The sequence below is a fragment of the Kitasatospora sp. MAP12-44 genome, from assembly GCF_029892095.1.
Taxonomy (GTDB): domain Bacteria; phylum Actinomycetota; class Actinomycetes; order Streptomycetales; family Streptomycetaceae; genus Kitasatospora.
This window is the reverse complement of record NZ_JARZAE010000004.1, coordinates 5,256,527-5,713,692: the sequence shown is the minus strand read 5'-3', so window position 1 is coordinate 5,713,692 and position 457,166 is coordinate 5,256,527. Positions and strand designations below refer to the sequence as shown.

Annotated in this window: 398 protein-coding genes, 8 tRNA genes, 5 pseudogenes and 2 riboswitches (2 of these 413 running past the window's edge); of the genes and pseudogenes, 153 read left to right on the top strand and 258 right to left on the bottom strand. The window is 71.6% G+C overall.

Annotated elements, in window-relative coordinates:
• The 18 genes from P3T34_RS26400 to proS all read right to left on the bottom strand — a co-directional run.
• Positions 1–78 carry the beginning of a helix-turn-helix domain-containing protein gene (locus P3T34_RS26400; RefSeq protein ID WP_280672404.1) on the bottom strand. The gene continues 495 nt to the left of window position 1, outside the view, so the window shows 78 of its 573 coding nt (coding positions 1–78); the start codon lies at positions 76–78; its stop codon lies beyond the left edge, outside the window.
• 155 nt (positions 79–233) lie between these two features.
• Positions 234–1,103, bottom strand: a complete 870-nt coding sequence (gene whiG, locus P3T34_RS26395; protein WP_280668523.1) for an RNA polymerase sigma factor WhiG — start codon at positions 1,101–1,103, stop codon at positions 234–236.
• Positions 1,104–1,877: 774 nt separating this feature from the next.
• A complete protein-coding gene (gene dprA, locus P3T34_RS26390) occupies positions 1,878–3,125 on the bottom strand; it encodes a DNA-processing protein DprA (RefSeq protein WP_280668522.1) in 1,248 nt (415 codons plus the stop codon).
• Between the two features lie 20 nt (positions 3,126–3,145).
• The gene (locus tag P3T34_RS26385) at positions 3,146–4,768 is read right to left on the bottom strand and encodes a YifB family Mg chelatase-like AAA ATPase (protein WP_280668521.1); all 1,623 of its coding nucleotides are present in this window, start codon (positions 4,766–4,768) and stop codon (positions 3,146–3,148) included.
• 1 nt (position 4,769) lies between these two features.
• Entirely contained in the window at positions 4,770–5,213 is a 444-nt protein-coding gene (locus tag P3T34_RS26380) for a YraN family protein (RefSeq protein ID WP_280668520.1), read from the bottom strand.
• Between the two features lie 146 nt (positions 5,214–5,359).
• Positions 5,360–5,686, bottom strand: coding sequence for a DUF2469 domain-containing protein (locus tag P3T34_RS26375; protein WP_035797726.1), 327 nt, complete (start codon positions 5,684–5,686; stop codon positions 5,360–5,362).
• Between the two features lie 57 nt (positions 5,687–5,743).
• Complete coding sequence (locus P3T34_RS26370) at positions 5,744–6,229, bottom strand: NUDIX domain-containing protein (protein ID WP_280668519.1); 486 nt, start codon at positions 6,227–6,229, stop codon at positions 5,744–5,746.
• Positions 6,230–6,331: 102 nt separating this feature from the next.
• Complete coding sequence (lepB, locus tag P3T34_RS26365; protein WP_280668518.1) at positions 6,332–7,117, bottom strand: signal peptidase I; 786 nt, start codon at positions 7,115–7,117, stop codon at positions 6,332–6,334.
• A 158-nt stretch (positions 7,118–7,275) separates the two neighbouring features.
• Positions 7,276–8,223, bottom strand: coding sequence for a signal peptidase I (gene lepB, locus P3T34_RS26360; protein ID WP_280668517.1), 948 nt, complete (start codon positions 8,221–8,223; stop codon positions 7,276–7,278).
• Between the two features lie 232 nt (positions 8,224–8,455).
• Positions 8,456–9,445, bottom strand: a complete 990-nt coding sequence (gene lepB / locus P3T34_RS26355) for a signal peptidase I (RefSeq protein WP_280668516.1) — start codon at positions 9,443–9,445, stop codon at positions 8,456–8,458.
• Positions 9,429–10,226 carry a signal peptidase I gene (gene lepB / locus P3T34_RS26350; RefSeq protein ID WP_280668515.1) on the bottom strand — a complete coding sequence of 266 codons (798 nt, stop codon included), beginning with the start codon at positions 10,224–10,226 and terminating at the stop codon, positions 9,429–9,431. Before lepB (P3T34_RS26350) ends, lepB (P3T34_RS26355) begins: the two co-directional genes overlap by 17 nt.
• Before the next feature lie 64 nt (positions 10,227–10,290).
• Positions 10,291–10,641 (bottom strand): 50S ribosomal protein L19, encoded by a 351-nt coding sequence (rplS, locus tag P3T34_RS26345; RefSeq protein ID WP_035797732.1) that lies wholly within the window; start codon positions 10,639–10,641, stop codon positions 10,291–10,293.
• A gap of 152 nt (positions 10,642–10,793) precedes the next feature.
• A complete protein-coding gene (gene trmD, locus P3T34_RS26340; RefSeq protein WP_280672402.1) occupies positions 10,794–11,612 on the bottom strand; it encodes a tRNA (guanosine(37)-N1)-methyltransferase TrmD in 819 nt (272 codons plus the stop codon).
• A 14-nt stretch (positions 11,613–11,626) separates the two neighbouring features.
• The gene (rimM, locus tag P3T34_RS26335) at positions 11,627–12,175 is read right to left on the bottom strand and encodes a ribosome maturation factor RimM (protein ID WP_280668514.1); all 549 of its coding nucleotides are present in this window, start codon (positions 12,173–12,175) and stop codon (positions 11,627–11,629) included.
• Between the two features lie 130 nt (positions 12,176–12,305).
• Positions 12,306–12,545: an RNA-binding protein gene (locus P3T34_RS26330; protein ID WP_280668513.1), complete on the bottom strand. Its 240-nt coding sequence runs from the start codon at positions 12,543–12,545 to the stop codon at positions 12,306–12,308.
• Positions 12,546–12,547: 2 nt separating this feature from the next.
• On the bottom strand, positions 12,548–12,973 hold the full coding sequence (gene rpsP, locus P3T34_RS26325; RefSeq protein ID WP_280668512.1) for a 30S ribosomal protein S16: 426 nt from the start codon (positions 12,971–12,973) through the stop codon (positions 12,548–12,550).
• 195 nt (positions 12,974–13,168) lie between these two features.
• Entirely contained in the window at positions 13,169–13,750 is a 582-nt protein-coding gene (locus tag P3T34_RS26320; protein ID WP_280668511.1) for a hypothetical protein, read from the bottom strand.
• A 322-nt stretch (positions 13,751–14,072) separates the two neighbouring features.
• Positions 14,073–15,485 carry a proline--tRNA ligase gene (proS, locus tag P3T34_RS26315; RefSeq protein WP_280668510.1) on the bottom strand — a complete coding sequence of 471 codons (1,413 nt, stop codon included), beginning with the start codon at positions 15,483–15,485 and terminating at the stop codon, positions 14,073–14,075.
• A 203-nt stretch (positions 15,486–15,688) separates the two neighbouring features.
• Here proS and P3T34_RS26310 point away from each other — a divergent pair, with 203 nt between their 5' ends.
• Positions 15,689–16,489: a methyltransferase domain-containing protein gene (locus P3T34_RS26310; protein WP_280668509.1), complete on the top strand. Its 801-nt coding sequence runs from the start codon at positions 15,689–15,691 to the stop codon at positions 16,487–16,489.
• Between the two features lie 3 nt (positions 16,490–16,492).
• Here P3T34_RS26310 and P3T34_RS26305 read toward each other — a convergent pair whose 3' ends face one another.
• The 6 genes from P3T34_RS26305 to P3T34_RS26280 form a co-directional block, all read right to left on the bottom strand.
• Positions 16,493–17,020, bottom strand: a complete 528-nt coding sequence (locus P3T34_RS26305) for a GNAT family protein (RefSeq protein WP_280672400.1) — start codon at positions 17,018–17,020, stop codon at positions 16,493–16,495.
• A gap of 71 nt (positions 17,021–17,091) precedes the next feature.
• Positions 17,092–18,651: a signal recognition particle protein gene (gene ffh / locus P3T34_RS26300; RefSeq protein WP_280668508.1), complete on the bottom strand. Its 1,560-nt coding sequence runs from the start codon at positions 18,649–18,651 to the stop codon at positions 17,092–17,094.
• 100 nt (positions 18,652–18,751) lie between these two features.
• Complete coding sequence (locus P3T34_RS26295) at positions 18,752–21,148, bottom strand: [protein-PII] uridylyltransferase (protein ID WP_280672398.1); 2,397 nt, start codon at positions 21,146–21,148, stop codon at positions 18,752–18,754.
• Positions 21,149–21,280: 132 nt separating this feature from the next.
• Positions 21,281–21,619, bottom strand: coding sequence for a P-II family nitrogen regulator (locus P3T34_RS26290; protein ID WP_280668507.1), 339 nt, complete (start codon positions 21,617–21,619; stop codon positions 21,281–21,283).
• Complete coding sequence (locus tag P3T34_RS26285; RefSeq protein WP_280668506.1) at positions 21,619–22,941, bottom strand: ammonium transporter; 1,323 nt, start codon at positions 22,939–22,941, stop codon at positions 21,619–21,621. Before P3T34_RS26285 ends, P3T34_RS26290 begins: the two co-directional genes overlap by 1 nt.
• Before the next feature lie 227 nt (positions 22,942–23,168).
• The gene (locus P3T34_RS26280; protein ID WP_280668505.1) at positions 23,169–24,626 is read right to left on the bottom strand and encodes a hypothetical protein; all 1,458 of its coding nucleotides are present in this window, start codon (positions 24,624–24,626) and stop codon (positions 23,169–23,171) included.
• Between the two features lie 358 nt (positions 24,627–24,984).
• Between P3T34_RS26280 and P3T34_RS26275 the strand changes: the two genes are divergently transcribed.
• Positions 24,985–25,665: a bifunctional DNA primase/polymerase gene (locus tag P3T34_RS26275; protein ID WP_280668504.1), complete on the top strand. Its 681-nt coding sequence runs from the start codon at positions 24,985–24,987 to the stop codon at positions 25,663–25,665.
• A 79-nt stretch (positions 25,666–25,744) separates the two neighbouring features.
• Here the strand turns inward: P3T34_RS26275 and ftsY are convergent, their stop codons facing one another.
• From ftsY to P3T34_RS26255, 4 genes are all read right to left on the bottom strand, one after another.
• Positions 25,745–26,956: a signal recognition particle-docking protein FtsY gene (gene ftsY / locus P3T34_RS26270; protein ID WP_280668503.1), complete on the bottom strand. Its 1,212-nt coding sequence runs from the start codon at positions 26,954–26,956 to the stop codon at positions 25,745–25,747.
• 239 nt (positions 26,957–27,195) lie between these two features.
• On the bottom strand, positions 27,196–30,795 hold the full coding sequence (gene smc, locus P3T34_RS26265; RefSeq protein WP_280668502.1) for a chromosome segregation protein SMC: 3,600 nt from the start codon (positions 30,793–30,795) through the stop codon (positions 27,196–27,198).
• Positions 30,796–31,019: 224 nt separating this feature from the next.
• Positions 31,020–31,223, bottom strand: a complete 204-nt coding sequence (locus P3T34_RS26260; RefSeq protein WP_280668501.1) for a hypothetical protein — start codon at positions 31,221–31,223, stop codon at positions 31,020–31,022.
• Between the two features lie 397 nt (positions 31,224–31,620).
• Positions 31,621–31,899, bottom strand: a complete 279-nt coding sequence (locus P3T34_RS26255) for an acylphosphatase (RefSeq protein WP_280668500.1) — start codon at positions 31,897–31,899, stop codon at positions 31,621–31,623.
• A 106-nt stretch (positions 31,900–32,005) separates the two neighbouring features.
• Between P3T34_RS26255 and P3T34_RS26250 the strand changes: the two genes are divergently transcribed.
• Positions 32,006–32,497 (top strand): CAP domain-containing protein, encoded by a 492-nt coding sequence (locus P3T34_RS26250; RefSeq protein ID WP_348534687.1) that lies wholly within the window; start codon positions 32,006–32,008, stop codon positions 32,495–32,497.
• A 13-nt stretch (positions 32,498–32,510) separates the two neighbouring features.
• On the opposite strand, the gene P3T34_RS26245 is transcribed toward P3T34_RS26250, so the two are convergent.
• On the bottom strand, positions 32,511–32,993 hold the full coding sequence (locus P3T34_RS26245) for a helix-turn-helix domain-containing protein (protein WP_280668499.1): 483 nt from the start codon (positions 32,991–32,993) through the stop codon (positions 32,511–32,513).
• Positions 32,994–33,083: 90 nt separating this feature from the next.
• Positions 33,084–34,472 (bottom strand): hypothetical protein, encoded by a 1,389-nt coding sequence (locus tag P3T34_RS26240; protein WP_280668498.1) that lies wholly within the window; start codon positions 34,470–34,472, stop codon positions 33,084–33,086.
• A 283-nt stretch (positions 34,473–34,755) separates the two neighbouring features.
• On the opposite strand from P3T34_RS26240, the gene P3T34_RS26235 reads away from it, so the two are divergent.
• From P3T34_RS26235 to P3T34_RS26225, 3 genes are all read left to right on the top strand, one after another.
• Positions 34,756–35,379 carry a DUF6542 domain-containing protein gene (locus tag P3T34_RS26235; protein ID WP_280668497.1) on the top strand — a complete coding sequence of 208 codons (624 nt, stop codon included), beginning with the start codon at positions 34,756–34,758 and terminating at the stop codon, positions 35,377–35,379.
• Positions 35,372–36,979 carry an LCP family protein gene (locus P3T34_RS26230; protein ID WP_280668496.1) on the top strand — a complete coding sequence of 536 codons (1,608 nt, stop codon included), beginning with the start codon at positions 35,372–35,374 and terminating at the stop codon, positions 36,977–36,979. The genes P3T34_RS26235 and P3T34_RS26230 overlap by 8 nt, the downstream gene beginning before the upstream one ends.
• Positions 36,980–37,083: 104 nt before the next feature.
• Positions 37,084–38,028: a hypothetical protein gene (locus P3T34_RS26225; protein ID WP_280668495.1), complete on the top strand. Its 945-nt coding sequence runs from the start codon at positions 37,084–37,086 to the stop codon at positions 38,026–38,028.
• Positions 38,029–38,030: 2 nt separating this feature from the next.
• Here the strand turns inward: P3T34_RS26225 and mutM are convergent, their stop codons facing one another.
• The 10 genes from mutM to P3T34_RS26175 form a co-directional block, all read right to left on the bottom strand.
• Positions 38,031–38,900, bottom strand: a complete 870-nt coding sequence (mutM, locus tag P3T34_RS26220) for a bifunctional DNA-formamidopyrimidine glycosylase/DNA-(apurinic or apyrimidinic site) lyase (RefSeq protein ID WP_280668494.1) — start codon at positions 38,898–38,900, stop codon at positions 38,031–38,033.
• Between the two features lie 13 nt (positions 38,901–38,913).
• Positions 38,914–39,690 carry a ribonuclease III gene (rnc, locus tag P3T34_RS26215; RefSeq protein ID WP_348534686.1) on the bottom strand — a complete coding sequence of 259 codons (777 nt, stop codon included), beginning with the start codon at positions 39,688–39,690 and terminating at the stop codon, positions 38,914–38,916.
• Positions 39,691–39,707: 17 nt separating this feature from the next.
• Positions 39,708–39,881: a 50S ribosomal protein L32 gene (gene rpmF / locus P3T34_RS26210; RefSeq protein WP_030056747.1), complete on the bottom strand. Its 174-nt coding sequence runs from the start codon at positions 39,879–39,881 to the stop codon at positions 39,708–39,710.
• Between the two features lie 2 nt (positions 39,882–39,883).
• Positions 39,884–40,534, bottom strand: a complete 651-nt coding sequence (locus P3T34_RS26205; protein WP_280668493.1) for a DUF177 domain-containing protein — start codon at positions 40,532–40,534, stop codon at positions 39,884–39,886.
• 171 nt (positions 40,535–40,705) lie between these two features.
• Positions 40,706–41,887: a cell division initiation protein gene (locus P3T34_RS26200; RefSeq protein WP_280668492.1), complete on the bottom strand. Its 1,182-nt coding sequence runs from the start codon at positions 41,885–41,887 to the stop codon at positions 40,706–40,708.
• A gap of 217 nt (positions 41,888–42,104) precedes the next feature.
• Positions 42,105–42,593, bottom strand: coding sequence for a pantetheine-phosphate adenylyltransferase (gene coaD, locus P3T34_RS26195; protein ID WP_280668491.1), 489 nt, complete (start codon positions 42,591–42,593; stop codon positions 42,105–42,107).
• A 32-nt stretch (positions 42,594–42,625) separates the two neighbouring features.
• The gene (rsmD, locus tag P3T34_RS26190; protein WP_280668490.1) at positions 42,626–43,222 is read right to left on the bottom strand and encodes a 16S rRNA (guanine(966)-N(2))-methyltransferase RsmD; all 597 of its coding nucleotides are present in this window, start codon (positions 43,220–43,222) and stop codon (positions 42,626–42,628) included.
• Positions 43,223–43,307: 85 nt separating this feature from the next.
• The gene (locus P3T34_RS26185; RefSeq protein WP_280668489.1) at positions 43,308–43,817 is read right to left on the bottom strand and encodes a hypothetical protein; all 510 of its coding nucleotides are present in this window, start codon (positions 43,815–43,817) and stop codon (positions 43,308–43,310) included.
• Between the two features lie 106 nt (positions 43,818–43,923).
• Positions 43,924–46,137, bottom strand: coding sequence for an ATP-dependent DNA helicase RecG (recG, locus tag P3T34_RS26180; RefSeq protein WP_280668488.1), 2,214 nt, complete (start codon positions 46,135–46,137; stop codon positions 43,924–43,926).
• Positions 46,138–46,173: 36 nt separating this feature from the next.
• Complete coding sequence (locus tag P3T34_RS26175; RefSeq protein WP_280668487.1) at positions 46,174–47,811, bottom strand: DAK2 domain-containing protein; 1,638 nt, start codon at positions 47,809–47,811, stop codon at positions 46,174–46,176.
• A gap of 291 nt (positions 47,812–48,102) precedes the next feature.
• Here P3T34_RS26175 and rpmB point away from each other — a divergent pair, with 291 nt between their 5' ends.
• Positions 48,103–48,288, top strand: a complete 186-nt coding sequence (rpmB, locus tag P3T34_RS26170) for a 50S ribosomal protein L28 (protein ID WP_014138233.1) — start codon at positions 48,103–48,105, stop codon at positions 48,286–48,288.
• A 123-nt stretch (positions 48,289–48,411) separates the two neighbouring features.
• Here rpmB and thiD read toward each other — a convergent pair whose 3' ends face one another.
• The 3 genes from thiD to P3T34_RS26155 are packed head-to-tail and all read right to left on the bottom strand — an operon-like array spanning position 48,412 to position 51,267.
• Positions 48,412–49,209: a bifunctional hydroxymethylpyrimidine kinase/phosphomethylpyrimidine kinase gene (gene thiD / locus P3T34_RS26165; RefSeq protein WP_280668486.1), complete on the bottom strand. Its 798-nt coding sequence runs from the start codon at positions 49,207–49,209 to the stop codon at positions 48,412–48,414.
• Between the two features lie 24 nt (positions 49,210–49,233).
• On the bottom strand, positions 49,234–50,259 hold the full coding sequence (locus tag P3T34_RS26160; protein ID WP_280668485.1) for a 6-phosphofructokinase: 1,026 nt from the start codon (positions 50,257–50,259) through the stop codon (positions 49,234–49,236).
• A gap of 42 nt (positions 50,260–50,301) precedes the next feature.
• On the bottom strand, positions 50,302–51,267 hold the full coding sequence (locus P3T34_RS26155; protein WP_280668484.1) for a thiamine-phosphate kinase: 966 nt from the start codon (positions 51,265–51,267) through the stop codon (positions 50,302–50,304).
• Between the two features lie 224 nt (positions 51,268–51,491).
• Between P3T34_RS26155 and P3T34_RS26150 the strand changes: the two genes are divergently transcribed.
• A complete protein-coding gene (locus tag P3T34_RS26150) occupies positions 51,492–51,725 on the top strand; it encodes an Lrp/AsnC ligand binding domain-containing protein (RefSeq protein ID WP_280668483.1) in 234 nt (77 codons plus the stop codon).
• 62 nt (positions 51,726–51,787) lie between these two features.
• On the opposite strand, the gene P3T34_RS26145 is transcribed toward P3T34_RS26150, so the two are convergent.
• From P3T34_RS26145 to P3T34_RS26135, 3 genes are all read right to left on the bottom strand, one after another.
• Positions 51,788–52,945 (bottom strand): D-alanine--D-alanine ligase family protein, encoded by a 1,158-nt coding sequence (locus tag P3T34_RS26145; protein ID WP_280668482.1) that lies wholly within the window; start codon positions 52,943–52,945, stop codon positions 51,788–51,790.
• Positions 52,946–53,012: 67 nt separating this feature from the next.
• The gene (locus P3T34_RS26140; RefSeq protein ID WP_280668481.1) at positions 53,013–54,014 is read right to left on the bottom strand and encodes an NAD(P)H-dependent glycerol-3-phosphate dehydrogenase; all 1,002 of its coding nucleotides are present in this window, start codon (positions 54,012–54,014) and stop codon (positions 53,013–53,015) included.
• Complete coding sequence (locus tag P3T34_RS26135; protein WP_280668480.1) at positions 54,011–54,835, bottom strand: lysophospholipid acyltransferase family protein; 825 nt, start codon at positions 54,833–54,835, stop codon at positions 54,011–54,013. The genes P3T34_RS26140 and P3T34_RS26135 overlap by 4 nt, the downstream gene beginning before the upstream one ends.
• A gap of 222 nt (positions 54,836–55,057) precedes the next feature.
• Here P3T34_RS26135 and cofC point away from each other — a divergent pair, with 222 nt between their 5' ends.
• Positions 55,058–55,732, top strand: a complete 675-nt coding sequence (gene cofC / locus P3T34_RS26130; protein WP_280668479.1) for a 2-phospho-L-lactate guanylyltransferase — start codon at positions 55,058–55,060, stop codon at positions 55,730–55,732.
• Between the two features lie 47 nt (positions 55,733–55,779).
• The gene (locus P3T34_RS26125) at positions 55,780–55,998 is read left to right on the top strand and encodes a hypothetical protein (RefSeq protein ID WP_280668478.1); all 219 of its coding nucleotides are present in this window, start codon (positions 55,780–55,782) and stop codon (positions 55,996–55,998) included.
• 141 nt (positions 55,999–56,139) lie between these two features.
• On the opposite strand, the gene P3T34_RS26120 is transcribed toward P3T34_RS26125, so the two are convergent.
• The 4 genes from P3T34_RS26120 to leuC form a co-directional block, all read right to left on the bottom strand.
• Entirely contained in the window at positions 56,140–56,823 is a 684-nt protein-coding gene (locus P3T34_RS26120) for an HU family DNA-binding protein (RefSeq protein ID WP_280668477.1), read from the bottom strand.
• Positions 56,824–56,956: 133 nt separating this feature from the next.
• Positions 56,957–57,145 (bottom strand): hypothetical protein, encoded by a 189-nt coding sequence (locus P3T34_RS26115; RefSeq protein WP_280672396.1) that lies wholly within the window; start codon positions 57,143–57,145, stop codon positions 56,957–56,959.
• Positions 57,146–57,451: 306 nt separating this feature from the next.
• Positions 57,452–58,048: a 3-isopropylmalate dehydratase small subunit gene (gene leuD, locus P3T34_RS26110; protein WP_280668476.1), complete on the bottom strand. Its 597-nt coding sequence runs from the start codon at positions 58,046–58,048 to the stop codon at positions 57,452–57,454.
• Between the two features lie 6 nt (positions 58,049–58,054).
• Positions 58,055–59,476: a 3-isopropylmalate dehydratase large subunit gene (gene leuC / locus P3T34_RS26105; protein WP_280668475.1), complete on the bottom strand. Its 1,422-nt coding sequence runs from the start codon at positions 59,474–59,476 to the stop codon at positions 58,055–58,057.
• Between the two features lie 245 nt (positions 59,477–59,721).
• On the opposite strand from leuC, the gene ndgR reads away from it, so the two are divergent.
• A complete protein-coding gene (gene ndgR, locus P3T34_RS26100; protein ID WP_266320902.1) occupies positions 59,722–60,435 on the top strand; it encodes an IclR family transcriptional regulator NdgR in 714 nt (237 codons plus the stop codon).
• 114 nt (positions 60,436–60,549) lie between these two features.
• Here ndgR and P3T34_RS26095 read toward each other — a convergent pair.
• From P3T34_RS26095 to P3T34_RS26060, 8 genes are all read right to left on the bottom strand, one after another.
• A tRNA-Gln gene (locus P3T34_RS26095) sits at positions 60,550–60,624 on the bottom strand.
• 48 nt (positions 60,625–60,672) lie between these two features.
• A tRNA-Glu gene (locus tag P3T34_RS26090) sits at positions 60,673–60,745 on the bottom strand.
• A 66-nt stretch (positions 60,746–60,811) separates the two neighbouring features.
• Positions 60,812–60,887 (bottom strand) — tRNA-Glu (locus P3T34_RS26085).
• Positions 60,888–60,914: 27 nt separating this feature from the next.
• Positions 60,915–60,987, bottom strand: a tRNA-Glu gene (locus P3T34_RS26080).
• A 22-nt stretch (positions 60,988–61,009) separates the two neighbouring features.
• Positions 61,010–61,081 (bottom strand) — tRNA-Gln (locus tag P3T34_RS26075).
• 205 nt (positions 61,082–61,286) lie between these two features.
• On the bottom strand, positions 61,287–62,792 hold the full coding sequence (gene gltX, locus P3T34_RS26070; RefSeq protein WP_280668474.1) for a glutamate--tRNA ligase: 1,506 nt from the start codon (positions 62,790–62,792) through the stop codon (positions 61,287–61,289).
• Entirely contained in the window at positions 62,785–63,585 is an 801-nt protein-coding gene (locus P3T34_RS26065) for a fumarylacetoacetate hydrolase family protein (RefSeq protein ID WP_280668473.1), read from the bottom strand. Before P3T34_RS26065 ends, gltX begins: the two co-directional genes overlap by 8 nt.
• Before the next feature lie 118 nt (positions 63,586–63,703).
• Positions 63,704–63,922, bottom strand: coding sequence for a hypothetical protein (locus tag P3T34_RS26060; RefSeq protein WP_280668472.1), 219 nt, complete (start codon positions 63,920–63,922; stop codon positions 63,704–63,706).
• A 582-nt stretch (positions 63,923–64,504) separates the two neighbouring features.
• Between P3T34_RS26060 and P3T34_RS26055 the strand changes: the two genes are divergently transcribed.
• The 8 genes from P3T34_RS26055 (at position 64,505) to P3T34_RS26020 (ending at position 75,770) form a co-directional block, all read left to right on the top strand.
• Positions 64,505–68,581: a nitrate- and nitrite sensing domain-containing protein gene (locus tag P3T34_RS26055; RefSeq protein WP_280668471.1), complete on the top strand. Its 4,077-nt coding sequence runs from the start codon at positions 64,505–64,507 to the stop codon at positions 68,579–68,581.
• Positions 68,582–68,591: 10 nt separating this feature from the next.
• Positions 68,592–69,005, top strand: coding sequence for a roadblock/LC7 domain-containing protein (locus P3T34_RS26050; protein WP_280672394.1), 414 nt, complete (start codon positions 68,592–68,594; stop codon positions 69,003–69,005).
• Positions 69,006–69,107: 102 nt separating this feature from the next.
• Entirely contained in the window at positions 69,108–69,533 is a 426-nt protein-coding gene (locus tag P3T34_RS26045; RefSeq protein ID WP_280668470.1) for a DUF742 domain-containing protein, read from the top strand.
• Positions 69,514–70,098, top strand: coding sequence for an ATP/GTP-binding protein (locus tag P3T34_RS26040; protein ID WP_035797808.1), 585 nt, complete (start codon positions 69,514–69,516; stop codon positions 70,096–70,098). The genes P3T34_RS26045 and P3T34_RS26040 overlap by 20 nt, the downstream gene beginning before the upstream one ends.
• Positions 70,099–70,436: 338 nt before the next feature.
• Positions 70,437–73,952, top strand: coding sequence for a nitrate- and nitrite sensing domain-containing protein (locus tag P3T34_RS26035; protein WP_280668469.1), 3,516 nt, complete (start codon positions 70,437–70,439; stop codon positions 73,950–73,952).
• A gap of 10 nt (positions 73,953–73,962) precedes the next feature.
• Positions 73,963–74,376: a roadblock/LC7 domain-containing protein gene (locus tag P3T34_RS26030; protein ID WP_035797811.1), complete on the top strand. Its 414-nt coding sequence runs from the start codon at positions 73,963–73,965 to the stop codon at positions 74,374–74,376.
• A gap of 244 nt (positions 74,377–74,620) precedes the next feature.
• Entirely contained in the window at positions 74,621–75,205 is a 585-nt protein-coding gene (locus P3T34_RS26025; RefSeq protein ID WP_280668468.1) for a DUF742 domain-containing protein, read from the top strand.
• The gene (locus P3T34_RS26020; RefSeq protein ID WP_035797808.1) at positions 75,186–75,770 is read left to right on the top strand and encodes an ATP/GTP-binding protein; all 585 of its coding nucleotides are present in this window, start codon (positions 75,186–75,188) and stop codon (positions 75,768–75,770) included. The genes P3T34_RS26025 and P3T34_RS26020 overlap by 20 nt, the downstream gene beginning before the upstream one ends.
• Positions 75,771–75,865: 95 nt before the next feature.
• On the opposite strand, the gene cimA is transcribed toward P3T34_RS26020, so the two are convergent.
• From cimA to P3T34_RS25995, 5 genes are all read right to left on the bottom strand, one after another.
• Positions 75,866–77,476 carry a citramalate synthase gene (cimA, locus tag P3T34_RS26015; protein WP_280668467.1) on the bottom strand — a complete coding sequence of 537 codons (1,611 nt, stop codon included), beginning with the start codon at positions 77,474–77,476 and terminating at the stop codon, positions 75,866–75,868.
• Between the two features lie 359 nt (positions 77,477–77,835).
• Positions 77,836–78,402 (bottom strand): Uma2 family endonuclease, encoded by a 567-nt coding sequence (locus P3T34_RS26010; protein WP_280668466.1) that lies wholly within the window; start codon positions 78,400–78,402, stop codon positions 77,836–77,838.
• A 96-nt stretch (positions 78,403–78,498) separates the two neighbouring features.
• A complete protein-coding gene (locus P3T34_RS26005; RefSeq protein ID WP_280668465.1) occupies positions 78,499–79,611 on the bottom strand; it encodes a branched-chain amino acid aminotransferase in 1,113 nt (370 codons plus the stop codon).
• 141 nt (positions 79,612–79,752) lie between these two features.
• Positions 79,753–80,790 (bottom strand): 3-isopropylmalate dehydrogenase, encoded by a 1,038-nt coding sequence (locus P3T34_RS26000; protein WP_280668464.1) that lies wholly within the window; start codon positions 80,788–80,790, stop codon positions 79,753–79,755.
• Positions 80,791–80,852: 62 nt separating this feature from the next.
• Positions 80,853–81,422: a Uma2 family endonuclease gene (locus P3T34_RS25995; RefSeq protein WP_280668463.1), complete on the bottom strand. Its 570-nt coding sequence runs from the start codon at positions 81,420–81,422 to the stop codon at positions 80,853–80,855.
• Between the two features lie 125 nt (positions 81,423–81,547).
• Between P3T34_RS25995 and P3T34_RS25990 the strand changes: the two genes are divergently transcribed.
• Entirely contained in the window at positions 81,548–83,980 is a 2,433-nt protein-coding gene (locus tag P3T34_RS25990; protein ID WP_280668462.1) for a YfhO family protein, read from the top strand.
• On the opposite strand, the gene P3T34_RS25985 is transcribed toward P3T34_RS25990, so the two are convergent.
• The 20 genes from P3T34_RS25985 to P3T34_RS25890 form a co-directional block, all read right to left on the bottom strand.
• The gene (locus P3T34_RS25985) at positions 83,961–84,131 is read right to left on the bottom strand and encodes a hypothetical protein (RefSeq protein ID WP_280668461.1); all 171 of its coding nucleotides are present in this window, start codon (positions 84,129–84,131) and stop codon (positions 83,961–83,963) included. The two genes, P3T34_RS25990 and P3T34_RS25985, sit on opposite strands and share 20 nt — an antisense overlap.
• A gap of 306 nt (positions 84,132–84,437) precedes the next feature.
• A complete protein-coding gene (serA, locus tag P3T34_RS25980; protein ID WP_280672392.1) occupies positions 84,438–86,030 on the bottom strand; it encodes a phosphoglycerate dehydrogenase in 1,593 nt (530 codons plus the stop codon).
• A 299-nt stretch (positions 86,031–86,329) separates the two neighbouring features.
• On the bottom strand, positions 86,330–87,364 hold the full coding sequence (gene ilvC / locus P3T34_RS25975) for a ketol-acid reductoisomerase (RefSeq protein WP_280672390.1): 1,035 nt from the start codon (positions 87,362–87,364) through the stop codon (positions 86,330–86,332).
• A gap of 72 nt (positions 87,365–87,436) precedes the next feature.
• On the bottom strand, positions 87,437–87,961 hold the full coding sequence (gene ilvN, locus P3T34_RS25970; RefSeq protein WP_280668460.1) for an acetolactate synthase small subunit: 525 nt from the start codon (positions 87,959–87,961) through the stop codon (positions 87,437–87,439).
• Between the two features lie 42 nt (positions 87,962–88,003).
• Positions 88,004–89,857 (bottom strand): acetolactate synthase large subunit, encoded by a 1,854-nt coding sequence (locus P3T34_RS25965; protein ID WP_280668459.1) that lies wholly within the window; start codon positions 89,855–89,857, stop codon positions 88,004–88,006.
• A 309-nt stretch (positions 89,858–90,166) separates the two neighbouring features.
• A complete protein-coding gene (locus tag P3T34_RS25960) occupies positions 90,167–93,193 on the bottom strand; it encodes an EAL domain-containing protein (protein ID WP_280672388.1) in 3,027 nt (1,008 codons plus the stop codon).
• A gap of 440 nt (positions 93,194–93,633) precedes the next feature.
• Positions 93,634–96,741, bottom strand: a complete 3,108-nt coding sequence (locus tag P3T34_RS25955; RefSeq protein WP_280672386.1) for a helix-turn-helix transcriptional regulator — start codon at positions 96,739–96,741, stop codon at positions 93,634–93,636.
• Positions 96,742–96,914: 173 nt separating this feature from the next.
• Entirely contained in the window at positions 96,915–97,142 is a 228-nt protein-coding gene (locus tag P3T34_RS25950; protein ID WP_280668458.1) for a hypothetical protein, read from the bottom strand.
• A gap of 217 nt (positions 97,143–97,359) precedes the next feature.
• A complete protein-coding gene (gatB, locus tag P3T34_RS25945) occupies positions 97,360–98,865 on the bottom strand; it encodes an Asp-tRNA(Asn)/Glu-tRNA(Gln) amidotransferase subunit GatB (protein WP_280668457.1) in 1,506 nt (501 codons plus the stop codon).
• Complete coding sequence (locus P3T34_RS25940) at positions 98,862–99,452, bottom strand: DUF4276 family protein (protein WP_280668456.1); 591 nt, start codon at positions 99,450–99,452, stop codon at positions 98,862–98,864. Before P3T34_RS25940 ends, gatB begins: the two co-directional genes overlap by 4 nt.
• On the bottom strand, positions 99,449–100,630 hold the full coding sequence (locus P3T34_RS25935; RefSeq protein ID WP_280668455.1) for an ATP-binding protein: 1,182 nt from the start codon (positions 100,628–100,630) through the stop codon (positions 99,449–99,451). Before P3T34_RS25935 ends, P3T34_RS25940 begins: the two co-directional genes overlap by 4 nt.
• Before the next feature lie 78 nt (positions 100,631–100,708).
• Positions 100,709–100,966, bottom strand: a complete 258-nt coding sequence (locus P3T34_RS25930) for a hypothetical protein (RefSeq protein WP_280668454.1) — start codon at positions 100,964–100,966, stop codon at positions 100,709–100,711.
• Positions 100,963–102,456, bottom strand: a complete 1,494-nt coding sequence (gatA, locus tag P3T34_RS25925) for an Asp-tRNA(Asn)/Glu-tRNA(Gln) amidotransferase subunit GatA (protein ID WP_280668453.1) — start codon at positions 102,454–102,456, stop codon at positions 100,963–100,965. The genes P3T34_RS25930 and gatA overlap by 4 nt, the downstream gene beginning before the upstream one ends.
• Positions 102,457–102,461: 5 nt before the next feature.
• A complete protein-coding gene (gene gatC, locus P3T34_RS25920) occupies positions 102,462–102,758 on the bottom strand; it encodes an Asp-tRNA(Asn)/Glu-tRNA(Gln) amidotransferase subunit GatC (RefSeq protein ID WP_045302923.1) in 297 nt (98 codons plus the stop codon).
• Between the two features lie 156 nt (positions 102,759–102,914).
• The gene (locus tag P3T34_RS25915; RefSeq protein ID WP_280668452.1) at positions 102,915–104,786 is read right to left on the bottom strand and encodes an EAL domain-containing protein; all 1,872 of its coding nucleotides are present in this window, start codon (positions 104,784–104,786) and stop codon (positions 102,915–102,917) included.
• A 326-nt stretch (positions 104,787–105,112) separates the two neighbouring features.
• Positions 105,113–107,416 (bottom strand): NAD-dependent DNA ligase LigA, encoded by a 2,304-nt coding sequence (gene ligA, locus P3T34_RS25910; protein WP_280668451.1) that lies wholly within the window; start codon positions 107,414–107,416, stop codon positions 105,113–105,115.
• An 18-nt stretch (positions 107,417–107,434) separates the two neighbouring features.
• Entirely contained in the window at positions 107,435–108,445 is a 1,011-nt protein-coding gene (locus P3T34_RS25905; protein ID WP_280668450.1) for a methionine synthase, read from the bottom strand.
• A 10-nt stretch (positions 108,446–108,455) separates the two neighbouring features.
• Positions 108,456–110,567, bottom strand: coding sequence for a transglycosylase domain-containing protein (locus P3T34_RS25900; RefSeq protein WP_280668449.1), 2,112 nt, complete (start codon positions 110,565–110,567; stop codon positions 108,456–108,458).
• A 214-nt stretch (positions 110,568–110,781) separates the two neighbouring features.
• The gene (locus tag P3T34_RS25895) at positions 110,782–111,255 is read right to left on the bottom strand and encodes a hypothetical protein (protein WP_280668448.1); all 474 of its coding nucleotides are present in this window, start codon (positions 111,253–111,255) and stop codon (positions 110,782–110,784) included.
• 9 nt (positions 111,256–111,264) lie between these two features.
• Positions 111,265–112,476 carry a helix-turn-helix transcriptional regulator gene (locus P3T34_RS25890; RefSeq protein WP_280668447.1) on the bottom strand — a complete coding sequence of 404 codons (1,212 nt, stop codon included), beginning with the start codon at positions 112,474–112,476 and terminating at the stop codon, positions 111,265–111,267.
• A gap of 133 nt (positions 112,477–112,609) precedes the next feature.
• Here P3T34_RS25890 and P3T34_RS25885 point away from each other — a divergent pair, with 133 nt between their 5' ends.
• On the top strand, positions 112,610–113,041 hold the full coding sequence (locus tag P3T34_RS25885; protein WP_280668446.1) for an ATP-binding protein: 432 nt from the start codon (positions 112,610–112,612) through the stop codon (positions 113,039–113,041).
• 211 nt (positions 113,042–113,252) lie between these two features.
• Positions 113,253–113,723 (top strand): NUDIX domain-containing protein, encoded by a 471-nt coding sequence (locus P3T34_RS25880; RefSeq protein ID WP_280668445.1) that lies wholly within the window; start codon positions 113,253–113,255, stop codon positions 113,721–113,723.
• Here P3T34_RS25880 and P3T34_RS25875 read toward each other — a convergent pair.
• Positions 113,711–114,298 carry a TetR/AcrR family transcriptional regulator gene (locus tag P3T34_RS25875; RefSeq protein WP_280668444.1) on the bottom strand — a complete coding sequence of 196 codons (588 nt, stop codon included), beginning with the start codon at positions 114,296–114,298 and terminating at the stop codon, positions 113,711–113,713. The two genes, P3T34_RS25880 and P3T34_RS25875, sit on opposite strands and share 13 nt — an antisense overlap.
• Before the next feature lie 118 nt (positions 114,299–114,416).
• On the opposite strand from P3T34_RS25875, the gene P3T34_RS25870 reads away from it, so the two are divergent.
• Complete coding sequence (locus tag P3T34_RS25870) at positions 114,417–115,463, top strand: medium chain dehydrogenase/reductase family protein (protein ID WP_280668443.1); 1,047 nt, start codon at positions 114,417–114,419, stop codon at positions 115,461–115,463.
• On the opposite strand, the gene P3T34_RS25865 is transcribed toward P3T34_RS25870, so the two are convergent.
• The 4 genes from P3T34_RS25865 to P3T34_RS25850 form a co-directional block, all read right to left on the bottom strand.
• The gene (locus P3T34_RS25865) at positions 115,441–116,130 is read right to left on the bottom strand and encodes an SDR family oxidoreductase (protein WP_280668442.1); all 690 of its coding nucleotides are present in this window, start codon (positions 116,128–116,130) and stop codon (positions 115,441–115,443) included. The two genes, P3T34_RS25870 and P3T34_RS25865, sit on opposite strands and share 23 nt — an antisense overlap.
• 11 nt (positions 116,131–116,141) lie before the next feature.
• Complete coding sequence (locus tag P3T34_RS25860) at positions 116,142–116,675, bottom strand: TIGR00730 family Rossman fold protein (RefSeq protein ID WP_280668441.1); 534 nt, start codon at positions 116,673–116,675, stop codon at positions 116,142–116,144.
• Between the two features lie 36 nt (positions 116,676–116,711).
• On the bottom strand, positions 116,712–117,824 hold the full coding sequence (mnmA, locus tag P3T34_RS25855; protein WP_348534759.1) for a tRNA 2-thiouridine(34) synthase MnmA: 1,113 nt from the start codon (positions 117,822–117,824) through the stop codon (positions 116,712–116,714).
• 100 nt (positions 117,825–117,924) lie between these two features.
• A complete protein-coding gene (locus tag P3T34_RS25850; protein WP_280668439.1) occupies positions 117,925–119,094 on the bottom strand; it encodes a cysteine desulfurase family protein in 1,170 nt (389 codons plus the stop codon).
• A gap of 123 nt (positions 119,095–119,217) precedes the next feature.
• On the opposite strand from P3T34_RS25850, the gene P3T34_RS25845 reads away from it, so the two are divergent.
• Positions 119,218–120,009 (top strand): IclR family transcriptional regulator, encoded by a 792-nt coding sequence (locus tag P3T34_RS25845; RefSeq protein ID WP_280668438.1) that lies wholly within the window; start codon positions 119,218–119,220, stop codon positions 120,007–120,009.
• Here P3T34_RS25845 and P3T34_RS25840 read toward each other — a convergent pair.
• The 8 genes from P3T34_RS25840 to P3T34_RS25805 form a co-directional block, all read right to left on the bottom strand.
• Positions 119,945–120,604 carry a trimeric intracellular cation channel family protein gene (locus P3T34_RS25840; RefSeq protein WP_280668437.1) on the bottom strand — a complete coding sequence of 220 codons (660 nt, stop codon included), beginning with the start codon at positions 120,602–120,604 and terminating at the stop codon, positions 119,945–119,947. The two genes, P3T34_RS25845 and P3T34_RS25840, sit on opposite strands and share 65 nt — an antisense overlap.
• 70 nt (positions 120,605–120,674) lie before the next feature.
• Positions 120,675–121,709, bottom strand: a complete 1,035-nt coding sequence (locus tag P3T34_RS25835) for a dipeptide ABC transporter ATP-binding protein (protein ID WP_280668436.1) — start codon at positions 121,707–121,709, stop codon at positions 120,675–120,677.
• Between the two features lie 17 nt (positions 121,710–121,726).
• Positions 121,727–122,800 carry an ABC transporter ATP-binding protein gene (locus P3T34_RS25830; protein ID WP_280668435.1) on the bottom strand — a complete coding sequence of 358 codons (1,074 nt, stop codon included), beginning with the start codon at positions 122,798–122,800 and terminating at the stop codon, positions 121,727–121,729.
• Positions 122,797–123,807 carry an ABC transporter permease gene (locus P3T34_RS25825; protein WP_280668434.1) on the bottom strand — a complete coding sequence of 337 codons (1,011 nt, stop codon included), beginning with the start codon at positions 123,805–123,807 and terminating at the stop codon, positions 122,797–122,799. Before P3T34_RS25825 ends, P3T34_RS25830 begins: the two co-directional genes overlap by 4 nt.
• A 112-nt stretch (positions 123,808–123,919) precedes the next feature.
• Positions 123,920–125,674 (bottom strand): ABC transporter substrate-binding protein, encoded by a 1,755-nt coding sequence (locus P3T34_RS25820; RefSeq protein ID WP_280668433.1) that lies wholly within the window; start codon positions 125,672–125,674, stop codon positions 123,920–123,922.
• 84 nt (positions 125,675–125,758) lie between these two features.
• Positions 125,759–126,757 carry an ABC transporter permease gene (locus P3T34_RS25815; RefSeq protein WP_280668432.1) on the bottom strand — a complete coding sequence of 333 codons (999 nt, stop codon included), beginning with the start codon at positions 126,755–126,757 and terminating at the stop codon, positions 125,759–125,761.
• A 286-nt stretch (positions 126,758–127,043) separates the two neighbouring features.
• Positions 127,044–127,889, bottom strand: a complete 846-nt coding sequence (locus tag P3T34_RS25810) for an enhanced serine sensitivity protein SseB C-terminal domain-containing protein (RefSeq protein WP_280672384.1) — start codon at positions 127,887–127,889, stop codon at positions 127,044–127,046.
• 214 nt (positions 127,890–128,103) lie between these two features.
• Positions 128,104–128,934, bottom strand: coding sequence for an enhanced serine sensitivity protein SseB (locus P3T34_RS25805; protein WP_280668431.1), 831 nt, complete (start codon positions 128,932–128,934; stop codon positions 128,104–128,106).
• Positions 128,935–129,090: 156 nt separating this feature from the next.
• Positions 129,091–129,192, top strand: a riboswitch (glycine riboswitch).
• A 195-nt stretch (positions 129,193–129,387) separates the two neighbouring features.
• Between P3T34_RS25805 and gcvT the strand changes: the two genes are divergently transcribed.
• From gcvT to P3T34_RS25770, 7 genes are all read left to right on the top strand, one after another.
• Positions 129,388–130,509, top strand: coding sequence for a glycine cleavage system aminomethyltransferase GcvT (gene gcvT / locus P3T34_RS25800; protein ID WP_280668430.1), 1,122 nt, complete (start codon positions 129,388–129,390; stop codon positions 130,507–130,509).
• A gap of 92 nt (positions 130,510–130,601) precedes the next feature.
• Positions 130,602–130,976, top strand: coding sequence for a glycine cleavage system protein GcvH (gene gcvH / locus P3T34_RS25795; RefSeq protein WP_280668429.1), 375 nt, complete (start codon positions 130,602–130,604; stop codon positions 130,974–130,976).
• Between the two features lie 80 nt (positions 130,977–131,056).
• The gene (gene glyA, locus P3T34_RS25790; RefSeq protein WP_280668428.1) at positions 131,057–132,325 is read left to right on the top strand and encodes a serine hydroxymethyltransferase; all 1,269 of its coding nucleotides are present in this window, start codon (positions 131,057–131,059) and stop codon (positions 132,323–132,325) included.
• A 160-nt stretch (positions 132,326–132,485) separates the two neighbouring features.
• Positions 132,486–133,853 carry an L-serine ammonia-lyase gene (locus tag P3T34_RS25785; protein WP_280668427.1) on the top strand — a complete coding sequence of 456 codons (1,368 nt, stop codon included), beginning with the start codon at positions 132,486–132,488 and terminating at the stop codon, positions 133,851–133,853.
• Between the two features lie 142 nt (positions 133,854–133,995).
• Entirely contained in the window at positions 133,996–134,238 is a 243-nt protein-coding gene (locus P3T34_RS25780; RefSeq protein WP_280668426.1) for a type II toxin-antitoxin system VapB family antitoxin, read from the top strand.
• Positions 134,238–134,657, top strand: coding sequence for a PIN domain nuclease (locus P3T34_RS25775; RefSeq protein ID WP_280668425.1), 420 nt, complete (start codon positions 134,238–134,240; stop codon positions 134,655–134,657). The genes P3T34_RS25780 and P3T34_RS25775 overlap by 1 nt, the downstream gene beginning before the upstream one ends.
• A gap of 168 nt (positions 134,658–134,825) precedes the next feature.
• Positions 134,826–136,070, top strand: coding sequence for an MFS transporter (locus tag P3T34_RS25770; RefSeq protein ID WP_280668424.1), 1,245 nt, complete (start codon positions 134,826–134,828; stop codon positions 136,068–136,070).
• Positions 136,071–136,076: 6 nt separating this feature from the next.
• Here P3T34_RS25770 and P3T34_RS25765 read toward each other — a convergent pair whose 3' ends face one another.
• The 6 genes from P3T34_RS25765 to P3T34_RS25740 form a co-directional block, all read right to left on the bottom strand.
• Positions 136,077–136,406 carry a hypothetical protein gene (locus P3T34_RS25765; RefSeq protein ID WP_280668423.1) on the bottom strand — a complete coding sequence of 110 codons (330 nt, stop codon included), beginning with the start codon at positions 136,404–136,406 and terminating at the stop codon, positions 136,077–136,079.
• The gene (locus tag P3T34_RS25760; RefSeq protein WP_280668422.1) at positions 136,403–136,672 is read right to left on the bottom strand and encodes a hypothetical protein; all 270 of its coding nucleotides are present in this window, start codon (positions 136,670–136,672) and stop codon (positions 136,403–136,405) included. Before P3T34_RS25760 ends, P3T34_RS25765 begins: the two co-directional genes overlap by 4 nt.
• Before the next feature lie 164 nt (positions 136,673–136,836).
• Complete coding sequence (locus P3T34_RS25755; protein WP_280668421.1) at positions 136,837–138,006, bottom strand: epoxide hydrolase; 1,170 nt, start codon at positions 138,004–138,006, stop codon at positions 136,837–136,839.
• Between the two features lie 36 nt (positions 138,007–138,042).
• A complete protein-coding gene (locus P3T34_RS25750; protein ID WP_280668420.1) occupies positions 138,043–138,735 on the bottom strand; it encodes an alpha/beta fold hydrolase in 693 nt (230 codons plus the stop codon).
• Positions 138,736–138,814: 79 nt separating this feature from the next.
• Positions 138,815–139,138 carry a ferredoxin gene (fdxA, locus tag P3T34_RS25745; protein WP_280668419.1) on the bottom strand — a complete coding sequence of 108 codons (324 nt, stop codon included), beginning with the start codon at positions 139,136–139,138 and terminating at the stop codon, positions 138,815–138,817.
• Positions 139,139–139,205: 67 nt separating this feature from the next.
• The gene (locus P3T34_RS25740; protein ID WP_280668418.1) at positions 139,206–139,688 is read right to left on the bottom strand and encodes a hypothetical protein; all 483 of its coding nucleotides are present in this window, start codon (positions 139,686–139,688) and stop codon (positions 139,206–139,208) included.
• 556 nt (positions 139,689–140,244) lie between these two features.
• On the opposite strand from P3T34_RS25740, the gene P3T34_RS25735 reads away from it, so the two are divergent.
• From P3T34_RS25735 to P3T34_RS25690, 10 genes are all read left to right on the top strand, one after another.
• Complete coding sequence (locus P3T34_RS25735) at positions 140,245–141,444, top strand: cytochrome P450 (protein ID WP_280668417.1); 1,200 nt, start codon at positions 140,245–140,247, stop codon at positions 141,442–141,444.
• 95 nt (positions 141,445–141,539) lie between these two features.
• The gene (locus P3T34_RS25730; protein ID WP_280668416.1) at positions 141,540–143,162 is read left to right on the top strand and encodes a condensation domain-containing protein; all 1,623 of its coding nucleotides are present in this window, start codon (positions 141,540–141,542) and stop codon (positions 143,160–143,162) included.
• Between the two features lie 51 nt (positions 143,163–143,213).
• Positions 143,214–146,645 carry an amino acid adenylation domain-containing protein gene (locus tag P3T34_RS25725; protein WP_280668415.1) on the top strand — a complete coding sequence of 1,144 codons (3,432 nt, stop codon included), beginning with the start codon at positions 143,214–143,216 and terminating at the stop codon, positions 146,643–146,645.
• Positions 146,642–150,271 (top strand): beta-ketoacyl synthase N-terminal-like domain-containing protein, encoded by a 3,630-nt coding sequence (locus P3T34_RS25720; RefSeq protein WP_280668414.1) that lies wholly within the window; start codon positions 146,642–146,644, stop codon positions 150,269–150,271. Before P3T34_RS25725 ends, P3T34_RS25720 begins: the two co-directional genes overlap by 4 nt.
• Positions 150,258–151,529, top strand: coding sequence for an MFS transporter (locus tag P3T34_RS25715; RefSeq protein ID WP_280668413.1), 1,272 nt, complete (start codon positions 150,258–150,260; stop codon positions 151,527–151,529). The genes P3T34_RS25720 and P3T34_RS25715 overlap by 14 nt, the downstream gene beginning before the upstream one ends.
• Before the next feature lie 19 nt (positions 151,530–151,548).
• Positions 151,549–152,829, top strand: a complete 1,281-nt coding sequence (locus P3T34_RS25710) for a cytochrome P450 (RefSeq protein WP_280668412.1) — start codon at positions 151,549–151,551, stop codon at positions 152,827–152,829.
• Positions 152,830–152,833: 4 nt separating this feature from the next.
• Positions 152,834–153,847: an NAD-dependent epimerase/dehydratase family protein gene (locus tag P3T34_RS25705; protein WP_280668411.1), complete on the top strand. Its 1,014-nt coding sequence runs from the start codon at positions 152,834–152,836 to the stop codon at positions 153,845–153,847.
• The gene (locus tag P3T34_RS25700; protein WP_280668410.1) at positions 153,844–154,641 is read left to right on the top strand and encodes a hypothetical protein; all 798 of its coding nucleotides are present in this window, start codon (positions 153,844–153,846) and stop codon (positions 154,639–154,641) included. Before P3T34_RS25705 ends, P3T34_RS25700 begins: the two co-directional genes overlap by 4 nt.
• Positions 154,638–156,959 carry an amino acid adenylation domain-containing protein gene (locus P3T34_RS25695; protein WP_280668409.1) on the top strand — a complete coding sequence of 774 codons (2,322 nt, stop codon included), beginning with the start codon at positions 154,638–154,640 and terminating at the stop codon, positions 156,957–156,959. The genes P3T34_RS25700 and P3T34_RS25695 overlap by 4 nt, the downstream gene beginning before the upstream one ends.
• 57 nt (positions 156,960–157,016) lie before the next feature.
• Positions 157,017–158,300: a homoserine dehydrogenase gene (locus P3T34_RS25690; RefSeq protein ID WP_280668408.1), complete on the top strand. Its 1,284-nt coding sequence runs from the start codon at positions 157,017–157,019 to the stop codon at positions 158,298–158,300.
• Between the two features lie 41 nt (positions 158,301–158,341).
• On the opposite strand, the gene P3T34_RS25685 is transcribed toward P3T34_RS25690, so the two are convergent.
• Positions 158,342–158,980 carry a hypothetical protein gene (locus tag P3T34_RS25685; protein WP_280668407.1) on the bottom strand — a complete coding sequence of 213 codons (639 nt, stop codon included), beginning with the start codon at positions 158,978–158,980 and terminating at the stop codon, positions 158,342–158,344.
• 666 nt (positions 158,981–159,646) lie between these two features.
• Here P3T34_RS25685 and P3T34_RS25680 point away from each other — a divergent pair.
• The 3 genes from P3T34_RS25680 to P3T34_RS25670 all read left to right on the top strand — a co-directional run bounded on the left by P3T34_RS25680 (position 159,647) and on the right by P3T34_RS25670 (position 162,619).
• Positions 159,647–160,726 carry a transcriptional regulator gene (locus P3T34_RS25680; protein ID WP_280668406.1) on the top strand — a complete coding sequence of 360 codons (1,080 nt, stop codon included), beginning with the start codon at positions 159,647–159,649 and terminating at the stop codon, positions 160,724–160,726.
• A gap of 133 nt (positions 160,727–160,859) precedes the next feature.
• Positions 160,860–162,041, top strand: a complete 1,182-nt coding sequence (locus P3T34_RS25675; protein WP_280668405.1) for a glycoside hydrolase family 3 N-terminal domain-containing protein — start codon at positions 160,860–160,862, stop codon at positions 162,039–162,041.
• 38 nt (positions 162,042–162,079) lie between these two features.
• Positions 162,080–162,619, top strand: coding sequence for a GNAT family N-acetyltransferase (locus tag P3T34_RS25670; RefSeq protein WP_280668404.1), 540 nt, complete (start codon positions 162,080–162,082; stop codon positions 162,617–162,619).
• On the opposite strand, the gene P3T34_RS39955 is transcribed toward P3T34_RS25670, so the two are convergent.
• From P3T34_RS39955 to P3T34_RS25660, 3 genes are read right to left on the bottom strand one after another with little or no spacing between them, the layout of a single operon-like run.
• Positions 162,507–163,004, bottom strand: coding sequence for a PIN domain-containing protein (locus tag P3T34_RS39955; protein ID WP_348534685.1), 498 nt, complete (start codon positions 163,002–163,004; stop codon positions 162,507–162,509). The two genes, P3T34_RS25670 and P3T34_RS39955, sit on opposite strands and share 113 nt — an antisense overlap.
• Positions 162,989–163,231 carry a type II toxin-antitoxin system prevent-host-death family antitoxin gene (locus P3T34_RS25665; RefSeq protein WP_280668403.1) on the bottom strand — a complete coding sequence of 81 codons (243 nt, stop codon included), beginning with the start codon at positions 163,229–163,231 and terminating at the stop codon, positions 162,989–162,991. Before P3T34_RS25665 ends, P3T34_RS39955 begins: the two co-directional genes overlap by 16 nt.
• Before the next feature lie 55 nt (positions 163,232–163,286).
• Positions 163,287–163,487, bottom strand: a complete 201-nt coding sequence (locus tag P3T34_RS25660) for a hypothetical protein (RefSeq protein WP_280668402.1) — start codon at positions 163,485–163,487, stop codon at positions 163,287–163,289.
• A gap of 216 nt (positions 163,488–163,703) precedes the next feature.
• Here P3T34_RS25660 and P3T34_RS25655 point away from each other — a divergent pair.
• Together P3T34_RS25655 and P3T34_RS25650 are read left to right on the top strand one after the other, a co-directional pair.
• A pseudogene (locus tag P3T34_RS25655) lies at positions 163,704–163,865 on the top strand (GNAT family N-acetyltransferase); the annotation flags it as partial.
• A 128-nt stretch (positions 163,866–163,993) separates the two neighbouring features.
• The gene (locus P3T34_RS25650; RefSeq protein ID WP_280668400.1) at positions 163,994–164,509 is read left to right on the top strand and encodes an NUDIX hydrolase; all 516 of its coding nucleotides are present in this window, start codon (positions 163,994–163,996) and stop codon (positions 164,507–164,509) included.
• Between the two features lie 66 nt (positions 164,510–164,575).
• Here P3T34_RS25650 and P3T34_RS25645 read toward each other — a convergent pair whose 3' ends face one another.
• A complete protein-coding gene (locus P3T34_RS25645; RefSeq protein WP_280668399.1) occupies positions 164,576–166,261 on the bottom strand; it encodes an acyl-CoA dehydrogenase family protein in 1,686 nt (561 codons plus the stop codon).
• Positions 166,262–166,492: 231 nt separating this feature from the next.
• Here P3T34_RS25645 and P3T34_RS25640 point away from each other — a divergent pair, with 231 nt between their 5' ends.
• Complete coding sequence (locus tag P3T34_RS25640; protein WP_280668398.1) at positions 166,493–167,254, top strand: GntR family transcriptional regulator; 762 nt, start codon at positions 166,493–166,495, stop codon at positions 167,252–167,254.
• A 137-nt stretch (positions 167,255–167,391) separates the two neighbouring features.
• On the opposite strand, the gene P3T34_RS25635 is transcribed toward P3T34_RS25640, so the two are convergent.
• Complete coding sequence (locus tag P3T34_RS25635; protein ID WP_280668397.1) at positions 167,392–167,706, bottom strand: hypothetical protein; 315 nt, start codon at positions 167,704–167,706, stop codon at positions 167,392–167,394.
• Complete coding sequence (locus tag P3T34_RS25630; protein ID WP_280668396.1) at positions 167,690–168,148, bottom strand: ATP-binding protein; 459 nt, start codon at positions 168,146–168,148, stop codon at positions 167,690–167,692. Before P3T34_RS25630 ends, P3T34_RS25635 begins: the two co-directional genes overlap by 17 nt.
• A 171-nt stretch (positions 168,149–168,319) precedes the next feature.
• On the opposite strand from P3T34_RS25630, the gene P3T34_RS25625 reads away from it, so the two are divergent.
• Positions 168,320–169,135 carry a helix-turn-helix transcriptional regulator gene (locus P3T34_RS25625; protein WP_280668395.1) on the top strand — a complete coding sequence of 272 codons (816 nt, stop codon included), beginning with the start codon at positions 168,320–168,322 and terminating at the stop codon, positions 169,133–169,135.
• Positions 169,132–169,326, top strand: a complete 195-nt coding sequence (locus tag P3T34_RS25620) for a DUF397 domain-containing protein (protein WP_280668394.1) — start codon at positions 169,132–169,134, stop codon at positions 169,324–169,326. Before P3T34_RS25625 ends, P3T34_RS25620 begins: the two co-directional genes overlap by 4 nt.
• Here P3T34_RS25620 and P3T34_RS25615 read toward each other — a convergent pair.
• On the bottom strand, positions 169,301–169,966 hold the full coding sequence (locus P3T34_RS25615) for a class I SAM-dependent methyltransferase (RefSeq protein WP_280668393.1): 666 nt from the start codon (positions 169,964–169,966) through the stop codon (positions 169,301–169,303). The genes P3T34_RS25620 and P3T34_RS25615 overlap by 26 nt on opposite strands.
• On the bottom strand, positions 169,963–170,937 hold the full coding sequence (locus tag P3T34_RS25610) for a hypothetical protein (RefSeq protein ID WP_280668392.1): 975 nt from the start codon (positions 170,935–170,937) through the stop codon (positions 169,963–169,965). The genes P3T34_RS25615 and P3T34_RS25610 overlap by 4 nt, the downstream gene beginning before the upstream one ends.
• Positions 170,938–171,013: 76 nt before the next feature.
• Here P3T34_RS25610 and P3T34_RS25605 point away from each other — a divergent pair, with 76 nt between their 5' ends.
• Both P3T34_RS25605 and P3T34_RS25600 read left to right on the top strand, forming a co-directional pair.
• Positions 171,014–171,640, top strand: coding sequence for a TetR family transcriptional regulator (locus P3T34_RS25605; protein ID WP_280668391.1), 627 nt, complete (start codon positions 171,014–171,016; stop codon positions 171,638–171,640).
• A 261-nt stretch (positions 171,641–171,901) separates the two neighbouring features.
• Positions 171,902–172,921, top strand: a complete 1,020-nt coding sequence (locus P3T34_RS25600) for a MarR family transcriptional regulator (protein WP_280668390.1) — start codon at positions 171,902–171,904, stop codon at positions 172,919–172,921.
• 12 nt (positions 172,922–172,933) lie between these two features.
• Here the strand turns inward: P3T34_RS25600 and P3T34_RS25595 are convergent, their stop codons facing one another.
• The 3 genes from P3T34_RS25595 to P3T34_RS25585 all read right to left on the bottom strand — a co-directional run bounded on the left by P3T34_RS25595 (position 172,934) and on the right by P3T34_RS25585 (position 176,286).
• Positions 172,934–173,344 (bottom strand): ATP-binding protein, encoded by a 411-nt coding sequence (locus tag P3T34_RS25595; RefSeq protein ID WP_280668389.1) that lies wholly within the window; start codon positions 173,342–173,344, stop codon positions 172,934–172,936.
• 223 nt (positions 173,345–173,567) lie between these two features.
• A complete protein-coding gene (locus P3T34_RS25590) occupies positions 173,568–174,818 on the bottom strand; it encodes an Ig-like domain-containing protein (RefSeq protein ID WP_280668388.1) in 1,251 nt (416 codons plus the stop codon).
• A gap of 229 nt (positions 174,819–175,047) precedes the next feature.
• Positions 175,048–176,286 carry an Ig-like domain-containing protein gene (locus P3T34_RS25585; RefSeq protein ID WP_280668387.1) on the bottom strand — a complete coding sequence of 413 codons (1,239 nt, stop codon included), beginning with the start codon at positions 176,284–176,286 and terminating at the stop codon, positions 175,048–175,050.
• Positions 176,287–177,094: 808 nt separating this feature from the next.
• On the opposite strand from P3T34_RS25585, the gene glgX reads away from it, so the two are divergent.
• The 7 genes and pseudogenes from glgX (at position 177,095) to P3T34_RS25550 (ending at position 185,109) form a co-directional block, all read left to right on the top strand.
• A complete protein-coding gene (glgX, locus tag P3T34_RS25580) occupies positions 177,095–179,275 on the top strand; it encodes a glycogen debranching protein GlgX (protein ID WP_280668386.1) in 2,181 nt (726 codons plus the stop codon).
• Positions 179,276–179,366: 91 nt separating this feature from the next.
• Positions 179,367–181,187 (top strand): ABC transporter ATP-binding protein, encoded by a 1,821-nt coding sequence (locus tag P3T34_RS25575; RefSeq protein ID WP_280668385.1) that lies wholly within the window; start codon positions 179,367–179,369, stop codon positions 181,185–181,187.
• Positions 181,184–182,995: an ABC transporter ATP-binding protein gene (locus P3T34_RS25570; protein WP_280668384.1), complete on the top strand. Its 1,812-nt coding sequence runs from the start codon at positions 181,184–181,186 to the stop codon at positions 182,993–182,995. Before P3T34_RS25575 ends, P3T34_RS25570 begins: the two co-directional genes overlap by 4 nt.
• Before the next feature lie 62 nt (positions 182,996–183,057).
• Positions 183,058–183,420, top strand: a pseudogene (locus P3T34_RS25565) (type II toxin-antitoxin system RelE/ParE family toxin).
• On the top strand, positions 183,417–183,770 hold the full coding sequence (locus tag P3T34_RS25560) for an XRE family transcriptional regulator (RefSeq protein ID WP_280668383.1): 354 nt from the start codon (positions 183,417–183,419) through the stop codon (positions 183,768–183,770). Before P3T34_RS25565 ends, P3T34_RS25560 begins: the two are co-directional and overlap by 4 nt.
• A gap of 321 nt (positions 183,771–184,091) precedes the next feature.
• Positions 184,092–184,295, top strand: a complete 204-nt coding sequence (locus P3T34_RS25555; protein ID WP_280668382.1) for a hypothetical protein — start codon at positions 184,092–184,094, stop codon at positions 184,293–184,295.
• A gap of 187 nt (positions 184,296–184,482) precedes the next feature.
• Positions 184,483–185,109 (top strand): hypothetical protein, encoded by a 627-nt coding sequence (locus tag P3T34_RS25550; protein WP_280668381.1) that lies wholly within the window; start codon positions 184,483–184,485, stop codon positions 185,107–185,109.
• A 65-nt stretch (positions 185,110–185,174) separates the two neighbouring features.
• On the opposite strand, the gene P3T34_RS25545 is transcribed toward P3T34_RS25550, so the two are convergent.
• From P3T34_RS25545 to glgP, 3 genes are all read right to left on the bottom strand, one after another.
• The gene (locus P3T34_RS25545) at positions 185,175–185,828 is read right to left on the bottom strand and encodes a hypothetical protein (protein ID WP_280668380.1); all 654 of its coding nucleotides are present in this window, start codon (positions 185,826–185,828) and stop codon (positions 185,175–185,177) included.
• Between the two features lie 3 nt (positions 185,829–185,831).
• On the bottom strand, positions 185,832–187,505 hold the full coding sequence (locus tag P3T34_RS25540; RefSeq protein ID WP_280668379.1) for a DUF6571 family protein: 1,674 nt from the start codon (positions 187,503–187,505) through the stop codon (positions 185,832–185,834).
• A gap of 223 nt (positions 187,506–187,728) precedes the next feature.
• On the bottom strand, positions 187,729–190,371 hold the full coding sequence (gene glgP / locus P3T34_RS25535; protein ID WP_280668378.1) for an alpha-glucan family phosphorylase: 2,643 nt from the start codon (positions 190,369–190,371) through the stop codon (positions 187,729–187,731).
• A 930-nt stretch (positions 190,372–191,301) separates the two neighbouring features.
• Here glgP and P3T34_RS25530 point away from each other — a divergent pair.
• From P3T34_RS25530 to pyk, 7 genes are all read left to right on the top strand, one after another.
• Positions 191,302–193,227, top strand: coding sequence for an alpha-1,4-glucan--maltose-1-phosphate maltosyltransferase (locus tag P3T34_RS25530; RefSeq protein WP_280672382.1), 1,926 nt, complete (start codon positions 191,302–191,304; stop codon positions 193,225–193,227).
• Entirely contained in the window at positions 193,224–194,927 is a 1,704-nt protein-coding gene (gene treS / locus P3T34_RS25525; RefSeq protein ID WP_280668377.1) for a maltose alpha-D-glucosyltransferase, read from the top strand. The genes P3T34_RS25530 and treS overlap by 4 nt, the downstream gene beginning before the upstream one ends.
• Positions 194,928–195,156: 229 nt before the next feature.
• A complete protein-coding gene (locus P3T34_RS25520) occupies positions 195,157–196,680 on the top strand; it encodes a maltokinase (protein WP_280668376.1) in 1,524 nt (507 codons plus the stop codon).
• Positions 196,629–199,100: a 1,4-alpha-glucan branching enzyme gene (glgB, locus tag P3T34_RS25515; protein WP_280668375.1), complete on the top strand. Its 2,472-nt coding sequence runs from the start codon at positions 196,629–196,631 to the stop codon at positions 199,098–199,100. The genes P3T34_RS25520 and glgB overlap by 52 nt, the downstream gene beginning before the upstream one ends.
• A gap of 86 nt (positions 199,101–199,186) precedes the next feature.
• A complete protein-coding gene (gene pta / locus P3T34_RS25510; protein ID WP_280668374.1) occupies positions 199,187–201,313 on the top strand; it encodes a phosphate acetyltransferase in 2,127 nt (708 codons plus the stop codon).
• Positions 201,310–202,515, top strand: coding sequence for an acetate kinase (locus P3T34_RS25505; protein ID WP_280668373.1), 1,206 nt, complete (start codon positions 201,310–201,312; stop codon positions 202,513–202,515). Before pta ends, P3T34_RS25505 begins: the two co-directional genes overlap by 4 nt.
• A gap of 63 nt (positions 202,516–202,578) precedes the next feature.
• Positions 202,579–204,009: a pyruvate kinase gene (gene pyk / locus P3T34_RS25500; RefSeq protein WP_280668372.1), complete on the top strand. Its 1,431-nt coding sequence runs from the start codon at positions 202,579–202,581 to the stop codon at positions 204,007–204,009.
• Positions 204,010–204,071: 62 nt separating this feature from the next.
• Here pyk and P3T34_RS25495 read toward each other — a convergent pair whose 3' ends face one another.
• The 4 genes from P3T34_RS25495 to trxA form a co-directional block, all read right to left on the bottom strand.
• Positions 204,072–205,466 (bottom strand): hypothetical protein, encoded by a 1,395-nt coding sequence (locus tag P3T34_RS25495; protein ID WP_280668371.1) that lies wholly within the window; start codon positions 205,464–205,466, stop codon positions 204,072–204,074.
• Positions 205,463–206,116 carry a DUF6114 domain-containing protein gene (locus P3T34_RS25490; protein ID WP_280668370.1) on the bottom strand — a complete coding sequence of 218 codons (654 nt, stop codon included), beginning with the start codon at positions 206,114–206,116 and terminating at the stop codon, positions 205,463–205,465. Before P3T34_RS25490 ends, P3T34_RS25495 begins: the two co-directional genes overlap by 4 nt.
• Positions 206,117–206,281: 165 nt before the next feature.
• Positions 206,282–206,926, bottom strand: a complete 645-nt coding sequence (locus P3T34_RS25485) for a DUF6230 family protein (protein ID WP_280668369.1) — start codon at positions 206,924–206,926, stop codon at positions 206,282–206,284.
• A gap of 609 nt (positions 206,927–207,535) precedes the next feature.
• Positions 207,536–208,525, bottom strand: a complete 990-nt coding sequence (gene trxA / locus P3T34_RS25480; RefSeq protein WP_280668368.1) for a thioredoxin — start codon at positions 208,523–208,525, stop codon at positions 207,536–207,538.
• A gap of 371 nt (positions 208,526–208,896) precedes the next feature.
• Here trxA and P3T34_RS25475 point away from each other — a divergent pair, with 371 nt between their 5' ends.
• Positions 208,897–209,532 carry a TetR/AcrR family transcriptional regulator gene (locus P3T34_RS25475; RefSeq protein WP_280668367.1) on the top strand — a complete coding sequence of 212 codons (636 nt, stop codon included), beginning with the start codon at positions 208,897–208,899 and terminating at the stop codon, positions 209,530–209,532.
• Positions 209,533–209,587: 55 nt separating this feature from the next.
• On the opposite strand, the gene P3T34_RS25470 is transcribed toward P3T34_RS25475, so the two are convergent.
• From P3T34_RS25470 to P3T34_RS25455, 4 genes are all read right to left on the bottom strand, one after another.
• Positions 209,588–211,291: a methylmalonyl-CoA mutase family protein gene (locus P3T34_RS25470; protein WP_280668366.1), complete on the bottom strand. Its 1,704-nt coding sequence runs from the start codon at positions 211,289–211,291 to the stop codon at positions 209,588–209,590.
• Between the two features lie 132 nt (positions 211,292–211,423).
• On the bottom strand, positions 211,424–211,759 hold the full coding sequence (locus P3T34_RS25465; protein WP_280668365.1) for a DUF3817 domain-containing protein: 336 nt from the start codon (positions 211,757–211,759) through the stop codon (positions 211,424–211,426).
• Positions 211,760–211,825: 66 nt separating this feature from the next.
• A complete protein-coding gene (locus P3T34_RS25460; protein ID WP_280668364.1) occupies positions 211,826–212,344 on the bottom strand; it encodes a MarR family transcriptional regulator in 519 nt (172 codons plus the stop codon).
• A gap of 61 nt (positions 212,345–212,405) precedes the next feature.
• Positions 212,406–212,732 carry a DUF3817 domain-containing protein gene (locus P3T34_RS25455; protein ID WP_280668363.1) on the bottom strand — a complete coding sequence of 109 codons (327 nt, stop codon included), beginning with the start codon at positions 212,730–212,732 and terminating at the stop codon, positions 212,406–212,408.
• A 253-nt stretch (positions 212,733–212,985) separates the two neighbouring features.
• Here P3T34_RS25455 and P3T34_RS25450 point away from each other — a divergent pair, with 253 nt between their 5' ends.
• A complete protein-coding gene (locus tag P3T34_RS25450; RefSeq protein ID WP_280668362.1) occupies positions 212,986–213,750 on the top strand; it encodes a DUF2127 domain-containing protein in 765 nt (254 codons plus the stop codon).
• A gap of 110 nt (positions 213,751–213,860) precedes the next feature.
• Positions 213,861–214,385, top strand: a complete 525-nt coding sequence (locus P3T34_RS25445) for a MarR family transcriptional regulator (protein WP_280668361.1) — start codon at positions 213,861–213,863, stop codon at positions 214,383–214,385.
• Between the two features lie 23 nt (positions 214,386–214,408).
• Here P3T34_RS25445 and meaB read toward each other — a convergent pair whose 3' ends face one another.
• Both meaB and P3T34_RS25435 read right to left on the bottom strand, forming a co-directional pair.
• Positions 214,409–215,365 carry a methylmalonyl Co-A mutase-associated GTPase MeaB gene (meaB, locus tag P3T34_RS25440; protein ID WP_280668360.1) on the bottom strand — a complete coding sequence of 319 codons (957 nt, stop codon included), beginning with the start codon at positions 215,363–215,365 and terminating at the stop codon, positions 214,409–214,411.
• Positions 215,366–215,442: 77 nt separating this feature from the next.
• Positions 215,443–216,648, bottom strand: coding sequence for an acetyl-CoA C-acetyltransferase (locus P3T34_RS25435; protein WP_280668359.1), 1,206 nt, complete (start codon positions 216,646–216,648; stop codon positions 215,443–215,445).
• A 207-nt stretch (positions 216,649–216,855) separates the two neighbouring features.
• Here P3T34_RS25435 and mce point away from each other — a divergent pair, with 207 nt between their 5' ends.
• The 3 genes from mce (at position 216,856) to P3T34_RS25420 (ending at position 223,655) form a co-directional block, all read left to right on the top strand.
• On the top strand, positions 216,856–217,293 hold the full coding sequence (gene mce / locus P3T34_RS25430; RefSeq protein WP_280668358.1) for a methylmalonyl-CoA epimerase: 438 nt from the start codon (positions 216,856–216,858) through the stop codon (positions 217,291–217,293).
• A 447-nt stretch (positions 217,294–217,740) separates the two neighbouring features.
• Complete coding sequence (locus P3T34_RS25425; protein WP_280668357.1) at positions 217,741–222,618, top strand: hypothetical protein; 4,878 nt, start codon at positions 217,741–217,743, stop codon at positions 222,616–222,618.
• Positions 222,619–222,725: 107 nt separating this feature from the next.
• Positions 222,726–223,655 (top strand): cellulose-binding protein, encoded by a 930-nt coding sequence (locus tag P3T34_RS25420; protein ID WP_280668356.1) that lies wholly within the window; start codon positions 222,726–222,728, stop codon positions 223,653–223,655.
• 58 nt (positions 223,656–223,713) lie between these two features.
• Here P3T34_RS25420 and P3T34_RS25415 read toward each other — a convergent pair whose 3' ends face one another.
• Positions 223,714–224,496, bottom strand: coding sequence for an alpha/beta fold hydrolase (locus P3T34_RS25415; RefSeq protein ID WP_280668355.1), 783 nt, complete (start codon positions 224,494–224,496; stop codon positions 223,714–223,716).
• Positions 224,497–224,595: 99 nt separating this feature from the next.
• Between P3T34_RS25415 and P3T34_RS25410 the strand changes: the two genes are divergently transcribed.
• Both P3T34_RS25410 and P3T34_RS25405 read left to right on the top strand, forming a co-directional pair.
• Positions 224,596–225,597, top strand: coding sequence for an ATP-binding cassette domain-containing protein (locus P3T34_RS25410; protein ID WP_280668354.1), 1,002 nt, complete (start codon positions 224,596–224,598; stop codon positions 225,595–225,597).
• Between the two features lies 1 nt (position 225,598).
• Entirely contained in the window at positions 225,599–226,366 is a 768-nt protein-coding gene (locus P3T34_RS25405; RefSeq protein ID WP_280672380.1) for an ABC transporter permease, read from the top strand.
• Positions 226,367–226,399: 33 nt separating this feature from the next.
• On the opposite strand, the gene P3T34_RS25400 is transcribed toward P3T34_RS25405, so the two are convergent.
• Entirely contained in the window at positions 226,400–226,729 is a 330-nt protein-coding gene (locus P3T34_RS25400) for an ATP/GTP-binding protein (protein WP_280668353.1), read from the bottom strand.
• 415 nt (positions 226,730–227,144) lie between these two features.
• Between P3T34_RS25400 and P3T34_RS25395 the strand changes: the two genes are divergently transcribed.
• The gene (locus P3T34_RS25395) at positions 227,145–228,290 is read left to right on the top strand and encodes an LLM class flavin-dependent oxidoreductase (protein WP_280672378.1); all 1,146 of its coding nucleotides are present in this window, start codon (positions 227,145–227,147) and stop codon (positions 228,288–228,290) included.
• A 68-nt stretch (positions 228,291–228,358) separates the two neighbouring features.
• On the opposite strand, the gene P3T34_RS25390 is transcribed toward P3T34_RS25395, so the two are convergent.
• Positions 228,359–228,751 (bottom strand): SCO5389 family protein, encoded by a 393-nt coding sequence (locus tag P3T34_RS25390; protein WP_280668352.1) that lies wholly within the window; start codon positions 228,749–228,751, stop codon positions 228,359–228,361.
• A gap of 587 nt (positions 228,752–229,338) precedes the next feature.
• Between P3T34_RS25390 and nucS the strand changes: the two genes are divergently transcribed.
• The gene (nucS, locus tag P3T34_RS25385; RefSeq protein WP_280668351.1) at positions 229,339–229,998 is read left to right on the top strand and encodes an endonuclease NucS; all 660 of its coding nucleotides are present in this window, start codon (positions 229,339–229,341) and stop codon (positions 229,996–229,998) included.
• On the opposite strand, the gene P3T34_RS25380 is transcribed toward nucS, so the two are convergent.
• The 3 genes from P3T34_RS25380 to P3T34_RS25370 all read right to left on the bottom strand — a co-directional run bounded on the left by P3T34_RS25380 (position 229,995) and on the right by P3T34_RS25370 (position 234,031).
• Positions 229,995–232,286: an ATP-binding protein gene (locus P3T34_RS25380; RefSeq protein WP_280668350.1), complete on the bottom strand. Its 2,292-nt coding sequence runs from the start codon at positions 232,284–232,286 to the stop codon at positions 229,995–229,997. The two genes, nucS and P3T34_RS25380, sit on opposite strands and share 4 nt — an antisense overlap.
• 176 nt (positions 232,287–232,462) lie before the next feature.
• Positions 232,463–232,861 carry an STAS domain-containing protein gene (locus tag P3T34_RS25375; RefSeq protein WP_280672377.1) on the bottom strand — a complete coding sequence of 133 codons (399 nt, stop codon included), beginning with the start codon at positions 232,859–232,861 and terminating at the stop codon, positions 232,463–232,465.
• A 300-nt stretch (positions 232,862–233,161) separates the two neighbouring features.
• Entirely contained in the window at positions 233,162–234,031 is an 870-nt protein-coding gene (locus P3T34_RS25370) for a 3-hydroxyacyl-CoA dehydrogenase family protein (RefSeq protein WP_280668349.1), read from the bottom strand.
• Positions 234,032–234,183: 152 nt separating this feature from the next.
• On the opposite strand from P3T34_RS25370, the gene P3T34_RS25365 reads away from it, so the two are divergent.
• On the top strand, positions 234,184–234,702 hold the full coding sequence (locus tag P3T34_RS25365; protein ID WP_280668348.1) for a DUF6328 family protein: 519 nt from the start codon (positions 234,184–234,186) through the stop codon (positions 234,700–234,702).
• 16 nt (positions 234,703–234,718) lie between these two features.
• On the opposite strand, the gene P3T34_RS25360 is transcribed toward P3T34_RS25365, so the two are convergent.
• The 27 genes from P3T34_RS25360 to P3T34_RS25230 all read right to left on the bottom strand — a co-directional run bounded on the left by P3T34_RS25360 (position 234,719) and on the right by P3T34_RS25230 (position 263,075).
• Positions 234,719–235,291: a cob(I)yrinic acid a,c-diamide adenosyltransferase gene (locus P3T34_RS25360; RefSeq protein WP_280668347.1), complete on the bottom strand. Its 573-nt coding sequence runs from the start codon at positions 235,289–235,291 to the stop codon at positions 234,719–234,721.
• Between the two features lie 14 nt (positions 235,292–235,305).
• Positions 235,306–235,941, bottom strand: coding sequence for a Uma2 family endonuclease (locus P3T34_RS25355; RefSeq protein WP_280668346.1), 636 nt, complete (start codon positions 235,939–235,941; stop codon positions 235,306–235,308).
• 130 nt (positions 235,942–236,071) lie between these two features.
• On the bottom strand, positions 236,072–236,572 hold the full coding sequence (locus P3T34_RS25350) for a DUF2550 domain-containing protein (RefSeq protein WP_280668345.1): 501 nt from the start codon (positions 236,570–236,572) through the stop codon (positions 236,072–236,074).
• 153 nt (positions 236,573–236,725) lie between these two features.
• Positions 236,726–237,103, bottom strand: coding sequence for a F0F1 ATP synthase subunit epsilon (locus tag P3T34_RS25345; RefSeq protein WP_280668344.1), 378 nt, complete (start codon positions 237,101–237,103; stop codon positions 236,726–236,728).
• Positions 237,104–237,289: 186 nt separating this feature from the next.
• Positions 237,290–238,729: a F0F1 ATP synthase subunit beta gene (gene atpD, locus P3T34_RS25340; protein ID WP_280668343.1), complete on the bottom strand. Its 1,440-nt coding sequence runs from the start codon at positions 238,727–238,729 to the stop codon at positions 237,290–237,292.
• 3 nt (positions 238,730–238,732) lie between these two features.
• The gene (locus P3T34_RS25335) at positions 238,733–239,653 is read right to left on the bottom strand and encodes a F0F1 ATP synthase subunit gamma (RefSeq protein WP_280668342.1); all 921 of its coding nucleotides are present in this window, start codon (positions 239,651–239,653) and stop codon (positions 238,733–238,735) included.
• 32 nt (positions 239,654–239,685) lie between these two features.
• Entirely contained in the window at positions 239,686–241,260 is a 1,575-nt protein-coding gene (gene atpA, locus P3T34_RS25330; RefSeq protein ID WP_280668341.1) for a F0F1 ATP synthase subunit alpha, read from the bottom strand.
• A 196-nt stretch (positions 241,261–241,456) separates the two neighbouring features.
• On the bottom strand, positions 241,457–242,272 hold the full coding sequence (locus P3T34_RS25325) for a F0F1 ATP synthase subunit delta (protein WP_280668340.1): 816 nt from the start codon (positions 242,270–242,272) through the stop codon (positions 241,457–241,459).
• A complete protein-coding gene (locus tag P3T34_RS25320; protein ID WP_280668339.1) occupies positions 242,269–242,826 on the bottom strand; it encodes a F0F1 ATP synthase subunit B in 558 nt (185 codons plus the stop codon). Before P3T34_RS25320 ends, P3T34_RS25325 begins: the two co-directional genes overlap by 4 nt.
• 35 nt (positions 242,827–242,861) lie before the next feature.
• Positions 242,862–243,098, bottom strand: coding sequence for an ATP synthase F0 subunit C (gene atpE, locus P3T34_RS25315; protein ID WP_280668338.1), 237 nt, complete (start codon positions 243,096–243,098; stop codon positions 242,862–242,864).
• A gap of 99 nt (positions 243,099–243,197) precedes the next feature.
• Positions 243,198–244,016, bottom strand: a complete 819-nt coding sequence (atpB, locus tag P3T34_RS25310; protein ID WP_280668337.1) for a F0F1 ATP synthase subunit A — start codon at positions 244,014–244,016, stop codon at positions 243,198–243,200.
• 300 nt (positions 244,017–244,316) lie between these two features.
• Positions 244,317–244,748, bottom strand: a complete 432-nt coding sequence (locus P3T34_RS25305) for a hypothetical protein (protein ID WP_280668336.1) — start codon at positions 244,746–244,748, stop codon at positions 244,317–244,319.
• 326 nt (positions 244,749–245,074) lie between these two features.
• Positions 245,075–246,385, bottom strand: coding sequence for an MraY family glycosyltransferase (locus P3T34_RS25300; protein WP_280668335.1), 1,311 nt, complete (start codon positions 246,383–246,385; stop codon positions 245,075–245,077).
• Positions 246,386–246,517: 132 nt separating this feature from the next.
• Positions 246,518–247,807 carry a serine hydroxymethyltransferase gene (locus P3T34_RS25295; RefSeq protein WP_280668334.1) on the bottom strand — a complete coding sequence of 430 codons (1,290 nt, stop codon included), beginning with the start codon at positions 247,805–247,807 and terminating at the stop codon, positions 246,518–246,520.
• Positions 247,808–247,842: 35 nt separating this feature from the next.
• Positions 247,843–248,493 (bottom strand): protein-tyrosine-phosphatase, encoded by a 651-nt coding sequence (locus P3T34_RS25290; RefSeq protein WP_280672375.1) that lies wholly within the window; start codon positions 248,491–248,493, stop codon positions 247,843–247,845.
• 74 nt (positions 248,494–248,567) lie between these two features.
• Positions 248,568–249,215 (bottom strand): L-threonylcarbamoyladenylate synthase, encoded by a 648-nt coding sequence (locus P3T34_RS25285; RefSeq protein WP_280668333.1) that lies wholly within the window; start codon positions 249,213–249,215, stop codon positions 248,568–248,570.
• 34 nt (positions 249,216–249,249) lie between these two features.
• A complete protein-coding gene (prmC, locus tag P3T34_RS25280) occupies positions 249,250–250,116 on the bottom strand; it encodes a peptide chain release factor N(5)-glutamine methyltransferase (protein WP_280668332.1) in 867 nt (288 codons plus the stop codon).
• 22 nt (positions 250,117–250,138) lie between these two features.
• Positions 250,139–251,215, bottom strand: a complete 1,077-nt coding sequence (gene prfA / locus P3T34_RS25275; RefSeq protein ID WP_280668331.1) for a peptide chain release factor 1 — start codon at positions 251,213–251,215, stop codon at positions 250,139–250,141.
• Between the two features lie 118 nt (positions 251,216–251,333).
• Positions 251,334–251,567, bottom strand: coding sequence for a 50S ribosomal protein L31 (rpmE, locus tag P3T34_RS25270; RefSeq protein ID WP_280668330.1), 234 nt, complete (start codon positions 251,565–251,567; stop codon positions 251,334–251,336).
• Between the two features lie 134 nt (positions 251,568–251,701).
• Positions 251,702–252,820 carry an LCP family protein gene (locus P3T34_RS25265; protein ID WP_280668329.1) on the bottom strand — a complete coding sequence of 373 codons (1,119 nt, stop codon included), beginning with the start codon at positions 252,818–252,820 and terminating at the stop codon, positions 251,702–251,704.
• A 198-nt stretch (positions 252,821–253,018) separates the two neighbouring features.
• Complete coding sequence (gene rho, locus P3T34_RS25260; protein ID WP_280668328.1) at positions 253,019–255,157, bottom strand: transcription termination factor Rho; 2,139 nt, start codon at positions 255,155–255,157, stop codon at positions 253,019–253,021.
• Between the two features lie 536 nt (positions 255,158–255,693).
• Positions 255,694–256,611, bottom strand: a complete 918-nt coding sequence (gene thrB / locus P3T34_RS25255; RefSeq protein ID WP_280668327.1) for a homoserine kinase — start codon at positions 256,609–256,611, stop codon at positions 255,694–255,696.
• Between the two features lie 319 nt (positions 256,612–256,930).
• Positions 256,931–258,019 (bottom strand): threonine synthase, encoded by a 1,089-nt coding sequence (thrC, locus tag P3T34_RS25250; protein ID WP_280668326.1) that lies wholly within the window; start codon positions 258,017–258,019, stop codon positions 256,931–256,933.
• 8 nt (positions 258,020–258,027) lie between these two features.
• On the bottom strand, positions 258,028–259,320 hold the full coding sequence (locus P3T34_RS25245) for a homoserine dehydrogenase (RefSeq protein ID WP_280668325.1): 1,293 nt from the start codon (positions 259,318–259,320) through the stop codon (positions 258,028–258,030).
• Between the two features lie 108 nt (positions 259,321–259,428).
• Positions 259,429–260,820: a diaminopimelate decarboxylase gene (gene lysA, locus P3T34_RS25240; protein ID WP_280668324.1), complete on the bottom strand. Its 1,392-nt coding sequence runs from the start codon at positions 260,818–260,820 to the stop codon at positions 259,429–259,431.
• Positions 260,821–260,903: 83 nt separating this feature from the next.
• Entirely contained in the window at positions 260,904–262,565 is a 1,662-nt protein-coding gene (gene argS / locus P3T34_RS25235; protein ID WP_280668323.1) for an arginine--tRNA ligase, read from the bottom strand.
• Between the two features lie 81 nt (positions 262,566–262,646).
• Positions 262,647–263,075, bottom strand: coding sequence for a response regulator (locus tag P3T34_RS25230; RefSeq protein ID WP_348534684.1), 429 nt, complete (start codon positions 263,073–263,075; stop codon positions 262,647–262,649).
• A 160-nt stretch (positions 263,076–263,235) separates the two neighbouring features.
• Between P3T34_RS25230 and P3T34_RS25225 the strand changes: the two genes are divergently transcribed.
• Together P3T34_RS25225 and P3T34_RS25220 are read left to right on the top strand one after the other, a co-directional pair.
• Positions 263,236–263,307, top strand: a tRNA-Arg gene (locus P3T34_RS25225).
• Between the two features lie 88 nt (positions 263,308–263,395).
• The gene (locus P3T34_RS25220; protein WP_280668321.1) at positions 263,396–263,887 is read left to right on the top strand and encodes a hypothetical protein; all 492 of its coding nucleotides are present in this window, start codon (positions 263,396–263,398) and stop codon (positions 263,885–263,887) included.
• Here P3T34_RS25220 and P3T34_RS25215 read toward each other — a convergent pair.
• Positions 263,877–264,551, bottom strand: coding sequence for a hypothetical protein (locus tag P3T34_RS25215; protein WP_280668320.1), 675 nt, complete (start codon positions 264,549–264,551; stop codon positions 263,877–263,879). The two genes, P3T34_RS25220 and P3T34_RS25215, sit on opposite strands and share 11 nt — an antisense overlap.
• A gap of 109 nt (positions 264,552–264,660) precedes the next feature.
• Here P3T34_RS25215 and P3T34_RS25210 point away from each other — a divergent pair, with 109 nt between their 5' ends.
• On the top strand, positions 264,661–265,416 hold the full coding sequence (locus P3T34_RS25210) for a GntR family transcriptional regulator (protein WP_280668319.1): 756 nt from the start codon (positions 264,661–264,663) through the stop codon (positions 265,414–265,416).
• A 476-nt stretch (positions 265,417–265,892) separates the two neighbouring features.
• On the opposite strand, the gene P3T34_RS25205 is transcribed toward P3T34_RS25210, so the two are convergent.
• Together P3T34_RS25205 and P3T34_RS25200 are read right to left on the bottom strand one after the other, a co-directional pair.
• Positions 265,893–267,677 carry a DUF262 domain-containing protein gene (locus tag P3T34_RS25205; RefSeq protein ID WP_280668318.1) on the bottom strand — a complete coding sequence of 595 codons (1,785 nt, stop codon included), beginning with the start codon at positions 267,675–267,677 and terminating at the stop codon, positions 265,893–265,895.
• 685 nt (positions 267,678–268,362) lie between these two features.
• A complete protein-coding gene (locus P3T34_RS25200; protein WP_280668317.1) occupies positions 268,363–268,524 on the bottom strand; it encodes a hypothetical protein in 162 nt (53 codons plus the stop codon).
• Positions 268,525–268,589: 65 nt separating this feature from the next.
• On the opposite strand from P3T34_RS25200, the gene P3T34_RS25195 reads away from it, so the two are divergent.
• Together P3T34_RS25195 and P3T34_RS25190 are read left to right on the top strand one after the other, a co-directional pair.
• Positions 268,590–268,829 (top strand): hypothetical protein, encoded by a 240-nt coding sequence (locus P3T34_RS25195; RefSeq protein WP_280668316.1) that lies wholly within the window; start codon positions 268,590–268,592, stop codon positions 268,827–268,829.
• A 33-nt stretch (positions 268,830–268,862) separates the two neighbouring features.
• Entirely contained in the window at positions 268,863–269,207 is a 345-nt protein-coding gene (locus P3T34_RS25190) for a CPCC family cysteine-rich protein (RefSeq protein ID WP_348534683.1), read from the top strand.
• Between the two features lie 114 nt (positions 269,208–269,321).
• Here the strand turns inward: P3T34_RS25190 and P3T34_RS25185 are convergent, their stop codons facing one another.
• From P3T34_RS25185 to P3T34_RS25170, 4 genes are all read right to left on the bottom strand, one after another.
• Positions 269,322–270,353 (bottom strand): trypsin-like peptidase domain-containing protein, encoded by a 1,032-nt coding sequence (locus tag P3T34_RS25185; RefSeq protein ID WP_280668314.1) that lies wholly within the window; start codon positions 270,351–270,353, stop codon positions 269,322–269,324.
• A 302-nt stretch (positions 270,354–270,655) separates the two neighbouring features.
• Positions 270,656–272,158, bottom strand: coding sequence for an MFS transporter (locus tag P3T34_RS25180; protein WP_280668313.1), 1,503 nt, complete (start codon positions 272,156–272,158; stop codon positions 270,656–270,658).
• A 155-nt stretch (positions 272,159–272,313) separates the two neighbouring features.
• Complete coding sequence (locus P3T34_RS25175) at positions 272,314–274,059, bottom strand: DUF885 domain-containing protein (RefSeq protein WP_280668312.1); 1,746 nt, start codon at positions 274,057–274,059, stop codon at positions 272,314–272,316.
• An 84-nt stretch (positions 274,060–274,143) separates the two neighbouring features.
• Positions 274,144–274,794: a rhomboid-like protein gene (locus P3T34_RS25170; protein WP_280668311.1), complete on the bottom strand. Its 651-nt coding sequence runs from the start codon at positions 274,792–274,794 to the stop codon at positions 274,144–274,146.
• 139 nt (positions 274,795–274,933) lie between these two features.
• On the opposite strand from P3T34_RS25170, the gene P3T34_RS25165 reads away from it, so the two are divergent.
• A complete protein-coding gene (locus P3T34_RS25165; RefSeq protein WP_280668310.1) occupies positions 274,934–275,698 on the top strand; it encodes a TetR/AcrR family transcriptional regulator in 765 nt (254 codons plus the stop codon).
• 94 nt (positions 275,699–275,792) lie between these two features.
• Here the strand turns inward: P3T34_RS25165 and P3T34_RS25160 are convergent, their stop codons facing one another.
• The 3 genes from P3T34_RS25160 to P3T34_RS25150 form a co-directional block, all read right to left on the bottom strand.
• Positions 275,793–276,644 (bottom strand): fumarylacetoacetate hydrolase family protein, encoded by an 852-nt coding sequence (locus P3T34_RS25160; protein ID WP_280668309.1) that lies wholly within the window; start codon positions 276,642–276,644, stop codon positions 275,793–275,795.
• A 195-nt stretch (positions 276,645–276,839) separates the two neighbouring features.
• Positions 276,840–278,012: a serine/threonine-protein kinase gene (locus tag P3T34_RS25155; protein ID WP_280668308.1), complete on the bottom strand. Its 1,173-nt coding sequence runs from the start codon at positions 278,010–278,012 to the stop codon at positions 276,840–276,842.
• A 15-nt stretch (positions 278,013–278,027) separates the two neighbouring features.
• The gene (locus P3T34_RS25150; protein WP_280668307.1) at positions 278,028–279,362 is read right to left on the bottom strand and encodes a serine/threonine-protein kinase; all 1,335 of its coding nucleotides are present in this window, start codon (positions 279,360–279,362) and stop codon (positions 278,028–278,030) included.
• 174 nt (positions 279,363–279,536) lie between these two features.
• Between P3T34_RS25150 and P3T34_RS25145 the strand changes: the two genes are divergently transcribed.
• Complete coding sequence (locus tag P3T34_RS25145) at positions 279,537–281,837, top strand: FdhF/YdeP family oxidoreductase (protein WP_280668306.1); 2,301 nt, start codon at positions 279,537–279,539, stop codon at positions 281,835–281,837.
• Between the two features lie 13 nt (positions 281,838–281,850).
• On the opposite strand, the gene P3T34_RS25140 is transcribed toward P3T34_RS25145, so the two are convergent.
• Complete coding sequence (locus P3T34_RS25140) at positions 281,851–283,368, bottom strand: C40 family peptidase (RefSeq protein ID WP_280668305.1); 1,518 nt, start codon at positions 283,366–283,368, stop codon at positions 281,851–281,853.
• A gap of 396 nt (positions 283,369–283,764) precedes the next feature.
• Between P3T34_RS25140 and P3T34_RS25135 the strand changes: the two genes are divergently transcribed.
• Together P3T34_RS25135 and P3T34_RS25130 are read left to right on the top strand one after the other, a co-directional pair.
• Entirely contained in the window at positions 283,765–284,946 is a 1,182-nt protein-coding gene (locus P3T34_RS25135; protein WP_280668304.1) for an inorganic phosphate transporter, read from the top strand.
• Between the two features lie 13 nt (positions 284,947–284,959).
• Positions 284,960–285,199, top strand: coding sequence for a hypothetical protein (locus tag P3T34_RS25130; protein ID WP_280668303.1), 240 nt, complete (start codon positions 284,960–284,962; stop codon positions 285,197–285,199).
• A gap of 77 nt (positions 285,200–285,276) precedes the next feature.
• Here P3T34_RS25130 and P3T34_RS25125 read toward each other — a convergent pair whose 3' ends face one another.
• Positions 285,277–286,842 (bottom strand): MDR family MFS transporter, encoded by a 1,566-nt coding sequence (locus tag P3T34_RS25125; protein WP_280668302.1) that lies wholly within the window; start codon positions 286,840–286,842, stop codon positions 285,277–285,279.
• A 99-nt stretch (positions 286,843–286,941) separates the two neighbouring features.
• Positions 286,942–287,439, bottom strand: a complete 498-nt coding sequence (locus P3T34_RS25120) for a MarR family transcriptional regulator (RefSeq protein ID WP_280668301.1) — start codon at positions 287,437–287,439, stop codon at positions 286,942–286,944.
• Between the two features lie 156 nt (positions 287,440–287,595).
• Between P3T34_RS25120 and P3T34_RS25115 the strand changes: the two genes are divergently transcribed.
• Positions 287,596–288,630: a DUF3533 domain-containing protein gene (locus P3T34_RS25115; RefSeq protein ID WP_280668300.1), complete on the top strand. Its 1,035-nt coding sequence runs from the start codon at positions 287,596–287,598 to the stop codon at positions 288,628–288,630.
• On the opposite strand, the gene P3T34_RS25110 is transcribed toward P3T34_RS25115, so the two are convergent.
• The 5 genes from P3T34_RS25110 to P3T34_RS25090 all read right to left on the bottom strand — a co-directional run bounded on the left by P3T34_RS25110 (position 288,631) and on the right by P3T34_RS25090 (position 293,470).
• Positions 288,631–289,161, bottom strand: a complete 531-nt coding sequence (locus P3T34_RS25110) for a GtrA family protein (protein ID WP_280668299.1) — start codon at positions 289,159–289,161, stop codon at positions 288,631–288,633.
• A 164-nt stretch (positions 289,162–289,325) separates the two neighbouring features.
• The gene (locus P3T34_RS25105; protein WP_280668298.1) at positions 289,326–289,742 is read right to left on the bottom strand and encodes a PIN domain nuclease; all 417 of its coding nucleotides are present in this window, start codon (positions 289,740–289,742) and stop codon (positions 289,326–289,328) included.
• On the bottom strand, positions 289,739–289,948 hold the full coding sequence (locus tag P3T34_RS25100; RefSeq protein ID WP_280668297.1) for a type II toxin-antitoxin system VapB family antitoxin: 210 nt from the start codon (positions 289,946–289,948) through the stop codon (positions 289,739–289,741). The genes P3T34_RS25105 and P3T34_RS25100 overlap by 4 nt, the downstream gene beginning before the upstream one ends.
• Positions 289,949–290,054: 106 nt before the next feature.
• Complete coding sequence (lon, locus tag P3T34_RS25095) at positions 290,055–292,511, bottom strand: endopeptidase La (protein WP_280668296.1); 2,457 nt, start codon at positions 292,509–292,511, stop codon at positions 290,055–290,057.
• 131 nt (positions 292,512–292,642) lie between these two features.
• Complete coding sequence (locus tag P3T34_RS25090) at positions 292,643–293,470, bottom strand: rhomboid-like protein (protein ID WP_280668295.1); 828 nt, start codon at positions 293,468–293,470, stop codon at positions 292,643–292,645.
• Positions 293,471–294,000: 530 nt separating this feature from the next.
• Here P3T34_RS25090 and P3T34_RS25085 point away from each other — a divergent pair.
• The 6 genes and pseudogenes from P3T34_RS25085 (at position 294,001) to P3T34_RS25060 (ending at position 302,515) form a co-directional block, all read left to right on the top strand.
• Positions 294,001–294,732 (top strand): response regulator transcription factor, encoded by a 732-nt coding sequence (locus P3T34_RS25085; RefSeq protein WP_280668294.1) that lies wholly within the window; start codon positions 294,001–294,003, stop codon positions 294,730–294,732.
• A 123-nt stretch (positions 294,733–294,855) separates the two neighbouring features.
• Positions 294,856–295,950: an ATP-binding protein gene (locus P3T34_RS25080; protein WP_280672373.1), complete on the top strand. Its 1,095-nt coding sequence runs from the start codon at positions 294,856–294,858 to the stop codon at positions 295,948–295,950.
• A gap of 388 nt (positions 295,951–296,338) precedes the next feature.
• Positions 296,339–300,107 (top strand): annotated as a pseudogene (locus tag P3T34_RS25075) (multifunctional oxoglutarate decarboxylase/oxoglutarate dehydrogenase thiamine pyrophosphate-binding subunit/dihydrolipoyllysine-residue succinyltransferase subunit).
• Positions 300,108–300,209: 102 nt separating this feature from the next.
• A complete protein-coding gene (locus tag P3T34_RS25070; RefSeq protein ID WP_280668293.1) occupies positions 300,210–300,389 on the top strand; it encodes a DUF6104 family protein in 180 nt (59 codons plus the stop codon).
• Between the two features lie 204 nt (positions 300,390–300,593).
• Positions 300,594–301,505, top strand: coding sequence for a DUF4097 family beta strand repeat-containing protein (locus P3T34_RS25065; protein ID WP_280668292.1), 912 nt, complete (start codon positions 300,594–300,596; stop codon positions 301,503–301,505).
• Entirely contained in the window at positions 301,502–302,515 is a 1,014-nt protein-coding gene (locus P3T34_RS25060; protein ID WP_280668291.1) for a PadR family transcriptional regulator, read from the top strand. Before P3T34_RS25065 ends, P3T34_RS25060 begins: the two co-directional genes overlap by 4 nt.
• Positions 302,516–302,567: 52 nt before the next feature.
• On the opposite strand, the gene P3T34_RS25055 is transcribed toward P3T34_RS25060, so the two are convergent.
• Together P3T34_RS25055 and P3T34_RS25050 are read right to left on the bottom strand one after the other, a co-directional pair.
• The gene (locus P3T34_RS25055) at positions 302,568–303,530 is read right to left on the bottom strand and encodes a zinc-binding dehydrogenase (RefSeq protein WP_280668290.1); all 963 of its coding nucleotides are present in this window, start codon (positions 303,528–303,530) and stop codon (positions 302,568–302,570) included.
• A 100-nt stretch (positions 303,531–303,630) separates the two neighbouring features.
• Positions 303,631–304,827: an NADP-dependent malic enzyme gene (locus P3T34_RS25050; protein WP_280668289.1), complete on the bottom strand. Its 1,197-nt coding sequence runs from the start codon at positions 304,825–304,827 to the stop codon at positions 303,631–303,633.
• A gap of 692 nt (positions 304,828–305,519) precedes the next feature.
• Here P3T34_RS25050 and P3T34_RS25045 point away from each other — a divergent pair.
• The 5 genes from P3T34_RS25045 to P3T34_RS25025 all read left to right on the top strand — a co-directional run bounded on the left by P3T34_RS25045 (position 305,520) and on the right by P3T34_RS25025 (position 310,141).
• Positions 305,520–306,416 (top strand): ABC transporter substrate-binding protein, encoded by an 897-nt coding sequence (locus P3T34_RS25045; protein WP_280668288.1) that lies wholly within the window; start codon positions 305,520–305,522, stop codon positions 306,414–306,416.
• 270 nt (positions 306,417–306,686) lie between these two features.
• Positions 306,687–307,619 (top strand): ABC transporter substrate-binding protein, encoded by a 933-nt coding sequence (locus P3T34_RS25040; RefSeq protein WP_280668287.1) that lies wholly within the window; start codon positions 306,687–306,689, stop codon positions 307,617–307,619.
• A 38-nt stretch (positions 307,620–307,657) separates the two neighbouring features.
• Positions 307,658–308,632 carry an amino acid ABC transporter permease gene (locus P3T34_RS25035; protein WP_280668286.1) on the top strand — a complete coding sequence of 325 codons (975 nt, stop codon included), beginning with the start codon at positions 307,658–307,660 and terminating at the stop codon, positions 308,630–308,632.
• Positions 308,633–308,685: 53 nt separating this feature from the next.
• The gene (locus P3T34_RS25030; protein WP_280672371.1) at positions 308,686–309,438 is read left to right on the top strand and encodes an amino acid ABC transporter ATP-binding protein; all 753 of its coding nucleotides are present in this window, start codon (positions 308,686–308,688) and stop codon (positions 309,436–309,438) included.
• A gap of 109 nt (positions 309,439–309,547) precedes the next feature.
• Positions 309,548–310,141 carry a CGNR zinc finger domain-containing protein gene (locus P3T34_RS25025; protein WP_280668285.1) on the top strand — a complete coding sequence of 198 codons (594 nt, stop codon included), beginning with the start codon at positions 309,548–309,550 and terminating at the stop codon, positions 310,139–310,141.
• Here the strand turns inward: P3T34_RS25025 and sodX are convergent.
• Positions 310,125–310,517 (bottom strand): nickel-type superoxide dismutase maturation protease, encoded by a 393-nt coding sequence (gene sodX, locus P3T34_RS25020; RefSeq protein WP_280672369.1) that lies wholly within the window; start codon positions 310,515–310,517, stop codon positions 310,125–310,127. The two genes, P3T34_RS25025 and sodX, sit on opposite strands and share 17 nt — an antisense overlap.
• A gap of 306 nt (positions 310,518–310,823) precedes the next feature.
• Here sodX and sodN point away from each other — a divergent pair, with 306 nt between their 5' ends.
• The 4 genes from sodN to P3T34_RS25000 all read left to right on the top strand — a co-directional run bounded on the left by sodN (position 310,824) and on the right by P3T34_RS25000 (position 313,818).
• Positions 310,824–311,219: a superoxide dismutase, Ni gene (gene sodN / locus P3T34_RS25015; protein ID WP_280668284.1), complete on the top strand. Its 396-nt coding sequence runs from the start codon at positions 310,824–310,826 to the stop codon at positions 311,217–311,219.
• A 124-nt stretch (positions 311,220–311,343) separates the two neighbouring features.
• Entirely contained in the window at positions 311,344–311,820 is a 477-nt protein-coding gene (locus P3T34_RS25010) for a GNAT family N-acetyltransferase (protein WP_280668283.1), read from the top strand.
• A 272-nt stretch (positions 311,821–312,092) separates the two neighbouring features.
• Entirely contained in the window at positions 312,093–312,515 is a 423-nt protein-coding gene (locus P3T34_RS25005; RefSeq protein ID WP_280668282.1) for an anti-sigma regulatory factor, read from the top strand.
• A gap of 208 nt (positions 312,516–312,723) precedes the next feature.
• Positions 312,724–313,818: a SigB/SigF/SigG family RNA polymerase sigma factor gene (locus tag P3T34_RS25000; RefSeq protein WP_280668281.1), complete on the top strand. Its 1,095-nt coding sequence runs from the start codon at positions 312,724–312,726 to the stop codon at positions 313,816–313,818.
• A 66-nt stretch (positions 313,819–313,884) separates the two neighbouring features.
• On the opposite strand, the gene P3T34_RS24995 is transcribed toward P3T34_RS25000, so the two are convergent.
• From P3T34_RS24995 to P3T34_RS24985, 3 genes are all read right to left on the bottom strand, one after another.
• The gene (locus P3T34_RS24995; RefSeq protein ID WP_280668280.1) at positions 313,885–314,637 is read right to left on the bottom strand and encodes a hypothetical protein; all 753 of its coding nucleotides are present in this window, start codon (positions 314,635–314,637) and stop codon (positions 313,885–313,887) included.
• 92 nt (positions 314,638–314,729) lie between these two features.
• Entirely contained in the window at positions 314,730–315,041 is a 312-nt protein-coding gene (locus P3T34_RS24990) for a hypothetical protein (RefSeq protein WP_280668279.1), read from the bottom strand.
• Positions 315,042–315,125: 84 nt separating this feature from the next.
• Entirely contained in the window at positions 315,126–315,536 is a 411-nt protein-coding gene (locus P3T34_RS24985; protein WP_280668278.1) for a hypothetical protein, read from the bottom strand.
• A gap of 51 nt (positions 315,537–315,587) precedes the next feature.
• On the opposite strand from P3T34_RS24985, the gene P3T34_RS24980 reads away from it, so the two are divergent.
• Positions 315,588–316,559 carry a diacylglycerol kinase family protein gene (locus tag P3T34_RS24980; protein WP_280668277.1) on the top strand — a complete coding sequence of 324 codons (972 nt, stop codon included), beginning with the start codon at positions 315,588–315,590 and terminating at the stop codon, positions 316,557–316,559.
• A 373-nt stretch (positions 316,560–316,932) separates the two neighbouring features.
• On the top strand, positions 316,933–317,184 hold the full coding sequence (locus P3T34_RS24975) for a WhiB family transcriptional regulator (protein WP_014138019.1): 252 nt from the start codon (positions 316,933–316,935) through the stop codon (positions 317,182–317,184).
• 395 nt (positions 317,185–317,579) lie between these two features.
• On the opposite strand, the gene P3T34_RS24970 is transcribed toward P3T34_RS24975, so the two are convergent.
• The 6 genes from P3T34_RS24970 to P3T34_RS24945 all read right to left on the bottom strand — a co-directional run bounded on the left by P3T34_RS24970 (position 317,580) and on the right by P3T34_RS24945 (position 325,511).
• Positions 317,580–319,088, bottom strand: coding sequence for a PAS domain-containing sensor histidine kinase (locus P3T34_RS24970; protein WP_280672367.1), 1,509 nt, complete (start codon positions 319,086–319,088; stop codon positions 317,580–317,582).
• 487 nt (positions 319,089–319,575) lie between these two features.
• Positions 319,576–320,637 carry an SIS domain-containing protein gene (locus P3T34_RS24965; protein WP_280668276.1) on the bottom strand — a complete coding sequence of 354 codons (1,062 nt, stop codon included), beginning with the start codon at positions 320,635–320,637 and terminating at the stop codon, positions 319,576–319,578.
• Between the two features lie 107 nt (positions 320,638–320,744).
• Positions 320,745–322,298 (bottom strand): glycoside hydrolase family 3 N-terminal domain-containing protein, encoded by a 1,554-nt coding sequence (locus P3T34_RS24960; RefSeq protein ID WP_280668275.1) that lies wholly within the window; start codon positions 322,296–322,298, stop codon positions 320,745–320,747.
• Between the two features lie 9 nt (positions 322,299–322,307).
• Positions 322,308–323,147, bottom strand: a complete 840-nt coding sequence (locus tag P3T34_RS24955) for a carbohydrate ABC transporter permease (RefSeq protein WP_280668274.1) — start codon at positions 323,145–323,147, stop codon at positions 322,308–322,310.
• Positions 323,144–324,145 carry a sugar ABC transporter permease gene (locus P3T34_RS24950; RefSeq protein WP_280668273.1) on the bottom strand — a complete coding sequence of 334 codons (1,002 nt, stop codon included), beginning with the start codon at positions 324,143–324,145 and terminating at the stop codon, positions 323,144–323,146. Before P3T34_RS24950 ends, P3T34_RS24955 begins: the two co-directional genes overlap by 4 nt.
• A 103-nt stretch (positions 324,146–324,248) precedes the next feature.
• A complete protein-coding gene (locus tag P3T34_RS24945; protein ID WP_280668272.1) occupies positions 324,249–325,511 on the bottom strand; it encodes an extracellular solute-binding protein in 1,263 nt (420 codons plus the stop codon).
• 333 nt (positions 325,512–325,844) lie between these two features.
• Here P3T34_RS24945 and P3T34_RS24940 point away from each other — a divergent pair, with 333 nt between their 5' ends.
• Positions 325,845–326,657, top strand: coding sequence for a GntR family transcriptional regulator (locus P3T34_RS24940; RefSeq protein WP_280668271.1), 813 nt, complete (start codon positions 325,845–325,847; stop codon positions 326,655–326,657).
• A gap of 6 nt (positions 326,658–326,663) precedes the next feature.
• Here the strand turns inward: P3T34_RS24940 and P3T34_RS24935 are convergent, their stop codons facing one another.
• Positions 326,664–327,392 (bottom strand): 4'-phosphopantetheinyl transferase superfamily protein, encoded by a 729-nt coding sequence (locus P3T34_RS24935; RefSeq protein WP_280668270.1) that lies wholly within the window; start codon positions 327,390–327,392, stop codon positions 326,664–326,666.
• Between the two features lie 192 nt (positions 327,393–327,584).
• On the opposite strand from P3T34_RS24935, the gene P3T34_RS24930 reads away from it, so the two are divergent.
• From P3T34_RS24930 to P3T34_RS24915, 4 genes are all read left to right on the top strand, one after another.
• On the top strand, positions 327,585–327,872 hold the full coding sequence (locus P3T34_RS24930) for a DUF3311 domain-containing protein (RefSeq protein ID WP_280668269.1): 288 nt from the start codon (positions 327,585–327,587) through the stop codon (positions 327,870–327,872).
• Positions 327,869–329,497 carry a sodium:solute symporter gene (locus P3T34_RS24925; protein WP_280668268.1) on the top strand — a complete coding sequence of 543 codons (1,629 nt, stop codon included), beginning with the start codon at positions 327,869–327,871 and terminating at the stop codon, positions 329,495–329,497. The genes P3T34_RS24930 and P3T34_RS24925 overlap by 4 nt, the downstream gene beginning before the upstream one ends.
• Before the next feature lie 144 nt (positions 329,498–329,641).
• The gene (locus tag P3T34_RS24920; protein WP_280668267.1) at positions 329,642–330,388 is read left to right on the top strand and encodes a histidine phosphatase family protein; all 747 of its coding nucleotides are present in this window, start codon (positions 329,642–329,644) and stop codon (positions 330,386–330,388) included.
• Positions 330,389–330,666: 278 nt separating this feature from the next.
• The gene (locus P3T34_RS24915; RefSeq protein WP_280668266.1) at positions 330,667–332,412 is read left to right on the top strand and encodes a ricin-type beta-trefoil lectin domain protein; all 1,746 of its coding nucleotides are present in this window, start codon (positions 330,667–330,669) and stop codon (positions 332,410–332,412) included.
• Between the two features lie 137 nt (positions 332,413–332,549).
• On the opposite strand, the gene P3T34_RS24910 is transcribed toward P3T34_RS24915, so the two are convergent.
• Positions 332,550–333,299, bottom strand: coding sequence for a TetR/AcrR family transcriptional regulator (locus P3T34_RS24910; RefSeq protein ID WP_280668265.1), 750 nt, complete (start codon positions 333,297–333,299; stop codon positions 332,550–332,552).
• Positions 333,300–333,561: 262 nt separating this feature from the next.
• Here P3T34_RS24910 and P3T34_RS24905 point away from each other — a divergent pair, with 262 nt between their 5' ends.
• The 4 genes from P3T34_RS24905 (at position 333,562) to P3T34_RS24890 (ending at position 338,575) form a co-directional block, all read left to right on the top strand.
• A complete protein-coding gene (locus P3T34_RS24905; protein WP_280672365.1) occupies positions 333,562–333,951 on the top strand; it encodes a nitroreductase family deazaflavin-dependent oxidoreductase in 390 nt (129 codons plus the stop codon).
• A 130-nt stretch (positions 333,952–334,081) separates the two neighbouring features.
• Positions 334,082–334,594, top strand: a complete 513-nt coding sequence (locus P3T34_RS24900; RefSeq protein WP_280668264.1) for a GNAT family N-acetyltransferase — start codon at positions 334,082–334,084, stop codon at positions 334,592–334,594.
• 156 nt (positions 334,595–334,750) lie between these two features.
• Positions 334,751–334,906, top strand: a riboswitch (cobalamin riboswitch).
• A gap of 235 nt (positions 334,907–335,141) precedes the next feature.
• Entirely contained in the window at positions 335,142–337,547 is a 2,406-nt protein-coding gene (locus P3T34_RS24895) for a ribonucleoside-diphosphate reductase subunit alpha (RefSeq protein WP_280672363.1), read from the top strand.
• A gap of 32 nt (positions 337,548–337,579) precedes the next feature.
• Complete coding sequence (locus P3T34_RS24890; protein ID WP_280672361.1) at positions 337,580–338,575, top strand: ribonucleotide-diphosphate reductase subunit beta; 996 nt, start codon at positions 337,580–337,582, stop codon at positions 338,573–338,575.
• Positions 338,576–338,632: 57 nt separating this feature from the next.
• Here the strand turns inward: P3T34_RS24890 and P3T34_RS24885 are convergent, their stop codons facing one another.
• From P3T34_RS24885 to P3T34_RS24845, 9 genes are all read right to left on the bottom strand, one after another.
• Complete coding sequence (locus P3T34_RS24885; RefSeq protein ID WP_280668263.1) at positions 338,633–340,213, bottom strand: glycoside hydrolase domain-containing protein; 1,581 nt, start codon at positions 340,211–340,213, stop codon at positions 338,633–338,635.
• A 147-nt stretch (positions 340,214–340,360) separates the two neighbouring features.
• Positions 340,361–341,005 (bottom strand): peptide deformylase, encoded by a 645-nt coding sequence (gene def, locus P3T34_RS24880; RefSeq protein WP_280668262.1) that lies wholly within the window; start codon positions 341,003–341,005, stop codon positions 340,361–340,363.
• 90 nt (positions 341,006–341,095) lie between these two features.
• Positions 341,096–342,085 carry a hypothetical protein gene (locus P3T34_RS24875; protein ID WP_280668261.1) on the bottom strand — a complete coding sequence of 330 codons (990 nt, stop codon included), beginning with the start codon at positions 342,083–342,085 and terminating at the stop codon, positions 341,096–341,098.
• Positions 342,086–342,332: 247 nt separating this feature from the next.
• The gene (locus P3T34_RS24870; protein WP_280668260.1) at positions 342,333–343,820 is read right to left on the bottom strand and encodes an HD domain-containing phosphohydrolase; all 1,488 of its coding nucleotides are present in this window, start codon (positions 343,818–343,820) and stop codon (positions 342,333–342,335) included.
• 23 nt (positions 343,821–343,843) lie between these two features.
• The gene (locus P3T34_RS24865) at positions 343,844–345,187 is read right to left on the bottom strand and encodes an HD-GYP domain-containing protein (RefSeq protein ID WP_280668259.1); all 1,344 of its coding nucleotides are present in this window, start codon (positions 345,185–345,187) and stop codon (positions 343,844–343,846) included.
• 417 nt (positions 345,188–345,604) lie between these two features.
• Positions 345,605–345,967, bottom strand: coding sequence for a mycothiol system anti-sigma-R factor (gene rsrA / locus P3T34_RS24860; protein WP_280668258.1), 363 nt, complete (start codon positions 345,965–345,967; stop codon positions 345,605–345,607).
• Positions 345,964–346,602, bottom strand: coding sequence for a sigma-70 family RNA polymerase sigma factor (locus tag P3T34_RS24855; RefSeq protein WP_348534758.1), 639 nt, complete (start codon positions 346,600–346,602; stop codon positions 345,964–345,966). The genes rsrA and P3T34_RS24855 overlap by 4 nt, the downstream gene beginning before the upstream one ends.
• A gap of 355 nt (positions 346,603–346,957) precedes the next feature.
• Positions 346,958–347,617 (bottom strand): alpha/beta family hydrolase, encoded by a 660-nt coding sequence (locus P3T34_RS24850; RefSeq protein ID WP_280668256.1) that lies wholly within the window; start codon positions 347,615–347,617, stop codon positions 346,958–346,960.
• A complete protein-coding gene (locus P3T34_RS24845) occupies positions 347,617–348,363 on the bottom strand; it encodes an SOS response-associated peptidase (RefSeq protein WP_280668255.1) in 747 nt (248 codons plus the stop codon). Before P3T34_RS24845 ends, P3T34_RS24850 begins: the two co-directional genes overlap by 1 nt.
• Before the next feature lie 135 nt (positions 348,364–348,498).
• Between P3T34_RS24845 and P3T34_RS24840 the strand changes: the two genes are divergently transcribed.
• The 5 genes from P3T34_RS24840 to hisN all read left to right on the top strand — a co-directional run bounded on the left by P3T34_RS24840 (position 348,499) and on the right by hisN (position 353,006).
• Positions 348,499–349,209: a M50 family metallopeptidase gene (locus tag P3T34_RS24840; protein ID WP_280668254.1), complete on the top strand. Its 711-nt coding sequence runs from the start codon at positions 348,499–348,501 to the stop codon at positions 349,207–349,209.
• Between the two features lie 60 nt (positions 349,210–349,269).
• A complete protein-coding gene (aroA, locus tag P3T34_RS24835; RefSeq protein ID WP_280668253.1) occupies positions 349,270–350,619 on the top strand; it encodes a 3-phosphoshikimate 1-carboxyvinyltransferase in 1,350 nt (449 codons plus the stop codon).
• A gap of 16 nt (positions 350,620–350,635) precedes the next feature.
• Complete coding sequence (gene rsgA / locus P3T34_RS24830) at positions 350,636–351,721, top strand: ribosome small subunit-dependent GTPase A (protein ID WP_280668252.1); 1,086 nt, start codon at positions 350,636–350,638, stop codon at positions 351,719–351,721.
• A gap of 94 nt (positions 351,722–351,815) precedes the next feature.
• Positions 351,816–352,139 carry a multidrug efflux SMR transporter gene (locus P3T34_RS24825; protein WP_280668251.1) on the top strand — a complete coding sequence of 108 codons (324 nt, stop codon included), beginning with the start codon at positions 351,816–351,818 and terminating at the stop codon, positions 352,137–352,139.
• Positions 352,140–352,208: 69 nt separating this feature from the next.
• Complete coding sequence (gene hisN / locus P3T34_RS24820; RefSeq protein ID WP_280668250.1) at positions 352,209–353,006, top strand: histidinol-phosphatase; 798 nt, start codon at positions 352,209–352,211, stop codon at positions 353,004–353,006.
• Between the two features lie 78 nt (positions 353,007–353,084).
• Here the strand turns inward: hisN and P3T34_RS24815 are convergent, their stop codons facing one another.
• Positions 353,085–354,563: a catalase gene (locus P3T34_RS24815; RefSeq protein WP_280668249.1), complete on the bottom strand. Its 1,479-nt coding sequence runs from the start codon at positions 354,561–354,563 to the stop codon at positions 353,085–353,087.
• 107 nt (positions 354,564–354,670) lie between these two features.
• On the opposite strand from P3T34_RS24815, the gene P3T34_RS24810 reads away from it, so the two are divergent.
• Positions 354,671–355,081: a Fur family transcriptional regulator gene (locus P3T34_RS24810; RefSeq protein WP_280668248.1), complete on the top strand. Its 411-nt coding sequence runs from the start codon at positions 354,671–354,673 to the stop codon at positions 355,079–355,081.
• A 57-nt stretch (positions 355,082–355,138) separates the two neighbouring features.
• Here the strand turns inward: P3T34_RS24810 and P3T34_RS24805 are convergent, their stop codons facing one another.
• From P3T34_RS24805 to P3T34_RS24775, 7 genes are all read right to left on the bottom strand, one after another.
• The gene (locus P3T34_RS24805) at positions 355,139–357,094 is read right to left on the bottom strand and encodes a tetratricopeptide repeat protein (protein WP_280668247.1); all 1,956 of its coding nucleotides are present in this window, start codon (positions 357,092–357,094) and stop codon (positions 355,139–355,141) included.
• 324 nt (positions 357,095–357,418) lie between these two features.
• On the bottom strand, positions 357,419–359,425 hold the full coding sequence (locus P3T34_RS24800; RefSeq protein ID WP_280668246.1) for a glycosyl hydrolase family 18 protein: 2,007 nt from the start codon (positions 359,423–359,425) through the stop codon (positions 357,419–357,421).
• 44 nt (positions 359,426–359,469) lie between these two features.
• On the bottom strand, positions 359,470–360,927 hold the full coding sequence (locus P3T34_RS24795) for a glycosyl hydrolase family 18 protein (RefSeq protein WP_280672359.1): 1,458 nt from the start codon (positions 360,925–360,927) through the stop codon (positions 359,470–359,472).
• A gap of 358 nt (positions 360,928–361,285) precedes the next feature.
• A complete protein-coding gene (locus P3T34_RS24790; protein WP_280668245.1) occupies positions 361,286–363,229 on the bottom strand; it encodes an AfsR/SARP family transcriptional regulator in 1,944 nt (647 codons plus the stop codon).
• 158 nt (positions 363,230–363,387) lie between these two features.
• Positions 363,388–363,461: transfer RNA gene (locus P3T34_RS24785), tRNA-Met, on the bottom strand.
• Between the two features lie 177 nt (positions 363,462–363,638).
• Positions 363,639–363,712, bottom strand: a tRNA-Met gene (locus tag P3T34_RS24780).
• Between the two features lie 89 nt (positions 363,713–363,801).
• Entirely contained in the window at positions 363,802–366,777 is a 2,976-nt protein-coding gene (locus P3T34_RS24775) for a UPF0182 family protein (RefSeq protein ID WP_280668244.1), read from the bottom strand.
• Between the two features lie 201 nt (positions 366,778–366,978).
• Between P3T34_RS24775 and P3T34_RS24770 the strand changes: the two genes are divergently transcribed.
• Positions 366,979–367,542: a PPA1309 family protein gene (locus P3T34_RS24770; RefSeq protein ID WP_280668243.1), complete on the top strand. Its 564-nt coding sequence runs from the start codon at positions 366,979–366,981 to the stop codon at positions 367,540–367,542.
• A gap of 8 nt (positions 367,543–367,550) precedes the next feature.
• Here the strand turns inward: P3T34_RS24770 and P3T34_RS24765 are convergent, their stop codons facing one another.
• The 4 genes from P3T34_RS24765 to P3T34_RS24750 all read right to left on the bottom strand — a co-directional run bounded on the left by P3T34_RS24765 (position 367,551) and on the right by P3T34_RS24750 (position 370,668).
• Entirely contained in the window at positions 367,551–368,636 is a 1,086-nt protein-coding gene (locus P3T34_RS24765; protein WP_280668242.1) for a PDZ domain-containing protein, read from the bottom strand.
• A gap of 43 nt (positions 368,637–368,679) precedes the next feature.
• On the bottom strand, positions 368,680–368,868 hold the full coding sequence (locus tag P3T34_RS24760; protein ID WP_280668241.1) for a hypothetical protein: 189 nt from the start codon (positions 368,866–368,868) through the stop codon (positions 368,680–368,682).
• A gap of 131 nt (positions 368,869–368,999) precedes the next feature.
• Positions 369,000–369,440 (bottom strand): molybdenum cofactor biosynthesis protein MoaE, encoded by a 441-nt coding sequence (locus P3T34_RS24755; protein ID WP_280668240.1) that lies wholly within the window; start codon positions 369,438–369,440, stop codon positions 369,000–369,002.
• Positions 369,441–369,519: 79 nt separating this feature from the next.
• Positions 369,520–370,668 carry an NAD-dependent epimerase/dehydratase family protein gene (locus P3T34_RS24750; protein WP_280668239.1) on the bottom strand — a complete coding sequence of 383 codons (1,149 nt, stop codon included), beginning with the start codon at positions 370,666–370,668 and terminating at the stop codon, positions 369,520–369,522.
• Positions 370,669–370,860: 192 nt separating this feature from the next.
• On the opposite strand from P3T34_RS24750, the gene P3T34_RS24745 reads away from it, so the two are divergent.
• Both P3T34_RS24745 and P3T34_RS24740 read left to right on the top strand, forming a co-directional pair.
• Positions 370,861–372,366, top strand: a complete 1,506-nt coding sequence (locus P3T34_RS24745; RefSeq protein WP_280672357.1) for a zinc-dependent metalloprotease — start codon at positions 370,861–370,863, stop codon at positions 372,364–372,366.
• Positions 372,363–372,923 (top strand): NUDIX hydrolase, encoded by a 561-nt coding sequence (locus P3T34_RS24740; RefSeq protein ID WP_280668238.1) that lies wholly within the window; start codon positions 372,363–372,365, stop codon positions 372,921–372,923. The genes P3T34_RS24745 and P3T34_RS24740 overlap by 4 nt, the downstream gene beginning before the upstream one ends.
• Before the next feature lie 15 nt (positions 372,924–372,938).
• Here P3T34_RS24740 and P3T34_RS24735 read toward each other — a convergent pair whose 3' ends face one another.
• On the bottom strand, positions 372,939–373,661 hold the full coding sequence (locus P3T34_RS24735; protein ID WP_280668237.1) for a M48 family metallopeptidase: 723 nt from the start codon (positions 373,659–373,661) through the stop codon (positions 372,939–372,941).
• Between the two features lie 220 nt (positions 373,662–373,881).
• Here P3T34_RS24735 and P3T34_RS24730 point away from each other — a divergent pair, with 220 nt between their 5' ends.
• Both P3T34_RS24730 and P3T34_RS24725 read left to right on the top strand, forming a co-directional pair.
• A complete protein-coding gene (locus tag P3T34_RS24730) occupies positions 373,882–374,967 on the top strand; it encodes a ThiF family adenylyltransferase (protein WP_280668236.1) in 1,086 nt (361 codons plus the stop codon).
• A gap of 188 nt (positions 374,968–375,155) precedes the next feature.
• The gene (locus P3T34_RS24725; protein WP_280668235.1) at positions 375,156–376,499 is read left to right on the top strand and encodes an AarF/ABC1/UbiB kinase family protein; all 1,344 of its coding nucleotides are present in this window, start codon (positions 375,156–375,158) and stop codon (positions 376,497–376,499) included.
• Between the two features lie 114 nt (positions 376,500–376,613).
• Here P3T34_RS24725 and P3T34_RS24720 read toward each other — a convergent pair.
• The 4 genes and pseudogenes from P3T34_RS24720 to P3T34_RS24705 form a co-directional block, all read right to left on the bottom strand.
• Positions 376,614–376,805, bottom strand: a pseudogene (locus tag P3T34_RS24720) (hypothetical protein); the annotation flags it as partial.
• A gap of 197 nt (positions 376,806–377,002) precedes the next feature.
• Positions 377,003–377,374 carry a WhiB family transcriptional regulator gene (locus P3T34_RS24715; RefSeq protein ID WP_280668234.1) on the bottom strand — a complete coding sequence of 124 codons (372 nt, stop codon included), beginning with the start codon at positions 377,372–377,374 and terminating at the stop codon, positions 377,003–377,005.
• Between the two features lie 167 nt (positions 377,375–377,541).
• A complete protein-coding gene (locus P3T34_RS24710) occupies positions 377,542–378,003 on the bottom strand; it encodes a hypothetical protein (RefSeq protein ID WP_280668233.1) in 462 nt (153 codons plus the stop codon).
• Between the two features lie 217 nt (positions 378,004–378,220).
• Positions 378,221–380,557, bottom strand: coding sequence for an ATP-dependent DNA helicase UvrD2 (locus P3T34_RS24705; protein WP_280668232.1), 2,337 nt, complete (start codon positions 380,555–380,557; stop codon positions 378,221–378,223).
• Positions 380,558–380,729: 172 nt separating this feature from the next.
• On the opposite strand from P3T34_RS24705, the gene P3T34_RS24700 reads away from it, so the two are divergent.
• Positions 380,730–380,987: a mycoredoxin gene (locus tag P3T34_RS24700; protein ID WP_280668231.1), complete on the top strand. Its 258-nt coding sequence runs from the start codon at positions 380,730–380,732 to the stop codon at positions 380,985–380,987.
• A 65-nt stretch (positions 380,988–381,052) separates the two neighbouring features.
• On the opposite strand, the gene P3T34_RS24695 is transcribed toward P3T34_RS24700, so the two are convergent.
• From P3T34_RS24695 to P3T34_RS24675, 5 genes are all read right to left on the bottom strand, one after another.
• On the bottom strand, positions 381,053–381,868 hold the full coding sequence (locus P3T34_RS24695; protein WP_280668230.1) for a GntR family transcriptional regulator: 816 nt from the start codon (positions 381,866–381,868) through the stop codon (positions 381,053–381,055).
• Positions 381,869–382,268: 400 nt separating this feature from the next.
• Positions 382,269–383,201, bottom strand: a complete 933-nt coding sequence (gene nudC / locus P3T34_RS24690) for an NAD(+) diphosphatase (protein ID WP_280672355.1) — start codon at positions 383,199–383,201, stop codon at positions 382,269–382,271.
• 58 nt (positions 383,202–383,259) lie between these two features.
• Positions 383,260–384,696: a dipeptidase gene (locus P3T34_RS24685; RefSeq protein WP_280668229.1), complete on the bottom strand. Its 1,437-nt coding sequence runs from the start codon at positions 384,694–384,696 to the stop codon at positions 383,260–383,262.
• A 101-nt stretch (positions 384,697–384,797) separates the two neighbouring features.
• A complete protein-coding gene (locus P3T34_RS24680) occupies positions 384,798–385,550 on the bottom strand; it encodes an ABC transporter ATP-binding protein (RefSeq protein ID WP_280668228.1) in 753 nt (250 codons plus the stop codon).
• A 43-nt stretch (positions 385,551–385,593) separates the two neighbouring features.
• Entirely contained in the window at positions 385,594–386,241 is a 648-nt protein-coding gene (locus P3T34_RS24675; protein WP_280668227.1) for a PadR family transcriptional regulator, read from the bottom strand.
• 81 nt (positions 386,242–386,322) lie between these two features.
• Here P3T34_RS24675 and P3T34_RS24670 point away from each other — a divergent pair, with 81 nt between their 5' ends.
• The gene (locus P3T34_RS24670) at positions 386,323–387,297 is read left to right on the top strand and encodes an endonuclease/exonuclease/phosphatase family protein (RefSeq protein ID WP_280668226.1); all 975 of its coding nucleotides are present in this window, start codon (positions 386,323–386,325) and stop codon (positions 387,295–387,297) included.
• 3 nt (positions 387,298–387,300) lie between these two features.
• Here the strand turns inward: P3T34_RS24670 and P3T34_RS24665 are convergent, their stop codons facing one another.
• From P3T34_RS24665 to P3T34_RS24650, 4 genes are all read right to left on the bottom strand, one after another.
• The gene (locus P3T34_RS24665; protein ID WP_280668225.1) at positions 387,301–388,398 is read right to left on the bottom strand and encodes a PP2C family protein-serine/threonine phosphatase; all 1,098 of its coding nucleotides are present in this window, start codon (positions 388,396–388,398) and stop codon (positions 387,301–387,303) included.
• A 285-nt stretch (positions 388,399–388,683) separates the two neighbouring features.
• Positions 388,684–391,896: an ATP-dependent DNA helicase gene (locus P3T34_RS24660; RefSeq protein WP_280668224.1), complete on the bottom strand. Its 3,213-nt coding sequence runs from the start codon at positions 391,894–391,896 to the stop codon at positions 388,684–388,686.
• A 34-nt stretch (positions 391,897–391,930) separates the two neighbouring features.
• Positions 391,931–395,227, bottom strand: a complete 3,297-nt coding sequence (locus P3T34_RS24655) for an ATP-dependent DNA helicase (RefSeq protein ID WP_280668223.1) — start codon at positions 395,225–395,227, stop codon at positions 391,931–391,933.
• A gap of 137 nt (positions 395,228–395,364) precedes the next feature.
• Positions 395,365–395,718 carry an MGMT family protein gene (locus tag P3T34_RS24650; RefSeq protein WP_280672353.1) on the bottom strand — a complete coding sequence of 118 codons (354 nt, stop codon included), beginning with the start codon at positions 395,716–395,718 and terminating at the stop codon, positions 395,365–395,367.
• A gap of 159 nt (positions 395,719–395,877) precedes the next feature.
• Between P3T34_RS24650 and P3T34_RS24645 the strand changes: the two genes are divergently transcribed.
• Positions 395,878–398,532 (top strand): lysylphosphatidylglycerol synthase transmembrane domain-containing protein, encoded by a 2,655-nt coding sequence (locus tag P3T34_RS24645; protein ID WP_280668222.1) that lies wholly within the window; start codon positions 395,878–395,880, stop codon positions 398,530–398,532.
• A 74-nt stretch (positions 398,533–398,606) separates the two neighbouring features.
• Here the strand turns inward: P3T34_RS24645 and moeZ are convergent, their stop codons facing one another.
• From moeZ to P3T34_RS24620, 5 genes are all read right to left on the bottom strand, one after another.
• On the bottom strand, positions 398,607–399,785 hold the full coding sequence (moeZ, locus tag P3T34_RS24640; protein ID WP_280668221.1) for an adenylyltransferase/sulfurtransferase MoeZ: 1,179 nt from the start codon (positions 399,783–399,785) through the stop codon (positions 398,607–398,609).
• 144 nt (positions 399,786–399,929) lie between these two features.
• Positions 399,930–400,883 (bottom strand): NAD(P)-dependent oxidoreductase, encoded by a 954-nt coding sequence (locus tag P3T34_RS24635; RefSeq protein ID WP_280668220.1) that lies wholly within the window; start codon positions 400,881–400,883, stop codon positions 399,930–399,932.
• Positions 400,884–400,945: 62 nt separating this feature from the next.
• Complete coding sequence (locus tag P3T34_RS24630) at positions 400,946–401,803, bottom strand: hypothetical protein (protein WP_280668219.1); 858 nt, start codon at positions 401,801–401,803, stop codon at positions 400,946–400,948.
• Positions 401,803–403,398, bottom strand: a complete 1,596-nt coding sequence (locus P3T34_RS24625) for a DUF3492 domain-containing protein (protein WP_280668218.1) — start codon at positions 403,396–403,398, stop codon at positions 401,803–401,805. The genes P3T34_RS24630 and P3T34_RS24625 overlap by 1 nt, the downstream gene beginning before the upstream one ends.
• Before the next feature lie 302 nt (positions 403,399–403,700).
• Complete coding sequence (locus P3T34_RS24620) at positions 403,701–404,705, bottom strand: alpha/beta hydrolase (RefSeq protein WP_280668217.1); 1,005 nt, start codon at positions 404,703–404,705, stop codon at positions 403,701–403,703.
• Between the two features lie 224 nt (positions 404,706–404,929).
• Here P3T34_RS24620 and P3T34_RS24615 point away from each other — a divergent pair, with 224 nt between their 5' ends.
• The 3 genes from P3T34_RS24615 to P3T34_RS24605 all read left to right on the top strand — a co-directional run bounded on the left by P3T34_RS24615 (position 404,930) and on the right by P3T34_RS24605 (position 406,404).
• Complete coding sequence (locus P3T34_RS24615) at positions 404,930–405,622, top strand: TetR/AcrR family transcriptional regulator (protein ID WP_280668216.1); 693 nt, start codon at positions 404,930–404,932, stop codon at positions 405,620–405,622.
• A gap of 120 nt (positions 405,623–405,742) precedes the next feature.
• A complete protein-coding gene (locus P3T34_RS24610; protein WP_280668215.1) occupies positions 405,743–405,970 on the top strand; it encodes a DUF3107 domain-containing protein in 228 nt (75 codons plus the stop codon).
• Positions 405,971–406,098: 128 nt separating this feature from the next.
• Positions 406,099–406,404, top strand: a complete 306-nt coding sequence (locus tag P3T34_RS24605; RefSeq protein WP_280668214.1) for a hypothetical protein — start codon at positions 406,099–406,101, stop codon at positions 406,402–406,404.
• 35 nt (positions 406,405–406,439) lie between these two features.
• Here the strand turns inward: P3T34_RS24605 and P3T34_RS24600 are convergent, their stop codons facing one another.
• The gene (locus P3T34_RS24600) at positions 406,440–407,171 is read right to left on the bottom strand and encodes a ferritin-like fold-containing protein (RefSeq protein WP_280668213.1); all 732 of its coding nucleotides are present in this window, start codon (positions 407,169–407,171) and stop codon (positions 406,440–406,442) included.
• A gap of 614 nt (positions 407,172–407,785) precedes the next feature.
• On the opposite strand from P3T34_RS24600, the gene P3T34_RS24595 reads away from it, so the two are divergent.
• The 5 genes from P3T34_RS24595 to P3T34_RS24575 all read left to right on the top strand — a co-directional run bounded on the left by P3T34_RS24595 (position 407,786) and on the right by P3T34_RS24575 (position 413,434).
• Positions 407,786–410,152 carry a DEAD/DEAH box helicase gene (locus tag P3T34_RS24595; protein ID WP_280672350.1) on the top strand — a complete coding sequence of 789 codons (2,367 nt, stop codon included), beginning with the start codon at positions 407,786–407,788 and terminating at the stop codon, positions 410,150–410,152.
• A gap of 116 nt (positions 410,153–410,268) precedes the next feature.
• The gene (locus tag P3T34_RS24590) at positions 410,269–411,150 is read left to right on the top strand and encodes an alpha/beta hydrolase (RefSeq protein ID WP_280668212.1); all 882 of its coding nucleotides are present in this window, start codon (positions 410,269–410,271) and stop codon (positions 411,148–411,150) included.
• Between the two features lie 324 nt (positions 411,151–411,474).
• Positions 411,475–411,621: a hypothetical protein gene (locus P3T34_RS24585; RefSeq protein WP_280668211.1), complete on the top strand. Its 147-nt coding sequence runs from the start codon at positions 411,475–411,477 to the stop codon at positions 411,619–411,621.
• 240 nt (positions 411,622–411,861) lie between these two features.
• A complete protein-coding gene (locus P3T34_RS24580; RefSeq protein WP_280668210.1) occupies positions 411,862–412,500 on the top strand; it encodes a DUF6758 family protein in 639 nt (212 codons plus the stop codon).
• Positions 412,501–412,552: 52 nt separating this feature from the next.
• Entirely contained in the window at positions 412,553–413,434 is an 882-nt protein-coding gene (locus P3T34_RS24575; RefSeq protein WP_280668209.1) for a PHP domain-containing protein, read from the top strand.
• A 10-nt stretch (positions 413,435–413,444) separates the two neighbouring features.
• Here the strand turns inward: P3T34_RS24575 and P3T34_RS24570 are convergent, their stop codons facing one another.
• From P3T34_RS24570 to P3T34_RS24560, 3 genes are all read right to left on the bottom strand, one after another.
• The gene (locus P3T34_RS24570) at positions 413,445–414,089 is read right to left on the bottom strand and encodes a suppressor of fused domain protein (RefSeq protein ID WP_280668208.1); all 645 of its coding nucleotides are present in this window, start codon (positions 414,087–414,089) and stop codon (positions 413,445–413,447) included.
• Between the two features lie 32 nt (positions 414,090–414,121).
• Entirely contained in the window at positions 414,122–414,994 is an 873-nt protein-coding gene (locus P3T34_RS24565) for a DMT family transporter (RefSeq protein WP_280672348.1), read from the bottom strand.
• Between the two features lie 167 nt (positions 414,995–415,161).
• Positions 415,162–415,707 carry a hypothetical protein gene (locus P3T34_RS24560; RefSeq protein WP_280668207.1) on the bottom strand — a complete coding sequence of 182 codons (546 nt, stop codon included), beginning with the start codon at positions 415,705–415,707 and terminating at the stop codon, positions 415,162–415,164.
• 105 nt (positions 415,708–415,812) lie between these two features.
• Between P3T34_RS24560 and P3T34_RS24555 the strand changes: the two genes are divergently transcribed.
• The 3 genes from P3T34_RS24555 (at position 415,813) to P3T34_RS24545 (ending at position 419,014) form a co-directional block, all read left to right on the top strand.
• Positions 415,813–417,129, top strand: coding sequence for a CBS domain-containing protein (locus P3T34_RS24555; RefSeq protein ID WP_280668206.1), 1,317 nt, complete (start codon positions 415,813–415,815; stop codon positions 417,127–417,129).
• A gap of 127 nt (positions 417,130–417,256) precedes the next feature.
• Entirely contained in the window at positions 417,257–417,796 is a 540-nt protein-coding gene (locus P3T34_RS24550; RefSeq protein ID WP_280672346.1) for a DUF1003 domain-containing protein, read from the top strand.
• Between the two features lie 57 nt (positions 417,797–417,853).
• On the top strand, positions 417,854–419,014 hold the full coding sequence (locus tag P3T34_RS24545) for an Mrp/NBP35 family ATP-binding protein (protein WP_280668205.1): 1,161 nt from the start codon (positions 417,854–417,856) through the stop codon (positions 419,012–419,014).
• A gap of 18 nt (positions 419,015–419,032) precedes the next feature.
• Here the strand turns inward: P3T34_RS24545 and P3T34_RS24540 are convergent, their stop codons facing one another.
• From P3T34_RS24540 to sigE, 4 genes are all read right to left on the bottom strand, one after another.
• Complete coding sequence (locus tag P3T34_RS24540; protein ID WP_280668204.1) at positions 419,033–419,728, bottom strand: hypothetical protein; 696 nt, start codon at positions 419,726–419,728, stop codon at positions 419,033–419,035.
• Between the two features lie 144 nt (positions 419,729–419,872).
• On the bottom strand, positions 419,873–420,331 hold the full coding sequence (locus P3T34_RS24535) for a sec-independent translocase (RefSeq protein WP_280668203.1): 459 nt from the start codon (positions 420,329–420,331) through the stop codon (positions 419,873–419,875).
• A 154-nt stretch (positions 420,332–420,485) separates the two neighbouring features.
• On the bottom strand, positions 420,486–421,346 hold the full coding sequence (locus P3T34_RS24530; RefSeq protein WP_280668202.1) for a zf-HC2 domain-containing protein: 861 nt from the start codon (positions 421,344–421,346) through the stop codon (positions 420,486–420,488).
• A 95-nt stretch (positions 421,347–421,441) separates the two neighbouring features.
• On the bottom strand, positions 421,442–422,179 hold the full coding sequence (gene sigE / locus P3T34_RS24525) for an RNA polymerase sigma factor SigE (RefSeq protein WP_280672344.1): 738 nt from the start codon (positions 422,177–422,179) through the stop codon (positions 421,442–421,444).
• A 343-nt stretch (positions 422,180–422,522) separates the two neighbouring features.
• Here sigE and P3T34_RS24520 point away from each other — a divergent pair, with 343 nt between their 5' ends.
• Positions 422,523–423,167, top strand: a complete 645-nt coding sequence (locus P3T34_RS24520; RefSeq protein WP_280672342.1) for a class I SAM-dependent methyltransferase — start codon at positions 422,523–422,525, stop codon at positions 423,165–423,167.
• Between the two features lie 147 nt (positions 423,168–423,314).
• On the opposite strand, the gene P3T34_RS24515 is transcribed toward P3T34_RS24520, so the two are convergent.
• Positions 423,315–423,482, bottom strand: a complete 168-nt coding sequence (locus tag P3T34_RS24515; RefSeq protein ID WP_280668201.1) for a DUF3117 domain-containing protein — start codon at positions 423,480–423,482, stop codon at positions 423,315–423,317.
• A 371-nt stretch (positions 423,483–423,853) separates the two neighbouring features.
• Here P3T34_RS24515 and P3T34_RS24510 point away from each other — a divergent pair, with 371 nt between their 5' ends.
• A complete protein-coding gene (locus P3T34_RS24510; RefSeq protein ID WP_280668200.1) occupies positions 423,854–424,654 on the top strand; it encodes an enoyl-CoA hydratase-related protein in 801 nt (266 codons plus the stop codon).
• Positions 424,655–424,815: 161 nt separating this feature from the next.
• On the opposite strand, the gene P3T34_RS24505 is transcribed toward P3T34_RS24510, so the two are convergent.
• Positions 424,816–425,400 (bottom strand): DNA-3-methyladenine glycosylase I, encoded by a 585-nt coding sequence (locus P3T34_RS24505; RefSeq protein WP_280668199.1) that lies wholly within the window; start codon positions 425,398–425,400, stop codon positions 424,816–424,818.
• Positions 425,397–425,837: a DivIVA domain-containing protein gene (locus tag P3T34_RS24500; RefSeq protein ID WP_280668198.1), complete on the bottom strand. Its 441-nt coding sequence runs from the start codon at positions 425,835–425,837 to the stop codon at positions 425,397–425,399. Before P3T34_RS24500 ends, P3T34_RS24505 begins: the two co-directional genes overlap by 4 nt.
• A gap of 171 nt (positions 425,838–426,008) precedes the next feature.
• Here P3T34_RS24500 and folP point away from each other — a divergent pair, with 171 nt between their 5' ends.
• A complete protein-coding gene (gene folP / locus P3T34_RS24495; RefSeq protein WP_280672340.1) occupies positions 426,009–426,821 on the top strand; it encodes a dihydropteroate synthase in 813 nt (270 codons plus the stop codon).
• Positions 426,822–426,846: 25 nt separating this feature from the next.
• Here the strand turns inward: folP and P3T34_RS24490 are convergent, their stop codons facing one another.
• Positions 426,847–427,686 carry a TIGR00730 family Rossman fold protein gene (locus tag P3T34_RS24490; protein WP_280668197.1) on the bottom strand — a complete coding sequence of 280 codons (840 nt, stop codon included), beginning with the start codon at positions 427,684–427,686 and terminating at the stop codon, positions 426,847–426,849.
• 93 nt (positions 427,687–427,779) lie between these two features.
• The gene (gene dapE / locus P3T34_RS24485; protein ID WP_280668196.1) at positions 427,780–428,862 is read right to left on the bottom strand and encodes a succinyl-diaminopimelate desuccinylase; all 1,083 of its coding nucleotides are present in this window, start codon (positions 428,860–428,862) and stop codon (positions 427,780–427,782) included.
• A gap of 139 nt (positions 428,863–429,001) precedes the next feature.
• On the opposite strand from dapE, the gene P3T34_RS24480 reads away from it, so the two are divergent.
• Positions 429,002–430,057 carry a hypothetical protein gene (locus P3T34_RS24480; RefSeq protein WP_280668195.1) on the top strand — a complete coding sequence of 352 codons (1,056 nt, stop codon included), beginning with the start codon at positions 429,002–429,004 and terminating at the stop codon, positions 430,055–430,057.
• A gap of 332 nt (positions 430,058–430,389) precedes the next feature.
• Positions 430,390–431,292, top strand: a complete 903-nt coding sequence (locus P3T34_RS24475; RefSeq protein ID WP_280668194.1) for a hypothetical protein — start codon at positions 430,390–430,392, stop codon at positions 431,290–431,292.
• A 66-nt stretch (positions 431,293–431,358) separates the two neighbouring features.
• Here the strand turns inward: P3T34_RS24475 and dapC are convergent, their stop codons facing one another.
• Both dapC and fdxA (P3T34_RS24465) read right to left on the bottom strand, forming a co-directional pair.
• Positions 431,359–432,504 (bottom strand): succinyldiaminopimelate transaminase, encoded by a 1,146-nt coding sequence (gene dapC / locus P3T34_RS24470; protein WP_280668193.1) that lies wholly within the window; start codon positions 432,502–432,504, stop codon positions 431,359–431,361.
• Between the two features lie 20 nt (positions 432,505–432,524).
• Positions 432,525–432,854, bottom strand: a complete 330-nt coding sequence (fdxA, locus tag P3T34_RS24465; RefSeq protein ID WP_280668192.1) for a ferredoxin — start codon at positions 432,852–432,854, stop codon at positions 432,525–432,527.
• 199 nt (positions 432,855–433,053) lie between these two features.
• Here fdxA (P3T34_RS24465) and P3T34_RS24460 point away from each other — a divergent pair, with 199 nt between their 5' ends.
• Together P3T34_RS24460 and P3T34_RS24455 are read left to right on the top strand one after the other, a co-directional pair.
• Positions 433,054–434,010 (top strand): GNAT family N-acetyltransferase, encoded by a 957-nt coding sequence (locus tag P3T34_RS24460; protein WP_280668191.1) that lies wholly within the window; start codon positions 433,054–433,056, stop codon positions 434,008–434,010.
• A gap of 125 nt (positions 434,011–434,135) precedes the next feature.
• Positions 434,136–435,020, top strand: a complete 885-nt coding sequence (locus tag P3T34_RS24455; RefSeq protein ID WP_280668190.1) for a transglutaminase-like domain-containing protein — start codon at positions 434,136–434,138, stop codon at positions 435,018–435,020.
• 22 nt (positions 435,021–435,042) lie between these two features.
• On the opposite strand, the gene P3T34_RS24450 is transcribed toward P3T34_RS24455, so the two are convergent.
• The 5 genes from P3T34_RS24450 to P3T34_RS24430 form a co-directional block, all read right to left on the bottom strand.
• Positions 435,043–435,672 carry a response regulator transcription factor gene (locus P3T34_RS24450; protein ID WP_280668189.1) on the bottom strand — a complete coding sequence of 210 codons (630 nt, stop codon included), beginning with the start codon at positions 435,670–435,672 and terminating at the stop codon, positions 435,043–435,045.
• On the bottom strand, positions 435,669–436,931 hold the full coding sequence (locus tag P3T34_RS24445; RefSeq protein WP_280668188.1) for a sensor histidine kinase: 1,263 nt from the start codon (positions 436,929–436,931) through the stop codon (positions 435,669–435,671). Before P3T34_RS24445 ends, P3T34_RS24450 begins: the two co-directional genes overlap by 4 nt.
• Positions 436,932–436,939: 8 nt before the next feature.
• Positions 436,940–437,662, bottom strand: coding sequence for an ABC transporter permease (locus tag P3T34_RS24440; protein WP_280668187.1), 723 nt, complete (start codon positions 437,660–437,662; stop codon positions 436,940–436,942).
• Entirely contained in the window at positions 437,659–438,627 is a 969-nt protein-coding gene (locus tag P3T34_RS24435) for an ABC transporter ATP-binding protein (RefSeq protein ID WP_280668186.1), read from the bottom strand. The genes P3T34_RS24440 and P3T34_RS24435 overlap by 4 nt, the downstream gene beginning before the upstream one ends.
• Positions 438,628–438,778: 151 nt before the next feature.
• The gene (locus tag P3T34_RS24430) at positions 438,779–440,914 is read right to left on the bottom strand and encodes an alpha/beta fold hydrolase (protein WP_280668185.1); all 2,136 of its coding nucleotides are present in this window, start codon (positions 440,912–440,914) and stop codon (positions 438,779–438,781) included.
• Positions 440,915–441,194: 280 nt separating this feature from the next.
• On the opposite strand from P3T34_RS24430, the gene P3T34_RS24425 reads away from it, so the two are divergent.
• Genes P3T34_RS24425 through P3T34_RS24415 form a run of 3 tightly spaced genes read left to right on the top strand, consistent with a single transcriptional unit; the run spans position 441,195 to position 442,764 of the window.
• Entirely contained in the window at positions 441,195–441,389 is a 195-nt protein-coding gene (locus P3T34_RS24425; RefSeq protein WP_280668184.1) for a DUF2304 family protein, read from the top strand.
• 29 nt (positions 441,390–441,418) lie between these two features.
• Positions 441,419–442,312 carry an N-acetyl-1-D-myo-inositol-2-amino-2-deoxy-alpha-D-glucopyranoside deacetylase gene (mshB, locus tag P3T34_RS24420; protein ID WP_280668183.1) on the top strand — a complete coding sequence of 298 codons (894 nt, stop codon included), beginning with the start codon at positions 441,419–441,421 and terminating at the stop codon, positions 442,310–442,312.
• Positions 442,309–442,764, top strand: a complete 456-nt coding sequence (locus P3T34_RS24415; protein WP_280668182.1) for a DUF6113 family protein — start codon at positions 442,309–442,311, stop codon at positions 442,762–442,764. The genes mshB and P3T34_RS24415 overlap by 4 nt, the downstream gene beginning before the upstream one ends.
• Positions 442,765–443,101: 337 nt before the next feature.
• On the opposite strand, the gene P3T34_RS24410 is transcribed toward P3T34_RS24415, so the two are convergent.
• Positions 443,102–443,293, bottom strand: coding sequence for a hypothetical protein (locus P3T34_RS24410; RefSeq protein WP_280668181.1), 192 nt, complete (start codon positions 443,291–443,293; stop codon positions 443,102–443,104).
• A gap of 104 nt (positions 443,294–443,397) precedes the next feature.
• On the opposite strand from P3T34_RS24410, the gene P3T34_RS24405 reads away from it, so the two are divergent.
• From P3T34_RS24405 to P3T34_RS24380, 6 genes are all read left to right on the top strand, one after another.
• A complete protein-coding gene (locus P3T34_RS24405) occupies positions 443,398–445,527 on the top strand; it encodes a hypothetical protein (protein ID WP_280668180.1) in 2,130 nt (709 codons plus the stop codon).
• 551 nt (positions 445,528–446,078) lie between these two features.
• Positions 446,079–447,104 carry an ABC transporter permease gene (locus P3T34_RS24400; RefSeq protein ID WP_280668179.1) on the top strand — a complete coding sequence of 342 codons (1,026 nt, stop codon included), beginning with the start codon at positions 446,079–446,081 and terminating at the stop codon, positions 447,102–447,104.
• Positions 447,105–447,250: 146 nt separating this feature from the next.
• The gene (locus tag P3T34_RS24395; RefSeq protein ID WP_280668178.1) at positions 447,251–448,990 is read left to right on the top strand and encodes an ABC transporter substrate-binding protein; all 1,740 of its coding nucleotides are present in this window, start codon (positions 447,251–447,253) and stop codon (positions 448,988–448,990) included.
• Positions 448,991–449,146: 156 nt separating this feature from the next.
• Positions 449,147–450,127 carry an ABC transporter permease gene (locus P3T34_RS24390; protein WP_280668177.1) on the top strand — a complete coding sequence of 327 codons (981 nt, stop codon included), beginning with the start codon at positions 449,147–449,149 and terminating at the stop codon, positions 450,125–450,127.
• Positions 450,128–450,182: 55 nt separating this feature from the next.
• Complete coding sequence (locus P3T34_RS24385) at positions 450,183–451,253, top strand: ABC transporter ATP-binding protein (protein WP_280668176.1); 1,071 nt, start codon at positions 450,183–450,185, stop codon at positions 451,251–451,253.
• Positions 451,254–451,281: 28 nt separating this feature from the next.
• Entirely contained in the window at positions 451,282–452,373 is a 1,092-nt protein-coding gene (locus P3T34_RS24380; RefSeq protein WP_280668175.1) for a dipeptide ABC transporter ATP-binding protein, read from the top strand.
• Positions 452,374–452,433: 60 nt separating this feature from the next.
• Here P3T34_RS24380 and P3T34_RS24375 read toward each other — a convergent pair whose 3' ends face one another.
• From P3T34_RS24375 to P3T34_RS24355, 5 genes and pseudogenes are all read right to left on the bottom strand, one after another.
• On the bottom strand, positions 452,434–453,615 hold the full coding sequence (locus P3T34_RS24375) for a dipeptide ABC transporter ATP-binding protein (RefSeq protein ID WP_280668174.1): 1,182 nt from the start codon (positions 453,613–453,615) through the stop codon (positions 452,434–452,436).
• Positions 453,608–454,604, bottom strand: a pseudogene (locus P3T34_RS24370) (ABC transporter ATP-binding protein); the annotation flags it as partial. The pseudogene P3T34_RS24370 and the gene P3T34_RS24375, both read right to left, overlap by 8 nt.
• Positions 454,605–454,706: 102 nt before the next feature.
• Complete coding sequence (locus tag P3T34_RS24365; RefSeq protein ID WP_280668173.1) at positions 454,707–455,738, bottom strand: ABC transporter permease; 1,032 nt, start codon at positions 455,736–455,738, stop codon at positions 454,707–454,709.
• Positions 455,731–456,654: an ABC transporter permease gene (locus tag P3T34_RS24360; protein WP_280668172.1), complete on the bottom strand. Its 924-nt coding sequence runs from the start codon at positions 456,652–456,654 to the stop codon at positions 455,731–455,733. Before P3T34_RS24360 ends, P3T34_RS24365 begins: the two co-directional genes overlap by 8 nt.
• A gap of 81 nt (positions 456,655–456,735) precedes the next feature.
• On the bottom strand, positions 456,736–457,166 hold the final stretch of the coding sequence (locus tag P3T34_RS24355) for an ABC transporter substrate-binding protein (RefSeq protein ID WP_280668171.1). The gene runs 1,216 nt beyond the window's last position; the window shows 431 of its 1,647 coding nt (coding positions 1,217–1,647); its start codon lies beyond the right edge, outside the window; it ends in the stop codon at positions 456,736–456,738.

Genomic DNA, 457,166 nt, shown 5'->3' with positions numbered 1-457,166 from the left:
TTCCATCCCGCCTTCGGTCAGCAACGAGCGCGCAGCATCAAGGAGGGCTGCTCGCTGCAGCTGACGATGCTCGGCCAGAGTGGCTGCTCGGATCTTCGGCACCCTCCCACTGTACGGAGCCCTCACATCCGTCGGGACGCAGGCACGCAAACCTCCCCGGAACCCGCCCGGCTCGGATCCATCCCCATCGACTCAGCACCCGCCGGCGCAAGATCAGCGCAGGTCAGAGCAGGTCAGCGCAGGTCGGAGAGTTTCGCACGAAGCTGGAGGACGGACTTGGTGTGGATCTGGCTCACCCTGCTCTCCGTCACCCCCAGCACCTGACCGATCTCCGCCAGTGTGAGTCCCTCGTAGTAGTAGAGGGTGACCACCGTCTTCTCCCGGTCCGGCAGCGTGTTGATGGCCCGCGCGAGCAGGCGGCGCAGCTCACGGTCCTCGGCGACCTCGACCGGATTGTCGGCGCCGCTGTCCACCAGGGTGTCCATCAGGCTCAGCCGGTCGCCGCCGTCCCCCGCCGGGTGCAGCAACTCGTCCAGCGCCACGACGTTGGCGAGCGAGAGCTGACTGAAGATCGCATGCAGATCCTCGATCGCGATGCCCATCTCCGCCGCGACCTCCGGTTCGTGCGGAGTGCGACGCAGCCGCGCCTCCAGGGCCGCGTAGGTACGCTCGACCGCCTTGGCCTTCTGCCGGACCGAGCGCGGGATCCAGTCGAGCGCCCGGAGTTCGTCGATGATCGCGCCGCGGATGCGGCTGATCGCGTAGGTCTCGAACTTGATGGCCCGGTCAAGGTCGAACTTCTCGATCGCATCGATCAGGCCGAACACACCCGAGGAGACGAAGTCCGCCTGCTCGACGTTGGCGGGCAGACCGACACCCACCCGGCCGGCCACGTACTTCACGAGTGGGGAGTAGTGGAGGATCAGCTGCTCGCGCAGCTTGGGGTCGGCGGTCTCCTTGTAGGAGCGCCAGAGCGATTCGAGTGCGCTGCGCTGACCGGCGTCGCGCGGCTCGGCTGCCCTGCCCGCTGGTTTGGTCGACTTTCTGGTCGCACTCGCTCCGGCGACGGGCGCCTGGCTACCTTCAGCGGCGGGAGCGCTCAAAGCCGGGGGCGGTACGGATGTCGCCCCCGTGGTTCTCCCGGGCTTGGGTACCGGCGCCCGGGCCGAAGCACCGCCCGGCTCGTCAGCACTCCCCCCGGACGACGACAGCGGCAACGGCGACGGCGACGCCAATGACGACGGCGGGAGCGACGGGAGCGGCGGCTGAGGTGCAGCCGAGCGTGTCAGGGCCTGCGGCACCGACGGCGCGGCCGACCCGTCCCGCCCGTCCTGCCCGTCCCGCCCGGCGCGCTGCGGCGTCACCGCGGAGCGGTTGCCCACGGATCTCCCGCCCGGAGCGAGATCGCCCTGCTGGCGGCGGACCTCACCGTCCGCGGCTGCCTGTGCCCTGGGCGGCTGCGAACCCGGGGAGTTCCGTGCCTTCGGCTGGGCATCGATGCCGGAACGGGGCTCCTTGCCAGAGCCCCCCAAGGGCCGGCCGGCACCGGTCGCCCTGCGTCCGGGAATGTGTGTGGGCATACGTGGGTCTGCGCCGTTCTGCCGAGTCATGTGCTGATAAGGAAGCCATAGCGAGCGTAGCGTGACCGAGTCAGTGCACTGTGCTACCACCACCTGGCCGTCGCCCGTTCCGGTGGTGTTCACTCCGTCGCAGGAACGTGCGCGCTGCTGGGGGCGCCCGCGCGCCGTAGTCGACGTCCGCCGCACGGTCGACGGCCGCGCCGGCCTGCTCCTCATTCACCTCCCGTGTCGAGGTATCCCGTTGACCGCCGGCCGATGGACCGCGCGGCCCCGGCCGTCCCGCCGGCCCGCCCGCCATCACCGGATCACCCGCCAGTGCGACCCCTCGCGCTGGACGAACCCCAGCGAGCAGAGCTCGTACAGCTGCTTGAGCACCTGCTCGGCCGGGAACCCCGAGCGGCGGGCGAGGTACTCCACGGGTGCGCCGCCACGGCCCGCCGGGATGGCCTCCAGCACCTGGGCCGCGATCGGACCCAGCACGTCCCTGGGCCGCAACTGGCCGGTGCGCAAGGGCGCCAAGTCCTCGCCGATCGCCCCGATCTGCTCGATGACCTCCGCCGCGTCCGTGACCAGCGTGGCCGCACCGGTTCTGATCAGCGCGTGCACTCCGGCGGAGAGTTCGGAGGTGACTGGTCCGCAGACGCCCATGGTGTGGCGGTTGAGCTCGTGGGCCCGGCGTGCCGTGCTCAGGGCTCCGCTGCGCAGCGCGGCCTCGACCACCACCGTGCCGCGCGTCAGTGCCGCCAGCACGCGGTTGCGCAGAACGAAGCGGAAGCGGTTCGGGTGCTCGCCCGGGGGGAGTTCGCTGACCAGCTGCCCTTGACCGGAGATCCGACGGATCAACTCACTGTTGCCCCGCGGGTAAGCCACATCCGCCCCACAGGCGAGCACGGCCACGGTCATGCCCCCGACCGCGAGGGCGCCCCGATGGGCGGCCGCATCGATCCCGTAGGCAGCCCCTGAGACCACGACCCAGCCCCGCTCGGCCAGTTGGGCCGCGAGCTCCCCCGCGACATGCGCGCCGTAGGCCGTGCAGGCCCGGGCGCCGACGACGGCGACGGATCTCAGCGCGAGGAGCCGGAGCGAACCCGTGCCCACCACCCAGAGCCCCACCGGCATGGCCTCCCCGAGATCGTTGAGCTGGCTGGGCCACTCCGGTTGCGTCGGGGTGACGAAGCGTCCGCCGCAGGCCTGGATGCGCTCCAGGTCGGCGGCCGGGTCGCAGCCGGGCAGTCTGGCGTTCAGGGCGGCGAGCCGGTCGGCGCCGAGTCGCAGGGCCGGGTGTCCGGCCTTGCTGCTGATCAGCTGGAGGAGTTCGGCCGCCGGACGCTCCAGCAGCCAGCGGCCGACGGCCGTGTCGCCTGGCTCGGCGAGCCTGGTGAGAGCGGCTCGGGCGAGGCGGTCCTCGCAGGCGCCCGCCTCGACGGCGCCGGCGCTGGGTACATCGGCGCTGGGTACATTGGCGCTGGGTACGTCGGCGCTGGGTACGTCGGCGCTGGGTTCGCCGGGTTCACCGAGGTCGAGAGTGGTCTGAATGCCGGGCATCGATGCCTCCTCGGGTGGGTTCAGCAGCGGGGTTCGCGGGACGGGCCCTGCAGGGGCAGGCCGGTCGGGAAGCCCCGGCGCAGGACCAGTGCGGTGCGCAGTTCGCTGCGCCCCGGGGCGTCGCGGCCGGCGAGATCGGCCACCGTCCAGGCGACCCGGAGCACCCGGTCCAGGCCGCGCGCGGTGAGCATGCCGCGCTCCAACTCCCGCTCGGCATCGCCCAGCGCATCGGCGTCGGGTCGCCAGCGCGAGCGCAGCTCGCGGCCGGGGACCTCGCAGTTGGTCCGCCACGGCGTCCCCTCGAAGCGCGCGGCTGCCCGCTCCCTGGCGGCGCGCACCCGCTCGGCGACCACCGCCGTGCTCTCGGCGGAGCTGCCCCGGTCCAGCAGCTCGGCCCTGGTCACCGGGTCCACCTGCACCCGCAGATCCACTCGGTCCAACAGCGGCCCCGAGAGCCGCCCCTGATATCGGCTCACCATCGCCGGCGTGCAGTCGCACCCCTCGCCGCGCCGCGAATAGCGCCCGCAGGGACAGGGGTTGGCTGCAAGGCAGAGCAGAAAACTGGCGGGCAGTCGGAGCGAGCCGGCCGATCGGGCGATCACCACCTCGCCGGACTCCAGCGGCTGGCGCAGGGCGTCGAGCACCCGGACCGGGAACTCCGGTGCCTCGTCCAGGAAGAGCACCCCTCGGTGGGCCAGCGAGACGGCGCCCGGCCTGGGCAGACCGCTGCCGCCGCCGATGATCGCGGGCATGGTGGTCGAGTGGTGGGGCGCGCAGTAGGGCGGGGTGTCGACCAGCGGGCGGCCGGGCGGCAGCAGCCCGGCGACCGAGTGGACGGCCGTCACCTCCAGCGCCTCGCGCTGGGTCAGCGCGGGCAGCAGCCCGGGCAGCCGCTCCGCCAGCATCGTCTTGCCCGCGCCCGGCGGCCCCTTCAGGTAGAGGTGATGGCCACCCGCCGCCGCGATCTCCAGGGCCTGGCGGGCCTCGTACTGGCCGGCGACATCCGCCAGGTCGGGCCCGAACTCCGCCTCCACGACGCCCCGACGAACAGCGGCGCCCGGCAGCAGCAGCCCGGACAGCAGCGGGTCGGGTCGGCCGACGAACACGTCCGGCGGCTCGTCCGGGACCGGCTGGTCGGTGAGCAGGGCGATCAGTTGGCGCAGGCTGCGGATGCCAAGCACGGAGACCCCCGGCACCAGCGCCGCCTCGGCTGCGGTCTGCTCGGCGACCACCACATGGCGGTACCCGGCCTCGGCGGCGGCGAGCACCGAAGGCAGCACTCCGCGCACCGGTCTGACCCTGCCGTCCAGCCCCAACTCGCCGATGATCAGCAGATCGGCGATGGCGGACGGTGGGAGCCGCTCGGCGGCCGCGAGCACGGCGCAGGCGACCGCGAGATCGAATCCGCTCCCGCTCTTGGGCACCGAGGCCGGACTGAGCCCGACCGTCAGCTTGCGCTGCGGCCAACTCTCGCCGCTGTTGGCGATCGCGGCGCGCACCCGGTCGCGGGCCTCGCTGAGTGATTTGTCGGGCAGACCGACCAGGGTGAAGGCGGCGACACCCGGCTCGAGGTCCGCCTGGACCTCGACCACCACGCCGTCGACACCGATCAGGGCCACCGAGCAGGTACGGGCGAAGGCCATCTCAGATCACCCCCCGCAGGTGCTCGACCGACGCGGCGCCCTTGACCCGGCTGACCACGCAGACCAGGTCGATCCGGACCCCGCCCGGTGGCAGCGGCGCGGTGCACCCCGGCGGGGAGTCCGGGCACGGCCCGGCGACACCCTGCGCCAGCAGCGCGAAGTGCACCGGCCAGCGCTCGCTCAGCCAGCGCTCGGCCAGCCGTCTCAGCCGCTCGGCCTTGGCCGGGCCGATCGCCTCCGCCGGCTCCTGGAACCCGCGCTCGGATCTGGTCTTGACCTCGCACACAGCCACCGTGTCGCCGTCCAGCACCACGATGTCGAGCTCACCGGCCGAGCAGCGCCAGTTGCGCTCCAGAACCCGAAAGCCACCCGAACCGAGCCAGCGTGCCGCCACCTCCTCGCCGTAGCGGCCGAGGGCAGTCTGTGCGTTCTGCACGGCGATCACCTCCCTGCCGGGAGGCTCTCAGCGCGGTGCGAGGCCGGGTAGACCCCTCGTGATTCCTGTGGACAACCCCGGGGGTGTGGACAACCGGACTCACCCGTTCGGCTGCGACAACACCATCGGAGAACCTGCGTCAGTTGCCAAAGCCGTCAGTTGCCAAAGCCCGCCTCGTCCGACGGGAGCTCCAGGTCGCTCTTGGCGAGCTCCTCGACATTGACGTCCTTGAAGGTCAGCACCCTGACCTTGCGCACAAATCTGGCCGGCCGGTACATGTCCCACACCCAGGCGTCAGCCATCGAGACCTCGAAGAACACCTCACCCTGGACCGAGTGCACCTGCAGCTCGTAGTCGTTGGTGAGGTAGAACCGCCGTTCGGTCTCGATCACGTACTTGAACAGGCCGACGACATCCTTGTACTCCCGGTAGAGCTTGAGCTCCATCTCGGTCTCGTACTTTTCGAGATCTTCGGCACTCATGCACGCGTCCCCTCAGTTCGTCAGGTCCCAGACCATTGTGGACCACGACACCGTCGCTCAGAGCCGTACCGGAACGACTGGCGGCCCCTGGGCCACCAGCTGCTCGACCAGCTCCGCGAGCCGTACCGGGTAGATCGTCTCGGTGCTGGCCCGCAGCTCCGCCGCCGTCCACCAGCGCGCCTCGCGCAGCTGCGGCTGCTCGTCCGCCGGACTGCCCGAGCAGTCCAGGCCGTCCTGGGTGCCGTCCGTGGGGGTGCGTGCGAGCAGGAACGACTGCTCCTGCTCGTACTGCTCGCCGTCGTAGGAGAAGCAGGCCCGGTCGAGCGCGACCACCGGCCCCAGCCGCACCGTGGTCAGCCCGGTCTCCTCCGCGAGCTCGCGCAGCGCCGCCTCGCGCGGCCCCTCCCCCGGTTCCAGCCCGCCGCCCGGAGTGAACCACCAGGTCAGGGCGGGCTCGGCGGGGTCGAAGCCGTGGAACAGCAGCACCCGGTCCGCCTCGTCCAGCAGAATCACCCGCGCCGCCCTGCGCCGCCGCACTGTCATCGCTCCTCGCTCCCCCGCCTGAGCTCCCCCGCCTGAGCTCCCCCGTCTGAGCTCGCCCGTCTGAGCTCCCCCGTCTGAGCTCCCCCGTCTCAGCAGCTGGGGTCAGCGCCGCAGCCGCCGGGCCCGTCCGACCACCCAGTCGGCCAGGCAGAGCAGCACGATCAGCGCCGCCCCGACCAGCATCGCGTAGCCGGCCGGTTCGAGGGGGCCGTTCCGGTCACCGCCCGCCCCGCCGAGCGGGTCGAACGCCGAGGTCCCCGCGAGCAGGCCGGCGTGCGGCAGCGGCCACACGGTGGCCTCGACCCGCCCGAGCACGTCCGAGGTCGCCACCGTCCCGGAGAGCTCGTCCAGGTGCACCCGGGAGTCCAGCGACCCGACCCGGTTGTCACCCAGCACGAAGAGCCGCCCGGGCGGCACCGTGACCGAGAAGGGGGTGGCGGCCGTGGTGGTGGAGGAGGCGAGGGCGGCACCGATGCCCGGCAGCACGGTGTGCTGGAGATAGGGCTCGTCGATCGACGTGCCGTTGACCGTCAGCTGCCCCTGGGCGTCGCAGCAGACCACCTTGTCGCCGCCCACCCCGACCACCCGCTTGACCAGCTTGTCGCTGCCCCAGGTCTGATCGTGGAAGACCACCACGTCGCCACGCCGCACCCCTGACCCGCCCCCCGCACGCGCGAGCACGGTGTCGCCGGCGCCGATGGTCGGCTCCATCGAGCCGGTCGGCACGCTGTACGGCCGGTAGTCCAGCGCGATGGTGGCGAATCCGCCCACCAGCAGCACCAGGCCCAGCGCCAGCGCCACGCCCTGCAGCACCGCGGCGCCGCCCGAGCGCGAGCGCTTCGGCGAGCCGGCGGCCGGTCCGGTGGTTGCTTCGGCGAGCCTGCTCATCGGGACCGTCCTAGGGATGAAGGGGCCGGACACGGCGGCGGGCCGTGGCACGTCCGAGCAGATTACTCGTCGGTACCACGGCCCGCGCAAGAGCCGAAGCGAAGCCGCAACCAAGCCCGCGGCGAACGTCCCGGCCCAGACCGACCGGCCGGTCGGTCTCAGTCCCGCCGCTTGCGCCGCACCCACCAGGCGATCGGCAGCGAACCCGCCGCCACCGCGACCGGCGGAACCAGGCCCTGCGCCTGGGTCGAGATGCCGGGCTGGCTGAAGGTGGACGGAATCGGCAGCGTGCTCCAGCGGTTCAGCGGCCAGGCCACCACGAAGGCGCGCCCGACGACGTCCTTGTCCGGCACGCTGCCGCCACCCGGCTGGTCCATGTGGAAGCGCGAGTCCAGCGAGTCGTCCCGGTGGTCGCCCATCACCCAGAGGCTGTTCGGCGGCACCTTGATCGGCCCGAACGGCTTGGTCCCGCACGCCGTCGCACCCGGGTAGACGTACGGCTCGTTGAGCGCCACGCCGTTCACCTTGAGCGGCCCGGTGCCGTCGCACTCCACCGTGTCGCCGCCCACCCCGACCACCCGCTTGATCAGGTCCTTCTCGTTGGCCGCGGGCATCAGGCCGATGAAGCTGAGGACGTCCTGGACGCCCCGGATCACCGTGTTGCTGCTCTGCGAGCTGGGCTCGTCGGCCAGCCAGCCGCCCGGGTCGTGGAAGACGACGACCTCGCCGCGGTCCGGCGTCGAGCCGAACCACGGAGTCAGCTTGTCCACCAGCACCCGGTCGCCCACCTGCAGGGTGTTCTGCATCGACTCGGAGGGAATCGAGAACGCCTGGACGAAGAAGGTCTTGATGACCAGCGCGAGGACCAGCGCGATGCCGACCAGGATCGGAAGTTCCTTCCAGAACGACCGCTGCTTGGTGCGCTCGCCCGGTGGCTTCTCCCGCTCCACGGGCTCCTCGGGTACCTCCGCCTGACCGCCCCGGCCGCCGGCCGACTCGTCTGCGGGCTCCGAAGGCTCTGCGGATTCGGTGGACTGGGCCGCATGGTTGCCGGAGCCCTCGGGCTCACCTGCTCCTGCGCGGGCGCCGATCACCAGATCCCCCACGACATCTCCTCCCTGCTGTGCGGGCGTCTGCGACGCCCGCGCTCACCAGTGCCGCACAGCGGGCACCACGCTCTGTGACGACCATGAACCCGCCTCAGGCCCGCCCTTGGGAGAGCAGCCTGACACCAGCACAGCCTTGGGGAACGGTCCGCGTCCAACGGCGGGCGTTCCTGCACTTCTCTATCACTCCGGGCGGCCCACCAGGGCCTCTCCCACACGGTGGGCCGGAAGTTCAACCCGCGGGGGGACGGGCCCGAAAGACCCGCGCGGTCCGCCGCCGGGCAGCCCGGGGGCTGCCGGCACGCTTCCCGCGCCGCCGTCGGGCGATGGCCGGAGGAACGCCCAACATCCCCATAACGAGCGAGGGTTCCAACAGATCCGGCCTGGACGCCGCGAATTGCGGATCGCCTCCGGGACCGTCCCGCGGCGCGGCGGAGGCGGCGGCCGAGGCGACCGGCCTGGCCGCCGGACCGGCCGGGATCTGCTGAACTCGCCCGAGCGGCCAGCCGATCAGGAAGGCCCGCCCGACCACGTCCTTCACCGGCACGCTGCCGCCGCCCGGATTGCCCATGTGGTAGCGGGAGTCGGCCGAGACGTCCCGGTGATCGCCCATCACCCAGAGGCTGTTGGGCGGCACCTTCACCTGGAACGGGATGCGCGAGGGCGGGTTGCCCGCCGCGAGGTACGGCTCGTCGATCGCCGTGCCGTTGACGGTGATCCGGCCCTGCCGGTCGCAGCAGGCCACCGAGTCGCCGGCCACCCCGATCACCCGCTTGATCAGGTCCTGTTCACCATTGGAGGGCAGCAACCCGACGTAGCTGAAGGCCTGTTGGATGCCCCGGCCGAGGGGCCCGCCGCTGCTCGGCACGGGCTCGTTCGCCAGCCAGCCGCCCGGGTCCTTGAACACCACCACGTCGCCGCGCTGGGGTCGGCTGCCGAACCAGGGCGTCAGCTTGTCCACCAGCACCCGGTCACCGATCTGGATGGTCTGCTCCATCGAGCCGGACGGGATCACGAAGACCTGCACGAAGAAGGTCTTCAGCGCCAGCGCGATCAGCAGGGCGACCACGCCGACCAGCGGGAGCTCGCGGACCAGGGAGCGCTTGACCCGGCGCGAGGCGCGGCGCGCCGTTCTGCGCCGCTGGGCGCGCCCGCGCTCGCGCCCGCGCTCACCGGCGGGCTTCTCCAGCAGCTCCTCGGAGCCCCTACCCCGGGTTCCCATGGCCACCGTTCCCCCCTGCGGAGACGGCGGCGAAGCCGGCCGGACGCTTCAGGTGGGTCCAGCGGCCGACCGGGAAGACCACCCAGTCCGCCCGCCCGATCACCTTGTCCTCGGGTACGAACCCGCCACCCGGGTCTCCCAGGTGGTCGCGGGAGTCGCTGGAGTCGCTGCGGTGGTCGCCCATCATCCAGAGCTCACCGGGCGGCACCACGATGTCGAAGCCCACGGCGGAGGGCGCGTCGCCGGGGAAGAGGTAGTCCGACTCGGCGAGCGGCACTCCGTTGACGGTGAGCCGCTGGTCGCCCACGTGGTACGTCACCCGGTCCCCGCCGACGGCGATCACCCGCTTCACGAAGATCGAGCCGTCCGAGGGCGCCAGGCCCAGTGCGGCGCCGAACTTGTGCAGGTCGGGCCAGGTTCCGGTGGGCTCGCCGTCCTCCGGTACGAAGGAGCCGGTGCCGTCGAAGACCACGACGTCGCCGCGCTGGACCCGGCCGCCGAAGTCATAGGCCAGCTTGTTCACCACCAGCCGGTCACCCGGCCGCAGGACGTTCTCCATCGAGGCCGAGGGGACGACGAAGGGCTGAGCCACGAACGCGTTGACCAGCAGCAGGATCAGCAGGCAGGCGCCGCCGATGGCGAGCAGGTCCCGCACCCGCCAGCCGCGCTCCTGCGCGGACTCGGCTTCCTCCGCAGAAACAGCCGCGGACCGCGACGGCGTCCCCGCACCCTCGGGTGCTGGACTGCCGTCGCGGTCCGCGATCGGTTCATGCGTGCTCATCGGGGTGAGCTTAGCCGCCCCTGCTGAGCGTCCCGTACCCCCTGCCGAAGCCGGGGGCGAAGGATCAGCGGTCGCGCTTCTCCTTGATCTTCGCGGCCTTGCCGCGCAGGTCACGCAGGTAGTAGAGCTTGGCGCGACGCACGTCACCGCGGGTGACGACCTCGATCTTCTCAACGATCGGGGTGTGCACCGGGAAGGTACGCTCCACGCCGACGTTGAAGCTGACCTTGCGGACGGTGAAGGTCTCACCGATGCCGGAGCCGTGGCGGCGGATCACAACGCCCTGGAAGACCTGGACACGGGAGCGGCTGCCCTCGATGACCCGGACGTGAACCTTCAGGGTGTCACCGGCGCGGAAGGCCGGGATGTCGGAACGCAGCGAGGCCGCGTCGACAGCAGCGAGCTTGTTGCTCATGATGCTCTCCATCGCAGGCGCCACGGGCCGCCTGCGGACATTGGTGTCAATGGGGTGAGCTGCGGGTCGCATCGGCTGGCGGTGGACCCCCCGTGGCGGGGGCACCGGACCACTGGATCCCCTGCGGGAGCCCAGCGACAGACAGCAGCGGCCTATTCTTCCACAGCATCGACCGCAGGCCGAAATCGGCCCAGGTCCGCATCCCACAGCAGGCCGAGGATGCTGAGCGCCTCGCGGTCCTTCTTGTCGAAGTCGCCGTTGCTCCAGCGCGCCACCAGGTCGGGGCGGTTGGCCAGGGTGCGGGCGAAGGCCTGCTCGCGGCGCCAGCGGGCGATCTTCCCGTGGTTGCCGCTGAGCAGCACCTCGGGCACCTCCCGGCCGCGCCACTCGGCGGGCTTGGTGTAGACCGGGCCCTCCAGCAGATCGGCCATCGCGCCGGGGGCGAACGAGTCGTCCCGGTGCGACTCGGCGTTGCCGAGGACGCCGGGCAGCAGCCGGGCGATCGCCTCGACCATCACCAGCACCGCGACCTCGCCGCCGGCCAGTACGTAGTCGCCGATCGAGGTCTCGACCACCGGCATCCGGGTGGCGGCCTCCTCGATCACCCGCCGGTCGATGCCCTCGTAGCGGGCCGGCGCGAAGGCCAGCCAGGGGCGGCCGGCCAGCTCCTGGGCCAGCTCCTGGGTGAACGGCACACCGCTGGGGGTGGGCACCACCAGGGTCGGGACGAGCCCGGCCGGTCCGTCGGCCAGCACGGCGTCCAGCGCGGCGCCCCACGGCTCCGGCTTCATCACCATGCCGGGCCCGCCGCCGTACGGGGTGTCGTCCACCGTGCGGTGCACGTCGGTGGTCCAGCCGCGCAGGTCGTGCAGGCGCACGTCGAGCTGGCCGCGGGCGCGCGCCTTGCCGACCAGCGAGACGTTCAGCGGTTCCAGGTACTCGGGGAAGATGCTGACGACGTCGATCCGCATGCCGTGCTGCTCGGTCACTCCGAGCTCCCGGCGTCCCCGGCATCCTCGGCGTTCTCGGGGTCGATCAGGCCGCCGGGCGGGTCGATGAGGACCCGCTGGTTCTCCAGGTCGACGGTCGGCACGATCCGCGAGACGAACGGGATCAGCACCTCGGTGCCGTCCGGCCGCTCCACCGTGAGCAGGTCCTGGTAGGGCAGGTGGACGACCTCGGTCAGCTCGCCGATCGGCGTGCCGTCCAGCAGCAGGACGTCCAGGCCGATCAGCTGGTGGTCGTAGTACTCCTCCGGGTCCTCCGGCATCTCCTCCGGGTCGACCTCGGCGATCAGCATCGTGTTGCGCAGCGCCTCGGCGGCGTTGCGGTCCGCGACCCCGACGAAGCGCAGCAGCAGCCGTCCGCTGTGCACCTTGCCCGACTCGACGGTCAGCGGGCCGGCGGAGGCGGGGTCGGTGAGCAGCACCGCACCCGGGCCGAGCCGGAGCTCCGGCTCGTCCGTCCGGACCTCGACGCTGACGTCCCCCTTGATCCCGTGGGCACGGCCGATCCGGCCGACGACGAGCTGCACGGTGAGCACTCCTGAACTTCTAGGACTTCTAGGACTTCTAGTGGAACTTCGAGGCGTTAAGCGGGAAAAAAGGACCGGCCGGGACGCGGTGAACGCGTCCCGGCCGGTCCTGAGCAGACGATGGCGATCGTCAGCGGATGCTGTCCGCATCGACCAGGTCGACGCGGACGTTGCGTCCGCCGAGGGCACCGACCACAGTGCGCAGAGCGCGCGCGGTCCGGCCGCCCCGACCGATCACCTTGCCGAGGTCATCGGGGTGGACCCGAACCTCGATCGTGTTACCCCGGCGCAGGTTGCGCGAGCGCACCTGCACCTCGTCGGGGTGCTCGACGATGCCCTTCACCAGATGGTCCAGGGCGTCCTCGATCACGATCAGGCCTCGGTGGTCTCGGCGTCAGCCTCGACCTTGTCCGACTTCTTGGCCTTCGGGGTGATGGCAACACCGGTGGTGCTGTCCTCGAAGCCCGCAACGGCCTTCGCGAAGAGGTGCGAGAAGTCCTCGACCTTGGGCTCGGCGACGAGCAGCGGCGCCGGGGCGGGCAGGCCCTTGAACTTCTGCCAGTCACCGGTCAGCTTGAGGATCGCGAGCACGGGCTCGGTCGGCTGGGCGCCGACGGACAGCCAGTACTGGGCGCGGTCGGTGTCGACCTCGATCTTCGAGGGGTTGTACGTCGGCTGGTAGATGCCGATCTCCTCGATCGCACGGCCGTCGCGCTTGGTGCGCGAGTCGGCGATGACGATGCGGTAGTGAGGAGCGCGGATCTTACCGAGACGCTTGAGCTTGATCTTGACTGCCACGGGAGTGGGTTCTCCTGGAGTTGACGTGGGTGAGCGGCCGCGCTCCCGCGTGGGGTTGCGGGGTCAGCCGTTCGAATGACACGCCAGCCGTAGGAGAGAGGGGTCCTGCTCGGCTGCCGGGTATCAGCTATCGATTGTGCCACACGACGCGCGTCTTCCCCGACCGGGGCAGTGCCCCGGCCAGGGAGTGCGCCATCAGGTGATCTTGAACGGCTGCATGCAGGCGCCGCACACGATCGAGGCCTGTGCGAGCACCGACGGCACGACCCGGACGTTGCGGCCGCAGCCGCAGACGGCCTTGACCCGGACGCCGCCGCCCGAGGAACCGTGCCGGCCGGCCGGTCCGCGGAAGGCGCGCAGCACGCCGCCATCCCCGGTCACGGCCTGCTGGTGGGCTCCCAGGGCGAGCTCCAGGCGCTCGATGGTCGCGGCGTAGCGCTCCTGGGTCTCGGCGAGCATGGTCACCTGCGAGAAGCCGCTGCTGGCGTGCGGTTCCACCGGGTGCGCCAGGCCGAGCTCGGAGGCCAGCAGTAGGAATCGGCGGTTGTGGTAGCGCCCGGCCCGGGAGGTGTCCCGGATGTCGCGGGCGGCGGCCAGACCGTGGGCGGCCTCGTGCAGCAGCCGCTCGAAGCCGAGCTGGGTGCCGCAGGCCGAGGACGACTCGCCGATCAGCGCCTCGGGCGAGGCGAGGTCGGGCAGGTCGTGGTGGTAGGCCTGGATGTCACTCCAGGCGGCGGCCAGTTCGGCCGCGAGGACGAGGGGCTGTGTCGTGCTCACGCTATGCCAACGAGGGAGAGAGTGCGGGTGTTCCATCCTTGGGCACTTACTGGGAATTCCCAGCGAGCGCTCAGTTCTTTGTGACAGTGCCGTTCTTGAACGCGTGGAATCTGACGCAAGGCCAACCCCCTCAATGTCGTCTGAACCCGTCGATCCTCGCCGGGGACCGCCGTTCCCGGGGCACGGCGAATTGACCGCTCCAAGGCGTACGGCCCGGGACCCGGTCAACTTGACAGGGCCACGGGCCGTTTACCGTACCGCTAGTTCACGCCGACCGGGAGTTGACTGGTCAGTAGACGAGACAGCGTCACCCAGTGGTTACTCAGTATGCGCGGGCAACGATCGCGATATTTCCCGGCTGGTCATCCGCGAGCGGAACCGAACCATCGGCGGCAATGATGCAGCGCACCGAAACACCCTGTTCGGCAAGCTTGGCCTCGCCGTGCGGACCGAGCGCGTCCCAGGAGATCCGGCCCCAGCCGTTGGCGGCGGCCTCGACGGCCTCCGAAATGTCGGCGACGTCCACCGTACGGGCCTCGCGGCGCTCGCGGGACTGCCGCAGCAGCAGCGCCTGGTCCTCCTCCAGGATGCCGGGCAGCAGGGCGGCCAGGCCGTCCACCGCCACCGGCTCCTTGCCGCCGGGGATCCGCCGGGCCAGCATCGCGGTGCCGGCCTCCAGGTCGCGCGGGCCGACCTCGATCCGCAGCGGGACGCCCTTGAGCTCCCAGTCCACCGCGCGCCGCCCGAACGGGGTGTCGGTGCGGTCGTCGACCACCACCCGGATGCCGACGGCCTCCAGCTGGGCGCCGATCTCGCGCACCTTGGCCAGCACCGCCTCGTCGCCCTTGATGGCCAGCACGACGGCCTGCACGGCTGCCAGCCGCGGCGGGACCCGCAGTCCGTTGTCGTCGCCGTGCGACATGATCAGGCCGCCGACCATCCGGGTGGTGACACCCCAGGAGGTCTGCCAGACGTACTCACGCTCGGCGCCCTGCAGCTGGTACGTGGTGTTGAAGGCCTTGGCGAAGTTCTGGCCCAGCTCGTGGGCGGTGCCCAGCTGCAGGGCCTTGCCGTCGCCCATCATGCCCTCGAGGGTGAGGGTGTTGATGGCCCCGGCGAAGCGCTCCTTGGCCGTCTTGCGGCCGAGCACCACGTCGATGCCCAGTACGTTGATCATGAAGTCGGCGTAGACGTCGGTGTGGATCCGCGAGGCGTAGGCGCGCGCCTCCTCGTAGCTGGCGTGCGCGGTGTGGCCCTCCTGCCAGAGGAACTCGGTGGTGCGCAGGAAGGTCCGCGGGCGCAGCTCCCAGCGGACCACGTTGGCCCACTGGTTGATCAGCAGCGGCAGGTCGCGGTGGCTCTGCACCCACTTGGAGAAGTACTCGTTGATGATCGTCTCGGAGGTGGGGCGGACGACGATCGGCTCCTCGAGCTCCTTGCCGCCGCCGTGGGTGACCACCGCGAGCTCGGGGGCGAAGCCCTCGACGTGCTCCGCCTCCTTGGTCAGGTAGGACTGCGGGATGAACATCGGGAAGTAGGCGTTCTGCGCGCCGGCCTTCTTGATCCGCGCGTCCAGATCCTGCTGCATCCGCTCCCAGAGCGCGTACGCGTACGGTCGGATGACCATGGTGCCGCGAACCGGACCGTTGTCGGCCAGTTCGGCCTTGTTGATCAGGTCCTGGTACCAGCGCGGGAAGTCTTCGGCCTGGGGGGTGAGCACGGGAGCCTTTGCCATGGTGCGAAGGGTACGGTGCGCGGCCGACCGACCGTGAATCGGCAGCGCTCGAGGAGAGCGCGAGGGGCGCACGACTGGCGTATCCGGATACCTCCGTGCACCCCTCTGGACGCCGCGCCCGGGCCGCTGTTCGCTGGATGCGGGGCGGGACAGTTGGGGGGAGCATTCGCAGCACGTCCACGGACCGGATGGGAGGCCGCAGCATGGCTTCAGCGCAAGGCACGGCGACAAGGTCGGAGCAGGCCGGCAGGGGCACGCGGGCGCGTGACTGGGCCGAGATCCAGGAGCGCATGCTCGTGCCGCTCTACGAGGCGGTCTACCAGCGGTTGGAGGTCGGGCCGGCCAGCAGCGTGCTGGGTCTCGGCTGCCGCTCCGGGCTGGCGCTGCTGCTGGCCGCCGCCCACGGCGCCCAGGTGACCGGCCTGGAGCCGGCCGCCGAGCTGCGCGAGCTGGCCCGCGGTCGCCGACTACGGGTGCTGGCGGACGCCGCCCGCGAGCTCAGCGATCCGGATCTGCCCCGGACGGCCCACTCGCTGGTCACCGTCTTCGAGCAGTTGCACCGGTCCGCGGACCCGCAGCGGCTGGTCGAGGTCGCGGCCGGGCTGACGCTGCCCGGCGGGCACGTGGTGCTGGCCGGCTGGGGCCCCGCCGAGCGCTGCGAGAGCGCGGCCGTGCTGGACGTGGCGCACCGCCGCAGCGCGCCGCTGCCGCACCGGGACCCGTTCGCGCTCAGCGCCCCGGGCGCGCTGGAGGCGCTGCTGGCCGCGGCCGGGCTGCGGCCGGCCGGCAGCGGCCGGGTGAGCTGCCCGTTCGCCTACCCGGACCTGGACAGCGCGGTGCGCGGCCTGCTCTCCACCGGCCTGTTCGACGCGGCGGTGGAGTACTCCGGTGAGCCGCTGGTGACCAAGGAACTGGTCGAGGCGCTCCACCCGTTCGGCCGCACGGACGGCTCGGTGCGGATGGCCAACGTCTTCCGCTACGTGGTGGCGGAGAAGCCGCGCTAGGCCCTAGGGCGTGTCCAGCGGGGTCCACTCCTCGCTGGTGAGCGCGAAGCGCTCGTGGTCGCGCCAGGCACCGGCCAGGTAGAGCATCCGCGGGGTGAAGCCCTCGTGGCGGAAGCCCAGCCGGCGGGCCAGCGCGATCGAGCGCTCGTTGTCCGGCTGCACGTTGATCTCCAGGCGGTGCAGCCCGAGCCCGCCGGCCGTCTGGTCGGCGAAGCAGCGGTCCACCACAAGACGCATGCCCTCGGTCATCCGGCCCGTCCCGTTGAACGGCACGTAACTGTCGTAGCCGAGCGCGCCGTTGCAGAAGCGGCCCATCACGATGTTGGCCACGTTGCACTTGCCGGCCAGTCCCCCGCTCGCCCGGTCGATCACCAGGAAGCTGCGCAGTGCGGGCCCCTGATGCTGCAGCAGCTCGACCAGTCCGTCCGGCTCCACCGGGTTCCACCGGCCGATGTGCTCCGCGGAGCGTCGTACGGCCTCGGCGTACGGGCCGATGTCGGAGGACCGCGGGGCTCGGATCGTCACTCGCATCATCCGGACATCATCGGGCATGCCGACGGCCCGCCATCGCGGGGGATGACGGGCCGTCGGGGTGAACAGGATCAGAGCAGGTCCTTGAACTCCTTGGGCAGCTCGAAGTCGGCGGGGCCCTTGCCGGCGCCGAGGCCGAACGCCCCGCCGTCGGGGGCCTGCGCGCCGGCCGGGCCCAGTGCGCGCCGCTCGGCGGCGGCCTGCTCCTCCTGCGCCCGCTTCAGCGGGTTGCCGGACTTCTTGCGGCCCTTGGCGGGCTGCGCCTTCTTGCCCGCCTTCTTGCCGCCGGCCATGCCCGGCATCCCCGGCATGCCCGGGATCCCCTTGCCGGAAGCCATCGCGGACATCATCTTGCGGGCGTCGAAGAACCGCTCGACCAGGTTGTTGACCTCGCCGACACCGACGCCCGAGCCCTTGGCGATCCGCAGCCGGCGCGAGCCGTTGATGATCTTCGGGTCGGTCCGCTCAGCCGGGGTCATCGACTTGATGATCGCGCCGACCCGGTTGACGTCCTTGTCGTCGATGTTGTTGATCTGGTCGCGGATCTGGCCCATGCCCGGCAGCATCCCGAGCAGCTTGGAGATCGAGCCCATCTTCTGGACCTGCTCCAGCTGCGACAGGAAGTCGTCGAGCGTGAAGTCCTTGCCGCCGCCCTGCAGCTTGGAGGCCATCTTCTCGGCCTCGGCCTGCGAGAAGGTCTGCTCGGCCTTCTCGATCAGCGAGAGCATGTCGCCCATGCCCAGGATGCGCGAGGCCATCCGGTCCGGGTGGAAGGCGTCGAAGTCGTCGACCTTCTCGCCGTTGGAGGCGAACATGATCTGACGGCCCGTGACGTGCGCCACCGACAGGGCCGCGCCGCCGCGGGCGTCGCCGTCCAGCTTGGAGAGCACCACACCGGTGAAGTCGACGCCGTCGAGGAAGGCCTGCGCGGTGGTGACCGCGTCCTGGCCGATCATCGCGTCGACGACGAACAGCACCTCGTCCGGCTCGACCGCGGCCCGGATGTCGGCGGCCTGCTGCATCAGCTCGGCGTCGATGCCCAGGCGGCCCGCGGTGTCGACGATGACGACGTCGTACTGCTTCTGCTTGGCGTACTCGATCGCCTCGCGGGCGACCTTGACCGGGTCGCCGACGCCGTTGCCCGGCTCCGGGCCGAAGAACGCCACGCCGGCCCGGTCGGCCACCACGTTCAGCTGGGTCACCGCGTTGGGGCGCTGGAGGTCGCAGGCGACCAGCAGCGGGGTGTGCTTCTGGCTCTTCAGCCAGTGGCCGAGCTTGCCCGCCAGGGTGGTCTTGCCGGCACCCTGCAGACCCGCCAGCATGATGACGGTCGGGCCGGTCTTGGCATAGCGCAGTCGGCGGGTCTCGCCACCGAGGATGTTGATGAGCTCCTCGTTGACGATCTTGATGATCTGCTGGGCGGGGTTCAGCGCGCCCGAGACCTCGGAGCCCATCGCGCGGTCCTTGACCTGCTTGATGAAGGCCCGCACCACGGGGAGCGCGACATCGGCCTCCAGCAGGGCGATCCGGATCTCGCGGGCGGTGGCGTCGATGTCCGCCTCACTGAGGCGGCCCTTGCCCCGGAGGTTCTTGAACGTCGCTGCGAGGCGGTCGGAAAGAGTGTCGAACACGTCGGTCGCGGGTCCCTTGCGGCATCGGTATGAGTACGGTCGTCGCCCCCAGGGTATCCGGCCGCCCCAGGTACGGTCTCCACTCCGGTCGGCCCAGTGCTCAGGCCAGTGCCCGCTGCACCGTCGCGGCCACTTCGCGGGCGTGCTCGGCGGCCAGCGGGCGGCCGCCCGGGTCGGTCAGGTAGAAGGCGTCGACGGCGTCCGCGCCCAGGGTGGAGACGTGCGCGGTACGGACCCGGACGCCGGCCTCGTCCAGCGCGCGGCCGATCCGGTGCAGCAGGCCGGGGGCGTCGTGGGCGCGGACCTCCAGGACGGTCGCCGAGGCCGAGGCGCCGCCCGGGGCGACCGCGACCACCGGGGGCGGGGTGGAGATGCCGCGCCGGCGCGGGGCGGCGGCGTCGCGCTCGGCGAGCCGGCGGGTCACGTCCAGCGAGCCGTCCAGCGCGCGGCGCAGGTCGGTCCGCAGCCGGGCGGCCTCGGGGAGCTCGCCGTACTCGGCGGCGACCGTCCAGGACAGCAGCAGCACAGGACCGGCGCCGATCGGGTCGAGCTCGCGCAGGTGCAGCGAGCGCACGGTCAGCCGGTGCAGGGCGAGCACCCCCGCCATCGTGCCGAGCAGCCCGGGGCGGTCCGGGATGGCGAGGTCCAGGTGCACGCCCATCGGCTCGGCGGGCAGCGCGGGAAAGTCGTGCGAGGCGCGCAGCGACAGCGCCGGGCCCGCGGTCCTGGCCGCCTCGATGGCGAGCCGCTCGTCGTCGACGCTCGGGGCGGTGACGGACGGCAGCACCGGGTCGCCGGCCAGCACCGCGGCCACCCGCTGGACCAGGCCGGCGACCAGCGAGGCCCGCCAACTGCTCCAGGCGGCCGGGCCGGTCGCGGTGGCGTCGGCCTCGGTGAGGGCGTGCAGCAGCTCCAGGTGCTGGACCGTCCCGACCGTCTTGGCGATCAGGTCGACGGTCGCCGGATCGTCCGGATCGCGCCGGGTGGCCGTCTCCACCAGCGTCAGGTGGTGGCGGACCAGCAGCGCCAGGCTCTCGGTGTCGTCCTGGTCGAAGCCCATCCGGGCGGCCACATCGCGCACGATCACCTCGCCCGCCTCGCTGTGGTCACCGGGCCAGCCCTTGCCCAGGTCGTGCAGCAGGGCGGCGACCAGCAGCAGGTCCGGGCGGGCCACCCGGCGGGTCATCGCGGCCGCCCGGGCCGCCGTCTCCACCAGGTGCCGGTCCACCGTCCAGGTGTGCACGGCGTTGCGCTGCGGCCGGCAGCGCACCCGCTCCCAGTCCGGCAGCAGTCGGGTGATCAGCCCCTCGGCCTCCAGCGCCTCCCAGACCGGCAGCCCGGACTCGCCCGCCCCCAGCAGGGTGATCAGCTGCTCGCGTGCCTCGTCCGGCCAGGGCACCGGCAGCGGCCTGCTCTCGGCGGCCAGCCGGCGGACCGTGGCATGGCCGATGACCAGGCCCTCCTGCGCGGCCGCCGCGGCCACCCGCAGCACGAGCACCGGGTCGGCTTGCGGCCGCGCGCTCTGCGCGAGCACCGCCTCGCCGTCCTGCTCGACCACGCCGTCGGCCAGCGGCCGGCGCGGGACGGCGCCGCGGGCCGCCGCGCCGGCCGCCCGCCCGGAGCCGCCGAACGCGAAGGCGAACGGTCGCCGGCCCTTGGCCGAGCGCGCCGCCAGCACCCGTTCGACGGACCGCCAGGTCACGTCGCCCGCATAGGAGATGGTCCGCGCGGCCTCGTAGATCTGGCGCAGCAGGGTGTCCGCGTCCAGCACCCCGAGCGCGGCGGCCACCTGGTCCTGGTCCTGCAGCGAGAGCCGCTCGGTGGCCCGACCAGTGGCCAGGTGCAGCGCGTCGCGCACGTCGCTGAGCCGCTCGACGGCGGCGGCCAGGCCATCGCGCGGTGCGTCGGCCAGCCAGGAGGCGGCGATCGCGTCCAGCGCCACCGCGTCCCGCAGGCCGCCGCGGGCCTCCTTGAGGTCGGGCTCGAGCAGGAACGCCAGTTCGCCGTGCCGCTCGGTCCGGCCGCGCCCCAGCTCACGCAGCTCGGGCAGCCTGCGGGCGGCGCCGGAGCGCCAGTCGGCCAGTATCGCGGAGCGCAGCGAGGCGGTGAGTTCGGCGTCCCCGGCGACATGCCGGACGTTCAGCAGGCCGAGCTGGGTCTTGAGGTCGGCGGCGGCCACCGCGCGGGCCTCGGCGAGGCTGCGGACCGCGTGGTCGAGCGCCACGCCGCTGTCCCAGACCGGGTACCAGAGCCGCTCGGCGAGCGCGCCGACCTCGGCGCCGTCGTGCAGCAGCAGGAGGTCGAGGTCGCTGCGTGGGGAGAGCTCGCCGCGCCCGTACCCGCCGACGGCGACCAGGGCGACGCCCGGCGGCGGGTCGGCCGCGGCCAGCAGCGAGCCGAGCCACTGGTCCGTCAGCTCCGCCAGCGCGGCTCGGCGGGCGGCGCCGACCAGGCCGGGCCGGGCGAGCAGTTCGGCGCGGGCCGCGGCGTGGTCCACGGGTTCCGGGGTGTCGGTGGGGGTCACTGCGGGCTCTCCGTCCGTCGTACGGGCGGCACGGCCGGCCGCCGGAGAATGCCGTCGGCGGGCCTGCCGCTCCACAGGGAAGCCGCAGGCCCGCACAGGGTGGGACTACAGGGCGTCGGGGCCGCGCTCGCCGGTCCGGACTCGGACGGCGGTGTCGACCGGGACGCTCCAGACCTTGCCGTCGCCGATCTTGCCGGTCCGGGCGGCCTTCACCAGGACCTCGATCAGCTGCTCGGCGTCGGCGTCCTCGACCAGGACCTCTATCCGGGCCTTGGGGACCAGGTCGACGGTGTACTCGGCGCCCCGGTAGACCTCGGTGTGCCCGCGCTGGCGGCCGTAGCCGCTGGCCTCGGTGACGGTCAGTCCGTCCACCCCGAAGGCCTGCAGGGCCTCCTTCACCGCGTCCAGTCGGTGGGGCTTGATCACGGCGGTGATGAGCTTCATCAGGCGTCGACCTCGGTCTTGGGTGCGATGGTGGCGGTGGAGTGGCTCGACAGGGCGCGGCTCAGGCTGGCACCGACCGTGCTGAAGTCGTACGCCGACTCGGCGTGTTCGACCTGGTCGATGCCGGCCACCTCGACGTCCTCGGCGACCCGGAACCCGATGGTCTTGTGGATCGCCTGGCCGAGCAACCAGGAGATCACGAAGGAGTAGACCGCGACCACGGCCACGCCCATCGCCTGCTTGCCGAGCTGGCCGAGCCCGCCGCCGTAGAAGAGACCCCGGGCGGTCTGGCCGACGTGGCCGGTGGCGAAGAAGCCGATCAGCAGCGAGCCGATCGCGCCGCCGATCGCGTGCACGCCCACCACGTCGAGCGAGTCGTCGAAGCCGAGGCGGTACTTGAGGCTGATCGCCGCGGCGCAGATCGCGCCGGCGATCAGGCCGATGGCGAGCGCGCCCAGCATGCTGACCGAGCCGCAGGCGGGGGTGATGGCGACCAGGCCGGCCACCGCGCCGGAGGCGGCGCCCAGCGAGGTGAAGGCGCCGTGCTTGATCCGCTCGAAGGCCAGCCAGCCGAGCATCGCGGCGCCGGTGGCGATCTGGGTGTTCATGAAGGCCATCCCGGCCAGGCCGTTGGCGGCCAGCGCCGAGCCGGCGTTGAAGCCGAACCAGCCGAACCAGAGCAGCCCGGAGCCGAGCATCACCAGCGGGAGGCTGTGCGGGCGCATCGGGTCCTTCTTGAAGCCGACCCGCTTGCCGAGCACCAGGCAGAGCGCGAGGCCCGCCATGCCGGCGTTGATGTGCACGGCCGTGCCGCCGGCGAAGTCGATCACGCCGTTGCGGTCGCCGAGCCAGCCGCCGTGGCCGTTGTCGAAGAAGAACACCCAGTGCGCGACCGGGAAGTAGACGATGGTCACCCAGAGCGCCACGAACAGGCCCCAGGCGGCGAAGCGGGCGCGGTCCGCGATGGCACCGCTGATCAGCGCCGGGGTGATCACCGCGAACATCAGCTGGAAGGCGGAGAAGGCGGTCACCGGGATGGAGCCGACCAGGTCGTTCATCCCGATCCCGCGCATCCCGACGTGGTCGAGGTTGCCGATCAGGCCGTGGAAGGCGTCGGTGCCGAAGCTGAGGCTGTAGCCGTAGAGCACCCAGAGCACCGTCACGATGCCGAGCGCGATAAAGCTCATGACCAGCATGTTGAGGACGCTCTTGACCCTGACCATGCCGCCGTAGAAGAAGGCCAGGCCCGGGGTCATCAACATGACCAGGGCCGCACTGATGAGCACAAAGGCGGTATCGCCTGCGCTGAAGCCGTCCGGCATCGGCGTCTCCTCGTGGATGAAAGCCGCTCCACACCCGGGATCCCTGTCCCGTGCCACCCGGGGTGTCGGCGATGAAGAGGAGAGTGTCGAAGGCGGGTTTCGGCCAGTGCGGCTCGGTGTTTCGCGGCCGTGACGCCGACCAAGAACACGTTACGAGTACGTGAACTTCAGCCGTGCCATGACAGCCGGTGAGGTACCGTGCCGCTCCGCCAACCGGAGGGGCGCGTTCAGACCACCTCGAACTCGGGGATCTGCTCCACCACCAGCTCCGCCAACCGGTTGACCGCCGGGACGTCGCGGTAGCCGGTGGTGGCCGCCGCCGAGGTCTTGCGGACCCGGGTGTTCAGCCGCTCGGAGCGCACCTTGCCGGCGATCTCCACCGCCTCCTCCGCTATCACCGCGGCCTGCTCGGGCTCCCCCTGCAGCAGGTGGACGCTCGCCATCCCGACCAGGTTGAAGGCGTAGGAGCGGGTGTGGTTCTCCATGTCGTCGCGGAACAGGTCGACGGCGGTGGCCATCACCGGCGCGGCCATCGAGGCGTACCGCGGGCTGAGGGTGTGGTGGTAGGCGAGGTCGCGGAAGGAGTGCGCGTTCTCCGCGTAGAGCTCGGCCTTGGAGAAGAACCGCAGCCAGTCCGGGTCGTTCTCGACCGGTCCGCAGTCGGTGAAGGTGTCCTCGGCCAGCCGGACGGCCCGGGCGCAGCGGTTGACCTCGCCGGTGTTGGAGTACGCGCGCGCCTCCATCGCGTAGAGCAGCGCCTGCTGGCGGGGCGTGGCGGTGTCCCGACTGCCGTACTGGGCCAGGTGGATGAGCTCCAACGCGTCTTCGCCGCGGTTGAGGTGGATCATCTGGCGGCTCATGTCGGTCAGGATGAGCGCGCCGAACGGGCGGTCACCGGCCTCCTTGGCCGCGTGCAGGGCCAGCACGTAGTACTTCTGCGCGCTGGGGTGCATGCCGACGTCGTAGGACATCCAGCCCGCGAGATGGGCGAGTTCGGCGGTGAGCCGGAACAGCCGCTGGGTGATGTGCGGCGGGTAGGTCTCCTGCAACAGGTCGGTGATCTCGTGGAGTTGGCCGACCACCGCCTTGCGGCGCAGCCCTCCGCCGTTCTGCGCGTCCCACTGGCGGAACATCACCGTGGTCTGCTCGAGGAGTTGGAGCTCCGGCTCGGAGAGCCGGCCGGTGTACGGCTCCCCGCCGTTGGCGGCGGCCAGGATCGGGGTGGGGCTGCCGCCCGGGCCCGGGGTGAGCCAGCGCTGCATCGGCTCGATCAGCGCGGCGCCGGCCGTCAGCGCGAGCGAAGTGCCAAGAAACCCGCGCCGGTTGAGCATCAGGTCGCTGCGCGAGTACTCGCTGATCAGCTGGACGGTCTGCGGCCCGCTCCACGGCAGGTCGACCCCGCTGCCGGCCACCGTGGAGACCGGGACGGCGGTACGCAGGCCCAGGTCCTCGACCGCCACCACCGAACCGAAGCGCTCGGAGAAGAGATCGGACATGATCTTCGGGATCGGCTCGCGCGGCTGCTCGCCGTCCAGCCAGCGGCGCACCCGCGAGGTGTCGGTGCTGACGTGGTGCGCGCCGATCTGGCGGGCCTTGCGGTTGACCTGTCTGGCCAGTTCACCCTTGGACCAGCCGCTGCGGGCGAACCATGCCGTCAACTTCTCGTTGGGCTGCTTCTCTGCCATCTGGGTCCACCCCGTCCCGGCCGACCCCCGCTGCCGGGGGCCCTCCTCGTTCCGCCGCGCACCCACCGCCGTGGTCCGCTTGCCGAACGTAACGCTCTTTCCGCTGTCCGGGGGATGGTTCACGGGGAAACGCCACCATTCGCCACCCCCGCGAGTGAACCGCTCGGCGCGCCTCCACGCTTCACTGGAAAGGGTCCGGACCAGCGATGGGTCCAGCTCGGGCGGATTCGGCCGACAAAACACTGACGGCGCGTTCCATCCACCGCGCGCCGCCTGCGGACTTCGCACTCCGGGCGCGAGTATTGACGGAACGTCACAGTCCCGTAACCGCCGGCAATCGAAACCTGTTGGGGGAGGCATGGACAACCTGTTCGGCGATCTGCGGTTCGGCTCACGCCGCCGTACCCGCGCCACCGCGTGCCAGGCGGCAGCGGAGTATGCCGGGCACTGGGGCTGGACGGTGGCCCTGGGCACCGCCCCCCGCGGCGCCGGCACCACCCGCTGCACCTGCGCCCGCCCGCACTGCGCGGCGCCCGGACTCCACCAGGGCCGCGGTGCGACACCCCGCGAACTGCCCCCCGGCGCCGCCGCACACGAGGTGCGGGCGCTGTGGGGCGCCGGCGCCGAGGCCACCGTGCTGCTCCCGGCCGGCCGCGCCTTCGACGTCCTGGACGTCCCGGAGCCGGCGGGCCTGCGGGCGCTGGTCCGGCTGGAGCGGATGGGCACCCAGGTCGGGCCGGTGCTGGCCGTACCGACCGGCCGGCTGCTCTTCTTCGTCACCCGCGGCACCGCCCCGCTGCTGCCCGACCTGCTCTACCGGATGGGCTGGGACGACGCCGCGCTCGACCTGGTCTGCCACGGCGAGGGCAGCTACGTGGCCGCGCCGCCCACCGTGCTCGGCACCCTCGGCCCGGTCCGCTGGCTGCGCCGGCCGTGCCGGGAGAGCGCCACCCGGCCACCCGAGGCCCGGCTGCTGCTCGGCACCCTTGCCTACGCCTGCCACCGCGGGCGCGAGCGGGTGGCGGCCGAGCCCGCTTAGGGCTGTCCGGAGCGTACGAAGGGCCGCCTCCCGGGTGGGAGGCGGCCCTTTCGGCAGGTCGGAATGAGACCGGTCGGAATCAGTCCCCGATCAGCGCGTCCACGAACGCCGCCGGCTCGAACGGCGCCAGGTCGTCGGCGCCCTCGCCGAGCCCGATCAGCTTGACCGGGACACCCAGCTCGCGCTGGACCGCGACCACGATGCCGCCCTTGGCCGTGCCGTCCAGCTTGGTCAGCACGATGCCGGTGATGTCCACCACCTCGGCGAACACCCGGGCCTGCACCAGGCCGTTCTGACCGGTGGTGGCGTCCAGCACCAGCAGCACCTCGTCCACCGGGCCGTGCTTCTCGACGACCCGCTTGACCTTGCCCAGCTCGTCCATCAGGCCGGTCTTGGTGTGCAGCCGGCCCGCGGTGTCGATCAGGACGGTGTCGGCGCCCTCCGCGATGCCCTCCTTGACCGCGTCGAACGCGACCGAGGCCGGGTCGCCGCCCTCGGGCCCACGCACGGTGCGCGCACCGACCCGCTCGCCCCAGGTCTGCAGCTGGTCGGCGGCGGCGGCCCGGAAGGTGTCGGCCGCGCCGAGCACCACCGAGCGGCCGTCGGCCACCAGGACCCGGCCGAGCTTGCCCGAGGTGGTGGTCTTGCCGACGCCGTTGACGCCGACCACCAGCAGCACGGCCGGGCGGCCGTCCTCGTGCTTGGCGGTCTTCAGCGAGCGGTCGGCGTCGGCGCCGATGAGGGCCACCAGCTCCTCGTGCAGCAGGGCGCGCAGCTCGGCCGGGGTGCGGGTGCCGAGCACCTTGACCCGGGTGCGCAGCCGCTCGACCAGCTCCTGGGTGGGCTTCACGCCGACGTCGGCGACCAGCAGGGTCTCCTCGATCTCCTCCCAGGTGTCCTCGTCGAGGCGCTCGCGGGAGAGCAGCGTGAGCAGCCCCTTGCCCAGCGAGTTCTGCGAGCGCGAGAGCCGCGAGCGCAGCCGGACCAGCCGGCCGGCGGTGGGCTCGGGGATTTCGAGGGCGGGAGGCTGGGCAGCCTCCTCGACCGTCGCCTCGGCCACCTCGGGGGCCACCTCGGCGGGGAGCTGCACCTCCTCGACGGTCTGGATCGGCTCCTGGCGCGGCGGCGCTGCCTCGTCACCGACCTGGGGCTCGCTCGGGGTCGGCGGCGCGAGGGTCGCGGCCGCCGACTTCGGGGGAAGTTCCTTACGTCGTCTGCCGCTGACGACGAGGCCTGCGACCGCACCAATGGCGACCACGGCGATGACTACGGCAAGGATCACGTATTCCAAAATCAAGCTCCTTCGCTGGGCGCCCCTGGACCTGGATCCGGGGCCAACAGTGATCCTCGCGCCAAGAACGCTCCGCTACTCACCTGCTACGCTCTGCCATGCGCCGCACGGCGCCGGTCAGGGCTTGGCCGTCATGAGGTCGTCAGTCGGCCGAGTGAGAAGCCCTCTCGGCAACGAGAGGGAGGAGTCACATCCAGACCAGTATCCGCGACGCGGCCCCGGAGCAGGGGAAGGCGGCCCTATCCGGGTGCCTGCTGCCGCGCCGGGCGCCTGCGCTCGCGGTGCTCCTCGCGCAGGCGCTGGCTGATCACCTGGGAGATGCCGTCGCCCTTCATGGTCACGCCGTACAGCGCGTCGGCACACTCCATGGTGAGCTTCTGGTGGGTGATCACGATGAGTTGGGAGCTGTCCCGCAGCTCCTCCATGATCGCGATCAGCCGGCGCAGGTTGGTCTCGTCGAGCGCCGCCTCCACCTCGTCCATCACATAGAACGGGCTGGGCCGGGCCTTGAAGATGGCCACCAGCAGCGCGACCGCGGTCAGCGAGCGCTCACCGCCGGAGAGCAGCGACAGCCGCTTGACCTTCTTGCCCGGTGGGCGGGCCTCCACCTCGACGCCGGTGGTGAGCATGTTGTCCGGGTCGGTCAGCACCAGCCGCCCCTCGCCACCGGGGAAGAGCCGTGAGAAGACGCCCTCGAACTGGGCCGCGGTGTCGTGGTAGGCGGCGGTGAAGAGCTGCTCGACCCGCTGGTCCACATCGCGGATGATCTCCATCAGGTCGCGCCGGCTGCGCTTGAGGTCGTCCAGCTGCTCGCCGAGGAACTGGTGGCGTTCCTCCAGCGCGGTGAACTCCTCCAGTGCCAGCGGGTTGACCTTGCCGAGCTGCTGGTAGGCCCGCTCGGCCGCGCGCAGCCGCTTCTCCTGCTCGGCGCGGTCGTACGGGAGCGCCGGGCCCGGCTCCCGGCCCTCCTCCGGCGTGGACGGCGGCACCGGCTGGTCGGGGCCGTAGGCGGCGAGCAGCTCGCCGCCCTCGATGCCGAACTCCTCCAGCGCCTTGGCCTCCAACTGCTCGATCCGCAGCCGCTTCTCGGCTCTCAGCACCTCGTCGCGATGGCCCGCGTCGACCAACTTGTCCAGCTCGGCCTTGAGTTCGCGGCCGCGCTCGCGCTCGGTCCGCAGCTCGCCCTCCCGGCCGGCCCTGGTCTCCTCGACCGCCGCCCGCTCGGCGTCGGCGGTGGCCAGCGAGACCTCAAGGCGGGCCAGCAGCTGCCGGGCGCCGTCGACGACGGCCGCGGCGACCGCCTCGTCCCGTTCGGCACGCCGACGGCGCACCGCCGCACGGGCCCTGGCCTCGCGCTCGGTCCGGGCGGCACGGTCCAGCGCGTCCGCCCGGCCGGCCAGGGCGCGGACCCGCTCCTCGTGCGTACGGACCGCCAGTCGGGACTCCATCTCGACCTGCCGGGCGTGCCCGGAGGCCTCGGCCAGCCGGTCCTGCTCGGTGCTGTCCGGCTCGTCGTCGGCGTGGTCGGCCAGCTCCTCGGCCGCCTCCAACCGGGCGGCCAGCTCCTCGGCGGCGGCGCGGGCGGCGCTCAGGCCCTGCTCGGCGCGCTCGACGGCGGCGGCGCTGCGCTCGGCCTCGCCGTCCGCCGCGCGGGCCTGGCCGCCGAGCCGGCCCAGCGAACCGGCCACCTCGGCGCGCCCGCGCTCGGCCCGGCGGCGGGCGGCGGCCAGTTGCTCGACCTCGCCGACCGACTCCGCGCGGGCCGCCTTGGCCTGCTCCAGCTGCCGCGCCGACTCGGTGCAGCGGAGGGTGAGTTCCTCGATGGCGCGGGCGGTCTCGTCCACCGCCGCCTGGGTCTCCAGCAGGCTGGGCGGGGCAGCCGAGCCACCCTGGGCGAAGCCGGCCGCCAGCAGCTCGCCGTCGGCGGTGACCGCGCTCAGTTCCGGGTGGGCGCAGAGCAGTTGCTGCGCCGCGTCCAGGTCGGCGACGACGGCGGTGCGGGCGAGCAGCGCGCGCACCGTGGCGAGCAGCGCCGGTGGGCCGTCCACCAGGTCGGCGGCCGGGACAGCTCCGGCGGGCAGCAGCGGCGCGGCGGCGGGCGCCGCGGGCGGACGCTCGGGGTCGGCGATCAGCAGCGCCGCGCGGCCGGCGTCCTCCTTGCGGAGCAGCCGCAGCGACTGCGCCGCGGTGTCCAGGCCGTCCGCCACCACCGCGTCCGCCGCCGCGCCGAGCGCCGCGGCGATCGCCACCTGGTGGCCGGGGGCGACCCGCAGCAGCTGGGCAGCCGGGCCGAGCAGCCCGGCGGGCCGGTCGGCGGCGGACAGCAGGGCGCCGGTGCCGTCCTTGCGCCTCAGGCCCAGCGAGAGTGCCTCATGTCGGGCCGTCAGCGCGGCGCGCTCCCGTTCGGCGCAGCTCGCGGCCTCCCGGGCGGCGCTCAACTGCCGTTCCGCGCCTGCCAGTCGCTCGCGCGCCGCCTCGTGCTGCGCGTCCAACTCCTCGTCACCCGTCTCCAGGGCGGCCACCTGCTCCTGGAGCAGCTCGAACTCCTGCCGGGCGGACCGCGCGCGCTGGGCCGCCTCGTCCCGGGCGGTGGCCAGCCGGCCGATCTCGGCTTCGGCGCCGGCCGCCTTGGAGCGGGCTGCGGCGGCCTGCCCCTGCAGCCGGGCCAGGCTCTCGCGGCGGTCGGCGCCGGCCCGGGCGGCCGCCTTCAGCCGGCGCTCCTCGACGGCGAGCGCGCGCTCCAACTCCCCGCGCGCGTCGACGGCTTCGGCGAGCGCGTCCTGCGCCTGCTCCAGCGCCTCGGTGAGGGCGGCCTCCTCTGTGCGGATCCGCTCGGCCTCGCGCTCCAGCTCCTGCGGGTCGCGCCCAGGCCGCTCCTCGACCGCGCCGCCGGCCACGGCGTGGCGCACCCGCGCCTCGGCCAGGCCGATCGTCCCCCTGGTCCGTTCGCCCAGCGCGGAGAGCTGGTACCAGGCCTGCCGGGAGCTCTCCAGCTGCGGTCCGAGCTGCTCGACCTGCGCCTCCAGGACGGCCTCGCGCTGCTGCGCGGCCGCCAGCTGCTGTTCGACGGTGGAGCGGCGCAGTCGCAGCGCCAGTTCGTCCGCCACCTCGGCCTCGACGGCCCGGCGCAGCGTGAGCAGGTCGTCGGCGAGCAGCCGCAGCCGGGCGTCGCGCAGGTCGGCCTGGATGCCCGCGGCCCGCCGGGCGATCCTGGCCTGCCGGCCGAGCGGGCCGAGTTGGCGGCGCAGTTCGGCCACCAGGTCCTGCACCCGGTTGAGGTTGGCGGCCATCGCGTCCAGCTTGCGCAGCGCCTTCTCCTTGCGCTTGCGGTGCTTGAGCACGCCGGCCGCCTCCTCGATGAAGGCGCGCCGGCCCATCGGGTCGGCGTGCAGCACCGAGTCCAACTGGCCCTGGCCGACGATCACATGCATCTCGCGGCCGATGCCGGAGTCGGAGAGCAGCTCCTGGATGTCCAGCAGGCGGCAGGTCTCGCCGTTCAGCGCGTACTCGCTGCCGCCGTTGCGGAACATCGTGCGGGTGATCGTCACCTCGGCGTAGTCGATCGGCAGGGCGCCGTCGCTGTTGTCGATGGTGAGACTGACCTCGGCCCGGCCCAGCGGCGCGCGGCCGGTGGTCCCGGCGAAGATGACGTCCTCCATCTTGCCGCCGCGCAGTGACTTGGCGCCCTGTTCGCCCATCACCCAGGAGAGCGCGTCGACCACATTGGACTTGCCGGAGCCGTTCGGGCCGACCACGCAGGTGATGCCCGGCTCGAAGCGCAGCGTGGTCGCCGAGGCGAAGGACTTGAAGCCACGCAGCGTCAGGCTCTTCAGGTGCACGGATCGACTGTATCCGCAGGAACTGACCGGACCCGGTCTGACCGGGCTCGACGGTTTCATGGCGGCAGGCGTTGGGCAGCCTCTGGAAAACGGGTGACATGGCCGACGAAACGACGAAGGGACGCCGGTAAGGGCGTCCCTGATGATCGCGTCCCGTGCGGATGCGGAATGCGTCAACATGCGGCGATGTCGGCCGGTTCGGGGCCGGTCGACGTCGATCGGGGTTAGGTGAGCGCGGGCTCCCGCTGTCCCAGATCGATGCTGCTGAGCAGAGAGTGCTCGTCAGCGACAGCGACGAGTGCGTCGTTCTCCGCCTGCATCCGATTCAACTCGGATTCCAGGTCCTGGACGCGCTGCTGAAGCCGCCGCATCTCGGAAAGCATTCGCGGGTCGGGGCCGCCGACGTACCCGAGAAGCGCCTTTGCCATGATGAATGGTCCTCCACGCTGAGTGACCGAACCGGTACGGTATAGGTCGAGGGGAAGGGTGACGCACGCGCTGCGGACGACGGGCAGTGCTGGCTGGGCACTACAGGTCAAACACTGTGGATGTACGGCCACAGGGCATGGCCCTGCCCGAAAATCGCGGTCGTGTGCCGGGTTTCCAGCGTCTCACCAAAGACCGTACGGGTCAACACGATCACCGCGCGCTACGACGGCGCCGTCACCTGCATGGCGGGATTGGCACGCCATGGGGTCGCGGAGGTGTCCACCAGATGGAGGTGGATCACTGCCCGATGCGGAGTCAACCACGAGTACGCGTCAACCGCAACCGCCGGGCACCGTAGGTTGACTCCGGCATCACCTGATCCGGTGATTGTGGCGCTCAGCGGATGGCGAAGCCGTCGTAGCCCTCGCCGGTGGCGCTCCAGATCTCGGTGACGCCCGCCACCCGGCCCGGGGTGCCAGGGCCGCGGAGCCTGGCCAGCAGCAGCTCGCAGTCGATGTGCGGGCCCTCGGCGACCACCTGCACCCGGCCGTCGCCCAGATTGCTGGTGTAGCCGGTCAGGCCGATCTCCAGAGCGCGGGCCCTGGTCCACCAACGGAAGCCGACCTGCTGGACGCTACCCCGCACCCAGGCGGTGACTCGGACGTTTTCTTGCATCCCACGACCTTAGTCGGGCAATACCGCACACCTCCTGCCATGCCCGGGGGCCCTCACGTACAGTCCTTGACGGACACCCACGGTGACGAATCGAGGACCCGGCGCCATGCCCCGACACACTCGCCACCTGCCGAAACGGCTCGCCCTCGGGCTCGCGATCGCCCTCTGCGCCCTCGCGGCCGCCGGCCCGGCCACCGCCGAGGAGGCCACTGCGGGCGACGCCGCCAAGGCCGTGCTCGGCCTGGTCAACCAGCACCGGCGGCAGGCCGGCTGCGAGCCGCTGGCGGCCGACCTGCGGCTCGACTCGCTCGCCCAGGCGTACAGCGACGAGATGGCCGAACGCGGCTTCTTCGACCACACCGACCCCGACGGCCGCACCCCCTGGGACCGCGCCCGGGCCGCCTCCATCAGCTACCTGGGCGGCGAGAACATCGCCCGCGGCCAACCGTCCCCGCAGGCCGTGGTGGCCGCCTGGATGGACAGCCCGGGCCATCGCGCCAACCTACTGGACTGTCACTTCAGCACCCTGGGCACCGGGTTGCGGCAGGGCCCGGGCGGCCCGTGGTGGACCCAGGACTTCGGCTATCAGCCCAGGTGACGCGCAGTCTCCGTCACTCGGTCGGCCCCGCGTGGTCCCAGCCGGGCGAGTGAATGTCGAAGGCGACCTCCCGACCGGCCTCCTCCCCGCAGACCCGGCAGAGCCAGGCGGCGTCCAGCGGGTGCGGCGGGTGCCCGGCCACCTGGTGCAGCAGGGTGACCGGGGGCTCGTCCACCGCCCAGCGGTCGCCCCAGGCGAGCAGCGCCTGGGTGACCGGCGCGAGGTCCCGGCCGGCCTCGGTGAGGTGGTACTCGTAGCGCGGCGGGCGGTCCTGGTAGCGCCTGCGCTCCACCACCCCGGCCTCCTCCAGCGCGCGCAGCCGGGCCGTCAGCCGGTCGCGCGGGGCCCCGGTGTTGCGCACGATCCGGTCGAAGCGGTGGTTGCCGTAGAAGAGCTCGCGAACGGCCAGCAGCGCCCACTTCTCGCCCAGTACCTGCAGGGCGGAGGCAATCGAGCAGGGGCGGCCCGGCGGACGGGGAGCGGGGTTGGCGGTCACCCCGAACAGCCTGCCACAGCGGGTTTCATTCTCAAACGGAAAGGGCGGACCGGCCGCCGAAGCGACCGGTCCGCCCTTGGTACGGCAGGCTCAGAAGTCCCCGCCGCCGAAGTCTCCGCCACCGAAGTCCCCGCCGCCCCCGAAGTCGCCGCCGCCGCTGTCGAAGCCGCCGAAGTCCTGCGGGTTGAAGTCGCCGCCGGAGAAGTCCCCGCCGTCGAAGAAGCCCTGCCCGCCGCCGCCGTCGTCGTAGCCGGCCCGGCCGGAGTCCGCCCAGCCGTCGCCGCCGGAGAAGACCGAGCCGAGCATGGTGCCGACCAGCAGGCCGGGCAGCAGCCCCGAACCGTAGCCGCCGAAGTAGCCGCCCGCCCACGGACCGTAGGCCGGGCCCGCGTTCCAGTACGGCTGCGGCCCCTGGTCGGTCTGGACGGTGCGGATCGCCGGGTCCAGGCCGGTGGCCAGCCGCTGGGCGTCGGCCGCGCAGACCGGGACGGTCCGGGCCGCGCCACCGTACGGCGCCCACTCGGCATCCTGGATGGACGGCCCGTGCCGCGGGTCGAAGAAGCACGGCGGGCGGCGGTCCGGCAGCGGGCGGCCGGCGCGGCGGGCGGCCAGCGTGGCCAGCGCGAAGCGGCCGTCCTCCAGCGCCTCGGTGACGGCGGTGACCTCGGCGGGCCGCTTGGCCGCGTCCATGGTCCGCTTGGCGGTCTCGTAGGCGTCCAGGGCGTGCGTGTAGTCGGCGCGCTGGACGTCGTCCGCGTCGGCGGCCGAGGGGCTGAAGTCCAGTCGCTCCAGCTCCTCACCGAAGGCGGTGATGTCCTCGTCGACCACGGTGCGCAGCTGGTTCAGCTCGGCGGCCTGCTGCTCGGCCTTGCGCTTGGCGGCGCGGCGGAAGAGCAGGAAGACACCGGTGCCGGCCAGGGCCAGCAGCGCCAGCGGGACGACGATCGCCGCGACGCCGAGGCCGGACGAGCCCGAGGAACCCGGCGCGTGGCCCTTGACCTGCGGAGCGGCGGTGTCGACGAAGCTGTTCAGGGTGCCGCCGATGTCGCCCTGGTGGGCGTCGAAGGCGGCCTGGCCGAGGTTGAGCGAGGCCTGCCGGGAGAGCGCGGACGCGTCGCTGTCGACCTTGAACGCGGTGCCGCGCCAGACGGCGTAGACGCCGGTGATCCCGGTGCTGGTGCGCAGGTCCTTGATCACCGTCTTGGCCGGGTACTGGTCGGTGGCGGGCACCACCGCGACGAAGATCGGCTTGTCGGCGGCCTTGATCCTGGCCGTCAGCGCATCGGCCTGGGCCTGGCTGAACTGGCCCGTCATCGCCGGGTCCACGTAGACCCTGCTCTGCTTGAGCGCGGACGAGGCGGCGTCGAGGCCGCCCGCGGCGGACGCGGCGCCGGGGGCGAGCAGGAGCAGCACCCCGAGCAGTGCCAGCAGGGCAGCGCCCGGAGCGGTGGCCCGGATACGGCGAGCAACGAATCTCATATCCCAGACGCTACCGGGCCGCCAAACCATTCCCCGGAGCCCAGTGATCACCAGGGATTCCCAGGTGGGCTCTTGACGGTATCTCAACTTTGGCCAGCCGCAGTCGAGTTGATCGATTATGGCAATAATTGATCAATAATAGGTCAACAGTATTTCTCTTGCGCAAGTGTTACGTTCGGCACACTCCTGGGAACCCGATAGCCTTCCGGATCTCCGGAACCCGGAGACCCACTCTCCGACAGCAGAACATGTGCTTCATTTTGCAACTATCGAGGGTAGGAACATGGCAGGCCAAAGGGCGGGCGTGCCCGCCGACGAGGCAGAGGGGCATGCCGACGTACCGGGACCGCGCCGGGCACCGGCCGAGCGGATCGCCGACCGGAGACCGGGCGACGGACGGCAGCGCGAGAGCCGACGGGCCCCGCAGGCCGCCGCCCCCGGCCGCGCGCGCGAGCGGCGCGCCGCGAGCCGTCCGCCGAGCCGCCGCTCCCCCGGTGCCGCCAGAGCGCGCAAGGCCTTCGGCGCCGACCACCGCTCCGGCCCCGCGGCCGCGACGCTGGCACTGGGCCTGCCGCTGGTCGGCGCGCTCTTCGACGAGCTGCTCGGCTCGGGGCCGGGCTGGCTGCTCGCCGTGCTGACCGTGCTCGGCACCGCCGGGGCCGCGTTTCTCAGCACCCCGGCCGGCTGGTGGTGGGTGGTTCCCGCCCCTCCTCCGGTGGTACTCGTCACCACGGCCGCATCCCAACTACTGGCCGACTCGTCTAAGTACCAGGACGGCGGAGCGCTGGCCACCGAGGCCGTGCGCTGGGCCATCCACGGATTCCCGGTGATGGCGTGGGCCATCGCGGCCGCCCTCGCCGTCGTGCTGGCGCGGGTCACCCTGGAGAGCGGAGGTCGTCGTGGCTGAACACAACGGAGCCGGTCGGCGCGCCCCCCGCCGCCGACCGGGCGCCGGATCGACCGCACCGCGGCGCCGCACCTCCCCGCTGATCGTCGCCGGCCGGACGGTCGCCTGCGCGACCTCGCTGGCCATCCTCGGCACCTGCGGCTTCACCTGGTACGCGTACACCTCGCTGACCACCGGCCTGACCACCTCCAGCGCGCTGAACGGCCTGCGCAACGGCGCGCCGCCGCGCCTGGACAACTCCGTCAACCTGCTGCTGATCGGACTGGACAGCCGCAAGGACATGAACGGCGACGACCTGCCCGGCCAGTTCGTCCAGGACGAGCTGCACGCCGGATCCAGCAGCGAGGTCGGCGGCTACAACACCAACACCCTGATGGTGATGCACATCCCGGCCAACGGCGGGCAGGTCATCGCGCTCTCCATCCCGCGCGACGACTATGTGCAGACGGTCGGCGCCGACGGGAAGATGCACAAGATCAAGGAGGCCTACGGCATCGCCAAGTCGATCGCCGAGGCCAAGTTGGGCAGCAAGGGCCTCTCCAAGCCCGAGCTGGAGCGGCAGACCCGGGAGGCCGGCCGACGGGCCACCCTGGCGACCGTCCAGTCCTTCCTCGGCATCCCGATCGACCACTTCGCCGAGGTCAACCTGCTCGGCTTCTACGACATCGCCAAGGCCGTCGAGCCCATCCAGGTCTGCCTCAACCACGCCACCAGGGACCCGGCGATGGAAGGCCAGGGCTCCGGCGCCGACTTCACCGCCGGCCTCAACAGCGTGAACGCCTCGCAGGCGCTCTCCTTCGTCCGCCAGCGGCACAACCTCGCCAATGGCGACCTGGACCGGACCCACCGCCAACAGGCCTTCATCGCCTCGGTGGTGGCCAAGCTGAAGAGCAACGGCGTGCTCGGCGACCTCGGGAAGATGCAGCAGCTCTTCGACGTGGTCAAGAAGGACGTGGTGATGGACGACCAGTGGAACATCCTGGACTTCGCCCAGCAGGCGCCGAACCTCTCCGGCGGCCACGTCGAGGCCAGCACCCTGCCGATCGCCGGCTTCGCGACCATCAACGGCCAGGACGTCAACAAGGTGGACCCGGCGCAGATCAAGCGGATCGTCCAGCAGCTGACCGGGCACGACCCCGCCCCGGCGCCGGCCGCACCGGCAGCACCGGCCACCTCCGCGCCCGCCGACAGCCCGAGCCCCTCGGAGGCCACCGCCAGGGCCCCCGGCACGGTCGACGTGGTCAACACCTCCGCCGTCGCCGGCGCGGCGGCCACCGAGTCCAAGGCGCTGGCCGCCCTCGGCTTCACGGCCGGCCGGGTCGGCCAGGGGCCGCGGCAGAGCCGGACCACGGTGGTCTACGGCCCCGGCGCCAAGGAGGCGGCCGACCAGATCGCGGCCCGCTACGGCGTCACCGCGACCCCCGGAGCGGCGATCCGCGCCGGGCACGTCGAACTGACCCTGGGCAGCTCCTACACCCCGCCGGGCGGCGGCTCCCCGCCGCAGGCCGCGGCGGCCTCCCTCGACCCGCAGGACCCGGTGGCCGGCCTGCCCATGCAGGGGCCGCCGGTGAAGATGGGCGGCATCCCATGCGTCGACTGACCTGGTCCGACCGTGATCACTTCGGGATTCTTCGCGGCGGGTCGTAGCAGGCATAGTGGGAGCATCCACACCTTGCTGGCGAATTACCCCGATCGGAGTACTTGGTGATCATCGGCCTCGTGACCGCTGTGGCGGCCTCCGCCTGCTACGGCACCGGTTCGGTGCTGCAGGCGGTCGGCTCACGCCGCTCGGCCCGCGAGGAGGGGGCGGCCGCAGCCGCCGCAGCCGCAGCAGGCTCCCCAGGCGCCCCCGACGCGATGGTCACCGAGCACGGCGGCCCGAGCCTCACCTCGACCGCCAAGGCCGTGGTGACCTGGGAGTTCATCCTCGGCACCGCGCTCGACCTGATCGGCTTCCTGCTCGGCGCGCTGTCCGCCCGACTGCTGCCGCTCTTCCTCTCGCAGACCGTGATCAGCGCCAATCTGGTGGTCACCGCGGTGCTCAGCATCAAGCTGCTCGGCATGCGGCTCAAGCGGCCGGAGTGGGCCTCGATCACGGTGGTCTGCGCCGCGCTGGTGCTGCTGGCCGTGGCGGCCGGCGCCGAGGGCACCGGGACGACCCCGATCGCCACCCACTGGTGGCTGCTGCTGATCTCGGTGGTGGTGATCGCGGGCGGCTCGCTGGCGGTCCGGCGGCTGGGCACCGGCGGGGCGATCGTGGCCGGCCTGCTCTCCGGCCTGGGCTTCGGCGCGCTCGGCATCGGGGTGCGGGTGCTGAACGGCGTCGACCCGTTCGACGTGGGCCAACTGCTCAGCGACCCGGCCCTGTACGCGATCCTGGTCGGCGGCCTGGGCGGGATGTACCTGCACACCGTCGCGCTGCAGATCGGCTCGGTCAACGGCGCCACCGCCGCCCTGGTGGTCGGCGAGACGGTGGTCCCCGGCGTGATCGGCGTGGTCTGGCTCGGCGACGCCACCCGGCACGGCTTCGGCTGGCTCGGCATCATCGGCTTCGTGCTGGCCGTCGCCGGCGCGGTGGCCGTGGCGCACTTCGGCGAGGGCGAGGGGGCGATGTCCGCCGACACCCGCCAGCCGGAGCTGACGCACTAGGGCTAGGACAAGCGGGGGCGGGGGACGCGCTGGCAGCGCGGGCAGTAGTAGCTGGAGCGGTTCATCCAGGCGGCCCGGCGGATCGGCGTGCCGCAGCGGTAGCAGGGCTCGCCCTCGCGGCCGTAGGCGTCCAGCGAGCGGGAGAAGTAGCCGCTCTCGCCGTTCACGTTGACGTAGAGGCTGTCGAAGCTGGTGCCGCCGACCGCGAGCGCGGCGTTCATCACCTCGCGGGCGTTGCCGAGCAGGGTGGCGGCCAGCGGGCGGGTGAGGCTCTCGGTGGGGCGGTCGTAGTGCAGCTTGGAGCGCCAGAGCGCCTCGTCCGCGTAGATGTTGCCGACCCCGCTGATCAGCGTCTGGTCGAGCAGCGCGCGCTTGACGGTGGTGCGGCGGGCGCGCAGCGCGGTGGCGAAGGCCGCGTCGTCGAAGCGCGGGTCGAGCGGGTCGCGGGCGATGTGCGCCAGCGAGATGGGGGTGCCCTCCGGGTCGTCGGCCTCGGCCGGCTCGACGGCCAGGCCGCCGAAGGTCCGCTGGTCGACGAAGCGCAGCTCGCGGCCGCCGTCGGTGAAGCGCAGCCGGACCCGCAGATGCGTCTCGTCCGGGGTGGTCGGGTCCTGGACGAGCAGTTGCCCGCTCATCCCGAGGTGGCCGAGCAGCGACTCGCCGCTGTCGGCCAGCGGGACCCAGAGGTACTTGCCGCGCCGCCGGGCGGTGCCGAGCGTCAGACCGGCCAGCCGGGCGGCGAAGTCCGCCGCGCCGCCGGGCTGGCGCCGCACCGCGCGCGGGTGCAGGACCTGCACCTCGGCCACGGTGCGGCCGGTCACCCAGCGCTCGAGTCCGCGCCGGACGACCTCGACCTCGGGCAACTCGGGCACGGTCGGCCGCCGCCTAGGCCGCGGAGGGGTTCGGGTCGCCGCCGTGCTTGGCCTTGATCGCGCGCCAGGCGCTCTCAGCGGCCTTCTGCTCGGCTTCCTTCTTCGACCGTCCGGTGCCACTGCCGTAGTCCTCGCCGGCCACCCGGGCGGCGGCGTTGAAGGTCTTCTCGTGGTCCGGGCCGGACTCCTCGACGACGTACTCGGGCACGCCAATGCCCACCGAGGCGGTCAGCTCCTGCAGGCTGGTCTTCCAGTCGAGACCGGCGCCCAGCTGGGAGGACTCCGCGATCAGCGGGTCGAAGAGCCGGTGCACGAACTCGGTCGCGGCCGGCAGGCCCTGGTCCAGGTAGATGGCACCGATCACGGCCTCGACGGTGTCGGCGAGGATCGACGACTTGTCACGGCCACCGGTCCCCTCCTCGCCCTTGCCGAGGCGGATGAAGGTGCCGAGCTCCAGGCCGCGGCCGACCTCGGCCAGCGCGCGGGAGTTCACCACCGCGGCGCGCAGCTTGGCGAGCGTGCCCTCCGGGACGTCCGGGTGGATCCGGTAGAGGGTGTCCGTCACCACCAGGCCGAGCACCGAGTCCCCGAGGAACTCCAGACGCTCGTTGGTGGGCAGTCCACCGTTCTCGTAGGCGTACGAACGGTGAGTGAGCGAACGCACCAGAAGGGCGCGCTCGAGTACGTACCCGAGGCGCCCTTCCAGGACGTCGTAGTCGCTCGACGCCGGCCCGCCGCCCTTCCCCCCATTGCTGGGAGACGACTTGCGGGAGGAAATGTCATCCGACATCGATCGTTGCCCGCCGATCAGACCGAGAGGACCTGGCGACGGTTGTACGTGCCGCAGCTCGGGCACGCGATGTGACCAAGCTTCGGCTCGTGGCAGCGGTCGCACGCGACGAGGGCCGGGACGACGGCCTTCCAGTTGGAACGTCGGTGGCGCGTGTTGCTGCGCGACATCTTCCGCTTCGGAACAGCCACGGCTACTTCTCCTGATCTTCGGCAGAACCCTCACGGGTGCTGCTGGTCTTGATTCCGTCACCCTCGTCGCCAGGGGCGGCGGAGAGTCCCTGCAATGCCGCCCACCGGGGGTCGGCGACATCATGGTGGTGGGCCGGGTCGTCGCTCAGGCGTGCTCCACACTCGGAGCACAGGCCCAGGCAGTCTTCCTGGCACACCGGCTGCAGCGGCAGTGCGAGCACCACCGCGTCACGCAGCACCGGCTGAAGGTCGAAGTAATCGCCCTCCAACCGGTAGATCTCATCCTCGTCCTCGTCGGACTCCTCCTCGGAGGAGGTTCCGCCGGTCCGGGTGCGCCCGCGCTCGTCGGCTTCCGGGTAGTAGTACAGCTCCTGGAAGTCCACATCGAGGCTGTCCTCGACCGGCTCCAGGCAGCGCACACACTCTCCGGTGACGTCGGCCTCGGCGGTGCCCGTAACGAGCACCCCTTCGACCACCGACTCCAGGCGCAGCTCCAGGACGATCTCGCTGTCCGTCGGAACGCCGATCACATCGACGATCCCCAGGCCCTCGGGGGCCTTCAGGGTGCGGGACACCTTGCGCAGCGATCCGGGGCGACGGCCGAGCTCATGCGTGTCGAACACGAGCGGGTCGCGGTGGTCGAGGCGGTTCAAGGTGTCCTGACTTCCTACGGCGGGCGCATTCCTACGCCACGCGAGTGGTTCTTGGGGGTGGTCCGGGTGCTGCGCAGTGGTGCGCGGGCAGCCGAACGGTCCGGTGTTGGAAAGACCGGAGTGGTCAGACTACCCGAGAGCGGCGCCAGCCCCAACTTGGGGCGAATTCGCTCAGCGGCCGCCGAGCTCCCGCAACCTGGTCATGTCGATCATGCTGGTGTCGAAGAAGCTGGTCTCGTCCAGACCCGCCTGCTGCTGCTGCGGCAGCTGGCCCGGCTGCACGGCCTGCTGCTGGTAACCGTACGGGTCGTAGCCCTGCTGGGCGGCCGGGTAGGGCTGCTCCTGCTGGTAGCCGTAGGGCGTCGCGTACGGGTCGGCCTGCTGCTGGTGGCCCTGGTAGCCGTACTGGCCGGCGTACGGATCGACCTGGCCGGCCGGGTCGTAGCTGCCGCCGTAGACCTCGGCGTAGTCGCCGGCCGGGTGCTGCGGGTGCTGCGGGGCGTAGGCCGGGTCCTGGCCGCCCTGGTACTGGGCGACAGCGGCGTACGGGGCGTCGCCGGGCGCGGCCTGCCAGCCGGCCTCGACGGGGGTCTGCTCGGGCCAGTTCTGCTGCTCCGGGACCTCCCGGTACCAGGGCTGCTCCTCGTCCCCGTCGGCGAAGCCGGCCGCCACCGCCTCGGCGCGGTCCTTCTGCTGCTGGGCCTGGTCGGCGGCGGCCAGGTAGGCGCCGAGCTCGTCGATCGGGGCCTTGCCGAGCAGCTTGTCGCGGCCGCGACCGACCGCCTCCAGGGTGCCACTGAGCACTGCCTGCAGGGTGGCGAGCTTCACATCGACGTACTCGTCGACCTCCGGGCTCGGGGTGTCCCGCGGCTGGAACTCCTCGCCGTCCGCCTCGGTCTCGTACGCGCTCTGCTCGCCGCGCAGCTTGTCGCGGCCGCGGCCGACCGCGCCCAGCGTCTTGGTCAGCACGACCTCGAAGTTGGCCAGCTTGCTGTCGACGTAGTCGTCGGCCTCCTGGCGCTTGACGGCGATCTCCTCGCGAGCCTCGGCCAGGATCCGGTCGGCCTCGGCCTGCGAGCGGCGGACCACCTCGGTGTCCGAGATCAGCGAGCCGCGCTCGGCGTGCGCCCCCTGGATGATCAGCTCCGCCTCGCCGCGGGCATCCGCCACCAGCTGCTCGTGGTCGGCCATCACCGACTGGGCCTGGGCGAGTTCGGTGGGCAGCGCGGCGCGCAGCTCCTGCAGCATGGCGACCAGCTCGGCCCGGTTCACCACACAGGACGACGACATGGGCATCGAGCGGGCGTTCTCGACCGCTGCGACGATCTCATCGACTTTGTTCTGCACGTCCACGGGTCTTCGTGTCTTTCCGTGTGCCGCCGGGATACGGGCGGAGGCAGCGGAGCCGGGCGGCGCCAGGGAGTTGGCCCTGGAGTGCCGCGAGGCGGGAGTACAGACTGTACGTCCACCCCGGGGCGGGATGACAACGCCGTGCAGCGCGGTGCCACCCGGGAGGCGGACAGTCCATGACGATCCGCCAGGCTCAGCCCGGGTCGTGCGTGGACGTCCGTCAGCTGGCCGCGCGCTCGGCGATCCTCGCGGTGAGCTTGCGGTTGACCACCTCGGGGATCAGGTGCGAGACGTCGCCGCCGTAGTGGGCCACCTCCTTGACCAGGGTCGAGGAGAGGAAGCTGTAGGTCGGCGAGGTCGGCACGAAGAGTGTCTCGACGCCGGACAGGCCGCGGTTCATCTGCGCCATCTGCAGCTCGTAGTCGAAGTCGCTGACCGCCCGCAGGCCCTTGACGATGGCCGGGATGTTGCGGTCGCGGCAGAAGTCGACCAGCAGGCCGTGGTGCGACTCGACCTCGACGTTGCCGTAGACGGCGGTGGTCTCCTCGATCAGCGCGATGCGCTCCTCGATGCTGAACAGGCCCGACTTGTTCTTGTTGATCGCCACTGCGACGTGCACCACGTCGTAGAGCTTGGAGGCCCGCTCGATGATGTCGAGGTGCCCGTTGGTGATCGGGTCGAAGGAGCCCGGGCAGACGGCGCGGCGCATGAGGTGTGGTGTCCCTTCGGTTGGTCGCCCGGTCAGTTCGCCCGGTCGGCGTCGTCGGCCGCGGCCTCGGTGGCCTGGCCATACCAGAGCGTGCCCTCGCCGTAACGGCGCGAGCGGAGCGCTTCGAAGCCCTCGGGCCAGCCGAACTCGCCGCCTCTGGTGCTGCGTTCCACGGTGACGAGTGCGTCCTCGGTGAGCCAGCCCCCAGCCCGGAGTGTGATCAGCATCTCGCGCAGTTCCTGGTCCGTGACGGCGTAGGGCGGGTCGAGGAAGACCGTGTCGTACGGGTCCTCGGGCGGCCGGCCGGCCACCACCCGCTCGGCGCGGTCGGCGCGGACCTCGGCGCCGGGCAGCGCGATCACCCTGACGTTCTCCCGGATGACCCGGGCCGCCGAGGCGTCCGCCTCGACCAGCAGCACATGCGCGGCGCCGCGCGAGAGCGCCTCCAGGCCCACCGCGCCGGAGCCGCCGAAGAGGTCGAGCAGCCGGATCCCGGTCAGGGTGCCGCGCAGCGCCTCCAATGTGGAGAACATCGCCTCGCGGGCCTTGTCGGAGGTCGGACGGGTGCTGCGGCCTGGCGGTACGGCCAGCCGCCGGCCACCGGCGACCCCGGCGATCACGCGGGTCATGACGATCCTGAACTGTCGGAGCTGTCTCTGCCGTGACCACGCTATACGCCCTCCTGTCCGGTACCGGACAGGAGGGCGCCCGGGGCTACTCCTGCGGCGCGGCGCCCAGCAGGGTCGGCGAGGCATAGCGGGACCAGGAGAGGCACCCGTCGGGCGGGCAGTGCTCGGGGCGGCGCGGGTCGTGGCCCAGCTCGCGCAGCTTGGTGCGTACGGAGTCCGGCGTGCGGCCGAACCGGGCGGCTATCCGGGCGATGGTCTCGTTCTCGTGGAAGCGCCGGACCAGCTCCTCCTCGTGCTGCGGCACCCAGGGGGCGCCGTGGCCGGGGTAGAGCTCGCGCAGCACGTCGCGGTCGGGGATCGGCTCGGAGACGTCGGCGACGATCGCCAGGGCGCGCAGCGCGCGGTTGAGCGCGATCCGCAGGCTGGCGACGTCCTCCACCGGGAGGCGCAGCTTGCCGGAGGCCAGCGGGGTGGCGGCGGCCCCCTCGCGCCAGCCGGTCAGGGTGAGGGTGACCTCTCGGTCGTCGTCGCTGGCGAGTTCGATCCGGAAGACCTTGTCGCCGAGCGGGAGCTCGTTGAGATGACGGAATGCCATGGCAGGACCCCCAAGTGTCGTGCCAGGAACGCACCTTGAGGTGCGCCCTGAACACCTTCATTCTCTCCTGGGGCACTGACAATTCCGGGGCGTGCGCCGGTCGGGCTCAGCCCTTCTCCAGGTACTCCGCGCGGTCCTCGTCGAGCAGGCTCTCCAGCGCCGTCTTGAGGTCCGGATGGTCCTTCAACTCCGGGTCGACGGCGACCAGCCGGGCCGCCGCCTCGCGGGCGGTGGCGATCACGTCCTCGTCCTCCAGCACCGAGAGCACCTTGAGCGAGGACTTCACGCCGGACTGCGCCTGGCCCAGCACATCGCCCTCGCGGCGCTGCTCCAGGTCGATCCGGGAGAGCTCGAAACCGTCCAGCGTGCCGGCCACCGCGTCCAGCCGGGCGCGCGCCGAACTGCCCGCCGGCATCTCGCTGACCAGCAGGCACAGGCCCGCCGCGCTGCCGCGCCCGACACGGCCGCGCAGCTGGTGCAGCTGGGAGACACCGAAGCGGTCGGCGTCCATGATCACCATGGCGGTGGCGTTGGGCACGTTCACCCCGACCTCGATCACCGTGGTCGCCACCAGGACGTCCACCTGACCGGCCCCGAAGCGCTTCATCACGTCGTCCTTGGCCTCCGGGGCGAGCCGGCCGTGCAGGATCTCCACCCGCAGCCCGGCCAGCGGGCCCTTGGCCAGCATCTCGGCGGTGGCCACCACGGCCAGCGGCGGGCGGCGCTCGTCGCTGCCGGCGCCGAGATCCTCCGGGTCGTCCGCGGCGGCCTTGCGCTTCTTCTTCGGATCCTCCGGCTCATCGCCGATCCGCGGGCAGACCACATACGCCTGGTGGCCCTTGCCGACCTCCTCGCGGACCCGCTCCCAGGCCCTGGCGAGGAAGTTGGGCTTCTCCAGCGAGGGCACCACATGGCTGGAGATCGGCGAGCGGCCGGCCGGCAGCTGGTCCAGGACGGAAGTCTCCAGGTCGCCGAAGACCGTCATCGCCACCGTGCGCGGGATCGGCGTGGCGGTCATCACCAGCAGGTGCGGGGGCTGCTCGCCCTTGGCGCGCAGCGCGTCGCGCTGCTCGACGCCGAAGCGGTGCTGCTCGTCGACGACGACCAGGCCGAGATCCTGGAACTGCACCTTGTCCTGGATCAGCGCGTGGGTGCCGATCGCGATCCCGGCGTCCCCGCAGGCCATGTCGAGCAGCACCTGGCGGCGGGCCGGCACCCCCATCGACCCGGTCAGCAGCACGACTTTGGTGCCGTGTTCGGAGCCGCCGAGCATCCCTCCCTCGGCCAACTCCCCCATCATCTCGACGATCGAGCGGTGGTGCTGCTGGGCGAGCACCTCGGTCGGCGCCAGCAGCACCGCCTGGCCGCCGGCGTCCACCACGGTGAGCATCGCGCGCAGCGCCACCAGGGTCTTGCCGGAGCCGACCTCGCCCTGCAGCAGCCGGTGCATCGGGTGCTCGGTCGCCAGGTCGGTGAAGATCTCCGCGCAGACCGACTGCTGGCCCTCGGTCAGGGTGAACGGGAGCTTGGCGTCGAAGGCGTCAAGGAGGCCGCCGGAGCGCACCGCGCGGGCCACCGCGGGCAGCGCGGAGTCGGCGGCCCGGCGCTGCGCGAGGGCGACCTGCAGGACGAAGGCCTCGTCCCAGCGCAGCCGGTTCTGCGCGCGCTCGCGGTCGGCGTGGGTGCGCGGGCGGTGGATCGACTCCAGTGCCTCGGGCAGCGGGATCAGCGCGTGCTCGGCACGCAACTCGGCCGGCAGCGGCTCGCCGACGCCCTCCCAGCCGGTGGCGGCCAGACTGTCCAGCGCCAACTCGACGCACTGCGCCAACTTCCAGCTGGGGAACTGGGCGCTGGCCGGGTAGACCGGGATCAGCCGGCCGGCGAACTTCTCGGCGACGCCTGCCTCGGCGTCGGCGTCCAGCAGCTGGTAGTCGGGCGCGGCCAGCTGGCGGGTCCGGTTGAAGACGCCGACCTTGCCCGCGAAGAGCCCCTGTGCGCCGGGCCGCAACTCCTTCTGCCGCCAGCCCTGGTTGAAGAAGACCAGGGTCAGCTTGCCGCGCCCGTCGGTGACCACCACCTCCAGGCGGTCGCCGCGGCGCTGCTTGAACGGGATCAGGGTGACCTTCTCGATCCGGGCGACCACGGTGACGTGCTCGTCCACCTCGAGGTCGTCCAGGCTGGTCAACTCCCCGCGCTCGGCGTACCGGCGCGGGTAGTGGTGCAGCAGGTCACCGACCGTGCGCAGCTTGAGGCTGTCGGCCAGCACCTTCGCGGTGCGGTCGCCGACGAGCTTGATCAGGGGTTCGTCCAATGCGGCCATCAGGCCCTATTGGACACCACAGGTACGACATGAGGCTCACTCCACCCCGATGAGCAGCGGCGCGCTCTGCCGACCGCCCGCGAAGACCACGGTGTCCACCTCGGGCCGCTGCTTGCGGGCGTGCGCCACCAGCTGCTCGGCGAGCCCGTCCGGGGCGTCCTCGCCGAGCACCAGGGTGACCAGCTCGCCGCCGGCCGCCAGCATCCGGGAGAGCAGCTCGGCGCCGGTCGCGGCGATCCCGCGGCCGATCACGGCGACGTCCCCGTCGATCAGGCCGAGCACGTCACCGGCCTGGCAGACCCCGGCCATCGTCCAGGACTCCCCCTCGGCGACGGCCAGTTCGGCATACCGGGTGGCGCCGGCGGCGGAGGTCATGGCGACCACGTCCTCGTCGAACCGGCGGGCGGCCTCGTGGACGGCCAGCGCGGCCAGCCCCTGCACCGGCGAGCGGGTGGGCAGCACCGCGATCCGCACACCCTCCTCGCGCAGCTGGTCGGCGGCGGCGCCCGCGGTGGCCCGCAGCTCGGGGTCGTTGAGCAGCACGATCACCTCGCTGGCCGCGCAGCGGCGGACCGCCTGCGCCAGTTCGGCGCTGGACGGCGGCGCGTCCGGGTCGGCCCGCAGCACGGCCGCGCCCGCGCGGGTGCAGAGCTCGGCCAGGCCCTCGCCGGTGACCACGCTCAGCACTGCCCGGGCGACCGGCTCGGCGGGGCTGCCGGTGCCGGCGCGGGCGGCGGCCTCGGCGAAGTGCGTGATCCGGATCCGGTACGGCCGGCCGGCCCGCACGCCGGCCTCCACGGCCGCGCCCGCGTCGTCCACGTGCACATGGACGTTCCACAGCCCGTCGCCGCCGCCGACCACCAGCGAGTCGCCGAGCTCGGCCAGGCGGCGTCGCAGTGCGGGCAGCGCCTGGTCCGGGGCGTCCAGCAGGTAGATCACCTCGAAGGCCGGGTGGCCGGGGCCCGGCGGGCGCTGGTGGCCCTCGCAGCCCGCCGCGAGGCCCGCGTCCTGTCCCAGGTCCTCGCCGAACGCGACCGGACCCATCGGCTGCTGCCCGGTCACCGCGTCCGCCAGCGCGCCGAGCACCGCCACCAGGCCCCGCCCGCCGGCGTCCACCACACCCGCCCTGGCCAGCACGGCGAGCTGCGAGGGGGTGCGCAGCAGCGCCCGGCGGGCCTCCTGGTGGGCGGCGCCGGCGACCTCGGCCAGCGTCCCGGCCGCCTGTTCGGCCCGCTCGGCGCTCTCGGCGGCGCAGGCCGCCACCGTCAGCAGCGTGCCCTCCACCGGCTCGGCCACCGCCTGGTAGGCCGCCTCGCAGCCCCGGCGCAGCGCCGCGCCCAGCGCCTGCGGCCCGCCGCCCCGGGCGGCCAGGATCTCGGCGGCGCCGCGCAGCAGTTGGGCCAGGATCACCCCGGAGTTGCCGCGCGCGCCGAGCAGCGCGCCCTTGGCCATCGCCTTGACCGCGGTGTCCAGGCCGGGCTCCTGCTCCGCCTCGAAGCAAAGCTCGACGGCGGCGGTGGCCGACTCCACGGTCAGGTAGAGGTTGGTCCCGGTGTCACCGTCCGGTACGGGGTACACGTTGAGCGCGTCGATCTCCTCGCGGGCCTGGCCGAGCGCGGAGAGTGCGAGCCGGCACCAGGTGCGGACCGCGAGGGCGTCAAGCGTGTCCAGCACCGGGGTCTCCTCCAGGTGAACGCAACGGGAACGGGGGGCGAGGCGGGTGACGCGCTCCTCGGCAGGTTATCCGGGCGGTGGCGGGATCACCGCTGGCAGGAGGCCTGGCGGGGCGGGGTACCGGCCGGACATGGTAATTTCCTTGAACCGGAGTGGGCGAGGTATGCTGCTTCGGTTGCCTGGAACAGTCCAGGCTCACCCCTTGAGTCGAGTCGGTCCACGCGAGTGGTCCGGGGCGGATCAGCCGGGGTTTTCGAACGTAAATGATTCTGAAGTCTTGGAGTGACTCCTGTGGCTGCCAACTGCGACGTCTGCGGCAAGGGGCCGGGCTTCGGCAACAGCATCTCCCACTCACACCGCCGTACCCCTCGTCGTTGGAACCCCAACATCCAGACGGTGCGCGCTGTGATCGGGCGGACGCCGAAGCGGCTCAACGTCTGCACCTCGTGCATCAAGGCCGGTAAGGTCTCGCGCTGACGCGCAGACCGGTAAGCCGGTCCTCCAGTAAGCCGGTCCATCCTCGGATGGGTCGGCTTTCTGTTTGGTCTTGTGAAGCACCAGTAGGGCCCGGCACTCCAGTGCCGGGCCCTACTTGGCGTCTCAGCGGGTGCGCCAGCCGTGGTCGACCGGCCCGATGCCCGCGCCGAGCGCGAAGCCGGCCCGGATCGCCCCGGTGACGTACTCCTTGGCGGCTCCGACGGCTGCCGGCACGTCCCGCCCCTTGGCCAGCTCGGAGGCGATCGCGCTGGCCAGCGTGCAGCCGGTGCCGTGGGTGTGCCGGTTGTCATAGCGCGCCGAGCGGAACCAGTGCTCGGAGCCGTCCGCGCCGACCAGCAGGTCGGCGGCCTCGCCGGCCAGGTGGCCGCCCTTGACCAGCACCCAGCGCGGGCCGAGCGCCAGCAGCGCCTCGGCGGCCGGGCGCATCTCGTGCTCCTCGGTGACGGTGATGCCGGTGAGCTGCGCCACCTCGTGCAGATTGGGCGTGGCCAGCGTGGCGACCGGCAGCAGCCGGGTCCGGACGGTGGCGACGGCCTCGGCGGCGAGCAGCGCGTCCCCGTGCTTGGAGACCCCGACCGGGTCGACCACCACCGGCACGTCCACGCCCGCGAGCAGCTCGGAGACCGTCTCGACCAGCTCGATCGAGGCCAGCATGCCGGTCTTCACGGCCTGCACGCCGATGTCGTCCACCACACTGCGGAACTGGTCCCGGACGGCCTGGGCGGGCAGCTCCCAGTAGCCCTGGACGCCTAGCGAGTTCTGCGCGGTGACGGCGGTGATCACGCTCATCCCGTGCACCCCGAGGGCGAGCATCGTCTTGAGGTCGGCCTGGATGCCGGCTCCGCCTCCGGAGTCGGACCCGGCGATGGTGAGGACCCGCGCGGGGGCTGTTGCTGACATGCGCCCCAACCTACCGAATACGCCCTACAGGACGGCTTCGGATTCCGCCCAGCGGTCCTGCGGGACGGTCTTCAGCCCGGCGATCGCGTCGGCGACCGGGACCAGCTCGATCTCGGTGCCGCGCAGCGCGGTGAAGTGGCCGAACGCGCCCTTGTGGACGGCCTCCACCGCGTGCCAGCCGAACCGGGTGGCGAGCACCCGGTCGCGGGCGGTGGGGGTGCCGCCGCGCTGGGTGTGACCGAGGATCACCGTCTTGGACTCCTTGCCGAGCAGGTCCTCCAACTCGTGGGCGAGCCGGGTGCCGATCCCGCCGAAGGTCTGGTGGCCGTACTGGTCGACCATGCCGTGGTCGAAGGGGAACGTGCCGGGCGCCGGCTTGGCGCCCTCGGCGACCGCGACGATGGCGAACTTCTTGCCGCGCTCGAAGCGCTCCTCGATCATCCGGGCGACCGCCTCGATGTCGAACGGCTTCTCCGGGATCAGGATGCCGTGCGCGCCACCCGCCATACCGGCGGTGAGCGTGATCCAGCCGGTGTGCCGGCCCATCAGCTCGACCACCATCACGCGCTGGTGGGACTCGGCGGTGGTCTTCAGCCGGTCGATGGCCTCGGTGGCGACGTGCACGGCGGTGTCGAAGCCGAAGGTGACGTCGGTGGCCTCGATGTCGTTGTCGATCGTCTTGGGCACGCCGACCACCGGCAGCCCGGCGTCGCTGAACAGCTGGGCGGCGGTCAGCGTGCCCTCGCCGCCGATCGCGATCAGCGCGTCGATGCCGAGGTTGCCGGCCAGCGTCCGCGCGTTCTCGACGGCCCACATGATCCGCTCGCGCTGCACCCGGGCCGAGCCGAGGATGGTGCCGCCCATGGTGAGCAGCCCGGTGACGTCGTCGTGGCCGATGATCCGGGCCCGGCCCTCGATCAGGCCGCGGAAGCCGTCCTCGATGCCGAGGATCTCGTCCCCGTGCACGTCCAGGCCCCGGTGCACCACCGAGCGGATCACCGCGTTGAGCCCGGGGCAGTCGCCTCCGCTGGTCAGGACACCGATGCGCATGCGTTCAAGACTACGCGGTCGCTTCGCTGAGTTGATCCACCGTCACTCTGCGAAGTGGTCCCAACCCGCCGTCCGCTCCCAGGGAGCGCCGTCCACGGTGACCCGGCCCTGGTGCCCGGTCCGGGCCCGGCCGGCCACCTCGCCCACCACCCGCCAGCGGGCCGGCAGCTGGACGCTCGGCGGGAAGGTCGCCACGATCGCGTGGTCCTCGCCGCCGGAGAGCACCCAGACCAGCGGGTCCACGCCGACCGCCTGCCCGATGTCGGCCATCTGGGCCGGTACGTCGAAGTCGGCCGCCCGCAGGTCGATGTCCACCGCGCTGGCGGCGGCCACATGTCCGAGGTCGGCGACCAGGCCGTCGCTGACGTCGACCATCGAGGTCGCGCCGAGCTCGGCCGCCGCCGGACCCGCGTGGTACGGCGGCTCCGGCCGGCGGTGCGCCTCCACGAACGCGCGCGGCGAGCGGAACCCGCGGGAGAGCACCGTCAGGCCCGCCGCCGACCAGCCCAACCAGCCGGTCACCGCGACCACATCACCCACTTGGGCGCCCGCGCGGGTCACCGGGGCCCGGCCCTGCAGGTCGCCCAGCGCGGTGATCGCCAGGGTGATGGTGTCGCCGCGCACCACGTCGCCGCCGACCACCGCGGCGCCGGCCACCTGGCACTCGTCGCGCAGGCCGTCCATCATCTCGGTGGCCCAGGTGGTGGGCAGGTCGGCGGGGGCGACCAGGCCGAGCAGTATCGCGGTCGGCACGGCGCCCATCGCGGCGATGTCGGCGAGGTTCTGCGCGGCGGACTTGCGGCCCACGTCGTAGGCGGTGGACCAGTCGCGGCGGAAGTGCCGGCCCTCGATCAGCACATCGGTGGTGGCGACCACCCGGCCGTCGGGCGCCTTGACCACGGCGGCGTCGTCACCCGGGCCGAGCTCGACCGACGGGGTGAGCGGCAACCGCGCCGTGAGTTCCCTGATGAGTCCGAACTCGCCGAGCTCGCCCACGGTCCCCTGCATGTGCCGTCCTCTCCTGCATCCTGGCGCGGCCGTACGGAGGCACGGCGCGCTCCCCGCGCGAAGCGTACGCCCCCGGGCCGGGCCGGGGTCTCCCCTCCCGGGCCTGCCGCGCGGTAGCGTGGTGATCCAGCTCCCTGTGGCGTGCCGCCCCCACCCATCCCACCTGTGCGGAACGCCGGCGGAGCCTGTCGTGAACCCCATCCCCAGCCGCCGGGAGGTTCTCCGTGGTACAGGCATACATCCTGATCCAGACCGAAGTGGGCAAGGCCAGCGCCGTGGCCGCGTCCATCGCCAAGATCGACGGCGTCCTGCAGGCCGAGGACGTCACCGGACCCTACGACGTGATCGTGCGCGCCGAGGCCGAAACCGTGGACGATCTCGGCCGTCTGGTCGTCGCCCAGATCCAGCAGGTCGAGGGCATCACCCGGACCCTGACCTGCCCGGTGGTGCATCTCTGACGAGTGCACGGCGGTGACGTGCATCGCGGCCCCGGCGCACTCGCGCCGGGGCCGCGATGGTGTCAGCGCAGGCCGGTGGAGCGGCGCAGCGCCGCCTGCAGCAGCCGGTCGATCAGCTCGGCGTAGGGCACTCCGGTGGCCTCCCACATCTTCGGGTAGGCCGAGATCGGGGTGAAGCCGGGCATCGTGTTGATCTCGTTGACGACCCAGCGGCCGTCGGTGAGCAGGAAGAAGTCCACCCGGGCCAGGCCCTCGCAGCCCAGCGCCTCGAAGGCGGCCACCGCCTGGCGGCGGATCTCGGCGGTCTCACCCTCCGTCAGCTGCGCGGGGATCCGCACCTCGGAGGAGTCGATGTACTTCGCCTCGAAGCTGTAGAAGTCGAACTCGCCGCCGACCAGCACCTCGGCCGGCAGGCTGGCCCGCGGGCCGTCCTCGAACTCCAGGACGGCGCACTCCAGCTCGCGTCCCTCCAGGCCCGCCTCGACGATCACCCGGGGGTCGTGCCGACGGGCCTCCTCGATCGCGGCGTCCAGGTCGGCGACGTCCTTGACCTTGGTGATGCCGATGCTGGAGCCGGCCCGGCAGGGCTTGACGAAGACCGGCAGGCCGAGCTCGGCGATCCGCATCCGGGCCGCGGCCCGGCCCTGCTCGCTCTCCCAGTCGCGCGGGCGCAGCACGGTGTACGGGCCGACGCCGATACCGAAGGACTGCAGCACCCGCTTGGTGTACTCCTTGTCCATGCCGACCGCGCTGGCCAGCACGCCGGAGCCGACGTACGGCACCCCGGAGAGCTCCAACAGGCCCTGCAGCGTGCCGTCCTCGCCCCACGGGCCGTGCAGCAGCGGCAGCACCACGTCGACCTCGCCGAGGACCTTGGGCGCGGCGCCGGGCTCGCTCCAGAGCACCTCGCGGGAGGCCGGGCTGGCCGGCAGGACGACCGCGCCGTCCGTCTGTTCGGCGATCTGCGCGACGTCCGGCAGCTTGCCGTCGGTGATCGCGAACCGGGACAGCTCGTCGCTCACCAGGGCCCAGCGGCCCTCATGGGTGATGCCGATCGGCAGCACGTCGTACTTCGTGCGGTCGATGGACTTCAGGACGCTGCCGGCCGTGGACACCGAGATCGCGTGCTCGGAGCTGCGGCCGCCGAAGACGACGGCGACCCGGGGCTTGCGCCCGTCGCCGGTGGCCTGCGGGTTCGGGGAGGTCGATTCGATGCTCATATCGGATCTGAGACTACCGTGCGACTGTTTGGTTCCCTCGTTACCCGCGTCACTCGCGCTCCGGCGTCTAACGGCGCTCGGACTTGGCCGAGCGGGCCATCAGCTGGGTCAGCGCCTGCTGGGTGGGCCGGCCGTTGTGCACCACGTCCACCACGGCCTCGACGATCGGCATGTCGACGCCGTTGCGCCGGGCCAGGTCGAGCACCGACTCGCAGGACTTGACGCCCTCGGCGGTCTGCCGGGTCGCCGCGATGGTCTCCGCCAGCGACATCCCACGGCCCAGGTTGGTGCCGAAGGTGTGGTTGCGGGAGAGCGGCGAGGAGCAGGTGGCGATCAGGTCGCCCATCCCGGCCAGACCCGCGAAGGTCAGCGGATCGGCGCCCAGCACCACGCCGAGACGGGTGATCTCGGCGAGCCCGCGGGTCATCAGGGTGGCCTTGGTGTTGTCGCCCAGGCCCATCCCGTCGGCCATCCCGACCGCCAGGCCGATCACGTTCTTGACCGCGCCGCCGAGCTCGCAGCCGATCACGTCGGTGTTGGTGTACGGGCGGAAGTACGGGGTGTGGCAAGCGGTCTGGAAGCGCTGGGCGACCGCCTCGTCGGTGCAGGCGACCACCGTGGCGGCCGGCTGCCGGTTGGCGATCTCCGGGGCCAGGTTGGGCCCGCTGACCACCGCGACCCGCTCGGGGCCGACGCCGGCCACCTCGCCGATCACCTCGCTCATCCGCTTGGCGGTGCCGAGTTCAATGCCCTTCATCAGGCTGACAAGGACGGTCTGCGGGCCCAGCGCCGGCGACCAGGCGGCGAGGTTCTGCCGCAGCGTCTGGGAGGGCACCACGAGCACCGCGAAGTCGGCGCCGTCCAGCGCGGCGAACGCGTCGGTGGTCGCGCCGATGCCCGCCGGGAGCTTGAGGTCGGGCAGGTAGTCGGGGTTGACCCGGCGGGTGTTGATCGCCTCCACCAGCTCCGGGCGGCGGCCCCAGAGGGTGACCTCGCAGCCCGCGTCGGCCAGGATCATCGCGAACGCGGTACCCCAGGAACCGGTTCCGAACACTGCACAGCGGGTCACTTGGTGGGCTCCTCGTCGGTGGTGACGGCGCGGTCGCGCCGGTCCTCGGCCTGCCGGCCGCGCTGCTCGGCAGCCCGGCGCATGTCGAAGCGGGTGGCGGGCGGCTGCTCGCCGCGAATGCCGGCCAGCACCTCGGTGATCGCCGCCATGATGTCCTCGGTCGCCTCGCGCAGCACCTGGGCGGTGAGTTCGCGCCCCTGGTACCTGCTCAGGTCCACCGGCGGACCCGCCACCACCTGCACCCGGTGCCGGGGGAACAGGCTGAGCCGGGCCTTGCCCTTGTCGCGACCGCCGTAGCCGTACGGCGGGACGATCTCGTGCGCGCCCCAGTGCGCCACCGGGATGACCGGAGCGCCGGTCATCAGGGCGACCCGGGCCGCGCCGCTCTTGCCGGTCATCGGCCACAGGTCAGGGTCCCGGGTGAGCGTGCCCTCGGGGTAGAACTGCACGACCTGGCCGTTGTTGACCGCGTCGATGGCGGCCCGGAAGGCCTTCGCCGCGTCGGTGGAATCGCGGTAGACCGGGATCTGACCGGTCTTGCGCAGCATGAAACCGATGAAAGGAACCGAGAACACCGCCGACTTGCCGAGCATCCGCGGCGGGCGGCCGCTGTTGTACTGGAAGTGTGCGTAGATCAGCGGATCGATCACCGAGTTGTGGTTCACCACCGTCAGGAAGCCACCCTCCTTCGGGAGGTGCTCCCAACCGCGCCAGTCCGGCTTCACCAGTGCGGTCGTCACCGGTTTCACCAGAACCGCGGCGAAGCGGTACCAGATTCCGTAGTCCGCGTTGCCGAAACGGGCGTACGAGCGGCGGGCCACCCCAGGTCCTCCTCGTGTGGTGCGGCACGTGGGGTGCCGCAGGCGTCGGTTCGCGTCGGTTGACTTCGCGTCGGTTGACAAGGAAACCCTGGTCATCCTCGCCACGGCAAATAGCCCTGTCGAGCGGCCTTTCCCGTAGGTCCGGTCCGAGTGACCAATCGCACGTCACACCCCACGGGGCTGTCTGGCGCAGACTCCCGGCCCGGCACCAGAATGGCGCGGATGACCCAGCACACCGTACGCCCAACCTCCCCGGCCGCGCGGGGCCGGTCGGCCGGCTGGTCCCTGGTCCTGCCGGTGAAGGCGCTCGCTCAGGCCAAGTCCCGGTTGGGCGAATACGCCGGTGAGCGCCGCGAGGAGCTCGCGCTCGCCTTCGCGGTGGACACCGTCACGGCCGCGTTGAACTGCCCGGCGGTCGGGCGGGTCCTGGTGGTCTCGCGGGACCCGCTGGCGGGGCCTCTGCTGGCCCGGCTCGGCGCCGTCCTGGTGACCGACGAGCCGGGCGGCGGGCTCAATCCCGCGCTGGCGCACGGCGCCGCCCGCGCGCGGGCACTGGCTCCCGACGCGCCCCTGGCCGCGCTCTCCGCCGACCTGCCCGCGCTGCGACCGGAGGAACTGGACAGGGTGCTGACCGCGGTCCCCGCGAGCGGACGGGCCTTTCTGGCCGACTCCCCCGGCATTGGCACGACCCTGCTGGCCTGTTCGCCCGACCACCGGCTGCGGCCCGCCTTCGGCGGCGCCTCGCGCGAGCGGCACGCGGCGGGCGGTGCGCTCGAACTCGCGCTCCTGGACGTCCCGTCGGTCCGCCGGGACGTGGACACCGCGGCCGACCTCGCCGAGGCGCTGCGGCTGGGCGTCGGGCGCTGCACCGCGGCGGTCGCGGCCGCGCTGGTCTGATCCGGTCCGACCGGCCCGCTGTCGGTGGGGCGGTTTAAGCTGGCGGCATGCAGGCCACCGCGTTCACGTTCGACTCCGAGACCCGCGCCGGCTCCGTGCTGCTCGACGACGGCACCCCGGTGCCCTTCGACGCCGCCGCGTTCGACGCCGGCGGGCTGCGGCTGCTGCGTCCCGGCCAGCGGGTGCGGATCCGCACCGAGGGTGCGGGCGAGGCCCGCCGGGTGGTCTTCGTGACGCTGCAGACCTTCGCCGACCCCGGGGCCTGAGCTCCCCTGCCGACCTCCCCGTCGACTCGACTGCCGCTGCGGCCAGTTGCGACACAGCCGCGGCGGCCCGCTCTCCGAACCGGAGAGCGGGCCGCCGCGGCTGTGCAGGGTCCTGGCGGACCGCTGAAATGCAGACTGCTGTTACTTCGCGGCGGTCTTGCGCGCCGTGGTCTTGCGCGTGGTGGTCTTCTTGGCCGGCGCGGTCTTCTTCACCGCGGCGGCCTTCTTGGCGACCGTGGCCGTGGCCTTCTTGGCGGTGGCGGTGGTCTTCTTGGCCGCCGCGGCCTTGGTGGCGGGGGTGGCCTTCTTGGCCGCCGTGGCGGTCTTCTTGACCGGGGTCGCCTTCTTGGCGACGGCGGCCTTCTTCGCCGCGGTCGCGGTGGTCTTCTTGGCCGCGGTCTTCTTGACCGGAGCGGCCGCCTCGGCGGCAGCGGCGGACGCGACGCGCTTGGTGGCGGCGCGCTTCACGGCGGCGGTGGTGCCGCTCTTGCCGGGGGTCAGCGAGCCCTTGGGGGCCTTCTTGACCGAGGGACCCTCCTTCGGCAGCTTCTTGCTGCCGCTGACCAGGTCCTTGAAGCCCTGGCCGGGGCGGAAGCGCGGCACCGAGGTCTTCTTGACCTTGACCTTCTCGCCGGTCTGCGGGTTACGGGCGAAGCGCGCGGAGCGCTCCACCTTCTCGAAAGTGCCGAAACCCGTGACCGACACCCGGTCACCGGCCACAACGGCACGCACCATGGTGTCGAGCACTGCGTCGACGGCCTCTGCGGCAGCCTTGCGACCACCCAGCTGCTCGGCCACCGCTTCGACAAGCTGAGCCTTGTTCACGTCTTCCCCTTCAGAAACGGGCGCCGGATGATTCCATCCGTTCAATTCGCACGTTAGGCATCTATTTGCGGACTTTCAATTACCAAACGCGCGAATCACCCTAGTGTCGCAATGGATTTGCGCGTCTGCGACCTCAGTGGACGGGCGGACGCCCCTCGTCGAGGTCCTGCACAAAGCGACTCAACCGCCGCGCCGCCTCCGGGAGATCGCGCTTGGCGAGCTCGGTGACGATCAACAGTTGACGGGTGAGAGCGGTCTTTGCGTCAGCAGACGCATGCAGCGAGTACACGCGGGCATGAGCCTGCTTCAACCGCTCTGCCACTAGCGCGTAGAGCGCTGCGACTTCCGGGTCGTCCGGTCCCTCATCAGGTGAGGTGTCGACGTCCGGCCGATCGTCAATTCGACTCCCGGCCTCCGGGGTCACGAACTCCGATGACGCGGGATCGCTACCCGCGTACGGAGGTTCATGGTGCCGGTGCATGCTCTGATTGTGCCATCCGTCCGGACTTGCGACGCGCCGGGGTTTATCCGACGCCAACCCGAGGCCCATCCGGGACCCCTCAACACGGATGGCCCGCCCCCCCGACGGGGAGACGGGCCATCCGGCACGGCGTCAGAAAGCGAGTGCTCAGAGCACCGGCAGCGTACGCGGCTTGAAGGTGGGACGGGTCTGTTCGAAGGCCGTGATGTCATCAGCGTTCTGGAGCGTGATGCTGATGTCGTCCAGGCCGTTGAGCAACCGCCAACGGACGTTCTCATCCAGCTCGAAGGAAGCCGCAATACCCTCGGCGCGCACCTCGCGGGACTCCAGGTCGACGGTCACCTCCGCGGTCGGATCGGCCTCGGTCAGCGCCCAGATCCGCTCCACCGTCTCCTGCGGCAGAACCACCGTGAGCAGGCCGTTCTTCAGCGAGTTACCCCGGAAGATGTCAGCGAAACGCGAGGAGATGACCGCCTGGAAACCGTAGTTCTGCAACGCCCAGACGGCATGCTCGCGGGAGGAGCCGGTACCGAACTCGGGACCCGCGACCAGCACCGTGGCGCCGCTTCGCTCGGGCTGGTTGAGGATGAACTCCGGGTCCTTGCGCCAGGCCTCGAACAGCCCGCCCTCGAATCCGGAACGGGTCACCTTCTTCAACCAGTGGGCCGGGATGATCTGGTCGGTGTCGACATTGCTGCGGCGCAGCGGAACGGCCCGGCCGGTGTGGGTGGTGAACTTCTCCATGACGCGTCAGACCTCCACAGCGACGTTGGACGACAGATCGACGGGAGCGGCCAGACGGCCCAGCACCGCGGTGGCCGCGGCGACCTGAGGCGAGACCAGGTGGGTGCGGCCGCCCTTGCCCTGGCGTCCCTCGAAGTTGCGGTTCGAGGTGGACGCGCAGCGCTCGCCGGGGGCGAGTTGGTCGGGGTTCATGCCCAGGCACATCGAGCAACCCGCGTGCCGCCATTCGGCGCCGGCCGCGGTGAACACCTTGTCCAGGCCCTCCTCGACGGCCTGCAGCGCCACCCGGACCGAACCGGGCACCACCAGCATCCGGACGCCGTCAGCGACCTTGCGGCCGTCCAGGACGGCCGCGGCGGCCCGCAGGTCCTCGATCCGGCCGTTGGTGCAGGAGCCGACGAAGACCGCGTCGACCGTGACCTCGCGCAGCGGCGTACCGGCCTGCAGGCCCATGTACTTCAGCGCGTTCTCGGCGGCGACCCGCTCCGACGGGTCCGCGAAGGAGGCCGGGTCCGGCACGCTGGCGCCCAGCGGGGCGCCCTGGCCCGGGTTGGTGCCCCAGGTGACGAACGGGGTCAGCTCGGTCGCGTCGATGACGACCTCGGCGTCGAAGACCGCGTCGTCGTCGCTGACCAGGGTCTCCCAGTACGCCACCGCGGCGTCCCAGTCGGCGCCCTGGGGGGCGTGCGGGCGGCCCTGCAGGTAGTCGAAGGTCGTCTGGTCCGGGGCGATCATGCCGGCCCGGGCGCCCGCCTCGATGGACATGTTGCAGATGGTCATCCGGGCCTCCATGGACAGGCCACGGATCGCCGAACCGCGGTACTCCAGAACGTAGCCCTGGCCGCCGCCGGTACCGATCCTGGTGATGATCGCCAGGATCAGGTCCTTGGCGGTGACGCCGTCGGGCAGCTCGCCCTCGACGGTGATCGCCATGGTCCTGAACGGGGCCAGCGGCAGCGTCTGGGTGGCCAGCACATGCTCGACCTGGCTGGTGCCGATGCCGAACGCCAGTGCGCCGAAAGCACCGTGGGTCGAGGTGTGGGAGTCGCCGCAGACCACGGTGGTGCCGGGCTGGGTCAGTCCCAGCTGGGGGCCCACCACGTGGACGACGCCCTGCTCGACGTCGCCCAGCGAGTGGATGCGGACGCCGAATTCGGCCGCGTTGCGGCGCAGCGTCTCCAACTGCACCTTGGAGACCGGGTCCGCGATGGGCTTGTCGATGTCGAGGGTAGGAGTGTTGTGGTCCTCGGTGGCGATCGTCAGATCGGTCCGGCGAACCGTGCGCCCGGCCAGCCGGAGGCCGTCGAAGGCCTGCGGGCTGGTCACCTCGTGCAGCAGGTGCAGATCGATGTAGAGCAGGTCGGGCTCGCCCTCGGCGCGCCGGACGACGTGATCGTCCCAGACCTTCTCTGCGAGTGTCCGTCCCATCGCATTCCCTCCAGCCGGCCGCTCTGCCGGCCTTCTCGTGTAGTCGAGATCACTTCCCGCGGCACCCTGCGTGGGGCAGGCCGCGGGCGACCCGCACACCGGATCGATAGCCTCGCGCGGGCCGCGGGACGGGTGTCATCGCGCGGCCTGTTGCGGGGGTGTCTCCCGGGCTGCTTCATCCAGAGTGGCGCTTTTCCTCGAAGATTGAGCTTGCGTCTCGCGGATTGAGACTGCAGTATCGGGGTATGGACAACTCTAGCGGCGTCGGCGTTCTCGACAAGGCCGCTCTGGTGCTCAGCGCACTGGAGTCGGGCCCCGCCACGTTGGCGGGGCTGGTCGCCGCCACCGGACTGGCGCGGCCCACCGCCCACCGTCTCGCCGTCGCACTCGAACACCACCGCCTGGTCACCAGGGACATGCAGGGCCGTTTCATCCTCGGCCCCCGACTCTCCGAACTCTCCGCCGCGGCGGGCGAGGACCGGCTGCTCGCCACCGCGGGCCCGGTCCTGACCCACCTGCGAGACGTCACCGGCGAGAGCGCACAGCTCTACCGCCGGCAGGGCGAGATGCGGATCTGCGTCGCCGCCGCCGAGCGGCTCTCCGGCCTGCGGGACACCGTCCCGGTCGGCAGCACCCTGCCGATGAAGGCCGGCTCGGCCGCCCAGGTCCTGCTGGCCTGGGAGGAGCCCGAACGGCTCCACCGCGGCCTCCAGGGCGCCCGCTTCACCGCCACCGCGCTGAGCGGCGTCCGACGGCGCGGCTGGGCCCAGTCGATCGGCGAGCGGGAGCCGGGCGTCGCGTCCGTCTCCGCGCCCGTCCGCGGCCCCTCCAACCGCGTGGTGGCCGCCGTCTCGGTCTCCGGCCCCATCGAGCGGCTGACCCGCCACCCGGGCCGCATGCACGCCCAGGCCATCATCGAAGCCGCCAACCGCCTCACCGAGGCGCTGCGGCGCAGCTGAACCGACGCAGGAAACACATCGGGCCCGCCCCTTTTCCAGGGGCGGGCCCGATGTGTTGCGTCCGCAGTGCGGCGGAAAAACAAAAAACCCCCGGATGAACCGGGGGGACTTCACTGGCTGGGGTACCAGGACTCGAACCTAGACTAAATGAACCAGAATCACTCGTGCTGCCAATTACACCATACCCCAACAAAAGCACTCGGCCGATGGGACAGAGCCCACCGGCCTACCTGCTCGTACCCCCGACCGGATTCGAACCGGCGCTACTGCCGTGAGAGGGCAGCGTGCTAGGCCGCTACACAACGGGGGCAAACCTGGTGATCCAGCTTCGTCGCCTCCGGGGGTAAAGCGTCCGGATGGTGACTGATGAAGGATCTGGTACCCCCGACCGGATTCGAACCGGCGCTACTGCCGTGAGAGGGCAGCGTGCTAGGCCGCTACACAACGGGGGCTTGAACCATATGCAATTGAGAACTGCGTACCCCCGACCGGATTCGAACCGGCGCTACTGCCGTGAGAGGGCAGCGTGCTAGGCCGCTACACAACGGGGGCTTGCCATACCACTGTTACTGCGCTGGGGTACCAGGACTCGAACCTAGACTAAATGAACCAGAATCACTCGTGCTGCCAATTACACCATACCCCATCAAAACACAACCCCCTGCGGGGCCTTGCTTGATGCTTGCGCCGTTCTGTCGATCTTGGAGAAGCTTCTGGTCCTTCTCCCCTGCCCTTCCGGGCGGCGCAGAAAGAACATTACCCGACGCCCTGCCCTGCTCCAAAATCGATAACCGCAGGCAGGCCGCCGGCCTGGTCACGACAGGTACGCCGCGACCAGGCCGGACACCGGATCAGGCGGCGCCGAGCACGTCCAGGGCCAGCTCCAGACGGCGCAACGTCTCGTCGCGGCCGAGCAGTTCCATCGACTCGAAGAGCGGCGGGGAGATCCGTCGGCCCGTGACGGCCACCCGCAGCGGTGTGAAGGCGAACTTCGGCTTGATGCCGAGCCCGTCCACCAGCGCCTCGCGCAGCGCGGCCTGGATCGGCTCCGGCGTGAAGTCCGCCAGCTCGCGCAGCGCCTTGATGCTGGCCTCCAGGACCGGCTTGGCGTCCTGGGTGAGCGCCTTGGCCGCGTCGTCCGGGTCGACCGCGAAGGCGGCCGGGTCGACGAAGAGGAAGCCCGCCATGTCGACGATCTCGCTCAGCACCACCATCCGCTCCTGGGTCAGCGGCGCGGCCTTGGTGAGCAGCTCCAGCTGCTCGGCGGTCGGCTCGGCCGGCAGCAGGCCAGGGGCCTGGAGGTACGGGATCAGCCGGCGGACGAACTCCTCGGGCGCCAGCTCGCGCAGGTGGCGGGCGTTGATCGCCTCGCACTTCTTCAGGTCGAAGCGCGCCGGGTTGGCGTTCACCTTCGAGATGTCGAAGGCGGCGACCAGCTCGTCCATGGTGAAGTGGTCGTTGTCCTCGGAGAGCGACCAGCCCAGCAGCGCAAGGTAGTTGAGCAGGCCCTCGGGCAGGAAGCCGCGCTCGCGGTAGAGGTTGAGGCTGGCCTGCGGGTCGCGCTTGGAGAGCTTCTTGTTGCCCTCGCCCATCACATACGGCAGGTGGCCGAAGCGCGGGGTGGCGCCGCTGCCCACGCCGATCTCGGCCAGCGCGGCGTAGAGCGCGATCTGCCGGGGCGTCGAGGAGAGCAGGTCCTCGCCGCGCAGCACGTGGGTGATGCCCATCAGGGCGTCGTCCACCGGGTTGACCAGGGTGTAGAGCGGGGCGCCGTTGGCCCGGACGATGCCGTAGTCCGGCACGTCCTTGGGCTCGAAGCTGAGCGTGCCGCGGACCAGGTCGTCGAAGACGATGGTCGAGTCGGGCATCTTGAAGCGCAGGATCGGCTCGCGCCCCTCGGCCCGGTAGGCGGCCTTCTGCTCCTCGGTCAGCGTGCGGCACTGGCCGTCGTAGCCGGAGGGGCGGCCGGCCGCGCGGGCGGCGTCGCGCCGGGCGTCCAGCTCCTCGGTGCTGCAGAAGCACTCATAGGCGTGGCCGGCCTCGTGCAGGCGGCGGGCGACGTCGGCGTAGATGTCCATCCGCTGCGACTGCCGGTAGGGCGCATGCGGGCCTCCGACCTCGGGGCCCTCGTCCCAGTCGAAGCCGAGCCAGCGCATCGCGCCGAGCAGCTGGTGGTACGACTCCTCGGAGTCGCGGGCCGCGTCGGTGTCCTCGATCCGGAAGACCAGCTTGCCGCCGTGGTGGCGGGCGAAGGCCCAGTTGAAGAGGGCGGTGCGGACCAGGCCCACGTGCGGGTTGCCGGTCGGGGAGGGACAGAAGCGGACCCGGACAGTGGGGTCCAGCTCAGTGTTAGCCACGCTTGATCACCTTATTGGCGAGAGTGCCGATGCCTTCGATGGAGACGGCGACCTCGTCGCCGACGTTGAGCGGTCCGACACCCGCCGGGGTGCCGGTGAGGATGACGTCGCCCGGGAGCAGCGTCATCGCCTCCGAGATGTGCACGATCAGCTCGGCGATGTCGCGGATCATCAGCGACGTGCGGCCGGCCTGGCGGAGTTCGCCGTTCACCGTGCAGGTGATGGCCAGGTCGGAGGGGTCGAGCTCGGTCTCGATCCACGGTCCGAGCGGGCAGGAGGTGTCGAAGCCCTTGGCCCGCGCCCACTGGCCCTCGCGCTGCTGCACGTCGCGGGCGGTCACGTCGTTGGCGCAGGTGTAGCCGAAGATCACCTCGGGCACCCGGGCCAGCGGGACCTCGCGGCACATCCGGCCGATCACCACGGCCAGTTCCGCCTCGTGCTGGACGTCCGAGGAGAACGGCGGGTAGGCGATGGACTCGGTGGGGCCGATCACCGCCGTGGAAGGCTTGAAGAACGTCAGCGGGACGTCCGGCACGTCGTGGCCCAGTTCGGCGGCGTGCGCCGCGTAGTTGCGGCCGACCGCGACGATCTTGTTGGGCAGCATCGGGGTCAGCAGCCGGATGTCCTGCATCCGGTAGCTCTCACCGCTCAACTGGGGCGGCCCGAACGGGTGGCCGGTCAGCGCGTGCACCACCAGCGACTCCGGTTGCGAGCTGTCGCCCTCGACCACGCCGAAGGAGACGCTGCCGGCGGCAGGGCTCCCTTCCCGGACAGAAAACCTGGCAATACGCACGGCTGGGCAACCTCTCGGTGCTGTGGAGAACTCAGCCCCAGGCTATCGCCAGGCAACGCCGGAGGGCGCCGCCATTCCTGCTGGCGGCGCCCTCCGGCGGATGTTTGTCAGCCTGGCGTCAGGCCCGCTGCCCCGGGACCGTCATCAGGATGGTGCGGCGCGGGTTGGCCGTGCTGGTCGGCAGCTCGGTGGCGTACTCGACCGGCTCCTGCGAGGCGCGCGCGCCGGGCAGCTTGCTGAAGTCCTCCACCGAGGCCAGGGTCGTCCGGCGCGGGTTCGCCGTGGGACGGGAGCCGAGCGTCGACTTGGGAGCCGACTTGGGCGACTTCTGGGACATCGCTTCACACCTCAGGTTGGGGCCGCCCCAGTCTGGGGCGAACTGCGGAACTACACCGAGCCAGGGTAGAGATCTCTTTCCACAGTCACCGTGACCAAAGCTACACATTAGGCTGTGATTTTGCTCACAAATCGGCGAACAAGGCCCGCATACTGGATATTTCACCCAAGAAGGAAATTCCGACAATCGTGCAGTTTCCGGCATATCGGGAACCCGGCGAGGCGGCGAGTCTCGGGCATCCGAGCACCAACTGTCCCAAATGGCCGCTATACCCCGGTTTGGACGCACCGTCCGTGAGGCCCCGCGCGCACTCGGTAGCTCCCGACCGCGGCCACCCCGCCCCTTGTTGGAGTTCCCCCGCTGTGCTGGAATGCCACGAACCGCCGGAGGTGAACCCTCCTTGGCACTGCGACCGCTGCGAACCGCGATCCATCGACCGCACGCCGGACACCCGCAGTGCGGAGGACCTACCCACGGCGGCTCGAATGCATTCCCGGATCAGCCGGGATGCGGATATCGAAACTCGACACCGCCCGTCCTCGGCAACGCGGAGGGGCGCCCGGTCCAGAGGTTGCGACGCCAGTGCAGGGACGTTTCAAGAGGGGTAGCGGCGCCGCAGGCCACCCGGAGTCGCGCGAGCCCCTATCCAGCCCCGACCAGCAGTCGCCGGACGCCTTGCCGGGCGACCAGCTGACCGGCGGGGCCCCCGAAGCCGAGCACGACTCCGACGACGGCACTGCGGACGGCCGGCTCAGCCGTGCCAAGCTCCGCGGTTCGCTCAACCGCCGCCGCGCCACCGGTGTGGGCCGGATACGGCTGCGCAACTGGCGTATCCGGACCCGGCTGATCGCGCTGCTGCTGCTCCCCGTGATGGTCGCCCTGGTGCTGGGAGGCCTGCGCATCCAGGCCTCGGTGCAGAACTCCAGCCAGCTGGCCCAGATGGCCAACCTGAGCGACCTGGCAGCCCGCGCCACCGCCCTGGCCGACGCGTTGGAGACCGAGCGCGACATCAGCGCCGGCCCGATGACCGCCAACGGCAAGACCGACCCCGAGGTCGACGCGGCGCGCACGCAGACCGACAACCTCAACAAGGCCTACAACGCCCGTGCCGACTCCTTCGACGGCATGGACCTCTCGGGCGGCAACTCGCTGCTGATGCAGGTCCGCAAGGACATGAACCTGCTGGCGCAGATCCGCAGCAGCGCCTACTCGCAGCCCGACAACATCGAGTCGACGGTCACCAGCTACGACACGATCATCAAGGACCTGCTGTCCATCAGCCAGGACATCGCCCTCACCTCGGCCAACGCCGACCTGGTCAAGTCCACCCGCGCGCTCCAGCAGTTCTCCCTGGAGAAGGAGAGCAGCTCGATGCAGCGGGCGCTGATCAGCGCCGCGCTCGCCCACCCGGGCGGGGCCAACATGAGCCTCTCGGACCAGAGCTTCGGCGTCCGCCTGCAGACCGCGTACCAGAACTCGGTCACCAACTTCAACGACATCTACGGCAACACCGCGGCCCAGAAGCTGCGCACCCGGCTGAGCTACAACCAGGACATCGCCGCCGCCAACCGCTACGCCACCCAGGTGCTGCAGGCCAACGGCATCCAGTCCGCCGAGCCGCGCACCTACCGCGACTGGTACGAGCAGTCCAGCACGCTGATCGACAACGAGCGGGCGATCGAGAACCAGCTCCTCGAGGACCTCAAGGGCAAGGCCCAGTCGCTGCAGTCGGCCGCCGACACCCAGACCATCCTCAACGGCGGGCTGATCGCCCTGGTGCTGCTGGTCGCGGTGGGCGGCGCGGCACTTGTGGCCCGCTCGATGGTGCGCTCGCTGACCAAGCTGCAGACCGCCGCCGAGGACGTCGCCGAGCGGCGACTGCCCGAGCTGGTCAAGACGCTCTCCGAGAGCGACCCGCACGACGTGGACGTCACGGTCGCGCCGGTCGGTGTCGACTCGGCCGACGAGATCGGCCATGTGGCGCACGCCTTCGACATGGTGCACCGCGAGGCCGTCCGACTGGCCGCCGAGCAGGCGCTGCTGCGAGGCAACATCAACGCGATGTTCACCAACCTCTCGCGCCGCAGCCAGGGCCTGATCCAGCGCCAGCTCTCGCTGATCTCCGAGCTGGAGAGCCGCGAGGCCGACCCCGACCAGCTCGCCAGCCTGTTCAAGCTCGACCACCTCGCGACCCGCATGCGCCGCAACGGCGAGAACCTCCTCGTCCTGGCGGGCGAGGACCCGGGCCGCCGCTGGACCCGCCCGGTCCCGCTGGTGGACGTGCTGCGCGCGGCCGCCTCCGAGGTGGAGCAGTACGAGCGCATCGAACTCGCCGCCGTCCCCTCGGCGGAGGTCGCCGGCCGGGTCGTCAACGACCTCGTCCACCTGCTCGCCGAGCTGCTGGAGAACGCCACCTCCTTCTCCAGCCCGCAGACCCGCGTCCGGGTCACCGGCCACGCGCTGCCCGACGGCCGGGTGCTGGTCGAGATCCACGACACCGGCATCGGCCTCAGCCCCGACGACCTCGCCGACATCAACGAGCGACTCGCCAGCCCGCCGACCGTGGACGTCTCGGTCTCGCGCCGGATGGGCCTCTTCGTGGTCGGCCGGCTGTCGCTGCGGCACGGCATCCGGATCCAGCTGCGCCCGAGCGACTCCGGCGGCACCACCGCGCTGGTCATGCTCCCGATCGACGTCACCAACTCCGCCGACCGCCGCGGGGCGCGCCCCAGCGGCGGCCCGGCGGCCGGCAAGCCGCAGCGCGGAGCCGGTCCGGTCCCGCGTCAGCAGCGGCCGCTCGCGCCCGGTGCCGGCGGCGACCTGCCCGGCGGGCGTCCCGCGCCCGCGCTCGGGCAGGGACCCGGCGGGGCCGGCCAGCAGGGCGGACGCCCGCAGCTCGGCCAGGGTCCGCAGGGTCCGCAGGGTCCGCAGGGACCCGGCGCACCCGGTCAGGGCATGCCGCCGCAGGGTGCTCCCAGCGCTCCTGGTGCTCCCGGCGCTCCCGGCGCTCCGGCTCAGGGTTCGCCGGCCGCCGGCCTGCCGACCCGCGCGGTCGGCCAGTCGCTGCGCGAGGCGCCAGCCGGCCAGCCGCCCCGCCGCGGGGCCGAGCGCCCCGGTGCGCCGCCCGTCGGGGCCGGTCTGCCGCGCCGCGGTCCGCAGGAGCAGGGCCAGCGCCCCGCCCCGCAGGGCCAGCGTCCGGGCCAGGGCCCGGGTCAGCCGCAGGGACCGGGCCAGGAGCGCCCGCGTCCGGACGCCCGCGGCGAGCAGCCGCAGCACGGCCGGCCCGAGCAGGACGGCCGTCCGCAGGGCCCTGGTGCCCAGCAGGGAGCCCGGTCCGAGGGTCTGCCGCAGCGCCAGCAGCGCGGTCCGCAGGAGCAGGGCCGGCGCCCCGCCCCGCAGGGCCAGCGTCCGGGCCAGGGCCCCGGCCAGCCGCAGGGTCCCGGCCAGCCGCAGGGACCGGGTCAGCCGCAGGGCCAGGGCCGTCCGCAGGGCCGTCCCGGCCAGGGCGCTCCGATGCCCCGTCCGCAGCAGGCTCAGGCTCCCACCCAGGGACCGGACACGCTGCAGCAGCCGGCCGTCGGCCAGGGTGCCCCGCAGGCCGCGCCCCAGGCGGCCCCGCCGGTCGCCCCGGTGGAGAGCACCATGCAGTTCGCCCGGCCGCGCTTCGAGGCCAGCGAGATCGACCCGCGCGACCCGCTGGGCCTCGGCCTGGTGGAGCCGGTGCTGCCGAGCGTGGCCGGCCCGGCCGCCCGGCCGCAGGCTCCGCAGCCGCAGCAGCAGGGCCCCGGCCCGTACCAGGGCGGCCAGCAGCAGCCCGGTGGCCAGCAGGGCATGCAGCAGGCGCCCCAGCAGTACGCGCCCCAGCCGCAGGCACCGCAGCAGCAGGCGGGCCAGCAGCAGGCACCGCAGCGGCAGCAGCAGGCAGTTCAGCAGCAGAGCCAGCCGATGGCACTGCCGCCGCGCCAGCAGGCCGAGCGCGGCCCGGCCCAGGGCAACGGTCCGCTGGACGACTTCCGCAACGGCGGCGCCAACCGGATGGCCTCGGTGCAGGTCAACGCACCGCAGCCGGACGGCATGCAGCAGCAGGGTCAGCAGCGGGGCTACCAGCCGCAGCGGCCCGGCACCAGCGCCCCCGGGTTCACCCCCGAGCAGGCGCAGGAGCAGGCCCGCCGGCAGCAGGCCCAGCAGCACGCACCGCGGCCGCAGGGCCAGCAGCCCGGTCAGCCCGGCGACCCCGGCCAGCCGGACGCCCCGTGGCGTCCGTCGGCCAACGACGAGCGCTGGCGCCGCGCCGAGCAGATGCGCGAGCCCACCTCCGACGGGGTCACCATGTCGGGCTTGCCCCGGCGCACCCCGCAGGCCAACCTGGTCTCCGGCGCGGCCGAGGCCGCTCCGCTGACGGGTCCGCAGGTCTCGCGCGCACCCGAGGAGGTCCGGGGCCGGCTCACCAACCTGCGCCGCGGCATCCAGCAGGGTCGCCGGGCCGGCGCCGAGGCGACGCAGGGAATCCCGCTCCCCACCCAGCAGTTCGACGGTTCCGGGACCCCCAACAGTGCGTTCGGCGACCGAGGCGACTACCGTGCCCAGTCACCGGACGGTGGCTTCGGCAACGGCGGCCCCGGCGGTAACGGCTTCGGCACAGACAACCAGGAGCGTTGAGTTGAGTCAGATGAGTCAGGCAGCCAGCAACCTGAACTGGCTGATCACCAATTTCGTGGACAACACCCCTGGGGTGTCGCACACGGTGGTGGTCTCCGCCGACGGTCTCCTGCTCGCCATGTCCGAAGGCTTCCCCCGCGACCGCGCCGACCAGCTCGCCGCCGTCGCCTCCGGCCTCACCTCCCTCACCTCCGGGGCCTCCCGGATCTTCGAGGGCGGCGACGTCAACCAGACCGTCGTCGAAATGGAACGGGGCTTCCTCTTCCTGATGGCGGTGTCCGACGGCTCCTCCCTCGCCGTCCTCGCCTCCCCCGACTCCGACATCGGCCTGGTCGGCTACGAGATGGCCCTCCTCGTCGACCGCGCCGGAGCCGTCCTCACCCCCGCCCTGCGCGCCGAACTCCAAGGCAGCCTCCTGCACTGACAGGGACCAGCATCACCCGCCGGGCCTGATCCCGTGCCAGGCCCGGCGCAGACCTACCCCCAGAGCTGACGCAGCCTCAGCCGCAGTGCTAGGAGGACCTAGATGACCCCGCCCCCGACACCGGCCGGTTCCTACGGCAATGGGTACGGCTCCGGCTACGGCGACCAGGACAACGGCGGCTACGAGCAGCAGCCGCTGGTCCGCCCGTACGCGATGACCGGTGGCCGCACCCGCCCGCGCTACCAGCTCGCCATCGAGGCGCTGATCTCGACCACGGCGAACGCGGAGCGGTCCGGCGGCCTGCTGCCCGAGCACCAGCGGATCGTCCAGCTGTGCCGCGAGGTCAAGTCGGTCGCCGAGATCTCGGCGCTGGCCGGGGTGCCGCTGGGGGTGGCACGGATCCTCGTCGCCGACCTGGCCGAAGCCGGCCTGGTCGCCATCCACCAGCCCGCCGCCGCCGGCGAGTCGGGCGGAACGCCGGACGTCACGCTGCTCGAAAGGGTCCTCAGTGGACTTCGCAAGCTCTAGCCCCGCGGCCGCCACGCGTGCCACCACCTCCGCGAAGATCGTCGTGGCAGGCGGCTTCGGCGTCGGCAAAACCACCCTCGTCGGCGCCGTCTCCGAGATCAACCCCCTGCGCACCGAAGCCGTCATGACCAGCGCCAGCGCCGGCATCGACGACCTCACCCACACCGCAGGCAAAACGACCACCACGGTCGCCATGGACTTCGGCCGCATCACCCTCGACGAAGACCTCATCCTCTACCTCTTCGGCACCCCCGGCCAAGACCGCTTCTGGTTCATGTGGGACGACCTCGTCCGCGGCGCCATCGGCGCCGTCGTCCTCGTCGACACCCGCCGCCTCGCCGACTGCTTCCCCGCCCTCGACTACTTCGAGAACAGCGGACTCCCCTTCGTCGTCGCCCTCAACGGCTTCGACGGCCACCAACCCCACACCAGCGACGAAGTCCGCGAAGCACTCCAACTCGGACCCGACACCCCCATCGTCACCCTCGACGCCCGCCGACGAGACAGCGCCAAAAGCGCCCTCATCACCCTCGTCGAGCATGCTCTGCTCGCCCGCCTCCGCTAGCCCGGCAGACACGCACGTGGGGGCTCCGGACTCCGGAGTCCCCCGCTGTGTATCGCATAACGGTTCGGTAGGCATTTCGGACGTTTTCGTCACACTTCGTAGTCGTCCTGATTCGCTCGGCTCAAAGCGCCCGTCAGTTTGGATGCTCCTGTACGGGAATGTCCGAATTGCGCCTCAACGGCCGACGGACCAGGGCTGTTTGTCCCGTATCCCTGCACGTGCTGAAATTCCAGCTACCCCGAAGTCCAGCTCAGGCAGTTCCACCCAGCGGCGCGCTGCGCCAGGGGAAGCCGCTGGATTGATCCATGGCCGCCAGTCGGCCGAGAGGTTGTTGTCGAGTGAGGCGTAAGCAGCCAGTCACCCCGCAGCGGCGCTCCGAGCCCCGCGAGACCGACGGTAACGGCCAGGGCAGTGCCGGATTCTCCGCCTTCACGGCGAGCTCCGAGCGCCCCACGCCCGGAATCACCGGAGCACGCAAGAGCTCGGGCCCCGATGCCCCGCAGGGCTCCGGCGACCGGCCAACGGCCGAGAGTCGCTACGAGTTCCTGGCCTTCCGCAACTGGCGTGTGCCGACGCGGCTGATCGCCATTCTGCTGATCCCGGTCATCATCGGCCTGGTCTTCGGTGGTCTGCGCGTCAACACCTCGTTCGACAGCTACACCAAGGCCACGCACTCGGAGAAGGCCGCCGAGCTCGCGCGGGCCGCCACCGAGCTGGCGGACGCGCTGGAGACCGAGCGCGACCTCTCGGCCATCCCGCTCATGACCGGTCAGGACCCGCAGGGCCTGGTGGCCAAGTACCGCGCCGCCACCGACAAGGCGCTGACCGTGTACAAGAACGCCTACGCCGCGATCGCCCCCGACGGCGACACCGACCTGGCCGGCCGTGACACCGCCTTCGAAGGCGCCCTCACCAACCTGGCGCACCTGCGCGCCAACGCTTACAAGCCCGAGCTGTTCGCCACCGCCACCGCGGCGGCGTACGAGGCGCTGATCGACCCGCTGCTGTCCTTCGACAACTCGGTCGGTAACGGCTCCGCGGCCGGCGTCAGCCGTGGCCGCAGCATCTACGCGATCTCGCTGGCCAAGGCCTCCGCCTCCAACCAGCGCGCCCTGATGCTGACCCTGCTGGTCGGTGTCAGCACCCAGCAGGTCACCCGCTGGGAGAACGGCGAGATGATCCAGCAGCTGCTGGTCTCCGCGAAGCTGGAGCAGGTGGCCACCACCCAGTTCCAGGACGGCACCAACCCGCAGGACGCCAAGACCTACGCGGACGCTCAGGTCGCCCAGGCCGCCCTCGACGCGCACTCCCCGGTGAAGATGCCGGACGGCACCACCACGCCGACCATGGAAGGGCTGATGAACATCGGCCTGGCCTACACCCAGGCGGCCTCCGCCGGTCTGAGCAACGGCGCCGCCGCGGCCGCCCAGGCCTCCGCCGCCGCCCTGGCCGACGGCCTGACCCCGACGAACTGGCTGTACGCCACCGACAGCCACATCAACCCGCTGCGGGCCACCGAGGCCAAGCTGCTCGACAGCGTGGTGGCGGACGCGGTCGCCGACAAGGACAACGCCCAGCGCGACGCCATCGTCAACTCGGCGATCGTGATCATCTCCCTGGCGCTGGCCGGTCTGCTCACCGGGTTCATCGCCCGCTCGATGATCCTCGGCATGCGCACCCTGAACACCGCCGCGCTGGAGATCGCCAACCACCGCCTGCCCGACCTGGTCGAGAAGCTCTCCAAGACCGACCCGGACCGGGTGGACACCAACGTCGAGAAGATCCCGCTCTGGGGCAAGGACGAGATCGGCGAGGTCGCCCGCGCGTTCGACCAGGTCCACAGCCAGGCCGTCTCGCTGGCCGCCGAACAGGCGCTGCTGCGAGGCAACCTGAACGCGATCTTCTCCAACCTCTCGCGCCGCAGCCAGAGCCTGATCCAGCGCCAGCTGGCGCTGATCACCGACCTGGAGAACAACGAGGCCGACCCGGACCAGCTGGAGAACCTCTTCAAGCTGGACCACCTCGCGACCCGTATGCGCCGCAACGGTGAGAACCTCCTGGTCCTCGCGGGCGAGGAGCCCGGCCGTCGCTGGAACACCCCCGTGCCGCTGGTCGACGTGCTGCGTGCCGCCGCCTCCGAGGTGGAGCAGTACGAGCGCATCGAGCTATCCGGCATCCCGGAGACCGAGGTCATCGGCGCGGCCGTGACCGACCTCGTCCACCTGCTCGCCGAGCTGCTGGAGAACGCCACCTCGTTCTCCAGCCCGCAGACCCGGGTCACGGTCACCGCGACCGGCCTGCCGGACGGCCGGGTGCTGGTGGAGATCCACGACAAGGGCATCGGCCTCACCGCCGAGGACTTCGCCGAGATCAACGAGAAGCTGGCCGAGCCGCCGACCGTCGACGCCGCGATCTCCCGCCGGATGGGCCTGTTCGTGGTCGGCCGGCTGTCCGACCGCCACGACATCCGGGTCCAGCTGCGCCCCTCGGGCGAGTCGGCCGGCACCACCTCGCTGGTCATGCTCCCGGCGCCGCTCACCAAGATGCGGGCGATGGCGCAGCCGGAGGAGGAGTTCACGGTCTCCCGGATCTTCGGCGAGCAGGACCAGCCGCAGGCCGGTTGGCAGCACGAGGAGTTCGGCGCGCCGCGCAGTGCGGCCGAGCTCGGCTTCGACGACAACCTCGCCGTCACCGGCAGCGACCGCGGCTTCAGCCCGGCGCTCGACTCGATGCAGCGCTCGAACCGGCTCGACCAGCGCCGTCGCACGGCGCTGGAGCCCGGCCAGAGCGAGCTGCCCGAGCAGGGCGGCGAGCCGGACTTCGTGGAAGCGGAGTTCGTCGAGACCGAGGTCGAGGCCGACGCGTACGGCGACCCGCAGCACGGCCAGCAGCCGTACGGCGGCGAGCAGTACAGCGAGCAGGGCTACCAGCAGCAGGGCTACGAGGGCGGCTACTACGCCGAGCAGCAGCCCTACGGCGGCGAGCCGTACGCCGAGCAGGGCTACCAGCAGCAGGGCTACCAGGGCGGCTACTACGCCGACCAGCAGCCCTACGGCGGCGAGCAGCAGGGCTACCAGCAGAACTACGCCGGCCCGTTCGGCGAGGGACGCCAGGACCAGTACGCGGACCAGGCCTACGGCAACAACCCGTTCGCGCCCGCCCCGCAGCACCAGCCGGACCGGTTCGACGGCTTCCAGCCGTCCTCCCCGCAGACCCGCGGTCGCCAGCCGGAGGTGGCCGCCGGCCACCCGTACCAGCAGGAGACCCCGGCGCTGCCCGCCGCCGACAACGGCGCCGGCCTGCCGCAGCGCCGGCCCGGCCAGCAGCTCAGCGCCGGCGGTGCCATCGGCGGCCGGGCGATCGGCGGACCGGACAGCGGCGAGCAGCCCAACTGGTTCACCGGCGCCAAGGACGCCGCCTCCTCGGCGGCCGAACCGGTAATCCGCGGACACCAGGTGTCCGGGCTCGGCGGCTCCGGCCCGACCGGCCCGAGCAGCTGGCAGTCCAGCAACGACGAGGACTGGCAGCGCGCCGAGCAGACGCGCGAGCCGGCCGCCGGCGGGGTGACGCCCTCCGGGCTGCCGCGCCGGGTCCCCAAGCAGAACCTGGTGGCCGGCAACGCCAAGTCGGCTTCCCAGGACGGCCCCCAGGTCTCCCGCAACCCGGAAGAGGTCCGGGGCCGGCTCACCAACCTGCGCCGCGGCGTCGAACAGGGCCGTAACGCGGGCGGCGACTTGGGCGCCACCGGGAGCTTCCGGATCGATCCCCAGCACCAGCAGGGGAACAGGTCCGGGCAGGGTCAGCAGAACAGCAGCACCGATCTCTTCGGCGGCTCGAATCACCAGGAGCGTTGAGTTGAGTCAGATGAGCCAGGCCGCACAGAACCTGAACTGGCTGATCACCAATTTCGTGGACAACACCCCTGGGGTGTCGCACACGGTGGTGGTCTCCGCCGACGGTCTCCTGCTCGCCATGTCCGAAGGCTTCCCCCGCGACCGCGCCGACCAGCTCGCCGCCGTCGCCTCCGGCCTCACCTCCCTCACCTCCGGGGCCTCCCGGATCTTCGAGGGCGGCGACGTCAACCAGACCGTCGTCGAAATGGAACGGGGCTTCCTCTTCCTGATGGCGGTGTCCGACGGCTCCTCCCTCGCCGTCCTCGCCTCCCCCGACTCCGACATCGGCCTGGTCGGCTACGAGATGGCCCTCCTCGTCGACCGCGCCGGAGCCGTCCTCACCCCCGCCCTGCGCGCCGAACTCCAAGGCAGCCTGCTGCACTGACGGAGCGTCTGACGACGTCGAATGGCCTTGGATGGCACCCCGGTGACGGTGCGTCATCCACCTCGTAGTAGTTGTAGTACACACGCAGTACGCAGAGCAGTACCCGACCGCCCTTTCCGGGTCCGCCTTCGGCGGGCTCGGAAATCGGGCGTTGTACGGCCCCTCGCACCACCAGCTTCGGCTCAACCTGAGGCTGCGCCAGCACCCTTGCACCGCAACGCCGCACCTTGTGAGGAGAGGAACCGTGACACCGCCCGACGACCACATAGGCCAGTACGGTGTTCCGTACCCTGGCACCGGCCATGACGCCTTCGGATCGCCCGGCGCCGGCCACGGTCAGAGTTACGGCCAGCCCCACCAGGGCCAGCCCCAGCAGCCTCAGCAGCCCGGCCAGCCGCAGTACGGCCGGCCGGACCAGCAGTACGGGCAGCCCGTTCCGCAGCGGCCGCAGCCGGCCGTCCACGACGATCTGGAGGAGCAGGACAGCGGACCGCTGATCCGCCCCTTCGCGATGACCGGTGGCCGCACCCGCCCGCGCTACGAACTGGCACTGGAGGCCCTGGTCTCCGCCAGCGTCGAGCCCGCGCGGCTGGCCACCCTGCTGCCCGAGCACCAGCGCATCTGCATGCTCTGCGCCACCGAGGTGAAGTCGGTGGCCGAGGTGTCGGCGCTGCTCAGCCTTCCCCTGGGGGTGGCGCGCATTCTCGTTGCCGACCTGGCCGAAGCCGGCCTGGTCGCCATCCACCAGCCCGCCGCCGGGGGCGAATCCGGCAACCAGCCCGACGTCACGCTGCTCGAAAGGGTCCTCAGTGGACTTCGCAAGCTCTAGCCCCGCGGCCGCCACGCGTGCCACCACCTCCGCGAAGATCGTCGTGGCAGGCGGCTTCGGCGTCGGCAAAACCACCCTCGTCGGCGCCGTCTCCGAGATCAACCCCCTGCGCACCGAAGCCGTCATGACCAGCGCCAGCGCCGGCATCGACGACCTCACCCACACCGCAGGCAAAACGACCACCACGGTCGCCATGGACTTCGGCCGCATCACCCTCGACGAAGACCTCATCCTCTACCTCTTCGGCACCCCCGGCCAAGACCGCTTCTGGTTCATGTGGGACGACCTCGTCCGCGGCGCCATCGGCGCCGTCGTCCTCGTCGACACCCGCCGCCTCGCCGACTGCTTCCCCGCCCTCGACTACTTCGAGAACAGCGGACTCCCCTTCGTCGTCGCCCTCAACGGCTTCGACGGCCACCAACCCCACACCAGCGACGAAGTCCGCGAAGCACTCCAACTCGGACCCGACACCCCCATCGTCACCCTCGACGCCCGCCGACGAGACAGCGCCAAAAGCGCCCTCATCACCCTCGTCGAACACGCCCTCCTCGCCCGCCTCCGATGAGGAGGGGCCCGCTCCTCGCCCGCCTCCGCTAAAGCTGCGACGTGGGGGCTCCGGGCCGGCCTCTCCCAAGGCCGACCCGGAGCCCCCACGAACCGTCACTCCTGCGGTTCCAGGCCCGACTTGATCAACCCGTAGGTGTACGCGTCGTCCAACGCGAGCCAGGAGGCGGCGACCACGTTGTCGGCCACGCCGACGGTCGACCAGCTGCCGACGCCGTCGGTGCTCTCGATCAGCACCCGGGTCTTGGACCCGGTGCCGTGCTGGCCCTCCAGGATCCGGACCTTGTAGTCCACCAACTCCAGCTTCGCCAGCTGCGGGTAGATCTTCTCCAGCGCGGCGCGCAGCGCCTTGTCGAGCGCGTCCACCGGCCCGTTGCCCTCGCCGGTGGCGATCTTGCGCTCGCCCTTGGCCCACAGCTTCACGGTGGCCTCGTTGGCCTCCTTCCCATCCGGCTGCTGCTCGCTGATGGTCCGCCAGGACTCCAGCGTGAAGAACCGCCGGCGCCGGCCCTGCGCCTCGTCGCGCAGCAGCAGTTCGAACGAGGCGTCGGCGGCCTCGTAGGTGTAGCCGAGGTTCTCCTGCTGCTTCACCCGGGCGACCACCCGGCCCACCAGGTCGCGGTCCGCGGAGAGGTCGTAGCCGAGCTCCTTGCCCTTGAGCTCGATCGAGGCCCGGCCGGCCATGTCCGAGACCAGCATCCGCATGGTGTTGCCGACCCGCTCGGGGTCGATGTGCTGGTAGAGGTCCGGGTCGACCTTGATCGCGGAGGCGTGCAGGCCGGCCTTGTGCGCGAAGGCCGAGACCCCCACGTACGGCTGGTGGGTGGAGGGGGTCAGATTGACCACCTCGGCGATGGCGTGCGAGATCCGGGTCATCTCGGCCAGCCGGCCGGCCGGCAGCACCCGGCGGTCGTACTTGATCTCCAGCGCGCCGACCACCGGGAACAGGTTGGCGTTGCCGACCCGCTCGCCGTAGCCGTTGGCGGTGCACTGCACGTGGGTGGCGCCGGCGTCCACCGCGGCCAGCGTGTTGGCGACCGCGCAGCCGGTGTCGTCCTGGGCGTGGATGCCGATCCGGGCGCCGGTGCGGGCGATCACCTCGGCGACGATCTCGTGGACGCCGGCGGGCAGCATCCCGCCGTTGGTGTCGCAGAGCACCACCACGTCGGCGCCGGCCTGGTGGGCGGCCAGGACCACCGCGAGGGCGTACTCCTGGTTCGCCCGGTAGCCGTCGAAGAAGTGCTCGCAGTCGATGAAGACCCGGCGGCCCTGCGCGCGGAGGTGGGCCACGCTGTCCCGGACCATCTCCAGGTTCTCCTCCAGCGTGGTGCGCAGCGCCAGTTCGACATGGCGGTCGTGCGACTTGGCGACCAGGGTGATCACCGGAGCGCCGGAGGCCACCAGCGCGGCGAGTTGGGGATCGGTGGCGGCGCTGCCGCCCGCCCGGCGGGTCGCGCCGAAGGCCACCAGCTGGGCGGTCTTCAACTCCAACTCGGCGGCGGCGCGGGCGAAGAACTCGGTGTCCCGGGGGTTGGCGCCGGGCCAGCCGCCCTCGATGAAGCCGACCCCGAAGTCGTCCAGGTGGCGGGCGATGGTCAGCTTGTCGGCCACCGTGAGGTTGATGCCCTCGCGCTGCGCGCCGTCGCGCAGGGTGGTGTCGAAGACGTGGAAGCTGTCGTCGGGGTGACTCGTGCTGCCGTCGGTCATGGCCCTGGATTCTCCGTTCGGGAGTACTGCTCTTGCCGGATGCCCGGCTCCACTGTCCACCATTCCCGCGCGCCACCCGGCATCCGGCACCGCCTCGTGGGCGGAGCCGCAGGACCGGATCCTGCCCGGTCGGCGGGGATGGGCACGACCGGGGGAAAACAAAAGACCCCTCGCGGGTGCGAGAGGTCTGCGCGCGGGTCTGAGACACGGTGGTCACTCCGCGGGGGGGTTTGCTGCGGAGCGGTCACTGCGGACCGGCGCGCCTGCTGCTAATAATGAGCGCGAGCGAGGACACACTCGGAGTCTGGCACATCGTCCCGGGGAACGGTCGGCGCATCTCGCGATGCGGGACGGTCGGGTCAGTGCAGCCGGTCGGTCTGCAGGGCGAAGCCGAACGGGGCGGGGAGGTCGAGCGGCTCGCCGACGGGGACCCAGGTCGTGCTGTGGTAGTCGCCATCCACCGGATCGCTGTGCAGGAAAACCCGGTTCTGCTGGCGGTCCACCAGGAGATAGAGCGGGATATCAGCGGCGGCGTAGCCCTTGCGCTTCCCCTCGCGGTCTTTCTCGGGGCGGGATGAGGTGACCTCGACCACCATGATCACGCCGTCGGACTTCATCCACGACGGCTTCCCGTCGAAGACGCCGTCCTGTCCGAACGTCCCATCGGGAATGAACCGCCCGCCCGGAACGATCAGCCCCTTGTTCGCCGCAAAGTCCACATCCACGACGCGATTCCAGTAGACCTGCTTGACGATTCGGCCGATCGCCGCCTCGTGGTCACCGTCCGGCGGTGGGGTCACGATGATCTCCCCCTCGATGAGTTCGGCCTTGAAGCCCTCAGGCGTCTCCAACGCCAGGAAGGCATCCAGAAGGCCGCCCTCGTCAGCGCCCGCGATCTCCGAGTAGTCGTGCGTCAATGCGGTCACAGCCCCTCCTCCCGGTTCACCGAGTTCAACGAGCGAGTCATATCGAGGTTACCCAGCCGGGCGTCCCGCGGGGGCGGGACGCCCGGGGGTGGCGGATCAGACGATCGGGTGCATCCAGCCGTGCGGGTCGGCCGCGTGGCCGCCCTGGAGGTCGAGCAGGGCCTTGCGGAACTTGAGGGTGATCGGGCCGGGCTCGCCGGTGCCCACGGTCCAGTCCGCGCCCTCGGACTTGACCGAGCCGACCGGGGTGATCACGGCGGCGGTGCCACAGGCGAAGACCTCGGTGAGGGTGCCGTCGGCGTTGCCCTGCTTCCACTCGTCGGTGGAGATCCGGCGCTCCTCGGTCTGGTGGCCGAGGTCCTTGGCGATGGTGAGCAGCGAGGCGCGGGTGATGCCCGGGAGCAGCGCGCCGGAGAGCGCGGGGGTGACGATGCGGGCGTCGTCGCCCTCCCCGTACACGAAGTACAGGTTCATCCCGCCCATCTCCTCGACCCACTTGTGCTCGGCCGCGTCCAGCCAGACCACCTGGTCGCAGCCCTTCGCGGCGGCCTGGGCCTGGGCGACCAGCGAGGCGGCGTAGTTGCCGGCGCACTTGGCCGCGCCGGTGCCGCCGGGGGCGGCGCGCACGTAGTCCTCGGAGAGCCAGACCGAGACCGGCTTGACCCCGCCGGAGAAGTAGGCGCCGGCCGGGGAGGCGATGATCATGAAGAGGAACTCGTTGGCCGGGCGCACGCCCAGGCCGACCTCGGTGGCGAACATGAACGGCCGCAGGTAGAGGCTCTGCTCGGGCTCGCTGGGCACCCAGTCGCGCTCCTGCTGGACCAGCAGCTCGACGGCCTTGACGAAGGTCTCGGTCGGCAGCTCCGGCATGGCCAACCGGCGGGCGGAGCTCTGGAAGCGCTCGGCGTTCGCCTCGGGGCGGAAGGTCGCGATGGAACCGTCGGGCTGGCGGTACGCCTTGAGGCCCTCGAAGATCGACTGCCCGTAGTGCAGCGTCATGTTCGCCGGGTCCATCTCCAGCGGCGCGTAGGGGGTCAGCTGGGCGTCGTGCCAGCCGCGGCCCTCGGTCCAGCGGATGGTGACCATATGGTCGGTGAAGATCCGACCGAAGCCGGGGTTCGCCAGCCGGGCTGCGCGTTCGGCCGCGGGCAGCGGGTGCGCGGAGGGCTTGAGCTCGAACGTGATTGGCGCCTGGTTGGGCGTGGTCATGTCTTCAGTCCTTCACCGTGGGGTTGGTCAGGGCCCTGACCGCCACCCGGTTTCAGGTGTAGAAGCGCATGACGGCACGGCCCACTGTTGATAGTCGCATCTCAAGGGCCGTGCCGAACAGCTGTTGGAGCTCCGGCCCTCTCAGCCGGATACTCGGGCGGCGAGCGCGTCGCCGACCTGCGAGGTGGTGCGGGTGCCGGTGCGCTCGGCGAGGTCGGCCGCGACAGCCGCCTCGACGGCCGCCGCCTCGGTGGTGAAGCCGAGGTGGTCGAGCAGCATCGCGACGGAGAGCACGGTCGCGGTCGGGTCGGCCTTGCCCTGGCCGGCGATGTCGGGGGCCGAGCCGTGCACCGGCTCGAACATCGACGGGAACGCGCCCGACGGATTGATGTTGCCGCTCGCCGCCAGGCCGATGCCACCGGTGACGGCGGCGGCCAGGTCGGTGAGGATGTCGCCGAACAGGTTGTCGGTGACGATCACGTCGAACCGCTCGGGCTGCGTGACGAAGAAGATCGTCGCCGCGTCCACGTGCAGGTAGTCGGTGCTGACCTCGGGGAACTCCTGGCCGACCTGCTGGAAGATCCGGGTCCACAGGTGGCCGGCGTGCACCAGCACGTTGTTCTTGTGGACCAGGGTGAGCTTCTTGCGCGGGCGGGCGGCGGCGCGGCGGTAGGCGTCGCGGACGACCCGCTCGATGCCGAAGGCCGTGTTGAGGCTGACCTCGGTGGCCACCTCGTGCTCGGTCCCGGTGCGCAGCGAGCCGCCGTTGCCGACGTACGGGCCCTCGGTGCCCTCGCGGACCACCACGAAGTCGATGGCCGGGCTGCCGGCCAGCGGGGAGGCCACGCCGGGGAAGAGCTTGCCCGGGCGCAGGTTGATGTGGTGGTCGAAGGCGAACCGCAGCTTCAGCAGCAGCCCGCGCTCCAGCACTCCGGACGGCACGGACGGGTCGCCGATCGCGCCGAGCAGGATCGCGTCCTGGGTCTTGAGCTCGGCCAGCACGCTGTCCGGGAGGGTCTCGCCGGTCGCGTGGTAGCGCCGGGCGCCGAGGTCGTACTCGGTCGTCTCGACCTTGACATCGGCGGGAAGGGCCGCGGCAAGGACCTTGAGGCCCTCGGCCACCACTTCCTGGCCGATGCCGTCACCGGGGATCACTGCAAGACGAAGGCTGCGAGACATGGCCGGAACCCTACTCCGCGTCCCAGAGACTGACACCTCATGTCCATGATGCGGACGGGTGATCAGCTCAGGTCGAGCGAGACCTCGACGGGGAACGGGTGAGCGGCTTTGAGGGCGCCCCGGTGGACGCCGGTCGGCGCGTAGACCTTCGTGGCCGGATCGACCTCGTAGGTGTAGATCACGGGCTTGCCCTCGTCGTTCTCGACCCGCCAGTAGTACTGGATACCCGCAGCCGCGTACTTGCGGGGCTTGACCTCCCGGTCGCGCTCGACGGAGTCGGGAGAGACCACCTCGACGGCCAGCAGGACGTCCTCGGGAGCGACCGAGGTCTGCGTCAGGCCCGCGAGCGCCGACTGCCGGACCACCATCAGATCGGGCTCGGGACGATTGCGCTTGCCCAGGACGATGGTGATCTCCCGAAGCACGTCCCACCCGGCCGGGACGGCCGCGAGCAGACCGAATTCCAGCAGACGCATCATGCGCATGTGAAAAATCATCTGCGGACTCACGAAAACCAGACTCCCGTCGATCAGCTCCGTGTGCGGAGGCAGATTCGGGAGCCGGTCCAGGTCCTCGGCCGTCCAGCCGCCCACCGGGGGCTGAGGCCACTCTGGCTGCGGTGCGACGCTCATGATTACTCCCACGAGGAGATTCTGGCGATCCAGTTCAGGTTACCCAGCGCGATCCGGTTCAGATCACCCGAACGGGTGCGGTTGGCGCCAGGGCGCTGACGGGGCGGGGCGGCAGGATGAGCGGCATGCGGGAATCTCGGGCTGCCGCGGGGGCGGCCGGGCTGGCGATGGGGGCGTACGCGCTGGCGCTCGCGCTGCGGGGGACTTACCCGTTCGGGGGGCGGGCCGGGCCGGCGGAGCGGTTCGTGCCGCTGTACGCGCACCTGTGGGACCTGCTGCACGGGAACACCTCCGGCGATCTGCTCTTCAGCTGGGGCAGCGGCTACGGGGTGCCGTTCCTGCCCGACCTGTTCACCTCCCTCCTCAACCCGTTCAGCTGGCTGGTCGCGCTGCTGCCACGCAGCGGGGCCGCGGTGGCGGTGTTCCTGACGACCCTGCTGAGCATCGGCCTGGGCACCGCCCTGATGACCGTCTTCCTCGGCCGGCTGCAGCCCGGTCCGCCGTGGCTGCGGGCGCTGCTCGCCGTCGGGTACGGGCTGTGCGCCTGGGCGCTGGTCGACGGCGCGGGCACGCCGGCCTGGCTGTGGGGGCTGGTCTCGCTGCCGCTGATCTGCCTGGCCTTCGACTGGTGCCTGCGCCGCGAGCGGTGGGTGCTGGGCACGCTCTGCGTCGCGGCGGCCTGGGCCGGTGACTTCTACACCGCCCTGGCGGCGAGCCTGGGCGCCGGCCTGCTGCTGCTCCTGCGGCTGGCGCTGGCGGGGCCCGCGCCGCGGGCCCGGCTGCGCTCGCTGGGCCGGGCGGTGGCCATGACGGCGGTGGGGGTGGGGCTGACCGCGCCCGTGCTGCTGGTGACCTTCCGGGCCGGGCAGGCGGCCCAGCCGGTGACGGTGTTCCGGCCCGCCACCCCGGGGTTCACCGACTACCTGGCCCAGGCGCTGCCGGGCGGCCGGTCCGGCCGGGCGCTGCCGAACGTCTTCGTCGGCGTGCCGGGCCTGCTGCTGGTGGCGGCGCTGCCGTTCCACCGCGCGGTGCCGGTGCGCGAGCGGATCGGCTGGTGCCTGCTGCTGGTGCTGGTCGCGCTCGCCTTCGTCTGGCGGCCGATGGTGCTGCTCTGGCACGTGGCGACCGCGCCCGAGGGCAACCCGTACCGGTCGACCTTCGTGCTCGGCGGGCTGCTGACCATGGTGGCCTGGAGCTGCCTGTCCCGGCGGCCGGACCTGCTGGCGCTGGCCGGCGGGGTGGCGGGGGTGGCGGCGCTGGCCGTGCTGGCGCACGGGCGCGGCTCGGCGCGGCCGATCACCTGGGTGCTGCTGGGCGTCGGGGTGCCGGTGCTGGTGGGCGCGCTATGGCTGCTCTCGCGCGGCACCCGGCGGGAGACCGCGGTGGCGGCGGTGGCACTGACCTGTGTGGTGGCGGCCGGATCGAGCTGGACGGCCTGCTGCGTGACGGCGCGGCCGGCGCACCCGCGGCCGCCGGACGGCGCACAGGTGCGCGCCGCGTACCGGCTGATCCGCGACGCGGACCACTGGCCGGCCGGGCGCACCGATCCCGGGCCGCACGAGTTCACCGGCAACGACCCGCTGCTGATCGGTGGTCAGGGCGGCGGATACGAGAGCGGCTACCTGCCCGCCCTCACCGCGCAGACCCTGCACGCGCTGGGCGCCGGGTGGTACCGGCAGGGGCAGCAGACGCTCAGCCTGGCGGACCCGGTCGGCCAGGCGCTGTTCGCGGTGACCGGCTCGCTGGACCAGCAGCTCGTGCTGCGGCGGCTGACCGCCCCGCCGCTGGTGACCGTGCACGGGGCGACGGCGCTGGACACCTCGTCGGTCTGGTCGCGCCAGCAGGCGCTGCTCGGCTCGACGGTCTACCAGATCCCGGCGCCGCAGCCGTTCGGCGCCCCGGCGCCGAGCGATCACGGCAGCAGCGGCTGGTCGATCCCGGCCACCGCGTCGGGCGCCGCCGCGACCGGCTTCACCGCGAGCTGCACCCCGGGCAGCGCCGCGTACTTCTACGGCCCGTGGTTCGCGGGGACGGTGACCGGTCCGGGCGGCTCGTTCGCCGGCGCCGGGCAGCAGAACGCGACGGCGATGCCGATCCACCCGCTGGGCGCCGTCCCCGCCGACGGGCGGATCCGGTTGGAGCTGCGCAGCGGTATCGCCAGCCAGGTCCCGGCGCTGCCGGTGGCCTGCCTGGACGCCGGCGCGCTGGCCGCCGCGGTGGGCCGGCTGACGGCCGGTGGAGCGGTGGCGGTCCGCGCGGGCGGCCACACGATCAGCGCGGTGCTGCCGCCCGGGAGCACCGGGACGGCCCTGTTCGCACTGCCGGTGGTCACCGGCTGGAGCTGCGCGGTGGACGGCGGCCGGCAGCGGACGCCGCTGTCGGCCGAGGGGTTGCTGGCCGTGCCGCTGGGCGCGGGCGCCTCGCGGGTGGCCTGTCGCTACCGTCAGCCCGGCCTGGCGGACGGGCTGACGGTGAGCGCGGGGGCGGCCGCGGTGCTGCTCGCAGTGGCGGTCGCCAGCCGGCTACGCGGCAGGAGGCTCAGCCGAGGTGGCCGGTGACGCCGCCGTTGTCGCGGCGGTCGAGGGCGCGCTGCAGGGCGGCGGCGGCGAAGACGTTCGGCTCGCTGCGGCGGCGCCTGCGGCGGGCGGGCTCCGCGGCGGAGGCGGGGGTGCGGTCGCGGTGGGTGATCAGGTCTGCGGTGGGGGGCATACCGGACTCCTGGGTTCATGGGCACGCACGGGTGCCATGTGAAAGGTGAGGAGGGGGATACGCCTGGCGGGGGTCGCCCGCCACAGTGCGTAGGCGCGCACGGGCCGCGGGCTCCGGGCGGATGGTGGGGCCGGGAGGACGGGCTGACCGTGTGGCATGTTTTACGTTACGCCGGAGGTCAGCGGCTGTCTGCACAACTACTCGGATTTCCTACTATCTGAGACGCGGGCCTCCGGATCCGGAACGCGGGAGGCCCGGACCCCCTGGCAGCAGGGGGTCCGGGCCTCGGGCATGGGCCTGGCGGGGTCAGCCGAGGTCGACACCGCGGGCGAACTTGGCGCCGATCTCGGTGGCGATCTCGGCGAGCACCTCCTGGGAGATCTCGCTGTCCACCGTGATCGAGGCCAGCGCGTCCTTGGTCTCGCCGTCGCGGGCCACCTGCATGCCGGCGATGTTGATGCCCGCGTCGCCGAGGATCCGGCCGAGCGTGCCGACCACGCCGGGGCGGTCCTCGTACTTGAAGAAGGCCATGTGGTCGGTCAGCGCCACATCCACGTCGAAGGCGTCCACGCCGACGATCTTCTGCTGCTGCTTCGGGCCGGAGAGCGTGCCGGAGATGGCGACCTCGCCGCCGTCCGCGAGCGTGCCGCGCACGGTGATCACATTGCGGTGCTCGGGGCTCTCGCTGCTGGTGGTCAGCCGCACCTCGACGCCGCGCTCCTGGGCGAACAGCGGCGCGTTCACATAGGACACCGTCTCGGCCACGACATCCTCGAACACGCCCTTGAGCGCCGAGAGTTCGAGCACCTTGACGTCGTGCTGGGTGATCTCGCCGCGGACCTCGACATCGAGCCGGACGGCGACCTCGCCGGCCAGCGCGGTGAAGATCCGGCCGAGCTTCTCGGCCAGCGGCAGGCCGGGACGGACGTCCTCGGCGATCACGCCGCCCTGCACGTTGACCGCGTCCGGCACCAACTCACCGGCCAGCGCCAGGCGTACGGACTTGGCGACCGCGATACCGGCCTTCTCCTGCGCCTCGTCGGTGGAGGCGCCCAGGTGCGGGGTGGCCACCACGTTGTCGAAGCTGAAGAGCGGGGAGTCGGTGCACGGCTCCTTGGCGTAGACGTCCAGGCCCGCGCCGGCCACCCGGCCCTCCTTGAGGGCGCTGGCGAGCGCGGCCTCGTCCACGATGCCGCCGCGCGCGGCGTTGACGATCCGCACGGTCGGCTTGACCTTGTGCAGCGCCTCGTCGCCGATCAGGCCGATCGTCTCGGGGGTCTTGGGCAGGTGCACGGTGATGAAGTCCGAGACCTCGAGCAGCTCGTCGAGCGAGAGCAGCTTGACGCCCATCTGGGCCGCGCGGGCGGCCTGGATGTAGGGGTCGTAGGCGACGATCTTCATGCCGAAGGCGGACATCCGCTGGGCGACCAGCACGCCGATCCGGCCCAGGCCCACCACGCCGAGGGTCTTCTCGGAGAGTTCGACGCCGGTGTACTTGTTGCGCTTCCACTCGCCCTGCTTGAGCGCGGAGTTGGCGGGCGCGATGTTGCGGGCGACCGAGATCAGCAGGCCGCAGGCGAGCTCGGCGGCCGTCACGATGTTGGAGGTCGGCGCGTTGACGACCATCACGCCGGCCTTGGTGGCGGCGGCGACGTCGACGTTGTCCAGGCCGACGCCGGCCCGCGCGACCACCCTGAGCTTCTTCGCCACGGCCAGCGCCTCGGCGTCGACCTTGGTGGCGGAGCGGATCAGGATCGCGTCGGCGTCCGCGATGGCGGTCAGCAGCTCGGTGCGGTTCGCACCGTCGCAGTGCCGGATGTCGAAGTCCGGGCCCAGTGCGTCGACCGTGGCAGGCGACAGCTCTTCGGCGATCAGCACAACAGCGTTCTTGGATGTCACAGTGCTCACGACAGTTTGTCCTTACTGTCCGGTGCTCCCCCGGTCCACGGGCACGTGGGTGGCGTGCCGACGTGATGCCGGCCGGCATTTGGGGGAAGGTGGCATGCCGCGTAGGTAGACGCACGACGCTGTGGGCCTGACGCGCACTCGGGAGTCTATCGACGTACCGGGTTTCCGCCTGTGCCCGTACGGCGAAATCACCCGCACGAGACCAGACGCCGTGTACAGCCCGGGGGTTGGGTCCGGGCCCGGACCCAACCCCCGCGCAGGAGCCTGGAGGTTCAGGCTCGTGGGACGCTTCAGGCGTCCTTGACCCAGCTCATGAGCTTGCGCAGCTCCTTGCCGGTGGTCTCCAGCAGGTGCTCGGAGTCCGCGGTCTTGTACTCGTTGTACTTCGGCAGGCCGGCCTTGTACTCGGCGATCCAGGTGTTGGCGAAGGTGCCGTCCTGGATCTCGGTGAGGACCTTCTTCATCTCGGCCTTGGTGTCGGCGGTGATGATGCGGGGGCCGGTCACGTAGTCGCCCCACTCGGCGGTCTCGGAGACCGACCAGCGCATCTTCTCCAGGCCGCCCTCGTACATCAGGTCGACGATGAGCTTCAGCTCGTGCAGGCACTCGAAGTAGGCGATCTCCGGCTGGTAGCCGGCCTCGACCAGGGTCTCGAAGCCGGCCTTGACCAGGGCGGCGGTGCCACCGCAGAGGACGGCCTGCTCACCGAACAGGTCGGTCTCGGTCTCCTCGGTGAAGGTCGTCTTGATGACGCCGGCCTTGGTGCCGCCGATGCCCTTGGCGTACGAGAGCGCCAGGGCGAAGGCGCCGCCGGTGGCGTCCTGCTCGACGGCCACGATGCACGGAACGCCGCGGCCCTCTTCGTACTGACGGCGCACCAGGTGGCCCGGGCCCTTGGGGGCGACCATGCAGACGTCGACGTCGGCCGGGGGCTTGATGAAGCCGAAGCGGATGTTCAGGCCGTGGCCGAAGAAGAGCGCGTCGCCCGCCTTCAGGTTCGGCTTGATGTCCGCCTCGTAGACGTCGGCCTGGATCGGGTCCGGCACCAGGATCATGATGACGTCGGCCTCGGCCGCCGCCTCCGCGGCGCTGACCACGCGCAGGCCGGCCTCCTCGGCCGCCGCACGGGACTTGGAGCCCTCCTTGAGGCCGACCCGGACGTCCACGCCCGAGTCGCGCAGCGACAGCGCGTGGGCGTGGCCCTGGCTGCCGTAGCCGATGACCGCGACCTTGCGGCCCTGGATGATGGACAGGTCTGCATCGTCTTCGTAGAACAGCTCGGCCACGGTGGAACTTCTCCTTGCGTGATGTCGCGTACGTGCAATGGCTACCGTACGCGCGGTGATGGGGATGTGGCGGGATCCGCCAGGGTGTGAGACGACCGCTGTCAGGCGCGGTCAGGCGCTGCGGTCGAGCGCGCGCAGTGAGCGGTCGGTGATCGAACGGGCGCCTCGCCCGATGGCCACCAGACCGGACTGCACGAGTTCCTTGATGCCGAACGGCTCCAGCATCCGCAGCATCGCCTCCAACTTGTCCGAGCTGCCGGTCGCTTCGATGGTCACGGCGTCCGGCGACACGTCCACGGTCTTGGCGCGGAAGAGCTGCACGATCTCGACGACCTGGGACCGGGTCTCGTTGTCCGCCCGGACCTTCACCAGGACCAGTTCCCGCTGGATCGCAGCGGACTGGTCGAGCTCGACGATCTTTATCACGTTGACCAGCTTGTTGAGCTGCTTGGTGACCTGCTCCAGCGGGAGATCCTCGACGTTGACCACGATGGTCATCCGGGAGATGTCCGGGTGCTCGGTCGGACCGACCGCCAGGGAGTCGATGTTGAAGCCCCGACGGGAGAACAGGGCGGCGATGCGGGCGAGCACGCCGGGCTTGTTCTCGACCAGGACGGAGAGGGTGTGCTTGGACATGATGCTCATTCCGTAAGCCTTAGTCGCAGTCGTAGGGGCGGGTCAGTCGAGGTCGTCGCCGAAGTCGGGGCGGATGCCCCGGGCGAAGAGGATCTCGTCGTTGCTGGTGCCGGCCGCGACCATCGGCCAGACCATGGCGTCCTGGTGGACGATGAAGTCGATGACCACCGGGCGGTCGTTGATCTCCATCGCCTGCTTGATCACCGTATCCAGGTCCTCCGGACGCTCGCAGCGCAGACCCACGCAGCCCATCGCCTCGGCCAGCAGCACGAAGTCCGGGATCCGGGTGCCCTGGGCCGGCGCCGCGATCCCGTCGTGCTCGGGACCGGCGTGCAGCACGGTGTTGGAGTAGCGCTGGTTGTAGAAGAGGGTCTGCCACTGGCGGACCATGCCCAGCGAGCCGTTGTTGATGACGGCGACCTTGATCGGCAGGTTGTTCAGCGCGCAGGTGACCAGTTCCTGATTGGTCATCTGGAAGCAGCCGTCGCCGTCGATCGCCCAGACCGCGAGGTCGGGCCGGCCGGCCTTGGCGCCCATCGCGGCGGGGACGGCGTAGCCCATGGTGCCCGCGCCACCGGAGTTGAGCCAGGTGGCGGGCTTCTCGTAGCTGATGAACTGCGAGGCCCACATCTGGTGCTGGCCGACGCCCGCCGCGTAGACGGCGTCCGAGCCGACCAGCTGCCCGATCCGCTCGATCACCTGCTGCGGCGACAACTCGCCCTCAGGGGCGGGCTCGTAGCCCAGCGGGTAGGTCTTCTTCCAGTCGTTGAGCTTGACCCACCAGTCGGTGTAGTCGCCGCGGTGGCCCGCCTCGTGCTCGGCCTGGACCGCGACGATCAGGTCGGCCAGCACCTCGCGGGCGTCGCCGACGATCGGCACGTCGGCCGGGCGGTTCTTGCCGATCTCGGCCGGGTCGATGTCCGCGTGGACGACCTTGGCCAGCGGGGCGAAGCTGTCCAGCTTGCCGGTGACCCGGTCGTCGAAGCGGGCGCCGAGGGTGAACAGCAGGTCCGACTTCTGCAGCGCGGTGACGGCCGGGACGCTGCCGTGCATGCCGGGCATGCCCAGGTGCTGCGGGTGGCTGTCGGGGAAGGCGCCGAGCGCCATCAGGGTGGTGACCACCGGCGCGCCGGTCAGCTCCGCCAGGATCCGCAGCTCGGCGGTGGCATTCGCCTTGAGCACCCCGCCGCCGACGTACAGCACCGGGCGCTTGGCACTGACCAGCAGCTTGGCGGCCTCGCGGATCTGCTTGGCGTGCGGCTTGGTGACCGGGCGGTAACCGGGCAGCGTGGTCTCCACGGGCCAGCGGAAGACCGTGGTCGCCTGCAGGGCGTCCTTGGCGATGTCGACCAGCACCGGGCCCGGCCGGCCGGTGGCGGCGATGTGGAAGGCCTCGGCGATCACCCGGGGGATCTCGGCCGGGTCGGTGACCAGGTAGTTGTGCTTGGTGATCGGCATCGTGATGCCGCAGATGTCCGCCTCCTGGAAGGCGTCGGTGCCGATCGCCTTGGAGGCCACCTGGCCGGTGATCGCGACGATCGGGACGGAGTCCATGTAGGCGTCGGCGATCGGGGTGACCAGGTTGGTCGCGCCCGGGCCGGAGGTCGCCATGCAGACGCCCACCTTGCCGGTGGCCTGCGCGTAGCCGGTGGCCGCGTGGCCGGCGCCCTGCTCGTGCCGGACCAGGATGTGCCGGACCTTGACGGAGTCCATCAGCGGGTCGTAGGCCGGGAGGATCGCCCCGCCCGGGATACCGAAGACGGTCTCCGCGCCGACGGCCTCAAGCGAGCGGATCAGCGACTGCGCCCCGGTCATCGTCTCGACCACCACCGGGGCGCCGTGGGACGGGGCGGCCGGGTGGTCCCCGCGGCGGGGGGATGCCGTGTGCTCAGTCATCTGCCTGTCTCTTCTCGGATTCTGTCGGCCCTGGCTTGAGGCCCTCGGTCTGCCGGGGGCTGCGCCGGGTCGGGCCGGTCGCCGGGCGCCTGTCCGCTTTCTCCCATTTTCGGGGGAAAAGGACCGGCGGTACAACGGTGTGCCAACGGAATGAGTGCAACAAAAAACCCCTCGTGCCCAGGGCATGCGAGGGGTGGCGCGTCGGTCTGTCTCAAGTCGGACCTGCTGGCCGACTCAGCCGACGCGCCCGCCAAGTACGAGAATTCGGGTGCGCATGGCACCGACCTTCCTCCCGAGCCACCGTCAGTGTCAAGCGGGCGGGATCACCGTCTCGCCATGCGGACCCACGGTGGGACCGGTCCCCTGGCCGCCGGACGGGCCCGCCGCGGCCCGGTGGTCCGGTGTCCTGGGACCGCCGTGGTGGTGCGGCGGGCAGCCAGAGCCGGCCTCCGGACGTACACCCGAACGGGTGTCCGCGGCGGCGAGGTAGGCCCGCCGGGCGGAGACCGCGCCGATCGGCCGGGGCAGCGGGTAGAGCCGGCGGGCCAGTGCGCGGCGCAGCCGGTACTCGTCCAGCGGCTGGGCGAAGGCCAGCCCCTGCCCCTGCCGGCAGCCGAGCTCCTGAAGCATCGTCACCTGGCGCGGCTGGTCCACCCCCTCGGCCACCGTGACCAGGCCGAGGTCCCGGCCCAGCCGCAGCGCGTGCCCGGCCAGTGCCCGGCTGCGCGGCGAGACGGGCAGCTCCTGGACCAGCGAGCGGTCCAGTTTGAGCGCGTCGAAGGGCAGCCGGGCCAGCGCACCGAGCGAGCCGTTGCCGGTGCCGAAGCCCGCCACCGCGGCGCCCACACCGAGCCGGCGCAGCGCGGCCAGCCGGCGGCCCAGCTCGTCCGCCATGCCGTCCGGGCCAGCAGTGGCCAGCTCGACGATCAGCTGCCCGGGCGGCAGGCCGGTGTCCCGCAGCGCGCCGGCGATGGTCTCGTAGACGCCGGGCGCGCAGAGCCGCTCGGCGGAGAGCCGCACCGAGACCGGGACAGCGCCCGACCCCAGGCGGCCGCCCAGCGCGGCCCCGGCAGCGGCCCGCAGAGCCGCCTCGGACACCGTCTGCTGGAGCAGCCAGCGGGCGAAGCGGTTGGCGGTGTCGCCGTGGTCGGAGCTGCGCAGGAACTCCACCGGGGTCAGCAGCAGCCCCTGCGCCGAGCGCCAGCGGGCCAGCGCCTCGACCCCGGTGACGGCGCCGCTGCGCAGGTCCACCACCGGCTGGTGCAGCAGCGCGAAGCTGCCCTCGCGAACGGCGACCCGCAGCCGGTCGTCCAGCTCCTTGCGGCGGTCCAGGTCGGCCCGCATCGCCGGGCTGTAGAGCACCACCCGGCCCTTGCCCTGCGACTTGGCCCGGTACATCGCCAGGTCGGCGTTGCGCATCAGCTCGTCCGCCAGCTGCTCGGGCGACTCGGCCTGCTCGGCCGGGCCGTCCGCCGCCGGGCCGAAGGCGATGCCGATGCTGGCGGCCACCCCGAGCTCGGCGCCGCCGATCCAGTACGGCTCGGAGAGCGCGCGGCGCAGCCGCTCGGCCAGCTCCTGGACCTGCGCGCGGCCGCGCGGGCCGCAGACCAGCGCGGCGAACTCGTCGCCGCCGAAGCGCGCCACGGTGTCCCCCGCGCGGACCACGCCCTGCAGCCGCCGGGCGGCCTGCACCAGCAGCTCGTCGCCGACCTGGTGGCCGGCGCTGTCGTTGACCGCCTTGAAGCCGTCCAGATCCAGGAAGAGCACGGCCGGCGGCCCGGCCTCCTCCGGCGGGTGCTCACGCGAGTGCTCGCGCGGGCCGTCGGCGCCCAGCGCGGCGCGCAGCCGCTGCGCGAACAGCGCCCGGTTGGGCAGGTCGGTGAGCGGGTCGTGGAACGCGTTGTGCTGCAACTGGGCCTGCAGGCGCACCCGTTCGGTGACGTCGCGGCTGTTGAGGATCAGCCCGTCGCGGTACCGGTTGACGGTGGACTCGACGTGCAGCCACTCGCCGCTGCCGGAGCGGATCCGGCACTCCACCCGGGCGCTCGGCTCGCCGCTGCGGGCCGGGTGGTGGGTGAGGTGGCGGGCCGGGCGGCTGCTGCGGGCCAGGAACCGGCGGACCTCGCCGACCACCCGGTCGGTGTCCTCCGGGTGCACCAGGTCGAGCAGCCGCCCGCCCACCAGCTCCTCCGGATCCCGGCTGTAGACCCCGAGGGCGGCCGGACTGACGTACGAGAGCACGCCGTTGGCCCCGGCGATCATGATCACGTCGCTGGAACCCTGCACCAGCGAGCGGAAGTGCGACTCCTTCTGCGACAACTCCTGGGCCAGCGACAGGTTGTCCAGCAGCATGATGCCCTGGCGGACGATCAGCGCCAGGCCCACGGTGCAGGCCACCACGATCACCACCCGGTCCATCGGGTGCCCTCCGAGGGCGTTGTAGAGGATGCCCGCGGTGCAGACCGAGGCGGCGGCGTACGGGGTCAGCGCGCTGAAGGTGGAGGCGACCCGGCGGCGCGGCGCACCGCCCGCCGAGGGGTGCTCGCGGCTGGGGTGGCGCCGCTGCCGGCGGGTCGACCAGGGCGCCGAGGCGAGCAGCAGGCTGCCGGCGAACCAGCCGGCGTCCAGGATCCCGCCGGAGCGGTAGGTGCTGTGCACGGAGGTGAAGAGCGCGTCGCAGGCCACCGTCACGGCCAGCCCGAGCATCGCGGTGTGCACGGCGGCCCGGTTGCAGTCCCGGCCGCGGAACCGCAGGCCGACCACCAGCGAGACCATCAGGATGTCCAGCACCGGATAGGCCAGGTTGAGCGCCAGGCTCAGCGGATCGCCGGTCTGGCCCTCGGCGGTGCGGCCGAGCGCCAGGCTCCAGCTCAGCGTGAAGAGCGAGCCGGCCACCAGCCAGCCGTCCAGCAGCAGGCAGAACCAGCCGGCCGCGCCGCGCGGGCGCTGGGCGAGCACCAGCAGGCCGACGATGGCCAGCGGGGCGAACGGCAGGAAGGCGTAGACGGCCAGCGAGTCGGGGGGCAGGTCGGTGCGCAGCACCACCTCGTACCAGCCCCAGGTGCCGTTGCCCAGGGCGACCGTGCAGGAGGAGAGCCCGAAGAGCAGCCAGGCCGGGCGGGCCGGCCCCGGCACCGTGCAGCCGTGCACCAGACAGGAGAGCGCGGCCGCCAGCGCGGCCCCCGCCAGGCCGAAATCGCCCATGAACAGTGCCACTTCGCGCGAACCCCAGCCGCTGGCGGCGCCCAGCGCGTAGGCCAGCCAGAGGAACGCCAGCAGCACGCCGGGCAGGCGCTGGTCGAACGTGAGCCCGCGCGGGGGGTCGGACGGGCTCATCGGTTCACCCTCGCACCCGGGCGCGAGCCCGACCCCGATCGGCAGCGCGACCCCGGACGGGAGCGCGACTTTGGGCGCGAGCGCGGCAGGCGGCGGCGCGGCAACGGTCGACGGCATGGCATCGGCGGGGTTCACCCGGCACCTCCCCCTCCGGCCCGGGGCCGCGTGCCCCCCGGACTGCGGCTTCGCCGGCCGCAGACGGACCGCCGGCCTGCGTCCAGCGGGCGGGCCGACATCCGACGACCGTCGCGCCGCACCAGTACTCCCAGTCGGGACACTACACCACTGTGGTCACTCAATGACACGCACACTCAACTTAGAGTAATGGTCCGAGAGTAGGGATATGCACCCGCTTCCACCAGATCGGCCCGGTTGGCCGTAGCGCACACGCTGAAGCGCGCGCGCCGGGGCGTGTGCGTCCGTGCGCCGGGCCCTGTGCGTCAATGCGCCGGGGCGTGAGACCGGCCGAAAGCCCCGGCCGGCACGGCCTCCTGGGCACCTTCCCGGGCAAGTTCGGGGGCAGCTTCGGGGAACAGCCGCAGGCGGTGCGCGAGCGCGGCCGCCTCGCCTCGCCCCGAGACCTCCAACTTCGCCAGGATGTTGGAGACATGCACGCTGGCCGTCTTGGGCGAGATGAAGAGCTCCTGGGCGATCTGGCGGTTGGTCCATCCCTGGGTCAGCAACCGCAGCACATCCGTCTCGCGCGGGGTCAGGGCGAACGCGGCGGTCGGCGCCGGCGCCCCCTTCGGCTCCTCGGCCGCCGGGCGGGCCACCCCGGCCCGGTCCACCAGCCGGGCGATCTCCTGGCCGAGCGCGGCGTCCCCGCGCAGCGCCGCCAGCGCGGCCGCCTCGTGCAGCAGCGGGCCGGCCTCCTCCCGCCGGCCCGCCCCGGCGGCCGCCCGGCCCGCCCCGAGCAGCGCCAGGACCAGCGGATAGGGCAGCCCGGTGGCGCGCAGCGGGGTGATCGCGGCGGCCCAGTGCGCCGGGGTGTCGGCGCCGGTGGCCCGGGCCAACTCGGCCTCGGCCAACCGCGCCCAGCCCACGTGCAGCGGGACCACCGGCCGCTGGCTCGCCAGCAACCGGGCGATCCGGTCGAGCACCGGCGCCCGGCCGAGGTCGGCGGCGGGCAGGCCGACCGAGTCGGCCTCCACCCCGGCGGCCCGGGCCAGCACCGGCAGCAGCCCGCAGTCGCCCTTCGCGGGCAGCCCGCGGTCCAGCACCGCCAGCAGCTCGGCCCGTGCCTGCAACGGCCGGCCGGTCCGTGCGGCGAGGTCGATCGCCAACCGGACGGTGGGCAGCACGTGCTGGGCCGGCTCGTCCTTGCCGTCCCCGCGCACGGACTTCGCCAGCTGCTCGGCGGCCAGCGCCAGATCGCCGCGCAGCAGGGCGAGTTCACCGCGGATCCGGTGCAGGTACTCGTCGTGGTTCTCGGCTCGGCCGTTGCCCTCCCAGCCGGCCAGCAGCTCGGCGGCCTCGTTCGGGCGACCGGTCATGATCAGGCACTCGGCCAGGTTGCCGGCCAGGATCGCCCCGGTGTTGCGCAGCAGGCCGAGCCGCCCGGCCACCTCCAGGCCCTCCCGCGCCAGCGTGGTGGCCTCCTCGGCGTGGCCGTAGTGGGCCAGCATGCTGGCCAGGTTGTTCAGGCCGCGGGTGAGCAGATCCGGCACACCCAGCTCGCGGGCGGCCGCGACGGCGGCGCGCAGCTCGGCCATCGCCCGCTCCGGTCCGCCGAAGTCGTTGTAGAGGGTGCCGAGCGTCATCCGGGCGTGCAGCTCCACGCCCGGCGCGCCGACCTCCCGGGCTATCGCGACGGCCCGCTCGGCCAGCTCGACGTGCTCCTCGGTGGGGGCCAGCAGCATGCCCTGGGAGGCGCTCATCGCGAACACCTCCGCCTGCACGGCGGACGGCCTACGGCCCTCCACCAACCGCTGGGCGTGCGCCAGCTCCTCGTCCCCGCCGACCCGGTTGAGGTGGCCCAGCAGGCGGGCCCGGTTCATCCGGAACCAGGCGCTGCGCAGCGGGTTCTCCCGCTCGTCCACCTGCTTGAGGGCGCGCTTGGCCAGGCTCAGCCCGCGCTCGCGGTCGCCGGCCCGGCGGGCCGCGACGACGGCCTCGGCCAGCACGTCGACCAGCCGCAGCCGGTCGCACTGCGCGTCGCAGCCGCCCGGGTCGCAGCAGCACGGCGGGTAGGTCTCGGCCCAGTCGTGCGGCCGCAGGGTCTCCCCCAGGACCTCCTCGCCGACCTCGTCCCAGAGTTCGATGGCCCGCTCCAGCAGGCTCAGCTGCTCGGCGAAGGCGTTGCGGCGGCGGGCCGCGCGGGCGGCGTCCAGCGCGGTCGGCAGGGCGCGGGCCGGATCGTGCGCGTGGTACCAGTAGTTGGCCAGCCGCGCCGGGCGCTCGTCGCGCTGCACCAGGCCGGGATCGGCCTCCAGCGCGGTGGCGAAGTGGCGGTTGATCCGGTTGCGCTCCCCCGGCAGCAGGTCGTCCGAGACCGCCTCGCGGACCAGCGCGTGACGGAACCGGTAGCCCTCGCCGTCCTTGTCCAGTTGCAGGATGTTGGCCCCGACGGCGGTGCGCAGCGCGCCGATCAGCTCGTCCTCGCAGCCGTCCAGCACGGCGGCCAGCAGCTCGTGTTCGACCCGTGAGCCGCCCTCGGCGGCGATTCTGACCACCTGCTGGGTCTCTTCGTCCAGCGCCTCGACGCGGACCAGCAGGATGTCCCGCAGGGAGTCGCTCAGTCCGGCCGAACAGCCGCCCTGGTAGGAGTTGGCCAGCTCCTCGACGAAGAACGGATTGCCCTCCGAGCGCCGGTGGATCAGCTCGACCAGTCGGCGGTCCGGCACCTCGGTGCCCAGGATGCCGGCCAGCTGGGCGGCCACCTCGTGGTGACCGAAGCGGTCCAACTCCAGGCGCTGCACGGTGCGCTGGCGCTCCAGCTCGGCCAGGAAGGGGCGCAGCGGGTGACGGCGGTGCAGGTCGTCGGTGCGGTAGGTGGCCAGGATCAGCACCCGGGAGCGGTGCAGTGTGCTGATCAGATAGGCCAGCAGCTCGCGGGTGGAGCGGTCGGACCAGTGCAGGTCCTCGATCGCCAGCACCAGCGTGCGCTCGGCGCTGAGCCGCTCGAAGAGCCGGGTGATGTGCTCGAACAGCCGGGCGCGGCCGTACTCGTCGTTCGGCTCGGTGTCGGCGTCGCCGAACTCCGGGAGCAGCCGGGAGAGATGGTTCTCCATCCCCTCGGCGGCGCGGGCCAGTTCGGGGCCGAGACGGCGGTGCAGGCGGCGCATCGCGGTCACCAGCGGCGCGTACGGCAGGCCCTCGGCGCCGACCTCCAGGCAGCCGCCGAGCATGGTGACGGTGCCCTCGGCGCCCTCGTCCGGGCTCCCGCTGTCCGCCGCGCAGAGGAACTCCTCCAGCAGGCGGGTCTTGCCGACCCCGGCCTCCCCGCCGATCAGCAGGGCCTGCGGCTGCCCCGCCGAGGCGCGGCGCAGCGCAGCCGTGAGGGTGGCGGTCTCGCTGCCACGACCGACGAACACAGGACTGACCGACATCTGATCCACGGCGCCGAGCATGCCACAGGGACCCGACAGCGGCCGAGTGATTACCCGCAGCGCTGAACCGGGCTCCGCGCGCGGCCCCGCAATGCCCGAGGGGAGGGCGCCGGCGGCGTCCCTCCCCTCGTTCCCCGGCGCTCCCCACGTGCCGCCGGGGTGGTCCTGTTCTGTCAGCATTCGGTGCAAGCGGCGGCGGTGGTGCGGGGCGCCGTGGTGCGGGTCGCCGTGGCGCGGGTGGCCAGCCGGCGCAGCGCCCCGCTGCGGCCGCTGACGCCCTGCGGCCGCTCGGCCTGCCGCGCGCTGCGGCGGATGGCGCGGGCCTCGGTGACCAGCCGCTGGTGGGCGGCGATCTCGCGCATCTCGGCGTTGAGCTGACGGTAGAGGTCGTACTCGTTCATCGTCGGTCCCCTGTTCCGGGACGCTTCCCGGTCTCTTTCGACCGGTCCGTCGTCCTGGTAAGAGCCTCCTCCCCCAGCGGGGTGCCGGGCATCGGCAGCATGCCGCATCTTCCGGGGCGTCAGAGCCTTAGACGGGCCGGCAAACGGCTGTGGCCACCCCTAAGGAGGGGTGGCCACAGGCCCTGGGATCTAAGGCGATCTAAGGCGGTGACTAAGGCTAGGCAGCGCCGAGCTTCTCCAGGATCAGATCCTTGACGCGGGCCGCGTCGGCCTGGCCGCGGGTGGTCTTCATGACCGCGCCGACCAGCGCGCCCACCGCGGCGACCTTGCCGTCGCGGATCTTGTCCGCGATGGCGGCGTTCTCCGCGATGGCCTGGTCGACCGCCGCGCCGAGCGCGGAGTCGTCCGAGACGACCGCCAGGCCACGGCTCGCCACGACCTCGTCCGGCTCGCCCTCGCCCGCCAGCACGCCCTCGATGACCTGACGGGCCAGCTTGTCGTTCAGCTTGCCCTCGGCGACCAGCGCGCACACCCGGGCCACCTGGGTCGGGGTGATCGGCTGCTCGGCGAGGTCGGTGGCGGTCTCGTTGGCCCGGCGGGCCAGCTCGCCCATCCACCACTTGCGGGCCTGGTCGGCCGGCGCACCGGCCGCGATGGTCTCCAGGATCGGCTCCACCGCACCGGCGTTGAGCACCGACTGCATGTCCTTGTCCGACAGGCCCCACTCGCCCTGCAGCCGGGCGCGGCGCACCCGCGGCAGCTCGGGCAGCGCGGCGCGCAGCTCCTCCACCCAGGCACGGGCGGGGGCGATCGGCACCAGGTCGGGCTCGGGGAAGTAGCGGTAGTCCTCGGCGTTGTCCTTGATCCGGCCGGCCGTGGTGCTGCCGTCCTCCTCGTGGAAGTGCCGGGTCTCCTGGACGATCGTGCCGCCCTCGTCCAGCACGGCGGCGTGCCGCATGATCTCGAAGCGGGCCGCCCGCTCCACGCTGCGCAGCGAGTTGACGTTCTTGGTCTCGCTGCGCGTGCCGAACTCCGCCCGGCCGTGCGGGCGCAGCGACAGGTTGACGTCGCAGCGCATCTGGCCCTTGTCCATCCGGGCCTCGGAGACGCCGAGCGCCTTGATCAGCTCACGCAGCTCGGCGACGTACGCCTTCGCCACCTCGGGAGCCCGGACGCCCGCGCCCTCGATCGGCTTGGTGACGATCTCGATCAGCGGGATGCCGGCCCGGTTGTAGTCGAGCAGCGAGTGCGAGGCGCCGTGGATCCGGCCGGTCGCGCCACCGATGTGCGAGGACTTGCCGGTGTCCTCCTCCATGTGGGCGCGCTCGATCTCGACCCGGAAGATCTCGCCGTCCTCCAGCTGCACGTCGAGGTAGCCGTTGAAGGCGATCGGCTCGTCGTACTGCGAGGTCTGGAAGTTCTTGGGCATGTCCGGGTAGAAGTAGTTCTTCCGCGCGAAGCGGCACCACTCGGCGATCTCGCAGTTCAGCGCCAGGCCGATCTTGACCGCGGACTCCACCCCGATCGCGTTGACCACCGGCAGCGAGCCGGGCAGGCCGAGGCAGGTCGGGCAGGTCTGGCTGTTCGGCTCGGCCCCCAGGGTGGTCGAGCAACCGCAGAACATCTTCGTCTTGGTGCCCAGCTCGACATGGACCTCCAGGCCCATCACCGGGTCGTACGACGCAAGAGCGTCGTCGTAGGAGACGAGGTTCATGCCGCTCACAGGAAATGCAACTCCTTCAGTACAGTCGTGAGCTCCTCGCACCATTCACGGTAGGCGGGGAGAGCCTTGAGACGGACGAGGTCGATCTCATTGCTAAGTTTCTCAGAGAGGTTTCTGGAGTCGTATCCAGGAAGAATACGGCTGAGCAGATCCTTCGGGTCCGACACCCTCTCGGCCTGAGCCGCGGAGGTCGGAATCAGCTCCGTGACCGCGCCGGGCACCGAGCGAAGCAGTTCCGCATCTGCCAGGAGCCAAGCCTCGGTCTCCCGGACCGGGACGACGCCGACCATACGCCGTCCGACCGGAATCGCCGTCAGCGCCGCCACCTTCGCGATCTTGTCCCGTTCTCTGTGGTCATTGTGCAGAAACACGATATGGCAGTCGGCGGCGAGGTCCGCCACAGCGGCCGCGACCTGCGCCGCCCCCTTTGTCGACGGGCAGTCGCCCGGCAGGACGAACTCCTGTACGTCGAAGGGCTCACCAGCCGCTGATCCCAGGGCCAGCAGCTGACGAACGATGACCCGACCGAGGAACAGCTGGTCCTCAGGTCCCTCGGCGATCAGACCGGGCACCAGGTACCGGCTCATCCCGGGCCCGCCACAGCGCTTTCAAGAAACCTGCGGGCCTCCCGAGCCGGGACGAAGGTGCCCGGCTCGCCCGACATCCCGAGCCGCCGCGCGCGGGTGTGCCGTACCGGGCCCCGGTCGCCGCCCACCCGCGTCACCGTGTCGATGAAGACGGCATCGCCCTGGTGGTCGGGAAGCAGCGCGGAGAGCACTACCGGCGAATGGGTCGTCAACAGGATCTGGCGCCTGGTCGCAGGATTCGTCGTGGCCCGCAGGCGACGGACGAGCTCACGAACCTGTCCGGGGTGCAGGCCGTTCTCAGGCTCCTCGACCATCAGGGTGCCCGGGTTGTCCGGGTCGTGAGCGGCGGTGAGGAGCGCGAGGATCCGTAGGGTCCCGTCCGAGGCCAGCCTGACCGGCACCTTCGCGGCCGCCTCGTAGACGAGGTCCAGGTCCCAGACCCCCCGGTTCGGATCCGGGGTCGGGACGACTCCGGTCAGCCCTCGGAGCACCGCGGCCGCATCGGCCAGGAGCCGGAACGACTCCGGGGTGCCGACTGTGCCGGACTCGCCCAGCAGCCGGCCCAGCACCCCGGGAAGGTTGCGTCCGGAAGGCGAGAGGGCATCCGAGTCGTAGAGGTCGCTGGGCATGCGAATCGACTCCGGATCGGGCGCCAACATCGTCCAACCGAAGAGCTCGCGGTGGAACATCTCCAGCCACCCGCCATGGCTGGCGGCCATTACCACGGCGAATGCCCCGGCCTGGAGCACCGGACGGCCGACCGCTGCGGCCTCCTGGTCGGTCAGCGTCCAGCCCTCGGGCAGTTCCGCAAGAGCGCGCAGTCGCACCGTGGTTTCCGGCATCCCGGGCGCCTCGCGCAGCTCGGCCTCGATGACCGCCTCGACGTGCTGGAGCCCGTGGCCCGGCAGGTCGACGAGGAAGCGTACGAGCAACCGCATCTGCGGGACGGTGACACCGTCGGGTCCGGTGTGGAACTGATCGATCAACTGGCCTCTGCGCATGCCTCGCAGCCAGCTGCGCCCGTCGGTGTCTGTGATCAGCCTGCGCGCCAGATCGATCGCCTCGAACAGGTTCGACTTGCCGGTGCCGTTCGGACCTGCCAGGACCGTGAATGGGGTCAGATCGAGCGAGAAGCCGAGAAAGGACTTGAAGCCGTCGATCTCGATGCGGGTGATCATCCCGTTTCCTCCCTTCTCCGGTCCGGCAAGACGTAGTCGGCCTGTACGCCGGGTACAGGCCGACTCACCCGTGCTGTCTCAGCCCAGCAGCACGTCGTCGTCGCCCAGGTGCTTGAGCTCGCGCAGCAGCAGGGCGGTGCCGGTGACCAGGGCGAGGGCGCCGACCACGGCGTTGGCCAGCAGCAGGTTGTCCTGCTCGCTGCGGGCCTTCTTGACGTCCTTGACGATGCTCAGGACACCGAAAGCGCTGGTGCCGATGCTGAGCCACAGTCCGGGCTTGGAATGCTTCCAGCCCTTGATTGAACCACTGGCCTTAGCCTTCTCGATCTTGCTCACAGTGCCGGTGCCTCCTCGAGCAGGGGGTGCCCCCACTTGTCGTTGAGTGCGGCCTCGACGGCGCCGCCCACGCGGTACAGGCGGTCGTCCGCCATCGCGGGAGCGATGATCTGCAGGCCGACCGGGAGATTGTCCTCCGGGGCCAGCCCGCAGGGCAGCGACATGGCCGCGTTGCCCGCGAGGTTGGACGGAATCGTGCAGAGGTCGGCCAGGTACATCGCCAGCGGGTCGTCGGCTCGCTCGCCGATCGGGAAGGCGGTGGTGGGGGTGGTCGGCGAGATCAGCACGTCGACGCCGGCGAAGGCGGCGTCGAAGTCGCGCGAGATCAGGGTGCGGACCTTCTGGGCCGAGCCGTAGTAGGCGTCGTAGTAGCCCGAGGAGAGCGCGTACGTGCCCAGGATGATGCGGCGCTTGACCTCGGGGCCGAAGCCGGCCTCGCGGGTGAGCGCGGTGACGTCCTCGGCGGAGCGGGTGCCGTCGTCGCCGACCCGCAGGCCGTAGCGCATCGCGTCGAAGCGGGCCAGGTTGGAGGAGGCCTCGCTGGGCGCGATCAGGTAGTAGGCGGGCAGCGCGAGGGTGAAGGACGGGCAGGAGACCTCGACGACCTCCGCGCCCAGCTCGCGCAGCAGCTCCACGCTCTCGTTGAAGCGCTGCATCACGCCGGCCTGGTAGCCCTCGCCGGCGAACTCCTTGACCACGCCGATCCGCATGCCGCGCACGTCGCGCAGCTTGGCGGCGGCGACCACGGCCGGGACGGGCGCGTCGATGGAGGTGGAGTCCAGCGGGTCGTGGCCGGCGATCGCCTCGTGCAGCAGGGCCGCGTCCAGGACCGTACGGGCGCAGGGGCCGCCCTGGTCGAGGGAGGAGGAGAAGGCGACCAGGCCGTAGCGGGAGACCGAGCCGTAGGTGGGCTTGACGCCGACCGTGCCGGTGACGGCGCCGGGCTGGCGGATCGAGCCGCCGGTGTCGGTGCCGATCGCCAGCGGGGCCTCGTACGCGGCCAGCGCGGCGGCCGAACCGCCGCCGGAGCCGCCGGGGATCCGGGAGAGGTCCCACGGGTTGCCGGTGATGCCGTAGGCGCTGTTCTCGGTGGAGGACCCCATGGCGAACTCGTCCATGTTGGTCTTGCCGAGGATCACCACGCCCGCGTCCTTCAGACGGGACGTCAGGGTCGCGTCGTAGGGCGGGATCCAGCCTTCGAGGATCTTCGATCCGCAGGTGGTGGGGACGCCCTTGGTGGTGAAGACGTCCTTGAGCGCGAGCGGGACGCCGGCCAGCGGGCCGAGCTCCTCGCCCTTGGCGCGCTTGTCGTCCACCGCGCGGGCCGCGGCCAGCGCGCCCTCGGTGTCCACGTGCAGGAAGGCGTTGACCTTCTTGTCGACGGCGTCGATCCGGTCGAGGTGGGCCTGAGCCACCTCGACGGCGCTGACCTGGCCGCTCGCGATGGCGGCGGCGGTGTCGGCGGCGGTGAACTTGATGAGGTCGGTCATGGGTGTTAGTCCTCCCCCAGGATCTGCGGCACGCGGAAACGCTGCTCCTCGGCGGCCGGAGCACCGGACAGCGCCTGGTCCGGGGTGAGCGAGGGCCGGACCTCGTCCGCGCGCATGACGTTGGTCAGCGGCAGCGGGTGGGAGGTCGGGGGGACGTCCTGTCCGGCGACCTCGGAAACGCGGGCGACCGCGCCGATGATCACGTCGAGCTGCTCGGCGAAGTGGTCCAGCTCCTCCGCCTGCAACTCCAGACGCGACAGCCGGGCGAGGTGGGCGACCTCCTCGCGCGTGATGCCAGGCATGCAGCGATCCTCAAGGTGAGTTCTGGTGAGGTCGGGCACCCAGGGTGACCCGACCCGGACGGCGACCCGGCGGCACTGCCGCCCCGGCCTCGCGTCCTCTTGGTCTGTGCAGCCCATCCTAGGGGGCGTGGCCGCACGACCGGGCACGTCAGCCCTCTACTGCGGGGCAGTGGGCGCCTGCAGGCCGGTTTCGGAGGACTGCGGACGCGGTGCGACCAGCGGTGGGACCGGCTGGCTCAGGGGCTGGCCCAGGGGCTGGCTCAGCGGCGGGCCCAGCGGTTGGCCCATCGGCTGGCTCAGCGACTGGCTGATCGACTGGACGGCCTGGGTCGGGATCACCGGGCGCGGCAGCACCGGACAGGTCAGCTCGGCCTTCCCGGTCCAGCGGTCCAGCGTGGTCAGCCGCTCGGCGGGCGGCGGGCCGGTGCGGTGCACCCGCAGCCAGGCGGTGGCCTGGTCGGCGGGCAGGGCCGCGGAGACCAGCCAGCCCTGCACCGCGTCCACGCCCAGACCGTGCAGCCGCTCCCAGGTCTCGTCGTCCTCGACGCCCTCGGCGACCACGGTCAGGCCGAGCGAGTGCGCCAGCTCCACCGAGCAGCGCACCACGGCGGCGTCATGGTCGTCGGCGACCATCCGCGAGACGAACGAGCGGTCGATCTTCAGCTCGCCGACCGGCAGGCTGCGCAGCCGCACCAGCGAGGAGTGGCCGGTGCCGAAGTCGTCAAGCGACATCCCCACGCCCTGCCGGCGCAGTTCGGCCAGGGTGTCGGCGGCCCGCCGCGAGTCGTCCAGCAGTAGCCGCTCGGTGATCTCCAACTGGAGCGCCTGAGCGGGTACTTGATGGCGCGCCAAGTGGCCGGCGACACGTTGGGCGAAGCCCGGGTTGAGCACGTCGCGCGGCGAGACGTTGACCGCGACCTGCACCTGCAGGCCCTGGCCGCGCCAGGTGGCCAGCTGGCCGATCGCCGCCTCCAGCACGTAGTCGGTCAGCCGCGGCATCAGGCCGCTGGACTCGGCGAGGCCGACGAACTCGTCCGGGCTGACCTTGCCGCGCCCGGGCCGCTCCCAGCGCAGCAGCGCCTCCAGGCCGACCACCCGGCCGTCGAAGGCCACCTTGGGCTGGTAGTGCAGCTGGACCTCGCCCATCTCCAGGGCCCGGCGCAGATCGCCGAGCAGCCCGATCCGGTACGGCGTGTCGGCGTCCTGCGAGTGGTCGTACTGCTCGACGCCGGTGCGGCCCTGCTGGGCGTGGCCCATCGCGACGTCCGCGCGGCGCAGCAACGATTCTGCGTCGCCCGCGTGCTGCGGATAGACGCAGACTCCGGCGGACGCCTCCAGGACCAGTAGCAGCCCGTCGAGGCGGATCGGCGCGGCGAGTTCGGCGATCAGCGCCTTCGCCAGGCGCTCCAGGGTGTCGGGGCAGCCGACGCCGGGGAGCAGCACCGCGAACTCGTCGCCGCCCATCCGGGCCACCACCGCGCGGCGTCCGCGTTCGGCGATCGGCGGCAGTTCGGCGAGCAGTTCCTCGGTGTCGCGGCGGCGGTCGGCGGCGCCGGACGGGCCGTCCAGCGCATTGGACGAGGTGTCGGGCAGGCCGCCGCGCAGCACCCGGTGCAGGCGGCGGGCGATGTGCACGAGCAGCCGGTCGCCGGCCGCGTGACCGAGCGTGTCGTTGAGCGATCGGAACCGATCGAGGTCGAACAGGATGAGACCGACGCAGTAGCCCTCCTCGTCCTGGTGCTCGGCGATCGCCTCCTGGGCCGCCAGCAGCAGCGCGTGCCGGTTGGGCAGGTCGGTGAGCGGGTCGGTGAGCTGGTCCCTGGCCCGATCGCGGGCGATCCGCCAGGCCGCCACCAGGACGGCCAGGGGGACCGCGAAGAGCGGCAGCAGTTCGGGCTCGTAGCGGCTGACCAGGACAGCCAGTGGGATGAGCGGTGCGGCCCCGGCCAGCAGCACACCGAGCAGCAGGACCGCGCCTGCCACCCCCTGCGGCGGACGCGTCAACGCCCCGCCGGTCGTACCATCCATACGCCCTGTCCTCCGTCAGGCCCGCCCCGCCAGGCCGCGTCGCGGCTGGGACCGACCGGAAGAACGGTCGGCCCTGGCACCCCTGATGGTGTGCCAGTCGGTCTCAGCCGGGAAGCCCCCCAGACGGCGCCGGACGAACCCGGTGCCCCACTCCTGCTGACACGCTGTTGCATTCCAGGGTAAGTCCGCCTCCTGTATGGAGGCTGACTTTCAGTCATCCTTGGATCGCCTCAGGCGTGAGCCGGCGCCGCACGGGAACACGATGCCCTGTTTGCGGCCCCGGCATCCCGCTGACGGTCAATCAGTACGATAACAAGACGGACACGTCAGCCCTGGTCAGGGCCTGCGGGGGTTACCGACTCCGCTTCGGTGGGTGCGGCAGGTTCGGGCTCCGGGAGGCCGAGGTGCGCGCGGGCGGCGGACGGGCCCTGCTCCAGCAGGACGGTGAACCCCTCGTCGTCCAGCACGGCCAGGCCCAGCTGCACGGCCTTGTCGAACTTGGACCCGGGGTTGTCGCCGACCACCACGAAATCGGTCTTCTTCGACACCGAACCGGTCACCTTCGCGCCCCGCGAGACCAGCGCCTCCTTGGCGCCGTCCCGGGTGTGGCCGGCCAGCGTGCCGGTGACGACGACGGTCAGGCCCTCCAGCGGGCGCGGGCCCGCCTCCTCGGCCGCCTCCTCGGTGAACCGCACCCCCGCGGCCCGCCACTTCTCGACGATCTCGCGGTGCCAGTCCTCCTGGTACCACTCCTTGATCGCCCGGGCGATGATCGGACCGACGCCCTCGGTGGCCGCCAACTCCTCCTCGGTGGCCGCGAAGATCCGGTCCAGGTCGCGGAACTCGCGGGCCAGCGCCTGGGCGGACACCGGGCCGACGTGCCGGATCGACAGGCCGTTGAGGTAGCGCCAGAGCGGCCGCTCGCGGGCCGCCGCCAGGTTGTCGAGCAGCAGGCTCGCGCTCTTCTTCGGCTCGCCCCTGAGGTTGGCGAAGAAGTCGACCTGCTTCTCCTCGCCGGTCTCGTCGTCCAGCTTGGGCATGCCGCTCTTCTGGTCGCGCACCAGCACCTTGATCGGCAGCAGCTGCTCCATGGTCAGGCCGAAGATGTCGCCCTCGTTCTTGACCGGCGGATCCTTGGGCTCCAGCGGCTGGGTGAGCGCGGTGGCCGCGACATAGCCGAGGCCGTCGATGTCCAGCGAGGCGCGGCCGCCCAGGTAGGCGATCCGCTCGCGGACCTGGGCCGGGCAGAACTGCGCGTTGGGACAGCGCAGATCGATGTCGCCCTCCGACATCGGGCGCAGCTCGGAGCCGCACTCGTGGCAGTGGCTCGGCATCACGAACTCCTGCTCGGTGCCGTCCCGCAAGTCCTCCACCGGGCCGAGGATCTCGGGGATCACGTCACCGGCCTTGCGCAGCACCACGGTGTCACCGAGCAGCACGCCCTTGGCCTTGACCACCTGCTGGTTGTGCAGCGTCGCGTACTGCACCATCGAGCCGGCCACCTTCACCGGCTCGGCCAGCACGGCGAACGGGGTGGCCCGGCCGGTGCGCCCGATGCCGACCTGGATCCGGGCCAGCTTGGCGTTGACCTCCTCCGGCGGGTACTTCCAGGCGATCGCCCAGCGCGGCGACTTGGAGGTGGCGCCGAGCCGGCCCTGGAGCGGGATCTCGTCCACCTTGACGACCACGCCGTCGATCTCGTGCTCGACCGAGTGCCGCTGCTCGCCGTAGAGCCTGATGAAGGCGCGCACCTCCTCCAGCGTGCCCACCACGCGGTTGTGCCGGGCGGTCGGCAGGCCCCAGTCGTGCAGCAGCTGGTAGGCATGCGACTGGCAGTCGATGTCGAAGCCCTCGCGGGCGCCGATGCCGTGCACCACCATGTGCAGCGGGCGCGAGGCGGTGACCAGCGGATCCTTCTGGCGCAGCGAACCTGCGGCCGCGTTGCGCGGGTTGGCGAACAGCTTGACCAGGGCGTGCGGGCGCTTGCCCTCCTTGGCGCGCTCCTCGTTGTCCGCCCGGCGGCGCTCGTTCTCCGCGGCGAGCGAGGCGTTCAGCTCGGCGAAGGCCTCGGTGGGCAGGTAGACCTCGCCGCGGATCTCGACCAGGGCGGGGATGTTGTCACCCTTGAGCTGGTGCGGGATCTCCTTGATGGTGCGGACGTTGGTGGTGATGTCCTCGCCGACCCGGCCGGTGCCGCGGGTGGCGGCCAGCACCAACCGGCCGTGCTCGTAGGTGAGGTTGACGGCCAGGCCGTCCACCTTGAGCTCGCAGAGGTAGTGGTACTCGATGCCGTCCAGCTCGCGGGCGACGCGGTCGGCCCAGTCGGACAGCTCCTCGTCGTCCATCGCGTTGTCCAGGCTGAGCAGCCGCTCGCGGTGCTCGACCTTGGTGAAGACGTCGCCCGCCGTGCCGCCGACCTTCTGGGTGGGCGAGTCCGGGGTGACCAGGACCGGGTGCTCGGCCTCGATCGCCTCCAGCTCGCGCATCAGCCGGTCGAACTCGGCGTCGCTGACGACCGGCGCGTCCTGGTCGTAGTACCGGATGCGGTGGCCCTCGATCTCGGCCGCCAGCTCCACATGCCGCCTGCGCACCTCCGCCGGGACCTCTGCCCAGCCCTCGACAGCCGCCACCGTAAGCCTCCTACCGTCTCACTCCGGGTTGTCCACCAGACTGCGGGCACCCTTCACGCTGAGTGACAACGCCTCGCGCGCGTAGGCGGGGCTCGCCCCCGCCAACCCGCAGGTCGGTGTCACCAGCACGCGGCGTCCCAGCAGTTCCGGATCGAGCCCGAGCCTGCGCCACAACGTCCTGACACCCGCGACATTACCGGCCGGGTCTGACAATCCTTCGTCGGTGGAGGGCACCACTCCGGCGAGGAACACCGTGCCGGCCTCGACCGCCTCGCCGATCACGTCGTCCTCACGCTCCGTCAGCAGCGCGAAGTCGAGCGAGACGCCGGCCGCACCGGCCCGGCGCAGCAAGGGGATTGGCACACCGGGCGCGCAGCAGTGCACGACGGTGGGAGTCTGCAGCGCGGTGATCACCGACCGCAGCACCTCCTCGGCCACCTGCCGGTCCACCGAACGCAGCCGCTGGAACCCGCTGGCGGTCTTCACCCCACCGGTCAGCACCGCGGGCAGCGAGGGCTCGTCCAACTGGAGGACGAGCTGCGCGCCCGGCACCCGCTTGCGGACGTCCGCGAGGTGGCGGCGCAGGCCCTCGGTGAGCGAACCGGCGATGTCCCGGCAGGCGCCGTGGTCGCGGAGCGCCTTCTCGCCGTACTTCAGCTCGATCGACGCCGCCAGCGTCCACGGCCCGACCGCCTGCACCTTCAGCGCGCCCTGGTAGCCCTGGGTGAACTCCTCCAGCGCGTCCAGGTCCTCGCCCAGCCACGCGCGCGCCCGCTTGCTGTCCCGCCCCGGCCGGTCCGCGAACCGCCACCCACTCGGCTCCACCTGTGCGAACAGCTCCACCAGCAGGCCGGCCGACCGCCCGATCATGTCCGCCCCCGGCCCACGCGCGGGCAACTCGGGCAGGAACGGCAACTGTTCCAGCGCGCCGGTGGAGGTCCTGGCGGCCTCCCGCGCGTCGGTGCCGGGCATGGAGCCGACACCGGTCGCGGCGCCGTACAGGTCGGGGAAGGGCTGCTCAGTGGTCACGCAGTGCAGGCTACGGGGTGGGCGGCGTGCTCGGGCCGGTGGACGGCGTGCTCTGCGCGGGCGAGGCGGGCAGCGCGATGTCGGGGAAGTCGGTGGCCGGGGTCCCAGCGACCTCGCCCTTCATCGCGGCCTCCCAGATCGGACCGGCGACCTGGGCGCCGAAGGCCTGCTCAATCCGGCTGCCGCCGAACATCTGGCCCTCCAGCGGCTGCTGCTTGCCGGTGTCGCTGACCACGGTGGCACCGACCACGTCGGGGGTGTAGCCGACGAACCAGACCTGCGTGCCACCGTCGGTGGTACCGGTCTTGCCCGCGATGGGCCGGCCCAGTGAGACGTTCGAGGCGGTACCGCGGTCCTGGACCACGCCCTTGAGCATCGCGGTGATGGTGTCCGCGGTGTTGGGGGAGATGACCTGCGAGCAGCTCTGCGCCGGGACGGGCAGGTTCTTGCCGTCCGGGCCGGTCACCGAGCCGATGGCCAGCGGCGCGCAGTAGACGCCGTGCGAGGCGAAGGTGGCGTAGGCACTGGCCATCGTCAGCGGGGTGAGGTCGTTGACACCCAGGGTCATCGACGGGACCACCTTGAGCGGGGTGCCGTCGGCCTGCTTCTCGATGCCCAGCCTGTTGGCCATCTGGGCCACCGCGCACAGGCCGACGTCGCCCTCCAGGGTGGCGAAGTAGGTGTTGATCGACTGCGCGAGCGCGTCGGCCATGTCGAAGGTGACGGGCGAGGCCGAGCTGTCGTTGTGCACCGAGGGCGCCGACCTGTAGAGGCCGCCGTTGCAGTCGGTCATCCTGGGCCAGTTGATGGTGGAGGCCGTGGTGTAGGTCTGCGAGGGGGTCTTCCCGCTCTCCAGCGCCGCGGCGGCCACGATCGGCTTGAAGGTCGAGCCGGTCGGGAACCCGAGGCCGCCACCCATCGACTGGGGGGCGTTCAGGTTGATCTGGGTCTCGTCCGACCCGAGGCCGTACGGCCGGCTCTGGCCCATCGCCAGGATCTTGCCGGTGTTCGGCTGCACCATGCTCATCACGGCGGCGGGCTTGTCGGAGGCGTTCGCGTTGTCCGCCAGGCCCTTGTCCAGCGCGACCTGTGCCTTCGGGTCCAGCGTGGTGTGGATCTGCAGGCCGCCGCGGTTCCACAGCGCCTTGCGGTCGGCGGCGGTGGCGCCGAACACCGGGTCACTGAGGAGCACGGCCTTCACGTAGTCGCAGAAGAAGCCCTCGCCCTGCTTGGCCGTGATGCAGCCCTGCTGCGGGCGGCTGACCTGGAGCTTGATCGGGGTCGCGATCGCCTGGTCGGCCTGGGCCTGGGTGATGGCGCCGTACTCGGCCATCTTCTTGAGGACGACGTTGCGCTTGTCCGTGGCGGCCGCCAGGTGCGCGATCGGGTCGAAGGTGCTCGGCGACTGCACCAGGCCGGCCAGCATGGCCGCCTGGGGCAGGGTCAGGTCCTTGGCGTGGACGCTGAAGTACCGCTCGGAGGCTGCCTCGATGCCGTACGCCTGCTCGCCGAAGAAGGTGATGTTGAGGTAGTTGGTGAGGATCTGGTCCTTGGTCAGCGTCTGCTCGACGTCGATCGCGTACCGCATCTCCTGCAGCTTGCGGCCGATCGTCTGCCGCTGCGCCTCCAGGACGGCGGCGGTGTCGTTGCCGGCCTCGTCCACGAAGACGTTCTTCACGTACTGCTGGGTCAGCGTCGAGGCGCCCTGGGCGGTGCCGCCGGCGGCGGAGTTCTTGCTGAGCGCGCGGATGATGCCCTTGGGGTCGATCGCGCCGTGCTGGTAGAAGCGGTTGTCCTCGATGTCCACCAGCGCCTGGCGCATCACCGGGGCGATCTGGTCGCCCGGGACGACGGTGCGGTCCCGGTCGTATGCGGTGGCTATCAGGTTGCCGGACGCGTCGTAGATCGAGGAGGCCTGGGAGAGCGCCGGGGCCTTGAAGTCGTCCGGGAGGCTGTCGAAGCTGTCCGCCGCCGCCTTCGCCCCGAGGCCGAGGCCCCCGACGAACGGCAGGGCCATGCCGGCCAGCAGGGCACCGGCTACCGCACTGACAGTCAGAAAGCGGACAGCCAAGGCGGACTTGGCCACCAGGCCGGAGGTCGTGGAGGAGTTCGTCGACGGCATACCTCCGACTTTAGAAGCCCAACCTTGAGGAATGGTATGAATATTTCTACCGTCATGTATCGACCTGGCTACAGAATTCCGACGCCTTGGCCCCAACACCCGGACAGGGCACGCTGATCGGCTCCGCACACCCCGTTCGTGCCGCTACCACCCGATTTCGGGCGACTGCCCTCTCGGGCAGACGGCGGCGGAGACGTACGAGACCACGACGGCCCTACCGCTCGGCGCCCGCCGGCCACAGCACCCGCACCGGCACCCCGGAGCGCTCGGCGAAGCCGACGACATCGGCGGTGCCGCCGTATCCCCACGCGGGCTTGCCGTCCCAGACGGCGAGCAGCAGGTCCGCGAGCCCGACGAGGATCTCGCTGCCCGCCATGTGCGCCGCCGAGTCGGACACGGTCAGGCCGGTGCGGTGCACCTGGGCAGCCTGGTCGAGCAGCCGGTCGTAGAGCGCGTGGTGCTCGAACGGCAGCGCGTCGCGGTACCCGTCGGCGGGGATGACCACCTCCAGCCGCCCACCGAGCGCCAGGACGGCCTCGGCGAACCACGCGTCGGGGCCGTCCGCGATGCACGACACCCCGATCAGTCGCCCGCTGTCCCACTCCGTCAGCGCCTCCTCCAGCAGCCCCCGCACCTGGCACTCCACCCCTGCGCCGAGCCCCCGATGCCCGGTGATCCCCACCCTCATGTGCCCCTCCTAGAGGTAGACGCCGCGCAGCCGCTCATCGAAGTCCCGCACGACCTTCGGCGCCGCCGCGCTGCCGAGCGTACGACGCAACCCTCTGGCCCGCTCCACGATTCGGCCCGATCGGTAGCGCACCCCGGCATCGAGCGCCTGCCCCGCAAAGGCGAACGCCGCCTCCAGGCGCCCCGCAGCCAGGTGCCCGGTCGCAATATCCAGGACCAGCAGGGCCCGCTGCTTGACGTGCCCGGTTGCCAGCGCGGCAACGTCCTCGCCGAGCACCCACCCGGGCTCACCAAGGCGGGCGCCACAGGTCACCCGGCAGGCTGCCACCTTGCCCTCGTCAAAGGCGAACACCCAGGGCCACGGTGGGGATTCCTCCCGCCGTGCCGCCATCGCGCGACTGTGCACCAGGGCTCTGTCCGCCGAGCGGGCATCACCACCCACGGCATGCGCCAGAGCCTCTACCGAGGCCAGCCAGGCATCGGCGATCGTCGGCATGCCCGCTCCGAGAGCCTTCCTTGCGCTGCCTGCCAGGCTCAGAGCCTGCGCGGCATTCCCGGCGTGGGCTTCGAACTGTGCGAGCGTGCCCGTCTGGTAGGCCACCAGCAGCGGATCCCTTGCTACTCGTGCGGCCTTGATCGCCTGGCCGTACCAGGAGCGCGCCGAGCCGTGGTCCCCCATGTCCCAGGCCAACCAGCCCGCCAGCCCAGCCGCTTCGCTGCCGACAGCCGCCAACTTCAGTCGCTGCGGAGAGTTGGCGGTCAACCGCTGGATCAACTGGATATGACCGCGAACCGCATCTGCGAGATCGCGCGAGGGCGTCGACCCGTCGAGGCGGCGGTACGCCATGGTGCCGAGCCGAAGGGCGGCTGCCTGGCCGGTCTCGGCGGGGCCGCAGACCGCCGCCAGTACGGGGGCGGCCACCACTGCGGCTGCTCCGCCCAGGAATTCGCGTCGTTCCACTGGATCTGTCCCTGTGGTGCGATCCGCCAGACCGAGTAGTCCGGCGGAGATCTGCAGATGGGCCGCCGCCCGGCCGAGCAACGCCATGTCGTAGACGCCAGCCGGACCGCGCTTCTCGATCCGGGACACCGCCGACTGCGACAGGCCCAGGGCCTCACCGAGTTGGAGCTGAGTCAGGCGCTGCTGACGACGGCTCAACTCGATCACGCGGCCGTAGTCGCCGGCCTGTGCGGCGTCCCGGACTTCCCGCTGCCAGTGCACCAGTGCAACCCCTGCCGTCCGGCATCCGCATGCGTCGGACGCATACCCGCATTCCCGTCCTGCCTACGCAATGGTCCCACGAACGTGACGACCCGTTGACTCTCCGTAGGAAATTCAGTGAAGGAGTGCACCCATGGCAACCGTCACAGGCCGACCAGCCACCGCTGTGATGCCGGCGTCGGCTTTCCTGCCCTACCGGCCCGAGGCCGCGTCGGCGGCCCGTCGGCTGGTACGGGACAAACTGGCCGAGTGGCGACTGGAGCACCTGGCGGACGATGCCCAACTGATCGTCAGCGAACTGGCCGCCAATGCCGCCAAGACCGGCTGCCACCGCCGGATGTACGTGACGATCCGCCGTCCAGCACCGCTCACCGTCCGGATCGCGGTCCGGGACGGCTCCCGCACACTGCCCGTGCTGATGCAGGCCGGGGACTGCGACGCCGAGTGTGGACGCGGCTTGGGCCTGGTCGACCGCCTGACCCACGGGCGCTGGGGCGTGGTGCCCGAAACACTCGGCAAGACCACCTGGGCCGACCTCGCGGTGGCAGTCAACCCGGCCGGATAGCGTTGCTGGGTCAGCCCGGAGCTCTCCGGGTACCGGCGACAACCCTGACCGATGTCTCCCCGCCCCCGGCGCTCGCTTCGAAAGTCGGCCCGGCCGACTTCCTGTCCGAAGATTTCGAGCTGTGGACGCGGGGAACCAGGCGAAGCGTGGACGGTACCGCGGACCGGTTCGCCGCGTGAGGAGCTGAGGAGCTGAGGAGCAGAGGAGCAGCATGGCCAGGACTGAGTTCTACGACGACCCCGCAGCCCCCAGGCCCAATCGGCTGGTTGTCGCCGCGTCCGCCGTCCTGACCGACTCCCACGGGCGGATTCTCCTCCAACGGCGGGCTGACAGTGGGTTGTACGCGTTGCCTGGCGGGGTCATGGAGCTGGGTGAGTCGTTGCCGGACGCGGCTGTGCGGGAGACGTACGAGGAGAGCGGGCTCAGGATCGAAGTCACCGGCATCGTCGGGACGTACACCGATCCGCGGCACATCATCGCGTATGCGGACGGCGAGGTGCGGCAGCAGTTCAACGTCTGCTTCACCGCTCGCGTGGTCGGCGGGGAGCTGCGGATCTCCGACGAGTCCACCGATCTGCGGTTCGTGGCGCCCGAGGAGTTGCCCGGGCTGGCGATCCACCCCACCCAGCGGTTGCGGATCGGGCACTTCCTGGAGCGGCGGGCGACGCCCTACCTCGGGTAGGACTGGGTGGTGAGGGAGTGGGCCTCGGCGGTGTAGAGGGCGGCGGGGTCGACATCCATGCCGGTGAAGTGGCCCGCGAGTTCGAGGGACAGGACGCCGTGGAGGCGGGTCCAGAAGGCGAGGGCCTGGCGTAGGGCCGAGGACTGGGCGGCGGTGCAGGTGGCGAGGAGGACGGTCAGGATCTCGGAGGCGATCCGGGTGGTGTCCTCGGGGGCCTGGTAGCCGGGCACAGGGGTGCCGTAGAGGAGGAAGTACCGCTGGGGATCCTCCAGGGCCCACTGGCGAAGGGCCTGCGCGAGTCCGGTGAGGTCGGCGCCGGCTGCGGCGCGGGCGTGGAAGGTGTCGGCGAGGCTGCGGTAGGCGTCGCGGATGAGCTCGGTGATCAGCTCGTCGCGGTTGGCGAAGTAGCGGTAGAGGGCGGGGCCGCTCATGCCGATCTGCTTGGCGATGGCGTTGAGGGACAGGGCGGAGGCCCCGGCGACGGCGATCTGCTCCCAGGCGTGCTTCTTGATCTCCTCCTGCACCTGGGCGCGGTAGCGCTCCCGGGGGGTCTTCGCGTCCGACGACTCGGCCATGCCCGTCTGTCTCCTATCACCGTCTAGTTAGAGGCTATCACTCTTCTTCTTGACTCTCACTGAGAGATGGAGTTATACCTTGTAACGAAGCAAACGGCATCTACGGATGGGGAGAACCATGAACATCGAGGTCATCCTGCCGGGCATCGTCGCCCCGGAGGGCCTGGAGATCCGCCACAGCGCCGTGCCGCAGGCCGGCCGCGGTCAGCTCGTGATCGCCATGGAGGCCAGCGGCGTCTCGTTCGCCGAGCAGCAGATGCGCCGCGGGCGGTACTACGACCAGCCGCCCTTCCCGTTCGTCCCCGGCTACGACCTGGTGGGCCGGGTGCTGATCACGGGCGAGGGCGTCGGCCCGGGCCTGGTCGGGCAGCGGGTGGCCGCGCTGGTGAAGGTCGGCGGGTGGGCCAGCCATGTGGTCGTCGACGCCGACGACGTCGTTCCGGTCCCGGAGGGCCTGGGTGCGGCGGAGGCGGAGACCGTGGTGGTCAACGGCATCACGGCCTGGCAGCTGCTGCACCGCCGGGCGCGGGTGCGCGCCGGGCAGACCGTCCTGGTGCACGGGGCGAGCGGCGGGGTGGGCTCGGTCCTGGTCCAACTGGCCCGGGCGGCCGGGGTGAAGGTGATCGGCACGGCGTCCGTCCGGCACCACGACGCGCTGCGCGAACTCGACGTCACCCCGGTCGACTACCGCGCCGGCGATGTGGCGAGCCGGGTGCGGGAGCTGGCGCCCGGCGGGGTGGACGCGGTCTTCGACCACGTCGGCGGGCGCAGTGTGATCGACTCCTGGCACCTGCTCGCCCCCGGCGGGACGCTCGTCGCGTACGGCAGCGCCTCCACCCGCGACGACACCGGGTCCAAGCAGTGGCCCGTACTGAAGATCTTGGCCCGCACCTGGCTCTGGAACGCCCTGCCCAACGGGCGCCGGGCCTACTTCTACAACATCTGGGCCGGCCGCGCGTTCGGCAGGGACCGGTTCCGGTCCCGCATCCGGACCGACCTGACGCAGGTGTTCGCCGCCCTCCAGCGTGGCGAGATCACCGCCCGCATCGCCGCCCGGCTCCCGCTCGCGCAGGCCGCCGAGGCGCTGCGCCTGGCGGAGTCCGGCACCGTCAGCGGCAAGATCGTCCTGATCCCCGGCGCGTTCAGTGACCCGGGCGGACGGTGAGGTCGGTGATCTCGGCGTCGCGCGGGAGGTCGAGGGCGGTGAGGATCGCGGTGGCCACGGACTCCGGGGCGATCCAGCGGGCGGGGTCGTACTCGGCGCCCTCCTGCTGGTGGACCTTGAGCTGCATCGGGGTGGCGGTGCGGCCGGGGTAGACGGTGGTGACGCGGACGCCGCCCGGGTGCTCCTCGGCACGCAGGGAGTCGGCGAGGGCGCGCAGGCCGAACTTGCTGGCGGCGTACGAGCCCCACTCGGCATGCGCGGCGAGGCCCGCGCCGGAGTTGACGAAGACCACGTGGCCGCGGGAGAGCCGCAGTTGGGGCAGGAAGAGCCGGGTCAGCTCGGCAGGGCCGATCAGGTTGATCGCCAGCGTCTCGTTCCAGACCTTGACCGGGGTGTCGCCGACCGGGCCCAGCTCGACCGTGCCGGCCACGTGCAGCAGCGAGTCCAGCTCCACCGGCTGGGTCTGCTGGCCCAGCGCCCAGGAGAGCCGGGCCGGCTCGGCCAGGTCGCCGATCAGGGTCTGCGCGGCGGGGAGGGAGTGCCGCAACTCGGCGGCGCGCTTGGCGTTGCGGGCCAGCAGCCAGACCTCGTCGCCGCGTTCGATGAGCCGCTGGGCGACGACGGCGCCGATGCCCGAGCCGGCGCCGGTGATCAGGTGGGTGGCCATGGAGGCTCCAGTCAGGAAGAAGCGGGGGTGAGGAGGGTGAGAACCTCGGCCGGGGTGTCGGCGAAGGTGATCAACTCGGCCAGCGGGCGGGGCAGGAAGCCCTCGGCGTCCATCCGCTCCAGCTGGGTGCGCAGGCCGTCGTAGAAGCCGGAACTGTCCAGCACCACCACCGGCTTGTCGTGCAGGGCGTGCTTCTTGAGCTCCAGCACCTCGGTGACCTCGTCCAGCGTGCCGAGGCCGCCGACCAGGACGACCACGGCGTCGGCGCGCATCAGCAGCTGCGCCTTGCGCTCGGCCAGGTCGCGGGTCATCACCAGTTCGTCGGCGCCCTGGTAGCCCTTGTGGGCGAGCAGTTCGACCAGCACCCCGACCAGCTTGCCGCCGGCCGCCTTGACGCCGTCGGCGAGCACGCCCATCAGGCCGGCGTCGGAGCCGCCCCAGACCAGGGTGTGGCCGCCCTCGCCCAGCAGCCGGGCGAACTCGGTGGCGGGGGCGGTGTAGCGGTCGTCGAGCGAGTACGCGGAGCAGAAGACGCAGATGTTCATGATGATGAAAGGTCTATCACGAGGGAAGGGCAGCGATCAGCTGAGTTCCGCGGCCACCGGCTCCGCCACCGGGCGGCGCTCGGTGCTCGCGATGGTGGCCGAGCCGACCACCCGGGTCCCGTCGTAGAGCACGACGGCCTGCCCGGGCGCGATGCCGCGCACCGGCTTGGCGAGCCGGACGCGCAGCTCCTCGCCGACCAGTTCGGCGCTGACCGGCACCTCCTCGCCGTGCGCGCGCAGCTGGGCGGTGTACTCCCCCGCCGTGACGGTCTCGGCGCCGCACCAGCGCGGGCGGATCGCGGTGAGCGCCAGCACGTCCAGGCCCTCGACCGGGCCGACCGTGACGGTGTTGTTCACCGGCGAGATGTCCAGCACGTAGCGCGGCTTGCCGTCGGCGGCCGGGTGGCCGATCCGCAGGCCCTTGCGCTGGCCGATGGTGAAGCCGTACGCGCCGTCGTGCTCGCCGACCTTGGTGCCGTCGGCGTCCACGATGTCGCCGGTCGCGGTGCCCAGGTGCTTGGCCAGGAAGCCCTGGGTGTCGCCGTCCGCGATGAAGCAGATGTCGTGGCTGTCCGGCTTCTTGGCCACGGCCAGGCCCCGGCGCTCGGCCTCGACCCGGATGTCGTCCTTGGCGGTGTCGCCGAGCGGGAAGAGCGAGTGGGCCAGCTGCTCGGCGTCCAGCACGCCCAGCACGTACGACTGGTCCTTGGCCTGGTCCACGGCGCGGTGCAACTCGCGGGCGCCGCCGGGCAGATCGACGATCCGGGCGTAGTGGCCGGTGCAGACGGCGTCGAAGCCCAGCGCGATCGCCTTGTCGAGGAGCGCGGCGAACTTGATCTTCTCGTTGCAGCGCAGGCAGGGGTTGGGGGTGCGGCCGGCCGCGTACTCGGCGACGAAGTCGTCGATCACGTCCTCGCGGAAGCGCTCGGCGAGGTCCCAGACGTAGAACGGGATGCCGATCACGTCCGCCGCCCGGCGGGCGTCCCTGGCGTCCTCCAGGGTGCAGCAGCCGCGCGCGCCGGTGCGGAAGGACTGCGGGTTGGACGACAGCGCCAGGTGCACACCGGTCACCTCGTGCCCGGCCTCGGCGGCGCGGGCGGCGGCCACGGCGGAGTCGACGCCGCCGGACATCGCGGCGAGAACGCGCATCCGCCCTTCGGGCTGTCGCAGGCCGGTGGACGGGCCGGTCGGGGCACCAGGAAAGTCAGTCATAGTGCCCTCCAGAGTACGGGGTGCCCGGAGACCGGTCTCAGCGCTGCCCGGCGTTACGGGCCCGGGCGACGACCGGGCCGATCGCCTCGGCCAGCGCGTCCACGTCCGCCTTGCTGGAGGTGTGGCCCAGCGAGAAGCGCAGCGAGGAGCGGGCCACCCGCGCATCCGCGCCGATCGCCAGCAGCACATGGCTGGGCTGCGGCACCCCGGCCGAGCAGGCCGAGCCGGTCGAGCACTCGATCCCGGCGGCGTCCAGCAGCATCAGCAGCGCGTCGCCCTCGCAGCCGGGGAAGGAGAAGTGCGCGTTGGCGGGAAGCCGCCCCTCGCCGGACGGGTCGCCGTTGAGCAGCACTTCGGGGACGCTCGCGCGGACCCGGGCGATCAGGTCGTCGCGCAGCGCGGCGACCGCGACGGCGTGCTCGGGCTGGCGCTCGACGGCGAGCACGGCGGCCGTCGCGAAGCCGGCCGCGGCGGGCACGTCCAGCGTCCCGGAGCGGACGTCGCGCTCCTGGCCGCCGCCGTGCAGCAGCGGGATCGGCGAGGCCGCCCGGGACAGCAGCAGCGCGCCGACCCCGTACGGGCCGCCGATCTTGTGCCCGGTGACGGTCAGCGCGTCCAGCCCGGAGGCGGCGAAGGAGACCGGCACCTGACCCAGCGCCTGCACCGCGTCGGCGTGCATCGGGATGCCGAACTCCTTGGCCACGGCCGTGAGTTCGATGATCGGCTGGAGGGTGCCCAGCTCGTTGTTGGCCCACATCACGGTGATCAGCGCGACCGAGCCCGGGTCGCTCTCGATCGCCGCGCGCAGCGCCTCGGGGTGCACCCGCCCATAGGAGTCGACCGGCAGGTACTCGACCCGGGCGCCCTCGTGCTCGGCCAGCCAGTGCACGGCGTCCAGCACCGCGTGGTGCTCGACCGGGCTGCACAGCACCCTGGTGCGGGCCGGGTCGGCGTCGCGGCGGGCCCAGTACAGGCCCTTGACCGCGAGGTTGTCCGATTCCGTACCGCCGCCGGTGAAGACGATCTCGCTCGGCCGGGCGCCCAGCGCCTCGGCCAGCGACTCGCGGGACTCCTCGATCACCCGGCGGGCTCGGCGGCCGGCCGCGTGCAGGGAGGAGGCGTTGCCCGTGACGCCGAGGTGCGCCGTCATCGCGGCGATCGCCTCGGGGAGCATCGGGGTGGTGGCCGCATGGTCGAGGTATGGCATGGCTCAACCAGTGTAAGTGCCAAGCGGGTCACGATTTGGCCATTGCAGTGGGTGCAACGGCCCGGTTAGCCTCCTGCATCACTGACGGGTCGGGACCTGGTTCCCGAAGGGGGTGGGGGCGACATGTCGCAGACCGTCGACCGGGCGCTGACGATCCTGGCCTCGCTGGGCGAGGGCCCGGCCTCGCTGGAGCAGGCCGCGGGCCGGATCGGCGTGCACAAGTCGACGGCGCTGCGCCTGCTGCGCACGCTGGAGGAGCACGGTTTCGTGCACCGCCAGTCCGACCACCGCTACCGGCTGGGCGGCCGGCTCTTCTCGCTCGCCCAGCAGGCGCTGGAGGGCATCGACGTCCGCCAGGTCTCCGCGCCCTACCTGGCCTCGCTCAACGAGCGCTACGGCCACACCGTGCACCTGGCGATCCTGGAGGGCGCCGAGGTGCTCTACCTGGACAAGGTGGAGGCCCGCTACCCGTCCGGCGGCGACTGCCGGCCCGGCTCGGCGGCGCGGATCGGCAAGCGGGCCCCGGCGGTCGCCACGGCGGTCGGCAAGGTGCTGCTGGCCGACCTGTCGCAGGATCAGCTGACGGCCGCTCTGGACGGCCAGGAGCTGCCCGCCGAGCTGCTCGCCGAGCTCGCCGCCGTGCGCCGCCAGGGCTGGGCGCTGGACCAGGGCGAGTACGAGGAGGCGGTGAACTGCGTGGCCGCCCCGATCAAGGGCATCGACGGCACCGCCATCGCGGCCTGCGCGATCTCCGCTCCGGCCCGGATCGCGCCGGTCGGCGAGCTGAGCCGGCTGCTGCCCGAGCTGCTCTGCACGGTCGAGGCGGTCTCCCTGGCATACGGCGGCTCGCCTACTCCTCGCTGGTGCGAGAACCGTTGCGGTGCCAAGCACGCGGTGCGCGCCAGCCATACCTGAGCGCCAGCATCCGCAGGACGAACGCGGTCATCGCCGCCGAGGCCGCGGTCAGCGTGGTGAGGTGGTTCGCGGCGATCAGGAAGGCCACCACGATGGAGCCGACCAGCGCCGGGACGGCGTAGATCTCCCGGTCCCAGCGCAGCAGCGACGGCGTCTCGTCCGCCAGCACGTCGCGGATCACGCCGCCGCCGACCGCCGTCAGCATCCCGAGCGCGACCGAGGCCACCGAGCCGAGGCCGTAGTCGTGCGCCTTGGCGGTGCCGGTGACGCAGAACAGGCCCAGGCCCAGCGCGTCCAGGGTCTGCACGGCGCGGTTGATCCGCTCGACCTCGGGGTGCAGGAAGAAGACCACCAGGCCGGCGACGAGCGGCGTCAGGAAGTACCCGAGATTGGCGAAGGCGACCGGCGGAGTGGCGCCGATCAGCAGGTCGCGCATCACCCCGCCGCCCAGCGCGGTGACCTCGGCGAGCACGCAGATGCCGAAGATGTCCATGTTCTTGCGCACCGCGAGCAGGCCCCCGGAGAGGGCGAAGACGAAGATGCCGATCAGGTCGAGGGGCTGCTGCACATCGGGCGAGAAAATCTGCGAGGTCACCGGGCCAGTGTCCATGCCCGGCCCGCCCCGACCGAATCCGGCGTTCGAACCGGTCGGGGCGCGCCGCAGGTCAGACCGCTGCGGGTGCGGCGGACTCGGTGTTCCCGGCCGGCTCGGTGTTCTCCGGGAAGTGGCAGGCGCTCTGGTGGCCCGGGCGCAGCTCGACCAGCTGCGGTTCCTCGCTGGCGCAGATGTCCTGGGCCTTCCAGCAGCGGGTGCGGAAGCGGCAGCCGCTCGGCGGGTTGATCGGCGAGGGGACGTCGCCGGTGAGCAGGATCCTCTGCCGCTGCTCCTTGCGGCGCGGGTCGGGCACCGGGACGGCGGACATCAGCGCGACCGTGTACGGGTGGGTGGGCGCCGCGTAGAGGGAGTCCCGGGAGGCGATCTCGACGATCTTGCCCAGGTACATCACCGCCACCCGGTCCGAGACGTGCCGGACCACCGAGAGGTCGTGCGCGATGATCAGATAGGTGAGGCCGAGCTCCTTCTGCAGGTCGTCGAGCAGGTTGACCACCTGGGCCTGGATCGAGACGTCCAGCGCGGAGACCGGCTCGTCCGCCACGATCATCTTCGGCCGCAGGGCCAGCGCCCGGGCGATGCCGATGCGCTGGCGCTGGCCGCCGGAGAACTCGTGCGGGTAGCGGTTGTAGTGCTCGGGGCTGAGCCCGCACAGCTCCAGCAGCTCCTGGACGGCCTTCTTGACGCCGCCCTCGGTGGCGACCTTCTGCAGCCGGAACGGCGCTCCGACGATGGTGCCCACGGTGTGCCGGGGGTTCAGCGAGGAGTACGGGTCCTGGAAGATGATCTGGATGTCCTTGCGCAGCGGCCGCATCCGGCCGGTGCTCAGGTGCGTGATGTCGGTGCCCTCGAACTCGACCTTGCCGCCGGTGGGTTCGTCCAGCCGGGTGACGAGGCGGCCCATCGTGGACTTGCCGCAGCCGGACTCGCCGACCACGCCGAGCGTCTCGCCGGGCAGCACCGAGAAGGAGATCCCGTCGACCGCGCGCACGGCGCCGCTCTTGCGGCGCAGCACGCCCTTGGTGATCGGGAAGTGCCGCTGCAGGTCGGTGACCCGGAGCAGGGGTTGGGTGTCCGTGTGGGGCACGCGAGTCTCCGTGGTGTTCACAGGCGGGGCGCGATCTCGTCGGCGAAGATCCGGTGGCGGTCGGCGGCCGGCAGGTGGCAGGCGGCGAAGTGCCCGGACGTGGTCTCGGCCAGCTTCGGCACGTCGGTCTGGGAGCGTCCACCGGTCAGCTCGGCGTACGGGCAGCGCGGGTGGAAGGCGCAGCCGCCGGGCACGTTGATCAGGCTGGGCGGGGTGCCGCGCACCGGGATCAGGCGCTCCTGGAGGTCCCGGTCCAGGCGCGGCATCGAGCCCAGCAGGCCCCAGGTGTAGGGGTGCTCGGGGGCGTCGAAGAGCGTGGTGGCGGGCCCGCGCTCGATGCACTTGCCGCCGTACATGACCAGGATGTCGTCGGCCAACTCGGCCACCACGCCCAGGTCGTGGGTGATGATGATGACGGCCGAGCCGAACTCCTGCTGGAGGTCGCGGATCAGGTCCAGGATCTGCGCCTGCACGGTGACGTCCAGCGCGGTGGTCGGCTCGTCGGCGATCAGCAGCGAGGGGTCGTTGACCAGGGCCATCGCGATCATCGCGCGCTGGCGCATGCCGCCGCTGAACTGGTGCGGGTAGTCGTCCACCCGGCGGTCCGGCTGCGGGATGCCGACCCGGTCGAGCATCTCGACCGCGCGCTTGCGGGCGTCCCGCTTGGACGCCTCGGGGTGGTGCACCCGGTAGGCCTCGACGATCTGCTGGCCGACGCTGTAGTACGGGTGCATCGCGGTCAGCGGGTCCTGGAAGATCATCGCCATCTTGCGGCCGCGCAGCTGGCGCACCCGGTCGGGCTCGGCGGAGACCAACTCCTCGCCCTCCAGCCAGATCTCGCCGCTGATCCTGGCCCGCTTGGAGCGGTGCAGGCCCATGATGCCCAGCGAGGTGACCGACTTGCCCGAGCCGGACTCCCCCACGATGCCCAGGGTGCGACCGGGCGCCAGGTCGAAGCTGACCCCGTCCACCGAGCGGACCAGGCCGTCGTCGGTGTCGAAGTGGATCCGCAGGTCCCGCACCGACAGGAAGGCGCCGTCGGTCACCCGAGGCTTCCCGGCTTGCTCGGGGATCAGGTTCTGGTCGGTCACGACAGCCTCACGCGGGGGTCGACAGCGGCGTACAGAAGGTCAACCAGGAGGTTGCAGATGACGATGAAGAAGGCAGCCACCAGGGTCACGCCGAGGATCTTCGGCAGGTCGTTGTCGGAGATCGCGGAGACCGCGAAGAAGCCGATGCCCTGGAAGGAGAAGACCTGCTCGGTGATGACCGCCCCGCCGAGCAGCAGCCCGAGGTCCATGCCGAAGATGGTCAGGATCGGGGTGAGCGCGGAGCGCAGGCCGTGCCGGACCACCACGTCGCGCTCGCGCAGGCCCTTGGCCCGGGCGGTGCGGATGTAGTCCTCGTTCATCGTCTCCATCATCCCGGCGCGGGTGAGCCGGGCGTAGAGCGCGGAGTAGAGGAAGGCCAGCGAGATCCACGGCAGGATCAGATTGCGCGCCCACATCAGCGGATTGTCGGTGAAGTTGACGTAGTGCACGTTGTCGAGAATCGGCCACTGGTAGCTGAAGAGGCTCAGCAGCAGCGCGCCGGTGAAGAAGATCGGCAGCGAGACGCCGGCCAGCGCGACGCCCATCGCGGTCCGGTCGAAGAACGACTTGGGCCGCAGCGCGGAGACCACACCGGTGGCGACGCCGGACAGCAGCCAGAGCACCGCAGCGCCGATCGCCAGCGAGAAGGTCACCGGGATCCGCGAGCGGATCTCGGGCCAGACCTCCAGGTGGTTCTTGAACGAGTAGCCGAAGCACGGCACATGGCAGGTCACGGGGTCAGGGCCGAACTTGTAGTTCGCGCCGGCGACCAGGGTCTTCAGGAACCGCCCGTACTGGATGAACAGCGGCTGGTCGAAGCCCAGGTTGCGCTTGACCGCGATGATCGCGTCGGGGGTCGGGTTCTTCCCGATGTACTGCGCCGCGAGCTGGTCGGTGGTCTCGCCGGCCAGGCGTGGCAGCAGGAAGAAGATGCCGAAGGTGACCGCACTGACGACCAGTAGCAGCACCAGGGCGGCGAACGTCCTGCGGATGATGTAGGCCAACACAGTTGTTCGGCTTCCGGTTTCCCGCCCCGCCCGGGGGTGTCTTGTGGACACCCCCGGGCGGGGCGGACCCCGCTGCCTTCACCTGCCTTCAGTGGAGTGGAGCCAGGCTCTCTTAGCTGGTGGTCCCGATGTTGAGGTAGTCGTACTCACCGGAGAACGCCGCCGTGGACTGCAGGTTGGTGGCGTTCTTCGGGCGGTACAGGAAGACCTTGAAGTCGGTGAGCGGCACGTAGGCCGCGTCCGCCATGGTCTGCTTGTCGATCGCCGCGTAGTCCGTGTTGCGGGCCGCGATGCTGGTGTTGCTGCCCGCGTCGTCGATCAGCTTGTTGATCGCCGGGTCGTTCAGCTGCGCCAGGTTGCTGTTGCCGGAGTCCTTGATGGACCGGCCGTCGACGATCTGCTGCAGGAAGCCGTAGCCGGTCGGCCAGTCGGCGCCCCACTGCATCATGATCATTCCGACGTTGTTGCTGTCGTCGAACTTCGGCACACCGGCGTAGTCCGAGAAGTACTTGCCCTGCGGGTACTGCTGGATGGTCAGGGTGATGCCGACCTTGGCCAGCGCCGCCTGGATCGAGGTCGCCGCGGCCACCTCGGTGTCGCGCTCGCTACGGGCGATGATGGTGGTCTTGAAGCCGTTCGGCTGACCGCACTTGGCCAGCTCGGCCTTGGCCTGGGCCACGTCACCGTTGTTGTTGGTCGACGGGTAGAGGTTGAACGCCTGCTGGCCCGTGATGTCCGGCGGCATCACGGTGTTGGCGATCTCACCGCGGATCGGGCCGCCCTCGGCGGTCTGCACCGAGGTCTTGTCGACCGCGTACTCGACGGCCTTGCGGCAGTCGATGTTGTCCAGCGGCGCGACCTTGGTGTTCAGCGCCATGTAGACCAGGCGACCGCCGTAGGAGTTGTCGGTCTGCGCCTTCAACGACGGGTCCAGCAGCAGCTTGGCCTGGGTCTGCGGGTCGACGCCGCCGCCCACCAGGTCGACCTGGGCGTTGCCGGCCAGCAGGTCGTTGTCCACGGTGGCCTGGTCGATGTTCATCTTGACCACGATCTTGTCCGCGAGCTGCTTGCGGATCGGGTCGGTGGCCGGGTTCCAGTTCGGGTTCGGCACCAGGGTCAGCTGCTTGCCGTCCTGGTACGACTGGAACATGTAGGAACCGGTCGACATCACGTGGTTGACGTACGTGGCGCCGGTGTCCTTGGCCTGCGGCACCGGGACCGTCTGCGGGGCGCTGACCAGGTAGTCGAAGTCCGCGAACGGCTGCTTCAGGTGGAAGCTGATCGTCAGGTCGTCCGGGGTCTGGATGGAGTTCAGGCCACCGGTCTTGTCCTTGTAGGGACCCTGGTACGGCGAGGCGTTGTCGACCAGCAGCTCGTTGAAGTACGTCGGGCCGTTGGAGTTCACGTCCGGCGCGTAGTTGCTGCGCTCGACCGCGTACTTGACGTCCTTGGAGGTGACCGGCGTGCCGTCCTCGTACTTCAGCCCGGCGCGCAGGTGGTACGTCCAGGTCAGGCCGTCGGCGCTGACCTGGCCGGGCGCCGAGGCGAGGTCCGGGACCAGCTTGTTGCCCGCCTGGCCGGAGCCGGGCGCGAAGGTCATCAGCGGACGCCCGTACAGCCGCGAGAAGTTGTAGATGTAGGCGTAGTACGTGTTGCCCGGGTCGAAGGAGTCCGGCGTCCCCTTCATCTCATAGGTGACCGTGCCCCCCTTGTGGTCCGAGGCGTTCACGATGCCCGTGGTGGCCGCGTTGGCGCCCGAGGCGCCGGAGCCGGTGGGCCCCGCGGTCTTGGAGCTGGAGCAGCCGCTCACCACCAGGACGGCGGTGGTGGCCACCGCGGCCAGGGCGAGGGTACGAGATCTGCGCATTGCTTGGATCAACCCCTTGAGGGTGTGGTGGGCAAGACGGTGGAGGGCTGAGCTGGTCGTGACCGAACCGCTCCTGGGAGCTGGTCAGTTGCTGCGCGGGTCGAGCGCGTCGCGCAGTCCGTCGCCAAGCAGGTTGAAGGCCAGCACGGTGACGAAGATCGCCAGACCGGGGACCACCATGTACTCGGGGTCCACCTGGTAGTACTTGATCGCGTCGTTGATCATCCCGCCCCAGGAGGCCTGCGGCGGCTGGATGCCGACACCAAGGAAGCTGAGGCCGGCCTCGAAGAGGATGTTGGTCGGGATCAGCAGCGTCGAGTAGACGACGATCGGACCGACCAGGTTCGGCAGCAGTTCCTTGAACAGGATGAACGGGCCGCGGGCGCCCAGGCTGCGGGCCGCGTCGACGAACTCCCGCTCGCGCAGCGAGAGTGTCTGGCCACGCACGATCCGGCCCATGTAGGGCCAGTTGAAGAATCCGATCACGAAGATCAGCACGCCCAGGTGCAGCGGCAGGCCGTGCAGGCCGAACGCGCCGGCCTGCAGCGAGGCCGAGATCGAGATCGCGAAGAGCAGCAGCGGGAAGGCCAGGAAGGTGTCCATGATCCGGCTGATCACCGCGTCCACCCAGCCGCCGTAGTAGCCGGCGACGACACCGAGCACGGTGCCGATGGTGTTGGACAGCACGGTCGCGCTGAAGGCCACCAGCAGCGAGACCCAGGAGCCTTCGAGGATCCGGGAGAGCAGGTCGCGGCCGAGCACCGGGTCGACGCCCAGCGGGTGGCTCAGGCTCATGCCGCCGAACGATCCGGTCGGCAGGCCGCCGAGGTCGGCGTCCAGCAGATCCTGGTGCAGCACATCGGGGTTGAGGCCGAACCAGGACTCGAGCGGCTTGGCCAGCACGGCGATCAGGATGAGCAGGATCACCACGATGCCGCCGGCCACGGCGGCCTTGTCGCGCTTGAAGCGGGTCCAGGCGATGCGGCCGAGCGAGCGGCCCTCGATCCGGGCGGCGGGAGCGGCCGGCGCCGGGGCGGCGGGCTCGTCCGGCACGGCTGCGGTGGTGTCGGTGGGTGTGGTCATGGGCAGTACGGTCCCCTCGCCGACGGTCGTCGGCCCATGGCGTCCCGGGGCGCGCACGCTGGTACAGATCCTGGTCAGATCCTGGTCAGGTCCTGAGCTGCGCGCCGTTCGGGTTGCTCGGCTGGTGCGGTGCGCAGAACTCTTCACGTTGCGTGCAGCGTTGCGCCAGACCTGCAGGTCGAAGGATGCCCAACTGTGATCTGCCGTTGTTCATGATCGGTAAACCTGCATGTCACTGTTCAGGCAGTGCCGAGGAGGGTGACCAAGCGTCAGATATTGACGGCTTTCAACGCCCGGGGTAGCCCTGCCACGGCTGCTGTGGCCAGCCCTGACCGGTCGCCGGCGGGGTGCCCTGCGCGGGCATCGGGTAGCCGTAGGAGGGCTGTTGGGGCGGGTAGCCACCCGGGTAGGGCGCGGCGGCCGGGTACGGCGCGGGGGTGGCCTCGCGGTGGTAGAACGGCCGGGCGTGGGCACGCATCCAGAGCCCCACCGGGTCGTATTCGTCACTCATCGCGACGGTCGACACGGCCAGCCCCTCGGGTGCCTGCGCGATCGCCCGCTGCATCAGCGCGCGGACCGCCTCGACGGCCGGCGGCGAGGTGTCGTAGAGCTCCAGGCCGATCGCCAAGTACGGTTCGTCGACGACCGGTTGCACCCAGGCGCGGCGCAGCGAGCGGACCGGCCGCACCGACGGGGCCTGCTGTTCGAGTACGGAGTAGAACTGCGCCGCGGCGACCTGTGGTTCACTCAGCCGCAGCGGCCCGGCCGGCAGCCGGTCCAGGCCGGAGGCGACCCGGCGCAGGTCGGCCCACGGGATGCCGACGCCGCCGCCGGGAGCGTGCGGGTTCAGCCACAGGCCCCAGCGGGTGCGGTAGAGCGCGGCGGCGATCTCCCGGCCGGTGATCAGCTCGTGGGCGCGGGACCAGCCGCTGGCGGCCAGCTGCTCGGGCGAGGTGACGGCGGGGGCGTAGCCGAGCCCGCCGATGTCCATGTTGCCGTACTGCGCGTCCGGGCTGCCGGGCTGGCCGTGCCAGAGCAGCATCCAGACCTGGCCGGCGGCGAGCGCGCCGAGCAGCGTCTCGTACGCGTCGTAGCGCTCGGGCGCGACCTCGCGCAGGGCGCGCTCCAGCACCCCCGGGTCCGCGCCGGGGCGCGGGCCGGGTGCCGGGCCCCACGGCCCCGGGGCGCCGCCTGCGTTCACGTCGAGCCCTCCGTCGTCGTCCTGCTGCCGGTCGGTCCGCCGGTCGCTCCGGGTTTGCCTGGCTCGCGGCCAAGATGTCGGCAGCACCCTACGGGGCTTCGCCGACAACCGTCATGCCGACATCCCCCGGGTGCGCGATTCCGTCTCAGATCCGTGCGTAGAACGGCTGGACCCGGTGCAGCAGCCAGTCCACCACCGGGTCCGCCACCAGGTCCAGCAGCACCATGTGCACGCCCCACGGCAGCGGCGCGACGCCCAGCGCGCGGCCGATCGCCGCATTGGCGTCGGCCGGCTCGGCCGGACGCTCGGGATCCAGCTGGACGCCCACGAACAGCACCGGCGGCTCGCCCTCCACCGAGGCCAGCGCGCGCCGGGCGGTCAGCACGCCCGGCAGCGCGCCGAGTTCGGCGTGGACCGCGGTCAGGAACGCCACCGGCTCCTCGTGCGGCTCCAGCAAACGGAGTGCGACCCGGGCGCCGAGCCCGGGCCCCGCGCCCCCGTCCGGGCTCCCCGGCGCGCCCGCCCAGCGGTCCTGCAGCGGGCCGCGGCGCACCTCGCCGACACCCTCGGGCGGCACCGGGATGCCCACCGGCCCACCGGGGTTGACCGCGATGCCGACGCCCAGCGGCAGCCCGCGGGCGAACTCCCAGGCCGGCGCGACGGCGCAGGCCAGCCCGCCGCCGTGCTGCAGGAACTGCTCCTGGGAGGAGAACACCGGGACGTACGGCGCGCCGGCCAGTTCGATCGTCGGCAGGTCGAGCATCTGCCCGCGCGGGTCGCCGCCGGCCGGCAGCGGGATCCAGACCTGGCTGCGCGCCAGCACCTCGACCACCCGCGGGGTCGCCCCTGGGTCGCCGATCGCGGCCGTCAGCACCTGCTCCAGCTCATTGCCCGGCCAGCCACCGCCGACCGGCGCCGTACCCGGCTCGGCCCACCCCTGTGCCGTCGGTGCAAGGCCCTCTGCGGGGATTCCCATCCGTGCTGCCCACCCGTCTCGCGCCGCGCGAGGCGTGTCCCGTTCGCGCGCGAGGCACAGCCTACCGAGCCCGGATCGCCCCCCTCTCCCGTCCTGCTGTCGGGCATGCCATGATGAGCGCGTCCGCTCGGACATCCGAACTTCATACTGGCCGCTCGAACCCGCGCGGGAGAGCCCGGAATGCCGTCACGGCACGACCGGCGCCGAAGGAGCAAGTCCTCCCCGGAATCTCTCAGGCACCCCTACCGCGTGGGCGAGGCACATCTGGAAAGTGGACACGGCCGCGCCGTGCGCCCACCCACGGTGCAAGCCACGTCATCCTGGACCTCGGACAGGTGTGTGGTGAAGCTCTCAGGTTTGACGACAGATGGGGAGATCGCGCCCCCGCATGTCCGCGTACAGGCCCCATGCCCGTGCGTCGTCCCTGAGTGCCAGCCCTAGGAGTCAACCGCCGTGACGTCCCCCCGCCTGACCGCGCTCGACGCCCTGCACCGCGCCCTCGGCGCGACCATGACCGACTTCGCCGGCTGGGACATGCCGCTGCGCTACGGCAGCGAGCGCGAGGAGCACCTCGCCGTCCGCACCAAGGCCGGTCTCTTCGACCTCTCCCACATGGGCGAGATCACCGTCAGCGGCCCGCAGGCCGGCGAGATGCTGGACCACGCGCTGGTCGGCTTCGTCTCGGCGCTCGGCGTGCTGCGCGCCCGCTACACCATGATCTGCCGCGAGGACGGCGGCATCCTGGACGACCTGATCGTCTACCGGCTCGCCGAGCACGAGTTCATGGTCGTCGCCAACGCCTCCAACGCCCAGCTGGTGCTGGACGAGCTGACCGCCCGCGCGGACGGCTTCGACGCCGTCGTCCGCGACGACCGGGACGCCTACGCGCTGATCGCCGTCCAGGGCCCCGAGGCCAACGGCATCCTGGCCTCGCTCACCGACGCCGACCTGCCCGGCCTGAAGTACTACGCGATCCTGCCCGCCCAGGTGGCCGGCAAGGACGTGCTGCTCGCCCGCACCGGCTACACCGGCGAGGACGGCTTCGAGATCTTCTCCGCCCCCGCCGACGCCGAGCACCTGTGGCAGGCGCTGACCGAGGCCGGCCGGGAGAGCGGTCTGGTGCCGTGCGGCCTGTCCTGCCGCGACACGCTGCGCCTGGAGGCCGGCATGCCGCTCTACGGGCACGAGCTGAGCACCGACCTGACCCCCTTCGACGCGGGCCTGGGTCGGGTGGTGCGCTTCGACAAGACCACCAACGACGGCGCGTTCATCGGCCGCAAGGCGCTGGAGGCGGCCGCCGCCAACGCCGAGACCAACCCGCCGCGCAAGCTGGTCGGCCTGGTCTCCGAGGGCAAGCGCGTGCCGCGCGCCGAGTACGCGGTGGTCGCCGCCGACGGCACCCCGATCGGCCGGATCACCTCCGGCGCCCCCTCCCCGACGCTGGGCAAGCCGATCGCCATCGCGTACGTGGACGCCGCGTACGCCGCCCCCGGCACCACCGTCGCGGTGGACGTCCGCGGCAAGCAGGAGCCGGTCGAGGTCGTCGCACTGCCGTTCTACAAGCGCGCCCGCTAAGACCGGTCGGGCTTAGGCCCTCCTCCCATTCGGCTGTCCGCCCGGCGGACCGCTTTGGCCATCCCCGCTTCCCATCCTGGAGAATGAGCACCATGAGCAACCCGCAGCAGCTGCAGTACAGCAAGGACCACGAGTGGCTGAGCGCCGCCGAGGAGGGTGTGTCCACCATCGGCATCACCGCCCACGCGGCCGACGCCCTCGGTGACATCGTCTACGTCCAGCTGCCCGCCGTCGGTGACACCGTCACCGCCGGGGAGACCTGCGGCGAGCTCGAGTCCACCAAGTCGGTCAGCGACCTGTACTCGCCGGTCACCGGCGAGGTCGTCGAGGCGAACGAGGACGTCGTCAGCGACCCGGCGCTCGTCAACTCCGCGCCATTCGAAGGCGGCTGGCTCTTCAAGGTCAAGGTCACCGAGGCCGCCGACGACCTGCTGAGCGCCGACGAGTACACCGCGTTCGCCTCCTGATCGACCCTGAGGGGCGGCCGCAGCGCAGCGGCCGCCCCGGCCTCCCCAACGCTCGAACCGCCCCAAGGGAAGACGCCACCATGACGGTTCTCAACCAGTCCCTCCACGCGCTCGACCCGGAGATCGCCGCCGCGGTCGACGCCGAGCTGCACCGCCAGCAGTCCACCCTCGAAATGATCGCCTCCGAGAACTTCGCTCCGGTGGCCGTCATGGAGGCGCAGGGCTCGGTCCTGACCAACAAGTACGCCGAGGGCTACCCCGGCCGTCGCTACTACGGTGGCTGCGAGCACGTCGACGTGGTCGAGCAGATCGCCATCGACCGGATCAAGGCGCTGTTCGGCGCCGAGGCCGCCAACGTGCAGCCGCACTCCGGCGCGCAGGCCAACGCCGCCGCGATGTTCGCGCTGATCCAGCCGGGCGACACCATCCTGGGCCTGAACCTGGCGCACGGCGGTCACCTGACCCACGGCATGAAGATCAACTTCTCGGGCAAGCTCTACAACGTGGTGGCCTACCACGTCGACGAGAAGACCAACCTGGTCGACATGGAGGAGGTCGAGCGCCTCGCCAAGGAGCACCAGCCCAAGCTGATCATCGCCGGCTGGTCCGCCTACCCGCGCCAGCTGGACTTCGCCGCCTTCCGCCGCGTCGCGGACGAGGTCGGCGCGCTGCTGATGGTCGACATGGCGCACTTCGCCGGCCTGGTGGCCGCGGGCCTGCACCCGAACCCCGTGCCGTACGCGGACGTCGTCACCACCACCACCCACAAGACCCTGGGCGGCCCGCGCGGCGGTGTGATCCTCTCCAAGGCCGCGCTGGCCAAGAAGATCAACTCGGCGGTCTTCCCCGGCCAGCAGGGTGGTCCGCTGGAGCACGTGATCGCGGCCAAGGCCGTCTCGTTCAAGGTCGCGGCCTCCCCGGAGTTCAAGGAGCGCCAGGAGCGCACCCTGGAGGGCGCCAAGATCCTGGCCGCCCGCCTGCTCCAGGACGACGCCACCGCGGCCGGCGTCTCGGTGCTCTCCGGTGGCACCGACGTGCACCTGGTCCTGGTCGACCTGCGCAACAGCCAGCTCGACGGCCAGCAGGCCGAGGACCGGCTGCACGAGGTCGGCATCACGGTCAACCGCAACGCCGTCCCGAACGACCCGCGCCCCCCGATGGTCACCTCCGGCCTGCGCATCGGCACCCCCGCGCTGGCCACCCGCGGCTTCCAGGCCGAGGACTTCCGCGAGGTCGCCGACGTCATCGCCGAGGCGCTGCTGCCCTCCTTCGACGAGGCCAAGGCCGTCGCGCTGAAGGCCCGGGTCACCGCGCTCGCCGAGAAGTACCCGCTCTACCCGGAGCTGTAGTCCCCGGAACGTGGTCGGCATCACCCCTGCCGACCTGGTCCGATCCGACGGGGCACCGCGCACACTGGAACGTGAGCCGGTGCCCCGCGCCATGCACAGACGCGCCCCGCCACACCTGGGGGCGCGCTTCTTCCACGAGCCAGACAAGGACGTCACTCCCGTGGCCCTCAGCGTCTTCGACCTCTTCTCCATCGGTATCGGCCCCTCCAGCTCGCACACGGTCGGCCCGATGCGCGCGGCCCGGATGTTCGCCCGCCGCCTGCGCTCCGAGGGGCTGCTGGAGCAGGTCGTCGCCGTCAAGGCCGAGCTGTTCGGCTCGCTCGGCGCCACCGGCCACGGCCACGGCACCCCGAAGGCCGTCCTGCTCGGCCTGGAGGGCAACTCGCCGCGGACGGTGGACGTCGGCAAGGCCGACCTGGACGTCGAGCGGATCAAGGAGACCAAGCGGCTCTCGCTGCTCGGCACCCACCAGATCGCCTTCGACACCGACACCCAGCTGGTGCTGCACCGCCGCCGCTCGCTGCCGTACCACGCCAACGGCATGACCCTGGTCGCGCACGGCGAGGCCGGCGCGGTGCTGCTGGAGAAGACCTACTACTCGGTCGGCGGCGGCTTCGTGGTCGACGAGGACGCGATCGGCGCCGACCGCGTGGTGCCCGACGACACCGCGCTGCGCTACCCGTTCCGCACCGGCGAGGAGCTGCTGCGGCTCACCCGGGAGACCGGGCTCTCCATCTCCGGCCTGATGCTGGAGAACGAGAAGGCCTGGCGCACCGAGGCCGAGATCCACAGCGGCCTGCTGGAGATCTGGGCCGTGATGAAGGAGTGCGTCAACGCCGGCATGTCCCGCGAGGGCATCCTCCCCGGCGGCCTCAAGGTCCGCCGCCGCGCCGCCGCCGGCGCCCGCGCGATGCGCGCCGAGGGCATCGGCCCGGCCAACGCGATGGAGTGGGTGACCCTCTACGCGATGGCCGTCAACGAGGAGAACGCCTCCGGCCAGCGCGTCGTCACCGCCCCCACCAACGGCGCCGCCGGCATCATCCCGGCCGTGCTGCACTACTTCCAGAACTTCATCCCCGGCGCCGACGACGAGGGCATCGTCCGCTTCCTCCTCGCGGCCGGCGCGATCGGGATGCTCTTCAAGGAGAACGCCTCCATCTCCGGCGCCGAGGTCGGCTGCCAGGGCGAGGTGGGCTCCGCCTGCTCGATGGCCGCCGGCGGCCTCGCCGAGGTCCTCGGCGGCTCCCCCGAGCAGGTCGAGAACGCCGCCGAGATCGGCATCGAGCACAACCTGGGACTCACCTGCGACCCGGTCGGCGGCCTGGTCCAGATCCCCTGCATCGAGCGCAACGGCATGGCCTCCGTCAAGGCCATCACCGCCGCCCGAATGGCCCTGCGCGGCGACGGCCGCCACCACGTCTCGCTGGACAAGGCGATCAAGACGATGAAGGAGACGGGCGCGGACATGAAGGTCAAGTACAAGGAGACCTCGCGCGGCGGCCTCGCGGTCAACGTCATCGAGTGCTGATGAACCACATCCGTTGCGGCCAGGGCCCTCGGCGCACTCCGCCACCGACCACTCCGAGCTTCCTGCGAGACACGCCAAACGATATCGTCTTCAATGAATGACTGATATCATTTGATGCGTCTGAGACCCCCAGGAGGCCCGCATGGCCAGGACAGTGATCGACCTCGACGAGTCCATGGTGGCCGAGGCCATGCGCATCTTCGGAACCAAGACGAAGGCCCAGGCTGTGCGGCTCGCCATGGAGGACGCCGTCAAGCGGCACCTGCGGCAGGAAGGCTTCGACGCCATGGACGCCGGCGAGCTCGACTTCAGCGAAATCGTCGAGACCACCGGCCCCCGCAACGCTGACGGAACCCTCAAGCGCGACGGCGGCCGGGCCGCCTGATGCAGGACCGCTACCTGATCGACAAGTCCGCTCTCGCGCGCTGGACGAAACCCAGCGTCAGAGAGGTACTGAAACCGCTCCACGAGCGCTACCTGCTCGCGGTCTGCCAACCTACCGAGTACGAGATGATCCACTCGGCCCGGGACAGCGCTGAGGCGACGCGCATCAGCACCTGGCTCCACGCCTTCGACTACCTGCGCAGCAACGACGACACCTTCACCCGCGCGCTGGAGGTCCAGCGCCACGCGCTCAACGCAGGCTTCCACCGCGCCCTGTCACTCCCCGACCTTCTCATCGCCGCCACGGCAGAACTGAACCGCCTGACGGTCCTGCACTACGACGGCGACTTCGACATGATCGCCTCCCTCACCGGCCAACCCACCGAATGGGTCGTCCCACCCGGCAGTGCAGACCGGTGAGAAGGCCGGCTTCTTGAGTCGCTGAGAATTCCCGCGGGACCCCTGGTCGGTATGCCTGCATGTGCCTGCGACCAGGGGTCCCGTTGTCAGTGCTGCGTGCTTTGCTGCCGACGGTCAGTGTGCGGTTGTTCAGGTGCGGGTCGGCGGTCGGCGAGAGGTGCGTTGGGGATGGCGGGTAGGCGGGCGCTGGGGCGGCAGTTCGGGTGGTTGTGGGGGGCGTACGCGGTCAGCTCGTACGGCTCGGGGCTCGGGTTCGGCGCGTTTCCCCTGATCGCGGTCCTCGTGCTGCACTCCGGCCCGGCGCAGGTGGCGGCGCTGGCCGCCACCGGGCGGGCGGTGGGCGCCCTGCTGGCGGTGCCGCTCGGTCCGTGGATGGAGTTCCGCCGTAAGCGGCCGGTCATGATCGCGATGGACCTGACCCGGTTCGCGGCGCTGCTGAGCGTCCCCGCCGCGTTCGCGCTCGGCTGGCTCACCTTCGCCCAACTCCTCGTCGTCTCCGTCGCCACCGCCGCGGCCGACATCGCCTTCAAGGCGGCCAGCGGCGCGCACCTCAAGTCGCTCGTGGCACCGGAGGACCTGCTGATCGCCAACGCCCGGTTCGAGTCCACCTCGTGGAGCGCGATCACGGTCGGACCACCGCTCGGCGGGGCTGCCGTCGGCCTGTTCGGCCCGGTGACGACCGTGGTGGCCGACGCGGTCAGCTACCTGCTCTCGGCGCTGGGCATCCGCGCCATCGGCGGAACCGAACCGCACCCCGCGCCGACCGGTGCACCGCGGCTGCGCGCGGGCGATCTGCTCGAAGGATGGCGCCACCTCCTCGGCCACCCCGTGCTGCGCCCGCTGTTCTTCAACTCGATCGTGGTCAACAGCCTGATCATGGCCTCCGAGCCGCTGCTCGCCGTCTTGCTGCTGGGCCGCCTCGGGTTCGCCCCCTGGCAGTACGGTCTCGTGTTCGCGGCCCCGTGCATCGGCGGCCTCTTCGGCTCACGCCTCGCGCGGCCGCTCGCGGCGCGGTTCGGGCAGCACACGGTCCTGATCACGACCGGGGCACTGCGCGCCTGCTGGCCCATCGGTCTGGCGTTCGTCGGGCCCGGCGTCCCCGGGATGGCCCTCATGATCACCGTCCAGTTCGGCCTGGTGACCTGCTGCGCCCTGTTCAACCCCGTACTGGCCACCTACCGGCTCGAGCACACCGACCCGGACAAGATCGCCCGCACCCTGTCCGCATGGTCGATCAGCAGCAGCGCCGCCATCGCGGCCCTGACCGCCGGCTGGGGCCTCCTGGCCGCCGCCACCAGCCCCCGCACCGCAATCGCCGCCGCCGGAGTCGTCCTGCTCACCACCCCCCTCCTGCTCCCCCGCCGCGAGAAGGCCCCCCAGACCACGAGGGAACAAGCCACGAGCCTCACCTGACAGGTTTCAGAAACCCTCGGGGTAGTCGTCGGTACGCACAATCCTGGCAACGTAGAACCCCGGTCCGTACGGGGTCTCGGTCGCGTGGTACTGAATCAGCCCGAGATCGCGCGCCAACGGGGCCAGGTAGGCACTCGGCAGATTCGGGATCTCCTCGGCGTACTCCGGGTGCCCTCCACTCTCCAATGTCTCGCGCAGGCCGACCAGGAACGCGGCGATCGCCGAGACCACGTCCGGCGGCGTCACCTCGTAGTCGAATACGTCCTGAACCTGCGGTGACAAGGTGATCGGGTCGTGCTCTTCGTCGCCGTCGTACGGGTCGTCCCAGTCGCTCACCGCGGCCCGAGCTCCCTCAGGACTGCGGACAGGGCCCGGCCCGCGGCCGTTCCTTCCTGAACCGCAGCGTGGACACGCGCAGTAGCGGGATCGTTGTAGATCTCAACCCGCAGCCGCCAGCGACGCAGCACACCGGCGATCTCTTCCTCGCTCGCGGACCCCATATCGCGGTAGAAGGCCATCCGCTGCGAGGGCGGCAAGGCCGCCCCGATCTCGTCCTGCGTTCGAGGACGCACACCGTAGGGCTCGGTGGGCTGTGCGGTCATGGCTCCTCCTACTGCGCTGCAGCCAGCAGCTTCGCCGCGAGCTCCTGCCGACCACGTCCACTCTAGCGAGAGGGACTGACCGTCGGGGCTTCTCTCAAGCGGCCGCACCTGGCTGCTCAAGACCGGCCTGGTCAGCCCCCAATGGAAATTGCGGCGCTGGTTGTTCAGCAGGCATCGCTAAGGGAGTGGAAGAACGTGCGGATGTCGGATACCAGGAGGGCGGGCTGCTCCATGGCTGCGAAGTGGCCGCCTTGGTCGTATTCGGTCCACTGCACGATGTTGTTCGTCTGCTCGGCGAGGTGGCGCAGGAGGACGAAGTTCTCGTGGGGGAAGTGGGCCAGGGCGGTGGGGGCGGTGGATGGCTCGGGTGGGGTGCCCCAGTAGTCGGCGTGGGCCCGCTCGTAGTAGAGGCGGGCGGATGAGCCGGCCGTGCGGGTCAGCCAGTACAGCATCACGTTGGTGAGCAGCAGGTCGCGATCGACGGGCGAGTCCGTCCACTCGTCGAACTTCTCGGCGATCCAGGCGAGTTGGCCGACGGGTGAGTCGGTCAGGCCGTAGGCCAGGGTCTGCGGGCGGGTGGCCTGGATGTCCGCGTAGCCCTGCTTGTCGCGGGTCCACTCCCGGAAGCTCTCCCAGGACTCCTGGCAGCGCTTGCCCTCCACCGGGGAGAGAGCAGACAGCTCGGCCGGTGTCGGCTCGTGCGTCATGCAGGCGTTCGGGATCAGGTTGAGGTGGACGCCGAGGACCTCGGACCGGGTGCGGCCGAGCTCGCGCGAGATGGCCGCGCCCCAGTCGCCCCCCTGGACCCCGTAGCGCTCGTAGCCCAGTCGGTTCATCAGCTCGGCGAACGCGGCCGCGACCCGGCGGAACTCCCACCCCGTCTCCCGCGTCGGCCCGGACAGTCCGAAGCCGGGGATGCTCGGCAGTACCAGGTGGAAGGCGTCCGACGGGTCGCCGCCGTGGGCGGCCGGGTTGGTGAGCGGGCCGGCGACCCTGGCGAACTCGACGACCGAGCCCGGCCACCCATGGGTCATCAGCAGCGGGGTCGCGTCGGGCTCCGGAGACCGGATGTGCGCGAAGTGGATGTTCGCGCCGTCGATCTCCGTGGTGAACTGCGGCCATTCGTTGAGCGCGGACTCGGCGCTGCGCCAGTCGTACTCGTGGCGCCAGTACCGCGCCAGTTCTCGCAGGTATTCACCCGGGACGCCGTACATCCAGCCCGCACCGGGGATCTCCTCCGGCCAGCGGGTCCGGTCCAGACGTTCGTGGAGGTCGTCCAGATCGGCTTGGGGGAAATGGACCCGGAACGGCTCGACGTTCCCTTCAGGAATCATAGGGCGCATCATAAGTGATCCAAAAATAGGAGCAACTCAGCTCTCTGGCACGAGCATTGTGGAGCGGACGAGGTCCGCGACGGCCGGCCAGTGGTCCTGCAGGTAGAAGTGGCCGCCCGCGAGCAGCTCCAGGCGGAAGGGTCCGGTGGTGTGCTCGGACCAGGCGGCCAGGTCGCCGATCAGTGCGACCGGGTCCGCGTCACCGCCGAGTGCGACCAGGGGGCAGCTCAACGGCCGGTCACCGCGCGGGCGGTAGGTCTCGCTGGCCTGGTAGTCGCCGCGGATCAGCGGCAGCAGCAGCGCGCGCATGTCGGGGTGGTCGAGCAGCTCGGCGGCCGTACCGCCGAGCCAGACCACCTGCTGCGCCAGGGCCTCATCGTCCAGCAGGTAGGACGTGGTGAGCCGGACCCGCGAGGGGGCCGGGCGGCCCGACGCGATCAGCGCCAACAGCCCATCGCTGCCCAGTCGTTGGGCCACCTCGTAGGCGAGCATCGCGCCCATGCTGTGCCCGAGGAGGACGCGCGGCAGATCAGCCGGCGCCGCCCGGAGCTCCTCGGTGATGCGGTCGGCCAGCTCGTGGAGGCTGGTGATGACCGGCTCCTCGTGCCGGTCCTGGCGCCCCGGGTACTGCACGGCGACGACCCGCGCGTCACCGGCCAGTTCGGCCGCCAGCGGGCGGTAGACGCCCGCCGCTCCTCCCGAGTGCGGGAAGCACACGACCTGGAGCATGGGACCAGCTTGAGAGTCGGATGGGCTCAGGTACTTGAGCCACTGTGAGGGCCTAGGCATCGTCGGCCGTCCCGTCCCGTCAGGCGTTCGTCTGCACGGGCAGCGCCGCGATGAGCGGGTGGTCCCGCTCGATCAGGCCCAGCTTCGAGGCGCCACCGGGAGAGCCGAGTTCCTCGAAGAAGTCGGCGTTCGCCTCGCGGTAGTCCTTCCACTCCTCCGGGGTGTCGTCCTCGTAGAAGATGGCCTCGACCGGGCAGACCGGCTCGCAGGCACCGCAGTCGACGCATTCGTCCGGGTGGATGTACAGGGACCGCTCGCCCTCGTAGATGCAGTCGACCGGGCACTCCTCGATGCAGGCCTTGTCCTTGATGTCCGCGCAGGGCTGAGCGATTACATAGGTCACAGGAGCTGTTCCTTGTCCGGAGTACCAGGAGTATCAGGAGTATCAGGTTGGCGAGACGTCAGTGGCGTCAGATCAGATCGATCCGGCAGCTCGCGCCGGCGGCGGCGAGCGCCGTGTAGCAGTACGAGGCCCGTGCCGCCGAAATGAGCGGCAGGCTCAGCGACTTGGCGAGCAGGACGGACTGGCAGGCCGCCAGCACCTCGGCGCCCACCACCCGGCGGTCCGAGCAGCCCGCGTACAGCTGCCCGACGGAGACCATCTGCGCCGCGGTCAGGTCGACGACCTCCACTCCCCCGAGTTCGTGGAGCTTCCCGATCGGGGCGCCCGTGCCGAACTGGTGGTCCTGCTCGCACTCCTCGTCCCAGCAGTTGCGCATGGCGCAGGCCACCGTGAACGTCAGGGCCGGCGTGACCAGACGGGTCCTGCCCGACCGTGCCGACTCGCGCAGGGCCACTCCCTTCGGCGTGTGGCCCACCGCGATCCGGTAGAGCGAGAAGGGGTCGACAACGGCCGCTTCGGCGGTCTCCAAGAGTTCGTCCTGGACAGCCATCGCACTTTGCTCCTGAGGGTGATCTGACTGAGGGTGATTCGAGTGGGATTCGCGTGGGATCGATGATCCGCTCAGAGCCCACGGGAGATCGGGTCGTTGACACCGCATCCCTCGCCGTCGGGGCTGTGACCGGACGTGTGGTGGAAATGGAAGGCGGTACGCGCGGCAGGGCGCTCGTACGTCTCCATCCGGGGCGGCTGCCCCCGGAATGTCTCCTTCTGTTCCCCGGCAAGGTCGTCGTGGTTCACAGGAAGTCTCCGCTCACGTCGGATTCAGCGTTCCCCGGGGCCGTTCGAAGTTCGAAGTTCGAAGCGCGAACCGTTGGTCACGGGCTGCCGGTTCCCATGCTATTGGCTGCGATCTGCGGGAGCACCGGTTGGCATCTACCTGCCAGCCACGGCGCCGACCGGTCCGGCCGACCGTAGAGTCCAACCATGCTGCGAGCACGGGGCACTGACGGATCGTCCCGTGTTGTCCATTTCGCGATGCGACGCCTTAGTGAAGGGAATCGGTCATCTCCACCAACGATACTCGTATGTCCGGATGTCCGATTGACATGGGATCGGCCGACCTCATTGACCCGACCCTCTACAGCGACGGCAATACCTACGAAATCTGGCGCCAACTGCGCGAGATGGACGGCCTCAGCTGGGACCAGGTGGACGAGGCGCGTGGATTCTGGTCCGTGGTCAAGTACGCGGACACCGATCTGGTCCTGCGTGACACCGACACGTTCACCTCCGAGCGGGGCACCCTGCTCGACCTCCTCGGCACCGACGACCCGGCCGGCGGCCAGCAGTTGGCCGTCACGGACCCGCCGCGGCACACCGAGCGGCAGGCGCGGTTGAAGAAGGCCTTGGCCGTCAAGGCCGTGGACCGCCAGCGCGAGACGATCCGGCCCAAGGTCCTCGACCTGCTCGAACCGCTCGGTGACGGCGGGGTCTTCGACTTCGGCTCCGCCATGCTGGCGCTGCCGATGTCGGTCACCGGCACGATGATGGGACTGCCGCAGGAGGACTGGGCCTGGCTCAGCCGCCTCACGACCGTGTGCATCGCCGCCGACGATCCGGAGTTCCAGGACGAGGGCGACAAGGAGGCGACGCTCAAGTCGGCCCACCGGGAGCTCTTCGGGTACTTCCAGGACCTCATGCGCCACCGCCGGGACAACCTCGGCGACGATCTGCTCAGCGTGCTGATCTCCACCCGCTTCGAGGGCCGGCTGATGTCCGCCAGCGAGATCGTCGCGAACTGCTACAGCCTGCTGCTCGGCGCGAATGTCACCACGCCGCACGCCCCGACCTTTGTGATGGCCGAATTCGCCGAAACCGAGGTGCTGGCCGACTGGGCGGCGCATCCGGAGGTCAACACCACCGCCTATGAGGAGGCGCTGCGCTGGGCCTCCCCGGTCAACCACGTGCTGCGCTATGCCACCCGGGACACCGAGGTGCGCGGCACGCGGATATCCGCCGGAGACGCGGTGGTCGCCTGGCTCGGCGCCGCCAACCGTGACGAGGAAGTATTCGAGGACAGCCACACCTTCGATATCCGCCGGAAGCCGAACAAGCACCTCGCCTTCGGAATCGGTCCGCATTACTGCGTCGGGCACAGCGTCGCCCGGGTCACCATCGGCATCCTTTTCGAGGAGCTGCTGGGCCGCTATGAGGATTTCCGACTGGCCGGCAAGCCGGAACGGCTGATCTCGAATTTCGCTTCCGGTTACAAGCATGTGCCCATCACGGCGCGACGCCGTCGGTAGGGCTGTCTGCTCGCCCGAAAGGTTCCGCATTGTCTGCCCAGAGCACTTCATCGAGCACTTCACAGAGCACGTCCGCCACGAGCACGTCCGCCACGGTGTGGTACGAAGCAAATCCGGCGCAGAAAGGGCTGTGGGTTCTCGACCAGATCGAGCACCTGCGCCCCACCAGCCTTGTTCCGACCGTCATGGAATTCACGGGTCCGGTCGACCACGGCCTGCTCGTCTCGGCGGTTCAGCGCGTCCTCGACCGGCATCCGGCGCTGCGCTCACGGTTCCGGCTGGACGTGCGGCACAGGAGGATCGAGTACCGGACCGACGAGTCGCCGGCCGAGGCCGGGTTCATCGACGCGGCGGCGGAGGGCTGGTCGGCGGAGGAACTGACGCGGCTGGTCGACGTGTTGTGCTACACGCCGTTCCAGCTCGGGGACGAGCCGCCGGCCCGGGCCGAGGTGATCCGGATCGGCGAGGGCAGCACGCTGCTCGTCCTGACCGTGCACCACATCGTCTGCGACGGCTGGTCGCGCAGCCTGCTGATGGCTGAAGTCGCCACGGTGTACCGGGCGTTGGCGGCCGGGTCGGAGCCCGTGCTCAGCTCGCCGCCGCACCCCAGCGAGGTGGTCACCATGCTGGCGGCGGACGAGCTCGACGAGCGCCTGCCGGACGCCGTGGAGCGGCTGCGCGGCGCGCCGATCGAGGTCGAGGTGCCCTTCCGGCGGGAGACCGGCGACACCTCACTGGCCGGAGCCAGCCAAGTGGCGCGGTTCGACGAGGAGTTGACCGAGGCGCTGCTGGCGGCGGCCGGAGCGGAGGGCTGCACGCCGTTCATGACCGGGGTCGCCCTGCTCGCCGGGACGCTCGCGCGCACCGGCGGTCAGCGGGACTTCCTCTTCGCCTTCGGCTGGCCGGGCCGGGACGATCCAGCCGTCGCCGAGGCGATCGGGATGTTCATGAACACCGTGATGATCCGGGTGGCGCTCGACGACACCACCACCTGGCGCGAGCTGCTGCGAACCGCCCGCTTCGGGGCGATGGAAGCCTTCATCGACGGTGACGTCCCGCTGGACGCCGTGACGGCCGCCCTCAAGCCGGAGCGCGACGTCATCTGGCCGCCGCTGTCGGCGGTGCTCGTCAACATGGCCGAGGTCCCGCAGGACATGGAACTGGCCCCGGGCGTGACCGGCCGGCTCCAGCCGCTGCCCTCGCTGCACATGAAATACGACCTCGGCCTGTTCGTCTGCCTGGCCGAGGAGGCCGGCCGCAGCCGGCTGGAGCTCTCCGTCGACTACACAAAGGCTCTGTACGACCAGGACGCCGTCAGCGGATTCCTTGCGGATCTGCGGCGAAGCGCTATCGCACTCTCCCAATTCCCGGAGGAAACCGTGATCGACTCGTCCACCACCGACGTAGACCTCTCCACCCCCGAGGCGCGCCTCGAACTCGTCCGCTCACTGTGGCTGGAGGTCCTCAAGGCGGATGAAGTCGCCGATGACGTCAGCTTCTTCGACGTCGGCGGCGACTCGCTGCTCCTCATCGTGCTCGTCGAGCGGATGACCCAGGCCTCGGGGCGGGCCATCAAGACGATGGACATGTTCCGTGCGGGAACGGTCCGCGGGCACGCCGAACTGCTCGCCACCCAGGCCGGCGCCGCCACGTCCCGTTCCACCACCAGCGCCCGCGACCGCCTGCTCGGCGCGGCGCGGGCCACAAGCCAGGGCTGACCCGACTGCGGACTGCGGCCAACTCCCCTTTCCCCCTTGGAGAATGACCCAATGACGCTTGATGATCTCGCTTCCGCCATTCTGGGCACGGATGCGGACACTACGAGTTTCGGAACGCGGAGCTTCATCGAGCTCGGCGGCGATTCCCTGCGGGCCATGCGACTGGACGCGATGGCCAAGGAGCAGCTGGGCCTGACGATTCCACTGAGGGCCCTGCTGGGCGGCGAGTCGCTGGCGACCGCGCTGAGCCTGGCGCGGGCCGTCGAAAAGCCCGCAACGGAACAGGAACAGGAACAGGCGCAGGAGCTGAACGGGCTCTCGCACACCCAGCGGGGCATGTGGCTGATCGAGAGCATCACCGGCGGCTCTCCGTACAACCTGGTCTTCACCGCCTTCGTCGAGCGGGGGGAGCTGGACCTCGCCACCTTCCGCACGGCGGTCGACCGGACCGTCGCACGCAACGAGGGACTGCGAACCGTCTTCACCGAAACCGAAACCGAAGGGGACGGCAGCGTCCGGCGCGAGGTACTCGCCGCCCACAGCGCGGAGTTCGACTGCTTCACGCATGACGGCGACCCGGCCGACTTCGAGGAGCACGTACGGCGGACCACGGACGAGCAGTCGCGCCGGCCCTTCGACCTGAAGGCCGCGCCCGCCGTACGGTTCCTGCACTTCGCGCATCCGTCGGGGCGCCAGGCCGTTGTGCTGACGGCTCATCACATGGTGCTGGACGGCTGGTCGGTGGGCCTTGCCCTCAAGGAGGTCTTCGCCCACTACGAGGAGTTGGCGGGCGGCGCGCCCACCGCCTTCGGACCCGGGGTCGCCCTGAGTGCGCTGATCCGCAGCCAGGAGGAGCAGCGGGCCGCCGGACTGTGGGACCAGCAGGCCGAGTTCTGGGCCGGGCAGCTGGCTGCCGTCCCCACCGTGCTCGAACTGCCCGCCGACCGCCAGCGGCCCCCCGTCCAGGACGCGGCGGGCGCCCGTGCCCCGCTCGACCTGGGCGGCGCCGCCAGCGCGGCGGTCGGCGAGCGCGCCCGGGAGCTGGGCATCACGCCCTACGCCCTGCTGCTCGGGGCCTTCGGCCTCACCCTGAGCCGGACCACCGGCGCCCGCAGCCTGCTCGTCGGCGTGCCGCTGCTCGGGCGGGGCACCGCCGAGCTGGCGGACCTGGTCGGGGTCGCGGGCAACCTGGTGCCGGTCCGGATCGACGTCGACGACGACAAAACGGCGGCGGAGTACCTGCGCTCGGTGCAGCGCTCCCTGACGCTCAGCATCGACGCCGGGCAGCTGCCGTTCGAGGAGCTGGTCGCCCGGCTGGGCCTGGAGCGCAGCATCGGCTGCCACCCGCTCGTCCAGGTCTGCTTCGGCATGCACGACCAGCTCGTCCCGCAGCGCCTGACGACCCGGACGCTGGACGTCCGGATCGAGGAGGGCCACGGCGGCGGCGCCCAGTTCGATCTCACCCTGCTCGTGGGGCAGTCGGAGCCCTCGCTGGCCGGGCACCTGGAGTACGCGACCGCGGTGTGGAACGAGGCCGAGGCCGCCGGGTTCATCGCCGACTTCCGGGCGGCGGCCGAGCAGCTGGCAGGCTCCGCGGACCTCGCGCTGGAGGAGGTGCGCTGCCTCTCCGAGGAGCGCCGGGCGCAGCTAGCCGCGATCAACGCGGTGCGCGAGGAGTTCCCCGCCACCTCCCTGGACAAGCTGTTCCGGGACGCCGCGCAGAGCTTCCCGGACGCGGTGGCGGTCCGCGACGGGTCGGTTGAACTGACCTACGCGCAGCTGGCGTCGGCCGCCGCCGAGCAGGCACGGCTGCTGGCCGAGGCGGGCGTCCGGCCGGGCGACACGGTGCTGATCGGGGTCGAGCGGTCGATCGCCGAGGCGGTGGCGATCCTGGGCATCCTGACGGCCGGCGCCGCCTACGTCGGCGTGGACCTGAACCTCCCCGTCGCGCACACCCGGCTGATCGTGGCCAAGGCCGCCCCGACCGCGGCACTCGTCGTCCCCGAGGCGGCCGGCCACCAGGCGCTCCAGGGTGTCGCGACGGTCGGGATCTGGGACGCGTCGTGGACACCCGAGCGGGACGAGTCGGCGCAGCTGCCCAAGGCGGACCAGGCGCGGCAGGCGTACGTGGCCTTCACCTCCGGCTCCACCGGTGAGCCCAAGGGCGTCAGCGTTCCGCACCGCGCGGTCATCCGCCTGGTCCACGAGGCCGGTTTCGTCCGGACCGGTCCGGGCGAGACCATGCTGCGGCTGTCACCACTGGCCTTCGACGCCTCGACCCTGGAGGTCTGGGGCGCGCTGCTGACCGGCGCCACCCTGGAGGTGTACCCGGCGGACGCGCTGCCCTCGCCAACCGAGCTGGGCGCCTTCCTGCTGGAGCGCGAGGTGACGGTCGCCTGGCTGACCGCGGGCCTCTTCCGGCTGGTCGAGGAGTTCGCCCCGGCCTCGCTCGGCGGCCTGAAGCAGCTGCTGACGGGCGGTGACGTCGTGCCGCACGACCACGCCGCCCGCGCGCTGGCCCGGCACCCCGGGCTGGTCATCACCAACGGCTACGGGCCGACCGAGAACACCACCTTCACCACCACCCACACCGTGCGCCGCCCTGAGGACGTCAGCGGACCGCTGCCGATCGGCACGCCCGTGCCCGGCACCCGGGTGTACGTCCTCGACGAGCGCGGGCGGCAGGTCCCGCCCGGCGCGGTCGGCGAGCTGTACACCGGCGGCGAGGGGCTGGCCGACGGCTACGTCGGGGACGAGGCGGAGACCGCCCGGCGCTTCGGGCACTTCTCCGCCGACGTCCAGGAGCGGCTGTACCGCACGGGTGACGTCGTACGGCTCGACACCCGGGGCCGCCTCGGCTACCTGGGCCGCTCCGACGACCAGGTCAAGCTCCGCGGCTACCGCATCGAACTCAGCGCGATCAGCGACGCGTTGAAGTCCCACCCGCAGGTGAAGGACTCGGTGGTCGTGGTCACCGGCGACAACAGCGCCGAGAAGCGGCTGGTCGCGGCCGTCGTCCTGGCCCCGGACGCCGGGATCGGCACCGGCGAGCTGCGCGACCTGCTCTCCGGCACGCTGCCCTCCTATATGGTGCCGCCGCTCTGGGCGCTGGTGGAGAGCATCCCGCTGACGCCCAACGGCAAGGTGGACCGCAAGGCCCTCGCCGCGGCGGCCGGGCCCGCCGGGCAGAGCGCCCCGGCCGCTTCGGCGGCCGCGCAGTCGGCCGCCGAGGACGCGCTGGCGCGGATCTCGGCCCTCTTCACCGAGGCGATCGAGCGCACCGGCACCCGCTCGGGCGGCGAGGCGCAGCAGATCGGCGCCGACACCGACTTCTTCGTCAGCGGCGGCACCTCGCTCGGCGCGGTCCAGCTGATCCGCCTGGTCAAGGAGCAGCACGGCGTGACCCTGAAGCTGCGCGACCTCCTGCTGACGCCCACTCCGACCGGCGTGCTGCAGCTCGTCCGGAAGGCGGGGCACAAGTGAGCGCCACCAAGCCGGCCGACGAACGGTCGATCGCCGTCGTGGGGATGGCCTGCCGCTACCCCGGCGCGGCCGACGTACGCGAGTTCTGGGAGCTGCTGCGCGGCGGCGTCGAAGGCATCACCCGCTTCGAGATCGAGGACCTCCTCGCCAAGGGCGCCGACCCCGAACTCGTCCGGCGTGCGGACTTCGTGCCGGCCAAGGGCGTCCTGGCGGGCTCGCGGAACTTCGACTGGCCGTTCTTCCGCTACAACCGGGCGGACGCGGCGAACATCGACCCGCAGCAGCGGGTCTTCCTCGAATGCGCCTCCACCGCCATCGACGACGCGGGCATCGACCCCGGCCGGTTCCCCGGGCGGATCGGCGTGTACGCGGGCTCCGACCGGACCCTGCTGGACTCGGCGGACGACCTGAGCCCGCTGGTCCGGGTGATCAGCCACGAGAAGGACTTCGTGGCGACCCGGGTGGCGTACAAGCTCGGCCTGCGCGGGCCCGCACTCACCGTGCAGACCGCATGCTCCACCTCGCTCACGGCCATCCACATCGCCACCCAGGCGCTGCTCGGCGGCGAGTGCGATGTGGCGCTGGCCGGCGGCGTCGCCGTCTCGCCCCCGGGCGAGTGGGGCTACCTCCACCAGCAGGCCAGCGTGCTCTCCCCCGACGGCCACTGCCGCCCCTTCGACGCGAAGGCGGCCGGCACCATCCCCAGCGAGGGCGTGGGCGTCGTCGTCCTCAAGCGCCTGGCGGACGCCCTGCGGGACGGCGACCGGATCGCCGCGGTGGTCCGCGGCTCGGCGCTCAACAACGACGGCTCCGACAAGCTCGGCTTCACCGCTCCGTCCATCACCGGTCAGAGCGAGGTGATCCGGCACGCGCACAAGGTCGCCGGGGTCATGCCGTCGGAGATCGACTACATCGAGTGCCACGGCACGGCGACCCCGATGGGCGACCCCGTGGAGGTGGCCGCGCTGACCGACGCCTTCGAGGCGGTGCCCGAGGAGGCCACCACCTGGCTGGGTGCGGTCAAGAGCAACATCGGCCACACCAGCGCGGCGGCGGGCGTCGCGGGCTTCATCAAGACAGTGCTGATGCTCGAACACCGCGAGCTGGTACCGACCCTGCACTTCACCAGCCCCAACCCGCTGCTGGACCTGGACACTTCACCGTTCCGGGTGTGCACCGAGACCGGCCCCTGGCCCGAGCGCGGCACGCCCACGGCGGCGGTGAGCGCCTTCGGCGTGGGCGGCACCAACGCCCACGTCATCCTCCAGGCCGCCCCCGAGCGGGAGCGGCCGGCGGCCGAGCCCGGGCCGCGCGTGCTGACGTTGTCCGCGGCGTCGCCGCAGGCGCTCGGCCGGCTCAGCCAGGAGCTGGCCGAGCGTCTGGAGGCCGACGAAACGCTCGAACTGGCCGAGGTCGCCCGCACCTTGGCGGGCCGGCGGACCTATCCCCACCGGCAGACCTTCGTCGCGCAGGACCGCGCCCAGGCGGCCGAGCTGCTGCGCGCCGCGCCGCAGCCCGCCCCCCGCGCGCCGCTGTCGCAGGTCGCGTTCCTACTGCCCGGCCACGGCGTGCTGCGGCACGCGGCCGGCGCACCGGCCTACCGGCTGCTGCCGGAGTTCCGCACCGCCTTCGACGAGATCAACGAGTTCGTCCGCGCCGGCTACGCGGTGGACCTGTCGCCGATCGTGACCGGCGCCGACGTCCCGCGCGAGTGGTTCGACGACTGGGCGCACCACCAGGTGGGGGTGTTCGCGCTCGGCTACGCGCTCGGCCGCCAGCTGACCGAGTGGGGGCTCAAGCCCGCCGCCCTGTTCGGCAACAGTCTCGGCGAGTACGCGGCCGCCGCCCTCGCCGGGGTCTGGTCCCCGACCGACGCGGCGAGCCTGGTCTACGAGCGGGCCGAGAAGCTGCGCACCACCGAGCCCGGCCGGGTGGTGGCCGTCAACGCGCCGCTGGAGGAGGTGGCCCGCCGGGTCCCGCTCGGCGGCCCGATCGCGGTGGCGATGATCAGCCGCGGCGGGGTGGTGCTCTCCGGCCCGCTGCGCGAGATGACGCAGCTGCTGGAGGGCGACGCGCTGAAGGGCCTGGACCAGCGGCTGCTGAACGTCGAACGGGCCGCCCACTGCGAGCTGCTGTCCCCGGTCGCGGACCGGCTCGCCGAGCTGATCCCCACCCTGCACACCCAACTCCCCACCCAGCGCCTGATCTCGAACGTCACCGGCGACTGGGCCGACCCGGCCGCCGTCTGCGGCCCCGACTACTGGGCGACCCAGATCTGCCGGACGGTGCAGCTGGACGAGGGCATGAAGACCCTGCTCGCCTCGGACTGCGACACGTTCATCGAGCTGGGCCCGGGCAGCACGATGCTCGGCGCCCTGCGCTTCCACCCGGACTGGGACCCGTCCCACGCGACCGTGCCGATGCTCGGCCGGGCCGAGGACGGCGAGAGCGGACTGCTGCGGGCGCTGGGCACGCTGTGGGAACACGGCCTCGACATCCTGCCGCCGCAGGCGCCGGCGGGCTCCGGGCAGCGGCCGCTGATCTGCTCGCTGCCGGGCCACCCCTTCGCCGTCCAGGACCCGCAGTCCGAGCAGCCGATCGCCGCCGAGCCGCCCCGCGCAGCCGAGGCCGGCCGGCGCTCGCCGCTGCGCATCCTGCTGGAGCAGCTGTGGTGCCGGGCGCTCGGCGTGCCCTCGGCGTCCGTCGCGGACAACTTCTTCGCCCTCGGCGGTGAGTCGCTGACGGTGCTGAACCTGATGGCCCAGCTGCGGGAGCGGTCGGGAGTCGCCGTCTCGGCCGCCGAGTTCCTGCGCGAGGCCACCTTCGGCCACCTGCTGGAGCTGGCCGAGCGGCAGCAGGGCTCCGGCACGCCGCTGCCGCCCGAGGGCGCCGTCGTCCTGCGCGAGGGCACCGGCAGGCCGCTGTTCCTGGTGGCCGACTCCGCCGCGTCCTCGCTCGGCTACCGCGCCCTCGCCGCGAGCCTGGACACCGCCCGCCCGGTCCTCGGCCTGGAGCCGCAGGGCGCGAACGCGTCGCGCAGGTCCATCGAGGACATCGCCGCCGACCACGTCGAGGCGCTGCTGCGCGCCCAGCCGGGCGGCCCTTACACGATCGGTGGTTGGTCCTTCGGCGCCGTGGTGGCGCACGAGATGGCCGTCCAACTGGACGCCCGGGGCGAGCGCGTGGACCTGCTCGTCTGCCTCGACGCCTACGTCCCGGGCCGGGCGCACCGGCCGATCGGCTCCGACCCCGGGTTCGTCCTCGGCCATCTGCGCCTGATGGCGAGCGCGGCGCTGGGCCTGGGCCAGCCCGGTGCGCAGGCCCGGCGCAACCCCGCGCTGCGCCGGCTGCTGCTGGACAAGTTCCAGGTGCTCTCGCGCTACCGGCCGCGGCCGGTCGGCTGCCCGACCGTGGTGCTCAAGGTCGAGGTGGACGGGCGGGAGGCCAGGCTGCTGGGCCGGAGCCTGCGGGGGCTGTACACCGGCGGCCTGACGGTCCGTCCGGTGAGCGGCGACCACTGGTCGATGCTCCAGGACCCGCATGTCGGCGGCCTCGCGGCGCAGTTGCTCGAAGCGCTCCCGCAGGACGCCCACTCAGCGGAAGGAACAGGCCATGACAGCCGATGAAGCCGGCGGGGGCACCGCGACCCTCGCGGCGGAGGAGCCGGCGCCGCCCGAGCAGCCCTCGCTGCTGCGCAACCGGTCCTTCCAGGCGCTGTGGAGCAGTGAGGCGCTCTCCGGGATCGGCGAGAACTCGGCCGGGATCGCCTATCCGCTGCTGGTGCTCGCGAGCACCGGCTCGGCCGCCTACGCCGGGGCGGTCGGCTCCGCCCAGCTGCTCTCGAACGGGCTGATGTCGTTCTGGGGCGGCGTCCTGGCGGACCGGGTGGACCGCAGGAAGCTGCTGATCGTCTGCAATGTGGTCAGGGCGGCGCTGCTCGGGCTGTTCTCCCTGCTGATCTTCGCGGGGCCGGTGAACGTGTTCATCACGTTCGGCGTCGCCATCGTCTCGGGGGGCTGCTACGGCCTGTCGATCCCGACCGGCATGGCGATGGTCAAGCAGCTGGTGCGCCCCGACCAGGTCGCCCAGGCCACCGCGCAGAACCAGGTCAGGTGGTTCGGCGCGATCACGGCCGGGCCGTCCATCGGCGGTGTGCTCTACGGGGTGTCCCGCGCGCTGCCCTTCCTCGGCGGGTGCGTCTCCTTCGCGGTCTCGGCGTTCCTGACGCTGTTCGTCCGGAGCACGCCGCTGCCGACCGATCCGCAGGGGAAGAAGGGCCTGTTCGAGGGGTTCCGCTACCTCACCCGGGACCCGGTGCTGCGCCCGCTGATGGTCAGCATCACGCTGTCCAACCTCGCCTTCAACACGGTCGGCATGTCGCTGGCCGTCATCGCCACCGGCAAGGAGCGCGGCGCGTCGGACTCCTTCATCGGGCTGACGCTGTCGGTGGCCGGCGCCGGGGCGCTCGTCGGCGCGCTGCTGGCCGGCCCGATCACCAAGCGGCTCCGCCCGTCGACGGTCTTCATGGGCGGCTACTGGATCGGCCCGGTCGCGGCGCTGCTGCTGATGACGGTCCCCGGGGTCATCCCGCTGGGCATCGTGGTCGCCTGTGTGTACGTCCGCGGCCCGCTGATCAACGCGCTGTTCCTCACCTACGCCGCCAAGACGGTTCCCGACGAGCTCCAGGGCCGGGTGCTCGGAGCCATCGTCTTCACCTCCACGATCATCTCGCCGATCGGCGTGCTCGCGATCGGGGCGATCTTCGACGCGTGGGGCCCGGTCTGGGTGTTCGCCGCCGTGGGCGCCATCGCGACGCTGGCGGCCCTGCCCACCCTCAGCCGGAGCATCCGGACGCTGACCTCGCTCGACACGATCCCCCAGTGACGAAAGCAAAGGAATTCCCATGACCGAGCCGCTCCCGCCGGAGTTCTTCACCCACCCGCTGGAGGACCGCAACGCGCAGTACGCCAACCTGCGCCAGACCTGCCCGGTCCGCGCCATCAACCACCCGCCGGGCGCCGAGGCGTACATCGTCTCCGACTACGAGACGGCGCTCAGCTTGTTCGGCGACCCGCGGATCTCCAAGTCGCTGGAGAACTCGCCGAAGTGGTTCCGCGACCAGCTGTACGAGAACAGCCCCGTGCAGTCCCGCAACATGCTCATCGCGGACGCCCCCGAGCACTCGCGGCTGCGCAAGCTCGTCAGCAAGTCCTTCGTGCCGCGCCGGATGGAGAACATGCGGCCGCGGATCCAGGAGATCGCCGACGACCTCATCGACGCGCTCCCCGACTCGGGTGAGATCGACCTGATGGAGTTCGCCCGGGTCTTCCCGGTCAAGGTGATCTTCGAGTACCTCCGGGTGGACACCAAGGACCGCGAGATGCTCTACGAGTGGTCGCACATCCTGGGCGGCGCACCGTACGCCGACGAGGAGGGCAACAACCGCCTCAAGGCGGTCAGTTCGGGCTTCGAGAAGTACATCCTCGACCTGCTGGCGGCCCGCCGCCTCGACATGGGCGAGGACCTCGTGAGCCAGCTGCTGCAGGCTGCCGACGAGGAGGACACCTTCACCATCGACGAGATCGCCTCGACGATGTCGCTGGTGATCATCGCCGGGCAGCGGACCACCACCAACCTGATCGGCAACGGCAGCCACGCGCTGCTCACCCATCGCGACCAGTTGGAGCTGCTGAAGGCCCAGCCGGAGCTGGTGGTCTCGGCCGTCGAGGAGTTCCTGCGCTTCGAGTCGCCGAGTTACCGCGGCACCCTGCGCGTCGCGGCCCAGGACATGGAGATCGACGGCGTCCAGATCGGCAAGGAGGCCTTTGTGCACCTGCTGATCGCCGCCGCCAACCGCGACCCCAAGGTCTTCGAGGACCCGGACCGGCTCGACATCACCCGCCAGTCCAACCGCCACCTCACCTTCGGGCACGGCGCGCACTTCTGCCCGGGCGCCCCGCTCTCCCGCCTTGAGGGTCACGTGGTCTTCCCGACCCTGCTGCGCCGGCTCGAGGGTCTCGCCCTGGCGATACCGGAGGAGGAGACCCCGTGGATCTACGACAACTCGGTGAGCCGGGGCCTGCGTTCGCTGCCCGTGAAGTACGACCGCCGGCTGCCCAGGGACACCGCCGCCCCCGCGGCCCCCGCCGCCTCGGGCTGCCCCGTGGCACACGGGAGCGTGTGATCACATGAGGATGCTGGTACTGGGCGGGACCGCCTTCCTGTCGCACACCGTCGCGGCAGAAGCGGTGCGGCGCGGCCACGAGGTGGTCTGCGCGGCCCGCGGCACCTCGGGGAGTGTCCCCGAAGGCGCCACCCTCGTCACCATCGACCGCAACGCCCCGGACGGTCTCGACCCGCTGGCCGGCCAGAAGTTCGACGCGGTGGTGGACGTGGCCACCATGTCGTACCCGTGGGTGCGCGACGCGCTGGCCGCCGTCGGCGCGCAGGCGGGCCACTGGACCTTCGTCTCCTCGATCAACGTGTACGCGGACTCGGTGGCCACCGGCCAGAACGAGCAGGCCGCGCTGCACGAGCCCGCCACCAGCGGGGCCGACGCCGAGGAGCGGATCCAGCACCCCCATCTCTACGGCGGCATCAAGGTCGCCAGTGAGAACGCCGTGCGCGAGGCCGTCGGCGACCGTGCGCTGATCGTGCGCTCCGGGCTGATCGTGGGCCCCGGCGACGTCTCCGACCGCTTCGGCTACTGGGCCGCGCGGATCTCGCAGGGCGGCCGGGTCGTCGTACCGGACAGCCTGGCCCAGCCGACCCAGTACGTCGACGTGCGCGACCTGGCCGCCTGGATCGTCGACGCGGGCGAGCAGGGGATCACCGGGACGTACAACGGCGTCGGGCCGACCGTGCCGTTCGGCGAGCTGCTGGCCGCCGTCGTGGCGGCGGTCGGCCCCGCGGGCACCGAGCTGGTGCCGGTCTCCAGCGAGCGGCTGGAGCAGGCCGAGGTCCAGGTGTGGCGCGGGGACAGGTCGCTGCCGCTCTGGGTGCCGCCGGAGGACTACGGCTTCATGGCGCACGACCACTCCGGCGCGGCCGCCGCGGGCCTGCGGCACCGGCCGTTCGCGGAGGTCGTCCAGGACGTCCTGGCGTACGAGCGCGAGTTGGGGCTGCACCGCGAGCGCAAGGCCGGGCTGCTCCCGGCCGACGAGGCGGCGCTGCTGGAGACCGCAGAGGAGGAGCTCGTATGAGCACGCCTGCCTGGCGGCGGATCAGCGAGGGCGACCAACGCCGGATGGTCCTCGCCGTCGACTTCGACTCGACCGCGCGCCCGGAGGCGGGTTTCAGCCGGCTCGCGCCGCTGCTGCCGCCGGGCCGGGAGATCTGGCTCACCACCCAACCGGACGCCGCCGAGAAGGAGTTGCTGCACGCCGAGAGCTACCTCCAGTGGTGGCAGCAGCTGCCCGAGGGCGCCCTCGGCACGGTGGACACGGTCATGGGCTACTGCGTGGGCGGCGTGTTCGCCTCGGCGCTGGCCGACCGGATCGCCGAGCAGCAGGGCACCCGACCGGCACTGCTGCTCTTCGACCCCGAGCCGGTCGACTCGCTGAGCCTCTACCGCGACTTCAGGAAGGCGGCCGACGCGATGTCGCTGCTCTCCGAGGAGGAGCGCGCGGGGTACGTCGCCCAGGCGCTGACCGTCTGCCAGCTGGCGGGCGAGGACTTCGGCGGCGCCGCGCCGCAGATCGTCAAGCTCTACGAGAGCGCGGCGGGCCTGGTCTTCGACCAGCTGGGGCTGGACGAGGAGACCGCCGACGACCTGATGGGGATGTTCCGCTCCTATGTCTCCTACCTGTACGCCGCACGGGAGTTGAGTCCCGAGCAGGGCTGGGCGTCGGCCGTCGCGCTGACCTCGGCCCAGTCCAGCCCGGGCGCTCCCCTTGCGCTGCGGGCGCAGAGCTTCCCCCTCGGCACCGAGGAACTGCTGAACAGCCAGGACGTGGCCGACGCCGTGCACCGCCTCCTTGAGGAGCGGGGCGCGTGACCGAGCAGGAGATCCAGATGGAACAGGACAACACCGCCGTACCGGACGGGGACCTCCCCCTCCCGACGCCCGTCGGGGAGCTCCTCGACGCCACCTCGGCCGACTGGACCGACGTGGCGATCGCGGCCGCCGCGGCCTACCAGTACCGGATGACGGCGGCCGACGAGGTCGTGCTGGCCGTGGGCCCCCGCCGGCTGCGGCTGCGGGTCGCGCCGACCACGACCGTGGCCGGCCTGCTGGCCGACGTACGCGCGGGCCGGTCGCGGGCCGACGCGGACGAGCCGGCGCAGGTCGGCGCGCACTTGGTCCTCGCGGACACCCCGGCAGCCGCCGACGACGACGCCCCCGTGTTCGCCTTCGCCTTCGACCAGGCGGGCGCGAGCCTGCGGGTCGAGGCCGGCAGCGACGCCGAACACACCAGCCGCCTGGGCCACTTCACCCACCGGCTGCTCGCGGCCGGCCCGGCCGCCGAGGTCGGCCAGGTCGAGCTGCTCACCCCGGCCGAGTACCGCCGCATCATGGAGGAGTGGAACAGCACCGCGCACGAGGTGCCGGACCTGACCCTCCCGGAGCTGGTGGAGGCGAACGCCGCCGCCCACCCCGACCGGCTCGCCCTCAGCCACCGCGAACAGCGGCTGACCTACGGCGAGTTGGACGCGCGGGCGAACCGGATCGCCCGGCTGCTGATCGGCCGCGGAGCGGGGGCCGGCGACATCGTGGCGATGGTGCTGCCCCGCTCCGTCGACTACGTCGTCGCCGCGCTGGCCATCGTCAAAACGGGCGCGGCCTACCTGCCCGTCGACACCGGCTACCCGGTGGAGCGGATCACCCAGGTGCTCGACGACTCCCGTGCCTCGCACGTGGTGACGATCGAGGAGCTGACGGACTCGGTCCTGGTGGCCGCGGAGCAGCTCGTACTGGACGACCCGGCCACCCGGGACCGGCTGGCCGGCATCTACCCGTCCGCCCCGACCGACGCCGACCGGCGGGCGCCGCTCACCCCGGACACCGCGGCCTATGTGCTCTACACCTCGGGCTCCACCGGGCGGCCCAAGGGAGTGGTGGTCGCCCACCGCGCGATCACCAACCGGCTGCACCACATGCAGCACCAGCTGCCGCTGGGTCCGGACGACCGGCTGCTGCAGAAGACCCCCGCCGGGTTCGACGTGACCGTGCGCGAGGTCTTCTGGCCGCTGCTGGCCGGGGCGTCGATCGTCGTCGCCGACCCGGACGGGCACCGCGACCCGGCCTACCTGGCCGAGACGATCGTCGCCGAGAACATCACCATCGCCCACTTCGTGCCCTCCGGCCTCAAGGTCTTCCTCCAGGAGCCCGAGGCGGCAAGCTGCGTCAGCCTGCGCCGGGTGGTGTGCGGCGGCGAGGCGCTGCCGGCGGAGCTGCAGGCCTGGTTCGCCTCCGTACTCTCAGCGGACCTTTTCAATGTCTACGGCCCCACCGAGGCGGCCGTGGACGTCACCTCGATGCTGTGCCCGAGGAACCCGGAGCCCGGTCCTGTGCTGATCGGGCGCCCGGTCTGGAACACCCGGCTCTACGTCCTGGACGAGCAGCGCCGCCAGCTGCCGCCCGGGGCCATCGGCGAGCTCTACCTCGCCGGTGTGCAGCTGGCCGAGGGCTACCTCGGCCGGCCCGAGCTGACCGCCGAGCGCTTCGTCGACGATCCGTACGGCGAGCCCGGCGCCCGGATGTACCGCTCGGGGGACGCCGCGCGCTGGCGCCACGACGGCGTCATCGAGTTCTTCGGCCGGCTCGACCACCAGGTGAAGATCCGGGGCTTCCGGGTCGAGCTGGAGGAGATCGAGTCGGTGCTGCTGCGGGACGGCCAGCTCAGCCAGGCGGTCTGCCTGGTCCGCGAGGACGAGCCCGGTGACCAGCGACTGGTGGCGTACCTGGTCTCGGCGACCGGGGCCGCGCCGGATGTCGACAAGCTCCGCGCGCAGGCGGTCGCGGCGCTGCCCGACTACATGGTGCCCACCGCGTTCGTCGTGCTGGACGCGCTCCCGCTGACCCCGAACGAGAAGCTGGACCGCAAGGCGCTGCCCAAGCCGGAGACGACGGTGGTGCGGGCGGGCCGGACGCCTGCCACGCCCGAGGAGGTCCTCGTGGCGGAGCTGTTCACCGAGCTGCTCGGCGCCACCTCGATCGGGGTCGAGCAGGACTTCATCGCGCTCGGGGGCAACTCCCTGCTGGCCGGCCGGCTGATCAACGAGCTCCACCAGCGCAGCGGCGTCCGGGTACGGATCAAGAAGATCTTCGAGGACTCGACCGTGCGGGGCATCGCCGAGCTGATCACCGCCTAGCTGATCACCGCCTAGAACCCCACGTCGAACCCCACGTCGGAACGGAGTAGCCGGACTATGCGCACACTGAAAGTCGCACTACTGGGGTGCGGGGTGGTCGGCAGCGAGGTCGCCCGCTACCTGGCCGCACACGCCGACGGCCTGACCGCACGCATCGGCGCACCGGTCGAGCTCGCCGGGATCGCCGTACGCCGGGTCGACCTGCCCCGCCCCGGCGTGCCCGAGCACCTGATCACCACCGATGCGGACGCGCTGGTGCGGCGCTCGGACATCGACGTCGTCATCGAGGTCATCGGCGGGATCGACCGCGCCCGCAACCTGATCACCACCGCGTTCGAGCGCGGCGCATCCGTCATCACCGCCAACAAGGCGCTGATCGCCGCCGACGGCGCCGCCCTGCACGCCGCCGCCGAGGCGCGCGGCGTCGACCTGTATTACGAGGCCGCCGTCGCCGGCGCCATCCCGCTGCTGCGGCCGCTGCGCGAGTCGCTGGCCGGCGACCGGGTCAACCGCGTGCTGGGCATCGTCAACGGCACCACCAACTTCGTCCTCGACAAGATGACCTCCACCGGCGCGGACTACCCGCAGGCGCTCAAGGAGGCGATGTCCCTCGGCTACGCGGAGGCGGACCCCACAGCAGACGTCGAGGGCTACGACGCCGCGGCCAAGGCCGCCATCCTCGCCGGGATCGCCTTCGACACCCGGGTCCGGCCGGCCGACGTGCACCGCGAGGGCATCACCGCGATCAGCTCCGCCGACATCGCCGCTGCCAAGGCGATGGGGTGCGTGGTCAAGCTCCTCGCGGTCTGCGACCGGGACCCCGACGGCACGTCCGTGACCGTACGCGTCCACCCGGCGATGATCCCGGCCGACCACCCCTTGGCCGCCGTGCGCGGCGCGTTCAACGCCGTGTTCGTGGAGGCCGACGCCGCAGGCCAGTTGATGTTCTACGGGCCGGGCGCGGGCGGCGCGCCGACCGCCAGTTCGGTGCTCGGCGACCTGGTCGCGGTGTGCCGCAACCGGCTGGCCGGCGTCAGGGGGCCGGGCGCCGTGACGGAGAGCCGGCTCACCGTGCGTCCGATGGCGGCGGTGACCACCCGCTACCACCTCAGCCTCGACGTGGCCGACGAGCCGGGCGTGCTTGCCGAGGTGGCCACCGTCCTCGGCGCGCACGGCGTGTCCGTCGAGACGTTCAACCAGCAGCGCCGGGACGGCGGTTGCTCGCTGGTGATGTCCACCCACCGGGCCACGGACGGCGCGCTGTCCGCGGCGGTGGCCGCCCTGCGCGGCGCGCGCTGCGTCAACGGCGTGACTGGGCTCATCCGCATCGAGGGGCGCTGACCTGTTCCCTGCTCCGCCAGGGCCGTTCCCTTCTCCCGGCCCTAGCGGAGCAGGTCGCGCTGCGCCGCCAGATAGCCGGCCTGGAAACGGCTGCTCGCGTCCAGCGACTCCATCAGCCGGGACACCACCCGCCGGTAGGTGCGCAGCGCCATGCCCATCTCCCGGGCGGCCGTCTCGTCCTTGGTGCCGAGCGTCAGCTGGCGCAGCACCTCACGCGAGCGCGGGTGCAGCGGCTCCTCGGATCCGCCCGTTTCCGCGTCGGGCGCGTCGTCCCGCTGAGCCGGCACGCTTGCCGTCAGAGAACGGACGAGCATGGGAGTGAAGGGCAGTTCGCGGCCGATGAGGGCGCCGTTGCTGTAGTCCTCCCGGTTGCGCGCCAGGACGACGACCGAGCGGTCGATGATCACCATGCGCGGAGGGTTGTCCGGCGTCGAGCGGATCTGGATCCCCTCCTTCGCGAGCGAGGCGAGCCGGTGCTCCGGCAGCTCGTGGCCGTACCTCGCGGTCGACGGGATGTACATCTTGACGCTGACTCCGGGATCGCCGGAGACGCTGTGCGCTGCCGTGACATCAACCTGACCGTCAACGGAACAGTTGCCCGCCATGGCCAGGAGCACCTCGGAGCGCGCGCCCTGGATCACATGACGGATCTGCGTCGCGCCGGCGAAGTTGATCTGCATGTCTCAGCCCTCCGGTTGGTTCCAGTCCGGTGCCGAATCTAGGGTCGCCTGCCTAGCGGTGTCAAGAAATTGCCAAGCGCTTGTCAGGCGAAGTTCCAGAGTGATTGAGTACAGACATGCCACCGGGCGAGGCCCGGTCGGGATGCGCGGTGGCGGCTCGTTCGCACGGCAGCGGCTCATAAAAGCTCCAGGGGAGAAAACTATGAAACTGCAGGTCAAGTTGAGGCCCGTGCTAGTTGGAATGTTCGTTACCGCCCTTCTTGGACTTGGTGGCGAGCGACTGCTCCCAGCCGGAGCGGAGCACGTCGCCCCAGCGTCCGCACGGGTCAGCGCGGACCCGGAGGGCGAGATCAGCTGGCCGTGACCTGTCACGCACCTCCAAGGCGTTGGCAAGTTCCGGCCCTGAATTGACAAGTCTGTTGGATGAAGGGCAGCCTGGTTCGCATGCAAGGTCGCGTGCGTCAATTTCCTGAACAGCCGATGTTCGGCCGTCGGCTTCGTGAACTGCGGGTTGGTCACGGCCTCTCCCAGGCCGAGCTCGCAGGCACCGAGATCTCGGCTGCCTACCTTTCACGGCTGGAGTCCGGGACCCGCCCTCCGACGGAACGGGTGCTGTCCTTGCTCTGCGCGCGGCTCGACATCTCACCGTCGGAGTTCCTGGCTCCCGTGAGCAGTCCGCTGGCCCAGGCGCTTGCCACGGTCGCCACCGTCGGCGAGTCGCCGCAGACGGCCGCGGTACTCGAGGACGCCCTCCAGCGTGACGGGGAGGGTGACGTCGTGCTGCGGTGGCAGGTGAAGTGGCTGCTCGCCCGCTGCTACCAGATGCAGGGGCGGGCGGTCGACGAACTGAAGGCACTGCGCGATCTGGTCGCCCTGGGCGACGAGATCGACCTGCCCGACATCCAGGCCAGATCGCTGGTCCGGCTCGCCCGCAGGCTCCGCGCCTCGGGCGAGCTGGCCGAGGCACGCGTCGCCGCCGGCGACGCCCTCACCCTGGCGACGGAGTGCGAGCTGCCGTTCCGCGATGTGGTGGAGGCGGCGCTCACCATCATCTCCATCGACGCGGAGACCGGTCAGCTGGCCGAGGCCCGCAGACGCGCCGACCAGCTGACCGCCCCCCTCTCGTCCTCTTCGCCCCCCTCCTCCCCCTCCTCTCCCGAGGCGATCTCGCTCCGCCTCCAGGTGGAGGTGCTGTGGACCGCGGCCGGAGTGGCCGTCCGGCAGGGCGACCGCGAGGGCACCTCCGCTCTGCTGATGGCCGCACTTGAGCGCATGCCCAGCAACGAGGACCCGGTCCTGTGGATGCGGCTGCGACTGGCGGCCGCGTCGATGTACCTGCTCATGGACCCGCGCGACACCGTCGAGGCGCGGCGCCGCCTGGACGAGGCCGGCTCCGCGGCGGCCCTGGTCGGCATGCGCCTGCACCAGCTGGAGGTGCTCCTCCTTCGATGTCAACTCGCCTTCTACGAGGGAAACTTCGCCGAGGCGCGCGAGCTCAGCGAGCAGCTCGGCGCCCATCCCGAGGACATGAGCCGACGGGACCAGGTCGCCTTGGAGATCCTGCGCAACCAGATGGACATCGTCGACGGGGACCGCGCCGCCGCCCAGGCCGCCATGGAGCGGATCGCCAAGGAGGCCCGCGAGTCCGGCAACATCGAGGTCGCGGCCGAGGCCTGGCGAGCCCTCGCCGAGTCCCTGGCCGCAGCCAACGCGCGACCAACGGCGCAGCCCGCGACCGACGGCTGAGGACCCCTGCTCCGAACGGGTCCCGGCGCGGCTGCCCTCGGCCCGGCGGGGCGGGCGGGGGCGGGGGCCGCTGTTAGGCAGGGAGTGCGGGAACCGATCAAAGGTTCCCCCCGAGCCGAAGGAGCGCCCCGGCATGGCACACCGCCCGCGCAGGCTTGACCGGTCGGTGGCGGTCACCGGTCTGGTCCTGCTGCTGCTCACCTGCCTCACCGCACCTGCCGCACCGACCCGGGTTCCCGCACCTCCACCCGCGCCCGCACTCGCCCCCGTACCCGCACCCACCCCCGCCGCAGCGGTGACAGCGCCTCCGCTCACCCCCGAGCAGCTCGCCGGGCAGCGGGTGGTCTACTCCTACCGCGGGCTCACCCCGCCGCCGAGCCTGCTGCAGGCCATCCGCGAGGGCCGGGCGGCCGGGGTCATCTTCTTCACGGGCAACATCGCCGGCCCGGAGCAGCTCAGCGCGGTCGTCGAGCAGCTGCGCCAGGCCCAGCGGGAGAGTCCCGTCCAGCTGCCGCTCCTGCTGATGACCGATCAGGAGGGCGGCCGGGTCCGCCGCCTCCCCGGGGCGCCCGAGCTCTCCGCACGCGAGGTCGGCACGGCCGCCGACCCGACCGTCGCCGCGACCGAGGCCGGGACCGGCGCCGCCGCGAACCTCGCCGGCGTCGGCCTGAACACCAACCTCGCACCCGTCCTGGACGTCTACGACCGGCCCGACAACTTCATCGACCACAGCGAGCGCTCCTTCGGCCGCGACCCGAGTGAAGTCGCCGCGCTGGGCGGGATGTTCACCGCCGCCCTGCAGCGGCACGGCATCGCGGCCACCGCCAAGCACTTCCCCGGCCTGGGCACGGCAGCGCGGGAGGAGAACACCGACGACCGTCCGGTCACCCTGAACGTGCCGCTCGCCCAGCTGCGCGCGGTCGGCGAGGCGCCGTACTACGCGGCCATCGCCGAGCGGGTCAAGCTGGTGATGCTCTCCTGGGCCGTCTACCCGGCGCTGGACCCGGACCGTCCGGCCGGCCTCTCCCCCGCCGTCGTGCAGGGCGAACTGCGCAACCGGCTCGGCTACCGCGGAGTGACCGTCACCGACGCGCTGGAGGCCGGCGCCCTCGGGGCGTTCGGCGACACCGGAGACCGCGCGGTCGCCGCCGCCGAGGCGGGCATGGACCTGCTGCTCTGCTCCTCCGGCGACACCCAGCAGGGCGACGACGCCGCCACCGCCCTCACCACCGCCCTGACCGAACACCGCCTGCAACCAGCCGAGTTCACCGCAGCTGTGACCCGCATCACCACCCTGCGCGCCGGCCTGCGCTGAACCCGGCTGCCCGGCGGGCGTGCGATAGGTTGCCCGACATGACTGATCTTGGACCTGTCGCCTGGCCACCTGCCCCGATACGGACCGAGCGGCTCGTGCTCCGCGAGCCGGAGGCCCGCGACCGTGCGGCGTTCATCGAGCTGCTCGCCTCGTCAGAGGTGCACACCTACCTCGGCGGCCCGCAGCAGCGTGACGAGCTCGAGCGCGAGCTGCCCGAGGTGCCCGAGCGGTGGCCGGGGAGTTTCGTGGTTGATCTCGACGGGGTGATGATCGGCCAGATCCTGCTCAGGAGAGCATCGGAGCAACATCGCCCGGCTGCTGCGGGGAAGGCCGATCTCGGCTACCTGTTCCTGCCGCAGGCGTGGGGATTCGGGTACGCCGCCGAGGCGTGCGCGGCGGCACTCGACTGGCTCGCCGGCGCGCTCCCCGGCGAGCCGGTGGTGCTCGCCACCCAGACCGCCAACCTCAGCTCGATGCGCCTCGCGGCAAAGCTGGGCTTCGCCGAGGCAGAGCGATACCAGGCCTGGGGCGCCGAACAGTGGCTCGGCGTGCGCTCCCCGATCCCGCCGGCAGCGTGATCGCCTGCACGCCTGGCAGGTCCGCGAACCCCGCTGAGCTGTCCGTCGTCACCACCGTCCGCGCCGTCGCGAGGGCGGTGGCAGCGATGATCAGGTCGTGCGCGCCTCTGGGCTTCCCCTCGCGACGGACATGGGCGAGCAGCCGAGCGTGGATGCGAGCGGTGTCGGCGGTGTAGTCCTCGGTGGGTACAACGGCCAGGATGGCGTCGACGAATGCCTGCCTCCGCAACCGTCGGGCACCATCGGCGAGCTCAACTCCCAGATGGAGCTCGGCAGCAGTAATCGCAGCCATGGTGACATCGTCGTCGAGGGCCAGCGGCAACGGCTTGCCGCTGCGCTCGGCCGAGATCAGGACACCGATGTCGAGGATCAGTCGACGGGCCACTGCGGCACCTTGTCCTCGAGCAACCGGCGCGCCGACCGCACATCGTCGGCGAAGTCCTCATCCGGCCCGAAGCGTTCAAGGACATCGTTGATGGCGGCTCCGTTACCCGAGGGCGCCGGACCGATCACAGCGATCCGCCGGCCGCCGCGCGTCACCACAATGGTTTCCCCGTGCTCGGCGGAGTCCAGCACTGCGGCGAAGCTTCGCGAAGCCTCTGTTGCAGTCATGAGTCTCACGGAATCAGATTATCTGAGGCGGGGCCGGAGGCGAACGCTCCACACATCAATCGGCGCGGACGGCTGGTCGAACCCGAATGCGACGCCTCCGGCCACCAGCAGTGGCGTCGATCGCGGTCATGACGTTCACCGGCCCCGACACGCCGCCGCCATCCAGGGTGGGCCTGTCGTCCTGCCCGGCCCCCTCGACGGCCTCGTCCACCGTGTCCGTGCCGTCCTCGTCACCCCAGCCGACCCAGACTCCCACTCGTCGATGCCCTGCAGAGCGGCCTTAATCCGCTCGGTGCTCCTGGCCGCCGCCTCGGGCGAGGACACCTCCAGCGGAGCGGGCGGCTCGACCGTGATCGGTACAGGCTCAGCGCCCGGCTGGGCGTCCGGGATCTCGACCTGGCTGGCGAACAGGTTCGAGAAGTCGGGCAGGACGACGTTCAGGACGAGGGCCTCGTCGGGATTGTCGGCGACTGGCGCGCTCCCCGGCGAGCCGGTGGTGCTCGCCACCCAGACCGCCAACCTCAGCTCGATGCGCCTCGCAGCAAAGCTGGGGTTCACCGAGGCAGAGCGGTACCACGCCTGGGGCGCCGAACAGTGGGTCGGCGTGGGCCCCCCGGTCCCGCCGTCCGCCTGACTCTCCGGACAGACCAGATCTACCCGGGCGGCAGTGATTCTGACCTCTTATCAGAGCTTTGTCCCGGGCTGGCTACAGCGGCGCGATTCGCCTCGTAGGCCGCCGGGGGCGCCCTACGCTCGGGCGGTATGAGTGCTACTACTGCGAGCGATGCCGGCCCGCTGGCGCAGCTGTCGGAGTACGACCGGGGGTTGCCGCGCAAGCGGTCGGCTGCCGGAGTGCTGTTCTTCGATGCCGAGGGCCGGGTGCTGCTGGTTGATCCGATCTACAAGGAGCCCTGGGAGATCCCGGGCGGCGGGGTGGAGTGGGACGAGTCGCCGAAGGCCGGCGCGGTGCGGGAGGTCAAGGAGGAACTCGGACTGTCGCGCCCAGTGGGCCGACTGCTGGGGATGGACTGGGTGGGTCCGCGGCCGGGCCGCAGCGAGGGCATCATCGCCATCTTCGACGGCGGTGTGCTCACCCCTGAGGACGTGACTCAGATCCGGCTCCAGGCCGAGGAATTGCGGGCGCTGGAGTTCGTGCCGGTGGACCAGGTCGGTGAGCGGCTGATTCCGCTGCTGGCGCGGCGGGTGGAAGCGTGCGCACGGGCGCGGGAGCTGGGCACGACGGTCTACCTGGAGAACGGCGTACCCACGCTGGACTGAGCCGCTCCCCACGCGCGACTGGCGGCCCGGTCTCCGACGGGAGACCGGGCCTCGTGGTTCGTCGGGTCAGGCCACGTGTGCCCGTGCGGGTTCGTGCTCGGCGGTGCGCGGGATCGGAATGCTGACCGTGGTGGTGAGGGTGCGGCCGACCGAGCGCAGCAGGGAGTCGTGGATGCCGTCGGCGTAGAGCAGGCCACCGAGGTCGGCGCGGGCTTTGGCCAGGGTGGAGTGGGCTTGGAAGCCAGCGGCGCCGACGAGCAGGGACAGTTCGGCGACCGCGCAGTTGGCGGTGTCGACGGCGGTGGCCTTGACCGAGCGGGACCAGGTGTCGGCCTGCGGGTGGCCGGTGGCGGCCAGTCGGGCGCCGGCGAGGGCGGCCAGGAGCGCGGCGTTCAGCTCGGCCTGGGTGCGGCCGAGGGTGACGAGGGCGGTGTCGCGCAGGCGGGGCACGATGCCGGAGGCCACGCGGGCGGTGAGCGCGCTGGTCACCTGGGCGTGGATGCCGGCGGCGGTGCCGAGCGCGGTGGCGGCGACCAGCGGCCGGAAGGCGGCGAAGTGCTCGCGGAACACCTGGAGTCCGCCGCCTAGGGGACCGAGCAGGTCGGCCTCGCCGATCTCCACCCCGGTCAGGGACAGGCTCCCCCACGTCCAGCCGGCGAGGCCGGCCGGGGCGACGGATCGGTGCTGGAGGCCGGGGGCGTCGGCGTCGATCGCGGCGGCGGTGATCCGCCCGTGGGGGTCCTTGAAGAAGAAGACGAAGGCGCTGGCCTCGGTCAGGCGGGAGACCCAGCACTTCTCTCCGTTGAGCCACCAGCCGCCGCCGGGCTTGGGGGTGGCGCTGGTGGTGATCTCCTGCAGACGGCTGCCGCCATGGCGTTCGGTAGCGGCGATGCCCACCAGGTCGCCGGCGGCCAGGCGCGAGGCCCAGCGGCGGCGGACCAGGTCGGTGCCGTGGCGCAGGATCATGCGGCCGTGGCCGGCGCGGACGCGGGCGGGGCTGCCGTAGGCGGTGGCGCCGGCCGGGATGTCGCGGGTGACGACGGAGCCGGCACCGACCAGGGCCCGCTCACCGATCACCACACCGGACAGGATGGTGGAGCCGGATCCGACCTTGGCGCCGGTCTCGAAGCGGGGCGGAATGAGGTCGGGGTCGCGATCGGGGTCGCGCCAGATCAGGTGCTTGTCGTTGACGGTGCGGACGCCGGCGCCGAGGAACACGTCGTCGCCCAGGTGGGTGGCGCTGGTGATGTGGGACAGCGGCGAGCAGCGCACCCGGTCGCCGAAGTGGCACTCGCGCTCGATCACGAGGAAGTGGCCGAGGACGCTGTCCGTGCCGAGCCGGGTGAAGGAGCGCACGAGGCTGTGGTGGCCGATGACGGTGTTCGCGCCGATGACGACGCCGGCGTAGACGGTGGCGCCTGCCCGCAGGGTGACGCCTTCGCCCAGGCAGGTGGGCGATCCGGCACCGGGGTAGGTGCGGCCGACCGCGTAGCCGAGCTCGGGCTTGCCGAGGATGGTGTGCTCCTCAATGCGGGAGCCGGCGGCGATCTCGACGCCGCCGCAGATGACCGCTCCGGCACCGATCACCACGTGGTCGCCGAGGCGGATGGGCCGGATCGTGCCCTGCTCGTCCTGGGGCTCAAAGGTGGCGGAGGGGCTGATGCGACAGCCCTGGCCGATCTCCAGGAGCCCCACCGAGACGAGCTCACTCATCCCGGTCTCGATCATCCTCGCCTTGCTGTGACGTTCCATCAGTGTCTCCGTCCGACGGCCGGGCGTGCCCGGAGGTCTCGGCGCCGCTGTCCGCCCGGGCGTGCGCGGGCAGCGCGGGGAGGCCAGGGGTTGCCAGGCAGGGAACAAGGAAGGTGTGTCCTCGCGCCATTCGCGATAGGACTAGGACTATGCACGGCCTGACCTGGCGAACCGTCAATAGAGCTAGGACTATGTAATTTCGTTGTGCTGCCTACGAGTTGAGGAGGAACCATGAACGCCCCTGCCTACCGGCAGGTCGCCACGGACCTGCGCGCGGCCATCGAACGAGGCGACTACCCCGAAGGCTCCGCGCTGCCGAAGCTGGAGGAGATCGCCCAGCAGTACGGCATCGCCAAGCAGACCGCCCGCGAGGCCATCTCCGAGCTGGAGAACGAGGGCCTGGTCGAGCCGGTGCGCCGCCGCGGGACCGTCGTCCGACCGGTGCCCGCCCGCCTGCGCCTGCAGCGCACGAGGACGGTCTACCGCGACGAGCGCGGCTACTACTTCGACCCCGCCGCCCAGCCCTGGGTCGCACTGGAGCAGCCCACCGTCGGCTGGGGGCCGGCCCCGCGCGACATCGCCCCCATCCTGGGCGTGCGGCCCGGCGAGGACGTCCTGATCCGCGACCGGCTCATGGGTGACCCCGACACCCGCGAGGCCAAGCAGCTGGCCACCAGCTACCTGCCCGCCGACTTGTCGCGCGGCACCCGTCTCGCCGAGTCGGACACCGGCCCCGGCGGCATCTACGACCTGCTGGAGCAGATGGGCCACGGTCCCCTGGCCTGGCACGAGGGCCTCGGCGCACGGATGCCCTCCCCCAGGGAGGCCGAGCGCCTGGCCCTGCCCAAGGGCGTACCGCTGCTGCGCGTCGTACGCACCACCACCAGCCCGGCCGGGACCGTGCTGGAGGTCAACGACACCCGCATGTCCGGCGACGCCTTCGAGTTCGGCTACACCATCACCCGCGACCCCTCCGCCCACCCGGCGACGTAGGCGCCGCGAACCCGGCACAGCTCTCAATGTCAGCGCACGCAAGGCGAAACGAGCCACCACAGCGTTCGTGTGGCCTGCTTCGCGTGCGTCGGTGGGCATGCGACCTTCGAACGCGATCTCGAAGGCGGCCGTGTGACCTAGCTTAATTCGCCCCGCACAATGGGCAGTTCGGCCAGCCCAGTGGGCAGGACCTCGCCCGGGATGATGCGTCCGGTGCAGTGCGCGTGGTCGGCGACGAAGTCGGCCAGCGCCTGCGCCACCACGGCGTTGCAGCCGCCCAGCTGGACGTGTCCGCCGTGCGCCATGCCTCTGGCCATCTCGGCCTCCAGCCCTGGAAGTTGGGGCAGGCCGGCCAGGTCCAGCGACCGGACGAGAGCTCGGATGGCCCGCACGGCCTGCGCATGGAACTCGCGGATCCGGCGCTCCTCGGGGCCTTCAACGATCGGCAGCATGCGCCGCACCCTCCGGGAGTCGGACCTCGAACCACACGGTTTTGCCAATCCCGCACTCCCGGTGGTGCGCACCCCACGTGTCCGCGAGGGCCTCGACCAGCGCGAGCCCGCGCCCCGACTCGTCGTCGAGCGCGGCCTGACGCGGGGTCGGCAGGACGCTGCACGCGTCCGAGACCTCGACGCGCAGGGCATCGGCGCGCAGGACGCAGCGGGTGCCGATCAGCCGGTCGGACGGGACGCGGGCGTGGCAACTGGCGTTCGTCATCAGCTCGCTGAGCAGCAGGACGGCCGTCTCGACAGCGTCCTCGGGCAGCTCCCACGACTGGCTGAGCTTGCGTAGTCGGTTACGGGAGCGGCCGACGCTGCGGCTGTGGCGCGGGAGTCGCCACTCGACGTCGAGTGGCGCTCTGGGGGTGGGAGCGGGGGCGGGGCGGACTGTCATCGATGTCCTTGGGGGTGCAAGGAAGTACTGGACGCGCCGTCAGATGTCACCCCGGAGGGCGAGATTCCACCATTCGACTCTCCTACCGTGCCGGTCCGGGCTTAGCCTCGGGAGTGACGTCTTGCGTACCTTGAGGGATGTACCTCGGACGTCGTCGGAAGGGCGGATGCTGTGCCGAACGAGGCTTCCTCATCACCGCTGAACTGGCGGTACTGCGGTGACCAACTCAAGCGGTGGCGCACGTTGGCGGGTGTGACCCGCGAGGAGTTGAGCAAAGCCGCCAACTACGAGTACGAGACCATCAAGTCGATGGAGCAGGGCCGACGGAAGCCGTCCCTCCGCGTGCTGGAGGTCGCGGACGGGCTCTGCGACGCTCGCGGGCTCCTGATGGCAGCGGGCGACTTCCTGCGGCCGGAGAAGTTCCCGGCCCGCACGCAGGAGTTCATGGCAGCGGAGGACGACGCGATCGCGATGCAGTGGTTCGAGGGCTTGCTCATCCCTGGACTCCTGCAAACCGAGGAGTATGCACGGACGTTGATCAGCGGCTACTGCCCGCCCCTGGACGACGAGACCGTCGACGAGCGGGTGGCAGCCCGACTCCAACGGCAGGAGAAGCTCCACCGCAAGCCGCCCGCCCTGTTCGGCTTCGTGATCTACGAAGCCGCGCTGCGCACGGGGGCCGGTGGCCCGGCAGCCATGAAGCGACAGCTCCAGCATCTGCTCCAGGTAGGTGAGTTGCGCAATGTCTCCGTCCAGGTGCTCCGCGCAGGACACGGCGCCCTCAGCTGTCTCGAAGGGCCGATTATCTTGCTGGAAACCTCCGAACATGAGCAACTTGCGTACAGCGAAGGGCAGGACACCAGCGCACTGCACAGTGACACCAAGACGGTTGGCTCCCTCACTCAGCGCCATGGCATGATCCGCATGCAGGCCCTCAGCAGTGAGGAATCGGCGCTGTTCATCAGCGGATTGGCGGAGGAACTATGAACGTGGAACTGACCTGGTTCAAGTCGAGCCACAGCGGCGGGGAGGGCGGCGCTTGCATCGAGGTCGCTTCCTCCCCCGCCACCGTGCACGTCCGCGACTCCAAGGACAAGGCCGGCCCCCAGCTCAGCTTCGCCCCCACCGCCTGGGCCGACTTCGTCGCCTACGTCACACAGGGCGAGCAGCACCCGTAGGCTTCCCGGCCAACACGTACGCCTGCGGCATCTTCTCGAAGCCGGCAGGCTCCCGCACGGTCCGCGACTGCACGGTGAAACCGGACTCGCCCAGCAGCTCGATGATCGCGTCCGGCGGCAACCGGTAGGCCACCAGCGAGATGTCATGCCCATACGCGTGTTCCAAGTGCTTGGGCTCGTCGCCGACTTGGAACGCGAGCAGCAGCACGCCGCCCGGAGCCAGCACCCGGTGGAACTCTGCGAAGACGACCGGCAGCAGCTCCGGCGGCGTGTGGATGATCGAGTACCAGGCGACGACACCGGCGAGGCTGCCGTCCGCCAGGTCCAGCGCGGTCATCGATCCGACCTCGAACCGCAGCCCGGGGTGCGAGCGTCGAGCGACGGCGACCATCTCCGGCGACAGGTCGATCCCGAACACGTCGATCCCCACCCCCAACCCCGCCAGGTACGCCGTCACCCGCCCCGGCCCGCAGCCGATGTCCGCGACAGCTCCCCCCTCTCCCACCAGCTCCGCGAACGCCGCGAGCAGCGCGCGGTCCAGCGGCTTGGCCGCCAACTCGGCGCGCAGCAGCTCGGCGTAGTCGACGGCGACGGTGTCGTAGGCGGTCCGGGTGGAGTGCAGATAACTGGGTTCGGTCACGGTTGAGGAGAGTAGTCGGTCAGCTCCTGGACCAGTCGTCGGTAGGTGTCGAAGGCTGGCTTGGGCGTGTAGTCGTCGCGCAGCAGGCCGAAGCGGTCAAAGAGGCCGGTACCCGCGCTGTCGGCGTCGCGCAGGTCGAAGCACGAGTACCCGGTGAGGTTGAGCTCCGCCCGCAGGCCGGCAACCGTCCGGATCAGCTCCTCGATGACCTCGGCCTGCCGCTGCTCGCTGCGATCCGGCCCCGTCGGCCAGCCGTTCTCGCAGATCCGCACGGGCACGGACGGGCCGATGCCGGCCTGCGCGAGGCTGGTGTGCCGGAACGAGCCGAGCACCCCGCTCACCGCCGCCGCCAACTGGTCGGCGGGCAGCGGCCGGAAGACGTCGGGGAAGAAGTCCAGGCCGACGTAGTCCAGCGACTGGTGGAAGCGCTCGTCGGCCAGCGCGCCCAGCTCCTGCCAGAAGGTGTCGGCGGAATTGAAGCTCGGCACCGCGTTGAAGCCCACCGCCAGCAGCTCGTAACCGCAGGCCAGCGCCTCCTCCTTGGCCGCGATGACGCCCTGGACGAGGGCGCGGCGCACGTTCGGCATGCTGCCGTCGAGAGCGGGCATGTCGAGATTGGGCTCCTCGCAGAGCTGGAGTGTCGCGAGGTGCGGTCCCTCGGCGCGGACGGTGGCGCGGACGAAGTCCAGCCAGCCGCCGAGCTCGCCGCTCGGCTCGCGGTACTGGAGCACGAGGTCGAGCCTGCGGCCCTCGCCCAGGTAACGGACGGGGTCGGCCGGCGTGGCGGGTCCGTCCACGGGAACGCCTGCGGTGAACGGGCGGTAGGCGCGGACCAGCAAGGTGGGTGCGTCGCCCTGGAGTTGGCGCAGTGCGGCGGTGATGCGCTCGGGCTGGTCGGGCGAGACCGGGTACACGATGCCGGTGTCGCTGCCGAGGAGGGCGCCGGGGTAGATGCCGAAGGTGAAGGTCATGGGGGCAGACCCTAGCCGATATTTTTGGTGTCAGTGCAACTTTGCGTCGGCTCTACTTTTGAGCGACGATGACCCCATGGGACTCCGTGAACTCAAGAAGCAGCAGACCCGGGCCACCCTCGCCGACACGGCGATGGCCCTCTTCGTCGAGCACGGCTTCGACCAGGTCACGGTGGCCGAGGTTGCCCGTGCTTCGGGAGTCTCGATCAACACGGTCTTCAACTACTTCCCCACCAAGGAGGACCTGTTCTTCGACCGGCAGGCCGAGGTGGAGGCGCAGCTCGCCGAAATGGTCCGCACCCGGCCGACCGGGATCTCCGCCGCCGGAGCCGTCCGCGCCGGCCTGCTGGCGGCGCTCGAACGCGACGAACCGACGCTCGGGCTGAGCACCGAGGCGAAGGTCTTCTGGCACGTGGTCGCCAACAGCCCGGCCCTCCAGGCTCGGGGGCGGGAGATCGCCGAGCGCTCCGAAGCCGCGCTCGCGGCGGTCCTGGCCGAGGAGGCCGCAGCGACCGGGGCTGACCCGGACGACCCGCTGCCCCGTCTGCTGGCCGGAGCCCTCGCCGGGGCCTACCGGGCCACCACCGCCGAGATCCGCCGCCAGGTGCTCGCGGGACGTCCGATCCAGGATGTCCGCCGCTCCGTCAACGCCGCCGTTGAGCAGGCGTTCGGCGCGCTGCTTTCGGGGCTGGAAAACCACTGATCAGCCTCGGCGCTCGAAGCACAGGTCGCAACGGACGTGCCCCGAGCGCCCTTTGATAGGAACGGTTGGGTAAGCCATTTCCCACCCACCCACCCAAGAGCGCCAAGTCGCTCCCCCGGCTGCCTATATGACTTTTAGTCACATGTAGCCACCAGCCGCAAACTCTGTGTAGCGTGCGCAGCAACAGAAACGGCCCCCGCTGGTGCTACCAACACCAGGGAGGCCTGACCTTCACGATCGACAACGCTAAGGATCGATCCTGTGGCTACTGCCAACTCTACCGTCGCGCAGCCCTCTTACGCCGCTCCTATGGCCGCGTCGGGCTTCGGAAAACGATCCGTCCCGGACCAGCACGACCTCGACGGCGACACCTTCGCCCACCTGCCAATCCGTGAGGCGCTGATCGCGGCCTTCATCGACCGGCTGCCGGAGGGCGCGGCGATGGACGTCAAGACGCTCTCGGTCGAGCAGCCGCTCTACGGGCAGCAGGCCGTCCGGTCCGCACTCGTCGCCCTCACCGACGCCGGCCACCTGTGCCGCTTCCGGGAGAACATCGGCGGCGCGGGCCCCTCCCGCTGGGTCTACCGGACGTACTTCTCCCGCACGGCCCGCTCGCGCGCCTGGTGGGACGGATACCGCGCGAAGAGCCGCACCTCGCCCGCACCCGCACCCGCAGCAGCACCCGACCCCGACCCCTCACCTGACCCCGACCCCGTCCGCACCGAACCCCAGCGCCCCACCCGCCCGACAGCCCGTCCCACCCGCCCCGCGCGCTCCGACGCGTACGAGGCGCTGGCCTCCCTCGGCCGCGCCGACGCCCGGATGATGCTCTCCGCCTCCGAGTGCGCCGAGTTGGAGGGGCTTGCCGCCCAGTGGCTGGCCCACGGCGTGACCACACCGCAGTTCATGAACGCCCTCACCGCAGGACTTCCCACTACCGTTCAGAGCGCAGGAGCCTTGGCCCGCAAACGACTTGTCAGCAAGATGCCGCCCGCCCCCATCGCCCCGCCGGACGGCTTCACACCGGCCACCTTCCTGCCCGCCGGTGCCCCGCAACCCCGGCTGACCCTCCTGGAGTGCGCGGGCTGCGGCGTCCCCGGCACCAGCAAGCAACTCCCCACCGGCGTCTGCAAGCGCTGCCGAGCCGAGTTCCTCCCCGCGACTCCGCAACCCGGCCACGGCCTCAGCCACGAGGAGTTCGCCGAGATGGAGGCCCGCATGCTCGAGACCCGCATCGACGCGATCCGCGCCGCCTCCGGCATGCGCCGCAAACAACGGTGAGAGCGGTACGGCCTACACCCGCTCGCGGACCTTCAGCTCGAACCAGACGCCCTTGCCGCGCGGCAGCAGGTCGGCGCCCCAGCGGTCGGCGAGGGTGTCCACCAGCAGCAGACCGTTTCCGCAGTCGGCGCCCGGCTCGGCGACGATCCGGCAGGGCAGCGCCCGCGAGGAGTCCCGCACCTCGACCTTCAGCCAGCCGGGGCGGCGCAGCAGCCGCAGCCCGATGGTCCGGCCGCCGGTGTGCCGCACCGCGTTGGCCACCAGCTCGCCGGTGAGTAACTCGCCGACCTCCAGCAGCGGGTGCAGGCTCCAGGACTGCAGCACCGAGAGCACCAGCCGGCGCGCCACCGGCGCCGACTCACGGCGGGACGGGAGCCGCACCTCCTCCTCGGATGCCGGGTCGCTGAGCCGGGGAAGCACCACCCGTTCCAGCTCCCGCGAGGAGAGTCGCTCCAGGGCCGTGAGCGCCAGCCGCCCGCCTCCCGACGGGAAGGCAGCAAACGCTCCAGGCCCGAGATGTGATGACTGATCCACTTCGCCCCATCCCGCCATGCGCCCATCATTGCGGCTCGCATGCGGCCGCGTACGGACAATGACGAAACGATCACTATTCAATTGGCATATGACGCGAGCAATGCGGGTCGGTCTACCAGGTGCTCCAAGGCATGTTCCAGCCGCTCAGGCCGTTGTCGGGGGCCACCTGTGCCCCCTTGGAGTTGACGACCTTCACGACATCTCCCACCAGCGAGGCCGCGTAGAACTTGCCCGCCGAGGAGTTGGGGCTGCCGTCACCGGCGGTGTCCTCCAGGCCGACGCAGCCGTGGCTGACGTTCGCCGAGCCGAAGGTACTGTGCGAGGACCAGTTGTTGCCGTGCACGTACGTACCAGAGTTGGTGAGCCGCATCGCGTGCGGCACCAGCAGGTCGTACTCGCCGGGCTTGAGGCCGGGGACGGAGGCGGAGGTCATCCGCGTGGTGCCCTCCTTGGCCTCGATCACCATCGTGCCGTTGTAGGTCGGGTGCGCGGCGGAGCCGGAGCTGATCGGGATGGTCTGGGTCGGCTGGCCGTCGGTCTGGACGGTCATCTCGTGGCCCGCGTCGTCCACCGTGCTGATCTGCGAGCGGCCGATGGTGAAGGACTCGTCGCGGTCGGAGTTGCCGTAGACGCCGGGCGAGGTCTCGACGTTCTTCAGCCGGAAGTGCAGGGCCACCTTGGTGCCGGGCTTCCAGAAGGTCTGCGGCCGCAGGTCCAGGCGCTGGTTGCCGAACCAGTGGCCCTTGACGACCGTGCCGTCCGAGGCCTCGACGGTGATCGCCTGCTCCACCGCGGCCTGGTTCTTGACCGACTGGCCGAAGTCGATCGAGACGATCATGCCGACGCCGTAGGTGGCACCGGTGGTGATGTTGTCCTGGCTGCGCGAGGTCCTGGTCGGGGTCAGCGTGCTGAACGTGCTGGTGGCGGTCGTCGCGATGCCCTTGGCGTCGGTCGCCTGGGCGCTGACCTTGTACGTCGAGGCCACCGCGAGCCCAGGGCCTGCCGGGACCCAGCCGGACCCGTCGGCGGCCAGCGTCCCGTCGACGGCCTTGCCGTCCTTATCGGTGACGGTGACCTGGGTGAGCTTGCCGCTGGTGACCGAGACCTTGAGCGTGCCGTCCGGCGCGACGTTCGTGGCGCCGTCCTTGGGCTCGATGTCGACGATGGCGGCCGAGGTCTTCGGCGCGGCCGAGGTGGCTCCGGCCGGTGCGCCGGCGCCCGCCGAGGAGCCCGCCCCGGCCGCCCCGCCTGCCGCGCCGGCCGCGTCGCCGGCCTTGGCGCCGCTCGCGCCGCCCCCGCACGCGGTGGTCAGCATCAGCGTGCCGCCCAGTGCCAGTGCTGCCGCCACGCGTATCGACCGCATCCTCATGCCCCTGTCCTCACCACTCGCTCGTCCCATCAGCCAATACGCCGCAGCACTGCCGTTCGGTTGCAGTCGCTCCAAGTTGATCCAAGTTGATCCAAATCGAGCAAAAGCGGAAACGGCACAGCAAAAGAAACGACAATCGGCCCCGCCCCGATCTCGCAGGGCAGAGCCGATTGTCACACCTAAAAGGTCGTACTTAAAAGGTCGTACTCAAGGTCACGAATGGTTACCAGTTGGCCCAGGCGATGTTCCAGCCGCTCAGGCCGTTGCCCGGGTCCACCTGCTGACCGGTCGAGTGCATGACGATCACCACGTCGCCGACGATCGAGTCCGCGTACATCTTGCCCGCCACCGAGTCGGGGCTGCCGCCCTCGACGTCCTGCAGACCGATGCAGCCGTGGCTGACGTTCTCGTGCCCGTACGCCCCGGCCGCCCAGTAGTTGCCGTGCACGTACGTGCCGGTGTCGGTCAGGCGCATCGAGTCCGGCACCTTCTCGTCGTACGGCGTGCCACCGAGGCCCGGAACGGACGCCGACTTCATCTCGACCGTCCCCTCCTTGCGCTCGATCACCATGGTGCCGTTGTAGGTGGCCCAGTTCGCCGGGTTGGAGGCACCCGTGGTGACCGGAATCACCCGGGGCGCCCGGCCGTCGGTGACCACGGTCATCTCGTGCGCGGCCGAGTCGACGGTGGAGACCTGCGAGCGGCCGATGGTGAACGACTCGTCGCGGTCGGCGCTGCCGTAGATGCCGGGCGAGATCTCGGTGCTCTTCAGCCCGAAGTGGATCGAGACCTTGGTGCCCGGCTTCCAGAAGGCCTGCGGGCGCAGCTCGAACCAGTGGTCCTCGTTGAACCAGTGGCCCTTGACGACCGAGCCGTCCGAGGCGGTGACGGTGATCGCCTGCGCCACCGCGGCCTTGTTCTTGACCGCCTGGCCGAAGTCGACCTGGATGATCATGCCGACGCCGTAGGTGGAGCCGGTGACGATGTTGTCACTGCTGCCCGCGGTCTTGGTCGGGGTGAGCGTGGTGAAGCTGCTGGTGGTGGTGGCCACCACGCCCTTGGCGTCGGTGGACTGGGCGGCCACCTTGTACGTGGCGGACACCGCCAGGCCGGCGGCCGGCACCCAGCTCGTCCCGTCCGGGGAGAGCGTGCCGGCCACGGTGCTGCCGTCCGAGCCGGTCACCGTGACCTGGGTCAGCTTGCCGCTGGCCACCGAGACCTTCAGCGCGCCGGCCGGCGCGACGTTCGTGGCGCCGTCCTTGGGCTCGATGTCGACCACCGCGGTGGACTTGCTCGCCGCCGAGGACGACGTCCCGGGCTGGCCCGCCGCGCCGCCGGTGCCGCCGCCCGTCCCACCGGCCCCGGAGGTGGTGCCGGAGCCACCGCCACTGCTGCACGCGGTCGCCAGCAGCAGGCCGCCGACCGCCAGAACCACCCGTATCGCCTTCGCCTTCGACTTCATTGAGTCGCCTCCGCCTTCTCTTTCCAAGCTCATCAACGCCATATGACGGCCGATCCCGCGCACCTCGAACGGCAGGGGGCTCGGTCCTTAGCCGTCAAAGGACCGAGCCACCGCGCTGCCGCGCCGGCTACCAGTGGCTCCGCCTGAGCGTCCATGCCGGAGCCGGACTCGGGTAGAGCCTGCCCGCCACCGAGTCCTCGTCACCGCCCCTGGCGACCTGCGTGCCGAGGTGGCCCTGGCCGACCTGGGATCCGGCGAAAATCTGGCCCGACTTCATCCGAGCGACCTTCCGGGCGCGACGCCCAGCACAGTGCCCAGCACGGTGCCCGCCGGACGAGCCCCCCGGCCCGTCCCCTCGGTACACCTCGCGTCGGTACGTCTCACGTCGGTGCGTCTCGCGGCGTCGGCCGCCTGAACCGCCTTCACTCGGCTTGCTCCCCTCCCGGTATCCACGCTGCATACACGCGCTGCCGCCCGGCTTGGTTGCAAGGGTGCGGTGCTTGTGTGTGCGATGGGACCGGAGCCTGCTACCAGCCCGCGCGAGCGTCAGGATAACGGGGCCATGTGAGTGAATCATCGGCGGGAGGGGCGTGACGGATCAGTGAAGGGGGAGGGCCCCGCCCTTCACCCCGCCCTTCACCCCGTCCGCGATCACGACAGCGCACAGCCCGCGCCCTACCCGTGATCCAGTCTCGCGTTCAACGATCGGATTCCGCATGGGAGACGAGGGAACGATTTCACCCAGCGGACACCAGTACGTAGCGGCTGCCGAGCCGGGCAGCCCCAGAAGCCACCGGAGGGTACGGCCATGACGGCAGGGCAGGAACTGAGGATCGATCCGGGCGGCGCCCCGGACCCCGCCGGCACCGCCGTCCAGCCGCACCCCGAGGAGTCCTGGCCGGGCAGCTGGCAACCGCTCGGCGCCCGCTACCGGCACGACCCCTCCGGCACCGACGGCACCAACTTCGCGCTCTGGGCGGCCGGCGCCGAGGCGGTCGAACTCTGTCTCTTCGACGAGGACGGCCAGGAGACCAGACACCGACTCACCGAGCAGACCTTCCAGACCTGGCACGGCTACCTGCCCGGTGTGGGCCCCGGCCAGCGCTACGGCTACCGGGTGCACGGCCGCTGGGACCCGTGGACCGGCGCCCGCTGGAACCCGGCCAAGCTGCTGCTCGACCCGTACGCCCGCGCCGTCGACGGCGAGTTCACCGGCCACGACGCCAGCTACGGCTCGGTGCGCGACTGGCCCGAGCGCGAGGTCGCCGACACCGTCCGGGACAACCGCGACTCCGCGCCGTACGTCGCCAAGAGCGTCGTGGTGCACGACGACGACGACTGGTCCGACGACCGCCGCCCCAAGACGCCCTGGGCCGAGACGGTGATCTACGAACTGCATGTGCGCGGCTTCACCATGCGCCACCCCGGCATCCCCGCCGAACTGCGCGGCACCTACGCCGGGTTGGCCCACCCGGCCGCCGTCGAGTACCTGGTCGGGCTCGGCGTCACCGCCGTCGAGCTGCTGCCGGTCCACCAGTTCGCCAGCGAGGAGCACCTGCAGCGCGCCGGCCTGAGCAACTACTGGGGCTACAACTCGATCGGCTACTTCGCCCCGCACGGCGGCTACTCCTCCAGCGGCACCCGCGGCCAGCAGGTCGGCGAGTTCAAGCGGATGGTGCGCGCGCTGCACCGGGCCGGCATCGAGGTGATCCTCGACGTGGTCTACAACCACACCGCCGAGGGCAACGAGAACGGCCCGAGCCTGTCGCTGCGCGGCATCGACAACGCCGGCTACTACCGGCTGGGCCGCGGCAACCGCGGCTACTCCGACTTCACCGGCTGCGGCAACACCCTGGACACCCGCCAGCCGCAGGTGGTCCGGCTGATCACCGACTCGCTGCGCTACTGGGTCACCGAGATGGGCGTGGACGGGTTCCGCTTCGACCTGGCCGCCGCGCTGGCCCGCGGCAGCGACGGCGTCGAGATGAACCACCCGTTCCTGTCCGCAGTCTCCCAGGACCCGCTGCTCAGCCGGGTCAAGCTGATCGCCGAGCCCTGGGACGTCGGCTACGGCGGCTACCAGGTCGGCGGCTTCCCGCCGCTGTGGGCCGAGTGGAACGACAAGTTCCGCGACACCGTGCGCGACTTCTGGCGCGGCGCGCGACCCGACGTCCGGGAGCTCGGCTACCGGCTCTCCGGCTCCTCCGACCTCTACCAGCGCGCCGGGCGCCGCCCGTACGCCTCGGTCAACTTCGTCACCGCGCACGACGGCTTCACGCTGCGCGACCTGGTCTCGTACAACGACAAGCACAACGAGGCCAACGGCGAGGACGGCCGGGACGGCACCGGCGACAACCGCTCGTGGAACTGCGGCGCCGAGGGTGAGAGCAGCGATCCGGCCGTCCTGAAGCTGCGGCACCGTCAGCTGCGCAACCTGATGGCCACCCTGCTGCTCGCCTCCGGCGTGCCGATGATCACCGCGGGCGACGAGTTCGGCCGCACCCAGGGCGGCAACAACAACCCGTACTGCCAGGACAACGAGACCAGTTGGGTGGACTGGTCGCTGCTGGACCAACCCGAGTGGCGCGAGCTGCGCGACCTGACGGCCCGGCTGATCCGGCTGCGCCGCGCGCATCCCGTGCTGCGCCAGCGCGCCTTTTTCTCCGGGCGCGCCGCGGTGCCCGGCGGCCGGCGCGACCTGACCTGGTTCACGCCGCAGGGCGAGGAGATGACCGAGGGCGACTGGTTCACGCCGACGGCGGTGCTCGGCATGATGCTGGCCGGCAGCGCGATGTCCGAACGCGACCAGCACGGCTGCCCGCTGCGCGACGACAGCTTCCTGCTGCTGCTGAACGCCTCCGCCCAGCCCGTCGAGTTCGTGCTGCCGCAGGGCGGCCCGTACGAGACGCTGCTGGACACCGAGGGCCAGGAGACCGGCGCGCTGGCCGCGCGATCGCTGAGGCTGCTGCGCATCGCCGGGGGCGAGTGACGCCGGGGAGTGGCCGGTTCTCTTCGCCGCAGCTCGTCAGGGCCGTAAAACCTGATGAGAATTGTCGGTCCCCCGGCCTACCCTCTCGGCGATGGACGAGAACCAGAACCTCAGCTCGCCCGCGCCCGCCGTCGTGCCCACAAGGTCCACGGTGCGCTCGCTGCTCAGACTCCGGACGTACGCCCGGCCGATCCGCTGGTACCTGACCGGCTCGATCGCCAGCGCGATGGTGGCCTCCTCCACCGTGCTGGTGGTCCCGCTGGTGCTGGGCCGGATCGTGGACGGCCCGATCGCCCACCACGACCTCGGCGCGCTCTGGCCGCTGGCCGGGCTCCTGCTGCTGCTGGGCCTGGCCGAGGCCGGGCTCTTCGGGCTGCGCCGGGTCCTGGTCGCCCGTCCGCTCTCCCGGGTCGAGGCCACCATGCGCGGCGACCTCTACGCCAAGCTGCAGCGCCTGCCGGTCGCCTTCCACGACCGCTGGCCGTCCGGGCAGTTGCTCTCCCGAGCCACCTCGGACATGTTCACCATGCGGCTCTTCCTGGCCTTCCCGCTGGTCTTCCTGATCGTCAACTCGCTGACGTTCGTGGCCGGCACCGCGCTGATGTTCGCGCTGGACTGGCGGCTCGGGCTGATCGCGATGGGGCCGGCCGTGCCGCTGATCGTGCTCTGCCACTACTTCGAGTCGCGCTACTCCCAGGCCGCGCGCACCGCGCAGGACCAGAACGGCGACCTGGCGACGGTCCTGGAGGAGTCGGTGCTCGGCATCCGGATCCTCAAGTCCTTCGGCCGCCACCGCACGATGGCCAAGCGCTTCGGCGCGCAGGCCGAGCAGCTGCGCGGCACCGAGCTGCACAAGGTCAGGATGCTCGCCAACCTGTGGGCGGTGATCGTCGGGCTGCCCGAGGTGGCACTCGGCTGCTCGCTGGCGGTCGGCGCCGTCCTGGTCGCCCACGACGAGCTGAGCGCGGGCACCCTGGTCGCCTTCCTGTCCACCGCGCTGGCGCTGCGCTGGCCGGTCGAGTCGATGGGCTGGCTGCTCGCCTACAGCAACGAGGCGGGCACCGCGGCCGACCGCTTCTTCGAGGTGATGGACACCCCGGACGAGCCCGACTCCGCCTCGGAGACCACCGCCCCCAACGGCGACGGCATCCGCTTCTCCGGCGTCCGGTTCCGCTACCCCGACGCGCCGGCCGACAGCCCCGACCTGCTGCAGGGCGTCGACCTGCACATCCGGCGCGGCGAGACGATGGCGCTGGTCGGCGCCACCGGCAGCGGCAAGACCACGCTGACCGCCCTGCTCCCCCGGCTCTACGACACCACCGGCGGCACCATCACCGTCGACGGTCAGGACATCCGCACGCTCACCCGGGCGCGGCTGCGCGAGGTGGTCGCGGTGGCCTTCGAGGAGCCCACCCTGTTCTCCGCCTCGGTGCGCGAGAACGTGCTGATGGGCGCGCCCGACGCGCCGGCCGCCGCGCTGGAGCGCGCGCTGAGCACCGCGCAGGCCGGCTTCGTCCAGCAGCTGCCGCACGGCGTGGACACCGAGGTCGGCGAGCAGGGGCTGAGCCTGTCCGGCGGCCAACGCCAGCGCCTGGCGCTGGCCCGCGCGGTCGTCGGCGACCCGGAGTTCCTGGTGCTGGACGACCCGCTCTCCGCGCTGGACGTGCACACCGAGGCGCTGGTCGAGCAGGCGCTGCGCCAGGTGCTGGGCACCACCACCGCCCTGGTGGTGGCGCACCGCCCGAGCACCGTCATGCTCGCCGACCGGGTGGCCGTGCTGGACGACGGCCGGATCCTGGCCGTCGGCACCCACCAGGAGCTGCTCGAGTCCTGTCCGCAGTACCGCGAACTGATGTCGGGTCGGAGCGCTCTGGACGCGCACGGCGCCCTGGAAGAGAGCGTGGCCCGATGAGCACCGCCGTGGTCCTTGAGGAACCCATCACGGTCGACGAGGAGGACATCCCGATCCCACCCGGCGCGGCCCGCGCCCTGCTGCGCGCGCTGCTCGGACCGCAGCGCCGCCGGGTGGTCGTCGCGACGCTGATGATCCTGGTCCAGCAGGCCGCGCTGCAGGCCGGCCCGCTGCTGGTGGCCATCGCCATCGACCAGGGCATCCCCGCGCTGCGCCGCCACGACAGCGGCCCGCTGATCGCCGTCATCGCCGCCTACCTCGGCTGCGCGGGCATCAGCACGCTGCTGCAGCGCTCGTTCATCCGGGTCACCGGCCTGCTCAACCAGGACATCCTGCTGGAGCTGCGCACCCGGATCTTCCGGCACGCCCAGCTGCTCGGCCTCGACTTCCACGAGCGCTACACCTCGGGCCGGATCATCTCCCGGGCCACCAGCGACGTGGACGCACTGCGCGAACTGCTCAACGAAGGCTTGCAGGAGCTGCTCTCGGTCTTCCTGTCGGTCTTCTACATAGCAATCATTTTGATGGTGATGGACTGGCGGCTCGGCCTGCTGTCGCTCGCCTCCTTCCTGCCGATGTACCTGCTGGTGCGGATGTTCCGGCGGCGCAGCGGCCGGGTCTACCGGCGCTCGCGCACGGCGGTGGCCTCGGTGATCGTCCGCTTCACCGAGACCATGAACGGCATCCGCCCGGTGCAGGCGTTCCGCCGCGAGGCCGCCAACTCCGCGGCCTTCGACGAGGTCAACCGGCAGTACGCCGTCTCCAACGCGGACGGCCTGCTGGAGATGGCCCGCTACGTCGCCTTCTCCCGGGCCACCGCCAACGTGTGGATTACGGGCATCGTCCTGGTCGGGGCCTGGTTCTCCACCGACGGCAGCCTCGAACTGGGCGTCCTCACCGGCTTCGTGCTCTACCTGCGCCGGCTGTACGACCCGATCGACCAGCTGGCGATGTTCCTGAACAGCTACCAGTCCGCCCACGCGGCGCTGGAGAAGATCGCCGGCCTGCTCGCGCACGAGCCCACGGTCGCCGAGCCGCCCGCGCCGGTGAGCCTGCCGGCCACCACCAGCAAGGGCCGCGAGGTCGTCTTCGACGACGTCCGCTTCGCCTACCGGACGGGAAAGGAGGTGCTGCCGGCCTTCGACCTGGTGCTCGCCTCCGGGCAGACCACGGCCGTGGTCGGCGCCACCGGCGCGGGCAAGTCGACGCTGGCCAAGCTGCTCGCCCGCTTCTACGACCCGACCTCGGGCCGGATCACCCTGGACGGCGTCGACCTGCGCGACCTCACCGGCGCCGAGCTGCGGCGCGGGGTGGTGATGGTCACCCAGGAGTCCTTCCTCTTCTCCGGCACGGTCGCCGAGAACATCGCCATCGGCCGCCCCGACGCCACCCGCGCCGAGGTCGAGGAGGCCGCCCGCGCGATCGGCGCCTACGAGTTCATCGCGGCCCTGCCGGACGGCTTCGACACCGACGTCCGCAAGCGCGGCGGCCGCATCTCGGCCGGCCAGCGCCAACTGGTCGCCTTCGCCCGCGCGTTGCTGGCCGACCCCGCCGTCCTGATCCTCGACGAAGCCACCTCCTCCCTCGACGTCCCCGGCGAACAGGCCGTCCAGCACGCCATGCAGACCGTCCTGTCCGGCCGCACCGCCGTGATCATCGCCCACCGCCTCTCCACCGTGGAGATCGCCGACCGCGTCCTCGTCATGGAATCCGGCCGCATCGTCGAAGACGGCACCCCCACCGCCCTCACCACCGGCACCGGCCGCTTCGCCACCCTCCACACCGCCTGGCGCGAAAGCCTGGTCTGACCCCACCCCGGTCGGGGGGCGCACCCGCTTGCGCTCGCGCCCCCCGATCGACAGTCCGAGCCATGAGCTGGGACATCATCCTTACCCCCGAGGTGCACAACTGGTTCCTGAGCCTGCCCACCACGGACGCGTCGCTCGTTCGAGATTCGATCGAGCTGCTCGCGGATTAAGGTCCCCTACTGGGCCGACCTGCAGTGGACCGGATCCACGGCTCGACCCTGCACAATCTGAAAGAACTCAGACCCGGGTCGTCAGGGCGGAGCGAGATCCGAATTCTGTTCGTGTTCGATCCGACCCGCCGTGCGATCCTGCTAGTGGCGGGCGACAAAGCCGGCCACTGGCAAAGCTGGTACTCGGACGCCATCAAGCTCGCCGAGGAGCGATATGACCGCTACCTCGCCATCCCGCGGCAGGAGATCGAATGACAACCCATCACCGCTGGGACGAATCGCTGGAGCAGCGCCGCGCCCTCGACCCCGGCATCGACGATGCAACGCGCAGGGCTGACGCCAGCGCAACCCGCGAGGCGGCCACTCTCGGCTACCACCTGGCTGAACTGCGCAAAGAACGCGGCCTCACCCAGACCGAGGTGGCAACCGCCATGGGAGTGAGCCAGGTCCGAGTCTCCAAGATGGAGAACGGGGACATCGACCGGATGCAGGTGGATTCGATCGCAGCCTTCATTGCGGCGATCGGGGGCCACCTCCGCCTGGTGGCCGATTTCGGCGCGAACAGCATGACCTTCGTCGACTACACCGACACCCTGAGCGCCTGAGCCCGACCTTGGTCCGGGAGGTCGGCCACGCCGACTTCCCGGACCAGCCATCACAAGGGCGAGGTGATCTTGCCTATTCCGCCTGGGAAAGGCGACTCCACTACGAACAGCCCCGCCGGCCTCGTCCCCAGGACCACCGGCGCCTGACGGCGGCCTACCCACCAGGCGCGGCGAGTTGGTCCACGACACCCTCAACCGCCGGACCGGCGCCTTCATGGGCCGCGTCGGCTCCCTCGTCTACCTCCGCCCGCCGGGTGGCGGCTTCGAATGGGACGTCGACCAGCGCTGACTGGAGCAGCCGCCCGCAGCAGGCAGCACGTCATGACCAACCCGCGCCGCCAAGCCGCCGCCTCCCTCGCAGAGTTGGCAGAAGCCTTCACCCACGCGGACCTCGACGCCACCGACCTCGGCGCCGGCTGGCACCTGACCGAGACCGGCACCCTCCTCATCCAGCTCCGCCCCCTCCACCCAGCCGAGATCACCCAACTCGCCACCGCCCTACGGACATCGGCGGACCGACAGTGACCCCCACCCCTACCGAGCCACCCCCGTCTCCACCCACCCGAGCCCTGGCCTACGCGGTCTCCGCCACCGGCGTACTGACCGTGACCGCCATCCTGCTCGTCCTCAGCCACCGCTAGCCGTGCGGGGAAGTCGGCCCCGCCGACTTCCCCGCACCTCATCCCTCCGTCATCCCGTTAATCTTCCGATCATGGCCTTGAGACCTGATGAGTTCTACGACCACGCACGTTCGGCCGCGGATGGTGAGCTTCGGCTTCCGTTGGCGCGGATGACCGGCTGGGACATCAGCCCGTTCGAGCCGGACGGGCTGCGCGTCTCGCCGCTGCGCCCGCCCGTCCTTCCCGAGCCGGACCGGCACGGCGAGGACCCGGCGGACTGCGGCATGTGCCGTGCCCGGGACGAGGGCCTCTGGTTCGACGACCACTGGCGACTGAGCCGGATCGCGGGCGTCGGCGTGCCGCTGGTGCTGATGCTGTACCCGCGCGACCACTACGACATGGCGGATCTGCCCGACGAATTGGCCGCCGAACTCGGAGTGCTCACCACGCACATCGTCCGCCACGTGCAGGCGCTCGCGCATATCTCCCGAGCCCACGTCTACCGCATCGGGGACGGAGCCGCACACCTGCACCTCTGGTTCTTCGCCCGGCCCGAGGGGCAGGCCCAGCTGTACGGGTCGTGGCTGCCCGTCTGGGACGACCTCCTGCCGGAGTACCCGGCGGACGTGGCCGACGCGGACGCCACAGCCGTCGCCAACGCGCTGGTCGCCTCGTACGGCGGCCGCCGCTCAGCCGCCGCCGAACAGCCGCTCGTCTGACCCTTCTCCGGCACGCCCTGCACGGGGAAGTCGACCAAGCCGACTTCCTCGTACCGCCGCTGCGATCACCCCAGCGGCACACTGGGTACGTGATCCGCCAACCGCACAGCGTTTGAGCAAGGGATCCGCTGCACCACAGCCTTCGCCAACTTCAGCGAGATAGCGGCGATGGCCTGACGAACCTCGACTGGCGACGCAGACGTGATGCCGCCTGCACCGGCAGCGACGGTGATCTCCACGTAGGGCTCGACGAAGATGTCCAGACTGGCAGCCTGCCGATAGTCGCAGGTCAGGTAGAGATCAACCACAGATGCGCTGCCGGTCCCGATCCAGCCGGCGGCGTCAGCGCCGAAGTCGACTGGCTCAGCCGCTCCTCCGTCCAGTAGCTGGATCTGCTTCGGGGCCTTGTTCTGAGTGGTCGGCGTGATGGAAACCGTCAGAATCGGGTGATGCGATGTGTTCCAGGAGAGGTCGCACTGCTGTGTGGGATACGAGCCGGGGTAAGGACCGTCAATCGAGCCGAGAGTGGACAGCAGGGCCGTACCGTCGTCCCCGGCCAGCATCTTGTAGTCGCCCTTGGTGAGCGCCCCCCAGCAAGCGCTCTGCGGCAACTTGACGGACTGCCAGGGCTTCCACCACGCCCCTGTGACCACTGCACCGACCACCAATACGGCAACCAGTGCCCAGATCGGCCACCTGCGCACTGCGAAGACGGTCATCCCTCAGCCCTTGTTTCCGGTGTCGGCCCCGGCGTTGACTCCACCGCTGAAGAGCCGCCAGCCCTGGTCGTACCCGTCCTGCGAACTACCGACTACGGAGCCGGCCAGATCCGTCACCATCGTCGGGCTCAGGTTCGACCCAGCCGCTGCGGCGCGGACAGCTGCCGAAGCCGAGGACGCTGTGGACGTGCCGAGCATCGCCGAGACCGCGCCGTCGGTTGCCTGCCCTGAGGTGTCGACCTTGTAGCCGTTGGCGACGTTCTGGATGACGTCACCGACCTTGTCGTTGATGTAGCCCCCCGCAGCCGGGATCTTGTCGGTCAACTTGCCCCCTGTGAAACCCCAGACCTTCGTTGCCCATTGGGCGTTCTGGTCGATCTTGGCGTTGTAGGCGGCATCGCTCGCCTGCTGGTGCAGCATCGTCTGGTTCGCCCTGGCCCCGTTGATGATCCCCTCGACAGTCCCACCCGGGCGGGCGGCGTTGTCGACCGCGATTGCCAAGTTGCCGTGGTCGGCTTGATGCTGGAAGACATCCTGGATCTGTGCAGTCGTGTACGCCTGCTGGGCCTGGACGATGCTGCCGTACGCGTCCGGGTCGCGGCCGAGAGTGCCGAGCAGCTTGACGGTGTCACCCTCGTTCAGTTGCGCCGGTGCGCCGAAGCTCGGCATGGGCGGCATCCCACCACTCACCGCCGTCTGCACATCCCCAATGTAGGCCGCCGTCATGTGTCCAAGACTGCCATTGAGGTTCCCGAACAGCGCGCCGTCACCGCTCAGCATCTTCGGGCCGTCCCCATGCCCGAACTTCGTCACGGCGTCGCTCATCACCGCGCCCATCGCCGCAATGTGTGGTGGCAGTGCGGCGTTCACCGCGTCGTACGGGACTCCTACCGTCGCTGCCTCCAACGCGTGGCCCAGGGAGGTGACTTCGCCAGGGAACGGCAGTCCGGTGCTGGGGTGTTGCGCGATGCCGGAGTCGCGGTCCATCAGGATCGAGGCGGAGCCGCTGTCCCGGACACCCGGGCCGTTGTTGGTCAGGACGTCGAGGTACTTGATGGGCGGGTCCGCCGGGCCCAGGGCCACGCCGTCCGGGCTGTAGCGGGTGGCCGGGTTGGCGAAGTAGGCGGTCGCGGCGGCCGGGCTGTGGCCGAGGCCCTCCAGGATGCCGCTCATCGGGTTGAAGCCGGTGCCGTTCTGGCCCAGGAACTGGAGGTCCTGGAACGGGTAGGCGTGGTGGACCACTGCCGAGTCCCACATGGCCGGGTCAGCCATGGTGAGTTGGGTGATGTGCTCGGCGACCGGATCCAGGAAGTGCGGATCGTACGTCCCGGTGCGCAGGATGTTGGAGAGGATCTGGTAGCCGTACGGCTGGCCCTCCACCGGCTGGCCGGGGTACATCGACACATGTGCGGCGCCGGACTTGCGCAGCGCGGCTTCCCAGGTGTCCGTCACGTGTGGCTGGTTGCCGGTGTCGGTGGCGTTCGCCAGGGCGAGGCCGAGGTTGGCTTCCAGGTCCTTCACCGAGGCCGAACGGGCGGCGCTGCCGGCGTAGTCGGCGCTCTGGGCCATCGCCGCGTAGTTGCTCAGGAAGGTGCTCGGGTCCTGCGAGCCGTAGAAGGCGGTGGTGAACCGGGGGTCGCCCGCGTGCTCCTTCAACAGCGCGTCCAACTGCGCCACTTGGGCGTCACTCGCGTTGCTGCCCAGGCTCAGCAGGTCGACGGCCTGCTTCGCCTCCTCCTCGGGTATGCCGCCCAGCGGGGTGGCGTTGAAGCCGCTGGTGCTGCTGCCGGTGTCCGCCGCCAGCGCGGCAGCCGCCGCGGTGTCGGCCTCCCACGGGATGACAGCACTCTGCCCGGGAAGTCGGTCAGACCGACTTCCCGGGCAGAAGCAGACTACGTGTTCAGCGCAGCAGAGCGGCGTCCATGCCCACCGTCTCCTGCGGGAGGGCGACCAGGCCCAGTTCGGCCGCGGCGGCCAGCAGGGGGTGGGTCGGCAGGATCCGCACGGTGTAGCCGAACGGGCCGGTGCGGCTCAGCTCCAGGGTGCCCTCGTAGCGCTGGCGGCCGTCCAGATCCGGACCGCCCACCGGCTTCAGGGTCTGCACCTCGGCGTCACCGATCCGGTCCGTCTCGTCCACCACGCCCGAGACCACCTGGACGTCGACGTCGACCGCCTCCAGGCTGCCCAGCGCCACCTGCACGCGCAGGGCCAAGGTGCTGCCGAGCTCCTGCGTCTCGGCCGGGCCGGCCGCGTCCACATGCTCGACCCGGACGGCCGGCCAGGCCTCGCGGACCTTGGCCTTCCAGCGGGCCAGCACCTGGGCGCCGTCGTCGGCCAGTTCGCGCTGGGCCAGCGCGGCCGGCGCGTAGAGCCGCTCGACGTACTCGCGGACCATCCGGCCCGCCAGCACCTTGGGGCCGAGGGTGACCAGCGTGTGCCGGACCATCGAGATCCAGCCATGCGGCAGGTCGTCCGAGCCCCGGTCGTAGTACTTGGCCGCCACCTGATGCTCGATCAGGTCGTAGAGAGCGGCGGCCTCGACGTCGTCCCGGTGGTCCTCGTCAAAGCCGGCGCCGTCCGCGGTGGGGATCGCCCAGCCGTTGCGGCCGTCGTACCACTCGTCCCACCAGCCGTCCAGCACCGAGAGGTTGAGGCAGCCGTTCAGCGCGGCCTTCATCCCCGAGGTGCCGCACGCCTCCAGCGGGCGCAGCGGGTTGTTCAGCCAGACGTCGCAGCCCGGGTAGAGGTGCTTGGCCATCGCCATGTCGTAGTCCGGCAGGAAGACGATCCGGTGGCGCACCGCCGGGTCGTCCGCGAAGGCCACCAGCTGCTGGATCAGCCGCTTGCCGCCGTCGTCGGCCGGGTGGGCCTTGCCGGCCACCACGATCTGCACCGGCCTGGTCGGGTGCAGCAGCAGCGAACGCAGCCGCTCCTGGTCGCGCAGCATCAGGGTGAGCCGCTTGTAGGAGGGCACCCGGCGGGCGAAGCCGATGGTGAGCACGTCCGGGTCGAGCACCGACTCGGTCCAGCCGAGCTCGGCGGCGCCGGCCCCGCGCTGCAGCCAGGAGGCACGGACCCGGCGGCGGGCCTCGTCCACCAGCTGGGCGCGCAGTGCCCGGCGGACCTCCCAGATCTCGCCGTCGCCGATCGTCTCCAGGCCGGTCCAGCGGCGGTCGCCGCCGTTGACCATGGCGTCGTCGGCGCGCTCGGCGCCGATCGTGGCGGCGCCCAGCCGGACCACGGCCGGGTCGATCCAGGTCGGCGCGTGCACGCCGTTGGTGATCGAGGTGATCGGCACCTCGGTGGCGTCGAAGCCCGGCCAGAGCGCGCTGAACATCGAGCGGCTGACCTCGCCGTGCAGCGTGCTCACGCCGTTGGCGCGCTGGGCCAGGCGCAGGCCCATGGCCGCCATGTTGAAGAGCTTGGGGTCACCGCCCGACCAGGTCTCCACGCCGAGCGCGAGCACCTGGTCGACCGGGACGCCGGGCAGCGCCGCGTCACCGGTGAAGTGACGGGCCACCAGCTCGCGGTCGAAGCGGTCGATGCCGGCCGGGACCGGCGTGTGGGTGGTGAACAGGGTGCCCGCGCGGACGGCTTCGAGGGCGACGGCGAAGTCCGGGGCGACCGCCCGGTCGGCGACCAGCTCGCGGATCCGCTCGATGCCGAGGAAGCCGGCGTGGCCCTCGTTGCTGTGGAACACCTCGGGGGCGGCGTGGCCGGTGAGTCGGCAGAAGGTGCGGACGGCCCGCACCCCGCCGATGCCCAGCAGCATCTCCTGCAGCAGCCGGTGCTCGCTGCCGCCGCCGTAGAGGCGGTCGGTGACGTCGCGTTCGGCGGCGGCGTTGGCGTCGATGTCGGAGTCGAGCATCAGCAGCGGGACCCGCCCGACCTGGGCCTTCCAGATCTGGGCGGCCAGCGTGCGCCCGCCCGGCAGGGCGAGGTCGACCCGGCACGGCGTGCCGTCCGCCTCACGCAGCAGGCTGACGGCGAGCTCGTCGGGGTCCAGCAGCGGGTAGCGCTCCTGCTGCCAGCCGTCCCGGTTGAGCGACTGGCGGAAGTAGCCGTGCCGGTAGAAGAGCCCGACGCCGATGATCGGGACGCCGAGGTCGCTGGCGGCCTTCAGGTGGTCGCCGGCCAGGATGCCCAGACCGCCGGAGTACTGCGGCAGGGCCGCGGTGATGCCGTACTCGGGCGAGAAGTAGGCGATGGCGCTGGGCAGCGGGCCGGTGCCCCCGCCGGGGGGCTGCGCGCTTTGGTACCAGCGCGGCGCGCTCAGGTAGTCGTGCAGGTCGTCGGCGAGGTCGCCGAGCCTGCGCAGGAACCGCCGGTCGGCGGCGAGTGCCGCGAGTCGGGCCGCGGGGACTTCGCCCAGCAACCGGACCGGGTCCTCGCCGACGGCTTCCCAGACACCGGGATCGACCGATCGGAACAGCTCCCGGGTCTCGGGATGCCAGGACCAGCGCAGGTTGAGCGCGAGTTCGTGCAGCGGCTGGAGTTGTTCGGGCAGGACGGTGCGGACGGTGAATCTGCGGATGGCCTTCACGGCCCGAAGCGTAGACCGGGAAACGGTCGTGATGAAGTGTCAACTCCCGAAACTGAGCGCCATTCGAGCGACAGACGAGGTCGCATCCAGCGCACGGGGATGCACAGGGGGCGCACACCGCGCACGCGCCCCCTCAAGCGCACAACCAGCGCACAGCCCCCCCGGTGATTCACGGCCGAAGATGGCCGATCTGCTCCCCCGCTCCGTCCGGAACTGAGTCCCAACCGAGTGGTAAGAGCTACGAACAGTGCGAGGATGTGCACAGGCCGCTGTCGAAGCGGGTGCGGCATGGGTGGCGAAACTCGTGCGGCGCGGCCGGTGCCCAGCTCATCAGTACCCTTCCCCCTGACCCCCCATTAGCCCACTTGGCCGACGCGGCGTCCTCCCGCGTGGGTCACTGCGTGTCCTCAAACCTGCCCGGATCGTTTCCGGGGTGGGTCGGATCGCCCATTGGGCGCGCCGCGAGGCCGCGCGCCGGGACGTGCGCCGTCTCGCATGCTCCGGACCATCGTGGGCGCCCGGAATCGGCCGGTCCCCCCGGACACGGTGGTACGGGCAGGCTCCGATCGCTTGTCAGTCCCCCACCCAGCAGTCCTCCCGGTACTCCCCGGCCCTGGAACCGTCGTGGGAGCTGCCGCCGATCTCGGGCAGGAGTTTGGCATGCACGGCGAGACACGGGATCAGTCCGCACTGGTGACCGAGGGGTGGGAGCCGTCCAGCACCCCGACGCCGGATCCGGCCATAACGGGGGTCACCGCGCTGCGCGCCCCCCGGACGGCCGAATCCGGGCCCAAGAAATCGACGAATCCGCGCCGGGCCGCCGACGACGCGCGCACAGGCGCGCCCGCGAAGAAGGCCGCACCCGCCAAGAAGACCGCACCCGCCAAGCGGACCGCCGCCAAGAAGACCACGCCGAAAGAGAGCGACCCGATGATCGGCCGCATCCCCGTCCTGGACGTCGCCCCGGTGGTGGACGCCGGGCGCCGACCCGCCCGCGCGGTGGTCGGCGAGACCTTCCAGGTCAGCGCGACCGTCTTCCGCGAGGGCCACGACGCGGTCAACGCCAACGTGGTGCTGCGCGACCCCAAGGGCCGCGGCGGCCTGTGGACCCCGATGCGCGAGCTGGCCCCGGGCACCGACCGCTGGGGCGCGGACGTCACCCCGACCGCGCCGGGCCGCTGGACGTACGCCGTCGAGGCCTGGAGCGATCCGGTGGCCACCTGGCGGCACACCGCCGCCGTCAAACTGCCGGCCGGCATCGACACCTCGCTCGTCCTGGAGGAGGGCGCGCTGCTGCTGGAGCGCGCGGCGGCCGGCGTGCCCAAGAAGGACGGCCGGGCCCATGTGCTGGCCGCGGTGGACGCGCTGCGCGACGCGTCGCTGCCCCCGCTCTCCCGGCTGGCCGCCGCCCTGGCCCCGGAAGTGACCGAGCTGCTCGCCCGCCACCCGCTGCGCGAACTGGTCAGCTCCTCCCGCCCGCTGACCCTCCAGGTGGAGCGCCAGCGGGCGCTCTTCGGCTCCTGGTACGAGTTCTTTCCGCGCTCGGAGGGCGCCCGGCTGAACCCTCCGCGCTCGGGCACCTTCCGCACCGCGGCCGAGCGCCTGCCGGCGGTCGCCGCGATGGGCTTCGACGTGGTCTACCTGCCGCCGATTCACCCGATCGGCCTCGCCTACCGCAAGGGCCCGGAGAACACCCTGACGGCGGGTCCCCAGGACGTCGGCTCCCCGTGGGCGATCGGCTCGCCTGAGGGCGGCCACGACGCGATCCACCCGGACCTGGGCACCATCGAGGACTTCGACGCCTTCGTCGCCCGGGCCGCCGAGCTGCGCCTGGAGATCGCCCTGGACTTCGCGCTGCAGGCCTCCCCCGACCACCCGTGGGTGAACAAGCACCCCGAATGGTTCAGCCATCGCGCCGACGGCAGCATCGCGTACGCGGAGAACCCGCCGAAGAAGTACCAGGACATCTACCCGATCAACTTCGACCAGGACTTCGACGGCATCGTCAAGGAGACCCTGCGGCTGCTGCGGTACTGGATGGACCACGGGGTGCGGATCTTCCGGGTCGACAATCCGCACACCAAGCCGGTGGTCTTCTGGGAGAAGGTGATCGCCGACATCAACCGCACCGACCCCGACGTGATCTTCCTGGCCGAGGCCTTCACCCGCCCCGCGATGATGCGCACGCTGGCCAAGATCGGCTTCCAGCAGTCCTACACGTACTTCACCTGGCGTACCGGCAAGCAGGAGCTGACGGACTACCTGAGCGAGCTCTCCGGCGAGTGCGCGGCCTATATGCGGCCCAACTTCTTCGCCAACACCCCCGACATCCTGCCGCGCCACCTGCAGCACGCCGGGCCCGCGGCCTTCGCGCTGCGCGCCGTGCTGGCCGCCACCCTCTCGCCCAGCTACGGCGTCTACGCCGGCTACGAGCTGTGCGAGAACGCGCCCGCCGGCGAGGGTTCCGAGGAGTACGCGCGCTCGGAGAAGTACGAACTGCGCCCGCGCGACTGGAACACCGCCGACTCGCTCGCGCCGCTGCTGACCACCCTCAACCGCCTGCGCCGCCGCCACCCGGCCCTGCAGGAACTGCGCAACCTGCGCTTCCATGCCACCGACAACGACCAGGTCATCGCCTACTCCAAGCGGACCGGCGATGACCACGTCATCACCGTCGTCAACCTCGATCCGAGTGATCCGCAGGAAGCCACCGTCACTCTCGACGGCGACGACCCGATCTCCGTGCACGACGAACTGACAGGCGCCACCTACACCTGGCACCGCCACAACTACGTCCGGCTCGACCCCTCGACCGCGCCGGCGCACCTCCTCACGGTTCGGAGGAACCCTCAGTGATTGTGAATGAGCCCGTCCACGACACCTTCGCGGACACCGAGAAGAAGGACCTGGACCCGGAGTGGTTCAAGCGCGCGGTCTTCTACGAGGTCCTGGTGCGGTCCTTCCAGGACAGCAACGGGGACGGTGTCGGTGACCTCAAGGGGCTCACGTCCAAGCTCGACTACCTCCAGTGGCTGGGCGTCGACTGCCTCTGGATCCCGCCCTTCTTCGCCTCGCCGCTGCGCGACGGCGGCTACGACGTGGCCGACTACAAATCGGTGCTGCCCGAATTCGGCGACCTGGCCGACTTCGTGGAGTTCGTGGACGCCGCCCACAAGCGCGGCATGCGCGTGATCATCGACTTCGTGATGAACCACACCAGCGACCAGCACCCGTGGTTCCAGGCCTCGCGCAACGACCCCGACGGCCCGTACGGCGACTTCTACATGTGGGCCGACGACGACAAGCAGTACCCGGACGCGCGGATCATCTTCGTCGACACCGAGACCTCCAACTGGACCTATGACCCGGTCCGCAAGCAGTACTTCTGGCACCGCTTCTTCTCCCACCAGCCGGACCTGAACTACGACAACCCGCGGGTCCAGGAGGAGATGATCGGCGGGCTGCGGTTCTGGCTGGACCTGGGCATCGACGGGTTCCGGCTGGACGCGGTGCCGTACCTGTTCGCGCGGGAGGGCACCAACTGCGAGAACCTGCCGGAGACCCACGAGTTCCTGGCCCGGGTCCGCAAGGAGATCGACGCCGACTACCCGGACACCGTGCTGCTCGCCGAGGCCAACCAGTGGCCCGAGGACGTGGTCGACTACTTCGGCGACTTCGGCTCCGGCGGCGACGAGTGCCACATGGCGTTCCACTTCCCGGTGATGCCGCGGATCTTCATGGCGGTGCGCCGGGAGAGCCGCTACCCGGTCTCGGAAATCCTCGCCAAGACGCCGACCATCCCCTCCGGCTGCCAGTGGGGCATCTTCCTGCGCAACCACGACGAGCTGACCCTGGAGATGGTCACCGACGAGGAGCGCGACTACATGTACGCGGAGTACGCGAAGGACCCGCGGATGCGGGCCAACGTGGGCATCCGCCGCCGGCTCGCGCCGCTGCTGGAGAACGACCGCAACCAGATCGAACTCTTCACCGCCCTGCTGCTCTCGCTGCCAGGATCGCCGGTCCTCTACTACGGGGACGAGATCGGGATGGGCGACAACATCTGGCTGGGCGACCGGGACGGTGTGCGCACCCCCATGCAGTGGACGCCCGACCGCAACGCGGGTTTCTCCTCCGCCGACCCGGGCAGGCTCAGTCTGCCGCCCATCATGGATCCGGTGTACGGCTACCAGGTGACCAACGTCGAGGCGCAGCAGAGCAGTTCGTCCTCGCTGCTGCACTGGACGCGTCGCATGATCGAAATCCGCAAACTCAACCCGGCCTTCGGCCTGGGCAGTTACACGGAACTCCCGTCGAGCAATCCGGCAGTGCTGGCCTTTGTCCGCGAGTACCAGGGTGACCTCGTGATGTGCGTGAACAACTTCTCCCGGTTCGCCCAGCCGACCGAGCTCGACCTGCGGCGGTTCGAGGGCCGCTACCCGGTCGAGCTGATCGGTGGGGTGCGCTTCCCGTCGATCGGCGAGTGGCCGTATCTGCTCACTCTCGCCGGTCACGGCTTCTACTGGTTCCAGCTGCGGAAGCCCGGAGCGCAGTAACGATCCATCAGCTCCGTTTTGTCTGCTTGGGGGCGCGCGAGTCCCGTCGCACGCCCCCAACGGGCCGCGCGCCACCAGGTACGGAGAACAGCCCAACGAGTACCCACCCTCAGGCGTGACACCCGAGTCCGTCTCGCGTGCCGCCGCAGCAGCGCCGCCGAAATCCGGAAGACTGGCGGGCCCGGCCAGACCCGTCGGGTCGCCAGCCCGCTTCCGGGGAAAGGGAGCCATGTCGGAGATCTCCCGTTCTCAAGCCCACGTCCACCGCGACGCGGGTTCCGCGCCACGCGGTCCGGGCGGGCCGCACGGTGCCGCGGCCCGCGGTGCGGGGGCCTATGCCCCTGGCACCTACGGCGGCAGACCGCGCAGCAGCAGTTCGCTCGCGGTCGGAGAACTGGTCCAAGCCGCCCTGCCGTTGATCGCCGACTGGCTGCCGAGCCAGCGCTGGTACGCGGGGAAGGGGCAGGCGATCACCGGGCTGCGCCCGCTCTCCGCCACGCCCCTGCTGACCGGCGACCCGGCGATGGTGCACCTGCTGCTGCGCGTCGAGCACGGCAGCGGCTCGGACATCTACCAGCTACTGCTCGGCCTGCGCGCCGAGGCACCGGCCGGGCTTGGCCCGGAGGCGCTGCTCGGCGGCCTCACGCACGGACCGTACGACGGCGCCGCGCTCTACGACGCCGTGCACGACCCGGAGCTGACCGGACGGCTGCTCGGCCATCTGGCCACCGCCGACCGCTTCGGCCCGCTGGCGTTCCGCCGTACCCCCGGCCCCGGCCTGCCCAGCGACCTGCCGGGCCGCGCCGGGACGGCCGAGCAGAGCAACACCTCGGTCATCTTCGGCACCTCCTTCATCCTCAAGCTGTTCCGCCGGATCAGCCCCGGCACCAACCCTGACCTGGAGCTCTCGCTCGCCCTCTCGCGGGCCGGCAGCACCCGGATCCCCCGGGTGGCGGCCTGGTTCGAGAGCCGGATGGAGGCCACCGAGCCGGCCACGCTGGGCCTGCTGCAGCGGTTCCTGCCGGACGCGGAGGACGGCTGGGAGCTGGCGCTGGACCAGGTGGCCCGGCTCAAGGGCGACCCGAGCCCGGGCAACTTCGCGGTCGAGGCGCACCGGCTGGGGCGGGCCACCGCCGAGGTGCACCGGGTGCTGGCCCGCGCGCTGCCGGTGGCCAGGCTGGACCGCGAGGAGACCGGCCGGCTGGCCACCGCGATGGCCGAGCGGCTGGACGTGGCGGCGGCGGCCGTCCCGGCGCTGCGCCGCTACCGGCCCGCGCTGCACACCGCGTTCCGGCAGCTGACGGCCGACCACCTGACCGGGCTGACCGTCCAGCGGATCCACGGCGACCTGCACCTGGGCCAGGCGATGCGCACCCCGCACGGCTGGGTGCTGCTGGACTTCGAGGGCGAGCCGGCCAAGTCGGTGGCCGAACGGCGGCTGCCGCAGCCCGCGCTGCGCGATGTCGCGGCGATGCTGCGGTCCTTCGACTACGCGGCGGCGCACCTGCTGGCCGGCGCCGAACCGGACCCCGAACTCGCGCACCTGGCAGCGAGTTGGGCGGCCCGCAACCGGACGGCGTACTGCGCCGGCTACACCGCGGCCGGGGGCACCGACCCGGCTGGCTCGCCCGAGCTGCTGCGCGCACTGGAGATCGACAAGGCGGTCTACGAGGTGGTCTACGAGGCGCGGCACCGGCCGGGTTGGCTGCCGATCCCGCTCACCGCGATCCACCGGCTGGCCACCGCCCCCTGAGCCCCGTCCCCGACCCAACCGCTGGACCCCGCACCGCTCGAACGCCTGCACCCTGCCTGGAGGACCCTGCCGTGGCCCCGCTCGACCGCACCAACCCGACCGTGCCCGCCACCTTCCTCCCGCAGGGCGGTCTGCGGCCGCGCGCGCAGGGGCCCCGACCGACCACCTCTCCAGCAGCCGCAGCCGTCCCGGCCCCGGTCGCTCCGGCGCCGGAGGCCGCCCCGCGCGCGCTGCGGCTGGCCGAGGCCCCGCTGCCGCCCGCCGAGATCGACCGGCTGGTCGGCGGCGCGCACCACGACCCGCACGCCCTGCTCGGCGCGCACCCCGTCACCGGCGGCACCGCGATCCGGGTGCTGCGCCCGCTGGCCGACCGGGTCACCATCGAAACGGCGTACGGACCGGCCGAGTTGAGCCACCAGCAGGCCGGCCTCTTCACCGGGCTGCTGCCCGGCTCGGCGATCCCGGCCTACCAGCTGCGGGTCAGCTACCCCGGCTGCGAGCCGCTGCTGCAGGAGGACGGCTACCGGATGCCGCCCACGCTGGGCGAGTTGGACCTGCACCTGATCCGCGAGGGCCGGCACGAGCAGCTCTGGCAGGTGCTCGGTTCGCATGTGCGCACCGTCGAGGGGGTCACCGGCACCGCGTTCTCGGTCTGGGCTCCGAACGCGGTCGGGGTGCGCCTGGTCGGCGACTTCAACCACTGGGACGGCACCGGCTACCCGATGCGCTCGCTGGGGTCCTCGGGCGTCTGGGAGCTGTTCGCCCCCGGGGTGCTCGAGGGGGCCGTGTACAAGTACGAACTGCGCACCCGGGACGGCCGGTTGCTGCAGAAGGCCGACCCGATGGCGCGCGCCGCCCAGTGCCCGCCGGAGACCGCCTCGGTCGTCCACACCTCCAGCTACCAGTGGGGGGACGCCGACTGGCTGGACAAGCGCTCGCGGGTGCACCACCACCGCTCGCCGGTGTCGGTCTACGAGCTGCACCTCGCCTCCTGGCGCCCGGGTCTCGGCTACCGCGAGCTGGCCGAGCAACTGCCCGGCTACCTGCGGTCGTTGAACTTCACCCACGTGGAGTTCATGCCGGTGATGGAACACCCCTTCGGCGGCTCCTGGGGCTACCAGGTCTCCGGCTTCTACGCCCCCACCGCCCGGCTCGGCTCTCCCGACGACTTCAAGTACCTGGTGGACGCCCTGCACCGGGCCGGTATCGGGGTGATCGTCGACTGGGTGCCCGCGCACTTCCCCAAGGACGACTTCGCGCTCGCCCGCTTCGACGGCGAGCCGCTCTACGAGCCGGCCGACCCGCTGCGCGCCGAGCACCCCGACTGGGGCACCCTGGAGTTCGACTACGGCCGCACCGAGGTCCGCAACTTCCTGGTCGCCAACGCGGTCTACTGGTGCGAGGAGTTCCACATCGACGGCCTGCGGGTGGACGCGGTCGCCTCGATGCTCTACCTCGACTACTCCCGCGAGGGCGGCGCCTGGACGCCGAACCAGTTCGGCGGCCGGGAGAACCTGGACGCCGCCTCGTTCCTGCAGGAGATGAACGCCACCGTCTACCGCCGCTGCCCCGGCGTGGTCACCATCGCCGAGGAGTCCACCGCCTGGGACGGCGTCACCCGCCCCACCAGCAGCGGCGGCCTGGGCTTCGGCCTGAAGTGGAACATGGGCTGGATGCACGACTCGCTGGTCTACATCTCCAAGGAACCGGTGCACCGCAAGTTCCACCACAACGAGATCACCTTCTCGATGGTCTACGCCTTCTCGGAGAACTACGTGCTGCCGATCTCGCACGACGAGGTGGTGCACGGCAAGCAGTCACTGGTCTCCAAGATGCCCGGCGACTGGTGGCAGCAGCGCGCCAACCAGCGCGCCTACCTGGGCTTTATGTGGGCCCACCCGGGCAAGCAACTGCTGTTCATGGGACAGGAGTTCGCCCAGGGCGCGGAGTGGGACCACGAGAGCGGCCCGCAGTGGTGGGTGCTCGACGAGGGCTGGCCGGCCGCCGCCGACCACCGCGGCGCGCAGCAGCTGGTCGGCGAGCTCAACCGGGTCTACCTGGCAAGCCCCGCGCTCTGGGAGCAGGACACCACCCCCGACGGCTTCCGCTGGCTGGACGGCGGAGCGGCCGACGACAACCTGCTCTCCTTCGTCCGCTACGCCGCCGACGGCTCGCCGCTGGTGGCCGTCTGCAACTTCTCCCCGGTGGTGCGGCACGGCTACCGGGTCGGCCTGCCCCCGCTGGGCGGCGCCGACCAGCTCTGGACCGAGGTGCTGAACACCGACGCCGAGGCCTACGGCGGCAGCGGCGTCGGCAACTCCCACCCCGTCAAGGCCGAGCTCGTCGAGTGGAACGGGCAGCCGCGCAGCGCCGAACTGATCCTGCCTCCGCTGGCCACCATCTGGCTGCGACCGGCCTGACGCCACAGGGCCGCACCCGCATGCGTCCGGGTGTTCGAGGTGCGAAGGTATGGTCGGATCAAGACCGACCGAACGGAGAGACTGGCGTGGCGCGCAGCGTGTACGTGACCGGGATCGATCGCGGCGACGGCCGGCAGGCGGTGGAGCTCGGGGTCATGGAACTGCTCACCCGCCAGGTGGACCGGGTCGGGGTGTTCCGGCCGCTGGTGCACGCCGCGGCGCCGGGCGAGCCGGGCACCGACCACGTGGTCGAGCTGCTGCGCACCCGCTACCGGCTCGACCTGGCGGCCGACCAGCTCTACGGCCTCACCTACGAGGAGGCCGCGGCGCTGCAGGCCGCGCAGGGGCAGGACGAGCTGGTCGGCACGCTGGTCGACCGGTTCCGCGCGGTGGAACGCTCCTGCCAGGCGGTGCTGGTGCTCGGCACCGACTTCGCGGACACCAACATCCCCGACGAACTCGCCTTCAACGCCCGCCTCGCCAACGAGTTCGGCGCCTGGGTGCTGCCGGTGGTCGGCGGCCACGACCAGGACCCGCTCGCCGTGGTCGCCGAGGTGCGCAACGCCCACCGCGCCTACAGCGACCTCGGCTGCTCGGCGCTGGCGATGGTGGCCAACCGGGTCGCGCCCGGCGCCAAGCAGCAGGTGCTGCGCGCGCTCACCGACAAGCTGCCGATCCCCGCCTATGTGCTGCCCGAGGAGCCCGCGCTCGCCGCGCCGACCGTCGCGCAGCTGGTCGAGGCGACCGGCGCCGAGGTGCTGCTGGGCGACGCGGCCGGGCTGGCCCGGGACGTCCGCAGCTTCGTCTTCGGCGGCGCGATGCTGCCGACCTTCCTGACCGCGCTGACCGAGGGCGCGCTGGTGGTCACCCCCGGGGACCGGGCGGACCTGCTGATCGGCTCGCTGGCCGCCCACTCGGCGGGCGCGCCGCCGATCTCCGGCGTCCTGCTGACGCTCGGTCAGCACCCGGGCCCGGAGGTCATGGCGCTGGCCGCCCGACTGGCGCCCGGCACCCCGGTGGCCGTCGTCCCGGAGGGCAGCTGGCCGACCGCCGCCACGCTGACCCACCTGGAGGGCAAGCTCGGCGCGACCACCCCGCGGAAGGCCGAGATCGCCCTCGGCCTGTTCGAACTGCACGTCGACACCGCCGAGTTGACCAGCCGGATCGAGCTGAGCCGGTCCGAGCGGGTGACCCCGATGATGTTCGAGCACGAGCTCCTGGAGCGGGCCCGCGCGCGGAGGCAGCATGTGGTGCTGCCGGAGGGCGGCGAGGAGCGGGTGCTGCGGGCGGCCGAGGTGCTGCTGCGCCGCAACATCTGCGACCTCACGCTGCTCGGCGAGGAGGACACCGTGCGCCGCAAGGCCGCGAGCCTGGGCATCACGCTGCCCCAGGAGGACGCCCTCGACCGGGCCAGGGTACGCATCGTCGACCCGGCCACCAGCCCGCTGCGCCAGCGGTTCGCCGAGCTCTACTCCGAGCTGCGCGCGCACAAGGGGATGACCGTCGAACTGGCCCTGGACGTGGTCACCGACGTCAGCTACTTCGGCACCCTGATGGTCCAGGAGGGCATCGCCGACGGCATGGTGTCGGGCGCCGTGCACTCCACCGCGGCCACCATCCGCCCGGCCTTCGAGGTGATCAAGACCTCCCCGGGCGCCGCGATCGTCTCCTCGGTCTTCTTCATGTGCCTGGCGGACAAGGTGCTGGTCTACGGCGACTGCGCGGTCAACCCCGACCCGGACGCCCAGCAGCTGGCCGACATCGCGATCCAGTCCGCCGAGACGGCCGCGCAGTTCGGCGTCGAGCCGCGGATCGCGATGCTCTCCTACTCCACCGGCACCTCCGGCTCGGGCGCTGACGTCGACAAGGTCCGCAAGGCCACCGAGCTGGTCCGCGCGCTGCGCCCCGACCTGCTGGTGGACGGCCCGATCCAGTACGACGCGGCGGTGGACGCCCGGGTGGCCGCCACCAAGCTGCCGGGCTCGGCGGTGGCCGGGCGGGCGACCGTGCTGATCTTCCCCGACCTGAACACCGGCAACAACACCTACAAGGCCGTCCAGCGCTCGGCCGGCGCGGTGGCGGTCGGCCCGGTCCTGCAGGGGCTGCGCAAACCGGTCAACGACCTGTCGCGCGGCGCGCTGGTGCAGGACATCGTGAACACCGTGGCGATCACCGCCATCCAGTCGCAGCCGTCCAAGGAGGACGTCCGTTGAGCGAGGCGACCCGGATCCTGGTCCTCAACTCCGGCTCCTCGTCGGTGAAGTACCAGCTGATCGACATGCTGGACGGCCGGCGGCTGGCGACCGGCCTGGCGGAGCGGATCGGCGCGAGCGGGGCCCGCCTGGTGCACACCCCGCACGGCGGCCCGCGGCGCGTGTCGCAGCAGGCCTTCCCGGACCACTCCAGCGCGCTCAAGGCGATGGCCGAGGAGCTGGCCGCGGACGGCCTGGACCTGGACTCCCCGGAGCTGGCCGCGATCGGCCACCGGGTGGTGCACGGCGGCCGCCGCTTCACCGCGCCGACCGTGGTCACCGAGGAGGTGCTCGCCGAGATCCGCCGACTGGTCCCGGTGGCGCCGCTGCACAACCCGGCCAACATCGTCGGCATCGAGGTGGCCCGGGCGCTGCGCCCCGACCTGCCGCAGGTCGCGGTCTTCGACACCGCCTTCCACACCACGATCCCCGAGTACGCGGCCCGCTACGCGATCGACAGGAAGACCGCCGACGAGCACCGGGTGCGCCGCTACGGCTTCCACGGCACCTCGCACCAGTACGTCTCGCGGGCCACCGCGCGGCTGCTCGGCAAGGCGCCGGCCGAGGTCAATGTGATCGTGCTGCACCTGGGCAACGGCGCCTCGGCCTCGGCGGTGTCCGGCGGCGTCTGCGTGGAGACCTCGATGGGCCTCACCCCGCTGGAGGGCCTGGTGATGGGCACCCGCTCGGGCGACGTCGACCCGGGCGTGATCTTCCACCTGCACCGGGTCGGCGGCCTCTCGGTGGACGAGATCGACGATCTGCTGAACCGTCAGAGCGGCCTGCAGGGCCTGTGCGGCGACAACGACATGCGCGAGGTGCTGCGCCGCGCCGACGAGGGGGACGCCGACGCCGAGCTCGCGTTCCGCGCTTACATCCACCGGCTGCGCAAGTACATCGGCGGGTACTACGCGGTGCTCGGGCGGGTGGACGCGATCGCCTTCACCGCCGGCGTCGGCGAGAACGCCGCGCAGGTCCGGCAGGCCGCCACCGACGGCCTGGCCGACCTCGGCATCGCGGTGGATCCCGAGCTGAACTCCGTCCATTCCGACGAGGCCCGGGTGATCTCGCCCGCCTACTCGCGAGTAGCGGTCGCGGTGGTCCCCACCGACGAGGAACTGGAGATCGCCCAACAGGCCTTCGCCCTGGTACACGCCCGGTAGTGCCCGGTTATCGGAGGTTCGTCCCAATCCCCGGGAATAACTCGTACGGATAGGATCATCGATATGCGCCGAGCGAAAATTGTCTGCACCCTGGGTCCTGCGACGGACTCCTACGAACAGCTGAAGGCCATCGTCGAAGCGGGCATGAACGTCGCCCGACTCAACATGAGCCACGGCTCCCACGCGGAGCACGAGGAGCGGTACCGCAAGGTCCGCCAGGTCTCCGAGGACACCGGCCGCACCATCGGTGTGCTGGCCGACCTGCAGGGCCCCAAGATCCGTCTGGCGACCTTCGCCAACGGCCCGGTGACCGTTGACAACGGCGACACGTTCACCATCACCACCGACGACGTCCCTGGTGACCAGCACATCTGCGGCACCACCTACAAGGGCCTGCCCGGCGACGTGAAGCCCGGCGACCCGGTCCTGATCAACGACGGCGTCATCGCCCTGGAGGTCGTCAGCGTCGACGGCCCGCGGGTGAAGACCGTGGTCGTGGAGGGCGGCGTGCTCTCCAACAACAAGGGCATCAACCTGCCGGGCGCCGCGGTCAACGTGCCCGCGCTCTCCGAGAAGGACAAGGACGACCTGCGCTTCGCGCTGCGTCTGGGCGTCGACATGGTCGCGCTCTCCTTCGTGCGCAACGCCGAGGACATCGACGACGTGCACAAGGTGATGGACGAGGTCGGCATCCGCGTCCCGGTCATCGCCAAGATCGAGAAGCCGCAGGCCGTGGAGGCGATGGAGGAGATCGTCCTCGCCTTCGACGCCATCATGGTGGCCCGCGGCGACCTCGCCGTCGAGTACCCGCTGGAGCGGGTGCCGCTGGTGCAGAAGAAGCTCATCACGCTGGCTCGGCGCAACGCCAAGCCGGTCATCGTCGCCACCCAGATGATGGAGTCGATGATCCACGCCTCGCGGCCCACCCGCGCCGAGGCCTCGGACGTCGCCAACGCCATCCTGGACGGCGCCGACGCGGTGATGCTCTCCGCCGAGTCCAGCGTCGGCAAGTACCCGGTGGAGACCGTCAAGACCATGAGCCGGATCTGCGAGACGGCCGAGGAGGAGCTCATCAGCCAGGGCCTGCAGCCGCTCAACCCGGGCCGCAAGCCGCGCACCCAGGGCGGTTCGATCGCGCGCGCCGCGTGCGAGCTGGGCGACTTCCTGAACGCCGAGGCGCTGGTGGCCTTCACCAAGTCCGGTGACACCGCCCGCCGGCTCTCGCGCTACCGCTCGCCGATCCCGGTGATCGCGTTCACCCCGGACACCGCGACCCGCAACCAGCTCGCGCTGAGCTGGGGCGTCGAGGCGTACGTGACCGAGCAGGTCGGCTCGACCGACGCGATGGTGCTCCAGGTCGACCAGGAGCTGCTGGCCCTCAAGCAGCTGAACGAGGGCGACACCGTCATCGTCACCGCCGGCTCGCCTCCCGGCATCCCCGGCAACACCAACATGGTCCAGGTGCACCACCTGGGACAGCGCGCGGGTCTCTGACCCTCATCATGCGAGAGGGCCCCCACGATGCGTGGGGGCCCTCTCGCGCGTCCGGCGGACGATCAGTTGGGGTACGGGGTGTTGTCGTTGTACATGTGCATGCCGGGGATGTGCAGCGTGCCGCCGAACTGGCCGGCCTGGATCGCCGTCACCTTGGTCAGCGCCATGTCGATCGGGATCGGAACGGCGCCGATCAGGTTGAACAGCCACTGGGGCAGCGTGTCGGGGGTGATGGTGATCGCCCCGAGGTCCGGCAGCGGGATCCCGTAGAGCGAGGCGAGGTCGCCGCTCAGGCTCTCCACGTACATGTCGATCGGACCCTGACGCATCGTCGAGGTGCTGCCCGGGGCGCCCTTGACGTGGAAGGTCTCGGCGTGGCCGTTGATCGCGGTGTTCTCGATCGTCGACATGTCGAGATTGTCGATGTCGACCGAGCTGACCGTGAACTTCAGTACCCGCTTGGTGCCGGTCGGGCTGTGCACCTCGTAGACCCCGCCGAAGACGGCGCCGTAGAGCGAGAGCCGGCTGGTGTTCAGGGTCCAGTTCTGGTCCGGGACGACCTGGCCGGACTGCACGGCGGCCGCGGCCACCTGCCGGGTGTCCACCGCGCAGAGCGGGGCGGCGTTACCGGCGGCCAGCTCCTTGGCGGCGGCCGCCGGAGCGGCGGTACCGGTCGGCAGCGAGCTGCCGCTCGGCGGCGCGGCCGGGGCGCTGCTCGCGGAGTTCGCGGCAGGCGGGGTGGCCGGGGCCGAGCTGGTCGGCGCCGTGGTCGGGCCCGCGCTCGGGCTGCCGGCCGCCGGAGCGGCGGGGGCCGCCGGCGTGGGGGCGCTCGTCGGGGCGGTCGCCGGCTTCGGGTCCGCGGTCGCGGTCGGCGCGTTGGTGGTCCGCGGGGCCTGCGAGGTCTGCGGAGGGCTCGGGGGCGTCGGGGCCGGCGGGGGGTTCTGGCCGTTCTGGTGGCCCGGGTCGAAGATCCCGAGGATGCCGTTGATGATGCCGCCGAGGATGTCCTGGCCGCTGGTGCTCTGCACGGCGCCGGCCTGGACGACCTGGGTGGCCGCCGCGGTCTTCTGCGCGGCGGTGGCGCCCGGAGCGAGCGCGGGGGTGGGCTCGGGGGCGAGCTTGGGGGTGACGAAGGCGGCGCTGACCACCGAGCCGCCGGTCCCGGTGGGGGAGGCCTTGGTCGGGTCGGGGACGGGCGTCAGCTTGCTCTTGGGCACCGGGGTGATCGTGGTCGCGGTGTCCGGAGCGCTCGCGCAGCTGCCGGCGCCGGACGTGGTGGCGGCCGCGGCGAGGTTCGGGACGACGGTGCTGCCCATCAGCAGCGCGGTCGGGACGGCGGCGAGCGCGAGCAGACGGGCCCGGCCGCGTCCGCTCGTCCGCGGGGCCGCGTGCCGGGGGCCGCTCGCACGCCGCTGGGCGGGCAGACCCGCGGTCGGCTGCTCGTCCCCGCCGGTCACCGGAGCTCCCCCTGCTGCGTGGTCGGGTCGACCTCGGTCCCGCTCTCGGAAGCAGCGGTCTGGGCTGTCACGGACTCAGCCTCGGGGGCGTCCGGCTGGTACGGCACCACCTGGTAGCCGAGGGCCTGCGGCTGCTCGCCCGGCCCGCCCGGCCCGCCCTGCTCACCCTCGAAGGCCGCGAACTGCCCACCGGCACCAGCCGGTTGCAGCGCGGCCGCCTCGGCCGCCGGGCCGACCGGCTGCTCCTTCAGCGGCGCCCAGGAGCACAGCAGTCCACCCGCGACCAGCCCCAGGATCAGCCCCATCAGGAAGCCGCCCAGGTTGGAGACCGGGATGGAGATCAGCGACAGGATGGTGACACCCACGCCGCAGAACACCCGGACCAGCGGCTGGAACCACGCGCTGACACCGAGCACCATCATCAGCAGGCCGATGATCAGCGAGCCCGCGCCCGCGGTCGTCGACATCGCGACCGTCAGGCCGCCGAGGGTCAGGTGCGCGTAAGGGAAGTACAGGATCGGGAGCCCGGCGATCATGGCCAGGAGGCCGCCCCAGAACGGCCGGGTGCGGCGCCAGGCCCGGAACCTCAGCCGCAGTCGGGTGAAGCCGCCCTCGGCATCGGGCCAAGCTTGGGCAGTTGCGCTGGTCACGATGGAACTCCTCGATGGTGTGTCCGAGGGATGAAGTCTTGGGTGTGCGGCAGGGGGCGGCTCGTACGCGCCGCCCCCCGACCGCCGCGCCGGCTCTCACCGGCGCGGGCCGTCCCCACGGTGCCACCGGGCCGGACACCGGCCTGGTGGACCGTCAGCGACGGATCAGTAGCACTCGACGCCCGCGCCGGAGCCCTGCTTGATGTTCAGCTTCAGGCCGTTGAGCACGAAGGTGCCCGCCGAGGTGGCGTAGGCGGTCTGCTGGACGTTGCTGAGCTCGGCCTTCTCGGCGGACTGGGCGAAGCCCTGCGCGCCGGTGGGCAGGCCGTGGCCCATCTTGTCCTTCCAGCCCGCGGTGGCGGTGCCACCGAGGGTGGAGGCGTCCTGGCCGATGTTGATGTTGGTGAACGTCGCGTCGGCGTTCAGCTGGTTCAGGTCGATGAGCAGGTTGCTCGCCTGGACCGGCTTGGCGGCGTCGTTGCCGGCGTTCAGCACCAGGGTCCACTTGCCGAGCGGGCCGAGGTCGGTGACCACGGACTGGCAGAGGTTCTGGATGGTGGCCTGGTCGAAGGCGGAGACGGCGACCACGTGCGGGGTGCCGTTGGTCTCGACGTCGACCGAGCCGAACTGGGCGAAGTTGCTGCCCTTGAGGTCAGAGGTGGTGACCTTGAAGCTCTGCCCGGAGACACTGAACGACGCGGCGAGCGCGCTGTCCGCGAGGCTGATGCCGATCGCGGCGGTCGCGGCGATGCTGGGAACCATCACCAGGGCGAAGCGCTTCCAGCGGGTCTTGCCAAAAACCTGGGACATGTGTCCTCCTTCTCGGACGTACATCTCCGGCCGGGCCCGGCGCGCTGAGCGCGGGTCCCGTCCTGGGATGGGAGACGGACTACGTCCTCGGTAACGGAGAGCGCCATCGCGGGCAGAGCCGAACGACCGGCGATCACCCCCGAGCGACAACCAACGGCCGCGCGGGGTGCGCGACCGGAGAGAGCACAGGATCCGCTGTGGGCCGCGGATACCCCCCTGTTCTCCCAACCACCGGACGATGCCGGCGATTACCCGGTGGGGATCCCGTACCGCACATGTCCGACAGGCTGCCGGGGAGTGAAGTGAGGGACCAGGCGTGGCCGATCGTGCTGGAATCCCGCCGGAAGCACAAGAGGTCCATTACTGACGGGTAATCCAACAGTCGGGGTGATGGATCATGAGATGACCATGACATCGACGCAGAGTGATGAGCTGCGGAGTTGGCATCGGCGAAATCCCGGGGAAACACGGCGGAAACACCCGCGGGCGGTCACCTGAGGTGACCGCCCTACGGCGTTGTCAAGATTTGATAAACCTCTGCCCTGCGTACCGGAATGTCGTCAAATCACCGACGACACCGCAGGTCACCTGCCGTGCCATGAAAACGCCTCAGAAGAGCACCCGGGCCAGCGCGGTACGGGCCGCCGTCACCCTCGGGTCGTCCGGGCCGATCACCTCGAACAGCTCCAGCAGGCGCAGCCGCGCGGTGTCCCGGTCGGCGCCGAAGACCCGGCCCACGGTCTGCACCAGGCGCCCGAAGGCGTCCTCGACATGACCACCCACCAGGTCCAGATCGGCCGCGTCCAGCTGGGCCGGGACGTCCTTCGGGTCGGCCGCCGCCGCTGCCCGGACGGCCTGCGGGTCCAGCGCCTCGACCCGGCGCAGCAACTGCGCCTGGGCCAGCCCGAGCTGGGCCTCGACATTGCCGGGCTGGTCGGACAGCACGTTCTGGTAGGCCTGCACGGCGCCGGCCAGGTCGCCGCGGTCCAGCGCGTCGTGCGCGGCGGACAGCGCCGGGTCCTCCGGGCGGGACGCGGCGGGCGCGCCCTCGGCCGCGACCCCGCTGCCGCCGACGATGCCGAAGCGCTGCTCGGCCACCGCGATCAGCTGGTCGATGATCTTGCGGACGTTGGCCTCGTTCTCGGCGCCCTGGAAGAGCGGCACCAGCTGGCCGGCCACCACGGCCATCACGGCCGGGATGCCCTGGATGCCGAACTGCTCGGCGATCAGCTGGTTGGAGTCCACGTCGATCTTGGCGAGCACGATCCGGCCGGCGTACTCCTCGGCCAGGCGCTCCAGGATCGGGCTGAGCTGCTTGCAGGGGCCGCACCACTCGGCCCAGAAGTCGACGACCACCGGGACCTCGGTGGACCGCTGGAGCACCTCGTCCTCGAAGGTCGCCTCGGTGACGTCGATGACGAGCGGGTAGGCCGGGCCGGGGGTCTCGATCCCGGACGCCTCGGCGGCGGCCGCCTGCCGGGCGCGCTCGGCGCGGGCCTGCTCGGCCTTCTGCGCGGCCTCCCCGGCCGCCTTCACCGCGGCGAGGTCGACCGCACCGCGCAGGGCGGCGCTGTTCAGATGCGTGTTCCGTGGCTGCATGGCACTATCCTCCCCCGTCCGCGCGAATGCCGGGCGCCATCCGCCGGGAAAGTCCGTCCCAGGCTGGATCGCCTGGACCTGACACCACCCCGACGGGAGCCCGTCTCCCCTGGTAGCCGCTGTGCTGCGACGCGGATCCCCACCCGCGCCCCGCGCCGTCGCCCCTCCCACAGGGCCGGCACGTGGTTGCCGCTCTATTCGCTACGAGTCGTAGCGTATCTGGCGACCGCCCCCTCGCCGCAAGCCCGCATTGCCCCATCGGGACGTGACGTCCCCCACTTTCCGCCCGTTCCTTTCCCCACCGCCGAACTGCCGATACGGTTACCTCCCCCACCCAAGCTACTCATCAGTACAGATCGCAAGGAGCCCTGGTGGCCACCCCTCCACCCGCACCGCACCGCGCGAAGGGCCGCCCGCGCAGCGCCGCCGCCGACCGCGCGATCCTCGACGCCACCCGCGAAGCCCTGGCCGAAGTCGGCTGGGGCGGGCTCAGCATGGGCCAGGTCGCGCTGCGGGCCGGCGTCGCCAAGACCACCCTCTACCGCCGCTGGCCGTCCAAGAACGAGCTGGTGATGGACGCCGTGGCCACCCAGCTGGAGGAGCTGGAGGTGACCGACCTGGGCAGCCTGCGGGCGGACATCGAGGACGTCGTCGCCCAGTTCGCCGCGCTGCTCTCCCGCCCCGAGACCCAGGCCGCCCTGCTAGCGCTCTTCGCCGAGGCCACCCGCGACCCCCAGCTGCGCAAGCGGATCCGGGAGACCATCGTCGACCCGCAGAAGCGCCTGGTCCGCCGGGGCCGCGCCAACGCCCAGGCCCGCGGCGAACTCGACCCGGACCTCGACGAGGCCGCGGCGGCCGAGGAGATCGACATCATCTTCGACACCATCGCCGGCACCGTCGAACACCGCATGCTGGTCAGCGGAGAACCCGTCACCCCCGTGTGGATCCGCCGCTTCACCACCCTCCTCCTCAGCCCCCTCCCGGGCCTGAGCGCCGAACAGCAGTAGGCCCCGGAAAGTCGGTTCTGCCGACTTTCCGGGGCCTACCGGGGCTACCGGGGGATCAGAAGCCCGCGGGTTCGCGGTAGATGCCCCACTCGGCGCGCAGGGTGTTGCAGATCTCGCCCAGGGTGGCCTCGGCCCGGACGGCCTGGAGCATCGGGGGGATCATGTTGCGGCCCTCGCGGGCGGCGGCCAGCATGGCGTCCAGGCCGACCCGGACGGCCGCGTCGTCGCGGGCGGCCTTGCGCTCGGCCAGCACCCGGACCTGCTCGCGCTCGACCTCGTGGCTGACCCGCAGGATCTCCAGCGGCGGGGTGACCGACTTGGGGTGGCAGTTGACGCCGACCACCCGCTTCTCGCCCTTCTCCAGCGCCTGCTGGTACGCGAAGGCCGCCTCGGCGGTCTCGCTCATGAACCAGCCCTCCTCGATGCCGCGCAGGATGCCTGCCGTCATCGGGCCGATCGCGTGGCCCGCCGAGTCGTTGCCGGCCTTGGCGCCCTTGGCCAGGATCCGCGCGAAGATCTCCTCCGCCTGCGCCTCGATCCGGTCGGTCAGCGCCTCGACGTACCAGGAACCGCCCAGTGGGTCGGCCACGTTGGCCACCCCGGTCTCCTCCATCAGCACCTGCTGGGTGCGCAGGGCGATCTCGGCGGCCAGCTCGGAGGGCAGCGCCAGGGTCTCGTCCAGGGCGTTGGTGTGCAGCGAGTTGGTGCCGCCGAGGATGGCCGAGAGGGCCTCGACGGCGGTGCGCACCACGTTGTTGTACGGCTGCTGGGCGGTCAGCGAGACGCCGGCCGTCTGGGTGTGGAAGCGCAGCCACTGCGCCTTGTCGGTCTTGGCGCCGTAGGTGTCGCGCATCCAGCGGGCCCAGATCCGGCGGGCGGCGCGGAACTTGGCGATCTCCTCGAAGAAGTCGAGGTGGGCGTCGAAGAAGAACGACAGGCCGGGCGCGAAGACGTCCACGTCCAGGCCGCGGGAGAGGCCGAGCTCGACGTAGCCGAAGCCGTCCGCCAGCGTGTAGGCGAGCTCCTGGGCGGCCGTGGTGCCGGCCTCGCGGATGTGGTAGCCGGAGACCGAGAGCGGCTTGTAGGCCGGGATGCCCTCGGAGCAGTACTCCATCAGGTCGCCGATCAGCCGCAGGTGCGGCTCCGGGGCGAAGAGCCACTCCTTCTGGGCGATGTACTCCTTGAAGATGTCCGTCTGCAGCGTCCCGTTGAGCACGGACGGGTCGACGCCCTGCCGCTCGGCCGCCACCAGGTACATGCAGAAGACCGGGACGGCCGGGCCGCTGATCGTCATCGAGGTGGTGACGTCGCCCAGCGGGATGCTGTCGAACAGCACCTCCATGTCGGCGGCCGAGTCGATCGCCACCCCGCAGTGGCCGACCTCGCCGAGCGACTTGGCGTCGTCGGAGTCGTAGCCCATCAGGGTCGGCATGTCGAAGGCGACCGAGAGCCCGCCGCCGCCGGCCTCCAGGATCATCTTGTAGCGCTCGTTGGTCTGCTGGGCGTTGCCGAAGCCGGCGAACTGGCGGATCGTCCAGGTCCGGCCGCGGTAGCCGGTGGCGTGCAGGCCGCGGGTGTACGGGTACTCCCCCGGCCAGCCGATCCGCTCGAAGCCCTCGTACGGCTGCCCGGCCGGCGGGCCGTAGACGGGCTCCACGTCGTCGCCGGAGAGCGTGGTGAAGTCCGCGTCACGCTTGCGGGCCTTGTCGTACCGCTGCTGCCAGCGCTGCCGGCCCCGCTCGATCTCTTCGGCGTCCATGTGCGACCCACTCCCGCTCGTTGGAAGGACGTCCTTGAAATTTACTCGGACGTCCTACTACTTGTCGATGATGGCAGGAACCAAAAAGACCCCCTCCGGTGGGAGGGGGTCTTCCATGCAGGTGTCCGCAGGTCAGGCGCTGACCGGCTGCGCGGTGGCCTGCGCGGCGGCCTCGGTGGCGTCGCGGACCACCCGGCGCTCGGCGAGGAACGACGCGAACGGGATGCAGCCGGCGGCCAGCGTGAAGAGCAGCCGGCCCATCGGCCACTTGAGCTTCTGGCCGAGCAGGAAGGCCACCACGAAGTAGGCGAGGTAGAGGTAGCCGTGCAGCATCGCCACAACGGGCAACTCCTGCTTGAGCGCGCCGAAGCCGTACACCGCGATCATGACGCCGCAGAAGATCAGCAGCGCGCAGCCGGTCGCGATCGCCAGCGCCCGGTACCAGGCCAGCAGGGGGGTGGACTTCATGGGTGGGCAGCCTTCGCACTCGACAGGGGATTGCAGCTCATCCGAGGGTAACCGCCGTATCGACGATCACTCCGCCGGGGGTTCGGTGAAGTCGCCGGCCGTCACCCGCAGCGGCCTGAGCAGCTCGAACACCTGTCGGCACTGGTCCGCGTCGTACGATTCCAGGCCGAATTCGACGGCCATCAGCTCCCGGGTGGCCTGCTCGACCGCGGTGCGACCCTGCTCGGTGATCTTCGCCAGCACACCCCGCCCGTCCGCCGGGTTGGGCCGCCGGGAGACCAGGCCGGCCTTGACCAGCCGGTCCACGGTGTTGGTGACGCTGGTCGGGTGCACCATCAGCCGCTCGCCGATCTTCGACAGCGAGAGCTCGCCGGTCCGGCTGAAGGTCAGCAGCACCAGCGCCTCGTAGCGCGCGAAGGTCAGCCCGTACGGCTTGACCACCGCGTCGACCCGGCCGAGCAGGATCTGGTGCGCGCGCATCACCGAGGTGATCGCCGCCATCGACGGGACCTCGCCCCAGCGGCGGGCCCACAGTTCGTCGGCGCGGGCGATCGGGTCGAAGTCGAGTGCGAGGGGTTTGGCCACGCCCTCACCGTACCGGCGGGCCCGCCGGTGGCTCCCGGACGGCCCGCATGGTGGGATCCGCTCAGGCGGCGGCGGTGGCCGGCGCGGCGGTGGGCAGGCCCGCGCGCTCCTCCTTGGCGAGCATCCGCTCGGCGAAGAAGCCGCCGGTCGGGAGCACCGAGAGGATCAGCAGCAGCGCCGCCCGCTTGAGGTCCCAGCCCTGCTTCTGCCAGGCCAGGCCCCAGAACGCGGCGTAGGCGAGGAAGAGCATGCCGTGGATCATGCCGAGCACCGGGACCGGGTTGAAGCTGGTGTTGTACTTGAACACCATGCCGACCAGCAGCAGGAGGAAGGACAGTCCCTCCGGGCCGGAGACGAGACGCAGACGGTGGGCGGCGTTGTTCTTCATGGCGGGGGTACCTCACTGCGGCGGGCGGACGCGGGGTTAGGACGCGGGGTTAGCTTGTGAACGGGCGCACAAACCGCTGCCCATTATGGGCAGGCCCCCGCGCGAACGGTGCGCCGGGGCCCCCGTCGTGCCCGAGATCACATCCGCACCGGTCACACCGGCCGTCCCGGGCGTCTCGCTATCCTGCTCTGCGCGCGCCCGATCACGGATGGCGCGAGGAACGGACCAGAACGGACCACGGGGGAGCACCACCATGTTCAAGCGGGACTGGGACCGGCGGACCTGCGCCAAGCGCGGGCACACCACATACGCGCCGACCGAGCTGGAGCTGCGCACCCGGCTGCACGCCGGCACCGCGCTCGGCGACGCCTGGCGCTGCCTGCGCTGCGGCGACTTCGCGCTCGGCGAGCCGCACGGCTCCGGACCGGCCGCCGACGCCCCGCTGGTGCCGCGCGGCAAGGCGCTGCGCGATCTCTTCATCCTGCGCTTCCTGGCCGTCGAGCGGGTGCTGCGCGGTGTGCTGATCGTGCTGGCCGCCTGGGCGGTGTGGAAGTTCTCCAACAGCCAGAACGCGGTGCGCGACCTCTTCGACCAGGACCTGACGGCCTTCAAGCCGGTCGCCGACCACTTCCACTACGACCTCGACCACTCCCCCGTGGTGGACACCATCCGCAAGACCTTCGACTACAAGCACAGCACCCTGGTGATCGTCGCGGCGGCGCTGCTGACCTACGCGCTGATCGAGCTGGTCGAGGGCGTCGGGCTGTGGATGGGCCGGCGCTGGGCCGAGTACCTGACGGTGATCGCCACCGCCGCGTTCCTGCCGCTGGAGGTCTACGAGCTGACCGAGAAGATCAGCGCGTTCAAGATCGCCACGCTGGTCCTCAATGTGCTCGCGGTGCTCTGGATCCTGATCTCCAAGCGGCTCTTCGGCCTGCGCGGCGGCATCGTCGCCTTCGAGGCCGAGCGGCACTCCGCCTCGTTCCTGGAGGTCTCGACGGCCGCGCAGACCGGCTGAGCCACCACCCGGCTGAGCCGCCACCCGTTCGAGTGGTTCCGGGCGCCAGTTCGGGCCTGCGGCGGGCGCAAGTAGTAGAAAATTGAACAATATTGCGTATCATGGTCAGTATGGACACGCACGCCACAGAGCCGACCGAAGCCCAGGCCGCCCCGGCCACCTCCGCTCCGGACGACACCCCCTGGCTGAACGCCCGGGAGCAGCGCCTGTGGCGTGCGCATCTGGAGGTCAGTCAGCTGCTGATGTACCAACTCGGCCGCGAGCTCCAGCCGCACGGCCTGGCCAACAACGACTACGAGATCCTGGTCGTCCTCTCCGAGGCCCCCAAGCGGCGGATGCGGATGACCGACCTGGCCACCGCCACCCTGCAGTCCAAGAGCCGTCTCTCGCACCAGATCACCCGGATGGAGAACGCCGGCCTGGTGCTCCGCCAGGAGTGTCCGGGCGACCGCAGAGGCCTCTACGCCCACCTGACCGACCAGGGCTGGGAGACCATGCAGAAGGTCGCCCCGGACCACGTCCGCAGCGTCCGCGCGCACTTCATCGACCTCTTCGACAGCGACCAACTGGACGCCATGTACGAGGCCCTGGCCCCCATCGCCGACCACCTGCGCACCCTGCGCGGCCGCGGCTAGGGCATACGCGCCAGGAGTACGGGCTAGGAGTCCGTCAGGCTGGCGATGAGTTCGTCGGCTGCGCCGTAGGGGTCGAGGCGGCCGGCGGCGACGCGTTCGGCCAGGGCGTCGAGGTGGCGGTCGCCGTGCAGGTTGCCGATCCGGGAGCGGAGGGCGGCCAGGGCGATGGCCTCGATCTCGTCGGCGGCGCGGCGGCGGCGGCGGACGGTGAGCTGGCCGCCGGCCTCCAGCCAGGCACGGTGCTTCTCCAGGGCCTCGACGACCTCGTCGACGCCCTCGCCGCGGGCGGCGACGGTCTTGAGGATCGGCGGGCGCCAGTCGCCCGGCTCGCGGGCCTCGCCGAGGCCGAGCATGTGGCCCAGCTCGCGGGCGGTGGCGTCCGCACCGTCCCGGTCGGCCTTGTTGACCACGAACACGTCGCCGATCTCCAGGATCCCGGCCTTCGCGGCCTGGATCCCGTCGCCCATCCCGGGGGCCAGCAGCACGACCGTGGTGTCCGCCTGCGCCGCGACCTCGACCTCGGACTGGCCGACCCCGACGGTCTCCACCAGGATCACGTCGCAGCCCGCCGCGTCCAGCACCCGCAGCGCCTGCGGGGCGGCCCAGGAGAGCCCGCCCAGGTGGCCGCGGGTGGCCATCGAGCGGATGAAGACGTCCGGGTCGGTGGCGTGGTCCTGCATCCGCACCCGGTCGCCGAGCAGCGCGCCGCCGGAGAACGGCGAGGACGGGTCGACCGCCAGCACCGCCACCCGCTTGCCCAGCCGCCGGTAGGCCGAGACCAGCGCGGAGGTGGACGTCGACTTGCCGACGCCCGGTGAGCCGGTGAGCCCCACGGTGTACGCCCGCCCGGTGTACGGCGCGAGCGCGGCCATCACCTCGCGCAGCTCCGGCGCGGCGTTCTCGACCAGCGAGATCAGCCGGGCCACCGCGCGCGGGCGCCCCGCCCGGGCCTGCTCGACCAGGGTCGGCACATCGATCATGGCGCTTGGGTCTCCTCGGTCAGGGGCCGGTGCCTCGAGTGCGAGGCACCGGCCGGAGCACTACGGCACTACGTGGGTCAGGCCTTGGGCACCCGGACGATCAGGGCGTCGCCCTGGCCGCCGCCGCCGCACAGCGCCGCCGCGCCGACGCCGCCGCCGCGGCGCTGCAGCTCCAGCGCCAGGTGCAGCACCACGCGGGCGCCGGACATCCCGATCGGGTGGCCGAGCGCGATCGCGCCGCCGTTGACGTTGACCTTGTCCTCGGTGACGCCGAGGTCCTTCATCGACTGGTAGGCGACCGCCGCGAACGCCTCGTTGATCTCGATCAGGTCGAGGTCCTCGACACCGAGGCCCTCCTTGCCGAGCGCGTGCTTGATCGCGTTGGACGGCTGCGACTGCAGCGAGTTGTCCGGGCCCGCGACGTTGCCGTGCGCGCCGATCTCGGCGATCCAGCTCAGGCCCAGCTCCTCGGCCTTGGCCTTGCTCATCACGACCACCGCGGCGGCGCCGTCGGAGATCTGCGAGGAGGTGCCGGCCGTGATGGTGCCCGCCTTGTCGAAGGCCGGGCGCAGCTTGGCCAGCGTCTCGGTGGTCGTCTCGGCGCGGATGCCCTCGTCCTGCGAGAAGACCACCGGGTCGCCCTTGCGCTGCGGGATCTCCACCGGGGTGATCTCGGCCTCGAAGACGCCGTTCTTCTGGGCGGCGGCGGCCCGCTGGTGCGACAGGGCCGCCAGGTGGTCCTGCACCTCGCGGGTGATGCCGAGGCGGGTGTTGTGCTTCTCGGTGGACTCGCCCATCGGGATGTTCTCGTACGCGTCGGTCAGGCCGTCGTAGGCCATCGCGTCGAGCAGCTCGATCGAGCCGTACTTGTATCCCTCGCGGGACTTGGGCAGCAGGTGCGGGGCGTTGGTCATCGACTCCTGGCCGCCCGCCACCACGATGTCGAACTCGCCCGCGCGGATCAGCTGGTCGGCCAGCGCGATGGCGTCCAGGCCGGAGAGGCAGACCTTGTTGATGGTCAGCGCCGGGACGTTCATCGGGATGCCGGCCTTGACGGCGGCCTGGCGGGCCGGGATCTGGCCGGCGCCGGCCTGCAGCACCTGACCCATGATCACGTACTGCACCTGGTCGCCCGTCACCCCGGCCCGCTCCAGCGCGGACTTGATGGCGAAGGCACCCAGCTCGGCGCCGGTGAAGCCCTTGAGCGAACCGAGCAGGCGGCCCATCGGGGTGCGGGCGCCCGCGACGATGACGGAGGTAGTAGCGGTGGAAGCGGTAGGCATGGAACGAGCCCCTTCGCACGTCTTGGCCAGGGAGTCCTGCGGGCGTCGAACGGCAGCAGGGCCCGGGGAGAGGGATGCAGCTCAATGTACTGACCCGTAACCCGGGCGTCACCGGAGCGACGGTGTGATCAGGCTCGCACGCGGCCCAGTGGCGCGGCGGACCGGTTGTGCGCTGCACTGACAGCAACCCACCCCTCGGAGGCCCCCGTGTTGACCCGGATCGACCACATCGGCATCGCCTGCTTCGACCTCGACAAGACCGTCGAGTTCTACCGTGCCACGTACGGCTTCGAGGTGTACCACAGCGAGGTCAACGAGGAGCAGGGCGTCCGCGAGGCCATGCTCAAGATCAACGACACCGGCGATGGCGGCGCCTCCTACCTCCAGCTGCTCGAGCCGACCCGCGAGGACTCCACGGTCGCCAAGTGGCTGGCCAAGAACGGCGAGGGCGTGCACCACATCGCGTTCGGCACCGCCGACGTCGACGGCGACGCCGCGGACATCAAGTCCAAGGGCGTCCGGGTGCTCTACGAGGAGCCGCGGATCGGCTCGATGGGCTCGCGGATCACCTTCCTGCACCCCAAGGACTGCGGCGGCGTGCTGACCGAGCTGGTCACCTCCGCGGAGCCGGCGGCCGAGCACTGACCGGCCGGTAACCTGCGCGAGTACCGGCCTCGGCGGTCAAACTCACGCTTTGGCCCACTACAATGCCCAGGTGCGTGACGGCCCCGCGAGCAGCGGGGCACCACGCACGGCCAAGGGCGGGGAAGGCTGGTCACTGACAGCCGGTCCCGGTCGTAGGGGAGTCCGTATCCGGGGCACGGCTGAACGGCCGCTGTTCGGATCTGTCACCATTCTCCAGAAGGCAAGAGTTCGCCCAGGAGTCCACCCGGTCGGCGGAGCGCGGTCACAGTCGCGCGCCACCTGCCCGGACTCCGACCGTGGCGGACGTCCCCGCAGGGGGCGTCCGAGTCCCGGTCCCGTCCGGGACTGCCCGCGGATGCAAGGACCAGCGCGGCCGGCCTCCCCCGAGGCCGGTGTTCGGGCCGCGCGGGTCGAGGACGCCGACCAGGAGATGGATGGGACCGCGGAGTGCGGGGCAACGACCGCTACGAGGTTGATGATCACCTCTCCCAGTTCGAAGCCGAGATGGACCGGCTTCGCAAGGAGCGGGACAAGACCGCCGAGCATGCCGAGGACCTCGCCTATCAGGTGGAGGTGCTCCGGGCCAAGCTGCACGAATCGCGTCGGCAGCTTGCGCAGCCGCGCGCCTTCGACGCCGTCTCCGGCCAGGCCGAGCAGCTCCTGCGCACCGCCGAACTCCAGGCCCAGCAACTGCGCGAGACCGCCGAGCGCCAGCTGCGCGAGTCCCAGGCGGCCACCCAGCGGCTGATGGCCGAGGCCGCCGAGCGCACCGCCCGGATCGAGGCCGAGCTCCAGGCCCGCCGCCGGCAGATGGACGAGGAGCTCTCCGAGCTGCGCCGCAGCGCGGAGCGCCACGTCAACGAGAACGTCAACTGGGCCGAGCAGACCCGGGCCGGCACCGAGCAGGAGGCCCAGCGCCTGCTGCAGGAGGCCCAGGCCGAGGCCGAGCGGCTGGTCGCCGCCGCCCGCGCCTCCGCCGCCGCCCTCGCCGACCAGGCCCGCGCGCAGACCGCCGCCGACGTGGACGCCGCCCGCGGCGAGGCCCAGGCGCAGGCCGAGGCCGCCCTGCTGCGCGCACAGAAGGACGCCGAACGGCTGCTCCACGCCGCCTCCCAGCAGGCGCAGCAGGCCAGCGCCGAGGCGCAGGAGCTGCGCGGCAGCGCCGCCAACCAGGCCCAGCAGCAGCTCGCCGGGGCGCAGGCCGCCGCCGAGCAGCAGCTGGCCGCCGCACAGACCGAGATCGAGCGGCTCAAGCAGCAGTCCGCCGAGGCGCAGGCGCAGGCCGAGGCGGCCCTCGCCCAGGCCCAGGGCGAGATCGAGCGGATGCGCGAGGAGGCCAGGGCCGAGGCCGAGCGCGCCCGCCTGGAGGCGGCCGAGCTGCGCCGGCAGGCCGCCCTGGCCGCCGAGCAGCTGCAGGCCGAGGCGGCCGCCGCCGCCGAGCGGCTGGAGGCCGACGGCCAGGCGGCCGGCGAGCAGCGCTCGCAGACCGCCAAGGCCGAGGTGGCCCGGATGGTGGCCACCGCCACCAAGGAGGCCGAGCGGATCAAGGCCACGGCTGCCGAGGCCGAGGCCCGCGCCCACAACGCCCAGGCCGAGGCGGAGGCCGCCAAGGCCGCCGCCGCCGAGGAGAGCGAGCGGCTGCGCGGCGCGGCCCAGAGCGTGGCGACCCAGCTGCGGCAGGAGGCCGAGGCCTCGATCGCCGAGCTGCGCGCCGCCGCCCAGGCCGAGGCCGCCGAGATGCGCGCGCAGGCCGAGGCCGCCGCCGAGGCGCTGCGTGCCGACGCCCGTGAGCAGGGTCGGGCCGAGGGCGCCAAGGACGCCACCATGCATCTCGCCAAGGCGGCCAAGAGCGCCGAGGAGGCGCTCTCCCGGGCCGGCCAGGACGCCGAGGCGACCCGCGCCGAGGCGGCCGCCGAGGCCGAGCGGATCCGCAGCGAGGCCGCCGCCGAGGCGAAGCAGCTGCGCGACCAGGCGCAGGAGTCCGTCGAGCAGGCGCAGAACGCCGCGCTGGACGACGCCGCGGGGATCCGCGCCCGCATGGAGCAGATGCAGGACGAGGCCGCCCGGCTGCGCGCCGAGGCCGAGGAGCTGCGCGCGCAGGCCGCCCGCGACGCCGAGAAGGTGCGCGGCGAGGCCCGCCGGCAGGCCGTGGTCCAGATAGAGGAGTCGGCGAAGAACGCCGAGGAGCTGCTGACCAAGGCCAAGGCCGACTCGGACGAGCTGCGCGAGGGCGCCGGCGTCGAGGTCGATCGACTGCGCACCGAGGCCAAGGAGCAGGTCGCGCAGATGCAGGCCAGGGCCGAGCAGATGCTCAACCGGGCTCGCACCGAGGCCGAGAAGCTGGCCACCGCCACCGAGCAGCAGCGCAGTGAGGCGCTTGACGCCGCCAAGGCCGCGGCCGCCGAGACGCGTGCCGCCGCCGACCGGGACAGCGCCGAACTGCGCCGCGAGGCAACCGAGTTCGACCAGCGCGTACGGGCCGAGGCGCAGGCCGAGGCGAGCGCGCTGCAGAGCGAGGCGCAGGCCGCCGCCGAGGCCAGGGAGGCCGAGTCGCGGGCGCTCAGCGAGCGGCTGCAGGCCGAGGCACAGGCCGCCGCCGAGCAGCTGCGGGCCGAGGCCGAGGCGGTCGCGGGCGCGCTGCGCGAGGAGAGCCGGCGGGCGAGCGAGGAGACCGCCGCCGCGCTGCTGCGCGAGCGCGAGCAGGTCGCCGAGCAGCTGACGGCGGCCCAGGCCGCCCGCGAGGCCGCCCGGATCGCGGCCACCGAACTGACCGAGCGGACGGCCGCCGAGACCCAGGCACTGCGCGAGAGCGCCGAGGCCGAGGCCGACCGGGTCCGCACCGAGGCCGAGGCGCAGGCGCTGGCCGTCCGCACCCAGGCCGCCGAGCAGCTGGAACTGGCCGACGCGGCCGCCGAGGCCGCCCGCAGCGAGGCCGCCGCCGAGGCGCAGGCGCTGCGCGGCGAGGCGCGTGCCGCGGCCGAGCAGCTGCACGCCGAGTCCACCGCCGCCGCCGAGGCTCTCGCCGCCCGCAGCCAGGCCGCCGCCGACGCACTGACCGCCCAGGCGCAGGCCGCCGCCGAGGCGCTGACCGGTGCCGCGCAGAGTGCCGCGGACGCCCTCACCGCCGAGACCCGGGCGGCCGCCGAAGCGGTCACCGGCCACGCCCAGGCCACCGCCGACGAGTTGACCGCCGGCGCGCAGGCCGCCGCCGAGCAGCTCACCGCCGAGGCGCAGGCCACCGCCGACGAGCTGCGCGCCGCCGCGGCCCAGGAGCGCACCACCGCCGCCGAGGAGGCCGCCCGCCTCACCGCCGAGGCCGCCGAGCAGCTGGAGCAGGCCCGCCTGGAGGCGGCCGGCGTCAGCGCCGCCGCGACCGCCCGCGCGAGCGAGCTGGTCAGCACCGCCGAGGACGAGGCGGCAGCCGTCCGGCAGTCCGTGGCCGGGATGCACGAGGGCGCCTCCCAGCAGGTCGCCGAGCTCATCGCGCGCGCCGAGCGGGAGACCGCCGACACCCGCGAGCTGGCCGAGCTGGAGCTGGCCGAGCTGCGCGAGAACGCCGCACGCGAGAGCGCCCGGCTGCGCGAGGACGCCGAGGCCGAGGCGGCCCGGGTGCAGGCCGAGGCGCAGAGCTACGACGCCGAGCTGCGCGAGAGCGCCGACCGCGACACCGCCGAACTGCGCGCCACCGCCGAGCGCGAGAGCACCGAGCTGCGCGAGCGCGCCGCCGCCGAGGCCGAGGCCGAGCGCGAGGCGGCCGCGGCCACCGCGGCCCGTACGGCGGCCGACGCCGAGGCGTACAGCGCCCAGGTCCGCACCGAGGCCGACGAGTACGCCGCCCACCTGCAGGCCGAGAGCGAGGAGTACGCCACCCGTACCCGCGCCGAGGCCGAGGCCGAGGCCGGCCGGATCGCCGCCGAGGCCCAGGAGTACGACGCCCAGCTGCGCACCGAGGCCAACGCCGAGCGCCGGCAGGCCGACGAGGACGCCCGCCGCCACCGCGCCGAGGCCGAGGCCGAGGCGGCCCGCACGCTGGCCGAGGCCGAGGAGCGCAGCGCCGCCGCGGTCGCCGAGGCCGAGCGCTACGCCGCCCGACTGCGCACCGAGGCCGAGGAGTTCGCCTCCGCCACCCGCACCCTGGCAGAGGAGTACGAGGTCTCCACCCGGGCTCGCGCCGACGCCTACGACGTGGGCACCCGCGAGCAGGCCGAGCAGTACGACTCGGCCACCCGCGCGCAGGCCCAGTCCGTCCTGGAGAAGGCCTTCGCCGACGCCGAGGCGCTCGGCGAGGAGTCCCAGAGCACCGCGCTGGCCACCACCGCCGCCGCCGAGGAGCAGGCCGACGCCATGGTGGCCGCCGCCCGCAAGGAGGCCGACCGGCTGGTCGCGGCCGGCGAGGCGGCCGGGCAGGCCGAGGTGGAGCGGGCCAGGGCCGACGCCGACGCCATGCTCTCCGAGGCCCGCCGCGACTCCACCGCGATCCGCGAGCGCGCCGAGGAGCTGCGCGAGCGGACCGACGCCGAGATCGAGGCGCTGCACGAGCGAGCCCGCAAGGAGAACGCGCAGGCCATGAAGTCGGCCGGCGAGCGGGTGGACGCCCTGGTGACGGCGGCTCAGGAGCAGCTGACCGAGGCCGAGGAGCAGGCGGTCACCGCCGTGGTCGAGGCCGAGGAGCTGGCGGCCTCGCTGGTGGCGGCCGCCGAGGAGCGGGCTTCCGAGCTGACGTCGGAGGCTTCGGCCGAGGCCAGTAAGGTACGGATCGCCGCCGTCCGCAAGGCCGAGGGCCTGCTCAAGGAGGCCGACCAGAAGTTGGCCGACTCCACGGCGAAGGCGGAGCAGAAGCTCTCCGACGCCATCGCCAAGGCCGAGCAGCTGATCGCCAAGGCCGAGAACCGGCTGAAGGCGGCTCAGGAGGAGGCCGAGGAGCAGATCGAGGCGGCGTCGACCCAGGCGGCCAAGCGGCTGCGCTCGGCCGAGGAGAACGCCGACGAGCAGCTGCGCCTGGCCACCGAGGAGGCCGAGCGGGTGCGCGCCGAAGCCCGTGCCGAGGCGCAGCGGGTGACCGACGACGGCCGCCGCGAGCTGGACGAGTTGGTGCGCCGGCGCAAGGACATCAACACCGAGATCTCTCGGGTCCAGGATGTGCTCTCCGCGCTGGAGGCCTTTGAGGCACCCTCACCGGTGCAGCAGGCGACGGCCCGGGAGACCGGCGGCTCCGGCAGCGGGTCCGGCGGTGGAAAGAACAGCAACGGGGGCTCGAAGGCGGGCGCTGGAGTGGGCGCCCCTCGTTCGAGTGGTGGCAGGTCGGGAGGGACACCACCCGATTGAGCGGACATTGTCCGTTCGCCATAGGCTTTTTGCCGAAGACACTCCGGTAACGTGTCAGGATTCCCTCAACCACCTCAGCGGTTTGACGACAGGAAGCCCAGAACCCCATGAGCGACAGTCATTCCCCTCACGGCTTCGACCTGGTGCGCCGTGGGTACGAGCGCGCCCAGGTAGACGAGCGGATCACCAAGCTGGTGGCCGACCGTGACAGCGCGTTGACCCGCATCGGTGCGCTGGAGAAGCGCATCGAGGAGCTCCACCTGGAGACCCAGAGCGCGCAGGCCGCCGTCAGCGACGCCGAGCCCTCGTACGCCGGTCTGGGTGCCCGGGTCGAGAAGATCCTGCGGCTGGCCGAGGAGGAGGCGAAGGACCTGCGTGAGGAGGCCCACCGCGCCGCCGAGCAGCACCGCGAGCTGGCCGAGGCGGCCGCCCAGCAGGTCCGTTCCGAGGCGGAGAACTACGCCAAGGACCGCAAGGCGAAGGCCGAGGACGAGGGTCTGCGGATCGTCGACAAGGCCAAGAGCGACAGCGCCCAGCTGCGCACCGAGGCCAACAAGGACGCCCAGAACAAGCGCGAGGAGGCGGACGCCCTCTTCGAGGAGACCCGCACCAAGGCCGCCCAGGCCGCGCTGGAGTTCGAGACCAACCTGGCCAAGCGCCGCGAGCAGTCCGAGCGCGACCTGGCGGCCCGTCAGGCCAAGGCCGAGAAGCGTCTGGCCGAGATCGAGCACCGGGCCGAGCAGCTGCGCCTGGAGGCCGAGAAGCTCCGCACCGACGCCGAGCGCCGCGCCCGCCAGACGGTGGAGACGGCCCAGCGCCAGTCCGAGGACATCGTGGCCGACGCCAACGCCAAGGCCGACCGGATCCGCAGCGAGTCCGAGCGCGAGCTGGCGGCGCTCACCAACCGCCGCGACAGCATCAACGCCCAGCTGACCAACGTGCGCGAGATGCTCGCCACGCTGACCGGCGCGGCCGTGGCCGCCGCCACGCTGCCGACGGACGACGCCCTGGGCGTCCCCGCCCAGCAGTCGCGCTGACGCGTAGCACTCTCAGCGGGCCCCCACCGACTCGGTGGGGGCCCGTTCTGTTCTCCCCTCAGCCCACCCGGCGCAGCAGCGCGCGGACGGCCGCGTCGAAGGCCGCCGGGTCCTCCAGCGCGCTGAGGTGGCCGACGCCCGGGAGCACCGTCAGCCGCGCGTCCGCCAGCGCCTGGGCCATCGCCTGCGCGTCGGCCGGCGGGGTCAGCGCGTCCTCGGCGCCCACCAGCACCGCCGCCGGGACCCGCAGCCCGGCCAGGACGTCGAAGGACTCCCCGCGCGCCGCCATCGCCCGCTGCGCCCAGGCCACCCCGGCCGGCGTCGCCTCGGCGATCAACTCCCTTACCCGGGCGACCAGTTCCGGTGCGGCGGCGGGCCCGAGCAGGGTGCTCTCCAGCTTCTCCTCGGCGAGCAGCCGCACGCTGTCGCGGGCCAGCACCGCCGCCGCGATCCGCTCGCGGTTGGCCCGGGCCGGCTCGGTGTCGGCGCTCGCCTTGGTGTCCGCGAGCAGCAGCCCGGCGAGCCGCTCGGGGTGGCGGCGGGCGAAGGCCAGCGCGACATAGCCGCCCATCGACAGCCCGCCCACCACCGCGCGCTCGACCCCGGCGGTGTCGAGCATCCCGGCGACGGCGTCGGCCAGCAGGTCGAGCGAGGGGGCGGCGCCGGACGCCGAGGTGGCTCCGAAGCCGGGCAGGTCGGGGGCGAGCACCCGCGCCGCGCGCCCGTCAGGACCGGGCAGGGTGTCCAGCTGGGCCTGCCACATCCGGGCCGAAAGTGGGAATGCATGGAGCAGGACCAGCGCAGTGCCCGTGCCACGCTCCCGTACCGATAGCTCAGTCATGCGGCTCACCGTAGGCGGCGGCCTGGGGAGATGCACAGAGCGCGCCCGACTGCCTGATGTGTCCTAATCTGACGAGGAGTAACCAACAGGGGAGCAGTGATGATCGAACTGCACGAGCTGACCAAACGGTACGGGGACAAGACCGCCGTGGACAGCCTGAGCTTCCAGGTGCCGCGGGGGGTCGTCACCGGCTTTCTCGGCCCGAACGGCGCCGGCAAGTCCACCACGATGCGCCTGATCCTCGACCTCGACCGCCCCACCAGCGGCCGGGTCACCATCGACGGCAAGAACTACGGGTCGCTCAGCGAGCCGCTCAAGTACATCGGCGCCCTCTTGGAGGCGCAGGCCGTGCACCCCGGCCGCACCGCCTACAACCACCTGCTCTGGCTGGCCCAGAGCAACCGGATCCCGCTCAGCCGGGTGGACGAGGTGCTCGCCCTGGTCGGGCTGACCGAGGTCGCCAACAAGCGCTCGCGCGGCTTCTCGCTCGGCATGGGACAGCGTCTCGGCATCGCCTCGGCCCTGCTCGGCGACCCGGAGATCGTGATGTTCGACGAGCCGGTCAACGGTCTCGACCCGGAGGGCATCCTCTGGGTCCGCAACCTGATGAAGCGCCTCGCCGCCGAGGGCCGGACCGTCTTCGTCTCCTCGCACCTGATGAGCGAGATGGCGCTGACCGCCCAGCACCTGGTGGTGATCGGCCGGGGCCGGCTGCTCGCCGACCTCCCGATGGCGGAGTTCATCGCGCAGAACTCCCGCTCCACGGTGCGGATCCGCACCCCGCACCCCGAGCAGCTGCTGGACGCCCTCGCCCAGCAGTCGATCAACGCCCAGCCCGGGCCCGAGGGTTCGTACGAGGTGGTGGACGGCGACCTGGTCAAGATCGGCGAACTGGCCGCCGCGAGCGGCATCACGCTGCACGAACTGAGCCCGCAGCGCGCCTCGCTGGAGGAGGCGTTCATGCAGATGACGGCCGACGCGGTGGAGTACCACGCGGGCGCGCCGACGGGCACCGACGCGACCGGCGCCCCGGGCGAGTGGGGGGCCGGCTGGCAGCAGCCGGCCGGCAAGCGGCAGAAGCAGCAGAAGGGTGCGAACTGAGATGGGCTCCTTTCCCGCGATCCTGCAGTCCGAATGGACCAAGATCCGCAGCGTCCGCTCCACCGTCTGGACCCTGCTGCTCGCCTTCGTGGTGACGGTCGGCCTGGGCGCGCTGATCTCGCTGCTCACCAAGAACAACTTCGCGGACTTCACCAAGAACCAGACCACCCCCTTCGACGCCACCACGACCAGCCTGGCCGGCATCGGCCTCGGCGAGATCGCGATGATCGTCTTCGGCGTGCTGGCGGTCGGCAACGAGTACAGCAGCGGGATGATCCGGGTCTCGCTGGCCGCCGTACCGCAGCGCGGCACGCTGCTCACCGCCAAGTCCGCGGTGATCGGGGCGCTGGCGCTGGTGGTCTCGCTGGTGACGGCGTTCGTCACGTTCTTCCTCGGCCAGGCGCTGCTGGGCGACCACCACACCACGCTGGGCGCGCCGAACGTGCTGCGCGCGGTGTTCGGGGCGGCGGTCTACCTGACCATGCTCTGCCTGTTCTCCGCCGGGGTGACCGCGATGCTGCACAACCAGACGCTCGCGCTGGGCGTGCTGGTGCCGTTCTTCTTCCTGCTCTCGCCGATCCTCTCGGCGGTGCCGAAGGTGAAGAACGTCGCGCACTACTTCCCGGACTTCGCCGGACGGCAGATGCTGACGGTCTTCCCCACCCCCAGCGATCCGTACGGCTGGCTGGCCGGGTTCTTCATCTGCGGCGCCTGGACACTGGCGGCGCTGCTCGGCGGAGCCGCGGTGCTCAAGCGGCGCGACGCCTGATCGGCGCTGTGGCCGCGGGGCCCCCGGGCGTGTCTAGTACCTCGGGGCCCCGCGGCCGCGCTGGATCGCCGAACCGCGCCGCTCGCGGGCGCCCCAGCAGGCGCGGTGCCAGTGCCGCCGGTCGTCCACGCCCGCGCCGTACGACGGCCAGGCCACCACATGGCCGACCCCCGGCGGGATCTCCTGGTCGCAGCCGGGGCAGCGGTAGAAACGGCCGGCCGTGCCGGCGACCGTCTGCACCACCCACTCCTCGCCCCGGTAGTTCTCGGTACGCCGCAGCGAACCGCCCAGCGGGGCCGGCGGCTCGGCGCCGCGATCGGCGCCCCGGTCGGCGCTGCTGATCCGGTTGCGACGGGGAGACACGGCGTTCACCTCTCGGCGGGGGCACATTCGGCATCCAGGGTACGGGGACGAGCCGGTCGCTCACAGCCCGCTACAACTCCTCTACCACGGCCGGGCCGGGCGGCTCGGAGTTTCGTGGCATTACCACCCCTTCCTCCGCGAAATTGGGGAATCCGCGTGCCGTTGGCACATGACATGGGTTAGTCACGGTGGTGACAAGGCGGGGCTCGCACAGCCTGCGCGCACCCGAGGAGGGCTTTCCGTGACCAACACCAGCACCAGCACCCGGCCCGGCGCCGACGCCCGGCCGCCCCTGCGCGCGACCGGCCCCGCGTCATCGGCCACGGGGCCCTCCGCGATGCTCCCGGTGGGCGCCCCGCCGGCGGCCCGGCCGGTCGCCGAGCGCGGCGGCAGCCACCCGGCGGCCGTCGACGCGATCAGGATCGGCGCCTTCCTGCTCTCGGCGCAGTTCCCCGGCCAGAGCCACGCGGACGTGCTGGAGCGGACGGTGGACGCCACGCTGGCCGCCGAGCGGGCCGGCCTGGAGGCGGTCTGGCTGGCCGAGCACCACTTCGTCCCGTACGGCGTCTGCCCGAACGCCGCCACGCTGGCCGCGCTGCTGCTCGGCCGCACCCGGCGGATCCGGCTCGGCACGGCGGTCAGCGTGCTCTCCACCACCCACCCGGTGGCGCTCGGCGAGCAGGCCGCGCTGCTGCACCTGACCTCCGGCGGGCGGTTCACGCTGGGCGTCGGGCGCGGCGGGCCGTGGATCGACCTGACGGTCTTCGGCAGCGGGATCGCCGCCTTCGAGGAGGGCTTCGCCGAGCGCCTCGACCTGCTGCTGCGCTGGCTGCGCGACCCCCGGGTGCGGGCGGACGGGCCGCAGTTCAGCTTCCCCGAGGTCGCCGTGGTGCCCCGGGCGGCCGAGCCGGCCCGGGCCCCCGAGCACGCCGAACTGCGCGACTGGCTCGGCCTGGAGCGCGAACGGCCGGCCAAGCCCCGGTTCCCGCGCCAGCGCACCGAGCTGCTGCCCGGTGCCGCGTCGGCCGGACCGGCCGGACCGCCCGTGGTGGTCGCCTGCACCTCGCCGGCCAGCGTCCGGCTCGCCGCCGAGCGCGGCCTGCCGATGCTGCTCGGGATGCACTCGGGGGACGAGGACAAGCTGCAGATGCTCACCGCCTACCGGGCCGCCTGGCGCGCCTGCGGGCGCGGCGAGGAGCGGCTGGCGCAGGTCGAGCGCGAGCATGTGGCGGCCGGGGTCGGCCAGGTCGCCGATCGCGGGCCGGCCGCGCGGGCCACCCTGCTGCGGGCGATGCCCGACTGGTTCGAGTACGGGCTCGGCGCGCATCGCACGGTGGACGGCCGGGAGCGCAAGATGCGCGACCCGTACGCGTACACCGAACTGCTCTGCGACCTGCACGCGGTGGGCACCCCGCGGCAGTGCGCGGACCGGCTGCTGGCCACCGCCGAGCGCACCGGCATCCGGCGCTTCGCGCTGCTCGCCGAGGGCTCCGGCGACCGCGAGGCAACCCTGCACAACATCGCCAGGCTCGGCGCCGAGGTGCTGCCGCAGCTGTCGTGACGCCGCGCGGGACCGCGGTCCCGTCCCGGCGGTCGGCCCCCGTCGTGCGGGGCCGACCGCATGACGGATCAACAGTCGCGCAGCTCCGCGGACTGGTTCAGCAGTTGGGCGCGAACGGAGGTGAAGCGCCGGAAGCGCTCCTCGGATTCGTCCGCGGCGGTGAAGACGGCCACCCGGTGGCAGTTCTGGAAGGCCAGCCGGACGCCGAAGTGCCGCTGCAGCGCACCCCGGATCGCGTCACTCGCCATCGCCCGCAGCAGCTGGCCGCGGGCCTGCTCGCTGGGCGGCGGGACGTGGTTGTCGGCGAAGCCGGTGCCGTCGACCCCCATCTGGGCCACCAGCGAACTGATCAGGTCCCAGGCATAGGGCAGGGACGTACGGACGCAGTCGACGAACTCCCGCTCGTCGACGTCGCCTCGCTCGGCCTTCTCCAATAGGGCCGGTGAGACGTCGAGCGACATGGGTTCTCCTCTCGCGGTCCACCCGAGCGGGTCCGCCCGGATGGTCGTGCGTTGGTGCGGATGGTGCCGTGCCGTGCTGTGTCGTGCCGTGCCGTGCTCAGTCGGGTCCGGGCGGGCTGGGAGCTGGGGCGGGTTTCGCTCGTCCAGGGTGGCAGCCCCGCCTCAGCGGAGTTGGCGAATGCTGCTATTTCCGTTGAAATCGCCACCACGGCCAGCAGATTGGCCAGAACCAGTCGAAACTCTGTTCATCGCGAATCTCCGTCCCCGTCGGCTACGCGGAAGCTGGAAAACGTCACCCAACGTAGCGGTCCGTGCGCGCAGGCGCCAGACTGCGGGAGCTACGGGCTCCCGGGTTCCCATAGTTCGCCGCAATCAGCGCCCGGGCGCACCCCTGGTGGCGACTCGCAGCAAATGGACCCGGCGGACCCGGAGCCCTGGCCGTGCGTCTCCCTCGGTGGGCCCTGGATGCCGGGAATCTCACGCCGGACCCCGGGTGCGCTGCGCATGCCAACCCACCGGCTGTCCGCGTCCACTCACCTTGCGTGACCGGGCCCTGACGACTCCCGCGAGCGCCTAGGCTTGCCCCCATGCGTCTCGTCATCGCCCGTTGTTCAGTCGACTACGCCGGTCGGCTCTCCGCCCATCTGCCGTCCGCCACCAGGCTGATCCTGGTCAAGGCCGACGGCAGCGTCAGCATTCATGCCGACGACCGTGCCTACAAGCCGCTCAACTGGATGTCCCCGCCCTGCACGCTCAAGCAGGCCGACGGGACGTGGACCGTCGTCAACAAGGCCGGCGAGAAGCTGATCATCACGCTGGAGGAGGTGCTGCACGACTCCTCGCACGAGCTCGGGATCGACCCCGGGCTGATCAAGGACGGCGTCGAGGCGCACCTCCAGGAGCTGCTCGCCGACCGGATGGAGGTGCTGGGCACCGGCTGGTCGCTGGTCCGCCGCGAGTACCCCACCCCAATCGGCCCGGTGGACATCCTGTGCCGGGACGCCGACGGCGCCACGGTCGCGGTGGAGATCAAGCGCCGCGGCGAGATCGACGGCGTGGAGCAGCTCACCCGCTACCTCGAACTGCTCAACCGCGACCCGCTGCTCGCCCCGGTGAAGGGTGTCTTCGCCGCGCAGGAGATCAAGCCGCAGGCCCGCGTGCTGGCCACCGACCGGGGCATCGGCTGCCTGGTGCTGGACTACGACGAGCTGCGCGGCATCGACGGGGACAAGCTCAAGCTGTTCTAGGACGTCGAACTGGCGCTGGTCGGGGGCGGCGTGGTCGGCGGCGGGGGCGTGGTGCTCGGGGGCGTGGTGCTCGGCGGCGGCGGGGGGCTCGCCTTCGTGGTGGTGGGCACCGGCGGCGGCGTGGTGTGGGTCGGCGCCGGTGCCGAGCTGGTCGTGGGGGCGGGCGAGTCAGTGGTCGGCGCGCCCGTCGGGGAGGCGCTGTCGCTGGGCGCCGTGGTGCGCCGGGCGGTCGTCCGGGCGGTGCTCGCGCTCGGGCTGGCGCTCGCGGCGGTGCTGGCGCTCGTCGAGGGGGCCACGGGGGCCGAGCTGAGCCCGGCGGTCGGCGAGGCGAGCCCGCCCGAGGTGCCGCCGCTGAGCCCGGCGCCACCGGTCAGCCCGGTGCCGTCCGAGTTCCCGCCCGGCTGGACGCCGCTCGGGCCGTCGGGGCCCGCGACGCTCAGACCCACCGCGGTGCCCAGCACGCCGAGCGCCAGCAGAGCGCCCGAGGCGATCAGCACGCTCCGCCGCGACCAGCCGCGCAGCACGCTCACCGGCACCCGCGCGGAGCGCAGCGAACGCTCGGCCAGCACCCGGATGACGGGGCGTCGCACCAACTGGGTCTCGGCCTCCAGGGCGGCCGGCGGCCGCGCCTCGTCCTGCAGGAGTGCCAGCAGCCGGTGGGTGGCGGCGAGGCCCCGGGCCTCCCCCGGGGCGTTGCGCAGGACCCGGGCGGCCTGCAGGGCCGTGTAGGCCTGCTCCAGCTCCGCGACGCAGAGCCAGTACACCCCCAACTCGTGCTGGAACCACGCCTCGTCGCGCCGCTGACCGGTCTGCCGCGCGACGCTCGCGCCCAGTTCGAGCACCTGGCGCCAGGCGCCCCAGCGCAGCGTCAGCGCGAGCGCGGGAGCCGCCGCCCGGGCCAGCCTGAGCACCGCGTCGGTCCGGCCGGCGGCGCGGTCGGCCTCCAGAGCACCGATCACCACCTCGGCCTCGGCGGCGATCTGCTCAGGCGTCACCGAGCCGTGGCCGACCCACCAGGAGAAGTGCCGGGCCGCGCCGTGCACGCTGTCCAGCGGCGGCCAGTCCGCCGCCAGCGACTCCAACACGCCGACGGTGAGCCGGTGGTGGCCGCCGACGGTCTCGGCGAGCCCGCGGTCGGCCAGCTCGCGCAGTGCGCTCTCGCCGTGGTCGACCTGGATCAGGGCCGGCAGGTGCGGGGCGGTCGGACACTCGCCACCGAGGGCCAGTGAGAGCCTCAGGACGGCCTGTGCGGGCTCGCTGAGCCCCTCGGCCAACCGGCGGGCCGGGGCGGCGCTCTCGGCCAGCGAGGGCAGCGGCAGGGCCGCTCGCAGCTCGGCCTCCCGGACGGCCGGGTCGACGTTCGGGTCGTCCTCGTCGGCGGCCTCGGCGTGGTCGCCGAAGACGCTGCGCCGGTCCTCGTCCGCGGCGATCAGCGCGTCCACCTCGATGTCGCGCTGGCGCAGCAGCGCCGCCGCCTGGACGAAGCGCAGCGGCAGGCCCTCCGACTCGAACCAGAGGTCGATCGCCCAGGCGAGCTCGGCGGCGTCCAGCGGCCGACCGGCCAGCCGGGCGGTGAGCGCCAGGCAGGCGGTCCGGGAGAGGCCGCCGACCTGGTGGTCCTCCAGGCGGGAGCCGACCGGCAGCACCCCGCCGGAGCCGGGCGCCGCGCAGATCAGGAAGGCGCACTCCGGCGCGGTGGCGAGCAGCTCCTCCAGCTCGGCCCCGTCCGACGCCACCTCGTCGATCACCACGACGGCGCCCACCCGGGCCAGCAGCCCGGGCAGTTGGCTGCGGTCGGGTCGGTAGTCGGGGGCCTTGTGGGTGGCCGCGAAGAGATCCTGGAGCAGGTCCGCGGCGGTCTTGCGGTGGCCGCTGAGCTGGATGACGCCGTGCGGCGCGATCTCGCCCGCCCCTTCGACGACTGCCGAGAGCAGTGCACTGCAACCGGAGCCCTGCTCTGCGACCAGCCGGATCGAGCGCCCCTCGGCGAGCTTGCCGAGCAACTCGGCGACCTCGGTCTCACGGTCGAGCAGCGGCAGGTCCCCCGGTCCGGCACCCAACGCCAGCGGGCCGACCGCCGGGCTCGGACCCGGACCCAGCGCGGTGCGCCCGCCCGGGCGCTGCGCGTCGGCCGCCAGCAGCTGGGACGCGGGCCACCGTTCGGACGGGCACGGCTGGACGTCCGACCCGTCCGGGCCGCCGACGGTCACCAGGTACCGCCCGGAGACCAGCGTGCCCGCCCGTACGCGCAGGTTCTCCTGACTGAAATCCCCGGATGGCTGTCCCACGATTCGCTCCGCCTGTGCTCCACCGCGCGACCCCGAGGCCGCCGGGCTGCTTGACCGGTCGGGCCGCGGGCACAGGTGTGCGCTCCACAGCCGCTGGAGGCAGACTCTCGCACACTCGTGCCCCACTGTGCAGCTACGGTCCCTTCCGTCACACGGGACGGCCCGGGCGAGCGGACTCAGTGCAACGGAGCCGCCACGGACTGCACCGCTGCGGGGGCGAGAGCGGCCAGGGTCGAGCCGAGCGGATCGGCGACCACTCCCTCCACCGCCAGGATCCGGTGCAGCCGGGTCGCCACCAGCAGCCGCTGCAGCTGCGGCGGGACGGAGCGCAGCACCAGCCGCCGTCCCAGCCGCCCGGCCCGCCGGTGCGTCCCCATGATCACGCCGAGCCCGGTGGCGTCCCAGAACTCCAGGCCGCCGAGGTCCAGCACCAGGTCACCGGCGCCGCCGTCGACGGCCTGGTGCAGCCGGGCCCGCGCGTCGGCGGCGGTCCGCACGTCCAGCCGGCCCTCGACCGCGAGGACAGCGTGGCCGCCGGGGTGTCCGGCCGGGTGTCCGCCCGTGCAGGGCCGGATCTCAAAGATGCTCACGCTGTCCTCCTCCACGGGCCGTCGGGACACCTCATCGCCCATCAGGGCACTTCAAGCGGGTACCCCGTGCGGGACCGCCGGTCCAGGCGGATGGCACCCCCACCATCTGACGCCGAACCAGCGGTCCAGGTTGCTGCTCCCGGTCGGATCCGAAGCAACTTCACTCGTCCGAGGGAATATACGCAGTAGCCCCTGGCGCTCACGCTCGATTACCGCGCAAATCACCCATCTGAGCCGGTGTCGTGAGCAAGCTCACCCGCCTGCGGGGCACGGCTGGGACACGTCCTACGCGTACGGGTAGAAGCCGCGGCCGCTCTTGCGACCGAGGTCTCCGGCGGTCACCATCCGGGCCATCACCTCGGGAGCCGCGAACTTCTCGTCCTTGGTCTCCGCGTAGATGTTGTGCGCGGCGTGCAGCAGGATGTCGACGCCGGTCAGGTCCGCGGTCTGCAGCGGGCCCATGGGGTGGCCGAAGCCCAGCCGGCAGGCGGTGTCGATGTCCTCGGCGCTGGCCACGCCCGACTCGTACAGCTTGGCCGCCTCCACCACCAGCGCGGTGATCAGACGGGTGGTGATGAAGCCCGCCACGTCGCGGTTGACCACCACGACCTCCTTGCCGACACCCTCGGCGAACGCCCGGGCGGTGGCCAGCGCCTGGTCACTGGTCTTGTAACCGCGCACCAGCTCGACCAGCTTCATCAGCGGCACCGGGGAGAAGAAGTGCACGCCCACCACGCTCTCCGGCCGCTCGGTGGCGGCGGCGATCCGGGTGATCGGGATGGCCGAGGTGTTGCTGGCCAGCACCGCGCCGTCCTTGGCGAGCTTGTCCAGCTCGCGGAAGACGCCCTCCTTGACCTCCAGCTGCTCGAAGACCGCCTCGATCACGATGTCGGCCCCGGCGATCGCGCCCAGGTCCGTGGTGGTGGTGATCCGGCCCAGCGCCGCGGTGGCCTCGTCGGCCGTCAACTTGCCCTTGGAGACGAACTTCTCGTAGCTCGCCTTGATGCCGTCAAGACCCCGCTGCAGCGCCTGCTCGGTGACGTCCCGCAGCACCACCGGGTGGCCGGCCTGCGCGGACACCTGCGCGATGCCCGCGCCCATGAGGCCGGCGCCGATCACGGCGATCGCTTGAGTCTGAGTGGGTACGTTGCTCATGGCTGCTCTCCCGGCATCCTGTCCTGAGGCCGACTCAGGACAGGGGTCACCCGCCGGAGCCGCGCCGCTCACGGCTCGGACTGTAGTGCCCCGGGCCGCCGCGTGGGGCTACCGGCGGGTGTGATCTGCGTCGGCCGGGAAGAATGGGCGCCATGGTGAACGAGCCCGATCCAGCGCCCGATCCCGAGCCGGCTCCCGAGCCGGATCCCGAGGCGCGGCTGGTGCGACACGAGACACCCGACGAGCGGGCCGACCGCAACCTGGTGGAACTGCTCCAGGAGCTGCGGGTGATCCAGACCGGGGTGCAGATCGTCTTCGCGTTCCTGCTGGGCGTGGCGTTCACCAGCCGCTTCCCGGAGTTGGACGACTTCCAGCGCGACACCTACATCACCACGCTGCTGCTCACCGTGCTGGCATCCGCCGTGCTGGCGACGCCGGTTGCGGTGCACCGCGCGCTCTTCCACCGCGGGTACAAGCGCCGGATCGTCCGCGTCTCCTCCCGCCTCGCGGTGATCGGCCTGGTGATCCTCGCCGTCGCGCTGAACGGCGCGGTGCTGCTGGTCACCGACGTCGTCCTCGGCCACTGGCCCGCCGTCGCGGTCACGGCGGTCACCTCGGCGGTCTTCGCCGTTCTGTGGTTCGTGCTGCCGTGGACGCTGCAGCCCGACTGAGCCGCCTGCGGGTCCGTCAGCGGTTCTCGCCCGGCACCCAGAGCACGTCGCCCTGCTCCTTGTTGGCCGCGCGGGCCAGGATGAACAGCAGGTCCGAGAGCCGGTTGAGGTACTTCGCGGTCAGCGGGTTGACGCTGTCCCCGTGCACCTCGATCGCCGCCCAGGTGGACCGCTCGGCCCGCCGCACCACGGTGCAGGCCAGGTGCAGGTACGCGGCCCCTGCGGTGCCCCCCGGGAGGATGAAGCTGCGCAGCTTCTCCAGCTGCTCCAGGTAGTGGTCGCAGTCGGCTTCCAGCCGGTCGACGTAGCTCTGCAGCACCCGCAGCGGCGGGTACTTGGGGTCCTCCACCACGGGGGTGGCGAGGTCCGCGCCGACGTCGAAGAGGTCGTTCTGAATCCGCGTCAGCACCGCCGACACATCCGCCGGCAGCGCACCGGCCGCGATCGCGACCCCGATCGCCGCATTGGCCTCGTTACTGTCGGCATAGGCGATCAGCCGGGGATCGGTCTTCGTCGTACGGCTCATGTCACCGAGCGCGGTGGTGCCGTCGTCGCCGGTACGGGTGTAGATACGGGTGAGGTTGACCATGCGGTGAAGCCTACTCAGACCTCGCGCGGCTTACCGGTGATGGAGACCCCGATCACAAATCCCTTCGCGGGGCCCTCCGCGATGGTGACGTCGATGCCGTAGGGGACCCGGACGGAGGCCTCGTAGACGGCCTTCTTCGGGACAGGCTTGGTGAGCACGGTGACGTGGCCGACGCCGTCCCGCTCGTCGATGATCACGTAGACCGGGATCCCGGCCCGCGCGTAGGCCCGGCGCTTGCGCTCCAGGTCCCGCTCACGCGCAGCGCGGCCCGGGGATACCACCTCGGCGACCAGGTCGACCCGGGTCGCGTCCACGCCCATGCCCTCGGGAGAAGCAATCTCGTCCAGATCCTCGGGAGCGACGAAGACATCGGGGATGAAGACCTTCTGGCCGTGCAGCACGTTGATGTCGTTATGCGCACACCACTCGCCGCCTGACAGGTAGGCGTCCAGGGCGCGACGAAGCCTGCCGGAGGCCTGACCGTGGCTGAGACGTCCAGTGGGTGACACTTCGATGAGCTCCTCGACGATCTCGGCGTGATAGCCCTCGGGGAGTTCGAGTGCGAGCCAGGCCTGCCACAGGACTTCGTCCAGGCTGGGCCCCTCGTCGAGATCAAGGTCGAGCTCGGGTTCAGACGCGACAGCGGTCATCAAGAACACACCTCCTCCGTCCAGTGTGGGCGGCAGCACGGTTGGGCACAACCAATGCCGCACACGCTACGGAGACACGCTGCGCACACGGAGGGAAATCGGCACCCTCCACTCGAACGAGCGACCGTCGCTACGCGACGTTGACCCGCTGTCCCGGGGGGGCTGCTTCCAGCCAGGCGAGGAAGCCGGTGAGGGCGTCGTCGCTCATCGCCAGTTCGAGGGGGGCGCCGTTGTGGAGGCAGCGCAGGACGACGGAGCCGGAGAGCAGGGCCAGCTCTTCCTGGCCCTCGGGGTAGCGGCGGCCGAGGACCTCGATCTCGCGGCGCGGGAGGATCTTGCGGGGGCGGGGGGCGTAGGAGAAGACCCGGAACCACTCGATGTGGTCACCGCTGTAGCGGCCGATACCAAAAACCCACCCCTTGCCGTCGGTCGCGGGGACCGGGGCTGAGGTGGGTTGTCCGTTCTCGTCGAGATCGGGTGTCGTCGAGGCGTCGGCCGGCATTTTGAGCCGGTAGCTGCAGTCGAATGTGCCGCCGACCCGCTGGATGATCCGGCGCCGTACGGCGAACGCGACCAGGCCGATCACCCCCAGAGCAACGACCGCCGCGCACACCACTAGGGCGAGGACCATGCTCACCGACCTCCTCGCTGACGCGCGTTCCCCGTTGCCGGTCAGTCGTATCGAACGACCGGTCTGTCCCTACCAACTGATACGACGGTCCCGGGGTCACGCTCGCGCGTCCCCGGGACCGTCCGACCCGGCAGCCGGATCGTGATGCTTCGTTCAGGCGACCTTGCGGCCGGCCGCGACGAGGCGGACCTCGGCGCGGCGCTCGGCGTGCGCGTCGCTCTCGCTCTTCGCGAGCTCCAGCGCGCGCTCCGCGCGGGTCACATCGATCTCGTCCGCCAGCTCGGCGATCTCCGCGAGGAGGGACACCTTGTTGTCGGCGAACGAGATGAAGCCACCGTGCACGGCGGCGATGACGGTGCCGCCATCGGTCGTGCGGATGGTGACCGGGCCGGACTCCAGCACGCTCAGCACCGGGGTGTGGCCCGGCATGATGCCGACGTCACCGGAGGCCGTACGGGCGACAACGATGGTGGCCGCACCGGACCACACCTTGCGGTCGGCTGCGACCAGCTCGACGTGCAGCTCAGCCAACGTGGGCTCCTAAGCTCTTGAAACCCCCGAGCAACTCGGCAGTTTCGGTAAGAATAACGGGCCCGCGCCCCGGAGATGAAACCAAGAGCGCGGAGATGACCGGAATCACAGCCACCGTGCCACGAAGGGTGGCCCCCAGGGTTGGGGACCACCCCTCGCGGTCGGTCGGCCTGTCAGCCGGCCGGACTACTTCTTCGCGAGCTCCGCGGCGTTCTTCTCGAGGTCCTCGATGCCACCGCACATGAAGAAGGCCTGCTCCGGGACGGAGTCGTACTTGCCGTCCGCGATGCGGTTGAAGGCCTCGATCGTCTCGGCCAGCGGCACGGTCGAGCCCTCGACACCGGTGAACTGCTTCGCCACGTAGGTGTTCTGCGAGAGGAAGCGCTCGATCCGACGGGCACGGTGGACGGTGAGCTTGTCCTCCTCGCCCAGCTCGTCGATGCCGAGGATCGCGATGATGTCCTGGAGGTCCTTGTACTTCTGCAGGATCCCCTTGATACGGATGGCCGTGTCGTAGTGGTCCTGCGCGATGTAGCGCGGGTCCAGGATGCGGGACGTCGAGTCCAGCGGGTCCACGGCCGGGTAGATGCCCTTCTCGGAGATCGGACGGGAGAGAACCGTCGTCGCGTCGAGGTGGGCGAAGGTGGTGGCCGGGGCCGGGTCGGTCAGGTCGTCCGCGGGGACGTAGATCGCCTGCATCGAGGTGATCGAGTGACCGCGGGTCGAGGTGATGCGCTCCTGCAGGAGGCCCATCTCGTCGGCCAGGTTCGGCTGGTAACCCACCGCGGAGGGCATCCGGCCGAGCAGGGTCGACACCTCGGAACCGGCCTGGGTGAACCGGAAGATGTTGTCGATGAAGAGCAGAACGTCCTGCTGCTCGACGTCACGGAAGTACTCCGCCATCGTCAGAGCGGACAGGGCGACGCGCAGGCGGGTGCCCGGCGGCTCGTCCATCTGGCCGAAGACCAGCGCGGTCTTGTCCAGAACGCCCGAGTCGACCATCTCGTGGATGAGGTCGTTGCCCTCACGGGTGCGCTCGCCGACACCGGCGAAGACCGACACACCACCGAAGTTCTCGGCGACGCGGTAGATCATCTCCTGGATGAGGACGGTCTTGCCGACACCGGCGCCACCGAACAGGCCGATCTTGCCACCCTGGACGTACGGGGTGAGCAGGTCGATGACCTTGATGCCGGTCTCGAACATCTCGGTCTTCGACTCAAGGTCCTTGAACTCAGGAGCCTTGCGGTGGATCGGCCAGCGGACCTCGACCTGCTTGTCGAACTCGGCCTGGTCGGTGTTCAGCACCTCGCCGAGGGCGTTGAAGACCTTGCCCTTGGTGATCTGGCCGACCGGGACCTCGATGGCCTTGCCGGTGTCGCGCACCGGGGTGCCACGCACGACGCCGTCGGTCTGCTGCATCGAGATGCCGCGGACCAGGCCGTCGCCGAGGTGCTGGGCGACCTCAAGGGTGAGCGTCTTCGCGGCGCCGCCGTCGGTCGCAGCGACCTCGAGCTTCAGCGCGTTGTACATGTGCGGGATCGCGTCGACGGGGAACTCCACGTCGACGACCGGGCCGATGACCCGCGCGACGCGGCCCGTCGCCGTCTCAACAGTGGTGGTCATGTCTTATTCACTCCCCGCGTTAGCGTCGGCGAGGGCGTTGGCCCCACCGATGATCTCGCTGATTTCCTGGGTGATCTCGGCCTGTCGGGCCGAGTTGGCAAGCCGCTTGAGCGACTTGATGAGCTCTTCCGCGTTGTCGGTCGCGCTCTTCATCGCGCGCCGGCGTGCGGCGTGCTCCGAGGCGGCCGACTGCAGCAGCGCGTTGTAGATCCGGCTCTCGACGTAGCGCGGCAGGAGCGCGTCGAGGACGCCCTCCGCCGACGGCTCGAAGTCGTACAGCGGGAAGATCTCCGCCTTCGCCGGGCGGTCGTCGCTGAGCTGGACCTCGTCCAGCTTCAGCGGCAGCAGCCTGGCGTCCACCGGGGTCTGAGTCAGCATGGACTCGAACTTGGTGGAGACGAGGTGGAGTTCGTCCACCCCGCCCTCGGCGGTGGCGGTCGTGAACGCCTCGATGAGGTCGGCCGCGACCATCTTGGCATCGCCGTACGTCGGCTGGTCCGAGAAGCCCGTCCACGACTTCGCCACCGGCAGGTTGCGGAAGTTGTAGTACGAGACGCCCTTGCGTCCGACGATGTACGTCACCACGTCCTTGCCCTCGGCCCGCAGTCGCTCGCTCAGAACGACCGCGGCCTTGATGGCGTTGGACGAGTAGCCGCCGGCCAGGCCGCGGTCCGCCGTGATCAGCAGGACCGCGGCGCGGGTGGCCGTCGGGTTCTCGGTGGTGAGCGGGTGCTTGGCGTTGGACCGGGTGGCCACCGCCGTCACCGCCCGCGTCAGCTCATCGGCGTACGGAGTGGAGGCGGCCACCGCGCGCTGCGCCTTGACGATGCGCGACGCGGAGATCATCTCCATCGCCTTGGTGATCTTCTTCGTCGCGGTGACAGAGCGGATCCGGCGCTTGTAGACCCGAAGCTGTGCTCCCATGGGTCGTTACGTCCTTTCCCTCGCTACCGGACTCAGGCCTGCTCGGAGAGCAGCTTGCCGTCAGCCGTCGTGAAGCCCAGCTTGAAGGCCGTGATCGCCTCGGTCAGGGCGTCGACCGTGCCGTCCTCCAGCTTCGAGGTCTCCACGATGCCGCTGAGGACCGGCTTGTGCTCGATCCGCAGGAAGTCGAGGAACTCGCGCTCGAAGCGACGGATGTCGGCGACCGGGACGTCGTCCAGCTTGCCGGTGGTACCGGCCCAGATGGAGACGACCTGCTCCTCGACCGGGAACGGCTGGTACTGGCCCTGCTTGAGCAGCTCGACCATGCGCGCACCGCGCTCCAGCTGGGCCTTCGACGCGGCGTCCAGGTCGGAACCGAAGGCGGCGAACGCCTCCAGCTCGCGGTACTGGGCCAGGTCCAGGCGCAGACGACCGGCGACCGACTTCATCGCCTTGATCTGGGCCGAGCCACCGACGCGGGAGACCGAGATACCGACGTTCACGGCCGGGCGGATGCCGGCGTTGAACAGGTCGGACTCCAGGAAGCACTGGCCGTCGGTGATCGAGATGACGTTGGTCGGGATGTACGCCGAGACGTCGTTCGCCTTGGTCTCGATGATCGGCAGACCGGTCATCGAGCCCGCGCCCAGCTCGTCGGAGAGCTTCGCGCAGCGCTCCAGCAGGCGGGAGTGCAGGTAGAAGACGTCACCCGGGTAGGCCTCGCGGCCCGGCGGACGGCGCAGCAGCAGCGACACGGAGCGGTACGCCTCGGCCTGCTTCGACAGGTCGTCGAAGATGATGAGGACGTGCTTGCCGTCGTACATCCACTCCTGGCCGATGGCCGAACCGGTGTACGGGGCGAGGTACTTGAAGCCCGCGGGGTCGGAGGCGGGAGCAGCCACGATGGTGGTGTACTCCAGCGCGCCGGCCTCCTCCAGGGCGCCACGCACCGAGGCGATGGTGGAGCCCTTCTGGCCGATGGCGACGTAGATGCAGCGAACCTGCTTCTTCGGGTCGCCGGAGCGCCAGTTGTCACGCTGGTTGATGATCGTGTCGACAGCCACCGCGGTCTTGCCGGTCTGGCGGTCGCCGATGATCAGCTGACGCTGACCGCGGCCGATCGGGGTCATCGCGTCGATGGCCTTGATGCCGGTCTGCATCGGCTCGTGGACCGACTTGCGGACCATGACGCCGGGCGCCTGCAGCTCAAGGGCGCGACGGCCGCTGGAGGCGATGTCGCCCAGGCCGTCGATCGGGTTGCCCAGCGGGTCCACGACGCGGCCGAGGTAGCCCTCGCCGACCGGCACGGAGAGGACCTCGCCGGTGCGGTGCACCGTCTGACCCTCCTCGATGCCGCTGAACTCGCCGAGGATGACGACACCGATCTCGCGGGTGTCGAGGTTCAGCGCGAGGCCGAGCGTGCCGTCCTCGAACTTCAGCAGCTCGTTCGCCATGACCGAGGGCAGACCCTCGACCTTGGCAATGCCGTCCATGGCCTCAGTGACCGTGCCGACCTCTTCACGCGAGGCGGCGTCCGGCTGGTACGACTGGACGAAATCGGCCAGCGCGTCCCGGATCTCCTCCGGCCGGATCGTAAGCTCCGCCATCAGGCTTCCCTGCTCTCCTAGGTTGCGATCCTCGGCCCGCCCGTGGAGGGCCGCAAGTATTCGATCCTCGGCCGGTGCTGTTGGACCGGCCGTACGTATGTGCCGGCTGTCCCGTGGGTGGGACCGGCGCCCGACCGAGGGTCGGATGTATCCAGCTCTCCGACTCGGAGGGCCGAGGGGTTGCTGGGCGCGAAGCTCAGCTTTCGAGGGCCTGGCGAGCACCCTCAAGGCGGCTCGACACGGTGCCGTCGATGATCTCGTCACCGATCTGCACCCGGACACCGCCGACGACCGTGGGGTCGACGTCGATGTTCAGGAGCACCGCGCGCCCGTACAGCCGACCGAGCGCGCCTTCGAGGCGTGCCCGCTGGGTGTCGCTGAGCGGAACCGCGGTGGTGACCAGGGCCACCACGCGGTCGCGGCGGTCCGCGGCGAGCTTGGAGTAGGACTCCAGGCCCTGGTCCAGGCTACGACCACGGGGCTTGCTGACCAGCGAGGTGACCAGCCGGACGGTGGCCGGCAGAGCCCGGCCGCCGAGCAGCTTCTTGACCAGCGCCGCCTTGGCGGCGGTGCCGGCCTTCGGCTCGGTCAGCCCGGAACGCAGCTCGTGCGAGCCGCTGACGACCCGGCCGAAGCGGAACAGCTCGTCCTCGAGGTCGTCCAGCTTGCCGGCCTTGTCGGCGGCGATGACCTCGGCGTACGCGGACAGCTGCTCGACCGAGTCGACCAGGTCGCGCGCGCCCGACCAGCGGGACCGGACCAGGCCGGAGACCAGGTCGATCGTCTCGCCGGAGACCTGACCGGCCAGCAGCGAGCCCACCAGCCCGGCCTTGTCCTGACCGGACCGCGAGGGGTCGGTCAGCACGCGGCGCAGCGAGACCTCGCGGTCCAGCAGGTCCGTGACGGAGGCGAGTTCCTCGGCGAGCTTGGCCGCGTCCACCGAAGTGTTGTCGGTCAGGCTCTCGAGGTTCTCCCGGCCGGCGGCCAGCGCCTCACGGCTCGCGCCGATCACTTCGACGTCCCCTGGGCAACGGCGGCCTTGGCCTCCAGGTCGTCCAGGAAGCGGTCGATCACGCCGCTCTGCCGGGCGGAGTCCTCCAGGGACTCACCCACGATGCGGGACGCGAGCTGCGAAGCAAGCGAACCCACGTCCTGGCGCAGGGCGGCAGTCGCCTGCTTCTTGTCGGCCTCGATCTGCGCGTGGCCGGCCGCGACGATGGCCTCGCGCTGACGCTGGCCCTCCTCGCGCATCTCGACGATCAGGGCAGCGCCCTGCTCGCGGGAGTGCTCGGTGATCCGAGCAGCCTCGTGACGAGCCTCGGCGAGCTCGGCGCGGTACTGCTCAAGCAGGGCCTGCGCCTCGGCCTGAGCGGCCTGGGCGCGCTCCATACCGCCCTCGATCATGTCCCGACGCTCCGCCAGCACCGTCTCGATGCTGGGGAGGAGCTTCTTGCCGAGCAGGCCGAAGACCACGAAGAAGCAGATCAGGCCGATGATGAGCTCGGGCGTCTTGGGCACGAGCGGATTGAAGTCCGCTGACGCCGCCGCAATGTGCGTGAGCAACATATCTGGACCTTCCGTCCGGTGGGGCTACGGCAGGATTACTTGTTGCCGAAGACGAACGGCATAACGATGCCGATGAGCGCGAGCGCCTCGGTCAGCGCGAAGCCGATGAACATGTTCGAGCGGATCAGGCCGGCAGCCTCGGGCTGACGGGCCATCGCCTGGACGCCGTTGCCGAAGATCAGACCAACACCGATGCCGGGGCCGATCGCGGCGAGACCGTAGCCGATGGAGGCGACGGAACCGTAGACATTGCCCGTAGCGAGGATGCTCATTGCAGGTGTCCTTTGCAGGGTGGTGAACCGGCGGTGATTGGCCACCGGTCAAGCGGGGTGCTTCGGGGATGGTTCGTGGGGGCCGTTACCGGCCCGGGCTCAGTGCGACTCTTCGAGGGCACCGGCGATGTAGCTGCTGGCCAGCATCACCAGGATGTAGGCCTGCAGGAACTGGACCAGGAGCTCGAACGCGGTCAGACCGAGGGTCACCGCGAAGGACGTACCGGCGTACAGCGCGCCGATGCTCGGGCTCAGCAGGTACCAGGAGGCGATGGAGAACATCACGATCAGCAGGTGGCCGGCGAACATGTTCGCGAAGGCTCGGACCGCGAGCGTGAAGGGGCGCACGAAGATGTTCGAGAAGAACTCGATCGGCACCAGGATGAACATGACCCAGCCGGGGATGCCCGACGGCCAGCAGAGGTTCTTCAGACCGCCGACGAAGCCGTGCTTCTTGAACGTCAGGGTCATGTACGTGACCCACACGACGGCCGCCAGGCCCGCCGGGTACGCGATCACCGCGGTCACCGGGAACTGGGCGAACGGGATGACCGACATGATGTTCATCATCCAGATGAAGAAGAACATCGAGACCATCATCGGGACGTACTTCTCGCCCTTCTTGCCGATGGTGTCGAGCACGATGCTTCGCTTGACGAAGTCGTACCCGATCTCACCGACCAGCTGGAGCTTGCCCGGGAGCACCTTCGGCTTCGCGAAGGCGACCCAGAAGAAGACGATCACCAGCAGCGCGGCCACCATCGACAGCAGCATCGGCTTGTTGAAGCCGACGCCGGCGACCGTGAAGATCGGGTTGAACTGGAACTCGTTCAGGCCGGGGGCCGGGAAACCGCAGCCTGCGTCGAACAGGTGGCAGCTGCCGGAGGCAAGATGCTGCGTGAGCTGGTCAGCACTCACCACGGACTCCTTCGTCGTGACGCATGGTTACGGCAACCTCGGTGTGTCGGCGCGGCCTGCGGCCACGGTGCGGCACTGGATCTTGTTGGGATTCTCGTGGACCCTGCGCGTCGGTGCCGAGCACCGGCGCGGGATCTATCAAGACTGCGCGAGTCCGGGGGGCGATCCGTCCGTGCGGTTGAGCTGCACCGCTCGAAGGGACCTGGCCGCTTCCCGTACTCCATTGTTGCGACGGACGATAGCAGCCTGTCAGGACCGCATAAACACCGCCCCCCTCGTGAGGGGGACGACAGGCGGGGGTCACTGTTGACGCTCCGAGTCCGACGGCTTGTCACCGGACTCGGTCTGCACGTAGAGGGTCTTGGCCTTGAGAGCCGCCCGAACCTGGCCCGCTGTCCAGATCAGCGCGCAGCCGAGCAGCGTGAAGCCGAACACCCTGGTGTCGAAGAGCGAGGTGTTCTTGAAGATCGCCAGAACGATCGCCACCAGCAGGATCTGCGTCGTGTAGACCAGCAGACCGGCAGCCATCATCATCTGCGGGTTGTTCCTGGTCAGCCGGTCGAGAGCGACCTGGCCGAAGCTGAAGAAGCCCATCACCAGCAGCACCGCGAAGAGTGCGCCGATCAGCCCCTTGCTCCCCACGACCGCGGTCGAGATCGCAATGGCGACGGCTCCAGCGACCGCAGTGGGGATCGCGGCGCCGCGGATGATCCGGGCGTCGTGGGACGGCATGTCGGCAACTCCGGCGGCATGTCGAGGACGGGGGAATCCAAGCGAGAACAGGGTGGCGCAACGGTGGGGGAACACCGGACCGAGTTGATCTGCCACGAGCGGGGCTGGGATGGCACTGCTCTTCGAAGATGACCCACTGGGGACGTAAGTCCTCCACCACTGGGTCTTTCGGCTTGTTCTCGGTACTCGTGAACGGTATCACAAACTATTTGATGAGAGCTTTACCATGAACGTGTGGTACCTGTCACACCGTCGGCCCAAGGGTGCCGCCGGACGAGTGGAGCCATTCAGCGTACGGGAGTTGCCGTTCCGTCAGAAGAGTGCGGTCAGTGGTTGCGCGGTTCGCCGGCGGCGGTCGCGCCGCTGCCCAGCCGGCCCAGCAGCTCCTGGTCGGCCATCGAGAGCTCGACCGGCGCCTCCTCGGCGCGCACCGCCGGGACGGCCTGGCCGGCGCTGCGGCCGGTGAGCCGGCGGTAGCGCGGCGGCACGAACGGTTCCGCGGCCGTCGGGGTCTTCGGCCGGAACCGCGGCATCAGCAGCACCACGATGCCGATCAGGCAGAGCCCGGCACACGCCAGCACGAACGTGCGGCCGGTGTGGGTGACCGAGAAGGCCACCGTGCCGAAGGCGAACAGCGCGGCCCAGAAGTACATGATCAGCACGGCTCGGCTGTGCGAGTGGCCGACCTCCAGCAGGCGGTGGTGCAGGTGCTGCTTGTCGGCGGCGAACGGCGAGCGGCCCGCCCAGGTGCGCCGCACCACGGCCAGCAGCAGGTCCGCCAGCGGCAGCGCGATCACGGTCAGCGGCAGCAGCAGCGGGATGTAGATCGGCACCAGGATGTGTGTGGTGGCGGTCTGCGAGCCGCCGGTCTGCGCGGTGATCAGGTCCGGGTCGACGCGGCCGGTGACCGAGATCGCCGAGACCGCCAGCATCAGGCCCAGCATCATCGAGCCGGAGTCGCCCATGAAGATCCGGGCGGGGTGCAGGTTGTGCGGCAGGAACCCCAGGCACATCCCGATCAGCACCGCGCTGAACAGCACCGCGGGCGCCGCCTCGCTGATCCCGTAGCCGTACCAGAGGCGGTAGGAGTACAGGAAGAACGCCATCGCGGCGATGCAGACCATGCCGCCGGCCAGGCCGTCCAGACCGTCGATGAAGTTGACCGCGTTGACCATCACCACGACCAGGGTGACCGAGATGACCATGCCCTGGGTCGGGGTCAGCGCGACCGGGCCGACGCCCGGCACCGGGATCGAGATCACCGTGATGCCCTGGTAGACCATCACCCCGGCGGCGATCATCTGACCGCCCAGCTTCACCAGCGCGTCGACGCCCCACTTGTCGTCCAGCACGCCCAGCACCCACATGATCCCGACGCCGGACAGCAGGGCCCGGATGTCGGACGGGTCGTCCGTGAACACCTTGCTCAGATTGGTGAGTTGGGAGGCCACCAGGAGCCCGGCGCAGAGCCCGCCGAACATCGCGATGCCGCCCAGGCGCGGGGTCGGCTCGCGGTGCACGTCACGGGCGCGGACCGGCGGCATCGCGCCGGCGAGGATCGCGAACTTCCGTACCGGCCCGGTCAGCAGGTAGGTCACGGCGGCCGTGCAGAAGAGCACGAGCAGGTACTCACGCATCGCCGACCTCCTTCCGCGCGCGCCGACGGGTGAGTACGAAAGGTACTCCCGCACTTGTCCGGGGTTCGAGGTGTGTTGCCACGGACCACACCTTATTGAGTCGGACGAGTGCCGCGTGCATCGCGGTTCGCGCTAGCGGTGCCGGACCGCCCCGAAGTCCTCCGCCAGGCGGCGCACGCGGGCGGCGATCCGGGGGTCGGCGGGGCCGCCGAGCAGGCGGCCGATCAGCTCTCCGACCTCGGCGAGCTCGCCTTCGCCCATCCCCATCGCGGCCGTCGCCCCGGTGCCCAGGCGGATTCCGGAGGTCTCCGCGGCCGGCGCCGGATCGTACGGAAGAGCGCATTTTCCGAGCATCAGACCGGCGGCCGCGCAGCGGCGCTCCGCCTCGGCCCCGCTGACGCCCAGCGGGCTCACGTCGGCGGTGACCAGGTGGGTATCGGTGCCGCCGGTCAACGGGCGCGCGCCGGCCCGCTGGAGGGCCGCTGCAAGGGCGCGCGCGCCGTCCACCGCGCGCCGGGTGTACGCACCGAACTCCGGCGTGCCCGCCTGCGCGAACGCGACCGCCTTGGCGGCCACCTCGTTCATCGCCGCGCCGCCCTGGGTGAACGGGAAGACCGCGCGGTCCACCCGGCCGGCCAGCTCGGCCGTGCACAGCAGCAGCCCGCCGCGCGGTCCGCGCAGCAGCTTGTGGGTGGCCGCGACGGTGATGTCCGCGTAACCGACCGGCGAGGGCGCCACTCCCCCGGCCACCAGTCCGATGGTCTGTGCGGAGGTGGCGATCAGATAGGCGTCCACCTCGTCCGCGATCGCCCGGAAGGCCGGCCAGTCCAGGTGCCGCGGATAGGAGATCGAACCGGCGATGATCGCCTTCGGCCGGTGCAGCCTGGCCAGGTCGCGGACCTGGTCGAGGTCGACCAGGCCGTCGCTCTCGCGCACCCCGTAGCCGACGAACTGGAACCAGCGCCCGGAGAAGTTGGCGGTCGAACCGCAGGAGAGGTGGCCGCCGTGCTCCAGCGACATCGCCAGCACCACATCGCCCGGCTTCAGCAGCGCCGCGTAGGCCGCCAGCATCGCCGAAGTGCCGGAGCGGGGCTGGACGTTGGCGTGCTCGGCGCCGAACAGCCGCTGCGCCCGCTCGATCGCCAGCAGCTCGGTGGCGTCCGCCAGCGCGCAGCCGGTGTGGTGGCGGTGGCCCGGGTATCCCTCGGCGTACTTGTCCACCAGCGGACCCGCCAGGGCGTCCAGCACCGCCGCGGTGGCCAGGTTCTCGCCGGCCAGCAGCTGCAGGCTGCCCGCGCGCCGCTGCGCCTCCGCGAGCAGCAGGTCGGCGATCTCGGGGTCGGCCTCGCGAAGCGTCCGGGAGGGCTCCCAGTGACGCCCCGCCTCGATCGAGGATCCGTGTACGGCATCGGTGACGGTCATGGCGATGCTCCCGGGCTACGGCGGTGGCATCCAGCCTAGGACGGCACCGTCGAGCCGTCCTGCCGACGCGGAGCCGGTACGCCCGTCAGGGCGGTGACCACCGGGTCGAGAGCGTCGAATATCTCCTCGCCGCAGTTGCGGAACATCCCGATCGGCGCGCCGTACGGGTCGACCACCTCGTCCGCCTCGGGGCTGGCGGCCAGCAGCCAGCCGCGCAGCGCGGCGGCCGCGCGGACCAGCGCGCGGGCCCGCTCGGTGACGTCGGCGCCGTCGCGCGGGTCCGGCAGGGTGGCCGGGTCTATCGAGCGCACCAGTCGGGTGAACTCCAGCAGCGTGAAGGTGCGCAGGCCCGCCGCGTGGCCCATCGAGATCACCTGGGCGCGGTGGTCGAGCGTGAAGGTGAGCACCAGGTCGGCGTCGACCACGTGCTCGTCCAGCAGCTCGCGGCCGGCGAAGCCGCCGCTGTCCACGCCGTACTCGCCGAGCACGGTGGCGGCGTGCGCCTCCATCGGCGCGCCCTCGTGGCCCCAGGTGCCCGCGCTCTCCACCACGACCCGCCCGGCCAGCCGCTCGCTCAGCCGGGCGTCCAGCTCATGCCGGGTCAGCCGCTCGGCTATCGGCGAGCGGCAGACGTTGCCGGTGCAGACGAAGAGGATCCGGAAGCTGTCGGCCGGGCGGGGCGTCACCGCGACGTAGGAGGCGGCGCCGGGAGCCTGACCGGGGGCGTGGCCGGGGTGCAGGCCCGCGTAGAGTCCGGCCGTCAACTGCCGGCCTCCAGGTCGGGTACGACCTCCCTCAGCTGCTCGATGCTGACCGCGCCGGCGCGCAGCAGGACGGGCACCTTCCCGGTGACGTCGACGATGGTGGAGGCCTGCCCGTGCTCGGCCTTGCCGCCGTCCAGGTAGATCGCCACGGAGTCGCCCAGCTGGTACTCGGCATCCTCGCAGTCGGCCGGGGCGCTCTGGCCGGACTTGTTGGCGCTGGAGACGGCGAGCGGACCGGTGGCGTTCAGCAGCTCGATGGCGACCGGGTGCAGCGGCATCCGGACCGCGACGGTGCCCCGGGTCTCGCCCAGGTCCCAGCGCAGCGAGGGCTGGTGACGGGCCACCAGGGTCAGGCCGCCGGGCCAGAAGGCGTCGACCAGCTCCCAGGCGCGCTCGGAGAAGTCGGTGACCAGGCCGTGCAGCGTGGTCGGGGAGCCGACCAGCACCGGGGAGGGCATATTGCGGCCGCGGCCCTTGGCGGCCAGCAGGGCGGCCACCGCCTCCGGGTTGAAGGCGTCCGCGCCGATCCCGTAGACGGTGTCGGTCGGCAGCACCACCAGCTCGCCCCGGCGGATCGCCGAGGCGGCCTCGCGCAGCCCGGTCGCACGGTCGCCTGCGTCGGCACAGTCATAGCGGCGGCTCATCGGTGCGGTCCCCTTCCGAAACGGCTCATGTCGGTCACAGCTGGGCCTTGCGCGCAGTAGTGAAGCGCGGCCGGTTGTTCAGGTCGCGGTGGTCGGCGGTGTCCGTCCAGCCGCCCTCTTCGTTGAAGATCCAGGGCACCTGGCCGCCCTGGGTGTCCGCGTGCTCGATCACCACGGCGCCACCCGGGCGCAGCAGCCGCGCCGCCACCCGCTCGATGCCGCGGATGACGTCCAGACCGTCCTCGCCGGAGAACAGCGACATCTGCGGGTCGTGGTCGCGGGCCTCGGGCGCGACGTACTCCCACTCGGTGAGCGGGATGTACGGCGGGTTGCTGATCACCAGGTCGAAGCGGCCGTCCCAGGAGCGGTCGTCCGCGAAGGCCCGGGTGGCGTCGCCGGCATGCAGGGTGACCCGGGCGCGGTCGGAGCTGGCCTCGATGTTGCGCCGGGTGTACGTGAGCGCGCCCTCGTCCAGCTCGAAGGCGTGCACGGTGCTGCGCGGCAGCTCCTGGGCCAGCGCCAGCGCGATCGCGCCGGACCCGCTGCACAGGTCGACCACCAGCGGCTCGGCGACGTCCATGTCACGCACCGCGTCTATCGCCCACTCCACGACCGACTCGGTCTCCGGGCGCGGCACGAAGACACCGGGGCCGACCTCCAGCTCCAGGTAGCGGAAGAAGGCCCGCCCGGTGATGTGCTGCAGCGGCTCGCGCGCCTCACGGCGCGAGACCGCCTCCCAGTACCGGGCGTCGAAGTCGGCGTCCTTGACCGTGTGCAGCTGGCTGCGCTTGACGTGGTGGATGTGTGCGGCGAGTTCCTCCGCGTCGAAGCGCGGCGACGGCACGCCGGCCGCGGCCAACCGCTGGGTGGCCTGGGCCACCTCGGCGAGCAGCAGGTTCATCCGTACGTACCCCTCTGCAGAGTTACTGCTTTTGCGCCGCGGCGAGCTTCGCCGCCGCGTCGGCGTCCAGGGCCGACTGGATCAGCGCGTTGAGGTCGCCGTCCAGCACCTGGTCCAGGTTGTACGCCTTGAAACCCGTGCGGTGGTCCGAGATGCGGTTCTCGGGGTAGTTGTACGTCCGGATCCGCTCCGAGCGGTCGACCGTACGGACCTGGCTGCGCCGGGCGTCGGAGGCCTCCTGGTCGGCGGCCTCCTGAGCGGCGGCGAGCAGTCGCGAGCGCAGGATGCGCATCGCCGACTCCTTGTTCTGCAGCTGGCTCTTCTCGTTCTGGCAGGAGGCCACGATACCGGTCGGCAGGTGGGTGATCCGGACCGCCGAGTCGGTGGTGTTGACGGACTGGCCGCCGGGGCCCGAGGAGCGGTACACGTCGATCCGCAGGTCGTTCGCGTGGACCTCGACCTCGACCTCCTCCGCCTCCGGGGTGACCAGCACACCGGCCGCCGAGGTGTGGATGCGGCCCTGCGACTCGGTGGCAGGGACGCGCTGCACGCGGTGCACACCGCCCTCGTACTTGAGCCGCGCCCAGACGCCCTGGCCGGGCTCGATGGTGCCACGGGTCTTGACGGCCACCGAGACGTCCTTGTAGCCGCCGAGGTCGGACTCGTTGGCGTCGATGATCTCGGTCTTCCAGCCCAGCCGCTCCGCGTACCGCAGGTACATCCGCAGCAGGTCGCTGGCGAACAGGGCCGACTCCTCGCCGCCCTCACCCGCCTTGACCTCCAGGATGACGTCCTTGTCGTCGTTGGGGTCGCGCGGGACCAGCAGCATCCGCAGCTCTTCGGTCAGCTCGTCCTGGCGGGCCTGGGAGGACTTCACCTCGGCGATGAAGTCCGGATCCTCGGCCGCGAACTCACGGGCCGCCTCGATGTCCTCGCCCGCCTGGCGCCAGGCCCGGTAGACGGTGGTGATCGGGGTCAGCTCGGCGTAGCGCTTGGAGAGCTTGCGGGCGGTGGCCTGGTCCGCGTGGACCGCCGGGTCGGCCAGCCGCTCTTCGAGGGCTGAGTGCTCGACGAGGAGCTCTTCGACTGCCTCGAACATGGGGTTGGCCTACTTCCGTGAAAACTTCGGCGGGGTTGCTGAGGATCAGACGCGAACGGCGCCGGCCCGGACGCCCCCGCAGACTGCGGGAGCGCCCGAAACCGGCGCCGTACGAGCGCTAGCTGGCCGACTCGGCCTTGACGCCGTGCTGCTTGCCGAAGCGGGCCTCGAAGCGCGCGACGCGGCCACCGGTGTCGAGGATCTTCTGCTTGCCGGTGTAGAACGGGTGGCACTGCGAGCACACCTCGGCGCGAATCACGCCGGAGGTCTCGGTGGAGCGAGTGGTGAACTCGGCGCCACAGGTGCAGGTCACGTTGGTGACCACATACGTGGGGTGAACGTCGGGCTTCAAGGGGATCTCCTAGGTTTCGGGAGGGCACCGGGTCGGCGGCAGGAAGCCGCACGTGAACCGGGACCGACGGACCAGTCTGCCAGGACCGGCCGCATCTTCCCAAACCGGACCGGGCCTGGGGATATTCCGGCAGCTCAGGAACGGCTCGGCGGGGGGCTGGAATCGGCCGGGTTGGCCGGCTGGGTGCCGGTGATCGACTGCGGCACCGGCTGGTCGAGCCGCAGTGCGTTCCAGACCTGGGTGGCGGCCGGGAGCTGTTCCACCACCCGGTTGGGGTCGGTGGGGGCGGTCACGACGGGCAGCGTGACCATCGTCAGCTGGTTCGCCCCGATGCCCTTGAGCTCCTCGCCGAGGCCGGTCAGCGCGCTCACCGAGGCCAGCGCGGAGTCGGTGGTGATGCTCTTGGTGAGGGTGTCGCCGACCGACCAGAGCTTGGCGGGGTCGGCGAACAGGCCGATCGAACCGACCTGCTTCGTGATCGACTTCACCATCTCCTTCTGCAGCTCGATCCGCCCGAGGTCGCTGCCGTCACCGACGCCGTGCCGGGTGCGGACGAAGGCCAGCGCCTGGTCGCCGTTGAGCTTGGTGGTGCCCGCCGGGAGGTTCAGGCCGCTGTCCGGGTCGTGGATGTCCATGGTGGTGGTGACCGTCGCACCGCCGATGGCGTTGATGAAGCCGGCGAAGCCCGCAAAGTCGATCTCCACGAAGTGGTTCATCCGCAGCCCGGTCAGCTGCTCGGTGGTCTTCACCGCGCAGGCCGCGCCGCCGACTTCGAAGGCGCTGTTGTACATCGCGCCGGCGTCGGCGGGCACCGCGCTGCCGTCCGGCGCCGTGCAGGCGGGCCGGGCCACCAGGGTGTCGCGCGGGATCGAGACGACCGTGCCCAGGGTGTGGTTCTGGTTGACGTGCACCACCATCGCGGTGTCCGAGCGGGCAGTGCCGCCGGTGTTGCCGCCGGCCAGGCCGCTGTTGGCACCGGCCCGCGAGTCGGAGCCGAGCACCAGGATGTTGAAGGACCCGTCCTTGGGCGCCGACGGCCTGGCGCTGCCGAGTTGGGCGTCGATGTCGACGCTCTTGATGTTGCCGTTCAGCCGCCAGTACGCGTAACCGGCCGTACCGGCCCCGGCCAGCAGCAGACCCGCCAGCGTGAAGGCCCCGGCCCTCAGCAGCTTGGCGCGGCGGCTGCGGTCCCTGCGATGCGCCGCCCGCCGCTCCCGCCGGGTGGCGCGCTGCTCGTGCTGCTCATCGGCCATATCGTCTGATCCTCGTGCGGTGTTCGTCCCGAGTTCCGCTGAATGGTCGCGATCGACCGTTCTTCGAGCATAAGCGAGTTCATAGGACGTTATGTCCGATCTGTGCAACAGCCCGGTCCCGGCCCGGAACGCCCGCCCCGAAAGCCCGAAAGCCCCGTCCCTGAACAGCGGGGACGGGGCTTTCGGTCCGATGACGCGTCAGTCGTTGGACCCCGGAGTGGTCTTGGCGATCTGCATCAGGAACTCGGCGTTGCTCTTGGTCTGCTTCATCTTGTCCAGCAGCAGCTCGATCGCCTGCTGCGAGTCGAGCGCGTGCAGCACCCGGCGCAGCTTCCAGGTGATCGCCAGCTCGTCGGGCGCCAGCAGGATCTCCTCCTTGCGGGTGCTGGACGCATCGACGTCCACCGCGGGGAAGATCCTCTTGTCGGCGAGCTTGCGGTCCAGCCGCAGCTCCATGTTGCCGGTGCCCTTGAACTCCTCGAAGACCACCTCGTCGGCCCGCGAGCCGGTCTCCACCAGCGCGGTGGCGAGGATGGTCAGCGAGCCGCCGTTCTCGATGTTGCGCGCGGCACCGAAGAACTTCTTCGGCGGGTAGAGCGCGGTCGAGTCGACACCACCGGACAGGATGCGGCCGGAGGCCGGCGCCGCCAGGTTGTAGGCACGGCCCAGGCGGGTGATCGAGTCCAGCAGGATCACCACGTCGTGGCCCAGCTCCACCAGGCGCTTGGCGCGCTCGATGGCCAGCTCGGCGACCACGGTGTGGTCCTCGGCCGGGCGGTCGAAGGTCGAGGAGATGACCTCGCCCTTCACCGACCGCTGCATGTCGGTGACCTCTTCCGGACGCTCGTCCACCAGGACGACCATCAGGTGGCACTCGGGGTTGTTGGTGGTGATCGCGTTGGCGATCGCCTGCATGATCATCGTCTTGCCGGTCTTCGGCGGGGCGACGATCAGACCGCGCTGGCCCTTGCCGATCGGCGACACCAGGTCGATGATCCGGGTGGTCAGCACGCCCGGGTCGGTCTCCAGGCGGAGCCGGTCCTGCGGGTAGAGCGGGGTGAGCTTGCCGAACTCGGGACGGCCGCGGCCGCTCTCCGGGTCCATGCCGTTGACGGAGTCCAGCCGCACCATGGCGTTGAACTTCTCGCGGCGCTCGCCCTCCTGCGGCTGGCGCACGGCGCCGGTGATGGCGTCGCCCTTGCGCAGGCCGTTCTTGCGGACCTGGGCCAGCGAGACGTACACGTCGTTGGAGCCGGGCAGGTAGCCCGAGGTCCGGACGAACGCGTAGTTGTCGAGGATGTCCAGGATGCCCGCCACCGGGATCAGCACATCGCTGTCGCTGACGGTCGGCTCGGCCGGGCCGACCTCGAAGCCGTCGCGGCGGCCGCGGCGGTTGCGGTCGCGGTAGCGGCCGCGGCGGCCGCGCCGGCCGTCGCCGAACTCGTCGTCGTCGTAGCCGCCCTGCTGGGCCGGCTGGGCGCTCTGCTGCTGGGTCTGCTGAACCGGCTGCGCGCTCTGCTGCTGGCCGCCCTGGCCGCCCTGACGGTCGGTCCGGTCGGTTCGGTCGGTCCGGTCCCGGCGGTTGCGGCGGTCGCGACGCGACTCGCGCGAGTCACCGTCGGCGTCGGCCGCATCGGTGCGCTGCTCCGCGCGGTCCGCGGTGGTCCGCTCGGGACGGTCGGCGGTGGCGCGGTCGGCGGGGCCGCGCTCCGAGCGCTCGCGGCGGTCGCGGCGGTCGCGGCGGCCCTCGCGCTGGTCGTCGCGGCCTTCGAAGGTCCGGCTGTCGGAGACCCGGGACTCGGCGGTGCGGGCCTCGGCCTGCTTGGCCTCGGCGACCGGCTCGGCGGCCGACTCCACCACGGTGGCGGCGGGGGCCTCGACGGCGGTCGGGGCGCCACCGGCCGAGGTGGCCCGGCGACGGGTCCGCTCGGCGCGCGCCGGGGCGGCGGCGGTCTCCGGAGCGGCCTGGCCCGGGATCTCGATCTGGGCGGGCGCCTCGGCGACCGCCTGGGTGGCCCGGGTGCGACGGGCCGGCTTCTCGGCGGCGGCCGCGGGGGCCTCCGCCTTCGCGGCGCGGGCCGGGGCGGGAGCCGCGGAGGCGAGCAGCGGGTCGCCGCCGCTCTTGTCCTTGATGGCCTCGATGAGCTGGCTCTTGCGCATCCGGCCGGTGCCGCTGATGCCGAGCGTCGAGGCGAGCTTCTGCAGCTCGGCCAGGACCAGACCGTCAAGGCCTGCGGCGGCGGTACGGCGGCGCTTGGCCGGCGCCGCGGGCGCGGCAGGCGCATCCGTCGCGTCGGCGTCCGGGCGCGCGCCCATCAGATCAGTGGTGTCGCTCACTAAGGGTCCTTCCCTGGAGCGGACGTCGGCCTGTCTGGCTCGGCGACCGGTTGTGCTGTCCGACCTGCGCTTTGTCGCGGAGGCCCGAGGCGGTGGTCCCCCGCCGCTGCGGTGCTGGGCGGGGGGAGAGGTGCGAAGTGCTGTGCACAAGGCACTGTTGAGCGAAGTGGCACGGCGGGCCGGTCTCATGCCGACCGCTGCCTGCGAAACCCGGGCCCCCGTCGTGTGACGGTCTCCCGCGCTCCCGCCCGTCAGAGCCTCGGCAGCGAGGCCGGTTGCGGCGGGTGGGGGTCAGGCTCCGACACGGCTTCGGGATGCGGCCGCAATCGCGCAGGCAGGCTGCGTACGCGCTGTGGTGGGCTCCCGGAGAATCGTGGTCCCCGACCTCGACTGGATCCCGCAAGAGCGGGACGCGGAGATCGGGACGCGGCGCACCGGGCCCCGCAGGGCGCCTGATGCAGACATGAGGTTAACACTACCGACCCCCTCACACATTCCCCAGCCTCGTGCTTGCCAATCGTGTCCGGATCGGCCGGTCACCCGTCCAACGGCAGGACGCGGGCGCCGTCCCGGTCGAGCTGCAGCCGGTGGGCGGCGAACGACGGCCCGGCGAAGGCCAGCACCTTGTCGGCGTCGGCCTCGTCGGTCAGCGCGAGCACGGTCGGTCCGGCGCCGGAGATCACCGCCGGCACGCCCTCCGAGCGCAGCGCCGCCACCAGTGCCGAGCTCTCGGGCATCGCGGCGGAGCGGTAGTCCTGGTGCAGCCGGTCCTCGGTGGCCGGCAGCAGCAGCTCGGGCCGCCTGGTCAGGGCCTCGACGAGGAGGGCGGCGCGGCCGGCGTTGGCGGCCGCGTCGGTCAGCGGGACGCTCCTGGGCAGCAGACCGCGCGCGGTCTCGGTGAGCACCTCGGTGGACGGGATGAAGACCACCGGGACGACCTGCGCGGCCGGGTCGAGCCGGATCGCGTGGGCGGCGTCCTCGTCGGTCCAGGCAACGGTGAACCCGCCGGCCAGGCAGGCGGCGACGTTGTCCGGGTGGCCCTCCAGCTCGGAGGCGAGGGCCAGCATGGCGGCGTCGTCGAGGGCGGTCGGACCGCCGATGGTGACCGCCCGGGCGGCCGCCACCCCCGCGCAGATCGCGGCGGAGGAGGAACCGAGGCCGCGGCCGTGCGGTATCCGGTTGGCGCAGACCACTTCGAGGCCGCGGGGCTGGCCGCCGAGCCGGTCGAAGGCCGCACGCATCGCGCGGACCACCAGGTGGCGCTCGTCGCGGGCCAGCGTCTCGGCGCCCTCACCCGCGATGTCCACGGAGAGCCCGGAGTCGGCGACCCGGACCACGATGTCGTCGTACAGACCCAGGGCGAGTCCGAAGGCGTCGAAGCCGGGGCCGAGGTTGGCGCTGGTCGCGGGGACCCGGACCCGGACGGCGGCGGCACGGAACGCGGGACCGGCCATGCGGTGGACTCTCCTGGAGATCTGGATCGTCGCGCTGAGCGCGTCGAACGGAGGTGGGGTGAGCGGCGGGCGGGGGGGGGTGTCGCGCGAAGCGCGCGTCCGGCTCGGGTGGCCGCCAGGGTTCAGGGTATCGAAGAGAGGTTCCACAGCGGTACACCCCGCTCCCTCTCGATCTGCCGTGTTGCAGCTTCTGGCCTGAACCGGTGCCGAAACGGCATCCATAAGGACAACGAAATTGACACCAAAGACGTTACTCGGAAGCGACGATGGGCCGGCCCTGGTCAGGACCGGCCCATCGGCCGTGCGAGGGGACGGAGCGTCAGTCCAGCAGTCCGAGCCGCTGAGCGGCGGCCTCGGCGTCGATCGGCACGACGTGCGGCTGCGGCGCACCGGCCACCGCCCAGTCGGGGTCCTTGAGTCCGTTGCCGGTGACCGTGCAGACGATCCGCTGGCCCGGGTCGACCAGGCCCTGCTCGGCGGCGTGCAGCAGACCGGCCACACTGGCGGCCGAGGCGGGCTCCACGAAGACGCCCTCGCGCGCGGCCAACAGCCGGTAGGCGGACAGGATCTGGCGATCTGTCACCTTGTCGATCAGGCCACCGGACTCGTCCCGCGCGGCGACCGCGTAGTCCCAGGAGGCCGGGTTGCCGATCCGGATCGCGGTGGCGATGGTCTGTGGGTTCAGCACCGGGGCGCCGTCCACGATCGGGGCCGAACCCGAGGCCTGGAAACCCCACATCCGCGGGGTGCGGGAGGCCAGGCCGTCCGCCGCGTACTCGCGGTAGCCCTTCCAGTAGGCCGTGATGTTGCCCGCGTTGCCCACCGGGAGGACGTGGATGTCGGGGGCGTCGCCGAGCATGTCGACGATCTCGAAGGCGGCGGTCTTCTGGCCCTCGATCCGCACCGGGTTGACCGAGTTGACCAGGGCGACCGGGTACTTCTCGGACAGTTCGCGCGCCAGCCTGAGGCAGTCGTCGAAGTTCCCGTCCACCTGGAGGATCTTCGAGCCGTGCACCAGTGCCTGGCCCATCTTGCCCAGCGCGATCTTGCCCTGCGGCACCAGCACCGCGCAGACCATGCCGGCACGCACCGCGTAGGCGGCGGCGGAGGCCGAAGTGTTGCCCGTAGAGGCACAGATGACGGCCTGCGCGCCTGCCTCCTTGGCCTTGGAGATCGCCATCGTCATGCCGCGGTCCTTGAAGGACCCGGTCGGGTTGGCGCCCTCGACCTTGAGGTAGACGTCGCAGCCGGTCAGCTCGGAGAGCAACTGGGCCGGGACGAGCGGCGTGCCGCCCTCCAGCAGGGTGACCACCGGGGTCGTGGCGCTGACCGGGAGCCGGTCCCGGTACTCCTCGATGAGGCCCCGCCACTGGTGGGTGTGGGCTGCTCTGTCGATCACGGCGTTCATGGAAATTCCTATTCCCCTTCAACCCGCATGATGCTGGCCACATCGCGCACGCTGTCCAGCGCGCGGAGCTTGTCCACCGTCGCCGACAGCGCGGCGTCGGTGGCCCGGTGGGTCACCACGACGAGCGAGGCGTCGCCGTCGCGGCCCTGCTGGCGCACGGTGTCGATGGACACCCCGTGCTCGGCGAAGGTGGACGCCACCTGGGCGAGCACCCCCGCGCGGTCGTCCACGTCCAGGCTGACGTGGTAGCGGGTGACGACGTCGTCCATCGCCTTGGCGGGCAGCTGGGCGTAGACCGAGTCGCCGGGCCCGGTCGCGCCGTTGAGCTTGTTGCGGCAGACCGCGACCAGGTCGCCGAGGACGGCGCTGGCGGTCGGCGCGCCACCGGCGCCCGGACCGTAGAACATCAGCCGGCCGGCCGCCTCGGCCTCGACGAAGACCGCGTTGTACGCCTCGCGGACCGAGGCCAGCGGGTGGCTGAGCGGGATCATCGCCGGGTGCACCCGGGCGGTGACCGAGGTGCCGTCCGCCGAGCGCTCGCAGATCGCCAGCAGCTTGACCACGCAGCCCATGGCCTTGGCGCTGGCGATGTCGGCCGCGGTGACCTCGGTGAGGCCCTCGCGGTAGACGTCGGCGGCGGTGACCTTGGTGTGGAAGGCGATACCGGCCAGGATCGCGGCCTTGGCGGCGGCGTCGAAGCCCTCCACGTCGGCCGTCGGGTCGGCCTCCGCGTAACCCAGCGCGGTGGCCTCCTCCAGCGCCTCGGAGTAGCCGGCGCCGGTGGAGTCCATCTTGTCGAGGATGAAGTTGGTGGTGCCGTTCACGATGCCGAGCACCCGGTTGACCTTGTCGCCCGCCAGCGACTCGCGCAGCGGCCGGATCAGCGGGATCGCGCCCGCGACGGCCGCCTCGTAGTACAGGTCCACCCCGGCCGCGGCGGCCGCGGCGTGCAGCTCGGCGCCGTCCTGGGCGAGCAGCGCCTTGTTGGCGCTGACCACCGAGGCACCGTGCTGGAAAGCGGTGAGGATCAGCTTCCTGGACGGCTCGATCCCGCCGACCACCTCGATCACCACGTCGACGTCGTCGCGCTTGACCAGCGCCTCGGCGTCCGTGGTGATCAGGTGCTGCGGGACTCCCGGGCGGTCCCGACCGACCCGGCGGACCGCGATGCCGACGAGCTCGACCGGCGCGCCGATCCGCGCGGCCAGGTCGGCGGCGTCTGTCGTCATGATGCGCGCCACCTCGGAGCCCACCACACCACAGCCCAGCAACGCCACCTTCAGCGGGCGCGTACGCATCATCCGACTCCGCTCATCCGTCGTTCTCCACCGCTTTTCGGTTTCAACCCCAGTCTCGGGGAGATTCCGCGCAGATCCTCGGGCATTCCATGATCTGAGACGAAATAATCGTCATCCGAGATCAAGACGCAGGAGATCCTCCTCCGTCTCGCGCCGCACGATCACCCGGGCCGCACCGCCCTGGACGGCGACCACGGGCGGGCGCAGCGCGTGGTTGTAGTTGCTCGCCATCGAGCGGCAGTACGCACCGGTGGCGGGCACCGCGATCAGGTCACCCGGCGTCAGATCGGCGGGCAGGAAAGCGTCCTTGACCACGATGTCGCCCGACTCGCAGTGCTTGCCGACCACCCGTACCAGCATCGGCTCGGCCGTGCTGGTGCGCGAGACGAGGGCCACCGAGTACTCGGCGTCGTACAGCGCGGTGCGGATGTTGTCCGACATCCCGCCGTCCACGCTGACGTACGTGCGCAGACCCTCCAACGGCTTGACGGTGCCCACCTCGTAGAGGGTGAAGGCGGTCGGGCCGACGATCGCCCGGCCCGGCTCGACGCTCAGCCGGGGCGCGGTGAGGTCGGCGGCGGCGCACTCGCGGCGGACGATCTCGGCCAGCGCGGCCGCGATCTCGGCCGGCTCGCGCGGGTCGTCCTCGCTGGTGTAGGCGATGCCCAGACCGCCGCCGAGGTCGATCTCGGGCAGCTCGACGCCGTGCTCGTCGCGGATCTCGGCGAGCAGGCCGACCACCCGGCGGGCGGCGACCTCGAAGCCCGCGGTGTCGAAGATCTGCGAGCCGATGTGCGAGTGGATGCCGCGCAGTTCGAGGCTCGGCTGCGCCAGCACCCGGCGGACCGCCTCGGCGGCCGCGCCGCCGGAGAGCGAGAGGCCGAACTTCTGGTCCTCGTGGGCGGTGGCGATGAACTCGTGGGTGTGCGCCTCGACACCCACCGTGACCCGGACCAGCACCGGCTGGCGGACGCCCTGGCCGGCGGCGATCGCGGCCAGCCGCTCGATCTCCTGGTAGGAGTCGACCACGATGTGGCCGACCCCCGCCTTGACCGCCTGCTCCAGCTCCTGCGCCGACTTGTTGTTGCCGTGCAGCGCGATCCGCTCGGGCGGCATCCCGGCGGCCAGCGCGACGGCCAGCTCGCCCGGGCTGCAGACGTCCAGGTTCAGACCCTCCTCGTGCAGCCAGCGGACCACCGCCTTGGAGAGGAACGCCTTGCCCGCGTAGTAGACGTCGGCGCCCGCGCCGAAGGCGTCGCGCCAGGCGCGGGCCCGGCTGCGGAAGTCGTCCTCGTCCATCAGGTAGGCCGGGGTGCCGAACTCGGCGGCCAGCTCGGTCACGGTGAGGCCGCCGACCGTCGCCACGCCGTGCTCGTCGCGGGTGACCGTGCGGGACCAGACCTTGGGGTCGAGCAGGTTCAGGTCACTCGGCGGGGCGTTGTAGTGGCCCTCGGGCAGCACGTCGCCGTGGCGGGGGCCTGCGGGGTGCGCGGAGCGGCTCATCGGACGTATCTCTCCTGGTGTGTGGGACGGGGCGGCGCCGATCCCGATGGACCGCCGCCGCCCCGTGCGCGCAGAGTGGTTGGCTACATCCGCTCGGGGGCTGTGACGCCGAGCAGGCCGAGGCCGTTGGCGATCACCGTGCGGGTGGCATCGGCGAGCCAGAGGCGGGCGCGGGTGAGGTCGGTGGCCTCGTCGTCGCCCTTCGGCAGGATCTGGCAGTGGTCGTAGAACCGGTGGTAGTCGCCGGCCAGCTGCTCCAGGTAGCGGGCGACCCGGTGCGGCTCGCGCAGCTCACCGGCGGTGGCGATCACCTTCGGGAACTCGCCGAGCCGGCCCAGCAGCGCGGACTCCCACTCGGTGGCCAGCAGCTCCGGCTTGAAGTCCTCGGCCGCGCCCTTGGTGATGCCCATCGCCTCGGCCTTGCGGGTGACGCCGCACATCCGGGTGTGCGCGTACTGGACGTAGAAGACCGGGTTCTCGTTGCGCTGGCTGGTCAGCAGGTTGATGTCGAGCGTGATCGTGGAGTCGGTGGGCGACCTGGTCAGGGTGTACCGGGCCGCGTCCACGCCGATCCAGTCGACCACGTCGTCGATGGTGATGATGTTGCCGGCCCGCTTGGACATCCGGACCTCCTCACCATCGCGCAGCATCTTGACGAACTGGCCGATCTTGACCTCGATGTTGCGGTTCATGTCGTCGCCCGCGCAGGCCGCGATGGCCTTCAGGCGGTTGACGTAGCCGTGGTGGTCGGCGCCCAGCATGTAGACGCTCACCTCGGAACCGCGGTCACGCTTCGAGAGGTAGTAGGCGGCGTCGGCGGCGAAGTACGTCGTCTCGCCGTCCGCCTTGATCAGGACGCGGTCCTTGTCATCACCGAAGTCGGTGGTGCGCAGCCAGATCGCGCCGTCCTGGTCGAAGACGTGGCCCTGCTCGCGCAGCCGCTCCATGGCCTTCTCGACGGCGCCCGAGTCGTGCAGCGACTTCTCGGAGAACCAGGTGTCGAAGTGGGTGCCGAACTCGTCCATCGAGCGCTTGATCTCGGCCACCATGAGCTTCAGGCCCTCGGTGCGGAAGACCTCCAGCTGCTCGGCCTCGGAGAGGTCGAGGATGCCGGGGACGCCGGCGGTGATCGCCTTGGCGATGTCGACGATGTACTCGCCGACGTAGCCGTCGGCCGGGGCGGGCCGGCCGTTGGCGGCGGCTTGGAGGGAGGCGGCGAACTTGCCGATCTGCACGCCCGCGTCGTTCAGGTAGTACTCGGTGGTGACCTCGGCGCCGGTCGCCTTGAGGACGCGCGCGAGCGAGTCGCCGACGGCCGCCCAGCGGACGCCGCCGATGTGGATCGGGCCGGTCGGGTTGGCCGACACGAACTCCAGGTTGATCCGCAGGCCCTTGAGCGCCTCGTTGCGCCCGTAGGCCGGGCCGGCCTGGACGATGGTGCGGGCCAGCTCGCCCTGGGTGGCGGCGTCGAACGTGATGTTCATGAAGCCCGGGCCGGCGATGTCGACCTTGGCGACCCCGGGCAGTTCGCGCAGGCGGGCCGCGATCAGCTCGGCCACCGCGCGCGGCGGCATGCCGGCCGGCTTCGCGAGGACGAGGGCCACATTGGTGGCGTAGTCGCCGTGGTCCCTGTTCTTGGGTCGCTCGACCGTGACCTGCTCGGGCACGGCGACGGGCAGCTCGCCCGCCTCGACGGCGGCGCGCACTGCGACCTGGACTGCCTGGGAAAGCTCTGCGGGTGTCACGACGCCAAGCGTAGGCGAGCGGGGGGTGTGCGCCCGTCACCCGGCCACCCGTTGAGACGCTTCCCCGGCCGCCGGTGTTCGCTAGGAGCGAAATTCGCCGGCTCCATCGCCGAACCCGTACGCGAACCCCTCCCCGTCGACCCGCCGCTTCACCATCAGCCGACGCACCAGCGCCACCAGGTCCTCCGGATCGAACGGCTTGCCCAGATAGCCGTCCACCCCGACCGACTCGCCCCGGTCCAGATCCGCCGGCGTGCACGCGCTGACGATCGCGATCGGCAACCGGGCCGTCTGCTCCCGGGCCCGCAGTTGGGCCGCCGTCCGCAGGCCGTCCAGGCGCGGCATCATCACATCCAGGGTCACCACGTCCGGCTTCACCCGGCGGACCACCTCCAGGCACTCGGCACCATCGGCCGCGGTCACCACCTCGAAGCCCTCCAGCTCCAGGTTGACCTTGATCAGCCTGCGGATCGCCTCGTTGTCATCCACCACGAGGACCCGACCGGACACACCCGACACCCCACCGACACTACGGCCGCCCACCCCCGCCCGTCCGGCCTTTGCCCACTTCCGTGTCCGCGACCTGCTGTTGAAACCCCTGCACGGACCGCGCCCACGAGCTGGTAATGTTCTCCACGTCGCAGAAATCGCGACGCCGCACCACCAGCAGGCCCCCGTAGCTCAGGGGATAGAGCACCGCCCTCCGGAGGCGGGTGCGTAGGTTCGAATCCTACCGGGGGCACTTCGCAAGAAGCGCCAACTTAGGCCCAGGTCAACCGACCTGGGCCTTCGTCATGCCCCAACCGCCGCTACTGAGTGAGCGTCACCACATGGGAAACCCGCCAGTGCAGTGGGTGCGCTACCAGCCGCCTCCGAAGCGGGAGCGTACGCCGCGAGGCCGGAGGCTGATCCTGCTGGTCCTGGGCTGCGGACTCGTGCTGACGGCAGTGGGCTGGCTCGCCTGGGCCGAGGTGGCGATGCTGGCCAGCGGCTGCGGGTCGAATGATCCGACCGACCCCATGGACTACAGCGCTGTCGCCATCAGCAACGACACAGCCGTCCCGGTCGTGGTGGACGGGTGCTCCGGGCTGTACTGCGACGCGCCCTCCACACCAGTGACCTTGCAACCGGGGCAGCAGGATCAGGTCCACGCAGCGTGCGGTGCCTCCGGACGCGACATGACGTCCTGGCGTGTCACGACCACAACCGGAACGTCACTGGGCTACATCGCCGTGGACACGCCGCGCAGCACCAGCAACCTGATCTTCCCAGTCTCCGCCGCCCAACCCTCCCGGGACACGGCAGCCTCCCCTACCCGGTAACGGCGCACAGGAAGTCGTCCAGTCCGACGCTGGGTCCAGCGCCTACTTCGGCCTTCGTCCCGAGTTCGACAAACGTGCACCCCCGAAGCACCCGGACCATCTGCGCGGCGAGGACCCAGCGGGCTCTCGGATCATCGGACGCTGTGATGATCTCGCCCACCGACTGTGGGCCCAGAGCCCCGGGTTGGTACAGCGTGCCGTACACCCCACAGCTCCCGCTGTCCGCCACCCGCACAGCCACGAACCCCGTCGCGAGGTGCGGACACAGCTGAGCAGCGGCCCGCGCGCAGCCGAGGCATACCGGTGGGTGAGTCACCGCCATGCCCTCGGGCCAGCCCGGCCAGTCGTCGCGGTCATCCTTGAGCAGCCACAGCACCCCCTCCCCCGTCCGATCGGCCGGCCCGCCGCAGACCTGACACAGCAGCCTGCGCATCGCCCGCCGCTGGCGGGCCGGATGGACACGGCCGAACTCGGGTCGGCCAGAGCCGCGTTGGAGCGTCATACGAGCCCAGAGGACACCGTCCACGTCGCGGTCATGAGGGATCTCGCCCCGGTAGGCAATGCCCACCCCCGGGGCTGCGACAACCGCTGGACGCGCGAAGCGCTCGGCACTCCACGCAGCGATGTAGGGGACGACGTCCGGTCGCCCCGGCATCTGGGTCATCACTGCCTCCCGACTGTCGTTACATCTCTAGAGATGTCAAGTGCCATCGGGCGAGGTCGCTGCCGTCAGGGGTCAGCCCTAGGATGTCTAGAGATCACGGAGGAGAGCCATGGCCGACAGCGGCGACAAGCAGCCCAAGTACCAGCGGATTGCCGACGCCCTCAAGGCGGCCGTCGAGTCGGGCCAGTACCGCGCAGGCGACAGGCTGCCCGGCGAGAACGACCTGATGGAGACCTACGGCGTCGCCCGGATGACCGCCCGTCAGGCACTCGGCGTCCTGCAGAGTGAAGGCATCGCTGAGGCCCGCAAGGGTGCCGGCGTGTTCGTCCGCGACTTCCGGCCGCTGCGCCGACGGGGGATCCAGCGGCTGGCGCAGGAGCAGTGGGGTTCGGGCCGCTCGATCTGGTCCGCGGACATCGAGGACCGGACGCTCGTCGTCGACCAGCTCTCGGTTGCCGAACTCGCCGCCCCGGAACACATCGCCCGAGTCCTGAACCTGGAGCCCGGCGGCCCGACCTGCGTCCGAAGCCGCCGCTTCGTCCTCGACGGCAAGCCGGTCCTGCTCTCCACGTCCTATCTGCCCGCAACCCTCGTCGCCGGCTCCCCCATCACCCAGCACGACACCGGCCCTGGCGGCACCTACGCCCGGCTCGCCGAACTCGGCGCCAAGCCCATCCACTTCCGCGAGGAACTCCGCTCCCGCATGCCCACCAAGGACGAGACGACCCGCCTGGCACTGGCTCCGGGAACACCCGTCATCCTCATCTCCCGCACCGCCTTCGCCGAGGACGGCCGAGCGGTCGAGATCAACGAGATGACCCTGGACGCGGCCTCCTACGTCCTCGAATACGACTTCGACGCGTGACCCCACCTCGGCCCCGCGAACTCCCCTGCCAGGCACGCATGACTAACCCTGACAGCACGGATGGGGAAGGCCCACGACGACACCGCCGTAGCGACCGTCACCCTGTAGCCCTGGCGGCTCACAGCTCACCCCGGGTCACTGCCGAATTGAGCTGTACTGGGTCAAGGGCCCGCGCCCCGCGTGGGCCGCTGCCCCGCCCGCGGCGGCCGACGCGGGGCGTGCGGGCTGGCGCCCGGTCCCGGCGCGACCGCCAGGACGGGGCAGCGCGTGGCTAGGGCCGGCGGCTCCACGGTTTTACCCACCTGCCAGGACCGGGCCTCGCGCCGAGCAAGACCGGGGGCCACTCGGCCAAATTGCGGTCAGGCCCAAAAGCCCTGACCGAGTCTCAGCAGCTTACGGCCCCGAGACCCTGCCAGGCCCCAGACCAGACAGGACGCCGGCCAAAACCGCTCCGCCACCCGCTCACTCCGACCCCGCTAAATGAATCCCTTGACCAACGCTGCCACCTGCTTGAGATCTTTGATCTCCTCGGTCGAGGATCCTCGCCGAACAAAAAGGCGATCGTCACAGTAGGAAACGTCTGATTGCCCTGGAATCAGCATCCTGAGCACCGAAATTCCCTTGTACTCAATAGTGTCAATGCCGGTCAGAATTTGGGTCGCCAAAGGCTCACTAATAGGCTGCTGCGAGATTTTCGCCACGAATTTCTGCACATAGCTATCCAGGGAAATTCCCTTCACCTTCGCCTCTCTGTCAATTCCAACGACATGGTGAGGCCCAACCTTGACCGGAGCAATCCCGTCTAGCGATTCAATCCGATTAGCATCAGACTCCTTATCTGCGACACCAATGAATAGATAGCCATCAACCCCCGGTTTCACATTGGAAATTGCGCAGATCGTCTCGGCCAGACGCCCAAAAATTGAATCGTCCCACGCTCGCAGATTGTCGAGCCGAAGAAGGCCCTGCTTGAATTCGTATCGACTTGTTTCGATCCTGGACCTACGAAGCGAATTCTCAAAGTCAAGAGCAAGCCCGGGTCCATGGCCAAACACAGGGGGAACCTTGGCTACAAAGTAACGCTGTATCAACCCAGTGACCGTGTCGATATTTGAAACCCTGTCCTCAGCCGACGTGTAGTGTCGTGCGCTCTTCAGTCGGGGGCCGACTCCTCGCAGCGCAGAGACGATTGCAACATAGTCGTCTGGGGACTTCTGCTGTCGAACGATCAAGTCGAAGAATGACATGAATATTGCATAAAAAGGCGTCCTGATTGGATTTCCACTACTACCTGGGCGCACAAGGTTCCTGAGGCCATTCGGAGACGGGAGTTGATCGTCTATCACTTCCGCAAGGACCGAAAATACCGACTGGATCTCATCCTCCAGTCGACGCGTACCATAAGCGGCAAGATTGCGCTCGATGCGCTTATGCTTTTCACTCTGCGCGTCGTAGATGTCGTCAAACTCCTCCTTGCTTGCTGGAAAAGGACTTCCGAGCAGGATAGATGCTGCAATATCAGCAACCATCTGCTCATCATCACCTTCGCGAAGTTGCTTCACATTGAGAATTCCGTGACGAATCCAGACGGTATCCTCGGCTTTAACTCCATACTGCTGCTTCTCGCGAGCCGAATCGATGGAGATGCTTGGCATGTCGTGCAGGAGCAAAACGTCTGCGGAGACATCACCTCGCAATGAACTTGCTACCGTCCTAACGAGTTCAGAGAATGGATTGATCATGCCAGCCTGCCGCTTCTCCTGAACGCTCAGCTGGCGCCCATTCGAATTAATTCGACTAAACACATTGGTGATTTGCTGCTCGGTCTGGGCGGGATAAATAGTGACTGCAAGCTGATAGTCGAGCAGATTGGCACATTTTTCGGCAGGGAGTGGTGCAAAAATTTCGACAGGCTCGAAAGCATCAGAATCTGCAGCCTGCCGAGCGCGTGCACTCTGAGCCAAATCGAAGTGCATGCCGCTGTAATCGTATTTCTGTTCAATGAAGGAGAAAATTGCATCGAGCCGCTGCATGCCGTCGATGATTTCGTACTTTCCACTGCCGTGAATCTCTGGGCGTTCGGCTAGCAGAATCAGCGGGATGGGGTAGCCATCCAAGATGCTGTCAATCAGCAACTGCTTCTCACTCACAGACCAGACAAGCTTTCGCTGGTACCTCCTGTTGACCAACAAGGCATCGTCCCTAAACAGGCGGTACGCCTCCTGGACGCTCATACCACGCGGCGTGATGGAGACGTGCATGTCACTAGCCACTGCCTACTCCAAGGGGCTGGAAGGAACGCGTAGGTGTAGCTTGGCACGCAGTGGCATGCCGTGTCCGGATTACTCACAATGCCGCTACCTCGTTTCGCCGTCCTCTCGCCGCACGTAGCAACCGTGAGGCTCTCGGGCGACGTCGGCCAGCAACTCGTGGCTGATCGGCAGTTCCTGAGGCCTCAGTGGCTCGGAGACAAGGGAGAAGCTACAGCCACGCCAGATCAGGCAGTACATGACAGAGAGTCGAGGCAATGAGAAAGATGCCAGAACCAGGCGCAGCTGTATCGAAGGAGAAGGTACAGGTCAGATCGGGCAACCCATTCCGACAACTGCAAAACAGGGGTGTCGGACGCACTACCATTGAAGCGAGCAAGCTACACATCCGATGGGGCGACCGCAATCGGTCACTGTCGAGGCCCCGAGCCAGCGGAACAGGGGCTGGCACAGCGTCGCCGACGCTTCGCGCTGACCCGACGCCGTGCCAGAAGCGTGCCAGGTACGGCGGTGCAACCCGGTCGCCAACAGCCACGAATGGTCCGGTCAGTCACGTTGCGCCGATCAAGCGACTACCCGGGTCACGGAGGGTGAGCACCTGCCACCCTCCGGAGGTGGGTGCGTGGGTGGGAATCCTGCCGGGGCACTTCGCAAGAAGCGCCAACTTAGGCCCAGGTCAACCGACCTGGGCCTTCGTCATGTCCGGGGATCGGGCGGTGAAATGCGCTCGCTGTGTGGTGGGGCGGTATGGGACGGTGTCCGCGTGGATGATGGTGAGTTGGCGGCGGTGCTGCAGGAACTGCGGCAGGTGAGGGGCGAGCTCGACGGGTATCTGCAACCGGCTTCAACTCACTGCCAACGTGCGCGGCGCCGACGGGGTGATGGTGAGCACCCTCCCGACGGATGCGCATCCTGGCTGCGGTCCAGCAGCTCAAGGCGGGCAACGTGCCCTGGGGCGAGATCGACCAGCTGATCCTCGACAACCGGAAGATCCACGCGATCCAGCTGATCCGTGCTGAGTTCGGCGACGGCCTGCGCGAGGCAGTGGATCGACTGCGAGCTCGCTACGACGAGCTGAGACGCGAGCGGCCGGGCGGCTTCAACGAGAGCCACGGCGAGTACTGGGACGGCTTCGAGTCCTGACCGGCGTGGAAGTCGGGGTGCTGGACTTTTCACGTGGCCGCCCGGAGTCCGCGCTGGCACAATTTCGCCGTGCTTCCTTACGAACGCCGCGAAGACGGCGGCCCGTACACGTGCCCCTGCTGTCGTATGCCGATGCTGGACACGCGCTGCTGCTACGAGATCTGCGTGGAGTGCGGTTGGGAGGACGACGGGCAGGATGATCACAATGCGGATCGGGTGCTTGGCGGTCCCAATGGGTCGCTCAGTCTGACCGAGGCGCGGCGGCGGTACTCCGAGGCGATCTCCGACGAGCCGGGGCCGGAGTCGGTCCTTGGCGGCGGCGCGGGCTTGTGGTGGGCGGCGGCGCGGGAGCGGGGGACCGAGGCTGCGGGCGGCTGACGTGGCGCGGTGGGCAGGCCGAAGGCCCGGGCCGGTGGCGGAGTGCCCCGCCGGGTGGTCCGGGCCTTCGGGGCCGGCGTGCCCTGTGTGGTCAGGGGCCGGCCAGGGAGGGGGTCAGGAGGAGGACTCGGCCTGCTGGTAGAGGGTGGCGATGGTCGAGTCGAAGTAGGCCGTGTAGGACGTGTCGTCGGTGTCGCCGCCCTGCTGGTAGCCGCCGATGATGCCGGTGACCTCGCCCGTCGTGGTGCTGATCCAGGGGCCGCCGCTGGTGCCGCCCGAGTAGGACGGGCAGTTGATGATGCGCTGGTAGGCGCTGAACTGGGTGGTCGTGTTGCTGCAGAGCAGCGCGGTGTCGCCGCTGGAGGGGTAGCCGTAGAGGCGGACGGTGTCGCTGAAGCCCGCGCTGATGCCCAGCGGGTTGCCGCCCACGACGTCCTGGATCTGCTTGCCGTTGTCGGGGGCGACCTGCAGGATCGCGAAGTCCTCGTCGGGGTCGTTGTTCTGCTGCCAGCCCTGCGCGGTGAAGATCTTGGTGACCTGCCAGCTGCCGAACGGGGCCTGGCCGTTGCTGTAGCCGGGGACGAAGGTCACGCCGCTGGCGCTGCCGATGCAGTGGGCCGCGGTGACCAGCAGGTTGCGGGTGGCGCTCTGGATCACGCTGGCCGTGCAGAAGTGGTTGCCCGGCGCGACGCTGCCCGTGAAGAGCGCCCCGACCCGGTCGGCCTCGGGCGTCGCGGGCGCGGCCTGGGTGCTGTCCAGGACCAGCCGCGGCGCGGCGGCGACGGGGGTCGGCGTCGGGGTGGGCGCGGGGGGCGGCGTGGGAGTCGGGGTCGGGGTCGGCGTCGGCGTGGGGGTCGGCGTCGGAGTAGGGGTGGGGGTCGGCGTGGGGGTCGGCGTCGGCTTGGGCACCGGCTTCGGGGTCGGTGTCGCTGTCGGCGAGGGCGACGTCGAGGTGATCTCGGCGGCCAGGGCGCTGGCCCGCTCGGCGGCGGCGGCCCGGCTGGAGGCATTGGCCTGCGAGCTGAGCGCACCGATGCCCGCTATGGCGACGACGAGGAGAGTGGCGAGGGCGGCTGCGACGAGCGCCGGCCGGAGACCGAAGCGGGTCCAGAGGTTTCGGCGCTGCTGACGTCCTTGACTGGTCATCAGGTCACTGACTCCTGCCGCACGATCGGGGCCCGAGGGCTGACTGGTCGGCGCCGCAACAGCGCGCCTGCCGACATCTGGACTATTCCCCGCGCGACTCCACTGCGGATGATTCGCTGCTGAGATCCTGGTGAGAATCCAGCGCCCGAGCGCTCCTTCGTTCACACCCCATGCTTCGAACTGGATCATCATCGCCGATGCCACTGCTGATGAGAAGAGCCCAGAGCAGGACGAGAAACTCCTCCGGGCCCGCCGTGGCGGGCCGGAGGAGTTCGGAGCCGGTCGGAGCGGGTCCGGTCGGGTCAGGCCAGCGCGTGCACCGTGGATTCGGCGTCCTCCCCGGCGGCGTCACCGGGACTGGGCCGGTGGTTCACCATGAAGAAGGCCAGCACGGCGGCGAACAGCAGGATGCCCAGCGCGACCGTGGTCGCCACCGTGTAGCCGTGCACGGCCGCGGTGTTCTGGACGGCGTGGCTGCCGGCGTTCCGGCCGACCAGGTACGCCGTGGTGGCACTCGCGGCGATGGTGTTCAGCAGCGCCGTACCGATCGAGCCGCCCACCTGCTGGGCGGAGTTGATGGTCGCCGCGGCCGCGCCGGTCTCGTTCGGCGCGACGCCCAGGGTGGCCAGGCTCATCGAGGGCATGAACACCATGCCCATGCCGACGCCGAGCAGGATCTCGGCGGGCAGCACGGTGGCCGCAAACGCGCTGTCCACCTTGAGCTGGGTCAGCCAGGCCATCCCCAGGGCGGCCAGCAGCAACCCGGGCACGATCAGGTTTCGAGATGGCACCCGGTTCATCAGCCGGGCCGCCAGGCCGGTGGAACTGCCGACGATCGCGGCGGTCATCGGCAGGAAGGCCACGCCGGTCAGCAGCGGCGAGAAGCCCTTGATCACCTGGAGGTAGTACGTCAGGAAGAGGAACAGGCCGAACAGGCCGACCACGGCCAGGCCGACCGAGAGCGCGGCGCCGCCGCGGTTGCGGTTGCGGACGATGTGCATCGGCAGCAGTGCGTGTTCGGTACGCGACTCGACAAAGGCGAAGACGAAGAGCAGCGCGACGCCGCCCAACAGGCAGGCCAGCACCAGCGGGTCGGTCCAGGTGCGGGACTCCGCCTCAGACGTCCCGTACACGATCGCCAGCAGGCCGCCGCAGCCCAGCACCGCGCCTGGCAGGTCGAGCTTGACCCGGGTGTCCTTGGCGATGAAATCGCGCTTGAGCAGGCGAACGGCGAACAGGGCCGTGCAGATGGCGATCGGGACGTTGACGAACAGGCACCAGCGCCAGTTCAGGAACTCGGTGAGCAGACCGCCCGCGATGAAGCCGATCGCGCTGCCACCGCCGGCGATCGCGCCGAAGATGCCGAACGCGGTGGCGCGTTCCTTGGGGTTGCTGAAGGTGGTGGAGAGCAGCCCCAGCGCCGACGGGGCGAGCAGTGCGCCGAAGCTGCCCTGCAACGCGCGGGAGGCGAAGAGCATCAACGGGCCCACCGAGGCGCCGCCGAGCGCGGAGGCGCCGGCGAAGCCCAGCAGGCCGATCACGAAGGTGCGTTTACGGCCGTAAAGGTCGCCGAGCCGGCCGCCGAGCAGCAGCAGTCCGCCGAAGGCCAGCGTGTAGGCGGTGATCACCCACTGCCGGTCGCCGTTGGAGATGCCGAGGTCCTTCTGCGCGGAGGGGAGTGCGATGTTCACGATGGTGATGTCAAGCACGATCATCAGCTGAGCGACCGCGATGACGGCCAACGCCTTCCAGCGGCGGGGGTCCGGCCCCTGATCGACAGCTGCGGCTGCGTGGTGTGAAGACACGGCTGAGCCTTCCGGACGGGTGGGCCGTCCGCGTGCGCGGACGGCACTTCCCTCCAGCGAAGCTCGCCGATCGGCGAGGGGCAAGCAAATTTGGGGCAGAGACTGACTAATCAGACATTCATCCCAAACTTTTTACCTGCACTAGAAGAACCGTTTCAGAGCTCGGAGAGCGCCTCGACCAGGTCGTCCAGGCCGAGCGAGCCCTGCGAGAGCGCCGCCATGTGCCAGGCCTTGAGGTTGAACTCCTCACCACGCGCCTCATGTGCGGCCTTCGCCGCCGCCCGTCCGTCCAGCCAGGCGCGCTCGCCGAGCTTGTAGCCGATCGCCTGGCCGGGCAGACCCAGGTAGCGGGTCAGCTCGCTGTCCAGGTACGCGGGCGCCAGGCCGCAGTACTGGCCGAAGAACTCGCGGGCCGCGGCCGGCGTCATCAGCTCGCCGGGCAGGTACGGCGAGTCCGCGGGGAAGTCCAGGCCGACGTGCATGCCGATGTCCACGATCACCCGCAGCGCCCGCAGCATCTGGGCGTTCAGGTAGCCGAGGCGGTGGGCGGGGTCGGTGAGGTAGCCCAGCTCGTCCATCAGGCGCTCGGCGTACAGCGCCCAGCCCTCCATGTTGGCGCTGACGCCGCCGACGCTGACCTGGTAGGTGGAGAGCGAGTCGGCGACGTAGTTCCACTGCGCGAGCTGCAGGTGGTGGCCGGGGACGCCCTCGTGGTACCAGGTGCTCACCAGGTCCCAGGTCGGGAAGGTGTCCAGGCCCTGGGTCGGGTACCAGGTGCGGCCGGGCCGGCTGAAGTCCAGCGAGGGCGCCGTGTAGTACGGGGCGGCGGCGCCGCCGGCCGGGGCGATCCGCGACTCGACCCGGGTGATCGGCTCGGCCAGGTCGAAGTGCACGCCCTGGAGGTCGCTGATCGCCTGGTCCATCAGGCCCTGCAGATAGGCGCGGACCGGCTCCTCGCCCTTGATCGACGGGCCGTCGGTCTCCAGCCAGCGCATCGCCTCCATCGGGGTGCTGCCGGGCAGCACCTTCTCGGCCTCGGCGCGCATGCCGGCGTCCAGCTGGTGGAACTCCGTCCAGGCCCAGCGGTAGGCCTCGTCGAGGTCCAGGTCGGCGCCGGTCCACTGGCGGGCGAGCCGGGCGTAGCGCTCGCGGCCGATGGTGTCCGGGGTGTCGGCGGCGGCCGGCGCGTAGACCTCGGCCAGCCAGTCGCGCAGCTCGGCCAGCTTGCGGGCGACGGCGGTGGCGGTGGCGGCCAGCTCGGCGCGCAGCGACTCGGGGGCCGGGCTGACCAGGGTGCCGAACCAGCCGCCCGGCTGCGCGGCCTCGTCGGCGGACGGGTCGGCGAGCAGCCACTGCCCGAGCTGCTCGATCACCGTGCTGACCTGGCGCGGGCCGGAGAGCAGGCCGCGCTCGACGCCCTCGGCCAGCGTGGCGCGGTACTGGTCGAGGGCGAGCGGCAGCCGGGCCAGTCGGCGGCCCAGCTGCGCCCAGTCCTGCTCGGTGTCGGTGGGCAGCAGGGTGAAGACCTCGCGCACGCTGTGCAGCGGCGAGGCCATGTTGCCGACCGCGCGCAGGCCCTCGCCCGCGTCGTGGACGGCGAGTTCGGCGCTGAGCCGCTCGCGCAGCAGGGCGGCGCAGCGCCGCTCGGCCTGCGGGTCGGCGGCTGCGTCGCCGTGGCCGGCCGCCTCGGCGGCGTCCAGCGCGGCCAGGGTCCGGCGGGCGAGATCGGCGATGGCCTGCTGGCCGGCCGGGGAGAGGTCGGGGAGCCGGTCGTCCTCGGGGTTGAGACCGAGGTAGACGGCGGCGAGCGGGTCGAGCTCGGCGAGCGCGTGGACGTAGCCGTCCGCGATCTGGCGCGGGGTGGTGCCCGCGGCACCGTGAGGGTTCAGTTCGTCAGCCATTAGGACATCTTTTCGCAGCTCGGCTGCTTTGGAAGCCCCTTTGTGAGAACCAACCGGAGTCGGACCCACCGGATGCCATGGCCGTCAGTCGCGGGCCCGCGACGAGCGCCAGGAGCGCCAGCTCTGCAGCGGATCCCAGGTCGGACGGCCGCGAGTGATCGGGTAGAAGGCAAAACCGATCAGGACCGAGCAGAAATGTCCAAGGTCGGTGAAAGTGTGCGAGGTGATCAGCGGAATCAGGTAGAAAAGCAGCAGCCCCGACCCGTACAGCCAGCGCCAGCGGCCGTACGGGAAGCGGTAGGTGAGCACGCCCTCGACGCCGGCCAGCGCGTACGAGACGCCGACGTCCACCGTGTCGGACAGGCTGGCGGGCAACCGGCCGTGCAGGATGCCGAGGCCGACCACGCCCTCGCTGATCAGCGTCGCCAGGACGTGCGCGGTGAGCGCGACGGTGAGCCAGCGCCGGGTGCCGAGCCAGCGCTCGGCGGGGACGTGGAAGATGTTGAAGACCACGAAGTAGAAGAGGAAGGACGGCTGTTCGGTCCAGATCAGGCTCGCCAGGAGGGCGTGCACGGGATGCGAGCGCAGCTGGTCCAGGTTGGTGCTGCGGGCGGCCAGGAACCAGTCCAGGTTCGCCGGATCGATCCGCGCCACCACGAAACTGGTGAAGGCCAGCACGAGCAACCAGATGTACGTACCGGGCGCGGACCTGATCCACCGCCACAGGCGCCGCATTCCGCTCCCCCTTTCCCAGCCGACATGTCCTCATAGGATGCGGTTTCCACGGCACTTACCCCCGACCGACGCGCAGCGCGAACGAACAGGCCGATCAGCGGGGGTTACCGCGCGGCACGGGCGCACTACGCTGACCGCCATGGAAGCCACTGAGCAGGCAGTTCCGCAGCAGGCCCCGCAGTCGGCCACCGCACCGGAGCGCCCGCGGCGCGCCGGGTACCGGCGACTGCCGGTCCAGCAGCGGCGCGAACAGCTGATCTCGGTCGCGCTGACCCTGTTCAGCACCCGGGCTCCGGAGGAGGTCAGCCTGGACGACGTCGCCGAGGCCTCCGGTGCCTCCCGTCCGCTGGTCTACCGCTACTTCGCGGGCGGCAAGCAGCAGTTGTACGAGGCGGCGCTGCGCAGCGCCGCCGAGGAGCTGACCAGCCGGTTCATGGTGCCGCCGCACGGCACCCCCACCGAGCAGCTGGCCTCGGTGCTGGACAACTACTTCTCGTTCGTCGCCGAGCACGACGCCGGCTACGGGGCGCTGCTGCGCGGCGGTTCGGTGGTCGAGACGGCGCGGACCTCGGCCATCGTCGACGAGGTACGGCGGGCCGCGCTGCGGCGCACCCTGCGCTACATGGGGGTGCGGGAGGCCGGGCCGCGGCTGACCCTGCTGGTCAGGACGTGGATATCGGTGGTCGAGGCGTCCTCGCTGACCTGGCTGGACGAGGGGCAGCAGATCCCGCAGAGCGAGCTGCGCGACTGGCTGGTGGACGAGTTCGTGGCGATGACGGCGGCCACCGCGCCGCGCGATCCGCAGACCGCCGAGGTGCTGACCGGGCTGCTGGCGCTGGAGGGACCGGACGGTCCGGCCGCCCGGTTGCTGGCCCACCTGGGCGGGCTCAAGATCGGCCGCTGACGCGGGCGAGGGCGAGAGGGAGTGCGGTTGAGCGCCCGACCCCCGTGCCCGGGGTCGGGTGCCCGTACGACGACTGCCGGGCGGGCGATCCGGCCTATGCCTTGCCGAGCACCTGGCGCTGCCGGCCGAGCCCCTCGATCTCCAGCTCCACGACGTCACCGGGCTGCAGGAACGGCGTGCCCGGGTGGCCGGCGGTGACCCCGGCCGGGGTGCCGGTGACCACCACGTCACCGGGCTCGAGAACCATGAACTGGCTGACGTAGCGCACGACTTCGAGCACCGGGAAGATCTGCTCGGCCGTGCTGCCGTGCTGCCGCAGCTCGCCGTTGACCCACAGCTTGAGCGTCAGCGCCTGCGGGTCGCCGACCTCGTCCGGGGTGACCAGCCAGGGGCCCAGCGGGTTGAACGTCTCGCAGCACTTGCCCTTGTCCCACTGCCCGCCGCGGTCCCACTGGAACGAGCGCTCCGTGACGTCGTTGGCGATGGCGTAGCCCGCGATACAGGCGGCCGCCTCCTCGTCGTTCGCCAGGTAGCGGGCGGTCTGCCCGATCACGAAGGCCAGCTCGATCTCGTAGTCGGTCTTGGTGCTGCCCCGCGGTACGAGCACCTCGTCGTCCGGTCCGACCACGGTGTTGCTCGCCTTGAGGAAGATCACCGGCTCGGCCGGGATCTGCGCGCCGGCCTCGGCCGCGTGGTCGCGGTAGTTGAGGCCGATGCCGACGACCTTGCCGGGCCGGGTCACCGGAGCGCCGGTCCGCAGACCCGCGATGTCCGCCACCGGCAGCTCACCGCGCTCGATCGCGGCGGCGAGCTCGGCCACGTCGAGCCGGGACAGGAACGCGCCGTCGATGTCCGAGGTCCGCTCGGAGAGCTCGTACGCGGTGCCGTCCGGGCCGAGCACGACCGGGCGCTCTGCGCCCGGGGGGCCAACTCGGAGGAGCTTCATCTGCCCATCACCACCTGTGTTCGTCGCATGGCGCAGGGGAGGCCGCACACCTCTCCTGCCTATGCATCCGAGGTATATCAACCCTGCGCGGGTGCCAACCAGGGGGTTCCCGTGAGCGAGTTCCTATCAATTCCTCCAAGCCGGCACCCCCCGGAATCAGGCGGCCATACGGTTGACAGGGCCGGCGGCCCGGGTTCAGCCGGCCAGCAGGGCGGCCAGCACGCCCTCGCGGCAGGGCTGCTCCGGGCGGGAGAAGCGGCTGAGCCGGCGCTCGATGTCGGCCACGTCCCGGTGCTCCGCGCCCAGCGCGGTCACCGCTGCGGGCAGCAGCTCGGCCAGCAGGCAGTAGGCCTCCGCCGAGCGGCCGGCGCGGGCCAGGCTGACCGCTAGGTCGTGGCAGGTGCGCAGGGTGCGGCCGTCGGCGGGGCCGAAGGCGCGGGCGAACTCGGGCACCAGCTCGCGCAGCTTGCCGACCGCGTCGGGGACCCGCTCGCCCTCGGCGAGGTCCCAGGCGGCGTCGGCGCGCCGGCGCAGCTCGCGGATGCCGTCCGCAGCCCGCTGCAGCCGGCGGCGGACTTCGTCCGCGTCGACGGGCCGGTCGGCCGGGTCGGTGGCCAGCAGCTCGACCAGCAGCTCGCCGAGCTCGACGGGCAGTCCGGCCGGGCGCACCCGGGGCTGGTCCAGGTGCTGGTTCATCAGGCCGACCTGGCTGGTGGAGGTGAACGGCCGCTTGCCGGTGAAGAGTTCGTAGAGCACGCAGCCCAGCGCGTAGAGGTCGGAGCGGACCGTGCCGGGCTCGCCGCGCCAGCGCTCGGGGGCCAGGTAGCGGGCGCTGCCGATCACCGAGCCCTCGGTGGTGAGGCTGTCCACGTTGTCGCCGATCTGGGCGATGCCGAAGTCGAGCACCTTGAGCATGTCCCGGGCCGGACCGATGATCATGATGTTCTCGGGCTTGACGTCGCGGTGGATCACCCGGGCCGCGTGGGCCGCCGCCAGCGCCGCGCAGAGCTGCTGCCCCCAGGCCAGCGCGCGGGTCAGGTCGGGCGGCTCGGTGGCGACCATCCCGGCCAGGGTCGGCCCGTCCAGCAGTTCCATCACCAGGTAGCTGAAGCGCTCCGGGCCGTCGTCGGCCTCGCCCTGATCGAAGACCATGACGATGTTGGGGTGGCTGAGCCGGGCCAGGATCTCCACCTCGCGGACCATCCGGCGGATGTCGTTGGCGTTGGACAGGCCGCGGTGGCGCAGCGTCTTGACGGCCACCTGGCGGCCGAGCCGCTGGTCGTACGCCTCCCAGACGATGCCGAAGCCTCCGCGCCCCAGCTCTCCGACCAGGAGGTAGCGCTCCGCCAGCAGCATCCCGGCTTTCATGGTTCCCCCCAGTGGTCAGGACATCGGGTGGTGTCCCGGGTACCCGAGGAGCATCGCCAGTTCTCCGGCGCGCGGCCCGTGGCCCGGCCGCTGACGCTTGCGAGCCAGGTCGCGGCGGAAGGACTCCAGATCGCGGATCGCCTGCGCCACATCCTCGTTCCCCGGTCCCAGGGCAGCGATCATCATCGGCACGAGATCGGTCAACAGGCCTACCGCGCCAGCGACATCGTGGATCATCCCCCGCCAGATCGCAAGGTCGAAGCAGACCTGCAGGGTCTGCTGGGCGGTCGGGCCGCAGACCCTGACGGCCTCGGGGACGAGCAGGGTCAACTGCCGGACGGCCTCGGCCGGGTTGCCGCCCTCGCCGTAGGCCCAGGCCTGGTCCACCCGGTTCCTGATCGCCTGCTCGGCGGGCGAGGCAACGGGGGCGGCAGCGGGCGCGGCAGGCGGCTCGACGGGCGGCGCGACGGGCGCGGCAGGTACGGCAGGCGCGACGGGCGGGGCGACGGGCAGCACGGCAGGCGCGACAGGCAGCACGGCAGGCGCGGCCGCCGGCGCGAGCCCCGCCGCCAGCGCGGCCAGGCGGCCGCGCACCTCGGCGGCGTCCGAGGGTCGGCCGGCCGGGTCCTTGGCCAGCAGCGCGAGGACCAACTCGTCGAGGCCGGCCGGCAGACCGCCGCGCAGCTGCCCCGGGACCGGCGCCGGCTCGTTGAGGTGGCGGTACATCAACTCCTGTGCCGAGGCGCCCTGGAAGGGCCGGCGCCCGGTGCACAGCTCGTACAGCACGCAGCCCAGCGCATAGAGGTCGGCCCGCCCGTCCGCCTGCACCTGAAGCCACTGCTCGGGCGCCAGGTACGCGGCCCCGCCGGTCTCGGCGGCGGGGGCCAGGTGCGCGGTGCCGAAGCCCAGCAGCTTGAGCCCGCCCTGCTCGGTGACCAGCAGCCGGCCGGGCGTGAGCCCCCAGTGCAGGACCCGCGCGGCGTGCGCGGCCTGCAGGGCCGCACACGCGTGCTGGGCCCAGAGCAGCGCCCGGCCGAGGTCGACCGGCCCGGCGGCGATCAGGGTGTCGGCCGTCCGCCCGGCCAGCAGCTCCATCACCAGGTAGTGCCCGCCGCGGTCCTGGACCGCCACCAGGTGCGGGTGCGCGAGGCGGCCGACGGTGATCGCCTCGTACAGGAAGCGCTCGATGCCGGCCGGCGTGGTGAACGGCCCGGGCGCGGCGGTGCGGATCGCGACCTGGTGGCCGAGCTGCCGGTCGTGCGCCTCGAAGACGGCGCCGGCCGGGCCGCGGCCCAGCTCGCGGACCAGTTGGTAGCGGCCGTCCAGCAACCCGCCCACGACGTCTGACATGCCGACAACACTATCGGCCTACCGGAAGACCTCGGAGAGCGAGGCGCGAGTGCGGACCGACCCCACCGCCCGGGCCCTGCTCAGCGCCCTCTTCGAGCAGTTGGACGCGGGTGACAGGATAGAGCGCAGGACCGACGACGGCGTCGTTCCTGACCGACCCGGAGGTGGGCAGACATGGCCAAGCAGGCCCCGCAGAGCGACCCCGCGCAGGACGCGCCCGCGGTCGGTGCCCCGCACCGCGCGGCGGCCGGGCTGCCCGCCGTCGGGCACAGCCTGCGGATGGCGGGCGAGCAGATGGGCGCGCGCCGGGCCGTCGCCACCCTGCTCAAGGTCAACCAGCACGGCGGCTTCGACTGCCCGGGCTGCGCCTGGCCCGAGCCGGACAAGCCGCACACCGCCGAGTTCTGCGAGAACGGCGCCAAGGCGGTCGCCGAGGAGGCCACCGAGCGCCGGATCACCGCGGACTTCTTCGCCGCGCACCCGGTGGCCGAGCTGGCCGAGCGCTCGGGCTACTGGCTGGGCCAGCAGGGCCGGCTGACCGAGCCGATGCTGCTGGACGAGGGCGCCGAGCGCTATGTGCCGGTCTCCTGGGAGCGCGCCTTCGCGATCGTCGCCGAGGAGCTGGCCGCGCTGGACTCCCCCGACCAGGCGGCCTTCTACACCTCCGGCCGGACCAGCAACGAGGCCGCCTTCGCCTACCAGCTGTTCGCCCGCCGGCTGGGCACCAACAACCTGCCGGACTGCTCCAACATGTGCCACGAGTCCTCGGGCTCGGCGCTGGTGGAGACGCTGGGCGTGGGCAAGGGCAGCGTCAGCCTGAAGGACCTCTACCAGGCCGACCTGATCATCGTGGCGGGCCAGAACCCGGGCACCAACCACCCCCGGATGCTCTCCGCGCTGGAGCGGGCCAAGCGCGCGGGCGCGACCATCGTCAGCGTCAACCCGCTGCCCGAGGCCGGGCTGGAGCGCTTCAAGAACCCGCAGAACGCCCGCGGCCTGGTCGGCCAGGGCACCAAGCTGACCGATCTCTTCCTGCAGATCCGGCTCGGCGGCGACCTCGCGCTCTTCCGCGCCCTCAACCAGCTGCTGCTGCGGGCCGAGGAGCAGCAGGGCGGCGTGCTGGACCACGCGTTCATCGCCGAGCACTGCCTCGGCTTCGAGGAGTGGGCGGCCGAGGCCGAGCTGACCGACCGCGAGCAGGTGCTGGCCGCCACCGGCCTGCCGTTCGAGCAGATCGAGGAGCTGGCCCGCCTGGTGCTGGCCTCCAAGAAGGTCATCGTCTGCTGGGCGATGGGCCTGACCCAGCACAAGCACGCCGTGCCGACCATCCGCGAGGTGGTCAACTTCCTGCTGCTGCGCGGCAACGTCGGCCGCCCCGGCGCCGGGGTCTGCCCAGTCCGCGGACACAGCAACGTCCAGGGCGACCGCACCATGGGCATCTTCGAGCGGCCCAGCGCGGCCTTCCTGGACGCGCTGGAGCAGGAGTTCGACTTCAAGCCGCCGCGCCACCACGGCCTGGACGCGGTGGACAGCATCCGGGCGATGCGCGACGGCCGGGTCAAGGTCTTCTTCGCGATGGGCGGCAACTTCGTCGCGGCCACCCCGGACACCCTGGTGACCGAGGCCGCGATGCGCAGCACCAGACTGACCGTGCACGTCTCCACCAAGCTCAACCGCTCGCATGTGGTGACGGGCGCGCGGGCGCTGATCCTGCCCACGCTGGGCCGCACCGACCGGGACGCCACCGCCGCGGGCGACCAGTTCGTCACCGTCGAGGACTCGATGGGCATCGTGCACTCCTCGCAGGGCCGGCTGCGCCCGCCCGCCCCGGGGATGCTCTCCGAGGTGGCCATCGTCTGCCGGCTGGCCCGCGCGGCGCTGGGCAGCGCCGACCCGCTGCCGTGGGAGGCGTTCGCCGAGTCCTACGACCTGATCCGCGACCGGATCGCCCGTGTGGTGCCGGGCTTCGCGGACTTCAACGCCAAGGTCCGGGGGCCCGGCGGTTTCGCGCTGCCGCACGGCCCGCGCGACAGCCGGACCTTCCCGACCGCGACCGGCAAGGCCAACTTCACGGTCAACGCGCTGACCGCCCCCGAGGTCCCGGCGGGCCGGCTGCTGCTGCAGACGCTGCGCTCGCACGACCAGTACAACACCACCGTCTACGGCCTGGACGACCGCTACCGCGGCATCACCGGCGGCCGCCGGGTGGTGCTGGTCAACCCGGCGGACGCGGCCGAACTCTCGCTCACCGAGGGCGCGTACGTCGACCTGGTGAGCGAGTGGCGCGACGGCGTGGAGCGCCGGGCACCGCACTTCAGGGTGGTGCACTACCCGGTCGCCCGCGGCGGCGCTGCGGCCTACTACCCGGAGACCAATGTGCTGGTGCCGCTGGACTCGACGGCGGACATCAGCAACACGCCCACCTCCAAGGCCGTGGTGATCCGCTTCGAGCCGGACAGCCAGCCGGTCGCCTAAGACCCGCTCCGCTCTAGTGCGCGGGCGCCGCCGCGCTGGGCGTGGTCCCGGAGGTGGCGGCGCTCGGCGCACCGGTGCCCGAGGGCGTCCCCGACCCGGACGGCGAGCCGGTGGCCGAGGGGCTGCCGGTCGGCGAGCCGGTGGCGGTCGGCGAGGCCGTACCGGACGGCGACCCCGTGGAGCTCGGCGTCGGGGACCCGGGCCCGGTGCCCGTGGGCGAGGCCGGGCTGGACGGCCGCGGGGTCGGAGACGGCGGGAGCACCGGCAGCACGGGCAGCAGGCCCGAGAGCGGCGGGACCGTCGGCAGGCCGGGCGCGGTCCCGGGCGCGATCGGCGTCAGCGTCGAGGCGTTCTGCAGGACGTCCGGCACCTTCCAGGCGCCGCCCTTGTCGTCGGAGGGCGAGTTCGGGTCGGGCCGCACCGCGCCCAGGATCGGGTCCCCGCCGATCGGCGAGACCCGGACCACGGCGCCGGTGTGCGGCGCCACCACGACCAGGCCGCCGCCGATGTAGAGGGCGACGTGCGAGGCGCCGGCGAAGTAGAGCACCAGGTCGCCGGGGCGCAGCTGGTTGAGCGGGACGTGCTGCAGGTCCGCCCACTGGTCCTCGCTGACCCGCGGGATCTGCACGCCGGCGTGCAGCCAGGCCTGCGAGGTCAGGCCCGAGCAGTCGAAGGAGTCCGGCCCGATCGCGCCCCAGACGTACGGCTTGCCGAGCTGCGCCAGCGCCCAGGCCACCGCGACCCTTCCGGCCGCGGACGGGGTCCGCTCGCCCTGACCGAGCGCGCCGGAGGCGAGGAAGGCCAGCTGGGCCTGGTCGGCCTGGTTCTTCTCCAGCTGTTCGAGCTCGGTCTGCTGGGCGCCGGTGAGGCCGGTGACCAGCTGCTCGACGGTGGCCAGCTGGCGGGCGATGTCGGCCTTGTTCTGGTCCTGCTGGGCGAGCAGGGTCTTGGAGCCGGCCAGCGCCGTCTGCGCCTTGGTCTGGAGCTGCACCAGGGTGGCCTGCTCGGCCTTGAGCTGGGACAGGAAGGCCGCCTGCGAGCGGCCGGCCGCGGCGAGCATCTCGCCGTCGTTGACCGCCTGGTACGGGTCGCTGGTGAGCAGCAGCTGGGCGTAGGCGTCGAGACTGCCGTTGCGGTACTGCGCGGCGGCGAGCTGGGAGGCCATGTCGATGCCGTCGTCGACCACCTGCTGCTGCTGGGTGATCTTGGCGCTGACGGTGTCCACGGCGCTCTGCTGCGTGGCGATCAGCCCGGCGGTGGCGTCGTACTGCTCGGTGGCCGCCTCGGCGTTCTGGTAGAGCAGGTGGATCTTGTCGAGCAGCGGCGACAGGGTGGCCTCGGTGGCGGCCAGCGGGTCGCTGCCGGGCGCCGCCGGGGCGGTCGCCGGCGGGTTAGGCGCGGTGGCGGCATACGCCGCCTGTCCGACCAGCGGCAGCGCCAGCGCCGCCATCGCCAGGATCGCTCCGCACCTCAGCGCGGCCCGCAGCCACGGCTGAGTTCCGACCAACTGTTCGCGCCGCACGGCTCGCATCGGCCCCGCCTCCCCTTGGTACGCCCGACGGTCCGAACATCGGACGCCGCCCCCGGCCCGCCGGTCACGGGCCCTCGCCGATCCTGCCATGCGGGGGGGCCGGTACGGCAGGCCGCACCCCCGTGAGCTGATGAATTCTCAGATGAGGAAGCCATGAGGGGCCGCTCGATCGGGGACGAGTGACTCAGATCTCATCATTCCGTCCGTAAAGCGGACTATTGGACCGAATCCGCAGGTCACAGCCCGTCAGGACACCCCGTAGATCCCCAGGCGCAACCATGAGGACATCATCAGAACCATGGTGACCGATTCAGTTAACCTTCCGTTCACCAACCGTCCCTACCGTCACGCCTGAAGACACTGGACAGTCCGACAACTACGACGATTGCTTGGTTCATGGAACACATCACGTTCCTGGTGGCGGTTGTGATCATCACGGCCCTCGCCTTCGACTTCACCAACGGCTTCCACGACACCGCGAACGCGATGGCCACCTCCATCGCCACCGGTGCGCTGCGCCCCAAGGTCGCGGTCACCATCGCGGCCGTGCTCAACTTCGCGGGAGCCTTCCTCTCGGTGAAAGTCGCGAGCACCATCTCGGGCGGCATCGTCAACGAGAAGGCGGGCATCCACCCGGCGGTGATCTTCGCCGCACTGGCCGGTGCCATCCTCTGGAACCTGCTGACCTGGCTGCGCGGCCTGCCGTCCAGCTCCTCGCACGCGCTGTACGGCGGCCTGATCGGCGCCACCATCGTCGGGGTCGGCCTGCACGGCGTGAACTTCACCAGCGTCGTCACCAAGATCATCATCCCGGCCGTCGCCTCGCCGATCGTCGCCGGACTGGCCGCCTGGGGTGCGACCAAGGTCGCGTACCTGATCACCCGGCGCGGCAACGAGAAGACCACCACCAAGGGCTTCAAGCGGGGCCAGATCTTCTCCTCCTCGCTGATCTCGCTCGCTCACGGCACCAACGACGCGCAGAAGACCATGGGCGTCATCACCCTCACCCTGGTCTCGGTCGGCGCCCTGCCCAAGCACGCGCTGCCCCCCACCTGGGTCATCGCGAGCGCCGGTGCGGCGATCGCGCTCGGCACCTACATGGGCGGCTGGCGGATCATCCGCAGCATGGGCAAGGGCCTGACGGACATCCAGTCGCCGCAGGGCTTCGCCGCCGAGACGGCGACCACCGCGGTGATCCTGACCTCCACCCACATGGGCTACGGCCTCTCCACCACCCAGGTCGTCTCCGGTGGCGTGATGGGCGCGGGCCTGGGCGGCCCGAAGGCCCAGGTGCACTGGAGCATGGCGCGCCGGATGGTCTACACCTGGGGCCTGACGCTGCCCGCCGCCGCCGTGGTGGCCGGCGCGGCCGCGTTCGTCGCGGACCAGGGCACCTGGGGCGTCCTGCTGGTCGGCGCGGTGCTGGTGGCCGGCGCGGCGGGCATGTGGCTGCTGTCGCGCCGCCAGCCGGTGACCGCGGACAACGTCAACGACGTCACCCCGGTCGAGCTCGACGTCACCGCCGCCGGTGCCCCGACCCCCGCCACGATCCCCGCCACGACGACCATCGCGGCCTGAGGAGACAGCACGGATGAACATCAACTGGAGCGCTCTGGCCGACACCGCGGGTGTCAGCTTCGGCATCACCGTCGCGGTGGTCACGGCCTTCGCCCTCGGCATCCTGGCCCTCTCCCGGCGTGACGCGGCCGTCGAGGCCGCCGGCACCGGGCGACCGGGCGGCGCCGCCAACCTGGCACTGGCCGGCGCCGGCGTCTGCTTCGCCGCCTGTGCGGCGGCCGTGGTCTACGGACTGACGCTGATCGCCGGCTGAGAGCTGCCCGGTCGGCACGACGGCCCCTGCGCACCTCAGCGGTGCGCAGGGGCCGTTTCGCGCCCGGACGGACGGTGTCAGTCGCGGGCCACCGAAGCGCCGCGCAGCGGGGTCTCGCGGATGAACAGGACCACCAGGAAGGCCAGCAGCGCCAGCGGAGCGGCGACCAGGAACACCGTGGCCACCCCGTGCCCGAAGGCGTCGGTGACCAGCGGCACCAGCGGCGCCGGGAGCTTGTGCAGGTCGGGAATCGCGCCGCCGCCCACCGCCTGGGCACCCGCCGCCGGGATGTGGGCGGCCGCCAGGTTCTGCGTCAGATAGTGCGTCACCTTGGTTCCGAGCAGCGCGCCGAGCGCGGAGACGCCCATCGCGCCGCCCATCGTGCGGAAGAACGTGACCAGCGAGCTCGCGGTGCCCAACTCCTTGACCGGCACGGTGTTCTGCACCGCCAGCACCAGGTTCTGCATGGTCAGCCCGAGGCCGAGACCGGCGGCGGCCATATAGATCGAGAGCTGCCAGTACGGGGTGTCCACCCGCGCGGTGCCCAGCAGGCCGAAGCCGACCGCCAGCAGGAAGGTGCCGGCCACCAGGAAGCGCTTCCACTTGCCGTACTTGGTGATCAGCCGACCGGCGACCGTGGAGGCCAGCGCCAGCCCGAGGATCATCGGCAGCGTCATGACGCCCGCCATGGTGGGCGTCTTCTCCCGCGCCAGCTGGAAGTACTGGCTCAGGAAGGTGGTCGCCCCGTACATCCCGACGCCGACCAGGATGCTGGCGACGGCCGCCAGCGAGACCGTCCGGTGCCGGAAGAGGTGCAGCGGGATGATCGGCTCGGCGGCCCGGCTCTCGGTGAGCACCGCCAGCGCGCCGAGCGCCAGCCCGCCGCCGACCATCGCGGCGGTCTGCCAGGAGAGCCACGGGTAGTCGGTGCCGGCCAGCGTGACCCAGACCATCAGCAGGCTGACGGCCCCGGCGATCAGGGTGGCACCGAGGTAGTCGATCTTCGCCTGACGCTTCACCACGGGCAGGTGCAGCGTGCGCTGCAGGACCACGATGGCGATCAGCGAGAACGGGATGCCCACGTAGAAGCACCAGCGCCAGCCCAGCCACCCGGTGTCCACGATGACGCCGCCGATCAGCGGCCCGCCGATCGTGGCGAGCGCGAACACCGCGCCGAAGTAGCCGCTGTAGCGGCCGCGTTCGCGCGGCGAGACCATCGCGGCCAGGCAGATCTGACCCAGCGAGACGACGCCGCCGGCGCCGATGCCCTGCAGCACCCGGCAGCCGATCAGCTCACCGGTGTTCTGCGACAGGCCCGCCAGCGTCGAGGAGACGATGTAGATCACCAGGGCGATCTGCACCAGCAGCTTCTTGCTGACCAGGTCGGAGAGCTTGCCCCAGATCGGGGTGGAGGCGGTCAGCGAGAGCAGCGCGGCGGTGATCACCCAGGTGTAGGCGGACTCGCCGCCGTGCAGATCGGTGAGGATCGTCGGCAGGGCATTGGAGACGATCGTCGAGGAGAGCACCGCGACGAAGAGCCCGAGCAGCAGCCCGGAGAGGGCCTCGAGGATCTCCCGGTGCGTCATCGGTCGGTCGGCGGTGGCGGCACCGGGTGCGGTGCGGGCCGTTGACGTGGTGGGCATCAGAGGTCCTTCGAAGTTGGTTGCCTTGGGCAACCATATCTTCAGATAGTTGACCTAGGCAACTTTCTCGGACCTCCAGGAAGCCCATGCCGGTCGGCCTCAGTCCTGCGACGCCGCCTTCTCCGCCGCCTCGGCGAGCTCGGCGACCTGCGCGTTGAACCGGGCCAGCAGGACGGCGAACTGCGTCACATCGGACGGGTCCCAGCCGCCGAGCATCTCCCGGAAGGCCAGCAACCTGGCGTCGTGCGCCCGCCGGTAGCGCTTGGCGCCCTCCTCGGTGAGCGAGACCAGCGAGGCCCGGCCGTCCAGCGGGTCGGACTCGCGCGCCACCAGGCCGAGCTCCTCCAGCGTCTTGATCTGCCGGCTGACGGTCGCCTTGCCGACCCCGAAGTGCGCACCGACATCCGTCATCCGGACCTGGCCCGCCTCGTGGATGTGGCCGAGCATGCTGTAGGCCACCCCCTCCAGCCGCGGGTGCACCATCCGGGACATCTCGGCCGCGCGCGCCCGGCCCCGCCGGAACATCAGCGCCACTTCGCGCTCCACCGCCCGGCAGGCCGCCTCGGCCGCCGGATCGCCGGTCAGCTGCTCATTCACGTTGAAAACCGCCACTCGCCAGCCCGGCGCTGCCCGCCGACGCGCCATCAGTATCCAACAGACCCCGAAGCGGAAAGTTGTTCATGATACGAATTATCCGCTTTGCGAGTGATGTCCAATATCCCCGCATTACCTCCCCTTCGAAGGAGAACGCCGATGCCGGCCCAGGGATTCGCCGCCGAGCTCAAGGACGCCATCACGGGGCGCGCGGCCCTCCTGGTGATCGCCGTCCTGCTGCTGCAACTCGGCTTCATCACCTCCTACGTCGGCGCCCTGCACCACCCGCAGCCGCACCGGCTGTCGATCGGCGTGGTCGCACCGCCGCAGGCGAGCGGCCAGTTGGTGGCCGGCCTCAACGGGGTGCCGAACGAGGCCGTACGAGCCAGTGCGGTCCCCGACCAGGCGGCGGCCGTCGCGCGGATCAAGGACCAGAAGCTCTACGCCGCCCTGCTGGTCAACCCGTCCGGCACCCAGGACACCCTGCTGGTCGCCGACGCCCGGGGCCCGGCGGCCTCCGTGGCGGCCCAGGCGATCATCACCTCGTTCGAACAGAGCCAGGGCCGCACGGTGCAGGTGCAGGACGTGGTGCCGCTGGCCGCGGGCGACGGCAAGGGCCTCACCTCCTTCTACCTGGTGGTCGGCTGGTGCGTCGGCGGCTACCTGGTCGCCTCGATCCTGGGCATCAGCGCCGGCTCCCGGCCCGCCAACCGCGACCGCGCGCTGATCCGCACCGGGGTGCTCGCGGTCTACTCGCTCGCGGCGGGCCTGGGCGGGGCGCTGATCGTCGGCCCGGTGCTGAACGCGCTTCCGGGCAGCATCGCGGCGCTGTGGGGCGTGGGCAGCCTGGTGGTCTTCGCCGTCGGCACCGTCACCATGGCGCTGGAGTGCCTGTTCGACGTGGTCGGCATCGGCCTGGCCGTGCTGCTCTTCGTGGTGCTCGGCAACCCCAGCGCCGGCGGCGTCTACCCGCCGCCGCTGCTGCCGCCGTTCTGGCGATCCTTCGGCGCCTGGCTGCCGAACGGCGCGGGCACGGACGCGGTGCGCTCGATCGCCTACTTCGACGGCACCAACATCACCGTGCCACTGCTGGTCCTGTCGGCCTGGGCCGTGCTCGGTTTTGCGGTGACGATGGCGGCGGTCATCGCCCGCCCCCGCGGCGGCCGGCCACCGGTCGACGCCCTGCAGGAGTAGTCAGCCCACTGGCGTGGCCGGCTCGGCGGCGGGCTCCTCCGCGTCCGGGTCGGCCCGCTGCCGGGTGAAGACGAATCTCTTCATCCCCCAGTAGCGGAACGCCATCGCGAACAGCGTGCCGATGATCATCCCGCTGACGAAGTCGGCCACCTCCTGCGTGAGGTGGCCGACGTCCGGCTCGCGCAGGTCGAAGAGGTACCGACTGGCCAGCAGCGGCAGGTCGTTGACCACGATCGCCACCGCGCTGACCACCACGAACGGGATCGCCTCCTTATGGCTCCCCGCCGAGCGGAACGACCACTGCCGGTTGAGCAGATAGGACAGCACCGTGGCGATCACCGTGGCGACCGTCAGCGCGACCACCGGCTTGGACTTGCACACGGTGAATTTGAGCGCGTAGTTGATCAGCACGGTCAGCACGAAGCAAGTGCCGCCCACCAGCATGAACTTCACCAGGCTGCGGTGCCGCACCACGAACGGGCGCAGCCACGAGGGCACCTTGGCCAGCGCGATCTGAGTAAGCGACGGCATTGGCGCAGTCTCGCACGATCCGGCAGACCCGCGCCTTACGACTCCCCGCCCCTGCCACCCGCGCGTCAGGGCTGGAAGCGGCGGCGGTATTGGGTGGGGGTGGTGTCGAGCTTGCGTCGGAAGGCGCGGATCATTTCTCCGGCACCGACCTCGCTGCGCCGCTTTCAGTCCGCGGTCCCCGGCGGGACGACCCACCGGGTGGGCTGGCCGGTGACCTTGGCGATCATGTCGTAGTCACCGTCGTAGTGCAGCACCGTGGCGCCGTGGCGCTCGGCCACCGCCGCGATGACCAGGTCGGCGACCGACAGCGCGCGCCAGTTGCCGGTGCCGACCAGTGCCGCCTGCACCTCGAGGGCGCGATCCCAAGCCTCGTCGGGGGTGGGCAGCCAGTCGAACCCGCGCATCCCGTCCCGGATCCGGGCGGCATCCGCCGAAGATCTCGCGCTGTGCAGGACCTCCAGCTCCACCGCCCCGCACACAGCCAACAGGCCGGCATTGTGCAGAGGTTCGATCACCGCCCGCACCACCGGTTTCGGGTAGCGCGCCAGCGCGGACTTGTCGATCAGGAAGCGGCCGCTCATGCGGGCCCGTCGGGCGCTTCACGCACCGGGCCGGTCAACTCGGGCAACCCGCCGTCGGCCAGCCAATCGAGAAACAGTGCCCGCTTGCGCCGCTTGACCGCATCTTCGAGCGCCGCGTTGACCGTGGCCACCTTGGTCGCCGTACCGAAGATCTCGGCGGCTTCGGCGAGCATCTCGTCATTGACGTCTATCACCGTGCGGGCCATGTCTGCCTCCCGAACTCCGCGCCTTTGATATCAACTTCGATGGTAATCGATATCAGTGGCCGTTTGGGAGCGTGACTCCGCCTCACGCTCCCAACGGCTGACTCCCCTACGCGGCCTTGACCAGGACGTCCGCCGGCTCCAGGGCGAGGCGCAGGACCTCGCGGACGTCGGCGACCGGGTGGACGGTGAGGCGGGCGAGGACCTCGGCGGGGACGTCGTCGAGGTCGGGCTCGTTGCGCTTGGGGATGATCACCGTGGTGACCCCGGCGCGGTCGGCGGCCAGGAGCTTCTGCTTCACCCCGCCGATCGGCAGCACCCGGCCGGTCAGCGAGACCTCCCCGGTCATCGCCACGTCGGTGCGCACCCTGCGGCCGGAGAGCAGTGAGGCGAGCGCGGTGGTCATGGTGACGCCGGCGCTCGGGCCGTCCTTGGGGACGGCGCCGGCGGGGACGTGCAGGTGGACGCCGCGATCGCGCAGGTCGGTGACCGGGAGCTCCAGTTCGGCGCCGCGCGAGCGCAGGAAGGAGAGCGCGATGTGCGCGGACTCCTTCATCACGTCGCCCAGCTGCCCGGTCAGGGTCAGTCCGGTGCCGCCCGTCTCGGGGTCGGCCAGCGAGGCCTCGATATAGAGGACGTCGCCGCCAGCGCCCGTGACGGCCAGGCCGGTCGCCACACCCGGGGTCGCGGTGCGCCGCTCGGCCGGGGCCTGGGCGGACTCCGGGGTGTGGTGCGGGCGGCCGATCAGCTCGCGCAGGTCGCCCGCGCCGACCGCCACCGGCAGCTCGTGCTCACCCAGCTCGGCCCGGGCGGCGACCTTGCGCAGGATCCGCGCCACCGCTCGCTCCAGGTTCCGCACGCCCGCCTCCCGGGTGTACTCCCCTGCCAGGCTGCGCAGCGCGTCCTCCGCCACCGTGACGTCGTCCGTGGTCAGCCCGGCCCGCTCCAGCTGGCGCGGCAGCAGGTGGTCGCGGGCGATCACGACCTTCTCGTCCTCGGTGTAGCCGTCCAGGCGGACCAGCTCCATCCGGTCGAGCAGCGGCTCGGGGATGGCCTCCAGCACGTTGGCGGTGGCCAGGAAGACCACGTCGGAGAGGTCGAGCTCGACCTCCAGGTAGTGGTCGCGGAAGGTGTGGTTCTGCGCCGGGTCCAGCACCTCGAGCAGGGCGGCGGCCGGGTCGCCGCGGTAGTCCGAGCCGACCTTGTCGATCTCGTCGAGCAGCACCACCGGGTTCATCGACCCGGCCTCCTTGATGGCCCGCACGATCCGGCCGGGCAGCGCGCCGACGTAGGTGCGCCGGTGACCGCGGATCTCCGCCTCGTCCCGCACGCCGCCGAGCGCGACCCGGACGAAGTCGCGGCCCATCGCCCGCGCGACGGACTCGCCGAGCGAGGTCTTGCCGACCCCGGGCGGCCCGACCAGCGCCAGCACCGCGCCTCCGCCCGCCCGTCGCCCACCACCACCCTTACCGGAGGCGCTGCGCGCCGCCCCTTCCTTTCCGCCCACCGAGCCGAGCCCCTGGTCGGCCCGCCGCTTGCGGACGGCCAGGTACTCCACGATCCGGTCCTTCACGTCGGACAGCCCGGAGTGGTCGGCGTCCAGCACGGCGCGCGCGCCGGCGATGTCGTAGGTGTCCTCGCTGCGCTTGTTCCACGGCAGTTCGAGCACGGTGTCCAGCCAGGTGCGGATCCAGCTGCCCTCGGGCGACTGGTCGGAGGAGCGCTCCAGCTTGTCGACCTCCTTCAGGGCGGCCTCGCGCACCTTCTCGGGCAGCTCGGCGGCCTCCACCCGGGCGCGGTAGTCACCCTCCTCGTCGGCCGGGTCGCCGTTCAGCTCGGCCAGCTCCTTGCGGACGGCCTCCAGCTGGCGGCGCAGCAGGAACTCCTTCTGCTGCTTGGCGACGCCCTCCTCGACGTCCTTGCGGATGGTGTCGTTGACCTCCTCCTCCGCGAGGTGGTCACGCATCAGCCCGAGCGCGTACTCCAGGCGGGCCACCTGGTCCGCCTCCAGCAGGACCTTGAGCTTCTGTTCGGCCGTCGCGAAGGGCGCGTAGCCGATGTTGTCGGCGAGCTCGCCGACGCCCTCGATCTGCGCGACCCGGTCGACGATCTGCCAGGCGCCGCGCTTGCGCAGCCACTGGGTGGACAGCGCCTTGTACTCCTTGACCAGCTCGGCGGCCCGCCCGGCCACCGGCAGCCCGGCGTCGGACTCGCGGAAGACGCTGGTCTCCACCCAGAGGGCGGCGCCCGGCCCGGTCGTCCCGGCGCCGATCCGCACCCGGCGGACGGCCCGGACCAGCGCGGCCGGATCCCCGTCGGCCAGCCGGCCGACCTGCTCGACGGTGGCCAGCGTGCCGACCGACGCGTACGAGCCGTCCAGCCGGGGCACCAGCAGGAGCTGCGGCTTGCCCGCCTCCCCCGGCCCCCGGACGGCGGCTCTGGCCGCCTCGACCGCGGCGCGCACCTCGGTGTCGGACAGGTCCAGCGGCACCACCATGCCGGGCAGTACCACCTCGTCGTCGAGCGGCAGCACGGGCAGGGTGAGCGGAGTGGACGTCGATGCCATGATCTCTCCCCAGTCAGCGAAGTTGAGTCGCATGGACTAAGGCTTCAGCGCATAGGAATGTTCCCAGCGTCCTGTTCGCCCTGAGCGATCACGGAAGAACAGCAGGTGAGAGGGGTGCCAAGCAGCGCGCGCTACGCCCGGTCGAGCACCGGCTGGGCCTGCGGCTGCGGCTGCGACGGCGACTGCGGCCGGCGCCTGGGCAGCGCCCGCGCGGCGAGCCGCCGAGCACCCCCGCGCCAACTGCCCGGCGGGCGCCGCAGCGGGCCCCAGAGCGCCATGCCGGTCAGCAGCGCGGTCGGGTGCCCTATCGCGGTGATCAGATCCCCGTCGGAGGTGATCTGGTGCACGATCAGCGCGACCGACCCGGCCAGCGCGAGGTAGCGGGCACGGGCCGGCAGCAGCCCGGCGAGCGCGCCGAGGCTGGCCAGCACGCCGTAGCTGACGCCGATGTCCAGCACGTCCAGCTCGCCGGCGCCCATCCGCCCGGTGGCCACCGCGATGGCCACCACCGACTGGGAGAGCAGCGTCCCGACCACGTGCCCGGCCGCGAAGACCCCGAAGGCGCGCAGCGAGCCGACCCGGCGCTCCAGCGGGGCGACGGTGAAGGCGAAGGCCCAGAGGTAGGGCATCCAGATCGGCCCGGCCACCCAGAGCCCGCTCATCAGCAGCGAGCGCAGCGGCGTGTGGATCAGGTTGTGGCCGTCGGTGCTCGACATCGCCTGCAGCTGGTGCACCAGCTGCGGGTCGCCGAACTGGGCGAAGACCGTCGTTGCGGCCAACACGACCAGGTAGCCGAGCGCGAAGGGGTTGCGGCGCGGGGTGGGCATCCGGTCAAGGACCCAGTACAGCGGGCCGGCCCGCAGGCCGAAGCGCAGACCCGCGTACGGAGCGGCGGCGCGAAGGCCGGCGTGCGGCGCCGTCGCGTCGAGCCGCGCGGTGAGCTGCCGTGGGTGCGCCATGACCGCCTCCGTTCCTTCGTCGGCCGATCCGGCTCGGGTGGCCGCCGGGCCATCGCTCCGGGTGCACACCGGGCTGTCAGAGCCGGGTTTGCGACAACGGTACGACGTCCATGTGAGAGTCCCGTGAGGAACGGGATCACCTGTGCATTACGGCAGTTCACGCCTTGGTCCGTACCAGTGGGTAGGAAGCCGGGCGGCGACACTCAGCTTCGAGTCTGTCATCCCGTTTGTGCATACACACCGTTACTAATGTGCGATTCCGACCGGTAAGGTATCGGCCCGGGCCCGTCCCGGAAGCATGGATACCGGTCGACCGTCCGGAAATCCGCAGTGCTCCGTTCGGGGCCCAGCTCGGTCCGTACGCTGCGAAGTGTGCGCGCGGGGCCGGTGGTTGGGAAGCCGCCGGACCGGCCGAGGCGGGCCGTGCCCGGGGCGACAGCCCGGTACAGCAAGCGACGGAACAAGACTACGAGCGGCGCCCGCCATTCCACGGATGGCCGGCCCGCAGCCCTGGGGGCGGTGGCGTGACCGTGACAGAGATTCAGCAGGACACCGGCAGCAACGGTGTGATTGCCCAGCGACGCGTGCTCGTGGTGGAGGACGAACCCACCATCGCGGAGTCCATCGCAGCGCGATTGGGCGCAGAGGGCTTCAAGGTCGCCGTGGCGCACGACGGGCCCGGCGCGGTGGACGGTTTCCACACCTGGCAGCCCGACCTCGTGGTGCTCGACATCATGCTGCCCGGCTTCGACGGCCTGGAGGTGTGCCGCCGGATCCAGGCCCAGCGGCCCGTCCCGGTGCTGATGCTGACCGCCCGCGACGACGAGACGGACCTACTGGTCGGGCTCGGCGTCGGCGCGGACGACTATATGACCAAGCCGTTCTCGATGCGCGAGCTGGCGGCCCGGGTGAACGTGCTGCTGCGCAGAGTCGAGCGGGCCCAGCAGGCGGCCCGGATCCCGGCACTCGGCTCGCTGCGCTTCGGCGAACTGGAGATCGACCACGTGCAGCGCCGGGTCCGGCTGGCCTCGGGCGACGTCCACCTGACGCCGACCGAGTTCGACCTGCTGGCCTGCCTGGCCGCCCAGCCGCGCGCGGTGCTGACCCGCGAGCAGCTGCTCTCCGAGGTCTGGGACTGGACGGACGCCTCGGGCACCCGCACGGTCGACAGCCACGTCAAGGCGCTGCGCCGCAAGATCGGCGCGACCTGGATCCGGACGGTGCACGGCGTCGGTTACGCGCTGGAGGCGCCCGCGTCCTAGCACGCGTCGCGGTACCTCACGGGGGAGGTCACGGGGGCAGAGATCGTTGGGACCACAGCGCTGATGAACGCCGCACCACCGGCTCACACCGAGCCCGACGCACCACCGTGCCGACCGCTGCCGATGCGCGCCGCCCTGCGGATCTGGCAGGTCGTCCGCCCGCTCGATCCGGTGCGCTCGATCAAGGGCAAGCTGACCGTGCTGGTCGTGGTCTGCGTGGTGCTGGCCAGCGGCATGGTGGTGATCGCCGTGCGCTCGGAGACCCAGATCCGGGTGATCATGGCGTTCTCGATGATCGCCTCTCTGCTCCTGATGCAACTGCTGGCGCACAGCCTGACCGCCCCGCTGCGCGAGATGACGGTGGCCGCCCGGGCGATGGCCGGCGGCGACTACAGCCGCCGGGTCAGGGTCGCCTCGCGGGACGAGGTCGGCGAGCTGGCCACCACCTTCAACCGGATGGCGGCCGACCTGGAGGCCGCCGACCGGCACCGCCGCGAGCTGGTGGCGAACGTCTCGCACGAGCTGCGCACCCCGATCGCCGCCCTGCAGGCGGTGCTGGAGAACGTGGTGGACGGCGTGGTGCGCCCCGATCCGGCCACCCTGGGCGCGGCCCTGGAGCAGACCGAACGGCTCGGCCGGCTGGTCACCCACCTGCTGGACCTCTCCAAGCTGGACGGCGGCGTGGTGCCACTGGACACCCGCGAGTTCCAGGTCGAGCCGTTCCTGGCCGGCGTACTGCGCGGGCTGACGGTGGACGGCGCGACGGCCGGCGGGGCCTGGAGCAGACGCGGCGACGTCACCCTGCGGCTGGACGTCCAGCCCGGCGGGCTCACCGGCGTGGCCGACCCCGAGCGCCTGCACCAGGTGGTGGCCAACCTGGTGGACAACGCCTGCAAGCACTCCCCCCCGGGCGGCGTGGTGACCGTACGGGCGCGCGCCGGCCAGGGGCCGCACGGCCTGGTGCTGGAGGTCGAGGACCAGGGCCCGGGCATCCCCGCCCAGTACCGCACCCGGGTCTTCGACCGGTTCAGCCGGGCCGGCTCGCCGACCGCCCAGGGCCCGGGCAGCGACGGCGGTACCGGCCTGGGCCTGGCCATCGCGCGCTGGGCGGTCGATCTGCACGGCGGCCAGATCGAGGTGGCGGACGGTTCGCAGGGCTGCCTGATCCATGTCTCACTGCCCGGAACGACCCCGGTGGTGCGTCGCCCGCGGCTGTGAATCCGGTGCGAGTTCGCTGTGAGTTCGGATGCCCCCGATGCGGGCCAGGACCGGGCTCCACGGCGGGCTTCGGACAGATTCTGTCCAACTCGGACTGTTCTGTCACAAAACTGGGACAAAGCGGTAGTCGACAGTCACATAGTGCTCACATCGAGCCAAAACGGCCCCGATATGCCCAACTCTGTCCCATTTTGGCCGACCGGCCGGAACCGGCCATTTCCCCATCTGAGCGACTTTCTAACGCTCAGTTCCAGCCAATGTGGCCGACGGCACTGTGATCTGGACGACGCCTACCCCTCGGGGACTGCGCGATCACTGGTCAGGGGCGTAGCCTTAATCCCCGCTGTCCAAACATCCCAAAAGGAAGCGGAAGAGGGCGGTTGCCGCCGTGTCGCCACACCCTGAAACCCCCAGCTCGGCCCCACGCACTACGACGGAGCCCACTGGCTTCGGCCCCAATGAGTGGCTCGTCGACGAGATCTACCAGCAGTACCTCCAGGATCCCAACTCGGTCGACCGAGCCTGGTGGGACTTTTTCGCCGACTACAAGCCCGGTACCGAGGTGACCCCAGTGACCCAGGCCGCGACCCAGGTCGGCCCCACGCCGACCACCGTTGCCGCCCCTGCCCCTGCTGCCGTTCCGGCGGCGCCTGCACCCGTCGCCGCCCCGGCAGCCGCAGCCCCCGTGGCCGCGCCTGTCGCCGCCGCGCCGCTGGCAGCCGCCCCCGCCGCGCCGCCGGCCCCCAAGGCCGTCGTGCAGGCAGCAGCAGCCGCTCCCGCAGCCGAGACGACCGGCCCCGAGTTGGTCCCGCTGCGCGGGCCCGCCAAGGCCGTCGCGACCAACATGGACGCGTCGCTCGAGGTGCCCACCGCCACCAGCGTCCGTGCCGTGCCGGCCAAGTTGCTGATCGACAACCGGATTGTCATCAACAACCACCTGCAGCGCGCCCGCGGCGGCAAGGTCTCCTTCACCCACCTGATCGGCTACGCGCTGGTGCAGGCCCTGAAGGCGACGCCGGGGATGAACCACAGCTACACCGTCAAGGACGGCAAGTCCTTCCTGGTGAAGCCGGACCACATCAACCTCGGTCTGGCCATCGACCTGGTGAAGCCGAACGGTGACCGCCAGCTGGTCGTCGCGGCCATCAAGAAGGCCGAGACGCTCGACTTCCACGGCTTCTGGCAGGCCTACGAGGACATCGTCCGCAAGGCCCGCTCGAACAAGCTGACGATGGACGACTTCACCGGGGTCACGGTCTCGCTGACCAACCCCGGCGGCATCGGCACCGTGCACTCCGTGCCGCGCCTGATGCAGGGCCAGGGCACCATCCTCGGTGTCGGCGCGATGGAGTACCCGGCCGAGTTCCAGGGCTCCAACCCGGAGACGCTGGCCCGGCTGGGCGTCTCCAAGATCATGACGCTGACCTCGACCTATGACCACCGGGTCATCCAGGGTGCGGCCTCCGGCGAGTTCCTGCGCTCGATCCACCAGCTGCTGCTGGGCGAGCACGGCTTCTACGACGAGGTCTTCGAGTCGCTGCGGATCCCGTACGAGCCGGTCCGCTGGGCCACCGACGTCGCCACCACCCACGAGGACGAGGTCAACAAGACCGCCCGGGTGATGGAGCTGATCCACAGCTACCGCGTGCGCGGCCACCTGATGGCCGACACCGACCCGCTGGAGTACAGCCAGCGCAAGCACCCCGACCTGGACGTCGTGGAGCACGGCCTGACGCTCTGGGACCTGGAGCGCGAGTTCGCGGTCGGCGGCTTCGGCGGCCACAAGATGATGAAGCTGCGCGACATCCTCGGGCTGCTGCGCAACACCTACTGCCGCACGGTCGGCATCGAGTACATGCACATCCAGGACCCCAAGCAGCGCAAGTGGCTGCAGGAGCGCCTGGAGAAGCCGTACACCAAGCCCGAGCGCGAGGAGCAGCTGCGCATCCTGCGCCGGCTGAACTCGGCGGAGGCCTTCGAGACCTTCCTGCAGACCAAGTACGTCGGCCAGAAGCGCTTCTCGCTGGAGGGCGGTGAGTCGCTGATCCCGCTGCTGGACGCGACCATCGACGCCGCCGCCGAGCACCGCCTGGACGAGGCCGTGATCGGGATGGCCCACCGCGGCCGCCTCAACGTGCTGGCCAACATCGTCGGCAAGCCGTACGCCAAGATCTTCGGCGAGTTCGAGGGCAACCTCGACCCGAAGTCGATGCACGGCTCCGGCGACGTCAAGTACCACCTGGGCTCCGACGGCACCTTCACCGGCCTGGACGGCGAGACCATCAAGGTGTCGCTGGCCGCCAACCCGTCCCACCTGGAGACGGTCGACCCGGTCGTCGAGGGCATCGTCCGCGCCAAGCAGGACATCCTGGACCAGGGCGGCACGACCTTCCCGGTGCTGCCGATCCAGATCCACGGCGACGCGGCCTTCGCGGGGCAGGGCGTGGTGGCGGAGACGCTGAACATGTCCCAGCTGCGCGGCTACCGCACCGGCGGCACGATCCACCTGGTGGTCAACAACCAGGTCGGCTTCACCGCCGCGCCGGCCTCCTCGCGCTCGTCGATGTACTGCACCGACGTGGCCCGCATGATCGAGGCGCCGATCTTCCACGTGAACGGCGACGACCCGGAGGCCGTGGTCCGCGTCGCGCGGCTCGCCTTCGAGTTCCGTCAGGCGTTCCACAAGGACGTCGTGATCGACCTCATCTGCTACCGCCGCCGCGGTCACAACGAGGCCGACAACCCCTCGTTCACGCAGCCGCTGATGTACGACCTGATCGAGAAGAAGCGCTCGGTGCGCAAGCTCTACACCGAGGGTCTGATCGGCCGTGGCGACATCACCATGGAAGAGGCGGAGTCCGCGCTCCAGGACTTCCAGGGCCAGCTGGAGAAGGTCTTCGCGGAGGTTCGCGACGCGGCCGGCAACCAGCAGGGCGTCCCGGCCGGCAAGCCGGTCGCCGACTTCCCGGTCTCGATCCAGACGGGCATCTCCGACGAGATGGTCAAGCGGATCGCCGCCTCGCAGGTCAACCTGCCGGACTGGCTGACCGTGCACCCGCGCCTGCTGCCCGCAGCTGCAGCGCCGCGCCGCCTCGATCGAGGACGGCACCATCGACTGGGCCACCGGCGAGACCCTCGCCATCGGCTCGCTGCTGATGGAGGGCCACCCGGTCCGGCTCGCCGGCCAGGACAGCCGCCGCGGCACCTTCGGCCAGCGCCACGCGGTGCTGATCGACCGGGTCACCGGCGAGGACTACACCCCGCTGCTGTACCTGACCGAGGACCAGGCCCGCTACACCGTCTACGACAGCCTGCTGTCGGAGTACGCGGCGATGGGCTTCGAGTACGGCTACTCGCTGACCCGGCCCAACGCGCTGGTGATGTGGGAGGCGCAGTTCGGTGACTTCGTCAACGGCGCGCAGACCATCGTCGACGAGTACATCGCCTCCGCCGAGCAGAAGTGGGGCCAGCACTCCGGCGTCACCCTGCTGCTGCCGCACGGCTACGAGGGCCAGGGACCGGACCACTCGTCCGCCCGTCCCGAGCGCTTCCTGGCGCTGTGCGCGCAGAACAACATGACGGTCGCCATGCCGACCCTGCCGTCGAACTACTTCCACCTGCTGCGCTGGCAGGCGCACAACCCGCACCACAAGCCGCTGGTCGTCTTCACCCCGAAGTCGATGCTGCGTCTCAAGGCGGCGGCGAGCAACGCGACGGAGTTCACCTCGGGCTCGTTCCGTCCGGTGATCGGTGACAGCACCGTGAACCCGGCCGACGTGCGCAAGGTCGTCATCACGGCCGGCAAGTTCTACTACGACGTCGAGGCGGCCCGCACCGAGCGCGGCGTCACCGACACGGCGATCGTCCGGGTCGAGCGGCTCTACCCGCTGCCGGCCGCCGAGCTCCAGGAGGAGCTGGGCCGGTACGGCGAGGACGTCCAGTTCATCTGGGCGCAGGAGGAGCCGGCCAACCAGGGTGCCTGGCCGTTCATCGCGATGAACCTGGTCGACCACCTGGACGTCGTGGTCGGCCGCAAGGCAGCGGCCGGCCGGCTGCGCCGCGTCGCCCGCACGGCCTCCTCGGCCCCCGCGGTCGGCTCGGCCAAGCGGCACGCCGCCGAGCAGCAGGCGCTGATCGAGGAGATCTTCAGCCTCTGACCAGCTCTGCCGAGCGGTTCAGCACGTACCGTCGGGTCCGGTCTCCTCGGAGGCCGGGCCCGACGGCCTTTCCCACCCCCCATTTCCCCTGCGGAGCACACCGTGTACTTCACCGACCGCGGCATCGAGGAGCTCGAGAGCCGGCGTGGCGAGGAGGAGGTCACCTTCGAGTGGCTGGCCGAGCGCCTGCGCGAGTTCGTCGACCTCAACCCGGACTTCGAGATCCCCGTCGAGCGGCTGGCCACCTGGCTGGCCCGGCTGGACGACGAGGACGAGGAGTAGGGCGGGCCACGCGCACGCCGGCACATGCGAAGGGTCCGGGAGGCAGCCGCCTCCCGGACCCTTCGCATGTCATTGCGCAGTGAACGCTTGACTTCAGCGCCACGCGATATATCGTGTTACTGGGAACACGCGATACATCGCGATCCGCCGGATCGTCGCTCTTCCAGCGTACGACCACGGCGACTCAACGGGAGGACGAACACCATGACGCAGTGGACGATCAGCACAGCTGACAAGATCGTCATCGAGGAGCCGGTCACCGATCTGCATGTGCGGATCGTCGGCGGCGCGGTCAACGTGGTCGCGGCCGAGGGCCCGGCCCGCCTGGAGGTCACCGAGCTGGAGGGCGAGCCCCTGCAGGTCACGCTGGCCGAGGGCGTCCTGACCGTCAGCTATGCCAACCTCGACTGGAACGACTTCGGCGACAAGCTCAAGTCGGTCGAGTCGGTCAAGCACTTCCTGTCCGGGCTGCGCCGCAAGCGCCGCGCCGTGGTGTCGCTGACCGTGCCGGCCTCGACCACCGTCAAGGTCGGCACCGTCACCGCCGAGGCCACCGTCTCCGGCATCCACGGCGGCACCTCCGTCTACGGAGTCGAGGGCGACACCACGCTGGTCGAGCTGGACGGCCGCACCGAGGCCAAGACCGTCTCCGGCAACATCGACGCCCAGGCGGTCGCCGGCGAGCTGCGGGTCAACACCGTCAACGGCGAGCTGACCGTGGTCTCCGGCACCGCCGCCACGCTGCGCGCCAAGAGCATCAGCGGCGGCGTCACGCTCGACCTGAACGGCACGACCCCGGCCGACGTCAAGATCACCACGGTCAACGGCGACGTCGTGGTCCGGCTCCCCCAGCCCGCCGACACCACCGTCGAGGCCGGCAGCACCAACGGCCGATTCTCCAGCGCCTTCGACGAGTTGACGCTGGGTGGGACGTGGGGCTCCAAGAAGCTCAGCGGCAAGCTCGGGGAGGGCACCGGCCGGCTCCAGGTCACCACGGTCTCCGGCGCGATCTCGCTGCTGAGCCGCCCCGAGCCGCAGGACGAGGGGCCGCGCCTGGTCAAGGAGCTGCCCGCCACCCCGGCCGACGCCGTCACCCCCGAGGGAGACCAGGCATGAGCGCCGTCTTCGCCCACGGCCGGCTGCGGCTCTACCTGTTGAAGCTGCTCGACGAGTCGCCCCGGCACGGCTACGAGGTGATCCGCCTCCTTGAGGAGCGCTTCCACGGCCTCTACGCGCCCTCCGCCGGCACCGTCTACCCGCGGCTCGCCAAGCTGGAGCAGGAGGGCCTGGTCGAGCACTCCACCGAGGGCGGCCGCAAGGTCTACCGGATCACCGAGGCCGGCCGCACCGAACTGACGGCCCGCCAGGACGACTTGGCGGAGCTGGAGGTGGAGATCCGCGACTCGGTGGCCCAACTGGCCGGCGCCATCCGCGAGGACGTCCGGGACTCCGCCAAGGACCTGCGGGACGAGCTGCGCAACGCCGCCAAGAACGCCGCCCGGGCGACCGAGCAGAGCGCCCCGAGCGCCGACGCACCGCCCGGCGCCCCGTGGGGTGACAAGTCCTGGCAGCGCACCCGCGAGGAGTTCGCCGAGTTCAAGGCCCAGGCCAAGCGGGCCAAGGAGCAGGAGCGGGCCGCCAAGGAGCAGACCAAGCGCGCCAAGGAGGAGGCCCGCAAGGCCCGCGAGCAGTCGCAGGCCGTTCGGCAGGCCGCGCAGCAGGAGGCGCTGCGGATCAAGCGCCGGGTCGAGCAGCAGGTGCGCGAGCACGCCGCCAAGGGCGACTGGCCCGCCGGGCTGGCCGAGGGGTTCTCCGAGCTGACCAGGGGCCTGGCCGGGCTGGCCGACTCCGCGCGCTGGGGCACCTCGGGTGCGGCGACCGACGCCCCGAAGGTCACGGTCACCCGGGTCGACCTGGAGAAGGACGCACCCACCGACCTCCCCGGCTGGGCCGGCACCGACCCGAGCGGCGACCCGGGTCGGGAGCTGGAGCGCCTGCTGGACCGCTTCCGCGACCAGATCCGCGACACCGCCCGGGATGCGGGCAGCGTCGACGACGATCAGCTCGCCAAGGCCCAGGCAGTGCTGGTCTCGGCCGGCGAGCGGCTGCGCACCCTGCTGGGCTGACGTACCACCGGTAAGACTGAGCGGGTGCCCGTCGGGCACCCGCTCAGCGCGTTCACGGCGTCAGGACGACCTTGCCGAAGACGTCGCCCTTGGCCAACCGGGCGAAGCCGTCCCGCGCCTCGGCCAGCGGCAGCACCGAGTCGATCACCGGCCGGACACCGCCGTGCGCGCAGAGCGCCAGCAGCCCGGCCAGCTCCTCCTTGCTGCCCATGGTGGAGCCGACGACCTTCAGCTCCAGGAAGAAGATCCGGTTCAGCTCCGCGGCCTTCGGGCTCGGGCCCGAGGTCGCGCCGGAGATCACGATCGTGCCACCCGGCCGCAGCGACTTCACCGAGTGCGACCAGGTCGCCGCCCCGACCGTCTCCATGACCGCGTCCACCCGCTCGGGCAGCCGCGCCCCGCTCTCGAACGCCGCGTCGGCGCCCAGCTGCACGGCCCGCGCGCGCTTGGCCTCGTCCCGTCCGGTGACCCAGACCCGCAGGCCGGCCGCCTTGCCCAGGACGATCAGCGCGGTGGCCACCCCGCCGCCGGCGCCCTGCACCAGGACGGTGTCACCGGGCTTGGTCCCGGAGTTGCTGAAGAGCATCCGGTAGGCGGTCAGCCAGGCCGTCGGCAGGCAGGCGGCCTGCTCGAAGGAGAGTTCGGCGGGCTTGGGCAGCAGGTTCCAGGTCGGCACCGCCACCCGCTCGGCGAAGGTGCCCTGGTAGCGCTCGGTGAGGATCGAGCGCGGCTCGTCCGGGCCGACCCCGTGACCGCTCTGGCCGATCACCGAGTGGATGACCACCTCGTTGCCGTGCTCGTCGACCCCGGCCGCGTCGCAGCCCAGGATCATCGGCAGCCGCTCGGCGGGCAGCCCGACCCCGCGCAGCGACCAGAGGTCGTGGTGGTTGAGGGTGGCGGCCTTGACGGTCACCACGCTCCAGCCGGGCCGGGCCTGCGGCTCCGGGAGCTCGCCCAGTTCCAGGGCGCTCAAAGGGTTCTCGGCGTCGATACGTGCGGCATAGGCGGCGAACATGTCCCGGACACTAGCGCCGGACGGCCAGGGCCCGGAACCACGCGCGGGTGTGACCTCCACCGCGTGTCCCGGGCCCGGAGCAGTTCCCGCTGCCGCCGCGTCAGCGGCGGGCGACGCCCTCACGGCGGGCCGCCTCGGCGACCGCCTTGGTGACGGCGGGGGCCACCCGCGGGTCGAACGGCGAGGGGATCACCCGCTGGGCCGTCAGCTCGTCGGCCACCAGGTCGGCCAGCGCCTCGGCGGCGGCCAGCTTCATGCCCTCGGTGATCCGCGAGGCCCGCACCTGGAGCGCGCCGGCGAAGATGCCGGGGAAGGCCAGCACGTTGTTGATCTGGTTCGGGAAGTCGGAGCGCCCGGTCGCCACCACGGCGGCGTACTTGTGCGCGACCTCGGGGTGGATCTCCGGGGTGGGGTTGGCCATCGCGAAGATGAAGCAGTCCTTGGCCATCTTCGCCACCGCCTCCTCCGGCACGGTGCCGCCGGAGACGCCGATGAAGACGTCCGCGCCCTCCAGCGCCTCGGCCAGCGAGCCCTTGAGGCCGGTCTTGTTGGTGAGCTCGGCGATCTCGGCCTTGACGTCCGTCAGGTCGCCACGGCCCTGGTAGACCACGCCGCGCCGGTCGCAGACCGCGACATCGCCGATACCGGCCGCGACCAGCATCTTGGCGATCGCGATCCCAGCCGCGCCCGCACCGGAGATGACGGCCCGCAGCTCGCCGATCCCGCGGCCGGTCAGCTTGGCGGCGTTCCAGAGCGCCGCGGTGGAGACGATCGCGGTGCCGTGCTGGTCGTCGTGGAAGACCGGGATGTCCAGGGCCTCCTGGAGCCGGCGCTCGATCTCGAAGCAGCGCGGGGCGGAGATGTCCTCCAGGTTGACGCCGCCGAAGGACGGCGCGAGCCGCACGACGGTCTCCACGATCTCGTCCACGCCCGTGCAGGCCAGCGCGATCGGCACCGCGTCGACGCCGCCGAACTGCTTGAACAGGATCGCCTTGCCCTCCATCACGGGCAGTGACGCCTCCGGGCCGATGTCGCCCAGGCCCAGCACCGCGGTGCCGTCGGTGACCACCGCGACCGTGTTGGCCTTCCAGGTGTAGTCGTTGACCAGCTCGGGCTGCTCGGCGATCGCCGTGCAGACCCGGGCGACACCAGGGGTGTAGGCCAGGGACAGATCGTCCGCGTCGCGCACGGGCACCGTGGCGCGCACCTCCATCTTGCCGCCGCGGTGAAGCGCGAACACGGCGTCGACGGGGTCGTCGGTGTCCTGAGTACGAGGGTGAATGATCTCCGCTGCCACGATGATGACCTCTTCGTCATGATCAGCGAGGACGCGCGGACCGACAGGCGCTCGACCTCCCCGGGGGATGCTGAAATCCCGGGTCCGCCGCAGCGGGACCCGGACTCGGGAGTGTCGGGGCGCTGCCGTCGGACGAGCGCCCTCGGATGAGGGTTTTAGGTGTTCTGCACTGTGCATCCGGGCTGAGCCTAGGCCCGAGAAAAGACACCGCACCTGTGCCTTAGTTCCTCGTCACGCACTGTTCACCCCGTGAATGACACCACCTGGAACTCGAGCTTCGGAAGAACTCGAAGAACCGGCATCTTCACACGGCGATTCAATACGCACACCCGCGGGGGGTGAACAGCAGACGCGGAGGGGAGCTGGTGCCTCGGCTACGGAGTCGACGTCATCGGCTTCCGGTCCTGCGCACCCCGGATCTGTCGCGATCCGGCGGTCTGTGTTCGGTATCGGGGATCACCCGATAGCAGATTCTGACACACCCGGCCCCCGGTCCGGCAGGCCGGGATGGGAGGATCCCTTTCCCGCCCCCTGCGGCGGACCTCGCACGACCGGCCGCACACCCTCTCCCCGCGGCCCTCCAGGGCAAACGTCCGAGGTCCGCGCTGCACACCCCAGCAGCCCACCCGCGGCGGACTCTCCCTCTCCTTCCCCCCTCAGGAACGAGTTCAGCCATGCCCTACAACACCCTCATGCCCGCAACCCCCGTCCTCGCGGTAGGCCTGGGCAGCCTGCTGCTGGCCGGGTGCGGCAGCACCACCGGTGCCGCCGCCGACCCGGGGGCCGCCCTGCGCACCCAGCTGCCCAAGGCGGTCCGCTCAGCCGGCGTCCTCAAGATCGGCTCCAACCTCAACTACGCCCCCGTCGACTTCAAGGACACCAACGCGGCCCCGGCCGGTCTCGACCCCGACCTGGCCAATGCGCTCGGCAGTTACCTGGGACTCAAGGTCCAGTTCGTGGACATGTCGTTCGACAAGCTGATTCCGGCCGTCCAGTCCGGCCAGGTCGACCTGGCGATGTCCGCCGTGATCGACACCCAGGAGCGCCAGACCGGCGCCGACGACAACGGCAAGCAGGTCAACCCGGGCGTCGACTTCGTGGACTACTTCGAGACCGGCACCACGATCCTGGCGAAGACCGGCAACCCGCTGGGCATCACCACCCTGGACAACCTCTGCGGGCACACCATCGCCCTGCAGGGCGGCACCATCCAGGCCGAGATAGCGGCCCGTCAGCAGACCGCCTGCGGCCGCGCCGGCAAACCGCTGCAGGTCGACCTGTTCGCCACCGACGACCAGGCCCTCGCCGAGGTCTCCTCCGGCACCGCGGTCGCCGACCTGAACGACTACCCGGTGGCCGCCTACAACACCGACCCCAGCCGGGGCGGCGGCCAGTTCCAGGTGACCGGCTCGATCCTGCAGCCCAGCCCCTACGGCATCACCGTCAACAAGTCCGACCCGGAGCTGCGCGACGTGCTGTCCAAGGCGCTCACCGAGCTGATCCGCGACGGCGACTACGACAAGATCCTGACCAAGTGGAACATCCCTGGGGGAGCCGTCGCGGACGCCCAGGTCAACGGCGGTTTCTAGCAGCAGGGCCCCCGCCCGGACGCATCACCGGGCGGGGGCCCGACTCCAGTGAGAACCTGTCAAAAGAGTGCGTGCGAGGGGTGATCTCCTCCGGTAATCGGACGATCTAACTCCTCGTTACGCATTTTTGATCTGACTGATGGTCCGTTCAACAGTTCGGTGATGGCAGGATTCCCCCACCACCTCGGCGGAGGGTGGCCCCACCCACCAGCACGTCCGGTCCCCACGCGGCACGATCCGCCCCACCCTCTCCCACAGGAGGCTCGTTCCATGAGCGCCCGTATCCCCCGCACCCGGCTGCTCCAGGTGGCGACGGTTCTCGCCATCGGCTCGCTGGCCCTCACCGGCTGCAGCAGTAGCAGCAAGAGCAGCGGAAGCAGCAGCACCGGCTCCTCCAGCTCGGCGCTGCCCACCCCCACCGCCGTGGCGTCGCTGGCCGCGCTGGTCCCGGCCGACATCAAGTCGAGCGGCAAGCTGGTGGTCGCCTCGGACGCCTCGTACGCCCCCAACGAGTTCAAGGACGCCCAGGGCAACCTGGTCGGCATGGACGTCGACCTGGCGAACGCGATCGCGAAGACCCTCGGGCTGACCGCCAACGTCCAGAACGCCGACTTCACCTCGATCATCCCCGGCATCACGGCGAACAAGTACCAGCTGGGCATGAGCTCGTTCACGGACACCAAGGACCGCGAGGCCACGGTCGACATGGTGACCTACTTCTCGGCCGGCACCAGCGCCGCCGTGAAGTCGGGCAACCCCGACAACATCGACCCGAACAACCTGTGCGGCAAGAAGGTCGCGGTGCAGACCGGCACCACCCAGGCCGACGAGATCAAGAACGTCCTGAACCCCGCCTGCGTCAAGGCCGGCAAGCCGACCATCCCGAACGACGGCGACAAGTTCGACCTGCAGACGGACGTCACCCAGGCGCTGGTCGCCGGGCGCGACCAGGTCATGCTCGCCGACTCGCCGGTCGTGGACTACGCGATCCAGCAGACCAACGGCCAGCTGCAGAAGCTCGGCGGCACCACGGACACCGCCCCCTACGGCATCGTGGTCGCCAAGAACTCGCCGCTCACCAAGGCCGTCCAGGGCGCTGTCGAGTCGCTGATGGCGGACGGCACCTACAAGGCGATCCTCACCAAGTGGGGCGTCGAGGCCGGTGCCATCAACACCTCGGTGATCAACGGCGCCACCAGCTGACCGCGCGTTCCTGAACTCTTCTCCTCCGAGGCCTCACTGTGAACCCAAACGATCAGGGGCCGGTGCAGCCGGGACGGCCCGAGACCATCAAGGCCGTCCCGGTCCGCCACCCCGGCCGCTGGGCCGGATCCGTCGTCGTCGCGATCCTGGCGGCGATGCTGATCCACGCCCTGCTCTTCAACAAAGCCATCGAGTGGCACGTCGTCGGCAAGTACCTGTTCGACTCCACCATCATGAACGGCCTGGTCACCACACTTGAGCTGACCGCGCTCGCCATGCTGATGGGCGTGGTCGGCGGGGTCATCCTGGCGATCATGCGGCTGTCGCCCAACCCGCTGCTGTCCGGGACCGCCTGGTTCTACATCTGGGTGTTCCGCGGCACTCCGGTGCTGGTCCAGCTGCTGTTCTGGGAGTTCATGGGCTCGCTCTGGCCGAAGCTGTCGATCGGTATCCCGTTCGGCACCGAGTTCTGGTCCGGGTCCACCAACACGCTGATCCCGGTCTTCACCGCGGCGCTGCTCGGCCTCGGCCTCAACGAGGCCGCCTACATGGCGGAGATCGTCCGCGGCGGCATCCAGTCCGTCGCGGTGGGCCAGACCGAGGCCGCGCACGCGCTGGGCATGAGCCAGACCAGGACCATGCGGCGGATCATCCTGCCGCAGGCGATGCGGGTGATCATCCCGCCGACCGGCAACGAGACCATCTCGATGCTGAAGACCACCTCGCTGGCATACTCGATCTCACTGGTCGAGTTGCTGGGAGCGGCGCACGACATCTACTCGCGGACCTTCCAGACCATCCCGCTGCTGATCGTGGCGAGCATCTGGTACCTGTTCATGACCTCGATCCTGACGGTCGTCCAGTACTACATCGAACGGCACTACGCCCGGGGCGCCAACCGGATCCTGCCGCCGACCCCGCTGCAGCGCCTGCGCGGCCTGTTCAAGGGCCGGTCACCACGGACCACCACGCCGGACGTCGTCCCGGGTCTCGAAGGAGGCGGTCACCTGTGAGCGACCCGACCAAGTCCTCGACCGACCGGACGCCGGGCCCGCAGGCCACCGCGATGGTCAAGGCCGAGCGGGTACACAAGTCGTACGGCCTGATCGAGGTCCTCAAGGGCATCGACCTGGAGGTCCGCCAGGGCGAGGTGTTCGTCCTGGTCGGCCCGTCCGGCTCCGGCAAGTCCACCTTCCTGCGCTGCATCAACCACCTGGAGAAGATCAACGCCGGCCGGCTCTACGTCGACGGCGAGCTGGTCGGCTACCGGCAGAAGGGCGACCGGCTGCACGAGCTGCGGGACAGCGAGGTCGCGCTGAAGCGGCGCGACATCGGCATGGTGTTCCAGCACTTCAACCTCTTCCCGCACATGACCGCGCTGGAGAACGTGATCGAGGCGCCGGTCCAGGTCCGGGGCGAGAGCAAGGCCAGTGCCAAGGCGCGCGGCACGGCCCTGCTGGAGCGGGTCGGCCTGGCCGACAAGGCGGCCAGCTACCCCTCCCAGCTCTCCGGCGGCCAGCAGCAGCGGGTGGCGATCGCCCGCGCGCTGGCCATGGAGCCGAAGCTGATGCTCTTCGACGAGCCCACCTCGGCGCTCGACCCGGAGCTGGTCGGCGAGGTGCTGGACGTCATGCGCGGGCTGGCCCAGGACGGCATGACGATGATCGTGGTCACCCACGAGATGGGCTTCGCCCGCGAGGTCGGTGACGCGCTGGTCTTCATGGACGGCGGCGTGGTGGTCGAGGCCGGCCACCCGCGCGACGTGCTCGCCAACCCCCAGCACGAGCGCACCAAGGCCTTCCTCTCCAAGGTCCTCTGAACGCGCTGACCCCGAAGGCGCCGGTCCCCGTGGCCGGCGCCTTCGCTATTCCCCCGCCAGGTAATAGGCTGAAGGCTGCTTGCCCGTTACCACTCTCGGAGGGACCGCCGTGGAGCTCGCCGCGTACGCCGACTACGCCGTTCGGCTGGTGAACAGCGAGGAGCCGGAACGCGGCACCGACGCCCTGGTCTCCGTCGAGGCGGTGCGCTCGCTCTTCGCCAGCAGCGACTCGCGCGGCGCCCGGCTGGCCGACGAGTCCGACCTGCCCCGGCTGCGCGCCGTGCGCACCAGGCTGCGTGCCGTCTTCACCGCCGCCGCGCAGGGCGACGAGGTGCGCGGGGTCGACCTGCTCAACAGCCTGCTGGTGGAGTACCCGGTCAGCCCGCTGGTGGCCGGCCATGACCACCTGGACGCCGGCGGCCGCCCGCGCTGGCATCTGCACCTGGCCGACAACGCGCCGACCGCGGCGGCCAACTTCAGCGCCGTCGCCTGCATGGGCCTGGCCATCCACCTCACCGAGCTGGGTGCCGACCGGCTGGGCATCTGCCAGGCCGCCCCCTGCCGCAACGCCTACCTGGACACCTCCACCAACCGCTCCCGCCGCTACTGCTCCGACCGCTGCGCCACCCGCGCCAACGTCGCCGCCTACCGCGCCCGCAAGCGCCAGGAGGCGGCGGCCGCCGGGCTCACAGCTCAGGGCTGAGCCGGTGGAAGACGCCGAGGCGGGTGGCCAGGCCTGGGACGCGGGAGAGCGGCGGGCGGCACAGCAGGCGCTCCAGCCAGCCGGCGGGGGCCAGCCAGACGGGACGGGGGCGCAGGCGCAGCAGCACGCGGCCGAGCACCAGCTCCGGGGGGACGGCGCCGTATTCACGGCTGTCGCTCTCGATGAACTGATTGTCGGAGAGCAACCACCAACCGCCCGAACGGCGTTCGGTGGCCCGCTTGACCACCAGCAGGTCCTGCCGCAGCGGGTGGCGGGCCAGCACCACCGCGCCGGGCCGCAGCCGGGCGCCGTAGCGGACCACCAGCTGGTCGCCGTGCAGCAGGGTCGGGACCATCGAGGGTCCGGCCACCGTCATCAGACCGAACGGCAGCAGACCGCCGCCGACCCGCTCCTCCGGCTCCGGGCCGACATCCGCTGCCCCGGCATCCGCTGGGCCGACGTCAGAATCCCGTCGCTTCGCCGCCATTCGTGTCCGCCTCCTGGTCCCGGCAGGCCGCCCGCGGCCATGCGTCCACGGTCCAGCATCGCGCATCTCGCGCGTACGTCCGATATCTGCCGGTTCCGGCTCGTTCTTTTGCCCTAGGCCGCCGTCCCGGCCGAGAGATCCAGGGGGCAAACGGGTAGTCTCGGCCGCGGGAAGACGATCTAAGGAAGGACTCCCATGTTCTCTCGTCTGTTTGCTCCGCGGGTGACCGCGTTCGCGCACTGTGACCTGCCCTGCGGTGTCTACGACCCGGCTCAGGCCCGGATCGAGGCCGAGTCGGTGAAGGGTACTCAGGAGAAGTACCAGGCCAACGAGGACGCGCACTTCCGCGCTCGCGCCATCATCATCAAGGAGCAGCGCGCCGAGGCCGTCAAGCACCACCTGTCGGTCCTGTGGAGCGACTACTTCAAGGCCCCGCACTTCGAGAAGTACCCCGAGCTGCACCAGCTCTTCAACGACGCCCTGAAGGCCGCCTCGGCCACCAAGGCCTCGACGGACCCGAAGACCGGTCAGGCGCTGCTCGACTACATCGCCCAGATCGACACGATCTTCTGGGAGACCAAGAAGGCCTGAGGCCTCGGTCGCACCGTGCGGATGCCCTTCACTCCTACGAGTGAGGGGCATCCGCCGTTCGGGTGGACCGAATGGCATCGAATTGACGGCCTGATCGGCCTGCCACCCCAGTAGGCTCGAAGACATGATCAGGCAAGCCACCGTGGACGACGTCCCGACCATCATCGAACTGGTCCGCGAGCTCGCGGACTACGAGAAGGCCCTGCACGAGGCGAACGCCACCGAGGATCAACTGCGCGAGGCGCTCTTCGGCGAGCAGCCGGTCGTCTTCGCCCACATCGCGCAGGACGACGACACCGGGGAGACCGTCGGCTTCGCGCTCTGGTTCCGCAACTTCTCCACCTGGCGCGGAACCCCCGGCATCTACCTGGAGGACCTCTACGTGCGCCCCGCGGCGCGCGGCGGCGGCCACGGGAAGGCGCTGCTCACCGAGCTGGCCAGGATCGCCGTGCAGCGCGGCTACGACCGGTTCGAGTGGTCGGTGCTGGACTGGAACGAGCCCTCGATCGGCTTCTACAAGTCGCTCGGCGCCGAGCCGATGGAGGAGTGGACCGTCCACCGGCTGACCGGGGACGCGCTGCGGGCCCTGGGAGCCTCCTGAGACGCAGGTAGGAATCACGTCGGATGACTGCCCCAGATGGGCGCCGGGGCCTACCATGAGTCACCCTCGGGCCGTCCGGGGCCGCGACATCCGTCCGCCGATAGCGGTAACGTCTCGGGCGGACGGCCTGCGTCCGGTGCCGCCCGGCTGGGTAGGACCCGGTACGTACCGCACCACCCCTCAAGACAGTTGGGGCGAAGCAGTTGAGCCAAGCAACAGAACGTGCCGCGGCCTTGGGGTCACAAGCACAGCGCGTCACCCAGGAGGTGAGGGTGTCCCAGATCGACGGCGATGCAGAGACGAAGGCCGCCAAGGATTTCGTCGAGGTCCGGCTGCCCGCGCAGGGTGCCTACCTCTCGGTACTGCGGACGGCCACGGCCGGACTCGCGGCCCGGTTGGACTTCACTCTCGACGAGATCGAGGACCTGCGCATCGCGGTGGACGAGGCCTGCGCCATCCTGCTCCAGCAGGCGGTGCCGGGCTCCGTGCTCTGCTGTGTGTTCCGGCTGGTCGGAGACTCACTGCGAGTCACCGTCTCGGCCCCCACCACGGACGGTCGGGCGCCCGAACGCGACACCTTCGCCTGGACGGTGCTCTCCGCACTGGCCGGCGAGGTGGAGTCGACGGTCGCCGAGGACCGGACGGTCAGTATCAGCCTGCACAAGAAGCGCGGCGGGTCGATCAGCCAGCCGTGACCTCCCCACCGGCCCTGCGGGTCGGCCGCGATCGACGGAGTCGAACCCCCGGAGCGGTTCGCTCCCGTTCCGGGGGCGAACCGGAGTACAACCAATGTGATGGCCCGGTCCGCGCAGGCGGCCGGGTGCTCCCGGAACGGAACGGGGGATCGCCGTGAGTGATCTGGATCGCACTGCTGCTGTCGGGCCCAGGCCCACCGAGCTGCCCATGACCGATCTGCCGATGGGCGAACCGCCCGCTGAAGGCCGCGCCGCGCACGGTACGGCGGCCGGCCGCCGTACCGTACCGGCCCAGCCGGGCGGGTCCGATTCGGGGCCCGCCTCCCACGACGACGCGCACCCGAAGGACGCCCACCGGATGAGCCAGCCGACCGACCCGACGCCGGAGCCCACGGCAGCCGCGCTGCCGGACCAGGCACCGGCAGGCCTGCCGGAGGCCGCGGGCGACGCCGTGGCAGAGAGCGCAGAGTCCACCGAAATCACCGAAATCACCGAGCCCGTTCGCGCCTCGGTCCCCGCCCAGCTGATCCCGCACCACCGCTCCGGGGCCCCGGACCGGGAGGCCGCCCGAGCGCTGTTCGTCAAGCTCTCCACGCTGCCCGACGGCTCGCCCGAGCGCGTGGAGCTGCGCAACCAGCTGGTCCGGATGCACATCCCGCTGGTCGAGCACCTGGCCCGGCGGTTCCGCAACCGCGGCGAGCCGTTGGACGACCTCACCCAGGTCGCCACCATCGGCCTGATCAAGTCGGTGGACCGCTTCGACCACGAGCGCGGAGTGGAGTTCTCCACCTACGCCACGCCGACCATCGTCGGCGAGATCAAGCGGCACTTCCGCGACAAGGGCTGGGCGGTGCGGGTGCCGCGCCGGCTCCAGGAGCTGCGGCTCTCGCTCACCACCGCGACCAGCGAGCTCTCCCAGCGGCACGGCCGCTCCCCCACCGTGCACGAGCTGGCCGAGCACCTCGGGATCTCCGAGGAGGACGTGCTGGAGGGCCTGGAGTCCGCCAACGCGTACAGCACGCTGTCGCTGGACGTCCCGGACAGCGACGACGAGTCGCCGGCCGTGGCGGACACCCTGGGCGCCACGGACGAGGCGCTGGAGGGCGTCGAGTACCGCGAGTCGCTCAAGCCGCTGCTGGCCCAACTGCCGCAGCGCGAGCAGAAGATCCTGGTGCTGCGGTTCTTCCGCAACATGACCCAGTCGCAGATCGCCGCCGAGGTGGGCATCTCGCAGATGCACGTCTCCCGGCTGCTGGCCCGCACCCTGGCCCAGCTGCGCGACAAGCTCCTCGTCGAGGAGTGACGGCCTGAGGACGCCGAGAGGGGGGAGGAGCCGCGGCTCCTCCCCCCTCTCGCACGTCCGGGTGCCTCAGGCGCGGCGACCGCGGCGGCGGAGCCCGAAGGCGATCCCGCCACCGCCCACCAGCAGCGCGGCGCCCAGCCCGGCGATCGTGCCGGTGCCGCTGGAGCCGGTGAAGGCCAGCTCCGGGCCCTGCCCGGCCGCCTTGGACGGGCTGGGCTTGGTGGGCGTGGCGGTGGTGCTGGTCGCGACAGTGTCGACCGCGTTGGGGTTGACACAGTCCGGCGCACCCGCGACCACGGCCGAGTGGAAGTCCCGGGCTGTGTCGAAGATCGACACGCCGGGGTGGACATCGTCGCCGAAGCTCAGCAGCACGTTGTCGGGCTTGTTCTTGAAGTTCCTGCCCAGGGTGATCCGGGCGTCGATCACCCGATCGTCCACAGGGCCGGTCGCGTCCCGCGCCAGATCGACGTCCTTGGTGTTTTGATCCCCCGGAATCCCCCCGGCATTGATCCGGTGCCAGCTCTTCGTCGCGGGGTCACGGACATCGATCTCGGCGTCGCAGGCCCCGAACGTCCCGGGGTTCAAATAGCCGGAACCGGGACTCGTCCCGGTCCACACCTTGAAGCTCGCCGCGGGCAGCTTCCAGTCGATGTGGTTGGCGGACTTCACGGAGACCTGGAACTCGTGCGGCTTGCCATCCTGCGGAACCACGTCCGGAAGGCCCACGAAGGAGACGCTCAGGCCCGTGATCGCGATAGAGCGGCCGGCGTAGATGTCGGAGAAGACATCGGACTTGGGGCTCAAGGTCGCGTAGGCCAAGGTCGTAGCGTACGTGTCGGCCGGCTGTTGAATCTTGAGCCGTATCCGGTAGCTGTGACTCGACTTCGGCTTGAGGTCCAGCACCCCGTCGCTCAGCTCACCGGCCTTCCAGGACGGGCGCCCGGGAGGTTGACGGCGAGCGGCTTCCAGGCGCCGTCCGCACCGTCCGCGTACTCCGCGCTGAACACGGATCCGGAGTCGAAATACAGATGGTCGCCGGTCACGTCCTTGTCCGTGGGGTTGGTGACGGTCACCAGGCCCTCGCTCCAGCCCCCGCCGACCTCCACCGTCGTGAGTCCGGTGAAGTCGATCTTCGGCTGTGCGTCGTCGGCATGCGCCGGCACGGTCAGCAGAACGGATGACGTGATGGCCGAGGCGGCCAGCACGACGAGACGACGTCTCACCTATTGCCCCCAGGAAACAGGCGGCAGTGTGCTGCCGCTGCAGCGCGAGGTACCCCCTCAGCGCTCCCGGAGCCTATCCGAACGTCAGTTCGTGGACTGGTACAGCGCCTCGGTGACCCGCGGGGTGAGCAGGGCGACCATGCCCAGCAGGCCGAAGAGCCCGATCAGGATGCCCAGCGCCGCCGTCAGGCCGCCGATCTGGGCCATGAAGTACGCCACCGGCAGGCAGAGCGTGTGGATCAGCACCGAGGGGCTGCGGCCCCAGCGGCGCAGCCGCAGCAGGCCCCAGGCGGCCGCCAGCGGCAGGACGCCCATCAGCAGGATGACGACCCCGCCGAACTCGTTCAGGCCCTGGTTGCGGGTGTCCTCGACCAGGCCGGCCACGGTCATGTAGAGGCCCCAGGCGGCCAGCGCCGCGCCTTCCACAGCGGAGAGGGCGGCTCCGACGAGCAGCAGCGGGGGCCGGGCGGCGGGGGTGGCGGTTTCTGCGGTCACCCCAGCAGGGTAGCCGCCGTCCGATACGGGCCGGGCCGTAGGCTGAGCCTCATGCGCGCGCTTCTGGTCGTGAACCCGAAGGCCACCACCACCAGTGGCCGTACCAGGGATGTCCTGACACACGCCCTGCGCAGTGATCTCAAGCTGGAGGTCGCGGTCACCCAGTACCGCGGACACGCCCGGGACCTGGCCCGCGAGGCCGCCTCTGACGGCACGGTGGACCTGGTGGTGGCGCTCGGCGGAGACGGCACCGTCAATGAGGTCGTCAACGGGCTGCTCGCCCACGGACCATCCGAACGAGTGCCTCGGCTGGCCCTGGTCCCCGGCGGCAGCACCAATGTCTTCGCCCGGGCACTCGGCCTGCCCAATCACCCGGTGGAGGCCACCGGCGTCCTGCTGGACGCGCTGGAGAACCGCCGGGAGCGGGCGATCTCGCTCGGCAAGGCGATGTCGGAAGGGCTGCCGGACCGCTGGTTCACCTTCACGGCGGGCCTGGGCTTCGATGCCGGGGTGGTCGGCCGGGTCGAGGCCCAGCGCAGGTCGGGCCGCAGGTCGACGCACGCGCTCTACGTCCGCGAGGCGGTCAGGCACTTCATCACCGAGCGTGAACACCGCCGCCATGGGCCGGTAACGGTGGAGATTCCGGGGCGCGCACCGCAGTCCGGACTGGTGATGACCATAGTGTCCAACACCTCCCCGTGGACCTTTTTGGGGAATCACCCAGTGGTGCCCTCGCCCGAGTCATCCTTCGAAACTGATCTGGATGTCTTCGGCGTCACTCGAATGACGGCGCTCGGGACCATTCGTACGCTCCGTCAGATGTTGCGGCCGCACACTCCTTCGGACCAATCCGGAAGGGACCAGGGACCCACCGGCAAACACGTCGTCTCCTATCACGACGTCAGACACTTCACCTTGGTTTCACAGGAACCGGCCCCATTTCAGGTCGATGGGGACCACCTTGGAGACAGGAGTCGCGTCAGTTTCACAGGCGTTCGCCGGGCACTGCGTGTGATTGTGTGACCAGAAGGGGGTCCCGCCCTTCTTCTCGAACGCGCTAGCCCCCTTCACCCCATAGAAGTACGGGCTGTGAGCTAGGCGACACCGAAGAATCAAAAATTCCTACTCGAAGGGGGTTGTATCCGAGCCCGAGGTTTGCGAACCTCTACATGGCGATCGGGACACGTCGCAGCGGGACACCGCGACGCATCCCCACTGAGCATCCCGACTGGGAACCTCTCAGGACTCGCCCGAACCCCCCCTCAGCTCAGACCGCCAGGCCGTAGAGGCCTTCGGCCGCTTTTGCCGTTGCGGGATTCGTGAAAGCGTTCACATTCACAAGCCATCGAAGCGCCGAACCGGGCTACCGCCTGTCGGCAGGAGGAGTTGGACGACCATGGATTGGCGTCACCGCGCAGTCTGCCGCGAAGAGGACCCGGAGCTGTTCTTCCCGATCGGGAACACCGGTCCTGCTCTGCTGCAGATCGAGGAGGCCAAGGCCGTGTGCCGCCGCTGTCCCGTCATGGAGCAGTGTCTGCAGTGGGCTCTTGAGACCGGCCAGGACGCCGGCGTCTGGGGCGGTATGAGCGAGGACGAGCGTCGTGCGATGAAGCGCCGTGCCGCCCGCAACCGCGCCCGCACCGCCTGAGCGACTTCCTGTAATACCGCACGTTAGCACCACCGGTCAGCCCGTCTGACCAGCTGATCACCATACGATCAAGGGCTTCGCTGCCACTCTGTCGAAGCCTTCCGCAGGATCTGGCCGCGCCTCGGCGCGGCCGCTGTGGCACAGCTCGGCCCGGACACTTGATACTGTTCACGCAGAGCAATATTGTGGACCTGGGACGCTTACCGTACGCAACACCACGGTGCGAGCGACCTGCCGGTGCCCGCTGTCAGCCGACAGTGCCACCCCACCAAAGAGCCCCCGTTCCGACCGACTCCCCCCGACGGCCGGAACGGGTTGAGAGGCCCTGCCGACCCACCCCCCCCGGTCGGCAGGGCCTCGTTTCTCTTATCCGGCCCTGCCTGCGCGACCCGCCGTCAGCGGACCGGGATCTCCAGCACGACCTTCGTGCCGCCGTCCGGTGCCGCGACCATGTCGAAGGTCCCGCCCAACTCCCCTGTCGCCAGCGTGCGGACGATCTGCAGGCCGAGATTGCCGGCCTTCTGCGGGTCGAAGCCCTCGGGCATCCCCCGTCCGTCGTCCTGCACGGTGATCAGCAGGTACTCCTCCGGCTTGGCGCCGCCGTTCCAACTCTCGGACCAGCCCATGCCGCTGGCCGGCGCGCGGCCGCGCAGTGCGCTGACCTCGACGCGGCCGGGCGCCTTGGGACCGAACGCGTGCTCCAGGGCGTTCTGCAGCAGCTCGGTGAGCACCATCGCCAGCGGGGTGGCCACGTCGGCGGAGAGGATGCCGAAGCTGCCGCTGCGCCTGGTCGTCACCTGGCCCTCGTGCGACAGCTCCATCACCATGGCGAGCACCCGGTCGGCGATCTCGTCGAAGGCGACCCGCTCGTCCAGGTTCTGCGACAGCGTCTCGTGCACGATGGCGATCGAGCCGACCCGGCGGACCGCCTCGTCCAGCGCGGCTCGAGCGGCCTCCGAGTCCATCCGGCGAGACTGCAGGCGCAGCAGCGCGGCCACCGTCTGGAGGTTGTTCTTCACCCGGTGGTGGATCTCCCGGATGGTCGCGTCCTTGGTCATCAGTTCGCGTTCGCGGCGCCGGAGTTCGGTGACGTCGCGGGCCAGCACCAGCGAACCGGTGTGCACGCCCTTGGGCTTGAGTGGGATGGCGCGCAGGGTCACCACGCCGCCCTGGGCCTCCACTTCGGTCTGCCGGGGGGCCCAACCGCTCGCCAGTTTGACCAGCGCCTCATGCACCGCGCCGCGCGACGGGAGCGACAACTCCGAGGTGGTGCGCCCGAGGTGACCACCCACCAGATCCGTGGTGAGGCCGAGCCGGTGGTAGGCGGAGAGCGCGTTGGGGCTGGCATAGGTGACGATGCCCTCGGCGTCCAGCCGGATCAGCCCGTCGCCGACCCGCGGCGCGGCGTCCATGTCGACCTGCTCGCCGGCGTAGGGAAACGTTCCTGCAGCGATCATCTGGGCCAGGTCCGAGGCGCTCTGCAGGTAGGTGAGCTCCAGGCGGCTGGGGGTCCGCACCGTGAGCAGGTTGGTGTTGCGGGCGATCACGCCCAGGACCCGCCCCTCGCGCCGGACCGGGATCGACTCCACCCGCACCGGCACCTCCTCGCGCCACTCCGGGTCACCCTCGCGGACGATCCGGCCCTCGTCGAAGGCGGCGTCCAGCAGCGGACGGCGGCCGCGCGGGACCAGATGGCCGACCATGTCGTCCTGATAGGAGGTCGGACCGGTGTTCGGGCGCATCTGGGCCACCGAGACGTACCGGATGCCGTCCCAGGTCGGGATCCAGAGCACCAGATCGGCGAAGGAGAGGTCGGAGAGCAGCTGCCACTCCGAGACCAGCAGGTGGAGCCACTCCACGTCGGCACCGGTGAGGGTGGTGTGGCGGCGGACGAGTTCGTTCAACGAGGGCACAGGGCGAGCGTAGCCGGGATGGGTTCCGGGGGCCTTGGCCGCAGTTGTCCAGACCAATCCCGGCGGACTCCTGGACAACCCCGATTGGTCTAGTCCACAATGAAGAAGCACCAAGGAGAGACCCCCCGCGCAACTGCCCTGACCGCGCGCGGTCGCTCCTCGGTCGGTCGCCGCCGCAGCCGGACCCCGCACAGTCCCGCTGCCGAGCGTCCCTCGCGGACGTGGCGCCCGACGACAGCTCCGGGCTGCGGTGTCGCATGGGTTGAGGGTCCCATGTCGACGCCGTGGCCCGTAGTGCTTCCCGGTCGAAGGGACGACAGCTCCGGGCTGCGGTGTCAGGGGCCCCTCCTGCCCGATGCCGGGCAAGGAGGGCGGGTTGAGGGTCCCATGTCGACGCCGTGGCCCGTAGTGCTTCCCCGCCGCAGTGATGCGCGAAGGCCCCCGGATCGCCGAGCGATCCGGGGGCCTTCGCGTGCGGTCAGTGCGTCTCGGTGACCTTGGCCAGCGCGCGGGGGGCGTCCGGGTCCTGGCCGCGGGCGATGGTGACCTCGTAGGCCAGCTGCTGCAACGGCAGGATCTCCAGGATCGTCTGGACCTCCTCGGGCACGCCGGCCGGCAGCGCGAACCCCGCCGAGGCGGCGTCCACCTGCTCCTGCTGCCCGATCACCACGAGGTCCGCGCCACGTCCCCGCAGGCGGTCCAGGACCGGCTGCAGGGCCTCTCCGCCCTTGCCGTCCGGGACGATGGCGATGACCGGCGAGACGTTGTCCACCATGGCCAGCGGGCCGTGCAGCAGGTCGGCACCGGAGAACGGGGAGGCCGGGATGTAGGTGGTCTCCATCAGCTTCAGCGCCGCCTCGCGGGCGGTCGGGTAGCCGTAGCCGCGCGAGGTGATCACCAGGCGCTGGGCGAAGCGGTAACGCTCGGCCAGCGCCTTGACCTCGGCGTGCCGGGACAGGATGCCCGCGGCCAGCTCCGGCAGCACCTTGGCGGCCGCGCCGTCGCCGCCCCGCAGGCCCTCGACGAAGAGGTAGAGCGCCAGCAGCTCGGCGGTGTAGGTCTTGGTGGCCGGCAGCGCCTTCTCCGGCCCGGCCAGGACGTCGATGTGGAACTCGGAGACGTCGGCCAGCGGCGAGCCGGGGTTGTTGGTCACCGCGAGGGTGATCGCGCCGGCCTCGCGGGCCGCCTTGGTGGAGGCCACCAGGTCGGGCGAGCCGCCGGACTGGCTGACCGTGATGACCAGCACGTCGCGCAGGTCGGGCTTGGCGCCGTACGCGGTAGTGGTGGACATCGAGGTGAGGCCGGCCGGCTTGCCGAGCAGGACCTCGATCAGGTACTTGGCGTACAGCGCCGCGTTGTCCGAGGTGCCGCGCGCGGTGAGCAGCACAAAGCGCGGGTTGCGGGCGGCGATCTCGGCGGCGATCTCGCGGATCTTCGGCGCGCCCTCGTCGAGGATGCGCTGCAGGACGGCCGGCTGCTCGGCCATCTCCGCCGCCATGATCCGTCCAGGGGTCACGGAGCTGGTCTGCGTGTCGGACATCTGTGGAGCCTCCGATGAAGAGATGGTTCAACCCCGCCGGGCGGCTGCCCGGAGAGGACCTCTTACGGCGGCGAGTCCGCACACTCGTGCCAGGGCCGATCCTATCGTCAGCACTGCGCGGACGGCTGCCCGGTGAGCACCTCGACGGCGGCCAGGCCGCAGACCCGCGCGGCGCCGTGGGTGGCGATGTGCAGCGCGCCGACCGGCTCGGCCTGCGGGACGCCCATCTCGACCACCAGGGCGTCCGGACGGGCCGCGAGCAGGGCGCGCAGCGCCGCCGCCATCCAGTCGTGCCGGTGCGTGTCGCGCACGACCAGCACCAGCCGCCGGCCCTCGGCGGCCGCCAGCACCCGGGCCACCAGCGCGTCCAACCGCCCCGGCTCGGCGGCCTGCGGGCCGATGCTCTCGGTCCTGGTCCCGGGCAGCCGGGCGGCCAGCATGCCCGCCACGCCCCACGGGGTCTCGTCGCCGACCGCGATGTTCGCCTGCGGGGAGAACGAGGCCACGTACGGGCGGTCCGTCACCGGGGTGAACGCCTGGCCGGGCGCCGCGGTGACCCGCAGCGCGCGCCGGGCGGCGCGCAGGCCGATCGACAGGTCCGGCTCGCCGTTGCCGCCTTGAGCCGAGATCCGTGCCCAGCTGCCCAGTGAGCGCACCCGGGCGGCGGCCTCCGCCAGCCGCTCCTGCGGGATCCGGCCCGAGCGGACCGCCTCCACGATGGAGTCGCGCAGCCGCAGCACGGTCTCCTCGTCCGCCAGGCCGCCACCCACGCAGATCGCGTCGGCACCCGCGGCCAGCGCCAGCACCGTCCCCTCCGCGATGCCGTAGGTGTCGGCGATGGCGCCCATCTCGATGCCGTCGGTGACGATCAGGCCGTCGTAGCCGAGGCCACCGTCCGCCGCGCGGGCCCGCAGCAGGCCGCTGAGCACCGCCCGGCTGAGCGTGGCCGGGTGCACCGGGTCCAGCGCCGGGATCATGATGTGCGCGCTCATCACGGCCTTGGCGCCGGCCGCGATGGCGGCCCGGAACGGGACCAGGTCGCGCGAGCGCAGCAGGTCCACGTCGACGTCCACCACCGGCAGGCCGTGGTGCGAGTCGACCGCGGTGTCGCCGTGGCCCGGGAAGTGCTTGGCGCACGCGGCCACGCCGACCGACTGCAGGCCCTCCACCCAGGCGGCGGTGTGCCGGGCGCACAGCTCCGGGTCGGCGCCGAAGGAGCGCACCCCGATCACCGGGTTGCCCGGGTTGGAGTTGACGTCCGCGGAGGGCGCCCAGTTGTAGTTGATGCCGCACTCGGCCAGCGCGCGGCCCAGTTCGCGGGCCACGTCGCGGGTCAGGGCGGGGTCGTCGATCGCGCCGAGGGCGAGGTTGCCCGGCCAGGAGGAGCCGGAACCGGCCTCCAGGCGGGTGACGTCGCCGCCCTCCTCATCGATCGCGACCAGCACGTCCGGGTTCTCCCGGCGCAGCGCGGCGGTGAGCGCGGCCAGTTGGGCCGGGTCGGTGACGTTGCGTCCGAAGAGGGCGACCGAGCCGAGGCCGGCGGCGAGCTTGCGAAGCACCCACTCGGGCGGGGCGGTGCCCTCGAAGCCGGGCTGCAGGACCGTCAGGGCGTCGCGGTGCAGCTGCTCGCTGTCCTGCACGCTGGGGATGAGGATGCTCATGGTGGCCACTCAGCCCTTCACTGCGCCGGCGGTCATCCCGCCCACGGCGTTGCGCTGCAGGAACAGGAAGATGATCAGCACGGGGATGGCGAACAGGGTGGAGGCGGCCATCGTGGCGCCCCAGTCGTCGCCGAAGAGCGACTGGAAGGACGTCAGCCACAGCGGCAGCGTCTGCGCGGTGCCCGGGCCGGTGGCCTTGTTGAGGATCAGCACGAGCGGCAGCTCGTTCCAGGCGGTGATGAAGCCGAACAGCGAGGTCGTCATCAGCCCCGGGGCGAGCAGCGGGAACACCACCCTGACGAAGGCCTGGGCCCGGGTGCAGCCGTCCACCATTGCGGACTCCTCCAACTCCTTGGGCACCGCGGCGATGAAGCCGCGCAGCGTCCAGATCGTGAAGGGCAGCACCATCATCATGTAGAACAGCGTCAGCGGGACCAGGCTGTTCAGCATCCCGCCGTCCCGGACGATCATGTAGACGGCGATCGTCATGACCTCCCAGGGCGCCATCTGCGCCAGCATGATCACCAGGACGAAGGACTTGCGGCCGCGGAACCTCATCCGGGCGATCGCGAAGGAGGCCAGCGTCGCGATGACCAGCGAGCCCAGCACCGCGAGCACGGTCACCAGGAAGCTGTTGCCGACCATCTCCCAGAACTGCGCGGCGCCGGTGGCGGTGCTGAAGTGCTCCAGCGTGCCGCGCAGCGGGAAGAAGACCGGGGTCTTGCTGACGATGTCGGTGTTCTGCTTGAAGGCCGTGCTGAACATCCAGTAGACCGGGAACAGGAAGAAGACAAAGAGGACGACCGCGATGACGTTGGGCCAGCCGCGTCCGATGATCGAGCGCCTCACAGCTCGTCCTCCTGCTTCAGAATGATCCGGAAGTAGTACGCCATCAGCACGAGCAGCATCAGGATGGTGAGCACGGCGATCGTCGCGCCGATGCCGTAGTGCTGGTTGCCGGTGCCCTGGATGTAGGCGTAGAACGGCAGCGTCTGGGTGAGTCCCTGGGGGCCGCCGGCGTTGACGGCGAGGATCTGGGTGAAGGACTTGAAGACCCAGATGATCTCCAGGAACGTGGTGCTCAGGAAGAACGGCTTCAGGCTGGGGAAGACCACCCAGCGGAAGATCCGCCACGCTCCGGCGCCGTCCATCCGGGCCGCCTCGTAGAGCTCGGCCGGGATGGTGGTCAGGCCCGCGTACATGGTGAAGGCGACGAACGGGATCGACTGCCAGACGATCAGCAGGACGATCACGAAGAACGTGCCGGTCTGCGAGCTGTACCAGTTGTGGTCCGCCATGGAGTGCCAACCCAGCTGGTCCAGGAACCAGTTGACGACACCGAAGCGGGAGTCGAAGAGCCAGCTGAAGACGGTGGCGGCGGCCACGATCGGCATCGCCCAGGCGAGCATCAGGCTGACCTGGAGCAGGATCCGCATCTTCTTGCCGAGCCGGTTGAGCAGCAGCCCGACCAGCGTGCCGCCACCCATGATCAGCACGACGTTGACGGCTGTGAAGGCGATCGTGCGGCCGGTGGTGTGCCAGAACTCCGAACTGGTGAGCTGGTCCGTGTAGTTGGCGAAGCCGTTCCACTCGGTCAGGTGCAGGATCAGCTGGCGCTTGTTCAGGTTCTGGAAGGAGAGCTCGAACGTCTTGACCAGCGGCCAGCCCAGCAGGGCCAGGGTGGCCACGATGGCCGGCAGCAGCAGCAGGTAGGGCGCGCCGCGGCTCAGCAGGCTCGGACCGGGGACCGGTCTGCTCGGGCCCGCGCCGCCGCCGGGGTGCCTCCCGGCGATGGCGTCCCCCGGCTCCGGGGACCGTGTCCGCACCCGCTCCGAATGCACAGCCATGGTTCTCACTTCCTCACACCTGGCCCGACAAGTGGCCACAACAGGGCAGCGGCGCCGCCCACCGCCTCCGTGGGGAGGGCCGGGTGGGCGGCGCCGCTCAGGACTACTGCTTCTGGCCGAGAAGCTGCGTCATGGTTGCGTCGTACTTCTTGGCGGTGGAGTCGTAGTCCGCACCCTGCAGGACGGCGGCCAGGAAGTCCTTGATCGGGTTCGGGGTGTTCTCGACGTTCGACCAGTTCGGCGTGTTCGGCGTGGTGGCGCCGTTGGTGCTGGCCGGGATGGCCGCCTGGGCGAACGGGGTGGTGGCCAGCGAGTCCAGCGACGGCTTGTTCGGGATCAGGCCGGTCGAGGCCATCTGGCCCTCGTACTTGTCCGACAGCATGATCTTGAGCAGACCCTTGGCCAGGTCGGGGTTCTTGGTGTCCTGGGCGACGGCGAGGTTCGAGCCGCCGAGGAAGACGCCGGACGGCTTGTCGGCGGTCGCGCCGGGGAGCGCGAAGTAGCCGACGTCGGCGGCCGGGATGTCCTTGGGGTCCGGAGCCTCCCAGCCCAGGCCGATCATCGCGCCCACGTCGCCCTTGGAGAAGACCGTGGTCTGCTCCGGGGTGGCCTCGTCCTTGTCCTTCGGGGCGCTGGAGTAGCTCTGCAGCTTCTGGAAGGTCTGGAAGGCGGCCTTGGCCTCCGGGGACTCCAGGTTGCCGACCCAGGTGCTGCCGTTCTGCTTGGCAATCTGGCCGCCGGCGCCCGAGAGCAGGCCGAAGTAGGTGTACCACTCCTCGCCGGGCAGGTAGATCGGCTGCGAGACGCCGGCGGTGGTCTTCAGCTTGTCGAGGTCGCCGTAGAACTCGTCCAGGGTCTTCGGCGTCGCGGTGATGCCGGCCTTGGTCCAGAGCGCCTTGTTGTAGATGACCACGCGGTTGGTGAAGTACCAGGGCGCGGCGTACTGCTTGCCGTCCAGCACCGAGGAGGCGTTCAGGTTGGCGGCCCAGTCGCTGCCGCCGAGGTCGGCCTTGGCGGCGGTCAGGTCGAGCAGGCCGCCGGTGGCCGCGTAGCCCGCGGTCTGGGTGTTGCCGACCTCCAGGACGTCGACGGAGTTGTCGGAGAGGCCGGTGGTGACCTTGGCGCCGATCCCGTCCCACTTCTGGATCTGGATGTTGAGCTTGGCACCCGGGTACTGCGCCTCGAAGTCGGCCTTGACGCCGTCCTGCCAGGACTGCGGGGCGGAGCCGGACATGAGCCACGCGGTAACGGTCTTGCCGTTGTACTGCCCCGCGCTGCCCGCGTTGTTCTTGGCGGACGAACCACACGCCGCGACACCGACGACCATTGCTGCGACGCCGACCGCCGCGATGAGCTGACGCTTCACGCCATCCTCCTGAGGGATGCCCGGGTTGCCCTCCGTCGGAAGCCTGCGACAAACCCCTGCAAATCGGTGGGGAAGGGGCGTCGAGAACCCTGGAGATGGGCTTGGATTCATGGTTGGTCTGCAGTGGTGTAGACCAGATGCCAGGAGCTTGGCCTAGACCAATGGGTGTGTCAACGGGCCGAAGACCAATCCGGACCACCCGTTATCAAGCCGACACCGCTCATCGTTCATCGTGTGATGAGGTGCCCGTCGCCCGGACATACGTGCAACGATGTGTGCCGTTAACGAGGCGGCGGGATCATCAACGGTCTCGCGAGGAGCGGAGAAGCGGCCATGAGCAGCGACGGGGGCACCACGGCCCAGCTTCGGGCGAACCACCCCCAGCCGATCGACCAGCCCGCACCGACCGGTGCGGGTACGGACCCGGTGGCGGCGCGGGTGCCCAAGTACTACGGGCTGAAGCGACACCTGCTCCAGCTCACCGAGACCCAGCCGGCCGGCACTCCCGTACCGCCCGAGCGCGCGCTCGCCGCGCAGTTCGACACCTCGCGGACGACCGTCCGGCAGGCGCTGCAGGAGCTGGTCGTCGAGGGCCGACTGGAGCGGATCCAGGGCAAGGGCACCTTCGTCGCCAAGCCCAAGGTCGCGCAGGCCCTCCAACTCACCTCCTACACCGAGGACATGCGGGCGCAGGGCCTGGAGCCCACCTCGCGGCTGATCGAGGTCGGCTATGTCACCGCGGACGACCGGCTGGCCCCGCTGCTGGACATGAAGCCCGGCGGGCGGGTGCTGCGGATCGAGCGGCTGCGGCTGGCCAACGGCGACCCGATGGCCATCGAGGTGGCCCACCTGTCCGCCAAGCGGTTCCCGGCGCTGCGCCGCAACCTGGTCAAGCACAACTCGCTCTACACCGCGCTGCGCGAGGTGTACGGCGTGGTGGTGGCCGAGGCCGAGGAGACCATCGAGACCACGCTGGCCAACCCGCGCGAGGCCGGGCTGCTCGGCTCCGACCTCGGGCTGCCGATGCTGCAGCTCGCACGGCACTCCTTCGACGCCGAGGGGGCGCCGGTGGAGTGGGTGCGCTCGATCTACCGCGGGGACCGGTACAAGTTCATCACCCGGCTGCAGCGGCCCAGCCAGGCGTAGGAACGGTCAGAGGGTCGCGAGGAGGGTCGCGAGCAGGGCGTCGCCGTCGTGCTCGCGGATCGCGCCGAGCGGCGCCAGCGCCGCGAGTGAGCCGAGGTAGCCCTCGCCCGGCGTGACCGGGTAGAGCCAGGCCTCCACGCCGGAGAGCACCGGGCCGGTGAACGGGCCGCCGTCGGTCGGCGGCTTGAGCTCCACCTCGGTCAGCGGCTTCAGCAGTCCGGTGCCGAAGGCCTTGAGCACCGCCTCCTTGGCCGTCCAGAGCCGCAGGAACGCCCCGGGGAACTCGGCGGGCGGCTGCGCTTCCATCCAGCGCGCCTCGGCCGGGGTGCAGGCGATGTCGGCCATCCCCTCGGTGATCGGCGCGTTCGCCAACGGCTCGACGTCCAGGCCGATCCGGATCCCGTCGGCGATACCGACCCCGACCCGCTCGCCGGAGTGGGTCACCGTCAGTTCGAGCGCGCTGTCGTCCAGACGCGGTCTGCCGTGCGGCCCGCCGCACTCCTCGCACCGCCGGACGACGGGGAGTTCGCCGAGCCGGTCCGCGGGCGCGCCGGTGTATGCGGCGACGGCGGCGCGCAGCAGCAGGGCCGCCGTCACCGAGCGGCGGCGCTCGGGCTCGCTGCGCAGAGCGGCGGCCTTGTGCCGCTCCGCGTCGGAGAGTTGGGCGAGCAGCGACTGCGGGAGGTCGGTCGGCCGGGCCCACCAGATATGGGTGGCGTTCGGTTCTAGGGGCATGGCGGCACGCTATCGGGTGCGCCACTGTTCGCATCCGCTTGGGTAACGCTGGTGACAGCCGGCTGCCTGGTGCCCTACATTCCGTGGCATCCATGCCGATCACCACGACGCGCTGCTCGGCGGGCGGACCGGTCCCGTGACCGGTGCGCTGCGGCGCTGCCGGTGATCCCCAGCAACCGCCGGAGCCGCCCGATGTCCACCGTTCCAGACGCACCGCAGGCGCCACCAGGTGCCCCGCCGGTGATCACCCCTTCCAGAGTGGCCGCCGCGGTCTGCCTGCTCGTACCGATCGTCGCCGAGCTGTGGGTCTCCTCGTACGCGCGGCTCACCCCGCGACTGGACGGGATCCCGTTCTTCTACTGGTACCAGCTGCTCTGGGTGCCGCTGTCGGCCGTCTTCACCGTCGGCGCCTACCTGCTGATCACCCGTGAGGAGAAGCAGCGCAAGGCGCTGCGTCTCCGGGAAGGTGCGCTGCGATGAGCCACGGCGTCAACACGACCGCACTGGTGGTCTTTCTGCTCTTCTTCACCGGCGTCACCGTGCTGGGCTTCCTCGCCTCGCGCTGGCGGCGCGCCGAGAACGCCCTGCACCTGGACGAATGGGGGCTCGGCGGCCGCAGCTTCGGGACCTGGGTGACCTGGTTCCTGCTCGGCGGTGACCTCTACACGGCGTACACCTTCATCGCGGTCCCCGCGGCGGTCTACGCGACCGGCGCGGCGGGCTTCTTCGCGGTGCCGTACACCATCATCGCCTTCCCGCTGGTCTTCGCCTTCCTGCCCCGGCTCTGGTCGGTCGCCCGGGTGCACGGGTACGTCACGCCGGCCGACTTCATCCGCGGCCGCTACGGCTCCAAGGCACTCTCGCTGGCGGTGGCACTGACCGGGATCCTCGCCACCATGCCGTACATCGCACTCCAACTGGTCGGCATCCAGGCGGTGCTGGACACCCTGGGGGTCGGCGGCGGGGCGAACTCCAACTGGTTCGTCAAGGACCTGCCGCTCTTCCTGGCCTTCGCGGTGCTGGCCGCCTACACGTACTCCTCGGGCCTGCGGGCGCCCGCGCTGATCGCCTTCGTCAAGGACACCCTGGTCTACGTCGTGATCATCGCCGCGGTGCTCTACATCCCGCACCGGCTGGGCGGGTTCGGGCACATCTTCGACACGGCGGCGACCAAGTTCGAGACCAAGGGGGCCAACGGCAAGCCGATCGGCTCGCTGATCATCGCGCCCTCGGCGCAGTGGACGTACGCCACGCTCGGGCTCGGCTCGGCGATGGCGCTCTTCCTCTACCCGCACTCGGTGACCGGTGTGCTGGCCTCCAAGTCCCGCAACACCGTGCGCCGCAACATGGCCATCCTGCCCGCCTACTCGCTGATGCTGGGACTGCTGGCGCTGCTCGGTTTCATGGCCGTCACGGCGAACGTCAGTCACGGTGTCAAGGGCTTCAACAGCCAGCTCGCGGTGCCGCAGCTGTTCAGCCAGCTCTTCCCGTCCTGGTTCACCGGCGTGGCGTTCGCGGCGATCGGGATCGGCGCGCTGGTACCGGCCGCGATCATGTCGATCGCGGCCGCCAACCTCTTCACCCGCAATGTGTACAAGGAGTTCGTCAAGCCCGACGCCACCCCCGCCCAGGAGACCAGGGTCGCCAAGATCGCCTCGCTGCTGGTCAAGGTCGGCGCGCTGGCCTTCGTCCTCGGCATGGACAAGCAGGTCGCGATCAACCTGCAGCTGCTCGGCGGCCTGTGGATCCTGCAGACCTTCGTCTCGGTGGTCGGCGGCCTGTTCACCCGCTGGTTCCACCGCTGGGCGCTGCTCGCCGGCTGGGCGGTCGGCATGGCCTACGGGACCTGGAAGGCGTACGGCCTGGCCTCCCCCGCCACCAAGCACTTCGGCGGCAACTCGGCCCCGATCCCGGTGATCGGCCAGATCGGCTACGTCGGCCTGACCGCCTTCGTGCTCAACCTGCTGGTCGCGGTCGGGCTCACCCTGGTACTGCGGGCGGCGAAGGTCGCGGACGGCGTGGACGAGACCTCGCCCGCCGACTACAGCGCGGAGTCGGGCGACCCCGAGCACGTCGATGCGCCCCTGCCGGTGGCGGCGCATTAAACGCCTCGCCACGCGCCCTGTGATCGCGCCGCCACCTCCCTCAACACTGGGAGGTGGCGGCACGATCATCCGCGAGCAGCTGTGGGGCAGCCACGCCTCCGGTCCGGCCGGCCCCCACACCGTCCAATCACGGGGAGCACCGCGATGGCAGAGCTGAGCAGCATCCTCAACGGGCACCAGCAGCGTGCCGGGACCACCCCGCTGCCGTCCGTCCTGATCGCCACCCGGCACGGTGAGAGCGTCGCCAACGTGGAGTTCCAGCTCGCCAAGGCCAGCGGGGCGCTGACCGTGCCGATCACCTGCCGCGACGCCGACATCCCGCTCTCCATGCACGGCCAGGCCCAGGCCCAGGCGTTCGGCCGCTGGTGGGCCGGGCTGGCCCCGAGCGACCGGCCGCGCGCCGTCTGGTGCTCGCCGTACGTCCGGACGGCGGAGACCGCGCGGATCGCGCTCGCCCAGGCCGCCGGGCTGGGCGCGGTGCCGGTGGGGCTCACCGTCCGCTACGACGAGCGGCTGCGCGACCGTGAGCTGGGCGTGCTGGAGATGCTCACCGAGGCGGCGATCGAGAAGTACCAGCCCGAGGAGGCCGCCCGGCGCCGCAAGATGGGCGAGCTGTACTACCGCCCGCCCGGGGGCGAGAGCTGGCTGGACGTCGCCCTGCGGGTGCGCGGCTGCCTGCGCGACCTGTGTGCGCAGGAGGCCGGCCGGCCCGTGCTGCTGGTGGCGCACGACAACGTGGTGCTGATGCTGCGGTACGTCCTGGAGCGGCTCAGCGAGGAGCAGCTGCTGGCGCTCGCTCCGGTGGCCAACTGCTCGGTCGGGCTGTGGCGGTCGGGGTTCGACGGGATGCTGCCCGACCAGTGGAACGAGACGGGGCACCTGGAGGGGTAGCGCCTCACGTGCTTGGCGGCCGGACCGGGGTGAGCGAGCCCCCGGTCCGGCCGCTTGCTGTTTGCACCTTGCTGGCTCGCGCCCCTGTTGCCCCGAGCCCTGGACTGTCCTGGCGCATGGCAGCGACATGACATGTTTGTTTATGCTCGCTTTGCCGCGACTCTTGACACAAATGTGCAGTGACGCTGCACTGGTTGCGCACAGCAGACAGCAGACCGCTCGGAACATCCCCCCAACGACTTCCCTGGCGCCCTCTGGGCCGCCTGGAAGGAGCCTCCGTGCCACCGGTTCGCCGCACACTGCGCAGCCTGCTCTCCACCGCCGCACTGGCCGCGCTATCGCTCTCCGCCCTTCCCCTGACCAGCTCCGCAGCAGCTGCCGCAGCCCCCGTACCGGCTGCCGCGCCGGCCCCGGCCGCCGCTCACACCGCCGCCTCTGCCGCCACCTCCCCCCGGCTCGCCCCGACGCCGCCGATGGGCTGGAACGACTGGGCGCACTACCAGTGCGGGATGAACGAGCAGACCATCACGGCCAACGCCGACGCCCTGGTCAGCTCCGGCCTCGCCGCCAAGGGCTACACCACCGTCACCGTCGACGACTGCTGGATGACGAGCACCCGCGACAGCGCCGGCAACCTGGTCGCCGACCCGGTGAAGTTCCCGCACGGGATGGCCTGGCTGGGCTCCTACCTGCACGCGCGGGGCCTGAAGTTCGGCATCTACGAGGACGCCGGCTCCGCCACCTGCGGAGGCTACGCCGGAAGCGGCCAGCCCCAGGGCGGTGGCGCCGACCACTTCGCCCAGGACGCGGCCAGCTTCGCCTCGTGGGGCGTGGACTACCTCAAGCTGGACGGCTGCAACGTCTGGGCCGCCCCCGGCCAGACCCAGGAGCAGTCCTACCGCCAGGCCTACGACGCCGAGGCCGCCGCGCTGGCCGGCAGCGGACGCGACATCGTCTTCTCCGAGTCCGCCCCCGCCTACTTCCAGACCGGCGAGTGGGGCAACCCGAGCTGGTTCTCGGTGCTCGGCTGGGTCGGCCAGGACGGCCAACTCTGGCGGGAGGGCTCGGACATCGCGACCTACGACGCGAGCAAGCCGAACGCCTCGCGCTGGAGCTCGGTGCTCTCCAACTACGGCTACAACCGCTGGATCGGCCGCTACGCGGCCCCCGGCAACTGGAACGACCCGGACTTCCTGATCGCCGGCGACGGCGGCCTGACCGCCGACGAGTCGCGCAGCCAGGTCGCCCTGTGGTCGATGATGGCCGCGCCGCTGATCCTCTCCTCCGACGTCGCCTCGCTCTCGCCGGCCTCCGTCGCCGCGATCGGCAACAGCGACCTGGTCGCGGTGGACCAGGACAGCGCGGGCCGACAGGCCGGCGTGGTCTCCACCAACGGGACGACCGACGTGCTCGCCCGTCCGCTGGCCAACGGCGACCGGGCGGTCGCCGTCCTCAACCGCTCGTCCTCCGCGCAGTCGGTCAGCACCACGCTCGCCGCGGTGGGCCTGCCCGGCTGCACGGTCAGCGCCAAGAACCTCTGGACCGGCACGAGTTCAACCACCAGCTCGGCTCTGACCGCGACCGTGCCGGCGCACGGCACGGCCGTCTGGCGGCTCACCCCGCAGGGCTGCTCGGCCGCCGTCCCGACCGGCCAGCTGACCGGTAACGGCGCCAAGTGCGCGGACGACTCCGGCAGCGCGACCACCGACGGCAACCCGGTCGTCCTGTACGCCTGCACCGGGAACGCCAACCAGCGCTGGACCCTGAACACCGACAGCACCGTCCGCACGCTCGGGAAGTGCCTGACCGCGTCCGGGAGTTCGGCGGGGTCCTCGGCCGTGCTGTCGTCCTGCACGGGGAGCACGGCCCAGCAGTGGACCGCCAAGCCCGACGGGACCATGGTGAACGCCGGCTCCGGCCTCTGCCTGGACGTCTACGGCGGCGGCAGCACCAGCGGGACCAAGCTCGACACCTGGACCTGCGGCGACCACCAGGCCAACCAGGCCTGGTCGCTGCCGGTCTGACCTTCCCCTCGGCCCTGACCGTCCCCTCACCGCAGACGCCGGTCGCGCGATGCCCCACTGTCGCGCGGCCGGCACCTTTGCGTCGCGTGCCGTGCCATCGTGCCGTGCCATGCGGAGCGCGCGCGGGGGAAGGGGCGCTACCTCACGTCGGGCAGGCCGATGAAGTCCGCCATCTGCTCCACCGCGTGGGCGAAGAACTCGTCGGCCGGGTCGGCCGAGCCTGCCAGGTGCCCGAAGAGCTCGAAGCTGATCATGCCGAAGAGCTGCGTCCAGGCGACCATCGACCGGGCGATCACGGTCTGCGGCAGCTCCGGAGCGTACTGGGCGGCGATCGGCGCCAACTGGGCGGCGAGCCCGGCCGACACGGGGCGGCCGGGCGCCGCCTCCAGGTGGCCGGCGGCCGGCCGGATCGTGTCGAGCAAGGCCAGCGGGACGCGCACCGCCAGCTCGATGGTCTCCTGCGGCGCGTGGTAGCCGGGGACCGGCGTGCCGTAGATCAACGCGTACTCGTGCGGGTGCTCTCGGGCCCAGTCGCGGACGGCCGAGCTGAGCGCCCGCCAGCGGGCGCGAGCGGCCGCTCCCGCTTGTGTGGACCCCGCCGCTGCGGGCCCCGGGGCCGCCGCCGCGATCTCCGATGCTGCCGCCACCGCGCGGTCGACGGCTGCGGCCAGGTCGCTGTAGGCGTCCACGATGAGCGCGGTCAGCAGATCGTCGCGGCTCGGGAAGTACCGGTAGAGCGCCGAGGAGGCCATGCCGAGGTCGCGCGCGACGGCGCGCAGGGAGAGCTGCTGCGGGCCCTCGATCCCGAGCTGGCGTCGGGCCTCGTCCTTGATCGCGCGGGTGAGTTCCTCGCGCGCCCGCTCCCGGGCGGTTCGAATCGCTGCCATGGAGAACAGCCTGCCACAAATCAGAGCAGCAGACACGAATTATATCGGTGCACACAAACGAGAGCAGTGCTCTTGACTCGAGGCGCCGCCAGTGGAAGAGTTCAGTGCATCGAAACGAGAGCACTGCTCTCGAATGCGTTCACTGCTCACCAAGGAGCATGCGATGTCCTCGACCCCGACGTCCCACGGCGCAGCGTCACAGCCCGACGCACCGCGCTACATCTACTCCGGCGGCCGCGCGCTGCGTTTCAGCAACCAGGTGATGGTGGCCCTCACCCGGGTCGGTCTCAGCTTCTGGGGCTCGCGGGTGCTGGCCGTCCGGGGCCGCAAGAGCGGGGAGTGGCGCACCACGCCGGTCAACGTCCTCAGCCATGACGGGAACCGCTACCTTGTCGCCCCGCGCGGTCACACCCAGTGGGTCCGCAACCTGCGCGTCACCGGCACCGGCGAGCTGCGCCTGGGCCGACGCAGCGAGACCTTCCACGCCACCGAGCTCACCGACGCGGAGAAGCCGGACGTGCTGCGCGCCTACCTCAAGCGGTGGAAGTTCGAGGTCGGCGCCTTCTTCCAGGGCGTGGACGCCAACGCGTCCGACGCGGAACTCCTGCGGATCGCGCCCGGCTACCCCGTCTTCCGGATCACCACAGCCTAGGCACCACCCCGCACACCCGGACCCCGACCACCCGGACCCCGCACTCCCGGACCCCGCCCACCCGGACCGGCCGCCCCCGCCACCGCACCCTCCCCGCCGCCCGCGACCTGCGCCTTGGCACACTGGTTCGATGGACATCCTCATCCGCACCGCACTCGACGAAGACCTCGACGCCGCGGGCGAGGTGACCGTGGAGGCCTTCGTCGGCGACGGCCACACCCCGCCGGGCGCGGAGTACGTCACCCTCCTGCGCGACGCCCGCCGCCGGGCCGCCGAGGCCGAGCTGCTCGTCGCGGTCGACCCGGCCGACACCTCGCGCGGTCCCGCCGGACGAGTCCTCGGCTGTGTGACCTTCGCCGTGGGCGGCACCGAGTGGGCCGACATCGCCACCCCGCAGGAGGGCGAGATCCGGATGCTGGCCGCCGCTGCGGACGCCCGGGGCCGCGGCGTCGGCGAGTCCCTGGTGCGCGCCTGCGTCGCCCGCAGCCGCGAGCTCGGCCTCACCGGGATGGCCTTCTCGACACGCCCGGCGATGTCCGCCGCCCACCGGATCTACGAGCGGGTCGGCTTCCTCCGCACCCCCGAGCGCGACTGGCGCCCCCGGCCGGACATTGAGCTGTGGGTGTACAGCCTGACCTTCTGACACGGCCCGACAGAGGCCCGGGAGAGGCCCGCGAACGGCCCCGAGGCACCGGAAATCCAGGCATCCGCAGCCCCTCCACAGCCCCGCTACAGCCCCTCCAACACCCGGCGGCGTCCCGATCTGGTATTGGCCCCGATACAGCACGCAACACTACATGTGGTGCTGCACTCGATGGGTGGCACTACATGTATGCTCACTCTCGCTGTCGAAGCAGGGGAACCCGGTGTGAATCCGGGGCTGCCCCGCAGCGGTGAGCGGTCGGTGCACCATCCGCCGCAAGTCCGATTACCTGCCGACGGTGTGCCACACGGCTTCCCCGCAGAAGCCTTGCCGCACGAGCTTTGTGTGTCCGGGCCTCGCGGGTGGGCCGGGGATGCCGCCGTTGCGCGCCACCGTTCGAGTGGGCGCGCCGCGCTCCCCTGCCCTGCCCCGCGCCGGCCCGGTGTCAGCCCTCCCGTCTGCCTGTCGGACAACCCGCTTTCCAGTGGGAGGGGCCCGTTCGTCGTCGCCAGGAGAGAGCGCCTTGACCACCGCTGCCTCAGTCACCCTGCCCGCCCAGGGATCCAGCTCCGACCCCGCCACCAAGTCGGACCCCGGAGCAGCACTCCTGCGGCTGCTGACGGACCGCAGCAGCGACCTCCCCCAGGTGGACCCCGGCCACGTCGCCGCCGCCGCACTGCGCGGCCGCAACGCCGGCTCCGACTTCGCGGAGCTGCGCGGGCTGGCCGTGGAGGCCGCCGCGTCGATGATCGCCGAGGACCCGCAGTACTCGAAGCTGGCCGCCCGCCTGCTCGCCCAGGAGATCTCCGACGAGGCGATCGGCCAGGGCGCGGTCTGCTTCGCCGCCTCGATCGCGGTCGGCCACGCCGAGGGCCTGATCGGCACCTCGACCGCCGACTTCGTCGCCAAGCACGCCGACGCGCTGGACGCCCTGATCGACCAGCAGGGCGACGACCGCTTCGAGTACTTCGGCCTGCGCACCGTGCAGTCCCGCTACCTGCTGCGCCACCCGATCACCCGCAAGGTGATCGAGACCCCGCAGCACTTCATGCTCCGGGTCGCCTGTGGTCTGGCGGTCGGCGACAACGAGCAGTCGGTGCGCGAGATCGCCGAGCTGTACGCGCTGATGAGCGCGCTCTCCTACCTGCCGTCCTCCCCGACGCTCTTCAACTCGGGCACCAAGCACCCGCAGATGTCCAGCTGCTACCTGCTGGACTCGCCGCTGGACAACCTGGACTCGATCTACTCGCGCTACGCGCAGATCGCCCGGCTCTCCAAGCACGCCGGCGGCATCGGCCTCTCCTACTCCCGGATCCGCTCGCGCGGTTCGCTGATCCGCGGCACCAACGGCAAGTCCAACGGCATCGTGCCGTTCCTGCGGACGCTGGACTCCTCGGTCGCCGCCGTCAACCAGGGCGGCCGCCGCAAGGGCGCGGCCTGCGTCTACCTGGAGACCTGGCACGCGGACATCGAGGAGTTCCTCGAGCTGCGTGACAACACCGGTGAGGAGGCGCGGCGTACCCACAACCTCAACCTCGCGCACTGGATCCCGGACGAGTTCATGCGCCGGGTGAACGCCGGCACCGACTGGTCGCTGTTCTCCCCGGCCGACGTCCCCGAGCTGGTCGACCTGTGGGGCGAGGAGTTCGACGCCGCCTACCTGAAGGCCGAGGCAGCCGGCAAGGCCGTCCGCAGCATCCCCGCGCAGACCCTCTACGCCCGGATGATGCGCACCCTGGCGCAGACCGGCAACGGCTGGATGACCTTCAAGGACGCCTCCAACCGCGCCGCCAACCAGACCGCGCTGCCGGGCCGCACGGTCCACTCGTCCAACCTCTGCACGGAGATCCTGGAGGTCACGGACGACTCCGAGACCGCCGTCTGCAACCTCGGGTCGGTCAACCTGGGCGCGCACGTCTCCGCCACCGCCACCGCCGAGAACCTGATCGACGCGATGGACTGGGAGCGCCTGGACGCCACCGTGCGCACCGCGGTGACCTTCCTGGACCGCGTGGTGGACATCAACTTCTACCCGACCACCGAGGCCGGCACCTCCAACTCGCGCTGGCGCCCGGTGGGCCTGGGCGTGATGGGCCTCCAGGACGTCTTCTTCCAGCTCCGGCTGGACTTCGACTCCGCCGAGGCCAAGCAGCTCTCCACGCTGATCGCCGAGCGCATCATGCTGGTCGCCTACGAGCGTTCCAGCGAGCTCGCCGAGCAGCTGGGCCGGCACGAGGCGTACGGCGAGACCCGCGCCGCCCGCGGCCAGCTGCACATCGACCACTTCGCCACCGCCCCGCAGTGGGCGGACCGTTGGGACGCGCTGCGCGCCACGATCGCCCGCACCGGCCTGCGCAACTCGCTGCTGCTCGCCATCGCGCCGACCGCGACCATCGCCTCGATCGCCGGCGTCTACGAGTGCATCGAGCCGCAGGTCTCCAACCTCTTCAAGCGGGAGACCCTCTCCGGCGAGTTCCTCCAGGTCAACCCGTACCTGGTCCGCGAGTTGAAGGAGCTGGGCGTCTGGGACGCGCAGACCCGGGACGCGCTGCGCGAGGCCAACGGCTCGGTCCAGGAGCTGGGTTGGCTGCCCGCCGAGGTGCGCTCGCTCTACCGCACCGCGTGGGAGCTGCCGCAGCGCGCGCTGATCGACCTGGCCGCCGCCCGGCAGCCGTACATCGACCAGAGCCAGTCGCTGAACCTCTTCATGGCCGCGCCGACCATCGGCAAGCTCAGCTCGATGTACGCGTACGCCTGGAAGGTCGGTCTGAAGACCACCTACTACCTGCGCTCGCGCCCGGCCACCCGGATCGCCCAGGCCGCGTCGAGCAGCGCCCGCGCCGCCGCCCCCGCGCCGGTGTCCGTGGCCACCCCGACCGCCCTCACCCCGGAGGAGGAGGCAGCGCTCGCCTGCTCCCTGGAGAACCCCGAGTCCTGCGAGGCCTGCCAGTGAGCAACACCCCCGAGACCCCCGGCCGCGAGAAGATGCTGCTCGACCCGGGCTTCGAGCTGACGCTGCGTCCGATGCGCTACCCGTCCTTCTACGACCGCTACCGCGACGCGATCAAGAACACCTGGACCGTCGAGGAGGTGGACCTGCACTCCGACGTCGCCGACCTCGCCAAGCTCAGCGACGGCGAGCGGCACATGATCGGCCGGCTGGTCGCCTTCTTCGCGACCGGTGACTCGATCGTCTCGAACAACGTGGTGCTGAGCCTCTACAAGCACATCAACTCGCCCGAGGCGCGGCTCTACCTGTCCCGGCAGCTGTTCGAGGAGGCCGTGCACGTCCAGTTCTATCTGACGCTGCTCGACACCTACCTGCCCGACCCGGAGGACCGCAACGCGGCCTTCGCCGCGGTGGAGAACATCCCCTCCATCCACCAGAAGGCGCAGTTCTGCTTCAAGTACATGAACGCGGTCGACCACATCGACTCGCTGCAGTCCAAGGACGACCGCCGCGCGTTCCTGCTGAACCTGATCTGCTTCGCGGCCTGCGTCGAGGGGCTGTTCTTCTACGGCGCCTTCGCGTACGTGTACTGGTTCCGCAGCCGCGGTCTGCTGCACGGCCTGGCGACCGGCACCAACTGGGTCTTCCGCGACGAGTCCATGCACATGGACTTCGCGATGTCGGTGGTCGACACCGTCCGTGAGGAGGAGCCCGACCTCTTCGACGACGCGATGGCCAAGCAGGTCACCGAGATGCTGGAGGAGGCCGTCGAGGCCGAGCTCCAGTTCGCCCAGGACCTCTGCGGCGAGGGCCTGCCCGGGATGAACACCGCGTCCATGCGCGAGTACCTGCAGGCCGTCGCCGACCAGCGGCTGGCCCGCCTCGGCATGCCGATCCGGTACGGCTCGACCAACCCGTTCGGCTTCATGGAGCTGCAGAACGTCCAGGAGCTGACCAACTTCTTCGAGCGCCGGGTCTCCGCCTACCAGGTGGCCGTCGAGGGCTCGGTCGCCTTCGACGACGACTTCTAGGCACGTCAGACGGGGTCGGTCCCGGCGGCAACCGCCGCCGGGACCGACCCCGTTCGGCTATGCCGCGTTGTAGGTCCCGCTCGCCCAGAGGAAGCCGCCGTTGGCCGAGGTTCCGCCCTGCTTGTAGATCACCAGGTTGCCGTCGTCCTGCATCACCAGGTAGGCACCGGGGTTGTAGTAGGTCTTGCTGTCCCAGAGCGCACCGCCGGTGCTGCTGCTGCCGCCCGCCTTGTAGACCACGAGGTTGCCGTCGGTCTGCATGATCGCGTAGTCGCCGCGGTTGTTGTTCGTCTGGGTGGACCAGATCGGCACGCCGTCCGACTTGCGGTAGATCACCAGATTGCCGTCGGCCTGCATGATCAGCTTGGTCAGGGCGCCCTGGGTCCACTGGCCGTCGGCCAGGGTGCCGCCCGGGTTGATGGTGTTCGGCACCGCCTCGGTCCTGGTGCTCCACAGCGAGCCGCCCAGGCCGTCGCCGCCGCCCGCCTTGTAGACCACGAAGTTGCCATCGTCCTGCACGGCGGCGTAGGTGCCGGGAGTGCTCCAGGTGGAGCTGGACCAGATCGCGTTACCGGTACTCGAGTTGCCGCCCGGCTTGTAGACCACCAGGTTGCCGTCGGTCTGCATGACCAGGTACGCGCCGGGGTTGCCGACCGTGTTCGAGTCCCACACCGCGGCGATCTGGCCGGTGGGGCCCACGATCGCGTAGAGCACCAGGTTGCCGTCGGTGCCCATGGTCAGCGTCATGCTCGTGCTGCTCACGCTCATCCCGCCGTCGAGCCGCGAACCGGTCGCGATCGGCGAGCTGAAGGCCTTGGAAGTGACGTCCAGGTAGCTGTCGTTGACGGTGAGGGTGGCGCCGCCGTAGGTCTCGCTCTGGCTGTCGGCGTACTCGTGGACCCGCCCGCCGACCGGCCAGTAGGTCGGGCCGAGCAGCCCGGTGGCCGCGTCGCCGGTGGTCTGGGTGCCGTTCAGGTTGCGCGACCAGATGACGTCCGGCTCCGGGAACGAGCCGGTGTCGGCCGCCTCCAGGTCCGTGACCACACCGGTCGCGTCACCGTGCACGCCGGAGCGGTATCCGCCGGTCTGGAGCTCCCGGGTCCAGCCCACCAGGTACTTGATCACCTGGGGCTGGGTGGCGGGGGTGTAGGCCTGCACGTCCAGGTAGATCACGCTGCCCGTGCCGAGGCCCAGGGCGGACGCCTTCGCGATCGCGTCGTCGGCGTCGGTGGTGCCCTGCTGCTGCGCGGCGCCCACGTCGGTCGGCAGCAGCGCCGTGCCGCTGCTGCCCTGGTGGCCGCTGTAGATCGGCATGAGGGCCCAGCCCCCCGCCGCCACACTGGTGACCCAGGCCGGTGTCAGATTGGGCTGCGCGCAGGCCTGCGAGGGGCCCCCGATGTGGATGCCGACCGCCTTGTACGGCGAGCTCGCCGCCCAGGTGCTCATGGTGGTGAGGTCCGGCGCCGCGCAGGTCTCGAAGCCTCGCGCGGTCGCGTTGGTGCTCGGTGCGCTGCTGGGCGGGGTGGCCGCCGCCACCGCCGCGGGTGCTCCGACGGCCACGGTGCCGGCCAGGCCGGCGGCCGTGAGCAGAACACCGACGGCCCGCTGTCTCCAACGTCCGATTCCCTTACTGAGCATGTCAGTTCCCCCTTCAAACGCCGCGAGGGCCCGCAGTTGCTGCGAGCCCTCGCGGTTCTCTGATCCGCATAATTTTGCGATCATCAGAATGCCATCGAAGTGGATCTAGGGGAGGGCGGTTTTCCGCCGCGAAACGATGATTTCGCGTCAGCTGTTGGGCACGGTGGCGTACTTGGCGGTGCCCTCCGCCATCTGCCGCAGTGCGTCCTTGCGGTCCCGCTTGGAGAGCTTGTCGATGTAGAGGAAGCCGAACAGGTGGTCGGTCTCGTGCTGCAGGCAGCGGGCGAAGAAGCCGGTGCCCTCGACCCGGATCGGGTTGCCGTCCTTGTCCTGGCCGGTCACCGCGGCGAAGTCCGGGCGCGCCAACTCGGCGTAGGCGGTGGGGACGGAGAGGCAGCCCTCGGTGCTGTCGTCCAGCGTCCGGCGGTCGACCGCGAGCTCCTCGAGCACCGGGTTGATGACATGGCCGATGTGGCGCACGCCGTCGTCGTCCGGGCAGTCGTAGACGAAGACCTTGGCGTCCACGCCGATCTGGTTGGCCGCCAGGCCGACACCCTCGGCCGCGTACATCGAGACGAACATGTCGTCGATCAGGGACGCCAGCTCCGCGTCGAACGCGGTGACGGTCCGGCACTCGCGGTGCAGGACCGGGTTGCCGACCACGGTGATGGGGCGTGCGGTGCCCCGGGAGAGGTCGGGCTCCTCGCCGATCACCTTGGCGGGCGCCTCGCCACCGCCGTCGTGCTCGTGGTCATGCGCGTGATCGTGCTCGTGGTCGTGCTGATCGGCCATCGCTGCTGTCGCTTTCTAGGACTTCTCCGGGTGACAGCCCCTAGCGTACGGCCCCGACAGCGCCACCGGTCCTTACCGAGCGGAGCGTGATCAGCAGACCTCTTCGAGGTCGCGATAGGCCCGGGTGGAGGGCGAGGCCGCCGCCCAGCGGTCCAGCAGCAACCGGACAAGACCGGCGGGCGCCGCGATGCCGCACTCCCGCTCGGCCAGCCAGGCCATCCCGCCGCTGCCCTGGCTGAGGTGGCTGAGGTGACCGGGGTGGGCCTCGTCGCCGTCGTCGTGCGGGTCGTGGTGCACGGTACGGCCGTCGTCGGTGACCATCCGGCTCTCCGAGCAGGCCCGGCAGAGCAGCCGGACCGAGGACGTCCAGTCCTCCGCCGCATAGCCCGCCTCGGCGACCAGCCGCTCCAGCGCGTCCCGGTCGGCCTCGGTGGCGGCCTGCAGCAGCACCACGTACGTCGGCACCGGCGAGGGCGCCCACAGCTCGATCTCGTCGAAGACCGGGAACGCCGCCCCGTTGGCCACCCGCTCGCCGTGCGGCGCCCCGTCGTGCAGCACCACCTCGCCCCAGCGCCGGCCGGAGGAGGGCAGCGGGATAGAGAGCACCTCGACCCGGGACGGGTCGAGACGGCGGCCCCAGACCACCTCGGACTCGCCCTCCGGGGAGAGCCGGACGGGGGTGGTGCCCAGGTCGAGGCGGACCGGCTCGTCCGGCGCCGCGCCCGGGCCGCTGGGCAGCCGCAGGCCGTACGCCTGCCAGGCCCGGCGCGCCAGCGGCCAGTCCTGCAGGGCGGTGGCGGTGATGCCCAGGTTCCACCAGTCGGGGGCGCCGTGGTCGCGGTCCAGCAGCGCGACGGCGCGCAGCCCGGCCGCTCTGGCCTGCTCCCAGTCCCGTCGGAACTTGTGCAGCAGGGCCAGGTTGAACCAGGAGTCGGAGAGCCACGGCTCCAGGTCGGCGGCCATCACCAGGAGAGCGCCGGCGTCCTCGTAGCGCCCGTTTCCGATCAGCGTGAAGGCGCGGTCGGTCGTCTGCCGCCAGGTGGCGGACGGCCGGTGCCGTGCCCGGTGGAAGATCTTCACGTTGCCCTGCCGCCTGTCCGCTAGGTCCTGCTGAAATCCTGCTGGGAGTCGGGCCGCTCCTGGCGCGTGCTGCCAGGGCCGGCCGACCCGCGTCCCGCACGGTTCCCGCTCCCGGCCCCGGTGCCGGCAACCGGCCTGTCCGGCCGAGTCGGCCGGGGCCGGGGACACGGAGGCCCCGGATCGGGTGTTCCACGCTACGACCGCATCCAACCACGGCAGCGGCAGGGTCCGCTTCCCGCACGGTGGTTCACGTGCGCCCCCGCCCCGCGCCGCCGCCGGGCCGGCTCCGCCCGGGCGGTACCACCCGGGAGTACCGGGTCCGATCCGGTCCCAACCGGGCCAGCGCCGCCACCACCGCGGGGTCGTAGGCCTGGCTGCTCTGCGCCTTCAGCTCGGCCAGCACCCGGGCCCGGTCGCCCGGTGCGGAGCGGTCGAGCAGGTCGTCGTGGGCGTTGGCCACCCGGATGATCCGCGCGGCCAGCGGCAGCGTCCGGTCGGTACGGCCGTCCGGGCCGCGCAGCGGGTCGGCCAGCCTGGCGACCTGCTCGGCGACCTGCGCCGGGACGCCGCTGTGCCGGATCACCTCGCTGCCCAGCCGGGCGATCCGCTGCTGCTCGGCGTCCGGGAGGGTGGCGGTGGCGCCGTCCGGGATCGGCTCGACCAGCGAGAGCTGGCCGATGTCGTGCATCAGGGCGGCATGCTCCAGCAGGGCGAGCTCCCGGGAGCTCAGGCCCAGCTCGCGGCCGAGCGCGCACGCGGTGTCCGCGACCCTGCGCGCGTGGCCGGGCGCCGTGTAACCGGCCACCTCGGTGGCACGGGCCAGCGTGGCGATGGTCTGCCCGTACGTGGCCCGGATCGCGGCGGCCCGCCGGAACGAGGCCTGGGCCAGCAGCAGCGGCGCGCAGAACACCGGCAGCGCCCACAGGCCCACCTCTCCGGCCGTCAGGCTGACCAGCATCCCGGTGGCGGCGATCGCGGAGCCGATGCCGGGCAGCGCGCGCAGCTCGTCCTCCAGGACCGCGCCGAAACGGCGGCCGACGCCCGCGCCGCACGGCAGCGCCAGGCAGCTGCGGGCACGCTGCTGGAAGGCGGCGAGCACCGCGTCGCACAGCGCGGCGAGCGCCGCCACCGCCGTCAGGAAGACGCCGTAGGCGGGGCCGGCCAGCGGGAGGCGGTCCAGCGCGCCGCTGTTGTAGAGCGGTTGGAAGAGCAGCGCGGCGAAGGCCACCGAGAGCAGCCGGCGGGCGGCCGCGTCCCGGCCGGGCGCCGCGGGCAGCCGGTGCCGCAGCAGGCCCGGGCTGCGGCGGCGGCGCGGCGCCGTGGGCGGCATCGCACGGCGGGCACCCGCTCTGGGCCGCGGCACGCTGCCCTCACCGTCCGACCGGCCGCGCAGCTGGGGCACGACGAACCGCAGCAGCACCCCGCCGGCCAGCCCGGCGCCGCAGACGGCCACCACCTGGAGCGCCCCGTGCGCCGTCGGCAGCCCGCGCAGCGGCCCGAGCAGCGCGTACGCGAGCGCCACGGCCGCCCCGAGCGGAGCCCGCTCGCGGCCACCCGGATGGCCGATCCGCGCGGCCTCGCCCACCGCGATCAGCACCGTGAAGACCACCGCCACCCGCGGATCGGCGGGCCCGTCGACCAGCACCGAGGTGACCGCCACGGCCAGCAGCACCAGCGCCGCCGCCTGCACCGCCGCCGCGCCACCGGCTCCCGAGACGGCCCGGGCCCCCGTCACGCGCGGCCATCGCGCCGGCGCGCTCACGAGCCACCGGCCCGCAGCCGGCGGGACGGCTCCGGCACCCCGAGCGGGATGTCCGGTACCGCCGCCGCGCCCTCGTCGACCGCCGGGAGGACCGGCTGCCAGCCGTGCCGCCCGACCGCCGTCACCAGCGCGTCCACCATCGCCGGGTCGAACTGGCTCCCGACGCAGCGCCGCAGTTCCGCGAAGGCCTCGCCGACCGGTCGGCCGCGCCGGTAGGAGCGGGTGGAGGTCATCGAGTCGAAGGCGTCGGCCACCGCGATGATCCGGGCGAACTCCGGGATCCGCTCGCCGGCCAGCCCGTGCGGGTAGCCGCGCCCGTCCATCCGCTCGTGGTGGTGCAGGATCCCGGCGTGCGCCTCACCGAGGAACTCGATACCGCGCACCAGCTCGTGCCCGTACTCCGGGTGCACCTCCACCGCCCGCCGCTCCGCCTCGCTGAGGGGACCGTTTCTGCGCAGCAACTCGGTGGCCACGCCGAGCTTGCCGACGTCGTGCAGGATGCCGGCGAAGCGCAGCGTGCGCAGCCGCTCCCCCGCCATCCCGAGCTGAGTGGCGATCAGCACGGCCGCCCGGCCCACCCGTTCGCTGTGTCCGCGGGTGTACGCGTCCTTGATCTCCACCGCCTGGACCAGCGCCTCCACGGTGGCCTGGTGCGCGACCCGCTCCCGGTGGCCCTGGGCGAAGACCCAGGCCGAGATGGAGAGCGGCAGCAGCGCGAGCACTGCCGCGAACGCGCCGTACGGCCCCTGCCAGAGCACCGCCACCATCAGCCCGCCGAGCGCGTGGCCGAATGCCGGCAGGCCCAGCACGGAGAGCGCGCCGCGGCACAGGTCGAGCAGTGGCAGCTGGTCGGCCAGCAGCCGGATGCCGGCCACCAGCACGCCGTTGACCAGGCAGAACGTCAGGACGGCGATCAGCGGCGGGAGCAGCGCGGCCGGGTAGCGGGCACCGAGCAGCAGCCGGGGGCCGCCCATCAGCTGGAAGAGGCAGGCCGCGCACCAGGCGGCCAGCGCGAACTGGGCGGCGTTCCAGAGCCGGCGCAGCAGCTGCGGCGCGGCGGCCTCGCCGGTCAGCGCGGCCGGCAGGGCGACCAGCGCGGCCGCCGCCGGCGGGAGCATCAGCACCCCGGCGAAGAGCACCGGCAGAAAGGCGTTGGCGGTCGGCCGCATCGGCGCCCGAGGCTCGGCCTCCCGCTGGGCGGCGGTGCCCCGGGCGCCCAGCCGCCGCCCGAGGCCCCAGATCCGCCGCGCCATCCGCAGGCAGGGCGTGGGCAGCCCCTGCGCCACCGACTCCCAGCACGCGTGCAGAAAGGCCAGCAGCACGATCTTGGGCCAGTCCACCGGCGCGCCGAGCCAGCCGGGCAGCCCGGTCCCGGGCAGCAGCGGGAGCAGCGAGCAGCCCGCCGCGACCAGGATCAGGACGACATAGGCCAGCGCCGCTCCGGGGAGCCGCGCGGATGTCCGGTCAGGGAGCGCCCGGCCCCCGCGTGCGACAGCGATCTCAGCCTCCCCACCACAGGGCCCGTCCGGCGGCCGGGTCGATGACCCGCGGACTGCGCGAGCCCGTCGGGTGAATACCCGTCAGGAGAATAGGGGTCAGCTCACCGCTCGCAACCCGTCATCGCGCAATACCCGGGCCGGCACTGGGCACGCTCACCCGATCGGGTGAGGTCGCTGGAATGACCGGACATGCAGCCGGACATACGGAAGGGCCCCGGAGCACCGGTGCTCCAGGACCCTCCGCACGATCGGCTGAACCTACTCGGCGGGCGCCGCCGCCATCGGCCCGGCGGCCAGCAGCCCAGCGTCCCCATGGCCCGCGCCGGAGCCCTCCACCGACACCAGCGGCCCACCGCCGGTCCGCTGGCCGGCCCGGATGCTGTCGATCCGGGCCAGCACCTTGCTGCGCAGATCGGACGGCGTGTCGTCGCAGCCGCACGAGCGCTTGATCAGTGCCTTGATGGCCTGCTCAAGACCGTACTTCTCCAGGCAGGGCGAGCACTGGTCGAAGTGCTGCCGCAGCTTGGCGCAGTCCCCTTCGGCCATCTCGTTGTCCAGAAACTCGTACAGGTGATCAAGCACCTCGCCGCAGTCCGTGTCGTGCGGACCTCCGCAGCTCATGAGCCCGTGCCTTTCGACTCGCTCCCGGCCCCGCTGCCCGCCGGGACCAGTCCGCGCTCGCGGGCGTAGTCCTCCAGCATGCCCCGCAGCTGGCGGCGGCCTCGGTGCAGCCGGGACATCACCGTACCGATGGGGGTTCCCATGATGTCGGCGATCTCCTTGTAGGCGAAGCCCTCGACGTCCGCGAGGTAGACCGCGATGCGGAACTCCTCGGGGATCGCCTGCAGGGCGTCCTTCACGTCACTGTCCGGCAGGTGGTCCAGGGCCTGGGTCTCGGCCGAGCGCAGACCGGTCGACATATGCGACTCGGCCCGGGCCAGCTGCCAGTCCTCGATCTCCTCGGCAGCGGTGCGCTGGGGCTCCCGCTGCTTCTTGCGGTACGAGTTGATGAAGGTGTTGGTCAGAATCCGGTACAGCCAGGCCTTGAGGTTGGTGCCCTCGCGGAACTGGTGGAAGGAGGCGTAGGCCTTGGCGAACGCCTCCTGCAGCAGATCCTCAGCGTCGGCCGGGTTGCGGGTCATCCGCAGCGCGGCCGAGTACATCGGGTCCAGGTAGCCCAGGGCGTCACGCTCGAAGCGTCCCCGCCGGGCCTCCTCGGTCTCGTCGGAGGACACCCGGAAGGTGTCCTCGCCGATCGCCTCCGCCAGCTCATCGCCGGTCAGCGGATCGGCATCCGCCCTGGCAGCCGACGGAGCCTCTTCGTGCCCGGCCAGCCCTGCGTTCGGCTCGTCCTCGGTCGCGACGACCGGACCCACCTCCTCTGCGCCACGGGCCGGGTTCACCATGAACCCGCCCGCCACCGAGGATATCGGGCCTGCGGACTTCTCACCCGCGGCAATCCAATCCGACCACGGGACGAAGGCGCTCTGCGCGCATCGCTCCTCGGGCCGCTCCGGGCACACGATCGAACCCATGTGTGCTGCCTTTCCGTGTCGGATCAGTGCTGACGAAGGGGTAAACCCGCGTTAGCGCAACCGCATTCCCGGCCGTTCACGACAGGACGGTTTCCGCCAGCCAGCCGGCCACCGCGGTGGTGATCAGTTCCAGCACCTCGGCCCGCCCGAGCGGGGCCGACTTCGGCACCGCGAAGCCGTGCCCGCCGCGCGGCACCTCGACCAGCCGGTGGCCCGGCGGCAGCGCCGGGAACTCGGCCGGTGCGCCGAACGGGTCCGCCCCGCCCTGCACCACCAGCGTCGGCAGCCCAGTGCCCAGCAGCTCCTCGGCCCGGGAGCGCTCCGGGCGGCCGGGCGGGTGCAGCGGAAACGCCAGCGCCAGCACGGCCACCGCCCCGCTCGCCGCGCCCGTACGGCAGGCCACCCGGGCCCCCGCGCTGCGGCCGCCTACCACCAGCGGCAGGCCCTCGGCCGCCAGCTGCTCGGCGATCGGCAGCCAGGCGAGGTCCAGCGTCTTGGGGGCCGGTCCGATCTTCTTACCGGCGACCCGCCAGGGCTGCTCGACCAGCCCGACCGCGACCCCGTGCGCGGGCAGCGCGGCGGCCAGCGCCACCAGGTCGGGCGCCTCGATCCCGCCACCCGCACCGTGCCCCAGGCCCAGTACCGCCTTCGCCGGGCCGACCGGCCGGTGCCAGCTGATCCGGGCCTCCCCGACCGGGGTGGAGACCATCCGGGCGTCGAGCATCGCGTCGGCCATCAGAAGAGCAGTCCTTCCTCCTCGGGCGTGACCGGCTCGGTCAGCCCGGGACGATTGTTGCGGATGCTGCCCACCGCGGCCGAGACCGGCACGACCTTCAGCAGGCCCGGATCGGGCGCCACCAGCAGCGAGCGCGCCTCGTCGGCGTCCGAGAGCGCGGGGTCGAGCCAGCTGTCGAAGGCACTCGGCTCCAGGTACAGCGGCATCCGCTCGTGGATCGGCGCGAGCAGCTCCTCCGCCTCGGTGGTCAGCACCGCGCAGGTCACCAGCCAGGCCTCCGGGTGGTCGGCGGGCCGGCTGCGGTCGCGCCAGAACTCGTAGATCCCGGCCAGCGCCAGCGGGGCACCGTCCACCCGGCTGACGAAGTACGGCTGCCTGCGCGGCCGGGTCTCGCTGGGGGCGGTCTGCCACTCGTAGTAGCCGTCCACCGGCAGCAGGCAGCGGCGCGAGGCGAAGGCCTGCCGGTAGGAGGGCTTCTCGTGCACGGTGTCGGCCCGCGCGTTGATCATCTTCGCCGCCGACTCCGGCGACTTCGCCCAGGCGGGCACCAGCCCCCAGCGCAGCACCCGAAGCTGGCGCACCGGCGCGGACCCGCCGCTGGGTATCCGCTCCAGCACGGCGTGCACGGGAGCGGTCGGCGGCACGTTCCAACTCGGCGCGATGGTCTCCACCGGGTCCCACTGGTGCACGCCGAAGAGCTCGACGATGTCCTGCGGCTGGGTGCTCGCCGCGAATCGACCACACATGCCGGTCAGTTTCCCATGGGCCGATCCGCGGGCCGGGCGCTGTCCGGGAACCGAGCACCGCCGTCCGGCTGTCCCTCCCTAAGAGCTCCGTGGGAGGCTGCCCTCCTCCCCGCCACCGGCCCCTCAGGACAGATCATGAACGACCACACCGCCAGCGCCGTCTGGCAGCGCGTCCTCGGCACCCAGCCGGACCCGCCCCGCTGGCTGGTCCTGGCCTGCGCCGGGGTCGCCCTGCTGGCGATACTGCCGCACCCGGTCTGGCGGGTGAGCCGCAACGTGGTGACCATCGCGCACGAGGGCGGCCACGGCCTGATCGCCCTGCTGACCGGCCGCCGGCTGGACAGCATCCGGCTGCACTCGGACACCTCGGGACTGACCGTCTCCTCCGGCCGGCCGCACGGCCCGGGCATGATCCTGACCGCCGCGGCCGGCTATGTCGCGCCCTCGCTGCTGGGCCTGGGCGGGGCGGCGCTGCTCGCCGACGGGCGGATCACCGCGCTGCTGTGGATCTCGATCGCGCTGCTGGCCGCCATCCTGATCATGATCAGGAACGCCTTCGGACTGCTCTCGGTCGTCCTCACCGGCGCCGCCTTCTTCGCCGTCTCCTGGTACGGCAGCGCCCAGCTCCAGGCCGGCTTCGCCTACCTCGGCGTCTGGTTCCTGCTGCTCGCGGGGGTGCGCCCGGTCGTCGAGCTGCAGAGCAAGCGCCGGCGCGGCGGTGCCCGCGACTCGGACGCCGACCAGCTGGCCCGGCTCACCGGCGTCAGCGCGCTGCTCTGGGTGACGCTCTTCCTGGTGGTAGCGCTGTCCTGCCTGCTGGCCGGCGGCAGCCAGCTCCTGCACTGAGGCATCCCACACCTCGACCGCACGCCAAGCACCCCGGGCCCACCCCCCTAAACTGGCCGCATGACCGAGACCCTGTGGCCCGCCCCCGTCGCGACGGCCGCCGTCGACGCGACCGTCACCATCCCCGGCTCCAAGTCCGTCACCAACCGGGCCCTGGTGCTGGCCGCGCTGGCCTCCGAGCCCGGCTGGGTGCGCCGGCCGCTGCGCAGCCGCGACTCCCAGCTGATGGCCGACGGCCTGCGAGCGCTCGGCGTCGGCATCGAGGAGCAGGTCAACAACACCAGCGGCGGCAGCGGCGGCGGCGAGGCCTGGCGGGTCATCCCGGCCGGCCAGCTGCGCGGCCCGGCCCAGGTGGACGTGGGCAACGCCGGCACGGTCATGCGCTTCCTGCCCCCGCTGGCGGTACTCGCCGACGGCCCGGTGCACTTCGACGGCGACCCGCGCAGCTACGAGCGGCCGCAGCACGGCGTGATCGACTCGCTGCGCGCACTGGGTGCCCGGATCGATGACGGCGGCCGCGGCGGCTTCCCGCTCACCGTGCACGGCACCGGCGCGCTGGACGGCGGGACGGTCGAGCTGGACGCCTCGTCCTCCTCCCAGTTCGTCAGCGCCCTGCTGCTCTCCGGCGCCCGCTACAACCAGGGTGTGGAGGTCCGCAACATCGGCGGCCCGGTGCCCTCGCTGCCGCACATCCGGATGACGGTCGACATGCTGCGCCTGGCCGGCGTCCAGGTGGACGCCCCCGAGGACGGCGGCGAGAAGGACGTCTGGCGGGTCACCCCCGGCGCGCTGATCGGCCGGGACATCGTGGTCGAACCGGACCTCTCCAACGCCGCGCCGTTCTTCGCCGCGGCCCTGGTGACCGGCGGTCGGGTGACGGTCCGCGACTGGCCCCAGCACACCACCCAGCCCGGTGACCAGCTGCGCGAGATCTTCTCCCGGATGGGCGGCAGCCACCAGTTTGTGAATCAGCACAGCACCGACGAGGGCCTGGAGTTCACCGGCAGCGGCCGCATCCACGGCATCGAGGTCGACCTGCACGACGTCGGCGAGCTCACCCCGGTGATCGCCGCCGTCGCCGCGCTGGCCGACTCCGAGTCGCACCTCTACGGCATCGCCCACCTGCGGATGCACGAGACCGACCGGCTGGCCGCGCTGGCCAAGGAGATCAACGACCTCGGCGGCGACGTCTCGGAGACCGAGGACGGCCTGCGGATCCGCCCCCGCCCGCTGCGCGGTGGCGTCTTCCACACCTACGAGGACCACCGGATCGCCACCGCCGCCGCGGTGATCGGCCTGGCCGTCCCCGGCGTCCAGGTGGAGAACGTGGCCACCACCGCCAAAACCCTGCCCGACTTCCCGCAGATGTGGACCGACCTGCTCGATCCATCGGCGGCGGCGGGCGTCTGAGCGGGAGTACGAGGACATGCGCCGTTACGGCAAGGACGCCGACGAGGACGACATCCGCAACCGCCCGGGCCGCAAGGGCTCCAAGCCGCGGACCCGGATCAGGCCCAAGCACGAGGACGCCGACGAGGCGATGGTGCTCACCGTCGACCGCGGCCGGCTGACCTGCCTGGTCGAGGCGGGCACCAAGCGCGAGCGCGAGGTCGTCGCGATGAAGGCGCGCGAGCTGGGCCGCAAGGGCGTGGTGGTCGGCGATGTCGTCAGCATGGTCGGCGACCTCTCCGGCGAGCCGGACACGCTGGCCCGGATCGTCCGGGTCCAGGAGCGCAGTTCGGTGCTGCGGCGCACGGCGGACGACGACGACCCGTACGAGCGGATCGTGGTCGCCAACGCCCAGCAGCTGGCCATCGTCACCGCGCTGGCCGACCCGGAGCCGCGGCCCCGGCTGATCGACCGCTGCCTGGTGGCGGCCTACGACGCCGGCATGGAGCCGCTGCTGGTGCTCACCAAGGCCGACCTCGCTTCGGCGGCGCCGCTGCTGGAGTCGTACGCGCCGCTCGGCATCTCCTATGTGGTCACCCGGCAGGACGAGTTGGCGACCGCCGGCGCCGAAGCGGTCCGCGAGTACCTGCGCGGGCGCTCGACGGTCTTCATCGGGCACTCCGGCGTCGGCAAGACCACCCTGGTCAACGCCCTGGTGCCGCTGCACCAGCGGAGCACCGGCGTGGTCAACGCGGTGACCGGGCGCGGGCGGCACACCACCGTCTCGGCGCTGGCCCTGCGGCTGCCCCCGCCGCCGGGGGCCAAGCCGGGCTCCAAGAAGGCGCTGGACCCGGGCTGGGTGATCGACACCCCGGGCTTCCGCTCGTTCGGCCTCTCGCACATCGACCCGTCCCGGGTGATCCACGCCTTCCCCGACCTGGAGCCGGGCACCGTGGACTGCCCGCGCGCCTGCAGCCACGACGAGAAGGACTGCGCGCTGGACGCCTGGGTCGCCGACGGCCACGCCGACCAGGCCCGGTTGTACTCGCTGCGCCGGCTGTTCGCCTCCCGCGAGGCCCGCGAGCTGGAGGCCCCCGAGCAGGAGGGGCGCGAGGTCGAGTGAGCGGTCCACGAGGTGTCGGATCGCTGCTGACCGGTGATCATAGACACGTCGGCTGATCACACCCGACGCCCGGTCGGATCAGGGAGACGAGCCGATGGCATGGTTGCTGGTCGTCCTCGCCGGGCTGCTGGAGACCGGCTTCGCGATCAACCTCAAGCTGAGCCACGGCTTCACCCGGCTCGTCCCCACCATCTCCTTCGCGCTCTTCGCCCTCAGCAGCTTCGGCCTGCTCACCCTCTCCCTGAAGACCCTCCCGGTGGGCAGCGCCTACGCGGTCTGGACCGGCATCGGCGCGGCCGGCACCGCGATCTACGGAATGATCTGGATGCACGAGTCCAGCTCGGCCCTGAAGCTCGTCTCGATCAGCCTGGTGATCGCCGGCGTGGTCGGCCTCCAACTGAGCGGCTCCGGCCACTGACCTGCCAAGGCGTGTCCGACGTGCGAGCCGAACTGTCACGATCGCGGGCGGATCGCTACTGTTCGAGGCATGGCCGACTACCACGACGATCTCCGCCTCGCCCATGTCCTCGCCGACTCGGCCGACTCGATCACCCTGGAACGCTTCCGGGCGCTGGACCTCAAGGTCGAGACCAAGCCCGACCTCACCCCCGTCAGCGATGCCGACAAGGCCGCCGAGGAACTGGTGCGCAGCGTGCTCCAGCGGGCCCGGCCGCGGGACGCGGTGATGGGTGAGGAGTACGGCCTGGTCGGGACGGGACCGCGGCGCTGGGTGATCGACCCGATCGACGGGACGAAGAACTACATCCGCGGTGTCCCGGTCTGGGCCACCCTGATCGCGCTGCTCGAGATCGGCCCGAACGGCGAGGAGGAGCCGGTCGTCGGCATCGTCTCCGCGCCGGCCCTGCACCGGCGCTGGTGGGCCGCCAAGGGGCTGGGCGCGTACGCCGGGCGCAGTCTGGCGAAGGCCTCGCGGATCCACGTCTCGCGGGTCGAGCGGCTGGAGGACGCCTCGCTGTCGTACTCCTCGCTGACCGGCTGGGAGGAGCGCGGTCGGCTCGACCCGTTCCTGGACCTCACCCGGGCCTGCTGGCGCACCCGCGCGTACGGGGACTTCTGGTCGTACATGATGCTCGCCGAGGGCGCGGTGGACATCGCCGCCGAGCCGGAGCTGAGCCTGTGGGACATGGCGGCGCCGTGCATCGTGGTGCAGGAGGCCGGCGGGCGGTTCACCGGTCTGGACGGCGTGGACGGGCCGGGCGGGGCCGACGCCGTCGCGTCCAACGGCCTGCTGCACGCGGAGGCCCTGCGCCGACTGAGCGTCTGAGCCCGGGAATTGGGTGCGGGCCCCGGGACCAGTGCGGTGGACTGGTCCCGGGGCCCGCGGTCTTGAGGGGTGCGGTGGCTACTGCTGCTTGCGCAGCTCGCGCACCGCGGCCTCCAGGCGGCGGCCGTAATCGGCGTCGGCCTGGCGGAAGTTGTCGATCGCGCGCTCGACGATGTCGTCGCGGTCGGCCGAGACCTTGGCGATGAAGCCGGCCAGGTTCTCGATCAGGCGGCTCTTCTCGTCCTCGCTGAACAGCCGGTAGAGGTTGCCCGCCTGCACGAAGTCGCTGTCCTCGCGGTGCGAGGGCGCCTCGTGGGTGCCGGTCTCGCCGGAGACGGGGGTCGCCGACCAGAGCGCGCGGCCGGTCTCGACCGGGCCGCCGAAGCTGTTCGGCTCGTAGTTCTTCTGGCGGCCGTGGCGGCCGTCGTAGAGGTAGCCGTCGCGGCTGTTGGTGCGCGCCTCGGCGGCGTGCGGGCGGTTCACCGGCAGGTGGTCGGCGTTGATGCCGACGCGGTAGCGGTGGGCGTCCGCGTAGGCGAAGAGCCGGCCCTGCAGCATCTTGTCGGGGGACGGGCCGATGCCCGGCACGAAGTGGCCCGGGGAGAAGATCGACTGCTCGACCTCGGCGAAGACGTTGTCGGGGTTGCGATTGAGCTCCAACTTGCCGATCTCCAGCGGCGGGTAGTCCTCGTGCGGCCAGACCTTGGTCAGGTCGAACGGGTTGAAGCGGTAGTTCGCCGCGTCGGCCGCCGGCATGATCTGCACCTGGACGGTCCAGCTCGGGAACTCGCCGCGCTCTATGGACTCGCGCAGGTCGCGCTGGTGCGAGTCGGGGTCGGTGCCCGCGAGCACGGCCGCCTCGTCGGCGGTCAGGTTCTTGATGCCCTGGTCGGTCTTGAAGTGGTACTTGACCCAGAAGTACTCGCCGGCCTCGTTCTGCCACTGGTAGGTGTGCGAGCCGTAGCCGTTGAGGTGGCGGTAGGTGGCCGGGATGCCGCGGTCACCGAAGAGCCAGGTCACCTGGTGGGTCGACTCGGGCGACAGGCCCCAGAAGTCCCAGACGTTGTCGGCCTCCTGCGAGCCGGTGTACGGGTCGCGCTTCTGGGTGTGGATGAAGTCCGGGAACTTGATGGCGTCCTTGATGAAGAACACCGGGGTGTTGTTCCCGACGAGGTCGTAGTTGCCCTCCTCGGTGTAGAACTTCAGCGCGAAGCCGCGCGGGTCGCGGACCGCGTCGGCCGAGCCGAGGTTGCCGGCCACCGTGGAGAAGCGCAGGAAGGTCTCGGTCTGCTTGCCCACCTCGGAGAGGAACGCGGCCCGGGTGTAGGCGCTCACGTCGGCGGTCAGCGTGAAGGTGCCGTAGGCGGCCGCGCCGCGGGCGTGCACCACGCGCTCCGGGATGCGCTCCCGGTTGAAGTGCGCGAGCTTCTCGAAGAGCAGCTGGTCCTGGATGAGGGCCGGGCCGCCGACACCGGCGGTGGCGGTGTTCTGGTTGTCGGCCACGGGAGCGCCGGCCTCGGTGGTCAAGGTTGGGCGCTGCTCGTCCTGGGCAGTCATGGGAGCACCTTCCGCGTCATCCGTTCGTACCTGTGGACCCGATCCTAGCTTGGACATTGTCTAAGTCAATACTGGAACCAAGTTAAGAACTTGCTACCCTGTATCCCATGAGTGACCTGCTGGAACGACTCCGCGGACGAGGCTGGCGACTGACCGCGCAGCGGCGCGTCGTGGCCGAGGTGCTCGACGGCGACCACGTCCACCTCACCGCCGAGGAGGTGCACGCCCGCGCGGTCTCCCGGCTACCGGAGATCAGCCGCGCGACGGTCTACAACACGCTCGGCGAACTCGTGGTCCTCGGCGAGGTGTTGGAGGTCAGCACGGACGGCCGCGCCAAGCGGTACGACCCCAACGCGCACCACTCGCACCAGCACCTGATCTGCTCCCGGTGCGGCACGATCCGCGATGTCCACCCGGCCGGCGACCCGCTCGCCGCGCTCCCCACCGACGAGCGCTTCGGCTTCGTCCTCTCGGGCGCCGAGATCACCTACCGCGGCCTCTGCCCGGACTGCCGATAGGCCGGACTGCCGACAGGCCGGACTGCCGACAGGACTGCCGCTGACCCGGCTCGGCCGTCAGGCCGTCATCTCCGGGTGCAGCGCGTCCAGCAGCCGGGCCGCGCGCTCGGCCACCTCGGCCGGGCCGTAGTCGGCCGCCCGGCGGCACCAGTTCTCGGCCTGGACGGGCTCGCCGCGGCGCAGTGCCAGCAGGGCGAGGCGCAGCGCGGCCCGCCCGTGCCCTGCGTCGGCCGCCCGGGTGTACCAGAGCATCGCCTCCGGCTCACGCTCCTGACGGGCCAGCAGCAGGCCCAGGTTGAACGCGCCGCTGCGGCTGCCGCCCTCGGCGGAGCGCCGGTACCAGCTCTCCGCGATCTCCATCGCGCCGCGGTCGGCGGCCCGCACGCCCATCCGCACCTGGGCGCGGGCGTGGCCGGCGTCGGCCGCGATCGCGTACCAGTGCTCGGCCTCGGCCTCGACGTCCCCGCGCCGGTCCAGCAGCGAGGCGAGCCGGAAGGCGCCCTCGGCGGAGCCGCCGAGGGCAGCCTGGCGGTAGCGGACCAGCGCGGCCGGCAGGTCGCCGCGCTGCTCCTTGACCACCGCGAGCTGCAGCGCCGCCTCGCCGTGGCCCTCGGCGGCCGCCCGGGCGTACCACTCCTGGGCCTGCTGCTGCTCGCCCCGACCGGCGTGCAGCACGCCCAGGTTGAAGGCGCCGTCCACGCTGCCGGCCTCGGCGGCCTTGGAGAACCACGGCTCGGCGCCGGACTCGTCGCCGCGCTGCAGCAGCACGACGGCCAGCGCGTTGCAGGCCTCCCGGTGCCCGGCGTAGGCGGCCCGGCGGTACCACTGCTCGGCCTGCGCCTCGCGCCCCGCGCCCGCGCAGAGCAGGCCGAGGTTGAACGCGCCGTTGTGGTCGCCCGCGTCGAGCGCGACGCGGTACCAGCGCTCGGCGGCGGCGTCCTCGCCCCGGCTCGCGTGCTGCGCGCCCAGCGCGTTGGCGGCGTTGCCGTCGCCCGCCTCGGCGGCCTCCTGCCACCACTCGGCGGCGGCCGCCGGATCACCGGCGTCGCGCAGCATGAAGCCCAGCGCGCAGGCCGCCCGCGGCTCGCCGTTCTGCGCGGACTGCCGGTACCAGCGCGCGGCCTCGTCCCACAGCGCCTGGTCGCCCTGCGCGCGCTCCTCCACCAGCACACCCAGGCGCAGCGCGGCCCGGCCGTGGCTGCGGACGGCCGCAGTGCGGTACCAGGTCTCGGCGCTGTCCTTGTCGCCGGCCGCCTCGCGCATCCGGGCCAGCCGGTAGGCGGCCTCGCGGTGACCGGCGTCGGCGGCGGCCTTGAACCAGCGCTCGGCGCGCACGTCGCGCCGATGCTCCATCAGGTCGCCCAGCGCGTACGCCCCCAGGGCGTGCCCCTGCTCGGCGGCGAAGTGCAGCCAGTACTCGGCGGCCTCCTCCTCGCCGTGGTCGCGCAGATGCAGGCCGAGCGCGTGCGCGGCGGGGGCACTGCCGGCCACGGCGGCCTGCCGCCACCACTGGCCCGCCTCGGCGCGGTGGCCGCGCTGATGCAGCAGGACACCGAGGTTGTTGGCGGCGGCCCGCAGCCCGGCCGCGGCGGCCTTGCGCAGGTACGGCTCGGCGTCGTCGAGTTCGCCGCGGCGCAGCAGCAGCGCGCCGAGCTGGCTGGCCGCGTTCGGGTCGCCCGCGTCGGCGGCGGCGCGGTGCCGGGTCTCCAGCGCGGCGGACTCGCGGGCGGCGAGCTCGGTCTCGAAGCTCAGGTTCTCGAAGTCGGCATTGACCGCGCACGCCGCGTTGTTCACGGCGTCCGGCTGGGTAGGAGTGGCTGCGGAGGAGTAGCGGCCCGGTAGTTGAGGCACCGGGACATGGACCAGGCTCTCCGGCCCGTACGAGCGCTCCTGCGTCAGCGCGCTGCTGCGCTGCGCGGGCACCGGCGCGGAAACGGGTACGGGTGTGACGGCCTCGTCGCCGTGCAGGCGGGCGGGGCCGAGTTCTGGCGAGTTCCTGCCGATCAGCTTCATGCCGACTCCCGCTCCCCCCGAGTGTCGCGCCGTTCGCCGGGGGCGCGTCGGGGTGTACGGCTTGTCAACCGCCGTACACCGTCCCCCATGTGGTCCATCGTCGCATCACCCGATACCCGCGTACACCTGCCCCGCGAACATTTGGCGGGTTGGGCCGAGGCCGGCGAGTTTGCCTCAGCGCTTTGTCGATTTCCCGACACTTGCGCCTCACAAACCCCCCGCTGCCAATGGGGATGAACCGAGCGTCCGCCAATAGTACCGGAGGCAGTGCCACCGCTTCGGTGACACTGCCTCCGGCCGTTCACGAACTCTGCGTCAGAGCGCTCAACTCACGGTGAAGTCATCCGCGTAGTAGGTGCCCTGGCCGTACCAGCCGTGCACCCAGATGGTCACCGAGGTGACCGCGGCGCCGGTGGTGAACTTGGTGGAGAGCTGGGACCAACCGGAGCCGCTGGTCCAGGTGGAGGTGTCCGCGCCGGAGCCGGTCACCCCGAGGTAGGTGTAGTTGCCCTGCACCCAGGCGGAGAGCGTGTAGGTGGTGCTGGGCTTGACGGTGACGGTCTGCGAGCACTGTGCGTCATCACTGGCACTGGCGGCGCCCGCGAGGGCGTGCGAGCCGGAGTGCACCGGACTGCTCACCACCGAGCCGAGGTTGCCGGTGCAGGTCCACGGGGCGAGCGAGCCGGACTCGAAGCCGCCGTTGACCACGATGCCGCCGGACGGGCCGGTGGGGGTGGGCGTCGGGGTCGGGGTGGGGGTGGGAGTCGGCGTCGGGGTGGGAGTCGGCGTCGGCGTCGGGGTGGGAGTCGGCGTCGGCGTCGGGGCCGGGCAGCTGGCGGCCGAGCCGTTGGTGTCCGCGACCGCCGCGTTGAACAGCGTGGCGGCCGAGTCCAGGTCGTACAGCGAGAACATCATCGTCCCGCCGAGGCCGTTGCAGTGCAGGTAGTCGGCCGTGGCCTGGAGCGACTGGGCGTCCTCACCGGACCAGAAGTTGGTGCCGTCGTAGAAGTACGCCGCCTGCGAGCTCGGATCCCAGAAGGTGTCCGCCGGATTGTCGACGACCCCCGAGAGCTCCTTGTACATCCGGATGCCCGCCACGCTGCCCGAGTCGGCGGCGCCGGCCGCCGGACCGGTCGCGGTCTGGAAGAGGCCGTGGTTGGCGCCCGCCGGCACTCCGGTCCAGCCGCGGTAGTAGAACGGCACGCCCATGTTCAGCTTGGCCGCGGGGAAGCCGCCCGGTATCCCGTACTGCGGATCGCCGACCGTGTAGGCCTTGATCGCCTCGTCCGCCGAGTACGTGGACGTTCCCGGCGCGATCGGCGTGGAGGGGTCGGCCGGGTTCTGGTAGAGCGGCGCCTGGTGGTTGGTCGGCCCGGTGGGCTCCCAGCCGCCGTGCATGTCGTAGGTCATCGGATCGCCGAACGTCAGGTACTGCCCGATCTGGTCGGTCTGGACGTTCTCGATCTTGTCCTGCCCGGCCGGCAGCGCGGCGGAGAGCGCGTAGGTCTTGCCGTCAGCCGTGCCCTGCGCGTTCAACTCGGCGCGGAACTCGGCCAGCAGAGCGGTGAAGTCCTGCTTGTCGGCGGCGCTGGAGTGGTTGCCGGTGTGGCCGCCGCCGCCCGGGTACTCCCAGTCGATGTCGAAGCCGTCGAAGATGCCCTTGCCGGTGCCCGCGCCGCCGTAGCCGTTCTGCGAGGGCAGGTTGCCCTTGATGAACATGTCGATGCAGGAGCTGACCAGCTTCTTGCGCGAGGCGTCGGTCGCCGCCGCGTCCGAGAAGTACTTGGAGTACGTCCAACCACCCAGGCTCAGCAGGATCTTGAGGTTCGGGTTCTTCGCCTTCAACTCCTGCAGCTGGTGGAAGTTGCCGACGATCGGCATGTTCCAGGCGTCCGCGGTGCCGTCCACACTGATGTCCGAACCGAAGCTCTTGCCGTAGTCGGCGAAGGAATCGCCCGCGCCGTCACCCGCGTTGGGGTTGTTCTCGTCCTGCGAGGCGGCCGAGTCGGCCTCGAAGCAGGTGAGGTTGACCGGGTCGATGTTCTCGAAGTCGTAGATCAGGTAGTTGAGCTTGCTCGCCTCGCCGGAGTTGTTGACGTTCTGGAGGTAGAAGGCGTTCTGGTAAACCGACCACTGGTCGTAGTACGCCACCTTCATGCCGCCCGAAGTCGCGGGCGCGCCGGTCGTGTTGGTCGGGGCGGCCAGTGGGGTGGCCGTCGGGAGGTCCTGCGAGGCCTGGGCATGGGCCATGCCCAGGACCGACATGGCCGCGCCCAGCAGCAGCCCGGCTGCCGAGGTCACCGCCCATGCCGATCGACTGGTTCTGCGCATTGCGTGCTCTCCTGTGCTGTGGGGGAAGGAGTTGCCGGCCGGGGTCAGCTCATGCCGTGGAGGTGGCTGCCGACCGTGCCGGCGATGGAATTGCCGTTGCTGGCATCCCAGTTGGTGGACCAGGTCATGGCTCCGCCGATACCCGGCCAGCTGGTCGGGGGCTTGAAGGACCCGCAGTTGGTACCGCTCGCGAGGCAGTCCAGTGCGTTGTCCACGACGCTCGGCGAGACATAGCCGCTGCCGGCCGCGCTGGTCGAGGCGGGCATGCCCAGACCGACCTGGCTGGGCGCGAGACCGCCCTGCAGCTGGATGCAGGCCAGCGCGGTCAGGAAGTCGACGCTGCCCTCGGAGTAGACGTTGCCGTCGCAGCCGTTCATCGAACCCGAGTTGTAGTACTGTATATTGACGATGGTCAGGATGGACTTGGTGTTCAGCGCCAGCTGGAAGTAGTCCCCGCCGGTGGACTGCATGTCGATCGTCTGCGGCGCCATGGTGAGCACGAAGCCGCTGCCGGCCATCGACGCCAGCGAGTGCAGCGCGTTGCCCATATAGGTGGGGCTGACGCCGTTCTCCAGGTCGATGTCCACGCCGTCGAAGCCGTAGCTCTGCATCAGGGCGTACGCGCTGGAGGCGAAGTTGGCGGCCGAGGTGGCGTCGCCGACCGAGATGGTGCCGTTCTGGCCGCCGATCGACAGGACGACCTTCTTGCCGGCCGCCTGCTTGGCCTTGATGTCCGCCTTGAACTGGGCGTCGGTGTAGCCGCCGAGCTTGCTCGACAGGGTGCTGTCCAGCGAGAAGGTGATGCCGCCGGGCTTCGACGGGTCGGCGTCGGCGAAGGCCACCGCGATGATGTCGTAGGCGGGGTTGACGTCGCTGAGCCGCTGGTCGGTGGCGCCGTTGTCGAAGTCCTGCCAGTAGCCGGTGAGCAGGTGCTTGTTGCCGCCGGGCGGGGGCGTGGTGGGCGGCGGCGAGGTCGGCGGGGGCGTCGTAGGGGGCGGCGAGGTCGGCGGCGGCGAGGTCGGGGGCTGGGTGGTCGGCGGCGGCTGCGTGCCGCCGGGGCCGGAGAGCACCAGGTCGTCGGCGCCGTACGCGCCCGTCCCGTACCAGCCGTGCAGGTAGACCGTCACACTGGTGGTCGACGCGCCGGTGGTGAAGCCGGTGGTCAGCTGGTTCCAGGCGGCGTTGGTGCTCCAGGTGGAGGTGTCCGTCCCACCGGTCCCGCTGTCGCCCAGGTAGACATAGCTGCCCTGCACCCAACCGCTCAACGTGTAAGCCGAGTTGGGAAGAACGGCGACCTGCTGCGTGCACTGCGCGTCGTCGCTGCCCGCCGGGGTGGCCTTCAGCGCGTACGAGCCGGAGTGCACCGGGCTGCTGACCACCGCGCCGGAGCCCGCCGAACAGCTCCAGCCGGCCAGGGTGCCGGTCTCGAATCCCGGGTTCTGCAGCAGATTGCCCGCGTCGAGGCCGACGCTCGCACTGGCACTGCCGCCGGTGGTGAGCAGCACCGCGCCGCCCAGCGTCAGCAGGAGCGCCGTCGCACCGGCCAGCGCCGCCCTGGGGCCCGGATGTGCGGGCCCGGGGCGAGGTCTTCTCTCGGTGGGTCTGATGGCACGATGCACGGTGCGGCTCCTCTGATCAGCAGGGCGGCGCGGCACACCGGGCCGCGCCCGGGACGCGTGACACAGGCAGCAGGGAGAGCGGCCCGGGCAGCATCTCGGGGTGCGCTGCTGGGGCCTGGCCCACAGAGTGGACTAGACCAAATGGGCGGTCAAGACGCTCTGACGGACCGGGGACAACCGGCCCACCGGCAACGTGGTACAGACCTTTGCGGCCACTCGCCGGCCGCGACATCGCCGCACGTCAGTCCGGTCGCCCCGACCACCGGGGGGAGTCGGGCGCCATCCGGATTCCATCCGGCGTCCATCCGGGCGACCGCCCGAAGAGCGCCGCCAGCGGGTCCGCCCGGTATCCACCGACGGCCGTGCGGCGCAGCAGACCGTACTGCGCGAGCAGGTCGAGCAGGTGCTCGGCCCGCTGCTCGCCGAGCCCGAGCAGATCGGCCGCCGCCTGCGCGGTGCACTCGGTCGCGCCCGCCAGGCTCAGCCGTCGGAACGCCTCCCAACCCGCCGGGCCGTCCGGGGCCCGGCGCAGCCGCTCACCGCAGGACGCGAAGGCGGCGCTCACCCCCCGTCCACCGGGGCTGAGTTCGAGCAGGCGGCGCTCCTCGTCGGCCAGCCGGTCGGCCAGCGGGGCGAGCCCGCCGCCCGGGCGCGCGGCCAGCCGGACGGCGACGGCGCGCAGCGCCAGCGGCAGGCCGTCGCAGGCCGCCAGCACCCGTTCCGCGGCGCCCTGCTCGGCGGCGCCCTGCTCGGCGGCCTGCTGGCCAACTGGCCGCTCCCCCACCGCGTCGACCAGTCGGCGCAGCAGCCGAAGCGCCTCGGCCGGCGCCAGCCGGTCGAGCACCACCGGTCGGGCACCGGGGAGTTCGGCCAGTCGGGCGCGCGCGGTGACCAGCACGGCGCAGCTCGGCGAGCCCGGCAGCAGCGCCGACACCTGGGCCTCACCCTCGGCGTCGTCGAGCACCAGGAGCAGTCTGCGCCCCGCGCTGACCGAGCGGAAGAGTGCCGCGCGCTGCTCCAACTCCCCCGGCAGATCAGCCGGTTCCACCCCGAGATCGATGAGGAACCGGCCCAGCAGCTCGATCGCGGCGCGCGGGCGCCCGTCCGGGCCGTGCAGAGCGGCGTACAACTGGCCGTCCGGATAGTGGTGTTGGAGCCGGTGCGCGGCGCGCACGGCGAGCACCGTCTTGCCGATCCCGGGCGGTCCGCTGACCACGGCCACCGCGACCGCCGCCGCCCGACGCGGCGCGCCGGGCTCGGAGCCGGGCAGCAGGATCCGGCCCAGTGCCCGCAGCGCGGCCGAGCGCCCGGTGAAGTCAGAGAGGTCGGAGGGCAGTTGGGCCGGCCGCCAGGCGCTCCTCAGCACCCCGGCGCGGCGGCCGTCCACGGCGGCGAGTTCGAGGGTCGAGTCGCTGCGTAACATCCGCTGGTGCAACTCGGCCAGCTCCCGGCCAGGTTCAAGACCCAGCCCGGTGATCGACAGCCGCCGGGTCTCCACGTAGACCGCCAGTGCCTCGCTGCGCCGGCCGGCCCGGTAGAGCGCCAGCATCAGCAGCGCCCGCAGCCGCTCGCGGTGCGGATGCCCACTCGCCAGCACGGCCAACTCGGCCACCACCTCGTGCTGGCGGCCCAGCAGCAGGGCCAGCTCGAACCGCTCCTCCTCGGTGGCCAGCCGCAGTTCGGCCAGCCGCCCGCGGTGCAGCGCCGCGTACGGCCCGGGCAGTCCGTCCAGGCCGCCGCCGCACCACAGGCCCAGCGCCCGGTCCAGCGTCGCGGCGCACCCGGCCAGGTCGCCGGCCGCCCGCTGCTCGCGGGCGCGCGAGCGGGCGCGCTCGAAGACCTGCAGGTCGAGGCAGTCGGAGCCGACCGAGAGCCGATAGCCGCCGCTCCACGAGGAGAGCACCCCGTCCAGCACCCGCCGGGCCCGCCCGGGCTCCAGCACCTGCCGCAGCCGCGCGACGTAGGTGGCGAGCAGCGCGGGCGAGTTGGCGGTGGCCCGATGACCCCAGACGGCCTGCACCAGTCGCTCGCGGGAGACCGGCTCATTGGCGTTCAGCAGCAGCACCGCGAGGACGGCCTGCTGCATCGCCGGCCCGGCGTCGCACTCGGTGCCGCCGCGCCGGATCCGCAGCGGACCCAGCACCTCGTACCGCAGCGGCGGGTCGTCCGCGTCCTGCGGGTCCATCGGTCCGCTCCCCTCCGCCCCGGGGCGATGAGCGCAGGGCGGACCCAACGTGGACCAGCCGGCGGGCGGCGTCAACACACCTGCCGTGAGAACTGCGGAGAAGCAGTCCGGAAAAACGAAGAAGGCCCGGAGGAGAACCTCCGAGCCTTCAACGAGAGTAGCGGGGACAGGATTTGAACCTGCGACCTCTGGGTTATGAGCCCAGCGAGCTACCGAGCTGCTCCACCCCGCGTCGTTGTGTTGTAAACATAGCACGTCGGGAGCCGAAGCGACGAATCATGAGGCCGAAGCCGCCCTTCGAGATGCACTTCCAAGGCCATCGGCCACCTCCGACACCCACTCCGAAGGACGGAGCTCCGCCGGAAAACGAAGAAGGCCCGGAGGAGAACCTCCGGACCTTCAACGAGAGTAGCGGGGACAGGATTTGAACCTGCGACCTCTGGGTTATGAGCCCAGCGAGCTACCGAGCTGCTCCACCCCGCGTCGTTGTGTTGTAAACATAGCACGTCGGGGGCGTGAACCGTGCACTGCGCCCACCCGGGTGGGCGGGCGCAGTGCACCGGGTCGAGCGGTTACGGCGACGGCGAAGGGCTCACCGAAGCCGAAGCCGACGCCGAAGCAGACGCCGAAGCAGACGGCGGGGCCGAGGCCTTGGGAGTGGCCGGCAGCGAGGCCGGCGCGCCACCCAGCCGCTGCTCCTCGGCCGCGGCAGCGGTCAGCGCGTCCTGCAGCGCCTGCTGCGCCGTGCCATAGCCCGTCCAGTCACCGATCTTGAGCGCGTTCTGCCCGTCCGTGAAGGCCTTCTGTGCCGCCGCCAGGTCCTGCTGCAGGGCCGGGTCGCCGGCACCGCCCGGCAGCGTCGTACCGCCGCCACCCGAGGGCGAGGTCGGCACGGTCCCGGTGGCCCCGGCGGAGCCGCCGAGCACCTTCGCCAGCGCGTCCGACAGGGTGTTCTCGAAGGCCACGTTGTCGTTGCCGTACACCGCGAGCACCTTCTGCAGCACCGGGTAGTTGGCCCCCCGGCCCTTCACGTACACCGGCTCGACGTTGAGGAATCCGCCGCCGACCGGCAGGGTCAGCAGGTTGCCGTACTCCAGGTCCGAGTCACTGCCGTTCTTCAGCAGGGTCAGCTGGTTGGCCACCACCGGATTGGAGTTGAACTGCGACTGCACGAGTTTGGGCCCGAGCGTCTTGCTGTCGCTCGGCACCTTCAGGATCCGGATCTTGCCGTAGTCCGGCCCTGGATCCGCGTCCACCGACATAAAGGCCGCCAGGTTGTCGCGGCCGCTGGGGACGAAGGTGGTGGTCAGCGAGAAGTTCCCCGCGCCGGCCGGCTGGTCGGGCATCCGGACCGTCAGGTAGTACGGCGGCTGGGACTGCCCGCTGTCGTTGGTCGGGTCGACCGGGACCTGCCAGATGTCCGTCCCGTTGAAGAAGGAGTTCGGGTCGGTCATGTGGTACATCCCGAGCAGGTCGCGCTGCACCTTGAACAGGTCCTGCGGGTAGCGCAGGTGCGGCAGCAGCGCGGCCGGGATGGCACTCTCCGGCTGGACCGTGCCGGGGAACGCCTTCATCCAGGTCTTCAGCACCGGGTCGCTGGAGTCCCACTGGTAGAGCGTCACCTGGCCGGTGTACGCGTCCACGGTGGCCTTGACCGAGTTGCGGATGTAGTTGACCTCGTTGGCGGGCGTCAGCACCTGGCCGCGCACGTCGGTCAGCGAGTCCTTGGTGGCGTCGCCCAGCGTCGTCTTGGAGGAGAACGGGTAGCCGTCGGAGGTGGTGTAGCCGTCCAGCACCCAGGTGAGGTGGCCGTTCTCCACCACCGGGTACGGGTCGCCGTCGATCGCCAGCCAGGGCGCGACCTTCTCGACGCGCTCCTTGGGCGTGCGGTCGTAGAGCACCTTGGCGCCCTGGGTGATCGCGCCCGAGTAGAGGATCTGCGGCTCGGAGAACTTCACCGCGTACGCGGCCCGGGTGAACGGGTTGTTCAGCGAGACGCCGCTGCCGCCCTGGTACTGGTAGGTCTTGTCGCCGGAGTCCGAGGTGTAGTCGATCTCCTGGTTGGTGCCGCCGACGATCGAGTAGGTGTCGGTCTTCTCGCCGTAGTAGATCCGCTGCTGGTAGTCGCCGAGCGCGCCCGTGGTGGGCAGGCCGGACTCGGTGAACACCGGCTGGCCCTTGTCGTTGACCTGGTTGCCCTTGGCCGAGACGGCGCCGTAGCCGTGCGTGTACTTGAAGTGGTCGTTGATCCAGTTGTGCTGCTGCACGCCGGTCGGGTCCAGCTCGCGCAGGCCGATCACGGTGTCCTGGGCGTTCGGCTGGGCGCCGTAGCGGTCCACGTCCAGCGTCGACGGGAAGCCGTAGTACGAGCGCTGCTGCTCGATCTGCTGGAAGGTGGGCGAGACGATGTTGGGGTCGAGCAGCCGGATGTCCGCGATGGTCTGGGCGTCCGGGGCGACCGTCTTGGGGTCGGTGGAGGCCGCCGGCGTGTACTGCGAGGTCTGGCTGTCCGCGATCCCGTAGGCCTGCCGCGTCGCATCGATGTTCTGCTTGATGTACGGCGTCTCCTTGGCCTGCTCGTTCGGCTTGACCTGGAACTGCTGCACGATCGCCGGGTAGAGCCCGCCGATCAGCACCGCCGAGAGCGCCATCAGGCCGAAGCCGATCAGCGCCGGGGCCCAGGTCCGGCGCACCGGCGTCAGGAAGAAGAGCACCGCGCAGATCAGCGCGACACAGAACAGGATGGTCTTGGCCGGCAGGAAGGCGTTGGCGTCCACGTACCGCAGGCCGGTCCAGCCCTCGACCCCCTTGTACGCGCCGGTCTTGACCGCGAGCGCGTACCGGTCCAGCCAGTAGGCGACCGCCTTGAGCAGCACGAACACGCCGAGCAGCACCGCGAGGTGGCCCTGCGCACCGGCGCTGGCCCGGCGCCCCGGCCCCTGCAACCGCACCCCTCCGTAGAGGTAGTGCACCAACAGCGCCGCCAGCAGCGAGACGATCACCGCGCTGAAGGCGAAGCCGAGCACGAACTCGTACCAGGGCAGTTCGAAGGCGTAGAACGACACGTCCAGGTGGAACTGGCTGTCCTTCACCCCGAACGGCGTCTCGTTGGTCCACAGCAGCCACAGCCGCCACTGCCCGGAGGCCGCGGCGCCGGCGATCACGCCGATCAGCAGGGCGACGCCGATCAGCGCCCACTTGCGGTACGGCGCCAGGCCCATCCGGTAGCGGTCCAGGCTCTGCTGCTCGGCCGACATCGCCGAGAGCGGCGGGCGCAACCGGTAGGCCAGCCACAGGTTCAGACCCACCACCAGCGCCATCAGCAGGCCGAACACCGCGAACAGCCCGGCCTTCGTCCAGAGCTGGGTGGTGAAGACCGAGGAGTAGCTCACCGACTTGAACCAGAGCCAGTCCGTCCAGAAGCCCGCGAACATGACGAAGGCCAGGAACAGCAGGACCAGGGCACCAGCGGTGAGCACGAGAACCCGCACGCGGCGGGAAGGCGGTCCGACTCTGGGACGGAACCCCGGCCCTCCGCGGTCGGGCATCTGGAATACCAAGGGGGCACCTCTGCTGTTGTGGTCGGATCGGCCGATGGGATTGAGCTGAGCGGGTGATACCGGGTTTGCCGGAGCCCACCAGTGCAACTTAATCAGCCTTGAGCCGAGTTCCCAGGCGTTGGACGCGTTCCATACGGATCCACCGGCTCCCGGGCGCCCCCCGGTCCCGGCTCATGTGAGGATTGAGTCATGTCCGATGCCTTTGAAACCCCCGCCGAGACCGGCCTTCCGCCGGCCGCGACCCCGCTGACCCGCGCTGCTCTGGAGATCGACGAGTACGCCTCCAAGCTCGGCTGGGACCTGCCCGCCCGCCTGTTCGCCCTGGTCGACAGCGCCGAGCTGCGCCGGACCGACCCGAAGCTCGCCAAGCAGCTCGGGCTCGGCCCCGAGCAGGACGGCGCGCTGACCCCGGTCGAGCAGGACGAGCTGCCCGCCGGGACGGCGCTGGACGAGTTCCTCGGCACCATCCAGTGGCCGGCCATGGTGGCCGGCTGCGCCCTGGTGGTCGAGCGCCTGATGCTGCCGCCGGGTGCCGAGAAGAGCCGCCCGAGCAAGGCCTCCGAGGCTCAGCTGGCCGAGTGGGTGGCCAACCACCAGGACCGCCAGGAGGTCCGGATCACCGCCGCCGTGCTGCGCGACGGCAAGCGCGAGACCGCCCTGCGGCTGCGCGAGAAGGACATCGCCCGCGAGGTGCTGACCGGCCCCGACCTGGTCCCCGGCCTGACCAAGGCCCTGCTGGCGACCTTCTCCTAGGACCCGTCCTACGAGGCCGGGCAGGACGGCAGTGCCGCGTCCTGTCCGGCCCGGATCTGCGCGAGCGCCTTCAGCGCGCCGTCCAGGGTGTCCACCTTGATCAGCCGCAGCCCGTGCGGGGTGTTCTTGCCCGCCTCGGCGCAGTTGTCGCTCGGGGTGAGGAAGTACTGCGCCCCGGCGTCGCGGGCGGCGATCTCCTTCATCGAGATACCGCCGATCGGGCCGACCTGGCCGGTGTCCGTGATGGTGCCGGTGCCGGCCACGAACTTGCCCGCGGTCAGGTCGGTGGGCGTCAGCTTGTCCACGATGCCCAGCGAGAACATCAGCCCCGCGCTCGGGCCGCCGACGTCCTGCAGGCCGATGTCGACCTTGAACGGGAAGCTGTGCGTGGTGCCCGGCAGGATGCCCACCATCGCCCGATTGGGGTCGTCGGGCGCCTTGGTGGTGACGATCGTGACCTGGCTCTCGTCGGCCGGGTTCGGGGTGGGTCCGTCCTTGCCGTGCGGGACGACGGTGAAGACCACGCTCTCGCCGGGCTTGTGCTTGGTCACCAGGGCGGCGACCTGGGTCGCGTCGGTGATCTTGGTGCCGTCCACCGCGACGATCTGGTCGCCCGCGTGCAGCTTGCCGTCGGACGGGCTGCCGGTGACGACCGTGGAGACGATCACCTCGGTGCCGACCGGGTAGCCGAGCTCGGTCAGCGCGGCCGTCTTGGCACTGTCCTGCGAGGAGACGAACTCCTGCTGGTTCTGCTGCTCGGCCTGCTGATCGGTCTGGTTCTGCGGGTAGATGGTGTCGTGCGGCACCACCAGCACGTCGTTGCGCAGCCAGCCGACCACCACCGAGACCAGGCTCGGCTGGTAGCTCGCACCGGTGACCTGGACCGTGGTCATGTTGAGGTGACCGGAGGTCGGGTAGGTCTGGTGGCCGGTGATCGAGATCACCGGGGTGCCGGCTTTGTCCTGTGCCCCGAGCGTGTTGTACGTCGGACCGGGGCTCAGCTGCGTGTACGGCACGTTCATCAGCACGGAGGCGCAGAGCAGCGCTATCAGCAGCAGGGTGGCGGCGAGCATCGTCGCTGAGCGGCGTGGCATGGCACGACAGTACGGGACCAGGGCGGGGCGGCGCCCCCCAGGTCTACCGACCGGACCGCTCCGCGGGGGCCTGCGAGCCGGTGCTGCGCTCCATCGCGGCGTTGAACCGCTGGTGCTCGGCGAGCGAGGCACCGTCCCCGGTGGCGCGCGGCGGACGGGCGGCCCAGGCCGCCCAGAGAACGGCGAACAGCCCCGCGACGACAGGGATACCCAACCAGGCGAGCGCAGCCATCTTCGTACTCCCAGCTCATCGTGCCTATCAGCACACTAACCGCCTGGAGAGAGAACGGCTGGAGCGCCATCCGAGTTACGGGACTCCGCGCGCCACCCTCGGCGGCCATCGTATGACCGTGGTCCAGCGGGTCAGCAGGATCCCGCGCCGACCCACTCCTCCTCGCCGTCGGCGAAGATCTGGTGCTTCCAGATCGGCACCTCGTGCTTGAGGTCGTCGATCAGCTTGCGGCAGGCGGCGAAGGCCTCGCCGCGGTGCGGGCAGGAGACGGCGACGATCACGGCCACATCGGTGATCTCCAGCCGGCCGATCCGGTGCACGGCGGCCAGCGCGCGGACCGGGTAGTCGGCGGCCACCTTCTCCGCGATCCGCCGCATCTCCTGGACGGCGCTCGGGTGGGCGCTGTACTCCAGCGCGGACACCGACTTCCCGCCGTCGTGGTCCCGGACGGTCCCGACGAAGACGGTGGTACCGCCGGCGGTGTCGTCGCCGACCGCCGCGTACACCTCGTCGAGGGAGAGCGGGGTCTCGCGGACGGCGAGCAGGCGGATGGGGTCGTGGTTCTCGGACATGGTTCCCATGATGGCCGATCCGCTCAGCCGGCGGCGATTGACGGATTATCCAAACGTCGGATCACCAGCCCGGTCAGCCTCACATCCGGCGCCTCTTGCGGGCCCGTCGGACCAGTGCCGCGGTGCCCACCAGGGCCACCGTCGCCCCCGCCGCGCCCAGGCTGGTCGCGGCCTCCTTGCCGCCGAGCCGGCGGCCGGCCACCGCGTGCTTGCCCGAGACCTGCGCCAGCAGCTCGGCCAGCACCTGCTCGTTGGTGTGGGCCGGTCGCCAACCCACCTCGTGCAGCCGGCTGCCGGAGACCACCCAGGGGTACATGGTGTAGGCCAGATCCCCGGCCGGTGCCGGGGTGAGCCCGAGCCGGTGCAGCCGGGCCGCCGTGCCCAGCGCCAGCGCGGCGGGCAGCTCCATCCGGCGGATCCCGGAGAGCTCCTCGACCTCCTCCTGCTCCAACCAGCCGTCGCAGCCGACCGTCACCTCGCCCTCGACCAGGCCGAGCACGGCGTACTCCAGCGCCGAGGCCAGGTCGTCCAGGTGGCAGAACTGCCAGCAGGGCCGCGAACCGGCCACCACCAGCAGGCGGGGCGCCTCGAAATGCCTGGTCAGCACGGTGTCCACGCCCGGGCCCACCACCACGGCCGGGCGCAGCACGGTGACCTGCAGACCCGGGTGGGCGCGCGGGGCCCGCCGGGCCAGGCGCTCGATCTCCAGCAGGTCGCCGACCAGGCTGGCCTCCTCGGTGGCCCGCAGCTCGGAGTCCTCGGCGAGCGGCACCTCGTTGTCCGCCAGCGCGCCGTAGACCATCGCCGAGGTGCACAGCACCACCCGGTGCACACCGGCGGCCGCGGCGGCGGTCACCACCGTCTGCGCGCCCCGCACGTTGTACGCGCTGCGGGCCCGCGGGTCGGTCTCCATCCCCAGGTCCATCGCGAGGTGGACCACCACGTCGACGCCGCGCAGCCGCTCGGCGACCGCCGGATCACGGACGTCGAGCACCCGCCACTGCACCCCCGGCACCTCGCCGCGGCGGTCGTCGATCGCGAGGACCTTGCGGACGCCGGGCGACTCGACCAGGCGGGCGGCGAGGCGCGAACCCAGCACCCCGGCTGCGCCGGTGACGGCGACGGTGAGCGGTCGGCCGCCGTAGGCTGGAGACGGTGGTCCGCAGGCCGACTGGGCCTCCTCGCCTCCGGTCAGCCCAGAGCGAACGTCCGAGGGCGGGGAACTCACCGGCCATCCTCCACGGTTAGCTTAAGTGCGTACGTACGAGTGTCACGTACCGTCCATCCTGCCCGAGGAGAGGGCTCGGCGGTGCACCCGGCGCGGGCGAGCCCGCTTCGAACCGTCCCCCACCTGCAGTCCCCTTGTTTGCATTTCCCGCCACACCACCCGCGCGTGACGGCCGACCAGATCGAGGAACCCGTGAGCGACCTCCCCTTCGGATTCGGTGTTCCGCCCGAGGAGCCCGAGGACGGCAAGGACGACCAGGCCGGCAAGCCCGGCCAGGGTGAGCCCGGCGAAGCCGGCCAGCCGCAGCCGTTCGGCTTCGGCGCGAACCCGTTCGGCGCGCTCTTCGGGATGGGCGGCGCGGGGGGAGCCGGCGGCGACAACCCGTTCGCCGCCATGATGGGCGGCCTCAACCCGGGTGACCTGGGCGCCGCGTTCCAGCAGCTCGGCCAGATGCTGTCCTTCGACGGCGGCCCGGTCAACTGGGAGCTGGCCAAGGACATCGCCCGCCAGACCGTGGTGGCCGAGCCCGCCGAGGGCAAGGCCAAGGACCGCTCGGTGAGCTCCGTCGAGCGCTCGGCCGTCGCCGAGGCGGTCCGGCTGGCCGACCTCTGGTTGGACTCCGCCACCGAGTTTCCCTCCGGCGCCGGCACCGCCGTGGCCTGGAGCCGCGCGGAGTGGATCGAGGCCACCCTGCCGGTCTGGAAGGAGCTCGTCGACCCGGTCGCCGAGCGGGTCGGCAACGCCATGGGCGGCGTGCTGCCCGAGGAGATGCAGTCGATGGCCGGCCCGCTGATGGGCGTCATGCGCTCGATGGGCGGCGCGATGTTCGGCACCCAGATCGGGCAGGCGCTGGGCGCGCTGGCCGCCGAGGTGGTCGGCTCGACCGATGTCGGCCTGCCGCTGGCGCCGGCCGGCAAGGCCGCGCTGCTGCCGCAGAACGTCGCCGAGTTCGGCGAGGGCCTGAGCGTGCCGGTCGAGGAGGTGCGGCTCTACCTCGCGCTGCGCGAGGCCGCGCACCAGCGGCTCTTCGCCCATGTGCCGTGGCTGCGCGCGCACCTGTTCGGCGCCGTCGAGGCCTACGCCCGCGGCATCAAGGTCGACACCTCCCGGATGGAGGAGTTGATGGGCCGGCTCGACCCGGAGAACCCGGAGGCCCTGCAGGAGGCGCTCTCCAACGGGCTGCTGCAGCCCGAGGACACCCCCGCGCAGAAGGCCGCGCTGGCCCGGCTGGAGACGGCGCTGGCGCTGGTCGAGGGCTGGGTCGACGCGGTGGTGCACGCCGCAGCCGAGCCGCACCTGCCGCAGGCGGGCGCGCTGCGCGAGACGCTGCGCCGCCGCCGCGCCACCGGCGGGCCGGCCGAGCAGACCTTCGCGACGCTGGTCGGCCTGGAGCTGCGCCCGCGCCGGCTGCGGGACGCCTCCCGGCTGTGGGCCTCGCTGGCCGACGCCCGCGGCATCGGCGGCCGCGACGCGCTCTGGGAGCACCCGGACATGCTGCCGACCGCCACCGACCTGGACGACCCGGACGGCTTTGTGCACCGCGGCGGCCAGGAGCCGATCGAGGGCGGGCTCGACTTCGACGCGATCGACAAGCTGCTCGGCGAGGCCGCGGCGGGCCGGCAGGCTCCGAAGGACGCACCGACGGACGAGCCGACCGACCGGCCGAAGGACGACCCGAAGGACGACCCGAGCGCATGATCCACGCCGACGCCGTCCGCGCCCTGCGCGACTGGACCGCAGCCGACGCCGAACAGGAGCAGTTGCGCCGCGACTACCTGGCGCACCTGGCCGACCACCAGGACGGGCTCTGGCGCTCCTGCCTGCCGGCCCACATCACGGCCAGCGCGGTGGTCGTCGACCCGACGGCCGGGCGGGTGCTGCTGACCCTGCACCCCAAGGTCGGGATCTGGCTGCAGATGGGCGGCCACTGCGAGCCGGGTGACACGACGCTGGCCGCCGCCGCGCTGCGCGAGGCCACCGAGGAGTCCGGCATCGCCGGCCTGTCGCTGCTGGAGTCCGGCGGCCTGCCCTGCCCGGTCAAGCTCGACCGCCACCAGGTCCGCTGCACCGGGAAGGACAAGCCGGAGAACACCCACCTGGACGTCCAGTACGTCGCGGTGGCACCGCCCGGCGCGCAGGAGCTGATCAGTGAGGAGTCGCTCGACCTGCGCTGGTTCGACTACGACAGCCTCCCCGAGCTGACCGACGACTCGGTCCGGGTGCTGGTCGCGCTGGCCCGCAAGCTGACGGACTAGGACCGACTGACACCGCTACTCGCAGGGGGTGGGTTCCTCGCCGGACCCGCCCCCGCGGGCCGCCGGGATGTGCGGCAGCCGGGCCGCGGCGGCCACCCCCTCCAGGTAGCCGCGGGCCCGCTCGGTGCGCGGGTAGGCCTCGAGCAGCGCCCAGAAGCGCGGGCCGTGGTCGGGGACCAGCAGATGCGCCAGCTCGTGCAGCAGCACGTACTCAAGGACGTAGTCCGGCATGCCCTGGAGGCGGTGGGAGAGCCTGATGGTGCGCTCGCTGGGGGTGCAGGAGGCCCAGCGGGAGTTCTGATTGGTGACCCAGCGGACCTGTTCGGGCTTGGCCCGGCCGCCCAGGTAGGCCCGGGAGAGCAGATGCGCGCGCTCGGCCAGCGCGTCGTCGCCGAGCGTGCGGCGGCTCTCCTGGGCGGCCAGCCGGTCGAGCATCTGGGCCACCCAGCGCTGCTCCTCGGCCGGGGACATCCGGGCCGGGATCAGCACGATCGTCCGATCACCCTCGCGGTAGGCGGAGACCGTACGGCTGCGGCGGGCGCTGCGGCGGACCTCGACCGGGCCGTGGCCGGCGGGGGCGGTGGAGTGCTCGGCCGCGTCGTCGGGGGCCCGGGTGGAGTGCTCCGAGCGCTCCGATCCTGGTCGCGCACGGGTACCGGGCGTCGCGACTCCTGACCCGGCAGCTGCACGGGCACGCCGAGGCGACGCCGAGGACTGGGAGTCCCGTTCGGCTGCCATGGCACACGACGTTACCCGCTGGCACTGACAGAAGTCCGCTGCCAACGCCGAATTGTTTTCAACAATGATCGCGGCAAGAACAGCCGGTTCAAATGATCGCCCGACCATATCCACAGGGGTGTGGATAACCGACTTCCCGAATTCTGCCCTTTCGGGCATCCTGTCATCACGGATTGTCAATCGGCGATTCCTCAGTGTGACGAAGGAAAGGGGACTCGCCATGCACCCGACGCTCAAATCCGCCCTGTCCCGGGCCTGGCGGGACCAGCAGACCCTGCAATTCGGGACGGCCCCCGAGCTGGCCCGCCTGGTCGACCGAGCGGACGACAGCTTCTGCGCCTTTCTCGACCTGCTGGACGGCCAACGGGACGCGGCCGCCCTGACGGTCGCGAGCGAGGGTCTCGGCCTGCCCGCCGAGTACGTGGCGCAGGCGCTGCGCTCGCTGGAGCAGGCCGGGCTGCTGGACGACGCGCTGGCCACCGAGCAGGTGCTGGCCGGGCACTCCCCCACCCGGCGCGAGCTCCTCGGGCCCGATCTCGCCTCGCTGTCGCTGCTGCATCCGGCGCCCGGGGCCGGGGCACGGGCGCTGCGCCGCCGGGGCGAGGCGCGGGTGGAGATCCGCGGCGCGGGCCGGATCGGGGCCACCCTGGCCGCGACCCTGGCCGCCGCCGGGGTGGGGTCGGTGGAGGTGGCGGACCAGGGACGGGTGCTGCCCGGGGACTGCGCGCCCGGTGGCATCCCGGTGCAGGACGTCGGGCGGCTTCGGGCCACCGCAGCGCGGGAGGCCGTCCGCCGCGCGGCCGGCGGAGCCGGCACGGCCCCGACCCCGGCTGCGGACGCGGCGGAGGCGCGGGCACCGGCGCTGGTGGTGCTCACCCCACGGGACGGCACCGGTGCCTTCGCGGGTGGCGCCGTGCAGGCCCGTCAGCTGATGCGCGCCGGGGTGCCGCACCTCTATGTCGGGGTGGTCGAGCATGTCGGGGTGGTGGGGCCGCTGGTGCTGCCGGGCGCCTCGGCCTGCGGCGGGTGCGTGGCCCTGGCCCGGACGGACCGGGACGCCTGCTGGCCCCGACTGCTCGCCCAGCTCGCCGCCGAGGGCCCTGGCCGACCGCGCGAGCCGGCCTGCGACACCGCCCTCGCGGCAGCGGTGGCCGGCCTCGCCGGGCTGCACACGCTGATCCATCTCGCCGGGGAGCGGCCACCGAGCGTCGACGGCTGGTGCGAGGTCTCCGCGGCGGACGGGATGGTCCGCCGGCTGCGGCTCCCGCCGCACTCCGACTGCGGCTGCTACTGGCCCGGATCCTAGCGCCGCCAGGGCCGGGCCCTGGCCGGGCCCGCCACGGTGCCTGACGGCCTGTGGCACCGCGGCGGAGCCCGAGCTCCGGGCCACGGCCAGGGCCCGCGGGCGACCGGGCACAATGGCCTAGTGACCGCCGAATCCCAGCCACCGCAGCCGCGGGGACTGCCGGCACACGTTTGATTGGGAGGCCCCGGGTGAGCGATCTTCCGCGCAAAGCTGTGACCCGCACCGCAAGGCTCGCCGCCCTGCCGTTGGGGATAGCGGGGCGGGCCACCCTCGGGCTCGGCAAGCGGATCGGCGGACGGTCGGCCGAGTCGGTCACCGCCGAGCTCCAGCAGGCCACCGCCGACCAGCTGTTCAAGGTCCTCGGTGAGCTCAAGGGGGGCGCGATGAAGTTCGGGCAGGTCCTCTCGGTCTTCGAGGCGGCCCTGCCGGAGGAGGTCGCCGGTCCCTACCGGGCCGCCCTGACGAAGCTTCAGGACGCCGCGCCGCCGATGCCGGCCGCCAGCGTGCACGCGGCACTCGCCGAGCGCCTCGGCAAGGACTGGCGCTCCGACTTCCGCAGCTTCGACGATCGACCCGCCGCCGCGGCGTCGATCGGCCAGGTGCACCGGGCGGTCTGGCAGGACGGCCGCGAGGTCGCGGTCAAGGTCCAGTACCCGGGCGCCGGCGAGGCGCTGCTCTCCGACCTCGGCCAGCTCAGCCGGGTGGCCTGGCTGCTCGGCCCGCTCATCCCGGGCCTGGACATCAAGCCGCTGATCGCCGAGCTGCGCAGCCGGGTGGCCGAGGAGCTCGACTACGCCCTGGAGGCCGCGGCCCAGCAGACCCACGCCGACGAGTTCGCCGACGACCCGGACATCGTGGTGCCGGGCGTGGTGGCGCAGGCCGACCAGGTGCTGATCACCGAGTGGATGGGCGGCACGCCGCTGGCCGAGGTGATCGCCAAGGGCAGCCAGCGCGAGCGCGACCGGGCCGGGCACCTGCTCGCCCGGTTCCTGTTCGCCGGCCCCGCCCGTACCGGCCTGCTGCACGCCGATCCGCACCCCGGCAACTTCCGGCTGCTCAAGGACGGCGGACCGGCCGACGGCTGGCGCCTGGGCGTGCTGGACTTCGGCACGGTCGACCGGCTGCCCGGCGGCCTGCCCACCCCGATCGGCGACTCGCTGCGGATGGCGCTGGCCGGCGACGCGGTGGGCGTGCTGGAGATGCTGCGCGAGGAGGGCTTCGTGAAGCCCTCGATCCAGCTCGATCCGGACGCGGTGCTCGACTACCTGCTGCCGATCATCGAGCCGGCGGCGGTGGAGAACTTCCACTTCACCCGGTCGTGGATGCGCTCGCAGGCGGCCCGGATCGCCGACCCGCGCTCGCCCGCCTACAACCTGGGCAAGCAGCTCAACCTGCCGCCGGACTACCTGCTGATCCACCGGGTCACGCTCAGCACCATCGGGGTGCTCTGCCAGCTCGGTGCCAAGGCGCCGTTCCGCGCCGAGATGCTCGACTGGCTCCCGGGCTTCGCCTTCGCGGCGGAGGCCGGGTAGCGCGCCCGAGGCCGACCGAAGGCCTGTCACACCGGCGCCCCTGTCCCCCGCAGAGCGGGGTGGCAGGGGCGCAGTGGATTCAGCTCGGCGTCACGCCGGGGGTCGAGCCAGGCGTCACATCAGGGCGGTGACAAGGGCCTTGCGAGCCCGCATCGAGGCGCGCTCGGCGCGCCGCTTCAGCCGGCCCGCGCGGACGGCCCGCAGGACCAGGCGTTGGTGCTCAGCCTCTTGGAGGCGTTCTTGCATATGGGCACGGGCCAGGTTTTCTTGCATGAGATTCATCTCGAGGGTCCTGTTCTGGACGGAGAGTTCGGTGTTCTGCTCGGCGCGGGCGCTGGGCCCGGTGGTGATGGCCATGTCGTGGTCCTGCTCGTGGTGCGTAGGCGGGTAGGGGAGCTGTGCTGCGGCATCGGCCTGGGCAGCGGCGATGCGGACTGAGTGGCGCAGTGCGTCGGCCGCCGGGGGGCAATCCCGGTGGACCAGTGCTGCTCGGGGCGCCGGGATCATGCTGCGACCTCGGTCTTGCGCGGACGGCCACGCGGCCGCTTCCGGGCCACCACGACGCCCTGCACGAAGAGCTCCCCGCCCCAGACGCCCCACGGCTCACGCCGGTCGAGCGCACCGGCCAGGCAGGCCTCCTTGACGGGGCAGGTGCCGCACAGCGACTTCGCGTACTCGACGTCGGCGGGAGTCTCGGCGAAGAAGACCTCCGGGTCGAACGCCCGGCACGGGATGGGGGATCCGAGAGCCTCGGCGTCGTCGAGAGCGGTGATCTGCATGAGTGAACCTTCCGGGGGAGGGAGTGGAGCGGGGTCGGCCTTGGTCGGCGTTGAGCTCGGTACGGACAGGAGGGGCGGTGTGATGACCGTGGACACTGTGGGCGTCTTCCTCATCTGGAGTTCTGGTTCCGTCCCAGCCGACTGGAGGGCTGGGACGGAGGCCCCTAGGGGCCTGATGGTCTGTCGTACCGGACAAAACAGAAGGGCCGCGGATCCCGGTGTACGGGTTCCGCGGCCCTGGAAAGGTCCGACCTGAGGCTTCCTCAGGTTTGCTCTCTCCAGGGTTCAGGCCCGCGGAAGGCCCGGATCCGGATGGCTTCGGCCCCGATAAAGGCGGCCTTGGCCTGGTTGATCAGCTGCTCGCTCTGCTTCTGGGCTGCTCCGGCACCGACGACCTGCAGATAGGCGCCATGCTTGGCCGCCGCTGCCACTGCCTTCGATGCCTTGGTCGGTCGCTCATTGCGCATCAGGCGCACGGAGTCGACATCGACGCTGACCCAGCCGAGGGACAGACCGGCCTCGACACCCGATCCCGCGGTGCTGCCGGCGGCGCCCGTCATGCCCAGGGCACCGGCGACGCTGACGCGGGTGGCGTCGAGATCCAGACCGCCGCAGACACCGGACAGCGAGACTCCGCCCGCGAGAAGACCCGCGGGGGAACGACGCAGCGAAGCGGCAACAACGGTCTGGCCAGTCACTTTGGTGATCAGCTTTGTGGTCTTCACGATCGTCGCCTCCTCTCGGCGTCTCGCGGGGCCTGGTCTCCCGGGCTCCGGCTGTTCGGATGTCTGTCTCGGTCCAGCTGTCGTGCAGAGAACTGTGATGCGCAGGGGAAAGCCGCTTCAGGAGTGACCCCGATCGGCTTGCGATCTCGTCCCCTTGACCGCTCCGGCAGGCTATTGCGCACCATGCACAGCGCGCAAACTATTTTACGGGCGAGTTTCAGGAGTCTTGCGGGAGCTCCTCTTCGGAGGGCTCGTCCGAGGGGCCGTCCGCGTCCGCGACCGGTTCCTCCTCAGGCTCTTCCCCCGCACACAACGACAGCACGGCGGCCCCGTACTTGTCCAGCTTCATGGCGCCCACACCCGAGATCTGGGCCAGCGCCCTGGTGTCCGCGGGCACATCCTCGGCGATCGCCATCAGGGTCGCGTCGGTGAAGACCACATAGGCCGGGGCGCCCTGCTTCTTGGCCTGACCGGCCCGCCAGGCGCGCAGCCGCTCGTACAGCGCCTCGTCCATGGAGGACGGGCAGTCCTCGCAGCGGCGCAGTTTGCGCTCGACCGCGTCGGTGAGGGTGCGGTCGCAGACCCGGCACTTGACCGGTCCGCGCGCCTTGCGGCCCGCCGCGCGCTCCCCGCCACCGCCCTCCACGCCCCCGCGGCCGCCCGCGCCGGAGCGCGCCCCGGCCGGGCCGGAGCCCGGGCGCAGCCCGTCCAGAAAGCGCGTGGGCTTGCGGCTGGCGCGCCCCCCGGGCGAGCGGGAGAGCGCCCAGGAGAGCGAGAGGTGCTCCCGCGCCCGGGTGACACCGACGTAGAGCAGTCGGCGCTCCTCCTCCAACTGCTCGTCGGTCTTGGCGTAGATGATCGGCAGCGTGCCCTCGGTGAGACCGACCAGGAAGACGGCGTCCCACTCCAGGCCCTTGGCGGCGTGCAGGGAGGCCAGCGTGACGCCCTCCACGGCCGGCGCGTGCTGGGCGGCGGCCCTGGCGTCCAGCTCGCCGACATAGGCCGCCAGGTCGGCCGGCTCGCCCGCCGCGCGACGCCCGGCCTCGAACTCCTCGGCGAGGCGGACCAGTGCCGCCAGCGACTCCCAGCGCTCGCGGACCGCGCCGGAGCCGGCCGGCGGGGTGGCGGTGAAGCCCCGGGTGCCGAGCACCGCGCGCACCTCGGCGGCGAGGTCCGGCGCGTCGGCGGTCAGCGGGTCGTTCCCCGCGCGGGCCGCGCCGCGCAGCAGCAGCCCGGCCTCGCGCACCTCCGGCCGCTCGAAGAACCGCTCGGCGCCCTTGAGCTGGTAGGAGATCCCGAGGTCGGCCAGCGCCTGCTCATAGACCTCGGACTGCCCGTTGGTCCGGAACAGCACGGCGATCTCGCTCGCCCGGTAGCCGCCCTGCCCGGGGGCCTTGGCCAGCAGCTCCTTGATCCGGTGCGCGGTGCTCTCGGCCTCGCTCGGCTCGTCCACGTACTCGGTGTAGACCGGCTCGGGGCCGGCCGCGCGCTGCGAGACGAGCTCCAGGCGGTGCCGGGCGGCCTCGCCACGCGCCTGCGCGAGGAGCCCGTTGGCCAGGTGGACCACCTGCGGGGTGGAGCGGTAGTCGCGGACCAGCTTCACCACCGTGGCGTCGGGGTGCTTGTGGCGGAAGTTCAGCAGGTAGTCGGGGGTGGCGCCGGTGAAGGAGTAGATCGTCTGGCTGGCGTCGCCGACCACGCACAGGCTCGCGCCGGCGCCCGTCCACTGGTCGAGCAGGCGCTGCTGCAGCGGCGAGACGTCCTGGTACTCGTCGACGGTGAAGTGCCGGTACTGGGCGCGCACCCGATCGGCGATCTCCGGGCGGTCCTCCAGGATCGCGGCGGTCAGCAGCAGCACGTCCTCGAAGTCGATGACGTTGCGGTCGCGCTTGGTCTGCTCGTAGGTGGCGTAGACCCGGGCGATCTCGGCCGGGTCGCGCGGGGCGTCCCGGCCGGACTTGAGGACGGCCACCGGGTAGTCGTCCGGGACGATCTGGGTGACCTTGGCCCACTCGATCTCGCTGGTGAGGTCGCGCAGTTCGGTGCGCTGGACCCGCAGGCCGGTCCGCCCGGCGGCCTCGGCGACCAGCTGGACCTTGCGCTCGAGCAGCCGCGGCACCTCGCCGCCGACCACCCGCGGCCAGAAGTACTGGAGTTGACGCAGCGCGGCGGAGTGGAACGTCCGGGCCTGCACGCCCTCCGCGCCGAGCTCGCGCAGCCGGCCGCGCATCTCGCCCGCGGCCCGCGCGGTGAAGGTGACGGCCATCACCTGCTGGGGCTGGAAGACGCCGCTGCGCACGCCGTAGGCGATCCGGTGGGTGATCGCCCTGGTCTTGCCCGTCCCGGCGCCCGCCAGGACGCAGACCGGTCCGTGCAGCGCGGTGGCGACGGCCCGCTGCTCCGGGTCGAGCCCGGCCAGCACCGCGTCGGCGTCGCCCGGCCGACCGGCGTAGCCGCCGCTGAACACGGCCCCGCCGCCCCCGGATCCGCCCCCCGACAGGCCGGGGAGGTGCTGTGCGCCGTACTGGTCACCGGTCATGAGCTCTTCCTGCATGCAGCCCATCCTCTCAGGGTGCGACGACATCGCGTCGTGCGTTGTCCACAGGCCCGGTACGACGATCGGGTCACGGATCGCGGAGCCCCCGGCACCCAGCAGGAATCAAGACCGCGTCCCGCGCGTTGTGCCCCGGGACAGCACCATCCCCTGGTCCGAAGGAGTCCTTCCGATGTCCGGCAGCGTCACGATGTACAGCACGACCTGGTGCGGCTACTGCCAGCGGCTGAAGAAGCAGCTGGACCGCGAGGGGATCGCCTACACCGAGATCAACATCGAGCAGGACCCGGCGTCGGCGGCCTTCGTGGAGTCGGTCAACGACGGCAACCAGACGGTGCCGACCCTGCTGGTGACCCCGGCCGGCGGCGGCGAGCCGGTGGCCATGACCAACCCGAGCCTGCGTCAGGTGCAGGCCGCGCTGGCGAGCTGACACCGCGCCGGGCCCACGCCTGCGACGGGCCGTCGCAGGCGTGGGTCCGCGGTCGTCCAGGAAGGTCACTCAAGGGGCGCCGGCACCGGACGGGCCGCGAGCTCGCCCAGGCTGTAGACCAGCCGGCAGCGGTCGGCCGAGTAGCGGGTCTCGATCACCCGCACCGGCCCGCGCCGGTCGTAGGTGACCCGGGTCTGCACCAGCAGCGGCACGCCGGGCCCGCCCTGGAACCACTGCGCCTCCTCAGGACCGGGCATCCGGGAGACCAGCTGGTCCACCGCCCCGATCTCGGTGCGGCCCAGCTCGATCAGCACCTGCTCGTCCCCGCCCGGGACCTGGTCCGGCTCCATCAGCGCGGTACCGGCCGCCAGGCCGGCCCGGTAGTGGCTCTCCTCGATCGAGTAGGGCTCGCGGTCCATCAGCCGCAGCTGGCGGCGGACCACCACCGCCTCCCCCTCCCGCAGGCCGAGCCGCTCCGCGACGTCCGCCCTGGCCCGGACGATCAGCATCTCGAAGTCGACCGTCAATACCCGGCCCGCCTCGTCCGCCTCGTTCGTGTAGACCTCGCTGGGCGCCGCGAGACTGTCCCGCTGGGCGGGGATCAGCCGGCCCAGCGGCGGCCCGAAGGCACGGTGGTCGAGGACCGGATGCTCCTTGAGATAGGTGCCCTTGCCCTGCAGCCGGACCAGCCGGCCCTCGTTGACCAGCACGTCCACCGCGAGGCGCACGGTGTTGCGGGCCACGCCGTACTGCTGCTCCAGCTCGGTCTCCACCGGCAGCGCGACATCGCCGCACCATTCGCCGGCCGCGATCCGCCGGCGCAGGTCGGCTGCCAGCCGCTGGTACTTGGGGGACGGAACGCTTCCTCGGGAGATGCTCACCTGGGGAATGTAGCGATTCATCCCGGGTCATTTCAGCTAAACCAGCCATTATTGGCCAGGATTGGTGATTGCCCGATTGAACGGGTCCGCCGATGGATCAATAGCCGTCGAATTCGTTCCAACCAGCGGCACCTCAGTCGGCCGATCCCCAGCTGCCCCAACGCCGGGCGGCCGCTGCCGGCAACCAGCGGCAGCCATCGGCCGCCACCCCCGGGCAGTCCGCGGCCGAGGCCGCCGACCCGGGAAAAGCCCGCCGCCCAGCCCGCGCCCAGCCCGACGGCAATTGGCCGGAATTTTTCCGGAATGCCCGCTGCGCGATCGATGATGATCGTATGGAAACGGGGGCGCGCGGTGATTCCCGCACACCCCCGTTCTCATTGACGCGCTACCAGTTGACGCGCTACCAGCGAACGGCGGGGGGCAGCGGTTCGCCGTACCAGAGCTCGACCAGGTGCCGGGCGATCGAGATGCCCGAAGGCGGCAGGATCTCGCCCGACTCCATCCCGGCCCGCAGCTCCTCCCGGGAGATCCAGCGCGCCTCGGAGAGCTCCTCGCCGTCCACCGTGATCGCCGTGCCGTCCGGGTCCGCCTTGGCCACGAAGCCCAGCATCAGGCTGGCCGGGAACGGCCACGGCTGGCTGGCCACGTAGCTCACCTCGGCGACCTTGACCCCGGCCTCCTCGAAGACCTCGCGGGCCACCGCCTGCTCGATCGACTCGCCCGGCTCGACGAACCCGGCCAGCGTGGACCAGCGGCCCTCCGGCCAGAGCGCCTGGCGCCCCAGCAGGCAGCGGTCCTGCTCGTCGGTGACCACCATGATCACCGCCGGGTCGGTCCGCGGGTAGTGCTCGGCCGCGCACGAGGTGCAGCGCCGCAGGTGCCCGGCGCCGGCCTTCTCGGTCGGGTGGCCGCAGCGCGAGCAGAAGCTGTGCAGCCGGTGCCAGTGCTCCAGCGCCACCGCGTGCACCAGCAGCCCGGCGTCCCGGTCGGAGAGGGTCGCGCCCACCTCGCGCAGACCGGCCGGGCGGGCGTCGCCGTCCAGCCGGCCCGGCAGCGACTCGCCGGCCAGCGCGAAGTACGACACGCCGCTCTCGTCGGTCCCCAGGAAGTACCGGTCACCGGTCTGCGGGGCCTCGAAGGAGGGCAGCAGGACCAGCTCGGCGCCCGCCTCGGTGTCCACCACGAAGGCCTCGCCGGCGGCGATCGGCAGCACCTTGGTGGTGGGGTGGCTCCAGGCGGCCGCGAGCCACGGTTCGTCCTGCCGGTGGTGGGCCGCGCGGTCCACCCCCGCCCTGGCGAGTGCGAGCTGCAGTGGCCGTTCGATGTCAGGCATGGTGCTCACGTAGGTCCGTCCCCGATCGAGTTTCAACAGCTGCCGACGGCCGGTGCCGTCACTTGTCATCGGCCGCGGCGGCCGGCGCCGCGGCCTCGGCCGGCCGGAAGTTCTCGGCCAGGTCCTCCCAGAGGTAGGCCGTGGCCTCCACGCCCTTGCGCAGCAGGTCCAGCTCGACCTTCTCGTTGATCGAGTGCCAGCCGTCCGAGGGCACCGAGATGCCGAGGAAGAGCACCGGAGCACCCAGCACCTCCTGCATATCGGCGGCCGGCCCCGAGCCGCCCTCGCGGGTGAAGAGGATCTCCTGCTCGAAGGCGCGTCCCATCGAGCGGACGGTGGACTGCAGCGCCGGGTGGTCCAGCGGCGTCAGGCACGGCCGGGTGTGCGCGCGGAAGACGATCTCGTGCCGGATGCCCTCCGGGATCCGGCCGGCCACCCAGTCCCTGACCAGCTGCTCGATCCGGTACACGTCCTGCCCGGCCACCAGCCGGAAGGAGAGCTTGAGGTGCGCGTCGGCCGGCACGATGGTCTTGCGGCCCGGGCCCGTGTAGCCGCCCCACATGCCGTTGACCTCGCCGGTCGGCCGGGCCCAGACCCGCTCCAGGGTGGTGTAGCCCGCCTCGCCGAGCAGGCCGTGCGACTTGGCCACCCGCAGCCACTGCTGCTCGTCGAAGGGCAGCTTGGCGAAGAGCTCGCGCTCGCGGTCCGTCAGCTCGACGACGCCGTCGTAGAAGCCGGGGACGGTGACCCTGCGGTCGTCGTCGTGCAGCGCCGCGGCCAGCTCGGCGGCGAAGGTGGCCGGGTTCGGCACGGCCCCGCCGAAGGAGCCGGAGTGGACGTCGCTGTCCGGGCCGAACAGGTCGACCTGGCAGTCGACGATGCCGCGCATGCCAGTGCAGATGGTCGGCGTGCCCTCGGCCCACATGCCGGTGTCGGAGACGAAGACCAGGTCGGCGGCGAGCCGCTCGGACTCCCGGCGGATCAGCGCGCCGAAGTTCGGCGAACCGGACTCCTCCTCGCCCTCGATCAGCAGCTTGAGGTTGACGGCCGGCGCGGTGCGGCCGGTGGCCGCCAGGTGCGCGCGCAGCCCCAGGGTGTGGAAGAAGACCTGGCCCTTGTCGTCGGCCGCGCCGCGGGCGTACAGGCGGTTGCCGATGGTCACCGGGGTGAACGGCTCGGTGTCCCAGCCGTCCTCCTTGGCGGCCGGCTGGACGTCGTGGTGGCCGTAGACGAGGACGGTCGGCGCACCCGCGTCACCCGAGGGCCACTCGGCGAACACCGCCGGCAGACCGTCCGACTCCCAGACCTCCGCCACCGGGAACCCGATCTCGGCCAGCTTCGCGGCCAGCCACTCGGCGGAGCGGCGGACCTCCCCCGAACGGCCCGGGTCGGCCGAGACCGACGGGATGCTCAGCCACTCGCCCAAGTCCCGCAGGAAGTCGGCCTGGTGCTGGTCGATAAAGGAACGGACGACGCTGTCCGGGGTTTTCGTCATACGGACGACTTTAGTTCTCCGCGCCGCCGACGCGCCTCCGTGGCCCCGGTCGCGGGCCCCGCAGGAGCTGTAACCTCCGTCACGCCCGCCCCATCAGAGCCTCAGGCGAGCAGCAGCGAGTCGACGTCCTGGCAGCCGGTCTCGTCGACCATCCGGCCGTCCCGCAGGAAGACCACCCGGTCCGCCCAGGCGGCGTGCCGGGCCTCATGGGTGACCATCATGGCGGCCGCGCCCGCGTCGCAACGGGCCCGCAGCACGGCGAGCACCGACTCGCCGGTGGTGGAGTCCAGCGCGCCGGTCGGCTCGTCGGCCAGCACCAGCCGGCGCTCGCCGATCAGCGCCCGGCCGATCGCCACCCGCTGCTGCTGGCCGCCGGACATGTCGTCGGGGAAGCGGTCGGCGAGCTCGCCGATGCCCAGCTCCTCCAGGGCGGCCAGCGCCTCGCGGCGGGCGGCCCTGGAGGATATCCCGTCCAGTTCGCGCGGCATCGCGATGTTCTCGGCGGCGGTCAGCGCGGGGATCAGGTTGTAGTCCTGGAAGACATAGCCGATCGACCGGCGGCGGACCTGGGCCAGCTGCTTGCGCGAGAGCGCGCCGAGCGACTGCCCCTCCACCATGACCCGGCCGTCGGTCGGGCTGTCCAGCCCGCCGGCCAGCGTGAGCAGGGTGGACTTGCCGGATCCCGAGGGGCCCATCACGGCGACGAACTCGCCCGCGTGCACCTGGAGGTCGACCCCGCGCAGCGCGTGCACCTGGGCCGCGCCCCGGCCGTGCACCCGGGTCACCCCCGCCAGGCGCAGCACCGGCTCGGTGGAGGTCCGGGTGAAGGCGGTGGAAGGAAAGGCGTCGGTCATGGTCTCCCCAGCTGTTCCGTGGTTCCGATGGGTTGGCGGGCCGTCAGACCCGGCTGCGACGGCGCCCCTTGGGCGCCTCGGCAGCGGCACTCCCGGCGGGCTGCGCGGGCTGGGCGGCCCGCTCGGCCTGCTCGGCCTGCAGCCGCTCGCTGTGCTGGGCGAGCCGGGTCTCGCAGTGGTCGAGCCAGCGGACCTCGGCCTCGGTCTGGAAGATCAGCTGGTCCAGGACGAGCAGCCAGGCCAGCTCGGAACGCCCCTCGGCCTCGGTGGCGGTGGTCTGCCCCGCCAGCGCCCGCGCCTTCAACCGGGTGTAGTCCTGCAGCGCCTTGATGCTGTGCCGGCGCTGGGCCTGGACGACGGCGTGCACGTCGACCCCGGGGACGGTGACCGCCATGGCGAGCTTGATCGCCAGTTCGTCGCGGGGCGGGTTGGTGCGCGGCACCGGGGTGTCGAACCAGGAGCGCAGCTCGGCGCGCCCCTTGTCGGTGAGGGCGTAGAAGAGGTGCCCCTCCTCGTCCTCACGGTCCGGGACGACCAGGCCGTCCCGTTCGAGCCGTCCGAGCGTGGTGTAGACCTGGCCGACGTTCAGCGGCCAGGTGGCGCCGGTGCGCGCCTCGAACTCGACGCGGAGTTGGTAGCCGTAGCGCGGGCCCTGGTCGAGGAGGGCGAGTAGACCATGAGGGATCGACATACTGAGTATGTATACCCGGTAGGTGGTCAAGCCTCAAGCCGCGACACCCACCGTCACCGCCAGGGCGTACCGTCGTGCGGTGTGAGCACGCTGCGCATCGCCACCTTCAACCTGCTGCACGGCCAGCCGCTGGCCACCGACGGCAGCCCGCTGCCCTTCCCCACCGAGGCGGGCGATCCCCTGCACGACGCGATCGCCGCGCTGGACGCCGATGTGCTGGCGCTCCAGGAGGTGGACCGCCACCAGGAGCGCTCCGGGCTGACCGACCAGACGGCCGTGGCCGCCAAGGCGATGGGCGCCGCCGACTGGCGTTTCGCCGCCGCCCTGCACGGCCGCCCGGCGCCGGTGGCCGGCTGGCTGCGCGACCCGGCCGTGCCGGGCCTGCAGGTGTACGGGCCGGACGAAGTGGGCACCGCCCTCGAACTGCCCTCCTACGGCACGGCGCTGCTCACCCGGCTGCCGGTGCGGCACTGGCAGGCCCGGCGGTTCGCCCCCGCGCCGTTCGGTCTGCCGCTGCGGGTGGCCGGGCGCCGGGGCCTGACCCCCGTCCCGGACGAGCCGCGGGCCGCGCTGGCCGCCGTCCTGGAGGGGCCCAGCGGCCCGTTCACCGTGGTCGCCACCCATCTGTCCTTCGTGCCGGGCTGGAACATGGCCCAACTGGCCGGGATCCGGCGGTGGATCGCCGACCTGCCGCGGCCCTACCTGGTACTCGGCGACTTCAACCTGGTCGGGGCGGTCCCGCGCACGGTGCTCGGCGGAGCCACCGCGCTGGACCGCGGCACCCGTTCGCGCCAGCAGCTGCGCGAGTTGCGCGCCGCCCGCCGCGTGCGCGCGGCGGCGAGCGAGCCGCGCCGCCGCCGGGTCCGCGAGCCGCGCCCGCGCCTGCAGGGCTGGTACGACCTGGCCCGCACACCCACGTACCCGTCGCACCGCCCGGCGGTGCAGTTCGACCACGTGCTCGCGGTCGGCGTGCCGCGCACCGCCGTCGGCTCGGTCGCCGCGCCGCGGGTCGGCGTCTCGGACCACCGGCCGCTGGTGGTCGAGGTCGAGCTGTAGCCCCTACGGACGGGCCACCAGCTGCGCGCTCTGGTGCGGGAGTTGCGAACCGCCCTGGGCGGGCTCGTACTGCAGCAGGAGCATCGCCGCGTCGTCGCCGAGCTGCTTGCCGACGTGCCGCACGACGTCCGCGTGCAGCCGGCGCAGCACGTCGGTCGGGCCGCCGCTCGCGCAGCCGGGGAGCCGCTCGGCGAGCGGGTAGAAGAGGCCGGCCCGGTCCCGGGCCTCGATCACCCCGTCGGTGAACAGCAGGACCCGGTCGCCCGGTTCGAACGGCACCCGCTGGATCGGCGGGCGGACGTCCGCCGGGTCGAGGACGCCCAGCGGCGGCACCGTCTCGTCCAACTCCAGGGCCACCGCGGGCCCGTCGCCGCGCAGCAGCAGCGGCGCGGGATGGCCGCAGTTGACGATCTCCGCGGTGCCGTCCGGGCACACCCCGATCAGCACGAGGGTGACGAACTCCTCTTCCACGCCCGGGTGTTCGTTCTCGTGCAGCGCGCGGTCCAGGCTGACGGCCAGCCAGTGGGCCACCAGGTCCAGCGCGGGCTCCTGGTGCGCCGCCTCGCGGAACGCGCCCAGCACGGCGGCCGCGGTCTCCACCGCGCTGAGCCCCTTGCCGCGGACGTCGCCGACCACCGCCCGCACGCCGTGCCGGGTGTTGACCACCTCGTACAGGTCCCCGCCGATCCGGGCGTGCGCGGCCGCCGCCGCGTAGTGCACGGCCGCCCGTACGCTGCCCACCCGGTCGGGGACCGAGCGCAACAGCACCCGGCGGGCGATCTCGGCCACCAACTGGGCGTCGGCCAGCGCCTGCTCCTGCCGCACCCGCAGCATCACACTGACCCAGCTGATCGCGGTGACCAGCGCGATCGCGAAGACCGTCGCACTGTGCACGGACTCACCGAGCACGTTGTTGTAGGTGGCCATGACGAAGGCGGCGCCCTCGGCCAGCACTCCGGTCAGCAGCGGGTACCAGACCCGCCGGCTGACGATCGCGGCCAGCGCGGGGACGGCGGTGAGCGCGGGCTCGACCGTCACCGTGGTGTTGCTGAAGTAGTCAAGGCAGACCACCAGCGCCATGCCGATGAACGGCAGGGCCAACGCGGTCCTGGGCCAGGTCCCCGTCGCACGGACGGTGGCCGGACCGGGGGTGGGGCCGGCAAACCGCTCTCTGAACCATCCGGTCGCGCTCAACTTCGGTTTCTCCAGCAGAAGGCGCCGAGTGTCGTGGGGACACCTGCGACGATGACTGAGGGTGACGCTTGGGGGTCTGTCCCGACGACCGGAAGACCTGAGTGACCGGTTACCGACCCCACAATAGGCGCGAAACGCGCACACCGCACTGGTTTCGCGCGACTCCGTGACGAGTTGGATGCTCTCTGTGACCTAATAGTCACTGTTCCCGATCAGAAGCGTTTCCAACTCTTTCCGGTCAGGAAGTCGTACCGGTCTTTCGACCCGTCCGCTGCGGATGTAACAGAAGGCAGCGGTGACCTGCTCCAGTGGCAGCCGCTGCTGCTCGGCCCAGGCCACCCGGTAGATGGCCAGTTGCAGCGGATCGGCGCTCTCCTCGTGACCGGTCTTCCAGTCCACCACCTCGTAGCGGGGCAGTCCTGGTGACCCAGCGTCGCCGTCACGCTCCCGGTACACCGCGTCGATCCGGCCGCGCACCACGCGCCCCGCCAGCAGCAACTGCACCGGCGCCTCGACCCGGTAGGGCGTCCGGGTCGCGTACGGGCCGCGCAGGAAGGCCTCCTTGAGCTGCTCCAGGTCGTGCTCGTCCTCGATGCCGTCCTCGTCCACCCCCGGCAACGCCTCCGCCTCGATCAGCGGCAGCGGCGCGAACTGCGCCTGGATCCAGGCATGGAACCGGGTACCGCGGCGGGCGCCGGGCTGCGGCGGGCGGGGCAGCGGGCGGGCCAGCTCATGGGCGAAGCCGTCCGGGTCGGCGGCCAAGCGCATCAGCTGCGAGGCGGAGAGCGAGGCCGGCAGCGGCACGTCCCGCACGGTGCGCCGGGAGCGCTCCAACTCACCGAGCAGCGCGGTCAGGTCACGGTCCCAGGAGGCCACCTGACGCTGCTCCTCGGGCGCCAGCCGCTCGGGCTCGGGCGCCGGCTCCCCGGCCAGCCGGCGGCCCACCACCTCGGCCACCCGGCGCCGGGCGAGCTGGGCGGCCGGATCCAGCGGCAGCGGCCAGGCGGTCTCCACCGACTGATCGAGCGCCGGGTTCTCGGCGCCCGCCACCGGCGGCTCGGCCCAGTGCTCGACCTCGCCGCAGCCCGGCAGCCCGGCATGCGCGCGCAGCTCCTCCAGGAAGTCGGACGGACCGCGCGGGGTCTTCTGGCTGGGCCCCCACCAGTGGCCGGAGGCCAGCAGCAGCGCCTTGGGACGGGTGAACGCGACATAGCCGAGCCGCAGTTCCTCGGTCACCGTCTGGTCCTTCAGGGCGTCCCGGAAGGCCGTCATGCCCTTGGCCGTCCAGCCCGGCACGGCGGGCAGGGTGGCGCCGTCGCCGCGCAGCGCGTGCGGCAGGACATGCCGGCGGCTGGTCCAGCGCTCGCGCGAGCGGTTGCTCGGGAAGGCGCCGGCGACCAGGCCGGGGACGGCGACCACGTCCCACTCCAGGCCCTTGGACTTGTGCACGGTGAGCACCTTCACGGTGTCCTCGCCGCCGGGCAGGCTGCTGTCCAGGCCGCTGTCGTAGTCCTGGGCGGCCCGCAGGAAGGCCAGGAAGGCGGCCAGCCCCGGATCGCCGTCCAGGTCGGCGAAGCCGGCCGCGACGTCCAGGAACGCGTGCAGGGTCTCCCGGCGGCGGGCGGCCAGCGCCAGCGGCGAGGCGGAGAGCTCCACCTCGAGGCCGGTCACCGTGAGCACCCGGTGCAGCACGTCCATCAGCGGCTCGGACAGCATCCGGCGCAGCTCGCGGACCTCCCGGGCCAGGTGGGCGAAGCGGATCCGGGCCTCGGCGGAGAACGGCAGCTCTCCCCCAGCCTCCGGCTGGGAGGTGCCCCCATGCGGGGTGGCGTCCAGGAAGGTCTCCAGGGCGTCCGAGAGCGAGACCACCTCGGTCGGATCGGCCTGCGCGACGGCTGCGGTGAGGGGGTCGCCGCCGTCGGTACGGGCGGTGCGGACCAGCTCGGCGGCCCGGCGGCCGAGCAGTGCCAGATCGCGCGGGCCGATCCGCCAGCGCGGGCCGATCAGCAGCCGGACCAGTGCCGCGTTGGCCGTCGGATCCTGCAGCACCTCGCAGACCGCGACCAGGTCGGCCACCTCGGGCAGCTGCAGCAGGCCGCCCAGGCCCACCACCTCGACCGGCACCTCGCGGGCCACCAGCGCCGCGTGGACGTCCGGGAACACAGCACTGCCCCGGCACAGCACGGCTATCCGGCCCGGCGGGGTGCCGGTGCGCACCAGGTGGGCGATCGAGTCGGCCAGCCAGCCGACCTCCTCGGCATGGGTGGGCAGCAGCGCGGCGCGGACGAAGCCGTCCAGCTCGGCGCCGGGCGCCGGGCGCAGCGCCTCGACGCCCTCGTGCATCGCGCGCAGCGGCGCGGCCAGGCCGTTGGCGAAGGCCAGCAGCCGGCCGCCGCTGCGGCGGTTCTCACTGAGCGCGTAGCGCAGCGCGGGGGTGCCGTCGGCGTGCGGGAAGTGCTCGGGGAAGTCGTCCAGGTTGGCCACCGAGGCGCCGCGCCAGCCGTAGATCGCCTGGCAGGGGTCGCCGACGGCGGTGACGGCGTGGCCGCCGTGGCCGAACAGGCCGGCCAGCATCAGGCGCTGGGCCACCGAGGTGTCCTGGTACTCGTCCAGCAGCACCACCTTGAACTGGCCGCGCAGCAGCTCGCCGACGACCGGACGCTGCTGGGCCAGCCGGGCGGCGGCGGCGATCTGGTCGCCGAAGTCCATCAGCCCGGCGGCGGCCTTGCGGCGGCGGTACTCCTCGACCAGGCGCAGCAGCTCCTGGCGGCCGGCGGCGGCCTCCGGGACGGCGCGCAGATCGGCATTGCTCAGCTTGACCGCAGCGAGCTTGTCCAGCAGCTCGGCGTCGAAGTCGCGCAGCTCGCCGGGCTCGACCAGGTGCTCGGCCAGCTCGGCGTCCAGCGCGGTGATGTCCGCCACCAGCGTGCTGAAGGCGTCCTTGAGGTGCGGGAACGGCCCGCGCGCGGTGCGCAGCACCCGGGCGGCGAGCTGGAAGCGGGTCGCGTCGGCGAGCAGTCGGACGTCCGGCTCGATGCCGATCCGCAGGCCGTGCTCCTTGAGCAGCCGGCCGGCGAAGGCGTGGTAGGTGGAGATCTCCGGCTCGCCGGTGGCGTCCTGGACGTCCTCGGCCTCGCGCACTCCGGCCCGGGCCAGCGCGGTGCGCACCCGCTCGGAGAGCTCGGCGGCGGCCTTGTTGGTGAAGGTCAGACCGAGCACCTCCTCGGGCCGGACGGCTCCCGAGCCGACCAGCCAGACCACCCGAGCGGCCATCACCGTGGTCTTGCCCGAGCCCGCCCCGGCGACGATCACGGCAGGCTCCAGCGGGGCGCCGATGGCTTGCATCTGCTCCCGGTTGAAGGGGATGCCGAGCAGCTCCTTGAGCTGGTCGGGGTGGCTGAGCATGAGGAAACGGTAACCGGCCCGACTGTCAGCACACCTATTCGACCAGCTGGCGGCCGTCGCGCTGGGCGGAGCAGCTGCGGCGGAACGAGCAGCGGTCGCAGCCGGTGCCGGTGGTCGGGACGAAGCGCTCGGCGAGCACCCGGCCGGCCGCGTCGGCGAGCAGGTTCTCGATCCACGGCTCGCCGTCCGGCGGGCCCTGCTGCTGCACCTTGGGGGCGTCCGGATCCCGCTTGTCCTCGATCCGCAGCTGCACCAGCTCGGCGCCGCCGAGCGCCGGGCGCGGACTGGTCAGCCCGTCCAGCGCGCCCTCGCGGACGGCCAGTTGGTAGACCGCCAGCTGCCGGTGCTCGGGCAGCGACTTGTCGGTGGGCGGCTGCTTGCCGGTCTTGAAGTCGACCACATACGCCCGGCCCAGGGTGTCCTGCTCGACCCGGTCCATCACCCCGCGGATCCGCACCGACACCTCGCCCACCGGCAGCGTCAGGTCGAACGGGTGCTCGGTGGCCAGCGTGTTGCGGCCGCGCTCCAGCACGTGCCAGTGCAGGAAGCGCTCCAGCGCGGCCCGCGCCTGGGTCTTCTCCTGGTCCGCCTTCCACGGCGCGTCGAAGGCCAGCGCGTCCCAGACCGTGTCCAGCCGCTCCATCAGCACCGCGAGGTCGGCCGGGGTGCGCCCGGAGCCGACCTCGTCGGCCAGCGCGTGCACCACGTTGCCGAAGCCCTGCGCGCCGGAGGTCGCGGTCTGGGCCTTGACCTCCTTGGCCAGGAACCACTGCAGGGAGCAGGAGCCGAGCTGCTCCAGGCCGCTGCCGGAGAGCTGGACGGGCTGCTCGGGCTCGCGCAGCGGGACGGGGTTGCCGGTCGGGTCGGCCATCCCCCACCAGCGGGCCGGGTGGGCGGACGGGACCAGCGCCACGCCGTCCTCGTCGGTCGCGGCGGCCAGCTGGGCCAGCCGCTCGGCGGCGGTGCGGCGCAGCTCGGGCGAGCGGGCCGGGTCGACGGTGACCGCGCGCAGCTCGGCGAGCAGCGCGGGGACCGAGAGCGGACGGCGCGGGCGATGCAGGACGTCCTCGACGGTCACCTCGGGCGTGCGGCGGAGCACCTTGCCGGTGCCGGGGGCCAGCTCCTCGCGGTAGAGCTCGCGCAGGAACCGGGACGGCTCGTCGCCGTCCTCGGCCGAGGCCTTCACCGCCGTGACGATCAGGCGCTCCTTGGCGCGGGTGACGGCGACGTAGAAGAGCCGGCGCTCCTCCGCCAGCAGGGCGCCGGGGCTGAGCGGCTCGGCCAGGCCGTCGCGGCCGATCCGGTCGGCCTCGAGCAGCGAGCCGCGGCGGCGCAGGTCGGGCCAGAGGCCCTCCTGCACACCGGCCACCACCACCAGGCGCCACTCCAGGCCCTTGGAGCGGTGCGCGGTCATCAGCCGGACGGCCTCGGGGCGGGCGGTGCGCACCGTGAGGGTGTCGGCCGCGATGTCCTGGGCCTCCAGCTCGGCGAGCAGGTCGAGGGCGCCGCGGTGGCCGGTGATCTGCTCCTCGGCGCGGGCGGCGGTCTCGAAGAGGGCGCACAGCGCGTCCAGGTCGCGGTCGGCGTTGCGGCCGGCGGTGCCGGAGCGCAGGGCGGAGCGCTCCAGGCGCTCGCGCCAGCGCGGGCTGCCCTCCCAGAGCAGCCAGAGCGCCTCCTCGGCGGTGCCGCCGCCGACCAGGTGGTCGCGGACCTTGCGGAGCAGGAAGCCCAGGTCGCGGGCCCGGCGGGCGTAGCCGGGGTCCATCGCGACCAGTCGCCCCGGCTCGGCGAGCGCCTCGCGGATCAGCTCGTCCGCCGAGCGGACCACCTCCACCCCGGCCGCGCGCTCCTCCTCGCGCAGCGCCCGGCCCAGCCGCCGCAGGTCCGAGCCGTCCAGGCCGCCGAGCGGTCCGGTCAGCAGGGTGAGCGCGACCTCGGCGGTCAGGGGCTCCCCCCAGGCGGCCTCGGCATCGGACGTCGGCTCGGCCGACTTCTCGTGCGCGGCACCCTGCGCGCAGACCCGCAGGGCCAGCAGCAGCGGAACCACCGCCGGCTCCTCGCGCAGGGGCAGGTCGTCGCCGTCGATCTCCAGCGGCACGCCGGCCGCGCTGAGCGCCCGCCGCACGCCGGGGATCGCCCGCGCCCCGGCCCGCACCAGCACCGCCATCTCGCCCCACGGGACGCCGTCCTCCAGGTGCGCGCGGCGCAGCAGGTCGGCGATGCTCTCCAGCTCGGTGCCGGGCGTCGGGTAGCTGTAGACCTCGACCCGGCCCCCAGTGCGCTGCGCGGGGATCAGCGCACGGTGCTGGGCCAGCTTGTCCGAGGGCAGCCGGCTCATCGGCATCCGGCGGGCCAGCTCACGCGAGGCCGCCAGCAGCACCGGCGCCGAGCGCCGCGACACCCGCAGCACCTTGACCTCGGCCGGGCGCCCGTCGGCCTGGCGGAACTGGTCGGGGAAGTCCAGGATCCCGTTGATGTCCGCGCCGCGGAAGGCGTAGATCGACTGGTCCGGGTCGCCGACCGCCACCAGGTCGCGCCCGTCGCCCGCCAGCTGGCGCAGCAGCCGCACCTGAGCAGGGTCGGTGTCCTGGTACTCGTCGACGAAGACCACGTCGTAGCGCGCGCGCAGATCCACCTCGGGGCGCTCGGCGAGCAGCACCGCCCGGTGCACCAGCTCCGCGTAGTCCAGCACTCCGCGCAGGTCCAGCACATCCAGGTAGTCGGCCAGGAAGTGCGCGGCCGCCGCCCAGTCCGGCCGCTGCACACCGGCCGCGAAGCGGGCCAGCTCGGCCTCCCCCAGGCCCAGTTCGCGGCTGCGGGCCAGCACCGCGCGGACCTCGTCGGCGAAGCCGCGGGTGGTCAGGCAGGCCCGCAGGTCCAGCGGCCAGCCGATCCTCCCGACACCCGCCGCCGCGTCCTCGGCGCCGCCGGCCAGCAGCTCACGCACCATCACGTCCTGCTCCGGACCGGAGAGCAGCCGCAGCGGCTGCGCGTACTGCTCCGGCTCCTGGTGCGCGCGCAGCAGCGCATAGCAGAAGGAGTGGAAGGTGGTGGTCTGCGGAGCGCTGCCCATCCGGAAGGCCATCCGGTCGCGCAGCTCCATCGCGGCCTTGCGGCTGAAGGTCAGCACCAGGATCCGCTCCGGGTCGGTGCCCCGCGCGATCCGCTGGGCGACCGACTCCACCAGGGTGGTGGTCTTGCCGGTGCCCGGGCCGGCCAGCACCAGCAGCGGCCCGCCCACATGCTCGGCCACCGCCTGCTGGTAGGGGTCCAGCACGGGCGGGACGGGCGGCGTGAGCGGGCTGCGCACCAGACGGTAGGGGGAGGTCACTGTGGTCCTGGGGGGAGAGTCCGACCACCGAGCCTACGAGATCGACGGGCGTGCGCCGGAACGGGTGCGCCCGGTCACACGAATGAGTGGGGTCCGGGCGGCGCAGGATTCGGACTGTGTCCGCGCTAACGCTCCTCTTACCGCCCGTCCCAGCGGGCCTGCCGCAGATCCACCCGGGGCAGGCTCTCGGCCGCCTGCGAGCCCCGAGCCGGGCCCCGACCGACCCGCAGCGGCGTACCCTCGACCCGGTAGGCGGCCAGCGCGCGCTGCTCGTGACCCGGCAGCAGCGCACCGTCCGCCCGCACCACTCGCCACCAGGACACCGCGCCACCGTAGAGCGCCAGGACCCGCCCCACCTGGCGCGGACCGCCCTGTTCCAGGTACTCGGCCACGTCCCCGTAGGTCATCACCCGACCGGGCGGGATCCGGTCGATCAGGTCGAGCACCAGCTCGGCGAAGGGGGGCAGGTCACCATCCTGCTGCTGGTCCATGCTGTTCTCCGTCACCCCCGGGATTCTTCCGCATCCGGACGAGCGACGAGCGCCCAGCGGGCGTATTCGCCGCGCCCGGTTCGGCCCCTGTCCAGCGGCGGCCGACTCGGCATGCCACCATCTTCGAGGCGGTGAGTGGTGATACGAGGACAAGACCAGATGACCGGGACGGCTGACGTGGACGTGGACGAGGGCTCCGAGGAGCCCACCGCCGCACTGCCCGCCCCCGAGGAGCCGAAAGTCTCCCTGGTGAAGCAGGCCCGTCCCGCCGTGCGCGCAATCCCCGAGCCCGCGCCGGTGCCCGTGGCCGTGCCGGCGCCCGAGCCCGAGCCCGAGGGCGACGACCTCGCGGTCGACGAGCCGCTGCTCGCGGCCCGCGCACACCGACCCTCCGACCTGATCCGCCTGCTGGCCGGCCTGCTGGGCATCATCGCGCTCTTCGTCCTGGCCGGGATCGCGACCTCGACCACCAGCGGCCTCGAAAGCGACATCAACGTCAACATCCGGCACATCCCGTCCTGGCTGAGCACCGTCGGAAGCCTGGTCTCCAGCATCGCCGTGCTGGGTGTGCCGCTGGCCTTCGCCGTCGAGCGGCTGATCAAACGCGACGGCCTGCGGGTGGCCGACGGCGTGCTCGCCTCGGTGCTCGCCTACGGGGTCTCGCTGGCCGTCGACTGGTGGGTGGCCGAGGGCGCCTCGGAGGCCATCCGCAACGCGCTGACCCAGCTGCCGGACACCGGCAGCACCTCGCTCACCGACCCTGTGCACGGCTACCTGGCGCCGGTGATCGCCTATATGACAGCCGTCGGGATGGTCAGCCGACCACGCTGGCGGGTCGCGCTGTGGATCGTGGTGATCCTCAGCGGCGCCACCGAGCTGATCAGCGGCTACACCACCGTCCTCTCGCTCCTGCTGACCGTGCTGATCGGCTGGTCGGTGGCGTACGGGACGCTCTACGCGATCGGCTCGCCGAACATCCGCCCGACCGGCCAGCACCTGATGCTCGGCCTGCGCAAGGTCGGCTTCGCGCCCACCGGCGCCCACCGCGCACCGGACGCCCCCGGCGGCACCCGGCGCTACTACGTCAACCAGAACGACGGCCCGACCCTCGACGTCCACATCATCGACCGCGAGCAGCAGGCCTCCGGCTTCTTCTACCGGGTCTGGCGCCGGCTGCTGCTGCGCTCGGTGGCCGTCCGGCGCAGCCCGCAGTCGCTGCGCCAGGCGCTGGAGCAGGAGGCCCTGATCGCCTACGCGGCGGCCGCGGCCGGTGCGCATGCCCCGCAGCTGGTGGCCACCTCGGAGCTCGGCCCGGACGCGGCCATCCTGGTCTACGAGAAGGTCGAGGGCCGCGCGCTCGACGAGCTGTCGGCCGCCGAGATCACCGACGAGGTGATGGCCTCCTTCTGGGAGTCGGTCGGCGTCCTGCACCAGCGCCGGATCGCCCACCGGCGGCTGACCGGCGAGTCGCTGCTGGTGGTAAACGAGAAGCTCGGCGCGCTGGTCAACCTCTCCGGCGGCGACATCGCGGCCGGCGACCTCACCCTGCGGATCGACACCGCCCAGCTGCTGACCACCTTCGCGCTGCGGGTCGGCCCCGAGCGCGCGGTCGCCACCGCCACCCGGGTGCTGGGACCCGATCGGGTGGCCGCCTCGCTGCCGCTGCTGCAGCCGGTCGGCATGAGCCGGCAGACCAGGGCGGACCTGGCCCGGCAGTCCAAGGACCGCAAGGCCGCCGCCCAGGCGCTGGCGCTGGAGCAGGTGGCGGCCGGCGAGCGCACCCAGGAGCAGGCCGAGGAGGACATCACCGCGGCCGGCGAGGACCTGCTCAGCAAGATCCGCGCCCAGATCCTGGAGATCGTGCCGGAGGCCCCGCTGGCACCGGCCAAGTTGGAGCGGCTCAAGCCGAAGAGCCTGATCATGGTGATCGCGCTGGCCTTCGCGGCCTATCTCGCGGTGACCACCATCCAGCCCGGTCAGCTGAAGCTCTCGCAGATGAACTGGGCCTGGGCCTCGGCCGCGCTGGCCGCCGCCGCGGCCAGCTACGGCGCCGCGGCGATGAGCCTGACCGGCTTCGTCCCCGAGAAGCTGCCGTTCGGGCGGACCATGGCGGCCCAGCTGGCCGGCTCCTTCGTCAAGCTGGTGGCACCCGCCGCGATCGGCGGCATCGCGCTCAACACCCGCTACCTGCAGAAGTCCGGCGTGCGGCCGGGCCAGGCGGTGGCCAGCGTGGGCGCCTCGCAGCTCGCCGGGCTGGCCGGCCACCTGCTGCTGCTCTTCGGCTTCGGTCTGATCACCGGCAGCCAGCGCAACGGCGACGTCGGCAGCCAGCGGGCGGTGATCATCGGGGTGCTGGCAGCGGCCGTGCTGGCGCTGGTGATCGCGGCGGTCGCACCGCTGCGCCGCTTCGTGGTGACCCGGGTGCGCGGCCTCTTCTTCGGGGTGGTCCCCCGGATGCTCGACCTGATGCAGACGCCCAGCAAGCTGGTCACCGGCTTCGGCGGCATCGTGCTGCTGACGCTGGCCTTCACCGCCTGCCTGGACGCCTCGGTGCGGGCCTTCGGCGGCTCGATGAGCTACCCGACCGTCGCGGTGATCTTCCTGACCGCGAACGCGGCCGGCTCGGCCGTGCCGACCCCGGGCGGGATCGGGCCGGTCGAGCTGGCCCTGATCGGCGCACTCGCCAGCTTCGGCGGCCTGCCGGCGGCCACCGCGACCTCCGCCGTCTTCCTCTTCCGGGCGCTGACCTTCTGGCTCCCGGTGGTGCCCGGCTGGATCGCCTACACCTATCTGCAACGCAAGGGCGCGATGTGAGCGCCATGCTGAAAGGCCGCGGGCCGGGCTCCTGATCCAGGAGCCCGGCCCGCGGCCTTTCACACGACTGCGCGTCAGTAGACCGGCTTGTGGGGCTCGATCTGGTTGACCCAGCCGACCACGCCGCTGCCCAGGTGGACGGCGTCGGAGAAGCCGGCCGACTTCAGGACGGCCAGCACCTCGGCCGAGCGGACGCCGGTCTTGCAGTGCAGGACGATCTTCTTGTCCTGCGGCATCAGCTCCAGGGCGTTGCCCATCAGGAACTCGTTCTTCGGGATGAGCGTGGCGCCGGGGATGTTGACGATCTCGTACTCGCCGGGCTCGCGGACGTCGACGAGGAAGATCTTCTCGCCGTTGTCCTGCCACTCCTTGAGCTGCTTGGGCGTGATGGTCGACCCGATGGCGGCCTCCTGGGCCTCCTCCGAGATCGCGCCGCAGAACGCCTCGTAGTCGATCAGCCCGGTGACCGTGGGGTTCTCGCCGCAGAGCGCGCAGTCGGGGTCCTTGCGGACCTTGACCTGGCGGTAGTTCATCTCCAGGGCGTCGTAGATCATCAGTCGGCCGACCAGCGGCTCGCCGATGCCGGCCAGCAGCTTGATCGCCTCGGTGACCTGGATCGAGCCGATCGAGGCGCAGAGCACCCCGAGCACGCCGCCCTCGGCGCAGGAGGGGACCATGCCTGGCGGCGGGGCCTCCGGGTAGAGGCAGCGGTAGCAGGGACCGTGGTCGGCCCAGAAGACGCTGGCCTGGCCGTCGAAGCGGTAGATCGAGCCCCAGACATACGGCTTGCCGAGCAGCACCGCGGCGTCGTTCACCAGGTAACGGGTGGCGAAGTTGTCGGTGCCGTCCACGATCAGGTCGTAGCCGGAGAAGATCTCCATGACGTTCTCGTTGTCGAGGCGCTCGTCATGCAGGATCACGTTGACGTACGGGTTGATCTCCTTGACCGAGTCGCGCGCGGACTCGCCCTTGGAGCGGCCGATGTCGGACTGGCCGTGGATGATCTGGCGCTGGAGGTTGGACTCGTCGACGGTGTCGAACTCCACGATGCCCAGCGTGCCCACACCGGCCGCGGCCAGGTACATCAGCGCCGGAGAGCCGAGGCCACCGGCGCCGACACAGAGCACCTTGGCGTTCTTCAGCCGCTTCTGCCCGGCCATCCCGACATCCGGGATGATCAGGTGGCGGGAGTACCGGCGGACCTCGTCGACGGTGAGCTCGGCAGCCGGCTCAACCAGGGGTGGCAGCGACACGGGGACTCCGATGGTCGTCAGTGTTCGGTAGTGACTACGCCAACAGTGTCACGTCCACCCGGTATTCCGAGACAGCAAGTCCGACAGGCGAGACGCGGCGCGCCGGATCGTGGGACCTGGCTGACCGACCGCAGCCAGGCGGGCTCACACCCGGCAGGCCGTCTCAAGCCACACATCGCCCAGCGACTCCTCCAGCGGCGTGCAGGCCCGCCAGCCGAGCCGCTCCCGCGCCGTGCGCACGTCAGCCTGCCGCCAGGGCACCGGCTCGGCGTACGGGCGCGGCTCGGCCGGCGGCCGCTCCCCGCCGCCGTGCTCGCCGACCGGCTGGGCCGGCAGCACCACCGCCCTGGCCTCCTCGGTCAGCGCCCCCTCGAAGCCCGATGCCCTGACCAGCAGATACGCCGCGTCCCTGGACCGCACGGCATGCCCGCTGCCGATGTTGATCACCCCGGTGGCGGCCGAGACCGCCGCCGCCCGGACCGCCAGCGCCACGTCCCGGACGTCGACGAAATCCCGGAACGCCGACAGGTCCGGCATCCTGACCTGCGACTCCTGCTGCTCCAGCGCCCGGCGCAGGCCGTCGGCGAGCCGGCCGAAGAGCGAGGCGGCGGGCGCGCCGGGCCCCACCACGTCGAAGACCCGCAGCACCGCCGCGTCCAGCCCGGAGGAGGTCACCAGCTCCGTCCCGGTGAGCTTGGACACCCCGTACGGACCGACCGGGCGCGGCTCGGCGGTCTCCGCGATCGGCGCGCCGGGCGCCACCGCCCCGTACTCCGCCGCCGACCCGACGTGCACCAGCCTGGCCGGCTGCCGGCTGCGCCGGATCGCCTCGCAGACCGTCGCCACCGCGAGGGCGTTGGCGCGGATCAGCGCCCGGGAGGTGCCATAGGTCGCCCCGGCGCAGTTGATCACCACCTGCGGCGCCACCGCGTCCAGGAACCGGGCCAGCGCCCCCGGGCTCCCGGCCGACAGGTCGAACCGGATGTCGGCCGAGTCGCGTCGGCCGAGCACCGTGACCTGCAGGTCACGGTCCAGCAGCAGACGGTCGGCGACCCGACGGCCGATGTAGCCGTCGGCGCCCAGCAGCAGCACCCTCATCGGGGGTGTCCTTCCACGAGATCAGTGAGACGGGAGTTCTGAGGGGCTCGGACCGGCCGGCCTCAGCGGTACGAGCCGGGCCGGCCGAGGACGATCCACGCGTACGGCAGCAGCACCGTCGCGGCCGAGCCGGCCGCGACCGCCGCCGGTACGCCCGGCGCCGCGGCCCAGCCGGGCAGCAGGCCGCCCGCGCGCAGCAGCAGGCCGACGACCGCCAGCGTGTCGGCGGCCAGCAGCCCGGCCAGCGCCACCCGAGCCTGACCGCACCGGTGCAGCACCGCGGCCGAGCCCACCAGCAGCCCCAGCGCGGCCTGCGCCGACCACTGCGCGGCCCCGGCCTGCTGGAAGGCGCTCTGCAGTAGGCCGGCGGCCGGGCCCGGACGGGGGGCCAGCACGGTGAGCACGGCCAGCGCGGCGAAGCTGACCACCGCGAGCACCGCGAGATACAGCCCGAGCGCGACCGGCAGGACCGGACGCATCCTGGCCCGGAACTCGGCGATCGTCGCGGACGTGCGCAGCTGCACCCGCCCGACGTGCCGCAGCCAGCGCGCCGAGCAGCCCGCCGCCCCGGTCGCGGCGCCGGCGGCCAGCACCAGCGCGACGGTCGCACCGCCGCCGGGCGCGGCCAGCGGCAGGCAGAGCGCGCCGAGCAGCCCCAGGGCCCGTACTGCCCCGCGGGCCGGCCGGTCGGCGGCGGGCGGCACCCCGCGAGCGGCCGCCGGGCCGTCGCCCGGCTTGCGGGGGACCCGGGCGAACAGCTCCTCGGCGAGCGAGAAGACGTCGCCGTGCCGGTAGCGCGCGGCCGTGGCGGCGCCGATCCCGGCCTCCTCCAGGGCCGCCGCGATCTCCAGCGGGTCGACGGCGCGCTCGCAGAGCTCCTGATGGGCCGCCATCAGCTCGCGCACCGGGTCCCCGGGCATCAGACTGCCTCCGCCATCGCCCCGGCGTCCGCGGGCTCGGCACCGGCCTCGGGAGCTGGAACAGGAGAAGGAGCGGCCACCGCTCGGCTGCCCGCCACCCAGAACTCGGCGGGCCGGGCGAACGGCTGCGGCACCGCCCGGCGGTCCCCGGCCGGGAAGGCCGGGAAGCGCGAGACCACCTCCAGGTAGATCTCCCGGAACGCCGCGACCGCCGGTTCCACCGCGAATCGTTCCTGCGCCCGCAGCCGGCCCGCCAGACCGAGCCGCGCGCGCCGCTCCTCGTCCCCGAGCAGCGCCAGGCAGGCGACCGCCAGGGCCTGCGGGTCGGCGGGCGGCACCACCAGGGCGGTCGGCCCGACCACCTCGCGCACCGCCCCGACATCGGTGGCCACCAGCGCGCGGCCGCTGAGCATCGCGTCGGCCGGCAGCCGGGGCCCGCGGTGCGCCCGGGCCGAGAAGACCACCACCGTCCCGCTCGCCCAGGCCTCGGCCAGCGAGGCCGGCCGGCCCGCGAACTCCACCGCGGACTCCTCCGCCGTGCCCACCCCGAGCGCCGCGCCGAGCCCCAGTCGCCCGGCGATCGCCCGGCAGTGCGCCAGGTAGCCGGGCGGACCCTCGACGCCGTACATCCGCAGCCGCGCGGTGGGCAGCTCGGCCCTGACCCGGGCGAACGCGTGCAGCATCAGCTCCGGATCGCTGCCGGGCTCCAGCATCCCGGCCCAGACCAGGGTCGGCTCCGCCGGCTCGGGCCCGGCCGCCGCTCTGGCCACCGCCTCGGTGCCCTCGTAGACCACCCGGATCCGCTCGGGGCCGGCGCCGCAGCGGCGCTGCCACTCCCGGTCGAACGAACTGCCCGGGGTCAGCACCGCGGCCTGCCGGTAGGTCTCCTCGGTCAGCAGCCGGAAGTACGAGAGCAGCAGCGCGCGCACCGGCCAGCGGTAGGGCGCGTGCCGGTAGCCGAGGTACTGCTCGCGCAGGTGCAGCCCGTGCTCGGTGAGCACGAACGGCACCCCGTACAGGCGCTTGGCCAGCAGCGCGGGCAGCGCGGCCGGGCCGCCGCCCACCACATGGCAGAGGTCGGCGCCGGCCAGCGTGTCGGGGCCCTCGCCGTACCAGTCGGCCGACAGCGGGCGCAGGCACTGCTCCAGCAGGTCGCCGGCCACCAGCACGTCCCTGACCAGCGGTTGACCGGCCGCGGTGTCCGCGCCGGGCGAGCGCCAGACCTTCTCCAGCACCCGCTGGGCATGCCCGGAGGCCAGGAAGCCGGGCAGCGCGCCGTCCTGGCGGGCGAGCTCGGCCAGCCGGTAGAGGCCGCCGGCGAACCCCGCGCGCTCGCCGGGCATGACCAGCGCCCTCACCAGCTCCTGGTACGCCAACGCGTAAGCGCGCCGGCGCACCGCGCCCGGCCCGCGCCCGGTCGGCCGGGGCCCGCGCAGCACCAGCGTGCGCACCCCGGGCGCCGGCTCGGCCGCCGCACCCGGCAGCAGGACGTAGCGCTGGAAGTCGTGCTCCGGCAGCCCAGCGGCCAGCCGGCCGGACCAGTCGGCACGCTGCGCGTGCGGTTGAGTGCCCTCGGTGAGCAGAGCTATGCGCACGACGACCTCCAGAAGCAGAAGACTGGACGATGACCCGATGACGGAGCTCGAACCTGAGCAGTGGTGCGCGGCGGGCGACTGCCTCAGCCGAGCCGCGGACCGCGCACGCTAACCCTCTGGCGCCCCCGCACCCCGGCCGACGCGCCTGATACCCACCCCCGGGCGCCCACGGTCGCGCCCCCACATCTGTTCGGTCCGACATCACGAAGGTAGGGCCCTGTCCGGGCCGCCATCGGTCACATGCCTGCCTGCCACCTGAACGAGTGAACCCCCGTAACTTCGGGAATCGTCCGGCGTTTGCGTCAGAAGTCGGAGCCCTCCGCCGCGCCCCGCACCTCGCGGGCCGCCACCTCGCGCAGGAACGCCCGCACCGAGCGCGCGACCAGCTCCGGGTGCTCCATCATCGCCACGTGCCCGGACTCCGGCAGCACCAGCAGCCGGGCGTCCCGGAAGGCCGCGCAGGCCCGCGCCGCCGAGCGGTAGGACACCAGCTTGTCGCGCAGCCCGTAGATCAGCAGCACCGGCACCTCGACCCGCTCGGCCTGCCGCCAGAGCGCCTGCTCCCCGCGCTCGGTGTACGCCGAGACGATCCCGCGCGCCGACCCGACCAGCATCTGCAGCGCGTACGGCAGCGCCATCCGCCGCCGGTACTCGGTCACCGCCTGCTCCCGGCGCTCGGCCGGGATGGCCCCCGCGTTGCCGTAGACCAGATCGAGCAGCCCATCGGTGGCCTGTTCGACGCTGCGGCCCCCGGACGGGATCCGCTGGATCAGCCGGGTCGCCCCGGGCACCGCCAGCAGCCCGGTGGGCAGCGCGGTGCGCTGCGGAGGCAGCTCGGGCAGGGCCGGCGAGATCAGCGTCAGGCTGCGCACCAGATCCGGGCGAAGGGCGGTGAGCCGCACCGCGACCGCGCCGCCGAGCGAGTTGCCGACCAGGTGCACCGGTCCCCGGCCGCTCGCCTCCAGGTAGCCGATCACCGCCCTGACATGGCCGGACACCGAGACATTGCCGTCCAGCGGCGGCGCCGACCAGCCGAACCCGGGCAGGTCGAGGGCCTCGCCGCGGACCTCCCCGCCGAGCGCGGACATCAGGTCCGTCCAGTTGTCGGACGAGCCGCCGAGCCCGTGCACGAAGAGCGCCTCGGGCAGCCCGGCGGAGGGCTCGGCGGTGGGACCGGTGACCGAGAGCACCGCACCCGGCACCTCGACCGCGCGGGTCCCCCAGCGTCCGGCCGGACGCCCCTCGGCACCCGCACCCGCCCCGGCCTCCTGCGCCGCCCCGGCCTCCTGCTGCTGCTCAGTGCTCATGGGAGATGATGGTAATGAGACTCTGGCGCCCCGACGGGCCGCGCGCCGTATTGTGAGCACCCGACAACCCGAGCTGCGCTTTTTCTCAGCCCGGCAGGGCACAGACCGGGTTACCCGAAAGTAGACTCAGTCCCCTTGCCAGCCCATGCACGGTCCCGCCCTCGGGACGCCGACCGGACACCGGCCGGGGCCCCCGTGCAGCCGACCGTGAAGTGAGGAGCGCCGTGACGGCCATCCAGGAGGCGCAGGACCGCCCACGCGGCGCCCGTCTGCCCCGCAGCGCCCGCCGTGAGCAGCTGCTCGGAGCCGCGCAGGAGGTGTTCGTCGCGCAGGGCTACCACGCCGCCGCGATGGACGACATCGCCGAGCGCGCCGGGGTCAGCAAGCCGGTGCTCTACCAGCACTTCCCCGGGAAGCTGGAGCTCTACCTCGCGCTGCTCGACAAGCACTGCGACGCCCTGGTCGAGGCCACCCGGACCGCGCTGGACGCGACCGTGGACAACAAGCAGCGGGTGGCCGCCACCATGGAGGCGTACTTCCGCTACGTCACCGGTGAGTCCGGCGCGTTCCGGCTGGTCTTCGAGTCCGACCTGACCAACGAGCCGGCCGTGCGCGAGCGGGTCGAGCGGGCCGCCGACATGAGCGCCACCCTGGTCAGCAAGGTGATCGCGGAGGACACCGACCTGCCCGAGGCGGAGGCCAAGCTGCTGGCCGCGGGCGTCTGCGGACTGGCCCAGATCACCGCCCGCTACTGGCTCTCGCAGGGCAGCGATATCCCCCGCGACGAGGCGGTCCGGCTGGTCGCCAGCCTTGCCTGGCGCGGCCTCAAGGGCTTCCCGATGCACCCCGGGGACCAGCCCCAGGGCCAGGAGGAGGCCCACGAGGGCAACCAGGGGCAGGCACCGGCTACCGACTGATCCGCCGCGGAGACGGGTCGTTGCTCTATGGTGAAGCCGTACGGCCCGGTAGCCGCGAACACCTGTTCCCAGGTGAGGGGTACCGGGCACGGATAGCTGCAACCCGGAGGGACGGAAGCCGTGGAGGTCAAGATCGGCGTGCAGAACGCGCCTCGAGAGATCGTTCTCGAGAGCCCGCAGACTGCCGATGAGGTCGAGAGTGCGGTCGCCAAGGCACTGGAGGGCACCTCGAAGGTCTTCTCGCTGACCGACGAGCACGGCCGCCGCGTCATCGTCCCGGCCGAGCGCCTGGCGTACGTGGAGATCGGCGAGCCGAGCCAGCGCAAGGTCGGCTTCGGCACCATCTGACAGGCCTGGCGATGCCCACCGTTCCCCCGGGAGCGGTGGGCATCGCCATGTCCAGGCGTAGAGCCGGCGCCGCGCGGGTATGCAGTGGCCACAGCGGATCGCGTGGACTCAAGTTCGGGAGGCCGGCCGTGCCCTTGCCCGTCGCAGCGCTCGTCTTCGCCCTGATCGGGCTGCTCGCCGGCTTCGGCGTGCTCGCCGTGCTGCCCGAGTACTTCCCGATGGCGCGCGGTCTGACAATCGGCACCGCGCTGGTGTCCGCCCTGCTCAGCGGCACGGTCACCCGGTACACGCTGAACGGCGTGACGCCCGCGGTCTGCATCGCGCTCACCGTCCTGTTCACCGGCCTGCTCACCTCGGTGCTGGCCCGGCCGGACCTGGCGGCGGCCCGGCACGGCAGCCACCGCGGCCACCGCCGCCGGCACCGGGCCGCCTGACACCTGAGGACGACCAGGGGAGGCCAGGCCCAGGCTTAGGAGGCCAGGCCCAGCGCGCCCATCCGCCGGGTGTGCGCCTCGGTGATCCGGTTGAACATCTTGCCGACCTCGACCAGATCGAAGCCGCCCATCTCGGCGCCGCCGACCAGCAGGTTCGACAGCGCGTCGCGCTCGGCCACCACCCGCTGGGCCTGGCTGAGCGCCTCACCCATCAGCCGGCGTCCCCAGAGCGCGAGGCGCCCGCCGACCCGCGGGTTCTCCACGATCGCCTGGCGCACCTTGTCCACCGCGAACTGCGCGTGGCCGGTGTCGCTCATCACCCGCAGCACCAGGTCCCGGGTGTCGTCGTCCAGCCGGACGGCAACCTCGCGGTAGAAGTCGGTGGCGATCGAGTCCCCGACGTACGCCTTGACCAGGCCCTCGAGCCAGTCGGACGGCGCGGTCATCCGGTGGAAGGACTCCAACGGCTCGACGAACGGGGTCATCGACGCGGTCGGGTCGGCGCCGATCTCGGCGAGTCGGTCGTGCAGCAGCTGGTAGTGCGCGAACTCGGCGGAGGCCATCCGGGCCAGCGCGGCCTTGTCGGCCAGCCCCGGGGCGAACTTGGCGTCGTCGGCCAGCCGCTCGAAGGCGCTCAGTTCGCCGTACGCGAGTGCGCCGAGCAGGTCCAGCACCGCGGCCCGGTAGTCCGGGTCGGCCGAGCAGGTCGTCCAGTCGCCGATCGAGCCGATCGCACCGACCTTGCCGGCGTCGCCATGAGTCTCCATGAAGCGTCACTCTAGACCGCGCCACGGCGAGTCGACGGCCCGACTCAGACGCGTCACGTGTTCGACTGGTCGGCTGACTGTACAGTGGTACAGAGGCCCGTAGTGCCCGCACGGTTCGCAGACCGCGCGGGTTCGGTTCGTCCGGACGATTCCGGCGCGCAACCCGGGCGCTCAGTACGCGGATGCCCGGTCGGAGACCCGATCGGCTCCGACCTTGGCTTGGACCTCAAGCCAGGCACCGCATCAGTGGCCGAGCGAGGGCCGCCGCGGACCGCGCCGTTCGGCGCCGGTCCCGCGCCGAACCCCTCACGGGACATCTCCCCCACGCCACGGGACGACGCCGCCCTTTCGGGCCGGCCCTCCCGGACGCCGCAGGGACCGGCGCGGTCGTGCACGACCACGCAGCTGGCGACCAGGGCCCTTTCCCGGCCCGGGCGCGGCCGCGCGGCTGCCCGCCCGTCCTCTCGCTCTCGGCCCGCCCACATGGAAGAGGCAGCACCCTGTCCACCACGACTGAACCGACGAAGACCACGTTCCGCGAACTCGGCATCCTGCCCGAGACCGCCGAGGCGCTGGAAGCGGTCGGCATCATCCACCCCTTCCCGATCCAGGAGATGACCCTCCCGGTCGCGATGACCGGCCACGACGTCATCGGCCAGGCCAAGACCGGCACCGGCAAGACCCTCGGCTTCGGCCTGCCGCTGATCGAGCGCGTGGTCGTCCGCGCCGACATCGACGCCGGGCGCGCCACCGAGGCGCAGCTCTGCGAGAGCCCGCAGGCACTGATCGTCGTCCCGACCCGCGAGCTCTGCACCCAGGTCACCAACGACCTGCAGACCGCCGGCAAGGTCCGCGACGTACGCGTGCTGGCGATCTACGGCGGTCGGGCCTACGAGCCGCAGGTCGAGGCGCTGAAGAAGGGCGTCGACATCGTCGTCGGAACCCCCGGCCGCCTGCTGGACCTGGCCGGGCAGAAGAAGCTCGACCTCTCCCGGGTCAAGGCCCTGGTGCTCGACGAGGCCGACGAGATGCTCGACCTGGGCTTCCTGCCCGACGTCGAGAAGATCCTCACCATGCTGCCCGCCAAGCGGCAGACCCTGCTCTTCTCGGCCACCATGCCGGGCCAGGTGATCAGCCTCGCCCGCCGCTACATGAGCCAGCCGACCCACATCCGGGCCGCCGCCCCGGACGACACCGGCCACACGGTGGCCTCGGTCACCCAGCACATCTTCCGGGCGCACTCGCTCGACAAGGTGGAGATGGTCTCGCGGATCCTGCAGTCCGAGGGCCGCGGCCTGGCGATGATCTTCTGCCGCACCAAGCGCACCGCCGCCGACGTCTCCGACCAGCTCACCCAGCGCGGCTTCGCGGCCGGCGCGGTGCACGGCGACCTCGGCCAGGGCGCGCGCGAGCAGGCGCTGCGGGCGTTCCGCGCCGGCAAGGTCGACGTGCTGGTCTGCACCGACGTCGCGGCCCGCGGCATCGACGTCGAGGGCGTCACGCACGTCATGAACTACCAGTGCCCCGAGGACGAGAAGACCTACCTCCACCGGATCGGCCGCACCGGCCGGGCCGGCGCGTCCGGCACCGCCGTGACGCTGGTCGACTGGGACGACATCCCGCGCTGGGCGCTGATCAACAAGGCGCTGGAGCTCGGCTTCGGCGAGCCGGAGGAGACCTACTCGACCTCCGCGCACCTCTACGAGTTGCTGAAGATCGCACCCGGGACGACCGGCGTGCTGCCGCGCTCCGAGCGGACCCGGGCCGGCCTCGGCGCCGAGGCCGTCGAGGACCTCGGCGAGACCGGCGGACGCGGCTCGCGCTCCGGCGGTGCCCGCGGCAGTGAGCGGGGCAGTGACCGGGGCGGCGAGCGCGCCGGGGACCGTCCGCGCGGCGGCCGGGGCGGGGCCGAGCGCTCCACCGGACGGCGTGGCGCGGGCGGCGACGCGGTCGAGACGCCGGCCGCGGAGGAGCGTGCGCCGCGGACGCCGCGCGAGCGCCGTCGCACCCGTGGCGGCTCCGCCGGCGCGGACGTCGCGGCGGTCGCGGCCACCTCGGTGACCGGCGGACCGACCGAGGCCCCGGTGGCAGGCGGCGAGGGCGAGAGCGCACCGCGCCGTCGTCGGCGCCGGCCGCGCAGCGGCGGTGCGGGTGGCGAGGGCACCGCTCCGGTCGCCGCCGTGTTCGCCGAGCCGGTCGCGGCTGCCGAGCCCGCTCCGGCGCAGGCCCCGGCCCCGGCCCCGGCCCCGACTCAGGCTGCCGTGCTGCCGGCCCAGGCGACGGCTCCGGCCGCCGCCGGCCCGGTGACCACGCAGCGCAAGCCCGTCCAGCGTGCCCCGCGCAAGATCCGGGCGATCACCGAGGACTACGACACGCCCCAGGCACCCGCCGCGGTGGTCGAGACCCCCGTGGTCAAGGCCCCTGTGGTCAAGGCCGTCGCGCCGGTCGAGGTCGTCGCAGAAGCCGTGGTGGTAGCCGAGCCGGCCGCCACCAAGCCCCGCAAGACCGCGGCCAAGCGCACCACCAAGAAGGCCGCCGCACCGGTCGAGGCCCCCGTGGAGGTGATCGCGGAGGTCGTCGCCGAGGTCGTCGCCGAAGAGGCTCCCGTCAAGCCCCGCAAGGCCGCCGCCAAGCGCACCACCAAGAAGGCCGCCGCCGCAGTCGAGGCCCCCGTGGACGTCGTCGCCGAGGCCGTCGCCGAAGAGGCGCCCGCCAAGGTGACCCGGACGCGCAAGGCCGCCGCGAAGAAGACCGCCGCCAAGGCGCCGGTCGAGGCCGTGGCAGCCGACGCTCCCGCAGCCGAGGCGCCGGTCAAGAAGGCGACCGCCCGCAGGACCACCGCCAAGAAGGCCGCCGCCAAGGCGCCCGTCGAGGCCGTGGCCGCCGAGGCACCGGCCGCCGAGGCCGAGGAGGCCCCGCGCCGCCGCACCCGCGCGCGCCGCCCGGCCACCACGGTCGAGGAGACCCCGGCCGCCGGCTGACGCCCGCACAGCACCACCCGAGGGCCGGCCCGCCGCGACAGCGGTGCGCCGGCCCTCGGGCGTCGCCCCATAAGCTCGGGGTGGCCCCACGTTCCAGCCCGGAGGAGTTCCCCCCGATGAGCACGCCCCGCTTCCTCGACCTCCCCGACTGCGCCCGCGCCGTCCGGCTGACCACGGCGCGCGGCGACTTCGCCACCCTGCTCGCCGAGCCCACCGCGCCGAAGCGCGGCACCGCGCTGCTGGTCCCCGGCTTCACCGGCAGCAAGGAGGACTTCATCGCCCTGCTGGAGCCGCTGGCGGCCGCCGGGTTCCGGGTGGCGGCGGTGGACCAGCGCGGCCAGTACGAGACCGGCGGCCCGGCCGACCAGGGCAGCTACGCGCTCGCCGAGCTCGGCCGCGACATCCGGGAGTTGACCGCCGTGCTGGCCGCCGACGGCGGCCCGGTGCACCTGCTCGGGCACTCCTTCGGGGGTTTCGTGGTGCGCGAGGCGGTGCTCGCCGCGGCGCCCGCGATGCCGTGGGCCTCGCTCACGATGCTCTCCACCGGCCCCGGCCCGATCGACCCCGCCGAGGCCGCCAGGACCAAGCTGCTGATGGACGCGCTGGGCTCGATGGACCTGGAGTCCATCTGGCAGGTCATGCAGTCGATGGACGCGGCCGAGGACGGCGAGCGGGCCGAAGCCCTCGCGCCCGAGGTCGTCGACTTCCTGCACCGCCGCTGGCTGGCCAACATCCCCGCCGCGCTGCTGGCGATGGGTGAGCGGCTGCTCTCCGAGCCCGACCGCACCGAGCAGCTGGCCGCGACCTCGCTGCCCAAGCTGGCCATGTCCGGCGTGCGGGACTACGCCTGGCCGGTCGATGAGCAGGCGCGCACGGCCGAGCGGCTGGGCGCGCCGTACGTCGTGGTGGACGGCGCCGGCCACTCCCCCAACGCCGAGCGCCCGGCGCGGACGGCGGCCGCGCTGGTGGAGTTCTGGTCCTCGGTCCCGACGCTCTGACGTCCCCGCGGTCTGACCGACTCCGCGCTCTGACGTCCCGGCGTTCTGACGAAAAATCGTTAGCTCGGGTAATATTTGATTCAGACCGGGAATGGACGACCCCATATGCGCGGTTGGACCTGAGAGCGCCACGCGGAAACCAGGACTTCACGGGTGGGCAACCGCGGGGACTCAACCCGGCGCCACGATGGTGATCGAGGGCCTACCGGCCCCGCACCTCCGCCGCAGGGGGGAACCGTGACACAGACCGCCGTACCGGGACCGGTACAGACGAGCACCACCCCGCAGCCTCAGCCGCGTCTGAGGCCGGAAAGGGAGCAGCCCATGCGTTTCGAGATCCACCGCCTTGACCAGAACCAGGACCCCGCCGCCGACCTGCTGATCGCCGACGCGGCAACCGTCCGCGAACTCATCGAGACGGCCGCCAAGACCGGCGAGCGCCTCTACATCCGCCCATGCCCGACCGTCTGACGCCACGCCAAGCCGCGTTCCTCGCAGCCGTTTTCACTCTCTGACGCCCCGTCGCCCGCCGTGCGCTGACGGGGCGCCAGTGCGCCCGGCGCGCCCCCGTCGACGTTTGCCGCCGGCCCGGGCGGGACATTCCCTAGCCGGGGCCCCCGCACCGCCCGGCTTGTGCCACCGGCACCTGACACACCCCTAACGGGTGATCGTCCTTGACGCGGCGCTCCAGAGGGAGGAGCGTTGTCGGCTATGAGGGGCGAGCCAAGTTGTCCGAGGTGCGCCGGTCGGGTGCGTGCCCCCGGTCTCTTCGCCGACACCTGGCAGTGCGACCGCCACGGCGCAGTCCACCCGATGCAGCCGGTGCTGCCACCGAGTGTCGAAGCGCTGAACGTCGCGGTGGCCCGTTCGCAGGTGCCCGTCTGGTTGCCCTGGCCGCTGCCGGTCAGCTGGCTCTACACGGGAATCGCGCATGCCGGCGACGACCTGTCCGGTGCCCGCGCCACCGCCGTGGCATGCTCGGGCCCGGCCCCACTGGGCGGTTTCGGCGAGCTGGTGCTGGTCGCCGAGGAGCTCGGGGTCGGCCTCGGCGCGCGCTACGCGGGCCTGCCAGGGCCGGATCCGGGTGAGGCGATCTCGCTGCACAAGCCCGCCGACACCAAGCTGCTGGCCGCCGGCCGACCGACCGCGATGTGGCACGTCTCCAGCGCCCCGGACGACCGCGCCGTCTTCGTCGGCGAGGCGCTGGGCCTGTGGCTCTGGGCGATCGCCTGGCCCGAGCAGTCCGCGCTGCTGATGTACGACGAGCTGGTGCTCACCGACCTGCGCGACGCCGGTGCCGAGCTGGATCTGCTGCCCTGCGGCGCCCTCTCCCCGCGCTTGCTGGGCTGACTATCCTGGGCTGCACCGACGCCCGCCCCTCGGAGCCCAGGAGTCCATCCACGTGCGCATCGACCTGCACACCCACAGCAATGCCTCCGACGGAACCGACAGCCCGGCCGAGCTGGTGGCGGCCGCCGTCGCGGCTGGGCTGGACGTCGTCGCGCTGACCGACCACGACACCGTCTCCGGTCACGCCGAGGCCGCGGCCGCCGTCGAGGCGCTGCCGGACGGCAGCTCGCTCACCCTGGTGCCCGGTGCCGAGCTGTCCTGCCGGGTGGAGGGCATCAGCATGCATCTGCTGGCCTACCTCTTCGACCCCGCCGAGCCGGCCTTCGCCCGCGAGCGCGAGCTGGTGCGCACCGACCGGTTCCGCCGCGGGCAGGCGGTGGTCGAGCGCTGCCGCGAGCTGGGAGCGGACATCGGCTGGGAGCAGGTGCGGCGGATCGCCGGCGCGGGCTCGGTGGGCCGTCCGCACATCGCCAGCGCGCTGGTCGAGGCCGGCGTGGTGGCCACCGTCTCGGACGCCTTCACGGCCGACTGGCTGGCCAACGGCGGCCGGGCCGACGTGCCCAAGCACGAGACCGACCCGGCCGAGGCGATCCGGCTGGTCCGGGCCGCGGGCGGGGTGCCGGTCTTCGCCCACCCGGGCGCGGTCAAGCGCGGCCGTACCGTCTCCGACCAGGTGATCGCCGACCTGGCGGCGGCGGGCCTGGGCGGCCTCGAGGTGGACCACCTGGACCACGACGAGGAGACCAGGGCCCACCTGCGCGGCCTGGCCGCCGAGCTCGGCCTGTTCGGCACCGGCTCCAGCGACTACCACGGCTCGCGCAAGACGGTGGCGCTCGGCGAGTACACCACCGACCCCGCGGTGTACGAGCAGCTGCTGGCGCAGGCCACCGGCGCGCGGCCGATCAGCTCGGTGCGGAGTACGACCAGGGTGTGACCGCTGGGGCTCAGTCCAGTGGGACGCCGCGGCGCTGGGGGTCGCGCAGGTCCGTGCCGTGCTTCAGCCAGCGCTCCTCCAGCGCGTCCGCTCCCTGGACGCGCTTGTGCGCCGCCTCGTTCGGGGTCATCGGCAGCAGCGGCAGGAAGCGCACCGGCTCGGCGGGCTCCTCCAGTTCGAGATCGGCGACCAGCCCGCCCGGCTCACCGGCCAGCACCGAGGTGAACGGCGCGCCCTCCCAGAGCGGGGCGCCCAGGTCCAGCGAGGTGCCCGGCGCCACCACCAGGCCCTCCACCTGCGGCGTCGCGGCGAAGGTGGCCAGCGTGCGGAGCACGTCGTCGCGCCCGCCCCGGACGCTGAGCAGCAGCTCGGCGCGCGGGCCGCGCACCGGATCGGCGACGAGGGCCGTCGGGTCGGCCATCGGCGCGGCGGCCATCCCCAGCGTGGCGTACCGCACCAGGCCCTCGGCGTCCGGACCGAACCGCAGCACCTCGATCCGCTCGGCCCCCAGGAAGGTGACCGCGGCCCGTCCGGTGGGCTCGCCGAAGGTGGTGATCAGCCGGGCCTCGACCGCGCTCAGCACGTCCGCGCGGCTGGGGCCCTGCGGGCCGTGGGGGTGGGATGCATCGGCGAAAAGCGGGAAGTCGGACTCCATGCGGCGAGCGTACCGGCCGGTAGGAGCATCCGTCAGCGGCGGCCGCCGCGGGCCACCAGGACCAGGCCGAGCAGGATCAGCGCCAGCGCCGGGTAGGCCCAGACCGACGGCCACTGGCCCAGCCAGACGGCGGCGATCAGCGCGGCGCCGGGCGTCTCCAGCAGGATCGCGGTCGAGGTGACGGACGGGCCCAGGGTGCGCACCACGCGGTTGCTCAGCGAGTGGCCGAGCAGCTGGGCGGCCACCATCAGCAGCGCGATCTGGCCCCACACCCCGGCCGACCAGCCGGACATGGTGGTGCCGGAGACCAGGCAGACGACCAGCAGGACCAGCGCCGTGGTGGTGTAGCAGACCACGGTGTACGCGGTGGTGCTGACGGTCCTGCGGACCTCGGCGCCCAGCAGCATGTACCCGGCGGCGGCCAGCCCGGCGCCCAGCGCCAGCGCGTCACCGGCCAGCGCCCGCGGCGCGAGCGTCAGGTCGACGCCGGTGAGCACCAGCACGCCGGTGAACGCCACGCAGGTGCCGACCCAGACCGCCCGCGGGGCCCGCCGGCCGAGCAGGCGCATCAGCAGGATGGTCCAGAGCGGGGTGGTGGTGACCAGCGCGGTCGCCGAGGCCACCGAGGTCATCCGCAGGCTGGGCATCCAGAGCGCGAAGTGCAGCGCGAGCAGCACCCCGGCCGCCACCGCGAGCAGCAGCGCCCGCCGGCTGATCGCGCGCAGCTCGGCGCGGTGGCGCAGCAGCGCGTACGGGCCCAGCACCCCGACCGACATGACGTTGCGCCAGCACGCGATGGCCAGCGCGGGCGCGGCGGTGGCGGTGATCAGCGGGGCCGACAGCGAGATGCCCCCGATCGAGACCGCGAGCAGCAGCAGGTCGGCCCTGGGAAGCCGTCCGGCCACCGGCTCGACGGCACCGGGGGTGGTGGTGGGCGCGACGGTGTCGGGCCTGGTGGCGGGCACGGCGTTCCTCGGGGCTGGCGGGATCGGAGCTACCACGGTAAGGCCCGTCGCAGCCTGACGACGCTGTCGCCCGTATCGCGGGACGGCGGCGACCGGTCCCGGCGCCCTCAGCGCTTGCGGCGCAACCGGCCCGCGACCAGCTTCGGCAGACCCGCCGGGATCGGCTGCCGGGTGGTGGCCGGGCTCGGCATCGGCTCCGCGGCGTGCGAGGCATCCGGCATCGCCCCGGGCTGCTCGGTCGGCGCGCCCACCGGCTCCAGCCGCAGCACCCGGCACTCGCGGGCCCAGCGGTCCGCGATGGTGTCGGTGTCCGGCGCGTTCAGCCGCTTGCCCTTGAGCTCCTCGACGGCGCCGACCCAGCCCTCCGAGCGCGGCTCCAGCGCGACCACCCGGGCCTGCCAGCCCACCAGTCGGCCCCACTTGTCCTTGCTGCGGACGGTCACCGCTGCCACCGCGCCGGCCGTCAGCCCGTGCAGCGGCTGCTCGCCGCCGTCGCCGACGACCACCACCGCGCCGTCGTGCCAGGCGTGCCAGAGCGGCCGGCTCTGGCCGCCGCCCTGCGGCTGGACCCAGAGCAGCCCGGACTTCTTGGCAGACTCCTCCACCAGCGCCTGGTCGAAGAAGTCGTCAGCGGTTGCGGTCATACCGTCCATGGCGCACAGCGTACGGGGCGCGGGGAACGCTGTGCCGTCCGGTGCGGCACCTCGGCCTTGCGCACTTGGGTAGCCTGAGCGCGACGACGGATCGAAGGGAAGTCCATGGCAGGGGCAGGTAGCCGGGTCTTTATCTCCCATCTCGCGGGGATCGCCGTCTTCGATCCGAACGGCGACCAGGTGGGCCGCGTCCGTGACGTCGTCGTCTCGCTGCGGATCGGCGGCCGCCCGCCGCGCGTGCTCGGCCTGGTGGTCGAGGTGGTCGGCCGGCGCCGGATCTTCCTGCCGATGACCCGGGTGACCAGTCTGGAGTCCGGCCAGGTCCTCACCACCGGCGTGATCAACATGCGCCGCTTCGAGCAGCGGGCCTCCGAGACCCTGGTGCTGGCCGAGCTGCTGGACCGCCGGGTGACCGAGACCGGGACCGAGTCGGAGGTCACCGTCCTGGACGTCGCGATGGTGCAGACCCGGCTGCGCGAGTGGGAGATCAGCAAGGTCTTCGTCCAGCGCGGCAAGCAGACCCGGCTGCGCAAGAACAAGGGCGAGGCGGTCACCCTCGACTGGTCCGCGGTGGCCGGCTTCTCGCTCGCCGAGGAGGGCCAGGGTGCCGCCAACCTGCTGGCCACCTTCGAGCAGCTGCGCCCCGCCGACCTGGCCAACGTGATGCACCACCTGTCCGCCAAGCGCCGGTCCGAGGTGGCCGCCGCGCTGGACGACGAGCGGCTGGCCGACGTCCTGGAGGAGCTGCCCGAGGACGACCAGGTCGAGATCATCGGCAAGCTCAAGGACGAGCGCGCGGCCGACGTCCTGGAGGCGATGGACCCGGACGACGCCGCCGACCTGCTCTCCGAGCTCCCCAGCGAGGACGCCGAACGGCTGCTGCAGCTGATGGAGCCCGACGAGGCCGCCCCCGTGCGGCGGCTGCTCTCCTACCAGGAGGACACCGCGGGCGGTCTGATGACCACCGAGCCGATCGTCCTGGAGCCGAACGCCACGGTCGCCGAGGCGCTGGCCCGGGTCCGGGTCTCGGACCACAAGCCCGCCCTGGCCGCCCAGGTCTACGTCTGCCGCCCGCCGAACGAGACCCCGACCGGGACGTACCTGGGCACCGTCCACTTCCAGCGGCTGCTGCGCGAGCCCCCGTACACGCTGGTCGGCTCGATCGTGGACGGCGACCTCGACCCGCTGCCGCCGGACACCCCGCTGCCGCTGATCACCAGCTACCTGGCCACCTACAACATGGTGGCCGCCCCCGTGGTGGACGAGGCGGACCACCTGCTCGGCGCCGTCACCGTCGACGACGTCCTGGACCACCTGCTGCCGGAGGACTGGCGCGAGGCCGCGCTGCACGACGGCGAACCGCACCACCACAGCATGGACGACGACGAGGTACCCGAGAGCGAGGCGACCCGTGGACAGTGAGCGCAAGAGCAGACGGGACGGGCGCGACGAGGCTCCGCGTCAGGGCCAGCGGCTGCAGGGCGAGTTGCGCCAGCTGCGGCAGCTGCGCGAGCTGCGGGTCCGGGAGGGCGGCAGCAGCAGCCGGACGGTGCGGATCGAGACCGCACACGGCACCGCCGTCCGCTCGCGGCTTGACCAGCCGCGCACCAACCGGCCCGGCCTCTTCACGCTGCCCACCTACGACGCTGAGGCGTTCGGCCGGTTCTCCGAGCGGATCGCGCGCTTCCTGGGCACCGGTCGGTTCATCGTCTGGATGACCGTGGTGGTGGTGGTCTGGATCGGCTGGAACACCCTGCTCCCGCCCAAGGTCCGCTTCGACGAGTACCCGTTCATCTTCCTCACCCTGGTGCTGTCGCTGCAGGCCTCCTACGCCGCCCCGCTGATCCTGCTCGCGCAGAACCGGCAGGACGACCGCGACCGGGTCAACATGGAGCAGGACCGGGCCCGCAGCGACCGCAACATCGCCGACACCGAGTACCTGACCCGCGAGGTCGCTGCGCTGCGCAGCGGGCTCGGCGAGGTGGCCACCCGTGCCTTCATCTCCGGTGAGCTGGCCGGCATGAGGTCCGAACTGGTCAGCCTGCTCAAGGAGCTTGACGATCGCCGGGACGCCCCCGAGCTGCTGTGACCCGCGGCACGCTACCGGCCAGTCATCGGGCCCTGCGGCGCGCCGTACCATCAAGGCATGGCCAATGAGACAGAGGTCGCGACCGGTGTGACGGAGGAGTCCGTCCAGCAGGCGCTGTCGACCGTGCAGGACCCGGAGATCAACCGCCCGATCACCGATCTCGGCATGGTGAAATCGGTGCAGATCACCGACGGCGGTGCGGTGCACGTCGCGGTCTACCTGACCGTCTCCGGGTGCCCGATGCGCGAGACGATCACCAACCGGGTGAAGGACGCCGTCGGCCGGATCCCGGGCGTCACCGCCGTCGAGGTCGAACTCGACGTGATGAGCGACGAGCAGCGCAAGGAGCTCTCCGCGCTGCTGCGTGGCGGTGCGCCCGAGCGGGAGATCCCATTCGCCAAGCCGGGCACGCTGACCCGGGTGTACGCGGTCGCCTCCGGCAAGGGCGGGGTCGGCAAGTCGTCGGTCACCGTCAACCTGGCCGCGGCGATGGCCGCCGACGGCCTCAAGGTCGCGGTGGTGGACGCCGACATCTACGGCCACAGCGTGCCGCGGATGCTGGGTGTCGAGGGTCGGCCGACCCAGGTGCAGGACATGATCATGCCGCCGTCCTCGCACGGCGTGAAGGTGATCTCGATCGGCATGTTCACCCCGGGCAACGCCCCCGTGGTGTGGCGCGGCCCGATGCTGCACCGCGCGCTGCAGCAGTTCCTCGCCGACGTCTACTGGGGCGACCTGGACGTGCTGCTGCTCGACCTGCCGCCGGGCACCGGCGACATCGCGATCTCGGTCGCCCAGCTGGTCCCGAACGCCGAGATCCTGATCGTCACCACCCCGCAGATGGCCGCCGCCGAGGTGGCCGAGCGGGCCGGCACGATCGCGCTGCAGACCCACCAGAAGATCGTCGGCGTGATCGAGAACATGTCCGGCATGCCGTGCCCGCACTGCGACGAGATGGTCGACGTGTTCGGCTCCGGCGGTGGCCAGACCGTGGCCGACGCGCTGACCCGGGCGACCGGCGCCACCGTGCCGGTGCTCGGCAGCATCCCGATCGACGTCCGGCTGCGCGAGGGCGGCGACGACGGCACGCCGGTCGTGCTGGCCGCGCCCGACTCCCCCGCCGGTGCCGCGCTGCGCGCGGTGGCGGGCAAGCTGGGCGGCCGTCAGCGCGGGCTCTCCGGGCTCTCGTTGGGCCTCACCCCGCGCAACAAGTTCTGACCCGACGGCTCGCGGGCTTCAGCGCCGGGTGTAGGCCGACAGGTCGGGGATGGTGCTGAAGCCGATGCCGTACGCGCTGACGCCGCGTCCGTAGGCGCCCAGCAGCACGCCGGGCGCCTCGCCGGCCAGCACCCAGCCGTACGGGGACTCGCGGTAGCGGAACGGCTGCGGCAGGCCGTTCACCGGCAGGGTGAGCGGCGACCAGCCGGGGCCGGCCAGGTCGTCCGCGAGGTCCCAGGCCAGCGCGCTCTGCTGGTCGAGCCAGTCCTGGCGCAGCGCGCGGTCCAGCGCGCCGGGCCAGGCGACGGCGAGCAGGCCCGAGCCGGCCAGCCAGGCCGCCGAGGAGGCCGAGGTGGCCTCCAGCATCCCGGTGTTGTCGGCGCTGCGCCGACCGGGGCGGCGGGCCACCGTGACCACGATCGCGAAGCGGCCGCCGTTCCTGGCCTGGTGCTGCATCGGCGGCTCCTCGCCATGGCCCACCGAGCCGTAGTCGACGGTGCGCGGCTGGGCGGCGGGGCGGTTGCCGCCCGCGCCGGCCTGGAGCAGCCAGCGGCGGCCCGTCCAGCCGTCGTCGAGGCCGTACCAGGGGAAGTCGGCCGCCAGGTACGGCGCCAGCGGGTCACCCGGCGGAGCCGTCCGCCGGCCCGGCACCTCCGCCGATGCCTGCGCCTGTGCGGTGCTCGCTCCCACCGCGCCACTGCTCGTCGCGTCCATCACGGGCCTCCTCGGCACACCTGTCGCCCTCCGGGGGCGGCTCCCAGCACAATAGCGGCGCAGACGACGGCACCCCGCCCGGCAGGTGGCCGGAGCGGGGTGTCGTGTGTCGGATGGGTCAGGCGATGGGTCGGGCCAGGGGTCTCAGGTCGCGTCGAGGTCGTAGGGCGGACGCTCGCCGGCCTCCAGCGGCGCACCGGCGGAGACCGCCTTGGCCATGTTGACCGGGGCGGTCGCCGGCGTCTTGGTGGTGCTGACGGCGGCAGTCGGGGCCTTGCCGTCCAGCGCGGACTTGAGGTCCATGCTCGACTTCAGGTCCATCGACGTCTCGCGCAGCTCCTTAAGGCCCAGCGGGTCGTCGTCACCGCCCATCAGGTTCTTGCGCACGAAGGTCTTCGGGTTGAGGTCCTCGAACTCGAAGTCCTTGAAGTTCGGGCCCAGCTCGCTGCGGATGTCGTCCTTGGCACTGTCCGCGAAGGTGCGCACCTTGCGGATGAACCCCATGGTGTCCTGGATCAGCTTGGGGAGCTTGTCCGGCCCGAAGATCACGATCGCCATGACCACGAGGGTGACCATTTCGAGTGGGCCTATGTCGAAGAACACGTAAGCTCCCAGCTCCTGAAGGACGTACCCGGCGCGGCGCGCGACAACCGGTTCCGTACAGCGTAATGGCCACCAGCAGGTCTGTGGCCCACGAGGCAATGAAGCCGTGGTAAAGACCTACTGGTGGCCGTACGACACTGCGCTGTACAGGTGGTCAGCGGAGCAGCCGGTGACTGTTCACCACCGGGTTGACCACCGGGTTCACCAGCGGGCTCGACGGTGACGGGGTCGCCAGGCCGAACAGCGGGGCGATCTGGGAGCGGGCCGGGAAGTCCGCCGGGACCTGCGCGTTGAACGGGACGTCCGGCTCACCACCGGGCACCCGGGGCACCACGGCGCTGCCGTGCGGGTCGTCGACCGGGCTGTCACCGGCGACCGCGGCCAGGCCCAGGCTGCCGAAGCCGCCCAGCGCCACGGCGGCCACCGAGAAGGCTCCCGCGGCGGCGAAGACGAAGCGCCGCCCGCGCGGCGCGGGGGGACGCGAGACCGGCACCGCGGCCGGGGGCCGACTGGGCGCGAGCACCGAGCGGGCCGGGCCGCGCCGACCCGTCCAGAGCCGGACGTCCGGCCCACGACCGGCCCGCGGGTCGGCACCTGGCACCGGCGCGTCCGCCCCGAGGGCGCCGGCGCCGAACGAGGAGCCCGCACCGCGGCCGAACGAGCCGCCGGTCAGCCGGCTGCCGCCGAGGGTGGCGGTGGGCAGGGTGAGACCGCCGCGGGGGCCGTCGCCCGGCGGGCCGACCTCGCCGTCCGGCGGGGCGGCCACCGCCAGCAGGCGGGACATCAGCAGCGCGGACGGGCCGGCCGGCTCGGTCGCGCTGAGCAGCTGCTTGACCGCTCGGGCTTCGTCCGCCTCGGACAGGCACTGCGCGCAGGTCGCCAGGTGCGACTGGACCCGCTCGCGCGCGTCATGGCCCAGCTCGCCGTCCAGATACGCGGTGAGTCGCTCGCCGAGATGGTGTTCCTCGGCCGGAGCCGGCGGCTCGACCTGGCGCACGGTGATCGGCCGAAGCACGGGAACCTCCTGACACGTGCTCTCGTCCCCCGCGGGTTGGGACATCGAACGGCGACCGGGCAGCGAGCGCCCGGAGGCCGACCGGCCGGAGCCGCTCACGACCGCCTCCGTCCGCTCCCACCCGGCGAACCGGTGCCGGGCTCTCCGACGGCCGCGACCGCGGCCAGCGGCTCCAACTGCTCCGAGCCACCGCGCCGCACCCGACCGGGAGCGGCATTGGGGGCACGGTGCTTGAGCGCGGCACGCAGATGCGAGCGGCCGCGGTGGATCCGGCTGCGGACGGTGCCGAGCTTGACGCCCAGGGTGGCGGCGATCTCCTCGTAGGAGAGGCCCTCGATGTCGCAGAGCACGACGGCGGCCCGGAACTCGGGGGCCAGCGTGTCCAGCGCCTGCTGGACGTCGGCGTCGAAGTGGGTGTCGCTGAAGTGCTGGGCCGGGTTGGGCTCACGGCTGGGCAACCGCTCGGCGGCGTCGTCGGCCAGCGAGTCGAAGCGGATCCGCTGCCGGCGCCGGACCATGTCCAGGAAGAGGTTGGTGGTGATCCGGTGCAGCCAACCCTCGAAGGTGCCGGGGGTGTAGGTCGACAGCGAGCGGAAGACCCGGACGAAGACCTCCTGGGTCAGGTCCTCGGCGTCGTGCTGATTGCCCGTCAGGCGGTAGGCCAGGCGGTAGACCCGGGCGCTGTGCGCCTCGACGATCTCCTCCCAGCTGGGGGGCGTCCAGCTCTGCGCGTCGGGCCCCTCGGCGAAGGTCGCAAGCGCGGCGGGGGCCGAGGGCTCGGCGGCGGTGCCGTCGGACGACTGGTCCAGGGGGGTGTGCGCAGACTGGTTCATCACGGGCTTCGGCGTACGGGCCGACGAGGTGCCGCGGAGATGCCGCCGCAGCGGGACGTCGCCCTCGGCCACACCTCCTCGGTTGGCTCTTCTGCCCAGCAGGGCCACCACCATATCCACCTCACCCGTCAGTTCTGGATAAAAGTGTGCTCTTTTGTCGACCGAACCCCGCACGACCTCCAGCGACATCCCACGACCGCTCTCATCGGATTGAACGGCCCGCCACCGGACGCGGTTCCCGCCCGGCCAGTAATCTGTGGCAGGAAATATCGACATCCGCCGGCACCCCGCCTGGGCCACCGGTCCTGCCGGGTACAACCGCCCAGCTCAACCCCCTACTCCCCTGAGGGACCACATCAACGACTTCGGGCCCACGGCCGCGACCCTCGCCGACACCTACGTCGACGAGGACGCCGTGCTGACCTACGCCAGGGCGCAGTCCGCCCGGACCGGCGTGCGGGCCATCGGGCCGAGCGGCGGGGCCTGCCTGCGCCTGCTGGCCGCCGCACTGGGAGCGAAAGCGGTGGCCGAGATCGGCACCGGCACCGGGGTCTCCGGGCTCTACCTGCTGCGCGGGATGCGCCCGGACGGCATCCTGACCACCGTCGACCCGGAGCCGGTCCGGCAGGGCCTGGCGCGCGAGGCGTACCTCGCGGCGGGTTTCGCGGCCAATCGCGCGCGGTTCATTCCCGGGCGCGCCCTGGAGGTGCTGCCGCGGCTCGCCGACGGGCAGTACGACCTGGTCTTCTGCGACGCGGATGCCGCCGAGTCGCAGGCGTACCTAGCAGAATCGTTGCGGCTGCTACGGCCCGGCGGGATGGTCTGCTTCGAGGGGGTCTTCCAGGAGGGCCGGCTGACCGATCCGGCGCTGGACGACCCGCCCACCCGCGCGGTGCGCGAGCTGCTGCAGGCGGTCCGGGAGAGCGAGCTGCTGCTGCCCGCGCTGCTGCCGGTCAGCGACGGGCTGCTCTGCGCGGTGCGGCGCTAGGGCAGGCCGCCCCAGAACACAGCGCCAGGACGCAGCGCCAGGGCATGGGAACGGGGCCCGGTGCCGGTCGACGTCTCGTCGATCCGGAGCCGGGCCCCGCATGCATCGCGCCCGCAGGTTCGCGGGAGATGCCAAGCCTCGCTGGAGTCAGCCGCAGGCCTGCTTGAGGGCCTCACCCAGGGCGATTGCCTCGTCCGGAGTGAGCTCCACCACCAGGCGTCCGCCGCCCTCGAGCGGGACTCGCATGATGATGCCCCGCCCCTCTTTGGTGACCTCGAGCGGGCCGTCACCCGTCCGCGGCTTCATGGCCGCCATGCTCGTTCCCCTTCCTGCAACCGCGCAGCTACGTACCAGCAGTCCGTCCACCGCAGGTATCGAACGCATTGATCGGAAGCCATTATCCCGCATTCAGCGCCCTGATGACCAACGTCACTCTCTCCGCACCGGTGCCCACACCCCCACAGACCGGCTGATTACCCCTCAGACGTACCCTCACTCAGGCGGACGAAGCGGCATCAGATACCGCGCCCAGCCTGCCGCCGCCCGGTGCCGTGCGCCCGCACGGCCCCGGTGGACGGCCTCGCGCGGGCGCGGCAAAAGGTGCGCTACCTCACACTCCCGCAGGCCCGCGCGCTCCGGCATGCTGACTCGGGACCACCCAACGACCGAAACGGGAGCCCTCCACGATGTCCGACTCCGTGCTCTACGAGCTCGACGGCGGCCTGGCCGTCATCACCATCAACCGGGCTGACGCGATGAACGCGCTGGACGTGCCCACCAAGGTCGCGCTGCGGGACGCGGTCATCGAGGCGGCCGGCGACCAGGCCGTCCGGGCGGTGCTGCTCACCGGCGCGGGCGACCGGGCGTTCTGCGTCGGCCAGGACCTCAAGGAGCACCTGGGGCTGCTGAAGCGGGCGGACGAGACCGGCGAGGCGCCGCTGAAGACGGTGTCCGAGCACTACAACCCGCTGGTGCGGGCACTGACCGGGATGCGCAAGCCGACGGTGGCCGCGGTCGGCGGGGTGGCGGCCGGCGCCGGCGCCTCGCTCGCCTTCGCCTGCGACTTCCGGATCGTCGCGGACACGGCCGGTTTCAATACCTCGTTCGCGGGCGTCGCACTCACCGCCGACTCGGGCGCGTCGTGGACGCTGCCCCGGCTGGTGGGACACGCCCGGGCCACCGAGCTGCTGATGCTCCCACGGACCGTCAAGGCCGCCGAGGCGCTCGGCCTCGGGCTCGCCACCCAGGTCGTCCCGGCCGCCGAACTGGCAGCCGTCGCACGCGAGTTCGCCCTGAAGCTGGCCGCCGGTCCGACCGTCGCGTACGGCGCGATCAAGGCCGCGCTGGACTTCGGGGCCTCGCACTCGCTGAGCGAGACGCTGGACAAGGAGGACGAGCTGCAGACCCTGGCCGGCGCCAGCGAGGACCACCGGATCGCGGTGCGCGCCTTCGTCGCCAAGGAGCAGCCCAAGTACGTCGGACGCTAGGGCGTGTCTGACAATTCCCGCCGGGCGCGCGACGCTGGGCATCCCGCCTGGACGCACCGGCGAAGCACCCAAGTACGACCCAGTACGAGGGCGCTCCGCCGGCACGCCCAGCCGGGCGCCCAACGCCGCGCGCTGATCCGCCGCGAATTGTCAGACGCGCCCTAGGGCGCGTCGACCGCCTGGCGGGCGTGACAGTCCGCCAGGTGGTCGTTGACCAGACCGCAGGCCTGCATCAGCGCGTAGGCGGTGGTCGGGCCGACGAAGCGGAAGCCCTGCCGCTTGAGCTCCTTGGCCAGCGCCGTCGACTCCGGGGTGATCGCCGGGACGTCCGCCAGGGTCTTCGGCGCCGGACGCCCGGGGTCGCCGGCGAATCGCCAGATCAGCGCGTCCAGGCCGCCGTCCAGCACCTGGGCGGCGCGGGCGTTGGCGATCGCCGCCTCGATCTTGAGCCGGTTGCGGATGATCCCAGTGTCCTGCAGCAGCCGCTCGACGTCCGCCGGGCCGAAGGTCGCCACCTCGGCGATCTCGAACCCCGCGAAGGCCGCCCGGAAGCCCTCCCGGCGGCGCAGGATGGTGATCCAGGAGAGCCCGGACTGGAAGGCCTCCAGGCAGATCCGCTCGAACAGCGGGTTCTCGCCGTGCACCGGGCGGCCCCACTCGGTGTCGTGGTAGACCCGGTACTCCTCGGTCGAGTTGCCCCACGGACAGCGCAGCAGGCCGTCGGGGCCGGGGTCGGACGCGGTCACTGCTCCACGGCCTGTGCGTCGGCCTGGACGGCGTCGACCTGGACGGCGTCGGCCGGCTCGGCGGGGGCGCCGACCGTCCTGGCGAAGTCCTCCAGGCCCGGCAGCGGCTCGCTGCCCGGCACCGCCGCGCCGCCGCCAGCCTGCACGCCGCCCTGGACGGCCATCGCGGCCTCCAGCTCGGAGATCCGCTGGTCCCGGTAGGCGAGCTCCGCACCGAGCCGGTCGAGCACGTCGTCGACCTCCTCCATCCGGTAGCCGCGGACGGCCATCGGCAGCCGGATCTCGTCCACGTCGTGCCGGCTCAGCGGCCGCTCCTGCGGCAGCCGGGCGGCCAAGCGGTCCTGCACGGCCTCCGGCAGCGACCCGCCGCCGCCCAGCGCCACCAGCGCGGCACCGCCGACCACCACGGCCATCGCCACCACGATCACCCAGAACACGAGCTGTCCTCCCGACACGTGAGAATGCGGCCGCGTGAGGGATCATGGTGTCCCTGGGGAGGCCGGGGCCCCATCATCGCACCAGGGCACCCGGCAATCGATACCTGTGAGGAGCGACGGGTGGCACTTCGCCTGGGACCGCGAGAGTTCGGCGACGACGAGCTGGTGATCATGGCCATCGTCAACCGCACCCCGGACTCCTTCTTCGACCGCGGCGCGACCTTCTCCGACGATGCCGCCTTCGCCGCCGCGGACCGCGCGATGGCCGAGGGCGCGGCGATCCTGGACATCGGCGGGGTCAAGGCCGGGCCGGGCGAGGAGGTGACGGTCGAGGAGGAGCTGCGCCGGACCGTGCCGTTCGTCGCCGAGCTGCGGGGCCGCCACCCCAAGGCCGTGATCAGCGTGGACACCTGGCGGCACGAGGTCGGCGAGGCGGTCTGCGAGGCCGGCGCGGACCTGCTGAACGACGCCTGGGGCGGGGCCGACCCCGAGCTCGCCGAGGTCGCCGCCCGCTATGACGTCGGCCTGGTCTGCACCCACGCGGGCCGCGCCGAGCCGCGCACCCGCCCGCACCGGGTCGGCTACGCCGACGTGATGGCCGACATCCTGGACGTCACGGTCGGGCTGGCCGAGCGGGCCGCCGCGCTCGGGGTGCGCCGGGACGCGCTGATCATCGACCCGGGCCACGACTTCGGCAAGAACACCCGGCACTCGCTGGAGGCCACCCGCCGGCTGCCCGAGATGACCGCCACCGGGTTCCCGGTGCTGGTCTCGCTCTCCAACAAGGACTTCGTCGGCGAGACGCTGGACCGCCCGGTCGACGAGCGGCTGCTGGGCACGCTCGCCACCACCGCCGTCTCGGCCTGGCTGGGCGCCCGGATCTACCGCGCGCACCAGGTGGCCGAAACCCGGCAGGTGCTGGACATGGTGGCGTCGATCCGCGGCACCCGGCCCCCGGCGGTGGCCCGCCGCGGGCTGGCCTGACAGCGCCTGCGGGCCTATCAGGGCCTCAGATCTCGCCGTTGGGGCGGCGGCTGTCGGCCAGGATCTTCAGCATCTCGTCCACGTCGTCGGTGACGTGGAAGAGTTCGAGGTCGGCGGGCGAGGCCTTGCCCTGGGCGACCAGGGTGTCCCGCAGCCAGTCCACCAGGCCGCTCCAGTAGGCGCTGCCGAAGAGGATCACCGGGAACCGGGTGACCTTCTTGGTCTGCACGAGGGTGAGCGCCTCGAACAGCTCGTCCAGCGTGCCGAGGCCGCCCGGCAGCACCACGAAGCCCTGCGCGTACTTCACGAACATCGTCTTGCGGACGAAGAAGTAGCGGAAGTTGAGGCCGAGGTCGACGAACTCGTTGAGCCCCTGCTCGAACGGCAACTCGATGCCGAGCCCGACGCTCAGGCCGCCGGCCTCCGAGGCGCCGCGGTTGGCGGCCTCCATCGCGCCCGGGCCGCCGCCGGTGATCACCGCGAAGCCGGCCTCCACCAGGGCCCGGCCGATGGCCACCCCTGAGGCGTACTCGACCGAGTCGACGGGCGTCCGAGCCGAGCCGAACACGCTGACGGCGACCGGGAGTTCGGCGAGCGCGCCGAAGCCCTCGACGAACTCCGAGGTGATCCGCCAGACCCGCCAGGGGTCGGTGTGCAACCAGTCCGTGGGACCCGTGGTGTCCAGCAGACGCTGGTCGGTGGTGCTGGTGCCGACCTGGTCCCGCCGCAGCAGCACCGGGCCCTTCTGCTTCTCCGGTACCGCTTTCTTCGCCGGCTCCGCTGCGAACTCGGGGCTCTCCACCAACTCCGGCCCGTGGCCGAAGTGCCGTCCGTCTGCGCCGTCCTGCGCCGATGTCCCTGTCATGACGAAACCCTACGCCCGCCGCACCCGTATCGGGGGGAACGGCGGGCAGACGGTCAGATGACCGGCGGGCCAACTACCGGGTGACCCGGCCGACTACGCGGTGAGCCAGTCGCGCAGCCGCTGCTCGCACTCGGCGATCGCGGCCAGCGAGCAGTGCTCCTCGCGCTTGTGCGCGAGGTTCGGGTCGCCGGGGCCGTAGTTGACGGCCGGGACGCCGAGCGCGCTGAACCGCGCGACGTCCGTCCAGCCGAACTTGGCGCGGGCGGTGCCGCCGGTGGCGGCGAGGAAGGCCCGGGCGGCGGGCTGGCCGAGGCCGGGCAGCGCGCCGGGGGCCGAGTCGGTGACCTCCAGCGGAAAGCCGTCGAAGACCTCGCGCAGGTGCGCCTCGGCCTCGGCTTCGCTGCGGTCCGGCGCGTAGCGGAAGTTGACGGTCACCACGCACTCGTCCGGGATCACGTTGCCCGCGACCCCGCCGCGGATATCGACCGCGTTCAGGCCCTCGCGGTACTCCAGACCGTCGATCTCCACCCGGCGCGGCTGGTAGGCGGCGAGCCGGCCCAGCACCTCGGCGGCATGGTGGATGGCGTTGTCGCCGAGCCAGCTGCGGGCCGCGTGGGAGCGGACGCCGGTGAGCGTGATCCTGACCCGCATGGTGCCCTGGCAACCGCCCTCGACCATCGCGCCGCTGGGCTCCATCAGCACCGCGAAGTCGGCCGCCAGCCAGTCGGGGCGCTCGCGGGCGAGGTGGCCGAGCCCGTTGCGGCTGGCCTCGATCTCCTCGCAGTCGTAGAAGACGAAGGTCAGGTCGTGGTTGGGCGCGGTCAGCGTGGCGGCGAGCCGCAGCTGCACGGCGACGCCGGACTTCATGTCCGAGGTGCCGCAGCCGTAGAGGAGGTCGCCGTCCACCCGGGAGGGCAGGTTGTCGGCGATCGGCACGGTGTCCAGGTGGCCCGCGAGCAGCACCCGCTCGGCGCGGCCGAGGTTGGTGCGGGCGACCACGTTGTTGCCGAAGCGGTCGACGGTGAGATGCGGGTAGCCGCGCAGGGCGGCCTCCACGGCGTCGGCGAGTTCCTGCTCGTTCCCGCTGACCGACGGGAAGTCGACGAGCCGCGCCGTGAGCGCGCCGCCGTCCAGGGTGAGGTCGAGGTCGGCCAGGGCGCTGTTCGGGCTCGTCATGGTCGCCAAGCGTAGCGCCGGTCTCCGCTTCGGTGACGGGGGGCTACTGTTCCCAGCGCAACCGCCGAGGGACGCACAGTCGTCCGAGTCCATGGTGACTGAGTACGGTGTGCGATAACAACGCGAGGTGAGAGGGGCCGTGGTGGCCATCGACGACGAAGCGACCGGTGGCCGGCGGCGACCGCTGCGCTGGGTGCTGACCGGGATGCTGCTGGCCGCGGCGGTCGTGGCGGGTGTGCTGGTCTGGAACCGGCAGCACCCCGCGATCCCGCCGGAGGGCTGCTCGGTGACACCGGCCGGTGGCAAGCCGGTGACCATGGACATCGAGCAGGGTTCCAACGCCGCGACGATGGCCGCCGTGACCATCTCCCGCGGGCTGCCCGAGCGGGCGCTGACCATCGCGCTGGCCACCTCGATGCAGGAGTCCAAGCTGCGCAACCTGGAGGGCGGCGACCGCGACTCGCTCGGGCTCTTCCAGCAGCGGCCCTCGCAGGGCTGGGGCACCTCGGAGCAGATCGCGGACCCGGTCTACGCCACCAACAAGTTCCTGGACGCCCTGGTCAAGGTGCCCGGGTACGCCCGGCTGCCGCTCACCGAGGCCGCGCAGGACGTGCAGAAGAGCGGCTACCCGGACGCGTACGCCAAGCACGAGGCCCAGGCCGACATGCTCGCCTCGGCACTGACCGGCCGCGCGCCGGCCTCCTTCACCTGCACGGTGCACCAGCTGACCCCGGCCGCCGCCGCCCAGGCGCCGGTCGGCGACGCCGCCGCCGCGACCGCCTCCCCGAGTACGAGCACGAGCACCAGCACCAGCACCAGCACCAGCACGAACGCCGCCGCGGCCCAGCAGCTGAGCGACCGGGTGCGCCGTGAGTTCGGCCGCGCGGTCACCGCGGCGCCGACCACGGACGCGGCGGCCTCCGGCGACCCCAAGGCGGCGGCCGGCACCGTCCAGGCCCTCACCCCGGACCCGTCCGCCAACACCGACGCGGGCCCCGACGCGCAGCTGCAGAGCGGCTGGGCGGTCGCGCAGTGGGCAGTGGCCCACGCCCAGGAGCTCGGCATCGGCACGGTCGCCTACAACGGCCAGGTGTGGCGGGTCGACACCTCGGCGAAGGGCTGGCAGGCCCAGTCCTCCGCGACCGGTACGGACCGGGTGCTGGTGACGCTCGGCATGCCGACGCCCAAGCACTGATCGGGCGTCACCTCAGGTTGACGAATGGTCACCCGGCGGCTCTCCAGCCGGGTGAACACCGTCAAGCCGACCGGGCGTATCACGCTCCCTTTTGAGCAGCGGCCGACCCCTCGGCGGGGTGCCGCCGACACCCGGTCGAGCCCTTTCCCGGCAAGGGAAGTGACGTTTCTGCGACGCGCCCGGACAGCGGCGAAATGTCGCGAATGCCAGAAAAAGGATCATGCGATCTTTAGAGAGTCTTTGCCTCGGGCAGCCGAAACCTTCTCGCTCCTCAAGCGGTAAACACGACGTCCGCCCGCCGGACTGTCCTGCCCTCATCTCTTAGGAGCACCATGTCTCTCCCCCTCACACGTCGGATCGCCCAGGCCGCGCTGCTCGTCGCTGCCGGTGCGACGCCGCTGCTCGCCGGCGGGGTGGCCTCCGCCGCCGACCTGGTTCCGCAGCACACCGACCTCACCTCGGGGGTCAGCAAGCTGGACGGTCTCACCTCGGACTCGAACGTGAAGACCGAGACCCACCAGGTCGGCCAGGCGCTCGGCAAGACCGGCGCGCTGGCGGTCGGCACCGCCGTCCCGGCCGCGGCCGACGTGACGGGCACGGCGGCCACCACCGCGCTGCCGCAGAGCGACAAGACCCTGGGCGACCTCGGCCCGCAGTCCAACGCCACCAGCAACGCCACCGGCGCCGCCGCCCTGCTGGCCTCCCCCGCGACCGGGCTCGCCAAGGTCGCACCGACCCTGGCCGGCCTGCTGGCGGGCACCGGTGGGGCGCAGCGGGCGATGCCGGTCGGCCTGCCGAACTCGGCGCCGGCGCTGCCCACCGTGAGCGGGGTGGACAAGGTCGTCAACGCCGACACCGTCAGCAACCCGCTGGGCACCGCCGGGCACCTGACCGACTCGATCCCGGCCACCAGCAGCCTGAGCCACTCGCTGCCGACCAGGTCCCTGCCGACCGACGCGCTGCCCACCGCCGACCGGCTCGGCAGCGCGCTGCCGGCCACCTCGCTGCCGTCGACGGACAACCTGCTCGGCCAGCTGCCCGCCGCCGGCCAGCTCACGCACGGCCTGCCGGCCGCCCAGTCGCTGCACCTGGACCAGCTCAACGGCCAGCCGAGTGACAGCGCCCAGCGGCTCGGCGCCCTGCCCCCGCTCGGCGCCGGCAACGGCACCGACCCGGTGAGCGCCCTGCTGGGCGGCCTGACCGGCTCGCTGCAGCACCCGCCGGCCGTCAGCTGACACAGGTCGGCTGACACAGCGAAGGGGGCGAGCGCCGTGCGCTCGCCCCCTTCGTCGTGCCCGGGTTCAGCCCCGCAGCCGGGCCACCGCCGAGGCCACCCGCTCGTCGGTGGCCGTGAACGCCACCCGGACGAACCGGTCGCCCGCGGGCCCGTAGAAGTCGCCCGGCGCCACCAGGATGCCCAGCCGTGCCAGCTCGGCCACGGTGTCCCAGCAGGGCTCGTCCCGGGTCGCCCAGAGGTACAGGCTGGCCTCCGAGTGCTCGATCCGGAACCCGCGGCCCTCCAGCGCCGCCCGCAGCGCGGCCCGCCGCGCCGCGTACCGGGTGCGCTGCTCGGCCACGTGCGCGTCGTCGCCCAGCGCGGCGATGGTCGCCGCCTGGACCGGCGCCGGCACGATCATCCCGCCGTGCTTGCGGATCTCCAGCAGCTCCCGCACCACCACCGGGTCGCCCGCCACGAAGGAGGCGCGGTAGCCGGCCAGGTTGGAGCGCTTGGAGAGCGAGTGGACGGCCAGCAGGCCCTCGTGCGAGCCGCCGCAGACGTCCGGGTGCAGCACGGAGACCGGCTCGGCCTCCCAGCCCAGCTCCAGGTAGCACTCGTCGCTGACCAGCAGCACCCGGTGCTCCCGGGCCCACTCGACGGCGCGGCGCAGCTGCCCGGCCGTCAGCACCCGTCCGGTCGGGTTGGAGGGCGAGTTCAGCCAGAGCAGCCGGACCCGCGCCGGGTCGAGCTCGTCGACCTCGCCGTAGGCGACCGGCTCGGCGCCGCAGAGCCGCGCCCCGACCTCGTACGTCGGATAGGCCAGCCGGGGGAAGGCGACCTGGTCGCCGGGGCCGAGGCCGAGCTGCCCGGGCAGCCAGGCCACCAGCTCCTTGGAGCCGATCGTCGGCAGCACCGCCTGCGGGCCGATCTCGGCGCCCACCCGGCGCCGCAGCCAGCCGGCAACGGCCTCGCGCAGCTCCAGCGGGCCCCAGACGGTGGGGTAGCCGGGCGTGTCGGTCGAACCGGCCAGCGCCTTCTGGATCAGTTCGGGGACCGGGTCGACCGGAGTACCGACCGAGAAGTCGCACAGCCCGTCCGGGTGTGCGAGCGCGGTCGCCTTGTACGGCTCCAACTTGTCCCACGGGAAGGTGGGCAGGAGGTCGGAGACGCGGCGCGCCGCTCCCGGGTGGCCCGGGAACGGCGCGCGCACAGCATCGTTGGTGCTCACAGCTCAGCTGCCGCCGATCGTCAGTGCTGGTCCTGGTTCTGCGGCGAGAGCGCCTCGATGAAGGGGTGGTCCCGCTCGATCAGGCCGAGCTTCGAGGCACCACCGGGCGAACCGAGCTCGTCGAAGAACTCGACGTTCGCCTTGTAGTAGTCCTTCCACTCCTCCGGAGTGTCGTCCTCGTAGAAGATCGCCTCAACCGGGCAGACCGGCTCACAAGCACCGCAGTCGACGCACTCATCCGGGTGGATGTAGAGGGAGCGCTGCCCCTCGTAGATGCAGTCAACCGGGCACTCTTCGATGCACGCCTTGTCCTTGACGTCGACACAAGGCTGCGCGATGACGTAGGTCACGCTGTCGTTCCTCCTCGGAAGGGCTGGCCGCCCAAACTATGGTCCTGCGTGCGCGGGTGAGCGCGGCGTCGTCGATGCCCGCCCCTAGTATCGCGGGTCTGGGACAACAAATGCACAGGAGGTTGACTTGAGGAACCTGGGACCTGCTCCCGAGAGCCGCCCCGAGGTCCGGATAGACCGCTCTGACGTGGGAAGACGCGTGTCCGTCCGGGTGATCGAGGCGCTCCGGGACGACACCACCGGGCGCCCCGTGTTCCGCGATGTGATCGGTCTGCTCGCATCCTGGGACGATCTTGTGCTGACCGTGGTCCGCCGCGACAACACGGTCGCCGAGCTGGCGACGGCCGCGCTGGTCGCCGGCAAGGTGGTCCCGCCCTTCCCGGCCCGGCGGGCGCCGCTGCCGGACGCCACCCCCGTGGAGCTCCAGCGGATCGCCGCCCGCGGCTGGCCCGCCGTCGAGCAGGAGCCGCTCGGCGAGTGGACGCTGCGCGCCTCGGCCGGGTTCACCCGGCGGGCCAACTCCGTCCAGGCACTCGGCGATCCCGGCCGGCCGCTGTCCGAGGCGATGGCGCAGGTCCGGCAGTGGTACGCCGCGCGCGGGCTGCCGGCCGTCTTCGAGGTCTGCTCCCCCGGCTCGCCCGACGAGCTGACCGCCGAGCTGGCGAAGCTGGGCGCCGGCCTCAGCCCCACCCTGGTGCGCACCGCGCCGCTCGCCCCGCTGACCCGGCTGGGCCGCTCGCCCGAGCGGGTCAGGCTCTCCCGTACGGCGGGTCCGGGCTGGCTGGCGGCCTACCGGCGGTCCGCCGGTGACCCGGCGGTCGACCGGGCCGCGCTGCAGGTGCTGCACGGCGGCCCCTCGGTCTGGTTCGCCACCGTCCCCGGCGACGACCCGGCGGGCCTGCCCGCCGCGATCGGACGATGCGTCATCGACGGCTCCTGGGCCTGCTTCGGCGCGATCGAGGTGCGGCCGGACCTCCGGCGCCAGGGCCTGGCCGGCACGGTGATGGCCGTGCTCGCGGCCCGCGCCGCCGAGGAGGGCGCGACCGGCGGCTACCTCCAGGTGGAAGCCGAGAACGCCGGCGCGATCGCGCTCTACGACGGACTCGGCTTCACGACCAGTCACACTTACCACTACGCCCGGCTTCCGCAGCCGTAGCATCGCGCGTAGGTTCCCCACACCGCCGTCCCACGCCGCACCGTCCCATGCCTCGCTGGCACCGCCACACATGCACACGAGAGCCCGCACGAGAGCCCGCACGCACGAAAGCCGCCACAGCCACCGTGACCGAGCAGAGCAGAGCCCGTTTCCGCACCGAGGCCAGGTCCGAGCACCCCGATCCGGTGCTGCTCTGCCTGCTCGCGGCCGCCGAGCACACCCTGGCCGACTCCGGCTACACCGAGGACGGCCGGTTGGAGCCCGCCCCGACCCTGGACGCGCTGTCGGCCGCCTGCCAGGCCGCCCTGGACCGGCACGCCAACGCCGTCCGGCTGGCGGTGGCCGAGCGCTCCCCCGCCACGCCCGAGGAGACCGCCGCGCTGCTGGCAGCCGTGCTGGGCGGGCGCGAGCGGTTCCACGGGCAGCCCTCCGACTACCGGCGGCTGGAGTCCTCGCTGCTGCCGGACGTGCTGCGGCGTCGGCGCGGCCTGCCGATCATGCTGTCGCTGGTCTGGTCGGCGGTCGCCGCCCGGGCCGGGCTGATCGTGCACGGCGTCGCGCTGCCCGGCCACTTCATCGTCGCGGTCGGCGGGCCGAGCCAGCCGGACGAGTATGTGCTGGCCGATCCGTTCCACGGCGGGCGGCTGCTCTCCCCGCAGGATGCGGGCGCCCTGGTGACCGCCGCCGGCCACCGGTTCTCCCCCGAACTGCTGAACCCCGCACCCCCGTTGGACATCGTGCTGCGGGTCCTGGGCAATATCCGCAGCTGGGCGGCGGACCGTCCCGAGCACGCCAGGACCCAGCTGTGGGCCACCGAACTGGCGCTGCTACTGCCCCGCCACCCGGCCCAGTTGCGCCTGGAGCGCGCCGAACTCCTGGTGCGCACCGGCGACTTCCTGGCCGGTGCGGCCGAGATGGACGCCTACGCCGAGATCCTGGACGCCTTCGACCCGGAGTCCGCCACCCGGGTCCGCCAGGAGGCCAAGGCCGCCCGGCACCGGCTCAACTGAGGCTGCCGCCAACCGGGTTGGTTCAGAGCCAGCCCTTCTCCCGGGCGACCCGTACCGCCTCGCTCCGGTTGCGCGCGGCGGTCTTCTGGATCGCCATCGAGAGGTAGTTGCGCACCGTGCCCTCCGACAGGTGCAGCCGGCGGGCGATCTCGGCGTTGACCGCGCCGTCCGAGGCCGCCGCCAGCACATCCCGCTCGCGCCCGGTCAGCGGGTTGGCCCCCTCCGCCAGCGCGGCGGCCGCGAGCACCGGGTCGATCACCCGCTCGCCGCGCAGCACCCGCCGTACCGCCTCGGCGAGTTCGGACGCCGGTGCGTCCTTCACCAGGAAGGCGTCCGCGCCCGACTCCATCGCCCGCCGAAGGTACCCGGGCCGCCCGAAGGTGGTGGCGATGACGATCTTCGTCTGCGGCCGCTCCCGCCGCAGCAGGGCGGCCGCCTCGATCCCGGTCATCCCCGGCATCTCGATGTCCAGCACCGCGACCTGCACGTCGGCCGCGACCGCCGCCGCGACCACCTCGTCCCCGCGCGACACCTGCGCGACCACCTCGATGTCACCCTCGAGACCGAGCAGCGCGGCCAGCGCCTCCCGAACCATCCCCTGGTCCTCGGCAAGCAGTACGCGGATGGCAGCCGGACTCTGATCGTCGCTCATGCCCCCGACGATAGTGCCCGCTCTGCCAGCGGCTCCTGGGCGGTGGCGCCGAGCGGGACAAGGGCGCGCAGGCGAAAGCCCCGGCCCAGCGGGCCCGGCCCGCTCTCCAAGCGGCCACCGACCAGGGCGAGGCGTTCGTCCAGGCCCGAAAGGCCGTTGCCCGGCGCGGACTTGCCGGGTCCGCGGCCGTTGTCGGCGATGTCCAGCACGGCGAACCGGGCGCCGTCGCCGTCCCAGGTCTCGTCCATCGCCACCGTGCAGATGGTGGCGCCCTCGGCGTGCCGGACGATGTTGGTGACCGCCTCGCGCAGCGCCCAGGCCAGCGCGCCGGCCTCCGCGTCGCCGAGCCCGGGGAGCTGCTCGGCAGCCGTCGGCGCGGCCTCCAGGGTGACCCCGACGGTGTCCAACGCGGTGCGGGCGGCGGCCAGTTCGACCGGCAGGGTGGGGCGGCGGAACCCGCTGACCGCCTCCCGTACGTCGATCAGCGACTGCCGGGCCACCTGCTCGATGTCGGCCACCTGGGCCCGGGCCGCCTCGGACTTCTCGGCGTCCATGAAGCGCCCGGCCAGCTCGCTCTTGAGGGTGATCAGCGAGAGCGAGTGGCCGAGCAGGTCGTGCAGGTCACGGGCCATCCGCAGCCGCTCCTCGGCGGCCGCCAGGTGCGCCACGGTCTCCCGAGCCTCGCGCAACTCCCGCATGGTGCCCACCAGTCGCTGCAGGCCCGTCATCGCCAGGCCGCTCAGGAAAGCCGGCAGCAGCAGACCCGGCAGCGCCGCGCGCTCGGTGTGGGTCAGCAGGGCGACCACGGTGGTCAGCACGCCGGTCGCCAGCACCCCGCGCACGGCGTACCCGGACGGCAGGACCGCGCCGATGACCACCGAGGTGTAGGTGAAGAGGACGATCCAGGCCGGGCTGAACGCGAACGAGGTGGTCGTGGCGATGACGACCAGCAGGGCCACCAGGGGGTAGGTGCCCCGCGAGACCGTCCCGCGCATCGAGCGGAAGACCACCAGCAGCAGGTAGCCGGCCAGGAACGCGGCCATCGCCAGCCAGCCGGTGACGGCCTGGGCCGTCGAGTACGGGCCGTGCAGCAGGTCCTGGACCGGATAGAACAGGTAGATCATCCACACGGTCATCCAGCAGAGCTTGATCAGCAGCTGGCGCCGGTTCTCCACCGGCACCCCCGGCTGCATGGCGAAACGCCCCCGGCCCTCCTCCCTCGACTCGTCGGGGCGGTGGTCCAGCGGCGTCTCGGGCATGTCGGCCATCATGCCTGCTGGGTGTCCTTGCGGTACAGGAAGGCCGCCGCCGCGACGAAGACCACCAGGAACCCGGCCAGCCCGGCCGCAGCGGCGGTGTCCAGCGCGTTGCCGGGGTGGATGAAGCCGGCCAACTGGTTGTAGAGGTACACCGGGTTGAAGCGGGCGAAGCTCTTCATCGAGCCGCTGATCGGGTACCAGGTCCCGCCGAAGGCGGCCATCAGCATGTAGACGATCATCACGATCGGCTGCACCGCACTCGGCTCGGCCGCGTAGCCCAGCGCCACCCCGAGCGCCGCGAAGACGAAGCTGCCCAGCCAGAGCACCGCCAGCAGACCGAGCCACTGCCCGGCGCCCAGCCGTACGCCCTCGGCCGCGCCGAGCGCGAAGACCACCAGGATCGCGGGCAGCGTGGTCGCCGCGCAGGAGGCGATCTTGGCCACCGTGTACGCCCGCCCGGGCAGCGCGGTCAGCCGCAGCTGGCGCACCCAACCGCTCTTGCGCTCCAGCGAGATGCGCTGCGCGCTGCCGGTGAGCACCGCGCCGACGGCGCCGAAGGTGGCCATCGAGACCATGAAGTACGACTTGGCACTGACCCCGCCCGCCACCGACCCGCCGTGGTAGACGCTGACGAAGAAGTAGTACATCAGCGCGGGGTACAGGATCGTGAAGAACAGATAGCGCTTGTTGCGCAGGGTGCGCAGGATCTCCAGCTTGATCAGGGTGGTCATCGCACGCTCTCCTCGGTCTCCAGCACGCCGTCCTCGGCGTCCTCGGCGTCGCTCTCTCCGGTGATGGTCAGAAAGGCCTGCTCCAGGCCCAGGCTGCTGACCTCCAGGCCGCGCGGGTAGAGCCCGGCCCGGTAGACGGCCGCGACGTCGGCGTCCGCGTCCGTGCTGCGGATCCGCACCGTCCGCACCCCCGCGGTGTGGCCGCCGACCTCCAGCGCCACGAGCCCGGGCAGGGCGCGCAGCGTCGACTCCTCGAACGGGCCGTCCCCGACGTGCAGTTCGAAGCTGATCCGGCGGGCGCCGGCCTTCGCCTTGATCTCGGCCGACGAGCCGTCCGCGATCAGCCGACCGCGGTGCAGCACGAGCACCCGGTCGGCGATGGAGTCCGCCTCCTCCAGATAGTGGGTGGCGAACAGGACGGTGCGTCCGGCGTCCGCCTGGCGGCGCATCGAGGCCCAGAACTGCCGGCGGACCGAGACGTCCATCCCGGTGGTCGGCTCGTCCAGCACGATCAGGTCGTTCGCCCCGGCGACGGCCAGCGCGAAGCGGACCCGCTGCTCCTGGCCGCCGGAGAGCTTGTCGACCCGGCGATCGGCGATCTCCTCGATCGCCGCGTCGCACAGCACGTCCGCGGGCCGGTGGCCGCGCGGGTGCACCTCGCAGGCCAGCGTGACCAGTTCACGGACCTTCACATCGGTCATCAGCCCGCCGCTCTGCAGCATCGCGCCGACCCGCCCGGCCGCGATGGCCGCCCGCGGCGCGCCGCCGAAGAGCGTCACGCTGCCCTCGTCGGGCTCGCGCAGCCCGAGCAGCAGGTCGAGGCTGCTGGACTTGCCCGCGCCGTTGGGGCCGAGCAGAGCAACGGTCTCCCCGGGACGCAGCACCAGGTCGAGGCCGTTCACCGCCCTGACCCGCCCGTAGCTCTTGCTCACCTGCCTGAAGGCCGCAACCTCTTCGCCGCTCATCCGCCCGTTCCCCTCTCGCACCCGTTCTGAGGGCTCAAGAATCCCGCGGCGCGGGGGGCGGTCGGCAGTGTGCGCAGTCGTGCGTCGGCTATGACGGATGTCATGGCGGTGGCCCAGTCCCCGCAGCGGACCGGGCCACCGTCCGTGCAGGTCAGAGGCCGAGCGAGGCCTTCAGAAAGTCCACCTGGAGCAGCAGCAGGTTCTCCGCGACCTGCTCCTGCGGCGTCATGTGGGTGACCCCCGAGAGCGGCAGCACGGTGTGCGGGCGGCCGGCCGCGAGCAGGGCGGACGACAGCCGCAGGGTGTGCGCGGCCACCACGTTGTCGTCGGCCAGCCCGTGGATGATCATCAGCGGGCGCTCCAGCTTGGGCGCGTCCGCGATCAGCGAGTTGGCCTGGTACACCTCGGGCCGCTCGGCGGGGTGGCCTAGGTAGCGCTCGGTGTAGTGCGTGTCGTAGAGCTGCCAGTCCGTCACCGGCGCGCCGGCCACCGCGGCGTGGAAGACGTCCGGGCGGCGCAGCACCGCGAGCGCGGAGAGGTAGCCGCCGTACGACCAGCCGCGGATGGCGACCTTGCCGAGGTCCAGCGGGAACTCCTCGGCCAGCGCGTGCAGCGCCTCGACCTGGTCGTCCAGGGTGACGTCGGCGAAGTCGAAGGCGATCGCCTTCTCCCACGCCGGGCTGCGACCGGGGGTGCCGCGCCCGTCCGCGACCACCACGGCGAAGCCCTGGTCGGCGAACCACTGCGAGGGCAGGTTGGCGTTGTGCGCCTGCACCACCTGCTGGCCGTGCGGCCCGCCGTACGGGTCCATCAGGACCGGCAGCGCCCCGTCCCGCTCGCGGTCGTAGCCCGTCGGCAGGATCACCGCGCACGGGATCCGCCGGGCGCCGGCCAGCCGGAACTCCGGACGGGTGGTCAGCACCGGCGTCTGGGCGTACGAGGTGACGACCGCGAGCTGCTCCTCGCCGCGCAGCAGCTCGGCCCGCCGGCCCGGGCGGTCCGGAGCGGAGCTGGCGAGCAGCGTCAGACCGCCGCCGCGGACGGCGTCCAGCGCGCCGGCCCGGCGCAGCAGCACCGTCTCGGAGCCGTCCAGGGCCGCGCGGTAGAGGCCGACCAGGCCCGGCGCGGTCGCGCTGTCGCCCTCGCCGGGCGCGGCCGTGAAGAGCACCGAGTCCGCGTCGATCGAGAGCACCGCGCGCAGGTGCAGGGTGTCGTCGGTCAGCCGCAGGTCGCCGACCAGCAGGGCGCGGTGGCCGGGCTCGTCGCTGATCCGCACCAGCCGGCCGTCCGGCGTCCAGGCGGGCGCACCGCTGAACAGCTCGAGCCAGGCGGCGTCCTGCTCGGCGACCAGCGTGCTGGTCTCGCCCGACGCGCTGTCCAGCGTCAGCAGCAGCTGGCTTCGCTGGTCGCGGGCCTGCACCAGCAGCAGCGGCGGGCCGCCGGCCGACCAGTGCACCCGGGCCAGGTAGGGGAAGGCCGCGCGGTCCCAGCGGGCCTCGACGCGCGAGCCGTCCAGGCCGAGCACCCAGAGGGTGACGTCGGCGTTGGGCGTGCCGGCGGCGGGGTAGGCGACCTCGGCGGGGACGGTGGCCGGGTTGGCCGGGTCGGCGATCCACCAGCGCTGCACGGGCGCGTCGTCGGCGCGGGCGGCCAGCAGGCGGTCGCTGTCGGGGGACCACCAGAAGCCGCGGTCCCGGCTCATCTCCTCCTGGGCGATGAACTCGGCCTGGCCCCAGGTCACCCCGGCGCTCTCCGGCTCGGCGAGCGCGCGGTCGCCGGTGCCGTCCGCGGCGACCACGCGCAGCTCGCCCGAGGTGGTCGGGTAGGCGATGTGCCGGCCGTCCGGGGCGGGGCGCGGGTCCACCAGCGGCCCGGCGGCGGGCAGTTCGCGGACGGTGCCGACGGCGGTGAGGTCCGCGGCGAAGAGCCGGCCGGAGAGCGCGAAGGCGGCCAGCGCGCCGGCAGCGTCCAGGCCGTAGCCGACGATGCCCGCGGAACCCTCGCGGCTGCGCTCGCGGCGAGCCCGCTCGGCCGGCGAGAGGTCCTCCTCGCCGCCGCCGAGCAGGGCCTGCGGATCGGCGGCGATCCGCTCCTGGCCGGTGGCCGGGTCGAGCGTCCAGAGCAGGTTCGCCCGGTCGGTGCCGGACCGCGAGCGCAGGAAGACGACCCGCGAGCCGTCGGGCGCCACCGCGAAGGAGCGGGGCATGCCGACGGTGTAGCGCAGGGTCCGCGCGTACTGCCGGGGGAAGGTGTCCGTGGGGGACGAGGCGGCGGCTTCAGTGGTCATGGCATCGAACCCTACGGCCTCGACGTGTCGCTGCTCACTCTTTCGGCGTACGCCCGAGAACTGGTCCGAACGGCCCCCCGCACCCCCTCCGACCGGGGCATGCGCCCCCGAATGCCCCGGTGCTCCGACACTTCCGGGCTCACTGAAAGTAATGCAATCCTCACTGATCGGGTATTCCTAGATCAGCGATGCGGACGAGGTCTGTCCGGTTCGCTGCCTGTCCCACGGTCCCGACCGTCACCCGCACCGGGTGGCGCACCCGAGAGGGGTGTGAGCCGTCATGGCCCTGTCCATCTCCGCAGCGATGCTGATGCTGGTCATCGTGGTGGTGCTGATCCGCCGGTCCGGCCTCAAGTTGGCCCACGCGATCGTCTGCGGCCTGCTGGGGTTCTATCTCGCCTCCAGCTCCATCGCGCCGTCCATCACCGAAGTGACCAGCAACCTTGCCGGGATGATCAATGGCCTGAAGCTCTGACCTTCCCCGCAGTGGTTACGCTGCTCCCCATGACCGCTGCTGCCCCCGAGCGCCGCCTGCTGCTGGTGCACGCCCATCCGGATGACGAGTCGATCGTGAACGGCGCGACGATGGCCCGTTACGCGGCCGAGGGTGCCCAGGTCACGCTGGTGACCTGCACCCTCGGCGAGGGCGGCGAGGTGATCCCGCCCGAGCTGGCCCACCTGACGGCGGATCGCGAGGACACGCTGGGCGACTTCCGGATCGGCGAGCTGACCGCCGCGATGCGGGAAGTCGGCGTGAGCGACTTCCGCTTCCTCGGCGGCGCCGGGCGCTACCGCGACTCCGGGATGATGGGCGTGCCCGAGAACGACCGCCCGGACTGCTTCTGGCAGGCCGACCCGGACGAGGCGGCCGGCCACCTGGTCGCCGTCATCCGGGAGACCCGGCCGCAGGTCCTGGTCAGCTACGACGAGAACGGCGGCTACGGGCACCCGGACCACATCCAGGCGCACCGGGTCGCGATGCGGGCCCTGGAGCTCGCCGCCGATCCGGCCTTCCGGCCCGAGCTGGGCCCGGCCTGGCAGATCGTCAAGGTCTACTGGAGCCGGATGTCGCGCTCGGCCCTGCTGGTCGGCCTGGAGGAGGCCGCCGCCTGCTACCCGGCGGCCGCCGAGCCCTCGGACGTCCCCGGGGTGGTCGACGACGAGCGGATCACCACCGTGCTGGACTGCACGAAGTACGCCGACCGCAAGGCCGCCGCGATGGCCGCGCACGCCACCCAGCTCACCGTCTCGGGCTCGTTCTTCGCGCTCAGCAACAGCCTGTGGCAGCCGCTGTCGGCCGTCGAGTACTACGAACTGGTCCGGGGCGAGGGCGGCACCGAGCGCCCGGAGAGCGACCTGTTCGCCGGCATCCCGTCCGCTGGAAACGAGGCTCGATGAGCACGTCCGCGCTCAGTACGCTGCGCACCCTGCTGCACGCCCCGCTGGGCACCCGCGCGCAGCGGCTGGCCGAGCCGCTGCCGTCCCGGCGCGCCCGGATCACCGGCTACCTGGTGCTCTTCCCGCTCGGCGCGGTGGTGTCACTGTGCGGGTGTTTCGTGCAGACCCTGTGGAGTCCCTGGGGACTGCTGCTCGCTCTGCTAGCGAACGTCGCGGTCTTCTACGGCGGCCTGCGGCTGACCGGCACCAAGCTCGGCGCGGGCGTCCCGCTGGCCGGCTGGTTCGTGATGCTGATGGTGCTGATGGCTCCCCGACCCGAGGGGGACTTCATCCTGGCGGCGGGCTTCAACGCGTACGCCTACCTGCTGATCGGCCTGGTCAGCGGGGTGATCTGCACCACCCTGCCGACCCGCTCGCCGTTCGCCTTCGGCATCCCCAAGCAGCGGGACTGACCACACGTCCGACTGTCCTCGCACGACGGGCAGTCAGGGCCACCCGCCCGTAGTGTCGTCGGTGAGGAACCGGACGTATCACCTTCTAAGGGAAGCGGTTCCCCATTCGGTTGTTCCCAGTATGGTGGTGCCGCAGCATCGTCGGACGGGCCGCACGGCCGGACGGACGCCCCAGCAACCCGCGGCCTGTGGCTTGACCGCCGCGACCGCGAATCCGGAGCAGAGCAGCATTGAGCAGCCGCGAATCTGACAACCCCTTCCAGCCGCCCCGCCGCGGGGGCTCCCCCAGTCGGCGGCCGGGGGAGGGCCCCGACGCCTACCCGTCGGGCACGCCGCCCTACGGCACTCCGGGGGTCGCGAACGGCTTCGGCACCGGCGCGCCCGGCACGGGAGGTGACACCTTCCATGGCGCCGCGGGGGCGGCGGAACCCGAGGTCCCGAAGACCGAGACCACGCTGACCACCCGGATCTCGATCAACATCCCCGGCTCGCGCCCGATCCCGCCGGTCGTGATGCGCAGCACCGTCAAGCCGGAGGAGTCGCAGGCCGGCCCCGCCGAGCAGCCAGGACCGGCAGGTCCGCGGCACCGCTCCGGCGCGCCCGCCTCGCCGGTGCTCGGAGTGATGGAGGCCGGTGGCCGCGCCGGCGCGCCGCCGAACCTGCCGCCCGAGTGGCAGACGCCGCCGAGCGCGCCGGAGACCAGCGAGTCGGATTCGACCGGCGAGTGGTTCCGGCCCCGGCAGAAGAACCGGCCCCGAGCCGGCCGCCGCGGCCGCACCGGCGCCGGCCCCCGCGCCCGCCCCGGCCGCGCACCCGGCTCAGACTCAGGCTCAGCCGCAGGCGCCGGCACCGGCCCCGGCGGCGTCCGGGCTGGCCGCGGGCTCGCCGTACGAGTCCGGCGACCGCTGGCAGCCGACGCCCGCGCCGCAGTTCTCCGCGGAGAGCACCCAGCAGATCCCCACCGCGCGGCCGACCGGCGCGCCGGCCTCGCCGTTCGCGGGTGGCAGCACGCAGCAGCCGGGCGCGACCCAGAACCGCCACCGCGCCGAGGGGCAGCAGTCCGGCGCGCCGCAGGGCGGCTACCCGGCCGATCCGTACGCGGCCGGCCCGGCGGACCCGTTCGCGGCTCGGGCGCAGCGGGACCCCTTCACACCCCGCGATCCCTTCGCGCGCTCCGGCGAGGCGCCCGCGCCGATGCCCACGCCGGACCCGTACGGCACCGGCACCGGCCCCGGCGCAGGTGCAGGCCCCGGTGCAGGCCCCGGCGGTCCGGCGCCGCGCCGACCCCAGGGACCGGGCGCGCCCGGTCGGTTCGCCCGCTCGCAGCCGCCGGCCGAGCCGTTCCCGCGCTCCGAACCGTTCCCGCCGACCGGGCAGTTCCCGCAGGGCGAGCCGTTCCCGCGGGGCGAGCAGTCCCCGCGCTCCGAACCGTTCCCGCCGACCGGCCCCATCCCGCCGGTGCGCTCCGCCTTCACCGAGAGCGGCCTGCCCGAGGGCGGTTTCCCCGGCGGCCGGTCCCCCGAGGGCCGCTTCGCCACCGGGCAGTCCGGCGACCCCGAGGACACCCAGATCGGCGGATTCCGCCCGATCGGTGACGAACTCCCGGCCGGCGCCATACCTGGACTGCCCGTCGCGGGCCAGTACGGCACCGCCCAGGGCGCCCCGCGCCACGCCGGTCCCGGGCCCGCCACGCCGCCCGGCCCGCTCCGTGGCGGGCCCGCCAGCCCCGCCAGGCCCGAGGCACCCGCAGGGCCTGACCCCGCCGCCCCGGCCCCGGCCGCGCCCAAGCCTGCCGCGAGCAGCAAGCCCAAGCCCCGCCCGCGCTCCCAGAAGCTGCTGGTCTACGCCGTCGGCGGCGCGCTCTTCGTGGGCTCCGCGGCCTATGGAACCGGCCTGATGCTCAACCAGGCCGACGTCCCGCGCGGCATCACCGTCCTCGGCACCAACATCGGCGGCGATACCCGCGACCAGGCGATCCATCAGCTGGACGCGACGGTCGGCAAGATCGGCCAGCAGCCGATCAAGCTCACGATCGGCACCCAGACGCTCAGCCTCGACCCGGCCACCGCCGGTCTGAGCTTCGACACCACCGCCACCGTGGACAGCCTGACCCAGCACAGCTACAACCCGCTCGACGTGATCGGCTCGCTCGCCGGCGGCAGCAAGGCCGTGCCGCCGAAGGTCAGCGTGGACCAGGCCAAGCTCAAGGTCGCGCTGGACCTGCTCGCGGCGCAGTCCACGCAGGGGCTCAAGGAGGGCTACGTCCAGTTCAACGACCCGGGCGACCCGAGCGTGGTTCCCGGCGTGGCCGGCCAGGTGGCGGACGGCGGGGCAGCCGTCAACCAGGTCCAGCAGAGCTATCTGGACCGGGCCGCCGGCAAGAACGACCCGCCGATCGCCCTCGCCGTGACGGCCGCTCAGCCGAAGGCGTCCCCGCAGGCCCTGCAGGCGGCGGCGGACGGTCTCGGCCAGCAGATCGTCAGCGCGAAGGTGACGGTCATCGCCGGCACCAAGCGGTTCGTCTTCACCCGGTCGATCGCCAGCAAGGTGCTGACGCTGGCCCCGGACGCCACCGGCGCCATCGGCCCCAAGTGGGACCTGGACCAGCTGAACACCGCCCTTGGCGGCGTCTTCGACAAGCTGAAGTTCCGTAAGAGCGACGGCACGCTGGCCCCGATCACCGCGCAGGATGTCGCCGACGGAATCGCTTCCGTGTACGACAAGAACAGCGATGCGGAGCGCACCTTCAAGTTCCGCTCGTGACATGTCAAAAATCCTTCATCGGGGCCCCGGAGTTCATCTCTCTCCGGGGCCCCGATGTGTTTCCCGGCGACTTCCCGCCAGTGGCGTGTAACTGACAGCGGGTCTGGGCAGCACCACTCCGGACGGATTCCGGGGGGCACTTGAAAGGCTGACGAATAGTCGCCGATGGCGGTATCCCGCCAAATCCGTCCGATAACCGGACGCTGAAAACCGGCGGGTAATCCACTCAAACCGGGCATATTAGACACCTGGATCTACGCGCGTCGACCTCCCGAGGCGCGGAGTGTCGCGTTCACATACCGGTGTTACTAAGCCCTCGTTACGAACTCATGAACGAGGTTTGTCGGAAGATGTCCGTTTTGTGGCGTCTTACTCACTGCTTGTCAAGTAGCTGAAAGCTACAACCTGGTGGACATTCCAGAACGAAGCCAAAACTGCCCGCCCAGGCACTCAGAAACTCTTGACGTTCGATAAACGAGTTGCGAGAGTCCGTTCGACCAACTTCTTTCATCGTTGCTGCTGCACAGACCACCGGCGGGAGCTTTCGCACCATGACGACGCCAACTGAGGACACGACAGAGACCGACCCGGTCCTCGTCGCGTCCGCTACGGACCTCACCGGCAACAAGCCGGGCGAGTTCCTTGGGCGCACCCCGGGCCAGATTGCCTGGAGCCGCTTCAAGCGCAACCGCATCGGTGTGCTCTGCGCCGGTATCGTGATCTTCTTCTTCCTGATCGCCATCTTCGCCCCGGTGATCAGCGCGCTGTACGGCCAGTCGCCCTTCATCCCCTACGGGCTGCGCAACCCGTCACTGCTCGACGACTACGGCGTGCCGATCGGCCCCGGCTACGGGATGAACGCCCAGCACTGGTTCGGCCTCACGCCGAACAACGGGTACGACATCTTCATCAAGCTGATCTACGGCATCCGCACCTCGCTGGGCATCGGCCTCATCGTGACGATCGTGTCCAGCATCCTGGGCATCTCGATCGGCGTGGCGCAGGGCTACCTGGGCGGCCGCTTCGACTACTTCGTCGGGCGCTTCTCGGACCTGCTGCTCGGCCTGCCGAGCCAGCTGTTCTTCATCGCCTTCACGCCGATCGTGCTGAACATGTTCGTGCCGGCGGACCAGGAGACCCCGATCCACATCCGGATCATCGCGATCGTGCTGGTGCAGACGGTCCTGGGCTGGATGGCCACCTCCCGTCTGCTGCGCGGTCTCGCGCTGAGCCTGCGTGAGCGCGAGTACATCGAGGCCGCGAAGATCGCCGGTGCCTCCTCCTGGCGGATCATCTTCAAGGAGCTCATGCCGAACCTGGCGACCACGATGCTGGTCCAGGTGACGCTGCTGCTGCCCGCGATGGTGACGGCCGAGGCCGGCCTCTCGTACCTGGGTGTCGGCATGGTCGAGCCCACGCCCGACTGGGGCCTGATGTTCCTCGACTCGGTGCGCAACTACCAGAACGACCTGACCTACCTGCTCTTCCCCGGCCTTTCGCTGATGGTCTTCTCCGTCGCGTTCAGCCTGTTCGGGGACGCCATCCGGGACGCGCTCGACCCGAAGACCATTCGCTGAGCCGCACCATCCCAGGCACCGCTGTACAACCCCCGCTCTACCCCAGTCCGGCCACCCCGGGGCAGTGCCGCCCCGCCGGTCCGCGCTGGCCAGTCCAGATGACCAGTGACAGGTAGGAACCAATGAGAATTCGCAAGGCAGCCCTCATGCCGGCGCTCGTGGCCGTCAGCGCACTGACGCTGACCGCCTGTGGCGGGGGTAGCGCAACCAGTGGTGGATCCGGCAAGACCGCCACCGCCGAGGTGCAGAACTTCGGTCTCGGCACCGCCGCCGACTCGACCGGCCCGGCCAAGGGCGTTACCGGTGCCAAGAAGGGCGGCACGGCGTACGACATCGAGCCGTCCGGCTTCGACTACCTGGACCCGAGCCAGCAGTACGTCAACACCTACCAGACCGTCGGTACCCTCTACAGCCGTCAGCTGACCGGCTACAAGGTCGACCCGACGACCAACAAGACCATCCTGGTCGGCGACATGGCCACCGACACCGGTACCCAGGCCGACGGCGGCAAGACCTGGACCTACACCCTCAAGAAGGGCCTCAAGTTCGAGGACGGCACGCCGATCACCTCGAAGGACGTCAAGTACGCGGTCGAGCGCCTGTACACGACGTACCAGACCCAGGGCCCGACCTACATCCAGACCTGGCTCTCCGGCCAGAACTACCGCAAGGTCTACGCCGGTCCGGCCGCAGGTGAGCTGCCGGACAGCGTCATCGGCACCCCCGACGCGCAGACCATCGTCTTCCACTTCCAGAGCCCGCACGCGGACACCCCGTACGCGGTCTCGATGCCGAACATCACGGCCATCGAGCGGTCGAAGGACGACGCCGAGAAGTACAACAACCACCCGGTCTCGATTGGTCCCTACAAGATCAAGTCGTACGAGCCCGACAAGTCGCTCGTCCTTGAGCGCAACCCCATGTGGGACCCGAGCACCGACCCGATCCGCTCCGCGAACGTGGACACCTGGTCGTTCGAGCTCGGCATCGACGCATCGCTCCTGACCCAGCGCCTGATGGCCGGTTCGGGCAACGACAAGGACGCGCTGACCCTGGCGCAGCCCGCGGACACGGCGGACATCAAGACGATCCAGAGCGACCCGCAGTACGCGAGCCGCACGATCAGCCAGTACCAGCCGTACGTCGACACCTTCGACATCAACAACACCCGGGTCACCGACGTCAACGTCCGTAAGGCGCTGGCCATGGCGTTCCCGAGCGCCACGGTGAACAAGCTGCTCGGCGGCTCGGCCGTCGGCGACCCGGCCGGCAACCTGATCAGCCCGACCGTCGCCGGCTGGCAGAACACCGACCCGCTGGGCCTCAAGGCCACGCCGAACGGTGACATCGCCAAGGCCAAGGCCATGCTGACCGCGGCCGGCAAGCTGAACTACAAGATCGTTCTCGCCTACGCGAACACCCCGCACTGGCAGACCGTGACCGCCGCGATCCAGGACCAGCTGAACCAGGCCGGCTTCCAGGTCGAGCGCAAGGAGCTGGACCCGACCAGCTACTACACCCAGATCGGCAAGCCCGACAACGGCTTCGACCTGTACCGCTCCGGCTGGGGCGCCGACTGGCCGGTCGCCTCGACGGTCATCCCGCCGACCCTGGACGGCCGCACCATCAGTGACGGTGCGACGAACTACTCGCACTACAACAGCGCCGCCAGCAACGCCGAGATGGACCGCATCAACGGGATCACGGACGTCAAGCAGGCGTCCGCCGCGTGGATGGCCCTGGCCGACAAGATCCTGGCCAACGACGTCCCGATGATCCCGTACGCGTACGACAAGTTCTTCCAGGTCTACGGCGCCGGTCTCGGCGGTGTCGGTTACAACGCCGTCCTGGGCTCGGTCGACCTGTCGAACGTCTACATCAAGTAAGCACCGGATCCGGAGCAGGCCTCCGGGCCCGCTCCCCCGGGCAGGGCCACCGTCAGGTGGCCCTGCCCGGGCCACGTGCCGACCACCCGCAACCCGGGGGTCGCACTCTCCACGACGTGGCCGCCTAGGGCGCCCTCTCTCGGAAGAGCTCATCCCATGCTCCGATTTCTCATCCGCCGGGCGCTCGGCGCTGCGGTCATCATGGTCCTGCTGATCGCACTTACCTACTTCGCGTTCTTCTCACTGCCCGTGGACCCGGCGCAGCTGTCCTGCTCGAAGGGCTGCTCCCCGCAGCTGCTCGCGCAGATCCGCGAGAACATGCACCTGAACCAGCCGATCATCGAGCAGTTCTGGCACTACTTCAGCGGACTCTTCGTCGGCCAGGACTTCGGTGCCATCGGCCACTGCGCGGCCCCCTGCTTCGGCTACTCGTACAACAGCCAGCAGTTCGTCTGGGACCGGATCTCGGCCAACTACCCGGCCACCTTCGTGCTCGCCATCGGCGGCGCCGCGTGCTTCCTGACCATCGGTGTCGGCCTGGGCATGATCTCCGCCTGGAAGCAGGGCTCGTTCATCGACAAGGCGGCCAGCTCGATCTCGCTGATCGGCCAGTCCACCCAGATCTACTTCATCGGCCCGCTGGCGATGGCGCTCTTCGTCTGGAACCTGCACTGGCTGCCCCAGCCCGCCTACGTGCCGTTCACCCAGGACCCGTGGGGCTGCTTCGTGGGGATGATCCTCCCCTGGACGGTCATGTCGGTGATCTTCTGGTCGAACTACACCCGCCAGGTCCGCTCCCTGATGCTGGAGCAGCTCTCGGAGGACCACATCCGGGCGGCCCGTGCCAAGGGCATGGCCAACAGCTACGTCTGGTGGCGCTACGCGCTGCGCGGCGCGATGGCCCCGATCATCACGATCTTCGGTCTCGACCTGGGTGCCGTCTTCTCCGGCGCGATCATCACCGAGTACACCTTCGGTGTGCACGGCCTCGGCTACCTCGCGGTGCAGGCGGTCAACCAGGCCGACCTCTACCTTGAGCTGGGCGTCCTGATCTTCAGCTCGCTGGCCATCCTGTTCTTCAACATCATCGTCGACGCCGCTTACGCTCTCCTCGACCCCCGGGTCCGGCTCGGATGACCTCCGTCCGGCTCGTGACTGTTCCGTACCACCCCGCCCCCGAGGAGACCCGACCGTGAGCACCCTCACCAAGTCCGAGGCCGTCGACGCACCCCAGGCCGGCAACGCCTTCCTCTCGGTGCGCGACCTGCGCGTCCGCTTCCGCACCGAGGACGGCATCGTCAACGCCGTCAACAACCTGACCTTCGACCTCGAGCAGGGCAAGACCCTGGGCATCGTCGGCGAGTCGGGCTCCGGCAAGTCGGTGTCCAACCTTGCCGTCATGGGTCTGCACAACCCGAAGAACACCACCATCGAGGGCTCGGTGCTCCTCGAGGGCAAGGAGCTCCTCACCGCCACGCAGAGCGAGCTCGAGAAGCTCCGCGGCAACAAGATGGCGATGATCTTCCAGGACGCGCTCGCCGCGCTCTCGCCGTACTACACGATCGGCCGGCAGATCGCCGAGCCGTTCATGAAGCACACGGGGGCGAACAAGAAGGAAGGCCGCGAGCGCGCGATCGAGATGCTGCGCCGGGTGGGCATCCCGCAGCCGCAGACCCGCGTCGACGACTTCCCGCACCAGTTCTCCGGCGGTATGCGCCAGCGCGCGATGATCGCCATGGCCCTGGTCTGCGACCCCAAGCTGCTGATCGCCGACGAGCCGACCACCGCGCTCGACGTGACCGTGCAGGCCCAGATCGTCGACCTGCTCAAGGACCTCCAGCAGGAGAGCGGCACCTCGATCGTCTTCATCACCCACGACCTCGGCGTGATCCGCGAGATCGCCGACGACGTCCTGGTGATGTACGCGGGTCGGGCGGTCGAGCGCGGCACCATGCGCGAGGTGCTGAAGACCTCGCAGCACCCCTACGGCTGGGGCCTGCTGAGCTCCATCCCGCGCATCAACAGCTCCGTCGACGTGCCGCTGGACCCGATCCCGGGCACCCCGCCGTCGCTGCTCAACCCGCCGACGGGCTGCGCGTTCCACCCCCGTTGCACGTACCGTGAGCTGGTCGGCGACGACAAGTGCGTCACCGAGCGGCCGCCGCTGGAGCTGGCCAACGGCCACCTCTCCGCCTGCCACCTCACGCCCGCGCAGAAGCAGTCCATCCTCACCGAGCAGATCCTGCCCCGGCTGAGCAGCTGAGCCTCGGTAAAGGAGCCAAGGAAATCCCATGAGCGCAAAGCAGACTCTGACCGAGCCGGCCGCGGCCGCCCCCTCCTCCGGCAAGACCCTGCTGGAGGTCAACGGCCTCACCAAGCACTTCCCCGTGATGGGTGGTTTCCCGTTCAAGCGCCAGATCGGCGCCGTCCAGGCCGTTGACGGTGTGACCTTCAACGTCCAGGAAGGCGAGAGCCTGGGCCTGGTCGGCGAGTCCGGCTGTGGCAAGTCGACCACCGGCCGACTGCTCACCCGCCTGCTCGAGCCCACCGGCGGGTCGGTGAAATACGACGGCCAGGACATCACGCACGCCACCCGCAAGGAGCTCGCGCCGATCCGGTCCGAGATCCAGATGATCTTCCAGGACCCGTACTCGTCGCTGAACCCGCGGCACACGGTCGGCACGATCATCGCCGGTCCGATGGAGATCAACAACATCGAGCCGGCCGGCGGTCGCACCGCGCGGGTCAAGGAGCTCCTGGAGATCGTCGGTCTCAACCCGGAGCACTTCAACCGCTTCCCGCACGAGTTCTCCGGCGGCCAGCGCCAGCGCATCGGCGTGGCCCGGGCGCTCGCGCTCAACCCGAAGCTGATCATCGCGGACGAGCCGGTCTCCGCGCTCGACGTGTCGATCCAGGCGCAGGTCGTCAACCTGCTCCAGGGCCTGCAGCGCGACCTGGGCATCGCGTTCGTCTTCATCGCGCACGACCTCTCGATCGTCCGGCACTTCTCGCAGCGCGTCGCGGTGATGTACCTGGGCAAGATCGTGGAGATCGCGGAGCGGGACGCGCTCTACACGCGTCCCCGCCACCCGTACACCCACGCGCTGCTCTCGGCCGCTCCCGACGCCGACCCGGACAACACCTCCGTCGAGCGCATCCGGCTGACCGGTGACGTCCCGTCGCCGCTCAACCCGCCGTCCGGCTGCCGCTTCCGCACCCGCTGCTGGAAGGCGCAGGAGAAGTGCGCGACGGAGGAGCCGCAGCTGCTCCAGATCGGCGGCAACGACGCCGGTCACCTCACCGCCTGCCACTTCCCGGAGGACGGTGACGCCGCCAGCAAGCGCGCCGCCACCGTGCCGGCGACCCGGTCCAGCGAGGCCTGATCCCGACAGCTCGTGACGCAGGGCCCGGAGCACCCGCTCCGGGCCCTGCGTCGTTTCTGATCAGCCCTGGTCCCCCTCGTCCCCCTCGTCCCCCTCGTCCGCAGCGCTCTGCCCAATCTCGCGCTCCGCAGCGCTCTGCCCGATCTCGCGCTCCGCAGCGCCCTGCCCAATCTCGCGCTCCGCAGCGAAATGACAAGCCGACTCGTGCGCGGCGAGCCCGTCCAGCCAGGGCGGGATCACCAGCAGCGGGATCTCGCTGGCGCAGCGGTCCTGGGCCTTCCAGCAGCGGGTGCGGAAGCGGCAGCCGGAGGGCGGGTTGGCCGGTGAGGGGACGTCGCCCACCAGCACGATCCGGTCCCGGTCCGCGCGCGCCGTGGGGTCCGGCAGCGGGACGGCCGACAGCAGCGCCTGGGTGTACGGGTGGGTGGCGTGCTCGTAGATCTGCAGATCGCTGCCGATCTCCACCATCTTGCCGAGGTACATCACGCCGACCCGGGTGGAGATGTGCCGCACGATCGACAGGTCGTGCGCGATGAACATGTACGAGAGGTTGAAGTCGCGCTGCAGCTGCTCCAGCAGGTTGACCACCTGCGCCTGCACCGAGACGTCCAGCGCGGAGACCGGCTCGTCGCAGATGATGATCTCCGGCTTGAGCGCCAACCCCCGGGCGATGCCGATGCGTTGGCGCTGACCGCCGGAGAACTGGTGCGGATAGCGGTTGATGTACTCGGGGTTGAGCCCGACCACGTCCAGCAGATCCTGAACGGCCTTGCGGCGGTCGCCCTTCGGCGCCACCTCCGGGTGGATCTCGAACGGCTCTCCGATGATGTCGCCGACCGTCATCCGCGGGTTGAGCGAGGTGTACGGGTCCTGGAACACCATCTGGATGTTGCGCCGAACCGCCTTCAGGGCCGCACCCGAGAGCTTGGAGATCTCCTCGCCCTTGTAGCGGACCGAGCCCTCCGTCGCCGGCTCCAGGTTCATCAGCACCTTGGCCAGCGTGGACTTCCCACAGCCCGACTCCCCCACGATGCCCAGCGTCTCGCCCTTGACCAGGTCGAAGGAGACCCCGTCCACGGCCTTCACCGCACCGACGACCTTCTTGAAGACCACCCCCTTGGTCAACGGGAAGTGCTTGACCAGGTCGCGGACTTCGAGGATGTTCTCGCCGTGCCGGACGGGCTGGGTGAAGGCCGCCTCCCCCGGCTCGGCCGCGCTGAGCGCGGTGGCGCCGTCAGTCATGGAGGGTCTCCTTCCAGAAGTGGCAGGCGCTGGCCCGCCCGGGCGCCGGGGTGCCCGCGTCGTCCGTCACCTCGAAGAGCGGCGGCACCGAGGTCCGGCAGATGTCCTGGGCCCGCGGGCAGCGCGGGTTGAAGGCGCAGCCCGGCGGGATCCGCAGCAGGTTCGGCGGCAGGCCCTTGATCGCGTAGAGCTCCTGGCCCTTCTGGTCCAGCCGCGGGATCGAGTCCAGCAGGCCGCGGGTGTACGGGTGCGCGGGCCTGGCGTAGAGCTCGTGGACGGGGGCGGTCTCGACGATCCGTCCGGCGTACATCACGGCGATCTTGTCCGCGACGTCGGCGACCACGCCCAGGTCGTGGGTGATCAGGATCAGGCCCATGTGGTACTCGTCCTGGAGCTCCGCCAGCAGGTCCATCACCTGGGCCTGCACCGTCACGTCCAGGGCGGTGGTGGGCTCGTCGGCGATGATCAGGGCCGGCTCCAGGGCCAGCGCCATGGCGATCATGATGCGCTGGCGCATACCGCCGGAGAACTGGTGCGGGTAGTCGCCCACCCGCTGCGCGGCGGCCGGGATCCGCACCCGGTCCATCATCTCGATCGCCTTGGCCTTGGCGTCCTTGCGGTTCAGTTTGAGGTGCACCCGGTACATCTCGGCGAGCTGCGCGCCGACGGTGTGCACCGGGTTCAGCGAGGAGAGCGCATCCTGGAAGACCATCGCCATCTGCGCGCCGCGGATCTTGCGGCGCTCCTCCTTGCCGAGGGTGAGCAGATCACGGCCCTTGAAGAGGATCTCGCCGTCGGTGATCTTGGCCGGCGGGGTGTCCAGGATGCCCATCACCGCCTGTGCGGAGACCGACTTGCCGGAGCCCGACTCGCCCAGGATCGCCAGGGTCTCGCCCGCCCGGGACCGAGTAGTCGACCCCGTTGACGGCCTTGGCCACGCCCTCCCTGGTGTGGAACTCCACATGGAGGCCGCGGACCTCCAGCAGGGGGGCGTCCTGGCTGTCGGGCGTCTCCTGGCGGGAGTCGGCCGCCCGGGTGCTCGTACTGGTGCTGCTCATGCTGCTGCTACTCATGGCTGGTGGGGACCTCTCTCAGCGCAGCTTGGGGTCGAGAGCGTCGCGGACCGCGTCGCCGAGCATGATGAACGCCAGCACGGTGATGCTGAGCGCCCCGGCCGGGTAGAGCAGGATGTGCGGCGCGTTGCGGAAGGTGTCCGCGGCCGAGGAGATGTCGATGCCCCAGGAGACCGTCGGCGGCTTGAGCCCGACCCCCAGGAAGCTCAGCGTGGCCTCCAGCGAGATGTACGTGCCCAGGGCGATGGTCGCCACCACGATGATCGGCGCGACGGCGTTCGGCAGGATGTGCCGCAGCATCAGCCGGGAGTTGCCGGCGCCCAGTGCTCGGGCCGCCGTGACGTAGTCCTGCTGTTTCGCCGTGATGACGGCGCCGCGGGCGATGCGGGCCAGCTGCGGCCAGCCGAGGACGATGATGAAGGCCACCACGATCCAGATCGACTGGCTGGGGATCACCGAGAGGAAGACCAGCCCGCCGAGCAGGATCGGGATGCCGAAGAAGATGTCGGCGATCCGCGAGACGACAGAGTCGAGCCAGCCGCCGAAGAAGCCGGCCAGGCCGCCCAGCACGGTGCCGGTCAGCGCAGCCCCGGCGGTGGCGCAGACGCCGACCGTGATGGAGGCGCGGGCACCGTGGATCGTGCGGGCGTAGACGTCGCAGCCCTGGTTGTCGAAGCCGAACGGGTGCCCGCTGGAGGCACCGTTCTGGGAGTTCGCCAGGTCGCACTTGAGCGGGTCCGTCGAGGTGAACAGGGTGGGCCAGATCGCCACGATCACCAGGAAGACGATCAGCACCCCGGAGATGATGAAGATCGGGTTGCGGCGCAGGTCCCGCCAGGCGTCCTGCCAGAGGCTGCGCGCGACGACCCGCTCCTCGCCCGCCGGCGGGGTCTCCGGGTGGTCCGTCAGCCGCTCGGCCTTGATCAGGCTCTGCCCCTCCATGGTGCCGAGGTCCATGGTCCGGCTCTCCACCGCGCTGGGCATCTCCTCCTCGCCGGTACCGGCCTCGGACAGCGGGTCGGCCTTGTTGTACTTCTCCTGGTCAGGCATAACGGATCCTCGGGTCCAGGACCGCGTAGAGCAGGTCGACGAGCAGGTTGGCCGCGAGGAAGACGATGACCAGGATGGTCACGAAGCCCACCACGGTGTTGCTGTTCTGGCGCACGATCCCCTGGTACAGGTAGTAGCCCACGCCGTGGATGTTGAAGATCCGCTCGGTGACCAGCGCGCCACCCATCAGCGCCCCGAGGTCGGTTCCCAGGAAGGTGACGACCGGGATCAGCGAGTTGCGCAGCAGGTGGTTGATCACCACCCGGCGGCGCGGCAGGCCCTTGGCGGTGGCGGTGCGCACGTAGTCGGCCTTGGTGTTCTCCGCGACCGTGGTCCGGGTGAGCCGGGCGACGTAGGCGAGCGAGACCGAGGCCAGCACGATGCCGGGCAGCAGCAGCGACTGCAGCGTCAGCGGATCACCGGCGGTCGCCGGCAGGATCCCCCACTTCACGCCGACCAGGTACTGCAGCACGTAGCCGGTGACGAAGGTGGGGATCGAGATGACCACCAGGGTGAGCACCAGCACGCTGTTGTCCGAGATCCCGCCCCGGCGCAGGCCGCTGACCAGGCCGAAGCCGATGCCGAAGATCACCTCGATGGTGAAGGCCACCGCGGTGAGCTTGAGTGTCGCCGGGTAGGCGGTGGCCAGCAGCGACGTGACCGACTGGCCGCTGAAGGTGTTCCCGAAGTCCCAACGGAACAGGTTGCCCATGTACTTGACGTACTGCAGCCAGAGCGGGTCGTTGAGGTTGTACTGCGCGCGGATCTGCGCGGCGACGGCCGGGTCCGGTGCCTTGTCTCCGAAGAGCGCGTTCACCGGGTCGCCCAGAGCGTGGACCATCACGAAGATCAGGAAGGTGGTCCCGATGAAGACCGGGATCATTTGGAGCAGCCGTCTGAGGACGTAGCGTCCCATACGAACCTCCTCTGAGCCGTCGGCAACGACCGCGGCCGGTCCCGGCGACCCGAGGTCGCCGGGACCGGTTGCGGCGGCCGGCTACTTGACGGTGATAGCGGTGTAGACGGGGACGCTGAACGGGTCGAGCATCACGTTGCTGACCTTGGAGGACCAGCCGACCGTGCCGTTCTGGTACCAGAGCGGGATCGCCGGCATGTCGGTGATCAGCATCTTCTCGGCGGTCTGGAAGTCGGTCACCGACTGCGCCGGGTTGGCCTCCGCGTTGGCCTGGCTCACCAGGGAGTCGAACTGCGGGTTGCTGTAGTGCGAGTCGTTGGACGAGCCGTCGGTCGTGTAGACCGGCTGCATGAAGTCCTGGATCAGCGGGTAGTCCATCTGCCAGCCGGTCCGGAAGGGGCCGGTCATCTGCTTGCTGGTGATCTGGTTGCGGAAGTCCGCGAAGGTGCCCACCGGCTTCCCGACGCACGCACTCGTGTTGCCCAGCACGTTGTTGATGCTGTTGCAGGTCG

Coding starts and splice junctions, on each gene's coding strand:
- dprA (WP_280668522.1), bottom strand. CDS start 3,125: ATGCCCGGCATTCAGACCACTCTCGACCTCGGTGAACCCGGCGAACCC.
- P3T34_RS26385 (WP_280668521.1), bottom strand. CDS start 4,768: ATGGCCTTCGCCCGTACCTGCTCGGTGGCCCTGATCGGTGTCGACGGC.
- P3T34_RS26375 (WP_035797726.1), bottom strand. CDS start 5,686: ATGAGTGCCGAAGATCTCGAAAAGTACGAGACCGAGATGGAGCTCAAG.
- P3T34_RS26370 (WP_280668519.1), bottom strand. CDS start 6,229: ATGACAGTGCGGCGGCGCAGGGCGGCGCGGGTGATTCTGCTGGACGAG.
- lepB (WP_280668518.1), bottom strand. CDS start 7,117: ATGAGCAGGCTCGCCGAAGCAACCACCGGACCGGCCGCCGGCTCGCCG.
- lepB (WP_280668516.1), bottom strand. CDS start 9,445: ATGGGAACCCGGGGTAGGGGCTCCGAGGAGCTGCTGGAGAAGCCCGCC.
- lepB (WP_280668515.1), bottom strand. CDS start 10,226: ATGAGCACGCATGAACCGATCGCGGACCGCGACGGCAGTCCAGCACCC.
- rplS (WP_035797732.1), bottom strand. CDS start 10,641: ATGAGCAACAAGCTCGCTGCTGTCGACGCGGCCTCGCTGCGTTCCGAC.
- trmD (WP_280672402.1), bottom strand. CDS start 11,612: ATGCGGATCGACGTCGTCAGCATCTTCCCCGAGTACCTGGAACCGCTG.
- proS (WP_280668510.1), bottom strand. CDS start 15,485: ATGGCAAAGGCTCCCGTGCTCACCCCCCAGGCCGAAGACTTCCCGCGC.
- P3T34_RS26310 (WP_280668509.1), top strand. CDS start 15,689: ATGGCTTCAGCGCAAGGCACGGCGACAAGGTCGGAGCAGGCCGGCAGG.
- P3T34_RS26305 (WP_280672400.1), bottom strand. CDS start 17,020: ATGCGAGTGACGATCCGAGCCCCGCGGTCCTCCGACATCGGCCCGTAC.
- P3T34_RS26290 (WP_280668507.1), bottom strand. CDS start 21,619: ATGAAGCTCATCACCGCCGTGATCAAGCCCCACCGACTGGACGCGGTG.
- P3T34_RS26285 (WP_280668506.1), bottom strand. CDS start 22,941: ATGCCGGACGGCTTCAGCGCAGGCGATACCGCCTTTGTGCTCATCAGT.
- P3T34_RS26280 (WP_280668505.1), bottom strand. CDS start 24,626: ATGGCAGAGAAGCAGCCCAACGAGAAGTTGACGGCATGGTTCGCCCGC.
- P3T34_RS26275 (WP_280668504.1), top strand. CDS start 24,985: ATGGACAACCTGTTCGGCGATCTGCGGTTCGGCTCACGCCGCCGTACC.
- P3T34_RS26260 (WP_280668501.1), bottom strand. CDS start 31,223: ATGGCAAAGGCGCTTCTCGGGTACGTCGGCGGCCCCGACCCGCGAATG.
- P3T34_RS26255 (WP_280668500.1), bottom strand. CDS start 31,899: ATGCAAGAAAACGTCCGAGTCACCGCCTGGGTGCGGGGTAGCGTCCAG.
- P3T34_RS26250 (WP_348534687.1), top strand. CDS start 32,006: ATGCCCCGACACACTCGCCACCTGCCGAAACGGCTCGCCCTCGGGCTC.
- P3T34_RS26240 (WP_280668498.1), bottom strand. CDS start 34,472: ATGAGATTCGTTGCTCGCCGTATCCGGGCCACCGCTCCGGGCGCTGCC.
- P3T34_RS26235 (WP_280668497.1), top strand. CDS start 34,756: ATGGCAGGCCAAAGGGCGGGCGTGCCCGCCGACGAGGCAGAGGGGCAT.
- rnc (WP_348534686.1), bottom strand. CDS start 39,690: ATGTCGGATGACATTTCCTCCCGCAAGTCGTCTCCCAGCAATGGGGGG.
- coaD (WP_280668491.1), bottom strand. CDS start 42,593: ATGCGCCGCGCCGTCTGCCCGGGCTCCTTCGACCCGATCACCAACGGG.
- rsmD (WP_280668490.1), bottom strand. CDS start 43,222: ATGACCCGCGTGATCGCCGGGGTCGCCGGTGGCCGGCGGCTGGCCGTA.
- P3T34_RS26185 (WP_280668489.1), bottom strand. CDS start 43,817: ATGGCATTCCGTCATCTCAACGAGCTCCCGCTCGGCGACAAGGTCTTC.
- recG (WP_280668488.1), bottom strand. CDS start 46,137: ATGGCCGCATTGGACGAACCCCTGATCAAGCTCGTCGGCGACCGCACC.
- thiD (WP_280668486.1), bottom strand. CDS start 49,209: ATGTCAGCAACAGCCCCCGCGCGGGTCCTCACCATCGCCGGGTCCGAC.
- P3T34_RS26160 (WP_280668485.1), bottom strand. CDS start 50,259: ATGCGCATCGGTGTCCTGACCAGCGGAGGCGACTGCCCCGGGCTCAAC.
- P3T34_RS26155 (WP_280668484.1), bottom strand. CDS start 51,267: ATGCAGGGGACCGTGGGCGAGCTCGGCGAGTTCGGACTCATCAGGGAA.
- P3T34_RS26145 (WP_280668482.1), bottom strand. CDS start 52,945: ATGAGCATCGAATCGACCTCCCCGAACCCGCAGGCCACCGGCGACGGG.
- cofC (WP_280668479.1), top strand. CDS start 55,058: ATGACCCAGCACACCGTACGCCCAACCTCCCCGGCCGCGCGGGGCCGG.
- P3T34_RS26125 (WP_280668478.1), top strand. CDS start 55,780: ATGCAGGCCACCGCGTTCACGTTCGACTCCGAGACCCGCGCCGGCTCC.
- leuD (WP_280668476.1), bottom strand. CDS start 58,048: ATGGAGAAGTTCACCACCCACACCGGCCGGGCCGTTCCGCTGCGCCGC.
- leuC (WP_280668475.1), bottom strand. CDS start 59,476: ATGGGACGGACACTCGCAGAGAAGGTCTGGGACGATCACGTCGTCCGG.
- ndgR (WP_266320902.1), top strand. CDS start 59,722: ATGGACAACTCTAGCGGCGTCGGCGTTCTCGACAAGGCCGCTCTGGTG.
- P3T34_RS26060 (WP_280668472.1), bottom strand. CDS start 63,922: ATGTCCCAGAAGTCGCCCAAGTCGGCTCCCAAGTCGACGCTCGGCTCC.
- P3T34_RS26050 (WP_280672394.1), top strand. CDS start 68,592: ATGAGTCAGGCAGCCAGCAACCTGAACTGGCTGATCACCAATTTCGTG.
- P3T34_RS26045 (WP_280668470.1), top strand. CDS start 69,108: ATGACCCCGCCCCCGACACCGGCCGGTTCCTACGGCAATGGGTACGGC.
- P3T34_RS26030 (WP_035797811.1), top strand. CDS start 73,963: ATGAGCCAGGCCGCACAGAACCTGAACTGGCTGATCACCAATTTCGTG.
- cimA (WP_280668467.1), bottom strand. CDS start 77,476: ATGACCGACGGCAGCACGAGTCACCCCGACGACAGCTTCCACGTCTTC.
- P3T34_RS26005 (WP_280668465.1), bottom strand. CDS start 79,611: ATGACCACGCCCAACCAGGCGCCAATCACGTTCGAGCTCAAGCCCTCC.
- P3T34_RS26000 (WP_280668464.1), bottom strand. CDS start 80,790: ATGTCTCGCAGCCTTCGTCTTGCAGTGATCCCCGGTGACGGCATCGGC.
- P3T34_RS25995 (WP_280668463.1), bottom strand. CDS start 81,422: ATGAGCGTCGCACCGCAGCCAGAGTGGCCTCAGCCCCCGGTGGGCGGC.
- P3T34_RS25990 (WP_280668462.1), top strand. CDS start 81,548: ATGCGGGAATCTCGGGCTGCCGCGGGGGCGGCCGGGCTGGCGATGGGG.
- P3T34_RS25985 (WP_280668461.1), bottom strand. CDS start 84,131: ATGCCCCCCACCGCAGACCTGATCACCCACCGCGACCGCACCCCCGCC.
- ilvN (WP_280668460.1), bottom strand. CDS start 87,961: ATGTCCAAGCACACCCTCTCCGTCCTGGTCGAGAACAAGCCCGGCGTG.
- P3T34_RS25965 (WP_280668459.1), bottom strand. CDS start 89,857: ATGACTGAGCACACGGCATCCCCCCGCCGCGGGGACCACCCGGCCGCC.
- P3T34_RS25960 (WP_280672388.1), bottom strand. CDS start 93,193: ATGAGCCCGTCCGACCCCCCGCGCGGGCTCACGTTCGACCAGCGCCTG.
- P3T34_RS25955 (WP_280672386.1), bottom strand. CDS start 96,741: ATGTCGGTCAGTCCTGTGTTCGTCGGTCGTGGCAGCGAGACCGCCACC.
- P3T34_RS25950 (WP_280668458.1), bottom strand. CDS start 97,142: ATGAACGAGTACGACCTCTACCGTCAGCTCAACGCCGAGATGCGCGAG.
- P3T34_RS25940 (WP_280668456.1), bottom strand. CDS start 99,452: ATGAGCCGGTACCTGGTGCCCGGTCTGATCGCCGAGGGACCTGAGGAC.
- P3T34_RS25935 (WP_280668455.1), bottom strand. CDS start 100,630: ATGATCACCCGCATCGAGATCGACGGCTTCAAGTCCTTTCTCGGCTTC.
- gatA (WP_280668453.1), bottom strand. CDS start 102,456: ATGACCGACCTCATCAAGTTCACCGCCGCCGACACCGCCGCCGCCATC.
- gatC (WP_045302923.1), bottom strand. CDS start 102,758: ATGCCTGGCATCACGCGCGAGGAGGTCGCCCACCTCGCCCGGCTGTCG.
- P3T34_RS25915 (WP_280668452.1), bottom strand. CDS start 104,786: ATGGATGGTACGACCGGCGGGGCGTTGACGCGTCCGCCGCAGGGGGTG.
- P3T34_RS25900 (WP_280668449.1), bottom strand. CDS start 110,567: ATGCCGTCGACGAACTCCTCCACGACCTCCGGCCTGGTGGCCAAGTCC.
- P3T34_RS25895 (WP_280668448.1), bottom strand. CDS start 111,255: ATGAGGGTGGGGATCACCGGGCATCGGGGGCTCGGCGCAGGGGTGGAG.
- P3T34_RS25885 (WP_280668446.1), top strand. CDS start 112,610: ATGGCAACCGTCACAGGCCGACCAGCCACCGCTGTGATGCCGGCGTCG.
- P3T34_RS25880 (WP_280668445.1), top strand. CDS start 113,253: ATGGCCAGGACTGAGTTCTACGACGACCCCGCAGCCCCCAGGCCCAAT.
- P3T34_RS25875 (WP_280668444.1), bottom strand. CDS start 114,298: ATGGCCGAGTCGTCGGACGCGAAGACCCCCCGGGAGCGCTACCGCGCC.
- P3T34_RS25870 (WP_280668443.1), top strand. CDS start 114,417: ATGAACATCGAGGTCATCCTGCCGGGCATCGTCGCCCCGGAGGGCCTG.
- P3T34_RS25865 (WP_280668442.1), bottom strand. CDS start 116,130: ATGGCCACCCACCTGATCACCGGCGCCGGCTCGGGCATCGGCGCCGTC.
- P3T34_RS25860 (WP_280668441.1), bottom strand. CDS start 116,675: ATGAACATCTGCGTCTTCTGCTCCGCGTACTCGCTCGACGACCGCTAC.
- mnmA (WP_348534759.1), bottom strand. CDS start 117,824: ATGCGCGTTCTCGCCGCGATGTCCGGCGGCGTCGACTCCGCCGTGGCC.
- P3T34_RS25850 (WP_280668439.1), bottom strand. CDS start 119,094: ATGCCATACCTCGACCATGCGGCCACCACCCCGATGCTCCCCGAGGCG.
- P3T34_RS25845 (WP_280668438.1), top strand. CDS start 119,218: ATGTCGCAGACCGTCGACCGGGCGCTGACGATCCTGGCCTCGCTGGGC.
- P3T34_RS25820 (WP_280668433.1), bottom strand. CDS start 125,674: ATGCGCAGATCTCGTACCCTCGCCCTGGCCGCGGTGGCCACCACCGCC.
- P3T34_RS25815 (WP_280668432.1), bottom strand. CDS start 126,757: ATGACCACACCCACCGACACCACCGCAGCCGTGCCGGACGAGCCCGCC.
- P3T34_RS25805 (WP_280668431.1), bottom strand. CDS start 128,934: ATGGGAATCCCCGCAGAGGGCCTTGCACCGACGGCACAGGGGTGGGCC.
- gcvH (WP_280668429.1), top strand. CDS start 130,602: ATGAGCAACCCGCAGCAGCTGCAGTACAGCAAGGACCACGAGTGGCTG.
- glyA (WP_280668428.1), top strand. CDS start 131,057: ATGACGGTTCTCAACCAGTCCCTCCACGCGCTCGACCCGGAGATCGCC.
- P3T34_RS25780 (WP_280668426.1), top strand. CDS start 133,996: ATGGCCAGGACAGTGATCGACCTCGACGAGTCCATGGTGGCCGAGGCC.
- P3T34_RS25775 (WP_280668425.1), top strand. CDS start 134,238: ATGCAGGACCGCTACCTGATCGACAAGTCCGCTCTCGCGCGCTGGACG.
- P3T34_RS25770 (WP_280668424.1), top strand. CDS start 134,826: ATGGCGGGTAGGCGGGCGCTGGGGCGGCAGTTCGGGTGGTTGTGGGGG.
- P3T34_RS25760 (WP_280668422.1), bottom strand. CDS start 136,672: ATGACCGCACAGCCCACCGAGCCCTACGGTGTGCGTCCTCGAACGCAG.
- P3T34_RS25755 (WP_280668421.1), bottom strand. CDS start 138,006: ATGATTCCTGAAGGGAACGTCGAGCCGTTCCGGGTCCATTTCCCCCAA.
- P3T34_RS25750 (WP_280668420.1), bottom strand. CDS start 138,735: ATGCTCCAGGTCGTGTGCTTCCCGCACTCGGGAGGAGCGGCGGGCGTC.
- P3T34_RS25740 (WP_280668418.1), bottom strand. CDS start 139,688: ATGGCTGTCCAGGACGAACTCTTGGAGACCGCCGAAGCGGCCGTTGTC.
- P3T34_RS25735 (WP_280668417.1), top strand. CDS start 140,245: ATGGGATCGGCCGACCTCATTGACCCGACCCTCTACAGCGACGGCAAT.
- P3T34_RS25725 (WP_280668415.1), top strand. CDS start 143,214: ATGACGCTTGATGATCTCGCTTCCGCCATTCTGGGCACGGATGCGGAC.
- P3T34_RS25715 (WP_280668413.1), top strand. CDS start 150,258: ATGACAGCCGATGAAGCCGGCGGGGGCACCGCGACCCTCGCGGCGGAG.
- P3T34_RS25710 (WP_280668412.1), top strand. CDS start 151,549: ATGACCGAGCCGCTCCCGCCGGAGTTCTTCACCCACCCGCTGGAGGAC.
- P3T34_RS25705 (WP_280668411.1), top strand. CDS start 152,834: ATGAGGATGCTGGTACTGGGCGGGACCGCCTTCCTGTCGCACACCGTC.
- P3T34_RS25700 (WP_280668410.1), top strand. CDS start 153,844: ATGAGCACGCCTGCCTGGCGGCGGATCAGCGAGGGCGACCAACGCCGG.
- P3T34_RS25690 (WP_280668408.1), top strand. CDS start 157,017: ATGCGCACACTGAAAGTCGCACTACTGGGGTGCGGGGTGGTCGGCAGC.
- P3T34_RS25685 (WP_280668407.1), bottom strand. CDS start 158,980: ATGCAGATCAACTTCGCCGGCGCGACGCAGATCCGTCATGTGATCCAG.
- P3T34_RS25675 (WP_280668405.1), top strand. CDS start 160,860: ATGGCACACCGCCCGCGCAGGCTTGACCGGTCGGTGGCGGTCACCGGT.
- P3T34_RS25670 (WP_280668404.1), top strand. CDS start 162,080: ATGACTGATCTTGGACCTGTCGCCTGGCCACCTGCCCCGATACGGACC.
- P3T34_RS25665 (WP_280668403.1), bottom strand. CDS start 163,231: ATGACTGCAACAGAGGCTTCGCGAAGCTTCGCCGCAGTGCTGGACTCC.
- P3T34_RS25650 (WP_280668400.1), top strand. CDS start 163,994: ATGAGTGCTACTACTGCGAGCGATGCCGGCCCGCTGGCGCAGCTGTCG.
- P3T34_RS25645 (WP_280668399.1), bottom strand. CDS start 166,261: ATGGAACGTCACAGCAAGGCGAGGATGATCGAGACCGGGATGAGTGAG.
- P3T34_RS25640 (WP_280668398.1), top strand. CDS start 166,493: ATGAACGCCCCTGCCTACCGGCAGGTCGCCACGGACCTGCGCGCGGCC.
- P3T34_RS25635 (WP_280668397.1), bottom strand. CDS start 167,706: ATGCTGCCGATCGTTGAAGGCCCCGAGGAGCGCCGGATCCGCGAGTTC.
- P3T34_RS25630 (WP_280668396.1), bottom strand. CDS start 168,148: ATGACAGTCCGCCCCGCCCCCGCTCCCACCCCCAGAGCGCCACTCGAC.
- P3T34_RS25620 (WP_280668394.1), top strand. CDS start 169,132: ATGAACGTGGAACTGACCTGGTTCAAGTCGAGCCACAGCGGCGGGGAG.
- P3T34_RS25610 (WP_280668392.1), bottom strand. CDS start 170,937: ATGACCTTCACCTTCGGCATCTACCCCGGCGCCCTCCTCGGCAGCGAC.
- P3T34_RS25605 (WP_280668391.1), top strand. CDS start 171,014: ATGGGACTCCGTGAACTCAAGAAGCAGCAGACCCGGGCCACCCTCGCC.
- P3T34_RS25590 (WP_280668388.1), bottom strand. CDS start 174,818: ATGCGGTCGATACGCGTGGCGGCAGCACTGGCACTGGGCGGCACGCTG.
- P3T34_RS25585 (WP_280668387.1), bottom strand. CDS start 176,286: ATGAAGTCGAAGGCGAAGGCGATACGGGTGGTTCTGGCGGTCGGCGGC.
- glgX (WP_280668386.1), top strand. CDS start 177,095: ATGACGGCAGGGCAGGAACTGAGGATCGATCCGGGCGGCGCCCCGGAC.
- P3T34_RS25575 (WP_280668385.1), top strand. CDS start 179,367: ATGGACGAGAACCAGAACCTCAGCTCGCCCGCGCCCGCCGTCGTGCCC.
- P3T34_RS25570 (WP_280668384.1), top strand. CDS start 181,184: ATGAGCACCGCCGTGGTCCTTGAGGAACCCATCACGGTCGACGAGGAG.
- P3T34_RS25560 (WP_280668383.1), top strand. CDS start 183,417: ATGACAACCCATCACCGCTGGGACGAATCGCTGGAGCAGCGCCGCGCC.
- P3T34_RS25555 (WP_280668382.1), top strand. CDS start 184,092: ATGACCAACCCGCGCCGCCAAGCCGCCGCCTCCCTCGCAGAGTTGGCA.
- P3T34_RS25550 (WP_280668381.1), top strand. CDS start 184,483: ATGGCCTTGAGACCTGATGAGTTCTACGACCACGCACGTTCGGCCGCG.
- P3T34_RS25545 (WP_280668380.1), bottom strand. CDS start 185,828: ATGACCGTCTTCGCAGTGCGCAGGTGGCCGATCTGGGCACTGGTTGCC.
- P3T34_RS25530 (WP_280672382.1), top strand. CDS start 191,302: ATGATCGGCCGCATCCCCGTCCTGGACGTCGCCCCGGTGGTGGACGCC.
- P3T34_RS25520 (WP_280668376.1), top strand. CDS start 195,157: ATGTCGGAGATCTCCCGTTCTCAAGCCCACGTCCACCGCGACGCGGGT.
- pyk (WP_280668372.1), top strand. CDS start 202,579: ATGCGCCGAGCGAAAATTGTCTGCACCCTGGGTCCTGCGACGGACTCC.
- P3T34_RS25485 (WP_280668369.1), bottom strand. CDS start 206,926: ATGTCCCAGGTTTTTGGCAAGACCCGCTGGAAGCGCTTCGCCCTGGTG.
- trxA (WP_280668368.1), bottom strand. CDS start 208,525: ATGCAGCCACGGAACACGCATCTGAACAGCGCCGCCCTGCGCGGTGCG.
- P3T34_RS25470 (WP_280668366.1), bottom strand. CDS start 211,291: ATGGACGCCGAAGAGATCGAGCGGGGCCGGCAGCGCTGGCAGCAGCGG.
- P3T34_RS25465 (WP_280668365.1), bottom strand. CDS start 211,759: ATGAAGTCCACCCCCCTGCTGGCCTGGTACCGGGCGCTGGCGATCGCG.
- P3T34_RS25455 (WP_280668363.1), bottom strand. CDS start 212,732: ATGAAGAACAACGCCGCCCACCGTCTGCGTCTCGTCTCCGGCCCGGAG.
- P3T34_RS25450 (WP_280668362.1), top strand. CDS start 212,986: ATGTTCAAGCGGGACTGGGACCGGCGGACCTGCGCCAAGCGCGGGCAC.
- P3T34_RS25445 (WP_280668361.1), top strand. CDS start 213,861: ATGGACACGCACGCCACAGAGCCGACCGAAGCCCAGGCCGCCCCGGCC.
- meaB (WP_280668360.1), bottom strand. CDS start 215,365: ATGATCGATGTGCCGACCCTGGTCGAGCAGGCCCGGGCGGGGCGCCCG.
- P3T34_RS25435 (WP_280668359.1), bottom strand. CDS start 216,648: ATGCCTACCGCTTCCACCGCTACTACCTCCGTCATCGTCGCGGGCGCC.
- P3T34_RS25420 (WP_280668356.1), top strand. CDS start 222,726: ATGAGCGACAGTCATTCCCCTCACGGCTTCGACCTGGTGCGCCGTGGG.
- P3T34_RS25415 (WP_280668355.1), bottom strand. CDS start 224,496: ATGACTGAGCTATCGGTACGGGAGCGTGGCACGGGCACTGCGCTGGTC.
- P3T34_RS25410 (WP_280668354.1), top strand. CDS start 224,596: ATGATCGAACTGCACGAGCTGACCAAACGGTACGGGGACAAGACCGCC.
- P3T34_RS25405 (WP_280672380.1), top strand. CDS start 225,599: ATGGGCTCCTTTCCCGCGATCCTGCAGTCCGAATGGACCAAGATCCGC.
- P3T34_RS25390 (WP_280668352.1), bottom strand. CDS start 228,751: ATGTCGCTCGACGTCTCACCGGCCCTATTGGAGAAGGCCGAGCGAGGC.
- nucS (WP_280668351.1), top strand. CDS start 229,339: ATGCGTCTCGTCATCGCCCGTTGTTCAGTCGACTACGCCGGTCGGCTC.
- P3T34_RS25370 (WP_280668349.1), bottom strand. CDS start 234,031: ATGAGCAACGTACCCACTCAGACTCAAGCGATCGCCGTGATCGGCGCC.
- P3T34_RS25365 (WP_280668348.1), top strand. CDS start 234,184: ATGGTGAACGAGCCCGATCCAGCGCCCGATCCCGAGCCGGCTCCCGAG.
- P3T34_RS25360 (WP_280668347.1), bottom strand. CDS start 235,291: ATGGTCAACCTCACCCGTATCTACACCCGTACCGGCGACGACGGCACC.
- P3T34_RS25355 (WP_280668346.1), bottom strand. CDS start 235,941: ATGACCGCTGTCGCGTCTGAACCCGAGCTCGACCTTGATCTCGACGAG.
- P3T34_RS25350 (WP_280668345.1), bottom strand. CDS start 236,572: ATGGTCCTCGCCCTAGTGGTGTGCGCGGCGGTCGTTGCTCTGGGGGTG.
- atpD (WP_280668343.1), bottom strand. CDS start 238,729: ATGACCACCACTGTTGAGACGGCGACGGGCCGCGTCGCGCGGGTCATC.
- P3T34_RS25335 (WP_280668342.1), bottom strand. CDS start 239,653: ATGGGAGCACAGCTTCGGGTCTACAAGCGCCGGATCCGCTCTGTCACC.
- atpA (WP_280668341.1), bottom strand. CDS start 241,260: ATGGCGGAGCTTACGATCCGGCCGGAGGAGATCCGGGACGCGCTGGCC.
- P3T34_RS25320 (WP_280668339.1), bottom strand. CDS start 242,826: ATGTTGCTCACGCACATTGCGGCGGCGTCAGCGGACTTCAATCCGCTC.
- atpE (WP_280668338.1), bottom strand. CDS start 243,098: ATGAGCATCCTCGCTACGGGCAATGTCTACGGTTCCGTCGCCTCCATC.
- P3T34_RS25305 (WP_280668336.1), bottom strand. CDS start 244,748: ATGCCGTCCCACGACGCCCGGATCATCCGCGGCGCCGCGATCCCCACT.
- P3T34_RS25300 (WP_280668335.1), bottom strand. CDS start 246,385: ATGCGTGAGTACCTGCTCGTGCTCTTCTGCACGGCCGCCGTGACCTAC.
- P3T34_RS25295 (WP_280668334.1), bottom strand. CDS start 247,807: ATGACCGTCACCGATGCCGTACACGGATCCTCGATCGAGGCGGGGCGT.
- P3T34_RS25285 (WP_280668333.1), bottom strand. CDS start 249,215: ATGAGCCGCCGCTATGACTGTGCCGACGCAGGCGACCGTGCGACCGGG.
- prmC (WP_280668332.1), bottom strand. CDS start 250,116: ATGAACCTGCTGCTCGCCGAGGTGGCCCAGGCCACCCAGCGGTTGGCC.
- prfA (WP_280668331.1), bottom strand. CDS start 251,215: ATGTTCGAGGCAGTCGAAGAGCTCCTCGTCGAGCACTCAGCCCTCGAA.
- P3T34_RS25265 (WP_280668329.1), bottom strand. CDS start 252,820: ATGGCCGATGAGCAGCACGAGCAGCGCGCCACCCGGCGGGAGCGGCGG.
- thrB (WP_280668327.1), bottom strand. CDS start 256,611: ATGGCCGGTCCCGCGTTCCGTGCCGCCGCCGTCCGGGTCCGGGTCCCC.
- thrC (WP_280668326.1), bottom strand. CDS start 258,019: ATGAACGCCGTGATCGACAGAGCAGCCCACACCCACCAGTGGCGGGGC.
- P3T34_RS25245 (WP_280668325.1), bottom strand. CDS start 259,320: ATGATGCGTACGCGCCCGCTGAAGGTGGCGTTGCTGGGCTGTGGTGTG.
- lysA (WP_280668324.1), bottom strand. CDS start 260,820: ATGAGCCGCTCCGCGCACCCCGCAGGCCCCCGCCACGGCGACGTGCTG.
- P3T34_RS25220 (WP_280668321.1), top strand. CDS start 263,396: ATGGGAAACCCGCCAGTGCAGTGGGTGCGCTACCAGCCGCCTCCGAAG.
- P3T34_RS25215 (WP_280668320.1), bottom strand. CDS start 264,551: ATGACCCAGATGCCGGGGCGACCGGACGTCGTCCCCTACATCGCTGCG.
- P3T34_RS25210 (WP_280668319.1), top strand. CDS start 264,661: ATGGCCGACAGCGGCGACAAGCAGCCCAAGTACCAGCGGATTGCCGAC.
- P3T34_RS25205 (WP_280668318.1), bottom strand. CDS start 267,677: ATGCACGTCTCCATCACGCCGCGTGGTATGAGCGTCCAGGAGGCGTAC.
- P3T34_RS25195 (WP_280668316.1), top strand. CDS start 268,590: ATGCGCATCCTGGCTGCGGTCCAGCAGCTCAAGGCGGGCAACGTGCCC.
- P3T34_RS25185 (WP_280668314.1), bottom strand. CDS start 270,353: ATGACCAGTCAAGGACGTCAGCAGCGCCGAAACCTCTGGACCCGCTTC.
- P3T34_RS25175 (WP_280668312.1), bottom strand. CDS start 274,059: ATGGCTGACGAACTGAACCCTCACGGTGCCGCGGGCACCACCCCGCGC.
- P3T34_RS25170 (WP_280668311.1), bottom strand. CDS start 274,794: ATGCGGCGCCTGTGGCGGTGGATCAGGTCCGCGCCCGGTACGTACATC.
- P3T34_RS25165 (WP_280668310.1), top strand. CDS start 274,934: ATGGAAGCCACTGAGCAGGCAGTTCCGCAGCAGGCCCCGCAGTCGGCC.
- P3T34_RS25160 (WP_280668309.1), bottom strand. CDS start 276,644: ATGAAGCTCCTCCGAGTTGGCCCCCCGGGCGCAGAGCGCCCGGTCGTG.
- P3T34_RS25155 (WP_280668308.1), bottom strand. CDS start 278,012: ATGAAAGCCGGGATGCTGCTGGCGGAGCGCTACCTCCTGGTCGGAGAG.
- P3T34_RS25150 (WP_280668307.1), bottom strand. CDS start 279,362: ATGTCAGACGTCGTGGGCGGGTTGCTGGACGGCCGCTACCAACTGGTC.
- P3T34_RS25145 (WP_280668306.1), top strand. CDS start 279,537: ATGGCCAAGCAGGCCCCGCAGAGCGACCCCGCGCAGGACGCGCCCGCG.
- P3T34_RS25140 (WP_280668305.1), bottom strand. CDS start 283,368: ATGCGAGCCGTGCGGCGCGAACAGTTGGTCGGAACTCAGCCGTGGCTG.
- P3T34_RS25135 (WP_280668304.1), top strand. CDS start 283,765: ATGGAACACATCACGTTCCTGGTGGCGGTTGTGATCATCACGGCCCTC.
- P3T34_RS25130 (WP_280668303.1), top strand. CDS start 284,960: ATGAACATCAACTGGAGCGCTCTGGCCGACACCGCGGGTGTCAGCTTC.
- P3T34_RS25125 (WP_280668302.1), bottom strand. CDS start 286,842: ATGCCCACCACGTCAACGGCCCGCACCGCACCCGGTGCCGCCACCGCC.
- P3T34_RS25115 (WP_280668300.1), top strand. CDS start 287,596: ATGCCGGCCCAGGGATTCGCCGCCGAGCTCAAGGACGCCATCACGGGG.
- P3T34_RS25110 (WP_280668299.1), bottom strand. CDS start 289,161: ATGCCGTCGCTTACTCAGATCGCGCTGGCCAAGGTGCCCTCGTGGCTG.
- P3T34_RS25105 (WP_280668298.1), bottom strand. CDS start 289,742: ATGAGCGGCCGCTTCCTGATCGACAAGTCCGCGCTGGCGCGCTACCCG.
- P3T34_RS25100 (WP_280668297.1), bottom strand. CDS start 289,948: ATGGCCCGCACGGTGATAGACGTCAATGACGAGATGCTCGCCGAAGCC.
- lon (WP_280668296.1), bottom strand. CDS start 292,511: ATGGCATCGACGTCCACTCCGCTCACCCTGCCCGTGCTGCCGCTCGAC.
- P3T34_RS25090 (WP_280668295.1), bottom strand. CDS start 293,470: ATGGCGCACCCACGGCAGCTCACCGCGCGGCTCGACGCGACGGCGCCG.
- P3T34_RS25080 (WP_280672373.1), top strand. CDS start 294,856: ATGCGCGCCGCCCTGCGGATCTGGCAGGTCGTCCGCCCGCTCGATCCG.
- P3T34_RS25065 (WP_280668292.1), top strand. CDS start 300,594: ATGACGCAGTGGACGATCAGCACAGCTGACAAGATCGTCATCGAGGAG.
- P3T34_RS25060 (WP_280668291.1), top strand. CDS start 301,502: ATGAGCGCCGTCTTCGCCCACGGCCGGCTGCGGCTCTACCTGTTGAAG.
- P3T34_RS25055 (WP_280668290.1), bottom strand. CDS start 303,530: ATGTTCGCCGCCTATGCCGCACGTATCGACGCCGAGAACCCTTTGAGC.
- P3T34_RS25045 (WP_280668288.1), top strand. CDS start 305,520: ATGCCCGCAACCCCCGTCCTCGCGGTAGGCCTGGGCAGCCTGCTGCTG.
- P3T34_RS25040 (WP_280668287.1), top strand. CDS start 306,687: ATGAGCGCCCGTATCCCCCGCACCCGGCTGCTCCAGGTGGCGACGGTT.
- P3T34_RS25030 (WP_280672371.1), top strand. CDS start 308,686: ATGGTCAAGGCCGAGCGGGTACACAAGTCGTACGGCCTGATCGAGGTC.
- sodX (WP_280672369.1), bottom strand. CDS start 310,517: ATGACGGTGGCCGGACCCTCGATGGTCCCGACCCTGCTGCACGGCGAC.
- sodN (WP_280668284.1), top strand. CDS start 310,824: ATGTTCTCTCGTCTGTTTGCTCCGCGGGTGACCGCGTTCGCGCACTGT.
- P3T34_RS25010 (WP_280668283.1), top strand. CDS start 311,344: ATGATCAGGCAAGCCACCGTGGACGACGTCCCGACCATCATCGAACTG.
- P3T34_RS25000 (WP_280668281.1), top strand. CDS start 312,724: ATGACCGATCTGCCGATGGGCGAACCGCCCGCTGAAGGCCGCGCCGCG.
- P3T34_RS24980 (WP_280668277.1), top strand. CDS start 315,588: ATGCGCGCGCTTCTGGTCGTGAACCCGAAGGCCACCACCACCAGTGGC.
- P3T34_RS24975 (WP_014138019.1), top strand. CDS start 316,933: ATGGATTGGCGTCACCGCGCAGTCTGCCGCGAAGAGGACCCGGAGCTG.
- P3T34_RS24965 (WP_280668276.1), bottom strand. CDS start 320,637: ATGTCCGACACGCAGACCAGCTCCGTGACCCCTGGACGGATCATGGCG.
- P3T34_RS24960 (WP_280668275.1), bottom strand. CDS start 322,298: ATGAGCATCCTCATCCCCAGCGTGCAGGACAGCGAGCAGCTGCACCGC.
- P3T34_RS24950 (WP_280668273.1), bottom strand. CDS start 324,145: ATGGCTGTGCATTCGGAGCGGGTGCGGACACGGTCCCCGGAGCCGGGG.
- P3T34_RS24940 (WP_280668271.1), top strand. CDS start 325,845: ATGAGCAGCGACGGGGGCACCACGGCCCAGCTTCGGGCGAACCACCCC.
- P3T34_RS24935 (WP_280668270.1), bottom strand. CDS start 327,392: ATGCCCCTAGAACCGAACGCCACCCATATCTGGTGGGCCCGGCCGACC.
- P3T34_RS24930 (WP_280668269.1), top strand. CDS start 327,585: ATGTCCACCGTTCCAGACGCACCGCAGGCGCCACCAGGTGCCCCGCCG.
- P3T34_RS24925 (WP_280668268.1), top strand. CDS start 327,869: ATGAGCCACGGCGTCAACACGACCGCACTGGTGGTCTTTCTGCTCTTC.
- P3T34_RS24920 (WP_280668267.1), top strand. CDS start 329,642: ATGGCAGAGCTGAGCAGCATCCTCAACGGGCACCAGCAGCGTGCCGGG.
- P3T34_RS24910 (WP_280668265.1), bottom strand. CDS start 333,299: ATGGCAGCGATTCGAACCGCCCGGGAGCGGGCGCGCGAGGAACTCACC.
- P3T34_RS24905 (WP_280672365.1), top strand. CDS start 333,562: ATGGTGGCCCTCACCCGGGTCGGTCTCAGCTTCTGGGGCTCGCGGGTG.
- P3T34_RS24900 (WP_280668264.1), top strand. CDS start 334,082: ATGGACATCCTCATCCGCACCGCACTCGACGAAGACCTCGACGCCGCG.
- P3T34_RS24890 (WP_280672361.1), top strand. CDS start 337,580: ATGCTGCTCGACCCGGGCTTCGAGCTGACGCTGCGTCCGATGCGCTAC.
- P3T34_RS24885 (WP_280668263.1), bottom strand. CDS start 340,213: ATGCTCAGTAAGGGAATCGGACGTTGGAGACAGCGGGCCGTCGGTGTT.
- def (WP_280668262.1), bottom strand. CDS start 341,005: ATGGCCGATCAGCACGACCACGAGCACGATCACGCGCATGACCACGAG.
- rsrA (WP_280668258.1), bottom strand. CDS start 345,967: ATGAGCTGCGGAGGTCCGCACGACACGGACTGCGGCGAGGTGCTTGAT.
- P3T34_RS24850 (WP_280668256.1), bottom strand. CDS start 347,617: ATGGCCGACGCGATGCTCGACGCCCGGATGGTCTCCACCCCGGTCGGG.
- P3T34_RS24845 (WP_280668255.1), bottom strand. CDS start 348,363: ATGTGTGGTCGATTCGCGGCGAGCACCCAGCCGCAGGACATCGTCGAG.
- P3T34_RS24840 (WP_280668254.1), top strand. CDS start 348,499: ATGAACGACCACACCGCCAGCGCCGTCTGGCAGCGCGTCCTCGGCACC.
- aroA (WP_280668253.1), top strand. CDS start 349,270: ATGACCGAGACCCTGTGGCCCGCCCCCGTCGCGACGGCCGCCGTCGAC.
- rsgA (WP_280668252.1), top strand. CDS start 350,636: ATGCGCCGTTACGGCAAGGACGCCGACGAGGACGACATCCGCAACCGC.
- P3T34_RS24825 (WP_280668251.1), top strand. CDS start 351,816: ATGGCATGGTTGCTGGTCGTCCTCGCCGGGCTGCTGGAGACCGGCTTC.
- hisN (WP_280668250.1), top strand. CDS start 352,209: ATGGCCGACTACCACGACGATCTCCGCCTCGCCCATGTCCTCGCCGAC.
- P3T34_RS24815 (WP_280668249.1), bottom strand. CDS start 354,563: ATGACTGCCCAGGACGAGCAGCGCCCAACCTTGACCACCGAGGCCGGC.
- P3T34_RS24810 (WP_280668248.1), top strand. CDS start 354,671: ATGAGTGACCTGCTGGAACGACTCCGCGGACGAGGCTGGCGACTGACC.
- P3T34_RS24805 (WP_280668247.1), bottom strand. CDS start 357,094: ATGAAGCTGATCGGCAGGAACTCGCCAGAACTCGGCCCCGCCCGCCTG.
- P3T34_RS24800 (WP_280668246.1), bottom strand. CDS start 359,425: ATGCGCAGAACCAGTCGATCGGCATGGGCGGTGACCTCGGCAGCCGGG.
- P3T34_RS24790 (WP_280668245.1), bottom strand. CDS start 363,229: ATGGACCCGCAGGACGCGGACGACCCGCCGCTGCGGTACGAGGTGCTG.
- P3T34_RS24775 (WP_280668244.1), bottom strand. CDS start 366,777: ATGCCCGACCGCGGAGGGCCGGGGTTCCGTCCCAGAGTCGGACCGCCT.
- P3T34_RS24770 (WP_280668243.1), top strand. CDS start 366,979: ATGTCCGATGCCTTTGAAACCCCCGCCGAGACCGGCCTTCCGCCGGCC.
- P3T34_RS24765 (WP_280668242.1), bottom strand. CDS start 368,636: ATGCCACGCCGCTCAGCGACGATGCTCGCCGCCACCCTGCTGCTGATA.
- P3T34_RS24760 (WP_280668241.1), bottom strand. CDS start 368,868: ATGGCTGCGCTCGCCTGGTTGGGTATCCCTGTCGTCGCGGGGCTGTTC.
- P3T34_RS24755 (WP_280668240.1), bottom strand. CDS start 369,440: ATGTCCGAGAACCACGACCCCATCCGCCTGCTCGCCGTCCGCGAGACC.
- P3T34_RS24740 (WP_280668238.1), top strand. CDS start 372,363: ATGATCCACGCCGACGCCGTCCGCGCCCTGCGCGACTGGACCGCAGCC.
- P3T34_RS24735 (WP_280668237.1), bottom strand. CDS start 373,661: ATGGCAGCCGAACGGGACTCCCAGTCCTCGGCGTCGCCTCGGCGTGCC.
- P3T34_RS24730 (WP_280668236.1), top strand. CDS start 373,882: ATGCACCCGACGCTCAAATCCGCCCTGTCCCGGGCCTGGCGGGACCAG.
- P3T34_RS24705 (WP_280668232.1), bottom strand. CDS start 380,557: ATGCAGGAAGAGCTCATGACCGGTGACCAGTACGGCGCACAGCACCTC.
- P3T34_RS24700 (WP_280668231.1), top strand. CDS start 380,730: ATGTCCGGCAGCGTCACGATGTACAGCACGACCTGGTGCGGCTACTGC.
- nudC (WP_280672355.1), bottom strand. CDS start 383,201: ATGCCTGACATCGAACGGCCACTGCAGCTCGCACTCGCCAGGGCGGGG.
- P3T34_RS24685 (WP_280668229.1), bottom strand. CDS start 384,696: ATGACGAAAACCCCGGACAGCGTCGTCCGTTCCTTTATCGACCAGCAC.
- P3T34_RS24680 (WP_280668228.1), bottom strand. CDS start 385,550: ATGACCGACGCCTTTCCTTCCACCGCCTTCACCCGGACCTCCACCGAG.
- P3T34_RS24675 (WP_280668227.1), bottom strand. CDS start 386,241: ATGTCGATCCCTCATGGTCTACTCGCCCTCCTCGACCAGGGCCCGCGC.
- P3T34_RS24660 (WP_280668224.1), bottom strand. CDS start 391,896: ATGCTCAGCCACCCCGACCAGCTCAAGGAGCTGCTCGGCATCCCCTTC.
- P3T34_RS24650 (WP_280672353.1), bottom strand. CDS start 395,718: ATGGACCAGCAGCAGGATGGTGACCTGCCCCCCTTCGCCGAGCTGGTG.
- P3T34_RS24645 (WP_280668222.1), top strand. CDS start 395,878: ATGACCGGGACGGCTGACGTGGACGTGGACGAGGGCTCCGAGGAGCCC.
- P3T34_RS24635 (WP_280668220.1), bottom strand. CDS start 400,883: ATGAGGGTGCTGCTGCTGGGCGCCGACGGCTACATCGGCCGTCGGGTC.
- P3T34_RS24630 (WP_280668219.1), bottom strand. CDS start 401,803: ATGCCCGGGGACCCGGTGCGCGAGCTGATGGCGGCCCATCAGGAGCTC.
- P3T34_RS24620 (WP_280668217.1), bottom strand. CDS start 404,705: ATGAGCACTGAGCAGCAGCAGGAGGCCGGGGCGGCGCAGGAGGCCGGG.
- P3T34_RS24600 (WP_280668213.1), bottom strand. CDS start 407,171: ATGGAGACTCATGGCGACGCCGGCAAGGTCGGTGCGATCGGCTCGATC.
- P3T34_RS24595 (WP_280672350.1), top strand. CDS start 407,786: ATGACCCTCCCGGTCGCGATGACCGGCCACGACGTCATCGGCCAGGCC.
- P3T34_RS24590 (WP_280668212.1), top strand. CDS start 410,269: ATGAGCACGCCCCGCTTCCTCGACCTCCCCGACTGCGCCCGCGCCGTC.
- P3T34_RS24585 (WP_280668211.1), top strand. CDS start 411,475: ATGCGTTTCGAGATCCACCGCCTTGACCAGAACCAGGACCCCGCCGCC.
- P3T34_RS24580 (WP_280668210.1), top strand. CDS start 411,862: ATGAGGGGCGAGCCAAGTTGTCCGAGGTGCGCCGGTCGGGTGCGTGCC.
- P3T34_RS24570 (WP_280668208.1), bottom strand. CDS start 414,089: ATGGAGTCCGACTTCCCGCTTTTCGCCGATGCATCCCACCCCCACGGC.
- P3T34_RS24560 (WP_280668207.1), bottom strand. CDS start 415,707: ATGGACGGTATGACCGCAACCGCTGACGACTTCTTCGACCAGGCGCTG.
- P3T34_RS24555 (WP_280668206.1), top strand. CDS start 415,813: ATGGCAGGGGCAGGTAGCCGGGTCTTTATCTCCCATCTCGCGGGGATC.
- P3T34_RS24545 (WP_280668205.1), top strand. CDS start 417,854: ATGGCCAATGAGACAGAGGTCGCGACCGGTGTGACGGAGGAGTCCGTC.
- P3T34_RS24540 (WP_280668204.1), bottom strand. CDS start 419,728: ATGGACGCGACGAGCAGTGGCGCGGTGGGAGCGAGCACCGCACAGGCG.
- sigE (WP_280672344.1), bottom strand. CDS start 422,179: ATGAACCAGTCTGCGCACACCCCCCTGGACCAGTCGTCCGACGGCACC.
- P3T34_RS24515 (WP_280668201.1), bottom strand. CDS start 423,482: ATGGCGGCCATGAAGCCGCGGACGGGTGACGGCCCGCTCGAGGTCACC.
- P3T34_RS24510 (WP_280668200.1), top strand. CDS start 423,854: ATGTCCGACTCCGTGCTCTACGAGCTCGACGGCGGCCTGGCCGTCATC.
- folP (WP_280672340.1), top strand. CDS start 426,009: ATGGCCATCGTCAACCGCACCCCGGACTCCTTCTTCGACCGCGGCGCG.
- P3T34_RS24490 (WP_280668197.1), bottom strand. CDS start 427,686: ATGACAGGGACATCGGCGCAGGACGGCGCAGACGGACGGCACTTCGGC.
- dapE (WP_280668196.1), bottom strand. CDS start 428,862: ATGACGAGCCCGAACAGCGCCCTGGCCGACCTCGACCTCACCCTGGAC.
- P3T34_RS24475 (WP_280668194.1), top strand. CDS start 430,390: ATGTCTCTCCCCCTCACACGTCGGATCGCCCAGGCCGCGCTGCTCGTC.
- P3T34_RS24450 (WP_280668189.1), bottom strand. CDS start 435,672: ATGAGCGACGATCAGAGTCCGGCTGCCATCCGCGTACTGCTTGCCGAG.
- P3T34_RS24445 (WP_280668188.1), bottom strand. CDS start 436,931: ATGCCCGAGACGCCGCTGGACCACCGCCCCGACGAGTCGAGGGAGGAG.
- P3T34_RS24440 (WP_280668187.1), bottom strand. CDS start 437,662: ATGACCACCCTGATCAAGCTGGAGATCCTGCGCACCCTGCGCAACAAG.
- P3T34_RS24435 (WP_280668186.1), bottom strand. CDS start 438,627: ATGAGCGGCGAAGAGGTTGCGGCCTTCAGGCAGGTGAGCAAGAGCTAC.
- P3T34_RS24430 (WP_280668185.1), bottom strand. CDS start 440,914: ATGACCACTGAAGCCGCCGCCTCGTCCCCCACGGACACCTTCCCCCGG.
- P3T34_RS24425 (WP_280668184.1), top strand. CDS start 441,195: ATGGCCCTGTCCATCTCCGCAGCGATGCTGATGCTGGTCATCGTGGTG.
- mshB (WP_280668183.1), top strand. CDS start 441,419: ATGACCGCTGCTGCCCCCGAGCGCCGCCTGCTGCTGGTGCACGCCCAT.
- P3T34_RS24415 (WP_280668182.1), top strand. CDS start 442,309: ATGAGCACGTCCGCGCTCAGTACGCTGCGCACCCTGCTGCACGCCCCG.
- P3T34_RS24400 (WP_280668179.1), top strand. CDS start 446,079: ATGACGACGCCAACTGAGGACACGACAGAGACCGACCCGGTCCTCGTC.
- P3T34_RS24395 (WP_280668178.1), top strand. CDS start 447,251: ATGCCGGCGCTCGTGGCCGTCAGCGCACTGACGCTGACCGCCTGTGGC.
- P3T34_RS24390 (WP_280668177.1), top strand. CDS start 449,147: ATGCTCCGATTTCTCATCCGCCGGGCGCTCGGCGCTGCGGTCATCATG.
- P3T34_RS24380 (WP_280668175.1), top strand. CDS start 451,282: ATGAGCGCAAAGCAGACTCTGACCGAGCCGGCCGCGGCCGCCCCCTCC.
- P3T34_RS24375 (WP_280668174.1), bottom strand. CDS start 453,615: ATGACTGACGGCGCCACCGCGCTCAGCGCGGCCGAGCCGGGGGAGGCG.
- P3T34_RS24365 (WP_280668173.1), bottom strand. CDS start 455,738: ATGCCTGACCAGGAGAAGTACAACAAGGCCGACCCGCTGTCCGAGGCC.
- P3T34_RS24360 (WP_280668172.1), bottom strand. CDS start 456,654: ATGGGACGCTACGTCCTCAGACGGCTGCTCCAAATGATCCCGGTCTTC.